The 461,373-nt window shown below is 52.0% G+C and carries 420 protein-coding genes, 5 tRNA genes, 3 pseudogenes and 1 riboswitch (1 of these 429 only partly in view); of the genes and pseudogenes, 184 read left to right on the top strand and 244 right to left on the bottom strand.

Annotation, left to right across the window (positions count from 1 at the left end):
• Positions 1–343 precede the first annotated feature (343 nt).
• Positions 344–2,125: a GspE/PulE family protein gene (locus tag QZJ86_RS06040; protein WP_301937290.1), complete on the top strand. Its 1,782-nt coding sequence runs from the start codon at positions 344–346 to the stop codon at positions 2,123–2,125.
• A 159-nt stretch (positions 2,126–2,284) separates the two neighbouring features.
• Here QZJ86_RS06040 and QZJ86_RS06035 read toward each other — a convergent pair whose 3' ends face one another.
• Positions 2,285–3,805 carry a type VI secretion system contractile sheath domain-containing protein gene (locus tag QZJ86_RS06035; RefSeq protein WP_301937288.1) on the bottom strand — a complete coding sequence of 507 codons (1,521 nt, stop codon included), beginning with the start codon at positions 3,803–3,805 and terminating at the stop codon, positions 2,285–2,287.
• A 551-nt stretch (positions 3,806–4,356) separates the two neighbouring features.
• Here QZJ86_RS06035 and QZJ86_RS06030 point away from each other — a divergent pair.
• The 3 genes and pseudogenes from QZJ86_RS06030 to QZJ86_RS06020 all read left to right on the top strand — a co-directional run.
• Positions 4,357–4,761 carry a YciI family protein gene (locus tag QZJ86_RS06030; protein ID WP_301937286.1) on the top strand — a complete coding sequence of 135 codons (405 nt, stop codon included), beginning with the start codon at positions 4,357–4,359 and terminating at the stop codon, positions 4,759–4,761.
• A 133-nt stretch (positions 4,762–4,894) separates the two neighbouring features.
• Complete coding sequence (locus tag QZJ86_RS06025) at positions 4,895–5,536, top strand: hypothetical protein (RefSeq protein ID WP_301937285.1); 642 nt, start codon at positions 4,895–4,897, stop codon at positions 5,534–5,536.
• A 30-nt stretch (positions 5,537–5,566) separates the two neighbouring features.
• A pseudogene (locus QZJ86_RS06020) lies at positions 5,567–5,806 on the top strand (transposase); the annotation flags it as partial.
• A gap of 109 nt (positions 5,807–5,915) precedes the next feature.
• Here the strand turns inward: QZJ86_RS06020 and QZJ86_RS06015 are convergent.
• The 7 genes from QZJ86_RS06015 to QZJ86_RS05985 all read right to left on the bottom strand — a co-directional run bounded on the left by QZJ86_RS06015 (position 5,916) and on the right by QZJ86_RS05985 (position 15,142).
• Entirely contained in the window at positions 5,916–6,821 is a 906-nt protein-coding gene (locus QZJ86_RS06015; RefSeq protein WP_301937284.1) for a diguanylate cyclase, read from the bottom strand.
• 15 nt (positions 6,822–6,836) lie between these two features.
• Entirely contained in the window at positions 6,837–10,001 is a 3,165-nt protein-coding gene (locus QZJ86_RS06010; RefSeq protein WP_301937282.1) for an EAL domain-containing protein, read from the bottom strand.
• Positions 9,998–10,288, bottom strand: coding sequence for a circadian clock KaiB family protein (locus QZJ86_RS06005; protein WP_301937280.1), 291 nt, complete (start codon positions 10,286–10,288; stop codon positions 9,998–10,000). Before QZJ86_RS06005 ends, QZJ86_RS06010 begins: the two co-directional genes overlap by 4 nt.
• Positions 10,285–12,027 carry a circadian clock protein KaiC gene (kaiC, locus tag QZJ86_RS06000; RefSeq protein ID WP_301937277.1) on the bottom strand — a complete coding sequence of 581 codons (1,743 nt, stop codon included), beginning with the start codon at positions 12,025–12,027 and terminating at the stop codon, positions 10,285–10,287. Before kaiC ends, QZJ86_RS06005 begins: the two co-directional genes overlap by 4 nt.
• A 420-nt stretch (positions 12,028–12,447) precedes the next feature.
• The gene (locus tag QZJ86_RS05995) at positions 12,448–12,861 is read right to left on the bottom strand and encodes a cytochrome C (protein WP_301937276.1); all 414 of its coding nucleotides are present in this window, start codon (positions 12,859–12,861) and stop codon (positions 12,448–12,450) included.
• A 20-nt stretch (positions 12,862–12,881) separates the two neighbouring features.
• Complete coding sequence (locus QZJ86_RS05990; RefSeq protein ID WP_301937274.1) at positions 12,882–13,958, bottom strand: metallophosphoesterase; 1,077 nt, start codon at positions 13,956–13,958, stop codon at positions 12,882–12,884.
• 11 nt (positions 13,959–13,969) lie between these two features.
• Complete coding sequence (locus tag QZJ86_RS05985; RefSeq protein ID WP_301937272.1) at positions 13,970–15,142, bottom strand: cytochrome-c peroxidase; 1,173 nt, start codon at positions 15,140–15,142, stop codon at positions 13,970–13,972.
• Positions 15,143–15,457: 315 nt separating this feature from the next.
• On the opposite strand from QZJ86_RS05985, the gene QZJ86_RS05980 reads away from it, so the two are divergent.
• The 9 genes from QZJ86_RS05980 to QZJ86_RS05940 all read left to right on the top strand — a co-directional run bounded on the left by QZJ86_RS05980 (position 15,458) and on the right by QZJ86_RS05940 (position 22,868).
• Positions 15,458–16,120, top strand: coding sequence for a DUF2076 domain-containing protein (locus QZJ86_RS05980; protein ID WP_301937270.1), 663 nt, complete (start codon positions 15,458–15,460; stop codon positions 16,118–16,120).
• A 414-nt stretch (positions 16,121–16,534) separates the two neighbouring features.
• Positions 16,535–16,816, top strand: a complete 282-nt coding sequence (locus QZJ86_RS05975; protein ID WP_301937268.1) for a hypothetical protein — start codon at positions 16,535–16,537, stop codon at positions 16,814–16,816.
• A 37-nt stretch (positions 16,817–16,853) separates the two neighbouring features.
• Entirely contained in the window at positions 16,854–17,045 is a 192-nt protein-coding gene (gene hemP / locus QZJ86_RS05970) for a hemin uptake protein HemP (RefSeq protein WP_301937267.1), read from the top strand.
• A 79-nt stretch (positions 17,046–17,124) separates the two neighbouring features.
• A complete protein-coding gene (locus QZJ86_RS05965) occupies positions 17,125–17,916 on the top strand; it encodes an energy transducer TonB (RefSeq protein ID WP_301937265.1) in 792 nt (263 codons plus the stop codon).
• 4 nt (positions 17,917–17,920) lie between these two features.
• Positions 17,921–18,682 (top strand): MotA/TolQ/ExbB proton channel family protein, encoded by a 762-nt coding sequence (locus QZJ86_RS05960; RefSeq protein ID WP_301937263.1) that lies wholly within the window; start codon positions 17,921–17,923, stop codon positions 18,680–18,682.
• The gene (locus QZJ86_RS05955; protein WP_301937261.1) at positions 18,682–19,104 is read left to right on the top strand and encodes an ExbD/TolR family protein; all 423 of its coding nucleotides are present in this window, start codon (positions 18,682–18,684) and stop codon (positions 19,102–19,104) included. Before QZJ86_RS05960 ends, QZJ86_RS05955 begins: the two co-directional genes overlap by 1 nt.
• Positions 19,105–19,175: 71 nt before the next feature.
• The gene (locus QZJ86_RS05950) at positions 19,176–21,368 is read left to right on the top strand and encodes a TonB-dependent receptor (protein WP_301937259.1); all 2,193 of its coding nucleotides are present in this window, start codon (positions 19,176–19,178) and stop codon (positions 21,366–21,368) included.
• A gap of 102 nt (positions 21,369–21,470) precedes the next feature.
• On the top strand, positions 21,471–22,181 hold the full coding sequence (locus QZJ86_RS05945; protein ID WP_301937257.1) for a PepSY-associated TM helix domain-containing protein: 711 nt from the start codon (positions 21,471–21,473) through the stop codon (positions 22,179–22,181).
• Between the two features lie 3 nt (positions 22,182–22,184).
• Positions 22,185–22,868 carry a Fe2+-dependent dioxygenase gene (locus QZJ86_RS05940; RefSeq protein ID WP_301937255.1) on the top strand — a complete coding sequence of 228 codons (684 nt, stop codon included), beginning with the start codon at positions 22,185–22,187 and terminating at the stop codon, positions 22,866–22,868.
• A gap of 52 nt (positions 22,869–22,920) precedes the next feature.
• On the opposite strand, the gene QZJ86_RS05935 is transcribed toward QZJ86_RS05940, so the two are convergent.
• The 6 genes from QZJ86_RS05935 to amrS all read right to left on the bottom strand — a co-directional run bounded on the left by QZJ86_RS05935 (position 22,921) and on the right by amrS (position 27,668).
• A complete protein-coding gene (locus tag QZJ86_RS05935; protein ID WP_301937253.1) occupies positions 22,921–23,865 on the bottom strand; it encodes a hypothetical protein in 945 nt (314 codons plus the stop codon).
• Positions 23,866–23,963: 98 nt separating this feature from the next.
• Positions 23,964–24,407, bottom strand: a complete 444-nt coding sequence (locus QZJ86_RS05930) for a roadblock/LC7 domain-containing protein (RefSeq protein WP_301937251.1) — start codon at positions 24,405–24,407, stop codon at positions 23,964–23,966.
• A gap of 23 nt (positions 24,408–24,430) precedes the next feature.
• On the bottom strand, positions 24,431–24,844 hold the full coding sequence (locus QZJ86_RS05925) for a roadblock/LC7 domain-containing protein (RefSeq protein ID WP_301937249.1): 414 nt from the start codon (positions 24,842–24,844) through the stop codon (positions 24,431–24,433).
• A gap of 32 nt (positions 24,845–24,876) precedes the next feature.
• Complete coding sequence (locus tag QZJ86_RS05920; RefSeq protein WP_301937248.1) at positions 24,877–25,425, bottom strand: V4R domain-containing protein; 549 nt, start codon at positions 25,423–25,425, stop codon at positions 24,877–24,879.
• Positions 25,426–25,447: 22 nt separating this feature from the next.
• A complete protein-coding gene (locus QZJ86_RS05915) occupies positions 25,448–26,314 on the bottom strand; it encodes an OmpA family protein (protein ID WP_301937246.1) in 867 nt (288 codons plus the stop codon).
• A 271-nt stretch (positions 26,315–26,585) separates the two neighbouring features.
• Positions 26,586–27,668, bottom strand: coding sequence for an AmmeMemoRadiSam system radical SAM enzyme (gene amrS / locus QZJ86_RS05910; protein WP_301937245.1), 1,083 nt, complete (start codon positions 27,666–27,668; stop codon positions 26,586–26,588).
• A gap of 153 nt (positions 27,669–27,821) precedes the next feature.
• Here amrS and amrB point away from each other — a divergent pair, with 153 nt between their 5' ends.
• From amrB to QZJ86_RS05860, 10 genes are all read left to right on the top strand, one after another.
• The gene (amrB, locus tag QZJ86_RS05905) at positions 27,822–28,601 is read left to right on the top strand and encodes an AmmeMemoRadiSam system protein B (RefSeq protein WP_301937243.1); all 780 of its coding nucleotides are present in this window, start codon (positions 27,822–27,824) and stop codon (positions 28,599–28,601) included.
• Positions 28,588–29,145 carry an AmmeMemoRadiSam system protein A gene (gene amrA, locus QZJ86_RS05900; RefSeq protein ID WP_301937241.1) on the top strand — a complete coding sequence of 186 codons (558 nt, stop codon included), beginning with the start codon at positions 28,588–28,590 and terminating at the stop codon, positions 29,143–29,145. Before amrB ends, amrA begins: the two co-directional genes overlap by 14 nt.
• A 204-nt stretch (positions 29,146–29,349) precedes the next feature.
• Positions 29,350–30,816 (top strand): glucose-6-phosphate dehydrogenase, encoded by a 1,467-nt coding sequence (gene zwf, locus QZJ86_RS05895; protein ID WP_301937239.1) that lies wholly within the window; start codon positions 29,350–29,352, stop codon positions 30,814–30,816.
• Positions 30,817–30,846: 30 nt separating this feature from the next.
• A complete protein-coding gene (gene pgl, locus QZJ86_RS05890; RefSeq protein ID WP_301937237.1) occupies positions 30,847–31,557 on the top strand; it encodes a 6-phosphogluconolactonase in 711 nt (236 codons plus the stop codon).
• 154 nt (positions 31,558–31,711) lie between these two features.
• Entirely contained in the window at positions 31,712–32,542 is an 831-nt protein-coding gene (locus tag QZJ86_RS05885) for a methyltransferase domain-containing protein (RefSeq protein ID WP_301937236.1), read from the top strand.
• Positions 32,543–32,639: 97 nt separating this feature from the next.
• A complete protein-coding gene (edd, locus tag QZJ86_RS05880; RefSeq protein WP_301937233.1) occupies positions 32,640–34,460 on the top strand; it encodes a phosphogluconate dehydratase in 1,821 nt (606 codons plus the stop codon).
• A 90-nt stretch (positions 34,461–34,550) separates the two neighbouring features.
• Entirely contained in the window at positions 34,551–35,996 is a 1,446-nt protein-coding gene (gene gnd / locus QZJ86_RS05875; protein WP_301937232.1) for a decarboxylating NADP(+)-dependent phosphogluconate dehydrogenase, read from the top strand.
• A gap of 73 nt (positions 35,997–36,069) precedes the next feature.
• On the top strand, positions 36,070–36,798 hold the full coding sequence (locus QZJ86_RS05870; RefSeq protein ID WP_301937230.1) for a phospholipase D family protein: 729 nt from the start codon (positions 36,070–36,072) through the stop codon (positions 36,796–36,798).
• Positions 36,799–36,858: 60 nt separating this feature from the next.
• The gene (locus QZJ86_RS05865; RefSeq protein ID WP_301937228.1) at positions 36,859–37,488 is read left to right on the top strand and encodes a bifunctional 4-hydroxy-2-oxoglutarate aldolase/2-dehydro-3-deoxy-phosphogluconate aldolase; all 630 of its coding nucleotides are present in this window, start codon (positions 36,859–36,861) and stop codon (positions 37,486–37,488) included.
• A gap of 130 nt (positions 37,489–37,618) precedes the next feature.
• A complete protein-coding gene (locus QZJ86_RS05860) occupies positions 37,619–38,176 on the top strand; it encodes a cytochrome b (RefSeq protein WP_301937227.1) in 558 nt (185 codons plus the stop codon).
• A 47-nt stretch (positions 38,177–38,223) separates the two neighbouring features.
• Here QZJ86_RS05860 and QZJ86_RS05855 read toward each other — a convergent pair whose 3' ends face one another.
• Genes QZJ86_RS05855 through QZJ86_RS05845 form a run of 3 tightly spaced genes read right to left on the bottom strand, consistent with a single transcriptional unit; the run spans position 38,224 to position 40,734 of the window.
• Positions 38,224–38,631: a Dabb family protein gene (locus QZJ86_RS05855; RefSeq protein ID WP_301937225.1), complete on the bottom strand. Its 408-nt coding sequence runs from the start codon at positions 38,629–38,631 to the stop codon at positions 38,224–38,226.
• Between the two features lie 51 nt (positions 38,632–38,682).
• Positions 38,683–39,696, bottom strand: a complete 1,014-nt coding sequence (locus QZJ86_RS05850; RefSeq protein ID WP_301937223.1) for a M48 family metallopeptidase — start codon at positions 39,694–39,696, stop codon at positions 38,683–38,685.
• Entirely contained in the window at positions 39,697–40,734 is a 1,038-nt protein-coding gene (locus QZJ86_RS05845; RefSeq protein WP_301937221.1) for a YjgN family protein, read from the bottom strand.
• Positions 40,735–40,948: 214 nt separating this feature from the next.
• Here QZJ86_RS05845 and QZJ86_RS05840 point away from each other — a divergent pair, with 214 nt between their 5' ends.
• Positions 40,949–42,529 (top strand): methyl-accepting chemotaxis protein, encoded by a 1,581-nt coding sequence (locus QZJ86_RS05840; protein ID WP_301937220.1) that lies wholly within the window; start codon positions 40,949–40,951, stop codon positions 42,527–42,529.
• A 6-nt stretch (positions 42,530–42,535) separates the two neighbouring features.
• On the opposite strand, the gene QZJ86_RS05835 is transcribed toward QZJ86_RS05840, so the two are convergent.
• Positions 42,536–43,102 (bottom strand): thioredoxin family protein, encoded by a 567-nt coding sequence (locus QZJ86_RS05835; RefSeq protein ID WP_301937218.1) that lies wholly within the window; start codon positions 43,100–43,102, stop codon positions 42,536–42,538.
• Positions 43,103–43,223: 121 nt separating this feature from the next.
• Here QZJ86_RS05835 and QZJ86_RS05830 point away from each other — a divergent pair, with 121 nt between their 5' ends.
• From QZJ86_RS05830 to rpe, 4 genes are all read left to right on the top strand, one after another.
• Positions 43,224–48,353, top strand: a complete 5,130-nt coding sequence (locus QZJ86_RS05830; RefSeq protein ID WP_301937217.1) for an ATP-binding sensor histidine kinase — start codon at positions 43,224–43,226, stop codon at positions 48,351–48,353.
• A 26-nt stretch (positions 48,354–48,379) separates the two neighbouring features.
• Positions 48,380–49,081, top strand: coding sequence for a response regulator (locus QZJ86_RS05825; RefSeq protein ID WP_301937215.1), 702 nt, complete (start codon positions 48,380–48,382; stop codon positions 49,079–49,081).
• A 20-nt stretch (positions 49,082–49,101) separates the two neighbouring features.
• The gene (locus tag QZJ86_RS05820) at positions 49,102–51,465 is read left to right on the top strand and encodes a sensor domain-containing protein (protein WP_301937213.1); all 2,364 of its coding nucleotides are present in this window, start codon (positions 49,102–49,104) and stop codon (positions 51,463–51,465) included.
• A 353-nt stretch (positions 51,466–51,818) separates the two neighbouring features.
• Entirely contained in the window at positions 51,819–52,490 is a 672-nt protein-coding gene (gene rpe / locus QZJ86_RS05815) for a ribulose-phosphate 3-epimerase (protein WP_301937211.1), read from the top strand.
• Between the two features lie 125 nt (positions 52,491–52,615).
• On the opposite strand, the gene QZJ86_RS05810 is transcribed toward rpe, so the two are convergent.
• A complete protein-coding gene (locus QZJ86_RS05810; protein WP_301937210.1) occupies positions 52,616–54,442 on the bottom strand; it encodes an autotransporter domain-containing protein in 1,827 nt (608 codons plus the stop codon).
• A gap of 265 nt (positions 54,443–54,707) precedes the next feature.
• On the opposite strand from QZJ86_RS05810, the gene QZJ86_RS05805 reads away from it, so the two are divergent.
• Positions 54,708–55,922: a glycosyltransferase gene (locus QZJ86_RS05805; RefSeq protein ID WP_301937209.1), complete on the top strand. Its 1,215-nt coding sequence runs from the start codon at positions 54,708–54,710 to the stop codon at positions 55,920–55,922.
• On the opposite strand, the gene QZJ86_RS05800 is transcribed toward QZJ86_RS05805, so the two are convergent.
• From QZJ86_RS05800 to QZJ86_RS05780, 5 genes are all read right to left on the bottom strand, one after another.
• The gene (locus tag QZJ86_RS05800; protein WP_301937208.1) at positions 55,901–56,665 is read right to left on the bottom strand and encodes an inositol monophosphatase family protein; all 765 of its coding nucleotides are present in this window, start codon (positions 56,663–56,665) and stop codon (positions 55,901–55,903) included. The genes QZJ86_RS05805 and QZJ86_RS05800 overlap by 22 nt on opposite strands.
• A gap of 86 nt (positions 56,666–56,751) precedes the next feature.
• A complete protein-coding gene (locus QZJ86_RS05795; protein WP_407081653.1) occupies positions 56,752–58,020 on the bottom strand; it encodes an ammonium transporter in 1,269 nt (422 codons plus the stop codon).
• Positions 58,021–58,192: 172 nt separating this feature from the next.
• Entirely contained in the window at positions 58,193–58,531 is a 339-nt protein-coding gene (locus tag QZJ86_RS05790) for a P-II family nitrogen regulator (RefSeq protein WP_301937205.1), read from the bottom strand.
• Between the two features lie 180 nt (positions 58,532–58,711).
• Positions 58,712–60,115: an ammonium transporter gene (locus QZJ86_RS05785; protein WP_301937203.1), complete on the bottom strand. Its 1,404-nt coding sequence runs from the start codon at positions 60,113–60,115 to the stop codon at positions 58,712–58,714.
• A 21-nt stretch (positions 60,116–60,136) separates the two neighbouring features.
• Positions 60,137–60,475 (bottom strand): P-II family nitrogen regulator, encoded by a 339-nt coding sequence (locus tag QZJ86_RS05780; protein ID WP_301937201.1) that lies wholly within the window; start codon positions 60,473–60,475, stop codon positions 60,137–60,139.
• Between the two features lie 395 nt (positions 60,476–60,870).
• Between QZJ86_RS05780 and QZJ86_RS05775 the strand changes: the two genes are divergently transcribed.
• The 15 genes from QZJ86_RS05775 (at position 60,871) to QZJ86_RS05705 (ending at position 75,159) form a co-directional block, all read left to right on the top strand.
• Positions 60,871–62,247 carry a porin gene (locus QZJ86_RS05775; protein ID WP_301937199.1) on the top strand — a complete coding sequence of 459 codons (1,377 nt, stop codon included), beginning with the start codon at positions 60,871–60,873 and terminating at the stop codon, positions 62,245–62,247.
• Between the two features lie 162 nt (positions 62,248–62,409).
• Positions 62,410–63,819, top strand: coding sequence for a glutamate--ammonia ligase (gene glnA, locus QZJ86_RS05770; protein ID WP_301937197.1), 1,410 nt, complete (start codon positions 62,410–62,412; stop codon positions 63,817–63,819).
• Positions 63,820–64,000: 181 nt separating this feature from the next.
• Positions 64,001–65,215: a tyrosine-type recombinase/integrase gene (locus QZJ86_RS05765; RefSeq protein WP_301937195.1), complete on the top strand. Its 1,215-nt coding sequence runs from the start codon at positions 64,001–64,003 to the stop codon at positions 65,213–65,215.
• Positions 65,216–65,553: 338 nt separating this feature from the next.
• Positions 65,554–65,778 (top strand): hypothetical protein, encoded by a 225-nt coding sequence (locus tag QZJ86_RS05760; RefSeq protein ID WP_301937193.1) that lies wholly within the window; start codon positions 65,554–65,556, stop codon positions 65,776–65,778.
• Between the two features lie 110 nt (positions 65,779–65,888).
• A complete protein-coding gene (locus tag QZJ86_RS05755; RefSeq protein WP_301937192.1) occupies positions 65,889–66,530 on the top strand; it encodes a hypothetical protein in 642 nt (213 codons plus the stop codon).
• Positions 66,531–66,627: 97 nt separating this feature from the next.
• Positions 66,628–66,912 carry a helix-turn-helix transcriptional regulator gene (locus QZJ86_RS05750; RefSeq protein WP_301937191.1) on the top strand — a complete coding sequence of 95 codons (285 nt, stop codon included), beginning with the start codon at positions 66,628–66,630 and terminating at the stop codon, positions 66,910–66,912.
• Positions 66,909–67,292, top strand: coding sequence for a hypothetical protein (locus tag QZJ86_RS05745; protein WP_301937190.1), 384 nt, complete (start codon positions 66,909–66,911; stop codon positions 67,290–67,292). Before QZJ86_RS05750 ends, QZJ86_RS05745 begins: the two co-directional genes overlap by 4 nt.
• Positions 67,289–67,948 (top strand): hypothetical protein, encoded by a 660-nt coding sequence (locus QZJ86_RS05740; RefSeq protein ID WP_301937188.1) that lies wholly within the window; start codon positions 67,289–67,291, stop codon positions 67,946–67,948. Before QZJ86_RS05745 ends, QZJ86_RS05740 begins: the two co-directional genes overlap by 4 nt.
• A gap of 148 nt (positions 67,949–68,096) precedes the next feature.
• The gene (locus QZJ86_RS05735) at positions 68,097–68,321 is read left to right on the top strand and encodes a hypothetical protein (RefSeq protein WP_301937186.1); all 225 of its coding nucleotides are present in this window, start codon (positions 68,097–68,099) and stop codon (positions 68,319–68,321) included.
• A gap of 147 nt (positions 68,322–68,468) precedes the next feature.
• Entirely contained in the window at positions 68,469–69,350 is an 882-nt protein-coding gene (locus tag QZJ86_RS05730; RefSeq protein ID WP_301937184.1) for a toprim domain-containing protein, read from the top strand.
• The gene (locus tag QZJ86_RS05725) at positions 69,347–70,753 is read left to right on the top strand and encodes a hypothetical protein (RefSeq protein ID WP_301937182.1); all 1,407 of its coding nucleotides are present in this window, start codon (positions 69,347–69,349) and stop codon (positions 70,751–70,753) included. Before QZJ86_RS05730 ends, QZJ86_RS05725 begins: the two co-directional genes overlap by 4 nt.
• Positions 70,754–71,624: 871 nt before the next feature.
• Complete coding sequence (locus tag QZJ86_RS05720; protein WP_301937181.1) at positions 71,625–71,843, top strand: hypothetical protein; 219 nt, start codon at positions 71,625–71,627, stop codon at positions 71,841–71,843.
• Positions 71,836–73,797, top strand: coding sequence for a ClpP-like prohead protease/major capsid protein fusion protein (locus tag QZJ86_RS05715; RefSeq protein ID WP_301937179.1), 1,962 nt, complete (start codon positions 71,836–71,838; stop codon positions 73,795–73,797). Before QZJ86_RS05720 ends, QZJ86_RS05715 begins: the two co-directional genes overlap by 8 nt.
• Before the next feature lie 581 nt (positions 73,798–74,378).
• Complete coding sequence (locus tag QZJ86_RS05710) at positions 74,379–74,579, top strand: hypothetical protein (protein WP_301937177.1); 201 nt, start codon at positions 74,379–74,381, stop codon at positions 74,577–74,579.
• Positions 74,580–74,721: 142 nt separating this feature from the next.
• Complete coding sequence (locus tag QZJ86_RS05705) at positions 74,722–75,159, top strand: hypothetical protein (RefSeq protein ID WP_301937176.1); 438 nt, start codon at positions 74,722–74,724, stop codon at positions 75,157–75,159.
• 109 nt (positions 75,160–75,268) lie between these two features.
• On the opposite strand, the gene QZJ86_RS05700 is transcribed toward QZJ86_RS05705, so the two are convergent.
• Positions 75,269–75,685: a BLUF domain-containing protein gene (locus QZJ86_RS05700; protein ID WP_301937175.1), complete on the bottom strand. Its 417-nt coding sequence runs from the start codon at positions 75,683–75,685 to the stop codon at positions 75,269–75,271.
• A gap of 230 nt (positions 75,686–75,915) precedes the next feature.
• Here QZJ86_RS05700 and QZJ86_RS05695 point away from each other — a divergent pair, with 230 nt between their 5' ends.
• A complete protein-coding gene (locus QZJ86_RS05695) occupies positions 75,916–76,692 on the top strand; it encodes an exodeoxyribonuclease III (RefSeq protein WP_301937172.1) in 777 nt (258 codons plus the stop codon).
• Positions 76,693–77,040: 348 nt separating this feature from the next.
• On the opposite strand, the gene QZJ86_RS05690 is transcribed toward QZJ86_RS05695, so the two are convergent.
• The 7 genes and pseudogenes from QZJ86_RS05690 to QZJ86_RS21575 all read right to left on the bottom strand — a co-directional run bounded on the left by QZJ86_RS05690 (position 77,041) and on the right by QZJ86_RS21575 (position 89,347).
• A complete protein-coding gene (locus tag QZJ86_RS05690; RefSeq protein ID WP_301937170.1) occupies positions 77,041–78,231 on the bottom strand; it encodes an HlyD family efflux transporter periplasmic adaptor subunit in 1,191 nt (396 codons plus the stop codon).
• Positions 78,228–80,384, bottom strand: coding sequence for a type I secretion system permease/ATPase (locus QZJ86_RS05685; protein ID WP_301937169.1), 2,157 nt, complete (start codon positions 80,382–80,384; stop codon positions 78,228–78,230). Before QZJ86_RS05685 ends, QZJ86_RS05690 begins: the two co-directional genes overlap by 4 nt.
• Positions 80,381–82,273, bottom strand: a complete 1,893-nt coding sequence (locus tag QZJ86_RS05680) for a TolC family protein (protein ID WP_301937168.1) — start codon at positions 82,271–82,273, stop codon at positions 80,381–80,383. The genes QZJ86_RS05685 and QZJ86_RS05680 overlap by 4 nt, the downstream gene beginning before the upstream one ends.
• A gap of 44 nt (positions 82,274–82,317) precedes the next feature.
• Positions 82,318–83,325, bottom strand: a complete 1,008-nt coding sequence (locus QZJ86_RS05675) for a peptidoglycan-binding domain-containing protein (RefSeq protein WP_301937166.1) — start codon at positions 83,323–83,325, stop codon at positions 82,318–82,320.
• Between the two features lie 399 nt (positions 83,326–83,724).
• A complete protein-coding gene (locus QZJ86_RS05670) occupies positions 83,725–88,785 on the bottom strand; it encodes an Ig-like domain-containing protein (protein ID WP_301937164.1) in 5,061 nt (1,686 codons plus the stop codon).
• Between the two features lie 30 nt (positions 88,786–88,815).
• Positions 88,816–89,079, bottom strand: a pseudogene (locus QZJ86_RS21580) (BapA prefix-like domain-containing protein); the annotation flags it as partial.
• Positions 89,080–89,212: 133 nt separating this feature from the next.
• Entirely contained in the window at positions 89,213–89,347 is a 135-nt protein-coding gene (locus tag QZJ86_RS21575; protein WP_407081640.1) for a hypothetical protein, read from the bottom strand.
• Positions 89,348–89,597: 250 nt separating this feature from the next.
• On the opposite strand from QZJ86_RS21575, the gene QZJ86_RS05660 reads away from it, so the two are divergent.
• The 6 genes from QZJ86_RS05660 to QZJ86_RS05635 all read left to right on the top strand — a co-directional run bounded on the left by QZJ86_RS05660 (position 89,598) and on the right by QZJ86_RS05635 (position 96,007).
• Positions 89,598–90,896, top strand: coding sequence for an ammonium transporter (locus tag QZJ86_RS05660; RefSeq protein ID WP_301937161.1), 1,299 nt, complete (start codon positions 89,598–89,600; stop codon positions 90,894–90,896).
• A 41-nt stretch (positions 90,897–90,937) separates the two neighbouring features.
• The gene (locus QZJ86_RS05655; RefSeq protein WP_301937160.1) at positions 90,938–91,297 is read left to right on the top strand and encodes a hypothetical protein; all 360 of its coding nucleotides are present in this window, start codon (positions 90,938–90,940) and stop codon (positions 91,295–91,297) included.
• A gap of 179 nt (positions 91,298–91,476) precedes the next feature.
• Positions 91,477–92,532 (top strand): nitrogen regulation protein NR(II), encoded by a 1,056-nt coding sequence (gene glnL, locus QZJ86_RS05650; RefSeq protein ID WP_301937159.1) that lies wholly within the window; start codon positions 91,477–91,479, stop codon positions 92,530–92,532.
• Positions 92,519–93,940 carry a nitrogen regulation protein NR(I) gene (gene ntrC / locus QZJ86_RS05645; protein ID WP_301937157.1) on the top strand — a complete coding sequence of 474 codons (1,422 nt, stop codon included), beginning with the start codon at positions 92,519–92,521 and terminating at the stop codon, positions 93,938–93,940. The genes glnL and ntrC overlap by 14 nt, the downstream gene beginning before the upstream one ends.
• A gap of 177 nt (positions 93,941–94,117) precedes the next feature.
• Positions 94,118–95,485, top strand: coding sequence for a P-loop NTPase family protein (locus QZJ86_RS05640; RefSeq protein WP_301937155.1), 1,368 nt, complete (start codon positions 94,118–94,120; stop codon positions 95,483–95,485).
• A 21-nt stretch (positions 95,486–95,506) separates the two neighbouring features.
• Positions 95,507–96,007 (top strand): hypothetical protein, encoded by a 501-nt coding sequence (locus QZJ86_RS05635; RefSeq protein ID WP_301937154.1) that lies wholly within the window; start codon positions 95,507–95,509, stop codon positions 96,005–96,007.
• On the opposite strand, the gene QZJ86_RS05630 is transcribed toward QZJ86_RS05635, so the two are convergent.
• Positions 95,993–96,823, bottom strand: a complete 831-nt coding sequence (locus QZJ86_RS05630; RefSeq protein ID WP_301937153.1) for a DUF2066 domain-containing protein — start codon at positions 96,821–96,823, stop codon at positions 95,993–95,995. The genes QZJ86_RS05635 and QZJ86_RS05630 overlap by 15 nt on opposite strands.
• An 81-nt stretch (positions 96,824–96,904) precedes the next feature.
• On the opposite strand from QZJ86_RS05630, the gene purM reads away from it, so the two are divergent.
• A complete protein-coding gene (gene purM, locus QZJ86_RS05625; RefSeq protein WP_301937152.1) occupies positions 96,905–97,948 on the top strand; it encodes a phosphoribosylformylglycinamidine cyclo-ligase in 1,044 nt (347 codons plus the stop codon).
• 193 nt (positions 97,949–98,141) lie between these two features.
• On the top strand, positions 98,142–98,483 hold the full coding sequence (locus QZJ86_RS05620) for a zinc ribbon domain-containing protein YjdM (RefSeq protein WP_301937150.1): 342 nt from the start codon (positions 98,142–98,144) through the stop codon (positions 98,481–98,483).
• Between the two features lie 1,011 nt (positions 98,484–99,494).
• On the opposite strand, the gene QZJ86_RS05615 is transcribed toward QZJ86_RS05620, so the two are convergent.
• The 16 genes from QZJ86_RS05615 to QZJ86_RS05540 all read right to left on the bottom strand — a co-directional run bounded on the left by QZJ86_RS05615 (position 99,495) and on the right by QZJ86_RS05540 (position 116,534).
• Positions 99,495–99,896, bottom strand: coding sequence for a DUF6228 family protein (locus tag QZJ86_RS05615; RefSeq protein WP_301937149.1), 402 nt, complete (start codon positions 99,894–99,896; stop codon positions 99,495–99,497).
• 92 nt (positions 99,897–99,988) lie between these two features.
• Positions 99,989–100,402, bottom strand: coding sequence for an SMI1/KNR4 family protein (locus QZJ86_RS05610; RefSeq protein ID WP_301937148.1), 414 nt, complete (start codon positions 100,400–100,402; stop codon positions 99,989–99,991).
• Positions 100,403–101,011: 609 nt separating this feature from the next.
• On the bottom strand, positions 101,012–101,470 hold the full coding sequence (locus tag QZJ86_RS05605; protein ID WP_301937147.1) for a DUF2846 domain-containing protein: 459 nt from the start codon (positions 101,468–101,470) through the stop codon (positions 101,012–101,014).
• 72 nt (positions 101,471–101,542) lie between these two features.
• Positions 101,543–103,306, bottom strand: coding sequence for an ABC transporter ATP-binding protein (locus tag QZJ86_RS05600; protein ID WP_301937144.1), 1,764 nt, complete (start codon positions 103,304–103,306; stop codon positions 101,543–101,545).
• Positions 103,303–104,484 (bottom strand): ABC transporter permease, encoded by a 1,182-nt coding sequence (locus tag QZJ86_RS05595; RefSeq protein ID WP_301937142.1) that lies wholly within the window; start codon positions 104,482–104,484, stop codon positions 103,303–103,305. The genes QZJ86_RS05600 and QZJ86_RS05595 overlap by 4 nt, the downstream gene beginning before the upstream one ends.
• Positions 104,477–105,553: an ABC transporter permease gene (locus tag QZJ86_RS05590; protein WP_301937141.1), complete on the bottom strand. Its 1,077-nt coding sequence runs from the start codon at positions 105,551–105,553 to the stop codon at positions 104,477–104,479. The genes QZJ86_RS05595 and QZJ86_RS05590 overlap by 8 nt, the downstream gene beginning before the upstream one ends.
• A gap of 15 nt (positions 105,554–105,568) precedes the next feature.
• Positions 105,569–107,422: a peptide-binding protein gene (locus tag QZJ86_RS05585; RefSeq protein WP_301937139.1), complete on the bottom strand. Its 1,854-nt coding sequence runs from the start codon at positions 107,420–107,422 to the stop codon at positions 105,569–105,571.
• Between the two features lie 383 nt (positions 107,423–107,805).
• Positions 107,806–109,674 carry a SurA N-terminal domain-containing protein gene (locus tag QZJ86_RS05580; protein ID WP_301937137.1) on the bottom strand — a complete coding sequence of 623 codons (1,869 nt, stop codon included), beginning with the start codon at positions 109,672–109,674 and terminating at the stop codon, positions 107,806–107,808.
• 98 nt (positions 109,675–109,772) lie between these two features.
• Positions 109,773–109,849: transfer RNA gene (locus QZJ86_RS05575), tRNA-Asp, on the bottom strand.
• A 6-nt stretch (positions 109,850–109,855) separates the two neighbouring features.
• Positions 109,856–109,931: transfer RNA gene (locus tag QZJ86_RS05570), tRNA-Val, on the bottom strand.
• A gap of 13 nt (positions 109,932–109,944) precedes the next feature.
• Positions 109,945–110,217 (bottom strand): HU family DNA-binding protein, encoded by a 273-nt coding sequence (locus QZJ86_RS05565; RefSeq protein ID WP_020482925.1) that lies wholly within the window; start codon positions 110,215–110,217, stop codon positions 109,945–109,947.
• 206 nt (positions 110,218–110,423) lie between these two features.
• Positions 110,424–112,841: an endopeptidase La gene (gene lon / locus QZJ86_RS05560; protein WP_301937132.1), complete on the bottom strand. Its 2,418-nt coding sequence runs from the start codon at positions 112,839–112,841 to the stop codon at positions 110,424–110,426.
• Positions 112,842–113,016: 175 nt separating this feature from the next.
• Positions 113,017–114,291 (bottom strand): ATP-dependent Clp protease ATP-binding subunit ClpX, encoded by a 1,275-nt coding sequence (clpX, locus tag QZJ86_RS05555; protein WP_301937130.1) that lies wholly within the window; start codon positions 114,289–114,291, stop codon positions 113,017–113,019.
• A gap of 103 nt (positions 114,292–114,394) precedes the next feature.
• On the bottom strand, positions 114,395–115,000 hold the full coding sequence (gene clpP / locus QZJ86_RS05550; protein WP_301938919.1) for an ATP-dependent Clp endopeptidase proteolytic subunit ClpP: 606 nt from the start codon (positions 114,998–115,000) through the stop codon (positions 114,395–114,397).
• 46 nt (positions 115,001–115,046) lie between these two features.
• On the bottom strand, positions 115,047–116,342 hold the full coding sequence (gene tig / locus QZJ86_RS05545; RefSeq protein ID WP_301937129.1) for a trigger factor: 1,296 nt from the start codon (positions 116,340–116,342) through the stop codon (positions 115,047–115,049).
• Between the two features lie 108 nt (positions 116,343–116,450).
• Positions 116,451–116,534, bottom strand: a tRNA-Leu gene (locus tag QZJ86_RS05540).
• A gap of 69 nt (positions 116,535–116,603) precedes the next feature.
• Here QZJ86_RS05540 and QZJ86_RS05535 point away from each other — a divergent pair.
• Positions 116,604–117,062: a DUF192 domain-containing protein gene (locus QZJ86_RS05535; protein WP_301937128.1), complete on the top strand. Its 459-nt coding sequence runs from the start codon at positions 116,604–116,606 to the stop codon at positions 117,060–117,062.
• 26 nt (positions 117,063–117,088) lie between these two features.
• On the opposite strand, the gene topA is transcribed toward QZJ86_RS05535, so the two are convergent.
• The 4 genes from topA to QZJ86_RS05515 form a co-directional block, all read right to left on the bottom strand.
• Positions 117,089–119,410, bottom strand: coding sequence for a type I DNA topoisomerase (gene topA, locus QZJ86_RS05530; RefSeq protein ID WP_301937126.1), 2,322 nt, complete (start codon positions 119,408–119,410; stop codon positions 117,089–117,091).
• Between the two features lie 16 nt (positions 119,411–119,426).
• Entirely contained in the window at positions 119,427–119,894 is a 468-nt protein-coding gene (locus tag QZJ86_RS05525) for a DUF494 family protein (RefSeq protein WP_301937124.1), read from the bottom strand.
• An 8-nt stretch (positions 119,895–119,902) separates the two neighbouring features.
• Positions 119,903–120,958, bottom strand: coding sequence for a DNA-processing protein DprA (dprA, locus tag QZJ86_RS05520; protein ID WP_301937123.1), 1,056 nt, complete (start codon positions 120,956–120,958; stop codon positions 119,903–119,905).
• A gap of 113 nt (positions 120,959–121,071) precedes the next feature.
• Positions 121,072–122,103 (bottom strand): LysM peptidoglycan-binding domain-containing protein, encoded by a 1,032-nt coding sequence (locus QZJ86_RS05515; protein ID WP_301937122.1) that lies wholly within the window; start codon positions 122,101–122,103, stop codon positions 121,072–121,074.
• Positions 122,104–122,417: 314 nt separating this feature from the next.
• On the opposite strand from QZJ86_RS05515, the gene def reads away from it, so the two are divergent.
• From def to rpsI, 8 genes are all read left to right on the top strand, one after another.
• Positions 122,418–122,924: a peptide deformylase gene (gene def / locus QZJ86_RS05510; RefSeq protein ID WP_301937121.1), complete on the top strand. Its 507-nt coding sequence runs from the start codon at positions 122,418–122,420 to the stop codon at positions 122,922–122,924.
• Between the two features lie 9 nt (positions 122,925–122,933).
• Positions 122,934–123,860: a methionyl-tRNA formyltransferase gene (gene fmt, locus QZJ86_RS05505; RefSeq protein WP_301937120.1), complete on the top strand. Its 927-nt coding sequence runs from the start codon at positions 122,934–122,936 to the stop codon at positions 123,858–123,860.
• The gene (gene rsmB / locus QZJ86_RS05500; RefSeq protein WP_301937118.1) at positions 123,857–125,152 is read left to right on the top strand and encodes a 16S rRNA (cytosine(967)-C(5))-methyltransferase RsmB; all 1,296 of its coding nucleotides are present in this window, start codon (positions 123,857–123,859) and stop codon (positions 125,150–125,152) included. Before fmt ends, rsmB begins: the two co-directional genes overlap by 4 nt.
• Positions 125,127–125,693: a DUF4390 domain-containing protein gene (locus QZJ86_RS05495; protein ID WP_301937116.1), complete on the top strand. Its 567-nt coding sequence runs from the start codon at positions 125,127–125,129 to the stop codon at positions 125,691–125,693. The genes rsmB and QZJ86_RS05495 overlap by 26 nt, the downstream gene beginning before the upstream one ends.
• Entirely contained in the window at positions 125,675–127,831 is a 2,157-nt protein-coding gene (locus tag QZJ86_RS05490; protein ID WP_301937114.1) for a sensor histidine kinase, read from the top strand. Before QZJ86_RS05495 ends, QZJ86_RS05490 begins: the two co-directional genes overlap by 19 nt.
• Entirely contained in the window at positions 127,828–129,189 is a 1,362-nt protein-coding gene (locus tag QZJ86_RS05485; protein WP_301937113.1) for a sigma-54-dependent transcriptional regulator, read from the top strand. Before QZJ86_RS05490 ends, QZJ86_RS05485 begins: the two co-directional genes overlap by 4 nt.
• A gap of 73 nt (positions 129,190–129,262) precedes the next feature.
• Positions 129,263–129,691 carry a 50S ribosomal protein L13 gene (gene rplM, locus QZJ86_RS05480; protein ID WP_026601904.1) on the top strand — a complete coding sequence of 143 codons (429 nt, stop codon included), beginning with the start codon at positions 129,263–129,265 and terminating at the stop codon, positions 129,689–129,691.
• A gap of 15 nt (positions 129,692–129,706) precedes the next feature.
• Positions 129,707–130,096, top strand: a complete 390-nt coding sequence (gene rpsI / locus QZJ86_RS05475) for a 30S ribosomal protein S9 (protein ID WP_301937110.1) — start codon at positions 129,707–129,709, stop codon at positions 130,094–130,096.
• Positions 130,097–130,162: 66 nt separating this feature from the next.
• On the opposite strand, the gene QZJ86_RS05470 is transcribed toward rpsI, so the two are convergent.
• Positions 130,163–130,678, bottom strand: coding sequence for a DUF2380 domain-containing protein (locus tag QZJ86_RS05470; protein WP_301937108.1), 516 nt, complete (start codon positions 130,676–130,678; stop codon positions 130,163–130,165).
• Entirely contained in the window at positions 130,675–131,130 is a 456-nt protein-coding gene (locus QZJ86_RS05465) for an SRPBCC family protein (RefSeq protein ID WP_301937106.1), read from the bottom strand. Before QZJ86_RS05465 ends, QZJ86_RS05470 begins: the two co-directional genes overlap by 4 nt.
• A gap of 195 nt (positions 131,131–131,325) precedes the next feature.
• Here QZJ86_RS05465 and QZJ86_RS05460 point away from each other — a divergent pair, with 195 nt between their 5' ends.
• Together QZJ86_RS05460 and QZJ86_RS05455 are read left to right on the top strand one after the other, a co-directional pair.
• Positions 131,326–132,684: a sensor histidine kinase gene (locus tag QZJ86_RS05460; RefSeq protein WP_301937104.1), complete on the top strand. Its 1,359-nt coding sequence runs from the start codon at positions 131,326–131,328 to the stop codon at positions 132,682–132,684.
• Complete coding sequence (locus QZJ86_RS05455) at positions 132,681–133,361, top strand: response regulator (protein ID WP_301937102.1); 681 nt, start codon at positions 132,681–132,683, stop codon at positions 133,359–133,361. Before QZJ86_RS05460 ends, QZJ86_RS05455 begins: the two co-directional genes overlap by 4 nt.
• Here QZJ86_RS05455 and QZJ86_RS05450 read toward each other — a convergent pair.
• Positions 133,358–134,251, bottom strand: coding sequence for a class I SAM-dependent methyltransferase (locus QZJ86_RS05450; protein WP_301937100.1), 894 nt, complete (start codon positions 134,249–134,251; stop codon positions 133,358–133,360). The genes QZJ86_RS05455 and QZJ86_RS05450 overlap by 4 nt on opposite strands.
• A gap of 106 nt (positions 134,252–134,357) precedes the next feature.
• On the opposite strand from QZJ86_RS05450, the gene QZJ86_RS05445 reads away from it, so the two are divergent.
• Positions 134,358–135,533: an integrase gene (locus QZJ86_RS05445; RefSeq protein WP_301937097.1), complete on the top strand. Its 1,176-nt coding sequence runs from the start codon at positions 134,358–134,360 to the stop codon at positions 135,531–135,533.
• A 198-nt stretch (positions 135,534–135,731) separates the two neighbouring features.
• On the opposite strand, the gene QZJ86_RS05440 is transcribed toward QZJ86_RS05445, so the two are convergent.
• From QZJ86_RS05440 to QZJ86_RS05425, 4 genes are all read right to left on the bottom strand, one after another.
• The gene (locus tag QZJ86_RS05440) at positions 135,732–136,148 is read right to left on the bottom strand and encodes a hypothetical protein (RefSeq protein WP_301937096.1); all 417 of its coding nucleotides are present in this window, start codon (positions 136,146–136,148) and stop codon (positions 135,732–135,734) included.
• A gap of 289 nt (positions 136,149–136,437) precedes the next feature.
• The gene (locus tag QZJ86_RS05435; protein WP_301937094.1) at positions 136,438–137,151 is read right to left on the bottom strand and encodes a 4'-phosphopantetheinyl transferase family protein; all 714 of its coding nucleotides are present in this window, start codon (positions 137,149–137,151) and stop codon (positions 136,438–136,440) included.
• Positions 137,148–137,357: a DUF3322 domain-containing protein gene (locus QZJ86_RS05430; protein WP_301937092.1), complete on the bottom strand. Its 210-nt coding sequence runs from the start codon at positions 137,355–137,357 to the stop codon at positions 137,148–137,150. The genes QZJ86_RS05435 and QZJ86_RS05430 overlap by 4 nt, the downstream gene beginning before the upstream one ends.
• Entirely contained in the window at positions 137,354–138,448 is a 1,095-nt protein-coding gene (locus QZJ86_RS05425) for a DUF4194 domain-containing protein (protein WP_301937090.1), read from the bottom strand. The genes QZJ86_RS05430 and QZJ86_RS05425 overlap by 4 nt, the downstream gene beginning before the upstream one ends.
• A 384-nt stretch (positions 138,449–138,832) precedes the next feature.
• Here QZJ86_RS05425 and QZJ86_RS05420 point away from each other — a divergent pair, with 384 nt between their 5' ends.
• The 9 genes from QZJ86_RS05420 (at position 138,833) to rimI (ending at position 147,970) form a co-directional block, all read left to right on the top strand.
• Positions 138,833–140,569, top strand: a complete 1,737-nt coding sequence (locus QZJ86_RS05420; RefSeq protein WP_301937089.1) for an acetolactate synthase 3 large subunit — start codon at positions 138,833–138,835, stop codon at positions 140,567–140,569.
• Positions 140,569–141,060: an acetolactate synthase small subunit gene (ilvN, locus tag QZJ86_RS05415; protein ID WP_301937087.1), complete on the top strand. Its 492-nt coding sequence runs from the start codon at positions 140,569–140,571 to the stop codon at positions 141,058–141,060. Before QZJ86_RS05420 ends, ilvN begins: the two co-directional genes overlap by 1 nt.
• Before the next feature lie 30 nt (positions 141,061–141,090).
• A complete protein-coding gene (gene ilvC / locus QZJ86_RS05410) occupies positions 141,091–142,107 on the top strand; it encodes a ketol-acid reductoisomerase (RefSeq protein ID WP_301937086.1) in 1,017 nt (338 codons plus the stop codon).
• Positions 142,108–142,175: 68 nt separating this feature from the next.
• A complete protein-coding gene (locus tag QZJ86_RS05405; protein ID WP_301937084.1) occupies positions 142,176–142,964 on the top strand; it encodes an outer membrane protein OmpK in 789 nt (262 codons plus the stop codon).
• 95 nt (positions 142,965–143,059) lie between these two features.
• Complete coding sequence (gene pssA, locus QZJ86_RS05400; protein ID WP_301937082.1) at positions 143,060–143,800, top strand: CDP-diacylglycerol--serine O-phosphatidyltransferase; 741 nt, start codon at positions 143,060–143,062, stop codon at positions 143,798–143,800.
• Positions 143,801–143,803: 3 nt separating this feature from the next.
• Positions 143,804–144,631: a CHAD domain-containing protein gene (locus tag QZJ86_RS05395; RefSeq protein WP_301937080.1), complete on the top strand. Its 828-nt coding sequence runs from the start codon at positions 143,804–143,806 to the stop codon at positions 144,629–144,631.
• 299 nt (positions 144,632–144,930) lie between these two features.
• Positions 144,931–146,475 carry a 2-isopropylmalate synthase gene (locus QZJ86_RS05390; RefSeq protein ID WP_301937079.1) on the top strand — a complete coding sequence of 515 codons (1,545 nt, stop codon included), beginning with the start codon at positions 144,931–144,933 and terminating at the stop codon, positions 146,473–146,475.
• 13 nt (positions 146,476–146,488) lie between these two features.
• A complete protein-coding gene (locus tag QZJ86_RS05385; RefSeq protein WP_301937077.1) occupies positions 146,489–147,406 on the top strand; it encodes a uracil-DNA glycosylase in 918 nt (305 codons plus the stop codon).
• 3 nt (positions 147,407–147,409) lie between these two features.
• Positions 147,410–147,970, top strand: coding sequence for a ribosomal protein S18-alanine N-acetyltransferase (rimI, locus tag QZJ86_RS05380; RefSeq protein WP_301937075.1), 561 nt, complete (start codon positions 147,410–147,412; stop codon positions 147,968–147,970).
• An 88-nt stretch (positions 147,971–148,058) separates the two neighbouring features.
• On the opposite strand, the gene QZJ86_RS05375 is transcribed toward rimI, so the two are convergent.
• Positions 148,059–148,727, bottom strand: coding sequence for a Bax inhibitor-1/YccA family protein (locus QZJ86_RS05375; protein ID WP_301937073.1), 669 nt, complete (start codon positions 148,725–148,727; stop codon positions 148,059–148,061).
• A gap of 126 nt (positions 148,728–148,853) precedes the next feature.
• On the opposite strand from QZJ86_RS05375, the gene QZJ86_RS05370 reads away from it, so the two are divergent.
• From QZJ86_RS05370 to QZJ86_RS05350, 5 genes are read left to right on the top strand one after another with little or no spacing between them, the layout of a single operon-like run.
• Positions 148,854–149,246, top strand: a complete 393-nt coding sequence (locus tag QZJ86_RS05370; RefSeq protein WP_301937071.1) for a group II truncated hemoglobin — start codon at positions 148,854–148,856, stop codon at positions 149,244–149,246.
• A gap of 2 nt (positions 149,247–149,248) precedes the next feature.
• Positions 149,249–151,150, top strand: coding sequence for a bifunctional diguanylate cyclase/phosphodiesterase (locus QZJ86_RS05365; protein WP_301937069.1), 1,902 nt, complete (start codon positions 149,249–149,251; stop codon positions 151,148–151,150).
• The gene (locus QZJ86_RS05360; RefSeq protein WP_301937068.1) at positions 151,137–151,808 is read left to right on the top strand and encodes a transglutaminase-like cysteine peptidase; all 672 of its coding nucleotides are present in this window, start codon (positions 151,137–151,139) and stop codon (positions 151,806–151,808) included. Before QZJ86_RS05365 ends, QZJ86_RS05360 begins: the two co-directional genes overlap by 14 nt.
• The gene (locus QZJ86_RS05355; protein WP_301937066.1) at positions 151,805–152,536 is read left to right on the top strand and encodes a M48 family metallopeptidase; all 732 of its coding nucleotides are present in this window, start codon (positions 151,805–151,807) and stop codon (positions 152,534–152,536) included. The genes QZJ86_RS05360 and QZJ86_RS05355 overlap by 4 nt, the downstream gene beginning before the upstream one ends.
• Positions 152,536–153,015, top strand: a complete 480-nt coding sequence (locus tag QZJ86_RS05350) for a protein disulfide oxidoreductase (RefSeq protein WP_301937065.1) — start codon at positions 152,536–152,538, stop codon at positions 153,013–153,015. Before QZJ86_RS05355 ends, QZJ86_RS05350 begins: the two co-directional genes overlap by 1 nt.
• Positions 153,016–153,051: 36 nt before the next feature.
• On the opposite strand, the gene QZJ86_RS05345 is transcribed toward QZJ86_RS05350, so the two are convergent.
• Both QZJ86_RS05345 and QZJ86_RS05340 read right to left on the bottom strand, forming a co-directional pair.
• Positions 153,052–153,450 (bottom strand): PilZ domain-containing protein, encoded by a 399-nt coding sequence (locus tag QZJ86_RS05345; RefSeq protein WP_301937063.1) that lies wholly within the window; start codon positions 153,448–153,450, stop codon positions 153,052–153,054.
• Positions 153,451–153,454: 4 nt separating this feature from the next.
• The gene (locus tag QZJ86_RS05340) at positions 153,455–154,099 is read right to left on the bottom strand and encodes an FHA domain-containing protein (protein WP_301937061.1); all 645 of its coding nucleotides are present in this window, start codon (positions 154,097–154,099) and stop codon (positions 153,455–153,457) included.
• 244 nt (positions 154,100–154,343) lie between these two features.
• Between QZJ86_RS05340 and pta the strand changes: the two genes are divergently transcribed.
• The 7 genes from pta (at position 154,344) to tgt (ending at position 163,416) form a co-directional block, all read left to right on the top strand.
• A complete protein-coding gene (gene pta, locus QZJ86_RS05335) occupies positions 154,344–156,473 on the top strand; it encodes a phosphate acetyltransferase (protein WP_301937060.1) in 2,130 nt (709 codons plus the stop codon).
• The gene (locus QZJ86_RS05330; RefSeq protein ID WP_301937058.1) at positions 156,470–156,997 is read left to right on the top strand and encodes a DUF2380 domain-containing protein; all 528 of its coding nucleotides are present in this window, start codon (positions 156,470–156,472) and stop codon (positions 156,995–156,997) included. The genes pta and QZJ86_RS05330 overlap by 4 nt, the downstream gene beginning before the upstream one ends.
• A gap of 22 nt (positions 156,998–157,019) precedes the next feature.
• Positions 157,020–158,228 carry an acetate/propionate family kinase gene (locus QZJ86_RS05325; RefSeq protein WP_301937056.1) on the top strand — a complete coding sequence of 403 codons (1,209 nt, stop codon included), beginning with the start codon at positions 157,020–157,022 and terminating at the stop codon, positions 158,226–158,228.
• A gap of 135 nt (positions 158,229–158,363) precedes the next feature.
• The gene (locus QZJ86_RS05320) at positions 158,364–160,394 is read left to right on the top strand and encodes a TonB-dependent receptor (RefSeq protein ID WP_301937055.1); all 2,031 of its coding nucleotides are present in this window, start codon (positions 158,364–158,366) and stop codon (positions 160,392–160,394) included.
• Between the two features lie 93 nt (positions 160,395–160,487).
• Positions 160,488–161,480, top strand: a complete 993-nt coding sequence (locus QZJ86_RS05315) for a CobW family GTP-binding protein (protein ID WP_301937054.1) — start codon at positions 160,488–160,490, stop codon at positions 161,478–161,480.
• A 191-nt stretch (positions 161,481–161,671) separates the two neighbouring features.
• A complete protein-coding gene (gene bfr / locus QZJ86_RS05310) occupies positions 161,672–162,139 on the top strand; it encodes a bacterioferritin (RefSeq protein ID WP_301937052.1) in 468 nt (155 codons plus the stop codon).
• Between the two features lie 167 nt (positions 162,140–162,306).
• On the top strand, positions 162,307–163,416 hold the full coding sequence (tgt, locus tag QZJ86_RS05305) for a tRNA guanosine(34) transglycosylase Tgt (protein WP_301937051.1): 1,110 nt from the start codon (positions 162,307–162,309) through the stop codon (positions 163,414–163,416).
• Between the two features lie 24 nt (positions 163,417–163,440).
• Here the strand turns inward: tgt and lpxB are convergent, their stop codons facing one another.
• The 5 genes from lpxB to QZJ86_RS05280 form a co-directional block, all read right to left on the bottom strand.
• Positions 163,441–164,592 (bottom strand): lipid-A-disaccharide synthase, encoded by a 1,152-nt coding sequence (gene lpxB / locus QZJ86_RS05300; RefSeq protein ID WP_301937049.1) that lies wholly within the window; start codon positions 164,590–164,592, stop codon positions 163,441–163,443.
• Positions 164,593–164,645: 53 nt separating this feature from the next.
• On the bottom strand, positions 164,646–165,743 hold the full coding sequence (locus QZJ86_RS05295) for a DegT/DnrJ/EryC1/StrS family aminotransferase (protein WP_301937047.1): 1,098 nt from the start codon (positions 165,741–165,743) through the stop codon (positions 164,646–164,648).
• Positions 165,744–165,752: 9 nt separating this feature from the next.
• Positions 165,753–166,691 (bottom strand): Gfo/Idh/MocA family protein, encoded by a 939-nt coding sequence (locus tag QZJ86_RS05290; protein ID WP_301937046.1) that lies wholly within the window; start codon positions 166,689–166,691, stop codon positions 165,753–165,755.
• Between the two features lie 283 nt (positions 166,692–166,974).
• Complete coding sequence (locus tag QZJ86_RS05285; protein WP_301937045.1) at positions 166,975–169,224, bottom strand: heavy metal translocating P-type ATPase; 2,250 nt, start codon at positions 169,222–169,224, stop codon at positions 166,975–166,977.
• Between the two features lie 64 nt (positions 169,225–169,288).
• Positions 169,289–169,498 (bottom strand): heavy-metal-associated domain-containing protein, encoded by a 210-nt coding sequence (locus QZJ86_RS05280; protein ID WP_301937044.1) that lies wholly within the window; start codon positions 169,496–169,498, stop codon positions 169,289–169,291.
• A 377-nt stretch (positions 169,499–169,875) separates the two neighbouring features.
• Between QZJ86_RS05280 and QZJ86_RS05275 the strand changes: the two genes are divergently transcribed.
• The 4 genes from QZJ86_RS05275 to QZJ86_RS05260 all read left to right on the top strand — a co-directional run bounded on the left by QZJ86_RS05275 (position 169,876) and on the right by QZJ86_RS05260 (position 172,294).
• Positions 169,876–170,313: a rhodanese-like domain-containing protein gene (locus tag QZJ86_RS05275; RefSeq protein WP_301937043.1), complete on the top strand. Its 438-nt coding sequence runs from the start codon at positions 169,876–169,878 to the stop codon at positions 170,311–170,313.
• Position 170,314: 1 nt separating this feature from the next.
• On the top strand, positions 170,315–170,938 hold the full coding sequence (gene hflD, locus QZJ86_RS05270; RefSeq protein ID WP_301937042.1) for a high frequency lysogenization protein HflD: 624 nt from the start codon (positions 170,315–170,317) through the stop codon (positions 170,936–170,938).
• Between the two features lie 9 nt (positions 170,939–170,947).
• On the top strand, positions 170,948–171,763 hold the full coding sequence (gene mutM, locus QZJ86_RS05265; protein ID WP_301937040.1) for a bifunctional DNA-formamidopyrimidine glycosylase/DNA-(apurinic or apyrimidinic site) lyase: 816 nt from the start codon (positions 170,948–170,950) through the stop codon (positions 171,761–171,763).
• A gap of 165 nt (positions 171,764–171,928) precedes the next feature.
• Positions 171,929–172,294 (top strand): DUF6164 family protein, encoded by a 366-nt coding sequence (locus QZJ86_RS05260; protein WP_301937039.1) that lies wholly within the window; start codon positions 171,929–171,931, stop codon positions 172,292–172,294.
• A 7-nt stretch (positions 172,295–172,301) separates the two neighbouring features.
• Here the strand turns inward: QZJ86_RS05260 and QZJ86_RS05255 are convergent, their stop codons facing one another.
• The 11 genes from QZJ86_RS05255 to QZJ86_RS05205 form a co-directional block, all read right to left on the bottom strand.
• Positions 172,302–172,538 (bottom strand): TIGR02647 family protein, encoded by a 237-nt coding sequence (locus tag QZJ86_RS05255; RefSeq protein WP_301937036.1) that lies wholly within the window; start codon positions 172,536–172,538, stop codon positions 172,302–172,304.
• Between the two features lie 24 nt (positions 172,539–172,562).
• Complete coding sequence (locus tag QZJ86_RS05250; protein WP_301937035.1) at positions 172,563–173,336, bottom strand: DUF3530 family protein; 774 nt, start codon at positions 173,334–173,336, stop codon at positions 172,563–172,565.
• Between the two features lie 8 nt (positions 173,337–173,344).
• Positions 173,345–174,424 (bottom strand): AI-2E family transporter, encoded by a 1,080-nt coding sequence (locus QZJ86_RS05245; RefSeq protein WP_301937033.1) that lies wholly within the window; start codon positions 174,422–174,424, stop codon positions 173,345–173,347.
• A 13-nt stretch (positions 174,425–174,437) separates the two neighbouring features.
• Complete coding sequence (locus QZJ86_RS05240; RefSeq protein WP_301937031.1) at positions 174,438–175,073, bottom strand: DedA family protein; 636 nt, start codon at positions 175,071–175,073, stop codon at positions 174,438–174,440.
• A gap of 61 nt (positions 175,074–175,134) precedes the next feature.
• Positions 175,135–175,464: a cold shock domain-containing protein gene (locus QZJ86_RS05235; protein ID WP_301937029.1), complete on the bottom strand. Its 330-nt coding sequence runs from the start codon at positions 175,462–175,464 to the stop codon at positions 175,135–175,137.
• Between the two features lie 451 nt (positions 175,465–175,915).
• On the bottom strand, positions 175,916–176,278 hold the full coding sequence (locus QZJ86_RS05230; RefSeq protein WP_301937027.1) for a hypothetical protein: 363 nt from the start codon (positions 176,276–176,278) through the stop codon (positions 175,916–175,918).
• Between the two features lie 105 nt (positions 176,279–176,383).
• A complete protein-coding gene (locus tag QZJ86_RS05225; RefSeq protein WP_301937026.1) occupies positions 176,384–176,791 on the bottom strand; it encodes a ketosteroid isomerase-related protein in 408 nt (135 codons plus the stop codon).
• Positions 176,792–176,855: 64 nt separating this feature from the next.
• Entirely contained in the window at positions 176,856–177,392 is a 537-nt protein-coding gene (gene cobO / locus QZJ86_RS05220; RefSeq protein WP_301937024.1) for a cob(I)yrinic acid a,c-diamide adenosyltransferase, read from the bottom strand.
• Positions 177,393–177,592: 200 nt separating this feature from the next.
• Complete coding sequence (locus tag QZJ86_RS05215; RefSeq protein WP_301937022.1) at positions 177,593–177,859, bottom strand: SemiSWEET transporter; 267 nt, start codon at positions 177,857–177,859, stop codon at positions 177,593–177,595.
• 5 nt (positions 177,860–177,864) lie between these two features.
• A complete protein-coding gene (locus QZJ86_RS05210) occupies positions 177,865–178,059 on the bottom strand; it encodes a hypothetical protein (RefSeq protein ID WP_301937021.1) in 195 nt (64 codons plus the stop codon).
• A gap of 5 nt (positions 178,060–178,064) precedes the next feature.
• Positions 178,065–180,371: a DNA translocase FtsK gene (locus tag QZJ86_RS05205; protein WP_301937019.1), complete on the bottom strand. Its 2,307-nt coding sequence runs from the start codon at positions 180,369–180,371 to the stop codon at positions 178,065–178,067.
• Positions 180,372–180,542: 171 nt separating this feature from the next.
• Between QZJ86_RS05205 and trxB the strand changes: the two genes are divergently transcribed.
• The 5 genes from trxB (at position 180,543) to QZJ86_RS05180 (ending at position 188,373) form a co-directional block, all read left to right on the top strand.
• Positions 180,543–181,499: a thioredoxin-disulfide reductase gene (gene trxB, locus QZJ86_RS05200; RefSeq protein WP_301937017.1), complete on the top strand. Its 957-nt coding sequence runs from the start codon at positions 180,543–180,545 to the stop codon at positions 181,497–181,499.
• Positions 181,500–181,879: 380 nt separating this feature from the next.
• Positions 181,880–184,069 (top strand): PhnD/SsuA/transferrin family substrate-binding protein, encoded by a 2,190-nt coding sequence (locus tag QZJ86_RS05195; protein ID WP_301937015.1) that lies wholly within the window; start codon positions 181,880–181,882, stop codon positions 184,067–184,069.
• 29 nt (positions 184,070–184,098) lie between these two features.
• Entirely contained in the window at positions 184,099–186,264 is a 2,166-nt protein-coding gene (locus QZJ86_RS05190; protein ID WP_301937014.1) for a CHASE domain-containing protein, read from the top strand.
• A complete protein-coding gene (locus tag QZJ86_RS05185; protein WP_301937012.1) occupies positions 186,254–186,709 on the top strand; it encodes a response regulator in 456 nt (151 codons plus the stop codon). The genes QZJ86_RS05190 and QZJ86_RS05185 overlap by 11 nt, the downstream gene beginning before the upstream one ends.
• Positions 186,706–188,373 (top strand): diguanylate cyclase, encoded by a 1,668-nt coding sequence (locus QZJ86_RS05180; RefSeq protein ID WP_301937010.1) that lies wholly within the window; start codon positions 186,706–186,708, stop codon positions 188,371–188,373. Before QZJ86_RS05185 ends, QZJ86_RS05180 begins: the two co-directional genes overlap by 4 nt.
• Positions 188,374–188,380: 7 nt before the next feature.
• Here the strand turns inward: QZJ86_RS05180 and QZJ86_RS05175 are convergent, their stop codons facing one another.
• Positions 188,381–188,794 carry an RNA recognition motif domain-containing protein gene (locus tag QZJ86_RS05175; RefSeq protein WP_301937008.1) on the bottom strand — a complete coding sequence of 138 codons (414 nt, stop codon included), beginning with the start codon at positions 188,792–188,794 and terminating at the stop codon, positions 188,381–188,383.
• 68 nt (positions 188,795–188,862) lie between these two features.
• Here QZJ86_RS05175 and QZJ86_RS05170 point away from each other — a divergent pair, with 68 nt between their 5' ends.
• The gene (locus QZJ86_RS05170) at positions 188,863–189,081 is read left to right on the top strand and encodes a hypothetical protein (RefSeq protein ID WP_301937007.1); all 219 of its coding nucleotides are present in this window, start codon (positions 188,863–188,865) and stop codon (positions 189,079–189,081) included.
• A gap of 163 nt (positions 189,082–189,244) precedes the next feature.
• A complete protein-coding gene (locus QZJ86_RS05165; protein WP_301937005.1) occupies positions 189,245–190,384 on the top strand; it encodes a DEAD/DEAH box helicase in 1,140 nt (379 codons plus the stop codon).
• A gap of 135 nt (positions 190,385–190,519) precedes the next feature.
• Here QZJ86_RS05165 and QZJ86_RS05160 read toward each other — a convergent pair whose 3' ends face one another.
• From QZJ86_RS05160 to QZJ86_RS05040, 25 genes are all read right to left on the bottom strand, one after another.
• Positions 190,520–191,434, bottom strand: coding sequence for a hypothetical protein (locus QZJ86_RS05160; RefSeq protein ID WP_301937003.1), 915 nt, complete (start codon positions 191,432–191,434; stop codon positions 190,520–190,522).
• 322 nt (positions 191,435–191,756) lie between these two features.
• Entirely contained in the window at positions 191,757–193,688 is a 1,932-nt protein-coding gene (locus QZJ86_RS05155; protein ID WP_301937002.1) for a hypothetical protein, read from the bottom strand.
• Positions 193,689–193,840: 152 nt separating this feature from the next.
• A complete protein-coding gene (locus tag QZJ86_RS05150; RefSeq protein WP_301937001.1) occupies positions 193,841–194,338 on the bottom strand; it encodes a pilin in 498 nt (165 codons plus the stop codon).
• 279 nt (positions 194,339–194,617) lie between these two features.
• The gene (locus QZJ86_RS05145; protein WP_301937000.1) at positions 194,618–196,402 is read right to left on the bottom strand and encodes an asparagine synthetase B family protein; all 1,785 of its coding nucleotides are present in this window, start codon (positions 196,400–196,402) and stop codon (positions 194,618–194,620) included.
• Between the two features lie 15 nt (positions 196,403–196,417).
• Positions 196,418–197,677: a phenylacetate--CoA ligase family protein gene (locus QZJ86_RS05140; protein ID WP_301936998.1), complete on the bottom strand. Its 1,260-nt coding sequence runs from the start codon at positions 197,675–197,677 to the stop codon at positions 196,418–196,420.
• Positions 197,678–197,766: 89 nt separating this feature from the next.
• A complete protein-coding gene (locus tag QZJ86_RS05135) occupies positions 197,767–198,969 on the bottom strand; it encodes a glycosyltransferase (RefSeq protein ID WP_301936997.1) in 1,203 nt (400 codons plus the stop codon).
• Positions 198,959–200,176 carry a TIGR04063 family PEP-CTERM/XrtA system glycosyltransferase gene (locus tag QZJ86_RS05130; RefSeq protein ID WP_301936995.1) on the bottom strand — a complete coding sequence of 406 codons (1,218 nt, stop codon included), beginning with the start codon at positions 200,174–200,176 and terminating at the stop codon, positions 198,959–198,961. Before QZJ86_RS05130 ends, QZJ86_RS05135 begins: the two co-directional genes overlap by 11 nt.
• Before the next feature lie 65 nt (positions 200,177–200,241).
• The gene (locus QZJ86_RS05125; protein WP_301936993.1) at positions 200,242–201,366 is read right to left on the bottom strand and encodes a nucleotidyltransferase domain-containing protein; all 1,125 of its coding nucleotides are present in this window, start codon (positions 201,364–201,366) and stop codon (positions 200,242–200,244) included.
• Positions 201,317–202,243 carry an HprK-related kinase A gene (locus QZJ86_RS05120; RefSeq protein ID WP_301936991.1) on the bottom strand — a complete coding sequence of 309 codons (927 nt, stop codon included), beginning with the start codon at positions 202,241–202,243 and terminating at the stop codon, positions 201,317–201,319. Before QZJ86_RS05120 ends, QZJ86_RS05125 begins: the two co-directional genes overlap by 50 nt.
• Positions 202,240–202,509, bottom strand: a complete 270-nt coding sequence (locus QZJ86_RS05115; RefSeq protein ID WP_301936989.1) for a hypothetical protein — start codon at positions 202,507–202,509, stop codon at positions 202,240–202,242. The genes QZJ86_RS05120 and QZJ86_RS05115 overlap by 4 nt, the downstream gene beginning before the upstream one ends.
• Before the next feature lie 2 nt (positions 202,510–202,511).
• A complete protein-coding gene (locus QZJ86_RS05110) occupies positions 202,512–203,153 on the bottom strand; it encodes a hypothetical protein (protein ID WP_301936988.1) in 642 nt (213 codons plus the stop codon).
• Between the two features lie 306 nt (positions 203,154–203,459).
• Positions 203,460–205,346, bottom strand: coding sequence for an XrtA/PEP-CTERM system amidotransferase (locus tag QZJ86_RS05105; protein WP_301936987.1), 1,887 nt, complete (start codon positions 205,344–205,346; stop codon positions 203,460–203,462).
• 20 nt (positions 205,347–205,366) lie between these two features.
• Positions 205,367–206,503, bottom strand: a complete 1,137-nt coding sequence (locus tag QZJ86_RS05100; RefSeq protein ID WP_301936985.1) for a TIGR03088 family PEP-CTERM/XrtA system glycosyltransferase — start codon at positions 206,501–206,503, stop codon at positions 205,367–205,369.
• Positions 206,503–207,708, bottom strand: a complete 1,206-nt coding sequence (locus QZJ86_RS05095; RefSeq protein ID WP_301936984.1) for a TIGR03087 family PEP-CTERM/XrtA system glycosyltransferase — start codon at positions 207,706–207,708, stop codon at positions 206,503–206,505. The genes QZJ86_RS05100 and QZJ86_RS05095 overlap by 1 nt, the downstream gene beginning before the upstream one ends.
• Complete coding sequence (locus tag QZJ86_RS05090) at positions 207,708–208,727, bottom strand: FemAB family XrtA/PEP-CTERM system-associated protein (RefSeq protein WP_301936982.1); 1,020 nt, start codon at positions 208,725–208,727, stop codon at positions 207,708–207,710. The genes QZJ86_RS05095 and QZJ86_RS05090 overlap by 1 nt, the downstream gene beginning before the upstream one ends.
• A 6-nt stretch (positions 208,728–208,733) precedes the next feature.
• Positions 208,734–209,597, bottom strand: a complete 864-nt coding sequence (locus QZJ86_RS05085) for an XrtA system polysaccharide deacetylase (RefSeq protein ID WP_301936981.1) — start codon at positions 209,595–209,597, stop codon at positions 208,734–208,736.
• Positions 209,598–209,605: 8 nt separating this feature from the next.
• A complete protein-coding gene (gene wecB, locus QZJ86_RS05080) occupies positions 209,606–210,733 on the bottom strand; it encodes a non-hydrolyzing UDP-N-acetylglucosamine 2-epimerase (protein ID WP_301936979.1) in 1,128 nt (375 codons plus the stop codon).
• 5 nt (positions 210,734–210,738) lie between these two features.
• Complete coding sequence (locus QZJ86_RS05075; RefSeq protein ID WP_301936977.1) at positions 210,739–211,770, bottom strand: XrtA/PEP-CTERM system-associated ATPase; 1,032 nt, start codon at positions 211,768–211,770, stop codon at positions 210,739–210,741.
• Between the two features lie 11 nt (positions 211,771–211,781).
• Entirely contained in the window at positions 211,782–213,434 is a 1,653-nt protein-coding gene (locus QZJ86_RS05070) for a TIGR03016 family PEP-CTERM system-associated outer membrane protein (protein ID WP_301936975.1), read from the bottom strand.
• Positions 213,412–214,305, bottom strand: a complete 894-nt coding sequence (locus QZJ86_RS05065) for an XrtA-associated tyrosine autokinase (RefSeq protein ID WP_301936974.1) — start codon at positions 214,303–214,305, stop codon at positions 213,412–213,414. Before QZJ86_RS05065 ends, QZJ86_RS05070 begins: the two co-directional genes overlap by 23 nt.
• Positions 214,306–214,329: 24 nt before the next feature.
• Complete coding sequence (locus QZJ86_RS05060) at positions 214,330–215,865, bottom strand: XrtA system polysaccharide chain length determinant (protein ID WP_301936973.1); 1,536 nt, start codon at positions 215,863–215,865, stop codon at positions 214,330–214,332.
• 81 nt (positions 215,866–215,946) lie between these two features.
• On the bottom strand, positions 215,947–216,612 hold the full coding sequence (locus tag QZJ86_RS05055; protein WP_301936971.1) for a polysaccharide biosynthesis/export family protein: 666 nt from the start codon (positions 216,610–216,612) through the stop codon (positions 215,947–215,949).
• Positions 216,613–216,643: 31 nt separating this feature from the next.
• Positions 216,644–219,061, bottom strand: a complete 2,418-nt coding sequence (locus QZJ86_RS05050) for a tetratricopeptide repeat protein (protein WP_301936970.1) — start codon at positions 219,059–219,061, stop codon at positions 216,644–216,646.
• Between the two features lie 84 nt (positions 219,062–219,145).
• The gene (locus QZJ86_RS05045; RefSeq protein ID WP_301936969.1) at positions 219,146–219,883 is read right to left on the bottom strand and encodes a PEP-CTERM/exosortase system-associated acyltransferase; all 738 of its coding nucleotides are present in this window, start codon (positions 219,881–219,883) and stop codon (positions 219,146–219,148) included.
• Positions 219,884–219,911: 28 nt separating this feature from the next.
• On the bottom strand, positions 219,912–220,385 hold the full coding sequence (locus QZJ86_RS05040; protein ID WP_301936967.1) for a Crp/Fnr family transcriptional regulator: 474 nt from the start codon (positions 220,383–220,385) through the stop codon (positions 219,912–219,914).
• A gap of 99 nt (positions 220,386–220,484) precedes the next feature.
• Here QZJ86_RS05040 and prsK point away from each other — a divergent pair, with 99 nt between their 5' ends.
• Both prsK and prsR read left to right on the top strand, forming a co-directional pair.
• Positions 220,485–222,554 carry an XrtA/PEP-CTERM system histidine kinase PrsK gene (gene prsK / locus QZJ86_RS05035; RefSeq protein ID WP_301936965.1) on the top strand — a complete coding sequence of 690 codons (2,070 nt, stop codon included), beginning with the start codon at positions 220,485–220,487 and terminating at the stop codon, positions 222,552–222,554.
• An 11-nt stretch (positions 222,555–222,565) separates the two neighbouring features.
• Positions 222,566–223,933 (top strand): PEP-CTERM-box response regulator transcription factor, encoded by a 1,368-nt coding sequence (gene prsR, locus QZJ86_RS05030; protein ID WP_301936963.1) that lies wholly within the window; start codon positions 222,566–222,568, stop codon positions 223,931–223,933.
• A 45-nt stretch (positions 223,934–223,978) separates the two neighbouring features.
• Here the strand turns inward: prsR and QZJ86_RS05025 are convergent, their stop codons facing one another.
• From QZJ86_RS05025 to QZJ86_RS05005, 5 genes are all read right to left on the bottom strand, one after another.
• Entirely contained in the window at positions 223,979–224,746 is a 768-nt protein-coding gene (locus QZJ86_RS05025) for a PEP-CTERM/exosortase system-associated acyltransferase (protein WP_301936961.1), read from the bottom strand.
• 167 nt (positions 224,747–224,913) lie between these two features.
• The gene (locus QZJ86_RS05020) at positions 224,914–228,222 is read right to left on the bottom strand and encodes a transglutaminase family protein (RefSeq protein WP_301936959.1); all 3,309 of its coding nucleotides are present in this window, start codon (positions 228,220–228,222) and stop codon (positions 224,914–224,916) included.
• Complete coding sequence (locus tag QZJ86_RS05015; RefSeq protein WP_301936958.1) at positions 228,219–229,472, bottom strand: hypothetical protein; 1,254 nt, start codon at positions 229,470–229,472, stop codon at positions 228,219–228,221. Before QZJ86_RS05015 ends, QZJ86_RS05020 begins: the two co-directional genes overlap by 4 nt.
• Positions 229,473–229,533: 61 nt before the next feature.
• Entirely contained in the window at positions 229,534–230,481 is a 948-nt protein-coding gene (locus tag QZJ86_RS05010) for an alpha-E domain-containing protein (protein WP_301936957.1), read from the bottom strand.
• Positions 230,475–231,908 (bottom strand): circularly permuted type 2 ATP-grasp protein, encoded by a 1,434-nt coding sequence (locus QZJ86_RS05005; protein ID WP_455429807.1) that lies wholly within the window; start codon positions 231,906–231,908, stop codon positions 230,475–230,477. The genes QZJ86_RS05010 and QZJ86_RS05005 overlap by 7 nt, the downstream gene beginning before the upstream one ends.
• Positions 231,909–232,124: 216 nt before the next feature.
• Between QZJ86_RS05005 and QZJ86_RS05000 the strand changes: the two genes are divergently transcribed.
• Positions 232,125–233,021: a carbohydrate kinase family protein gene (locus QZJ86_RS05000; RefSeq protein WP_301936954.1), complete on the top strand. Its 897-nt coding sequence runs from the start codon at positions 232,125–232,127 to the stop codon at positions 233,019–233,021.
• Positions 233,022–233,046: 25 nt separating this feature from the next.
• Here the strand turns inward: QZJ86_RS05000 and QZJ86_RS04995 are convergent, their stop codons facing one another.
• From QZJ86_RS04995 to QZJ86_RS04975, 5 genes are all read right to left on the bottom strand, one after another.
• Positions 233,047–233,781 (bottom strand): DUF5765 domain-containing protein, encoded by a 735-nt coding sequence (locus QZJ86_RS04995; protein ID WP_301936953.1) that lies wholly within the window; start codon positions 233,779–233,781, stop codon positions 233,047–233,049.
• Positions 233,782–233,986: 205 nt separating this feature from the next.
• The gene (locus tag QZJ86_RS04990; protein ID WP_301936952.1) at positions 233,987–235,147 is read right to left on the bottom strand and encodes an efflux RND transporter periplasmic adaptor subunit; all 1,161 of its coding nucleotides are present in this window, start codon (positions 235,145–235,147) and stop codon (positions 233,987–233,989) included.
• 6 nt (positions 235,148–235,153) lie between these two features.
• On the bottom strand, positions 235,154–236,593 hold the full coding sequence (locus tag QZJ86_RS04985) for an efflux transporter outer membrane subunit (protein ID WP_301936950.1): 1,440 nt from the start codon (positions 236,591–236,593) through the stop codon (positions 235,154–235,156).
• The gene (locus tag QZJ86_RS04980) at positions 236,593–238,173 is read right to left on the bottom strand and encodes a DHA2 family efflux MFS transporter permease subunit (protein WP_301936948.1); all 1,581 of its coding nucleotides are present in this window, start codon (positions 238,171–238,173) and stop codon (positions 236,593–236,595) included. The genes QZJ86_RS04985 and QZJ86_RS04980 overlap by 1 nt, the downstream gene beginning before the upstream one ends.
• A 24-nt stretch (positions 238,174–238,197) precedes the next feature.
• Positions 238,198–239,055, bottom strand: a complete 858-nt coding sequence (locus QZJ86_RS04975) for a hypothetical protein (protein WP_301936946.1) — start codon at positions 239,053–239,055, stop codon at positions 238,198–238,200.
• Positions 239,056–239,145: 90 nt separating this feature from the next.
• On the opposite strand from QZJ86_RS04975, the gene QZJ86_RS04970 reads away from it, so the two are divergent.
• Entirely contained in the window at positions 239,146–240,054 is a 909-nt protein-coding gene (locus tag QZJ86_RS04970) for a LysR family transcriptional regulator (RefSeq protein WP_301936945.1), read from the top strand.
• On the opposite strand, the gene QZJ86_RS04965 is transcribed toward QZJ86_RS04970, so the two are convergent.
• Together QZJ86_RS04965 and QZJ86_RS04960 are read right to left on the bottom strand one after the other, a co-directional pair.
• Positions 240,051–241,037, bottom strand: coding sequence for a 2Fe-2S iron-sulfur cluster-binding protein (locus QZJ86_RS04965; protein ID WP_301936943.1), 987 nt, complete (start codon positions 241,035–241,037; stop codon positions 240,051–240,053). The two genes, QZJ86_RS04970 and QZJ86_RS04965, sit on opposite strands and share 4 nt — an antisense overlap.
• 16 nt (positions 241,038–241,053) lie before the next feature.
• Positions 241,054–241,434 (bottom strand): group I truncated hemoglobin, encoded by a 381-nt coding sequence (locus QZJ86_RS04960; RefSeq protein WP_301936942.1) that lies wholly within the window; start codon positions 241,432–241,434, stop codon positions 241,054–241,056.
• A 197-nt stretch (positions 241,435–241,631) separates the two neighbouring features.
• Between QZJ86_RS04960 and QZJ86_RS04955 the strand changes: the two genes are divergently transcribed.
• The 14 genes from QZJ86_RS04955 (at position 241,632) to QZJ86_RS04890 (ending at position 254,779) form a co-directional block, all read left to right on the top strand.
• Positions 241,632–242,264: a helix-turn-helix transcriptional regulator gene (locus tag QZJ86_RS04955; protein ID WP_301936940.1), complete on the top strand. Its 633-nt coding sequence runs from the start codon at positions 241,632–241,634 to the stop codon at positions 242,262–242,264.
• A gap of 287 nt (positions 242,265–242,551) precedes the next feature.
• Entirely contained in the window at positions 242,552–243,715 is a 1,164-nt protein-coding gene (locus tag QZJ86_RS04950) for a D-alanyl-D-alanine carboxypeptidase family protein (protein ID WP_301936939.1), read from the top strand.
• Positions 243,712–244,551: a D-amino acid aminotransferase gene (locus QZJ86_RS04945; RefSeq protein ID WP_301936937.1), complete on the top strand. Its 840-nt coding sequence runs from the start codon at positions 243,712–243,714 to the stop codon at positions 244,549–244,551. The genes QZJ86_RS04950 and QZJ86_RS04945 overlap by 4 nt, the downstream gene beginning before the upstream one ends.
• A complete protein-coding gene (locus QZJ86_RS04940; protein WP_301936936.1) occupies positions 244,548–244,814 on the top strand; it encodes a YbeD family protein in 267 nt (88 codons plus the stop codon). The genes QZJ86_RS04945 and QZJ86_RS04940 overlap by 4 nt, the downstream gene beginning before the upstream one ends.
• 50 nt (positions 244,815–244,864) lie before the next feature.
• Positions 244,865–245,485 carry a lipoyl(octanoyl) transferase LipB gene (gene lipB, locus QZJ86_RS04935; protein WP_407081652.1) on the top strand — a complete coding sequence of 207 codons (621 nt, stop codon included), beginning with the start codon at positions 244,865–244,867 and terminating at the stop codon, positions 245,483–245,485.
• Complete coding sequence (gene lipA / locus QZJ86_RS04930; RefSeq protein WP_301936934.1) at positions 245,482–246,441, top strand: lipoyl synthase; 960 nt, start codon at positions 245,482–245,484, stop codon at positions 246,439–246,441. Before lipB ends, lipA begins: the two co-directional genes overlap by 4 nt.
• A gap of 326 nt (positions 246,442–246,767) precedes the next feature.
• The gene (locus QZJ86_RS04925) at positions 246,768–247,826 is read left to right on the top strand and encodes a response regulator (RefSeq protein ID WP_301936932.1); all 1,059 of its coding nucleotides are present in this window, start codon (positions 246,768–246,770) and stop codon (positions 247,824–247,826) included.
• A gap of 222 nt (positions 247,827–248,048) precedes the next feature.
• Entirely contained in the window at positions 248,049–249,374 is a 1,326-nt protein-coding gene (locus QZJ86_RS04920) for a serine hydrolase domain-containing protein (RefSeq protein WP_301936931.1), read from the top strand.
• 15 nt (positions 249,375–249,389) lie between these two features.
• The gene (locus QZJ86_RS04915; protein WP_301936929.1) at positions 249,390–250,223 is read left to right on the top strand and encodes a transporter substrate-binding domain-containing protein; all 834 of its coding nucleotides are present in this window, start codon (positions 249,390–249,392) and stop codon (positions 250,221–250,223) included.
• 15 nt (positions 250,224–250,238) lie between these two features.
• Positions 250,239–251,027 carry a substrate-binding periplasmic protein gene (locus QZJ86_RS04910; protein ID WP_301936927.1) on the top strand — a complete coding sequence of 263 codons (789 nt, stop codon included), beginning with the start codon at positions 250,239–250,241 and terminating at the stop codon, positions 251,025–251,027.
• Positions 251,028–251,033: 6 nt separating this feature from the next.
• Positions 251,034–253,346, top strand: coding sequence for an ATP-binding protein (locus tag QZJ86_RS04905; protein WP_301936926.1), 2,313 nt, complete (start codon positions 251,034–251,036; stop codon positions 253,344–253,346).
• 247 nt (positions 253,347–253,593) lie between these two features.
• The gene (locus QZJ86_RS04900) at positions 253,594–253,893 is read left to right on the top strand and encodes a PilZ domain-containing protein (protein WP_301936923.1); all 300 of its coding nucleotides are present in this window, start codon (positions 253,594–253,596) and stop codon (positions 253,891–253,893) included.
• A 35-nt stretch (positions 253,894–253,928) separates the two neighbouring features.
• The gene (locus tag QZJ86_RS04895) at positions 253,929–254,333 is read left to right on the top strand and encodes a 6-pyruvoyl trahydropterin synthase family protein (RefSeq protein ID WP_301936922.1); all 405 of its coding nucleotides are present in this window, start codon (positions 253,929–253,931) and stop codon (positions 254,331–254,333) included.
• Between the two features lie 2 nt (positions 254,334–254,335).
• Positions 254,336–254,779, top strand: a complete 444-nt coding sequence (locus QZJ86_RS04890) for a DUF1249 domain-containing protein (protein ID WP_301936920.1) — start codon at positions 254,336–254,338, stop codon at positions 254,777–254,779.
• On the opposite strand, the gene QZJ86_RS04885 is transcribed toward QZJ86_RS04890, so the two are convergent.
• Complete coding sequence (locus QZJ86_RS04885; RefSeq protein ID WP_301936918.1) at positions 254,767–257,205, bottom strand: ATP-dependent DNA helicase RecQ; 2,439 nt, start codon at positions 257,203–257,205, stop codon at positions 254,767–254,769. The two genes, QZJ86_RS04890 and QZJ86_RS04885, sit on opposite strands and share 13 nt — an antisense overlap.
• 207 nt (positions 257,206–257,412) lie before the next feature.
• Here QZJ86_RS04885 and gshA point away from each other — a divergent pair, with 207 nt between their 5' ends.
• From gshA to QZJ86_RS04860, 5 genes are all read left to right on the top strand, one after another.
• Positions 257,413–258,999 (top strand): glutamate--cysteine ligase, encoded by a 1,587-nt coding sequence (gene gshA / locus QZJ86_RS04880; protein WP_301936916.1) that lies wholly within the window; start codon positions 257,413–257,415, stop codon positions 258,997–258,999.
• Between the two features lie 4 nt (positions 259,000–259,003).
• Positions 259,004–259,729 carry a phosphoadenylyl-sulfate reductase gene (locus tag QZJ86_RS04875; protein ID WP_301936914.1) on the top strand — a complete coding sequence of 242 codons (726 nt, stop codon included), beginning with the start codon at positions 259,004–259,006 and terminating at the stop codon, positions 259,727–259,729.
• 34 nt (positions 259,730–259,763) lie between these two features.
• Positions 259,764–260,435, top strand: a complete 672-nt coding sequence (locus tag QZJ86_RS04870; RefSeq protein WP_301936913.1) for a hypothetical protein — start codon at positions 259,764–259,766, stop codon at positions 260,433–260,435.
• Between the two features lie 518 nt (positions 260,436–260,953).
• Entirely contained in the window at positions 260,954–261,583 is a 630-nt protein-coding gene (locus QZJ86_RS04865; protein WP_320415851.1) for a DUF4336 domain-containing protein, read from the top strand.
• Positions 261,584–261,712: 129 nt separating this feature from the next.
• Positions 261,713–262,369 carry a pyridoxamine 5'-phosphate oxidase family protein gene (locus QZJ86_RS04860; RefSeq protein WP_301936911.1) on the top strand — a complete coding sequence of 219 codons (657 nt, stop codon included), beginning with the start codon at positions 261,713–261,715 and terminating at the stop codon, positions 262,367–262,369.
• Positions 262,370–262,746: 377 nt separating this feature from the next.
• Here QZJ86_RS04860 and QZJ86_RS04855 read toward each other — a convergent pair whose 3' ends face one another.
• Positions 262,747–263,739 carry a DUF2971 domain-containing protein gene (locus QZJ86_RS04855; RefSeq protein WP_301936910.1) on the bottom strand — a complete coding sequence of 331 codons (993 nt, stop codon included), beginning with the start codon at positions 263,737–263,739 and terminating at the stop codon, positions 262,747–262,749.
• A 450-nt stretch (positions 263,740–264,189) separates the two neighbouring features.
• On the opposite strand from QZJ86_RS04855, the gene QZJ86_RS04850 reads away from it, so the two are divergent.
• Positions 264,190–264,672, top strand: a complete 483-nt coding sequence (locus QZJ86_RS04850) for a cytochrome P460 family protein (RefSeq protein ID WP_301936908.1) — start codon at positions 264,190–264,192, stop codon at positions 264,670–264,672.
• Between the two features lie 87 nt (positions 264,673–264,759).
• Here the strand turns inward: QZJ86_RS04850 and QZJ86_RS04845 are convergent, their stop codons facing one another.
• Complete coding sequence (locus QZJ86_RS04845) at positions 264,760–265,599, bottom strand: CvfB family protein (protein WP_301936906.1); 840 nt, start codon at positions 265,597–265,599, stop codon at positions 264,760–264,762.
• Between the two features lie 330 nt (positions 265,600–265,929).
• On the opposite strand from QZJ86_RS04845, the gene mtnA reads away from it, so the two are divergent.
• Both mtnA and cysZ read left to right on the top strand, forming a co-directional pair.
• Positions 265,930–266,967, top strand: coding sequence for an S-methyl-5-thioribose-1-phosphate isomerase (gene mtnA / locus QZJ86_RS04840; RefSeq protein ID WP_301936905.1), 1,038 nt, complete (start codon positions 265,930–265,932; stop codon positions 266,965–266,967).
• Positions 266,961–267,695 carry a sulfate transporter CysZ gene (cysZ, locus tag QZJ86_RS04835; RefSeq protein ID WP_301936903.1) on the top strand — a complete coding sequence of 245 codons (735 nt, stop codon included), beginning with the start codon at positions 266,961–266,963 and terminating at the stop codon, positions 267,693–267,695. Before mtnA ends, cysZ begins: the two co-directional genes overlap by 7 nt.
• 286 nt (positions 267,696–267,981) lie before the next feature.
• Here the strand turns inward: cysZ and QZJ86_RS04830 are convergent, their stop codons facing one another.
• Together QZJ86_RS04830 and QZJ86_RS04825 are read right to left on the bottom strand one after the other, a co-directional pair.
• Positions 267,982–269,079, bottom strand: coding sequence for a hypothetical protein (locus QZJ86_RS04830; protein ID WP_301936902.1), 1,098 nt, complete (start codon positions 269,077–269,079; stop codon positions 267,982–267,984).
• A 256-nt stretch (positions 269,080–269,335) separates the two neighbouring features.
• Entirely contained in the window at positions 269,336–271,702 is a 2,367-nt protein-coding gene (locus tag QZJ86_RS04825; RefSeq protein ID WP_301936900.1) for a TonB-dependent receptor plug domain-containing protein, read from the bottom strand.
• Positions 271,703–272,032: 330 nt separating this feature from the next.
• On the opposite strand from QZJ86_RS04825, the gene QZJ86_RS04820 reads away from it, so the two are divergent.
• Positions 272,033–272,239 (top strand): DUF1289 domain-containing protein, encoded by a 207-nt coding sequence (locus tag QZJ86_RS04820; RefSeq protein ID WP_301936899.1) that lies wholly within the window; start codon positions 272,033–272,035, stop codon positions 272,237–272,239.
• Between the two features lie 74 nt (positions 272,240–272,313).
• Here QZJ86_RS04820 and QZJ86_RS04815 read toward each other — a convergent pair whose 3' ends face one another.
• From QZJ86_RS04815 to nhaD, 3 genes are read right to left on the bottom strand one after another with little or no spacing between them, the layout of a single operon-like run.
• Positions 272,314–273,012: a response regulator gene (locus tag QZJ86_RS04815; protein WP_301936896.1), complete on the bottom strand. Its 699-nt coding sequence runs from the start codon at positions 273,010–273,012 to the stop codon at positions 272,314–272,316.
• Positions 273,012–274,550, bottom strand: a complete 1,539-nt coding sequence (locus tag QZJ86_RS04810; RefSeq protein WP_301936894.1) for a DUF4118 domain-containing protein — start codon at positions 274,548–274,550, stop codon at positions 273,012–273,014. The genes QZJ86_RS04815 and QZJ86_RS04810 overlap by 1 nt, the downstream gene beginning before the upstream one ends.
• Before the next feature lie 36 nt (positions 274,551–274,586).
• Positions 274,587–275,990, bottom strand: a complete 1,404-nt coding sequence (gene nhaD / locus QZJ86_RS04805; RefSeq protein WP_301938913.1) for a sodium:proton antiporter NhaD — start codon at positions 275,988–275,990, stop codon at positions 274,587–274,589.
• Positions 275,991–276,260: 270 nt separating this feature from the next.
• Here nhaD and QZJ86_RS04800 point away from each other — a divergent pair, with 270 nt between their 5' ends.
• The 3 genes and pseudogenes from QZJ86_RS04800 to QZJ86_RS21570 form a co-directional block, all read left to right on the top strand.
• Positions 276,261–277,682, top strand: coding sequence for an Nramp family divalent metal transporter (locus QZJ86_RS04800; protein WP_301936893.1), 1,422 nt, complete (start codon positions 276,261–276,263; stop codon positions 277,680–277,682).
• Between the two features lie 246 nt (positions 277,683–277,928).
• A complete protein-coding gene (locus QZJ86_RS04795; protein ID WP_301936891.1) occupies positions 277,929–278,201 on the top strand; it encodes a type II toxin-antitoxin system ParD family antitoxin in 273 nt (90 codons plus the stop codon).
• Between the two features lie 38 nt (positions 278,202–278,239).
• Positions 278,240–278,365, top strand: a pseudogene (locus QZJ86_RS21570) (type II toxin-antitoxin system RelE/ParE family toxin); the annotation flags it as partial.
• A 1,048-nt stretch (positions 278,366–279,413) separates the two neighbouring features.
• On the opposite strand, the gene QZJ86_RS04790 reads toward QZJ86_RS21570, so the two are convergent.
• The 5 genes from QZJ86_RS04790 to QZJ86_RS04770 form a co-directional block, all read right to left on the bottom strand.
• Positions 279,414–280,592 (bottom strand): PepSY-associated TM helix domain-containing protein, encoded by a 1,179-nt coding sequence (locus QZJ86_RS04790; RefSeq protein ID WP_301936890.1) that lies wholly within the window; start codon positions 280,590–280,592, stop codon positions 279,414–279,416.
• Positions 280,593–280,665: 73 nt separating this feature from the next.
• Positions 280,666–283,092: a TonB-dependent siderophore receptor gene (locus QZJ86_RS04785; RefSeq protein ID WP_301936889.1), complete on the bottom strand. Its 2,427-nt coding sequence runs from the start codon at positions 283,090–283,092 to the stop codon at positions 280,666–280,668.
• A gap of 144 nt (positions 283,093–283,236) precedes the next feature.
• On the bottom strand, positions 283,237–284,229 hold the full coding sequence (locus tag QZJ86_RS04780; protein WP_301936887.1) for a FecR family protein: 993 nt from the start codon (positions 284,227–284,229) through the stop codon (positions 283,237–283,239).
• Between the two features lie 71 nt (positions 284,230–284,300).
• Positions 284,301–284,813 (bottom strand): RNA polymerase sigma factor, encoded by a 513-nt coding sequence (locus tag QZJ86_RS04775; protein WP_301936884.1) that lies wholly within the window; start codon positions 284,811–284,813, stop codon positions 284,301–284,303.
• Positions 284,814–285,057: 244 nt separating this feature from the next.
• Complete coding sequence (locus QZJ86_RS04770; RefSeq protein WP_301936882.1) at positions 285,058–285,960, bottom strand: LysR substrate-binding domain-containing protein; 903 nt, start codon at positions 285,958–285,960, stop codon at positions 285,058–285,060.
• A gap of 341 nt (positions 285,961–286,301) precedes the next feature.
• Here QZJ86_RS04770 and QZJ86_RS04765 point away from each other — a divergent pair, with 341 nt between their 5' ends.
• Positions 286,302–287,189 carry a YuxH family protein gene (locus QZJ86_RS04765; protein WP_301936880.1) on the top strand — a complete coding sequence of 296 codons (888 nt, stop codon included), beginning with the start codon at positions 286,302–286,304 and terminating at the stop codon, positions 287,187–287,189.
• A 126-nt stretch (positions 287,190–287,315) separates the two neighbouring features.
• Here QZJ86_RS04765 and QZJ86_RS04760 read toward each other — a convergent pair whose 3' ends face one another.
• From QZJ86_RS04760 to cysK (QZJ86_RS04745), 4 genes are all read right to left on the bottom strand, one after another.
• The gene (locus QZJ86_RS04760) at positions 287,316–288,959 is read right to left on the bottom strand and encodes a family 2A encapsulin nanocompartment cargo protein cysteine desulfurase (protein WP_301936878.1); all 1,644 of its coding nucleotides are present in this window, start codon (positions 288,957–288,959) and stop codon (positions 287,316–287,318) included.
• On the bottom strand, positions 288,946–289,869 hold the full coding sequence (locus tag QZJ86_RS04755) for a family 2A encapsulin nanocompartment shell protein (RefSeq protein WP_301936877.1): 924 nt from the start codon (positions 289,867–289,869) through the stop codon (positions 288,946–288,948). The genes QZJ86_RS04760 and QZJ86_RS04755 overlap by 14 nt, the downstream gene beginning before the upstream one ends.
• Positions 289,870–289,976: 107 nt before the next feature.
• Complete coding sequence (gene epsC / locus QZJ86_RS04750) at positions 289,977–290,906, bottom strand: serine O-acetyltransferase EpsC (RefSeq protein ID WP_301936876.1); 930 nt, start codon at positions 290,904–290,906, stop codon at positions 289,977–289,979.
• Positions 290,903–291,880: a cysteine synthase A gene (gene cysK / locus QZJ86_RS04745; protein ID WP_301936875.1), complete on the bottom strand. Its 978-nt coding sequence runs from the start codon at positions 291,878–291,880 to the stop codon at positions 290,903–290,905. The genes epsC and cysK (QZJ86_RS04745) overlap by 4 nt, the downstream gene beginning before the upstream one ends.
• A 386-nt stretch (positions 291,881–292,266) precedes the next feature.
• Between cysK (QZJ86_RS04745) and QZJ86_RS04740 the strand changes: the two genes are divergently transcribed.
• Genes QZJ86_RS04740 through QZJ86_RS04730 form a run of 3 tightly spaced genes read left to right on the top strand, consistent with a single transcriptional unit; the run spans position 292,267 to position 294,440 of the window.
• Positions 292,267–293,562 carry an OmpP1/FadL family transporter gene (locus QZJ86_RS04740; protein WP_301936874.1) on the top strand — a complete coding sequence of 432 codons (1,296 nt, stop codon included), beginning with the start codon at positions 292,267–292,269 and terminating at the stop codon, positions 293,560–293,562.
• 31 nt (positions 293,563–293,593) lie between these two features.
• Positions 293,594–294,010 (top strand): YeeE/YedE family protein, encoded by a 417-nt coding sequence (locus QZJ86_RS04735; protein WP_301936871.1) that lies wholly within the window; start codon positions 293,594–293,596, stop codon positions 294,008–294,010.
• A gap of 13 nt (positions 294,011–294,023) precedes the next feature.
• Positions 294,024–294,440 carry a DUF6691 family protein gene (locus tag QZJ86_RS04730; protein ID WP_301936869.1) on the top strand — a complete coding sequence of 139 codons (417 nt, stop codon included), beginning with the start codon at positions 294,024–294,026 and terminating at the stop codon, positions 294,438–294,440.
• A gap of 480 nt (positions 294,441–294,920) precedes the next feature.
• On the opposite strand, the gene QZJ86_RS04725 is transcribed toward QZJ86_RS04730, so the two are convergent.
• Positions 294,921–295,082, bottom strand: a complete 162-nt coding sequence (locus QZJ86_RS04725) for a hypothetical protein (RefSeq protein WP_301936867.1) — start codon at positions 295,080–295,082, stop codon at positions 294,921–294,923.
• A gap of 285 nt (positions 295,083–295,367) precedes the next feature.
• Between QZJ86_RS04725 and QZJ86_RS04720 the strand changes: the two genes are divergently transcribed.
• The 9 genes from QZJ86_RS04720 (at position 295,368) to QZJ86_RS21565 (ending at position 300,182) form a co-directional block, all read left to right on the top strand.
• Positions 295,368–295,685, top strand: a complete 318-nt coding sequence (locus QZJ86_RS04720) for a hypothetical protein (protein WP_301936865.1) — start codon at positions 295,368–295,370, stop codon at positions 295,683–295,685.
• Positions 295,675–296,361 carry a hypothetical protein gene (locus tag QZJ86_RS04715; RefSeq protein ID WP_301936863.1) on the top strand — a complete coding sequence of 229 codons (687 nt, stop codon included), beginning with the start codon at positions 295,675–295,677 and terminating at the stop codon, positions 296,359–296,361. Before QZJ86_RS04720 ends, QZJ86_RS04715 begins: the two co-directional genes overlap by 11 nt.
• A gap of 180 nt (positions 296,362–296,541) precedes the next feature.
• Complete coding sequence (locus QZJ86_RS04710) at positions 296,542–296,949, top strand: hypothetical protein (RefSeq protein ID WP_301936861.1); 408 nt, start codon at positions 296,542–296,544, stop codon at positions 296,947–296,949.
• A 199-nt stretch (positions 296,950–297,148) separates the two neighbouring features.
• Positions 297,149–297,454 (top strand): hypothetical protein, encoded by a 306-nt coding sequence (locus QZJ86_RS04705; RefSeq protein ID WP_301936859.1) that lies wholly within the window; start codon positions 297,149–297,151, stop codon positions 297,452–297,454.
• A 39-nt stretch (positions 297,455–297,493) separates the two neighbouring features.
• A complete protein-coding gene (locus tag QZJ86_RS04700) occupies positions 297,494–298,363 on the top strand; it encodes a hypothetical protein (RefSeq protein ID WP_301936857.1) in 870 nt (289 codons plus the stop codon).
• A gap of 746 nt (positions 298,364–299,109) precedes the next feature.
• Positions 299,110–299,442 (top strand): hypothetical protein, encoded by a 333-nt coding sequence (locus tag QZJ86_RS04695; RefSeq protein ID WP_301936855.1) that lies wholly within the window; start codon positions 299,110–299,112, stop codon positions 299,440–299,442.
• Entirely contained in the window at positions 299,439–299,765 is a 327-nt protein-coding gene (locus QZJ86_RS04690; protein ID WP_301936853.1) for a hypothetical protein, read from the top strand. The genes QZJ86_RS04695 and QZJ86_RS04690 overlap by 4 nt, the downstream gene beginning before the upstream one ends.
• A 20-nt stretch (positions 299,766–299,785) precedes the next feature.
• A complete protein-coding gene (locus tag QZJ86_RS04685; protein WP_301936851.1) occupies positions 299,786–300,031 on the top strand; it encodes a hypothetical protein in 246 nt (81 codons plus the stop codon).
• The gene (locus QZJ86_RS21565; protein WP_407081651.1) at positions 300,012–300,182 is read left to right on the top strand and encodes a hypothetical protein; all 171 of its coding nucleotides are present in this window, start codon (positions 300,012–300,014) and stop codon (positions 300,180–300,182) included. The genes QZJ86_RS04685 and QZJ86_RS21565 overlap by 20 nt, the downstream gene beginning before the upstream one ends.
• Before the next feature lie 72 nt (positions 300,183–300,254).
• On the opposite strand, the gene QZJ86_RS04680 is transcribed toward QZJ86_RS21565, so the two are convergent.
• From QZJ86_RS04680 to QZJ86_RS04630, 11 genes are all read right to left on the bottom strand, one after another.
• The gene (locus tag QZJ86_RS04680) at positions 300,255–301,151 is read right to left on the bottom strand and encodes a LysR substrate-binding domain-containing protein (RefSeq protein ID WP_301936850.1); all 897 of its coding nucleotides are present in this window, start codon (positions 301,149–301,151) and stop codon (positions 300,255–300,257) included.
• Between the two features lie 107 nt (positions 301,152–301,258).
• Positions 301,259–302,302 carry a sulfate/molybdate ABC transporter ATP-binding protein gene (locus tag QZJ86_RS04675; RefSeq protein WP_301936848.1) on the bottom strand — a complete coding sequence of 348 codons (1,044 nt, stop codon included), beginning with the start codon at positions 302,300–302,302 and terminating at the stop codon, positions 301,259–301,261.
• A gap of 125 nt (positions 302,303–302,427) precedes the next feature.
• Entirely contained in the window at positions 302,428–303,291 is an 864-nt protein-coding gene (cysW, locus tag QZJ86_RS04670; RefSeq protein WP_301936846.1) for a sulfate ABC transporter permease subunit CysW, read from the bottom strand.
• An 8-nt stretch (positions 303,292–303,299) separates the two neighbouring features.
• Positions 303,300–304,127: a sulfate ABC transporter permease subunit CysT gene (gene cysT, locus QZJ86_RS04665; protein WP_301936844.1), complete on the bottom strand. Its 828-nt coding sequence runs from the start codon at positions 304,125–304,127 to the stop codon at positions 303,300–303,302.
• 227 nt (positions 304,128–304,354) lie between these two features.
• Positions 304,355–305,305, bottom strand: a complete 951-nt coding sequence (gene cysK / locus QZJ86_RS04660) for a cysteine synthase A (protein WP_301936841.1) — start codon at positions 305,303–305,305, stop codon at positions 304,355–304,357.
• A gap of 273 nt (positions 305,306–305,578) precedes the next feature.
• Positions 305,579–306,481 (bottom strand): EAL domain-containing protein, encoded by a 903-nt coding sequence (locus tag QZJ86_RS04655; protein WP_301936839.1) that lies wholly within the window; start codon positions 306,479–306,481, stop codon positions 305,579–305,581.
• Between the two features lie 30 nt (positions 306,482–306,511).
• Positions 306,512–307,510, bottom strand: a complete 999-nt coding sequence (locus QZJ86_RS04650) for a sulfate ABC transporter substrate-binding protein (RefSeq protein WP_301936837.1) — start codon at positions 307,508–307,510, stop codon at positions 306,512–306,514.
• A 147-nt stretch (positions 307,511–307,657) separates the two neighbouring features.
• On the bottom strand, positions 307,658–309,172 hold the full coding sequence (locus QZJ86_RS04645) for an OprO/OprP family phosphate-selective porin (protein ID WP_301936834.1): 1,515 nt from the start codon (positions 309,170–309,172) through the stop codon (positions 307,658–307,660).
• Between the two features lie 247 nt (positions 309,173–309,419).
• A complete protein-coding gene (locus tag QZJ86_RS04640; RefSeq protein ID WP_301936832.1) occupies positions 309,420–309,605 on the bottom strand; it encodes a YezD family protein in 186 nt (61 codons plus the stop codon).
• 367 nt (positions 309,606–309,972) lie between these two features.
• Complete coding sequence (locus tag QZJ86_RS04635) at positions 309,973–311,616, bottom strand: sulfotransferase (protein WP_301936830.1); 1,644 nt, start codon at positions 311,614–311,616, stop codon at positions 309,973–309,975.
• Positions 311,617–311,728: 112 nt separating this feature from the next.
• Complete coding sequence (locus tag QZJ86_RS04630; RefSeq protein ID WP_301936828.1) at positions 311,729–312,775, bottom strand: hypothetical protein; 1,047 nt, start codon at positions 312,773–312,775, stop codon at positions 311,729–311,731.
• A gap of 504 nt (positions 312,776–313,279) precedes the next feature.
• On the opposite strand from QZJ86_RS04630, the gene QZJ86_RS04625 reads away from it, so the two are divergent.
• The gene (locus QZJ86_RS04625; protein ID WP_301936826.1) at positions 313,280–316,501 is read left to right on the top strand and encodes an autotransporter domain-containing protein; all 3,222 of its coding nucleotides are present in this window, start codon (positions 313,280–313,282) and stop codon (positions 316,499–316,501) included.
• A 92-nt stretch (positions 316,502–316,593) separates the two neighbouring features.
• Here QZJ86_RS04625 and QZJ86_RS04620 read toward each other — a convergent pair whose 3' ends face one another.
• Positions 316,594–318,072, bottom strand: a complete 1,479-nt coding sequence (locus QZJ86_RS04620; RefSeq protein WP_301936823.1) for a hypothetical protein — start codon at positions 318,070–318,072, stop codon at positions 316,594–316,596.
• 292 nt (positions 318,073–318,364) lie between these two features.
• Here QZJ86_RS04620 and QZJ86_RS04615 point away from each other — a divergent pair, with 292 nt between their 5' ends.
• From QZJ86_RS04615 to QZJ86_RS04585, 7 genes are all read left to right on the top strand, one after another.
• Positions 318,365–320,017, top strand: coding sequence for a phospholipase D-like domain-containing protein (locus tag QZJ86_RS04615; protein WP_301936821.1), 1,653 nt, complete (start codon positions 318,365–318,367; stop codon positions 320,015–320,017).
• 319 nt (positions 320,018–320,336) lie between these two features.
• Positions 320,337–320,762 carry a Tse2 family ADP-ribosyltransferase toxin gene (locus QZJ86_RS04610; protein ID WP_301936819.1) on the top strand — a complete coding sequence of 142 codons (426 nt, stop codon included), beginning with the start codon at positions 320,337–320,339 and terminating at the stop codon, positions 320,760–320,762.
• Positions 320,763–320,960, top strand: coding sequence for a hypothetical protein (locus QZJ86_RS04605; protein WP_301936816.1), 198 nt, complete (start codon positions 320,763–320,765; stop codon positions 320,958–320,960).
• A 449-nt stretch (positions 320,961–321,409) separates the two neighbouring features.
• Positions 321,410–322,618 (top strand): efflux RND transporter periplasmic adaptor subunit, encoded by a 1,209-nt coding sequence (locus QZJ86_RS04600; protein ID WP_301936814.1) that lies wholly within the window; start codon positions 321,410–321,412, stop codon positions 322,616–322,618.
• Positions 322,615–324,552, top strand: coding sequence for a MacB family efflux pump subunit (locus QZJ86_RS04595; protein ID WP_301936811.1), 1,938 nt, complete (start codon positions 322,615–322,617; stop codon positions 324,550–324,552). Before QZJ86_RS04600 ends, QZJ86_RS04595 begins: the two co-directional genes overlap by 4 nt.
• 137 nt (positions 324,553–324,689) lie before the next feature.
• A complete protein-coding gene (locus tag QZJ86_RS04590; RefSeq protein WP_301936808.1) occupies positions 324,690–326,072 on the top strand; it encodes an efflux transporter outer membrane subunit in 1,383 nt (460 codons plus the stop codon).
• A 353-nt stretch (positions 326,073–326,425) separates the two neighbouring features.
• Positions 326,426–327,175, top strand: coding sequence for a class I SAM-dependent methyltransferase (locus QZJ86_RS04585; protein ID WP_301936806.1), 750 nt, complete (start codon positions 326,426–326,428; stop codon positions 327,173–327,175).
• A 374-nt stretch (positions 327,176–327,549) separates the two neighbouring features.
• On the opposite strand, the gene QZJ86_RS04580 is transcribed toward QZJ86_RS04585, so the two are convergent.
• From QZJ86_RS04580 to QZJ86_RS04575, 3 genes are all read right to left on the bottom strand, one after another.
• Entirely contained in the window at positions 327,550–328,080 is a 531-nt protein-coding gene (locus tag QZJ86_RS04580) for an REP-associated tyrosine transposase (RefSeq protein ID WP_301936805.1), read from the bottom strand.
• 130 nt (positions 328,081–328,210) lie between these two features.
• On the bottom strand, positions 328,211–328,393 hold the full coding sequence (locus QZJ86_RS21650; RefSeq protein ID WP_455429808.1) for a hypothetical protein: 183 nt from the start codon (positions 328,391–328,393) through the stop codon (positions 328,211–328,213).
• A 75-nt stretch (positions 328,394–328,468) separates the two neighbouring features.
• Entirely contained in the window at positions 328,469–328,957 is a 489-nt protein-coding gene (locus QZJ86_RS04575) for a TlpA family protein disulfide reductase (protein ID WP_301936803.1), read from the bottom strand.
• Positions 328,958–329,522: 565 nt separating this feature from the next.
• Here QZJ86_RS04575 and QZJ86_RS04570 point away from each other — a divergent pair.
• Complete coding sequence (locus QZJ86_RS04570) at positions 329,523–331,898, top strand: TonB-dependent receptor (protein ID WP_301936801.1); 2,376 nt, start codon at positions 329,523–329,525, stop codon at positions 331,896–331,898.
• 111 nt (positions 331,899–332,009) lie between these two features.
• Here the strand turns inward: QZJ86_RS04570 and QZJ86_RS04565 are convergent, their stop codons facing one another.
• From QZJ86_RS04565 to nifB, 7 genes are all read right to left on the bottom strand, one after another.
• A complete protein-coding gene (locus QZJ86_RS04565; protein WP_301936799.1) occupies positions 332,010–332,567 on the bottom strand; it encodes a nitrogen fixation protein NifQ in 558 nt (185 codons plus the stop codon).
• Positions 332,568–332,654: 87 nt separating this feature from the next.
• Positions 332,655–333,005: a 2Fe-2S iron-sulfur cluster-binding protein gene (locus QZJ86_RS04560; RefSeq protein ID WP_301936797.1), complete on the bottom strand. Its 351-nt coding sequence runs from the start codon at positions 333,003–333,005 to the stop codon at positions 332,655–332,657.
• 21 nt (positions 333,006–333,026) lie between these two features.
• Positions 333,027–333,314 (bottom strand): 2Fe-2S iron-sulfur cluster-binding protein, encoded by a 288-nt coding sequence (locus QZJ86_RS04555; RefSeq protein WP_301936795.1) that lies wholly within the window; start codon positions 333,312–333,314, stop codon positions 333,027–333,029.
• Between the two features lie 185 nt (positions 333,315–333,499).
• Entirely contained in the window at positions 333,500–334,777 is a 1,278-nt protein-coding gene (locus QZJ86_RS04550; RefSeq protein WP_301936793.1) for an FprA family A-type flavoprotein, read from the bottom strand.
• Positions 334,774–335,199 carry an ArsC/Spx/MgsR family protein gene (locus QZJ86_RS04545; protein WP_301936790.1) on the bottom strand — a complete coding sequence of 142 codons (426 nt, stop codon included), beginning with the start codon at positions 335,197–335,199 and terminating at the stop codon, positions 334,774–334,776. Before QZJ86_RS04545 ends, QZJ86_RS04550 begins: the two co-directional genes overlap by 4 nt.
• 5 nt (positions 335,200–335,204) lie before the next feature.
• Entirely contained in the window at positions 335,205–335,489 is a 285-nt protein-coding gene (locus tag QZJ86_RS04540; RefSeq protein ID WP_020484742.1) for a 4Fe-4S dicluster domain-containing protein, read from the bottom strand.
• 110 nt (positions 335,490–335,599) lie between these two features.
• On the bottom strand, positions 335,600–337,093 hold the full coding sequence (nifB, locus tag QZJ86_RS04535) for a nitrogenase cofactor biosynthesis protein NifB (protein WP_301936784.1): 1,494 nt from the start codon (positions 337,091–337,093) through the stop codon (positions 335,600–335,602).
• 514 nt (positions 337,094–337,607) lie between these two features.
• On the opposite strand from nifB, the gene QZJ86_RS04530 reads away from it, so the two are divergent.
• From QZJ86_RS04530 to QZJ86_RS04510, 5 genes are all read left to right on the top strand, one after another.
• The gene (locus QZJ86_RS04530; protein ID WP_301936782.1) at positions 337,608–339,656 is read left to right on the top strand and encodes a TonB-dependent receptor plug domain-containing protein; all 2,049 of its coding nucleotides are present in this window, start codon (positions 337,608–337,610) and stop codon (positions 339,654–339,656) included.
• 20 nt (positions 339,657–339,676) lie between these two features.
• Positions 339,677–340,765 (top strand): lipocalin family protein, encoded by a 1,089-nt coding sequence (locus tag QZJ86_RS04525; RefSeq protein ID WP_301936780.1) that lies wholly within the window; start codon positions 339,677–339,679, stop codon positions 340,763–340,765.
• A gap of 356 nt (positions 340,766–341,121) precedes the next feature.
• Positions 341,122–341,640 carry a YfiR family protein gene (locus QZJ86_RS04520; protein WP_301936778.1) on the top strand — a complete coding sequence of 173 codons (519 nt, stop codon included), beginning with the start codon at positions 341,122–341,124 and terminating at the stop codon, positions 341,638–341,640.
• A gap of 4 nt (positions 341,641–341,644) precedes the next feature.
• Positions 341,645–344,677, top strand: coding sequence for a response regulator (locus QZJ86_RS04515; protein WP_301936777.1), 3,033 nt, complete (start codon positions 341,645–341,647; stop codon positions 344,675–344,677).
• On the top strand, positions 344,674–345,585 hold the full coding sequence (locus QZJ86_RS04510; protein WP_301936775.1) for a diguanylate cyclase: 912 nt from the start codon (positions 344,674–344,676) through the stop codon (positions 345,583–345,585). Before QZJ86_RS04515 ends, QZJ86_RS04510 begins: the two co-directional genes overlap by 4 nt.
• Before the next feature lie 223 nt (positions 345,586–345,808).
• On the opposite strand, the gene QZJ86_RS04505 is transcribed toward QZJ86_RS04510, so the two are convergent.
• The 9 genes from QZJ86_RS04505 to rlmE form a co-directional block, all read right to left on the bottom strand.
• Entirely contained in the window at positions 345,809–346,270 is a 462-nt protein-coding gene (locus QZJ86_RS04505) for a DUF4124 domain-containing protein (protein WP_301936773.1), read from the bottom strand.
• 50 nt (positions 346,271–346,320) lie between these two features.
• Entirely contained in the window at positions 346,321–346,476 is a 156-nt protein-coding gene (locus QZJ86_RS04500) for an integrase arm-type DNA-binding domain-containing protein (RefSeq protein WP_301936772.1), read from the bottom strand.
• Between the two features lie 306 nt (positions 346,477–346,782).
• Positions 346,783–347,418 carry a tyrosine-type recombinase/integrase gene (locus tag QZJ86_RS04495; protein ID WP_301936771.1) on the bottom strand — a complete coding sequence of 212 codons (636 nt, stop codon included), beginning with the start codon at positions 347,416–347,418 and terminating at the stop codon, positions 346,783–346,785.
• A gap of 174 nt (positions 347,419–347,592) precedes the next feature.
• A tRNA-Leu gene (locus tag QZJ86_RS04490) sits at positions 347,593–347,677 on the bottom strand.
• A 16-nt stretch (positions 347,678–347,693) separates the two neighbouring features.
• Positions 347,694–348,098: a preprotein translocase subunit SecG gene (gene secG / locus QZJ86_RS04485; RefSeq protein ID WP_301936770.1), complete on the bottom strand. Its 405-nt coding sequence runs from the start codon at positions 348,096–348,098 to the stop codon at positions 347,694–347,696.
• Between the two features lie 21 nt (positions 348,099–348,119).
• Positions 348,120–348,866, bottom strand: a complete 747-nt coding sequence (tpiA, locus tag QZJ86_RS04480) for a triose-phosphate isomerase (protein ID WP_301936769.1) — start codon at positions 348,864–348,866, stop codon at positions 348,120–348,122.
• Positions 348,867–348,920: 54 nt separating this feature from the next.
• Positions 348,921–350,261: a phosphoglucosamine mutase gene (glmM, locus tag QZJ86_RS04475; protein WP_301936767.1), complete on the bottom strand. Its 1,341-nt coding sequence runs from the start codon at positions 350,259–350,261 to the stop codon at positions 348,921–348,923.
• Positions 350,262–350,331: 70 nt separating this feature from the next.
• Positions 350,332–352,248 (bottom strand): ATP-dependent zinc metalloprotease FtsH, encoded by a 1,917-nt coding sequence (gene ftsH / locus QZJ86_RS04470; RefSeq protein ID WP_301936765.1) that lies wholly within the window; start codon positions 352,246–352,248, stop codon positions 350,332–350,334.
• Between the two features lie 120 nt (positions 352,249–352,368).
• Positions 352,369–352,986: a 23S rRNA (uridine(2552)-2'-O)-methyltransferase RlmE gene (rlmE, locus tag QZJ86_RS04465; RefSeq protein WP_301936763.1), complete on the bottom strand. Its 618-nt coding sequence runs from the start codon at positions 352,984–352,986 to the stop codon at positions 352,369–352,371.
• A gap of 50 nt (positions 352,987–353,036) precedes the next feature.
• On the opposite strand from rlmE, the gene yhbY reads away from it, so the two are divergent.
• The gene (yhbY, locus tag QZJ86_RS04460) at positions 353,037–353,303 is read left to right on the top strand and encodes a ribosome assembly RNA-binding protein YhbY (protein WP_301936762.1); all 267 of its coding nucleotides are present in this window, start codon (positions 353,037–353,039) and stop codon (positions 353,301–353,303) included.
• Positions 353,304–353,344: 41 nt separating this feature from the next.
• Here the strand turns inward: yhbY and greA are convergent, their stop codons facing one another.
• The 4 genes from greA to QZJ86_RS04440 all read right to left on the bottom strand — a co-directional run bounded on the left by greA (position 353,345) and on the right by QZJ86_RS04440 (position 358,906).
• The gene (gene greA / locus QZJ86_RS04455) at positions 353,345–353,821 is read right to left on the bottom strand and encodes a transcription elongation factor GreA (RefSeq protein WP_301936760.1); all 477 of its coding nucleotides are present in this window, start codon (positions 353,819–353,821) and stop codon (positions 353,345–353,347) included.
• Positions 353,822–353,854: 33 nt separating this feature from the next.
• Positions 353,855–357,070 carry a carbamoyl-phosphate synthase large subunit gene (gene carB / locus QZJ86_RS04450; protein WP_301936758.1) on the bottom strand — a complete coding sequence of 1,072 codons (3,216 nt, stop codon included), beginning with the start codon at positions 357,068–357,070 and terminating at the stop codon, positions 353,855–353,857.
• A gap of 17 nt (positions 357,071–357,087) precedes the next feature.
• Positions 357,088–358,221 (bottom strand): glutamine-hydrolyzing carbamoyl-phosphate synthase small subunit, encoded by a 1,134-nt coding sequence (carA, locus tag QZJ86_RS04445; protein WP_301936756.1) that lies wholly within the window; start codon positions 358,219–358,221, stop codon positions 357,088–357,090.
• A 244-nt stretch (positions 358,222–358,465) separates the two neighbouring features.
• Positions 358,466–358,906 carry a Spy/CpxP family protein refolding chaperone gene (locus QZJ86_RS04440; RefSeq protein ID WP_301936754.1) on the bottom strand — a complete coding sequence of 147 codons (441 nt, stop codon included), beginning with the start codon at positions 358,904–358,906 and terminating at the stop codon, positions 358,466–358,468.
• Positions 358,907–359,086: 180 nt separating this feature from the next.
• On the opposite strand from QZJ86_RS04440, the gene QZJ86_RS04435 reads away from it, so the two are divergent.
• The 4 genes from QZJ86_RS04435 to QZJ86_RS04420 are packed head-to-tail and all read left to right on the top strand — an operon-like array spanning position 359,087 to position 362,176.
• Complete coding sequence (locus tag QZJ86_RS04435) at positions 359,087–359,770, top strand: response regulator transcription factor (RefSeq protein WP_301936752.1); 684 nt, start codon at positions 359,087–359,089, stop codon at positions 359,768–359,770.
• A gap of 1 nt (position 359,771) precedes the next feature.
• Positions 359,772–361,247, top strand: coding sequence for an ATP-binding protein (locus QZJ86_RS04430; RefSeq protein ID WP_301936750.1), 1,476 nt, complete (start codon positions 359,772–359,774; stop codon positions 361,245–361,247).
• A gap of 8 nt (positions 361,248–361,255) precedes the next feature.
• Entirely contained in the window at positions 361,256–361,642 is a 387-nt protein-coding gene (locus QZJ86_RS04425; RefSeq protein ID WP_301936748.1) for a hypothetical protein, read from the top strand.
• 15 nt (positions 361,643–361,657) lie between these two features.
• Positions 361,658–362,176 carry a hypothetical protein gene (locus QZJ86_RS04420; protein WP_301936746.1) on the top strand — a complete coding sequence of 173 codons (519 nt, stop codon included), beginning with the start codon at positions 361,658–361,660 and terminating at the stop codon, positions 362,174–362,176.
• Between the two features lie 86 nt (positions 362,177–362,262).
• On the opposite strand, the gene QZJ86_RS04415 is transcribed toward QZJ86_RS04420, so the two are convergent.
• From QZJ86_RS04415 to QZJ86_RS04405, 3 genes are all read right to left on the bottom strand, one after another.
• A complete protein-coding gene (locus QZJ86_RS04415; RefSeq protein WP_301936745.1) occupies positions 362,263–363,705 on the bottom strand; it encodes a hypothetical protein in 1,443 nt (480 codons plus the stop codon).
• The gene (locus tag QZJ86_RS04410) at positions 363,705–365,090 is read right to left on the bottom strand and encodes a bifunctional glycosyltransferase family 2/GtrA family protein (RefSeq protein ID WP_301936744.1); all 1,386 of its coding nucleotides are present in this window, start codon (positions 365,088–365,090) and stop codon (positions 363,705–363,707) included. Before QZJ86_RS04410 ends, QZJ86_RS04415 begins: the two co-directional genes overlap by 1 nt.
• A gap of 123 nt (positions 365,091–365,213) precedes the next feature.
• Positions 365,214–365,783: a c-type cytochrome gene (locus QZJ86_RS04405; protein ID WP_301936742.1), complete on the bottom strand. Its 570-nt coding sequence runs from the start codon at positions 365,781–365,783 to the stop codon at positions 365,214–365,216.
• A 130-nt stretch (positions 365,784–365,913) separates the two neighbouring features.
• Here QZJ86_RS04405 and QZJ86_RS04400 point away from each other — a divergent pair, with 130 nt between their 5' ends.
• Positions 365,914–367,575: a putative transporter gene (locus QZJ86_RS04400; protein ID WP_301936741.1), complete on the top strand. Its 1,662-nt coding sequence runs from the start codon at positions 365,914–365,916 to the stop codon at positions 367,573–367,575.
• Between the two features lie 81 nt (positions 367,576–367,656).
• Complete coding sequence (locus QZJ86_RS04395) at positions 367,657–368,280, top strand: alpha-ketoglutarate-dependent dioxygenase AlkB family protein (RefSeq protein ID WP_301936739.1); 624 nt, start codon at positions 367,657–367,659, stop codon at positions 368,278–368,280.
• Here QZJ86_RS04395 and QZJ86_RS04390 read toward each other — a convergent pair.
• From QZJ86_RS04390 to QZJ86_RS04380, 3 genes are all read right to left on the bottom strand, one after another.
• The gene (locus QZJ86_RS04390; protein WP_301936737.1) at positions 368,267–368,794 is read right to left on the bottom strand and encodes a hypothetical protein; all 528 of its coding nucleotides are present in this window, start codon (positions 368,792–368,794) and stop codon (positions 368,267–368,269) included. The two genes, QZJ86_RS04395 and QZJ86_RS04390, sit on opposite strands and share 14 nt — an antisense overlap.
• Before the next feature lie 97 nt (positions 368,795–368,891).
• Complete coding sequence (locus QZJ86_RS04385) at positions 368,892–369,287, bottom strand: hypothetical protein (RefSeq protein WP_301936735.1); 396 nt, start codon at positions 369,285–369,287, stop codon at positions 368,892–368,894.
• Between the two features lie 28 nt (positions 369,288–369,315).
• Entirely contained in the window at positions 369,316–369,774 is a 459-nt protein-coding gene (locus QZJ86_RS04380) for a DUF302 domain-containing protein (protein ID WP_301936733.1), read from the bottom strand.
• Between the two features lie 17 nt (positions 369,775–369,791).
• Here QZJ86_RS04380 and mobA point away from each other — a divergent pair, with 17 nt between their 5' ends.
• Together mobA and QZJ86_RS04370 are read left to right on the top strand one after the other, a co-directional pair.
• Positions 369,792–370,400 (top strand): molybdenum cofactor guanylyltransferase MobA, encoded by a 609-nt coding sequence (mobA, locus tag QZJ86_RS04375; protein WP_301936731.1) that lies wholly within the window; start codon positions 369,792–369,794, stop codon positions 370,398–370,400.
• Between the two features lie 108 nt (positions 370,401–370,508).
• Positions 370,509–371,447, top strand: coding sequence for a hypothetical protein (locus QZJ86_RS04370; RefSeq protein ID WP_301936729.1), 939 nt, complete (start codon positions 370,509–370,511; stop codon positions 371,445–371,447).
• A 105-nt stretch (positions 371,448–371,552) separates the two neighbouring features.
• Here the strand turns inward: QZJ86_RS04370 and QZJ86_RS04365 are convergent, their stop codons facing one another.
• The 3 genes from QZJ86_RS04365 to QZJ86_RS04355 are packed head-to-tail and all read right to left on the bottom strand — an operon-like array spanning position 371,553 to position 376,263.
• The gene (locus QZJ86_RS04365) at positions 371,553–371,939 is read right to left on the bottom strand and encodes an HD-GYP domain-containing protein (protein ID WP_301936727.1); all 387 of its coding nucleotides are present in this window, start codon (positions 371,937–371,939) and stop codon (positions 371,553–371,555) included.
• On the bottom strand, positions 371,906–372,559 hold the full coding sequence (locus QZJ86_RS04360) for a response regulator (RefSeq protein ID WP_301936725.1): 654 nt from the start codon (positions 372,557–372,559) through the stop codon (positions 371,906–371,908). The genes QZJ86_RS04365 and QZJ86_RS04360 overlap by 34 nt, the downstream gene beginning before the upstream one ends.
• Positions 372,560–372,561: 2 nt before the next feature.
• Positions 372,562–376,263 carry a response regulator gene (locus tag QZJ86_RS04355; RefSeq protein WP_301936723.1) on the bottom strand — a complete coding sequence of 1,234 codons (3,702 nt, stop codon included), beginning with the start codon at positions 376,261–376,263 and terminating at the stop codon, positions 372,562–372,564.
• A 564-nt stretch (positions 376,264–376,827) separates the two neighbouring features.
• Between QZJ86_RS04355 and QZJ86_RS04350 the strand changes: the two genes are divergently transcribed.
• Positions 376,828–377,391, top strand: coding sequence for a site-specific integrase (locus QZJ86_RS04350; protein ID WP_301936722.1), 564 nt, complete (start codon positions 376,828–376,830; stop codon positions 377,389–377,391).
• A gap of 301 nt (positions 377,392–377,692) precedes the next feature.
• Complete coding sequence (locus tag QZJ86_RS04345; protein WP_301936720.1) at positions 377,693–378,451, top strand: Lcl domain-containing protein; 759 nt, start codon at positions 377,693–377,695, stop codon at positions 378,449–378,451.
• Positions 378,452–379,055: 604 nt separating this feature from the next.
• Here QZJ86_RS04345 and QZJ86_RS04340 read toward each other — a convergent pair.
• From QZJ86_RS04340 to QZJ86_RS04320, 6 genes are all read right to left on the bottom strand, one after another.
• Positions 379,056–379,865, bottom strand: coding sequence for a hypothetical protein (locus tag QZJ86_RS04340; RefSeq protein ID WP_301936719.1), 810 nt, complete (start codon positions 379,863–379,865; stop codon positions 379,056–379,058).
• Positions 379,855–380,559 carry a Rha family transcriptional regulator gene (locus QZJ86_RS04335; protein ID WP_301936717.1) on the bottom strand — a complete coding sequence of 235 codons (705 nt, stop codon included), beginning with the start codon at positions 380,557–380,559 and terminating at the stop codon, positions 379,855–379,857. Before QZJ86_RS04335 ends, QZJ86_RS04340 begins: the two co-directional genes overlap by 11 nt.
• The gene (locus QZJ86_RS21560) at positions 380,556–380,768 is read right to left on the bottom strand and encodes a helix-turn-helix domain-containing protein (RefSeq protein WP_407081639.1); all 213 of its coding nucleotides are present in this window, start codon (positions 380,766–380,768) and stop codon (positions 380,556–380,558) included. The genes QZJ86_RS04335 and QZJ86_RS21560 overlap by 4 nt, the downstream gene beginning before the upstream one ends.
• A 501-nt stretch (positions 380,769–381,269) precedes the next feature.
• A complete protein-coding gene (locus QZJ86_RS04330; RefSeq protein WP_301936715.1) occupies positions 381,270–381,824 on the bottom strand; it encodes a hypothetical protein in 555 nt (184 codons plus the stop codon).
• 91 nt (positions 381,825–381,915) lie between these two features.
• Entirely contained in the window at positions 381,916–382,482 is a 567-nt protein-coding gene (locus QZJ86_RS04325) for a hypothetical protein (protein ID WP_301936713.1), read from the bottom strand.
• Entirely contained in the window at positions 382,479–382,769 is a 291-nt protein-coding gene (locus tag QZJ86_RS04320) for a hypothetical protein (protein ID WP_301936712.1), read from the bottom strand. Before QZJ86_RS04320 ends, QZJ86_RS04325 begins: the two co-directional genes overlap by 4 nt.
• 458 nt (positions 382,770–383,227) lie before the next feature.
• On the opposite strand from QZJ86_RS04320, the gene QZJ86_RS04315 reads away from it, so the two are divergent.
• Entirely contained in the window at positions 383,228–384,004 is a 777-nt protein-coding gene (locus QZJ86_RS04315) for a hypothetical protein (RefSeq protein WP_301936710.1), read from the top strand.
• A gap of 88 nt (positions 384,005–384,092) precedes the next feature.
• Here QZJ86_RS04315 and QZJ86_RS04310 read toward each other — a convergent pair whose 3' ends face one another.
• The gene (locus QZJ86_RS04310) at positions 384,093–385,124 is read right to left on the bottom strand and encodes an IS630 family transposase (protein ID WP_301670818.1); all 1,032 of its coding nucleotides are present in this window, start codon (positions 385,122–385,124) and stop codon (positions 384,093–384,095) included.
• Between the two features lie 152 nt (positions 385,125–385,276).
• On the opposite strand from QZJ86_RS04310, the gene QZJ86_RS21495 reads away from it, so the two are divergent.
• Positions 385,277–385,489 (top strand): DUF6794 domain-containing protein, encoded by a 213-nt coding sequence (locus QZJ86_RS21495; RefSeq protein WP_320415842.1) that lies wholly within the window; start codon positions 385,277–385,279, stop codon positions 385,487–385,489.
• A complete protein-coding gene (locus QZJ86_RS04305) occupies positions 385,479–386,000 on the top strand; it encodes a hypothetical protein (RefSeq protein WP_320415841.1) in 522 nt (173 codons plus the stop codon). Before QZJ86_RS21495 ends, QZJ86_RS04305 begins: the two co-directional genes overlap by 11 nt.
• Before the next feature lie 135 nt (positions 386,001–386,135).
• On the opposite strand, the gene QZJ86_RS04300 is transcribed toward QZJ86_RS04305, so the two are convergent.
• The 23 genes from QZJ86_RS04300 to QZJ86_RS04190 form a co-directional block, all read right to left on the bottom strand.
• Positions 386,136–386,777: a Rha family transcriptional regulator gene (locus QZJ86_RS04300; protein ID WP_301936706.1), complete on the bottom strand. Its 642-nt coding sequence runs from the start codon at positions 386,775–386,777 to the stop codon at positions 386,136–386,138.
• The gene (locus tag QZJ86_RS04295; RefSeq protein WP_301936704.1) at positions 386,774–387,031 is read right to left on the bottom strand and encodes a helix-turn-helix transcriptional regulator; all 258 of its coding nucleotides are present in this window, start codon (positions 387,029–387,031) and stop codon (positions 386,774–386,776) included. Before QZJ86_RS04295 ends, QZJ86_RS04300 begins: the two co-directional genes overlap by 4 nt.
• Positions 387,032–388,657: 1,626 nt before the next feature.
• Complete coding sequence (locus tag QZJ86_RS04290) at positions 388,658–389,593, bottom strand: defense against restriction DarA-related protein (protein ID WP_301936703.1); 936 nt, start codon at positions 389,591–389,593, stop codon at positions 388,658–388,660.
• Positions 389,577–389,894, bottom strand: coding sequence for a defense against restriction DarA-related protein (locus QZJ86_RS04285; protein WP_301936701.1), 318 nt, complete (start codon positions 389,892–389,894; stop codon positions 389,577–389,579). Before QZJ86_RS04285 ends, QZJ86_RS04290 begins: the two co-directional genes overlap by 17 nt.
• A gap of 91 nt (positions 389,895–389,985) precedes the next feature.
• The gene (locus QZJ86_RS04280; RefSeq protein WP_301936700.1) at positions 389,986–391,551 is read right to left on the bottom strand and encodes a hypothetical protein; all 1,566 of its coding nucleotides are present in this window, start codon (positions 391,549–391,551) and stop codon (positions 389,986–389,988) included.
• An 8-nt stretch (positions 391,552–391,559) separates the two neighbouring features.
• On the bottom strand, positions 391,560–392,084 hold the full coding sequence (locus QZJ86_RS04275) for a helix-turn-helix domain-containing protein (protein ID WP_301936697.1): 525 nt from the start codon (positions 392,082–392,084) through the stop codon (positions 391,560–391,562).
• A gap of 28 nt (positions 392,085–392,112) precedes the next feature.
• A complete protein-coding gene (locus QZJ86_RS04270) occupies positions 392,113–392,688 on the bottom strand; it encodes a helix-turn-helix domain-containing protein (protein ID WP_301936695.1) in 576 nt (191 codons plus the stop codon).
• Positions 392,689–392,830: 142 nt separating this feature from the next.
• Positions 392,831–393,274 (bottom strand): hypothetical protein, encoded by a 444-nt coding sequence (locus QZJ86_RS04265; protein ID WP_301936693.1) that lies wholly within the window; start codon positions 393,272–393,274, stop codon positions 392,831–392,833.
• A 72-nt stretch (positions 393,275–393,346) separates the two neighbouring features.
• On the bottom strand, positions 393,347–394,111 hold the full coding sequence (locus QZJ86_RS04260) for a hypothetical protein (RefSeq protein ID WP_301936692.1): 765 nt from the start codon (positions 394,109–394,111) through the stop codon (positions 393,347–393,349).
• A 20-nt stretch (positions 394,112–394,131) separates the two neighbouring features.
• A complete protein-coding gene (locus QZJ86_RS04255) occupies positions 394,132–394,863 on the bottom strand; it encodes a helix-turn-helix domain-containing protein (protein WP_301936691.1) in 732 nt (243 codons plus the stop codon).
• 56 nt (positions 394,864–394,919) lie between these two features.
• Positions 394,920–397,085 (bottom strand): hypothetical protein, encoded by a 2,166-nt coding sequence (locus tag QZJ86_RS04250; RefSeq protein WP_301936689.1) that lies wholly within the window; start codon positions 397,083–397,085, stop codon positions 394,920–394,922.
• A gap of 9 nt (positions 397,086–397,094) precedes the next feature.
• The gene (locus QZJ86_RS04245; RefSeq protein ID WP_301936687.1) at positions 397,095–397,616 is read right to left on the bottom strand and encodes a hypothetical protein; all 522 of its coding nucleotides are present in this window, start codon (positions 397,614–397,616) and stop codon (positions 397,095–397,097) included.
• Positions 397,617–397,641: 25 nt separating this feature from the next.
• The gene (locus QZJ86_RS04240; protein WP_301936685.1) at positions 397,642–398,154 is read right to left on the bottom strand and encodes a hypothetical protein; all 513 of its coding nucleotides are present in this window, start codon (positions 398,152–398,154) and stop codon (positions 397,642–397,644) included.
• Entirely contained in the window at positions 398,154–398,702 is a 549-nt protein-coding gene (locus tag QZJ86_RS04235) for a hypothetical protein (protein WP_301936683.1), read from the bottom strand. The genes QZJ86_RS04240 and QZJ86_RS04235 overlap by 1 nt, the downstream gene beginning before the upstream one ends.
• The gene (locus tag QZJ86_RS04230; RefSeq protein ID WP_301936681.1) at positions 398,699–399,232 is read right to left on the bottom strand and encodes a DnaB-like helicase C-terminal domain-containing protein; all 534 of its coding nucleotides are present in this window, start codon (positions 399,230–399,232) and stop codon (positions 398,699–398,701) included. The genes QZJ86_RS04235 and QZJ86_RS04230 overlap by 4 nt, the downstream gene beginning before the upstream one ends.
• 99 nt (positions 399,233–399,331) lie before the next feature.
• Entirely contained in the window at positions 399,332–399,505 is a 174-nt protein-coding gene (locus tag QZJ86_RS04225; protein ID WP_301936679.1) for a hypothetical protein, read from the bottom strand.
• A 198-nt stretch (positions 399,506–399,703) separates the two neighbouring features.
• A complete protein-coding gene (locus tag QZJ86_RS04220; RefSeq protein ID WP_301936676.1) occupies positions 399,704–399,955 on the bottom strand; it encodes a hypothetical protein in 252 nt (83 codons plus the stop codon).
• 117 nt (positions 399,956–400,072) lie between these two features.
• Positions 400,073–400,681 carry a hypothetical protein gene (locus QZJ86_RS04215; protein WP_301936675.1) on the bottom strand — a complete coding sequence of 203 codons (609 nt, stop codon included), beginning with the start codon at positions 400,679–400,681 and terminating at the stop codon, positions 400,073–400,075.
• A 109-nt stretch (positions 400,682–400,790) separates the two neighbouring features.
• Positions 400,791–401,087, bottom strand: a complete 297-nt coding sequence (locus QZJ86_RS04210) for a HigA family addiction module antitoxin (RefSeq protein WP_301936673.1) — start codon at positions 401,085–401,087, stop codon at positions 400,791–400,793.
• Positions 401,088–401,107: 20 nt separating this feature from the next.
• A complete protein-coding gene (locus QZJ86_RS04205) occupies positions 401,108–402,115 on the bottom strand; it encodes an STAS-like domain-containing protein (RefSeq protein WP_301936672.1) in 1,008 nt (335 codons plus the stop codon).
• Positions 402,116–402,253: 138 nt separating this feature from the next.
• Positions 402,254–403,039: a site-specific integrase gene (locus QZJ86_RS04200; RefSeq protein WP_301936670.1), complete on the bottom strand. Its 786-nt coding sequence runs from the start codon at positions 403,037–403,039 to the stop codon at positions 402,254–402,256.
• Positions 403,039–403,431: a hypothetical protein gene (locus QZJ86_RS04195; RefSeq protein ID WP_301936669.1), complete on the bottom strand. Its 393-nt coding sequence runs from the start codon at positions 403,429–403,431 to the stop codon at positions 403,039–403,041. Before QZJ86_RS04195 ends, QZJ86_RS04200 begins: the two co-directional genes overlap by 1 nt.
• A gap of 466 nt (positions 403,432–403,897) precedes the next feature.
• Positions 403,898–406,387: a lanthionine synthetase LanC family protein gene (locus QZJ86_RS04190; protein ID WP_301936667.1), complete on the bottom strand. Its 2,490-nt coding sequence runs from the start codon at positions 406,385–406,387 to the stop codon at positions 403,898–403,900.
• Positions 406,388–406,488: 101 nt separating this feature from the next.
• Between QZJ86_RS04190 and QZJ86_RS04185 the strand changes: the two genes are divergently transcribed.
• Positions 406,489–406,788 carry an NHLP leader peptide family RiPP precursor gene (locus tag QZJ86_RS04185; protein WP_301936665.1) on the top strand — a complete coding sequence of 100 codons (300 nt, stop codon included), beginning with the start codon at positions 406,489–406,491 and terminating at the stop codon, positions 406,786–406,788.
• Positions 406,789–407,029: 241 nt separating this feature from the next.
• On the opposite strand, the gene QZJ86_RS04180 is transcribed toward QZJ86_RS04185, so the two are convergent.
• From QZJ86_RS04180 to QZJ86_RS04160, 5 genes are all read right to left on the bottom strand, one after another.
• A complete protein-coding gene (locus QZJ86_RS04180) occupies positions 407,030–407,455 on the bottom strand; it encodes a hypothetical protein (protein WP_301936663.1) in 426 nt (141 codons plus the stop codon).
• Positions 407,456–407,800: 345 nt separating this feature from the next.
• On the bottom strand, positions 407,801–408,814 hold the full coding sequence (locus tag QZJ86_RS04175; RefSeq protein ID WP_301938911.1) for an SAVED domain-containing protein: 1,014 nt from the start codon (positions 408,812–408,814) through the stop codon (positions 407,801–407,803).
• 28 nt (positions 408,815–408,842) lie between these two features.
• Positions 408,843–409,163, bottom strand: a complete 321-nt coding sequence (locus QZJ86_RS04170; protein WP_301936662.1) for a nucleotidyltransferase family protein — start codon at positions 409,161–409,163, stop codon at positions 408,843–408,845.
• Between the two features lie 519 nt (positions 409,164–409,682).
• Positions 409,683–410,903, bottom strand: a complete 1,221-nt coding sequence (locus QZJ86_RS04165) for an AAA family ATPase (protein WP_301936661.1) — start codon at positions 410,901–410,903, stop codon at positions 409,683–409,685.
• 115 nt (positions 410,904–411,018) lie between these two features.
• Positions 411,019–411,735: a hypothetical protein gene (locus tag QZJ86_RS04160; RefSeq protein ID WP_301936660.1), complete on the bottom strand. Its 717-nt coding sequence runs from the start codon at positions 411,733–411,735 to the stop codon at positions 411,019–411,021.
• Positions 411,736–412,086: 351 nt separating this feature from the next.
• Between QZJ86_RS04160 and QZJ86_RS04155 the strand changes: the two genes are divergently transcribed.
• From QZJ86_RS04155 to QZJ86_RS04145, 3 genes are all read left to right on the top strand, one after another.
• Positions 412,087–413,184, top strand: coding sequence for a hypothetical protein (locus QZJ86_RS04155; RefSeq protein WP_301936659.1), 1,098 nt, complete (start codon positions 412,087–412,089; stop codon positions 413,182–413,184).
• Between the two features lie 225 nt (positions 413,185–413,409).
• A complete protein-coding gene (locus QZJ86_RS04150; RefSeq protein ID WP_301936657.1) occupies positions 413,410–414,249 on the top strand; it encodes a 3'-5' exonuclease in 840 nt (279 codons plus the stop codon).
• 85 nt (positions 414,250–414,334) lie between these two features.
• The gene (locus tag QZJ86_RS04145) at positions 414,335–414,763 is read left to right on the top strand and encodes a LexA family protein (RefSeq protein WP_301936655.1); all 429 of its coding nucleotides are present in this window, start codon (positions 414,335–414,337) and stop codon (positions 414,761–414,763) included.
• Here the strand turns inward: QZJ86_RS04145 and QZJ86_RS04140 are convergent.
• Complete coding sequence (locus tag QZJ86_RS04140) at positions 414,745–415,413, bottom strand: transposase (RefSeq protein ID WP_301938909.1); 669 nt, start codon at positions 415,411–415,413, stop codon at positions 414,745–414,747. The two genes, QZJ86_RS04145 and QZJ86_RS04140, sit on opposite strands and share 19 nt — an antisense overlap.
• Positions 415,414–415,631: 218 nt before the next feature.
• Between QZJ86_RS04140 and QZJ86_RS04135 the strand changes: the two genes are divergently transcribed.
• Both QZJ86_RS04135 and QZJ86_RS04130 read left to right on the top strand, forming a co-directional pair.
• Positions 415,632–416,750, top strand: coding sequence for a tyrosine-type recombinase/integrase (locus QZJ86_RS04135; protein ID WP_301936654.1), 1,119 nt, complete (start codon positions 415,632–415,634; stop codon positions 416,748–416,750).
• Positions 416,747–417,679, top strand: a complete 933-nt coding sequence (locus tag QZJ86_RS04130) for a tyrosine-type recombinase/integrase (RefSeq protein ID WP_301936653.1) — start codon at positions 416,747–416,749, stop codon at positions 417,677–417,679. The genes QZJ86_RS04135 and QZJ86_RS04130 overlap by 4 nt, the downstream gene beginning before the upstream one ends.
• Positions 417,680–417,826: 147 nt before the next feature.
• On the opposite strand, the gene QZJ86_RS04125 is transcribed toward QZJ86_RS04130, so the two are convergent.
• The 5 genes from QZJ86_RS04125 to QZJ86_RS04105 form a co-directional block, all read right to left on the bottom strand.
• A tRNA-Lys gene (locus QZJ86_RS04125) sits at positions 417,827–417,902 on the bottom strand.
• 68 nt (positions 417,903–417,970) lie between these two features.
• Positions 417,971–418,918 carry an IS1595 family transposase gene (locus QZJ86_RS04120; protein WP_301670534.1) on the bottom strand — a complete coding sequence of 316 codons (948 nt, stop codon included), beginning with the start codon at positions 418,916–418,918 and terminating at the stop codon, positions 417,971–417,973.
• Between the two features lie 135 nt (positions 418,919–419,053).
• Positions 419,054–419,602, bottom strand: coding sequence for a response regulator transcription factor (locus QZJ86_RS04115; protein ID WP_301936651.1), 549 nt, complete (start codon positions 419,600–419,602; stop codon positions 419,054–419,056).
• Positions 419,580–420,953, bottom strand: coding sequence for an ATP-binding protein (locus QZJ86_RS04110; RefSeq protein ID WP_301936650.1), 1,374 nt, complete (start codon positions 420,951–420,953; stop codon positions 419,580–419,582). The genes QZJ86_RS04115 and QZJ86_RS04110 overlap by 23 nt, the downstream gene beginning before the upstream one ends.
• Before the next feature lie 227 nt (positions 420,954–421,180).
• Positions 421,181–421,456 (bottom strand): hypothetical protein, encoded by a 276-nt coding sequence (locus QZJ86_RS04105; RefSeq protein ID WP_301936648.1) that lies wholly within the window; start codon positions 421,454–421,456, stop codon positions 421,181–421,183.
• 375 nt (positions 421,457–421,831) lie between these two features.
• Positions 421,832–421,915, top strand: a riboswitch (cyclic di-GMP riboswitch).
• A 98-nt stretch (positions 421,916–422,013) separates the two neighbouring features.
• Here QZJ86_RS04105 and QZJ86_RS04100 point away from each other — a divergent pair.
• Together QZJ86_RS04100 and QZJ86_RS04095 are read left to right on the top strand one after the other, a co-directional pair.
• Entirely contained in the window at positions 422,014–423,087 is a 1,074-nt protein-coding gene (locus tag QZJ86_RS04100) for a hypothetical protein (protein ID WP_301936646.1), read from the top strand.
• A gap of 104 nt (positions 423,088–423,191) precedes the next feature.
• On the top strand, positions 423,192–423,962 hold the full coding sequence (locus QZJ86_RS04095; protein WP_301936642.1) for a hypothetical protein: 771 nt from the start codon (positions 423,192–423,194) through the stop codon (positions 423,960–423,962).
• Between the two features lie 168 nt (positions 423,963–424,130).
• Here the strand turns inward: QZJ86_RS04095 and QZJ86_RS04090 are convergent, their stop codons facing one another.
• The 9 genes from QZJ86_RS04090 to QZJ86_RS04055 form a co-directional block, all read right to left on the bottom strand.
• Positions 424,131–425,783: a sulfotransferase gene (locus QZJ86_RS04090; RefSeq protein WP_301936640.1), complete on the bottom strand. Its 1,653-nt coding sequence runs from the start codon at positions 425,781–425,783 to the stop codon at positions 424,131–424,133.
• Between the two features lie 43 nt (positions 425,784–425,826).
• Positions 425,827–427,194, bottom strand: coding sequence for a DNA repair protein RadA (gene radA, locus QZJ86_RS04085; protein WP_301936638.1), 1,368 nt, complete (start codon positions 427,192–427,194; stop codon positions 425,827–425,829).
• Between the two features lie 282 nt (positions 427,195–427,476).
• Positions 427,477–427,746 (bottom strand): DUF2442 domain-containing protein, encoded by a 270-nt coding sequence (locus QZJ86_RS04080; protein ID WP_301936636.1) that lies wholly within the window; start codon positions 427,744–427,746, stop codon positions 427,477–427,479.
• Positions 427,706–427,879 carry a DUF4160 domain-containing protein gene (locus QZJ86_RS21555; RefSeq protein ID WP_407081650.1) on the bottom strand — a complete coding sequence of 58 codons (174 nt, stop codon included), beginning with the start codon at positions 427,877–427,879 and terminating at the stop codon, positions 427,706–427,708. Before QZJ86_RS21555 ends, QZJ86_RS04080 begins: the two co-directional genes overlap by 41 nt.
• Before the next feature lie 248 nt (positions 427,880–428,127).
• Positions 428,128–428,898 carry a RusA family crossover junction endodeoxyribonuclease gene (locus tag QZJ86_RS04075; RefSeq protein WP_301936634.1) on the bottom strand — a complete coding sequence of 257 codons (771 nt, stop codon included), beginning with the start codon at positions 428,896–428,898 and terminating at the stop codon, positions 428,128–428,130.
• Between the two features lie 207 nt (positions 428,899–429,105).
• The gene (locus QZJ86_RS04070) at positions 429,106–430,701 is read right to left on the bottom strand and encodes a phospholipase D-like domain-containing protein (RefSeq protein ID WP_301936632.1); all 1,596 of its coding nucleotides are present in this window, start codon (positions 430,699–430,701) and stop codon (positions 429,106–429,108) included.
• A gap of 61 nt (positions 430,702–430,762) precedes the next feature.
• On the bottom strand, positions 430,763–432,256 hold the full coding sequence (locus QZJ86_RS04065) for an endonuclease/exonuclease/phosphatase family protein (RefSeq protein WP_301936630.1): 1,494 nt from the start codon (positions 432,254–432,256) through the stop codon (positions 430,763–430,765).
• A 59-nt stretch (positions 432,257–432,315) separates the two neighbouring features.
• A complete protein-coding gene (locus QZJ86_RS04060) occupies positions 432,316–433,905 on the bottom strand; it encodes a glycoside hydrolase family 57 protein (RefSeq protein ID WP_301936628.1) in 1,590 nt (529 codons plus the stop codon).
• Positions 433,905–434,642 carry a DUF4912 domain-containing protein gene (locus QZJ86_RS04055; protein WP_301936627.1) on the bottom strand — a complete coding sequence of 246 codons (738 nt, stop codon included), beginning with the start codon at positions 434,640–434,642 and terminating at the stop codon, positions 433,905–433,907. Before QZJ86_RS04055 ends, QZJ86_RS04060 begins: the two co-directional genes overlap by 1 nt.
• 227 nt (positions 434,643–434,869) lie before the next feature.
• On the opposite strand from QZJ86_RS04055, the gene glgX reads away from it, so the two are divergent.
• On the top strand, positions 434,870–437,083 hold the full coding sequence (glgX, locus tag QZJ86_RS04050; protein WP_301936625.1) for a glycogen debranching protein GlgX: 2,214 nt from the start codon (positions 434,870–434,872) through the stop codon (positions 437,081–437,083).
• A 19-nt stretch (positions 437,084–437,102) separates the two neighbouring features.
• On the opposite strand, the gene QZJ86_RS04045 is transcribed toward glgX, so the two are convergent.
• The 3 genes from QZJ86_RS04045 to QZJ86_RS04035 are packed head-to-tail and all read right to left on the bottom strand — an operon-like array spanning position 437,103 to position 439,977.
• Complete coding sequence (locus QZJ86_RS04045; protein WP_301936624.1) at positions 437,103–437,573, bottom strand: hypothetical protein; 471 nt, start codon at positions 437,571–437,573, stop codon at positions 437,103–437,105.
• A gap of 2 nt (positions 437,574–437,575) precedes the next feature.
• Positions 437,576–438,211: a hypothetical protein gene (locus tag QZJ86_RS04040; protein ID WP_301936622.1), complete on the bottom strand. Its 636-nt coding sequence runs from the start codon at positions 438,209–438,211 to the stop codon at positions 437,576–437,578.
• The gene (locus QZJ86_RS04035) at positions 438,208–439,977 is read right to left on the bottom strand and encodes a vWA domain-containing protein (RefSeq protein WP_301936621.1); all 1,770 of its coding nucleotides are present in this window, start codon (positions 439,975–439,977) and stop codon (positions 438,208–438,210) included. The genes QZJ86_RS04040 and QZJ86_RS04035 overlap by 4 nt, the downstream gene beginning before the upstream one ends.
• Positions 439,978–440,113: 136 nt before the next feature.
• On the opposite strand from QZJ86_RS04035, the gene QZJ86_RS04030 reads away from it, so the two are divergent.
• Positions 440,114–441,286 (top strand): phosphoglycerate kinase, encoded by a 1,173-nt coding sequence (locus QZJ86_RS04030; RefSeq protein WP_301936620.1) that lies wholly within the window; start codon positions 440,114–440,116, stop codon positions 441,284–441,286.
• Between the two features lie 44 nt (positions 441,287–441,330).
• On the opposite strand, the gene QZJ86_RS04025 is transcribed toward QZJ86_RS04030, so the two are convergent.
• Positions 441,331–442,104: a hypothetical protein gene (locus tag QZJ86_RS04025; RefSeq protein WP_301936619.1), complete on the bottom strand. Its 774-nt coding sequence runs from the start codon at positions 442,102–442,104 to the stop codon at positions 441,331–441,333.
• A gap of 8 nt (positions 442,105–442,112) precedes the next feature.
• Entirely contained in the window at positions 442,113–442,994 is an 882-nt protein-coding gene (gene hslO, locus QZJ86_RS04020; RefSeq protein ID WP_301936618.1) for an Hsp33 family molecular chaperone HslO, read from the bottom strand.
• Between the two features lie 71 nt (positions 442,995–443,065).
• Here hslO and msrA point away from each other — a divergent pair, with 71 nt between their 5' ends.
• The 3 genes from msrA (at position 443,066) to QZJ86_RS04005 (ending at position 446,770) form a co-directional block, all read left to right on the top strand.
• The gene (msrA, locus tag QZJ86_RS04015; RefSeq protein ID WP_301936617.1) at positions 443,066–443,701 is read left to right on the top strand and encodes a peptide-methionine (S)-S-oxide reductase MsrA; all 636 of its coding nucleotides are present in this window, start codon (positions 443,066–443,068) and stop codon (positions 443,699–443,701) included.
• 256 nt (positions 443,702–443,957) lie between these two features.
• Positions 443,958–445,817, top strand: coding sequence for a methanol/ethanol family PQQ-dependent dehydrogenase (locus QZJ86_RS04010; RefSeq protein ID WP_301936616.1), 1,860 nt, complete (start codon positions 443,958–443,960; stop codon positions 445,815–445,817).
• Positions 445,818–445,909: 92 nt separating this feature from the next.
• Positions 445,910–446,770, top strand: coding sequence for a quinoprotein dehydrogenase-associated putative ABC transporter substrate-binding protein (locus QZJ86_RS04005; protein WP_301936615.1), 861 nt, complete (start codon positions 445,910–445,912; stop codon positions 446,768–446,770).
• A gap of 9 nt (positions 446,771–446,779) precedes the next feature.
• On the opposite strand, the gene malQ is transcribed toward QZJ86_RS04005, so the two are convergent.
• From malQ to glgC, 3 genes are read right to left on the bottom strand one after another with little or no spacing between them, the layout of a single operon-like run.
• Positions 446,780–448,252 carry a 4-alpha-glucanotransferase gene (malQ, locus tag QZJ86_RS04000; protein WP_301936614.1) on the bottom strand — a complete coding sequence of 491 codons (1,473 nt, stop codon included), beginning with the start codon at positions 448,250–448,252 and terminating at the stop codon, positions 446,780–446,782.
• Positions 448,253–448,267: 15 nt separating this feature from the next.
• A complete protein-coding gene (locus QZJ86_RS03995; protein ID WP_301936613.1) occupies positions 448,268–449,959 on the bottom strand; it encodes a glycoside hydrolase family 57 protein in 1,692 nt (563 codons plus the stop codon).
• Positions 449,949–451,229: a glucose-1-phosphate adenylyltransferase gene (glgC, locus tag QZJ86_RS03990; protein ID WP_301936612.1), complete on the bottom strand. Its 1,281-nt coding sequence runs from the start codon at positions 451,227–451,229 to the stop codon at positions 449,949–449,951. Before glgC ends, QZJ86_RS03995 begins: the two co-directional genes overlap by 11 nt.
• A gap of 217 nt (positions 451,230–451,446) precedes the next feature.
• On the opposite strand from glgC, the gene glgB reads away from it, so the two are divergent.
• The 3 genes from glgB to QZJ86_RS03975 are packed head-to-tail and all read left to right on the top strand — an operon-like array spanning position 451,447 to position 455,844.
• Positions 451,447–453,624: a 1,4-alpha-glucan branching protein GlgB gene (gene glgB, locus QZJ86_RS03985; RefSeq protein ID WP_301936611.1), complete on the top strand. Its 2,178-nt coding sequence runs from the start codon at positions 451,447–451,449 to the stop codon at positions 453,622–453,624.
• An 11-nt stretch (positions 453,625–453,635) separates the two neighbouring features.
• Positions 453,636–455,069: a glycogen synthase GlgA gene (glgA, locus tag QZJ86_RS03980; RefSeq protein WP_301936610.1), complete on the top strand. Its 1,434-nt coding sequence runs from the start codon at positions 453,636–453,638 to the stop codon at positions 455,067–455,069.
• The gene (locus QZJ86_RS03975) at positions 455,059–455,844 is read left to right on the top strand and encodes a type II and III secretion system protein (protein ID WP_301936609.1); all 786 of its coding nucleotides are present in this window, start codon (positions 455,059–455,061) and stop codon (positions 455,842–455,844) included. The genes glgA and QZJ86_RS03975 overlap by 11 nt, the downstream gene beginning before the upstream one ends.
• Positions 455,845–455,847: 3 nt before the next feature.
• Here QZJ86_RS03975 and QZJ86_RS03970 read toward each other — a convergent pair whose 3' ends face one another.
• From QZJ86_RS03970 to queC, 7 genes are all read right to left on the bottom strand, one after another.
• Positions 455,848–456,684: an HlyC/CorC family transporter gene (locus tag QZJ86_RS03970; protein ID WP_301936608.1), complete on the bottom strand. Its 837-nt coding sequence runs from the start codon at positions 456,682–456,684 to the stop codon at positions 455,848–455,850.
• Positions 456,681–457,148 carry an rRNA maturation RNase YbeY gene (gene ybeY / locus QZJ86_RS03965; protein WP_301936607.1) on the bottom strand — a complete coding sequence of 156 codons (468 nt, stop codon included), beginning with the start codon at positions 457,146–457,148 and terminating at the stop codon, positions 456,681–456,683. The genes QZJ86_RS03970 and ybeY overlap by 4 nt, the downstream gene beginning before the upstream one ends.
• Positions 457,149–457,151: 3 nt before the next feature.
• Complete coding sequence (locus QZJ86_RS03960; RefSeq protein WP_301936606.1) at positions 457,152–458,141, bottom strand: PhoH family protein; 990 nt, start codon at positions 458,139–458,141, stop codon at positions 457,152–457,154.
• Positions 458,141–459,496 (bottom strand): tRNA (N6-isopentenyl adenosine(37)-C2)-methylthiotransferase MiaB, encoded by a 1,356-nt coding sequence (gene miaB / locus QZJ86_RS03955; protein WP_301936605.1) that lies wholly within the window; start codon positions 459,494–459,496, stop codon positions 458,141–458,143. Before miaB ends, QZJ86_RS03960 begins: the two co-directional genes overlap by 1 nt.
• Positions 459,497–459,601: 105 nt before the next feature.
• On the bottom strand, positions 459,602–460,330 hold the full coding sequence (locus tag QZJ86_RS03950) for an oxygen-binding di-iron domain-containing protein (protein ID WP_301936604.1): 729 nt from the start codon (positions 460,328–460,330) through the stop codon (positions 459,602–459,604).
• Between the two features lie 36 nt (positions 460,331–460,366).
• The gene (locus QZJ86_RS03945) at positions 460,367–460,981 is read right to left on the bottom strand and encodes a chemotaxis protein (protein WP_301936603.1); all 615 of its coding nucleotides are present in this window, start codon (positions 460,979–460,981) and stop codon (positions 460,367–460,369) included.
• A 101-nt stretch (positions 460,982–461,082) separates the two neighbouring features.
• Positions 461,083–461,373, bottom strand: the final stretch of a protein-coding gene (queC, locus tag QZJ86_RS03940; RefSeq protein WP_301936600.1) for a 7-cyano-7-deazaguanine synthase QueC. It continues 420 nt past the right edge of the window; 291 of the gene's 711 nt are visible here — the last part of the coding sequence; the start codon falls outside the window, past its right edge — the gene reads right to left on this strand; the stop codon is at positions 461,083–461,085.

Genomic DNA, 461,373 nt, shown 5'->3' with positions numbered 1-461,373 from the left:
ATTAAGCGCTGTTGCGATAAATATCTTAACACCCGTCATATCGTGATTTTCGTGATGCCTGATGGTCTATTGTAGCAACATCGGCAACACTGAGGTGGCCAGCCTTGTTGGCATTTTTCGACTGTGCGCATGGCTTCGGCAATCGAACTCCCACTGATTTAATTTCTACAAAAACCGATTGGCCGACAGCAGATAATCCTCAAATCATTGTGTTCATTCCAGTCATCCATTTTTTAACAGGCATTTGCCAGTGACATCGCACAGCCAACCGGCCGGTTAATTCTCCACCGCGGCCCGGATATTTGGTTAGACTATCGCCATCCCACCACGCGAATCCAGACCCATGCGGGAAGAAACCAAATCCGAAGACCGAAAGCTCGACATTCAACAAGTGATCAAATGGTTGCGGGATGATGGCATGCTATCCGCCAAGGATGTCGAAAAATGCCGCCAATTCGCCGGCGCCAAGGTCAATTTACACAAGCACCCATTAAAAGTGTTGGCCGAATGCGAACTGGCCGACCAAACCCAGCTCGGCAAACTACTGACTCAGGAAGACCTGACCCAATGGCTGGCCAAGAAATTAGCCCTGCCCTATTACTATTTCGACCCGCTGAAAGTCGATGTCCCCACCGTCACCGCCTTGTTCAGCAAGGCTTACGCCGGCAATTACAACATCCTGCCGATCAAGATCAGCAACGACGAAATCGTCGTCGCCACAGCCGAACCATTCGTCCGCGTCTGGCAGCAGGATCTGGCCAAGATGCATCAAGGCAAAATCCGCTGCGTATTTGCCAATCCGGACGAGATCAAGCGTTATTTGGACGAGTTTTATAATTTTTCCAAATCGCTGAAAGGCGCACAGCAGCAAAACGACGGCCGGGCAGCCGAAGGCCAAAACTTCGAACAACTGGTGGAACTGAGCCAAATTCCAGACCTGGACGCCAACAATCAGCATGTGGTGAATCTGGTCAACTGGCTGTTGCAATACGCCTTCGATCAACGCGCCAGCGACATCCACATCGAGCCGCGCCGCCTGCAAGGCAATGTGCGGTTTCGGATAGACGGCATTCTGCATAATGTCTATCAACTGCCGATGCCGATCATGAATGCGGTGCTGAGCCGGACCAAAATACTCGGCCGGATGAATATCGCCGAAAAACGCCTGCCGCAGGACGGCCGGATCAAGACCCAAAATAGCAACGGCAAGGAAATCGAGTTGCGGCTATCGACGATGCCGACTGCGTTCGGCGAGAAACTGGTCATGCGGATTTTCGATCCGGAAGTCCTGTTGCGCGATTACGAGCAACTGGGCTTCAACAAGCAGGAGCTGAATATCTGGAACCGGATGACCAGCCAGGCCCACGGCATCATTCTGGTGACCGGCCCGACGGGTTCGGGCAAAACCACCACGCTCTACTCCACGTTAAAACGGCTGGCAACGCCGGAAATCAATCTGTGCACCGTCGAAGACCCGATCGAGCAAATCGAGCCGGCCTTTAATCAGATGCAGGTGCAAGCCAATATCGGCCTGGACTTTGCGAGCGGCATTCGCACCCTGTTGCGGCAAGACCCGGACATCATCATGGTCGGCGAAATTCGCGACCTGGAAACCGCGGAAATGGCGGTGCAAGCGTCGCTGACCGGGCATTTGGTCATTTCCACCTTGCACACCAACAGCGCCCCGGCGGCCGTCACCCGTTTACTCAATCTCGGTGTGCCCGGTTATCTGATCCAACAAACCGTGCTGGGCATCATGGCGCAACGCTTGATCCGGGTGTTGTGCCGACAATGCAAAGCGGCTGCCGCGGTGGACGAAGCCCAATGGCAGGCGCTAGTCGCGCCATTTAAAGTCGCCACACCCAAACAAATTTACAAAGCCGTCGGCTGCAAGGAATGCCGCAACACCGGCTTTGCCGGTCGGGTGGGCATCTATGAAATCTTCGAGAACAGTGCCTCGCTACAAAAACTGATCGTGGAAGGTTGCGACACCCTACTGTTGCAACGCCACGCCATCAAGGAAGGCATGCGCCCGTTGCGCTTGAGCGGCGCGGAGAAAGTCGCGGCGGGCATTACCACGATAGAAGAAGTGTTGCGCGTGGCTCCGGAACGGATCGAATTTTGAATCGGGACCAACCTGGCTCAAGTGCTTAGGACTAAGCGAGAGCATCAAATCCCCTGCCACGCGCAATCAGCCACCTGCAAGCTCCTCAACAAGGCATTCCAAGACTATCGCTTAAGAAGCGCCAGCATGCGGCATTGCCCGAACAGCTCGCATCAACCATTAAGACAAGCTTGAACCCGCCAGTACACGCACGCCCTGCCGCTGCCGAAAACAGATCAAGGGCACGATGCCTTGCGACAACAAAAAATTCGCCTGCTTTTCGTTTAATACGCTTTCCGTTGCCGGTTGGAGTATTTGCTCGTCGTCTCGCGGATAGGTAAAGGCCGGAATATCGTTAAAGAAGTAGGGATCAGCCACGTTTCCAACATTGGCCATTCTAATCAACGCCTGAGCGCAGAGAAATGCCGGATTCCCCCAAAGCAATTCATCCGGTTTTGGAATCAGCGAACATTCTTCAAATACAAACGCTTCGAGCGGGTCGCGTTTCGCACCATAAGGCAGGCGCAGTAAGTATCGCGGATAAGCCAGTATCAGGTTATCGGCAGCGGTTTCACGGCGATATTCTGCCCAATTTTGGATGGTTTCAGCATCGCCGGCCAGCAAGCCGGCGGTCAGCGCGTGCTCGACGCCACCCAGAAAATGACCGCCACATGTCTTGGCCAACTGGCTACAAAATATCAGCAAACTTTTATCGCCGGCACTATCGGTAAAACCATAGTCGCCGACCAACAAAACATCGGCTTGATCGTCGTTATCTTGAACATGGCTCAGCAACTTCCGTGCAAAGGCTTGGCTGCCGCTTTTCGACTCGGCGGATAATTCGGCTTGGCTGATGTCCACTAAAAAAATGTCGTGCCGGTCGGCGAATTCTTCATTGACCAACATCGCCGCGGCGCGCCAAAGCGCTTCCAATTTTTGAAAATCCGGCCGGTGCAGCACCTCCCGAACAAACTGACTCAACGTCGCGTCGATCAGATCGATCAAAGCCTGGTGTTGCGGCGCGGCATCCTTGGCCACATGCGGCGCCACCATCCGTTTCAACAAGCTATCGACCGAATCGTCGGCAGCGACCGGGCTTTCCGGCTTCTTGCCCAACAGCCGCTCCAGCATGTCTTCCTGGCTTTCCGTGGCTTCCGGCACTTGGACAGCCGCGTCGCCGGCGGGCATGACCGGAAAATAAGCTTGTATCCGCACCGCCGCGTGTTCGGCGGTATCGGGATTGCTCAACTCCCTTTTCAAGCTCCGCAAATCGGCCAATAGCTTGATTTTTCCCAGCCAGACGTCGGGATGAAAGTCGTCCAGCGCCGCGAATTGCAGCGTCGAACCCGGCGCTATTTCCAGCGTCGGCATGATCTGGGCCTGCACTTGTTCAAAATGATCGATGTCGATTTTACGGATTTTGCGCTGCTCCCAAGGCGTATCCGTGTGGCCGGAAAAATGTCCGAGCATGTAAACCCGGTAATGGCTGTCGCCATCCAGTCGTTTCGCGGCTTTTGGGGGGTTAAAACCCATCGTAAAATCAATTCTGCCTGGCATCAATACTCCTTGCGCGATCAGCGCTTTACCGTCAAACAGTAGCAGACCTAATCCTCTCCAACAAGCCAAGCTGTTGGCGGTCGAAATGGCTACGGCCAACTTCTGGTTTACGTCGGGACTGGCACGGCTGGACCGCTTAATCATTTACGCATATTGCCGCTATCAGCGCAGGCTAAATCGCTGCGTGTTGTGTTATCAACATCGGACTGATGACTGTATTCGGGAACCAGGCAAAAAACATATTCCATGCGCCCGTCGTAAGCCGGCCAAAAGCGCCAAACCACCCGAATTTGGCATATCAATGCCATTTTAGCGCGTGGGCGCATGCCGATTATGATGTCGCCAGCGGGATTTTCGGCGCCGACATGATTTAGCCAGACAATCGTCTCTAACGACCTGGGGCAATCGGCAAACGAAAAAAAGCCAAGCTCTAATGTTAGTACCGATTGGTATAATGAATTGCTGAACCAAGCTAAACATCGGCGATCAGCGGGCGATGCCACAAACCCAAAAATCCACAATAACAAGCATGGTTGTTTGCGTAATATTGATGTCGCATAGACGAGTTAACTTGCCATTACGGCAAAAATTATCCTACCATCAAATGGATTTGAGATATGTCGCAAGACTGGAACGGGCGTTATGGCCCATCTCGTTGCACGAAGCACGAACTCTTTAACTTGTAGATACCAACCATGAACGCAAAAACGTCACCATCGGAATACTTAGTCATTTCCCGAGGACAATGGGACAAGGACTTATCCAAACAGGACATACAGGACGCGATCGACCAGTTTTACGTCTGGCTCGACCAGCACGTTGCCGAGGGTACGATGAAAACCGGCCAACGGCTGGCGAATGAAGGCAGGACGGTTTCCAAGAATAACATCGTCACGGATGGCCCATTCAGCGAAACCAAAGAAGTGATCGGCGGCTACTGGTTCATCCTGGCCGATAGCCTCGACCAAGCCGCGCGGATCGCGGCGGAGAACCCTTGCCTCAACTGCGGTTTGTCTTATGAGATCAGGCCGATAGACCCGACCAAAGCCAGCGCCTTCAAAGTCATGACCGAAACCCCAAGCGAATCTAAAAACCTGTGATGCTGCTCGACATTGTTGAGAGCAGCGACGGGAAGTATCCCTTAACTAGCCTGCAGAAGATTATGCGAGAGTAACGCAGCATTTAAAACCACGCCGCGTTGCTTAAACTAGGTTTTATCTCGGTGCCAAGATAATGATCCAGTTACACCAGTTCGACAGAATCGACCATTTGATGATCGAAGTAGACGATCCTCAAGCCGTTTATCAAGATTTTTATAACACGTTTGCCTTACCCCAGGCCTGGCCTTTAATGACCGGTGACAGGTATACCAGCATAGGCATTAATTTCGGCAACGCTAACCTTGAGCTTATTGCATTCAAGGAGCGATTCGGCGTGAGAAATACCCAATACGCCGGACTTAGCGGCGTTTGCCTGACGTGTCTTGCCGACAGCGAAAATATCAAAGCCGATTTGCATAGTAAAAACCTGGCGCTGTTGGCCGGCGAAGACGCGCCGGGACATAAAACATTGATCATCGCCAACAAGGATGCGCCGACCATTTTTGTTTGCTACTACAAGTTCAATACGGAAGGATGGAAAACGCGTCTAGACGAAGAATTCAAAAAGGCCAAGGGTGGCAAGTTTAACGTGGCTCAAATAGCGGAGGTTTGTGTCAACAACCCGCTGCTGGCGCGTTGTGAGTTTAATTTCAGCCAAGCCGACTCGGTAAAATTACGATACACCCAATCGCCGGAAGTGCGGCTGAAATCAACCGATACCGGTTTGACAGGTCAATCGCTGGCGATAGGCGAAACATTATTTTCATTTTGCTAGCGCCGTAAAAAATAAGATCGCTGGCTTCGAAAATATGCGGTATCCAACGTGGCTGAATTCATCAAAGGCAAGAACGCGATTTCGATTGTGCGGACCGTCATGGCGAAGACAAAAAACTTCACCGGCGAAAACTTCTGGGCACGAGGCTTATTTGTATCAACAGCAGGTTTTGATGAAGGGATGGTTCGTCATTACATTCGTGAGCAAGAACACGAAGATGAGCGCGAACGGTTGATCGCCTTTAGGCGATTCCTGTATTCGCCCCTTTGAAGTGAAAACAATAATGCGCCCCGGCTTGCCGGGGGTGATAACTGACTAGCTTTGGCTCCGATCAGCCATCCATTTCCACAGTCGTTTTGAAATAAACGTTTTGCCGACCCTATGCCACGGGAGCCGCATTGACGGTGTCCCATATCCACGAACAGTTGCGCCCGGCGGTTTTGGCCGCATACAGCGCTTTATCGGCGCGGTGGATGGTCTCTTCAACGATAACATCCGGATCGAGCATGGCCAGCCCGAACGATACGGTGAGCGGAATTGGCTTGCTGCCGTGAAAAGCCAACGGGGTTTTGCCTAGTTCTTCGCGGATGCGCTCGATCATCGTGCGACCGGCCTGTAGATCGGTACTTGGCAACGAGATCAGGAATTCTTCGCCACCGTAGCGAAACACCTTGTCGTAGGGTCGCAGATGATCCATCAGATAGCCTACCGAAGCGGAAAGCACTTTGTCGCCAACGGCATGGCCACAACTGTCGTTGACAGCCTTGAAGTGATCCAGATCCATGATGGCGATGCAACAGTGTTGAACCTGGCGTTTGACCAGTTCGTGCAGCGCGCGTAGCGAGGTCAACATGCCAATGCGGTTTAAGGCACCGGTTAGCGGATCGTGGTTATATAGTGACTCCTCGATCTCGCGCTCCAGCGTCTGTATTTCCAGACGCAAGCGGTCGAGCGCGTTGGCGAAAGCATCATAGTCGTGCGGCGCGATCGCCGCTTTCGTCGACGCGGTCGCCAGCAATTGCGTGGCCAGCTGATGCATGTACTTGTGCTCGGCGCGTATCGCCAGAAAGGCCTGGTGCTCGCGGACTTCCGTTGGCACGTCGTTGTAGTACCACTGACCGAAGCGGCATCGGCGATGTGCATCCTTGGCCATGTCATGCTGGTCGTGCGGTTGCTGGCAGATGATGGTCCGAATCAGGTCGTTATGCCAACGCTCATGGTTATAAATGGCTTGATGCAATTGCTTCAGTACCGCTTGTAACTTTGCTTCATCCAGCTTGAACATGGTTATTCTCCAAAATTAACATTGCAGCAGCGGCGACAGAAATTTGCATTCAAAAATCTCGCTCGGCAACGGTTTACTGAATAAATAGCCCTGCATTTCGTCGCAACTCAGCTTCCGGAGTAGATTGGCCTGCTCTTCGGTTTCGACACCTTCCGCCACCACCTTGAGCTTCATTGAGTGCGCCAGATTGATAATGGTGGAGACCAGCGACAGTCCCTCGGTCGATTCGGTCATTTCGATCACGAACGAACGGTCGATTTTCAGGGTATCCACCGGCAATTTGGACAGGTAGCTGAGCGACGAAAAGCCGGTGCCGAAGTCGTCGATGGCGACGCTGATGCCCATGGCGCGTATGGTTTGCAGACTGGCGATACTGTATTTGACATCGGCCATGATCAGGCTTTCGGTGATCTCCAGTTCCAGGCCGGACGGGGCTTGTTCGTGAATATCGATGGCTTGCAAAATTTGGCGGCAGAAGCCGCGATCGCGCAGTTGCATTGGCGAGACGTTGACCGCGACGCGCACAGCGGCCAGACCCGAGGCGTGCCAGCGCAGATAGTCGTCGATGGCTTGATGGAGCGCCCAGCGGCCGACTTCGTTGATCAGTCCGGTTTCTTCCAGGATAGGGATAAACCTGGCCGGCGGCACCAGGCCGATGCGTGGATCGTTCCAGCGTATTAGCGCCTCGGCACTGGTAAGCTTGCCGCTGGCCAGATTCACCTTGGGTTGGTAATGCAGCACGAATTCTTCGTTGTCCAGCGCCTTACGCAGCTGATTTTCCAGCGACAGCTTATGGGCCATGGCCTCGGTCATTTTCTGCGTGTAAAACAAGTAGCGTTCGCCGCTGGTCTGGGCTTTTTTGAGCGCGGCCTCGGCGTTCCTGAGCAGGGTGTCCGCACTGGTGCCGTCATCCGGGAATAAGGTCACGCCAACCTTGATGGCAATCCGGAAACTGGCGTCATGCAGGTGGAACGGATGCTCCAGAAAGGTTGCCATGGTTTTCTCGATCAGCCGGACTACATCGACTTCCTGCGTGACTTTTGGCAACACCACCGCAAAGTGGTCCGCACCCATCCGCGCGATCAGGTTGGCCTCGCCAGCGTTTTGGGTCAGCCACTCCGCCACCTGCTTCAACAGCTCATCGCCACCCAGCTGGCCCAGACTGTCGTTGATGTTCTTGAAGCGCTCAAGATCGATCAGCAACACGGCCAGTTTGTGCTCGCCGCCGATCGCGCTACTCATGTACTGCGCCACCCGCTCCAGAAATAGCCTGCGGTTTGCCAGCCCTGTGAGTTCATCGTAGTAGGCCAGATAGTCCAGCCGTTCCTGCTTGGCGATGTGATCGATGGCGAAGGCGATATCGCCGGCCAGTTCCGTCAACAGCGTCATCTCTTCTTCACGGAAGAAGGCTATCTCGCTGGCGTAAAGTGCGAGTACGCCTCTCACTTCATCGGCAACCAGCAACGGCAGGATAGCCATCGAGTGGACGCCGAATTCGGCGTACTTCGCGCCCAACAGCACCCTGGCGTCGGTTTGCGAGTCGTTGGAGACGACGGTGGCCTTTTCGCGGATCGCCCGCATAACCATGCTGATTTTTACCTTTTCGCTCGATGACAAGATACCTTTGATGGCCGTCAGCAGCCCGCCGTCCACACCTGCCGAGGCAACCGGGATAGCCTGCTTCAGTTGCCTATCAATGATGATAATCATCGCCATCCGAAAGCCGCCGGCTTCTACGGCAATCCGGCAGGCCTCCTGGAACAGTTCGTTGCGGTCATGCACGCGCACAATCAGCATATTGATGTTGCTGAGCATGGCGTATACCCGGTTCAGATAAGCGATCCTGGCTTCGGCTGCCTTGCGCTCGGTAATGTCTTCGCCGATGCTGGCCGTGCCGATCACCTCGCCGGTTCCGGAGCGTAGCACCGAATTGTTCCAGCGAATCAGGCGACGCTGGCCGGCACGGGTCAGAATCTCGTTTTCGTGATGCCAGCTTTCCGGTAGGTTGGCGAGCAGACCCGAAAAAAAGGCACCTTTTAACTCGCCAAGCTCGGGCGGTATAAATATCTCGAACCAGTTTCGACCGAGCAGTTCGTCGCGATGCCAGCCGCTCAGGCGCAGCAGGTAGTCGTTGCAATAGGTGATACTGCCGTCTGGGGCTAGCATCATTGAAACCAGCTCTATATTTTCCAGCAAGTCTCTGAAGCGTCGCTCGCTTTCCCGCAAGTCTTGCGCGGCCTGCATGCGTCGGGTGATGTCTTTGGCCAGGCCAGCGATGCGAATTAACTTGCCAGCCTCGTCGCAGACCGGATAGCCTTTCAGTTCGATCCAGCGAATCGAGCCGTCTTGGCGCACGATTCGGAATTGAAAATCGGCATCGCCTGCCACCAGTGTTTTCCGATAACTCTCGTAAGTCGACGCCCGGTCATCCGGGTGAATCGCCTCTGTCCAGGATTCCGGATTTGCATACAGACTTTCGCAGCTGCGCCCCCAGATTTCTTCATAAGCCGGGCTAACGTACAGCATACGGCTGCCATCGGCATCCAGCAGGAAGAAGGCGTCGCGAATGTTTTCCGCCAGCTGGCGAAAGCGCAATTCGCTGGCGAGCAGACCTTCCTTGATCCGCTGTTGTGCCGTCACATCCATATGCATCACCACTGCACCCATGGGATGATCGTCGCCCATCGGTGCCACCGTCATCAGAAACCAGCGTTGTTCCGTGGGCGAATGACAAGGATATTCCATCGATAGCTGTTTTAAGCGGCCACTCAACACCGAGCGAATCGCATCGGCCGCCTGATGAGCCTCGGACGCACCTTCGTGCTGGGCACTGTCGCAAATGTGCAGATAATCGAGGCCGATGCCAAAGCCGATGTACGGGAAGGCATTTTCGCTGGCAAATTGTCGCCAGGCCTGGTTTACCGAGATGATAATGCCCTGGGTATTGAGCAGAGCGATATTCGCCGGCAGTGCATTGAGGATGGCGGCCTGCTTGGCGGCCTCGCTGAGTCGCAAGTGCTCCTGCGCGCTTTGTAACAAGAAGGTCCGGCCACTGCTGTCCGACACCGTATCCACTTCGCCTGCGGTCAGTTCCTCCAGACGTTGGCCGGTGCGGTGTAGCGATTCGATTAAGGCGATAATTTCTTCATTGGCGTCCTCCGCTGGAGGTCCGCTGTTCATGCGGCCGGGGTTTCCAGTCCCAACATCAGTAACAAGGGTTGTATCCGGTTAAGGCTACCGACCATTTTTTGGCTAGGGCTGGGAGTGAGCTTGATAAGGGTCGGTGTCATGAAAATACCATCCGCCAGTGCCCGTTTCGGCTCCAGATACACATCCACCACTTCGATCTGGTGCCGGTCTGGCAGGCGGGTCCGGCAAAGGCTGGTGAGGTTGGACAGTGCCTGCGCGGAGTTGAGCGCGTCGCCGGCGACATAGAGTCGGAAATTGAAGATAAGGGGTTGGCTCATTGCGGTTTCACTCCCGTTACGGTTTCGCCATCGGCGCCGCGCAATTCTTGCATCCGGGTGCGGCTTTGCGATAACTCACCCTCATGACTGAGGGTGGCGCGAACCAACAAGGCTTTTTCGGTCTGTTTTGCCACCAATTCGGCCTGTAGAGACTTCAAGCGCACCTCGAGATCGGCTTCCTCGGCATCCAGTTTGACGCGCTTCAGCTTGACGGCAGCGTCGTGGGCCTCGTGGGCAATGCGCTCGGCGCTTTCCTTTTCCCAACGCAAGGTTCCCATCAACACCTCGCCGCCAGCGGTGTAGGTGTCGGCCAGGGTCACTCCGGCATCGCTGAGAATCAGCTCGCGCACCTGGTTCGAATGCGCCATGCCGCGCGACTTGACGATGGACAAACCCCGGTTGCGTTCCCCGGCTTGCACCAGATAGTTAAGGTGAATCCAGGTGTCGACGATGGACGAGATCTGTAAAGGCGAACCCGCTTCCACCAAGCTGGACATCTCATCGAGCAATCGGGTGCAGACCAGCGTGGTGCCTTCGGCCTTTGACCAGTCGATCAGGCGTTCCGCTACGCTTTGCACGCTCAAGTCATTGCCGGATTTGGACCAGGTGGATACCGGATCGATGACCAGGCAAACCGCTTCATGTTCCTGCGCCAGGGTTTTTATGCGCACCAGATAGGTTTCGGCGCTGCCGGTGATGGCGCGGGCTGAGACCATCCGCAAACAGCCGTTTTTGACGTAATCATCCAAACGGATACCGACCGAGGCTAGATTGCGGATGACCTCGGTGCCATCCGAGTCGAAACTGACGAACAGCGTGCGCTCGCCGCGCCGGCAGGCTGCCTCGGCGAAGGTGCCGCTCAAGGTGGTTTTGGCTGTACCGGAGAAACCGGTAATCAACACGCTGGCACCCCGGTAGTAACCGCCGCCCAACATGGTATCGAGTCGTGTCACGCCGCTGGACACCCGTTCGTTGGTGACATTGGCATCCATCCTATCCAGGGTGCGGGCGACGGCCACCTCGAAACCTTTTTTGCCGATCAGGAACGGCGATTCGTTTTCATCGAAGCTGGAGCCGCGATATTTCTGCACCCGCAGACTACGTTGCGATATGCCCAACTCAACGTTATGATTTAGTATCACCGCGCAGTCCACCATGAACTGCATGAAGCCAAACGGCTGCTGGCTGATGCGACTGGTCTGATCGCCGTCAGCCTTTAAGGTAATAAGACCGGTCATTTCGTGCGCCAATAACCATTCATGTAACCGATAGATTTCCCGCCTGATGGCCGCCTGATCAGGTAGCAACACCAACAAAATATCCAGCGCATCGAATACGATGCGCCGCGCGCCCATTTCTCCGATCTGGACTTCCAATGCCGCCAACATGCCGCCCAGATCGAAATCGCCGGACTGGACCAAGTCTGGCGAAGGCTGGGCATCCATGAAAAACAGGCTTTTTTCCTGCAATTCATCCAGCTTCCAGCCGAAGCTTTCGGCATTGGCGACGATACGCTGAGAACTCTCCTCGAAAGCCACAAAGATGCCGGGTTCCTGGCAATCCTGTGCCCCATGCTCTAAAAATTGCAGTGCGAAGATCGTCTTGCCCGAGCCGGGTCCGCCGACCAGCAGCGTCGTGCGTCCATGCGGTAAGCCTCCGCCGGTTATGTCGTCGAAGCCGGAGATGCCGCTCGGCGCTTTGGCTTGCGGTTTCATGAGGGGTGGCGGTGTCGAATTCATGATTGTCCTCTAAGAAATGCCATTGATGCCGCTACTGCGATGGTGGCCCGTGGCGCATTCAATACCTTTCCGGCAATGTTATGCTCGGATTGTTACCGCCGTCAGACAGAGCTGGACGAAGTGTGGCGTCTTTCGAAATTTGCTGTGTAGATTGAACGAAAGGCTAGGATTTAGCTTCAAAATCAATCAAATGGAGGCGCTGATAGATTGTCGGCATGTTCCAAGATATCAGAATGAAGATAGCTTTCAGAAATGCACCAGCCTAGTACCGAAAGAAAGTGGACAGTATCGTATTGATTGGCGGGGAAGTATGTGCGCTAGACCACATTAAGGAGGCTAGTGTTTTGATTTGTCGGCGTGGTAGTTGGCTAGAGCCGAGACTGCGCCTCAGCTCCAGAACATTTGAAGCGGAACGCCGGATCAGTGCTTACCCGGCTCCAATTTCACCCCGCGCCGTTCGTAAGTGACATAGGCCTGAATCGCGACCATCTTCGGATCGTCGGCGGCCAATGGCTGACCTTCCAGCGGGTTGCGTAAACACCAGTTGATCATTTCCCACAATGGAATAACCTTTCCGATCTGTTTTTGGAACTTGGGGTAGGTCTCCGGATGGGTGTTGGCGGCGTTGGGGTGGCATTGGGCGCAAACGACGCCATTGCTGCCCAGCGTCGGGCTGGTCCATAATTCGCGGCCTTGTTTGACGCTATCCATGAATTGTTGTTGCCAACGCTCGGCATCGGCGGCGCTGAATTCGTCGGCTCGTGCCGTTGCCCATGCCAGCGAGCCTAAAACCGCCACCATCAGCATCGATTGAGTTAGCTTTTTATTTGTCATGTCATGCTCCTTAGCGCTGATTAATAATGGCTTTGCGGTGGGATGCGGCTGGATTCGGCCTGATAGGCGCGATCTTCCGGATGTTTGGCTTTCGGATTGAAAATCACCGAACGTTCGCTGTTGTTGTACAGCGTAAAATTCAGATCGACCCGGCCGCTGGCGACGTTAATGAACTGCCAGCCGGTGGCATCCCGTTCCTGAAACGGGTCGGCTCGGTTCATCGGCACCGTCAATTTGGGCAGATATTGTTCGGCTTGTGCGTAAGTCGACGGATACGGCCAAGGCCAGGCGGTGGCCATCACCGAGTTGAAGCTGATGTTGCCGATCTGGTTGTATTGAATCTGATGCACGTGGCCGTAGATCACCGAAACTTTGGCGAACGGTTTTAACAAAGCCTGAATCTGCTCGGCGTCCTCGGTCCAGAAATTCCAGCCCTTGTAAATTTTTTGCAGCGGCGAATGCGAGAACACCACGATGGGCGTGGTTTTGGCGACTTTATCCAGATCGGCCTTCAGCCATTTGCGCTGCTCGTCGCCGACCATGAACGGCGAGCCGTTGGGGTTATCCAGACCGGCCATTTCCGACATCCTTTGTTCGGCGGTGGGCCAGCGTTTGTAAGTCCAGTCGTCGTAAGTGCGGATGCTGTTCAACACAATGAAATGCACGCCTTTATGGTCGAAGCTGTGATATTGCGGGCCGAACAGTTTTTCCCAGTACGCGCCCAAATCCAGGTAGTAATCGTGCTCCCCCATCACGTAATGCACTTTATGGCTGAGCGCGGAGATGATTTCGGCGCCGTGGTCCAGTTCCGGCTTGCTGCCCAGCTGCGCCAAGTCGCCGCCGAACATCACAAAATCCGGTTTGGGCGTTAACAGATTGGCTTCGGCGACCGCCCGTTTCAAGCCTTGATCCCAGTTGCGCACGAACCGGGTGCCGCTGATGTGCTGGATATGCGCGTCGGAAATATAGGCAAAGGTAAAGTTTTCGGTGGTATCGGCAAAGGCCAGTTCCACCAGACTGATCGGCAAGGTAGTTCCCAGTGCCAATGCCCCGCTGGTTTTGATGAAGTTGCGCCGGCTGCTATTGATGATATTCATCACGTCTCTCCTTATTGAGCCGCCGCAGCGGTGGGTTGGGCGTATTGGGCGCTAGTCAAGGCTTGCATGAAGGCCACCAAGTCATCGATTTGCGCATCGGTCAGATTCAAGGGCCGGATGCCGCCGCTTAAAAAATCGTTGACCTTGGCGCCGGCCGGCGTCACGCCACCGTTGTTGTAATGCACAACCACCTCTTTCAAGGTTTTCAGACTGCCGTCGTGCATATACGGCGCGGTCAGCGCGATATTGCGCAAGGTCGGGGTCTTGAAGGCGCCGATATCGGCCACAGCATCACTGACCGCAAAGCGGCCCAACTCGGAAGACTTTTTATCGGTCAACACGATTTTATCGACATCGCCGCCCTTGCTTTTCGCATCGAGGAAGGCTTGCACCAAAGGCGTGATACCTTGTTGCACGGCATTGATACCGATGCCGATATTATGAAACTGACTGTCGGTGAACAGCGCCTGATTCTGTTCGATGATATGGCAAGACACGCAGCGGCCTTGTTCCAGAAACAGTTTGAAGCCGCGCCGTTGTTGTTCGTTCAGAGCGGTTTTGTCGCCCTTGAAGTAAAAGCGATCAAACGGCGAGTTGCCGGCCACCAGGGTACGTTCGAAACTGGCGATCGCCTTGGACACATGGTCCATCGTCACCTTCTGATCAGCCACGCCGAACACGTCCTTGAAGGCTTTTTGGTACTCCGCGTCGGCACGGACAATATCCAGTATCGGTTGATGATTGGCCAAACCGCCTTCCACCGGGTTGACGAACGGACCCTTGGATTGGGCTTCCAAGCTCGGCTCGCGGCCGTCCCAGAACTGGGATTTATAGAATGCCGCGTTGATTAGCGTTGGTGCGTTGCGGGTGCCGGTCAGGCTCTTGTTGCCGACCGAAACCGGCAGGTTATCGGTAAAACCTTTTTTGTTGTCGTGGCAGTTGGAACAACTGACAGTGCCGTCTATGGAAAAGCGTTTGTCGTGGAAGAGTTTGTCGCCGAGGGCGATTTTGGCGGGCGTTTGCGAGTTATCGGGAGGTATCGGCACCGGCGGTAAACCTAGCAAGTGGTTCGCGTCGACAATGCCACTCTGCGGCGGTGGATTTGCAGCCGGCGGTTGTTTAGTTTCGTCCGCCCGTAACGCAGCGGATAAACTCGCCAATAGGATCAGCCAAACATATTGCATAACCACCTCCTGAAATTAGGCTAGCTGCCGCGAATGCAACTATAACCGCAATTCGAATATTGGCATCTTGGGATACTCGATCCGCCGGATGGGATAAGCGCTGGCGCCGATTGTATGCCTACTGCGTAAGTCATTAAAGCAAAAAATAAAATTCCGCGGATTTCCGGTGGGTCTTGAGTGATGCGGGTAGTTTCGATGCCAAGTATTGAAATTTCCACCGATGGCCCAACTGTCAAGGAAACTTTAAATCCGATTCAAAGTCTTTGCCAACACCGGCCTCAGGCCGGATTACATTGTCACCGCAGGAGTTATTACATGAATTTACAGGAACGCAACCAGCTCAGCCAATTTCTCAATCAACTGAGCGAAGTGAAATTAAGCGCGAAAGATACTGAAGCCGAAACGCTGATCCAAGAGGCGGTCGCCAAGCAACCGGATGCCGCTTATCTGCTGGTGCAAAGGGCCTTATTGCAGGACCAGGCCTTGAACGCGGCCAAGGCGCAAATCAACGATTTGCAGAACCAGTTACAAAATGCCGCCGGCACACAACGCGGCGGATTCTTAGGTAGCGACCCTTGGGCGCAGCCGGCGGCGAATAACGGCGGCGTGCCCGGTGCCGGCAATTATCAAGTCCCGAGAGGCGCGCCGGCTCAACCACAGTCGGCCGGTTTTTTCGGCGGCAACGGCGGCGGTTCCAGCTTTTTGGGAAATATCGCTACCACCGCGGCGGGCGTAGTGGCCGGTTCGTTTTTATTCCAGGGCATTGAAAATCTGATGGGTCACCATGGCGGCTCCAGCGCCTGGGGACAATCGGCGTTGGGCGAGCATGCCGCCGCGCCCGAACAGACCGTGATCAACAACTACTATGGCGACGACGCCATCCAGCAAGCTAGCGACGAGCACAATCAAGGCGACTATTCGTTTAGCGACGCGGACTTTAGTTTGCCGGACGACAGCGACGAATCGGATTGGATTTGATCCGCTCTGAATTTTCTTCACAACCAGGGCAATCGCAACGGATTGCCCTCCCTCATATCCCGCTACCCCCGCTATTGATTACCGACTCTTCAAGTTAATTGTCCTTCCAAATCTGAAACACTAATTCGCTCGACCGCTTCGGAATCGAAGTCCAAATGCCGAACACCTCGATAAAGCTCACCAGCTAATTCAACCTTACTCACGCAAGATTCCCCATGTGAAACGCCACCCCCACTAAATTCACTTGCCTAAATATTATCCAGACCTGGAAATCTATTCTTGACTTAAAGATGATAATCATTATCATTTGTATCAGACAGTCATCTCTCGTGCTGTCTTTGCCGCACCTGCACAGCCTCCTAAGTTAAACAGTGTGCGGCAATTTATTACTAACCTTAACAATCCGAGGTCATCATGTTCGAAGACAACCCTATCAGCCTAGCGAACGGCCGCGATGTGGCGCAAATTCATGCCGCGACCTGCTTGTTAATGACCCAATTCATCAACGGCCATCACAACCCGAAATTGGCGCACCTGATCGTACAGCAATTAAGTCGTCTGCTCAGCCATCCGGAACTGGAACATAGCGCCTCGAGCCGCGACATGTACCTGCAACTGCTGGAACACTGGCAAACCGTGACCGGTCTATTATTGGAACGCAAAGACGCCCGCCAACAACCGGCCGCCACGCATTGACCGGATCCGGCATGACTTCGTCAACATTTTTAGTCTTATGAAAAATCCGTCAAATCCACCGATAGCTCGTGCGCCGACGGCCGGTACCTCGCCGGAATTGCCGCAAGGCCGACCGCGACTCAACAGCCAGTTGCTGTTCGGTGCGCAAAACGAAATCGTCATCGAACATCAAGGCGACGAATACCGCCTACGCATTACCAGTAACGGCAAATTAATTTTGACCAAATAAACCGCTAGACCCAGTAACAGCCAGCCAACCTCGCGGTAGCCAGCCAATCGTTTTTAGTTAAGATGATCGAGAGGCCCGTATGTTACCGACCGCCAGTTTTCGCCAGCTTACCTGCCTGGCCCCCATGCGCTTCGTATCCAGCGAAGGGCCTTATAAATCGATATCCACGATACAAAAAACCGAATATAACGAACGCGGCCTGGGATTTATCATCGCGCTTGGCCTGCATTTAGCCTGGTTCGGTCTAATGCCGAACAGCGAAAAGCAAGAGCCTGTCAGCCCTCCGCAAGCTATCATGGTGGAATGGATAGGCGAGGCCAAAACGCAGCAAGCACCGGCCAAGCCCCCCGTACAACCAGCCAAGCCGTTGCCGGAAAAAGCCGTCAGTAAACCCAAAACACCACCTAAACCAGCGAAGCAACCGAATTTGCTATCGTCCGCCAGCAACGCGCCAGCGGCCATTGCAGCACTGGACCCGACACCTGAACCACCGCGCTCCGAACCAACGCCCACCGCTGCGGCCGCTCCGTCGGCGCCAACGCCGGGCCCAAATTCCACAAACAACAGCGATGCCGCATCGGCGCCGATAACTTTGCCCAAGCTGAACGCCGATTATCTGAACAACCCGGCACCGGCCTACCCTAGCGCATCGCGGCACCTTGGCGAGCAAGGCAAGGTGTTGCTGCGGGTACTAGTCAACAGCGACGGCCAGGTCGAACAAGTCACGTTGCGTAAATCCAGCGGCTACGACCGCCTGGATCAAGCCGCCCAGGAAACCGTTCAAAAATGGCGTTTCGTCCCCGCTCGCCGCGGCGAACAGGTGGTTTCCGCCTGGGTCGTGGTTCCCGTTTCATTCTCTCTCGAAGGATAAAATCATGGCACTCAATCAAAGTCTCGACCATTTCCTGGCGCAAACCGACAGTGTCGGCGCCTTCCTGTTCAGCTTGCTGCTGATCATGTCGGTAGCTAGCTGGTATTTCATCGTCGTCAAGGCCTGGCACGGCATCCAGGTCCGTCGCCGCGCCGATCTGTTCCTACAGAAATTCTGGGCCAGCGATACGCTGGCCGAAGTAGCCGGCCACTTAGCCGATGGCACCCAGGCGGACCCGTTCTCGAACCTGACCCGCCACGCGCTGGCCGCCTCGCAACATCACGCCCGCCACGGCAATCATGGTCTGCAACAGGCGGGTTCGACCGCCGAGTTCCTGACCCGCTCGATGCGCCGGGTCATCGACGAAGAAACCGCGCAACTGGAATGGGGCCTGACCGCACTGGCCTCCATCGCCAGCACCGCGCCGTTCATCGGCTTGTTCGGCACCGTCTGGGGCGTCTATCATGCGCTGCTCAACATCGGCCAAGGCGGACTGGGCGGCCTCGATCAAATCGCCGGCCCGGTCGGCGAGGCGCTGATCATGACCGGCTTAGGCTTAGCGGTGGCGATTCCGGCGGTCCTGGCTTATAACGATTGTGTACGCAGTAACCGCCTGTTATTAGCCCGCTTGGACGGCTTTGCCCATGACCTGTTTGCTTTCCTGACCACCGGCGCCACCATCGCCAGCGATCCGTCCACCGTGCCGCAAACCAAGCTGGCCGCCTTCGCCGGCGCCGAACTGGCTTACGCAACAGGAGAACAATAATGGCATTCGGCGGCTTCGATCAAAACAAGAGCGGCGGCCATACCGTCGCCGAAATCAACATGGTCCCGTTAATCGATGTGATGCTGGTACTGCTGGTGGTCTTTATGATCACCGCGCCGCTGATGACGCATGCGGTGAAAATCGATCTGCCCAAGGCCAGCAGCGTGCCGCAACAACCCAGCGACGATCCGGTAGCGTTGTCAGTAAATGGCGAAGGCCAATTGTTCTGGAATCAGGAACCAATCAACCGCACCGTTTTGAATCAACGGCTGGCGGAAATCGCCCAGTCGCCGCAGCAACCGGAACTGCATATCCGCGCCGATCAGAACGTACCGTACCACTTTGTCGCCGAAACCCTGGCGGATGCGGCCAAAGCCGGGGTCAGCAAAATCGGTTTCGTTTCCGAACCGCAAAAACGTTAAACCACCCAGCCACCCAGCGATCCCCGCCAGGCAGCCAGCAACTTTAAAAAGCTAATTCCAAGGGGATTTCTATGTCGATTCACAATTCAACTCTTAAAAAGCCCGGTACCGCCAAATGGCGGCTGGGCGCATTATTGCCGTTGGGCGCAGCGTTAAGCGGAGTGGCGTTCGCCGCCGAGCCGCCTGTAGACGCTACGGTAGACGACGAACAAGAAGTGATTCTGAACGATGTCAAGGTTAAAGCCAATCGCGATAACACCACTCGATTCAAAGCCGACACCTCCAGCACCGGCAGCAAAACCGAAATGGCGCTTCGCGATATTCCGCAATCGGTCAGCGTGGTGAAAAAGGAATTGATCGAATCGCAAAATGCTTTCAATTTACGCGATGCCTTGAAAAACGTCAGCGGCCTGACCATTGCCGCCGGCGAAGGCGGCCGTACCGGCGACTCCATCACCTTACGCGGATTCGCCGCCAGCTCGGATCAATATCTGGACGGCGTCAAAGACAACGGCCAATACAACCGCGACACCTTCTTCATCGAAAGAGCCGAAGTCTTGAAAGGCGCCTCCTCGGTATTGTTCGGTCGCGGCGCCACCGGCGGCGTGATCAATCAGGTGGCGAAAAAACCGACCGGAAAAACCGGCGTTAACGGCAGCTTTACCTACGGTTTGTACGACTTCAAGCGCACCGCCATCGACGCGGAAACCGCCTATCAAGACCTGTCGGCTCGTTTAAATGTGATGTATCAGGATGCCGATTCGTTCCGCGATTACAACTATAGCAACCGCTGGGGCATCGCACCGTCGTTTGCGCTAAAGCTGACGCCGGATACCGATCTGACACTGAACTTGCTGCATCAACAGGAAGAAGGCGTATTCGACTACGGCGTACCGATGTTCAACGGCCGCCCCGCCGGCGTACCCATCAACACTTTTTACGGCTTTACCGACAACCGGATGATGGATACCGACGTCAACGTCGCCACTGTCGCGCTAACGCACCGCTTCAATTCCGATTTCTCGGTGAAAAACACCGTGCGTTACGGCGATTACGAGCGTAAGTATCTGACGCATTTATTTTCCGGCGCAGCAGCCCTGACCGGCGCCAATGCCGGCAGCATCGCCCGCAGCCAGGCCTTGCGTCTCAATACGCAGGAGAACATCTATAACCAGACGGATTTTGTTTACAAAAAGCCCTTGTTCGGCTTTAACAATACCTTGATGTTCGGTAGCGAATTCGGCTGGGAAGATTACGACTTCAAATCGAAAAACTCGACCGGCGTCGACCGCGTCTCCGTTTACAATCCGCTGCTCACCGCCAGCAGTAGAGGGGTGGCCTACGATTTCGGAGGTACCCTGGCCACCAATCGATTGACCCAAGCTCAATATTACGCCGGTTATGTGATGGACCAGATCGAGCTGACCCCGGAATGGAAGCTGCTAGGCGGCACGCGTTACAACGTCTTCGATGCGCAACAGTTCGACCGCCTAAGCAGCGCCGGCAATTTCAGCCGTAGCGACGCCCAATGGAGCCCACGTGGCGGCTTGGTTTATCAACCGACCAAATCGCAGTCCTATTACTTCAGTTACGGCAACTCGTTCAACCCATCGGCGGAAAGCCTCAGCCTGTCGGCAAACAACGCCAATCTGCCGCCGGAAACCAATAACAACTACGAGATCGGCGCTAAAATCGACTTCCTGAACGGCCGATTGTCGGCGACCGGCGCGTTGTTTAGACTGGAAAAAAACAATGCTCGTGTCACCGACCCGAACAACACCGCCTTACAGGTATTGGGCGGCGAACAGCGTACCGACGGTTTCGAATTGGGTCTAGCCGGCGAAGTGCTACCTGCCTGGGATGTCTCGCTGACCTATGCCTACCTGGATGGAAAAATCGTTAAATCCACCACCACCGCGACCGGCCAAATCAGCGGCTTACTAAAATCCCTGCAAGGCATGACCTCGGTCAACGTGCCCAAGCATAGCGGCGTGGCCTGGACCAGCTATCGCCTGACCGACAACTGGGAACTGGGCGGCGGCGTGTTCTACGCTACCGACCGCTACGCCGACAGCGTCAACGAAGCGGTGCTTCCGGGTTACGCACGGGTGGATGCGGTGTTGGCTTATCATCAAAAGCATTACGACGTGCAGCTGAACGTGTTCAACCTGGGCAATACTGTTTATTACGAATCCGGCCAACAAAACTCGGCCTTGCCGGGCGTGCCTTTGTCGGGACAGATGACGGTAAACTTTAAATATTGAGCCAAAATGCGATAGGCCATCGCTTATTGCCCTGGCCTACCGCATAAGATCCCGTGCAAGCCATGGGAGCCATACGCAAATCCATAATTTCACTAATCGATTATGAATACATCCACCGAGCCACTGATTACGCCAGCCAACCGCCCGCACAAAAAAACTAACGGTGGTTACCTATTTTTACCGAAAAGCCTGTCGCGCGGCGCCTTCCTGAAATGGCTACGCCGCACTCATGCCTGGTTCGGCTTGTGGGGCGCGGCCTTGGGTCTGTTGTTCGGCTTTACCGGCATTTTAATGAATCACCGCGACATCATGAAAATTCCGATTGGCCGGATGGAACAAAAGGAAATTCAGCTGGCACTGCCGGAGCCCCACCCCACGGACCCGAAAGCGATGGCGGCTTGGCTGGGCCAGTCCTTGAGCGTCGATACTTCCCACGCCAAAATCCGCAAGGAACCGGGCAAGACCGTGACCTGGAACAATCAAGCAGTTCAGCAACCGGCATCCTGGCAGATCAACGTCCGCAATCCGCAGAAGATGTTGTCCGCCGACTACTGGGAAGGCAACGCCTTCGTCACCGTCAAGCAAGGCGAAGCCAATCTGTTGAATACGCTAAACAATCTGCATAAAGGCACCGGCATGGGCGTGGGCTGGGTGTTGCTGGTGGACACTTTGGCCGGCGGCTTGCTGCTGTTGAGCTTGACTGGCACCTTGCTGTGGACCCGCTTGCATGGCAATCGTATTGCTGCTGCGGGTTTGGGCTTGGGTTCGATGAGCCTGACGGTGTTTTTTGCCCTGCAAGCCATCGCGAGTTAAGCCATGTTGATCGAAATCCCCGAAGTCCTCTCCCAATCGGAACTGCAACAAGTCCGCGATCTATTGGCCGACGCCCCTTGGGCGGACGGCCGTATCACCGCCGGCAGTCAGTCCGCCCAAGTGAAAAACAATTGGCAATTGCCGGAGCAAACCGAACAAAGCCACGCCGCCCGCGCCATCCTGCTGGAAGCCTTAAACCGCAATCCTCTGTTCCTGTCGGCGGCGCTGCCGAAAAAGATTTTCCCGCCTTTGTTCAATCGCTACGCAGGCGCACACAACACCTTCGGCAATCACATCGATAACGCCATCCGCCATTGCCAAATCAGCGGCCAACGGGTGCGCACCGACTTGTCGGCGACGATCTTTCTAGCCGACCCGGACAGTTATGAAGGCGGCGAACTGGTGATAGAAGATACTTACGGCGAACACGCGGTGAAATTGGCGGCCGGCGATATGGTGTTATATCCAGGCTCCAGTTTGCACCGGGTGGAACCGGTCACGCGCGGCGCACGGCTGGCCTCGTTTTTCTGGCTGGAAAGCATGGTGCGGGAAACCGAGCGCCGCCGCGTACTGTTTGATATGGATATGGCTATCCTGGAATTGCGTAACACCCAGGGCGACAGCGCCCCGACCGTCAACCTGACCGGCTGTTATCACAACCTGCTCCGGATGTGGGCGGATGTTTAATGGCGCCCAGAAGTCGGGCGGGCAGAAAAGCATTCCCCTCCCGGCTAAGCGCTTATTTGGTCTCGGCAAATAAGCCAAGGCACTTATCTCTGGCCAAACTCGGCGCATAGAGAAAAGTCTTATTGTCATCGCTTTCGGTTGCCGGGTTGAATTTAGCTTTTTCCATTTCCCAGCGTTTTTTAAAATAGTCGAGAAACAGATCGGACATATTCCAATGATCGGATTCGAACAACTCATGATTGCCTGATTTAAGCTCGGTTTCCCAATGCAAATAAGGCATTTTCGAGACCGGCTCGGTCAGATAAAAGCTGTTATAAACCTCCACCTTCCTGGATTCCTTCCGAATAATCGTAAACAGCGGCAGGCTGGGCAGACCGTCATAGACAAACACGCCCAAAGTGCCGGTGATGGTGTCGTCTATACGGCTAATGACATCTTCCAGCGATACTTTGAATAGTTTGGAATATTCATTAAATTCGTGCGGATTAAAACCGTTGGTTTCTTCGGCGCGCAATTCTCCGCTGCGACAATCGGCTTGCAAAATCAGTATTCTGAAATGCACGCCGGTTTTGATGGCATTTTCCAGTTCCCGCGATTTGTTTTTAAAACGGGGATCGAAAGTAATCAGCCAATAGACATAATCCCCCGGTTTTAGCCCGCGCATGATCTGGCTAAAATCGAACTCTTTATTGGTAATCCCCAAAAACCCGCGTTTAACGGAATTCAGCAAAATGCTGTCGACATACTGGCTCAGCGTCTCCCGCAAGCTGATGTCGGCTTCTTTGTGTTCCTCGGCCGCGATAAACCAATGATGAAAATAACCCACCGAAACGATAACGGATACAAACAGGCCAAATTCCGAAACGATTTTGAATATCCATTCGTATGCTTGATAGACCGGATTGTGGGCAAGCCCCTCAAAAAATTTATACAGCGTAAATCCGCCGAAAATCAGCACCAGTACTAACAGCCATTTGAGTTTTTTAGTCGTGGTCATGGCCCGTGCCTACTTTGGAAATTAAGCAAACCCGCCATCCCTGTGATCGTTGCTCCAGTAGCCGTTAACCATACCATGGCTGACTGATAAGCTGCCGATTACTTAACCTGACTCAACACAGATGCCAAATTGACGTCCTTGGGACTGGAAATGCAAAGGATGATCGGCCCGACGCTGAGCATCGCCAGCTTGTTGTCAGCGCCGACGATGACGATTTGTTCGATATCGCCCAAGCCTAAAGAAATCTTGCCCTGTTGCGCGGCGCGTATGGTTTCCTGAATAATCGCGCCGAACGCATCGATGTTCGGCGTGTCGGCCGACCTAGCGAGAATCAAGCCGTCGTGATAGGCTGCGCAAGCGCCTATCCCGTTGACTTTGACGACTTGATCGACCAGCTCTTGCACCGCGTCGATAAATTTCGCGCGCTTCAGCCGGGTCGCTTCGCTGACATTGACGATGTCGGCGCCGGGTTGCCGTTGCGCCGCCAGATATTCTTCGGCAAGCCTGTCCAGCTCGGCCAACTGCGATTCAAACCAATGCATATCGTGGCTCTAAGCGGGCGCTGTCAATTCGACAGATAGCTGGTGAACAATTTCTTCAACACCGGAATGGTTTCTTTCAATTCGAAACGTACCCGACCCAACAGCGCCTCGCGTTGGGTCACCAAGGCCAAGATAAAACCCGCTTCGATCGGCGTCGACAAAATATAACCTTCCGAATTTTCGCAAATTACCATATTGGTCGAATGATGACCGACATGCTGCGCCGCTTTGGCGGCCGCACCGAACACGACTTGCACGGAAGCGCCGATCGCATCGGTGTTGATTTCGAAATCGCGGTGAATATGGGTGACAAAACCGTCGCTGTCGACAATCGCGGCGGCAGATACCCCCTGGATGCTCATCAGATTGCGCAAGATAGAATCTATCTCGCTGTTTTGGGATTTGCGGGGATCGAGAAATTGGACATTACTGCTCATGCTGCACTCCTGAAATCGTTTTTATAATCTGCCTACAGTAAATCGACGCGAATTAAACAGGTTTTGTCGCCCAGCGCATTGCACTTGGTTTCGGTGGCCTTGACGTTACGATTGAAAAAAGTTCTGACGATGCCGCCCACCATGCCGGCCTCGAAATGGCAAATCGGCGCGGAGACGTGATGAATACCGGCGCAAGATACGCATTCGTCGACGCGCAGTTCCAGCACGCCGGCGTCCAGATCCACTTTGTCAGGCACCACCAAACCGATGCTGAGCTGCCGGCACAGCAGCTTGATCTTACCGACATAGGTTTCCAGATCTTTATCGATATTGGCCGCGGCAATCTGCCCCATCGCCAACCCCAGACTCTGACCGGAATGATAGACCAACGAAGGCGCGCCCTGCCCCAGAATATCCTCGACGTTGGAACCCAAGGCGACCATCCGCAAGGCTTGAAACAAGCGAATCGGGATCAACGGCCCTAGATCCCGGCGGTTTTCAATATCGAACTCGCCGGAAATAATGCCGTCGAGAATTTGCTGCTGAGCGATCTGATAGTCAGACTTGGTATTTTGTATCATGGCGAATCCTCTTGTTATTCGGTTAATGGTCCAGACAATACAGCTCGGCCCGGCGATTAAGCGCTTGTCCGGCCTTGGAATCGTTGGGCGAGGCCGGTTTACGCATGCCTTCCGAGGCGGTGACGATGCGCTCGGCGGCAATGCCATTGCCGACCAGCCATTTTTTCAAGGCGTTTGCCCGCGCGCGGCCTAATTGCACATTGCTGGCGTCAGGGCCCAGATTGCAGGTATGCCCGACCAGGCTAATCCGACCTTGACAGGCCTTGGCCGCGTTGATCAGTTCGGTGGATTCGGCCTGCGCCATAGGCGCCAATTTACTGGAATCGAATTTAAACCGCACGGTAAACAGTGCCTTGGCGAGCGCCGGTTCAGTCGCCGTATCCGGTGATTTTTTTACGCCGGCTGAGGTAGGTTCGGTCGGCAGTCCGGGAATCCCAGAGGACTCCGCCGGCCCCTGCTTGACTGAAGATGTCTGGCCTGCCACCGCTTCATTGGCGTGCAAATTGTCCGGGTTAGCGTTGGCAAGCTCTGTTCGGGGCGATTCCGCCGCGGCTTGATTGGCACCAACATCGCGGGCCGGCTCAGACTGCGCCAACACGGTGGATGGGCCAGTCCGCTGATCTAACGACGCCAGTGCGGGTGCGGTTGACTGGCCGCTCGCCGCGACCGGGGCATCCGAGGGGGGATTTTGCGTCAGAACCTTTAGCAAAACGCCGCCCGCCAGTAAGGCTCCCAAACCGGTCAGCAACCAGGCGACCTTGCCGCGCACCGATTTAGCTTGCGGTTTATCTGAATTGGCTTGCTGATTATCTGCTTTGGGTTGAGGTTTAATTGCAGTCTGAAGAATGCCATCCAAGCCATCGCGATCGAGAGATCGTGTTTTTTTCATACGCCTAACCTAAAGTTGAAAATATCTTTTTGGGTGTCTGTTAAATCCAAGCGGCTCAAAATGGATAATCTTGTCTGCCACTATTTCACGTTATGAAACAAGTTCAGGGCATTCTGGGCGCAATCGCGATGGGGCCGGGAGAACTTAAACAAACTCACCCTCAACGATTTGCGCCATCCGGATTCGGCACGCCCAGCATACTGAATTTTAGACTGGAAATAAAATTGATGTGAACTGGCACACAAAAAAACCAAAATCGTTTACGCGAACCTTAAAATCTCACGGCCTGCCGCTTTGCTCCCCAATCGCCGGGGCGCGGATTAAACGCGCCGGCGCATGGCGTACCGCAAAACCGGCAATGACCGGCCGAGTCCAGATTCCAATCCGACAACACATACCAATCCCGACCGATCAGCAATTCGCCGCAGTGATGGCAATAGGTACTTTCCGCCGCCTTGTCGTGGACATTGCCGACATACGCATAACGCACGCCATTCTTTAAGGCAATATCGCGCGCCATCAATAAAGTCGCTGTCGGTGTGTGCGGTTTATCGGTCATTTTCCAATCCGGATGAAATGCGGTGAAATGCATGGGGACATCCGGCCCCAGACGCTCCACCACCCATTGCGTCATCGCTTCCAGTTCGGCTTCGGAATCGTTCTCACCGGGTATCAGCAGCGTGGTTAATTCGAACCAGACCTGGGTTTCGTGTTTCAGATATTGCAAGGTTTCCAGCACCGGCTGTAAGTGGCCCCCGGTAATTTTGTGGTAAAAATCCTCGGTGAAGGCTTTTAAATCGACATTGGCAGCATCCATGTAGCGATAAAATTCGGCGCGCGGCTCGGCGCAGACATAACCGGCGGTGACCGCCACCGATTTCAAACCCAATTCCCGGCAGGCCTGCGCGGTGTCGATCGCGTATTCGTGAAATACCACCGGATCGTTATAGGTATAAGCGACGCCGCTGCAGCCATGTTCCAATGCTGCTTTGGCAATCGCATCCGGCGCGGCGCGGCTCATCAAAGTGTCCATTTCTCGGGATTTACTGATGTCCCAGTTTTGGCAGAATTTACAGGCCAGATTGCAGCCCGCGGTGCCGAACGAGAAAATCGGCGTGCCGGGCAAAAAATGATTCAAGGGCTTTTTTTCGATCGGATCGATGGCAAAACCGCTGGAACGACCATAACTGGTCATCACGATTTGCTGCTCCAGGTTTTGGCGGACGAAACACAATCCGCGCTGGCCTTCGTGCAATTTGCAAAAGCGTGGACACAGGTCGCATTGCACCTTGCCATCGTCTAACACATGCCAGTAACGGGTGGTCACGGTATCGGCGCTCAAAAATGTAGTCATGATGAAACTCCTTGAACCCTATGCAAAAAATCTGGTCGTGATGTGCAGCAGTTCACAGTAGAATAAACCCTAGGTAAGCGCGGGAATAGTTTTTTGTGTCCGCCGTTACCACCCCGGCATCTGATCGTATTACAACTCTAAAAGGATCAGCGCATGAACAGAAAACCCGCCGTCGCAGGACGGTTTTATCCTGCCCATCCCCAACAGCTGCATCAGCTTGTTGCCCAATATCTAAACGACGCAGCCCCGGACGGCAAAGTTCCCAAGGCCATGATCGTTCCGCACGCCGGTTATATTTATTCCGGTCCGGTAGCCGCCACGGCTTATGCCCGCTTAAAGCCGGCCGCCGCTACTATCCATCGCGTGGTATTGATCGGCCCCTCGCACCGCGTGGCCTTTCGCGGTCTGGCTGTCAGCCGAACCCACGCCTACAGCACCCCTCTCGGCGATGTCGAAGTAGACAGAGCCGCCATAGACGAGTTGCTGAAATTACCGTTTGTCGAATATATCGAGCAAGCTCACACCCTGGAACACAGCCTGGAGGTGCATCTGCCGTTTTTACAGGAAGTCTTGCAGCAATTCACGCTGGTGCCGATCGTGGCCGGCGACGCCAGTCCCGAGCAGGTTTGCCAGGTGCTGGACCTGCTGTGGGGCGGTGATGAAACCTTGCTGGTGATTAGTTCCGACCTCAGTCATTATCATGACTACGCCACCGCCAAACGTCTGGATCAGGCCACCAGCCATTTGATCGAGCAACTGCAATACGAGGAAATTTGCGGCGAAGCCGCTTGCGGCAAAGTGCCGGTCAACGGCTTATTGAAATTGTTGAGACAGAAAGGTCTATCGATTAAAACTATCGATCTGCGCAACTCCGGCGACACTGCCGGCGATAAACAACAAGTCGTGGGGTATGGCGCCTATGTCGTTGACTAAAGCACAGCAAAACCAATTACTGGCACTGGCCCGGCAGTCCATAGCCCACGGCCTGCAAACCGGCCGGCCGCTAGCCATCGATCTTGACGACTATCCGACCGAACTCTGCCAAGTTCGCGCGACCTTTGTCACGCTGGAACGCCGCGGCCAGTTGCGCGGCTGCATTGGCATGCTGGAAGCGCTGCGGCCGTTGGCGGAAGATGTGGCCGAAAATGCCTTTGCCGCTGCCTTTCGAGATCGGCGCTTTCCGCCCTTGGCCGCCGACGAACTCGCCGATCTTGATTTGCATATCTCGGTACTCAGCCCCACCGAAGCAATCGGCTTTACATCAGAAGCCGATCTAATCTCGCAACTGCGTCCAGGCATCGACGGCGTGATTCTGCAAGAAGGAGGCCGGCGCGGCACTTTCCTGCCCTCGGTGTGGGACGACTTGCCCGAACCTTCCGAATTCTTAAAACACCTTAAACAAAAAGCCGGTTTACCCCCTTCTTACTGGTCCGATACCCTCCAAGCCTATCGCTATACCACCGAAATGTTCGGCTGATTCAGAGCCGTTCCCAGCCTCGAAAACCCAAGCAATATCGGCCCTAGCGGCCTTTGATCTTGTTCGTAGCCGGCAACGAACATTATAATGGCGGCATTTTCGACTGATCCTGGCCTGGAATATTTCGCAACATGCGCTTTTTTCCATGTTCTGCAATCAACAGCCAAAGCCGATCAAACATCTTCTTCATTCCTGGTATCACTAATGAAAAACCACAATTACAAGCCCTGCGACCTGGTGATTTACGGCGCATTGGGCGATTTATCGAAACGAAAGTTGTTGATCTCGCTGTATCGACTGGAAAAGTCCAAATTACTGGAACCGGACACCCGCATCATCGGCGTCGACCGTCTGGAAGAAACCAGCGCCGGTTTTGTCGAAATTGCCCATAACAGCCTGAACTCGTTTTTAAATAAGCCTATCGACGACGAAATCTGGGGCCGCTTGTCCAAACGACTGTCGTATTTAAAAATAGACCTGACTCAACCGGAACAATACCTACAACTGCATGATGTGGTCGAACCCGAGAAACGGGTGATGGTCAACTATTTCGCGGTGGCGCCGTTCCTGTTCAAAGCCATCTGCCAAGGCCTGCAAAGCTGCGGCGTGCTGAACGCCGAATCGCGGATGGTGATGGAAAAACCCATCGGCCACGACTTAAAGTCTTCGAAAGAAATCAACGACGTGGTGGCCGACGTCTTCCACGAAGATCAGGTGTATCGGATCGATCATTACCTGGGCAAAGAGACGGTATTGAACCTGCTGGCCTTGCGTTTCGCCAACTCGATTTTCACCACCAACTGGAACCACAACACTATCGATCACATCCAGATCACGGTCGGCGAAGACATCGGTATCGAAGGCCGTTGGGATTATTTCGACAAGACTGGCCAGCTCCGCGACATGCTGCAAAACCATTTGCTGCAAATTCTGACGTTCGTGGCGATGGAACCGCCCGCCGACCTGGAAGCGGAAAGCATCCACATGGAAAAAATCAAGGTATTGAAAGCTTTACGGCCGATCACCGTGCGCAATGTCGAGGAAAAAACTGTGCGCGGCCAATACACGGCCGGTTTCATCAAAGGCGCGGCCGTCCCTGGCTATCTGGAAGAGGAAGGCGCCAACAAGGAAAGCACTACCGAAAGTTTCGTGGCGATTAGGGTGGACATCGACAACTGGCGTTGGGCGGGCGTACCGTTTTATATGCGCACCGGCAAACGCATGCCTAACAAGCGCACCGAGATCGTCGTCAACTTCAAGCAATTGCCGCATAACATCTTCAAGGACAGCTTCCGCGATTTGCCGGCCAACAAACTGGTGATCCATTTGCAACCCAATGAAGGCGTGGACGTGGTGATGCTGAACAAAGTGCCCGGCATAGACGGCAACATCAAATTGCAACAAACCAAGCTGGACTTGAGCTTTTCGGAAACCTTCAAGAAAAACAGTATCTTCGGCGGCTACGAAAAATTGATTCTGGAAGCCCTGCGCGGCAATCCGACCCTGTTTTTGAGCCGCGAGGAAATCGAACAGGCCTGGACTTGGGTCGACTCGATCCAAGACGCCTGGGCGCACAGCCACAGCGCTCCAAAATCTTACCCAGCCGGCAGCTGGGGGCCGATTGCCTCCGTGGCATTATTGGCTCGCGACGGCCGGGCCTGGGAAGAGTAATCATCTGTATCCATCACGAGAATAACGATCATGGTTAGAGAATTTTTTTTCGAACAACGCAGTCACCTGTTTACCGCACTGGTCGCCGAATGCCAGGATGTTTTGTCCGAAGCAGTCAGCAAACACGGCCAGGCCACGCTATTGGTGTCCGGCGGCACCACTCCCGCCCCGCTTTACGAAGCCTTGTCAAAATCCGATCTGAATTGGAAAAAAATCAAGGTAGCGTTAGTAGACGAACGCTGGGTGGACGATCAACACAGCGCCAGCAACGAAGCCTTAATTCGCCGCAGCCTGCTGATCAACAACGCCAAAAACGTTGAATTCACCGGCATGAAAACCCTGGCGGCTACTGCCGCGCAGGGCCAAGCCGAAACCGAAAGCCGTTACGCCAAACTGCTGCAGCCGTTTACGCTGAGCATCGTCGGCATGGGCAACGATGGCCATACCGCCTCGCTGTTTCCGCATGCCGAGGGTTTAGCCCAAGCGCTCAGCGAAGAAAATCAACAACTGACGGCGGCCATCAGCGCCGTGCAAAGCGAAGTGACCGGTCCCAACACCGAGCGACTGACCTTGACCCGCAACGGCCTGCTGAAATCGGAACGCATCATTATTCTGTTTACCGGCGAAGACAAATTGGCAGTATTCAGCCAGGCCCAGCAAGCAGGGCCTGTGGAAGACATGCCGATCCGCGCCTTGCTACAACAGGAACAAGTGCCGTTGGAGTTATATTGGGCGCCTTAGAGCAGTATCGGTAGCTTTGAAATACGTCTATCGACATAACATTATCGATTCATCAGGAGACGCTTTGTATACCGAAAATATTAAAAAAGATGTACTCCTGTTCGTAAAAGCAACGCTTTCGAACCAATTAGCCAGATTCTTGCCTGGCTTTTATGTGCGAATCACTGCGCAAACGGGTCGCGGTGAAGGCGAAGGCAACAGTGACGAGGTCGCCGACTATTTCTACCAATGTTGCCAGGATTATCGTGAACAACTTGGCCTGGACGAAGCGGGATTCAAGGCTTACCTGTCGGAGAAAACCGTTCTGGAATATGGTCCCGGCGATATTCTCGGCGTGGCGCTACTGTTCCATGCCTACGGCGCGAAAACCATACACTGTGTCGACCGTTTCCCGTTGAATAAGATCAGTGAAAAGAACATTCTGGTCTACCAAGCCTTGATCAATCGTCTTGCCGGCGATGAAAAGCAAAGAGCAATGAATGTTTTCAATGTCGCCGGCAGTCCTGAGAGCGGCTTTAACCGAAATGTGATTGAGTATTCGGTCACGAACAGCGGCTTATCGGGCAAAACGAACGCATACGATCTGATTATATCCAGAGCTGTCTTAGAACACGTCAACGACTTGGACGCGACCTTTTTGGATATTAAAAATGCTTTAAAACCCGGCGGAAAATCGATTCATAAAGTCGATTTAAAAAGCCACGGCCTGGACCGGTACCAGCCTTTCGATTTTCTGACCTGGTCGAACGCGAGCTACCGATTGATGTATTCTCACAAAGGTTTTCCCAATCGATGGCGAGTCAATAAATATGTACAAGCGGCCAACAATGCTCGCTTATCGATCACGCACCTGGCACCGAACGAAACACTGAGCCTCGAAAAAATCGACACCATCAAGCCTTATCTTGCCGAAGACTTTCGGGACGTTCCCAAAGAAGAACTCAGCTGGCTTAGTTTTTGGATGGTTTTGGAACATGCCGATTAACCGAATCGCCTCTATTCATACCCCATTTAACCTTTAGCCAAGCCCGCAAAGTCAGCCAAACATTTGCGAGTCATTAACCAAAGAATCAGGAACTATCATGCATCCGATATTAGAAAAAATCACCGCTGACGTGGTGGAACGCAGCCGCGAAAGCCGAGCAGCCTATCTGGCCCGCATCGACGCGGCGATCGCTCAAGGCCCGCAACGCGGCAAACTGCCTTGCGCCAATCTGGCCCACGGTTTTGCTGTGTGCTCCGCCGTCGAAAAAGACGAACTGTCCCATGGTCCCAAGGCCAATGTCGGCATTATTTCCGCTTACAACGACATGCTGTCCGCCCACGAGCCCTATAAGGATTATCCGGCCCTGATCAAACAAGCGGTCCGCGAAGCCGGCGGTGTTGCCCAGTTTGCCGGCGGTGTGCCGGCCATGTGCGACGGCGTGACCCAAGGCATGCCCGGTATGGAACTGTCATTATTCAGCCGCGATGTGATTGCGATGTCCACCGCAATTGGTTTAAGCCATAACATGTTCGACGCCGCGCTGTACCTGGGCGTCTGCGACAAAATCGTGCCTGGCCTGCTGATCGGCGCGCTAAGCTTCGGCCATCTGCCGGCGGTATTCGTGCCGGCCGGTCCGATGCCCAGCGGCATCTCCAACAAGGAAAAATCCCGCGCCCGGCAAAAATTCGCCGAAGGAAAGATCGGCGAAAAAGAGCTGCTGGAATCGGAATCCAAGTCCTATCACAGCCCCGGCACCTGCACTTTCTACGGCACCGCCAACAGTAACCAGATGATGGTGGAGATCATGGGCCTGCATTTGCCCGGCAGTTCCTTCGTCAATCCTTACACCCCGCTACGAGAGGAACTGACCAAGGCCGCCGCCAAACAGGTATTGAAATTCACCGCGATGGGCAACGACTTCCGGCCTATCGCCCACGTCGTCAACGAAAAAGCCATTATCAATGCGATTATCGGCTTGCTGGCCACCGGCGGTTCGACCAACCATACCATCCATTTGATCGCTATCGCCCGCGCCGCCGGCATCATCATTAATTGGGACGACTTCGATAAACTGTCGAAAATCATTCCGCTGCTGACCAAGATTTATCCAAACGGCCCGGCCGACGTCAATCAGTTCCATAACGCCGGCGGCATGGGCCTGTTGATCAAGGAACTGCTCGACCATGGCTTGCTGCACGGCGATATTCTGACGATAGGCGATCAACGCGGCATGGCGCAATACAGCCAGGTGCCGACGCTGGACAACGGCCAATTGCAATGGCAACCCGGCCCAAGCAGTTCGCTCGATCCGGAAGTGGTCGGCAGCGTGGCACAACCCTTCGCTACCGGCGGCGGTCTGCATGTGATGCACGGCAACCTGGGTCGCGGCGTCTCGAAAATATCCGCCGTCGCCGAAAAACACCAAGTCGTCACCGCGCCGGCCATGGTATTCGACGATCAATTGGACGTGGTCGCCGCCTTCAAACGTGGCGAGCTGGAAAAAGACGTGATCGTGGTATTGCGCTTCCAGGGGCCGAAAGCCAACGGCATGCCGGAATTGCATAAGCTGACCCCTGTCATGGGCGTATTACAAGACCGAGGCTTTCACGTGGCGCTGGTCACCGACGGCCGCATGTCCGGCGCCTCCGGCAAGGTACCCTCGGCGATCCATATGTGGCCGGAATGTATAGACGGCGGCCCGCTGGCCAAAGTCCGCGACGGCGACCTCATCGTGCTGAACACCCAAACCGGCGAAGTCAACGTGCAAGTCGACCAAGCCGAATTCGATGCCCGAGTACCGGCCGCCAACAGCGCCACTGGCCACCATTTCGGCATGGGCCGGGAACTGTTCGGCGCGATGCGCGCACAGGCCTCCACCGCGGAAACCGGCGCGACCAATTTGTTTTTCGTCGATTGATTTGACTGAAACTTAACGCGATTTAGCAATGCAGTCTAACGGCGGTATTGCTTAACATCCCAGTAACGACAACGTTTACAGAAGGCGAACATGAAAGCAAATATCGGTTTAATCGGTCTGGCGGTAATGGGGCAGAACCTGGTTCTGAATATGAACGACCACGGCTTCAAGGTGGCGGTTTACAACCGCACCACCAGCAAAGTCGACGAGTTCCTGGACGGCCCTGCGAAAAACACCAACGTGATCGGCAGCCATACACTGGAAGAACTGGTGAACAGTCTGGAATCGCCGCGCAAGGTGATGCTGATGGTCAAAGCCGGCACGGTGGTCGATCAATATATCGAAGACCTGTTGCCCTTGCTGTCGGCCGGCGACATCATCATCGACGGAGGCAACTCGCTGTTCACCGACACCAATCGCCGTACCCAGTATTTGCAAGAAAAAGGCCTGCTCTACGTCGGAGCCGGCGTTTCCGGCGGCGAAGAAGGCGCCAGAAACGGACCGTCGATCATGCCTGGCGGCAACAAAGCGGCATGGCCGGCCGTCAAACCGATTTTTCAGGCGATCAGCGCCCACGTCAATGACGATCCGTGCTGCGAGTGGGTTGGCGATAACGGCGCCGGCCACTACGTGAAGATGGTGCATAACGGCATCGAATATGGCGATATGCAGCTGATTTGCGAAGCTTATCAACTGCTCTCGGAAGGCCTGGGACTCAGCACCGACGAAATGCAGGCCATTTTTGCCGAGTGGAATCAAGGCGAATTAAGCTCATATCTGATCGAAATCACCGCCAACATCCTGGCTTACAAAGAAGACAACGGCCAGCCCTTGTTGAACAGCATTCTCGATACCGCCGGCCAAAAAGGCACCGGCAAATGGACCGGCATCAATGCGCTGGACTTAGGCATCCCGCTGACGCTGATCGGCGAATCGGTGTTTGCCCGTTGCCTATCGGCGCAAAAAGATGAGCGTGTCAGAGCAGCCAAAGCTTTACCTAAAACCAACACCAGTTTTAGCGGCGACAAAACAGCGATGATCGAGGCTATTCGTCAGGCCTTGTATGCCTCGAAAATCATTTCTTACGCGCAAGGTTTTCGCCTGATGCGCGAAGCGGCCAAGGAATACCATCTGGAGCTGAATTACGGCGACATCGCGTTGATGTGGCGCGGTGGCTGCATCATTCGTAGCCAATTCCTCAACGACATCAAACAGGCTTACGAGCAAAACCCCGACCTGGAAAATCTGCTGTTGGCTGACTTTTTTATTAACGCGATGAAGCAGGCCGAAGCAGGCTGGCGCCAAGCCGTAATCCTGGGCATCCAACTGGGTATTCCGACGCCGGCATTCTCATCGGCATTAGCCTATTTCGACGGCTATCGCACCGAAAGACTGCCCGCCAATTTGCTGCAGGCACAACGGGATTACTTCGGCGCGCACTCGTATGAGCGCACCGACCGGCCCAGAGGCGAGTTTTTCCATACCGACTGGACCGGCCACGGCGGCAAAACCGCATCGACGACCTATACGGTTTAGGGGCTAAACTGGGAACGGGCTTACTTCGTTTTCACGTAATCCGATTAGCTAATCAAACGAAAAGAAGAGTTCAATGGCAAAATTTTTAAACACGAGCGCTACAAATTACTTTCTCGAAGAACTAATCAAAGATGCCAAAGACCGATTAATTCTGATTAGCCCATTCCTTAAACTAAATGACAGGATGAAAGAGCTACTCGCTGATAAAAACCGTCTAAAAATCGATGTTCGAATTGTTTACGGAAAAAGCGAGTTACAACCAGAAGAAATCAATTGGCTCAAAGAACTAACTTATATTCGTACCAGTTTTTGCAAGAACTTACATGCCAAATGCTATCTGAATGAAGAGCTGTGCATCATCACTAGTCTTAATCTGTACGAATTTAGTCAAATCAACAATAACGAGATGGGTGTGCTGATACGCCGCTCGGATGATGCTGATTTGTATAAAGACGCCTATGAAGAAGCACAGCGCATCATCCGAATCAGCGAGGAAGTTCGAATTACGCTTGAGAGGATTGAAAACAAGGGTGATTCAAAACCAGATGCCAGCAAAGAGTCAGAATCTGGAACTAAAAATGAATCTGAGGATACAAGTGGAAAACTCACCACGTCTAAGCTGGCGCAAAAACTCAGCATTAAAACTAATGAGTTTATTGAAAAGTTAGTATCTGCCAGTTATCTTGAGCTTAAGGACGGAAAACACTACCTGACCGCTAAAGGTAAAGAAATTGGCGGCGAATTCCGAATGAGTCCAAAATTTGGCCCTTACTTTCTTTGGCCGGAAAACCTTAAACTTTAAATAGCCGAGTTCCCGTCACAGCCACGAATTACCAATAACTATAATAAACAGGAAAAGAAAATGTCAGTATCAATCAAAGAAGTCATGACCACCTCCCCCGTCATGCCGGTAATGGTCATCAACAACCTGGAACAAGCCGTGCCGCTGGCTCGCGCGCTGGTCGAGGGCGGTTTGAAAGTGCTGGAAATCACCCTGCGCACCCCGGTAGCGTTGGATGCGATCCGCCGCATCAAAGCCGAAGTACCTGGCGCAATCGTCGGCGCCGGTACCATTATCAACGTTAAGACCCTGCATGCCGCTATCGATGCCGGCGCCGAATTCATCGTCAGCCCCGGCGTCACCGACAACCTGCTGGAAGCAGCGCTGGAAACCAGCGTGCCGTTGCTACCCGGCGTGATTACGCCCAGCGAAGTAATGCGCCTGCTGGATAAAGGTATCACCGCGATGAAGTTCTTCCCGGCCGAAGCTGCCGGCGGCATCCCAATGCTGAAATCCATCGGCGGGCCGTTGCCACAAGTGACTTTTTGCCCGACCGGCGGCGTCAATCCAAAAAACGCCCCGGAATATCTGGCTTTGAGCAACGTCGCCTGCGTCGGCGGCTCGTGGATGGCGCCAGCCGATCTGGTCGATGCCGGTGATTGGGCTGAAATCACCCGCCGTGCGGCGGTAGCCGCTGCGTTAAAAAAATAGGCAACCGGGTCGGCCCCGTACTCGCTTAAAATATTGGACCATCCGGCCGCGCCTGACACGACAAGTTCGCCGAGCATAAAACGGCGACTTGCCTGCTTGGCAAACATTAAATATTAAGGAGTTTTCGACGATGCTGAAACGCTCAAGCGAACGCTATAGCACCATGACTATCGCCTTGCACTGGCTGATGTTTGTCTTACTGGCGGCCGTGTATGCCTGTATCGAGCTGAAAGGATTGTTTCCCAAAGGCAGCGATCCTCGCGAAGCCTTGAAGGCACTGCATTTTATGTTGGGCTTGACGGTGTTAGTGCTGGTTTTGCCGAGACTGGCGTTCCGTTTACTGGGGCCGACGCCAGCCATATCCCCGGAACCGCCCGCCTGGCAACAAACCTCCGCGCACGTGGCTCATCTGCTGCTTTATGTGCTGATGTTGTTTATGCCGTTGGCGGGTTGGTTGTTGTTAAGTGCGGCCGGCAAACCGATTCCGTTCTTTGGACTTCAGCTGCCGGCATTGATCGCGGAAAACAAAGACTTGGCCGAATGGCTCAAGGAAATCCACGAAACGGTCGGTGAAATCGGCTACTATCTGATCGGCTTACATGTGCTGGCGGCTTTGTATCATCATTATGTGCAGCGGGACAACACCTTAAGTCATATGCGGCCGGCGTCGAAACTAAACCGCGACTAACATCCAACCGGTGCTGAACCTCATGGCCCGGCACCGGTTCGCCATGCTCATTCGCTAAAATCGTAGACCTTGTATTTATCCACTAAAGGCCGCAATACCTGTTGCGCCACCCGCAAATACTCGGGATTTTTCAAAAAAGCCTCATACGCCTCCCGGTTTTCGTAAACGCTGGATACCGCCACGTCATAACTTTCATCCAGCGCGGCGTTGGCATGCCCACGCTGGATGGCGGCCGGGGTGCCGACATGGTACGCCAACACTCCCGGTAATTGGGCCAAGCGCTTGCTCTCTTCGATATATTGTTGCCGCAGTTTTTCGTCGCCAGCCTGTTTCAGCCAGACGACGACCAGATGGTGAATTTTGCGATCGTCGGATTCGGCTTGGGCGTCACTGGCATGACTGGTTCCGCCGACCGCCAGTAATATGACCAACGCCGCGGAATAAAGTCGTTTCATGATGGTTTGCTCCTGATGAACATTGAATAAAAATAATAACCGTGCGGCATTTTACATCCCGCGCAAGCGCTTGATCCTTTCCTCGGTATTGGGATGGCTGGATAAATAATCCAGCGTACTCGCCGTTTGTGCCGATTTTATAAGTTCATCCGGCCGATGTGCCGTTTCCAGTTTCTGCAACATGTCGGCTAGCCGGCTAACCGGCATGCCGTTGGCACGCAACAGCTCGGCAGCGAAGCTATCTGCTTGGCGTTCGAAATCGCGGGAATAACGGGTTTCCAGCAAGATGGTCGGCCCGGCGGCTAGCAGATTGCTGACATCGCCTATGTACCAAGTCATCGCCAAGCCCACTACGGAAGCCTGTAACATCTGCCGCAGGGCATGCTTTGCGGCGATATGTCCCATCTCGTGCGCCAGTACCGCGATGATTTCTTCGTCGTTATCCGCCAATTTCACCAAGTCGTCGAGCACGATCACGCTACCGCCCGGCAATGCGAAGGCATTGGCTCCCAATTCCGGGCTATCGCGAAATTCGATCCGCTCGGGTTTAGCAGCACCCGGCGGTAAAGATAAGTGTTGCAAGCGATCCCAAATCGCTTGCCGGCGCTCGGCCGGTAACGCGCTGGGCTTTAATAAGGTTTCGTCGAAACTGGCGAAAAACTGGTTATCCATCTGCGCCAGCAGATAAACCGGCACTCGGTCAGCCGCCACGCGCGCCGCATAAGGTAGACCGCATATATAAGCGCCGGCAACCAAGCCCAAGGTTATCAACAAAGCCGCCAGCGCGTACAGCCAGCTATTTTCCATGGTGGACACCGCGCTACCGGCGTCTCGCGGCAACATGTCCGCAAAGCCTTGCCTATCGGCCACTTCACATCGACCGCCATCGGCGAACAAGATCAAGCGCGGGGTATTGCCAAGCGGCGGTTGAATATTCAGTGTCGCCAAGGCATCGCGTCGGGCAATATCCTTGCCCTGCAACAACAGCTTATCGCCCTCCACGCAGAGGGTGACCGGATGCGGCCGAGCTTGCCGACCGTCGTAGTAAACCGCGGCGACCCGCATTTACAAGGCGATATCGAAATCGAACATGTCGGCCATTTCGTCGCCTGCCGCCGAGGCTTGGCTTTGCAGACCCGCGACGAACTCGTCGATGCTGCCGTTTGCCAGCAATTCGATATGTTGAATGCGATACCGCGCCAAACGAATGTCGGCAAACGGTTTATAAAGACCCAAGCTTAATACGATCAACAACACATTACCGAGCATGATGCCCACCATCTCCCGCCCTTTAACATACGAGGAAAAGCCATGCGCACCCAATGAGGTACTATTCCAAAGCAAGTTTTGCAATCGAGCGGCGACATAAGGATAAGCGATCAGGAACAGTGCTAGATAAGTGCCGACGGCGGCGATCAACAGACTCATGGCCCGCAACTGATCGGCTTCCACCGGAATCAACCCACTACTCCCTAATAAGACGGTGACAGCCATCAGGGCGACAAAGATCAATATGCCAAGCAACACGGTCATCAGGTAAATATTGTAATAAGCCCACACACCCGCCGAGAATTTGAAAAAAGCGCTGCCGTACGCACTGTTATCGCGAGTGTAACGGGCCATGCGTTGCTGGGCCAAGGGCACCAATAACCCCAATGTCAAAGCGGATAGCAAAGGCCACAACAGAAAATTGATGTACGCTTGACTGGAATGACCGTGAAAAGCGAAGCGTAAGCCGCGATAGCTGGTGTTATGCAATCTAAAACGCAGCGAGCGGACCAATAGCCAGGGCATCAACAGCATAATCAAGGCCAGAATCACGAACCCTGCCAGCGGATCGAATCGCCCAACCAGCGAATAAGCGGCAAACATCAAAAAAGCGATGATCCGCCCTTTCAGGATGGCTTTCGGCTCGCCGTGATAATCGAAACCAGCGCCAGCCAGGGTCGTATGCCGATAAAAATACTGGTTGCGGCGCACCTTGGCCCAAGCCGAATAAATGCCCAAGGTAACAATACTCAGGCAAACATTGACGATCCAGATTCGAAAATACTCGCCGCCGCTACCGCTGAATTGAAGCTGCCGACGCTGTTGCTCTACCATTTCTCTCTCCTTTTGTAGGTTTTATCCTGGCTAAGCATAGTGCATGACCAGTATCTAGCAAAAACATCAGTCGCTAACCAACAGGCAAGCGCGCCAAATCGGCTTTCGCAAACGTTCTAATTCCCCCTATACTTGCTAGGTTTATCTAATTGCGCCGCACCCGCACCAGCGGTGCGTTTGCTGAAAGCCTCATAGTCCACAACTTATAATAATCATGAGAAAAAATTTACCCGTTACCCAACGCGAAGTGAGTTTTAGCCTTAAAACGACGATCACCTCGGCAACCGATCCGTCCGGCCTGATCACTTACATCAATAACGATTTTTTAAAAGTCAGCGGTTTTGACCAGGCCGAATTATTGCATCAAAGCCACAACATCGTCCGCCATCCCGATATGCCTCAGGCCGCGTTCGCCGACTTATGGCAAACCATCAAAAGCGGCCGGCCCTGGATGGGCATCGTCAAGAACCGTTGCAAAAACGGCGACTATTACTGGGTGGATGCTTTCGTCACGCCGCGTTTCGATCAGGGCAAAATCATCGGCTACGAATCGGTGCGGGTAAAACCGGAGCCGGCCTGCGTCGAGCGCGCCACTCGGCTCTACCCTCAATTAAATGCCGGGAAAGACATCAATTCCTGGCTGGGTCGGCTTAGTTTGTCCAGCAAACTGATAGCCGGTTTTGCGATATTGCAAGTCATCGCCGCCGTCGTACTGGATCTGACCGGCAAAATCGATTTAGCGTCTTCGGCACCCATTTTCGGCGTTTCCATTCCCCTGGCTTATGCCTGGATATGGCTGATACTGCGGCCGCTGAGCCGTGCGGCAACGGAAGCCAGACAAGTGATCGAAAACCCGGCGATGCAGCAGGTGTATACCGGCGATGGCAGCGAAGTCGGCCAATTGTTATTGGCGGTTAAGCTGTTGAAAGCCAAATCCAGAACCATCATCCGCCGCCTGATCCAGGCCACCGAACCACTGGCCGGCAAAGCGGATGCCAGTCATAGGGCAGTCAGACATGTCAGTTCGGCGATGGAAAAACAATTGACTGAAATCGAACAGATCGCGTCCGCTATCCACCAGATGAGCGCCACGGTGAGCGAAGTGGCCAGAAGCGCCGCCAACGCTGCGGATGCCGCCAACAACGCCAACCAACAATCGCAAGATACCTTGTTGCGGGTCAACGACACGATACAGATGATCAACCGACTGGCGACGGCGGTCAATCAGGCCGAAACCGTGATTCAGGTGCTATCCGATCACAGCAAAAAGATAGGCGGCGTATTGGATGTGATTCAAGGCATCGCTGAACAAACCAATCTGTTGGCGCTCAACGCCGCGATCGAAGCGGCTCGCGCCGGCGAGCAAGGCCGCGGTTTCGCGGTGGTGGCAGATGAAGTCAGAACCCTGGCTGGCCGGACGCAGAAGTCCACCGAAGAAATCCATAAAATGATCGACGGCTTGCGCGCCGGCGTCAAAGATGCGGTTCAAGAGATGAGCAAGGTCAAGGAATTGGCGGCTGCCGGCGCCGAGCAAGGCAAAAACTCCACCGAACTAGTTCAACAGACTAGCCGTTCGGTCAACTTTATTAATGAAATGATCGTGCAGATCGCCAGCGCCGCCGAACAACAGCACGCAGTATCCGAGGAAATTGCCAAAACCGTTGTGGCGATCGGCACCCTGTCCCGAGAAACCACCGAACATGCCGCCGAAGCCAGCGCTGCCAGCGGCAGCGTTTCTGAATTAAGCAAAGAACTGGATTTAATGGTAGAACAATTCGACGACAATCAAGGTTAACAATCCCTATTCCGCACTCTTCCATTTGATATTACAGCCGATACTCGGCACTTGTGCCTCGGTTATCGGCTGCCCGGCCAGCAGATTATCCAAGGCATTACGTAAATCGGCGCCGGTCACCGGCAGGTCGTTTTTAGGCGTAGCGGCATCGAGCCGGCCCCGGTAGACGCAAGCCAGATCGGCATCGAACAAATAAATATCCGGCGTGCAAGCGGCCTGATAGGCTTTGGCGACCGTCTGGCTCTCATCGTACAAATACGCGGCAAACGGATTGCCCCATGCCGCCATCATTTGCTGCATCTTGTCCGGCGCGTCTTCGGGATAATTGACGATGTCGTTGGAACTGATCGCAATAGTCGAAATACCCAAGATCGCATATTGCTGGGCGATGGCGATTAGCTGTTGTTTGACATGCAATACATAAGGGCAGTGATTGCAGATAAACAAAACCAGTGTGCCCTGCTCGCCTCTTAAGTCCTGCAAACCGTAGTCCCGGCCGCTGACGGTATCCGGCAAACGAAAATCCGGGGCGGTACTACCTAAAGGCAGCATATTGGATGCGGTCGCGGCCATGGCAACTCCTTTGTTAATCGATGTAAAAGCCTGAATTATAAAACAGCCTTGCCTCTGGTTTTAGCCGAAGAATCACTTTACTATCCCCCACCCCCATGGGTTTTTCTAGCAGAGCCATAGCATGACCGACATAACAACCATCACCAAGCCGCTACAAAACGCCCCACAACTGGACAGCTATGTGCTGACCGAGAAACTTGGGGAAAGCCTGCAAGCCATCGTTTACAAGGGCTACCACAAGCATATCCCGGAATATCCCTTGGTCGTCAAATGTCTGAAATTGTTGTCCAGCTGGGACGAGCAATCGCGACATCTGCGGCAAAAAATCGAACGCCTGAAAGTACTGCACGATCCGCGGGCCTGTACGCCGTTAGCGCTGGAATCCAGCGACGGCGAGCAATTCATCGTGCAACCCTGGTTCAGCGGCCAACCGCTGAATAAATGGGTCGCCCAGCAGCAAGCCGTCAAACTCGGCGATTTTTTTACGCTGGCCTGTTCATTGGCCGATACCTTGCAATCGGTGCATGACGCCGGCATCACCCACGGCGGCATCAAACCGCATAATATCCTGGTGCAATCCGGCACGCTGAATCTGCGGCTGACCGATTTCATCACACCGCTGGACATCCGCGATGTCAGCCATTTCATCTACGATCCGGAATTTGTCCGCAACACGCTGGCCTACACTTCGCCGGAACAGACCGGACGCATCAACTACCGGGTCGATTTCTCCACCGATTTATATTCGCTGGGCATCGTGTTTTACGAATTGCTGAGCGGCAGCTTGCCGTTTTTTTCCTGCGACCCGCTGGAATTGATTCATTCGCATCTGGCCGAAGAAGCGGTCAAAGCCCATGAAATCAGCCCCGGCATTCCACGCACGCTCAGTGAAATCATCGCCAAATTAACGTTGAAACAGCCGGAAAAGCGCTATCAAAGCGCTTCCGGCTTACTGGCGGACCTGCTGCGCTGTCAGAAAGAATATGAAGCCAGCGGCATGGTGTCCGATTTTTTCATCGGCCAGCATGACCGTAGTCGCCGCGTGATCTTTATTTCCAAGATGGTCGGCCGCCAAGCCGAAAGCGCGTTGATTCGCCAAGAATACGATCAAGTAGCCACCGGCCAGTTTCGCTCGGTGTTTATTTCCGGACTGTCCGGCATCGGCAAAACCCGCTTGATTCAAGAATTGCAAAAACCGTTGGTCAAAAATCGTGGTTACTTTAGCTCAGGAAAGTTCGATCAATACCAAAAAAACATCCCCTACAGTTCACTGATTCAGGCGCTGCGCAACCTGATTCGGACCTTTCTGACCGAAAGCGATGACCAAGTACAACAGTGGCGCGGCAAAATCCTCGACACATTGGATCATACCGGTGGCGTGATTATCGATGTAGTACCGGAGCTGGAATTCATTATCGGGCCGCAGCCCGAACCCCCGCCTTTGCCGCCGGTAGAAGCCCGCAATCGTTTCAACAATTTGTTCGGCCGTTTTCTGGCCTGTCTGGCCAGCGAAAATAACCCCTTAGTGCTATTCATCGACGATTTACAATGGTGCGATACCGCCACCTTCGACTTTCTGCAAAATCTGTTCGCCAATCACCGCGAACACCCCTATCTGTTTTTCATGGGCGCCTATCGGCATAACGAAGTCGATACCGCCCACCCCTTAACCAAACTGATCCGTAGCGTGCAGGAAAACGCCGGCCCGCTGACCGAAATTCGCCTGGAACCGCTCAGCGATGCGGATTGCCATGAAATGGTGGCCTACATTTTGGATTCGCCACTGGCGTCCACCGCCAATCTGGCCGATTTTATCGCCCACCTGACCGAGGGCAACCCCTTGTTTGTCAGTGAAAGTCTGGCTTGGCTGTATAACGAAAACCTGCTCAGCACTAATGCCGAGCAGCACTGGGCTTGGGATATGAACCGGATTCGCGACACGCAAATGCCGGCCAGCGTCGTGGAGTTATTCAGTGCCAAAGTCCGTAAACTGCCGTTGAAAACCATACGCATCCTCGATCACTGCGCCTGCATGGGCAATCGCTTCACCGCCGAGGATGTGGCCTTGGTGCTGGATATGCGTATCGAGCAATTGTTCGAGGATTTAAAGCCGGTACTGAGCCTCGGACTACTGTTGGAAAATAAATCCGATCTGCAATTCGTCCACGACCGGGTGCAGGAAGCGGTATTGCAACAGGTGCAAACCAAAAACCGTCCCAATATCCATTGGCGGATCGGCAACCGTCTATTGGCCGACATGGCCGTCGGCACCAATCTGCAAAACCTGGACAATCTGTTCACCATCGCCGCTCATCTCAACCGCGGCTGTCCAGCGGACCTGGATCAGGAAACCGCGTATTGGCTGGTGGACATCAATTTCCAAGCCGGCAATAAGGCGCTGGATGCGCTGGCCGGCGATGCCGCCAACGAATTTTTTCTGAAAGCCCACGATTATCTGCCGGCCGATTGTTGGGAAAACGCCTATGCGCAGACCTTTAGAATTTATCAACGCCTGGCAAAAACCGACTTGATGTGCGGCCGTTACGAAAGCTCGGAAGCGCTGCTGAATCGTCTGATCGAACATGCCGTCAGCGATCTGGACAAAGCGGAAGCCTTGGCGGAACAAACCACCTCGTTATCGTCGTTCGGCAATTTCAACCAGGCCATCGCCACCGCCAATCGCGGCCTGGCCTATTTCAACAAATCCATCCCCGACGATCCGGCTTTGGCTCTAAAACGCATGGAAGGCTTAATGGCGCAAATCGCCGAACAAGGCGATGTCTGGCAAAAAATCCTGAATATGCCGTTTACCGATCAGCGACAAAGCAAAATCGAACTGGCGTTTTACAGCGAACTGATCCCGGACCTGTATATGTGTGGACTAGTGCCGCAGCTGTATCTGTCGGCGGCACAATCGACGCAGCATTGTCTGGCAGGCGGCATGGACGAATCGGTGATTTATTCGTTTTCGATCATGGGCCTTAACTTGGGCGAACAGGGACAATTCCAGCTGGCTTTTCGTTACCAGGATCTGGCACACGACTTGTGCGCGAAGTATCCCAACACCTTTGGCGCGACGCGCGGCATGAACGGCATTGTCTGGTGCAATATGCATTCGCGCAGCCACCCGGCCGACATCGTCGATTATGCACGCAAAGCCATTCAATCCGGCAAGAATTGCGGCGACTTATACAACGCCGGCTTGTCGTACGGGCCATTGATGTGGAACTTACAGGCCCAGGGTAAGAATTTGCGCTGGGTGGAAGAAGCCGCCGACGAGTGCTTGCAGTTTTCCCGTAAAAACCATCTGTCATTTTCGGTCGGCCTGGCCCAAGCGGTTTTAGCGGGCTGGGTGATACCCATGAAACCCGATTACCGCCCGGTCGACATGCAAACCACCTTGGAACAATGGCACGCCAATCATTATGTAGCGGCTTCCGGCAGCTATTTTGCCTTGCTGGGTTTTGCCCAGTATTATCTGGGTGACTACGGCGCCGCGGCACACTCGCTGCAAACGGTTGAGCAATATCTACACGGCCTGACCGATAACGTACTGAAACGGCTGTGGTATGTGTTTAGAATTTTGAACCGGCTACGCTTGCCGGAGCAACTGGATTGGCCGGAAATCGACCGCGAAATCGCACCGCTGCTCAGCCAACTGGAAATCTGGGCTGGGCTCGGACCACTATTAAAACCTTATTTGGCGTTTATCCACGCCGAAATTGCCCGTCGCCAAAAACAATACCGCGAAGCGCGCAATCTGTATCTGGACGCCATCGCCTTGGCCATAGCACAAAACTATGGACTGTTGACCGGACATTTATACGAATTGCTGGCCGATTTATTAAGTACTTACCAACTTGGCGACGCCGAGCTGTATTACGGCGAAGCCCGCCGCCATTACCGCTTGTGCCGGGCCGACGCTAAAAACAACCGGCTACAGGAACGCCATCAGTACGTCAACCCGGACACCGGCGCCAGAATCGTCAAATCCAAACCCGCGCTGCCTACCCTGCCCAGCCTGGACATCAATTATTTGATGAAATCGGCGCTGGCGCTGTCGGCGGAAATCGACCTAACCCAATTGATGCAGAAAATCATGGCGGTGGTGCTGGAAAGCTCGGCGGCCCAGCATGGCTATTTGCTGATCAAACAAGGCGACGAGTTATTCGTAGCCGCCGAACAACATGTCGGCAAAAAACGCACCATACACAAACACTATTACAGCTTGAACAAGGTTCGAGGCATTTGCCGAGCCATCGTCAATTATGTGCAACGCACCCACGAAAAAGTGGTGTTGCGCGATGCCTGTAGCGAAGGCGATTTTCAGAATGCGCCGGAGGTGTTGGCGCTGGGGCTGCGTTCGGTATTGTGTCTACCCGTCATCAAGCAGACCGAATTGATCGGTTTGCTCTATCTGGAAAACCGCCTGTCCGAGGGCGTGTTTACCCCGGAGAAAATCGGCATGACCGAATTATTGACCGGGCAAGCGGCGATTTCGCTGGAAAACGCCCGCTTGCTCGAACAAACCCGGCAAGCTTATAAACAATTGCAGGAAAATCAGGACCACATGCTGCAAATGGAAAAGCTGTCTGCACTCGGCACCCTGGTGGGAGGCGTGGCGCATGAAATCAACAATCCGCTGATGGGGGTGATGAATTTTGTCGAATTTGTCGCCGACCGCAGTGAAGATCCCAAATCCAAGCAGGTTCTTGCCCAGGCCCTGCAACAAATCCAGCGCATCAAAAACATTGTCTCCAATATGCTGGTGTTCATGCACAACAGAACCGCGCAAACCGGCAGTTGTTCGGTGGAGGAAGTGCTGGGGCAAACCCTACTGCTACTGGAAGGCGAATTGCACAAAGCCGCCATCGAAGTCCACGTCGACCTGCCGGCACAACTGCCGCCGATTGCCTGCCCTGCAGAAAGCTTGCAGCAGATTCTGGTCAACTTATTAATCAACGCCCGCGACGCGTTGCGCGGCCGTTCACAATCTTGCATAGAAATCAGCACCGATTCATCGGAAAAAATGTTAAGGTTGAGCATAAAAGACAACGGCCCAGGCATTGCCGACGACGTGCAAAGCCGGATGTTCGATCCTTTCTTTACTACCAAACCGCCCGGCCAGGGCACCGGTTTAGGCCTGTCGGTCACTCGTCGGCTGATTCAGGACGCCGGCGGCACCATCGCGATAGAAAGTAGCATTGGTCAGGGTTGTTGCATCCAGTTAAAATTCCCTCACAATTCATAGATTTTTACAGTACAGAGACTTAGGCGATGGTAAACAAAATTCTGGTCATTGATGACGACCCGGCGGTGCGTGGCGCATTCAAATTGATTCTGGAAGAAGAAGGCTATAGTGTCTCGGAAGCAGAAAATGGTCTGCAAGGCATTGCCATGGTGGAAGCCGAATGCCCTGATCTAATATTTCTGGATTTGCGCATGCCAGGCATCGACGGCGTGGAAACGCTACGCCGCCTGAAAGCGCTGGACAAGAATCTAAATGTCTATGTCGTCACCGCCTTCGCCGCCGAGTTTATGGATCAATTGAAGGCCGCGCATGAGGAAGGCTTGCAATTCGAGCTGGCCAGTAAACCGCTGTCTGCCTCGCAGATCAGAAACATCGCCCAGGTCGTGCATATCGCCAAAATTCATGAAGAACGCCGGGCCAATCACCATAAATTGGTGCTAACGCTTTATGTCGTGTCTCTGAATCCGGAGACGCGCCGGCTGGTCGAGCAAATCAGCGCGGTGCTGGCCGGTATTTACGAACCGGGCCACTGGGTATTCGACGTCGTCGAGGTATTGGGCATGCCGGAAAAGGCCCTGGAAAAGGAAATCTTCGCCACGCCGATGCTGGTGCGTGATTTGCCGGAACCGGTGTTGAAACTGCTTGGCGATCTATCGAGAATGTCGTCGGTGATGGCGGCCATCACCACACAAACCCAGGGTACAGGTGTGCAAACAGTGATCGTTTGAGGCTTGGTCTAATACCCCCGATGCCGCAAACACTCAAACAGCTTAATCTGGTCCTCGATACCATTACCGACGGCGTGATGGTAGTCGACCCGCAAGGCTTTGTGCTGTATGCCAATCAAGCGGCCGAACAGCTATTGGAACGCGGTTGCCTGATTGGGCAATCGCTGGCCATCCCCATACCCAACGATAAAATCCAGTTTCAGGACATCAATCTGATTCGCCCCAGCGGCATAGCCTGGGCGGAAATGCGCTCCGCGCCACTACAATGGGAAGGTGCGGCGGCGTATGTCATCGCGCTACGCGACATCACCGCCCGCAAACAGGCTGAAATGGCGCTACAGGAAAGCGAATTGCTGTTCCACACGCTCTCGAAGATAGCGCCAGTTGGCATTTTTCGCACCAACCAACTCGGCGAATGCGATTATGTCAACCACCGCTGGTGTGAAATCACCGGTTTGCCATTTAGCAAGGCGCATGGCAGCGGCTGGGAAAGCGGGCTGTTCGCTGAAGACCGGGATCGTGTGGTCGCCGAATGGACACGGAACCTAGCAACCTTGCAGCCTTTCAACATGCAATACCGCTTTCAGCATGCCGATGGCAGCCTGCGCTGGGTGGTCGGCCGGGCCGATCCCGAGCTGGACGATGCCGGCAACTTGTGCGGTTATGTCGGCACCATCACCGATATCTCCGATATCAAGGCTAACGAAGAGCGGCTAAGCCAGGCCGCGGCTGTATTTGAAAGCACCCGCGAAGGCGTGATGATTACCGACGCCGAGCGCCATATCCTGATGGTCAACAAGGCATTTACCGAGATCACCGGCTACGGCAATGACGAAGTGGTTGGCAAAAATCCCAGCATACTCAGCTCCGGCCGACACGCCCAGGCCTTTTATCGGGAAATGTGGGCAAGTATCGCTAGCACCGACCATTGGCAGGGGGAAATCTGGAACCGCCGTAAAAACGGGGAGCTCTATCCCGAATTGTTGAGCATCAGCACTATCAGGAACCTCGACGGCAACATTACCCACTACGTCGGCGTGTTTGCCGACATTACCAAGCTTAAAGCGTCGGAAAAAGAACTGGAATTTCTGGCACACCACGATCCGCTCACCAAGTTACCCAATCGGATGCTGTTTCTATCGCGTCTCCAACACAACATCGAAAAAGCCCGCCGCCAGGAGACCACGATGGCGGTATTGATGCTGGATCTGGATCGCTTCAAGGATGTCAACGACAGCTTCGGGCATCTGGCCGGCGACGATCTGTTGCAGATGGTCGCCGACCGGCTCAGCGCACGGCTGCGCAGCATAGACACCGTTTGCCGTCTGGGCGGGGATGAATTCGTGGTATTGCTGGAAGAAGTGCTGCATCCGGAAGCCGTAGCCCTCGTCGCCACTCAAATTATCAACACCTTAAGCCAAACCTGGCGGCTGGCCAGCGGCCACGAGGTGCGTATCGGCGTCAGCGTCGGCATTGCCCTGTTCCCCGATCATGGCACTTCGCCCGATGAGTTGATACAGCACGCCGATACTGCACTGTATCAAGCCAAAAACGAAGGCCGCAATCGTTTCAAATATTTTTCCGAGGATTTAACCCGTGCCGCACGCGAGCGTATCGACATTGAAATTCGCCTGCGCCAGGCAATAGAACGCGGCGAATTGCGCGTGTTTTTTCAACCGCAAATCCACATCGATAGCGGCGAAATCGTCGGCGCCGAAGCCTTGGTACGCTGGCAAACCGCCAGCGGCGAACTGATTCCGCCGCTCCGCTTCATTCCGATCGCCGAGGAAACCGGGCTGATTACCGCCATCGGCAACTGGGTATTAAGAGAGACCTGTCGCCAAGGCAAGCGCTGGCTGGAGGCGGGCTTAAAACCCTTGCGCCTGGCCGTCAACCTGTCTCCACAACAATTTTTGCATAGTGACATCAGCGATGTGGTCGCCAAAATCTTGCTGGAAACCGGCTTTCCGGCCGACTATTTGGAACTGGAATTGACCGAAAGCGCGTTAATGAAACGCGAAAAGGAAGCCATCGAAATCCTGCGTCAATTGCATACGCTAGGCGTTCATCTGGCCATAGACGACTTCGGCACCGGTTACTCTTCGCTGGCTTATCTAAAATTATTCCCGATGGATGTCTTAAAAATCGATAAAAGTTTCATTGAGGACATTCCGCTCAATAACGACGACATGGAAATCACCGCGACCATCATCGCGATGGCGAAAACCCTGCGGATGCGGGTCGTGGCCGAAGGCGTGGAAACCGCCGCGCAATTGGCGTTTCTGAAAAGCCGGCAATGTGATCTTTATCAGGGTTACTTGACCAGTACACCGTTACCGGTCGCCGTATTTGAAAAGTTTCTGAGCGATTACCGTCCGCACTAACGGCCCATTGCGCCTAAGACGCTGTTTAAAAAACGTCGCGAGCTTGTTCATGGCAAGGCGAAAAAACGCGACCCAAAGCGATGGATTCGCGTAGGGAGCGGCAAAGCCGACCCAAGGGCGAGCCCCACCAAGGATGGGGTGAGTAAAAACCGGAGTGTACATGGAGACCATGAGGATTTTCAGCGATTTTTCAACACAGTCATGAGCAAGCGCAGCAGTTTTTAAACAGCTTCTAAAACCTTCCCGACAATCGATAATAGACAAGCATCAAACCGGCTACCCATCCACGATTTAGCCAAACTCCGGAAAAAAGTTATAATGCGATTTTTCACCTCACCAACAGGAATAATAAAATGGCAGACAATTTGATTGCACCTTCCATACTCTCCGCAGACTTCGCGCGCTTGGGCGAAGAAGTCGACAATGTATTAAGCGCGGGCGCCGACATTGTGCATTTTGATGTGATGGACAACCATTTTGTGCCTAATCTGACCATCGGCCCGCTGGTGTGTGAAGCGCTGCGTAAACACGGCGTTACCGCCCCGATCGACGTGCATTTGATGGTCGCCCCGGTCGATCGCATTATCCCCGATTTCGCCAAAGCCGGCGCCAGCTACATCACCTTCCACCCGGAAGCATCGATGCACATCGACCGCACGTTGCAAATGATCAAGGATCTGGGCTGCAAAGCGGGTTTGACCTTCAACCCAGGCACCCCGCTGCATTATCTGGATCACGTAATGGACAAATTGGACATGATTCTGTTGATGTCGGTCAATCCAGGCTTCGGCGGTCAGTCCTTTATTCCGTCCGCTTTGGATAAACTGCGTCAGGTCAGAAAACGCATCGACGACAGCGGCTTCAACATCCGTCTGGAAATTGACGGTGGAGTGAACATCGGCAACATCCGCGATATCAAAGAAGCCGGCGCCGACACTTTTGTTGCAGGCTCGGCCATTTTCGGCAAACCCGACTATAAAGCGGTTATCGACGAAATGCGCGCGGAATTGGCTAAAGCCAAGTAATCTCATTTGTCCTCTTCTTCCCAGGGAAGAAGAGGACAAATAACAGTTCGAGCGCCCTTTCCCCAGCCTAAACCCAATCAGTAAATCAGTCGGTTAGCCCGGCAACACGGCTAGCGCATCCATCGTCAAAATGGAATCCGGGCACCTAACTCCACGGTGTGATCGGCAATATAAGCTTGCCCCAATCGGTATTCGTAACGCAGAAAACCCGCCCTCCCCTCCGGTAGAGTCAGCGCCAGGGAACTACCAATATTGAAATAATCCCGATCCGGAGTATCGGTTTTGACGCTAAATCTGCCGGTGCCGGCAGTAGCTTGGTTAAAACGCGCCTGTATGAAGCGGCCATCATCCATGTATTGGTGCACCCACTCAAAACGCACGCCGGGCGATAGTATCCCCCACGGCATGCTGATGGCTTTGCTGGCCTGACCACCGAGCGTCGATGTTGCCGAGTCGATAAACTGCTTATCAAACGACATGCCCAAGCCAGCGCCACCCGTTTCCTGGTAGCCATCCACTTCGGTTTTGCTATAGTCCAAGCGTATATAAGGGTTAATCACCAGGCTTTGTAGCGAAATATCCTTGCCAAACCCCAAGCTAATACCGTATTGATCGCCATTGACATTGCTTTTCGCTGCGTCGTCGAAACCACTGTATTGAATACGGCGGTTGATATCAAAGTTGTGTAGCGCGTAACTCATCACCCAGTCGACATAAAATTCCTGGGGCAGGAAATAACTGCCATACGAGGAAAATTCGAAGGCATCGGTCGCCATTTCACCGTTGCCGCGCGTGTAACGAGTATCCGTGGCGCCATAACCGAATGCGGCGCCCAGCACAAACGCATCGGTAAAACTGTAATCGACGCCAAAGGTGAACGCCTTCCTGTCGGTTTTAAAGCCGCGCTCGTTTAGGGTATTGTCTTTTTCGCCGACATTAAACTGGCCTTTCAGGAAAAATCCCAGCGGACTGTCACGGAACGGTGCCTCGGGATCGTCACCCGCCGCGCCGCCGCGCGCCGGCCCCAACGCCGTCATCAAAGCCTTGCCGACCGGTATCGATTCTCCATTAATATTGATTGTCGAATAACCCAGTAGCGAGGGGTTTTGATTCTGGCTATTACGCAAGTTTACGATACGACCGTGGATGATGGAAAATTGCCGGAAGGCAAAATCCACTGCCGCCGCACCTTGCGCCGCGACTTGATCGGGAATCACCGCATCGAGATCGGCATTACTGATTTCCTGGCAGCGCTGTTGCAACTCTCCGGTAGCCGTGTCGCAAGCGCTAAGCAATCCGTCGTAAATCGAGCGCTGATTCGGCGTGAAGTTGGGATCCAAACTAAGATTCGGTGTGGGATCGGGCGCTGGCGCTGGTGTGGGTGGAGGCGGTGTTGGCGGAGGAGGAGGTGGCGGCGGCGCGGTATCGTCATCAGCAATCGTGACGGTTGCCGGGCCACCTGCGGAAACCGAGCCAAAGCAGTCTTGACTAGTAATTGCAAGCGACAAGCTGATCGTTTCGCTTCCCTCCACCACGGTATCGTTGACAATACCGATACTTACATTGGCCGTATTACTGGTGTTGCTGATACTGAAACTGCCGCCGGAAATATTGAAGTCACTCCCGGACGTCGCGCTTCCGCCGCTAACGACCACGTTGCCGTCGACGAAACAGCCACCATAATCTCCTTGGGAAGCCAAATTAATGCCAACTTGAACCGAGCCATCTGCCTCATTGACACTGTAGGAGCCTGGACTGAAATCCAGTGTCCACGCCTGAGCTGCAAACGGTACCACCGCCAGCGCACTTGCCGCCGCCAATAAAATCCGCTTGGAGCTACAACATTTTGGTAACAGAAAATCGGGCAATCTGTCTTTCCTAGCCAGCGCCGGCGTTGTCACTTTCTCGAGGAATCCCGAAAATCTTATGTCATTGGCTAACGGTAATTTCATAGGAAATACTCTGGACTAAATACCGGAAAAAACAAAAATCAAATACTAAAACTCAATGGCTTAAGCATAGGATCTAATTTGTTAACTGCAAGCAATAATATCACTCCAACCTGAACTGTCTATAATGGCTTAATAATGACGAGTGCCTTAAAAACACTTGAAAATCAATTTTACAAGCAAGTGTTTCCGGCACCGATAAATAGCTTGAACCCGATAAAAAACTCGGCAAAAATTCAGAAACTTAATATTTCCATTTATTGGCCCGATGAGTAGAGTTGTTTATGTTTGGGAATTAGGCGGTGGATATGGTCATACCGCCGCTTTTCTTCCAGTAGCCCAGCAATTAAAACAGCACGGTCATGAAGTGATATTCGTGCTTAAAGATCTGCAATATGCCGACACCTTGCTGGGTAATGACGGCTTTTGCTATCTACAAGCGCCCATCCGCTGGCCAACATCCCAAACCCAGCCGCTGGCCATCAGTTATCCTGGCATCTTGCAGAACGCCGGTTTTGACGAGATTTCTGGGTTGTATACCAAAGTAAAAGCCTGGATAAACCTATTTCAGCATCTTGCCCCCGATTTGATCGTGCTCGATCATGCACCCGGCGCTATGTTGGCGACGCACCAACTCGATATTCCACGCACATTATTTGGAACCGGCTTCTTTTCGCCGCCCAAATTAAATCCGCTACCCGCCATGAGACCGTGGCAACCCGTTGCCGAAAAACAGTTAGTCGCTGTCGAAGCAAAAATCTTGGCGACCATTAATTCGGTACTTCATCGATTAGGCGCTCAGCCGCTCAAAACGGTGGCCGATTTATTCGACACCGAAGAGGACTTTCTCTGCACTTTTTCAGAACTTGATCACTACCAACAACGCGGCCAGGCAAAATATTGGGGACCGGCGATTTACCAAGCCAGTGGTATTGACCCCATCTGGCCTAGCGTCGGCACCCAAAAAATATTCGGCTATTTAAGACCGGAATACACCGGTCTGGAAGGGCTTTTGCAGCAACTTCGATCTTCTTCATGGTCAGTGCTGATGCACATCCCCGGTACGACACCGGCATTCATTGAAAAACACAGTAGCGCCAATTTGCATATCTCGGCGCAACCGTTAAACATCGCGGCCGCCAGCCGAGACTGCGATCTGGCGATTTCCTATGGAAGCCCCGCCACTATGGCGGCATTTTTATTATCCGGCAAACCTATCTTGGCATTGCCAATGCACTTGGAGCAACTCCTGGGAGCACGCAACGTCGCAGCATTGGGGGCCGGGATTTGCGTACCCATGGACAGCAAAAGACCCAATTACCGCGCACTACTCACCGACCTCCTCGCCAGCGGCAAATATGCCAACGCAGCCCGCAAATTTGCCGAAAAATATGCCGCCTTTTCCCCGGCACAACAAGCCGTAGCCATCAGTCAACGCTGCGAAGCGCTGATCAATCAGGCTCACATCAACGGCAAAATCTGATCCAGTATCTTACCGTTAGTAGCCAATATCTGTTTCGGAAACACCCCCGGATCGCCTTTAAAATTGGTGAGGATCCCCCCCGCTTCCTGGGCGATCAGCGCGCCGGCGGCGACATCGTATAAGTTCAGTTCCTGCTCCCAAAAGGCGTCAACCTGACCATCGGCCACCGTGCATAAATCCAATGCCGCCGAGCCCAACCGACGCTGGCCGGTGGTAGCCTGGGCGATACGGCCGAAGCGAGCCAGATTGTTGTCTTCCAGATACTGGCGCAAACAGGCAAAGCCGGTGGAAACCATACTACTGGCCAAACTGGTTTCGCCTGACACCCGGATCGGCTTACCATTTTTCCAAGCCCCTTTACCCTTTTCCGCGCAGTAATAATCGTCCAACGCCGGGCCGTAGACCACGCCCATCGTCAACTCGCCGTCGATTTCCAGCGCAACGCTGATGCCCCAGTAATACTGGCCTTTGGAAAAGGAATGGGTGCCGTCGATCGGATCGACGATCCAGCGCTTGGTTTGATTGGCGGTTTGGCCGCTTTCCTCGCCCCAGAAGCCATATTCCGGACAATGCTCGGTCAAAGCCTGTTTCAGATAATTTTCCACGGCGACATCGGCGTCGGTCACCAGATCGCGGGCGCTTTTTTTGTTGATTGACAGTTTATCGAGATCGTTGAAATAACTCATCGCGACGTCGCCGGCGGCGCGGACGATGGTTTCCAGTGCTTCAAGAGTGATAGGCATGACTTTCCCAGGTTTTAGTAAAGACGCGGGCGACTTAGTAAACCAAGTCGCCCGCCGATAGAAAAGCCTATTTTAACCGCTAAGCTTTACAGATTGTGATATCCGGTCTCTTCGTGCAAGGCAATGTCCAGACCTTCAACTTCTTCGTCTTCGCTGACGCGCAAGCCGATGACTTTGTCGATGGCTTTCAGCAACAGATAACTGAATAACGCGCTCCACAAAGCAGCCACCAGCACCGCCAACGCTTGCACGCCGACCTGATCGAGGATAGAAACGCCATTCAACCCCAGACCGCCGAAACTTTCCGCGGCAAACACCCCGGTCAAAATCGAACCGACGCAGCCGCCGACACCATGCACCGGAAACACATCCAAGGAATCGTCGATTTTTAAGCCGCGTTTGACATATTGGGTGGCATAAAAACAGACCACGCCAGCGACAACACCGATGACCAAGCCGCCGATTGGCCCGACAAACCCGGATGCGGGGGTGATGGTGCCGAGGCCTGCCACCATGCCAGTGACGATACCCAAGACACTGGGCTTACCGAACCGTTTCCATTCGATGCTCATCCAGGTCAAGGCACCCGCGGCGGCGGCAATATGGGTGACGGCTATCGCCATGCCGGCGCTGCCGTCGGCTTTCAATGCGCTGCCACCATTAAAACCGAACCAACCAAACCAAAGCATGCCGGCGCCGGTCACCACCATGGTCATATTGTGTGGCGTCATTGCTACGCTCGGAAAGCCTCTGCGATTGCCCAACACCAGCGCGGCGACCAAGGACGCGACGCCGGCATTGACATGGATCACAATCCCGCCGGCAAAATCCTTAGCACCTAGCGCGGCCAACCAACCATTGCCCCAAATCCAATGGCAAATCGGCATGTACACCACGATCAACCACAACGCGCTGAACCAAAGCATTGCCGAAAATTTCATCCGTTCGGCAAAGGCACCGACGATTAATGCCGGGGTAATGATCGCGAAAGTCATCTGGAACATGAAAAACACGATTTCAGGAATATCACCGCTCAGATTTTGGGTTCCCATTTCCGGCAGAAATATTTTGCTACCGCCGCCGAGCAGATTTTGCCAACTACCGCCGTCGGCAAACACGAAACTATAGACGCCGGCTAGCCACAATATCGATACCAGGCAGGTAATCGCGAAGCATTGCATTAATATCGACAGCACGTTTTTACTTCTAACTAGGCCGCCGTAAAACAGGGACAGGCCGGGGATGGTCATGAACAATACCAGTGCGGTGGAGGTTAAAACCCAAGCGGTATTGGCTTGATTAATGCCGTCGGCCAAAGCCGGTTCCGGCAATATCATACTGATTGCAAGCAGCATCAGCGTTCTTATAATGTTTGTCATTGTCTATCACAAAATTAGGGTATGTTGTTTATTACAAAGCCAGAAACAACAAAATCGCCCTGGTCTGCGAGTGGTTCGCAGACCAGGGCGATTTTAGATATGTTACTGCTTTTGTACTCTGTCCTTTTGCGAAGACTTGGGAGAAAACCTAAATAGCGTCTTCTCCGGTCTCGCCGGTTCTGATACGGACAATCTGTTCCAGATTGGTCACAAAAATTTTCCCATCGCCTATTTTGCCGGTATTGGCAGCCTTGACGATGGTTTCCACGGCCTGATCGACCACATGTTCGGCAACCGCGATTTCCAGTTTGACCTTGGGTAGAAAATCGACCACATATTCGGCGCCGCGATATAACTCGGTGTGGCCTTTTTGCCGACCGAATCCTTTCACCTCGGTTGCCGTAACACCAGCCACGCCGATCTCCGACAAGGCTTCCCTGACGTCGTCCAGCTTGAATGGTTTGATAATCGCTGTAATTAATTTCATGCTATCCCCAAATTCGAATGATTAAAGTACGGTTTCGTCACTGTTGCCGCCAATAGTAGATAATTCCGATAGAACCTACATTTACGCTGGCAAAAGCACCAAAGTAGCGCTTTATGATAGCAAAAACGGGCGACCATCGCCGATCGCCCGCTTTACCAATCTCAAGCCCAGTGACGCAGCCTATACGTGATAAGCCGTTTCGCCGTGTTCGGTGACATCCAACCCTTCGCGTTCGGTGGCCTCGCTGACACGTAAGCCCAGCGCCACATCGGCGATTTTGAAAGCCACGAAGGACACCACAGCGGACCAAATGATCGCGGTGCCGACGCCCCAGGCTTGACTGGTGACTTGGCTCAAGATGCTATAGTCCGGCAATACGGCATTCGTCACATAGTCCCATACACCGGTACCACCCAACGCCGGACTGGCCACCACGCCGGTTCCCAAGGCGCCGATGACGCCGCCAATACCATGAACGCCAAATGCATCCAGCGAGTCGTCATAGTTCAATGCGTGTTTCAGAAACGTTACCGCCCAGAAACAAAGCGCGCCGGCCACCAAACCCAATCCGATAGCCCCCATCGGACCAGCCCAGCCACAAGCCGGCGTAATGGCCACCAAGCCGGCCACCGCACCGGAGGTGCCGCCCAACATACTCGGTTTACCGCGCACCATCCACTCAGCGGCCATCCAGGCCAGCGTTGCCGCCGCTGCCGCCAACAAGGTGTTAACAAACACCAACGCAGCCAGACCGTTGGCTTCCAGGTTGGATCCGGCGTTAAAACCGAACCAGCCTATCCACAATAAAGATGCGCCTATCATGTTCATCGTCACGCTGTGCGGGGCGATGAATTCCTTGCCGTAACCAATACGTTTACCGATCATCAAGCAGCCGACCAAACCGGCGATACCGGCATTGATGTGCACCACGGTGCCGCCGGCAAAATCCAGCGCACCTTTTTGGAATAGAAAGCCTGCTGTCGCACCAGCCGTTTCAGCGGCTGCCGCATCGGTATACGCATCAGGACCGGCCCAATACCAGACCATATGCGCCATCGGCAAATAGCAGAAGCTGAACCAAATCACGGTGAACAACAGCACCGCAGAAAACTTAACCCGCTCGGCAAAAGCGCCGATGATCAATGCCGGGGTAATCGCCGAAAAGGTCAGCTGAAATGCGACATAGATGTATTCGGGCACGAAAACGCCCTTGCTGAAAGTCGCCGCCATCGAATCCGGGGTAATTCCTGCCAGGAAGGCCTTGCTGAAACCGCCAAAGAACGCATTGCCTTCGGTGAAAGCCACGCTGTATCCGTAAGTCGCCCATAAAATAGCGGTCAGCGAAAAAATAATGAAGACTTGCATCAGGACCGACAGCATATTTTTAGCGCGGACCATGCCGCCGTAGAACAGCGCCAATCCGGGGATGACCATCAACGCAACCAGCACCGTTGCCACGATCATCCATGCGGTATCGCCTTTATTGACGGTGGCTTGCACAGCTGGGGCTGCCACTTCTTCCGCAAACGCCATACCCGAAAGCCCAAATAGCGCGAACAGCGCCATGCCTGTTAAATATTTCATTGTTCGTTTCTCCATCTTGAGTTAAAGCGCTTCTTCGCCGGATTCGCCGGTTCTAATCCGTACTACCTGCTCCAAATCGGTCACAAAAATTTTGCCGTCGCCGATCTTGCCGGTATTGGCTACTTTCACAATCGCTTCCACAGCCTGCTCAAGCAAGCCGTCTGCGACCGCTACTTCAATTTTTGCCTTGGGCAAAAAATCCACCACATATTCCGCCCCCCGATACAGTTCCGTGTGGCCTTTCTGCCGACCGAACCCCTTTACTTCAGTCACCGTTACGCCAGATACACCGATATCCGACAACGCTTCACGCACGTCGTCTAGCTTAAACGGCTTAACCACCGCTGTTATCAGTTTCATAGTTCAACACCTCGTTGCTTGAGTTAATAAAATCCCGAAACAACAAAAGCATGATGCATGCCAGTATTTATTCCCATGATTTTCAAGGGATTATTAAACCTGCCAATGAAATCAACCTCATAATCGCACCCCCGTGGTGCGCTAGATAAAGCGACGCACCATTGCGACACACTCACCTTCCTTTAAGCTAAATCGATCTACCCAAGCTAATTTATACCGACCACTTTTGACTTCAAAAAACGCACCTTACCGGTGCAAAAATAGGAAATTGCACCAGATAGTTTCAATCACCTGGAAGCTATCCCCCTGTTACCTCCTTGATTTTTCGCAAAATAAAACTGGCCCGAAAAGTGCTAACTAAAAATTCAGTAGTAACCCACCAAGAGGAAAACATCATGAAAAAAGCCCTACATTCACGCAAGCATAGTGCTCGCACTTGCCTCGTAGGCTTAATGGCACTCTGTAGTACCGCAGCCAGCGCGGACAGCTGGACAGAAGCATCCGGCCTGCTGGGCGCTGCCGGCATCGATCCCAATGAATCCAAATTTATGAAGGATCACAATTTGAAAATTGGCGGCTGGCTGAACTCCAGCATAGGCGCCAATATGAATAGCAATAGCGACGGCTTCAACGGCCCGGTGACGTTCAACGATCGTACCGGCGAACTGCAAATGAACCAGTTGAATCTGTATTTGCAAAAAGCGATTAATGTTAGCGGCGACGCTTTCGACATCGGTGGCCGCGTCGACGTGATGTACGGTACCGATGCCGCTTTCACTCAAGCCTATGGCTCATTCGGCTTCGATCCAGGCACCCTAGCGGATAGTGACCGCGGCAACTGGGATTTGAATTTGAGCGGACACGGCGAACGTTTCTATGGCCTGGCACTTCCACAAGCCTACGCCGAATTCAATCTGCCGTTCGGTAATGGCATCGCGGTGAAAGCCGGTCACTTCTACACCCCTATCGGTTATGAAGTAGTGACCGCACCGGACAACTTCTTCATCACCAAACCGTACACCATGCAGTATGGCGAACCGTTCACCCATACCGGTATCCTGGCCACATACGCAGCCAACAGCAACTGGACAGTGATGGGCGGCGCGGTCACCGGCAGTAACTCCGGCGGCTGGGACGGCAACTGGGACAGAGACTTGGGCAATTGGGCATGGTTGGGTGGCGTCACCTGGACTAGCGACGACGCCGGCACATCATTGGCGGTCACATCCACCGCCGGCCATCGCTCCGAGAATAGTAACGACAGCTGGGCCATGTACAGCATCGTCGGCAAGCACAATTTCACCGACAAGTTGCACTACATCATTCAACATGATCACGGCTTTGCGGAAAACATTTGGACCGGAAACGCGTCCTTGGCTGGCCTCCCCAACGGCAGAGAAGATGCTGAATGGTACGGCATCAATCAATATTTGATTTACGATGTCAACGACAAAGTATCGGCCGGCCTGCGCGCGGAATGGTTCCGTGATCATAATGGCATTCGTGTTCTTGGCCCAGGCCGTTGTTATGCTGCGGCCGGCACCGTCGGTGATAATTTCGCTTGCGGCAGCAACTACGGCGCCAACTACGTACCTTTCCAGGAAGCAAGCGGTTATTACGCCGTCACTGCTGGCTTAAGCTACAAACCGGCAAAATGGTTGAATCTGCGTCCAAACCTACGTTACGACTTTACCGACAATGCTAAAGCATTCGACAACGGTACACGTCATAACCAATTCCTGGTTACCGCCGATGTGGTCATCACTTTCTAAATTGGCAACCGGATTTATTCATTAAAAATCAGTCTGCCTCCAACGTCCGATAAGGCCGTTGGAGGCTAGGTTTGTTATAGCTCTTTGCGGCGTTTGATGGTATTGTTACGGCCGTTTTAGCTTCTCAACCAAAACAACTATAACCTACGGAGACCCTCACAAATGTCTGTTGATCACGTCCTCAAATTAATCCAAGAAAACGACATCAAATTTGTCGATTTCCGCTTCTGCGACACGCGCGGTAAAGAGCAACACGTCACCTTTCCGGCTCACACCATCGACGAAGATACCTTTGAAGAAGGCAACATGTTCGACGGCTCTTCTATTGCCGGCTGGAAACACATCAACGAATCCGACATGATTTTGATGCCGGACCCAAGCACAGCGGTTATCGATCCATTCTTCGACGACAAAACGCTGATCTTGCGTTGCGACATCATCGAACCTAAAGACATGCAAGGTTATGTGCGCGATCCACGCTCTATCGCCAAACGCGCCGAAGCCTACATGCAATCTACCGGCATCGCTGACACCGCATTCTTCGGTCCTGAAAACGAATTTTTCATTTTCGACGACGTCCGCTGGAGCACCGGCATGGGCGGCTGCTCTTACAGCATTGATTCCGAGGAAGCAGGCTGGAACTCTGAAAAAGTTTACGAAAACGGCAACATCGGCCACCGTCCAGGCGTCAAAGGCGGTTATTTCCCCGTTCCGCCAGTCGACTCATTCCAGGACATGCGTTCTGCGATGTGTCTGGTTCTGGAAGAAATCGGCCAAACTGTCGAAGTTCATCACCATGAAGTTGCAACTGCCGGCCAGTGCGAAATCGGCGTTAAATTCAACACTCTGGTCAAAAAAGCCGACGAAGTCTTGGGCTTGAAATACGTGATTGCCAACATCGCTCACGCTTACGGCAAAACAGCAACCTTCATGCCGAAACCACTGGTTGGCGATAACGGCAGCGGTATGCACGTTCACCAATCTTTAGCTAAAGGCGGTGTTAACCTGTTTACCGGCAATCTGTACGGCGGCTTGTCCGAAACCGCACTGTACTACATCGGCGGCATCATCAAACACGCCAAAGCCCTGAACGCAATCACCAACGCGTCAACCAACAGCTACAAACGTCTGGTGCCTGGTTTTGAAGCGCCTGTGATGCTGGCTTACTCAGCACGCAACCGTTCTGCGTCCATCCGTATTCCTTACGTCAACAACCCTAAAGGTCGTCGTATCGAAGTACGCTTCCCGGACTCGACCGCTAATCCATATTTGGCGTTCTCTGCCATGTTGATGGCCGGTCTTGACGGCATCCAAAACAAAATCCATCCGGGCGACGCGATGGATAAAGACTTGTACGACTTGCCGCCAGAAGAAGAAAAAGCCATCCCGCAAGTGGCGTTCTCTCTGGATGAAGCTTTGGCCGCTCTGGATGCAGATCGTGAATTCCTGACTCGTGGTGGTGTATTCACCGACGACGTGATCGATGGGTACATCGCACTGAAACAAGAAGACGTGACTCGTCTACGTATGAGCACCCACCCTGTCGAGCTGGATATGTACTACAGCCTTTAGATTTTAAAGCTGTCTTAGACAGTCTCAAGCAAGCCCACAACCCCGCAAGCCACCTAGCTTCGCGGGGTTTTTTATGTCCAAACCAATCTCAAGCAATCTCACCCAAGCCCGCTATTTTTGCCCCCTATTTTGTCCCCTTTTTTTAAATTTCCAGTAGAATCTCAAAAAAAGGGGACATTTTATGAGCTTGACCGACACGCAAATCAAGAAATCCAAGGCTTTGGAGAAAGATTACCAGTTGGCTGACGGAGATGGGCTTTCGCTCGTAATTCGGAAAAAGGGTACAAAAACTTGGCGATACGAATTTCGGCTTAATGGCAAAAAAGAAAAGTATGGCTACGGCAACTATCTAGACATCAGCCTGGTCGATGCCCGAAAAATCCACGCTGTTGCCCGGCAGCTTGTCGCATTGAATCAACACCCTTCTACCCTGCTCGACGACCCGCAAGCCAAGAAAATGATTGTCGATGGCCATGGCGTCAAAACCCTGGAAGAACACGTCAAGGCCGCTCAAGAAAAAGCCGCCTTGCAAGCCCTGACGACCTTTGGCGAAGCTGCCGGCAGATATAAAACCGAATGGGTAGACTCTCACTGGAAAAACCCGGACAAAGGCTGGACGCCGGTTAAACGGCATTTACTACCAAAGCTAGCCGATAAGCCTCTGGCCGAGATCGATGTCGCCACGATCCGCGAATTGATTTATGACATCCGCGAGCATGTCGGACCACCGACCGCCCTATCTTGTCTGGCATGGGCTGAGCGCGTCTTTAGTTATGCCGTGGAGCACGACTTTTGCAAGCACAATCCCGCGGCGTTGGTAAAACCCGCCCGCGTCGGCAACCGCAACAAACGAACCCGATGGTTGACCACGCCGGAAATTAGGCGTTACCTGATCGGTTTATACCAAGCCAACTGCTATCGAGGTTACAAACTGGGCTTGCATCTGCTGTTGATGCTGGCATTAAGAAAGCAGGAGCTTACCGGCGCCGCCTGGAGTGAGATCGACTTCGAGAAAGGCGAAATGCTGATACCGGCAGGCCGGATGAAAACCAAAAAAGATCATCTGGTGATGCTGCCGCGCCAGGCTATCGAAATGCTTTGGGAGTTAAAGCGGCTATCTGGCGATAGTCGCTGGGTGATGCCGATGCCAACCAACCCAGCAAGGGCGATGCACAGCAATAACCTAAGCGGTGCGCACGCGGCGGCGCTGGCTGCGGGCGTCATCATCGACTACAACATCCACGATCACCGGCATACTGCATCAACCCACCTACGAGAACAAGGCCATTCGCCGGAAGTCGTGGAAACCGCGCTGAGTCATGCTATCCCCGGCATGGCTGGCACTTATTCCCATGCGCAGTACAAAACCCAACGCTTAGAAATGTTGCAATCGTGAGCCAATTTTCTCGACAGCGTGATGAATGAGCGCGTTGTGATCCAAGCCAATTTCGGCAAAGCGTTGTAAGCCGATTTGAAATCGTACCCTTCATATGATCCAAAGTACCGTGTCGCGTGTGAAAGCCTGGTTTTTAGCGTTGCCTCGTCGAAAGCAAGACGGCTTAAGCGCCACTATCATTCTGGCCGGGCTTTTTGTGCTGACCAGCCCGCCAATTGCGCCTTACTTTTGGTTGGTGTTCTGGGGCGCGAATATCCTGTTTTGGATAGGCATTGCGTTATATATTGTCGTCGGGCTCGTGTTAGCGGCTTTGACGACCAGACTATGAAGGTGACTCGATGAATGAAGAAAATAAACTCAAAGCGGGTGATTTTTGTGAAGGGGATTTAGGCGATGGCGGGATTTTGATCGACATCAATGAGCCATCATTGCCTGATGCTTTGCGAGCAATGGCGAACACCTACGAACCGCCGGCGCGATTCGTCGTCAAGCAAGGCGAAGGCGAATATGATTTGTTTTCCGAAGATGGCGAAGAGCTAGACTTGGTTTGGGATTGTTTTTGAAGGCTGTATAATTGACATCAACCGGATAGCCCGACGGGGCGACAAGCGGGATTCGTTACCCTATTTCCGGTTGACCCTTTCGTAATGATGGCACTGTAACGGGGTGCGTTTTGAAAATCGAACGACTTTATTTCACGGTCGATCAACTGGCCGAGCATTGGCGGCTTCCGATTGACGTCATCATGCAGCTTGGCTTGACCAATCAACTCAAATTCGTTGCCCAAGCCGATTGGGAATATCCAGGCCTCGAGGTCAACCAGCGCGGCGCCCATACACCGATTACCTTCGAAGACCTGGCAAACATCTATCATGCGACGGAACCGTTTTGTAAAACCGGGGTTTGCCAAACGTCGGAAGATGCCAGCCTGATCGGTGCCGATGTCACCATTACCTTCTATCCAGGAACCGATCGCCTGATTATCGATGCCACCGAAGTCGAACGCTTCGAGCGCGAAAATCCAGTGAAGCAATTCAATCAAAATACCTGTTCACTCAAATTGCCCATGCGCACTGATGATTGGTTTGAAGCCATCCGGGAAATGGTCAATGAATTTTATGCCGAGAATAGCCGTTTGCCGAATGAAACTCTAGCATGGGTGCGGCTGAATATATCGCCGCCACATGGTTACAACATTGAGGCAAGTACCGATAAAGGGGGAGAATCCTGCTTGACCATGCCTGGCGTTAAGACACTATCGAAATCGGGATTCAAAAAGCGATGGAAAGAGTACACCGCAGACAATAGCGGATAATAAGCCCGAATAAGGGAGATTTACGCCGAATATCAAAAGGGGTGAAAAATCGCGTTTATGGTTAAGCCATGTCAATCAATCCAAAGGAGATTCAGACATGGCAAGCCAAGCCGCTGCATTACCAACCCTCAACCCTCTGTACCGCCGTCCGATAGTCGAAAAGGTTTACGGCAAATCGAGAGGCACAATTTACCGGGAAATCGACGCCGGCCTGTTTGTAAGGCCTGTCGTCATCGGCCGGGACAAAAACGGCGACCCTTGTCAGGTTGCCTGGCCTGGCGATGAAGTCCAGGCGATCATCGACGCCCGGATTGCTGGCAAGACCGATGCCGAAATCAAAGCCTTGGTTGTGAAGCTGGAAGCTGCAAGGGGATCGAAATGAGTCGCCCGAACGATCCCAATACCAAACCTTCCCGTCTCAATCGTAAGCGGAAAAAACGCTGGAAAATTGCCGATTTGATAGAGATCGGCTTGACGGACTGCGCGCGGGTGGCTATGCTGATTATCGCTGGCAACAGTCAGCCCGGAACTCTCAACCCGGAAAGTAAAGGCGTCAAAGCGCCGATTCAAGGCGTTTTTTATTGCCCAAAGAAAATAGTCGCGCCCATGGTGCGTGCTTTTGTCATGGTGGCGTGCATAGGGCCGCTTTCGAGCGGGCCGGAGCCTTTACCCGGTGTTGAGAACCCGATGCACGTCGCCGCCCAAAGACTCTCAACCTTTGGCGGCGGTTTATTTATCCTCAGTAAAGGACAACCGCTATGAACACCCAAGCCACACCCGAAATCCGCCCAAAATCCAACACCCAAACACAGCCACAAAACCCCATCGAAGCGATCCGTCAAAAGTTCATGGCTATCGCCCGTAGCGCCGATATGGTGCTCCACGAAGGCGAACACGAACAACTGACCGGTTCCGCGTTGATCCACCTACAATGCGACGCCGAAGAGCTGGCCGCGTTTTGCCGGCAAATGCGCGATCAATTGTGCGGCCAATCGGTCCACGGGCAAAACGGTTACACCGAGACGCCGCGGAAGGTATCGCTCGACGAAGTGCTCGCGATACAAGCCATCGAGCGTGGCATTGTGCCGATGGCGTTGGAAGCCGACCTACTGATTCCCCGTATCGAACAAGGCGGCCACTCCGGTAAATTCCTTGCCGATGCCTTCATCAGTTCCTACCGCCCGCATCCATTCAATCATCCGTTGATGGAACTCACCCGGCTGGACGCCGAGGCCTTCCGCCTGTTCCATCAAATCCTGCATATCCGCCACGTACCTGGCTGGAGCGACTCGGCGCTGTACGAGATTGAAAAACGGGTTCGTAAGGCGATGAAGGAGGGCGAGAAGCAAAACCGGCGAGCTACCAGATCCGGAATTGCAAAGGCCAAGGCGGGTTTGGAAGTCAAAGGGGGTGAGTGATGACGAAATATTGTGTGCTTTACGTTCGAGACGGCAAAGAGCATCGGTCGGCCTGGTTTCTATCTCGGGCACGTTGCCAACGTGCCTTCGAGATTCTGACGATCAAGCACGGCTTTCAAGCTGTCATTTACATGGATTAGGAGGCTTCATGAGCATCGAAATCAAAGAATTGGATGACCTTATCGCCCAATGGGAAGCCTCGATATTGACCGGTATCGCTGAAACGATAAATAGCGCTAGCTACAACGAAGTAGATCGTGCGGTGGTCTGTGGTCTAGTGTCGGTATTGGGACTGTCGCTGATGGAGCACGTAATGGCCCATGCGGCGGCGAAAGAGGCCAATACGGCCAAGGCGGGTAACACATGCCATTAAGCCAATCTCCGTTCGGACGATTCACCGGGCAATAAAAAACCCCGAAACCTAATTTAAGCCGGAGTTTTCCGCAATCCGTTTGCCAAAGTGCAGGGCTATTTTAGCCCATGGTCAGGCGGATTGCATCCCGGCAAGGATGAAAAAATCATGTCATTTCAAACCATCGAAGACGCTTGCCTAAACGTCATTGCGCAGATGGAAGCGGTTAGCCTGACCGGGTTAACGTCTGCCGATTTGCTGGCCGATGGTCAGCTCCATCGGTTCCGGCCCGGCTGGGAACCCAAGCCCAGCAAAAAGCGCGCATGGTACGTGCTGTTTCAATTCCGCACCGATGCCGGCGCCGAGTTAATCAGCGGCTCGTTCGGCTGGTTCAAGGGGGCCGAGAGCTACGCCTATACCGTGGAATTGGGTCACGGTCATTCATTATTGCCCGCCGAAAAGCAACGTATCGAGCAATCACAAGCCGAAAGCCGGCGCACGGCTAGGTTGCTTAGGCAGGAGGAAGCCCAAGCGGCTGCCGATAAGGCGCTGTCCATTTGGAACGCTTGCGGCGTGAATGGGCATTCCGCTTATTTGCAGCGCAAAAAGATTGCCGGGCTGGGTTGCCGATATTCGCGCGGCTCGGTCGTGATTCCGGTCCGGTCGTTCGACGGCAAGCTTCACGGCCTGCAATTCATCGACGCCGAAGGCAATAAGCGGTTTTTGACCGGTACCGTGAAAAAAGGCCATTTTTGCCCGCTGGCGAGCGTTAACGATCCTGACGGCTATATGGGTATAACTGAGGGTTACGCCACCGGCTGTACGGCGCACATGGCAACAGGCTGGCCGGTTTTTGTGGCCTTCGATGCCGGCAATCTGGAGCACGTCGCCGAAGCCGTGCGGCTGCGCTATCCGCACTCCAAAATCGTTCTGTTTGCCGACGACGATTTCGACCATCCCGACAATCCGGGCCGCGTCAAGGCCGAAGCCGCTGCGCGTGCCGTGGGTGGCGTGGCGGTGCTGCCACCGCATCAAGGCGAGGTGGCGTGATGGGCATTGATTGGAATGATTTACACGCAGCTAATGGCCTGGAAGCCGCCAGGGTGGCTATCAATAGCCAGCTTGCCACTGCGAATGAACAACAAGCGTCTTTGCCGGCGGACGCCGACGACGATCTGTTAAACCCGCCGCCAGTGCTGGCTAAGGAAGGCTATCACGGGATTTTGGCGGATGTAGTGAAAACGGCCTGTAAGAGCAGCGAGGCGTCGCCCGTCGCCGTCGCGGCCAACTTCCTGGCCACCTTCAGCGCGATGGTGGGCCGGGTGGCCTTTCAGCACATTGGAGACGGTACTTGCCATGCAAGGCCGTTTTTTCTGTTGGTCGGTCGCACCGGTAAGGCTCGAAAAGGGACGGCTGAGTTTACCGTTAGGAAAATCTTCGATGCGGTCGAGCTGATAACCGTTGATGCCTATCCGAGCATGCAACGCCACGAAGGTGGCCTGAGTACCGGCGAGGGTATGGGTAAAGCGATCAGAGACAAGCTTGACGAGGACGACGACGAAGGCACCGATGATAAAAGGATGCTAATCGTAGAATCTGAATTTGCCGGGGCGATGTCTGCCGCCTCCAGAGAACGGAATACTCTAAGCGCAACTATTCGTACCTCGTGGGATGGCAAGCATATCTCGCCGCTTGTTAGTAATTCTAAGTGGTGCGCATCTAACCCGCATATCTGCATTACCGGACACATTACATCTCAAGAGTTGTTACATCGTTGGGATGACGTTGACGCTCAGAGTGGCTTCTTGAATCGATTTGTGATTCTGCATATTGTTCGTGCCAAGTTGGTTGCAATGCCTAAACCAACGCGCCAAGAGGAAATAGAGCGCCTGGCCGGTTTGGTGGCCGAGTCTGTCAGGTTTGCCATTGGCGAAGACTACACCGCCAACAACAGTAAAGAAATCCGGATGTCACACGATGCCATCACGCTATGGTGTAACGAGTATCCAGCGCTGACCGCTGAACAGTCTGGCATTGCCGGCGCTTTGTTGGTGCGAGTGGAAATCTATTGCCGGATGTTCGCCATGGTCTTTGCCTTGCTAGATCGTTCGGAGGTTATCGAGCCGCAACATATCCGCGCCGCGTTGGCCTGGATCAATTACTGGAAGGCGTCAGTGTCCTACATCTTCCAGACGTTGAGCGCCAAGGCCGAGGCCGAGCGGTTGGATGCCACCAGTAACGAGGTGTTGGAGTTCATCCGCGCGAATCCGCGTTGTTCGAAAACAGTCATTACCACCATGTTCAAGAACAGGTTCACAGGCCCGCAGATTACCGACGCGCTTAATCATCTGCTGAACGCTGCACCACCTTTGATCATTCAACGGCAATTGCCAAGGGCGGATGGTAAACCGGGTAAAGGGACAATCGTGTTTTGGGTTGATTGGAAAGGATAACGGGTGCATTGACTTTGCGGCATAGTTAATCCGTTAGTCTGACTTTAAAGAACTTAGAGAACTTAGGAACTTAGAGAGTTATCAAGGCCTACAGGCCAGAACTTAGCAGAAACTTAGGTAGAAACTTAGCTTTTTGATTTGAACAGCAAAAGCTAAGTTTCTGCTAAGTTCTGGGCTAAGTTCTGCTGTAAGTTATTGATTTTAGCCTAAGTTCCTAAGTTTCCTAAGTTCTGGACAATAAATATTTTTGAAATTTTGTTTATTGAGGTTTTTCGTGATCGTCAATGTGGGTTATCGGGTTTATGTGCGGGTCCTTCCCCAAGGGGATTCGGTACGGGTAATTCGGACCTCGGTTTCTTGTTAATGTCAGAGGGGTTGTAAGGGGGTTTAGTTGTGAGGGTAGATAAATGAGTATTGAAAATCAGAAAAGGCTGTTGACCTGTATTGAGGCGGGTCTCCCCATACCCGGCGATGTCGCCGCCTGGTATATGGCCGCCTGGCGCGAACACGTCGAAACGAATAAACCGCTGTGTCTCTGTCTAGGGTTGCGGGGTGCTGGCATTCGGCGTGCCAAAAATCGTGAATTGCTTAGGCACCGCGATGTTTTGCTTAAGTTCGCGGCCAGTAGTTGCACCCAGTACCCCGGTGAGTCGCTATGGAGCAAATGCGAGACGCTGGCCGACATGATAAGGCGTTGGCCGCGATCCAAAAGCGAGAATCCGCTTTTGCCGCACTTGTTCAACCTGCCGATTGAGCTTCCCCAGTCAGCTGTTGGCATTCATGATCGAATCAAACCTACTCGGCGACCCCCCCCACTATTCACCGAGTACGCGGGCCGGGGAAAATAGAAACCTGTTTCCCCGGAGGCCTTATGCACTCGCAAACACTCATCCTGAAAAACGCCCTCAGCTTTATCCAGAAGCGCGAGGGCTTACCCTACGACAGCGCATTGCTGAAAATCACCAAGATCATTGCCACCGGTGCGCACGGCGATAACCCCTTGTTCGGACACCTGGTCGCTTCCGGATTGCCGGCCGATCCGAGTCAGCTTCACCAATTGTTGGCCCCTGCGGTGGCTATCCATGGCTGATCTATACCTGTACGACGGCATAGGCCCTGGCAGTGCCAAAAACCTGATTGATGGCCTGAACAAGATCAAGGGCTCGGTAGTGTTACGCATCAATTCTGGTGGTGGATCGGTGTTTGAAGGCTTGGCAATTTACAACGCCATCCAACGCCGTGGCCAAGTCACCGTCAAGATAGATGGCTTGGCGGCGTCGATTGCCTCACTGATTGCCATGGCCGGCAACCGTACCGAGATGGCCGAAAACGCCCTGCTGATGATCCACAATCCATGGTCTGACACCTCAGGAGATAGCGCCGATTTACGCAAGCAGGCGGAACTGTTGGATAAGGCCAAAACATCAATGCTGAGCGCCTACGCAGGAAGAACCGGCAAGCCTGAAGCCGAAATCTCGCAAATCATGGATGCCGAAACCTGGTTTACCGCCGAAGAGGCCCTGCAACACAAACTCATCGATGCAATCTACCAACCGCTCAGTATGGCGGCTCAGTATGTTGGCATCGAACACTTCAACCTTCCCGATAGGATTAAAGCCATGACAACCGCTTCATCAAGCACCACCCAACCCGCAACCAACCATGCCGACGTACAAGCTCAATTGGCCGAACTGGCCACCATCAAAGCCGATCAGAAACGCCGCGATGACATATCAAACTATTTTGCATCCGTTAATAAATCCTTTCCTGGCGTTGCAACCGACGACCTGCTTAAAATCTGCCTTTCTAAGTCGACGATCAGCCTTGATGCGGCCAGAGAAATTTTCATGACTAGGTTGGGTACCGGACAAGAACCGATCATGCAAACTACGGTCAGGATCAATCCGCAAAGTGGTCAAGTGGAAGAGTATCATCCACGCGCCAGCTTTGGCCCGAATGCGCATCACGGCGAATTTATGGAAGCGGCCGTCGATGCCCTGATGCTGAAAAACAATATCCGCCCGGCGAAGCCGCATCCGGCGGCCCGTGATGTAATGGGTATGTCGTTGACCGATATGGCGCGAACCATGGTCGGCCAAGCCGGCGGCACGATTCGCCGGGGTTTGTTTGGTATCCGTCAGGAAACCAGCGGTGACGTGATTAAAGCAGCGCTGACCACCAGCGATTTTCCTCTGCTATTGGAAAACGTCGCGTCTAAATCGTTAATGCACGGCTACGATACCGAGCCGGCGTCACACCGCCTGTGGGTTAACCAAACCGACGTTCCCGACTTCAAAACCCAAAAACGCGTAGCGTTATCCGAAGCGCCAGACCTGGAATTGGTCAACGAGCGCGGCGAATATCGCCACGGTGCCATGCAAGAAAAAGGCGAAGGCTTTGCCTTGCAAACCTTCGGCAAAATCATCAGCCTGACACGGCAAATGATCATCAACGACGATTTAAACGCCTTTACCAAGATTCCCAACGCCCTGGGTAGATCGGCGTCACGACTCGAAGCCGATAAGGTATATGCCATCTTGACCGGAAACCCGACGATGGCCGATGCCAAAGCACTGTTCCACGCAGACCATCACAACTTGATGACGGCGGCAGCCTTGTCTATCACCTCGCTAGGTGCCGCACGGGCGGCCATGCGCAAGCAACAGGGTATGCAGGGTGCTATTTTGAATATCGTCCCAAGGTTTTTGATTGTGCCGGCGGCGCTGGAATCGGAAGCCGAGCAACTGGTATCCTCGTTAGTTGATCCGACAAAGCAGAATGCCACGCCGCAACACGCCTGGATTCGTGGCCTCGAAATCGTCGTCGATGCGCGTCTGGATGCCAGTAACGATAAGTCTTGGTATTTGGCTGCGGATTTCAATCAAGTGGACACAATCGAGGTTGCCTACCTACAAGGCCAACGCGGTGCCTTTATCGATCAGGAAGAGCATTTTGATTCAGACGCGCTTAAAATTAAATGCCGGCTCGACTTCCAGGCTGCGGCGATTGACTGGATAGGCTTGATTAAAAATCCGGGCGCTTAAAGAACTTGCATACACCGGCAGGTAAGGCTTATTCCTTGGCCGGAGGGCTTGCCGGTGTTAAATGTGGGTACGAGGGCCGCACGGCTGAGCGGCCCTCACTTTCAAAACCGGCTTCGGCCGGTTTTTTTGTGCTTTTTCGGAAAAGAAAAAATCAATGCCCCCTATTTTGTCCCCTATTTTATTTTGCAGGCGCTACAGGCATTGAAAACACTAGGCTTATGTACTACAGCCTTGCCCACTATATTTTCCCGAGTCACATCCTGGCTTTAAAAATGGCAAACAACTCATACTAACCGGCACGGATACCAAGCAGCAAAGGTAGCGGCACCGAATATCATAAAGCCAAGGCAAAGAGCATGCTCCCAAACCCCCAGATGATTTGGCTTTTCGGTTTTTATACAGACATTAGCTTTGGCGCATAAATCGGGCAGATCGAGCAGTGTATGAAGAAGCCAATTCTCAGCCGCCTTCGTGGGTCATCGGCTGGCTTTTTGTTTAAATTTATTTCACTTTAACAATATTATTCAAAGACTTGTTTTAAATTGCTTTATACGGCGCTTTTCGTAAAACGGCCCCAAAAAATGACAAAAGCACTATTGAGTTTTATTGGGAAGGTGGCAAACTCTCGCACGATGGAGCTTGAGGGAGGTTCTATGAAAATATTCGCAGTGTTGATATTAATCTGTCTTACATATGGTTTGGTGCGGTTTATGCGCGGACTAATCAAAGAGCTGGCGATGTTCGCCGTCGAAGCATGGCGTGATGTTGAAATTGGGCAATAGGCCGGTCTAGTTCGGACAACATCGAATCCATGAGTACGGCAACGCCTTAAATTGCCAGTAAACAATCAGCCGGGTAACACCGGCTTTTTGTTAACATGCCGAACCAGCTATCGACTCAATCAATAAATCTTGGAGTGTCACCATGCAGATAAAAACATTGTGCGTCGCAATAACAATCGCCACTTTTTCGCTTGCAAGCCCAGCAATTGCTAAAAATAGCAGCGAAAAAGGCCGTGGACATGAGAAAAGTGCAAGAGGGCAAAATAGCAACAGACAATCAGACCCCGACAGTTTGCGCGGCCAGGAACGCGCAGACGAGCGAGAAGAGCTACATGACCAACACGACAGCCACCAATACGGTAATCAATATGGAAACCAATATGGCGAGCAATATCGTAATCAACAACCGCGTTACCAACTGGAAAATCCTGTCGATTCCATGATCGATCGCGGATCAAACCAGCTCAGACAAGGAGCGCAGGAACTAAATCGACGCGCTATCGATGGCTTAAATAATAATCTCCCTATTCCACCGACACCACAACCCTATCCTGTCCCACAACAACCATACAGACGCTAAGCGGCAAAAGCATTCAAAACAGAAATTTGTCGGCTGATAGCCGGTGGAATATACCGAATATGACAAGCGTAGCCACGCCACAGCACTAACCAGAATACGGCTTAGCGGTTTAGACGTGTAGGAACTTCCGAAATACCTGGCCAACCATGTTTTCCATGTTCTGACAAAGCTCCTTGATGTCAGTGAGCGGGATGTGAAAGTCTTGATCGCTGATAGCGCTATCGACATTGCCGCTCATGCTAAACCCCATTACCCAAGTCGGCATCAGTCGATCCGGCGCAGGGGCATCCAGCAAGAGCCGCAAATCGGCGTGACGTGGGTCGAGTTGAATTTTGGCATATAAGTCGTGCACTTCTTTTTCGCCGCCCTCCAAAAGCTGTATGAACGCGCCGTTATGAAAAACCAGCAAGCCTGAAATTCTGAGTTTGTAATTTTGAAGTTGTGAGGTATTCAAGATATCCAACAGCACCTGTCTGGTGACCGGGACAGCTGGCCGACTTTGATAAATCAGTTGATGACAAGACATTTTCGTTTGAACATAAGACGACAGATGGGTAAGAATTATTCCGCATTGTAAACAGGGTATTGCCCCAGCGGCAAAAAATCGTCTGGCATCTAGACTATCAGCCAAACCATCCCAACCATGGAAAACCTGTCTGAAATACCCAGCACGCCGATATCCGACTTCAGGAGCGGCGCATCATCAGTTCATTCAACCGTAACCCTTTTATTGCTCACCAGCCCAAACCGACACTCATGCTTCGTATCATCTCCGCCAACCTCAACGGCATCCGCTCCGCATCCAGCAAAGGCTTTTACGAATGGCTGCAAACCCAGAACGCCGACTTCGTCTGCCTGCAAGAATTAAAAGCCCAAGCCGCCGACATGACACCGGGCATGCTGCAAGCCGCCGGCTTGTTCGGTTATTTTCATTATGCGGAAAAAAAAGGTTATAGCGGCGTCGGCATTTACAGTAAAAAACCCGCCGATGCGGTGCTCGAAGGCTTGGGCCATGCCGACGTCGATGCCGAAGGCCGTTACCTGGAAGTACAATTGGGCAATCTATCGGTGATCTCCCTGTATCTACCATCCGGTTCCAGCAGCGAGGAGCGGCAAAATGTCAAATACAGCGTGATGGATCGCTTCTATCCGCATTTGGCCGAGCTGAAAGCCAGCGGCCGCGAAGTGGTGATCTGTGGCGACTGGAATATCGCCCATCGGCAAGCCGACCTGAAAAACTGGCGCGGTAACCAGAGGAATTCCGGCTTTTTACCGGCGGAGCGAGCCTGGATGACCCAAGTGCTCGATGAACTGGGCTGGGTGGATGCCTATCGCCATTTGCATCCGGATACTACCGACGAATGCTACACCTGGTGGAGCAATCGTGGCCAAGCCTGGGCCAAGAATGTCGGTTGGCGCATCGATTATCAAATCGCCACGCCCGGCATCGCCGCCACGGCCATATCGACCAACATTTATAAAGAACAACGTTTCAGCGATCATGCGCCGCTGATCGTCGATTACGACTTTTAAAAGCCTTTATTGCGCCTCGAAACTCAACAAGCAGGAAAACAACACCAAATGCTGTCCGTCGATCAGGTCGGCCCCGCCGCTACGGTTTCTGAAAAAACCGCCTTGCTTGCCCGAGGATTCATCTACCGAGTATCGGCGTTCCTTTATTAAGCCACGTATTCTTGCCTGCCGTATTGATGCTTTTCGGGATTATTTTTAATGGCGCCGCAGCGGCCAAGTAATGACCGAAAGCTTGGCGCCATAAATCGTTTAGGCCAATTCGTCTCGAATGAGAGGCATGAACACCGCCAGACTTTTCAACGTAGCGTGCAGGTTTTCCGTTTACGATCGCCTACGTGGTGTGCCCCATCAGTATAATCTCGCCTTCAGCAATGGCCTGAGCAGATAGTTAAGCACGGTGCGTTTGCCGCTTTGAATATCCACTTCGGCGATCATACCCGGCTTGATGGGTAGAATCTCGTCACCCTTTTTCAGATAGCTGGTGCTGGTTCGAATCAATATCTTATAGAAGGATTCCTTGCCGCGTATGCTTTCCTCTTCGATGGTATCGGGGCTGATTTGCTCCAGAGTACCCGACAAATCACCATACACCGTGTAGTCATACGCGGTAATTTTGACTTGTGCCGGCATACCCGGCACCAGGAAGGCCACATCACGCGGCTTCACCTTGGCTTCGACCAATAGTTGTTCATCGATCGGCGTGACCTCCATGATCGGCTCGCCAGGCTGAATGACTCCCCCCCGAGTGGTAATCAGGATGTCGTTGACCCGGCCTTTGACCGGCGACAGCACTTGGGTACGGCTCAACTGATCTTTGCGCTGCAACAGGTTTTGTTCAAGCTCGCTGAATTCGGCCCTTTTACTGGCAAGTTCGGTATAAGTTTCTTGGAAATAGGCATTATTGACTTCCGATAACTTACCGCTGAGTGACGCAATTTCCTTACGCAAACGCAAGGCTTCCATTTCACTGGCGGCGCGGGAGGCTACCAGTGGTTCGATCACTTGTAATTGTTTACGCACCAAATCCAGTTCGGAATTCAGCGAATGGACGGCTTCATGATGCTTTGCGCGCCGTGCCTTGAATAAAGCTGTTTCGGTAGCGGCAAAATGGCTCTTGGCTGGCACGCTGTCAGGAAACGTGATCTTGTCCTTGTTCAGCGTCTCGGCTTCCAGTCGGGCAATAGCGGCCGTCAAGGCTTCCGCATGACTTTTGCTCTCCAGAAAGGCAGAATTGAAGCGAGTATTGTCCAGCTTGACGAGCAGTTGTCCCGTCTCTACCAGATCGCCTTCCTTCACCATCAATTGCTCGAGAATCCCACCCTCAAGGCTCTGTATCTTCTGGATGCGGCTGAAAGGTACAACCCGGCCATCGCCGCGCGTCACCTCATCGAGTTCAGCCCAATTCGCCCAACCGACAAAGCAGGCGATGCTTAGCAGACTGGTCCAGAGTAAGGGTTTCGCGACCGGGTGTTCCATTGCCAGTTGCGGGTCGCCAAGCGAACGCAACAGCGCGTATTCAGTGGGCTTGCCTGCATTCATAGGTTGCCCTCCGGAATTTTGACCTGATTGCCGTTGACGACATGGCTCAATGGGCCGTCCATGACGACACGCCCCTGACGAAGAACCACGGCACGCTCAGTCAGCGCCAATAAGGCCCGCTTATGGGTGGACAATATCAGCGTACGGCCCTTTAGCCAATGTTGCAGATACTCGACGACCCGCGCCTCATTTTCGTTATCAAACGCCGCCGTGGGTTCGTCCAGCAGGACGATGCGAGGATCCTGTAACAGCAGACGAGCAAGGGCTATGGCCTGCCGTTGTCCGCCGGATACACTGTTATTGCCTTCAAGCAGCATATCCAAACCCAAAGGATGAGCACGGACAAAAGCGCCCAAGCCAACGCCATCCAGGGCGGCAAACAGTTCGTCATCGTTCTGGCCGGCGTTGTCCGGAATCAGGTTATCCCTCAGTGTGCCGTAGAACAGCGCGGTATCCTGGGGTAGATAACCAATGGCCTGTCGCAAGTCAGCCGGATCGATCTGACCGATGCTAAGATCTTCGAGCAGGATGCGACCTTCGGAGGGAGTGATCAGTCCGGAAAGCAGGCGCAGTAAAGTGGATTTGCCGGCGCCATTGCCCCCCAGCAGCGCCACGTGTTTTCCCGGCTGGAATTCCAGCTTAGTGATGTTCAGGGCGGGCGGGCCGTCCGACTGATAATTCAAACGCACTTCTTCCAGGACATAATGCCCACGTAGTGTATGGCTGCGCGCAAAACGGCGGCCTTGGGGACGCTCGGTCGGCGCCGACATCAGCCCATCCAGGCCTTCCATGGCCACCTTGACATGTTGCCAACGGGCTAAAATTCCGGCGATCTGAGCGATAGGCGCAATCGTACGGGAAGCTAGAATCGAGCAGGCAAACAGTGCGCCGACGGTCATTTCACCGGCACTGATCTGATACACGCCAACGATGATCACGCCGACATAGCACAACTGTTGCGTCAAGGATGCCGCATAACCCAACAGGGCGGTGATGCTGCGCGCCGTGACTGCGGCGGCGGAAAGTTCGGCCGTCAGGTTTTCCCACTGCTGCAACAAGCGGCCCTCGGCCCGGCTGGACTTGATCGTTTCCAGATTCTCGATAGCCTCCAGCAGCACGCCGTTCTTGATGGCGCCTTCACGCAAGTGCTGACGGGACAAACGGGCTAGACTGCGCTGGGTCAGCAAGCCCGGCAATAACATCAGCCAGACCGCCGTAAAAGGCACCCAAACCACGGGCCCACCGATCAGGAAGATCACGCCCAAAAACAGCAGAACAAACGGAATGTCGCTGATGACCGATATGGTGGTCGAGGTCATAAACTCACGTACCGACTCGAATTCACGCACCTGGCTGCTGAAGGCTCCCATCGAGGCCGGTTTGGACTGCAAACGTATCTGCAAGACCTGTTCGAACAGACGAGAAGACAATAGCAGATCCAAACGCTTGCCAGTGACATCCAGCATATGGGCGCGTAAAGTCCGCAACACGAACTCCAACACAATAGCCACGGCTACGCCGCTGGCGAGTATCCACAGCGTGTCAAACGCCTCATTCGGCACTACCCGATCATAAACCTGCATACCAAATAAGGCCGAGGAAATCGCCAGCATATTGCTCATCAGCGCGGCGATGCCGACGACGATGTAATCGCGCCAACTGGCCCTGAGCGGGCCTTTTAGCCAATGCGCCGGCTCTTCGCGAGCAAAATCGCCCGCACGCTCATCGGGACGATAACGTGGCCGGGCGAACAACGCGGTACCACTGTACAGGCTGTCCAGTTCGGTCAGGCTCATGCTCTGCTGGCCGCCATCACTCTCAGGCTCCAGCAAAAGCGCTTGCTCTGCATGCCATTCGACCAGTAGCAGACTGCGGCCATCCTTTAACAGCAGCAATGCGGGCAGCAGTCGGGGACTGATATCCTTGAGTGGATATTCCACCACACGGGCCGTGATACCGGCCCGCCGTAAGGCGCGGGGAGCCAAGCTAAGCGGTAAGCGTCCATATTCCAAAGCCAGCCCCTCACCCAGTTCGGCGATGCTGGCCATATGGCCAAAGTGGCGGCAGAGCAAAATCAGTCCTTCGCGCAGCGGATCGCCTGCCAAGGGCCGTTGATGGCAATTCAGATTTTCGGGGTTAACAGTATCATTCATGGCGCGGCCGTTTCCGACAAGCGCCCTTCCAGCAGTGGCACCAGTTGCCCTAACTGGGCGGCGGCACGGTATTGCACTCGCTTGCGCTCGTATTGCAGATCGATTAATTGGCGCTCCGCTGCCAAGCGTTCCTGAAAAATGTTGAGCAGGTCGTTCATGGTACGCAGGCCGGCGACAAACTGCTCCCGATAGGCCGAGCTGACATCTCGGCTGTTTTTTATCTGCTCGTCAAGTGCCGGCTCGCGCCACTTCAAGGCAGACTCGCTCTCAATCAAAGAAAGCACCTTGCGGCGAATATCTCGCTGACTGGTACCCATATCCCATTTGGCGGCTTCGAGACGCTGGCGGGCAGCGTCGGTACGCTGGAAGTTGGATAAGCCCTGAAAAGGCTCCATGCGGACACGCAGACCAATTATTGCATCATCTGTCATCTGGCCACCGAGCGGGCGGCGCAACAGCGATCCCTCCAAATCCAACTGAGGAAGTAGCGCCGCATCGGCTTCATGCACCTTGGCTTCTTCTATCGCCGTTTTTTCAGTTGCCTGTCGATAAAGGGGTGAAGCCGTGATGGCTCTCTCCAGTTCATCCTTATCTGCCAGACGCCCTGAAAACACTTCAAGAGCCGGCTCCGCCAGCCCTTCTGCCGACTCTCCGATTAGTTCCTGATACTGCCGCACGGCGTTCTGCAAATTACCTTGTTCTATAGCGAGTTGCTCACGAGCCCGCGCTACTTCCAGCCCAACCCGGCCCAGCTCAGTACGATCCATATAGCCTGCTTCGCCACGTTGCCGGCTTAACTCGTTCAGCTCTTCCAAGCGTTCGACATGCCCACGCACCGCCGCAATTCGCTGTCGATACATCAACACGTCCAGGTAGATTTCGCTGATATCCAACGCCGCGTCCTCCCGCATGACTAACAATACTTCTGCCTGCTGACGCTGGTTTGCCGAAGCGCTATCGACCTGGCTTTCCACTCGTCCCCAGTCATACAGCATCTGCGTGGCGGTCAGATTGTAGTTGTAACCCAGATTACCATTTATGCTCTTTGTCGGTCCCGCCGACGCTTCCAAGGTGGGATAATAGCCGCCCTCGGCGATTGCCACCTCGGTTGTGAACTGCTCCACTTTGGCCATGGCCGATTTCACATCAGGGTGCCGCGCCAGACCGAGATTAACGGCCCGTAGCAAAGTCATGCTGTGCGAGGCAACGCCTCCCTCAGCAGACACGTCACGGCCGGGTGCCGATGTCACACCAATATCGATTACCTCCTGGGGCAGCGATGCGGTTCCCTGCCGATTCCCTTCACCACCTTCCTTTAGCAAAGGTTGGACACCGGCCTTGAGACGACCGGGCATGCTCTTGTTTGTGTTTGTCGACGTGGCTGTCGCAATAGTAGTGACAGCAGGAGGTACCTCTATTGGCGCTTGCCGAGGTAGGTAATCCCATTGAATGCTAGCATCGCTCAAATGTTGCCGCGTGTCCTCGGCGGGGTGTAACGTTACCGGCACTTCTCTATGGCTAGGACGACTCTGGGCTGCATTGTCTTCCGGGCTTGGATGCACAGCCTGTTGCGAACGCGCTGATTTAGCAGTACTAGTGGCTAACGAAACGACAGGCTGCTCGCCCACCTGAGCCGCCAAGGCCTTAATAAGCAGCGTGCGCGGCGAGGTTTCACCAGCAAGCTGTAGCTCTACCTCCGCGGTTCCCGGCCGGGTGGCTTTTATCGACAGCCGCTTGCCCTCAATACGCACTGTAGCAATATCATCTCCCACTACGCGCACAGATTCGATAGTCAATGGGAAAAACAGCGGCAACTCCCTGCCCGCTACTAAACTCAGCGAAGGCAGGGCCGCCGCGATAACCGCCGATACCGGCAGCAACGCGGCCACAGCGCATCCTAAGGCTGCAGATAGTGAATAACGGCGCTTTATCATCAACGACCGACAACACCCAAGTGCTCAAGGCTTTCATAGGTGATGGCGCCGACCGCCAGGCCATTATCGACCTGGTAGTCGCTGAGAGCGTCTAGGGTATATTTTCCCAACAACCCATCCACAGGGCCCGCCTGATAACCGTGCCGGTGCAACTGTTCCTGCAAGTTTGTGACTAGGATCGGTGTAATGTTGTCATTACACACAGATCTGCGCATCACCATCCGTGGTTCGCCGTCAAAGGTAGTGACTTGCATTGCCTGTGTCACTGCGGCGACCTCTGTCTGATAAGTTTGACTCGGAACAACGACCTCTTCTACAGGCACATTCATGACCTGCGGATCTAAGGTTACCTCCACCACACGCGCGGGCTGATCGATTACTTTGCGGACGACATAATTGTATTGGGCGGGTTCGATTTCTACCTGGGTGCTTTCGGGCTGAACCAACTCCTGAACCAGCACAACTTTCTGTTTCGCCGGCAATTCTCGAGCACAAAAAGCGATGGCGTTGGCATTTCGGGCGTAACGTGTGCCCGCCGCCCGGCAGCGTTCCATGACTGTCTTGGCCTCTTGAACGGTGATGTTTTTTTCACGCGCTTCATAGACTGCCGGCACTACCTTAAAACGGGTCACTTCGGGGCGCACCATGACATTCACCAGCTCATCCTTGTAGGTAGGCGGTTCTATGCGATAAGTGACAGTTCCTTCCCGAGTGATGACCTGCTTGAAACCCCTCCGGATTTCCGCAGGCGTCACGTGGATGGTAGTGTGGGAATCCTTAAGGGTGACCTCTACCGTTTGTTCAATGGGCCGCGGCTTGATCTGCCCGTATATCCAGCACTGGCCGGCGGCGATGGCGACATCGGTGCTTGGCTGAGAGCTTAGTGCGCCTGATTCGGCCTGTAACGGATTGAGATTACCCGCAGGTTCAGACGCTACTGCATGGTGATAATACAAGACGCTTGAAAAAAGCGCGCCGCCTAACACAACAAATTGTCGATAATGCACTACTTGGGAGCCTGTGTTGATTCGATAACAAAGGGCTGTCTCAAAATGACAGCTCGGGTCTAAATTATTTGGCAGCCTGCCAAACCGGAGCCAATACCGCTGGCAAACTTACTGATATATCTGCAAGGCATTATGGCTCAACCGACTATGCCTCTACAACACTGCCAATACCTGCCTCGACCATTAGTAGCAGCGCCAAGACGCTGCACCCGCTATTGCCGACCATACCAAGGCCGCTAGATTCAAGATCCAGATTGACACCAGCATCCAACAAACAAGGTAGCAACGGTAGGCGGTTGTCCGGTTCGCCATAGGCGGTGAGCATCATCGGCGTGACGAAACCGACGGCTGTACTAATCGGCCTGCTTTTTTAACGCACGATTTCCGTACCTGTCACGATCAAATGATCGTCACTGCTACATCTTCATCAACGAACAGTGTGTTGCTGCCAAAGTTGTAGACATCGAAAACAGTTCCATTAAGGCTCGCAGTAGTGCCCGTGGCTGTCGCGCCGATGGCATTCAAAGTGTCGTTACTTTCTCCGAAGACGTACAACTGGTTGTCCACGTCGGTCAAGCTCGTCACTGCAGCCGCGGTCAGCGTCAAGCTGTTGGCCGCATCATCATAAGCCATATCGATGCTTTCGATATTGCTGACGCCGTCGCTAACGCCATCCAGATTCAGGCTGATGCCGGCATCCAGAGTCAGGATATCGAAGCCATCGCCGCCGTCGATTGAAACAAAGCCCGTGCCGGAGGTCAAAATCGTATCATCGCCGGCACCGGCGTTGAAGGTGTCGCTACCGTTACCGTCGATCAGCAAATCATTGCCAGCGCCGCCATTGAGAACATCATCCCCGGCACCGCCGCGCAACAAGTCATTGCCGTCATTACCTGTCAGAGTATCGTTGCCGGCATGGCCATACAGACGCTCGTTTTCGGCGCCGCCGTCTAGGGTGTCATTGCCGGAGTTACCCTCGATAATATCGACACTGCCTGCCAGCGTATTGAGCGCATCGGCAGCCAGTAGATTGGCCAGTGAATCGCTAGCAGTCAGCCCTGCGCTGTCGGTAGCAGTAATAGTGGTAGCATCGAGCACGGCCAGGCGAACATCCGCGCCGAGCAAGCTGAACGCGTCATTAAAATGCACAGTGGCCAGCAGTTCATTAACCGCCAGATTATCAATATCTCCCCCGCCCAGTGCGCTAATGGTCAGCACCGAAGACGGCGCCACCAGACCTAGCAGACCGGGATCATTAACCACGTTGAACTCCAACCCTAACTCGGCCGCCAGTTGACTGGATGCAGTCAATTGCAAGGCCGCCAGATTGACGCTCAGCAATGGTTGATAGGCCACCACCGTGGAACGCAGATTACCATCCGCATCCGCCGCGGTCAGATCCTGTGTATCCAAATTAATCAGATCCAGCGCGCCCGCGCTGACGAGACCTAATAACGCCCCCGAATTGGTCTGCACCACAGGCGCCACGTTGCTGGAGGGCGTTGGAGGTGTGGCACCGGTGCTGTCAAAGCTGACCGAGGTGCCGGCGGTATCACCGTCGTTGTCGGTGATGACCGCGTTAACCGTGGTGGTGCCGGCCAACAGATCGGTGCTGACCGTGGCTTCGTCGACAATCAAATTGTCTCGATTTAACAAGTTAGCAATGACCTCCTGATCTGAACTAAAGCTGCCGACCAGGTCGACCCCGGTAAAGGTAATCTGCTGATCCACCGCACCAGCGGCATAACCACCTTGGAACTGGCCAGTGGTGCTGATAGACAGCACGGTATCGGCACCCACCACTTCAAAATGCAGGTAATTGGTCAGATTGCCCGGATTGTTGCCGATCCTGCCCTCGCCCTGCAGCAAACTGCCCAAGTCGATGATGTCTCCGCCGCTAACGAATGGCTGCGTGTTGAAATCTGCGATGGTGTCCGTTGCTGGCGTACCAGGCGAGCCTTCGTCCCCTTTTTCCCATAAGAACACATCATTGCCGCTGCCGCCGGTCAAGGCATCAGTAGCGGCACCGCCGATCAGGATGTCGTTGCCATCGCCGCCATTCAGGCTGTCGTTGCCGCCGCCGCCGCGCAGCAGGTCGTTGCCGTCACTGCCATTCAGGGTATCGCTGCCAGCGTAACCGTAGAGTCGATCATTCAGCCCTGGCCCACCGGTCAGCGTGTTGTCGCCGGCATCGCCTTCCTGAATCTCATCTGGAACGCTGCTTGGATCCAACAAACTCAAGCCAAGCAGATTAATCGAGGAATCTGTCGTCGTCACTGGTTGCGAGTCCGTTGCCGAAATCGACATCGTTGGCGTGACGCCGAGCGTTATGCCGGTCTGTTCAACATAAACAGTCGCCAAAAACTCATTCAGGCGGAGGTTATCAATGGCCCCACCATCAGTCGAAGTAATGGTCAAACGTGAAAAACTCTGCGTGAAAAGAATTGCACCACTGATATCGTCATTTGCTACTACATTAAGGCCAAACTCGGCCGCCATTTCTACAGACCAGGCCAGATTGTAAAAGCCGACGCCAAGGCTGATCAGGCTGGAGGCATTCACAACTACCTGCTTGATATCGTTATTGGCATCGGACGCCTTCAGTACCTGGTTGGCACCCAAGTCGATCAGTCCCAACGCATCTGCCTCGACAATGCCCAGTAAACCTCCTGTGTCGTTAACGCTCACCGCTGGCGCAACCGGAACCTCGGGAGCGATCAGCGGTATGCCGGTGGCGGTATAGCTATACGTGCCGGTCAACATGTCCACCACCAGGGTTTCGCCCTTCACGGTGTTGATTGTCAGTTCATCGGTAGCGGTATTGAAACTTTGGTTTGCCACCAGTTCTGAATCACCGCTTTCAATGATGCTGTCCGTGGCAACATCGTAACGGAAGGTGTTGCCATCGATGGTGATCTGCTGTACATGACCGCCGTCGGCGCCAAAACTGTCGATCAGCGAGCCGGTTTCAGTGGTCGGCGTCGCGGCGATGTCAAACAATGCTGCGTCCGCCGCCACCGGCATATCATCTTCTACATTAATCGTCAGTGTCGTGGCTGGACTGTTCACGTTTCCAGCCGCGTCTATAGCCGTCACGCCGAAGCCCAGTCCCAGGACGTCCTCTATCCCCTCGAGCGGGTGATCAAGCGCCGCCAAAAGTGTAAAGGTGTAGGCGCCCGCCGTAGTCAATGTCAGCGTGGCCACCTCGATAGCACCGGCACTACCGGTCAGGGTATAAGTGCCGCTCGCAAAGCCGCCGCTCCAGGTCACCGCAACGCCACCGGAAGTTACGCCGGCCGGACCGCTTACGGACACGGCTGCCACGTTGCTACCTGTGCCGTTGAATGTCATATTGCCTGAAACCGTTGCCAGATTGGTAGTATCTGTCGGTGTGCCCAAGGTATCCGGGTTGCCATTAGTCAACCCCTCTTCCGACACATTGGCCGCCAAGCTGAGAACTGTTGGCGCGGTGAGATCGACGGTCAGTTCGAACGCTAGGCTGGGGCTGGATTCATTGCCCGCCGCATCGGTGGCGGTCACGGTGAACGCATAAGTGGCGCCATCAAGCAGCGCGGTGCCGGGCGTGAAGTTCCAGTTGCCAGTACCATCGGCCGTCGTCGTGCCAATATTCACGCCATCCTGGAAGATAGTCACCGTACTGCCGGCCTCTGCGGTGCCATTGAGCCTCGGCAAGGTGTCATTGGTACTTGCCCCCGAAGCCAGAGTACCTTGCTGCGGATCAACGTCATCCGTGACACTGACAATCACGGGTTGGACGGGCGCTATCACGTCGACCAGCGAAGTATCCACGGTTTGGCTGCCTTGCGGACCGGTGTTGCCGGCCGCATCCGTGGCCGTAGCCGTAATGACTGTGCCATCAGCCAGATCGGGGACGGCGTCCACACTCCAGTTGCCGCTTATATCGGCTTGAACGGTGTAGTCGGCTGCGCCGTCTCCGTTGACGTCGATATTAACAGTGCTGCCCGCTTCGGCCGTTCCGGTCAGTATATTGCCATTCGTGGGGTCGATAACCGGCGCATTCGGCGGAGTCTTGTCCAGCACCGTAGTGTCGGTGACGTTGCCGCTGTTGCCAGCCGCATCCGTCACTATCATCGTCACGGTCAATGTACCATCACTCAGAACGGAAAGATCCTGGCCGCTTACGGTCACCACCCCCCCGACAACACTGATGTCGCTCGCATCGACGACGATGTCGGCCGTGCCTCCATCCGTGTCGCTGATGATTATGCTGGTCACCGTAGCGGCCGCTTCGATCGTGCCGCTAAGCGTGACATTACTGGCTTCTGCCGCATTTACCAGGTTGTCGTCAAAAACAATGCTGTTACTGCCGTCCCCCGTCGCCGGGGCGGTGGTGTCAATAGTCAGTGTAAAAGCTGCACTCGGGATGCTTACGTTATTGTCAGCATCGGTGGCGGTCACGGTGAACGCATAAGTGGCGCCATCAAGCAGCGCGGTGCCGGGCGTGAAGTTCCAGTTGCCAGTACCATCGGCCGTCGTCGTGCCAATATTCACGCCATCCTGGAAGATAGTCACCGTACTGCCGGCCTCTGCGGTGCCATTGAGCCTCGGCAAGGTGTCATTGGTACTTGCCCCCGAAGCCAGAGTACCTTGCTGCGGATCAACGTCATCCGTGACACTGACAATCACGGGTTGGACGGGCGCTATCACGTCGACCAGCGAAATATCCACGGTTTGGCTGCCTTGCGGACCGGTGTTGCCGGCCGCATCGGTGGTCGTAGCCGTAATGACTGTGCCATCAGCCAGATCGGGGACGGCGTCCACACTCCAGTTGCCGTTTACATCTGCTTGAACGGTGTAGTCGGCTGTGCCGTCTCCGTTGACGTCGATATTAACGGTGCTGCCCGCTTCGGCCGTTCCGGTCAGTATATTGCCATTCGTGGGGTCGATAACCGGCGCATTCGGCGGGGTGGTGTCGATGATGACAGTGTAAGGTGCGCTGGGTTCAGATATGTTGCCGGCCGGATCGGTGGCTGTCACGGTGAATTCGTGGTCGCCATCGGTGAGTGGCGTCGTTGGGGTGATGCTCCAATCGCCGTTGGGATCGACAATGGCGGTGCCAATTGGAGTTTCTCTGTCGTACAGCGTGATGATATCCCCCGGCGTGGCACCGCTGCCGCGCACAATGGGGGTTGCATCATCGGTAGTGCCGCCGTTAGCGACTGGTCCTATCAGGTTGCCTGCGTCGTCATCTACGCTGCCGATGGTCGGGGTATCCGGAGGCGTGGTGTCAGGTGCGGAAGACGAGGTTGTGTCGCGATCGTCGTCACCATCATCACCTCCCAAAGCAAGCCCAAGCCCTACCCCGCCACCTATAACCGCTAGTGCCGCCGCAGCCCATCCGTAGCCGCCAACCGCTGCTTCGCACGTCAGTGACTCAAATGGCGCCGGTTCCGCCTGCGGTAAATACTGGGCACGCACTGTCCCATCACTTTCGGCTGGCGAAAGATCTGCCAGTAAAAGACCGCAGTCATCGTCTTTTAGATAAAGCAGGCTGTCGCCATCAACATGATAAAAGTTAACAATGCGAAGCTTTTCTTCGCCCATAACAACAATTAGATCATTGCCTTCACGAAGATAAGAAATAATGTCAGTCGGGCGCAGATCAAGAAATACTCGACTCGGCTGTTCAAGCAGAACCGTTTCGCTAGTCTCGTGAAATACGCCAGCAGTTGAAGGTTCACCAAGATTAATAGTTTTAACTGCTACAGACATATCTGACCTTTTGTATACCAAAAAAACAAAACATAGAGTTCCCTTTTAATTGGATTCCATGCGGTTATTAAATTATAGGTCTACCACAAGCATCCCGCCTAATTCTTTCAAACATGCGGAATGAGGGGGAGATTTATATCCACCGAGCGAGCCATACTTCGACAGGTTTGTTCCGGTCGTAGCCTTTTTGTTCGGCACCATCGTTGCTCTTCACGCACTGCGCGTCAACGATGATGAAACGCACGATACGTTCCGCCATTGTTTGCACCAGTCTTGCCAACCTGATTTTTTAATGTCTGCTCCATAAAGTTAGCGCCGGTCTGGACAGACTCTTGCCAACAAAAACCGAACGTCAAACCGTCGATCGACTCGCCCCCTGTCATCAATATTCCTACAAACTAGAAACTCATTCAGCCTGATATGGCGAATCGACATGATTTGCCAATTGATACATTATGGTGCAATATTATGCAATACGCACAATTTTGGGTCGAAAATAATAATTATAAGGAAACCAAATGCCAAAATATTGCCCAAGCCGACAGTTATTAAGCATCGGCAGCCTCGTTAGCTTTCCCGTTTTAGCCAATGCCGATCAAATCAATGCCGCCGATACCGCCTGGATTCTGACTGCGTCCGGCCTGGTATTGTTTATGACGATACCGGGATTGGCGCTGTTTTATGGCGGCCTGGTCCGCACCAAAAATGTGCTTTCGATATTGATGCAATGTTTTACGATCACTTCATTGGTGTCGATTCTCTGGCTGCTCGGCGGTTACAGTCTGGCGCTCAGCGACGGAGGCCCCTGGCAGAGTCTGCTGGGCGGCTTTTCCAGTCTGTCCTTGGCGTCTTTGAATGCCGAAAGCGTCAAGGACAATCTGCCTGAAACGGTGTTTTGCATGTATCACCTGACCTTCGCGATTTTCGCACCGGCCTTGATCGTCGGCAGCGTCGCCGAGCGCATGAAGTTTTCCGCCCTGCTTTGGTTTGTCGCGTTGTGGGAATTATTGATCTACGTGCCGGTATGCCATTGGCTGTGGGGCGGCGGTTGGTTGTCGCAACTGGGCGCGATGGATTTTGCCGGCGGCATCGTCGTACACGTTTCCGGCGGCACAGCAGCGCTAGTCGGTGCGCTGATGGTCGGCAGCCGGCGCGGCTTTCCGCGTATCCCCATGCCCCCTCACAATTTAACCATGACCGCCACCGGCGCCGGCATCCTCTGGGTGGGCTGGCACGGCTTCAGCGCCGGCAGTGCGCTGATGGCTAACGGCGCCGCCGGTATAGCAATGCTGTCCACACACATGAGCGCGGCTGCCGGCTCGTTGGCTTGGATGACGATCGAATGGCTGCGCTTCGGTAAACCCAGCGGCCTGGGCGTGATTACCGGCATGGTGGCCGGTTTGGGCATGGTCGCGCCATCGGCCGGCTTCATTTCGCCTCTCGGCGGCTTATCGATCGGCGTAATCGCCGGCAGTCTATGTTTTTTTAGTGTGCACTGGTTCAAGCGCCGCTTTGCAATCGACGACACCCTGGACGTATTTGCGATTCACGGGGTTGGCGGCATCGCCGGTTCTTTATTGACCGCCGTCCTGGCCGCTCCAACCCTGGGCGGTATCGGTACGGTCGCCGATGGCGGGATTTCCGGTCAATTAACCGTGCAAACTCTGGCGGTATTTTCGGTTCTGGGCTGGAGCGGCGGTATTAGTTATCTGATTCTGAAACTGCTAGATACCACCCTGGGCCTACGTGTGACTAGTGGCGACGAAACCGAGGGCTTGGACATCGTCCTGCACAACGAGCAAGGCTATAACTTTTAAAGATTCGCTAGCAAATTCGAACCCATCAACGGTGACCTGATATGAAAACCCTTACCAAACACCATACCGCTAAATTAGCGTATCTATTTCTGGCCACGAGCTTGGGCCTTGGTATTTCGCAGAGCGCGTCGGCACTTGACTGTGATGCCGCGACCGCACAGGTCAAGACCATGATCTGCAGGGATAATATGACTATCGACCAGACCTTGGAGCGCTCCATCAAAAGCAATTCGCAACGCGATGTCGGCTGGCGCTCGTTTCAAGAAGAGGGTTATATCGATGTCGAACGCGCTATTTTGGTTAGCAAAGCCACCGAACTGCACTATCGTTGGCGGGTTCACAATGATGGCAGCATCCTGGCGGAAAGCGAGCGCGCGGAAAAGCTGTGCACGAACAATTGACGACCAACTTATCGGTCTTTCCTTTTAAACGCACTACTTTGGATCATTAACATAAGCTCACGCACTAAAATAGATCGACAGCCCCATTTTATATGAGCCCAATCGGGCTAACGCGTGAGTTTGAGCTTTGGCGTATATATTGCTTAAGCTAATTCGACCCTTAGGACATCATCTTTCCAGTGCACAAAAAGATACTCGACCACCTAAACGAAGCAATCCTCCTGTTCGACAGAGACTTGCGACTGACCTATATCAATCCCGCAGGCGAGATGCTGCTCGCCGACAGCGCCAAGCATTTGCTCGGCAATACGGCGCATAAATTATTCAAAACTGCGCACAACAGCCTGTTCAACGATTTGTTGCCGCGTTTGTATATGCACGAGCCGCTGGTCGATAGAGAATTAATCCTAGAACGGCTCAACCAGTCGATTACCGTCAATCTCAGCGCCACGCCATTGCTGGAAGATGGCCAGCTCAGCGAAATCCTGATTGAACTGCAACAGGTAGACCGACATCTGCGCATTACCAAGGAAGAACAGTTGCTGGCACAGCAAAATACCAGCCGCATGCTGGTGCGCGGCCTGGCGCATGAAATCAAAAATCCGCTGGGCGGCTTGCGCGGCGCGGCGCAGTTATTGGATCTGGAACTACAAGATCCGGAGCTGAAGGAATACACCCAAATCATCATCGCCGAATCCGACCGTTTACAGGATTTGATGGATAAGATGCTCGGCCCCAACAAACCAGCTCATAAAAGCCAATTAAACATTCACGAAGTACTGGAGCGGGTCAGGCATTTGGTCGCGGCGGAAACCAGCCATGGGGTGACGCTAAACACCAATTACGACCCCAGCATCCCGGAAATGTTTGCCGATAAAAACCAGCTGATTCAGGCCATCCTGAATATCGTCCGCAATGCAGTACAAGCCGTACAAAACCACGGTGTAATTACCATGAAGACGCGGGTGCAACGACATATGACCATTGGCCGCAAGCGCTACAAACTGACGGTCAAAATCGACATTATCGACAATGGTCCAGGCATCAAACCAGAACTGATGGGACAAATTTTTTATCCGATGATCACCGGCCGCGCCGAAGGCACCGGACTTGGCCTGTCTATTGCTCAATCCTTGATCAATCAGCATAACGGCTTGATCGAATGCGAGAGCGAGCCCGGCAACACCGTGTTTTCTATCTATTTACCTTTGGAGAAGTATCATGCAAATACCTGACAAGGTCTGGATAGTCGATGACGACAAATCCATCCGCTGGGTACTTGAAAAAGCCTTACAAAAAGCCGGCGTGAATACCCAAAGCTTTGCCAACGCCAGCGAATTACTGAAAGCGCTACCCGGCGGCTTGCCGGATGTACTGATTACCGATATTCGCATGCCCGGCATGGACGGCTTCGAACTATTGCGCAATATTCAAAATAGTTATCCGGATTTGCCGGTGATCGTAATGACCGCGCATTCCGACCTGGAAAGCGCCGTATCGGCCTTTCACGGCGGCGCCTTCGAATATCTGCCCAAACCCTTCGATGTCACCGAAGTCGTCGAGACCGTGCAACGCGCCTGCGCCCACAGCAAACAACGCCAAAGCGATACGGTTCAGGCACCGCCCACTATCGAAGAAACTCCGGAAATCATCGGCGAAGCGCCGGCCATGCAGGAAGTATTTCGGGCGATCGGCCGGCTGGCGCGTTCGCACATCACCGTGCTGATCAACGGCGAATCCGGCACCGGCAAGGAGCTGGTTGCCAAGGCGCTACACCGTCACAGTCCGCGCGCCGAACAACCGTTCATAGCCTTGAATATGGCGGCGATTCCCAAGGATTTGATGGAATCGGAATTGTTCGGCCATGAAAAAGGCGCGTTTACCGGTGCCCAAGCCCGCCGTATCGGTCGCTTCGAACAAGCTAATAACGGCACGCTGTTTCTGGACGAGATCGGCGACATGCCGGCCGAATTGCAAACCCGCTTGTTGCGGGTATTGGCCGACAACGAGTTTTATCCGGTCGGCGCCCATACCTCGGTGAAAGTCAATGTCCGCATCATCGCCGCCACCCATCAAGACCTGGAAGCGCTGGTAGCGCAAGGCCGGTTTCGCGAAGACTTGTTTCACCGCCTCAATGTGATTCGGATTCACATCCCGCCGCTGCGCGAACGCCGTCAGGATATAGGCCTTTTGATGCGGCATTATTTGTATCAAAGCGCCAAGGAACTGAATACTGAAATCAAAATCCTGAAACCGGAAACCGAAGCGTTTTTAAGCGGTTTGAAGTGGCCGGGCAATGTCCGGCAGCTGGAAAATATCTGCCGCTGGTTGACGGTGATGGCGTCCGGACGGGAAATTCATATCGAGGATTTGCCGCCTGAACTTAGCCACGGCAGCGCCGATAGTGCGTCCGGCGAAACCGGATCCGGCGATTGGGAAAGCCTGTTTAAAAGCTGGGTTAAACAACAATTATCGATAGGCAAAGTCGACATCGCCAAACATGCCATCCCTTCCGTGGAGACGCTACTGATCGAAGCGGCCTTGAATCATACCCACGGCAGAAAGCACGAAGCCGCGCTGTTATTGGGCTATGGCCGCAATACCCTGACCCGTAAAATCAAGGAACTGGATATTCGGGACTAAGCTTAACCGCCGTTGTCAGGCGCTCTCGATACGCCAAACAGCGGCCTTCCTCCGCATCCTCTCCAATCGATTTTGCCGATGATTCGTCGGCAGGATTTTTTATTCGTTTAAAAGCCATGGGTGTATACTCCCGCCCGTCTGATCACCCTAATAACAAGAAGCTAAGGTTTACATCTTATGGCGGATAAAACGGTAAGTAAGCATCTAACTAATCTTGAAAGACAATTTGCGGCAACGGACCCGGTCTTGCAAAAAGCCGCCAAGATCTTCCAGGACTTGGATGAAATCGAATTCGAACTGGGCTTGATCGACAACGACGAAACCACTGCCCGCAAAAACAGCTGGTGGCCGATCATCAGTACCTTGGGCGGCTACTCGCCGGCAAAATCGGACTTCATCACTCATTATCTGGGTACGCCGCTGCATACCGCGCGCCATAAGTTCACCGTCCTGCAATACACTCCGCAAACCAACACTGCCACGCTACCTGGCACCGCGCTGGACGCCGACCATCGTTTACCTTTTTATCAGATCGGCCGCGAGATTGATCTGGTCGCCGCCGGCGAAGGTAGCAAATTGAATAGCTACTTAGAGTTGGTCACAGCCAACAGCGGCAAACTGAAAAACAAGCTGATCATCGATACGCCGGTATTGAATCCGGCCGCCGAAAATCCGGTAAGCGGCCTGTTGCGCAAATACGTGATCGGCATCTCTGATCTGGTACTGGTATTTAACGACTTATTCGAAGCCGATGCCGATTTGATCAAAGACACCCTGAACAGCATCGTTGCGCATCAGGATTCCAATAAATTCATTTTCGTGATCGACCATTCCGAGATTAATCTGGATGCGTTAAAAAGCCAGGAAATCGCCGCGTCCTGGCAAAGACGCCTGGCCGAACTCGGCGTCCATACCGGCCAATTCATCGTGTTGTCGCAATCCGGCGATACCGCGCTATTCGACCAACGCTTCAATAACATCAATAATGATCGCTCTTACCGGATACTCGGCACACTCGAAAACAGCATCCGCGCGATCGACGATGTGATCATGCCGGAAGTGGAAGAGGCGTTAACCACTTGGAAGGATCGCTGCAATGCCTCAACGCTGATCGTGCTGAGCTTTATCGTGATGTTGATGCTGTTTGCCGAAATCGCGGTCGGCATCCTCGAACTGCTGATTGATCCATTTATCGGTCCCGCCATCCTGCTGGCGCTAATCGCTATCCTGACGCCGCTGCATCTGGTCGTCAGCCGCGTACATGCCAAATTCCTGATCAAGCATTTACACAAACGCCAAAAACAGTTGAACCTCACCGAGGATCTGGCCGGCCTGTTTGAAAAAAGCCTAAGCTTCTGGCGAATTTTAATGCCTATCACCGACCCGGTCGGTAAAAACAAGAAAACTCGCAAAAAACTGGCCACTCTAATCGAGCAAAGCAAAGATTTAGTGCAAGCCTTAAACGATCAGTTTAGCCATGGCCAAACACAGGAATATCGCAGTCAGTACGACGCCTATCCGTACAACGATCAAGAGGACAACTAACCACGATCTCAAGGTATTGCCATGGACATCATCAGACATTATTTCCCGCTATGCTGGCTCAATGTCTCGGTCTTGGACCTGCCCAGATCGACGCGATTCTTTAAACACAATGCGATTTTTTATTTCATCGCGGTGTTTTTTATCCAGTTCAACATGTCCGACGACATCGATTCGATTTTCGAGGTGTTGCTGGAAACCGGCTTGACGCTGGCGTTTATCGCCGTGGTTTTGTGGCTGAATCGAACCTCCCATGCCTATGTGCAAGTCGCCTCGGCCATCTTGTTTTGCGAGAACGTCGTGGCGATATTTCTGGTACCGATTGTGTTCTGGGTCACGGTGGCTGAGGATACTCTCAGCTACTCGACGCTAGCGCTGTTTCTGCTTTGGGACATGATCATCATTGCGCGGATATTCAAAGATGTATTGCGGATCAACACCCCGGCTAGTTTCGTGATTTCCTTAATTTATTTTCTGACCACCTATGGCGGAGCTTACAGCATTTATAGCCTAGTGGGCGGCTGACGGTTCCGGTTTAACGCCGTAATAATTGGATAACACATCGTAGGCGCCTTGTGCGCCGGCTATGACAGCCGCCTTCAAAGGCAAACAAGGGCTATTCCACTGCTTGATCTTGCCGTCAAAATAAAACGCCCATTCGCCCTGCCAGCAACCGGATTTGCTGACGATGCGACCGGCCATGATGGATGTGACTTCGTAGCGAGCAGACACTGCCAATAAGTTCCGCGAATCGGCGCCCAACACTTCGCTGACCGAAATTTTTTGCTGTTCTTCCAGATCCAGCATCGGAAAAATCATCGGCACTCCTTTCAGCTTCGAGGCAAAAGCCAAAGCGCTCTCCAACTCAGGCATGATGTCGGCATTGTAAAACCGCCGCCCTTCTTCATCGTCGACGACCAGCCAAACCAAGGTCTGCGGCCTGATCTCGCTCCAGATGCCCACCTGGCTTTTACGCATCACTTCCATCACCTGGTCTTCGTCGAATTGCACCCTGAGTAAGCGCGCCTCGGTGTCCGGCTGCTCGTCAGTGGAAATCAGCGAATATTGGGATTGTTTGACATAGTTCTGCGCGCTGGCTAAAGCCTGCTGCACCACCGGAATCCTGGATATGTCCTCTGACACCAGCACCCGGCTCAACACCGCGTACATGGCCTGTTTGATGGCTTGGGTTCTGTCTTCGGCCGATTGACTGTTGGCAATCAGCTCTATCTCGTACAAACCTTTTACTTCAACCGCGCTCGAAATCGGCGAATGGCATAGCAAGCCCAGCCATAACAGCTTTAAAAATCCCGATTTACCCTTCATAAAAACATCGATCACAAATCTACCCTGACAGTGCATTAATGGGAACTATAGTACAATATCGGTCGTTTCAACCTTAACTTTAACAAGAGGCTAACATTGAGCGAACAACAACAAGACCGCCTGAATTATAAGAGCGCGGGCGTCGATATTGAAGCCGGCAACGCTTTAGTCGAACGCATCAAACCCATCGCGGCCAAAACCCGTAATGCGGGCGTGATGGCCGGCCTAGGCGGCTTCGGTTCGCTGTTCGAATTACCGCTGGACCGCTATAAACAACCCGTCTTGGTCTCCGGCACCGACGGCGTCGGCACTAAATTAAAACTGGCGCTGGATTTAAACATCCACAACAGCGTCGGTATCGATCTGGTGGCGATGTGCGTTAACGACATCGTCGTGCAAGGCGCCGAGCCTTTGTTTTTCCTGGATTATTTTGCCACCGGCAAACTGGAAGTCGACACCGCCGCCAGCGTCATAGAAGGCATCGGCACAGGCTGCGAACAAGCCGGCGCGGCACTGGTCGGCGGCGAAACCGCCGAAATGCCCGGCATGTATGCGGACGGCGATTACGACTTGGCCGGCTTCTGCGTCGGTATCGTCGAAAAAGAACGCATCATCGACGGCAGCCTGGTGCAAGCCGGCGATAAATTAATCGCGCTCGCCTCGTCCGGCCCACACTCCAATGGCTACTCGTTGATACGCAAAATCGTCGCTCGCAGCGGCCTGGCCTGGAGCGACGCAGTCAATGGCAAACCGCTGGGCGAAACCCTGCTGACACCGACCCGCATCTACGTAAAACCCTTGCTGGAATTGCTGAAAACCGTGCCGGTGCACGCCATGGCCCACATTACCGGCGGCGGTATCACCGAAAACCTGCCGCGGGTTTTACCGGCTGGCCTGAACGCCAATATCGAGTTATCCGCCTGGCAATTACCGGAAATCTTCGTTTGGCTGCAACAACAAGGCAACGTCGAATTAGCCGACATGCTGGTGACCTTCAACTGTGGCATCGGCATGATCGTCTGCGTCGCGGCGCAAGACGAAGCCGCCACCCTGGAAATCCTGAAACAACAAAGCGAATCCGCGTTCAGCATCGGCGAAATCGTCGCTGGCGAAGACAAGCCTCGGGTCGTCTATTCCTGATTTCCTGTTACCCACCCTGTCCTCATCCGGACAGGGTATTAAACCCCAAAAAATCTAGCAACTGCGACGGGAGAGCTGCTTATTCAGCCCTCTAACTGCCAAGTTCGACTCGACAACACCACCTGAGCGCTGTTGCTAAATTTTTCATATTAACCCAGCTGTCTCACAGCTTATCAAGCAAACGGATATAACCATGAGCGATTTACCCAACTGCCCGAAATGTGGCTCGGAATATACTTATAACGACGGCAATATGAACATTTGTTCGGAATGTGCCCACGAATGGTCGCAAGACGCCAGCGCCGAAACCGGCGACGATGCCAAAGTCGTTAAAGACGCCCACGGTAACGTGCTGCAAGACGGCGACAGCATCACCGTGATTAAAGACCTGAAAGTGAAAGGCTCGTCGCTGGTCGTCAAAGTCGGCACACGCGTTAAAAACATTCGGTTGGTCGACGGCGATCATGACATCGACTGCAAAATCGACGGCATCGGCGCGATGAAGCTGAAATCGGAATTCGTGAAAAAAGCTTAAACCGCATCTGCCGCTGCACTCGACATTCCGGCGGACAAAAAAAAGCGCCCTGATTGAGTTTTATCAATTCGGGCGCCACGTCCACACATGAGAACAGATAGGAGTAACAACACAACTTGAATAAAGCAAGGTTGATGCCAATTGGCCGATGCCTTTAATTTCCTGAGTTTGTGTTGTTTATGGCTGATGATAGGCCGGAAAAATTGCACCAGATGCAACCGAATTTCGGCTGATTTGCACCAGGATGGTCCAGATCAACAGAGAATTTGAACAGCCTGCATGGCCGAAAAGGCGAAAACCGTGGCTGCTTGCGTCAGCGAACCGTATCGTTCTACAAAATTTGTCGACCGTTCTGGTTCAGAGCTCGGCGATTGCACAAAATTACTCCAACGTTCGAGCTCGCAGTGAGAATGTTCGAGTTATTTTGGAGAATGGCCGAGAAAAAAGCTTGGTCGTTCTGCCAATGAACTCCATCGTTCTACAAAATTTGTCGGCCGTTCTGGTTCAGAGCTCGGCGATTGCACAAAATTACTCCAACGCTCGAGCTCGCCGCGAGAATGCCCGAGTTATTTTGGAGAATGATCGAGAAAATAGCTCGGCGGTTGCGCCAGCGAATCTCCCCGTTTAACAAAATTTGTCCGACTTTTTTATTCGGAACCAGATCAATGCCGGAAACACTTACGCTTATTCCGTACTACCGAGCAATCGGGATGGTTTTATCCCCCTATGCCGCGACGAGCGCAGGATCAAAGCGGCATCCGGGTGGCCTGCTGACTCGCGCCATCCAGGCGCTCGCACTTCGTGCGCCTATGGCGTCCAAATCCGCTCCCGGCGGATTTGTCTTTGGATACTTTTTTTTGGCGGAGCAAAAGAAAGTATCTCGGCTGTCGGGCCGAGACCCGACATTAAAATAAGCCGTGGCAATTCTACGCGATGCGAACGATCACGCGACCGATGTGCTTCACTTTGTTCAGCACATCCTATGGGCCTAATCGTATCTACGCGGGCTCGTTAGCGGTTATTGAGCGGGAATACAACACTGACATTCTTATATATCTCCTCTAGCTGACCAGCTTCCAAACCAAGAATGGCATAAAGCCTAAAATCACCGGACTGACCAACCATTTCAATTTTCAAACTAATGTGGCCTAGTGATGTGCTTGTAGCCGAAAGACTAAGTTCACCGTCAAGCGCTGACCATACTTTCTCCCCTTTCCATCCTTTCCATGATTCAGCCATTTCTCGGAATAAGATGGTAGGTGGACCCGAAAAATATGTAGTTGACTGAACCTCTCCAACAAATGGCGCTCCAGTAAGCGATGCAACAAATTCGATTGCATCGCTTGTGCGCCTCGACAACCGAAAGCTGAGAGTCGTGGAATCGTCACATGACTTAATTGAAACTGTGTCCATGCTGACCCCCTAACGTAGAGCTAACCGGGCGCGGCCTGGAAAGCTGAAAAAACAAAACCGCATTTATAACCGCGCTACGGTTGAGTTCCATGTTAGCCCTCTTGGTCTGTACGGAACCCTATCCTTTGTATGAATTCCTCAATGCTGGACGATATGCGGCCGGCGCTGTCCAGCCCAGCTATGCAATCAACCATAACAATAGGCCACGGCTTGAAGTTGCTCATGTCGAAGGTGATAGATTCCAAGCCACCGTTGCTACCAAAGAAGAAAAGGTCTGGGTATTCTCTACGGTAGTTCTCATCTCGCCAGAGTTGGATAGCAAAGGCTATGTCAAATAACTGAAACCAGAGTGGTTCAAGGGATAGCTCGCCTTCACCGCCGTTTGAGTAGCGTAGAAGCTCTAGGTACTCAACGGGCGGATCGAACGGAAGGATGCTCTGGAGTTCGGCGATCTCCGGCGGAGACGCGCCGTCGACTCTTCGCCACTCACGATCAGGTTCGGACAACAGTTCGGCTACAGGACGCATGGAGATCTAACAAGTGATTAAAAAGTTTCTGTATATCATTCCAGCCCCCCTATACCACCAACCCAATCTCTACCGTGCGGTCGGGATGGGCTCCTTCCCCTATGCCACGCCGAGCACCGGAGCTTTTGAACGGATCAGCCCGTAGGGGCGATGCATGGATGCATCGCGTTGCCGAAGGGGCAGGAAGCCCCTTTCGGCAACCCCGTTCAAAAGCTTCGGCGCGCAGGGAATAAGCGGCATCCGGGTGGCCTGCTGACTCGCGCCATCCAGGCGCTCGCACTTCGTGCGCCTATGGCGTCCAAATCCGCTCCCGGCGGATTTGTCTTTGGATACTTTTTTTGGCGGAGCAAAAGAAAGTATCTCGGCTGTCGGGCCGAGACCCGACATTAAAATAGGTCACGGCAATTCAACACGATGCAAACGATCACGCGACCGATGCGCTTCACTTTGTTCAGCACATCCTACGGCCCTGTTGTCGGTCCGCGAACAGTCATTCAAAACCATTAGTCGCGTTAGCGACACAAGACACGAAAGCCTATTAACCCCGTGGGCACAAAAGCCGTGCCCACCCTACTCGGCTTTAAGGCCTTATTTGCTACAGACACCTTTTTTTGCCATTTCCAGTTCGGAAACATCCGCTTTCCCTTCTTTTTCGTCCACTTTCTCTAAACCGGCCCCTCCAACAAATACTCCAGGTTTCATGTATTGCTTAATAAAGTAGTTATTGCCACTTTCAGTATTAAGGAGTAAATCATTGGGCGAAAACTCAGACTCAGTTGAAATTTTATGTTCAGTATTTCCCTTTACTTCTTCATAAAAAAACATATTTGGAGCAGTTTCACCTAAACATTTTCCATCCACCCATATATCTTTTTTTAATGCAGTTCCTAGCCCAGATGACCTGTAGATATATAACCCTGCATTGCCATCAGAAGGTGGACTGAATAATTTGGCTTTTGCTGAAACTGCCTCAGATTCCATTGGCACAGAGGCGCATCCGGTAAACAAAGATGATGCTAATGCAACAATGATTAACTTTTTTAACACACCCTTCTCCATTTTTGAACGTTTATGCCTAACAAGTAATTAAAAAGTTTCTGCATATCATCCCAACAAGCCCTATACCACCAATCGCGGCACCGCCGATAACAACTTCTGAGTATACGGATGCTGCGGCGCCCCACAAACCTTCGCAGTTAAGCCTTCTTCTACAATCTTCCCCTTATACATCACCACCGTCCGATCACTGAGATACTCCACCACCCCAATATTATGCGTAATGAACAACAAGGTCAGATTCCGCCGACGGCGAATATCGAGCAGCAATTGCAGAATTTCCGCCTGCACCGACACGTCCAGCGCGCTGGTAATTTCATCGCAAACCACAAACTCCGGATTCAAGGCCAAAGCCCGCGCCAGACCGATGCGCTGGCGTTGGCCACCGGAAAATTCGTGCGGATAGCGCCAGAGCGATTCGCGGCTGAGTTGCATGTCTTCCAACAGTTGCCCAGCCAGTTCGATACGCTCTTCTTGATTGGCGCCGATACCGTGTACTTTCATCGGCTCGGTCAAAGTGGTTTCGACCAGTAAGCGCGGGTTAAGCGAGGACTGCGGGTCCTGAAAGGCAATCTGCATCTTGCGGCGTAGCGGCCGCAGTTCGCGGGCGGACAGACCGGTCAACTCCTGACCGTCGATACGGATGCTGCCGGCGGTTGGCGGCTCCAGTTGCAATACCGCCCGGCCCAAAGTGGTCTTGCCGCAGCCGGATTCGCCGACCAAAGCAACGATTTCACCGAGAGGAATATCCAGCGATACTTCATCCACGGCTTTGACGTAATCGACGGTTTGCCGGAACAAACCTTTTTTGATGGGGAACCAGACTTTCAAATCACGGATTTGCAGCAAGGGCTGCTCATCTGCATTTGGCAGCGCGCCGGGCGTATTGGCCATCAAAACATGCTGCTTGGATTGTCCCCGTAAACCGGCGCGAGTCAGCACCGACAGCAGTTTTTTATCGCTGTCACTCAGGCTTTCGTCATCGGCTGGGTCGGGATCTTCGGCGTGCGCAGGCTCGACAACCGGCTTGGCCAGGTTTTCCGGCACGGCGGCCAGCAATTGTTGGGTATAGTGATGTTGAGGATTACGCAGTACTGATTTGCACTCGCCAACTTCCACCAGCTTGCCTTGCTGCATCACCCCTACCCACTGCGCCATCTGCGCAACGACGCCGAAATCGTGGGTGATGAACAGCATGCTCATGCCGGTATCGTCCTGCAATTGGCGCATCAGGCGCAAAATTTCGGCTTGCACGGTCACATCCAGCGCGGTGGTCGGTTCGTCGGCGATCAGCAATTGCGGCTCGCAGGCCAGCGCCATCGCGATCATCACCCGTTGGCGTTGGCCGCCGGAGAGTTGGTGCGGGTAGTCGGCAAAACGGCTGGAAGCATTGGGGATCTGCACCTGTTCCAAAGCCTTGATGGTACGCTCGGTGGCTTCCGCGTCGTCCATATCTGGATGATGCAATTGCAGCGCTTCGGTGATCTGCTCGCCTATGCTCATCACCGGATTTAAGGAGGTCATCGGCTCCTGGAAAATCATCGCGATTTTCAAGCCGCGCACCGCGCGAATACCTGGATTGTCCAGCTTTAACAAATCCTGCCCGTTCAGCAAAATCTCGCCGCTGGGGTGCGAAGCCACACCGTCTGGCAATAAGCGGATTACGGACAAGGCGCTGACCGACTTGCCGCTACCGGACTCGCCGACCAGGCAAAAGGTTTCGCCCTTGGGGATGCTGAAACTGATGTCGTCCACCGCCCGCACTTCGCCGCCGCCGGACCTTAAATAGGTGCGCAGATTGCGCACTTCCAGCAAGGCTAGACTCATGATTTGACCCCGGCCTTATCCGACAAGCGCGGATCAATCGCGTCCCGAAACGCTTCGCCGATCAGGTTGTAGGCAAACACCGTCATGAATATCGAGCCGCCGGGGAATACCGCCATCCACCAGTTAAAGGTCGAGGATTTAACCGCTTGATCCAGCATCGCCCCCCAGGATGGCGCATCGACCACGCCCAGGCCCAGAAAGCTTAAAGTCGCTTCTGACAGAATCGCCCCGGCCACGCCAAAACTCACAGCCACCAATAAAGGCGCGACGCCATTGGACAGCATGTGGCGGAACAATATCGAGGTGAGCGGCAAGCCACTGGCGACAGCCGCCTGCACATAATCCTGATTGCGCAGTTTCAAAAACTCTTGGCGCACATAACGGGCGTACCCAGACCAACCGGTGACGCCGATGATTACCATCATCATGTACAAACTGCGGCCGAAGAAGGCGACGAAAGTCAGCAATAGAAACAGCGTCGGAATGTCTTCGAAAATCTCCACCAGCCGCATGCCCAGCATATCGACGATACCGGAGAAGTAACCCATCAAGCCGCCGACCACGATGCCGATAGCCAACGCGATGCCGGAGGCGATCAAACCGATGCTCAAGGAAATCCGGCAGGCATGAATCATCCGGCTTAACACGTCGGCGCCGTTTTCTTCGGTGCCCATCCAATGGGTATGGCCTTCGGTAGTAAACGGCGCTTCCAGGCCCTTGCTACCCAGATCCCGCAGATAATCGACGGGCGCATAGGGAATCGGCGGCATGATTTTCCAGTCCACTTGCGTGTAAGCGGTGCTGCGAAAATCGTCGTAGATTACCAGCACCGGCGGTTTGACGAAGCTATTGACTAGCACCGCTGCTAACGCACTGCCCAGTAAAAACAACAGAATCTGCTTGCCGCCGCCGACTTTTAACCGGTATACCGCCAACGCAATAAAAAAGCTGGTCAAGATCCAGGCGTCTTCCACGGATAGATATTCCAGCACCGGCGCGGAAATCACGCCATCCCTGCTCATCAGCAAAGGCATGGAATTGGCCAGAAACGGCGCGAAGACCGCGCAAAACACCAGCAACGCCACCCAGGCAAATCCGAATTTTACGCCGACGCCGGCCAGGGTTTTGCGCCAGATACGCGCAGAAAAAGATTCGCGGCTGATCACGGGCTTAGTCATAACTCACCCGCGGATCGGCCAGGGTGTAACAGAAATCGGCGATCAGATAGCCAATCAAGGTCAGAAAGCCGCTGATCCAGGTAATCGACAGCACCAACTCGCGGTCGCGACCTTTCACCGCCTCCACCGCCAACTGGCCCATACCGTTGATGCTGAATATATTTTCGACGATCAAGGAGCCGGCCAACAGACTGGGCAGCAAACCGGCAGAGACGGTTATCAAGGGCAATAAACTATTACGGAATACGTGCTTCCAGAGTACATCGTTTTCAGCCAGGCCTTTGGCGCGGGCGGTGCGGGCGTAATCGGCATGTAGATTTTCCAGAATAGAGGTACGCGTAAGTTTCGCTAAAGCGGCAAAGCCGCCGTAGGACAGGCAAATTACCGGTAAGATCAGATGCCAGATTCTATCCAGCAGGAACCCTCGCACAAAACCGCCTGCATCCCAATGCGGCAGGAACGGCATGTCTTGCGCTTCCCGGCTGCTAATCCCGGCGGTTGGAAACCATTGAAAATGCTGAATGTTAGCGAAAAAGCCCAACAGCAAAACCCCAGCCAGCATGGTCGGAATCGACCACAAAGCCAGCATCGATACCCCGGCACCGACGTCGAAAGCACTGCCGCGCTGGGTCGCGGCCTTCATGCCGACCATGATGGCGATAATGTAGGTAAACGGCAGCGTGACCAGATTCAGCAACAAAGTGATCGGGATGCGCTCGGCCAGTATGTCCGCCACCGGCCGACCGTATTGAAAGCTGGTGCCCAGATCCATGCCTTTGCTAAAGGAAAACTCGCCGCGCTGGCCTTGAGCGTCGGTGACGAAGCCTATCGGCGAGACATTATTCAGCCAGCGCAGATACTGGACCGGCGCGGGCTGATCCAGGCCATAGCGTTTGTTGTAATAATCCAGCAAGGCCTGCTTTTCTTGTGGCTTCATGTCCATGCCGCCAATCAGCGTCTGGGCACTGATGCCGCCCGGCGACATGGCCATCACGCTGAACACCAACACGGTAATCCCCAACAAGGTGGGGATCATCAGCAACTCGCGCCGCAGTAAATAGGTCAACATCGGCTAGTCCTTAGCTTATTGCGTATATTTTTGTTGGGCCAGCGGCACGTAGTTTTCCAGCGGCAAGGAGCCAAAGTTCAACCCCAGTTTGGTCATTTGCAGGTTGTGGATACGCTTGTCGACAAATAGCAGACTCTTACGCCGCATCAAAAAGGTATAGGGCTGGTCTTCGTAAAGAATGTGTTCAGCCTGCTGCCAAAGCGGCATACGCTTGGCTTCATCGACGCTGCGGCGGGCGTCGTCAATTAACTTATCCAGCGCCGGATTTTTGTAACTGACGTAGTTATCGCCTTTGCTGACGGCTTGCGAGCTATGGAATATTTGGTACAAATCGGTTTCGATGCCGCTGGTCCAACCCAGGGTAATCGCATCGAAATCTTTTTTATCCAGGTTTTCCAGCATCACCGGCCATTCCTGTGGAGTCGGTATCATCCTGACTCCGGCGCGCGCATATAAGTCTTTCAGCAACAGCACCATGCGTTTGGTGTCTTCGTTGGCTTGAAAATAAGTCAGTTTGAATTCGAAAGGCTGGCCGGCCTTGTCTTCCAACACGCCGTCCCCGTTCTTATCTTGGTAACCGGCTTCTTTCAGCAGCACTTTGGCTTTATCCAGATCGGCCTGATAAGGCTGTAAGGCGGTATCGTGCTGTTTGCTGGCTTTACTGAACGGGCTGACTGCCGGCTCGGCATAATCCAGGAACACATCCTTGATCACCCGACTGACATCGGTCAGATAGGTCATCGCCTGACGCACGCGTTTGTCGGCGAAACGGGTCGGTTTACCGCCACGCTCCTGGTTCCAGCCGATATAGCTATACCCCACCACCGGCGGCATGTATTCGAAGTTCTGGCTCTGGGCCTGGATTTGCGGATCTTTTTTAAGTTCTTGGTATTCCACCGGACGCGCCGAATAAGAGTCGATGTCACCATTGCGAAAGGTGGTTAAGCGGGCGCTATCGTTTTGGATGATCTTCCAGAGAATCCGATGATAGGACGGCTGCACGTCTCCCCAGTAACGTTCGTTACGTACCAGCTCTATATTGCCCTTGTCGGGCGTCCAGTTTTTCGGATCGTTTAATCGATAAGGACCGCTACCCAGCAACAAACCTTTGGATTCGTTGAATTTTTGCGGCTCCTTCAAATAGGGCTCGTAAAAATGCTTGGGCATGATGCCGATACCGCCTGCCAGCGACAGCGCCTCGAAATACGGCTCTTTGAAAGTAAACACCACTTCGTACTTGCCGTTGGCTTTGACGCTCTTGATTTTTTCCAAGTAGGCCCGTTCGCGCGGCGCCTGGATCGCATCGGTCATGATGAAATCGAAACTAAATACCACGTCGTCGGCTGTTAAAGGCTGGCCGTCGGAGAAACTGACATCCTCACGCATCCGGAAACTGATTACCAAACCGTCTTCACTGACCGTCCAATTTTTGGCGATCAAGCCTTCCCATTCCAAGGTATCCGGATTGCGGGTGATCAGACTTTCCAACACGTAGTTCTGCACACTGGAAGCGTAGGCATCGGCCGAAACCAGTGGCGTAATGGTTTTCAGATTGGTACCGAATGCGTCGACGCTCCAATCTCCCTGCGCATAATCCGGCAAACGGCTAGCCGCATCTGCGCGTTTAAATGCCTGAGCCACTTCGCCGCTGGCAGCAGAATTTGTCGACGTCTTTGCGGCAATCGCACCAGAAGCAATTGCCCCGCGCAATTCGCGCATGTCTTTGGCCTGCTCCGACAATGCGGCTTGCATCTCGCTCAATTTCAGCCATTGCCGGTCGATCTGATACATCGCTAACAAGATAAGGAGGATCGACAGGCTGAGTAGCGAATAGAGAATCCAATCTCGAGTGGTGGTTTGATTTTGCATTGATTAAGTCTGTCCAAATGTTTCAACGCCGGATGACGCGACTACTCCGATGAATTCGGCCTGCGCGCAGTTCCGATTGTTAGGTTTCTAAAGTCCGTGAACCTCGCTTACTTTACCCTTAGCTCGGCGATTTTTAAAGACCGGCATCGGGCTTTATCGTTACTCGTTTTGTGCCTGACCGTTAAGCCTTATCTCTGCGGCCCATTCCCAGAGTTTTTCCGAACCTGCCAACTTATAGATATGCTTGACCGCAAAATCAGCCAGGTCGCATACCTGAAAAATCGTGTAACGGTCAAAACCATTCCTATACAAAAGGTATGCGCCCAATAAAAAAGGGAGCTTAATGCTCCCTTTTCGGCGTCTGTGTGTCTACAGTTTGACGCTTATTGTTTTTGCGTATGTATGGCGATATCGGCCTTAGTTTGCAACGCATTCAATACTGCTTCAAGTTGGGCTTTGCCAAAGGCTGAAGCAATATTTTTAGCAATTACAGCCTGTTTGCTCTTGTCGCTATCAGACATCACACCTTCGTTAACCTTATTGATGCTCAACACCAATTTACCGCCACCCACTTCGTCGACTACCGCCACACTGGGCCGTCCAGCCTGAGGCTTAGCGATTTTGAAGATTTCCTGAGTAACCGCCGCCGGCAAATCGCTGGCGTTACGAGTCAGAGCAGTCACTTTTTTCACGGCCAGATGCTGAGCTTCGGCGACTTGAGCCAAGGTTTTACCGGCCGCCAACTCTTGTTTGATTTTATCGGCCGTCGCTATCGCCTGTTGTTTGGCCTTATCGCGTTGAATTGCGGCAATGACTTGAGCTTTCACGTCTTTCAGTTCTTTGCTGGCCGCCGGTTGATGCGACACCATCCGCAACACCACCAATTTTTCGTTGCCAATTTCAAGCGGCTCGCTGTTGCTGCCTTTCAATACGTCTTCTGAAAAAGCCGCCGCCCGAATTTTTTCTTCCGCGGCAATGCCGGCACCTTCCGCCTTGGTAAACTCAGGCGTCTTAATCGCCTCCATCCCCAACAACTTCCCGGCAGCAGCCAAACTATCGGGATTTTCGTAACTGACCGCCGCTAATTTCTCGGCCAAGGTATTGAAATTGGCTTCGGCTTGGGCTTTTTGGTAAGCCTTGGTCACTTCTGCTTTCACAGCTTCGTAGGGTTTGACATCACCGGGAATCAATTCGGTGACTTTGATCAAATGGTAACCGAAAGCAGACTTAACCGGCTCGGAGACCTCGCCCAGCTTCAGATTGCTGGCGGCATCTTCAAAGGCCTTTTCCATCACGCCAACGTTGAACAGCCCTAAATCGCCGCCATTTTTAGCGGTTAATTTATCGTCGGACACTTCCGCGGCCAAGGCGGCAAAATCCTTGGTTTTTAAGTCTTGTTTGGCTTTCAAGGCTTTTTGCAAAGCTTGGTCATCGGCGGACTTATCCTTGCTGAAAGCGAACAGAATGTGGCTGATTTTTCTGCGCTCCTTGGTCGTGAATTGCACTTTTTGCTCTTCGTAATACGCCTTCAACTGCTCTTCGCTGGCTTTTACTTCCGCCGCCAATTTGTCGAGAGATAACTCTACATATTCAATCGCCACCTTTTCTTCGGTCTGATAGGCGTCCTGATGCTGTTGATAGTAAGCGCTAATTTCCTCGTCGCCGGGCTGTTGGCTAACCGGCGTTAACGGCACCGCCACATATTCGACATCGCGAGTTTGATTCTGAATTTTGAAGAAACTATTGATTTCGCTCGGCGTAACGAAGCTGCTATCAACGACAGCGCGCTGGAATTGCTCCATCACCAGGGCTTTTTTAATGCGATTGACGAACTCTGCGGAAGACATGCCTTGCGAACCCAGCAAAGTCTGGTATTGAGTCTTATCGAATTTACCGTCTTTTTGAAAATATTCGAGTGTTTGGACGAATTCCCTAGCGGTATCGTCGCTTACCAACAGGTTTTGATCCTGAACATATTGCAGCAATACTTCATCGCGAACCAATTTTTCCAGCGCCTGTTTTTTTACGGTTTCTTCATCGAATTTCATACCCGCCAGATTCTGCGCATATTGCTGGTAGGCCTGATTGACATCGCGCTGATAAAAATCTTTATCGCCAACCGATACCACTGGCGCTTCTTTACCCCCGCCAAGATAGTTTTGGATGCCCCATAAACCGAAAAGCACACAAATCAATATCAGTATGATCGATGCAAATACGCCCTGCACCTTTTCTCTAATCTCTAAAAGCATAAACGCTGTCCTTAAACAGAATTAAACCCGATCACTTCAGGCCATAAAATTAACAGGCAAAAAAAAACCTCGAACCATACGGCCCGAGGTTTCTGTTTTGGCGGAGCGGACGGGGCTCGAACCCGCGACCCCCGGCGTGACAGGCCGGTATTCTAACCAACTGAACTACCGCTCCAAAGTCTGGTGGGTGCTGAGGGGTTCGAACCCCCGACCCTCGCCTTGTAAGGGCGATGCTCTCCCAGCTGAGCTAAGCACCCGACTAAAGAGCGGCTAGTTTACAGCATCTTTTAAAGATTTACCAGCTTTAAATGAAGGAATTTTTGCAGCCTTGATCGTAATCTCTTCGCCTGTTTGCGGATTACGGCCTTTGCGCTCTGCTCTTTCTTTAACATCGAAAGTGCCAAAACCGACTAAAGCGACGGAATCGCCTTGTTTCAAAGCATCTTCTACTGCTTTGATAAAACCATCTAAAGCGCGACCTGCATCGGCTTTGGTTAACTGAGACGCACTGGCGATTGCATCAATAAGTTCCGATTTATTCATTTATTTCCCCTTAGGATGTCGTTGTATTAATTATGCTCAGCAAACAAACGGTTAAATTTGCCCACCAACCGGTTTTCCACCAACCCGATTTACAGCCTCTCCTCTGCGAGAGGCCGACATTTATATCAACCGCCTACGAGCGATGTCAAGCGTTGACATCTGTGGAAGCCACGATTTTTATGGTTTCCACAGATTCAACCCTACACCTAGTGAGCGACAACGCCTTGCTGCTTTACCTCAACCTTAGTACCAGCAGCCTCACCAATTTCAGGCACCGCGACCGCCGTTATGGGCGTTGGCATATACTGTAAAGCCAGCTCCAACACTTCATCTATCCAGCGCACACATTTAATCGCCAAATTACGTTTGATATTCTCCGGTATCTCTGCCAGATCCTTTTCGTTTTCAGCGGGAATCACGACAGTAGTAATGCCGCCACGATGCGCGGCTAGCAGTTTTTCTTTCAAGCCACCGATCGGCAACACTTCGCCACGCAATGTAATTTCGCCGGTCATCGCCACATCCGCTCTAACCGGTATTTTGGTCAATGCCGAAATGATCGCTGTACACATGCCGATACCGGCGCTGGGCCCGTCTTTTGGCGTGGCACCTTCCGGCACGTGTATATGAATGTCGTTCTTCTGAAATACATCGCTATCGATACCCAAAATATTGGCTCGGCTTCTCACGACCGTCACGGCGGCCTCTATTGACTCCTTCATCACGTCGCCCAGCTTACCTGTGGCCAATTGCTTGCCCTTGCCCGGCATGACTGCCGTTTCGATCGTCAACAGTTCGCCACCGACTTCCGTCCAGGCCAAACCGGTCACTTGACCGATCTGATCGTTATCTTCCGCCATACCGTAGCTGAATCGTCTGACACCCAAATATTTATCCAGGTTTTTTTCAGTGACTGAAGTGCGAGCCTTTCTGGATTTCAGCAATAAATCTTTGACCACTTTGCGGCAAATTTTCGAGATCTCCCGCTCCAATCCCCGGACACCGGCTTCGCGTGTGTAATACCTGACAATATCTTTAACCGCCGCTTCGGAGATATGAATTTCCGACTCCGCCAGGCCGTTATTTTTTATCTGTTTGGGAATCAAAAACCGCATGGCGATATTGATTTTTTCGTCCTCGGTATAACCGGCCAGGCGGATAATTTCCATCCGGTCCATCAAGGCCGCCGGAATATTCATCGTGTTAGCGGTAGCAACGAACATTACATCGGACAAATCGAAATCCACTTCCAGATAGTGATCCGAAAAGGTGTGATTTTGCTCGGGATCAAGTACTTCCAATAACGCCGACGCTGGATCGCCGCGAAAATCCGCCGCCATCTTGTCGATTTCGTCCAACAAAAACATCGGATTGCGGGTTTTGATTTTCGACAAATTTTGCAAAATCTTGCCAGGCATCGAACCGATATAGGTGCGTCTATGCCCGCGTATTTCCGCTTCATCTCTAACCCCGCCTAACGCCATCCGCACATACTTGCGGTTGGTGGCCCGCGCAATCGACTGGCCAAGAGAGGTTTTACCAACGCCCGGAGGACCGACCAGACACAAAATGGGCCCTTTCAGCGCCTTCACACGCTGTTGCACGGCGAGATATTCCAGTATCCGCTCCTTGACCTTATCCAACCCGTAATGTTCGGCTTCCAATACCTCTTCGGCTACTTTCAAATCGTGGCGGACTTTGGTTTTCTTTTTCCAAGGCACATTGACCATCCAGTCAATGTAATTGCGCACCACGGTAGCTTCCGCTGACATCGGCGACATCATTTTCAGCTTATTCAGCTCGGCTGTCGCCTTGGTTTTCGCTTCGACGGACATGCCGGCCGCTGCAATTTTTCGTTCCAATTCTTCGATTTCATTGCTGGCTTCGTCCATTTCGCCCAGCTCTTTCTGAATGGCTTTCATTTGCTCGTTCAGATAATATTCGCGCTGATTTTTTTCCATTTGCTTCTTAACGCGACCGCGAATTTTCTTTTCCATCTCCAGAATATCGACTTCGCCCTCCATTAGCGTCATCAGATTTTCCAAACGCTTGGCGACATCGATCATTTCCAGCATAGACTGCTTTTCTTCAACCTTTAAGGCCATATGCGCCGCCATGGTATCGGCCAAACGACTAGGGTCGTCGATGCCCGCCAAGGAGTTCAACACTTCCGGGGGAATTTTATTATTCAATTTCACATATTGATCGAACGAATTAATCGCCGTGCGCTGCAAAACTTCCGCTTCTTGCTCGTTAATATTGAGTTCGTCGCTCAACTCAACCACGCTCGCCGCGCAATAGTTGTCCACTTCCCGATAGCGAATCACCGAACAACGCTGACTACCTTCAACCAAGACTTTCACGGTACCGTCCGGCAGTTTCAACAATTGCAAAATATTGGCCAGGGTACCGACCTTGTACAAATCATCGAATCCAGGCTCGTCGATGTCGGCCTGCTTTTGAGCGACCAACAGCACCTGCTTATCCTGCTTGATGGCAGCGTCGAGGGCATCGATTGACATCCCTCTACCAACAAACAATGGAATTACCATGTGCGGATATACCACCACATCCCGCAAAGGCAGGACTGGGATCAGTTCATCATTAGCATTTAAGTCGGTCATTTCATTTGCTCCCTTGAGCAGCTCAAAACAGTAGATGTCATCCTATATGAGGATGATCCCTTAGAAAACAAGTATCTTTAATTTCGAGCAAAAAAAAGGGGACTTTGACAACAAAGCCCCCTCCAAATTTGGTTATTGCGCTTAATCAGGCGCAATTGGTATTTAACGCAGATGCTTAAGCATCCGAAGCGACCAATTTCTGCTCGGTTTCATAGACCAAAATCGGCTCGGAGTTACCCAAAATGACGCTCTCGTCGATCACCACTTTCGATATTTTGTCGTTAGAAGGTAGTTCGTACATAGTATCCAACAACACATTCTCGACGATGGTACGCAATCCCCTAGCACCGGTCTTTCTTTCCATCGATTTACGAGCAATCGCCGACAAGGAATCATCCCTAAACTCCAATTCGGCGCCTTCCATCTCAAACAAATGTTTATATTGTTTGATCAAGGCATTTTTAGGCTGAGTGAGAATTTGGATCAGCGCAGCCTCATCCAACTCGTCCAGCGTTGCTATCACCGGTAGACGACCGACGAACTCGGGAATCAAACCATATTTGATCAAGTCCTCGGAACGGACATCAGCGAAAATCTCGCCGACGTTTCGTTTATCGTCTTTGGTTTTAACTTCGGCCGAGAATCCGATACCGCCTTTCTCGGTACGATGTTTAATAACCTTATCCAAACCGGCAAATGCACCGCCGACGATGAACAAGATATTCGCAGTATTAACCTGCAAAAAATCCTGTTGCGGGTGCTTGCGGCCACCTTGCGGAGGTACAGACGCAACAGTACCTTCGATCAGCTTCAGCAAAGCTTGCTGCACACCTTCGCCGGACACATCGCGAGTAATCGACGGATTGTCGGACTTACGAGAAATTTTATCGATTTCATCAATGTAGACGATACCGGTTTCCGCCTTTTCCACATCGTAATCGCATTTTTGCAATATTTTCAGAATGATGTTTTCAACGTCTTCACCGACATAGCCGGCCTCGGTCAGCGTCGTAGCATCAGCGATTGTGAACGGCACATCCAATAATCTGGCTAACGTTTCCGCCAGCAAGGTCTTTCCGGAGCCGGTGGGACCAATCAGCAAGATATTACTCTTAGCCAGCTCGACATCCGATTTCTTACTATTGCTGCGCAAACGTTTGTAATGGTTGTAAACCGCCACCGCTAGAATTTTTTTGGCATTTTCCTGGCCAATGACGTAGCCGTCCAGTTCTTGCTTGATTTCCTTCGGCTTAGGCAACGCTCCGCCGCCCACCGACATTTCGTCTTCCAGCAACTCATCCCTGATTATGTCATTGCATAGCTCTACACACTCATCGCAAACGTAAACAGATGGGCCTGCAATCAGCTTCCTGACTTCATTTTGACTCTTACCGCAAAAAGAACAGTAAAGAAGTTTTTCGTCGTCTTTACCTTTCTTGTCTCTACTCATAGACAGACTCCACCGTGATACATTGCCTCGTCATGGCGATGAAATATATCAAAAACTAACATTCAAATCACTCCGCACTCTCGACGAGGCAACGCGACACTTATCAAACAGTACGACTAGTCAATACTTTATCGATCAAACCGTAATCAACCGCTTGCTGAGAACTCAGAAAATTATCCCGGTCCGTATCCTGCTGGATTTTTTCCAGTGGCTGCCCGGTATGATGAGCCAGTATTTTATTCAACCGGTCACGGATAGCCAAAATTTCCCTGGCATGAATATCAAAATCCGATGCTTGGCCTTGAAAACCACCCAAAGGTTGATGAATCATCACCCTGGAGTGAGGCAAGCAATAGCGTTTACCATGTGCACCACCGGCCAACAACAGAGCCCCCATACTGGCGGCCTGACCGATACACATGGTGCTGACATCGGGTTTGATAAATTGCATGGTGTCATAAATCGACATCCCCGCTGTCACTGAGCCGCCGGGAGAATTGATATACAAATGAATATCTTTATCCGGATTTTCAGATTCCAGAAACAGCAATTGCGCTACCACCAGATTAGCCGAGTAATCTTCCACTTGACCAACTAAAAAAATTACCCGCTCTTTCAGCAAACGGGAATAAATATCGAACGATCTCTCCCCACGAGCTGTTTGTTCAACCACAATCGGCACTAAGCCACCCGCCGCATGCGGCGCCATCATTTCGCTCATCACATTTTGGTTAAACACGTTTAGCCCTCATTCGTTACTGTTTTTCCATCACTGCATCGAAACCAACTGTTACGTCGGTGATTTTAGCCTGACTGACAATCCATGCAACAGCCTGATCTTCTAAAACCATCTGCTGCACGTCATTGAGACGGGCCTTGTCGGCATAATACCAGTTCACAACGTCTTCGGGGCGTTCATAACTCTTCGCCATATCCTCGATCACCGCACGCACTTTATCGGCATCGACTTTAATCTCGTTTTTATGGATGATTTCGCCAAGAATCAAACCCAAGGCCACTCGGCGTTTTGCTTGATTTTCAAATACATCCCTCGGCAAGTTCAGGTCTTCCAGTTTCAAACGCATGTTTTTAGCGCGTTCGGCGTAAGGTTTCATCAAGGCTTGAATTTCTTGATCGATCAGCGCGTTCGGGATATTGATAACGATGTTTTCGTACAATGCATCCATCACCGCATTTTTCAACTTGTTTTTCAGGCCTTGCACCAACTCTCTTTCCATATTGGCGCGCACATCGGTGCGGAAACTGACTGCGTCGCCTTCTTCCACGCCGTAAGCCTTAATAAATTCTTCATCGACAACAGGCAAAGTTGGCTCTTCGACTTTAACTAATTCAATCTCGAACTCGGCAACTTTGCCGGCCAATTTTTCGCTGTTGTATTGATCCGGGAAAGTAATCGAAAAAGTTTTGCCCTCACCCGCAGCCAAGCCTTTCAATTCATCCTCGAAACCGGGAATCATCTGTTTGCCGCCGATTTCGACTTGATAATTTTCGACTTTACCGTCGGTAAAATTCTCGCCCTCGGACACGCCGGAGAAATTAATCGTCACCCGATCGCTTTCCTGAGAAGCCCGTTCCACGGTATTCCAGGTTTTCTTTTGCTGACGCAGCTTTTCGATCATATTGTCGACATCCGCCTCTTCAACTGTCGCGGAAGGACGCTCGACTTTCAGCTCGCTCACACCGTCCAGCGCGATCTCCGGATAGACTTCGAACTCGGCGATATATTCAAAACCTTCGGCTTTCTCGGTCGGATGAATATGCGGCTGACCGGCCGGGTTCAGATCTTGTTGTTGCAGTGCTTCGAAATAAGTCGATTGAATCAAATCGCCAGTCACTTCGTTTTTAACTCTATCGCCGTACAATTTCTTAACCATGCTCGCCGGCACTTTACCCGGACGAAAACCGTCGACCTTTACTTCGCGGGCAAGTTTTTTAAAGCGAGTTTCCATTTTTTCCTGAACCACGGCATCAGGAATACTAACAGTCATTTTTCGGCTCAATTCTGATGTCTTTTCGACAGAAACTTGCATTGCATTACCTCAAAAAATTAAAAATTCGGTTTTATATTTTGGGAGACCAGCCGGCGATGTTTAAATCTGGGGAACTTAAGGTCGTATCGTTACGGATAACGTGGGAAATGGTGCGAGCGGGGAGACTCGAACTCCCACGGGGTTACCACTGGAACCTAAATCCAGCGCGTCTACCAATTTCGCCACGCTCGCAAAATAAATGAACGCGGCATTATAATCAGCCGCCCCCTCAAAAACAACCTTATATTATCGGCATCCAGCGTGAACACTCGATTATCCCGTTTTGTGATTGGCTTGTTTTTACTAAGCGCATCGTCCTGCAATCAGGCAGCGGCGAGCCAATTTGACGACTTCAATCATAAAATCACTTTTGTAGATCAACAACGTACCGTCTACGTGGCTATCGCCGCCGATAACGACAGTCGAGAACGGGGCTTGATGTTTCGACGAGAACTGACCGAAGACCAGGGCATGTTGTTTGTCTATCCCGATCAATCCCGGCGCGGAGTCTGGATGAAAAACACCTTGCTGGCCCTGGATGTGTTGTTTTTATCCGGCGACGGCAAAATCGTGGCCATGTTGAAAGACTTGCAACCCTGCCGTCACGAACCGTGCAGAATTTACGACTCCAAAATCCCGGCTAGATACATGCTGGAATTATCCTCCGGCTTTATCGATAAGCACTTGCTGAAAGTCGGACAGCAAATTACGCTGCCTTAAGCAACCAAAACCGGTCGAACACGACACTATTGGGGGCCGTTGACATCGTCCGAATCGCCCTCGTAAGGCGTTGCGTATTTACAGTCCTTCTGCGGGCAGACTTTTTCGGTACCGCGGCGCTTGGTGGTTTTTAAGGTCAGAATCGGCCAGTTGCAGTCCGGGCAACTTTCCTTGATCGGCGCGTCCCACAAGGCGTAATCGCATTTCGGATATTCCGAACAGGAATAAAAAATCTTCCCGCTACGCGCCTTACGTTTCAGGATCGCGCCTTTTTTGCACTGTGGACACTCCACGCCGGTGTCGCTTGGCTTTTCCAAAGGCTCTATGTGCTTGCATTTCGGATAGGCACTACAACCGACAAACTTGCCATAGCGGCCAGTTTTAATCACTAGCGTCGATTCGCATTTCGGACACACCCGGCCTTCGACCACTTCCGGTTCGGCCGACGCCGCACCGGCATTGTCATCACCCAGATTACGCGTATAAGAACAGGTCGGATAATTGGTACAGCCGATAAAGCGGCCGTTACGCCCTAAACGGATTGACAGCGGACTGCCGCAGTCCGGGCATTTTTCGTCGATGCTCTCCTGCGTGACATCCTTGCGTTGCACGCTTTCTTCCTTCTCGTTGATCAATTGCGTGAACGGCCGCCAAAAGTCGTTCATCAACGGAATCCAATCCTTCTCGCCGCGCGACACCGCGTCGAGATCGTCTTCCAGATTCGCGGTAAAGCTATAGTCGACGTATTTAGTGAAATGTTCGGTCAAGAACTTGTTGACGATACGCCCCACATCGGTCGGGTAAAACCGCTTATTGTCGATCGTCACATATTCGCGATTTTGCAAGGTCGAGATGATCGTCGCGTAAGTGGACGGCCGGCCGATGCCATGCTCTTCCAACGCCTTAACCAAGCTCGCCTCGCTATAACGCGGCGGCGGTTCGGTAAAATGCTGGGTGGCGGCAATGTCGTTCAACACCACCGGGCGGCCTTCTTCCATCGGCGGCAACAGGCTATCCTGATCGTCGGCGGCTTCCTTGCTGTCATCCACGCCTTCCAGATAAACCTTCATGAAGCCGGGATTGGTCACCGTGGAACCGGTGGCGCGAAATACGTTTTTATCGCCACCGCAATTAAGATCGACCGCCACCTGATTCAAGGTGGCGTGGATCATCTGGCAAGCGACGGTACGCTTCCAGATCAAGTCGTAAAGCTTGAATTGCTCTGCGCTAAGCCTGTTTTTCACCTGCTCGGGCAAGCGCTGCACCGAAGTCGGCCGTATCGCCTCGTGGGCTTCCTGAGCGTTTTTAGATTTAGTCTTGAAACGGCGCGGCTCTTTAGGTACATCGTCAGCGCCATACTTCTCGGCGATCAGCGCCCGAATATCGGCCAGAGCCTCTTCGGCCAGATTCACCGAGTCGGTACGCATATACGAAATCAAACCGACGGTTTCGCCGCCCAGATCGATGCCTTCGTACAATTGCTGGGCGACCATCATCGTGCGCTTGGTGGTAAAACCCAGCTTGCGGGCCGCCTCCTGCTGCAAAGTCGAAGTGATGAACGGCGGCGCCGGATTTTTACTGCGTTGTTTTTTCTCCAGCTTGGCGACGATCAATTGTCCGTCGGCGGCGTCCAGCAAGCTTTGCTTGACCTGCGTCGCTTGCGCTTCGTCGGTAAAGCTGAATTGATTGAGTTTTTCGCCGTTAAAATGCGTCAATTTGGCCTTGAACGGCAGCCCTTGCGCGTTGGCTTCGGCGGTATGCGACCAATACTCACGGGTCTTGAACGCCTCGATTTCCATTTCGCGTTCGACGATCATCCGCAAGGCCGGACTTTGCACCCGGCCGGCCGACAAGCCGCGACGGATTTTTTTCCACAACAGCGGCGATAAATTAAAACCGACTAAATAATCGAGGGCTCGCCGCGCTTGTTGGGCATTGACCAGATTATTGGATAACTCGGTGGGATGGGCGATAGCCTCGGTGACGGCTTTTTTGGTGATTTCATGAAACACCACCCGCAATACTTCCTTGTCTTTTAACAGTTTTTTTTCCTTGAGATGCTCAAACACATGCCAGGAAATCGCCTCGCCTTCCCTATCAGGGTCAGTCGCTAGATACAGGGTATCGACGTTCTTGATGGCTTTGCCGATCTCTTGCAAATGGCGCTGATTGCGATCGATCACTTGGTACTTCATCGCAAAGCCGTTATCCGGATCGACAGCCCCTTCCTTCGGAATCAAATCGCGGACGTGGCCGTACGAGGCCAATACCTGGAAGTCCTTACCCAGATATTTCTCGATGGTTTTGCATTTGGCCGGTGACTCTACAATGACTAAACTTTTGCTCATGCTATCCGTATAAGACTCAGTGTAAAGAAGTCGGTATCAAATCGTAAACGATGTCTTCCATTCGGGAAAAGGCAGCGCTATCGCCAGGTTGACTCAATAACACCATCAATACAATCCATTTCAACTTATCCAGGGTAATATTTTCGTCTTTTAAAGCCATCGCGCGATCGATGGCGATCTCGCGATTGATCGGTGTCAGAATGCCGCTGTGCTCGAGATACATTAAGAAATTGCGACATTCCATATCGAATACGGCAATTTCCTGGCCGCTAAAAATGCGGAACGACGACGACACCGCCGGCGTGATGCTCTCAATTTCAGCTAAAGATTCCAGCCAGTCGAACGCTTTATTGACATCGGGCTGTTGAAACCCCGCATCCAGCAATTCGCTGGCAATCACGGATGTATCCGGATAGTTATCGCTGTCGCCATCCAGATAATTTTCAAACAGATAAATGAGCACATCGAATATGTCTTCTTTCATTAGAACCTTTATTTGATTCGAAGGTAGCCACCGCCGGCAAGTCCGGAAATGAAGCCCTGCAACTCCAGCACCAACAGCGTCGAGGAAACTTCTTCCGCCGACCAACCGCTTTCTCGCACCAAAGTATCAACCGTTGTGGGGCTGTACGGAATCAATTTCAATAGATTTTGTTGCTCCAGGTCAAGCGAAGTCTGCGCGATTTCCGACTCGGCTCGCATATACTGTTGATTATACTGACCTAATTCTTCAAAAATATCCTGCGCGGTTTCCACTAATTTAGCGCCTTGACGGATCAACGCGTTGCAACCGCGCGCCAAAGGATTGTGTATCGAGCCTGGAATGGCAAAAACCTCCCGATTCTGCTCCAAGGCCAAACGCGCAGTAATTAAAGATCCACTTTGCTGAGCCGCTTCGACCACCAACAAGCCGACGCACAAACCGCTGATGATTCGATTTCGCCTAGGAAAGTGATTGGCTTTGGCATTTGTGCCGGGCGGAAACTCGGAGACCAGCGCGCCATGCTCGACGATTTGCGTAGCAAGCTGCTTATGACAAGCCGGATACACCCGGTCCAAACCGGTGCCAGCCACTGCTATGGTATGGCCATTGACATTCAAAGCGCCTTGATGACTGGCGGCATCGATACCCAAAGCCAAACCGCTGGTGACGACAAAGCCCGCCTCGGCCAGGGCTTCGGCGAATTGGATCGCAGTGCTGACCCCCACCGGCGAGGGATTGCGGCTGCCGACCATCGCCAATTGCGGTTCGAGCAATAATTCAGGATTGCCTTTGATAAATAAGACAGGAGGAGGATTGTTGATTTCTCTTAGTTGGGCCGGATAATCGGCATCATCCAAGGTTAATGCATAGTTCCCGGCTTGCTCTAGCCAGCACAGATCGTCTTCGACCTTTTGCCAATCCGGCTTTTGCAAGGCTTCGATCAGCTTCTCGCTGAACCCCAATCCGCTTAGCGTCGAGCGCGATGCCGAAAATATCTGCTCGGGCTCAAGGTGCGCCAGCAAGCGCAGGATGGCTTGGCTGCCGACGCCGGGCATTCGCAGCATCGCCAGCCAATATTTGATCTGAGAATTACTAACTTTTTCCAAAGCTAGTTAATGAGCAGACCTGGCGAAACCAGACCCGCCAAGCTGCGAAACAACGCCCATATAACGCTGCATCAGGGCGTTTGTACCCTATCCAGTGTGTGAATAGCGCCTGTTGCCTGCATCACCAAGGCATAACTAACCCGTTCGAACGGCCGAAACACCATCAGCACGCCGGCCAGTTCGTCCGGCATTTTAACAGCAACTGCTTCCACCGACTGGTAACGATCGACCACCATATTCCCTCTTCTGTAGACATCCAGCGTATGCCCCACTTCCAAACCGTCGGCGGTACCTTTGTCTATCACCACCACATCGTGTTGACCGATCTGCGACACACCCCCCATCACCCGGATAATGCTGCCGATCACCTGATGTTCCGGCGGTCTCGGGAAATAATTCAACGCCAACTCGCCTTCGCCAGTCAGCATCAAACGGTCGCCGCGTTGAATTTCCAGATCGGATTTGTTGATGCGCAAGGTGGCCGGATCGCCCGGCTCCTGCAAGGTGGTATCGGCGATATATTGCGCTTCGTAACCCAAAACTTCCTTGGTCACCGGACTGATGTAGGGCTTGCCCTGCCGGTAAATGGTATATCCAAGGCCTTCCGGTTCTTCGATCGCCCGCACGTAAACGCCGTCACCGGCACCAGCGATCAAATGCTCGCCGACAAAACCGATCACATAAGGCGCGTGCGCCAATTCTTCCGCACTAACGACTTTTGGCGAATTCAAAAACTGCACGATCGCATCGCTAGGTATCACGCGAATCGCCTGGTCAATCGATGATTCCCGTACCCGTGGAATTAATTTTTCGTCGTTCCCATCCGGCGACAAACTCAGACGCGGCATACCGTTCACGTACGAAAAATATAAAGTGTCACCCGGGTAAATCCAATGTGGATCTTTAATCTGCGGATTGTTATGCCAGAGCTGCGGCCATTGCCAAGGATGCTGCAAAAATTTGCCGGAAATATCCCACAGGGTATCGCCTTTTACCACGGTATATCGTTCGGGGTGATTAGGATTGATTTGAAGCTCGTCAGCCCAAACCACAGCGGTAAAAAACAACGGAATCAATATTCCCAGTATCGCGCGAAAAAACATAATGTATCCTGCCAGAGGCTTTAAAACCGTTCAAAATCCGCCAGACGAATCGTTTAAATACCGTGTCGAAACACCAAAATTTTTTCTTCCCGTCCGGCCTAACTTGAAGCAATTGCATAAAAATTCAACAATCGATTTTGCCGCACAGTTTAGATGAATTCGAATAGAATGCCAGCCTCACCTGCTTTAGCCCAGCTCAATCGGGAAATACGACATCCTCTACTTTAACGATCGCCGTCATTTAGGCTTCACATTCAAACTGTAGTCGATTTCGGATAAAATCACGCCATTACAGTTAGCAAGTGGAGTAATGGGTGAGTATTCTTTCGATTCTGGAATTTCCCGATAAACGGCTGCGCACAGTCGCCGCCGAGGTGGGCGCAGTCGATGACGGCATTAGAACATTGGTCGACAACATGATCGAAACGATGTATGCCGCCAAAGGGGTGGGCTTGGCCGCTACCCAGGTCAACGTACACAAAAGGGTGATCGTAATGGATGTCAGCGAAAACAAGGACGACGCGATCTGCCTGATCAATCCACAAATCATCGAACGCGACGGCGTCGAAGAATCCGAGGAAGGCTGTTTGTCGGTACCCGGCTTTTTCGAAAAAGTCAGCCGCGCCGAGCATATCAAAATCAAAGCACTGAACCGCGACGGCGAAAGTTTCGAAATGGAAGCTCGCGACTTGCTGGCAGTCTGTATTCAGCATGAAATGGATCATCTGGAAGGCAAATTGTTTGTGGATTATTTGTCGGCCTTCAAACGCAACCGCATCAAAGCCAAATTGGAAAAAATCCACAAGGCGCAGGGCTTATAAGGATAAACCATGAACATCGTTTTCGCCGGCACGCCGGATTTTGCGGTCCCCACCTTGCAGGCCTTGATCGATTCGCCCCACCGAGTCAGTGCGGTCTACACTCAACCCGACCGCCCGGCCGGGCGCGGCCGCAAGCTAACCGCCAGCCCGGTCAAGGCACTAGCTTTGTCCGCTGGCATTCCGGTTTATCAGCCGGAAAACTTCAAAAATCCCGCAGCGCTTCAAGAGTTGGCGGCATTGGCACCCGACTTACTGGTCGTCGTCGCATACGGCTTGATCCTGCCGCAAGCGGTACTGGATATTCCAAAACAGGGCAGCATCAACGTCCACGGCTCGTTGCTGCCGCGCTGGCGCGGCGCGGCACCTATCCATCGAGCGGTGATGGCTGGCGACGCTAAAACCGGCATCACCATCATGAAAGTGGTCAAAAAACTCGATGCCGGCGACATGCTTTATAAAGTCGAATGCCCGATCAGCGCCGACGCCACCTCCAGCAGCTTGCACGATCAACTGGCGATCATGGGCGCGGAAGGCCTGGTTAAAGTGGTCGATCAAATCGGCCAAGGCACGCTCCAGGCTGAACCGCAAGACGAAGCGCTGGTCACTTATGCCCACAAATTGGAAAAACAGGAAGCCATATTGGACTGGCAGCAATCTGCAGCAGAATTGGATCGAAAAGTGCGCGGTCTGAACGCCTGGCCGGTGGCGCAAACCCTGTACAAGGGCGAAGTTCTGCGGGTCTGGCGTAGCGAGGTACTGGCCAAACCAGCCGATCTGCCGCCCGGCACTATCAACTGCAGCGAACAAACTCTGGACGCCGCGACCGGCGACGGCGTACTGCGACTGCTGGAAGTACAATTGCCCGGCGGCAAACGCATAGCCGGCAAGGACTTTCTGAACGCCCACCCCGCCGACCACGTCGTACTCGGTTTATGAATCTGCGCGGCTGCTCGGCACAGATTCTTTCCCACGTTCTAAGCGATGGCCAGTCGCTAACTGCCGCGCTGGAACACGGTCTTCCCAAACTCAAGGACAGCAAGGATAGAGCTTTCGTACAAGCCCTGTGTTACGGCGTGATCCGTCACTACTATGCGCTGGACTTTATACTCAGCCGCTTACTCAGCAAACCGCTGAAGCAGAAAGACGGCGACATCAAGGCATTATTGCTGGTCGGCCTGTACCAACTGCAACACATGCGCGTCAAATCGCATGCCGCGGTGTCGGAAACGGTCGCGGCCACCAGTCACAAGCCCTGGGCCAGATCGCTGGTCAACGCGATACTCAGGCAATATCTGCGTGAAGCCGAGATGCTGCAACTAGCCTGCGCCGAGAACAGTCAGGCCCGCCACAACCATCCTGACTGGATCACGGACTTACTTTGCCAAGATTGGCCGGAGCATTACGAAAAAATCCTGCACGCCAACGATCAGGCGCCGCCAATGGCGCTGCGCGTCAACCTGCGGCAAGGCAGCCGTAGCGCTTATCTCGACGAACTCACCGCCCAAGGCATAGCTGCGCAGCCGGTAGACTGTTGCGATACCGCGATACGCCTCGACCAAGCTCTGGCCGTCGAACAATTGCCAGGGTTTAGTGAGGGCCGGGTTTCCGTGCAGGACATCGCCGCGCAACTGGCAGCCGAATTGCTGGATGTTAAACCCGACCAACAGGTTTTGGACTTGTGCGCCGCACCGGGCGGCAAGACGGCGGCCATTTTGGAACGGCAACCCGCCCTGGCCGGACTACTGGCCGTCGATGTCGATCAGCAGCGTTTGCAACGCGTCACGGACAATTTAATACGCTTGAATTTACAAGCCGACACCTTGGCCGCCGACGCCTCTCAATCGGAAACCTGGGCGAACGGCCGACAATTCGACCGAATTTTGCTGGACGCGCCCTGCTCCGGTTTTGGCGTGATCCGCCGCCATCCCGACATCAAACTGCTACGTCGAGCCGAGGATATTGCCGCCTTGCAAACGCTGCAAGCGCGGATTCTGGACAGCGCTTGGTCCTTGCTGTCGCCAGGCGGCATCTTGCTGTACGCCACCTGCTCGGTATTGAAACAGGAAAACGAAGCGCAAATTGCCGCATTTCTAGCTCGTCACAGCGATGCCGGCGAACTATCTATCGACGCGCACTGGGGCATGCCGCGCCCGCACGGCCGGCAAATCGTCACCGGCGACCGGCAAATGGACGGCTTTTATTATGCCAAGCTCTATAAAGCTGCTTAGGCGCGGCCTGTTGATGCTCTGCCTACCACTCTGCCCCGCCATCGGCCAGGCCGGCGACTACGCCGCCAGGATCGAATACGCCGACCTGGCGTATATAGACAACGGCTATACCGTGGAAGCTCATATCGATTACCGGCTCAGCCCGATGGCCAAGGAAGCGCTACACAAAGGCGTGCCCTTGGCCTGGAATGTATCGCTCGAACTGCGCCAGCCCGGCTGGCTTTGGGATAGCGTGATTTACCAGCGCAAACTCGCTTACAGTCTGCAATTCCACGCCCTGCTGAATCAATACGCGGTGCAAACGCCGTCCGCCCATAGCGAAATGTTTTTGACCCTGAGCGCGGCTTTGAATTTCATGGCCTCGGTGCACGACAGCTCGCCTATTCCGGCCGACTTATTGCAGCCCGGTAAGCCGTACCTATTGGCCGTACAGACTCAATTCAACCGCGAATTCTTGCCGATTCCATTGCGTCCGCTCGCTTATCTCGATCATCGCTGGTTTCTCTCTAGCACTTGGCAGACATGGCCTATTCAAAAATAAAATTACCGGCCAGCGCCTCTATCCTCATTCTGTTCGGCTTCGTCTTGCTGTCGCTGCAATTAATGAGCAGCGCCACCCAGGAATCCTCGGAACTCGGCGAAATGTATTCCTGGCTGCTGGTGATCAACACGCTGGGGTCGGTGATCTTGCTCGGCCTGGTAGTGGTAAACGCCTACTCGCTGATTCGGGAACTGAAAAAAAAAGAAGCCGGTTCGAAGCTGACCACGCGGATGGTTTCGCTGTTCGTGCTGCTGTCCCTGGCGCCGGCGGCCATCGTGTTTTATTTTTCCGTACAATTTCTGCATCAAGGCATCGACAGCTGGTTTAACGTCGAAATCGACCGGGCCATGGACGACGCGCTGGAACTGAGCCAATCTTCGTTGGCCCAGCGGATGAATTGGCACATCAAGCAAACCAAGCAAATGGCCGACCAATTGCGAGACAAATCGGAAACGCTGATCGCACTGGAAATAGGCAGCCTGTGGAACGAGTCCGGGGCGATGGAAATTGCGGTATTTTCCAATCAAGGCCGGATTTTAGCCTCCAGCAGCGTCAATCCCAGCGATATTTTGCCGCATCTGCCGGACGAACAAATCTGGCTGCAGCTGCGGCAAAACAAGCAATATTTCGCCTTCGACCCCGGCGACAACGATGAAATGCTGGTGCGCATCATCGTCGCCATCGAAGCCGACCAGAGCCGGTTCTTGCAGGTGCTCTACCCGATTCCGGTGCGAGTCACCGATTTAGCCGACTCGATCGAATTTGCCTTCATCCGTTATCAGGAAATGAATTTCCTGCGCGATTCACTGAAAACCAGCTTCTCGTTGATCTTGCTGCTGGTATTGCTGCTCAGCCTGCTGGCGGCGATCTGGGTAGCCTTCATCAGCATCCGCAATATCGTCGCACCGGTGAAGGAATTGGTAAAAGGTACCCAGGCAGTCGCTGAAGGCGATTACCAACAACAACTGCCGGTAATGAGTCAGGACGACCTGGGCTTTTTGGTGGAATCGTTTAACCAGATGACCCGCCGCATCGCCCGCTCCCGCGACGAAACCCGCGCCGCCGGTCTGGAAGTGGAAAACCAACGCGCTTATCTGGAAACCATCCTCGCTAACCTGACCGCCGGGGTAATCAGCTTCGACGCCGCTTATTACATCCGCACCGCCAATCAGGCCGCTTACCGAATTTTGCATATCCCGGTCAGCCATTTCGTCGGCGAGACCTTGCCGACGTTGGCGACCACACACACAGAATTGGCCGACGTGTTAACCGCCATCCAGAGCCTGCTGGAAAAAGCCGACGACATCTGGGAGCAGCGCATCGTCTTTCTCGGCCCCAACGGCCGCCAAGAATTGCTGTGCCGGGGCACCCCGCTATTCTCGCAGCACGGCGCCCGCACCGGCGCGATTGTGGTATTCGACGACGTCACCGACTTAATCCAGGCCCAAAAAAATGCGGCCTGGGGCGAAGTGGCGCGGCGGCTGGCGCACGAAATCAAAAACCCGCTGACGCCGATCCAGCTCTCCGCCGAGCGTTTGCAACACAAGCTGTCCAAGGAATTGCAAGACGGTTCCGCCGAATTTTTGCAACGCGGCACCCGCACCATCGTCCAGCAAGTAGAAGCGATGAAGCGGATGGTGGACGATTTTTCCGAGTACGCCCGCCCCTCCAAGAAGCAAGTGGAAAAACTCAATCTGGTCGATTTGATTCAGGAAATCATGGCTCTGTATATGCCGTCAGGCATAGCCTTCAACACCGCCTTCGCCAGCGACAGAGTCATCGTCGAAGCCGATCCGGTCAGCATCCGTCAGGTATTGCACAATTTAATCAAGAATGCTCAGGAAGCCACCTCTGCGCAGTGTCGCATCCTGATAAAAACCGCCAAGGTTAGCCGCAACAACACCGATTATGTCGAATTGGGCATCTACGATAACGGTAGCGGCCTCAACGCAGAGCAGATCGAAACTATTTTCGACCCCTATGTGACCAGCAAGGCCAAGGGTACCGGCCTGGGTTTGGCGATCGTCAAAAAAATCGTCGAAGAACATGGCGGGGTGATTTGGGTCGATACATCTTATAATGACGGCGCGGGTTTTTTACTCCAGCTACCAGTTTTTGAATTTGGGAACAATAAATGAATACACAAGCACCGTACATATTGGTAGTCGATGACGAGCAGGATATTCGTCAATTGGTGTCGGAAATTCTCGAGGATGAAGGTTATGACGTCGCGATGGCGGAAAACGCCACCGAGGCCAGAAAACTCAAAAACCAACGCGCGCCCAATTTGATCCTGCTCGACATCTGGATGCCGGATAGCGACGGTATCACCTTGCTAAGGGAATGGGTCGGTGAAGACGATGCACTGTGTCCGGTGATCATGATGTCCGGACATGCCTCGGTGGAATCGGCGGTGGAAGCCACCCGTTTGGGGGCCTACGACTTTTTGGAAAAGCCGCTATCGCTGGCCAAATTGCTGCTGATCGTCGAGCGCGCCTTGGAGACCAGCTCGCTGCAACGCGAAAACGCCGGCTTGAAGCAACAGCTGATGATAGGCGTGGAACCGGTCGGCAAAAGTGCGGCAGTCGAGCGTACCAAGGACAAATTGAAACGCCTAGCGCAGCATGACGCCCGAGTGTTGTTCGTCGGCGAAGCCGGGGTCGGCAAGGAAATGTACGCCCGCTATTTGCATAATAACAGTTCGCGGCGCGACGGCTCTTTCGTCGATGTTTCGGTGGGCAGTATTTCACCGGAAAACTCGGCGGTGGAATTTTTCGGCCGCGAGGACAATGGCCGGGTTTATCGCGGCCTGCTGGAACAAGCCCATCGCGGCACGCTATTCCTGGGTGAAATCGGCGGCATGGACCCTGAAACCCAAACCCGCTTGCTCAGCGCGCTGGAATCCAGTTCGTTTTTGCGGGTCGGCGGTAGCCAGGCGGTGCGCGTCGATGTGCGCGTAGTGGCTTCCACCCGCATGTCCCTGGAAGAAGAAGTCAACAACGGTCGTTTCCGCCAGGATCTTTATTATTTACTGAACGTGGTGACGCTGGAAATTCCGCCGCTGCGTGAACACAGCGAAGACGTGCCCAGTTTGCTGAATTTTTACGTCGATCATTTCGTCACCCAAGAAAAACTGCCGTTCCGACGTTTCTCGATGGCCGCGCAAAATTATTTGCGTAATTACAGCTGGCCGGGTAATGTGCGCGAGTTGCGTAATCTGGTGCAGCGTCTGATGATATTGGGTGCCGGCGACGACATCGAGCTGGACGAAGTAAAAACCGCGCTGGGCTCGATCGCCGAACAACCCAAACTGGGCCTGAATGTGCCGGAGTTTTTTAATTTGCCGTTGAAAGAAGCCCGCGATCATTTCGAAAAATCCTACCTGGAATATCATTTCGAAAAAACCGGCGGCAGCGTCGCTAAACTGGCCTCGGCTATCGGCATGGAACGTACGCATTTGTACCGAAAATTGCATTCCCTGAAAATTAAGCTTTAATTGGACTTGAAGTTACCAGCCCTATTAAGTACAATTCACGGTTTTTATAGCCTCAACAGACTAAAAAGCAAAGATGAAAACATTTAGTGCAAAGCCCGCAGAAGTTAAGCGCGATTGGTACGTGATTGATGCAGAAGGAAAGACATTAGGTCGCCTTGCTACTGAAATTGCACGACGTCTTCGCGGAAAACACAAACCCGAATTCACACCACACGTTGACACCGGCGATTACATCATTGTGATCAACGCCGAGAAAATTGGCGTAACCGGCAACAAAGAAAAAGACAAAATGTACTATCACCATACTGGCTATGTTGGTAACATGAAGTCCGCTTCTTTGGGCAAGTTAAGACAAACTTTCCCGGACAGAATCATCACCACCGCCGTACAAGGCATGCTTCCCAAAAATCCATTGGGTCGCGCCATGTTCAAAAAATTGAAAGTTTACGCAGGTTCTGAGCATAATCATCAATCTCAGCAACCTAAAGTTTTAGAATTCTAAGCAGGTAGATAGTTTATGGCAGCTCAATACTACGGAACAGGTCGTCGCAAAAGCGCAATCGCTCGCGTCTACGCCACCATCGGTTCAGGAAAATTCACCATCAACAAACTCCCTGTTGAACAATATTTTGGCCGCAAAACCGACGAAATGATTGCCAGACAGCCTCTGGAATTATTAGGCAAAACCGGCGATTTCGACGTCAACATCATCGTCACCGGCGGCGGCCCTTCAGGCCAAGCTGGCGCGATCCGTCACGGTCTGACCCGCGCACTGATGGTATTCGACGAAACCTTAAGACCATCACTGAGAAAAGCCGGTTATGTCACCCGCGACGCTCGTGAAGTCGAACGTAAAAAAATCGGTTTGCACGGCGCCAGAAAACGTCCTCAATACTCAAAACGTTAAGCGTTTCTTATTGGGAACAGCAGAAAGCCGCTATCAAGCGGCTTTTTTTGTGCCTGCCTATCTTCGCTAAGAGCCGTTATACCCGGCAAGCGTCGCTTCTATTTTTTCAGCCAGCGCCTCGATACCGTGCTGAGTGACTTTTGAATGATTGCCTTTTAACTCGATGTCGTAACGGGCAACCGAAACTTGTTTTTTCACATCGATCAAATACACCCACAGATACGAAAACAAAAAACTGGGCTTGCTATGCTGGCTGACGATGATCCAGTCGACGCCCTGCCGCTGCCCTAATTGCGCCGCCAGATCGTGGAATCGAAACAGATAGCCGAAACTGGCGTTGGCTGCCTTCTGGCTATCGGCATCGATAGCCGCAATTTGATAATCGCCTGCCCTACTTAAGGCTTCGCTCAATAGAGGCGCCATTGTCGCTGTACGCTGCCGTTCCGCTGGCGTATTGGGTAAGGACGTAATGTCGTTGAGCTCGAAATCCAACACAGCTATGCGCGGCGGCGAGGCGCTAGCCTCCACACTGAATAAGATACCGGCAGCCCACAACCATCCGGCCGATTTAACGCTATTCATACCACCCCCTCAGCCGAAATCGTTTCCTCAGACGCCTGTAACTCCTGCTCCAAACCAACTATACCGCCCGCCAGCGCCTGCCGTATAAAAACAAGCAATTCGTCGCGCTGCGCCTCTGCCACGTCGATCTCCACCGCCCAGGAGATTTCGCTGCCACCATCAGAAGCTTCGTTGACTGTCACCGTACCCAAATAATGGCTGGCCGGAAACGGCGATTCGATACGGTTGTACTGAAAACATCTGCGCTGATGATCGATTAGCTCGATCCGGTCTTTTATTTCCCCTCCCGCCGCCAACGTTAAAATCCGCATCGCACCGACGCCGCTGCCAATCACCCGACAAGCGGCAATCACCGGAAACCACCGATCTAGACCGCCGATACCGGCTATCGCAGTCCACACCCGCTTAGCTGGGACCTGCATGGTTTTACTGACATTCACTGACTCGATCATTTCTCAATCTCCTGCTTAATTAATTTCGGAGACCTTAGCCTAGACTTTCAAACGTCGCTGGTAAGCCGATATTTGCCCGGCAAACACGGGCAATTTGCCCGCATTTAGCCGGCAGCCTATGCAGCGCATCCGCGACTACCTACAATGCGGCTGATACTGGAACAGTCAGTTTCCCAGCATCCGAACAGGCGGATCATGAATCTAAAATTGCACTTGTTATCTCGGATTACCGCAGTCGCCTTGATTTGCCTGTTGGCGACGATTGCCTATGTATTGCATTTCAGCGGCCAACAGTCGGCAACGCTGGCTCAGAACACGCTAATGTCGCTAGCCAAGCAATTGGAGTTTCAATTATTAAGCATCGGCGCCGGCGACAGGCCGACCAAGCCGTTTCCGGACTTTGACTTATGGAAACAGACCGGTAGCGAACCCGGAATTTGCGTTCGCTACCAGTCAATCGACGGCAATACGACGCGCAGCCTATGCAAAGGCATCGACTTGCCCAGCCACCAGTGGCCCAGAGCCTTTGAAATGCTGTACCGGCAACTTTTCAAACCGGATTTCAGCAAGGAACGCCAGGTCGTTTACAACCACCAAGTTTATGGCGTACTGACCGTATCGGTTAGCACGGAAATGGCGATGGCCCGCGCCTGGGAAAATGTCCGGCATTTATTCGGACTATCGCTAATCACCGTCACATCGGTATGCCTATTGGTGTATCTAACCGTCAGCCGTTCCCTCCGTCCGGCCCAAGCCATCGTCGCCGGACTGAAGCGGCTGAGCCTCGGCGAATTGAGCTACCGCCTGCCGGATTTCGAGTTAATCGAATGGCGGCAAACCGCAGAGGCCATCAATCGGCTCGCAAACAATCAGCAACAGCTATTGGACGAACGCCAAAAACTGGCAGTGATGTTGATGAATTTACAGGAAGAGGAACGCCGCCATCTGGCGCGAGAGCTGCATGACGAGCTCGGCCAATGCCTGACCGCAATCCGCGCCGTCGCCGCATCGGTCACCCAGACCGCCGAGCGGCAATGCCCGCAGCTGATACCGGAAGCCGAGCAAATTGGCCGATTTACCCAGGTTATGCAAAATAGCGTACGGGACTTATTGACCCAACTGCGCCCCGCAGAATTGGACGAGCTAGGCCTGGAGGCCAGCCTGCGTAGCCTGGTGGCGCGCTGGAACCAGCTTGATCATGGCATAACCCGTTATAGTTTGAAAATCGCCGGCGACAGCATGCCATTACCCGAAGCCACGGCTATCAGCCTATTCCGCATCGCCCAAGAAGCGATCAGCAATATCGCCAAGCATGCTTCGGCCAATCGAGCCGATCTATCCCTGACCATCGACACCGACAATATCTTGATGACGATAGAAGATGACGGCGTCGCGAACAGCCTGAATTTTGCCAATAGATCCGGCATCGGTTTGCTGGGCATGCGCGAACGCGTACTGGCCTTAAATGGCCAATTCTCGTTGCAGATAGCCGAGCCGCACGGCTTGATCATCCAGATTCGCTTACCCTTACTTTCGCCGCAAGCAAGCCGATGAACAGCCAAACCAAGATCACTGTATTACTGGTAGACGATCACGCGATTGTCCGGGAAGGATACCGCTCGTTAATCAGCAAGCAAGCAGACTTGCAAGTGATAGCCGAAGCCGCGAACGGCACCGACGCCTATCGCTTATACAAAGAGTGCCAACCGGATGTAGTGATCACCGATTTGACCATGCCGGGCTTAAGCGGCTTGGAAGTGATCAGCCGCATCAAGCACCGCGACGCAAACGCCAAAATACTGGTGTTCAGCATGCACCAAAACCCCAGTTTTGCGTTGCAAACTTGCCGCGCCGGGGCCTTGGGCTACGTTACCAAAAGCAGCGCGCCGGACGTATTGCTCTATGCCATTCGCGAAGTCTACGCCGGCCGGCATATCCTCAGCACCGACATCGCTCAAGCCCTGGCGCTGGAAAAACTCTGCGGCGAAGCCATCGCCCTGGATAGCTTGACCGCTCGAGAATTCGAAATTCTGCGCCTGCTGGTCGAAGCCAAATCGCCGGACGATATCGCAAAAATACTCAACATTAGCCCGAAGACGGTCGGCAACTGCCATTACCTGATTAAGCGAAAATTGAGCGTTAGCAGCGATATCGAGTTGACGCGGCTGGCGATCAAGTTGAACGTGATAAGTCTTTTGGAACTGGGAACACCTGTTGAAACCAATATTTAACGCGTAACGTCTGCCAAGGCTACGGGTTTACGAAAGCGCAATGTCATCCGATCGCTTTCGCCAATGGCTGCGTATTTATCTCTATCCTTGTCTCCCAGACTCATGGTTGGTGGCAGGCTCCATACGCCGGCCTCGTGGTCCTTGGTATCAGCCGGATTGGCATTGATCTCGCTGGACGCCTCTAGCACAAAACCCGCGGCGTTTGCCCAGGCCACCACTTGATTCTGGCCGACATAACCCGAGCCATCGTCTCCCCCGACGTCGCCTTTTGCCCGATGCTCGACTAGCCCCAGGATGCCGCCGGGCTTAAGGACGTCGAAAAAGCCCTGAAACATGGCCTCGACGCTACCCAAGCCGCGCCAGTTGTGGACATTACGAAAGCTCAGTACCACGTCGACCGATCCGGGCTTACCCAATACAGGCTTGCTCTGATCGAATCGACGAATTTCCGGGTCGCTATAAACTTTCGGCTCGGTCGCAAATTTTCTCATTAAGGTGTCAATCTGTTTCGCGTAATAGCGCTTCTCGCCGTCGCTGGTAGCGCTCTCCGGCTCCATCACAGCAGCGACGTAATGCCCTTTTTCACGTAACAAAGGCGCCAGAATCTCGGCATACCAGCCGCCGCCCGGCGTAATTTCAATGACGGTCTGATTGGGATTGACGCCAAAGAATGCCAAAGTCTGCGCCGGATGCCGCCAGACATCGCGAGCCACATTGGCCGGTTCCCGCCAGCCGCCGGCGAGCACGGCATCCAGCGCCAGCGGCGCCGGATCGGTATTCGCCATGGCAACTGATGCGCCATGCTTGGCGCTGGTAGTAGACTCGTCCCCCGACGGCGAACAAGCCGAGAGTGCGGCAAGCATCGCCAAGACTAGACTAGCTCGAATCATGAACACCTCGCTACGAATTGCCTCAAATTAAAAGTAACCCAAGGGGTCAATAAAAACAGGTCGTTGCCTCACATTGTGTGTAACCGAAATAAAACGGGTTACCACCATGGGAAAACACGAACGACGAGCCTATTTACAAGCGATCCAAAAGCGCTATCGACAAAGCGATAGGGCCACGAAACAAACGATCCTGAACGAGTTTTGCGAAGTCTGCGGCTACGCCCGCAAGTACGCCATTCGTTTGCTGAATCGAAAAGCCAAGCCCGCCGCTTCTCCAACCAAACGCCCCGGGCCCAAGCGAAAATATCAAGCCGAGGTGTTGCTGGAGCCGCTGAAACGCATCTGGTTCGCCAGCGATCAACTGTGCGGCAAACGACTAAAGGCGGCGATACCGATCTGGCTGCCTCACTACGAAGATCAATACGGCCCCTTGGCGGATGGCGTGCGCGCCGACTTGCTCAAAGTGTCGGCGGCCACCCTGGATCGCCTGCTCAAACCCCTGCGCGTCCAGCATCCAAAGGGGTTGTCCGGCACCAAACCCGGCTCGCTGCTGAAAACCCAAATTCCCATCCGCACCCATCATTGGGACGAAACCCAGCCCGGCTTCGTCGAAGCTGATACCGTGGCTCACTGTGGCAATTCGCTGGCCGGCGATTTCGTCTGGAGTCTGACGATGACGGATATCGTCACCGGCTGGACCGAATGCCGGGCCACTTGGAACAAGGGCTCGCAAGGCGTCCTGGAACAGATTCAGGCCATCGAGAACCTGTTGCCGTTCCCTTTGAAAGGCTTCGATTGTGATAACGGCTCGGAATTTCTCAACCAGCATTTACTGCGCTATTTCACCGATCATCCGCAACAGCCCGCCTTTACCCGCTCCAGGCCCTACAAGAAAAACGACAATGCCCACGTCGAACAGAAAAACTGGACCCACGCCAGGCAATTATTCGGCTACGACCGGCTGGATAACGCCGTGCTGGTGCCGTTGATGAATGAGGTCTACAGCACGCTTTGGTGCCCGTTGCAGAATCACTTCTGTCCCAGTCTGAAACTCCAGAAAAAACACCGAGACGGCGCCAAGATCGTTAAAAAATACCACGTGCCGCAAACGCCTTACCAAAGGGTTCTCGATCATACTGATATTCCTGAATCCACCAAACAGGCTCTCAGAGAGTACCATACCAAGCTCAATCCATTTGCTCTCAAGGCCGCCATTGAGCAACAATTGAAACTCATCTTTTCACAAGTCCAGGTTACCTCTAATGTGAGGCAACGACTTTGACCCTTCGGTTACCTTTTTCTATGAGGCAATACGCGCTAAAATGAATGGGATGCAGCCTGTTTTATTTTTATTTAACCAAGGCCAAAACTTGCCGCATCTTCCCGCAACAAATCTTGGCAATCAAGCTTATCCCGAAACGAAAAAAAGCCGCTTATCGCGGCTTTTTTAGTGCAATCCCCCACTTAGCAAGTCCTACCATCAATTAATGGCATATTGCTCCCGTGCCGCCAACGATTCCACCAGCGCCAAATGGCCCGCCGCATCGAACAATATTCGCTGTTCGATGAAAAACTCGGCGGCGGCATCGATGGCGTCCAGGATAACCGCTAAGACGAAGCGTTCGGCGTGGGTCGATGCCACCATTTTTTCCGGTATGGCCGATTCTATTTTCAGGATCTGAGAAGACTGGTCGAACGAGTGCAGACGCAAACCTTCGAAATCGGCCTTTTCCTGCCGACTGGGCAATAAGAAAACCAGATCCAATATCGGCGCCCGCTTTTGTAAGGCATGGTCGCGCAATCTCGCCAAATCAATGGCCGTTTTAACGATGGCTTTGCCGATTGCACTCTCATCTAGCGCGCGATCAGGCATCATGGATGCAATGTGTATGCTCATATCAACCTCTTTTTAAGAAACCCGTTTTCAACTACACAGCAAAACCTATTCCAACATATTGTGTCGTCGGTAAATAGGCAAAGCCGTGGCGGCAACCATCGCTTTAGGGCTGAAAGCCAGGAATTGATAACAATTGACGAGTGGAATTGAATTTTCGAAACGCCAGAACCTTAATCCGGGCGCAAGATGATTGTTACAAAGCCAACAAAACCGGCAAATTCAATAGCGATATAAGCGATCACGGACAAAACCGGCGACACAGAAATTTGCAAATCCGATCCGACTATAACTAGCGCTGAAATCCGTCTAAATCCCTGCCAAGCATTAAGTGCCGCAAATCGTATCGAGCATCCGGCGTCACCAAGGCCGCGCTAAAGCCGGCATCGACCTCCAGCTCATGCACTCTCCACGCGGCGGCCGGGCCGTATTCGGCGGGAATGGCAAGCAAGCGGCCGTCGCGAACCCACTCGAATTCGCAACGTTCGACCCCCACCGCAATTCCCCGGCCGACGGCTTTGACGAACGCCTCTTTTTTGGTCCACAAACGATAAAAAACCAATAACTGTTCATCCTCCGCCAACTGCCGCCATCCCCGGTATTCCCGTTCTGAAAAGCAGCGCTCGGCCAGACTATCCAGATTGCGATGCGGTTTGACGGTCTCTATATCGACGCCGATGTCGGCTATGTCGGCTATGTCGGCTATAGCGATTATTAGCGCGTCAGCCGTGTGCGAAACGTTGAAATGCAAGGCGTCGCCAGCCAAAGCAGGCTTACCGTAATCGCCCGTTACGAATCTTAAACCGGCCGGATCGGCGGCTAGATAACCGGCCAGAGTTTGCCTGAGCATGCCGCGCGCGGCGATATATCGATCACGCAGATGCGGGAACTTGAACGATTGCGCCTTGGACCTTTCGTCTTCCGATAACAGCAAGTCCAAGCGCCCAAGCGTTTCGGCCGGTAAATTGAGCCTGCCTTGCCAGACATCGACAAAATGCGCGTTCATCGCTCCGCCTCGCGGCAAGCCGCAGCCGTTTTAGCAGTCTCCAGCATCGCAGCCAGCAATTGGTTGCGGCCCAGCTGGTGGTGATTGATGTCGCGCCATGCGATTTGAAAAATGCGGCTGTCGGTACTTTGCCGGTTTTCCGCCCAACTGCGGGCAGCGGCAAAGTCGGCGGATAATTGCGGGGTGCAGGGTTGTATCAAGGTCATGCGCAGCGGAAACAGGCCGGAAAAGGTTCGAGGATATGAATCTTCTGCAACGACGTGACGATCAGCAATTGCAGATTCAACTGGGCAAACAGCCGCAAACCGCACTGAGCCGATGCGTCGGAGCCACGGCCGAAGGACTCGTCGATCACCACGAAGCGGAACAAACGCGAATGCACCGCGCCCCATTCCAGTCCAAATTGATAAGCCAAGCTAGCCGCCAGCATAGTGTAAGCCAGTGCCTCCTTTTGACCGCCGGATTTGCCACCGGAATCCGAATAATGCTCGTGTTCGTTGTCGTCCTCGGAACCGGTCAGCGCTCCCTCGGCGCAGGCCCGCAGCTCGGACTGAAAATCGCGCACGTCGGGTCGGCGTCGGGCACCAGTTGCGACTGGAAGTTGGCGACCTCGCCCAGCTCTCTCCCTGGAGGTGGTATCGCGCAAATCAAAATGGGCGGATAAGCGCAGCGCATCCACCTGTCGAAGTTTAAATTTGGCGGATGCGCTGCGCTTATCCACGCTACCGCCATGCCGGAGCGAGGCCCTCAAAATCGAACAAAGCATTCGTTGCCCCCCCACACCACCGGCCAGTTGCGTTTGATATTCCGCCAGCCGGGCATCGAATTCGGACAGCCATTGCGCATCGACGAAATCCTTCAGAATTCGCCGCACCTCAAAGGTCGCCGCTTGACCCGGCACTGTCTTCAGCCCGCGCAGAAATCCCAGTTCGACCACTCTGTTGATACGGGTTTCGATTTGATCGATCAGCCGCACCTCGTTGCTGTTCTGCGGTAAAAACACCCGGATCAGCTTGACAATGTCCTCGCGACTCAGCACCAGTCGGCGCAATTTCGGCGCGACATCCTCGTCATCTTCCGCCGCCTGCCGCGAGCGCAAAAACGCATAGCCCTCGGCCTCGTCCAGCATCAACTCCAAGCCCAATACCGCGACATAATCGCGCAAGCGCGCCTGCACTTTAAGAAGCGCATTCCACGGCCCGACATCGCCTTCCTGGTAGATCACGCCTTTCAGCAATGGGATTACGACTGTCGACAAGTCGTATTGGGGTGCGGCTTCGAGCTCGGTGTCTGTCATCGCGTTTGGAATAGCTTGGGTAAAGGCAGGCATTTTACGGGGAAGAGGCGGAGAAATCGAACTGCCCGTTTCAGGCAGGAAGTCGGATCAACTACGAGAAGAGCTTCACTAACTGCTGACCGCTCGAGAACCTATAAACCATTGTCGCAGGGTAAACTGCTTATGAAAAGACAGACCGGACTAACGTTCGACGGACTAACGTTCGACGGACTACCGAATCGGTCAAATTTCGGGCAACGAGATCGATAAGAGACGAATCGACGCTCAAAACCCAAGCAAAATCCTTGGTTTTCCTTGACGAACACGTCCAAAGACAGTAGCTTATCCAACCTTTTTTGTTAAATTAGTATTTCCCGACTTGATTAGTTTTTTGAGGATGTAAAATTGGAACTCAGTGGCGGACATATCCTTGTCCAATGTCTTAAAGATGAAGGTGTCGAATTTGTATTTGGCTATCCGGGTGGCTCTGTCTTGCACATCTACGATGCCATTTTCCATCAAGACGACGTAAAACACATCCTGGTGAGGCACGAGCAAGCGGCGGCCCATGCGGCGGACGCTTACGCACGCGCTACCGGCAAACCCGGCGTGGTGCTGGTCACCTCCGGCCCCGGCGCCACCAACGCCGTCACCGGCATTGCCACCGCGTACATGGATTCCATTCCGATGGTGATCATCTCGGGACAAGTGCCTTCGCCGGTGATCGGCAGCGACGCCTTCCAGGAAGTCGATACGGTCGGCATCACCCGCCCCTGCGTGAAACACAACTTCTTGGTCAAAGACGTCAACGATCTCGCCGAGACCATGAAAAAGGCTTTTTACGTGGCAACCACCGGCCGGCCCGGCCCGGTGCTGGTCGACGTGCCCAAGGACATTACCGACCCTAACATCAAGGTGCCGTATAAGTACCCGAAAAAAGTCGTGATGCGCTCTTACAATCCGGTCGTCACCGGCCATAAGGGCCAGATCAAGCGTGCGGTAGAGATGCTGCTGAACGCGCAACGGCCAATGATTTATTCGGGCGGCGGCGTGATTTTAGGCGAGGGCCACCGGGAATTGACCGAACTAACCCAGATGTTGGGCTATCCGATCACCAACACGCTGATGGGCTTGGGCGGCTATCCGGCCACCGACAAACAATTCGTCGGCATGTTGGGTATGCACGGTACTTACGAAGCCAATATGGCGATGCACGAGAGCGACGTGATCCTAGCGGTCGGTGCCCGTTTCGACGACCGTGTCACCGGCAAGCTGACCGAGTTCTGCCCTTACGCGAAAATCATCCATATCGATGTCGACCCAGCTTCGATCTCCAAAACCGTTAAGGTCGACGTACCCATTGTCGGCGAAGTCAAACCGGTCTTGGAACAAATGATCGAGCTGGTCAAGGAAAGCAAAATCAAGCCATCGAAATCGGCGCTGGAATCCTGGTGGCAGCTGATTCAAAGCTGGCGCGATGTTAAGTGCCTGGAATACGATCGAGAAAGCCGGATCATCAAGCCGCAGTATGTCGTTGAGCAACTCTACGAAGTCACCCGCGGCGATGCTTACGTGACCTCCGACGTCGGTCAGCACCAAATGTACGCGGCGCAGTATTATCATTTCGACAAACCAAGGCGCTGGATCAACTCCGGCGGCCTGGGTACGATGGGCTTCGGCCTGCCGGCGGCGATCGGCGTGAAGCTGGCGTTTCCGGACGCCGACGTCGCCTGTATCACCGGCGAAGCCAGTATCCAGATGTGTATTCAGGAGTTGTCCACTGCGTTGCAATACAAAACGCCGGTGAAAATCGTCAACCTGAACAACCGCTACATGGGCATGGTCCGGCAGTGGCAGGAGTTTTCCTACCAAAGCCGTTATTCGCATTCTTATATGGACACCATTCCGGATTTCGTGAAACTGGCGGAAGCTTACGGCCATGTCGGCATGCGTATCGAAAAACCGGAGGAAGTACGCGATGCGTTGAAACAGGCTTTCGCAATGAAGGACAGAACCGTATTCCTGGACTTCATCACCGACCGTACTGAAAACGTTTACCCCATGATTGAAGCAGGCAAAGGCCATCACGACATGAAACTGAGAGTCGCGCCCGGCACACCGGTAGACAGGGAGTTGTCATAATGAGACATATCATTTCTATTTTGATCGAAAACGAAGCCGGTGCGCTGTCGCGCGTCGCGGGCCTGTTCTCCGCGCGCGGTTATAATATCGAGTCGCTGACCGTGGCCCCGACCGAAGACCCCAGCCTGTCGCGGATGACTCTGGTCACCAGCGGCAGCGATGAAATCATCGAGCAGATCACCAAACAGTTGAACAAACTGATCGACGTGGTCAAATTGATCGATCTGGCGGAATCGGCGCATATCGAGCGCGAGCTGATGCTGGTCAAGATTAAAACCAGCCACGACACCCGCGAGGAAGTCAAACGCATGGTCGATATTTTCCGCGGCAAGATTATTGACGTGACGCCCAACAGCTACGTGGTGGAAATGACCGGCCAATCCAACAAACTGGACGCCTTCATCCACGGCTTCGAGGAAGGCAGCATCATCGAAGTGGCGCGCTCCGGGCCGACCGGCATCTCGCGCGGCGAAAAAGGCTTACACCTATAACTTTTAATTTACCCAGCAACGAGAAAACCTATGCAAGTTTATTACGATAAAGACGCCGACCTTTCTGTCATCAGAAGCAAAAAAGTAGCCATCATCGGTTACGGTTCGCAAGGTCACGCTCACGCCAACAACCTGAAAGCTTCCGGCGTTGATGTGGTGGTGGGTTTGCGCGCCAGTTCAGCGTCCGTCGCCAAAGCCCAAGCCAGCGGCTTGACCGTAAAAGACGTACCGGAAGCCATCGCCGGCGCCGACGTGGTGATGATTCTGACCCCGGACGAATTCCAATCCAAACTGTACAAAGAAGAAATCGAACCGAACATCAAGCAAGGCGCGGCGCTGGCGTTCGCTCACGGCTTCGCGATTCTGTACAACCAAGTCGTGCCGCGCGCCGACCTGGACGTGATCATGATCGCGCCGAAAGCCCCCGGTCACACCGTGCGTTCCGAGTTTGTCAAAGGCGGCGGCATTCCCGATTTGATCGCGATTCATCAAGACGCTTCCGGCATGGCCAAAGCCATCTGCTTGTCTTATGCTTCCGCGATCGGTGGCGGCCGTTCCGGCATCATCGAAACCACCTTCCGCGACGAAACCGAAACCGATTTGTTCGGCGAGCAAGCGGTATTGTGCGGCGGCGCGGTGGAACTGGTTAAAGCCGGTTTCGAAACCCTGACCGAAGCGGGCTACCCACCTGAAATGGCCTATTTCGAGTGCCTGCACGAACTGAAACTGATCGTGGATTTGATGTACGAAGGCGGCATCGCCAACATGAACTACTCGATCTCCAACAACGCGGAATATGGCGAATACGTCACCGGCCCGCGCGTGATCAACGAAGAAAGCCGCTGGGCGATGAAACAAGCGTTGGAAGACATTCAACAAGGCAAATACGCCAAGCAATTCATTCTGGAAGGCCAAACCGGCTACCCTGAAATGACTGCCAGACGCCGCCTGAATGCCGAACATCCGATCGAAGTCGTTGGCGCCAAGCTGCGGGCGATGATGCCTTGGATCAAGGCCAACCAAATCGTCGATAAAAGCAAAAACTAATTTTGTCGACTAGGATTAAAGCCCATCTTGACGATGGGCTTTTTTTTGCCCGCAGGAAATTGCCTAGAATGCCAGATTCGCCCCGCTCGACTCAACTGAACGCCACCCTAATGGCTGCTGCCTTAGTGCTGCCCGCTAGCCCTTACGCCGCCGATTTTATGCAATGGAGCAACAGCGAAATCCAATATCTGCACGGCGCCAATTATAACGAACCCTTCAATCCCCAGGATGTCAGCCAGTCGATCATTACCATCACCCATGCGCACGGCTGGGCTTACGGACGGAATTTTTTCTTCATGGACACGCTGTTCAGCGAAGCCGGCCAGCCCTCGCAAATCAATCTGTACGGCGAAGCTTACAGCACCTTCAGCGTAGGCAAAATACTCGAGCGCGATTTGTCGTTCGGCATACTTAAGGATTTTGGAGTCACTGGCGGTGTTAATTTGGGTGAAAACATGGACAACCGGCAAAGCGGCTTCCGAGCCTGGCTGTATGGGGTGACCGTCGACCTGGATTTGCCTGGGTTCGATTATTTCAACATCGATTTCCTGCGCCAGCGCGTCACCGAAACCGCCGACATCGGCACCTCCTGGCAAATCACCCCGGTTTGGAAATTGCCATTTCAGATTGCCGGCACGAAATGGTCGCTCGAGGGTTTTGCCGATTTCATCGGCAGTAACCACACCGCCGCCCGCCAGGCCTTGGCGCAACCTCAGTTACGGCTCGATATCGGCGATTTCTGGGGCAACGGCAATCACCTGTATCTGGGCATCGAATACCAATACTGGCACAACAAATACGGCATCAAAGGCCTGCACGACAACGCGCCGCAAGCCTTGCTGCTCTGGAAATTCTGACGCCGAATGCCGCAAAAATGCTGAACATTTAGTTAAGCGGCTGTCATATTCAGCATGTACAATGCCGCCAACTTTTCAACCTTTGTAGACACATTATGATCAAGAAGCAACCGCTTACGCGTCATCGTGGCATTTACTTACTGCCCAATCTGTTCACCACCGGCGCCATGTTTGCAGGATTTTACGCGATCACCTCGGCGATTAACGGTCGGTTCGAAACGGCGGCGATTTCGATGTTCATCGCGATGGTACTGGACGGCCTGGACGGCCGCGTGGCCCGGCTCACCAATACTCAAAGCGAATTCGGCGTGCAATACGACAGCTTGTCAGACATGGTGTCGTTCGGCGTGGCGCCGGCGGTGGTGATGTATCTGTGGACATTATCCAGCATGGGCCAAGCCGGTTTGTTCGCGGCTTTCGTGCACATGGCTGGCGGCGCGTTGCGCCTGGCGCGCTTCAACACCCAAGTAGAAGTCGCCGATAAGCGTTATTTTCAAGGCTTGCCCAGCCCGGCTGCGGCGGCGATTCCGGCCGGCGGCCTTTGGTTCTGCATCGAGAACGGCTACGACGTGGAAAACATCAAATATCTGGTACTGGTCACCACCATCTGCACCGGCCTGCTGATGGTCAGCAATTTCCGATATTCCAGCTTTAAGGAAATCGATTTTAAAAACAAAGTGCCGTTCATCGTCACCATCATCGCGATGCTGGTGATCAGCTTCATCCTGGCCCAGCCGCAACGCATGTTGTTCCTGCTATCGGTCGGCTACGCTCTGTCCGGTCCGATCGTGACGCTGGTTTTGCGCAAACGTAAGCTGCAAAGCCGAAAAAATTAAAGTATGGCCAAACATGGCGGCAAATTACTGATCGACGCGCTGGACAAACTTTGGCGCAAATACCGTAAACGCCTGAAAGCCTGCCGCCAAACTGCCAACGAAGATAACGTCCACGAATTACGCGTCAGCACCCGGCGTTTGCTGGCGCTGATCGAATTGCTGCAAGCCTTGCAGCCGCAACCCGCATTGCGCCGCATCCGCAAAACCCTGAAAAACCAGCTCGACGGTTTCGATGAGCTACGCGATACTCAGGTGATGCTGTTCGAGATTGCTAAAACGATGCCAGCATTACCCGAGCTCGAACCCTTTCTAGCCCATTTGCATCGGCGCGAACAGCAATTATTGGCGGAAAGCCAGTCGCTGGTCGCCGGCCTCTATCAACCGAAGCTACGCCGAAAAATCGTGAAAATCGGCAATCGGTTTAAAGCACGGACTGCCGATACCGATCTGCACGCCGCCTTGCTCGCGGCTATCGATAAGGTCTATGCCGACACGATAAACCGTTACCAGGTGATCGATCCTCGCGATCTGGCCAGTATCCATCACCTGCGCATCGCCGTTAAAAAATTGCGCTATTTACTGATTTCGGTGCAAGCGATCATTACCGATCTGCCGGAAGACCATTCCAAACACTTGCAACGCTATTTGACTCGGATGGGCGATATTCAAAACGCCACGGTGTTATTGCAAACGCTGGAGATATTTTTTTTAGCCGCTGTACCGCCAGCCATCAAGGAATATTACCAAAAGCAGCTGCAAGCACTGATCGACGAGTTCATGCTGCATCGCGAGGAGATTTTCGGATTTTGGCGGGAGAGCGATTCGGTCTAAATTGCCGACGTTTAACGCTGCCGCCAGGCGGATCGTTTCCTAGCAAGCGCTCTACCAGCACGTAAAACTACCGGAGGCTTGAGCCATGGCCGGCAATGCAGTATAGTTCCCGACCATGAACAATCAGACTATCATCTTTTCTCCAGTTGTAGCCTCCGTGCCGGCCCCCGGCAGATTGTCGTTCGCCCTACCTCTAAGACTGCTGCCCTGAGGGGCGCACTCTATCCTTATCTAATACCATACAACCCTTTTCTGTTTTCTCGGCCGAAAGCGCCGAACGTTTCATGAACGGAGTTCTCATGAAAGACAAATTGATTATATTTGATACCACTTTGCGCGATGGCGAGCAAAGTCCCGGTGCGTCGATGACGCGCGACGAAAAAGTCCGGATTGCCAGGGCGCTGGAACGCATGAAGGTCGACGTGATCGAGGCCGGCTTCCCGGCCGCCAGCCAAGGCGACTTCGAAGCGGTACAAGCGGTGGCCGACGCGGTGAAAGACAGCACCGTATGCGGCTTGGCAAGAGCCTTGGATAAAGACATCGACCGGGCCGGCGAAGCCTTGAAAGGCGCGAAAAGCTCACGCATTCACACTTTCATCGCCACCTCGCCGATTCATATGCAAATGAAGCTGAATATGCAACCGGAGCAGGTCATCGAGTACGCGGTACGGGCGGTGAAGCGCGCCCGCCAATACACCGACAACGTGGAATTCTCGCCGGAAGATGCCGGCCGCTCGGAAGAAGATTTCTTGTGCCGGATCCTGGAAGCGGTGATCGATGCCGGGGCGACGACCCTGAACATTCCCGACACCGTCGGTTACAGCATGCCGCAGCAGTTTGGCGCCACCATCGCCAATTTGATTCAGCGCATTCCCAATTCCGACAAGGCGATCTTTTCAGTACATTGTCACAACGATTTGGGTTTGGCGGTCGCCAATTCCTTGTCGGCGGTGATGAACGGCGCCCGTCAGGTGGAATGCACCATCAACGGCTTGGGCGAACGCGCCGGCAATGCGTCCTTGGAAGAAGTGGTGATGGCGGTACGCACTCGCCAGGATTTCTTCCCATGCGTGACCGGCCTGGATACTCGCGAGATCGTCACTTGCTCCAAGCTGGTATCGTCCATCACCGGCTTTCCGGTGCAGCCCAACAAGGCCATCGTCGGCGCCAATGCCTTTGCGCACGAATCAGGCATCCATCAGGACGGCGTACTGAAAAACCGCGAGACTTACGAAATCATGCGCGCCGAGGACGTGGGCTGGACCACCAACCGGATGGTATTGGGCAAACATTCCGGCCGTAACGCCTTCAAGACCCGCATGGCGGAACTGGGCGTGGACTTTGCCGGCGAAGCCGATTTAAACGACGCGTTTTTTCGTTTCAAACAGTTGGCCGATAAAAAGCACGATATTTTCGACGAAGACTTGCAGGCCTTGATTTCCGAGCAGGGTTTCGAAGCGGAAGACGAGCACATCAAATTAGTAGCCTTGAAAGTCTGCTCGGAAACCGGCGAAATCCCCAATGCCACCGTCACTATCCGCGTCGACGGCAAGGAAATGACCGGCAGCGCGCAGGGCGGCGGCGCGGTAGATGCCAGTTTGATGGCGATAGAAAGCCTGGTGAAAACCGGGGCGACCTTGGCGCTGTATTCGGTGAACAACATCACCACCGGCACCGACGCCCAAGGCGAAGTGACGGTCAGACTGGAAAACGCCGGCCGTATCGTCAACGGTTCCGGCGCCGACACCGACATCGTCATTGCTTCGGCCAAGGCTTACATCAATGCTGTCAACAAACTGCAAATACCCGACCAACGCCAGCATCCGCAAAAAGGCGATGTCTGATTCTTGAGCGGCGATGGATAAGGCAACCCGCTTACAGTATTTGGAGGCGATGGGCATAGCGGTCTGGGTTTCCAGACATCCGCCCATCACCGTTCAAACGCCGCAAGTGACTGACGCTGGCGAATTTAAAAATATAGGCTGGGCTGACGACTGCAGGGATGCAGGAGGTATACCCTCAAGGGCACAAGGGGTAATGCCGGGACGACAAATTGCTCCTGCATTTGCTGAATACGGTACGTCCTGTACCTCAGCAATTGCCGAACAAAGTGAAGCCCATCGATCAAATCGATCCCATCATGACGAAGCCTCGGAAACCGATGAACGTCGGGCTTCGTGTCCCGAAGCCCAAGCTACGCATGCTTCCCACGCCAACGAACAAACCTGGAAAGACCTGCAACACCAAGTTTCTCTATGCCGCGCGTGCTCGCTGTGCGAAACCCGCACCCAAACCGTATTCGGTGTCGGCAATAAACAAGCGACCTGGATGCTGATCGGCGAAGCGCCCGGCCAAAACGAAGACTTGCAGGGCGAACCCTTCGTCGGCAAGGCAGGGCAATTGCTGACCGAAATGCTGCGGGCGATAGGTTTGAAACGCGAGGAAGTCTACATCGCCAATATGCTGAAATGCCGGCCGCCGAACAACCGCGATCCGGAAAGCGAAGAAGTCGCCGCGTGCAACCGCTTTCTGCAACGACAAATCGAATTGCTACAGCCGAAAATTATTTTGGCGGTGGGCCGCATTGCCGCGCAAAACTTGCTCAAAACCCAGCAACCTCTGGCAAAATTACGCGGCGTCCGCCACCAACTAGACGGCATACCGTTAATTGTCATTCACCACCCGGCTTACCTATTACGCTCGTTGCTAGAAAAGGCCAAGGCCTGGAGCGACTTGCAGTTTGCATTGTCGGTCTATAAAAACCTAGAAAAATAAACCATGTGGAAATTGTTACGCAAACTGAAAGATGCCGTGATTTACGACGCGGACCGTGAGTTTTACGCCAAGATATTCCCCGATTCGGTAGACAGCAAGGATCTACTGCGGGTGCGCAAAATGGACCACGCCGATTTGGCTAGCGTCCTGGAAATCGAAACCCTGAACTACGAATTTCCCTGGTCGGAAGGCATCTTTAAAGACTGCTTCCGCACCATGACCTATACCAACTGGGTCTGCGAGGCGCCGGACGACACCATTGTCGGCTACTGCATCATCTCGGTGGCGGCCGGCGAAGCGCATATCATGAACATCAGCGTCAACCCCCGCTTTCAGCGCCAAGGCGCCGGACGAAAAATGCTGGAACACCTGATTGAATACGCCCGCCCCCGCGCCGAAAAAATCTTTTTGGAGGTTCGTCCCAGCAATCCTGGTGCTATCGATCTGTACAGCAAGACCGGCTTCCGAGAGATAGGTATACGCAAAAACTACTATCCCGCCAAGAACGGCAAGGAAGACGCGATTATGTTCGAGCTGGATTTGGTACCGATGCTAAAGTCCTAGCCCTGCCCCGATTTCAAACCATAAAAAAGCCCGGTTAAACCGGGCTTTTGTTAGTGCTGGCCGGCGAAGGAATCGCCCCGATCAAGCATTAATCGTCGCCGCCGAATACGCCCAATAATTGCAGCAGGCTGGTGAACAGATTGTAGATCGAAACATACAGCGACACCGTCGCCAGGATGTAGTTGGTTTCGCCGCCATGGATGATTTCGCTGGTTTGGAACAAAATCATAGCGGACATCAGCAATACAAACATCGCGGAAACCGCCAGCGACAATGCCGGCACCGAGAACAACAACGCCGCCAAGCCGGCAAAGAACGCCACCAACACGCCAATCATCAGGAAGCCGGCCATGAAGCTAAAATCCTTGCGGGTCGTCAGTGCGTAGCCGGACAAACCCAGAAAGATCACACCGGTGCCGCCCAGTGCAGTCAGGATCAACTCATGCCCATTGCTGAAAGCATTGATATACATATTCAAGATAGGTCCAAGGGTCATGCCCATGAAACCGGTCAACGCAAATACAAACACCAAGCCCAGTGCGCTATGACTGAAACGCGTGGTTAAAAACAACAAGCCGAAATAACCAACCATGGTCACGATCAAGCCCGGATGCGGTAAATTCAAGGTCATCGCCACGGCCGCCATCGCCGCGCTGAACAGCAATGTCATCGATAACAATAAATAGGTATTCTTTAAAACCTTATTGGTCGCCAGTATGCCGGCTTCCGAACGAGCGGTTGCAGTATTTAAACGCATGATTAGATATCCTCATCTAGTTACAAGTATGGCTGTGACCGCGCAATGGCGCGGGAGTTTCCCGACATTGTCGGCACCGTCTGCTAGTATACCTAAAGAAATTGCACACAAGAGGTTAAATAGGTAATGAGCAGTACGCCTTACGAGTTGATCGGCGGTGAAGCGGCTATTCGCAGCTTGGTCGACCGATTCTATTTTTATATGGATATTTTGCCGGAAGCGCAAGGCATCCGTGCGATGCACGCCCCCAGCCTGGCATCCGCCAAGGACAAACTATTCAAGTTCCTCTCGGGCTGGCTGGGTGGTCCCAATCTGTTTATCGAGGAATTCGGCCATCCGATGCTGCGCGCCCGGCATTTTCCGTTTGCGATCGGCGCCTCGGAGCGTGACCAATGGATGCGGTGCATGAATAAAGCGCTGGACGAGGTCGAGATGGACCCGCGTCTGCGCGAAAACATCCGCACCGCCTTGCAACATCTCGCCACCCACATGATCAATCAAGAAACCGCCGGAAATTAGTCATGTCCTTATCCAAACAATTGCTAATCCTGATTTCTGCGCTGTTTTTGATGATATTCAGCGTCAATTTTGCATTGAGCGTCAGCAATATCAAAGGCTATCTGGAAGGCGAATCGAAAAACCATGCCCAGGACACCGCCACCTCGTTAGGCTTATCGCTCAGCCCTTATATGACCGACACCAGCGATCCCTTGATCAAGACCATGATGAGCGCGATTTTCGACATGGGTTATTACCAGGAGATCCGGCTGGTGGATACCGAGAACCAGGAACTGGTGGCCTTGAAAAGCGACAGGCGGGTGGAAGGCGTACCGGACTGGTTTATCAAACTGCTACCAATGACATCGGCCATCGCGGAAAGCGAAATCAGCTCCGGCTGGAGCATGAGTGGGCTCATCTATGTGACCGTCAACCCTGGTTATGCCTATCTGAAATTGTATGAACAAGCCAAAGCCGGATTTTATTATTCCTTGGCGGCTTTTTTGGCTTCTATCGCGCTACTCGCCCTGCTGTTGCGCGTCACGCTGGCCTCGTTAAGCAAAATCGATCTATTAGCACAGCACATCAGCGAAGGCCGCTACGAAAGCATTGAGGATCTGCCCTGGACCCGCGAAGTGCGCAACGTCGCGGCATCGATGAACACTATGTCGCAGAAAATCAAAACCACGATAGCCTCGCTGCACGGCAAGCTGGACGTGATGGGCGCCAGCCTGTTGCGCGACGACCTGACCGGACTCTATAAAAAATCGGTATTCGAAACCGACTTGAAACATATTGTCATGGAAGACTGCGAAGCTTTCATTGTACTGATCAAAATCGACAGCCTGGTCGATCTGGTCAAAGAGCGCGACAGCGATGCCATCGATCAGTTTTTGCAAGCGTTCGCCGCCATCCTGGAAAAAACCGCCGCCCTCGCCAGCGGAAAATCCGGTAAAGCCTACCGATTTTATGGCGCCGAATTCGCGCTGCTGTTGAAAATAGGCGACCAGGAGCGGCTTGAAGGACTGATCAAGATGCTCAGCACCGAATTCGCCGAACTGGGCGAACGCTACCAAAAATCCGATTTGGCTCACATTGGCGTGCAGCCCTTCAATCCAGTGATGAGCACGGAAAGCCTGCTCGAAGCAGCCCACGAAGCCTACGAACAGTCGTTGCTGATTGGCGCCAATAGCTATTTTATTCGCACCGGCGACAACTTTGCCCGAGACATTGCCACCTGGAAGGAACTGGTATTCGATTGCGTCGACCATGGCGAATATTCGGTTTGGTATATCGACCAGATCGCTGCCTTTATCGGTGGCGACCTGTTAATGGAAGAAGCGTTTATTCAAGTCCATGACAAACAAGGTAGCATGGTCGCCATCGGCCCGTTTATCTCGATAGCCGAAAAATTCGCCAAAATTGTCGATCTCGATAAAGGCGTGATCCGCACTGCGCTGGATCACATTCAGCGTAACCACATCGAACATGCCATTGCCGTGAATGTCTCGGCCAGTACTATCAAAAATAGCGATTTCCGGATCTGGCTGGAAAAACTGATCAAACAAAATCCTGCGGCCAAACAGCTAGTGTTTGGCTTATCGGCCTACGCGGTCATCAAGGACATTGATGCCTATCAGACCTTTATCGAGACCGTGCATCAATGGGGTGCGCGCGTGATGATAAAACGCTTTGAAACCCAATCGATGTCTGCGGATCTGGTCAAAAAGTTGAAACCGGATTTTATCCGGTTGGCGCGCGACATCGGCAACGGTATCGACAGTTCCGCGCAAAAACATGCTTTCGTGCAAACCATACAAGAAATCTCCACCTTGCTGGATATAGCGATTCTGGCCGAAAACGTAAAATCCGATAGGGATTATCAAGCCTTAAAGACGATAGGAATCGTCGGTGCCAGCCGTTAACAGTCGAACTTTAAACGCCGCGAAAATTATTGCCGCCGCTGTTAGCCTGAGTTGTAGTATGGTGCTGGCGGCGGGCTTATTCGTCGACCAAGCCTTGCTGGATAAAGTAGAGCAAAAATACGGGATCGCCGCCAAGCAACGCTTCGTCGAATGGCAAAGCCTGATCGACAATGGCAAAAGCTGGTCCGATCCAGAGAAGCTAGAGCGGGTTAACGATTTCTTCAACCGCAATATCGACTTTATCGACGACATCATCCTGTGGCAAAAAACCGATTACTGGGCCGCGCCGACCGAACTCCTGGCCCGAGGCGGCGGCGATTGCGAGGATTATTCGATCGCCAAATATTTCTCGCTGGTGGAAATGGGCGTTGATGAGAACAAATTGCGGATCACTTACGTCAAGGCGCTGGAACTCAACCAAGCGCATATGGTATTGACTTATTTCGAATCGACGCGCTCAGTGCCCTTGGTGCTGGATAATCTAAAACCCGCCATTTTGCCGGCAACGGAGCGCCCAGACTTGCAGCCAGTCTACAGTTTCAACGGTACCGGATTATGGCTAGCCAAAAGCAAAGGTTCCGGGCAACATATTGGCGGCTCGGACCGTTTGAGCATGTGGTCCGAACTTAAATTAAGAATGCTGGAATCGCCTTTTTGAATACGCAAACCTCTCCCTTGCTTTATAGCCTGCGCCGCAGCAGCCGCGCCAAAAACACCCGTATCGTCGTCACCGTAGATAAAATCGAAGTGGTGGCGCCGCTCAAAGTGTCCGAACACCGAATTCAAGCTTTCGTGCAAACCCAACAGGACTGGATCAAGGCCGCGCTGAAACGGATGGCGGATAAGGTTCAGGCCACGCCGCGTCTGGCCCCAAGCGAATACATCAATGGCGCCCGCATTCCCTATCTCGGTCGACAATTACCGTTGCAAATTAACGTTAGCAAAACCAAAACCGTGCGCATCGAATTACAAGACGGTGCGCTATTTTGCGTAAGACTGCCAGCCGACATTGCCGAGGAACAAAGTTCCGTGCTGATCCAAGCGGCCTTGATACGCTGGATGAAAGCCCAAGCCAAACATCACGCCCAACAATTGATTGACCGGCATGCGCCGCGTTTTGCGTTGTTTCCACGGAGCATCAGAATCAAGACTCAAAAAAGTCGCTGGGGCAGTTGCGGTCCAAACAACGACATCAATCTGAATTGGCTGCTGATGTTGGCGCCACCGACGATGCTGGAATATGTGGTAATCCACGAGCTTTGCCACATCAAACACAAAAACCATTCCCAAGCGTTCTGGCAACTGGTCGCCGAGCATCTGCCAGACTACCGCCAGAGCCGGTTGTGGCTGAAACAGCACGGCGCCAGCCTGATGCAAGGCTTGTAATGCTAAAAAAACTGGCTTTTTATATTTTTGCAGCGCTATTTATCTTCGCCGGCCAATTTCTGGTGAATCAGGATTTAGTCAATGGTACGCCACCGGCCATAGTCCAAACCACGCTAGCCAACGAAAACGCGATGCAACGCATAAGCAAAGGACCGGCAGTGTTATATTTTTGGGCGGAATGGTGCGGCATATGCCGGAGCATGCAAGGCACGGTCAGCGAAGTGTTACGCGACTATCCTGGCGTGACGGTCGCGGTGCGATCCGGTGACGACGCCAAACTGGAGAGTTATCTGCGCGACAAGCAATTACAGTGGCCGGTAATCAACGACCAGGACGGTAGCATTGGTCAACGTTACGGCATCAAAGGCGTACCGGCGCTATTTTTCATCAACGCCGCCGGCGATATCGTCTTTACGACGGTAGGTTTTACCTCGGAATGGGGGCTGCGCGCACGTTTGTGGCTGGCTGGTTTAGTATGAGATCGTCGGAAGACTGAACTAATATTTAGCGGTGAATTATGCTTGAGAAGACCCGGAGTGCTCGGCCAAATCACCCAAAGCCGCCAACTCCCGTTCCAATAACTCGCTGTCACCGAGATTTAATTCCACTAAACGCCGCAATCGGGAAATACTGTCGATATCGATATGTTCGCATCTAAATCCCACCCGATTACCGTCGACGTGGGTAGCGACCACTGCCATGCTGATGCTAATTTCGTCGGATAAATCGAATTTTAGAATGTACGAATCGTCCGGCAATCGCGAATCGGCGAGCGCAACCTCCAACAAACAACCTTGCAAGGACAGATCGATTATTTTGCAGGCATAGCTTTGACCAGAACCGGTCAATAAGGCATCGGCATGATAAAAAATTCGGTGGAAGCGCCGTTTGTCTTCGCCTTTCTCAAATGCCATCCACTTAATCCAGGAAAAACTGCATCTCGGTGCTATCGACGACGATCACATCGTTATTTTGCAGTTGTACGGTTCGGTCGCCCAAGGGCTGTCTATTGACTATCAGGCCATCGTGCCCTTGCAATGCCGACAAGAAATAACCGTCCTTCCGGCGCGCAATCACGATCACCCCCGCACCCTCATGTCCCAAACGAGTCATGGCTTTCTTCAAGCGCAGGATACGACCGATATGCACGCCGTTTAGCACTTGCAAATTAGCGTCCGGCGTCTTGTTGGCGTCATCCAGCTTCTCGTTGAGCGCGCGAACATCAGGATCAGTGAAATCGGCTGGCGAGACCTCGAAGATTTTTTCCGAGAATTCATCGGTAGTGTTGTACACGATGTAGTGTTTACCGATATTGATGACATCGTTGTTTTTCAGATTCCATTCCTTGGTAGTGTGATCGTTGATCAGCAGCGGAAATTTTTCATTCATCTGCTTGATCACGGAAGTGCCGTCCTTGATCACCACCACGGCATGCGCCGGGGCAACTGCAAGACTGTCAACCACCAGGTCACTAGTCTCATCGCGGCCAATATGCACTACGCCGGAATCAAAAATACCTGAATGGATTGCTTTGTCTTTAAAATAAACGGTAAATTTCGCCATCGCTGTTGTTTCAAGTAATCCCTGCGTCCAGATAGTAGTATAGCCCGTATAACCAAGCTTGCAGAGTAATCAATTATTTTTTTCGGTGTTACCCTACTCTCTACATCGACAAATCCGGCAGCGACTTACGATTTCGCGATGAGAACCGACAATCAGGTTTTTCCTCTCTGTAAACGCGCAACTAATAGTGATGTAACACGCTCCTAGACTAGACTTTACCCATCAACTTATCAAGTCATCGATCATGAATCTATCTCCGCCGAATACCCAGAGCGAACCGTTGATTGCCCAGGATATCTATATTGCTGGTGTCGATGAAGGCAATGGTAAATCCTTGATCATGCTGGCGATGATAGAAATGCTGTCCGGTTATGCCGACAAGATCGGCTTTTTCCGGCCGATCATTCAAGGCAGTCCCGACAAAGACGACCTGATTCAATTCATCAGCCAACGCTACCAACTGGCGATGCCCCTCGACGCCCTGTATGGCTGCACTAGCGACGAGGCCCGTCAACTACTGGCCACCGAACAGTATGACGAACTACTAAAAACCATCCTCGCCAAATACCGAACCTTAAAGAGCCAATGTGATCACGTGCTATGCGTCGGCAGCGACTACCGGCACGGCAATGCCATTTTCGAATTCGATTTCAACGCCGATGTCGCCAACAACCTAGGTTGTTTGATGATGCCGGTGATGCAAGGCGAAAACCGCAGCAACGAACAAATTCTAAACGGCTTGGCCAGCCTGAAACACGAACTGCACGAGCACGACTGCGAACTGCTCGCCACCGTCATCATCGGCGTCGCACCCAACCAAATCGATAGCGTGCGCCACAGCTTGGACCATTCCGGCACGTTTCCAGTCTACGTGGTCCCAGCCGAATCGTCGCTGAATAAACCCACCGTCGGCAATATCGCCAACGCTATCGGCGCCAAAGTTTTTTCCGGCGAGAGCGCCGCGATGAGCCGCGATGTTTATCACTATAAGGTCGCGGCCATGTTGGTGCCGGACTTCCTGGATTACGTAGAAACCGGCGACCTGATCATCACACCGGGCGACCGATCCGACATCATCATGGCCAGCCTGATGGCCTACAACTCCGCCAACTATCCGCAAATTGCCGGCCTGCTGTTGACCGGCCATCAGCAACCGGCGCCGCAAGTACAAAAACTGATAGACGGTTTGGGTGATACGCCGTTCGCGGTACTCGGTGTCGAATCGGATACCTTCACCACGGCGTTACGGGTCAGCCAGGTGGTTGCCCGCCTGCACGCTCAAGACGACCGTAAGGTTGCCGCCGCGCTAGGCTTGATAGAGAACAATATCAATATGGTGGAACTGCGCCTGCGACTGTGCAGCAAGGTTTCCCATAAAACCACGCCGCTGATGTTCGAGTACGATCTGCTGCAACGCGCCAAAGCCAAGAAACAACATATCGTCTTGCCGGAAGGCAACGAGGAACGCATCCTGCGCGCGGCGGAAATTTTGCTGCTGCGCGACGTCGTCAAACTGACCCTGTTGGGCAACGAAGCCGAAATACGCCAAAAAATTCAGGCCATGGCCTTGAAGCTGGATAATGTCAACATCATCGACCCGATCAGTTCAGAGCTGCGCCCGCTGTTCGCGGAAACCTACTACCAGGCCCGCAAACACAAATGCATTCTCTACGACACCGCCTTCGATTTGATGGCCGATCCCGCCTATTTCGGCACCTTAATGATCCATCTCGGTTACGCCGACGGCATGGTATCGGGCGCCGTGCATTCCACTCAACATACCATCCGGCCGGCTTTCGAAATCATCAAAACCAAACCCGGCGCCTCGATTGTTTCCAGCGTATTTTTCATGTGCCTGGAAGATCGGGTGCTGGTTTACGGCGACTGCGCGGTCATCCCCAATCCCAACGCCCAGCAATTGGCCGACATCGCCATTAACGCTGCGGAAACCGCGCGCATGTTCAATATTCCGCCACGCGTCGCCATGTTGTCCTATTCCACTGGCGAATCCGGCAAGGGCGAGGCGGTGGATAAAGTCCGGGAAGCCGTCAAAATCGCTAAAGCACTACGTCCGGATCTGATTCTGGAAGGGCCAATGCAATACGATGCTGCCGTGGATGCCAGCGTTGCCAAGACCAAAATGCCCGACAGCCAAGTGGCCGGCCAAGCCACGGTGTTCATTTTTCCGGACCTCAATACCGGCAACAACACCTACAAAGCCGTGCAACGCTCGTCCGGCGCCATCGCGGTCGGGCCGATTCTGCAAGGCCTCAACAAACCGGTCAACGATTTAAGCCGCGGCTGCACCGTCACCGACATCGTCAGCACCGTGGTGATCACCGCTATTCAAGCTCAAGAATCCGCTAAAACATGATAACCAAACCCCGGATACTCTATTTAATGCTGAGTTTGCTCAGCTTTGGCGGCGTGGCACAAACCCGCATCGCGGTCTTGGATTTTGAATTAAAAGACCTGACGCTCGCGCCGGGTGTCCCAGAGGAATTGATGCGCACCGCGTCGATCAAACCCTTATTGGAAAAAGAATTAAAATCCGCCGGCTATACGATCGTCGAGGTTGCTAGTCAAACGCAACAAGCCGCCAATAGCGGCGTCGGCTATTTATTCGATCATGCCGATGCCGCCGCTCAGTTGGGCAAGCAAGTCGATGCCGATTACGTACTGGTCGGCCGCTTGCATAAACCCAGCTTTCTGTTTGCCTATCTGATGGGCCATCTGGTCAGGGTCGCCGACGCTAAACTGATAGGCGACTATATTTCCGAATCCAAAGGCCCCAACGCTAAATTAACTATCAAAGCCGTGGAAAGTCTGGCCGGCAAAATAGACCACGATCTGGATCGGCGCTACAGCCCTCCGCCGCCGTCGAAACTTGCGCCCTAACCGCCCCCTATCGAGAGAACGCATGAAAATTCTGGTGCTCAACGCCGGCAGCTCTTCGGTTAAATACCGCTTGTTCGATATGTCCGACCGCGCGGTATTGGTTGCCGGTCTCATCGAACGTATCGGCGAAGAATCGCCCCACCATCATTACCGGCTAGGCCGTGCCGACCCCATCGATGTCAAAATCGCCGGCCATAATCACCAACAAGCCTTGCAGGCGCTGTTCGAGACCTTGTCGGCTTGCGCGATGCTGAACGACCCGTCCGAATTGGCTTGTATCGGTCATCGGGTGGTGCATGGCGGCGAATATTTTCGCGAACCGGCCTTGATCGATGCACAGGTTATCCAGCATATTACCGAGGTGATTCCACTAGCGCCGCTGCATAACCCGGCTCATCTGTTGGGTATCCAGGAAGCGATCCGGCAAATGGAAAATATTCCGCAAGTGGCGGTATTCGATACCGCGTTTCATCAAACCTTACCGGATTATGCCTATCGCTATCCTCTGCCCGCCCATCTATATACCGAACATGGGGTAAGACGTTACGGCTTCCACGGCACCTCGCACCGTTATGTCGCCGAGCAAGCCGCGCAATGTCTCGGCAAACCCTTGTCGGAAACCAATCTGATCACGCTGCATCTGGGCAATGGCGCCAGTGTCGCGGCCATCAAAAACGGCGAGAGTATCGATACTTCGATGGGTATGACACCCTTGGAAGGCCTGATGATGGGTAGCCGCTGCGGCGACATCGACCCGGCGATTCATTTTTATCTAAGCCGCGCGCTGAATCTGTCCAACGAGGCCATCGAAGCCTTGTTGAATAAAGATAGCGGTTGCAAAGGCATTTGCGGCGAGAACGATATGCGCACCATTCACCGCATGGCTGAGGCCGGCGACGATCATGCTCGGCTGGCATTGGCGATGTATGCGTATCGGATCAAGAAATATATCGGCGCGTATTTTGCGGTGCTGGGCCGCGTCGATGCACTGGTATTCACCGGCGGCATCGGCGAAAACGATGCCTGGCTACGCCAGCAATGCTGCGCCGACATGGCACTCTTCGGCATAGCCATCGACGAGCAGAAAAACTTAAATCCCACCCACCCCTGCGGTAATATCGGTAGAGACGACTCCCGGTTAGCGATCCTGGTCATCGCTACCGACGAGGAACTGGAAATAGCCATACAGGCCATGGAATGTCTGAGAAACCGGAATCACAGCAGCCGCTGAACAAAACACCACTCTACATAAATCGTGATGAGTCGATGCCGCATTTTGCGGCAGTAAAAGAGGATGCGACAATATTGCATTCGCAATTGTTATAATATAACATCTGAAAATATCGACTCAGCCCTTTCGAAATAGATGAAAAAAACCACTGCACTGCTTTTAATGCTGCCGTCCCCGATTCTTCTCGCCGAAGAACCGCCTATTCAGGCCCTTGAAGAAATCATCGTCACCGCGCCATTGCAAGATAGAAAATCGGATAGCCCGGTGCCCGTGACGGTGTTGAGCGACGATGAGCTGCGCATGAAAACCGGCCACAGCATCGGCGACACCTTGAAAAACGAACTAGGCATCAGCAGCCAATCCTTCGGACCCGGCGTCGGTACCCCGGTGATCCGCGGCCAGGCCGGCCCCAGGGTCCGCGTGCTAAGCAACGGCATCGGCGGCAATGATGTCTCGGCGATCAGTCCCGACCACGCCACCAGCGTCGAACCGTTGCTCGCCGAGCGCATCGAAGTGTTGCGTGGCCCGGCCACACTGCTCTACGGCAGCGGCGCGATGGGCGGCGTGGTCAATGTCATCGACAACCGTATCCCCGGCCGCCAGTTCGACAAGCTGGTAGGCGCCGCGCTCGAACAACGCTTCGATTCCAGCTCCGACGAAACCAGCACCACGATGAAAGTCGAGGGCGGCCAGGGCAATATTGCATATCACCTGGACGGCTTCTACCGGCATCGCAACAACTTGGACATTGGCGGCAGCGGCATAGACACCGCCAAGGTAGCCATCACCGACCCGAGCTTGGAAATCGTCGACAACCCAAAAGGCTATCTGAACAACACCGGCGCCGAAGCCATCAGCGGTTCGGCCGGCCTGTCCTGGATCGGCGCACCCGGTTTTGCCGGCGTATCAATCAATAATCTGAACAACAATTACGCCATCGCGCCGGATGGCACCGGCGACGAAACCGTGCGCGTCGCCATGCGCCAAAACAAATACGATTTTAAAAGCGAGTTGAACAACCCGTTTAAATTTGCCAAAAGCCTGCGGACCAGGCTCGGTTACACCGATTATGAACATACCGAAATCGCCAACGGCGAACCCGGCGCCTTTTACACCAACAAATCCTACGAAGGCCGTATCGAGCTGGCGCATCAAGACATCGGTCCGCTGCGCGGCGTGGTGGGATTTCAAGCCCAGAACAGCGACTTCAATGCCACCGAGAAACTCAGCGGCGACAGCATCGTGCCGCGTTCGGACATCAGCAGCTACGGCGTTTTCGCCGTCGAATCCTTCGATGTCGGTGCGGTGACTTATCAACTGGGCACCCGTGTCGAGCAAACCGATATTCGCCCGAACGGTTTCGCCAATCTCAGTTATACCCCAGTCAGCGCCTCCGCCTCCGCCGTGTGGAAACTGGATAATCGCAATAGTCTGAATCTAGCGGTCACCCGTTCGTCGCGGGCACCGCAGGTTCAAGAACTACTCTCCGACGGTTACCACGACGCCACCCGTAGCTACGATAAAGGCGATCTCGGTTTAAAAGAAGAAACCTCTTACAACCTGGACTTAGGCTACCGTTTAAAAACCGACTGGTTGCGCGCGGAATTCGACTTATTCCATAACTGGGCCAGCGATTATATCTTCCAACAACGCAACGGCGAATTCGTCGACCAAGACGGCAATCCTTGCGTGGCTGACTGCGTGCCGCTAGTCACCAGCGGCCAAGGCGACGCTATTTTCAAAGGCTATGAAGCCAAGCTGATCGTACCGATGATGGAAAATGATGAAGGCTTGCTAGACTTGACTTTATTCAGCGATTACACCCGCGGCGAGTTCGTCACCGGCAGCGACGTACCGCGCATGCCGCCGCTGCGTTACGGCCTGCAACTGGATTACGCCAAAGATAAATTATCGACCTATCTTCGCTTCACCCGCGCCGAATCGCAGCCGCATGCCGGCGATTTCGAATCATCCACCGCCGGCTATTTCTTGCTCAATGTCGGCGCTAACTATCAAATCAAGGCCTATAAAGACGCCAAGCTGATGCTCTTCGCCAAAGGCAACAATTTGCTGGATCAAAACATCCGCAACTCAACATCGTACTTGCGAAATTTTGCGCCGGAAGCCGGACGCGGCGCGGAACTGGGGTTTAGGATTGCGTATTGATGCTTTAATAATTCGCATCGCTAACGCGATACTGGTTTTAATGCCCGGCACAATCTGATCATACCAAGCCATAGCAAATGCTATGCTCAGTCCATGCCCAAACCCACGACTCCCAATAAAATCCCAGTCATCGTCCTCACTGGCTTCCTCGGCAGCGGCAAAACCACTTTATTAAACCAACTGCTCGCCGACAAGCCCAAAACTGCCGTCGTCATCAACGAATTCGGCAGCACTCCTATCGACCAGGATTTACTGCAACAAACCGGCATGCCATTGACAACGCTGGCCGGCGGTTGTCTGTGTTGTCAAATCAAAGGCACGCTGGCACCGACTTTAAAAAATCTGTGGATGGCCTGGAACCAGGCCAAAGACAAACCATTCGAACGAATGATCATCGAGGCCAGCGGCGTCGCCAGCCCCGAACCGATTCTGGACACGCTGCTGCGTGAGCGTTGGTTGGCCGGCCGTTATCGTTTGCAAAGCGTGATCACCACACTTGCAATACCCTCGGCCATCGAACAGCTGGATAATTTCGCGGAAGCCCGCGCTCAGGTCGCTTGGGCGGATGCCCTGCTGCTGACTCATGCCGATCTGGCCGATGCTGAACAGCAAGCTGCGCTGGATGAATACTTGCGGCTCATCGCGCCAGCCACGCCAAGACAACTGGCCATGCCGGGCGCCTATCGCGCGGACACTTTGCTCGCACAAGCCAGCCCGTTTACGCGTCGACTGCCCAACGCTAACCCTCTCCCGGCGCATGGTTTCCAAAGCCTCTCGTTACATTTGCAGCAAGCGCTGCCTTGGCCGCAACTGCAAGCGATCCTGCAGGATCTGTTGGCGCGCCATCCGACCGACTTGCTGCGCATCAAAGGCGTGGTCTATCTGTCGAAACAGACCGAACCGGTAGTCATACAAGCCGCCGCCAATCGGCTCTACCCTGCTACCGCGTTGCCGTCCCGCCCCGCCGACGACAGGCGCGGCAGGCTGGTGTTCATCGCCAATGGCGACATCGAAAGACTGGCCGAGGAAATAAGGCAAGCCTTCGGTGCCAGCATCGCGAGTAATGCCATCAAATTGCATGATTAGCCTGACCGTAAAGTCCCGGCGCCGCGCTTGCCGGTGTACCGTGTCACCCTGCGACCGGACCATAGTTATTTAGGAGCCCAGAAACCAGCGGCCTTCGATACCGAACAAACTCCGCCAAAACCCAGTAAACGTATGGGTTTTGTATTACCATAGCTCACGGCGAATTTATAAACTCAGGTGGGAGGCGGAATATGCAAGGCGACAAACAAGTCATAACGCATTTAAACGAATTACTGGCCGGTGAGCTAACGGCTATCGACCAATATTTCATCCATTCCCGGATGTATGAGAACTGGGGCTTGAGCAAATTATACGAGCGTATCGGTCACGAAATGCAGGATGAAACCAACCATGCCGATGCGTTGATCAAACGGATTTTATTTCTGGAAGGCACACCGGATTTATCCAAACGCGAGCCGCTGGCCGTGGGGGCCACGGTGCCGGAAATGCTGAAAAACGATTTAGCGGTCGAATACAAGGTGGTTGCCGATTTGCGCAAAGTGATTGTCTATTGCGAAAGCGTCCGCGATTTCCAAACCAGGGAAATACTGGAAGTGATGCTGGACGACACCGAGGAAGATCACGCCCACTGGCTGGAAAAACAATTGGGCCTGATTAACCTAATCGGCTTGGAAAATTATCTGCAATCGCAAATCTAGGGGCTAGAACCCGCCGCCTATCGATTCGACCTATTTCAGTAAATCCATATAGTGAATGAAATGTGGTCGATAATGCGCTATTTCTGCCATCTTAAGCTATAACTCCACTGGCTTGCGAATCGAAAAGGCCGGATAATTCCGGCCTTTTTTACGCTTGCTGGATTTCCATGGAATTCAAACTCAAAACCACCGACAAACACGCCCGGCGCGGCCAACTGACTTTTGCGCGCGGCGTGGTGGAAACGCCCATCTTCATGCCGGTCGGCACCTATGGCGCGGTCAAATCGCTGACACCGGAAGACTTGCACCAACTGGGCGCGCAAATCATCCTCGGCAATACCTTTCATCTAATGCTGCGGCCCGGCATGGAGGTGATGAAAGCGCACGGCGATCTGCACGATTTCATGCGCTGGCAAAAACCGATATTGACCGACTCAGGCGGCTTTCAGGTATTCAGCTTGGGCGCGTTGCGAAAAATCAGCGAACAAGGGGTGACGTTTAAATCGCCGGTCAACGGCAGCAAGATTTTCATGGGTCCGGAAGAATCGATGCAGGTACAGCGCGATTTAGGCTCGGACATCGTGATGATCTTCGACGAATGCACGCCCTACCCGGCGACTTATCAACAAGCCGCCGACTCCATGCGTCTGTCGCTACGCTGGGCGCAACGCAGCATGGCCGCGCATGCCGATAATCCGGCCGCGCTGTTCGGCATCGTCCAAGGCGGCATGTATCCGCAATTGCGAGACGAATCGATTGCCGGCCTGACCGCCATCGGTTTCGACGGTTACGCGATCGGCGGTCTGTCGGTCGGCGAGCCCAAGCATGAAATGCTGGCGACACTGGATGCGATTCACCACAAAATGCCGGTGGATAAACCGCGTTACCTGATGGGGGTCGGCACCCCGGAAGACTTGGTGGAAGGCGTGCGGCGCGGCATCGATATGTTCGATTGCGTGATGCCGACCCGTAACGCCCGCAACGGCCATTTATTTACCCGTCATGGCGTGATTAAAATCAGAAACAACCAATATCAGCTCGACACCCGCCCGTTAGACGAGGATTGCAGCTGTTACACCTGCCGCAATTATTCCCGGTCTTATTTAAAGCATCTGGACAAATGCAAGGAAATGCTGGGTTCCAGGCTGAATACCATCCACAATCTGCATTATTACCTGGAGCTGATGCAAGGGTTGCGCGACGCGATAGAGTCGCATACCTTGGACGAATTCGTCGCGGCGTTTTACGAACAGCGCGGCATTTACGCACCGGCTTAAACCATCTTCGTCGCGGGCGACGCCTTATCGCCCGCGCAGCATCTCCAATGCCAGTTCCGCCATGTTCGCCGAGCCGCCGCCGTTACCGAGCTGGCGTTTGACTGTCCCCAGTTGTTCGAGACAGTTTTGCCGATAGTCCGCATCGGACAACAAACGAGTCACTTCCTCCGCCAGATTATCGGCGGTCAGTTGTTCCTGGATCAGTTCCCTGACGATGGCTTTGCCGGCGATGATATTGGGCAAACCGATGAACGGTATCTTCACCAGCCGCTTGCCCAACCAATAACTGAACGCGGCCAGCCGGTAAACGATCACCATCGGCACCCCCAGCAACGCGATTTCCAGCGAAGCGGTGCCGGAGGTGGTCATCACCGCGTCGCAGCATTGAATCGCATCGTAAGGTTGGTTCTTGACCAGCTTGATTTTGACGGCTGCCCGTTGCAGATGTTCCGCCAGCTCGGCGTCGCCGACCGAATCGGCCTGCGGCAATATGAATTGTAATTCGGGCCTGCGTTCGGCCAGCTTAACGGCGGCGTCCAGCATCACCGGCAACATGCGTTTGATTTCGTTAGCCCGGCTGCCGGGCAAAATGCCGACCACCGGCCGCGCCGGATCCAAGTCAAACAACTCGAAATCTTCTGCCTTAGTGCGTTGTGGATGAACTTTATCGACGGAAGGATGGCCGACGTAGCGCACCGGCACCTTTTCGGCTTCGTAATATTGAGTCTCGAACGGAAATATCACTGCCATCATATCGATGGCCTTGCCGTACGTCACCACCCTGCCCGGCCGCCAGGCCCAGACTTGCGGGCTGACGTAAAACAATACCTTCACGCCTTGGCTTTTAGCGAAACGCGCCAGTTTTAGGTTGAATTCCTTGTAATCGACGCAAACCAGCAAATCCGGCTTTTCGGTGACGACGATTAGTTTCATCAAATGTAGTGCCCGGCGGATTTCGCCGTAATGCTTGAGGATTTCCACCAGACCGATTACGCCGATGCCGGCCGAATCGTAACGCACGTCGATACCGGCCTGACGCATTTTGGCGCCGCCCATGCCGATGCCGCGAACCGTCGGGCAGCGCTGTTTCAGTTCCAGAAACATATTGGCGGCGTGTTGCTCGCCGGAGGATTCGCCGGCACTGAACAGCACCGTGTAGGCTGGTTGATTGGTCATTTGAGAGTTACTGGTGGGCTGCGCTTTGCTTAGCCCACCCTAGATTTTTTGGTTTACGCTTGGAAAACGTTGCGAATCACGCCGACAATTTGCTTAACAGTATCGTCGCTCAGATTCGAACAGATCGGCAGCGAAAAACAACGCGCAGCTACCGATTCGGTAGCCGGCAAGGACAGGCCGGCACATTCGGCCTTAAACACGTTTTGTTGATGCAGCGGTACCGGGTAGTACACCGCGCAAGCGATTTGCTGGTCTTGCAGGGCTTTCATCACCTCGTCGCGGCGGTCGGACAATAAGGTGTACTGATGATAGACATGCTCGCCGACACCGTCTTCGTAAGGCGTCGTCAGCGGCAAGTCCGCCATTAGGTCGGAATATAAATGTGCGGCGTGACGACGGGCAGAATTGTATTGATCGATGCGCTTGAGCTTGGCGCGCAACACCACGGCCTGCAATTCGTCCAGCCGGCTGTTGTAGCCCACCACATCGTGGTAATAACGCACGTCCGAGCCGTGATTGCGATACTGTTTGATCTTGGCGGCGGTCTCGTCGGAATCGGTGGTTACCAAACCACCGTCGCCGAAGCAGCCCAGGTTTTTGCTGGGAAAAAAACTGAAGCCGGCGGCGTTGCCAAAACTGCCGGTTTGCTTGTTGTACACAGTCGCACCAAATGATTGCGCGCAGTCTTCGATCAATTTCAAACCGTGTTTTTCGCAAATGGCCTTGATCGCCGGCAAATCGGCGGGCTGGCCGAACAAATGCACCGGCATCACCGCTTTGGTCTTGGCGGTAATGGCTTTTTCGATGTTTTCCGGCGTGATATTGAAGGTGTTCGGATCGATGTCGACAAACACCGGCGTGGCGCCGACATATTTGATCGCTTCGGCGGTGGCGATGAAGGTGAACGCGCTGGTTATAACCTCGTCACCGGCGCCAATGCCCTCGGCCAACAGCGCCAGATGCAGCGCATCGGTACCCGAGGCGCAGCCGATGGCATGCTTGACCCCCAAATAGTCGGCAGCTTCTTTTTCGAAGGCCTGTACGTTCGGCCCCAGGATGAAGGCGCAATTGTTGAGGGTTTCGGAAAAACCGCTGACGATTTCATCTTGAATTTCCGCATATTGCGCTTGCAGATTGACCATGGGGATCATAGCGGGGCCCTATCGTTGGTGTAAAAAGTGAGTAATTTCTATCGCGGTAGCCAGAGCCTTGCGGCCGGCTTCGCCGGGAACCAGCGGATTTTCGCCTGTCTTGATGCAATTGACAAAATGTTTGATCTCATCGAGTAAGGCATCGCCGCTTTCGAATACCGATTCCTCGGTGACAATTTCCGGAATGCCGGGGAACATTTCCTTCTCGCCGGTCTTGTGCTTGATCAGCACCCGATTTTGAAAATCGACGGAAATATAGGAACAGGGCCGGAACATCCGCATCTTGCGTTCCATCTTCATACTGATCCGGCTGGCGGTGACATTGGCGACGCAGCCGTTTTTAAAGGTGATGCGGGCATTGGCGATATCGGTACCCTGAGTCAATACCGCGGTGCCGCTGGCGTCGATTTTTTCGATTTCGGAATCGACCAGAGCCAGGATGATGTCGATGTCATGAATCATCAAATCCAGCACCACGCTGACATCGTTGGCGCGCGGATTGAACGGCGACAAGCGGTGCGACTCGATGAACAAGGGTTTGTCTTCCAGTTTCTCCAGCCCGCGCACCGCCGGATTGAAGCGTTCCAGATGACCGACCTGCAAAATCACGTTCTTTTCCTTGGCAATCGCGATCAGATCGTCCGCTTCCTCGACGGTGACGGTAATCGGCTTTTCCACCAATACATGGGTGCCGGCATTTAAAAAATCCTTGGACACCTTGTGGTGATAAATCGTCGGCACCACGATACTGACCGCATCGACCTGGCCCAGCAGAGATTGGTAATCGGTCAAGGCCTGAGTGCCATGTTTTTCGGCGACTTGTAGGGCGGCCTCGGCATTGATGTCGACCACAGCCACCAGTTCACAGTCTTTTAACGACGCATATTTTTCCGCATGAAATTTCCCCAAATATCCGGCGCCGATGACGGCACATTTCAGTTTACTCATAAACGACCTAACGTTGATTCGCGGTTCCCGGCACTCAACAGCATTGTACCGGGCATAAAAACTGCTCATTGTAACATTAGATTCATGGTTGAATAAGCTGCGCCCCCATTCGAATGCAGATCAATAGCGAACCAGTCGGTTGGTGGGTAGACGATTGAATACCGGAAGATCGTAAAAAATCATTTCCGCCGCTGGCCGTTGGCGCGGGCGGCGGCCACACTCAACGCTTCAGCGTTGATAGGTCGACACTGAAATACTGTCGATACGATTCAGGCAGGCTCGCCTATTCCGTGTCGAGTTTTATCCAACGCAGACGGTTGGCATTGCTGACCACCGTTACCGAAGACATCGCCATCGCCGCGCCGGCTATCATCGGATTCAACAATATCCCGAATAGAGGGTACAGCAGGCCGGCCGCCACCGGAATGCCGACGGTGTTGTAGAAAAACGCACCCAACAGATTTTGCTTAATATTGCTGATCGTCAATTTCGACAGCGCCATCGCTTCCGGCACTTTCATCAAAGAACCTTGCAGCAACACGATATCGGCGCTTTCAATCGCCACGTCGGTACCGGTGCCGATCGCAAAACCGACATCGGCTTGCGCCAGGGCCGGCGCATCGTTAATGCCGTCGCCGACCATGCCGACCACTTCGCCCTGTTGTTGCAGGGCCTTGACCACGGCGGCTTTGTCTTGCGGCAACACTTGCGCGCGCACTTCTTCGATACCGGCTTGCCCGGCTATCGCCCGCGCGGTGATGTCGTTGTCGCCGGTCACCATCAGCACCCGGATGCCGCGCTGGCGCAGTTGGCGTACCGCCAAGGCCGAGTCGGGCTTGATCGGATCGGCGACCGAGACGATACCGACCACCTGGTTTTCGATCGCCAAAAACATCGGTGTTTGGCCTTTCGCCGATAATTCGGCCATTTTGTCGCGATGACCACTATCGTCGATACCGTGTTCCGCCAGCAATGCGGCGTTACCGAACAAGCATTGCCGATCGGCGATGCGGCCAACGATACCGTGACCAGCCACCGCCTGAAATTTTCTAACCTTGTCCAGCGTCAACTGTTTCTGCCCGGCGGCGGCCAGGATCGCGGCCGCAAGCGGATGCTCGGAACCGGATTCCAGACTGGCGGCATACTGCAACACGCGATCCACATCGTCATCGCCAAATGCGATCACCTCCGCCAGACTGGGCTTACCGGCCGTCACGGTGCCGGTCTTATCCAGAATCAGACAAGTCAGCTTACCGGCGCTCTGCAAGGCTTCGCCCTTGCGTATCAATATCCCCATTTGTGCAGCGCGGCCGACCGCAACCATCACCGAAATCGGCGTCGCCAACCCCAACGCGCACGGGCAGGCAATCACCAGCACCGTCATCGAGGTCACGAAGGCGTAACCAAAAGCGGGATCGGGGCCGAAAATCCACCAAACCAAAAATGTCAATATCGAAATACCAACGACCGTCGGCACAAATACCGCGGAAATCTTGTCGGCCAAGCGGGCGATGGCCGGCTTGCTGTTCTGGGCTTGCCGCACGCTTTGAATGATCTGCGCCAAGGCGGTATCGCGGCCGATACGGGTCGCGCTGAATAGAAAACTGCCTTGTTGGTTGATCGTGCCGGCGGCAACACTGGCGCCCGCCGCTTTTTCCACCGGCATGGCTTCGCCGGTCAGCATCGATTCGTCGACATTGGAATGGCCTTCCAACACCAAACCGTCGACGGGAATTTTTTCGCCGGGCCTGACCCGCAGAGTTTCGCTGAGACCGACTTGTTCGATGGGAATATCGATTTCCTGGCCGTCGCGCACGACTCTAGCGGTACGCGGTTGCAAACCGATCAACGCGCGGATCGCCGCTGAAGTTTTGCCGCGCGCCCTGGTTTCCAGCGCGCCACCCAGATTAATAAAGGCCAAAATCACCGCCGAGGCTTCAAAGTAAGCATGCGCGGACAGCGGCGGCAGTTGGCTGGAATAATCGATGACGATGCAGGAATAGAACCAGGCCGAGCCGGTACCCAACGCTATCAGGGTGTCCATATTGGCCTGTTTTAGGAGCAGCAATTTCAGCGCGCTGTGGAAAAAGTGCCCGCCGGAATAATACAGCACCGCCAAGGTCAACAAGGCCACATCAGACCAAAACGCGGTACCGGCGGAACTGCCTATCGCCGGAAACCAATCCAGATGAGCACCCAGCATCAAAGGCAAGCCAAGGCCGCCGGCTACCGCCGCTTTACGGATCAAGTCCCGGTAACGTTCTTCCTCTTGTTTTTCCTCTTCGCTCGGGTCTTCCAACCCCTCCATGACGGCACCATCATAACCGGCCTGCTTTAACGCCTGCTTCATGGCCTGATGGTCGGGATTGCCAGTCACCGTTGCGGAATGATCCGCGAAGTTGACCGCGACCGACGCGACGCCCGGCACCGCCTGCAAAGCCACTTCCACCGCACTGACGCAACCGGCGCAGCGCATGCCGAGTATGGAAAGGCGAATTTCCGGAGACTGACTGGTAACTTGTTCTGCATTCATCGTTGAATTTCCGAGCGCTGATGCCGATCTTCGGCCGGACTCGGCCAGCCGAAACAGGCGGAGATTATTCGACGCTAAAACCGGCGTCGGTGATCACGTCTTCGATTTCGTCGAGATCGGTTTGGGCAGGGTCGAATTCGACATCGACCCGCTTATCCTGATGGGAAGCCTTCACCGCCACCACGCCGGCAATCGCCGATACCTTGCCGACGATAGTATTTTCGCAACCGCCGCATTTCATGCCGTTGACAGTTAAAGATGCTGATTCAGACATATTGATCTCCTTATGATTCAAATTAAGACTGGCCGGCCGTCATCTCGACTTAAACTCTTTGTACATGGTATAAGGCGCGACCAATTCGCATGATAGTGCAATGATCGGGAGCCCGTAAATAAATGACAGATTTTCTGATGGGCGGACAGCAAATCTTGGACCGCTATCTGGATACATTGCCCTATTGAATTATCGCGGCAACGCCGGGGAAGCGTTACAATTCCACATCGCCTATGAGCGCTGGTAGCCTGGTCTGACGACCTTTCGCGGCATGGCCTCCCGAACGTAGCGCCAATATCCATCCGGAAAGGATAGACTGGTGAGCCACCCGGATATACCCTTTTCTGGCTGCTTAACATTTACCCGACACATCCCTTATGAAATTTAGACTGACTTTATTCTGGCTAGCTTGCCTATTTGCCGCCCCACTGTACGCAACGGAACTTGGCCGAGTAACGGCCGAACAGTTGTTAAGCATGCAGCAAAACGGCAATGCTTTAGTCATCGACATCCGCACCGAGCCGGAGTGGCAGTCGACCGGCGTAATTCCCGACAGCCAAAAGCTGCAATCCTTTGATAGCAACGGCCGCTTCGACCAGGAAAAATGGGTGACCGACCTGGAAAAGCTGAAATCTTCACCGGACCAAGCGGTGATCTTGGTGTGCCGTTCCGGCAACCGCAGCACCAAGATAGGCCAAATCCTGACCGAGCAACTGGGCATGAAAAACGTCTATCATTTATCCAATGGCATCCAATCGTGGATCAAAGAAGGCCATCCGGTTAAAACCGATTGCTTGACCACCGCCTGTAAATAACATGTCTTTAAACACACTCAGCAACCAAACCATCGCCTTGGCCGGCATCGCCCAAGCCTGCTCGCTGGTCCATCAACTGGCCACTACCGGCAATTGTCAGACCTCCGCGCTGGAAGCCAGCATCGCCAGCCTGCTAAAAATCGATTCCGATAGCGTTATCGATATCTACGGCGGCTTAAGCGGCATAGAGCACGGCCTGCAACAGCTTGACACGCAATTGGGCAGCCGCGTACTGGCCAGTCACGAGCAAGCCCGTTACGCGGCGCAGCTGGTCTATCTGCAAAAACAGCTGGTCTCGAAAGCGGATATGCAAAAGACTATCCAAATCGGCATGACCAGAGCCCAGTCCCAAGCCGAACATTTCGGCGTGCTGCATGAGAATGTGCTAGCCAATCTTGCAGACGTTTACCACAGCACCATCAGCACCTTGCAACCGCGCATCATGGTGCAAGGCGACCAGCAATACCTCGGTAATCAGGGCACCGTCAATAAAATTCGCGCCTTGTTGTTGGCGGGCATTCGCGCGGCTTTGTTATGGCGACAATGTGGCGGCAGCCGTTGGAAGCTATTGTTCGCACGTCAAAAAATCCGCGCCGAAGCCAAGTTTTTACTGACCCAAGTCTAATACCGCCCCATGCCGGAATTACCCGAGGTTGAAACCAGCCGGCGCGGCATCACGCCACATATTGAGGGCAAAATCTTCAAGACCGTGATCGTGCGCCAGGCCCGCTTGCGCTGGCCAGTGCCCGAGTCGCTGGCGCTGGATTTGCCCGGCCTACGCCTGGACAGCATCGAAAGGCGCGGCAAATATCTGCTGCTTGCCACCGCCAAAGGCACCCTCATCCTGCATTTGGGCATGTCCGGCAATTTACGAATCACCGCGCCAGAGCAAGCGGCCGGCAAACACGATCATATCGACTTCGTCTTTGCCGACGACACGGTCTTGCGATTGAACGATCAGCGTAAGTTCGGCGCAGTGTTATGGTGCGATACCGATGTCAAAGCCCATCCCTTGCTGGTGAACCTGGGTCCGGAACCGCTATCGGCGGAATTCGATGCCAACTACTTATGCCAGCGTGCCGCCGGCCGCGCCGTGCCGATCAAATCCCTGATTATGGACAGCCATATCGTAGTCGGCGTGGGTAATATTTACGCTAGCGAAGCCTTATTTTTAGCGAGCGTACAGCCGACCCGGCCTGCCGGCCAGCTAGACGCGGAAGAATGCCGACAGTTGGTAGAAGCCATCAAAACCGTGCTGCAACAAGCCATAGAACAAGGCGGCACCACCTTGCGCGACTTTACCAACGCGGACGGTAAACCAGGCTATTTCAAACAATCGCTGCGGGTTTACGGCCGAGGCGGCCAGCCCTGTCTGAGCTGCGCGGAACCGATCCAGCATCTCAAGATAGGTCAACGCGCCAGCTATTATTGCGGTAACTGCCAGCGCTAAACAATTTACTTAGCGTTGCCAATCGAACACTGCAGTCAGCAGATTGCCGCGGCCTTGATAGACCACACGGGTGCAACCAGGATTACCTGGACGCCACCGATTGAATAAAATTCCGACAACGGCGCTTGCTTTATAATTGCTATTTCCAATAGAACTTTAACCGCCATGGCTATATTATTTTTTTCATTACGCGGCGTACCCGCCGACGAAGCCGACGATGTCCGTCAATTATTGGCCAACCATGATATTGATTTCTATGAAACTTCCGCCGGCAACTGGGGCATTTCCATGCCAGCCATTTGGCTATACCAACCCGCAGACTTAGAGAAAGCGCAAGGCTTATTTGATGAATATCAGCTACAACGCGCGGCCAACCAGCGCGCGCTGTATCTGCAATTAAAAGCCCACGGCCAAACGGCCGGCTTTTTGCGCCATAACCTAAACAAACCCGGACGATTTTTCGGCTACAGCCTGATTATCTGTCTAATCGTCTACGTTTCGCTAAAATGGCTATTTGAATTGGGGCTTTAGCGCCTGGTTAATTGGACGTTAATATGGTCAACATCTTTTGCGCATGTTCGGCTACTTCTATACCCAAATCAGTCAGATAGCCGCCGTCGTGCTGGGTGATCAAACCCTTGTCGAACAGGCGCTGGGCCGCGTTGATCAAATGGGGGTCGGCATTACCGTGCACCTTGACACCTTCTTGCGCAGATTCAAGATTAAATAAGGATAAAAATTTAATTTCCGCGACTAATTCGTCGGTTAAAAGCATGTGTCACACCTTTTGTAAAAATGATTAATCTTCGCTGACCGTCGCGGTCAGCCAACTGTATACGCGCTTTACCAGCAACTCGTAATCTTGTTGATAGCCATGATCCTCGCCATCCATTCTTATCTGCCGATAGACCGGATTGTCCTTGCCGGCCATGCGCCGCTGCCGGGCACTATCGATTACCGCCGGTAAATCGAACTCGGCATACACATCCAAAAAAGGCATTTGCACTTTTTTAATCAAATCGAGACTTTGCGCCTGGCTGGCCGTGGTTTGCGGCACCGGCAAACTAATCGACACCAGCGCCATCACATCGTTGGGTTTTTCGCTAAGCCGATAAGCCGCCATCAAGGCGCCCATACCGTAGCCGACAATCGAGATATGCTTCGCGCCGTTTTTCAGCAGATAATCGACCGCCGCATCGATACGCTCGCGGGCTTCATCGAACAGCGGATAATAATCGTCCCGGTTCGCGCCGCTTTCCCTGATCGGCATCTGCAAAGCCAAACTGGCCCAATTGTGTAGCGGCAACGTCGTTCTCAAGCGATGTATCAAGGGTTTGGCATCGGGATGCTCGCCCATATCGTGCAGTATGATCACCACATTACTGTTATCGGTCTTTTCCGTTTCGGTGTATAGCCCCAAAAACGTCTGACCTGCCGCCTGCAACCAGAGCGCCTGCCCCATCGTCAGCTGTTGCTGTATCTCCACCGCGTAATTCTGTTCACGGCCATTATCGCTGGCATAGCCAACGGAAACCGCTCCCAGCAATACCGCCAGTACCACAGCCCTACGCATCGCCAGCTCTAGCCGTTACTATAAAAGCCGCTAAAGGTATAGCGCTCATGCACATGACGCAGCAGCACCATGATGACCGAGGCCACCGGCAACGCCAGTAATACGCCTAAAAATCCGAACAAGCGGCCGCCGGCCAATACCGCAAACATCACCGCCACCGGGTGTAATCCGATCTTGTTGCCCACCAACCAGGGTGTCAGCACCATGCCTTCTATACTCTGTCCAACCGCAAACACGATCAATACCGGTAGCAAATGCACCGCATCCTGAAATTGCAGCAGGGCCGACATGCTGGCAAAAATAACCCCAGTAATGACGCCCATATATGGCACGAAACTGACCAAGCCGGCCATCATGCCGATCACCAAAGCCAGCTCCAGATCGACCATCCACAAGCCGACGCTATAAATCACACCCTGCGCTAACATCACGTAAAACTGGCCGCGCATGAACGCACCCAAGACATCGTCGGCCTCGCCCGCCAACTTGGCGACGGTGCCGGCAAAGCGACGCGGAAACAGATCGTGAATTTGCGCCATCAATTTGTCCCAATCGCGCAGCAAATAAAAGGTGATCACCGGGATCAGCACCAGATTCATCGCCCAACCGATAATCACCGCGCCGGAATGCGAGACCGATGCAATCAGGTTTTCGGCAGCACCGCCACCGTCTTGCCAATGGCCTTTGATCAAGTTAATCAACTGCTCTTCGCGCAAAGGCCGAATACTGCGCCCCAAATATTTTTGCAGAACCGGAATCACCGATTTGTTAATCCAGTTCAAATAAGACGGCAGTTTGTCGATGAACTCGCCGATCTGATATTCCAGTGCCGGAATAATCACGATCAGCAACGCGGCAATCGAGAAAATAATGCCGGAAAACACCACCATCACCGCCAGCGTCCGGTTCAGACGCCAACCGCGAAATTGCACGGTTTCCAGCCTATCCACCACAGGATCGCCAAGATACGCAAGAATCGCCGCGAAGGCAAAAGGCATCAGCACCGGCGCCAATAGATAAATCACGCAACCGAAGGCAACGACAAAGGCCAACACAAACCATTTTTGCGAATCGTTCATCTCTACCATTTTGGCGTCCTCTCTATGGCTGCGCTTGCTTACGGGCTTTCAAAACTTCCAGGATGATCGGCAGGATGGAAATCGCCACGATGCCTAAAATCACTAACTCAAAGTTTTGCTTGACCACCGGGATATTGCCGAAGAAATAACCGGCGAACACACAGATCAACACCCAGGCGACGCCGCCGACGATGTTATACAAAATGAAATAACTATAAGGCATCCGGCCTATACCGGCCACGAACGGTGCAAAGGTGCGCACGATCGGCACGAAGCGCGCCAGCACGATGGTTTTGCCGCCGTAAGTATCGTAAAACGCTTGAGCGCGATCGAGATGTTCACGATTAACCCAGCTCAGCGTATATGCGCGCTGGCCAATGCTACGGCCTATCCAATAGTTGACGGTATCGCCCAATATCGCCGCGAAAGCCAGCACGCCGAGCAATATCGGCAGATTGAACGCGTCCATCGCCAGAAAAGCGCCGGCGGCAAACAATAAAGAATCGCCCGGCAGAAACGGCATCACCACGAAGCCGGTCTCGATAAAAATGACCATAAACAAAATCGCGTAAGTCAGCGTACCGTACTCGCTGATGATATTGGCCAAATGTTTATCGATATGCAGCAGGATGTCGATCAGATAGTGCAGCCAGTCCATGTTTTACTCTTTACGTTAAATAAATACGGTCAATATAGCCGCCGCCGATGACAGCTTGACGCTAGATTATCGAAAAATAAGCAGCTACCGCCGCGCTGATCAATCCCAGCAACACCGCCAGCAACCACAGCCAGATTTTGGCCGGTTTACCGGTTTTTTCTTGATAGGCAACGCCCTCTATTCGGGTATTGACAGCTTTCAACTTGCCGCCGGTATCACGGGCAATTTCATAAAACATCACGTCGCCGCGCACCGGTCGCCGCGCCATGCCTGTCAGCGAGGAGATATGCACAAAAATATCCTTATCGCCATTGTCGGGCTGGATAAAACCGAAGCCTCTGTCGTCTTTCCAGGTTTTTAAAACACCTCTTTGGATGGTGGTATCCGCCATCTTTTCACCTCTTATTATTCTTGACCGTTATTGGTCTGAAACGCCTGACGCACGCAAATAGGCCCTTGATCAAACCCCCATTCCCCACCGGTTCGCCAGCCAATAAATGTTGCAGAATGATGCTGTCGAATTTGACGCTGTCCAGCGCATAATACCAGACCCCATCCGGCTGCACGCAAAGCAAGGGGCCGGATCTTCGCCGGCACAGGCGCAGCGCGAACCGGTGCACACCAATACATATAGCGTTGGGGTCCTGCATGCTCAGCATTAAGAGGGGTGTCAGGCGCGAAATCTGTTGCGGTAGGATAGCCATGCCTCGACGATAGCGAGGCATGGCGTCCATGTTCAGAAAACAGACTAACAAAATCGGCTAGCGGCATAAGCGCCTTATAACCAATTTCGTTAAAGACAAGACGACGTTTCCACTGCCCAGCAAAAACGCCGTTTTCAACTAGATTTTCTTATCAATCAAAACTTTGTCGTCGATCACCAGCTTGGAGACACCGCCCAGCGACAAATGCAGTGTGCAAGACGCGGTTTTGAAATTGGAATCCTTTTCGCCTATCCATTCCATCGTCACATAAGTGGCTTTATCGGTATCGGTCTTGGAAGGGAAATACACCTGGGTACCGGTTTTATTTTCGATCAATTTCGGGCATTTTTGGTTGGCCATTTCCTGCATGGCTACCAAGGTACGGATTTGGGCTGCAGCCTCTTTTTCCTCGTTGCTCTGATCCTTGCTCACACCAACCAATATAAAACCGGCTACAAACACCCCCACGACAGCGATCATCAATTTCTGTGTTTCACCCATTGTTGCTCTCCTCTGTTTTGTAGTTATTTTTTCGGCGAATCCGAAGTGTCACGCTTCGGATTCTATGCGAAATGACCGGTATCGGCAATGAGCCAGGCAAATGCCTTATTGCGGATCGACTTGAGCGATCCAATCGCCCAGATTGTAGTAATTGGTGATGCGCGCCACTTTGCCGTCGCGAATGTCGAAAAACGCACCGGCAGGCAGGCGATAAGTCTGGCCATTGGCTTCCGGCAAGCCTTCGTCAGTGTTCAGGTATTCTCCCAACACCACAAACTCAGCGGCGCCACGGGTACCATCTTCGTTGGCCATGATCACCATATCCACCAATTGTTCTTTGTAGTGATGATTCATTTTTTTCATGAACTCGGCAAATGCCGCCTTACCTTGCTCGCGGCCACCCTGATTGATGTCATGCACTACATCGTCAGTCAACAGACTCAGGAAGGTATCCATATCACCGTTGTTGAATGCTTGGTAGTATTGCTCGATAAGTTTTTTTGCCTGTTGCATAGTAACCTTGTTGCCTAGGAATAAAAAGGCGGCAATTTTGCCAGAAGCCCGGTTTTTTTTCAGCTTAAAATTCAACACCCTGCTCGGCCTTGATGCCTGCAGCATAAGCATGTTTGATTTTAACCATCTCGGTGACGGTATCGGCGGCTTCGATGACTTCCGGCGCCGCATTGCGGCCGGTCAACACCAGATGCAGCCAGGTCGGTTTGTCGTTTTTGATGAAATCGGCGATTTCCTGACCGCTGATCCAACCATAGCCGCAGCAATAATTGATTTCGTCCAGTATTACCAGATCGAATGCTTCCGAAAGTATTTTTTGTTTGCTGAACTCCCAAATTTCCCGACTGGTTTTAATATCCTGTTCCGGATTCTTGGTATCCCAGGTAAAACCGTCACCCAAGGCATGCCATTCGATTTCCTCGAAACGCGTTGCGGCCCGTTGCTCGCCGGTTTGCCACTGACCTTTGATGAACTGGATCACACACACTTTCATGCCCCAGCCGGCGGCACGAAACACCATGCCAAAGGCACTGGAGGATTTGCCCTTGCCTTCGCCAGTGTGCACTAGCACCACACCTTGTCTTCTGTCTCTACTTTTCATTGCCTATTATTCCTGGCGACCCGTCCGCGACTATGTAATGGGGCTATTGTAACAATTAAGCACTGATAGGAACTTTAACGCCTAAAAAGTAGCGCCTAACTGGTGGGATGGCGGGAAATAATGTGATGCTTGATCGCCCCAAACACTCCTCCAAACTTGGAACTAATATGCCAGGAGGTATTATTGGGATTGATGCAATGTTACTTACGTAACAAGTTCATCACTTTAACGGTCAGAATGGATGCCGCCAGCAAGAATGTCACCGCATTGGCCGCGACGATAGCGACATTCGCTAGATAAATGCCATAGATCAACCAAAACAACACACCCATGGTAAACATGCTGTACATACCCAGCGACAAGGAACTGGTGTCACGGGTTTTAACGGTCATAATCGCTTGCGGCAGAAACGAAGCAGTAGTTAAGGTTGCCGCCAGGTAACCGATTAAATCGGGAATCAAATTCATCGAGATCAAACTTTTAAATGCTGCCAGCCGAAATAAGCCATGGCAATCAACAGTAATTGTACAAATGCCAGCAACCAGAAATAGCCGACGAACATCATGATTTTAACCGGCTTTTCGACAGGTTTATTAAAGCTCAGCCACCAACCGCCTAAGCCTGAAATAGCCGCGACAAGCAGCAAACCGATGACAGCGATACTCATCGCAATCAGCGCGGCGGCGGGGCTAGCACCTCGCGAGAACCGTTGGTTTCCGGCATGCTGACCACACCGGCGTTTTCCATGTCCTCGATAATGCGCGCCGCACGGTTATAACCGATTTTAAAGCGGCGTTGCACGCTGGAAATAGAGGCTTTGCGCGACTCGGTCACGAAAGCCACCGCTTCGTCGTACAGCGCGTCGGACTCGCTGTCTTCGCTATCCAAACCGGCAACTTCGCCACTGTCGGTGCGTTCCTGAGTGATTTCGTCCAAATAATTGGTCGGACCGGTTTTTTTCAAGAACTCAACCACCCGATGCACTTCGTGATCGTCTACAAATGCACCATGCGCGCGTAGCGGAATACTGGTGCCGGACGGCAGGAACAACATATCGCCGTTACCCAGCAAGGCTTCGGCACCGCCTTGGTCGATAATGGTCCGGGAATCGATCCGCGACGATACCTGGAAGGAAATTCGGGTCGGCACGTTGGCCTTGATCAATCCGGTCAACACGTCCACGGAAGGCCGTTGGGTCGCCAGTACCAAATGAATGCCGGCCGCGCGGGCTTTTTGCGCCAAACGGGCGATCAGTTCTTCGACTTTCTTACCGACCACCATCATCATATCGGCCAACTCGTCGATGACGATGACAATGCTGGGCAAGGTATCCAGCAGCGGATAATCGTCCAGGGCCACCGGCGTTTCCGGCCGGAATAAAGGATCGCGGATCGGCTGACCGGCCACTTCGGCTTCCTTGACCGCATGGTTATAACCGGCCAGGTTGCGCACTCCGACTTTGGACATCAATTTATAGCGGCGCTCCATTTCCGCCACCGCCCAACGCAAGGCGTTTTGTGCGTCTTTCATATCGGTGACGACCGGCGTCAGCAAATGCGGAATGCCTTCGTACACCGACAATTCCAGCATTTTCGGGTCGATCATGATCATCCGCACGTCTTCCGGCTTGGATTTGTACAGCAAGCTCAGAATCATCGTGTTAATCGCCACCGACTTACCGGAACCGGTAGTACCGGCCACCAGCGCATGCGGCATTTTGCCCAGATCGGCCACCACCGGCGTACCGGAAATATCCTTGCCCATCGCGATGCTGAGTTTGGATTTGGCGCGTTCGAATTCGTCCGACACCAACAAATCGCGTAGCGAAACCATTTCCCGTTCCTGGTTAGGAATCTCCAGACCAATCACCGATTTGCCTTCGATAATTTCGACGATCCGCACACTGGTCACCGACAAGCCGCGCGCCAAATCTTTTGCCAAGCTGCTGATCCGGCTGACTTTTACGCCGGCCGCCAAACGCAATTCGAAACGGGTAATCACCGGCCCCGGCAAAACCGCTTCCACTTCGGCGGCGATACCGTAATCCTGCAATACCTCCTCTACCTGGCGGGAAATCTCTTCCAGCTCGGTTTTGGAATAGCGCTTGACCTTGATATCGCGCTTATCCAGTAAAGACAAAGGCGGCAAGGCATTTAAATAAGCGCTGGCGTCCAGGTCATCCAAGGGTTTGCTGTCTTTTCTGCGCAAGGGTCTCACCACTGCGGAAGCCGAAGGCTGAGCGGTTTCCAACACTTGAATCTGCGGCTTTTTAACCCGGTCTTCGGTTTTCGCTTCGGGTTGATTGCGCGTTTTTTTGGCTTCTTTAGCCGATTCAGGACGTGATGATTTTTCCGCGCGGTAGCGCTCTGGCGCTGCAACCGCTTGCCGGCCCACGACCGAACAAGCCGTCATCGCGCATTTACCGATCAAGGTCATCACCATCAGCCAGGATAAACCGGTGAATAAGGTGACGCCGGTCATAAAAATCGCCAGCAACAGCAAGGTGGAGCCGGAGTTGCCTAACAGATGCACCAAGGCGTCGCCGATTTCCCGGCCCAGAATACCGCCCGGACTCTCCGGCAAATCCATTTTGGTGCGCAGAAAATGCAGATGCATGAACAAAATCGCCGAGCCGGAAATCATCGTCGAGACGAAACCAAGCGAACGAGTCGCCACCAACCACTGGCTGCCCTGCTGCTGATTCGAACCTTGGTAAAGCATGTAGCCATACCAAAAAATCATGATCGGGATCAGATAAGCCATCAAACCCAGGAAGCTCAGCACGAAATCCGCCAGCCAGGCACCGAACAAACCGCAGGCATTGCTGATGGATTGATAGGATGTGCTGTGACTCCAGCCCGGATCATTGGAATTAAATGTGACTAAGGCAATTAAAAAAAACAGCGCACAACTCGAAAGTCCGAGTAATGCGATTTCGCGATAGCCTCGCGCGGCTCTCTCTTCCACAACAGCAACCATAGTTGTCGGCTCACAATAAAAGCGTCACAAAACATGATTATAGATGATGTAAATCGATTTAACATTAGCTTTACCGGCCACGCCTTTAAAAACCTGTTGGTAAATCGGTTTTATCCAGGGGGGATTGCCCTTATAATTTTGCCACCCTAACCCGCATGGAGACTCTGAAAAATGGCTGCCGCAAAACATTGCAAACTCTTAATTCTAGGTTCCGGCCCGGCCGGTTACACCGCAGCCGTTTACGCCGCGCGCGCCAACCTGAATCCGGTGATGATCACCGGCATGCAGCAAGGCGGACAATTGACCACCACCACCGAGGTGGACAACTGGCCCGGCGACGTCGAAGGCCTGCAAGGCCCTGACTTGATGGAACGTATGCGCCTACATGCCGAACGCTTCAATACCGAAATCATTTTCGACCATATTCATACCGCCGATCTGTCCAAAAAGCCGTTCACGTTGACCGGCGATGCCGGTGTCTATACCTGCGACGCGTTGATCGTCGCCACCGGCGCTTCGGCTAAATATCTGGGCCTGCCGTCAGAGGAATCCTTCAAAGGTAGAGGCGTTTCCGCCTGCGCCACTTGCGACGGTTTCTTCTACCGCAACAAACCGGTCGCGGTGATCGGCGGCGGCAATACTGCTGTGGAAGAAGCGCTGTATTTGTCCAACATCGCCTCCGAGGTGATTGTGGTGCATAGACGCGATAAATTCCGCTCCGAGAAAATCTTGTCGGATAAATTGATCGAAAAATCCAAATCCGGCAATGTGCGTATCGAGTGGAACCATCAACTGGACGAAGTATTAGGCGACGAAATGGGCGTGACCGGCCTGCGCATCAAAAACAGCCAGGACGGCTCGACCAAAGACTTGGATGTGCATGGCGTATTCATCGCCATCGGCCACACACCGAATACCGATATTTTCGAAGGCCAATTGAAAATGGAACATGGTTACATCGTCGTCAACAGCGGCATCCACGGCAATGCCACCGCCACCAGCGTCACCGGTGTATTTGCTGCCGGCGACGTGATGGACTCGCATTACAAACAAGCCATCACCTCGGCGGGTGCCGGCTGCATGGCCGCTTTGGATGCGGAAAAATATCTGGACGAATTGTTTGGTTAAAATTTTGTCTCGCGGGTTATGGCCACCTTTCGCCGTAACCCGTCACTCATTCAATCTCTAAGAAGCTGTTTAAAAACGTCGCGAGCTTGTTCATGACCAGTTGAAAAAACGCGACCCGAAGCGATGGATTCGCGTAGGGAACGGTACATCTGGCCCGTAGGGCGAGTCCCAGGGACGGGACAAGTCAAAACCGGAGCGTACCTGGAGTACATGAGGATTTTGAGCGATTTTTCAACACAGTGATGGACAAGCGTAGCAGTTTTTAAACAGCTTCTAACCCCGATTCTTGCAATACGCCCCCTCCCGACCTGCGCATTAACCCGCCAGAAAGGCGGACCTCCCTAATCGCAACCCCGACCAAGTATTCGCAGCATACGATCATGCTAAATTTAATCATACATCTGCCCGGCAAATTTGCGCTTATCGGCTGCTTGCTATTGGCGCATTTGCCGGCATTGGCCGACAGTTCGCCGGTGCGAATTGGGATATTGGCCTATCGCCCCAAACCACAAACCCTGGCACAGTGGCAACCGCTGGCCGAGGTATTGCATCAAGCCATCCCTGAGCGGAATTTTAGCGTTGAGGCCTTGAGTTATGCCGAACTAGAAGCCGGCGTGGCCGATCAAAAATTGGATTTTGTGCTGACCAACCCCGGTCATTACGTACAAATTAGCTATCGATACGGTTTATCGGCGCCGTTGGCCACCTTGGTTAACCGCGAAAACGGCCGGTCGCAAGCGGTGTTCGGCGGCGTGATATTTTGTCTGGCCGCGCGCAACGATCTGGACACACTAAGCAATATAAAAGGCAAAACCGTCGCGATTACCGGCCGAGAATCCCTGGGCGGTTACAAGATGCAAGCCTACGAACTCGCCCAAGCAGGAATCGACCTCAACGAGGACGCCAAGCTGATAGAGACCGGCATGCCGCACGACTTCGTGGTGGAAGCGGTATTGTCCGGACGAGCCGATATCGGCCTGGTACGCACTGGCGTATTGGAGAGCTTGGCAAGCACCGGTAAGCTTGATCTAAAACGCATCAAAATTCTCAACGATCAAAAATCGCCGTCTTTTCAGTTTTTATCCACTCGCCAGTATCCGGAGTGGTCTTTTGTGGCGATGCCGGCAATTGATCGCGAATTGGCAAAACGGGTGGCCGGCACTTTGTTATTGATGGAAGCAGATCGCATACCCGGTATCGAAGGCTTCACGATCCCGGTCGATTACCATCCGGTGGAATATTTGCTGCAAAGCTTGCGGGCCAAACCCTTCGACACCACGCCGCAGTTCACTCTACACGACATCTGGCAACGCTATTCCATACCGATATTGACACTCGGCTTCAGCGTTTTTTTAATTTTGCTGCTGAGTTTGCGTCTGTTAGCCCTGAATCGTTATCTGGCCGCCAAGCGGCGGAAAATGCGCGAACAAAATATTCGCTTGCAAGACAGCGAATACCGCTGGAAATTCGCGCTGGAAGGGGCCGACGAAGGGGTATGGGATTGGGACATTGTCAGTGGCGAAGTGTTCTTCTCGCCGCGCTGGAAATCGATGATAGGCTACCAAGCCGACGAGTTTGAGAATACTTTCGACGCCTGGCGGGACAGTCTGCATCCGGACGACAGAGAACGAGTGCTGACCAAACTCAACGATTACTTAGCCGGCCGGAATCCCCTGTACTGGGTGGAGTTTCGCATGCGCTGTAAAGACGGCGGTTATAAATGGATCCTGGCCAAAGGCATGGTAGTCGCCAAAACGCCGACCGGTAAACCGCAACGCATGCTGGGTACCCATGTCGATATCAGCGAACATAAACAAATCCAAGAAGACTTGCAGCAAAGCCATGACGCGCTGTTACGCTCCAACATCGATCTGGAACAATTCGCCTACAGCGTTTCCCACGACATGCGCCAGCCGCTGCGCATGGTAGCCGGACATTTACAGTTTCTAGCCCGTAGTCTGCAAGATTCGCTCGACGACGACCAAACGCAAAATTTGACCTATGCACTGGAAGGCGCCAAGCGCATGGATGCGATGATTATCTCCTTGCTGGAGTATTCGCGGGTGGGGCGCAAGACCCAACAAAAAGACTGGATCGCCAGCAGCGAATGCCGCGATGAAGCGTTAAAGTTCATCCAGCCCTTGGCGGCGCAATACCAAGCGTATATCGATTGCCGTGGCGAATGGCCGATGCTGTGCGCCAGCCGCGACGAATTGAGCCGCTTGCTGCAAAATCTATTGGTCAACGCACTCCACTATCACCAAGCCGGCCAAGCACCGCAAATTGAAGTACTCTCCCAAATCGACGACGATTTATGGCGACTCAGCGTCCGCGACAACGGCATCGGCATCGATCCAAAACAGTTCGACCGGCTCTTCCAGTTTTTCAGCCGTTTGCAAGCGCGTAACCGTTTCGAAGGCACCGGCATGGGCTTGGCGCTGTGCCGGCGAATCGTCGAACATCACGGCGGCAAAATTTGGGTTGACTCAGCTGGCGAAGGCCAGGGTTCATGCTTTACCTTTGAAATACCGCTGGTTCAACCGCCCGCAACCGACCCCTCATCGACATGAACACCATGGATAAAAGCTCGGTAGTTAGCATGCTTCCTTCGCATCCGTCCACGCTTAAGAAGCGCCGTCGATACGGTCATTGGCTGACAGCCACGGTATTGGCTATCACCTTGCTGACCAGCTATCTGGTCTGGCTGGCCTCCGAACACAGCCTTGAACACGAGCGCCAAATTTACTTCGATTTTCGGGTACGGCAGTTACTGCAAAACATCGAGCAACGCCTGCAGGCTTGCGAACAAATGTTATACGGCGCGCGCGGTTTGTTCGCTGCTTCGCAGACCGTCGATCGCGACGAATATCGGCAATATATCTCGTCGCTCAACCTCGACCAACGTTATCCGGGCATCCAGGGCGTGGGATTTTCCTTGTTGATTCCTAAAGCCGAAAAAGACCGCCATGTCGCAGACATGCGCCATCAAGGCTTCGCTGATTACGAGATTCATCCGGCCGGCGAGCGGGATATCTACACCTCGATTATTTTTTTGGAACCTTTTAGCGGTCGTAATCTGCGCACCTTCAGTTACGATATGTTCTCCGAGCCCATCCGCAATCAGGCCATGAGCTTTGCCCGCGACCACAACCGCGTCAGCATTTCAGCCAAGGTCACGTTGTTGCAGGAAACCGAACGGGATTTGCAAGCCGGCTTCTTGATGTATCTGCCGGTCTATAAAAATAAGCAGCCGCATGAAACGCTCGACGAGCGCCGCGCCCATTTGCTGGGCTGGGTGTACGCGCCGTTCCGCACCCAGGATTTGATGACTGGCATCGGCGGCGAGCGCGAAAACGATTTACGGCTTGAGATTTTCGACGGCGAGCAAATCGGCGAAGAAAACCGCACATACGGCTCGGCGCCGATTCAAGACGCACGGCAGGTACTGACTTCGCGCCAGCAAATCGTTATCGCTTCTCATCCCTGGACGGTTTTAATTCATGCCGAACCGGATTTTCAAGCGCGGGTAGCGAGTGATAAACCTTTGATCATCGCCGGCAGCGGCATCAGCCTCAGTCTGTTGTTGAGTCTGCTCACCTGGCAATTGGTAAACGGCCGCAGCCGCGCGCTGACTTTGGCCGAAACGATGACCACGGAATTGCGCGAAAGCGAAAATCGTTTCCGCGCCCTGGCTGATTCGGCGCCGGTGCTGATTTGGCTAGCCGGCCCGGATAAACTCTGCTACTGGTTCAACAAAGTCTGGCTGGATTTCGCCGGTCGCAGCATCGAACAGGAAATAGGTAATGGTTGGGCGGAAGGCGTCCATCCGGACGATTTTGATTTTTGTCTGCGCCATTACATCGAGCATTTCGATCAGCGCCGCCCATTTAGCATGGAATATCGCCTTAAACGTCACGATGGCGAATACCGCTGGTTACTCGACAATGGCATACCTCGCTACGCGGACAACGGCGAATTCGTCGGCTACATCGGCTCCTGCATCGATATTACCGAACACAAGCAAGTCCGAATCGCGCTGGAAAACAGCAACGCCGACCTTAGCCGTTTCGCAGAAATTTCCGCCCATCATTTAATGGAACCAACCAGGCGCTTTACCAGTTTTACCCAACGTCTACGGCGTTCGCTGAGCCAATATCCGGACGCATTGAATGACGATAACATCAACACCAGCCTGCAATTCCTGGAAAAAGACGCACTGCACTTGCATGGCCTGGTCCGCGACATTCAACTTTACATCACAGCCAATCAAGCCCGCGATAGTGTTGGTCTGGCAGACGCTAAAACGGCAGTGGAAGCAGCCGTGCGAAAACTTGCCGATAAAATCGCTGACGCCAGCGCGATCATCGACATTACCGAACTGCCCAGGGCCTATATCGACCCTCCCCGTTTAGTGGAACTATTTAGTCTATTAGTGGAAAATGCGCTGCTGCACGGCCGACCCAACAACCCCGAGGTACCGCTACGCATTGAGATCAGCGGCGTTTCCGACCAGTCGGTAAGTCGTTATTATGTCCGCGATAATGGTACAGGCATTGATCCGGAATATCGGCAACGCGTGTTCGAAATATTCGAGCGCTTGAGTTATCACAACGGCAAAGCCGGCACCGGTATCGGTTTGTCGATTGCGCGGCGTATCCTTGCCAGTTGCCAAGGCAAAATTTGGATCGAAAATGCAGCCCAGGGCGGCACTATCGCAGTGTTCGAACTACCCAATATCGAGAGTAAACACCATCATGAAGAATAATCTCCAGCCGCTGTTCGATGTGCTGCTGGTCGAAGACGAACCCGCCGATGCCCATCTGATCAAAATGAGCTTCAAGGAAAATCAAGTGCCCTGCAAGCTGCATCATGTCTACGACGGTATCGAGGCTATGGCATTTTTACAGCGGCAAGGCGATGTCTATGCCGATGCACCCCGCCCGGATTTGATTTTGCTGGATCTGAATATGCCGCGCATGAACGGCCGCGAGTTTCTGGCAAAAATCAAAACCGAGTCGACGCTAACCAATATTCCGGTCATCGTGCTCACCACTTCCGATATCGAACGCGACGTGGCCTCGACCTATAGCCTGGGCGCCAACAGTTACATTACCAAGCCGATGGACGTTGAACAGTTCATCGAGGTGGTTCGGCAAATCGAAGGCTATTGGTTCAATGTGGTGCGCTTGCCCGCCAAGGTCGAAAAATGAACTTTGCAACAAGTTGCCGCGTATTGCTGATCGAAGACGAACCCAGCGATGCTAGTCTGGTTCGTCAATATCTAAAAGCCTCGCGGCATTTCCAGTTTGAGTTGATCTGGACGGAAAGTCTGGCCGACGGCATTCTCGCCTTTTCCCAGCAAAACATCGATGTCGTATTGCTAGATTTAAGCCTGCCGGATTCGCAAGGACTGGACACCGTCCTGCATATTCGCAAAGCCGCCTGTACGCTGCCCATTATCGTGTTAACCGGCCACGACGATACCGAATTTGCATTGCAGGCGCTGGATTGCGGCGCCCAGGATTATCTGGTGAAATCGGACATCGATACCGCCGGCCTGGTTCGAGCGATCCGCTATGCGATGAGCCGGGCCAGCCTGGAAAGACGGCTTTATGAATCCGAACAGAGGATGAGCCTGGCCTTGCAAGGCGCCGAACTGGGCTTGTGGGACTGGCATATTCCCAGCGGCAAAATGATTTCCAACGGACTCTGGGCAAAGATGCTGGGTTACGCGCCAGACGAGATCGATACCCATATCGACAGTTGGGCCGTGCTGGTGCATCCCGACGACTGGCCGACGATACAGGCCGCGCAGGAGCCGCATCTACGCGGCGAAACCGAGTTTTATTCGGCGGATTATCGTCTAAAGCATAAACTGGGACACTGGATTTGGATACACAGCGCCGGCCGAGTACTGGAACGAGATAGCCACGGACAAGCGATACGCGCGGTCGGCATTCATCAAAACATTAGCCAGCGCAAAGCCTCGGAATTGCGCGACCATTTATTGGTTTCCGCACTGGAAACGGTTGAGCATGGCGTGGTGATTACCGACATCGATGCCCACATCGAATGGGTCAATCAAGCATTCGAAACCTTAACCGGTTTTAACCGAAACGAAGTGATCGGCTTGCGGCCCAACGAGTTGGTCAAATCCGGCGAGCAAAATCCAAACTTTTATCAGGAATTATGGGCAACCATCCTCGCCGGCACGACCTGGCGCGGCGAAATTGTCAATCGCCGTAAAAATGGCGAACTGTATATCGAAGAACTGGTGATCACGCCGGTCAAGGATCAGCAGGGTTGCATTCGCCATTTCGTCGGGGTTAAACAGGATATCAGCGAACGCAAGCAGATACAGACTGAACTCTGGGAACTGGCCACCACCGATGGCTTAACCGGCTTTTTGAATCGCCGCCATTTCATGACCCGTCTGGAAGACGAATTCGCCCGAATACAGCGCAATAGCCAGTACCGGGTAGCGATATTGATGCTGGATCTGGATCATTTCAAACAAGTTAACGACAATCACGGCCATCAAGCCGGCGACGCCGTACTACAGCAATTTGCCGATATTATTCGCGAAGAATTACGCAAGATCGATGTGGTGGGCCGGCTGGGCGGCGAAGAGTTTGCGATTTTTCTGCCGGATGCCGATACCGAATCGGCGCAAGTGTTTGCGGAACGCTTGCGCCAAAAATTGGCCGATACACCGCTGACTATCAATGAACAGACGATCGGCACTACCGTCAGCATCGGCATTGCGTTAATGGATGCCGACAGTATCACGGCTGACAGCGTGTTGATCCAGGCCGATCAGGCCCTATATGCGGCCAAGGAAAGCGGCCGAGACCGGGTGCGAATATGGTCTTGATAGGCGTTCAAGCGTCCTGAACATAAAACTGGTTGGAAAAATCTATGTAGATGTCCACGCTATCGCCTCGTCGGCGATCCCGTACGCGTTTATCGATGATTTCTTGCGACACGGCAAGGCCATCATGCCGGCGATCATTCTCGGCCTCCCTATCTTTGTAGCGTCTGACCAAAACCTCGCGGTTGTCGAACAGCAAACCGTTCAGATTCTTGATCGCCCGAATGCCCGCCTCATCGGAATCAACCTGTACCAGACCATGATGCTCCAACTGATTGGTACGCTTATCGCGGATCACCATTACCTCGGCCTTCAATACACGCCCGGCGCCACCGTTTAAGTCCTCGCCAAGCGCCAGCGCAACATAATCACGCAATTCATTTGGACGGGTAGTGGCAGGGATATTTCTTAAAAAAAGGATCATGGGAATTAGGCGAATGATATGGGCTTACTATTTTAAATAAACGGACATGTTAACTTTAGATATAAGCAATGGGAACTTTTAAAAGTGCGCCATTCCCACGGATGCGGGAGCGAGGTGATTTTGAATATTCAGAGTACCGCCAGTCCGCTAAAATCTTATCGTTTGCCAACTGTCCGGACAAGGGAACCATCAGCAAAAACCAGACTGACCGCTATTCGGCCAATATCTACCCGATCTGCAAACCCATGAAAATTAATTCTGTATCAGCACGGCAAACACTTGCTTAATCCTCGAGATCTTTTCTTTTCCTCAGGGCATAGCGAATTACCATGATAGACTACTCATCCGGGATTCATAGTTGCTACGCAATCCCTGATCTTCCGGATGAAAGTCGAGATCGCACTGTCGATCCGTCCTCTGCTCCAGCATTTTTCCCCATCGAGACACTTAATGCCATTTTCCAATCTCGGTTTATCCGAGGCTTTATTAAAAGCAATCGCCGATTCCGGCTACACCACACCCACTCCGATTCAAGCTAAAGCCATACCCGCCGTTTTAACCGGACGCGATTTACTGGCCGCCGCCCAAACCGGCACCGGCAAAACCGCTGGCTTTACCTTGCCGATTTTGCAGCGCTTGGCGCAAACCGACTATGGCCGCAATCGCCCGGTACGCGCATTGATTTTAACCCCGACCCGCGAACTGGCCGCCCAAGTCAGCGAATCCGTACTGAAATACGGCGCACATCAACAGCCGCGTTTAAAATCGGAAGTGGTCTTCGGCGGGGTGAAAATCAATCCGCAGATGATGCGTTTACGTGGCGGCGTCGATATTTTAACGGCCACACCCGGCCGACTATTGGACTTGGTCAGTCAAAATGCCGTCAAGCTGGATAAAGTTGAAATGTTGGTGCTGGACGAAGCCGATCGCATGCTGGATATGGGTTTCATCAAAGATATCCGTAGAATTCTGGCCTTATTGCCTAAAAAACGCCAAAACCTGCTGTTTTCGGCGACATTTTCCGCCGACATCCGCAAACTGACCAGTGACCTGCTGGTAAATCCGGTCAAAATAGAAGTCGCCGTCGAAAACGCCACTGCCGACACGATAGACCAGCTCGTGTATACAGTAAATAAAACCGCCAAAACAGCTTTGTTGACCCATCTGGTTAAAACCAAAAACTGGCAACAAGTGCTGGTGTTTACCAGCACCAAACATGGCGCCAACAAGCTCACCGAAAAACTCAACGTCGCCGACATCAAAGCGGCCGCCATTCACGGCAATAAAAGTCAAGGAGCCAGAACCAGTGCCTTGGCCGGCTTTAAAGCGGGTGACATTCGGGTGTTGGTAGCCACCGATGTGGCAGCACGCGGGATCGATATCGCTCAGTTGCCACATGTGGTTAATTTTGAGCTGCCGCGCTCTTCAGCCGATTATGTGCACAGAATTGGCAGAACCGGGCGCGCGGGGCAAAATGGCCAAGCGATTTCTTTGGTATCCCAGGACGAATATCAAGCCTTGAGGCTGGTTGAAAAACTGATAGGGGCGCAAATACCTCGTGAGCAGATAGCAGGCTTTAGCTCCCTATAGAACGTCCAGTCCCAGCTGGCGCTTAAAAAACAGCGTTACGCGGGACTAAGCGGGACTAAGCGACGCACCCGACATTCTCAACAGAAGTCGTGCTGCGTCGCTAAACCGTTATTGATCTGAAAAACAGCATCATCGTCAGCGGATATAAGCAATTTTCAACACGATGTTTCGAGTGTTGTCGGCCCAGATAAGCTCATGAATATCAAACTCATTGGCACATTGCCTATCCTCGTCAGCTAATTTAATACCCAGCTTGTTGAGCTTGAAATGGGCTGTATCGATACGCAACAGCTTGGCGGGAATTGCCAGATAATCATTCAAGGTACTCAAATAAACTTCCGGGTTAGCCAGGCTTTTAAGCCGCGACTCGTAGGCATGATCCCCAACATTGCAAGCTTGAGCGGCAATACACGATGCCATTTCCTGCTTAATCAGCGCCACAATACGATCAAACAAATATTTTTTCAGCGCCATGTTCAGCTCCGCGTGACTGGCACAAGGCGTGTGCAGTTTGTGTGAAGAAAAATTGACCGATTGTTGCGATACATCGCGCACCAACATCTCACCCAGCATACCAATGCCCAGTATAGATTTTTCGGTTTTGCAGGCTGTCAGCAGTGCGTAGACGACCGGCATTTGACACTGACTGTGAACGCGAAAATAGGCGTCCGTATCGGCATTGGTTTTAAATAGTCTATCGATGTCGGCCGCGTTGACGAACAGCGCGTTGACTAACGGGTTCGATCTAAAAGCATCGTGATTAAGGTCAACCGGCTCAGGAATCTGGTCGGCGACCGAGAGTATATGGCGATACAGCGCACAAACATGATCCCGTAGCTTTTCGACGTAATCGTCCGCGGCTCGCATCTTACTGTTTGCCGCATCGACGAAATTTTCGATGACCCGCTTGTCATCAGCCGTTAACAACGCCTCGTCTTCAGCGCGACCATGATGACCCAGACTGCTCACCAGAATTTGCAGATGATGTAACTGATCGTCGAAAAACGATCTTAAATTCTTAGCACCCTCTGATCTTCTATTGTCGTTCATGGCCTATCTTGACGGTTTATCGCCAGACACTCAAATATTATGCTTTTACAAAGGCCGGCATTTCGTTTAGCGGGATATAAAAAACGCAGATACAGATAAATTATCCAAGGTTTTTAAGTATTTAACCCAAGCAAAAAAAATCCGGCTCGAGGCCGGATTTGAGGGAGGAAGTTATTGCACTGAACATCTCTGCAATAGACACATATTATCAGGGTATTCTTATATTAGAAATGCGACATATTGTCGCGCGACCTATTGCCGTCAATATATCCATTCCCGGCAAAATAGTTTCTCAACGGCTTTGCTTATCTGGCAGGTTGTTTCAGCCTTTTCTTTTGATAACCATAACGTCTCTGAGCTTCTTAAACTCCTTCGCATCGAAGCCCGTGGCGACGCCTCGCGATTCGGCCTGTCTAATGACTTGCTCAGCCTTGTCAAACTCATCAAGGGTGATAAATAAATAGGCTTTTTCGGCGTAAAAATACATTCTGTCCGGCGATAATTCGAGGGCTTTATCGAGGGCCGCAAACGCCTGATCAGTTTGCCCTTGATTGAAATAAACCTTAGCCTTAATAAGATACATCACCGGTTTATCAAAATTCTGCTGCATCAAAGTAGCGTCGATCCATTCCAGCACATTGGCAGCTATTGTTTTGCATTCGTAATCACCATTGATTAAACAGGTCGCCGCCGTGCGAATCGAATCCATGGTGCGCAATGGATGGGATTTATCGGAAGCCCGCCGCACGATCTCCCGATGCACCAGGTTTTTTAAGGTTTGCATATATTGACCATCCAGAACCAATGGATCGTCATATCGACTGGGCAGAGCGATGTCTTTCTTGTCTTGGGAAGCATCATGAAAATATATCAATCGGTTCAGTTCATTGAACATTTCGATCAACGTCGATACTTCAAAGGTATTAAGCTGCGAGGCAATCAAATAATGCTGATAAGTTTCCGCATTAGGTCCTTGCTTCAACTCAAGACTATTGGCATAGGCGCTATTAGCGCGCACCGACGTAGGATGATTACGGACTTCAAAATAGCTAAAGCTATCCAGATTCGACCAGATCGCGGCTCTGGTATGAGTAGCCAAGCCCAGACTGATAACAATGCAAACGTATAACGTGTTAAGCAAACTGTTACTAATTCGCGTGGCAAGCGACTCATACAACAATACCACCACGAGTATCACGACACCTATATTCGGCAAATAATTACGATGTTCGTAGATTAGTTCCAATGGAAAAATACTGGATTCCATGCTCTGGCCGACAAAAAACCACAGAATCGCAAAATTCAAAAACGGCGTTTTTTTGCGCCAGGTATTGATGATCGCCACAGCGATCAAAGCAAATACGCCTGCTATCGATAATAAGGTACTAATTGGCTGGAGCAGCCCCTTACTCAAAGTGAAGTCGTCATGCGCCAGACTGAGCTGGGTGTTGTCTGGATACAGCAACAAACCCAGGTAATAAAACAATACCCGAGCTTCGGTCATCAACCGTTCCGCCAAGGTAAAATCGCGGGTGAGATAACCTCCCAGCACATATTCGGGATGCCCTAGCAAGAAACCCACACCTAGCAGCACCGGAACCGCCACCGTCACTGCGTAATAGGCATAAACTCTATTGCGAACTGCTCCCTGCGAAATAGTAGGCAGCAAGGTGATCTCGCAGACAAAAATCAACAAGGGCAGCAGCAAGGCATTTTCCTTGGTCAACGCCCCCAAAGCCGTCCCCAACAGACAACCAGCAACCATCAATGCAATACCACCAAGTTTATTGCATTGCAGCCTGCCCTTCAAAAACATTAAAAACCCGCCCAACATAAACAAGCAGGACATGCTGCTCATTCTCTGAACCACATACAATACTGAGGTTAGTTGTAAAGGGTGCAATGCCCAAATCAATGCGGAGACGAAAGCTAATTGTTGCGCGGGATAACGTGGAGTAGCGACAGCGAATAGCAAACGGCTCAAGAAGAAAACCAGAAAGCTATTAATAATGTGGATGCCGATATTGGTCAGCTTGAATGCGGTCGGGTTGAAATGCTGATCAGCAAAATAATAGTTTAGCGCGAAGCTCAGGCTGGCTAGTGGACGTTTGAGTGGACCGCTAGTATTACCGCTCCAGGCGGAAGCTAATTCATGGAAATTGAGATGTTCAAGCAGAACACCATTGTTATCGATAATATTGGGATAATCATCCGCCACAAACGGACCGTGACGACCCGGCAAATATATGATCAATATCAAAACTGCAAGCAATAACAATTTCAGACAGTTCGAGTGACGTAAAAGCTTGAATAGTGGGTTAAACCAAGTCATCATTTTCGATTACTAAATTACCATCAAAACAAAAGGGGCCCGAAGGCCCCTTTAACTACTGGTTAAAACAAATATTATGATTTTGGTCTATATTTTTGATCCATTGTACCCCCTGTTGTACCGGTTGGAACTGTCCATTGCATTCCTGCCCCTTCTGTGCATCGACCAGAATAAATCACAGTTCTCCCAGCTGGCACAGGCCCACCAAGCGTTCTATAGGTGATAGTGATTGTCGCGGTAGGATTGGTAGCAAAAGATGCAGCGGTCACCCCAACTGAAGCGACATATTTACCTGTAATGGCTGTGCTGGTACTAAGGCCAAAAGATGCATTTGTCTGAGCACCCGCTGCCGTTCCCGTAGCTCCCATACCCAAAGTACCATCACTACATGCAACACCGCCCGCAGTTATGGCTGGCGACGCTAAACTTGGACCTTCGGACACTTTGGATTTAATAGTATAATCTTGGTAAGCCGGAATCGCGATGGCTGCCAAGATACCGATGATCGCGACCACGATCATCAATTCGATCAAGGTAAAACCTTGTTGTAGTTTTTGCATTTGCTTGTTCATAACTGCCTTCCTTTATGATTGATGGGTTGAAAACTCCCCAAGTTATGATCAATTAACATGCCAACTTTTCGTTAGCCGCTAATCTACCTCAAAACCAGCCCATCTCCTCAGGTAACTCAAGGTTTTTGTCGAGACACACTCCTATCTGAACCTAGAAAACCAGACAAACCACCCCATTCAAACCCAAAGCACAACGCCATTTTTGCCAAAAACTGACGTTTTTTGTCACCTAGAGGAACGTTTCGCGCGCCCTCCCGCAAATCATCAATACAAAAATCTCTACAAACCTTTTCCGACAAACCATAACTCCAGCATCATCAATATCCAGATTAACTCACCGTAATAGGCGGCATGAATGGTTTGATGCATATGGATGGCGTGGTCCAAGAACTCCGGCTTAAAGAAACCACGTTTTTTTAAGCCCTGAATGGCACCATAAGCCAGCTCCTTCAAGGGCTGATGATCCCTTAGCCAAACCCCGAAAGGCAATCCAAACCCGTGCTTAGGTTTGTTGATAATCCGTTCCGGCAGAAAATCCGCCATGGCTTGTTTGTAAAACCAACGCAGTTTTTGGCCGCGCAATTTGTCATGAGAAGGAATCCGGCAGGATAAATCGATCATTCGCCTATCCAGCAAAGGGTAACAGACCTCGACACCGGCCATTTCGCACATCCTGTTAACTTTAACCAAATCGTTATCGTGCAGCGTACTTTTCCAATCCATATACAGCATACGATTCAAGGTACTGACATTTTCAGGCCGATGATAAGTGTCTCGGAGCTGTTGTAACGGCACGCCCGTGTCGATTTGCGCTAAAAAGTCAGCCTGAAAAATATCGGCGGCGGCATGCCGGTGCAAAAAATTGTAATCCTGTAAGCGATCGGGCATAGCCGCATTAGCTTGTTCTATATAGCGCTTGGCCTTAAACGGTAACTTTTGTTTGGCAAGTGCATTCGGCAAGCTATTTAACACTGCTTCGAGCCCGGCACTGACAAAACTCGGCAAACGGTGGTAATTATCGAACAGCATCTGTTTGGCATAGCGCTCGTTGCCGGCAAAGATTTCGTCGCCACCATCGCCGGCCAACAAGCGGTTAACACCGTGCTCCTTGGCTAATTTGGCGCAATAGTAAGCGGCCAAAGCCGAAGAGTTACCGAACGGTTCGTCATAATAAGCTGCAATAGCCGGCACTGCATTGACGGTATCTTCAGGCGTCACGTAATACTCATGCTGGCGCGTTTTAAAATGCTGTACTGCCAGATTGGCATATTCGATTTCGTCGTAACCCTCTACCTTAAATCCCATCGAAAAAGTTTTCGCTTTCCCTGGAAATACCTTTGCCAGCGCCCCGGCAACACTAGAGCTATCCAGACCGCCACTGAGAAACGCACCGGTGTATTCTTCGGTATCGACCATGCCTCTGACTGCATCGATCAATGCCTGCTGCAACTCCTGCCCCGCTTGCCGCAAATCGCAAGTTTGCTCGGTAAACTCCGGCAACCAGTAACGCTTGATGCTTAGCTGCCCGTTCTGATAAATCAAGCATTGGCCACCTTCCAGCTTTTTGACTTGCTGATAGATAGTGCCTGGGCTAGGACAGTGACTGAGATAGATGTAATCGAAGATAGCTTGCGGGCGAATGGCATTACTGACTTGCGGATGCCTCACCACAAAATCGGCACTGGAGCCAAAGACTACACCGTCCTCGATTTCCGCATAATAGATGTGGCTAAGACCAATAGGGTCGGTTGCTAACACCAGTCTTTGTCGCTCGAAATCGATGAGCACTAAAGCATCCGCCTCGGGCAAACCAATTAAAAAATCCGCGCCCTGATTTAAATAAGCATCCAGTAAATGCTGCTGGCGATCCGGTCGCGAACCGGATTGGGGCGTTAACAGCACTGCCCCTGCGCTCTGCCGAACATCGCTTGAAGCGCTTGCCAATGCATACCACTGCCCTTGCAGATAATTCGGCGCAAAATCTGTCGCCACCATCCGCTCCAGCACCCGGCTAGCGCCTTCATTTTGGAGATCGCCTCCTATCCATCCTACAAATTTCGTCATCGTTGTTATTTTTGATTAGGGCTTGACGTGACTGATCACATACCGGAATTTGCCTGAACGCTCCTTGGGAATGTAATCGGTATATTCAATATTGACGGCAACCGCTTGACCTAAACGCTTTTTAAATTCACCGACGATCTTTTGTTCGAAAGCGGCTTGATATGCGGCTGTTTTAACGATTTGTACCGTGGTTTTATCCAAACTGTCCTGGGTGATTTTGAATGCGTCAACGCCTTCCAAATCGCGCAACACGTAAATCAGCGCCAGGCCATGCAATACCGTACCGTCCTGAGCCACCACAAAGTCCGTGGTGCGGCCCTGGATGTCCTCCAGCACCGGCAAGCCACGGCCACAGCTACAGGTTTTATCGGACAAAATACCCATATCGCCAGTACGGTAACGGATAAACGGAAAATCGCGGGTCGCCAAATGCGTTACCACGATCTCTCCAAGCTCTCCATTAGGCAAAGGCTGGCCTTTTTTATCGACAATCTCGACGATAATATCTTCGGCGGTGATATGCATACTGCCTTGCGGGCATTGGTGAGCTATAAAACCGGCATCGCGACCGCCATAGCCATTGGCAACCGGGCAAGCGAATACACTTTCTATCTTGGCCCGCTGATGATCGTATAGCCGTTCCGAAGTCACGAAAGCGACCTTGATCCCGAGATTATTTAAGGCGACGCCCCGCTTCTCGGCATGACTGGCGATATGCGCCAATGCGGACGGATAACCGAATAGCATCTTCGGACGAATTTCTTGAATTTGCCGGATAAAACCATCCAGTTTTTCCGACGACATTTCGAAGGCCGGAATCAGATGCGTACGGAGTAATTTATCGCGCAACAAGCGAATTTTATCTTGAGCACCCAATTCAATAGGCGAGCCCCAAATCACGGCTTCCGGATCGCCGATATCGACGCCCCACCAGCGGGTTGCCCGCCATTTTGCCGCCACATCGTGGCTGACCCTTCGATTACCGATGTAAAAAATCAGCGGTTCACCACTGGAGCCGCCAGTATTGAAACGCGCTAAACCTTGGGCATCGTCGGCTTTCATCTCGGCGAGATGTTGTCTGATTTCTGGCTTACTCAACAAAGGCAAAGCGGCTAATGTTTGCAAGCTATCGATGCTGGCCGGATCAAAACTCAGGTTGGTAAACAATTGCCGATAGTACGGCACATGCGTTTGAACATCGATCAAGAAAGCCCGCAGATTTTGCAATTGCAATTGCCTGATTTCCTCGGGCTTGAGCCATTGGCTACGTTCCATGCCGCGCCTAACCTCGACAGAAGTATGCTTTTTTAACGCCTCGTGAAGCGGAAAAATCACCGTTGAACAAAAAGACGTATAAAAGCTCATCACTCCACCAGTTTCTTGAATTCAGCCAACAAAATATCCACCCGCTTATCCCAAGCGTTATCAGCCGCATAATTAATTATAGCCTGCCGATCCCACTGTCGTTGCAAGGCATTATCAAGCGCTAGCAATAAGGCATCCGCATTCCCAAACGGCACGATACTGCCCAGCGTTTCATCAGCAACCACCTCGCGATTGCCGCCGACGTCGGTGCTAATCACCGGCAAGCCGCAAGCCATGGCCTCCAGAAACACGTTGGCCCAACCTTCGTTGGCAGTGGCCAAAACAAATAGATCGGCGGCCGATAATGGGCCATGCAATTGCTCGGCGGGCAGCGCCCCTAGAAAGCGGACATGTTGACCGAGATTAAGCGTTTCAACTTGTTGCTCCAAGCGACTGCGAATATTGCCTTCCGGGCTGGCGCCGCCGACGATCAAGTATAGCAATCGTGGATATTTTTCGATTAATGCCGGCAGAATTTCGATCACCCGATGGAAACCTTTTCTATCGACCAATCCGCCGACCGAAATCAATACCTGAGCATCTTCGGGAATTTGCCAATGTTGCCGGGCCAACCTCTTATCGACAGGAAAAAATTTTGCGGTATCGATGCCGTTACCCACCACCCGGATTTTTTCGGCATCGGCACCCAAATTAACCACATGTCGCTTTAAGGAATCCGATACCGAAAATACTCGGGCGGCATTATTTAGTGCTTTCAATAATCGTTGCCGACGACTGGGAGTTTTAGACAATGGCACTTCTGTACCACGCAACGTGATGGTTACCGGCACCTTAAACCATCTGCCGAGTAAGGTGGCCGCATAGCCATCCGGATAAGCGAAGTGGGCATCAATCAAATTAAACGCAAAGCGCTTTTTTAATCGATAGCAAATCGCCAAGCTACCTAGCGCCATAAAAAAACCGTCCCAAGACCGCCCCATCCCAGGTATTGATAAAAAGCGCGGAAAATACACAGAGATACCGTCTTGATCTTCGTATTTATCCGGTTGCGGCCGATAATCAGGTTTAAACCATTGAATCAGGCCTTGCAATGGAAACCAGGGAACCGGCGAAATGACCACCAAAGGGCAATGACGAGCCACTTTGGACATACGCTCGCGAATAAAAACGCCAGCGTTAGGCCTGACCCGACTGGGATACAAAGAACTGAAAACAATCAGTCTTGGCGAGTTATCTGCCATCTTTACCCGCCATTACCCTGCCGTAAACAGCTTGATAATGACTAACGCTTCGCCGCCAATTGCGCTCTTCTTCGACATAGCGCCTACCGGCTTGCCGAACTTGCTCCCATTGATCTTGCTGATTGAGCGCCGCCAACACCGCTTGCGCCAACGCTGTTTTATCTCCGGCTTTGAACAGATAGCCGGTTTCCCGGTTGCGAATCAATTCGTGATGTCCGCCGACATCCGACGCCACCAACAATCGGCCTTGGGCCATCGCTTCCAGCGGCTTCAAAGGGGTCACCAAATCGGTTAAGCGCATCGCCAAGCGCGGATAAACAAAAATATCGACTAGATTGTAATAGCGCTGCACTTGATCGTGAGCGACGCGTCCGGGAAGAATGACCCAATCCTGCAAGCCCAACTCCTCAATTTTCTGCACGATTTGCTGCTGTTGCGGCCCGCCGCCCACTAACAACAATCGCACATCAGGTTGCTGTTCGATAATCGCCGGCAAAGCATCCAACAGCAGCAGCAAGCCTTCATAAGCATAAAAAGACCCGATAAAGCCGAGTACAATTTTGCCGCTCAAACCCAATTCGGCCTGCAAATCGGGCTCGGCGGCTTCGCCATAGGTAAACTTATCGATATCGACGGCGTTGGGAATCACGGTAATTTTTTCTGCGGCGACTCCGCGCCCGATAATATCTCGGCGTAAACCTTCGCAAATAGTCGTGACAGCGTCGGCATGCTTAAACACGTGTGTTTCCAAAGCCTTGGTCAATCGGTAACGCAAACTGCCTTCTTGAGTGGTACCGTGATCGACGGCCGCATCCTCCCAAAATGCCCGGCATTCGTAAACCAACGGCAACCCATATTTTTTGGCCATTTTTAATGCCGCAAACCCATTCAATGCCGGCGAATGGGCGTGCAAAATATCCGGCTTGATCTGCGGAATGATTTCATCCATTCGTTCCGCCAAAGACTGCACGATGGCCCACTGATTTAAAACAGGTAATTTTGCCGCCAAACCTTGCGGGATGACGGATCGATAAAAGGTTAGCCCATCTATGGTTTCGATGGGCGCTTCCGCGACTTGATGTTTAGCCGATGTGACGTGAAACGTCTCCCAACCCAGTTTGCGTTGTTGTTCAAGAATGGCGCGGGTACGGAAAGTGTATCCGCTGTGCAAAGGAATGGAGTGATCCAATATGTGTAATATCTTCATGTCGAAACAAGTTCAGTCTATTTTCGATCCTGGTAGTTTGCCGTTCTCGACCGAACTATCACAGATTAATGTTGTTCTTTACCAAACAGCCGTATCCAAGCCTTTCTCGATAAATGTGGAATAAGCAAGTGTAACGGCATTCTTAGATAATGCGAGCGCATATACAACATCCAACGCGCAACAGCAGTCCATTGATCGTCGCAACTAGGATGATCCGGCATCAGTGCCCTTAAAAACAATGCATCCATCAAAATCATATTCCCGGTAATATCGCCAGCCTTTTCCAGCTTCCGCAGTGCGTTGCTCAATCCTTGGACATTGAGAATTAGTTGAAGATAGCGCAAAGCATAATAAACTGGCTTTTGTAATCCTAGCTGCCAAGCCCTATCAACCAACAATAATCGAGTATCGTCATCAAGCACAATCACCAATCTTTCCAAATCGACTAGATCACGCAGCCCGTGCTCAAACTCCCCGTCATAAAATAAATGGGTCGCACTGTGAATGATTCTATCCAGCGGTGATAGCACTTTGAAACCGCTATCATCCCCCACCAACTCTACCGCAGATTCCAGCAACATCCCTGGATCAGGGCAGGCAAATGCAGTTCTAGGCAGAATATTATGGTGTAAATCGATGACGCTGCCACGCTTTACATGCCTTAGCGGCGGAATTTCGTGCATCCATTGTCTGTAGTATTTTTGATCATACGTGTTGGATTCCTCGCTAAGCCAGCCATTTAGCATCAACTGCTTCTCAAATACCGGGATAGCATCTAAAGGCACCATCAAATCGATATCAGAAAATAATCGCCCTTTATAGGGGGGTAATTGCGCGGCAGCATAAGCCGCCCCTTTTAACAACACGGGAGAGCCCGCAAGACCGACTAAAGCTTTCTTTAAGCGATTAATTTCCCAGAGAAAATCTCGGTACTGTTTATCAGCTTTAACTTTTGCCGACTCCAGATGCCTCATGACTCCTACGGGTAATTGACCGAGCAAATTTTCCTGCTCGGCACGATAGTAAAGCGTCCCTATTAACTTGGCTCGCGCCGCCTGACGAACAAGTAAATCCCACTGCCGGGCATTAAGCGTTGCCAACGATTGCTCAGCCCTTAAAATCTGCACCAATAAGGGCTGGCTAGAATTCATTCGGTCTTGCCAATTTGTTAAAAACTGTAATTGCTTCATCCAACTGACTGTAGCAAAAATCATAGCATTGGGCGTTTTCAACAACTTGTTTCAATATGCCGAAACTGACACTGCCAAGATGGCTAAAATTGAATGCGTTATCGGCGATAGCCATAAAAGACTGGCCTTTAGCCTTTGGAATTATCTGAGTTGCGGCATTTTCTTGGTATTTTGGAAATACGATCCAAGCAACCGGGCATTCAACTGCTTGCATTTGAATGCTACTTTCCGGCGGCTTCAGATGCGAGACACTCCCCTTCAAGGTGTCGGAAGACACCAAACCCATAATCGCGTCAGGATAACGATCCCTAATAACCTGGATAGATTGGTTTTTTAAGCCGATCGGCCTAGGAATGGGCACAGCGTTTGCGCTCTGCAAATTGATCAAGGTTAATTCGTCCGACAGCAAGCGCCAACCTTCCAGAACCAGGGAAGCGCAAAGCGTGCTCTTTCCAGAACCCGGAGGTGCGGGCAAAACGACAGCAAAGCCATTTTTTTCAATTACCGCCGCATGAATAATAAGATAGGTGTTAATTTGCGTGGAAACGCACCAATTCATGCCCCATTCGAGCATGGCGGTTGCGTGGTGGACTGGAAACGGATTGAAAATAATCTGATCATCCAGAAAAAACTGGGCCTGTCTATGCCACAGCTTTCTGAATAAATTAGGCGGCCTTACTGCAATGTGAAAATCAAAAAATGCGGTATCCGATTCATCAATCGAACATGCCAGTCCTGAATAAAGTCTGGCAAGATTCTGAACGACGGAGGGTATCTTGGTGTGAACTAAAAATCTGATCGGCCCGGAACTTATCACCAGACCAGAATCGGCCAAATGCTTGGCGAAATCGTCCCCGCAATGGTTGGCAGCTATCACTGTAATTCTGTGGCAATTAAATCTTTTTCAATCAGGCTTTCCAATAGGGACATCACAAATGCTTCAACCTGCAGACTGTCTTCAAAACAATTTTTAGTCAGTTCGATCAGGTCGTTGTCGCTGAATCGATGATTTGCCAAACAAAAAGCCAATATATCCTTTGCCACATCGCTGAATAAATAAGTATCTCCCGATTGACGATGACTCAAAACAACCCCGTCATCCCAAACCGCAGAGTCTATGGGAACAGCCCAACTAAAATTCACAACTAGGGTGTACAGCTACTATAAAAATTTTGATACTCGGTGAGGCTCGCAGCAGGTGCGCTACCACCAATACCCGGCAGAAAATAACTGGGAAATGGTTCCAGGCGGTTATTCATCAGCGAAGCGATCCAATATGCCACCACCGAATTAGAGTTATTTAACGCAGTGTATAAAGTCAAGGTACTGTTATTTGAAAGATCTTGGCTCCACGGGCAGGCAGTCTTGGCTAAAATAATCCATCCAGCACTTTCAGCGTTCGTTACCTCATCCAAGTCTTTCTGTCCAGGCCAGAGTGGAGGGCTATCAATTGAGTCATAATCATCATTGCTAGTTCTATACGTAACCTTCCGATACGGAAATGTAGTAGTACTTGGAGTCGGCCATGTCCCAAGAGCAAACCATTGATTGGGTTTCAACCACTTAGCATTTGCCTGAGAAGTTACATGCGAAGCAGCCGCCCAAGCCGAAGCAAAACCTGACTGAGTACATTGATCTGTCGCCCATGCCGACCGGTTGGCTAGCGTCAATACTGCTGGCACCACAGCGGAACTCAATTTTGCAAACGAACGTCTTGAATGATCTACTACTCGCTTGCCATCACTGCTTTCATCAGTCTGAATCATATCTTTGTCTTTGACAGTCATAACACGACACCCCAAAAGTTTGAATTAACTCACACTCTAGCAAAACTTTTTGTCACAGTCTATTGCACCCTTGTTCAATATTGTGATTTAAAAAATTCTTGCATCTCAAATGGTGGAAATTTGTTGGCCTAAACTTTCAACTAGCACAAACTCTGCGCCGAACACCATACCAATAACCACCATTAACCCTAGGCAGCCGAACTTGCTGTAAAAATATAGCCTGGCATTTGGTGATAATTAAGCATCGACATATCAACCAAAATCGCTACAAACTGTCTTAACGCAAATCCCTTTTAGCTTCTTATCCTAGAGCCCATTACGCAAAAACGCTTCAAACATCAGTAGCGACCAAATCGCCGCACTGTAATCGCGCAGCCCGGACTGGTGTTGGCTGACCAGATGATGCAAATAAGCCTCATCGAACCAACCGGTACTTCGCAGGGTTTCGCCTAGCAAGGCCTGCTGTACGCGCTGCTTTAACGGCCCTCTAAACCAGCTGCTCAATGGCACTGCAAATCCCATTTTGGGCCGGTAAAGAATATCATTGGGCAAATAAGGTTCCAACGCTTTCTTAAAGAGATATTTACCTTCCCGGCCATGTAGTTTCAAATCGGGCGGCAAGGTTGCCATCCATTCCACTAGCTTGTGATCCAGCAGCGGCACCCGCACTTCCAAGGCATGCGCCATGCTAGCCCGGTCGACTTTAGTCAGAATGTCGCCAGCCAGATAAGTTTTCAAATCCAGGTATTGCACCATCGATAAGGGATGATCCGGCGCTTGCCGGCTATAGCGGCGGAATACCTCGATAGCCTGATACCCCTGCAACTCGCTTTTCAAGCTATCGCTAAATAATTGGCTGCGCATACCGTTGGAGAGTACTGATACGCTGTGAAAATAACCGGCCATCGAATCTCGACCAATGGATTCCAAGGTAGTTTTAGCCCGCAATACCTTTGGCGCCCAATCCAGCTTGGGATAAACCCGGCCTAAAGTCGAGAACAAAGGCACACGCAGGGCATCGGGCAGCAATGCTCTCATTCGCTCTTCATATGTATGCCAGCGATAACGCCGATAGCCGGCCAGATTTTCGTCGCCACCATCGCCGGACAACACCACCGTCACCTGCTTCTTGGCCAATTCGCAAACCCGATATGTCGGCAGTGCCGAACTATCGGCGTAAGGCTCGTCGTACAAACCGGACAGCTGATCGATCAGACTAAAGTCGTCGGGATCGACTTGCTCGACACGGTGCGCGGTGTGGTAACGCTCGGCCACTTGAGCAGCGAATTGCGCTTCGTTAAATTTCGGGTCGCCGAACGAAATCGAGCAAGTATTGACCGGATCTTTGGATAATCCAGCCATCAATGCCACTACGCCGCTGGAATCGACGCCGCCGGAAAGGAAGGCTCCCAGGGGTACGTCGGCCACCATTCGAATTTTAACAGCCTCGCGTAAGCGCTCGATCAACTCTTCGCCTGCTTCGGCGGCCCCACCCACCGAAGTGGTCTGGAACTTAACATCCCAATATTGTTTTGGGCGATAAGCATTCTGCCCGCGCTTGATCGTCAGACAATATCCCGGTTCCAGCTTGTACACACCACGGTAAATAGTCTTGGGATCGGGAATATAACCAAAGCCGAAATAGTCTTCGATTGCGGTAGCATCAACCTCTTTAGGCAACAGCGGATGTTGTTTCAAGGCTTTCAGTTCGGAACCGAAAATGAATTGACCATTGCTTAACTCGGCGTAAAACAGCGGCTTCACGCCCAAGCGATCGCGGGCTAAAAATAAAGTCTGACTGGACCTGTCCCAAATCGCAAACGCAAACATGCCGCGCAGACGCTCGACGCAAGACTCGCCCCAAACCTGCCAGGCATACAGAATCACTTCGGTATCGCAATGAGTCCTGAAGCTATATCCCAATGCTTCCAATTCTTCGCGCAATTCCGGAAAGTTATAGACCTCGCCGTTATAAGTCAGTACCACATTACCGTCTTGACTATGCATCGGTTGCTGGCCGCTCGACAAATCGATAATGGACAACCGGCGATGACCAAAGCCCAAACCGGGTTCAGTATGCATGCCGCCTTCATCGGGTCCGCGATGAAATTGGGATTCGTTCATCCGCGACAACAAATTTCGGTCTATTTCACTAGCACCTGTAATATCGAAAATACCGACTATGCCGCACATATGAGTTCTCTCTGAATCCTTTACTGCTTGTCATAAACTTGCCGATAGCGATTCACCATGCTATCGATTGAAAATTCCGCCTGAATCCGTCGAAGTGAAGCCTCGCCTAATTGCCGCCGTTTTTGGTTATCCGCCACCAAATCTTGCATCGCCAACGACAAACCCTCGATATCTTCCTTTTCTACCAGACAACCTGTCTGACCGTCCAGCACCAACTCGGGGTTGCCGCCGACGCGGGTAGCAATGACCGGCAAACCGCTCGCCATCGCTTCCAATATAGTATTGGAAATGCCTTCCGCCTTGGAGGGCAACACAAAAATATCTAAACTGCGTAGAATTTCCGGAATATCGTTACGCTCGCCTGGCAACCAGGCTTTATCGGCCAGTTTAGCCGCATTCAGCAATTCAATCGCTTCAGCACGCAATGGTCCGTCGCCGATCAAAAACAAACGAGTAATCCGCGCAAATTCCAGTGACTTTTCGCAGGCATCGATAAACGCCCTTACCAGTGTCAGCTGATCTTTAACGCCGTGCATGCGCCCGACGCTGCCTATTACCAGCTTTTGATCCAAATCCAGCAAGCAGGCTTCCGGTACCAGCCTATTTCCCAGCCGAGGATAAAAGATTTTGGTGTCGACACCGTTACAAATCCGGGTGATTTTTTTGGCGGGAATACCAACGCGCGTCAGCAAATAATCTTGCAAATGCTGCGACAGCGGAATGAAGCGGTGAATGATTAAACCTAAAATTCGCCGCAGCCATTGATATTTGACATTACTACCGTCAGGATCGAAGACATCCCAGCCATGCTCGCCATGTATTCTGTAGGGAACACCGGCAAGTAACGCACAAAGCTGATACTCGATCGCGGCCAGATTGCGGGTATGAACAATCGCCGGCCGCCATTGTTTCAGCAGACGATACACTTTATAAAAAGAAGCCCAATCTTGTCCGGGGCGTTTATGTAATTGATGGACAATCACATCTTGTCGGGTGATACGTTGACTGAAGTCTGTGCTTTCAGTCAAACAGATAATGGCGTGTCTATAGCTGCCTTCCGGCAGATTGTTGATGATATTGACCAGACCGTTCTCCAAGCCACCGATGCCTAGTCGATAAATGATATGAACAATCAACGGCGGCAAGGGCTTGGACATTATGCGGTCTCACCAGCCAATAAACGGCATAAATGCTGGCCGTTTTGTTCCCAGCTGAAACCATTTTTCACATAGCTGCGATTAACAACTGCCGATTCGCCCGACCGCTCCAGACACCGCAAAACACAGTCGGCAAATTCTTCCGCTACGTCGGCTATCATCACCTGCAAATCCACACCGCCCGGTATACCGTCCATCGCCGCCGAGGTAACGACTATTGGCTTAGCCATCGCCATCGCTTCCAGCACTTTGTTTTGAATACCTCTGGCAATCCGTAACGGCGCAACAACCACATCAGCGTGAGCCACATAGGGCCTGACATCCTCAACCCGACCGGTAACGATCACAGCGGGATCGTTTTCCGCCAGTTGCAATACTTCCCTGGCAGGTTTAGAGCCGACTATGTAAAAACGCACCTCCGGCCGACGGCTGTTAATACTAGGCAATACCTGCTCGGCAAACCACTTGACCGCATCGACATTGGCCCAGTAATCCATCGCGCCGGTGAATACAACAGATTTTTGTTCATTGGCAAATGGGATCGCATACGGCAAGTCGGGATCGAACCTATCGGTATCGACACCGTTGTTTACGAAGCCGATCTTGCCGGCGGACTCCGGCGCCAAGGTTTTGAACAAGCCAGCTTCTTGTTCGGATACGAATATTGTCGCATCGGCCAGCGCAGCGATACGACGCTCATAGGCCAGCAGTTTTTCCGCTTCGCGTCGGTAAATCCAACTCGCGGGCCAATTCTTACTCTGCGCGTATTGCCGCCATTTATCGGAATCGACATCGACAAAATCGGCCATCCAATGCAAATTGGTATATTTCTCAACGTATTGCGCCATCGGCGATGAAAAAATCATCACCCGTTCGATACCCTGTTCGCTGATAGTCTTGTCTACCCATTCCCGCAACTCTCGGTTACGGTAATACGGCAAACTCAAGGCTTCTCTACTCAGCAAACCTGTCAGACTCCTAATTTTGCCGAGTTTAGGATTTAAATCGATACAGCAAGTATCCTTGCAAAACGTTTTTAAGGCATCGACATGTTCCCAGTCATCCGGATCGTCGATAAAGGTACCGAGGAATATCTGGTATTCCGCCGCTAAAGCCTGCAAAAAGTGAAATGAACGAATCTTGTCACCCTTGTTAGGCGGATAGGGAATACGATGAACTAAATACAGTAATTTAGGCTTGGCCATCAGCCCAAATCCTTGGCAAGCCAAGGGCCAACCAACTGGCTAATTGGTAAAGGCAAACGTTTCCAGGCGGCAATAAATAAGCGGTATTTCGGGTTAAGCGGATTGATTTCCGGTATTTGTTTGGCCTTGACCAGATCGACTTCGTAATAGAGCGGCTCAGGCTCGAAACCCCAGTGTTTTTTAAAACGATACGAACCGGTGCCGACTTTGCTGCGGCCGTAATCAAAAACCCGGCAACCCTTTTCAACCGCGCGTCGCATTACTTCCCAGTACATAAAATCGTTGCCTTTCAAGTCTCGGGCCGCGTCGGTGCCGCCGCCGTAATAAGGCAAAACCTCACCCTTGAAATAAAAACTCATCACGCTAGCCACTAATTGGCCTTCGTGTTCTATTGTCAGCACTTCGCAACTCTCGCCGAATACATCCTGCAAAAGTTGAAAATACTTTTTCGGAAATACCGGGGTTCCCAGGTTTCTGACGCTTTCGGAATAAGCGCGATACAAACGCTCGACATTGTCGTCTATAACGCTGGTCAAACCAGCTTTGATGCCAGCCCGAACCATCGCGCGCTGCTTGCGCGGAATGGCATTCAGGTTTTTTTCGACATCCGGATCGAGTTCTTTTCTGAACGTTACATAGAGTTCTTTGTGCGGCCAATCCGGATGACGCTGTTGCTGATTCCTCATCTCCAGACTATCCACACCCAATTCCCTGGCCAATTGTTGCGCTTTACCCTGTAAAGCCGCAAAGGCTTCATCATTACTGGCAATAATGCCGCCATAAACGCAAAACGCGTTTGACACTAAAGAATTACCGAATAGTAAGCTGTTGACATGGGTCAACGGCAAAACACCGGTAATTTCACCATCTTGTTCGGTGTAGTAATAATAAGTGTCGTGTCCGAATGCCTGCATGATTACCTGCTGCCAAGCGGATAAATGAAAAAAGCTGCCATCGGCCGCAGCCATGACATAGTAATCCCAACGCTCGGCTTGGGCAGGCTCAAGTAATTTGATCATGACTAACTATGATGATTTGTCTGTTTGCTTGGTTAGAAACACATTCTGCATGGTATCCCAAGCAAAATCGGCAAGTAAGTTGTTAAGGCGATTTTGCATTCGGCCCAGATTCAGATAATGTCTGAACCGGGTTTTAAACGACAAATTGTGCTGTCGAGGCTGTTCGGGATCGATTTCCCAGGGGTGAAAATAAAAAATGCCGGATTGTTTTTCGTGATTGTTGATATAACGGTAAGCCCATTTCGAGACTTGATATGGATACAATCGAAAAAAGCCGCCGCCGCCGCATGGCAAATTGCGATCAAGTATTTTCAAAGTAGTAATCGGTATTTCCAACAAATTCGGCGCATTGTCAGGCCTGAACGCAAAGCGCGGAGCACCTGGCATACCGTATAAGTCATGCTTGACCGGGTAAATACTGGAACTGTATTGAAAGCCTTCGTCTTCCAGCACTTCCAATGCCCAGAGATTTTTGGCGCCAATCGAATAACTGGCGGCCCGATAACCCACCACAGACCGACCGCCAATATCTTCGAGAATTTGCCGGCTAATTCTGAGATCTTGTCGGAACTGCTCGAGCGTTTGTTCGGTGACACGAGTATGTTGATAACCGTGGGAAGCCAGCTCGTGACCATCGCTGACTATCCTTTTCACTAATTGTGGATAACGCTCGGCCACCCAGCCCAAAGTAAAAAAAGTCGCTTTTACCTGATGCTGATCGAACAAATCCAAAATTCTATGGGTGTTTTGTTCGACTCTATGCGGCAGACTATCCCATTGATTGCGAGCTATATGCGACTCGAACGCCGAGACTTGAAAATAGTCCTCGACATCGACAGTCATGGCATTGATTGGTGATTGCAGATTCATACCGATACTCAACCCGCCAACTGATAACGCCGTACAATTTCATCGACGATGCGATCCGCCGCCTTACCATCCCAATATTCAGGAATCCGGCCGCTCTTACCACCGGTATGCAAAATATCATCAACGCATTGCATGATTTTGACGGGATCGGTGCCGACAATAGTATTAGTGCCTTCCGTAATCGTGATAGGCCTTTCGGTATTTTCACGCAACGTCACGCACGGTATGCCCAATGCGGTCGTTTCTTCCTGCAATCCGCCGGAATCGGTCAACACCAAACGCGCCGATTGCATCAAACCCAACATTTCCAGATAGCCTACTGGTGGCAGCATGATGACTTTTTGTTCAGGCAAAGCCGCTAATAAACCCGCTTCGGCAATTTTCTGCTGGGTACGGGGATGAACCGGAAATATCACCGGTAGCTTTTCGCTGATGTCACCGACAACCCGAACCAAACGCGCTAATGTTTCAGGATCGTCGACATTAGAAGGCCTGTGCAAAGTCAGCAAGGCATAGGTTTTTTCCGAAACCGTCTGTTTAGCACCGTATCGTTGCAAAGTCTCCGACAAGGAAGAGGCCTGTTGGCAATTCGCCAGCAGCGTGTCGATCATCACATTGCCGGTGAAGCATATGCGCCGCTCGGCAATCCCTTCTTTCAGTAAATTATCCGCAGCCGCGCGTTCGGTGGTGAATAACAGATCGGAAAGCTGATCAGTCAAAATCCGGTTGATTTCTTCCGGCATTTCCCGGTCGTAACTTCGCAATCCTGCTTCTACATGAATCAGAGGGATATTTTTTTTGACCGCAACCAGACCGCAAGCGATAGTCGAGTTAACATCACCAACCACCAATACCGCGAATGGCTTCACCTCATCCAAAACCGGCTCAAAACGTAACATGATATTGGCAGTTTGCACCGCATGACTGCCAGAACCGACCCCCAAATCCTTATTCGGTTCAGGAATACCAAGCTGCTGGAAAAACGTATCTTTCATGGCTTGGTCGTAATGCTGTCCGGTGTGCACCAGATAAGGGATGACTAAATGATTAACGGCTTGCAATTGCCGGATAATCGGCGCCATTTTCATAAAATTCGGCCGCGCGCCTACCACACATACCAGAACCTTGGGTGTCATTTTTATTAATCCAGATGAGATGTATCGCTGTAAACGGTATCCATGTCCAACTGCAGCAAAATGGCTTTCCTGAGTAAAGCCTTCTCCTTGTTAACACTATTTCGCAAGTTGGTGACCGTATCTTCTAGCCGGGATATTCGGTGTTCTAAAGTATCGGCGTCGCCAACACTATAACGATGCGAGGATAATACCGAACCGTCAGTGCCTTCGTCTCCCGACTCCAATAACATTTCTTCTTTGACTTCAACGATCACCTTCGTGACAGCTTGTTCGTCCAATAGCGTTAATTCTTCCAGATAACCAAACAATAACAGCCTGTCACATAAGGAATTAATCCGCCTGGGAATACCACCGCTAAATTCGTGAATAGCTTCAAAAACACGATGCGTAAACTCTGGCGTTCCTCGCCAACCCGCCGTTTGCAAACGAAACAGGATGTATTCTTTGGTTTCTTCCAAATCGAGCGGATCGAGTTGAAAGGTTGAAACTATCCTTTGCTTAAGCTGCTCCATATCCGCAGCATAAATTGTCCGCTTTAACTCGGTTTGTCCGACTAAAAACACCTGAAAAACCGGATTACCATTGACATCCAGGTTGGTGAGCATGCGCAATTCTTCCAACGATTGCTTAGGCAGATTCTGCGCTTCATCAACAATCAATAACAATCGCCGCCCTTCTCTGGCTTTTTCAACGATAAATTTTTCAAAACCCGATAGCAAACTGGCTTTATCGCTAAGCGAATATGTAAAGCCAAAAGTCGACGCTGCCATTCGCAAGGTATCTTCTGGCCCAACTTGAGAGGTCATCATGACACCGATCAACAGCTTGTCTTTGTTCAAATTCTTGATCAAACTCTTGACCAGCATAGTTTTGCCAGTACCCGGCGAGCCGATGACCAACACAAAGCCTTCGCCTTGCGTCAAACCGTAATGCATATAAGCCAGTGCACGCTTATGTACCGAACTCTGGAAAAAAAAATCGGGGTCCGCGCTAAGCTGAAATGGTTTCTGAGTGAGATTATAGAAGCCGTCGTACATTTAGTATGTTATTAGAATTGCACGTTAAAGTTAGCCGTCGCCCGGTTTTCAATATATCCCCCAAACTGTGAGGATTCGGACATTTGGTTGATGTGTCGAAATTCAAGCCTGGTATTCATCAACAAAGGTCGACCAAGATTGATAGGGACTGCCCGGCTTACACCCAAGGCAACATCATATCTAGTATTGCTGGAGATACTTCCTTCTGTATGCTGCCACGACGGTTGTAAGTAAAAATTTAGCCTCGGCGCATATTGCCATTGCCAGCCACCTGAAATCCCATACGACATGTCCTCCCCGGCACGCAACTCATAAGTTCGACGTTCGTTAAAAACTGCAGCATTATAATTACTCTTACCAGTTTGATAGCTGAAAGACAAATTACCGCGTTTCCTAATAATTACGTCATTGACCAAGTCAAAAGGATTCTGAATGAGTTGAGAGAAATTTGGCCCCCTAATCAGATTACCCGAGGGGTCCAGGGCGAAAATTCTCTGTGAGATGAGATCTTGCTGTGATACTTGAACCAAGTTACCGCTAGCGTCCCTTTGGAAAAAACCTTGCTCCATCAGCAGCTGCTGAGTAGTAGTCGTCTCTTGAGAATAATTAAACCCAATGACAGCTTGTTTGACACGATAATTGAAATTAGCATCCCACGAATCGCCAGTATTGAGACCAACATCTTTATTGCGGTAAGTAATAGTCGACGTTAAATTACTAGACGGGTTGAACTGCATGGTGACATGTTTATTATTCCCGTAGCCTGCTTCCAGCGAATACCAACGACTGGGACTCCATCTAGCTCCAAAAGTATAAAAGAAGCCATTATTTATACTATTATTTAACGTCTGATAATCATTATTTTCAAAGCCAGCTTGACCAAATACACTAAACTTTTGATTAAAGAAATAGCGAGCATCGCCTTGGTATTGCTCGAAGCGCACATCCTGACCAGCGACTCTGCTTTGCTCTTGTGAGGAATAATTTAAGCCCCAACTTACCCTATTAAAAGCAGAACCGCTAGATAAGCGCGCTTGTCTGGTAAATGTATCCGAATCAGTTACAAAATTAGAGATCAATGGCGAAATAGTCGTTGCATTTGAATTATCGAATGAAGACCGGTTATAACCGACCTTAAACAGGCCATTGGCATATCGTCCAAAATGCGGCGTCCAATACGGCGAAATACTGAAAGTTTTATTTTCAACTCGCCCCCCATTCCCAGAAATATTGTCGGTAGTAATAAACGAATTACTGACATTCTGCTGACTTATTGAGCTACTGGTTTCTAAAAACAATGTGTTTCGAACAGCCTGATACAAAGAGCTCATATTAAGCTGATGATTTATATCAAGATCATCTCTACCGCCTGCGTTGTAAAGACTTTGCAAACGATAGCTTAAGTTAAACGTACTCCAAGGCGAGACACCATAAAGGGATAAGCCAGGGCTAATTTCGCTGACAAAGCCACTTTGCTTATTATTTTCCGATAAGTTCAAATTATCAGAAAAAATTTCACTTGCAGAGATGCTTGGCGTTAAGCGCCAGTCAAACCCCCAAGCAACATCCGAATGAAAAAAAAACCCGGCACTACCTATAAAAAAAACTGCTTTTAGTCTCCTGTTGAGGAGCAAATAACAATCACAAATGTCCATATTTTCCATAACCGTAATTATGACCGTATATATCTATCTCTTTTCGAGTTTTATTTAATAGAGTCATAACCACATCACAGTTACTCAATTTTGCAACCGATTCATTAACAACGCTTTGTGGAGTAACCTCCGCTGCAATTACCAATACAACTTGCCCGACTAACTCAGCCAATATTTGCGCTTGTGTTGCCACTAACAGTGGGGGGGAATCAAAAATCACAATACGGTCTTTATATCGGCGACTCACTTCCTCTGCAAACAAATACATCCGTTGACTTGATAGCAACTCAGTAGAATATTTATGTCTTTTTCCAGCAGTTATAATACTCAAATTAGGTAAATCGGTTTTTAACAAAATATCAGAAAAATTAACCTTATCATCCTCCAAATATTCTATTAACCCAAGCGGACTTTCTACTCCTAACTGCTTTGATATGCTGGGCTTCTCAACATCAGCGTCTATCAATAAGACACTTTTGTCTCTTTCATTGGCAATACTTAACGCCAAATTAATTGAGACAAAAGTCTTCCCTTCGCCTGGCAAACTGCTACAAATTAAAATGAGATTAGAGCGATTAATCCCATTATTTTCGGCCCCCTGTATATTATTTACGAGCGGCCTTTTGATAACTCTAAACTCTTCCGCCAATTGAGACTTCGCATTATTATTATTTATAAATCCGCTTTCTGCTAAATTACGCCAATCTATAACAACCTGTCGCTCCGATGAAGAGCCTACAGAGGTATCGCTCAGCTTATTTACCCCAACGTCACCCACTCCAACCGCACTTTTCAAGTTAGCGGAAGAGTTTTCGTGATTATCCTGGATAACCAACCCCTTGCTTCCGGCCTTTTTGAGCGCGTTTTCTATAATGCTCATATTTATACCTGTTTAAATCCAGCTCTATTTGAGTATCTCAAATACCATAACACCAATATAACTACTCATCAGAACCAGAAAAGTCCACACAAGCAACCAGTCAATATTATTAATCTGATTTATACCTTGAGACGTAAGAGAAACACTACCCAAGGAAGGAAGCCCTGTCACTAACCTTACTTGCCTAGCAGACATAAATACAGGTCGTATAAAATAAACCAAAAAAGCCACACCTAAACCGGCTAAAACGCTCGCCAACAAAGCCAATGAATAAAATAGTTTTCTATTCGGAAAACTCGGCTTATCGGGTTTACTGGGCGGATCTGCAACTTTAAACTTAAGCCTAGACGTCTGATCGTCCACCCGCTCGGTGATGTGCGCTTGCTCACGCCTATCTAATAACTCTGCATATTTGCCACTGATCGTTTCATAATCCCTATTCAAATTTTTCATCTCTGTTTCGATAGTCAACCTTTCGTTCAAGCCCTCTTCAAGCTTGCTTATCCTGTTACGAATTGACTCAACCAGAGTCTGGCTAGATGCAACTTCAGCCTGAGCGTTATCAAATCCCATTTTTAACGCCTGTACATACGGATTAGTCATTTTTTCCGCACCAATAGTGGTTTCCGACTCATCCTTTGCTTCAGCCTTGTCGCTTTTAGCTAGATCCTCTTGTTTTTTTAGCGTATCAATCAGTTTATCTATTTCAATAATTTCCGGATGACGTTCAGTATATTTAAGTAAAAGTTCGGTACGTTTATCTTTTAACGATTCTATCCTGGCATTGTCAGTCGACAAATTCTGTGTCGATACAGTTATCCCCCAATCTTCATCCGATTCCTGAATTTCAGAGACTTGCTCAGCTAATACATCCCGCCTCGAAATGGCTTGCTGAAGAGCCGTATTGGCATCTTGATATTGTTCTTTCATTTGCTGTAGACTTTGGAATTGATCAGATCCATTTAGCAAATCCATATTTGTTCTTTTAAATTCTTCTTTTGCTTTTTCAGCATCTTGCAATCTTATTTCGTAATCACGTATTTGCTGCTCAATAAATCGCTGCGCATCGCTGGCATCCGCTAATGCCTTTCCTTCGGCTTGTTCGGAAAAAACAGTTAGGACAGCCTGCACTACGCTTTTAGCAGTCTCAGGATCTTGAGAGGTAAATGCAATATCGAATATATCACCTCGCCCTCCGGCAATCGTAATATCTCTCTTCAAATTTTCGATTAATTCCGTTTTGGCAACCGCGCCTTCTTGCGACCGACTTAGCAGTGATAATTCGACAATTTTTTCCAAGTTAGGTCGAGTAAACATCAGTTGCTGAATAATTCTAATCAGCGCCGATACGTCTGGTTCGACAACCATACCTCTCATTAAAGGCCTGATGACCGTAGCTGAATCTATATGAACTTTTGCTCTTGACTCGAACTTATCAGGCATCAAAAAAATATAAGACCACGCCCCCACACAAACAACTAAGGCGAAAACAATCGCTAGGCGCTTATATTTTAGAGTTCCTTTTACGTAAAAATAAACTTCGGAAAGATCTTGCTGCATATTAACAGACCATCGGTTCTATTCTAAATTTGGCAAAAATGCCGCTCAACACATAACCCACATAATAATTTCTGTAAATCTCTAGAAATAAGCATCAGGGATAATCAAAATATCGCCGGGCATCATTAAAACGTTCGCGGATAAATCGACATTGTCAATTAAATCATCGATCCTGACACCAAACGACTTCAGGTCACCACTAACATTCCGGATAACACTAGCTCTGTTGCCATCAGCATACTGATTTAGACCAATCTTTATAATGACATCGAGAAGAGTCATCCCTCTCTCGTAGGGAATTGACTGGCCCTGATAACGTCCAACGCCGCCACCGCCACCGCCACCGCCACCGCCAGCCGAACCCCCACTACTACCGCCACCAATTCTGCCGATAACCTTAATTTGCTGAGTGCTAACTCCCTTAAAGCCACCAACCATAACAACTACTTGAGGACTTTTGACATAGGTTGCTAAGACCTTTTCAATATCACGAGCCAATTCAAAAGGTGTCTTGCCACTTGCTAACAATTCTTCCACCAGAGGTACTGTTATCTTGCCATCAGGCCTGACAGTGGCAGAAGTGGATAATTCTGGATTTCCCCATACAAATATATTTACACTATCCCCCGGGCCTATTTGATAAGTGTAATCTGAAGCTTGCTGCACGTCCTCCAACAAAGGTTGTGAACAGCCAAACAATCCTAACAAACCTATAATTAACATCCATCGACAAAATAATCTATTCATTATTAATATAATCATATTATATAAAATCCACTCATTTATTTGCAGAATGATCTATTTCTTGTAGCTTTTTCTTTGCATCATCTTTACCGGAAAAATCCCGCTTCTGCTTTTCTGACAAAGCAATAGCCTGTTTCAACTCTGATATTGCTGTTGCCTTATTACCGCTATTGTAATGAGCAATACCTAAATGATATCTAAACTCTGGCAACTTAGGCTCCTTAAGAACTAAAGACTCTAGCAATTTTAGCCCCTCAGGAGCGTTACCTGCTTTAACCAAACCCCAAGCATAGGTATCTTGAAAATAAGCATTCTCTGAGTCTTTAAACTTCTCCACCAACTGCAACCCTTTATTGATATCTTCAGCATTATTAGAATCTATCAATAAAGAGGCTAAATTATTATTAGCCAAATTGTTATCAGGAGACTTGGCAAGTAAATTTTCATAGAGTTTTCTAGCACTGTCCTTGTCATTAATTTTCTCATATAAACCAGCTAAAGCCATCAATATTTGCGGATCATCCTGATTGACTTTCAACCCTTCCAAATAGACGTTTTTCGCTGCCAACATATTATTGTTTACGATAGCTTCAATCCTAGCCAAAGCAAGATACGCTGCAACTGATTTTGGCAAACGCTTAATATGATCAGTCAATATTTTTTTTGCTTTACCATAATCTTTATCAGCCAAATAAAGATCCGTCAAAACTCCAACGATAGATAAATCATCGGGATGCTTATTATGATGAGCCTCTAGATATACAACCGCTTTATTACGCCCTCCAAGCGCCTCATAACTCCTCGCTAAATTAATCATCGAATTTAAATGCCCAGGAAAATCCTGAAGCACTTTGTCGTACAAAGCAATGGCTTCCACATATTTTTTCTTGCCTTGAAAAACATTAGCCTGCAAATATAAAGGTACAGCTTTGTCTTTTGAAAATAACGCTACACGCTGCACAACATTTTGGGCATCGTCCCATTTTTTCTCTAGAATATCTAACTCGGCCTTATTGATAAGAAATAAAGTTTGATTCGGCTTTACCGCCAGTGCCTTTTCCAAATATTGTCGTGCAGTTTCTCTTTGACCGGCTTGCAAATAACTGCCGTAAACCTGAATGAAAGCGCCCATATTGGCAGGGTTTGCTTCCAATGCTTGTTTAAAGTTCTTATCGGCCAATTTACGATCTTTCTTTACCAGATACGCCTGCCCAAGTAACGAATAAACATCGTCTGCACTCTTCTTGCTCCAAATAAGCTTATTAAGTAACTCAATTGCCTCATCTGTTTTATTTTGCACTAATAGCAAGCGCGCTTTAAGCAGATTTGCCTGAATGAACTCAGAGTTTGCACCAAGAATACTTCCTAACGCACTCTCGACCGTATCGTATTGTTTGTTAGCTAATGCCATCTCCGCAAGTATAGTTTGCGCCGCTAAGCCGGTATCGCTATTTTTTTCTAATTCGACAACCTGCTGTAAACCTTTTTTTGCCACTTCCGGATACGCAGAGGCCACCATCCATTTTGACAATTCCAACAATAAATTGGCTTGTTTTTGATAGTGACCAAGCATGCTCTCATATTCGCTAATTACACGATCTTTAGCCTTAGCGTTTAAAAACTCAAGCAATACAATTAAAGACTCAACATTATCCTTTTCTTTATCGACTCTTTCTCGCAATAAAGCCTCTGCCAAATCCAGCTTATTAGTCATAGAATAAATCGAAGCCAAACTCAACTTAAAATTACTATTATCCGGATATAGCTCTATAAGTTCTTTGTAGCCCTCTACCACGCTGTCAATGTTGTTTTGTGCCGCATTTATCCTAATTTTAAACAACCGAGCCGGCAAATTCTTATTATCTTTTTCTATAATTTTTTCCACTAAAGCTAATGCCTTGGATTTATCGTCCCTCTCATAATATATCGCCGCACTTATTGCTAACGCATCAATATTATCCGGATTGACCTTTAAAACCCCATTAACTATTTCGTCCGCCTGATCTTTCTTTGCTTGTCTAATATACACAGACGCTTTAAGCAGCTGCGCATCCACGCTGCTCGAATCAGCCTTCAAGACAGCTTCGGCCTGATCTAAGGCTTTTTCAAAATCACCAAAAAGAATATCTATTTTCCCCAGCTTTATTCTAGCATCTATTAAATTCGGCTCCAGCTCTAAGGCCCTAATTAAATTTTGTCGCATCGACTTAATATTATTAGCCTTCTCATCTAATAAAGCCATGTAGTAATAAGTCTCACCACGCTTATCATCATCCTGATTGGACGACTTTAATTCAAGAAAAGCTCTATCAAACTCGCCTTTTTCAAACAACTCCTTACCTTTCTGAAAATGATCCAGAGCCGCGTCTTCAGGAGAATTACAACCTATTAATAACACCACACCACACGCAATGCTTGCTATTTTATTTCGATTTGTCTTAGTCTGCCGCATTAACACTCATCACACTCCAAAAACATATTTATTTAGCACTTAAAAGCCACAAAAACTAAAAACACATACCAATTAGAAGTTAAACTATTTAACAATGCTTTCTTTAATCCACTGGTATAACTCACGCAAATCAGGATGCATACTATCTAAAACTGCTTGCGTGGTAATAAAATAGGGTGCTCGTATTCCATGATAATCAATATCTTTACCGACTCGCTGAAAATCGATCCCCGATCTATGCATCATTCTCGGCAGAAAAGGCTCCATCATCGCAAACACATTGGTACGGCTATCTAATTCGGTCAGCACTGTCGCCGCAAAAAAACAGGCAACAGCAATCGACGAAAAAGTCCTTTGCTCCTGGGGCGAGAATTGTAAGCCATTAATTTCACCAAAGCGTGTCAAAGTCTCGCCAGTTCGTCGGCGAAATGCACCGTCAACCGCCAATCGAGATATTTCGCATACGGAGCTCCTCTCAAGCATCAAATTGTCTATTAATTGCTGATCAAGACTCTCTCTACAATATTTTTCCAAAGGTAATGGCTTTTTTTCCCTGACACCAATGGCCGGCACCAACCTTACACAGCCGGCCGGCATCCCCGTTTGACGATGTGTTATCAAACAATGCCGTGAGTATTCATCGTAATCATCAATCTCACGCTGATCAGAAAAATGCTCGACGGACTCATATTTGAACTCCTCACAATAAACCCGATATCTGATCTGAAAGACCTGTTCCTTTTGAGCAGCACTCTCGGCAATATCCACCTTAAAATAGTGACTGAAACTTTCCGTCAACGATGGCTTATGCACAGCATCCATTGTTTTTCTCTCTCAAAGACATGTTTATCTATAAGTACTTGTCGATATCATGAGCCTTAATCCCCCACGCCAACAAATGTTCGATACGATCGTTTGCGAGCCCTAGCCGGTTCGACATAGCTTGAAACAGCGCCTTCAAAAAAAGATATCCCTGCACGGGATGATCATCCAAATAGACACTTAGCATATCGCTGCGAACTTCCAGCAAACAAACATCAGTCAACGAAACAACCGAGGCAGTTCTTTCCTTCGCCTCATATAAGCAGACGTCCCCAAAAATAGCACCCGCCTCCAAATCGCACAAGCCCGGGCTTATACGGCGATGACCATCCAACTCTGCCCCTCCTAACACTCTAACCACTCCCTCTTCAAGGAAAAACAAAGTCTTCCCTTCATCACCTTTTTGCACAATCGTCTCACCCGCACTCACTCGATATCGTTTCCAACTGACACCTTCGGTGAACGGTGTATTAGCTAACAAATCACTAAATAGATGTTTCATGTCCGCCCAAATTTACAAAATAAAGCAGTCGGCCTACCGTGTTTATGGTCGTTATAATATGAAGCAACCTTATTAACTCCGTAAACAAATCAATACAACATGGAAAGCTACATATATTTCAGCTACTTAAGTGCCACTGTTGCTTATAGCCTTTTATTGTTATTTGCTTGTATTAAGAAAAACCGTCACTTCCCATTCATCGTAGCAGTTTTTTGCTCACTGATATGGTCAGCAAGCGTGATAATCGCAACGAAAAACAGCCATTTTTTCTTTGCCGACACTCTCACGTACGAGACCATCCGCAATGCTGCATGGTTTTTTCAAGTCAGCGCGCTACTATCCAAACAACGACATAACAACTACAAGCAGATATTTAAATCCAAAATCAGCGTTATCGCCATTCTATTTATAGCCTCGGTACTTATTATAGAAACTTTTCCAAACTCTCTAGCTTTGATTAGAGACACACTGGACGTTGACCCACGCTTTGCTTCTCACGTCATATTTGCGGTTTTCGGGCTTATTTTAGTTGAACAACTCTATCGCAGCACCCCTTTGAAGCAACGCTGGAACCTAAAGTTCCTTTGCATAAGCCTTGGCACCCTATTTGCTGTAGATTTACTGGTTTATAGTAAATCGCTACTATTTAATACATTAGATTTCGCTCTATGGCAGTCACGCGGCGTAATCAACGCACTGATGACCCCGTTTCTAGCAATTACATCAAGCCGCTTGAAGCTTAACAGCGACAATGCAGAACTGACAACACCCCGCAAAACTATTTTTTATACAACCATTTTGTTTGGCTGCGGCATCTACTTAATTCTGATGTCTTTCGCCGGTTTTTATATCAAAAATGCAAATGCTGAATGGGGCGAAGCCGCTCAGACACTATTTATTTTCCTCGCCATTCTCCTGCTTATTACCCCTTTCACTTCCGGCAAAATCAGAGCATTAATCAAGGTCTACTTCAGCAAACATTTTTTCCACTACAGTTACGATTATCGCGAAGAGTGGCTAAAAATCAGCAAAGCCCTTGCTAAACTTGAATCCTTGGAGGAATTAAAGGGATTCATAATCACCACGTTAACCGAACTTGTCGAAAGTGCAGGCGGAGGTTTATGGTTAAAAAATGATCAAGGTCATTTTTTTTTAGCCGCCGAGCAAAATCTGAAACTAACGCCTCAAGAAATCGAGTACTTGCGCAACATAGACGAACTACCTCTCTATCTAGCGAACAAGCAATGGGTAATCGATTTTTTTGAACTTGCTCATGCCCCCGAAGTTTACGACGACATAGATTTGTCTCCCTGGTGCTATGAAGATAGTCAGGTTTGGCTAATTGTACCCCTATTTCACCTGAATCGACTCGAAGCTTTCGTCGTGCTCACCCAAGCTAGAGTCCCCAGAAAACTTGATTGGGAAGATCACGACCTATTAAAAACAGTCGGCATGCAACTTGCCAACGCACTTGCGCTCAACAAAGCCAGTGAAGAGCTTGCCAACAATCGCCAATTTGAAACCTACCATCGCCTATCGGCCTATCTGGTGCACGATTTGAAAAACCTGGTTGCCCAAATTTCGTTGATTGTTAGAAATGCCGAAAAACATAAGCATAATCCCGATTTCTTCGACGATACCATCGACACGCTCAATAACGTCGTCAAAAAAATGCACCACATCGTCGACCAATTAAAACAGGGCGAAACTAACGCCAGAGCCACCACTTTCGTCAACCTAGTGGAGTTGGTTAGCGATATTGCCCAACAACATATTGGCACGCCAGCCATACAATTAACCATCGATATTGATGACTGCGTGATTACAGCGGACAAAATCAAGCTCAGCAATATTCTGACAAATTTACTGCAAAACGCCCAAGATGCCACAACCGGTAAAGAGGGTTGGGTTAAGCTTGAATTAACAAAAAACCATGACTATGCTGTGATCAAAATCATCGATAACGGCACCGGCATGGATCAACAATTTATCGCCGAACGCTTATTCAAGCCATTTGACACCACAAAAGGCAATGCCGGCATGGGCATTGGCGCTTATGAAGCTCGGGACTATATTCTCAAGCAAGCCGGCCATATTCGTGTCGACAGCCAAACAGGCCAAGGCACAACCTTCATGATTCAGTTACCATTAGCAAACAAGCTTCTATAAGTTAGGGCAAAATGACCAATTCTAAATTACTGTTGATCGTTGAAGACGATCCTGGTTTACAAAAGCAACTCAAGTGGAGCTTCGAAAAATACGAGGTTGTTATCGCCAACAATAGAAGCGAAGCAATAGCCGCTATTCGACGCCATACCCCCAGCGTAGTGACACTGGATCTTGGCCTCCCGCCAGATCCTACCAATGCCAGCGAAGGCTTGGCCGCACTGAAGGAAATTCTCGCGCTGGCCCCATCCACCAAGATCATCGTGGTGACTGGCAATGACGACCGCGCCAATGCCATTCATGCCGTTGCTTTGGGTGCATACGACTTTTACCAAAAGCCTGTCGACCCCGACGTACTGGGTTTGATCATCGAAAGAGCGTTCCAGCTCGACGCGTTAGAACGCGACTACCACACCTTACAACAGCAAAAACCCTTGACCGGCATTATTGCCACCAGCCCGCAAATGCAGGCAGTCATGCGCATGGTCGAAAAAATTGCCCCTACTCAAGCCACTGTGTTGCTGATCGGCGAAAGCGGAACCGGCAAAGAGCTATTGGCAAAAGCCTTACACCGCTTAAGCTCGCGGGCGAATCAGCCTTTTGTTGCCGTCAATTGCGCAGCCATCCCGGAAACGTTGTTGGAAAGTGAATTATTCGGTTACGAAAAAGGCGCTTTTACCGGTGCGGTCGCCCAAACCAAAGGTAAAATCGAATATGCTCAAGGCGGCACCTTCTTTCTTGATGAGATCGGCGATCTACCTTTCGCGCTGCAAGCCAAACTTCTCCGCTTCATTCAGGAACGAGTCATCGAACGTCTGGGAGGCCGAAAGGAAATTCCAGTCGATGTCCGTATCATTTGTGCGACACACCGCCATCTTCCGGACCTTATCAAACAAGGCAATTTCCGAGGCGATTTGTATTACCGGCTCAGCGAAATCGTGGTAGACATCCCGCCTTTACGTGAACGCGAAGGCGACATCATCACGATAGCCAACGTATTGCTGCAACGCTACTGCCGGGAAAACCACAGCAAGGAAAAACATTTTTCCCACGACGCCGCTCACGCCATGGAAGCCTATAGTTGGCCGGGAAACATCCGTGAGATGGAGAACAAAATTAAACGCGCGGTGATCTTGTCCGACAGCAATTTCGTTACCTCCGAAGAATTAGAGATCCAAACCGACCACGATAATTCTATGCCGCTCAATCTAAAAGCGGTACGGGAAGCCGCCGAGACCATTGCGATCAAACGCGCATTGGTCTATGCGGATAACAATATATCCGAAGCGGCCAAATTATTGGGAGTTACTCGACCGACTTTGTATGGCTTATTTGAGAAATATGGATTGCAAGCCATGATCCGTCACCATATAGAGGACTGAGGATGGCCGCGGACCGGACCAACACTCCTCTTGTGGCTTGTCAAATCACATCCTTGACACAAATGAAATAACACCAATCTGTCTTAGTTGACGCGACCCGAATCTGGCCGGAAGCGCGTCCATCAACTCGGAGTACAAGCGGTAATCGTTTCTATAATCCTGCTGCCATAATGGATTTTCCAGAATCCGGCTAACATTCAATCGATAGGGAGTCCGCTGCCCGCGATGATTGCAGGGATGGCCTATTTGCCGCATCTCGAACCCCTCCTTGTTGACAAAATAAGCCAACGCGGGCGTCACCAAAATATACCAATGCGCAATATTATTTTGCGCCGAATAGACTACCGCAGCCCGGTAAAGCCCCCACATAATACTGCGATTCAAATTTCGATGATCATGAAGAAAACTGACATTGCGATTTCCCTCGTCAACGCCATAAGCCCTTGGCTTATATCGCCTAGCTTCTTTGAGAACACACAACCTGGAAATTTCGATGGCATGCTTATAGCTAGTACGAGATGGCTTTTCGTGCAAATTACATCTTTCCTGGAAAGGAAAGCCGTAATCTTTATGCCGAACCAATCTTAACGCACCCAGCCACTGCCCCGTGAATTTATGACGCACCAAAAAATGAACGGCGTCGTTGTCCCATTCATCGGTCTCCTGCCTATCCGGAAACCGTTCCTTGTCCTCAAAGCCCATTTCATCGCAATAAACTTGGTATCTGAGCCTATAGTGGATTTCTTTGCTTTCAGGCGTATCGGCTAGAAAAACCTCAAAACAACTGTCAAACGAAAGTTTCTGTCGAATCAAGAGGCACCTTTTTTATAAAAATATCCCTCGCAAGTTCAAATAGCTAACGCTACTTCATCCCGCACCTTGATAACGATGGTATAACAAATCGATTAATTTTCAAGCTATTTTGTAAAAAAATTCGACACTCGATCATCCCTTATTTTTTGACTTTCCGCATCGAATCATCATGCATTCCAGCGCAAATCCAGCGTAAACGGATAGTCTTTATTCAGTTGCTCAGACGGCAATTCCAACAGGGTCTCGGTCGGCGTGTGGCCGTGTTGCCAAAAGCGGCTGACTCGCCGGCCTTCGGCTTCATAAGCATTGACCGGTAAGGTATCGTAATTACGCCCCCCCGGATGACTGACGTGATAAATGCAACCGCCAATAGCACGGCCATTCCAGGTATCCACCAGATCAAACACCAGCGGCGCCTGCACACCGATAGTGGGGTGTAACGCCGACGGTGGATTCCAAGCCCGGTAACGAATCCCAGCGACCATTTCCCCTTGCTTGCCAGTGGCATGTAACGGCACTCGACGACCATTACACGTCAGCGCGTAGCGTTCGCCCATCGCGCCGTTAAGTGTGACCTGCAAACGCTCCACCGATGAGTCAACATAGCGGGCAGTACCGCCGCTGGTAATTTCCTCGCCCAGCACATGCCAAGGTTCGATAGCCTGATACAAATCCAGCTGCAAATCGTCGACCCGCAAGCTACCTATCCTCGGAAACCGAAACTCCAAAAACGGCGCAATCCACTCCGCCTTGAACTCGTAACCGGCATTTTGCAAATCTCGAGCGACATCGTAAATATCGCTGGCGACAAAATACGGCAACATGAAGCGGTCGTGCAATTGCGTACCCCAACGCACTAAAGGCTTTTTATAAGGTTCACGCCAAAACCAGGCCACCAAGGTCCGCAATAGCAACATTTGCATCAGGCTCATCCGCGCATGCGGCGGCATTTCGAAAGCGCGCAATTCCAAAAGCCCCAGCCGTCCGGCATCGGCGCCCGGCGCGTAGAGTTTGTCGATGCAAAATTCGCTACGGTGAGTATTGCCGGTCATGTCCACCAACAAATTGCGCAACAATCTATCCACCAGCCACGGCGCGGTGACCTCGCCATCCGGCATTTGTTGAAAAGCGATTTCCAGTTCATACAGACTGTCATTACGCGCCTCGTCGACTCTGGGTGCCTGGCTGGTCGGGCCGATAAACAAGCCGGAAAACAAATAGGATAAGGCCGGATGATGCTGCCAATAGGTGACCAGGCTACGCAGTAAATCCGGGCGCCGCAGAATTGGACTGTCCGCCGGGGTGATACCGCCCAATGTGACATGGTTGCCGCCTCCTGTACCGGTATGGCGACCGTCCAACATGAATTTCTCGGTACCGAGCCGAGTCAACCGCGCCAATTCGTAAAGTGTGGTCGTGTTATGCACCAGTTCTTGCCAACTGGCCGCCGGGTGAATATTCACCTCGATCACCCCCGGATCGGGCGTAACCGGCAAACGAGTCAGCCGCAAGTCGTGCGGCGGTTGATAACCCTCGATCACCACCGGCATCTTCAAAGCCGCCGCAGTCGCCTCCACCGAGGCGATGATGTCGAGATAATGCTCCAGCTCATTGGTCGGCGGCACGAACACATATAAACGACCGTCGCGGGTTTGCACCGATAACGCGGTGTGCGGCGTCCATTCCGGATCGTGCGGCGTATCGTCGTCGGCCGCCTCCATCTCGGTAGGATGAGACTCCTGCTTGGCCGTCTGGCTGTAACGGCGGCTGACCTCTGAATCGATATCGCCCAAAGGCTCCACTGCCTCGTAAAGACTACGCTCATGGGCGTGATCGCGATTTTCGAACGGCACCCACGGTAGGCTATTCAACGGTAAGCGTAGACCCATCGCCGAATCGCCGGGCACCAGGAACATTTCGCCACGGCGAAATTCCCAAGCGCTGCTGCTCCAGGAGCCAAGCTGATAACTCCAATGCAAGGGCAGCACATAACCGACCGGCGCGCCCAGATCGGCACTCAGCAGCTTGGCCAAGCGTTGCCTTTCCAAATCGTCCTTCAAATCAGCTTGCAAGGGGTCGAGATTATTGGGCACCAGACCTTCCTGCAATAAGTAGTACAAGGGGTCTTCGTAGCCGGGGCGAATATAACCGCCCTTCAAGCCCAATCGTTTGGCCAGATCGCGGATAAAGGCTTCCGCCTGTTCGCCGCTAAAACCATAATCGCGATTCTCGTCCGCCAGCAAGGCCGGATTTTTCCAGATCGGTTTAGCGTCCTTGCGCCAGAAACACGCCAGTTGCCAGCGCGGCAAGGGCTCGCCCGGATACCATTTACCCTGACCGAAATACAACAAGCCGCCGGGCGCGAAACTATCGCGCAGCCGCCTGACCAACTTGCCGGCCAGCTTGCGTTTTTCCTCGCCATCGGCCGCCGTATTCCATTCCGGCGCGTCCATGTTATCGATAGAGACAAACGTCGGCTCGCCCCCCATCGTCAAGCGCACATCGCCTGCTTCCAGCTCGGCATCGACTTTTTCGCCCAGCCGTTCTATCTCGGCCCACTGCCTATCGGAATAAGGTTTGGTGACGCGCGGGTCTTCGTGGATACGGCTGACGCGGTTGGAAAAGTCGAAAGTCGTCTCGGCCTTGCCGATAAATCCGCCGCTAACCGGCGCCGCACTGACATAATCGGCCGTGCAGGCTAACGGTATATGCCCTTCGCCGGCGAATAATCCCGAGGTTGGATCGAGACCGACCCAACCGGCGCCCGGAATATACACTTCGGCCCAGGCATGCAGGTCGGTGAAATCGTGATCGGTGCCGGAAGGACCGTCCAACGATTTGACGTCCGCCACCAACTGCACCAGATAGCCCGAAACAAAGCGCGCAGCCAAGCCCATCTGCCGCAACACCTGCACCAATAACCAACCGGAATCGCGGCAAGAGCCTAGTTTCTTTTCCAGGGTTTCCTCGCAGGTCTGCACGCCGGCTTCCATCCGAATCGCGTAATTAACCGCCTGATTTACGGCCTGATTGATACCGACCAGAAAATCGACGATGCCTTGCTTATCGTGCTTCAAGCCAACCAAAAAGGTTTGCAGCAACGGCCCCTGCTCGCGAATTTCCAGGTACGGTGCCAGTTCCTTGGCCAGTTGTTCCGGATAAGCAAACGGATAGTGCTCGGCATACTCTTCCAGAAAAAAATCGAAAGGATTGATCACCGTCATTTCCGCGATCAGATCCACTTCGATCGAAAACTCGGTGGTTTTTTCCGGAAACACCAGGCGCGCCAGATAATTACCGAACGGATCTTGCTGCCAATTGATGAAATGCTTTTCCGGTTTGATCGTCAAGGAATAGGCGCTAACCGGCGTGCGCGAGTGCGCGGCCGGCCGCAGCCGCAGCACATGCGGCCCTAGCTGAACCGGATGATCGTAGTGATAGCTGGTTTTATGATTGATCGCGACCCGGATACTCATGCCGCCACCGGGTTAGCTGCTTCGCTTTCCGCTTGCAACAACCGCAGGCTTTCCTCGACACCCGCGGCATGCGTCAATTCGGCGACATTTTGCTTGGTAAAAAAGCCGTCGAAATCACCGAAACGCTGCACATATTCGACGATCAACGAGGAATGCTCAGAGGCGCTGGAAAAAATCTGCTTCAACCCCTCCTCTCTCGAACCGATCACATCCAGCAGAAAATCCTTGCCTCTGGCCCGGATAGCCTGCACCACATAATCAATATTGGCCTGGCCGTTGATCTCGCCGTCGGCCACTTCCAAGGCTAGATGGTGCAAGCGCGGTCCATAATTGCGCACAAAACTTTCGGTCGGCGACGGCAAACCCACCAGATGATTGACGAAATAAGGCTGATTGGCGGCAGTAAACACTTTGGCCGGACTGATCCGCTCCTCGTGGTAATGGATGCTTTTGGTCACATTAGTAGACGAATTTTGACTGGCAATATCATAAGAACCCCAGTAGTAATAACTGGACAGCGTTAAATATTCCAATATCGCCATTTCTCGGTTCTGACTATAAACCCGAGTGGCCAGATGATCGATGGGCTTGATTAACTTATCCAAACCCAATTGTTCCTGAATCTCCTTAGCCTGCAGATAAGCGCGATTGACGTCGTCGAAAATCACACTGTTACCCAACGCGTAGACCCGCATGTCTTCGATCGGCCGCTCCCAGTAAGCGACGACGTTGTGGGTATACGGCGAGGGCTTGACCATCGCCAGATTGCCCGGCAATTCCAACTTGCGGATCTGATCCTGATTGAAGAAACGGATTTCCCTGGCCTTTTGTTGCTCAACCACTGCCTGCAGATTGCTGACTCGAAAAATTTCACCCATGTAACGCGAGTTGGGTTTATGAGCGCCGATCGGAAATCCCTCGTTTAGGGTGCGAAAAATGTCGCTCCGACTAGGATCGCGCACTTCCCGCACCAACAGATCGGGCGATTCCATATCGATCCGCAGCACATGAGTCCAGTGGCTTTCCGACTCCAGCGTCACTAAATAGTGATAAGGCGTCATTAAGGCCAGTTCGCTGATATACGCTGTCGAACAACCCGGCTCTACCGTGAGCATCAACGCGTCGATTTCACGGATCATTTCGGTCAAACCGGTACGATCACGATTTTCCAACAAACTGACCAAAAACTCGTCGAACCAGGCCGAGTTGGCCTTATCGCCCTGCTTGGGGTGGATCAGTGAATTTATCATCCATTTACCTCTGGCACTTTAACTGAGCAAATTTATCCGGCAACAACGATACCTAAGCCTGCTAATCGTTAGGCCCGTTAAGAAAGGCCCGCTTAATTTCGTTACCAAGCGCGTTGTTACGCAGAATGAAATCCTGCAAGAACTGATGTAGGCCACCGCTGAAGATGTCGGCCATCCGCCCATAATGCAAGTGGGCATGATTTTCGCCGGCCAAGCGCAGACATTCCTTGCCGCGTTGCCGGCACAGGCATTCCAGAATCGGCGCCAATTCGTCGTAACAGGCGTGCAGCGAACGCGGCATGTCGTCGCGCAACACTAGCAATTCGGCCACTTTCCAGGGTTCGATGGTATCGCGAAATACTTTTTGATAAGCCTCGAACGCCGATACCGAGCGCAACAGCGAGCTCCATTCGTAGTAGTCGACCTGGCCGTCGCTGCTCTCCACCGACGGTAGCAGCAATTGATATTTGGCGTCCAACAGCCGGGCCGTGTTGTCGGCCCGTTCCACAAAGCTGCCCAAGCGCACGAACTTGTAACTGTCGTCGCGCAACATGGTGCCGAAGGTGACACCGCGAAACAGATGCGAACGCGACTTCACCCAGTCGCAAAATTCGCTAATGTCGGCCTCGTTCAAGCCCAAACGAATCCGCTGCCTAAGCTCCAGCCACAAGGCGTTGACGGTCTCCCACATTTCCGAGGACATCGCCACCCTGACCGCACGCGCATTCTCGCGCGCCGCCCCCAGCGCGCTGACGATGCTGGATGGGTTACGCTCATCCAAGGCCATAAATTGAATGACATTGGCAGCGGTATAGCCGGAGTAATTCTGCTCGAAAGCCTCGACATCGTCGGCGATTTGTACCGGCGGCTTCCAACGTGCGGCTTCGTCGTAAGCGCTATTGGCGACCAGGGACATTCGATAAGTCACATCCAACACCCGCGCCATATTTTCGGCGCGCTCGATATAACGTGCCATCCAGTAAAGATGGTCGGCGGTGCGGCTCAGCATGGTTTGTCTCCGTTCAAAACCCAAGTATCCTTAGTCCCGCCGCCCTGCGATGAGTTGACCACCAGCGAGCCCTCGCGCATCGCTACCCTACACAAGCCGCCGGGCACCAAGGTCACGGTTTTGCCGGACAACACGAACGGACGCAGATCGACATGGCGCGGCGCCACACCTTGTTCCACCAAGGTCGGACAGGTCGACAAGGCCAAAGTCGGCTGGGCAATGTAATTGTCCGGTTCGGCCAGAATCCGAGCCCGAAAATCCTCGATCTGCCGTTTGGATGCAGTCGGACCCACCAACATGCCATAACCGCCTGAGCCTTGTACTTCCTTGACCACCAACTCGTCCAGATGCGCCAGCACATAGCTCAAGTCATCAGGGTTTTCCAGCTTATAGGTCGGCACGTTGGACAGGATCGGCTCTTCGCCCAGATAAAAACGCACCATGTCGGGCACGTAGGTGTAAGTGGATTTGTCGTCCGCTACCCCAGTGCCGATCGCATTTGCCAATGTGACGCCACCGTTGCGATACACCGATACCAAACCTGGCACACCTAACATCGAATCCTCTAGGAACGCCAGCGGATCGAGAAAATCGTCGTCGATGCGCCGATAAATCACGTCGATGCGTTTCGGCCCTTCGGTGGTACGCATGAACACCGCATTGTCCTTACAGAATAAATCCTGGCCTTCCACCAGTTCGATACCCATCTGCTGCGCCAGAAAGGCGTGTTCGAAATAAGCGCTGTTATAAGCGCCGGGCGTCAGCAACGCCACGGTCGGATCATAAACGCCCGGTTGCGCAACCGCGCGCAAATTGTTCAGCAGCACCTGCGGATAATGCTCGACCGGCGCCACCGCGTAACGGCGAAACAGTTCCGGGAACAAGCGCATCATCATCTTGCGGTCTTCCAGCATGTAGGAAACCCCGGAAGGCGTGCGCAAATTATCTTCCAGCACGTAAAACTCGTTCTCGGCGGTGCGTACAATGTCGATGCCGGCAATATGCGCATAAATGCCGCCCGGTACGTCCACGCCCTGCATTTCCGGCCGATACATCTCGTTATCCAGGATGCTGGCAGGCACTATGCCGGCCTTGATAATTTCCTGATCGTGGTACAGATCGTTCAAAAACGCATTCAGCGCCGTGACACGCTGAATCACTCCGGCCGACAATTGCCGCCATTCGGTGGCGGCCAGGATGCGCGGCACCACGTCGAACGGGATCAAGCGCTCGGCGCCAGCTTCATCACCGTAGACGTTGAAGGTAATCCCCACCCGCCGGAACAACATTTCCGCCTCACGGGATTTTTGCATCAACTGGGCATGGTCGATCCCGTTCAACCATTCCTCGAACGGTTGATACAAGCGCCGTACGCTACCAGTGGGGGTACGCATTTCATCGAAAAAAGTATTTGTATTCATGAGCATCCTTTAGCAAACCACATGCCAAACTTATTAATCCCTATTTATCAAAATGTTAAATCATCATTTGCTTAAGACCATCCCAAACAGCACCATTATGGTGCAAGCCAGGTCTATCAGCGCCCATAAAACGCACGCAGCCGCACCATTGCGCATTGTGATTTCCACGCGCTTTGATTATTGTTGCCGACCTAAATCAGCAACCGCGACGAGGCCAGGCTTATGCAGACTGCTTTTTTGACGATATTCGGCGAGGTTTTATTCGATAACTTCCCAGACGGCAGCCGGATATTGGGCGGCGCACCGTTTAATGTCGCCTGGCATCTGCAGGCATTTGGCCAACAACCTTTGTTTATCAGTCGCATAGGCGAAGACGAGGCCGGCCGGGAAATTCTCGCGGCCATGCAAAACCAGGGCATGACGCGGGCGGGCCTGCAAATTGATGCCGCTCACCCAACCGGTAGCGTGGCGATCAGCATAACAGATGGTCAGCCCAGCTATCGGATTCTCGAGCATCAGGCTTACGACTACATCGATAGCAAAGCACCAGGCGACATGCCCCGGAAAGGCTTGCTTTATCACGGCAGCCTGGCTTTACGAAACCACGTTTCCAGGCAAGCCCTGGAAGACTTGAAACACACCTGGCGCGGACTGGTGTTTCTGGACGTTAATCTGCGCGCGCCTTGGTGGCAAGCCGACGATGTCTGGCAATGGATCAGCGCAGCCGACTGGCTAAAACTCAATGACGAAGAATTGCAAATACTGTTGCCCAGCGAGCAGAGCATGCGCGATAAGATGCTGTTTTTACAGCAGCGTTATCGATTGCAAGGATTGCTGGTGACTTGCGGCAGCCAAGGCGCGCTGGCGCTTACTGCCGACGGCGAGTTCGCCAGTATTGCCCCTGCCGGCGATATTGAAGTGGTTGATACGGTCGGCGCCGGCGACGCCTTTGCCACGGTAATGTTGCTGGGTATCGCCGAGCACTGGCCGCTGAGCTTGACGCTACAACGCGCCCAAGATTTCGCGTCGGCGCTGGTCGGGCAACGCGGCGCTACCGTGGCCGACCCGATGTTTTATCGAAAATTTGTTGATGCCTGGCAAGGAAAGCGGGCTGACTAGAGAGAGTCCGGTCAGCCCCGCTCGCTCAAGGCTGCTGCCTGACCGGCACGCTGTCCGTCCAATCGCCGGATTGAGAAGAGAAAAACTTTTTAAATTGCGGCATAAAGCTAGCGGTGATCGGAATCGAATAAAAACAATACATCGCCGCCGCCTCGCCGGTACTGACCCCAAACAGCCATTGCGGCATGAACAAAGTCATCATCGCCATGAAAAAATGGTAGGAGGCAATGCGCCAATTGTTCTTCCAAACAAAACCGCTCAAGGCCAACGCAAATAACGAGCCGTGGGTGACGAAGGTACCAAAGGCGCTGGAGATCGCGTAGCCGACGTGATAGATGCCCATGTACAAACAAGACATCATCTGGCCGATGAAATTAGGCTTTAAGCCGAACAATTGCCATTCGTTGGGTAAAAAAGTGCAGATTAGGAACAGACTGCTCAGGGTCACGCCGACGATAGTGGCTTTTTTCAAGGCTTGCGAATCGGAGGAATAAGTCGCCAAGGCCGGCATGATCGCAAAAGCCTGCAAACTAATATGATAAGTGGACAATTCGCTCAACAATAGATTGGTGCCATAGCCGCATTGATCGACCACCGGGTAAGCAAAATATTGGATAAATTCCATCAATGAAAAATGAAAGATGGCATAGGCGCGAGCTGCTTTGACCCAGAAGGCCTCGTCCTTATCCAGAAAAGTCACGCTAGAGGCAATCAGGCCCGCAACACCCAATCCCAACGACATATTGGCACTAAAACACATGGTTAATCCGTAATCTGGTTCTATGAATCGACGAACGCCCGCGTGCGGCCGTCGGTTTATGCTTTATGGTCTCGGTCATTTTTTACCGGAAAGCAAAGATACACGGACCCGCGTTTAATTGCAGCTTTTTTGTGGTAATTCACGGTTTAGCGGTAAGCGTGGCACAGAGATTACCATGCCGAATCAGGCCAAATCGCTCAAGGGTTTAATGCGGGCGATTCGCTAACAAGATCTGCCGTATCAGCTGTTCCGCACCCTCCAGTTCCCTGTCGTAAACATCGGTGCGATACGCCGCGCTGCTCAACGTCACCGAAGACCTCAACATCGAGCCATCCGTTTGACGGGTTTCGATGCGGGTTAGCGTGGACAGTCCCGGTTGCAGAGGGTTTTCCTTGAGTTCCTTTGCATCCAGCGCGATGCGTACCTGCATGCGTTCGGCAATATGAATGAAATTGCCGGTGGCATTGTCGGTCGGCAACAAGGCAAACGTGCTGCCGGTACCAGGATTGATACCTTGCACCCGACCATGATAGAGCCGGTCTGCGCCGTAAGCATCGACCCTAATCTCCGCGGCCTGGCCAGGCTGCACCTCGGCAATCTGGGTTTCCAGCACATTGGCTTCTATCCAGACATCATCCAGCGGCACGATAGCCAGCAGCGGTACGCCGGCCTTCAGATTATCGCCGATTTGCACTTTCCGCTTGGCCACGCAACCCGATACCGGCGCGACGACGTTGCGACGCTGATAATCGAGATAAGCCTGACGCAAGCGGCTCTTGGCTTTTTCGACGGCCGGGTGATCATCGATGCCGGAATCCAGCAATTGCGCCTCGACACCGGTTTGTTCGGCGCGAATTTCCCGAATCGAGGCGTCCAGCTCGCGGACTTTATCTTGGGCGTTTTGTAGTTGCTGCTCGGAAACCGCGCCATCCCTGGCCGCTGCGTTGAAGCGGGCCAAATCGTGATTAACCTGATCTATCAACACTTGCTTGACCAACACCCGCTGCTTCAAGGTCTCGGATTTTGCTTGCAGCGTGGCGATATTGCGTACCGCTTCCGCCAGTTCGGCTTGAGTCTGTTGTAAGGCGATACCGGCATGAGTACCATCCAGCCGCACCAACACCTGGCCTTTTTCCACGCACAGGGTGTTTTCGGCCATCACTTCGACCACAGTTCCCTCGGTCTGCGTTTTCAACGTAATCAAATGCCCCGTCACAAACGCGTCGTCGGTGGTGACCCAATCGCGATGCACAATCCACCAATAAGCCAGATACGCCAAACCAGCCAGCAGCAAAGCCAGTGTGACGCCTTGCAAACGGCGCCGGCGTTGTCGAAGTATTTCCCTGGGGCGAATCTTTTTTTGCATAGTAGGTTAATTGGCAGATTTAGCGTCGCTGTAGCCGCCGCCCAGCGCCTTGATGATATTGACCTGGGCATTGCGCCACTCGCCTTGCAGGGCAGCCAGACGAAATCGTTGTTGGTAAACCTCCAGCCTAGCCAGACTTGGCGCGGAACGGTCGTGCAAGCCGTGGCGATTCAAACTGTCAGCCAGCCTTTCGGCCGCCACTGCGTCTGCCAGACTTTGCCGCTGCTCCGCCAGGCGCGCATCGAGCTCGCGCCAGCGGCTCAGCGCGTCGGCGACTTCCTGCACGGCATGCACCAGGCTGCGGTTGTAACGCTCCACGGCCGCATCGTATGCAGACTGCTGATAATTCAAATTGGCGCGCAAGCGGCCGCCTTCGAATATCGGAAACTCGATGGACGGGCCGACCGCATAAGCCAGACTGGAACCCTGTAACAACACATCGCTCAAGCTGACGCTATGCAAACCGGTGAATGCCACCAGATTGACATCCGGGTAGAAAGCGGTCTCGGCAACCTTGATTTCCTCGGCCGCCGCCTCGGCATGCAGACGCGCTGCACTGATATCGGGACGATGCGCCAACAAATGTAATGGCAAATCGGCCGGCAGCGTCGGCGGCTCGGAAAACTGGTGCTGTTCGACCGCTATTCCTGCTCCCCAATCGGCGCCCTTCCCAGCCAACGCCGCCAGCAGGTTTTTCCGCAATTCCACACCGGCCCGCGCCGATGCTAAAGCCTGCCGCGCTGTGCTAAGCGCCATCTGCGCCTGCAATATCGGCGCGTCGGTCGCCAAACCGGTTGCAAACCGAGTTTGCTCGAATTTCAACAAGGCTTCGCGTTCGGCGACGATATGCTGGGCAAGGTTTTGTTTTTCTGCTGCGGCCAGCAAATCGAAATAGCTATTAGCCACGGCGGTCGCCAACAATAAGCGGGTATCGGCCAGCTCCGCCGCCACCGCCAACGAACGGCCAACCGCACCTTGCAGCGCCGCTTCATCGCGCCCCCAAAAATCCAGGTGGTAACGCAGAATCAACGGATTGATCAGCATCTGTCGAAAGTTCTGCCCGGCCAGCTTGGCCTGAACGCTATTGGCGGAAAAGCGCTGCGCGCTGAAACTGACGTTGGCGTCAACGGTCGGATACAGTTCGGCCGCCTGGGCATCGACCATAAACTGCGATTGTCGTAATCTGGCTGCCGCGGCCTTGAAATCCGGGTTGTCGGCCAACGCAGTGGCTATCAAACGATTCAATTCCAAGCTTTCGAAGCGGGTCCACCAAGTCGGTGTCGGCCAGGTATCACTGGTACCGAGCGCACGCCGAGCGGCGTTGACGGTATTGGTCGCCGCCGGCATCGCCAGCATCGTCGCCCGCCGACTTTCCTCGCCAAACCAGGCGCAACCAGGCGTAAGACACGGAACGAATGCTAACAAAACCCAGCGCAACAGACGCATCAGGCCTCCTCCGCAAGCAATTCCTGGGTCTCGCGGCGCAATTCCCGCTCGGCATTGACCTTAACCGGCGTTCGAGTCGGATGCGCAAACCAGACCAACGCAGCCATGCCCACAAACACGCAACCGGCCATCCAGAACGCATCGTTAATACCGTGAATAACCGCATCGCGTCCTGCCAGCTTGGTGAATTTGGCAAAAGCCGCCGGTTCGGCAAATTCCATCGTCAGTAAGGCATTCAGAACAGAGTCGTCGATTAGCTCAAATGCGCCATGGTTTTCGGCAAAATGCGTCAGATGCAAAGGCGCCCGCCGGTACAACACAATGCCTTGCACGGCGATGCCGATCGCACCGGCGGCTATGCGCATCAGATTGGCTAGCTCCAGCGCCCGCCATTGCCGCTCGGCCGGCAGGCCGTACAGCAGCAAAGCGGTCATGGGTACGAAAAAGCTACCTAGGCAGGCGCCTTCCAACAATTTCGGCCAGAACAATTGCGCAAACGCGTCCGGATCGTCGAAGCGGCTCAACCAGAAATAGGTTGCGGCAAACCCCAGCAAATTGGCGCTAGCCAATAGCCGGGCATCGCAATGCTTGACGATCTCGTGGAACACGCTGGCCATCGGCTTGGCGAAGATTGCCATCGGTAGAAACACCAGCCCCGCCTCCCACGACGAATACCCCAAAGCCAATTGCAACTGCACAATCAATAAGGACAGCAAGCCCTGGAAAAACAGAAACCCCAGGAACAGGATCAGCACGCCTATCGTAAAATTACGGTGTGCAAACAGACGAATGTCCAGAAATGGCCGGCGCACATTCAATTCCCAAACCAGCCAGTAAATCAGCGTGACACCGATAAATGCCATCAGACCACGGATGTATGCCGAATCAGCCCAATCCCAATCGTTGCCCTGATTCAACAATGTTTGTAACCCGAATAGGGTCATCACCAGCAAGGTAAAACCGACGCCATCAAAGCGCTGCCAAATTCGCTGGTAGCAGCGCCGGCAAAGCATCGCGCCAATGATGCCGGCTATCGCCAATGCCAACGGAATATTGAGCCAGAACAGCCAGCGCCAACCCAGGTTGTCGGCTATCCAGCCGCCCAGGGGCGGGCCGAACGTGAACGGCGTCAAAGTAAATATGCTCCAGACACCAATGCCGAGCGATTTGCGTTTATCGGGATATTCCTTAAGCAGCAAGGCTTGGCCCAGCGGCAAGGTCAAGCCGCCGGCGAATCCCAGCAGGATGCGGCCGGCCAGATACGCATAAAAAGATGTGCAATACGCACAGATAAACGCAGCCAGCGCGAACCCCAGAAAGGCCACGACGAAGGGCCGATATTCGCCATACCTGCGCGCCAACCAGCCGCCCACCGGAAAGGCCAACGCCAGGGCTATCATGTAATCGGTCTGGGTCCAGGTGGCGAAACTGGGCGGAACCCCCAAGCCGCCGGCAACCCGCGGCAGCATCGCGATATAGGCGCCGGCGTTGAAAATCACCAGCGCGTGCCCCAGCCCCAGACAAAGATTGAACAGCGTAAAACGCCAGCCGCGCAGGCGTTTTTGATAGACGACGCTCATACGTTTATTGGCCAAATCATCGCACTAAGTCTCGTCGGCTTGAGACGGTATGCGCAAACCGATATCGCCCAAACTTTGCCTCAACAGCGGCACCGCCATATCGGCGATCAATTGTTTAAATGTTTCTCCGCCATGATCCAGGGAGGCGAGCGCTTCATCATCGGCCTTGAAACTTTCCGAAAGGGTACGGGCTATGACGCGGCGCGAGACAGGATCGATTAGCTTGATCATTAGCTGCAATGAGGTTTGCCCTTCGAAGATCCGATACCGACCGATACCAACCTCTATCACGGCATCGTAGTGGCCCGTCGCCGCGTAATCGACTGGCGTAGTGTTCTGACCATACCAGGCTTGAATCGCCTGATGCCAATGTTGCAGACTGGCGTCACCCGCCGTAAGCAAGCGATACTCGTCACGGCTCAATTCACCTTTGCGGTTTTCCGCCGACAGTAAACTATGCAGCTTCTGGGCGGCAGCCCTGGCTGGTGTCCAAAGCCACTCGGTTTTCGCAGCCCCGCCTGCGGCCGTTGGCGAGACGTTGGTGATGGCATCCGCATCCGCCGCTTCGCTGCCGCTAACCATCCCCGCAATGACGATGCCGCCATCGGTTCGATACAGTTGTGTGGGCAGTGCAAAACCCAAGGCCATGTTTTGGAAATGTCGGTAAGCCGGATCGCGCCGCTCGATCAAATCAGGTATCACTTCCAACGGCGGCGCCTCTACCGGCACAATCAACAAGCTGTGCAGCTGGTCGATTTGTGACGCGGCAGGCTTAATACTCGGCGCCGCACAGGCCGCCAACAGCCACGGCAAAGCCAGCCCCAGCAGGACTGGTTTGTGGTCGCCAAATAGCTTGGTAAACGAATATCTTGAAGTTTTCATGACTCCCCCGGATCAACAAATGCCATCGAATCGATACATTACTAAGTCAGCACTATAAAAACCAAGTTGATATAAGACAAACGATATTTATTGGACTTTAATATCGACAAATGCAATATTAAAACCATGGACATCGATCAAATCAGAACTTTTTTAAGCGTCGCCGCCAACGGTAGCTTTCTGGAAGCCGCCAACCGACTGTATGTCACGCAATCGACGGTGAGCACTCGTATCCAACGCCTGGAAACCTATTTAGGCGTGCCGCTGTTCGTCCGCAACCGCTCGGGTGCGTCACTGACTTTGCCTGGCCGGCGTTTTTTGCGTCACGCCAAATCCTTATTGTTAACGCTGGAACAGGCCCGTCACGACATAGGCCTGCCCAGCCGGTTTCGGGCCAGCATCAGCATCGGGGCGCGAATTGCCTTGTGCGAAACCTTGTTGCCGGAATGGATAGGCGCAATACGCCAAGCAGTGCCGGATATTTCCATCCGCAGCGATATAGGCTTTGAAGAGGACTTGATGCGCAGCCTGATCGAGGGCGCGCTGGATATAGGCTTGATGTATACGCCGCAGCACAGCCCCGGCTTGCAAGTCGAACATTTATTCGATGAAACGCTGTTGCTGCTGACCAGTGATCCTAGCCAACCCTGGCCCAACGACGATTACATCTACGTCGATTGGGCACCGGGCTTTTACGCCCAACATAGCAATAGCTACCCTAACCTGGAACGGCCGGCGCAAGTAGTCAATATCGGCTGGATGGCCGTGCAGTTGATTCTGGCCCAAGGCCGCGGCTCCAGCTTTCTACCGGTGCGCCTGGTAGAGCCTTTGCTGAAAGCCGGAAAGCTATTTCCGGTACCTGACAGCCCACAATTCAAATTGCCGGCCTACATGGTATCGCCACGCGATAACGATTCCCCGATTTTGCAGCAGGTGCTGGATCATATCAGGGCATTAGCGGCTCAAGAACAGCAAAAGGTCTACTCGCTATCGGTTTAATCCAGTGTCGCCGACGCCACATGAAACGCATCGGCATGGATGTCCTGCAAGCCGGCGCCATGCAAAAAAGCTTGGCGCTTGGTTTGATGAACCATGTCCGGATGGCCGCATAAATACAACCGCCAGCCTTTTAGGCTGGGTAAGGTTGTCATCGCCACGTCGTTGGCTCGCCCCCTAGCCACGCCCTCCGGCGCGTCGCCGCGCGACACGCAGGCCGTATAGTGAAAATTAGCGTATTGGCGAGCGAGTTCTTGCATTTCCTCTATCCAATACAAACCATACATATCCCGACTGCCATGGAACAAATGAATATCGCCGCGGTGACCGTGATGCAGTGCTTCGCTGACGATCCCTGCCAACGGCGCCAAGCCGCTACCGGTGCCGATCAGCAGCATATTGCTGTCTTTGTTGGTGGGCAGGTAATAACACAACCCCTGCGGGTCCGAGACAGCAATGTTGTCGCCGATATTCAGTTCCTGATGCGCCCACTCGCTGAAGCGACCACCAGCCAAACGGCGAATGTGGAAGCTCAATTTATTGGCATGCAAACGGTTGTTGGCTATCGAATAACTCCTGGTCAAGCCATCCGCCCGTTTCAGATTGACAAATTGGCCGGCGTAATAATCCAGAGCATCCTTACACTGCAAAGTAAGTTGCAGCGTTTCCGCATTCAACAAACTTTTCTCAATCACCGTCGCCTCGGTAAAAAATTCGGCGGGCGGACTAATGCTGATCGCCATATCCTGCTGCGGATAACACAGACAGGCCAGGAAATGGTTCTGATGGCGCAATACTTCTTTTAAACCGTCTTGCGCCGCCAGCGGCGGCGGGCCCTGCAAGCTGCGCACCATACAGCTTTGACAGGCGCCCTGCCGACAGCCGTAGGGGATGTCGATGTTTTCGCGCAGACAGGCTTCCAGCACGGTTTCGCCAGACTCGCAAATAATTTCGCGGTCGTTCACGCTGAGTTTATGCAAGCTCATCCCCCTACTCCATCGCCTAGCGGTCCAACACGTCGTTACGCGTGCTTTCGGCGATGGCCGCGACTTGATTGATCAACTCCTGCGGCACATTCAGTTCTTGTAAGGTGGAGGCCAGATTTTCTACCACTGCGTCAAAGTGCGAATCGTCCAAACCCAGTTTTTTTACCAAATGCGCATGGGCTTGACGCATATCGGCGCCGGAGTAGTTATTGGGACCGCCAAAAGCCATCGTTAAAAAGGATTTTTGTTTGGCTGCCTGTTTGTCCATATCGGTATTATCGAAAAAGCGATTGATGCGGTGATCGTTCAAGACTTTTCGATAAAAGATATCGACGGCGGCGTTGACGGCTGCCTCGCCGCCCAGTTGTTCGTAAAGTGTCGCTGTGGTTTCGCTCATGATGGTCTGCCTTTCTTTGCAAATTAGAAGATGCGGCTGTTCAAAGCCGAACACAGAGTACGCGAAAAAAAACACTTTTGCAATATTTTTATTATAAAAGTTATTTATATGTTAAAAATCAGCTTGTCTCCACTTTGCCGGACATCCGATCCGGCGTAGAATGCGACATCATTCAATTTCGACCGCCAGACACTCACATGGCCCAACACAGCGGCTCACGCCAGGAACAAATCTTAAAATTACTGCTGTCCCGCGCAGCCGGCATGAGTATCGACGAACTCGCCACCGAACTGGATATTTCCAGAAATGCGGTGAAGCAGCATTTGGTGGGCTTGGAAAAAGACCAACTGGTGCGGGAAGCGGCACTGAACAGTACCGGCGGCCGACCCTCGCGCAATTACACGTTGACCGAACAAGGCCGCAATCGCCTGCCAAAGCAATACCCCTGGTTCTGCAATTTATTGCTGAGCGAACTGAAAACCGAGCTGGGCGAGACGGCATTGCGGCAAATGCTGTGGCGGATGGGCGTCAGTCTTGCGCGGTCGCTGGCCCCGCAATTCAGCGGCAAAGACCCGGCGCAAAAGCAAAGCGCATTGCTGGAATTGATGCAATCCTTGGGTTACCACGCGGAAATGGAAGCCGATCAAGCCCAGCCGACCATCAAAGCCGTTAACTGCGTCTATCACGATCTGGCACAACAACATCCGGAATTATGCGAATTCGACCGCGCGCTGATTGCCACCTTGCTGGATAAGCCCATCGAGCAAACCGCGTGCATGGCGCTGCAGGATTGCGCCTGCAAATTCAAAATCTGCAACAGCGGCACTTGAGCCAACTTTCTAACTATTCCAAACAGTTGCGACCATCGGCGGCTTTTGACTTGAGCCGCCTAGCGTAATACGAGGGTTTTTCTAAGCGGCGGCTCTCAGAAGCTGTTTAAAAACTGCTGCGCTTGTCCCTGACTGTGTTGAAAAATCGCTCAAAATCCTCATGTACGCCATGTACACTCCGGGTTTTCGCGTTTTTTCGCCTTGCCATGAACAAGCTCGCGACGTTTTTAAACAGCTTCTCAGTGATACAATAGCCGCTTCCAGAACGACTTTTGAATATCGCCACCATGAGCCAACCTTTCCGCACGACATTCAGCCTGCTCAGTGGGCTACTGTTATTGTTCACGACTGCCTCGCTGCAAGCCGCCAGCCCGATTTTCACGCCTGCCGCCCCCAGCGTCGCGGCCTCCAGTTATTTCCTGCTGGACTTCGACAGCGGCCGGGTATTGGCCGAAAAAGAGCCGGACAAACGGGTCGCCCCGGCCAGTTTGACCAAGATCATGACCGCCTACGTCGTCTTCCGTGAATTGAAATCCGGCCATTTGACGCTAGACGAAAAAGTCACCATCAGTCAAAACGCCTGGGAAACCGGCGGCTCGAAAATGTTCGTCGAAGTGAACAAACAAGTGGCGGTCGAAGACTTGCTGCAAGGCATGGTGATTCAATCCGGCAATGACGCCAGCGTGGCCTTGGCCGAACACGTGGCCGGTAGCGAGCAAACCTTCGCGACGATGATGAACGAACAGGCCGGCCGCCTGGGCATGACCAACAGCAACTTCGAAAATGCCACCGGCTTGCCCAGTCCCAATCACTACAGCTCAGCTCACGATCTGGCCATCTTGGCGCAGGCGGTGATTAGAGAGTTTCCGGAATACTATCGCTGGGATTCGCAAAAAGAATTTACTTACAACGGCATCACCCAGCAGAACCGTAACCTGCTGCTGTGGCGCGACCCCTCGGTCGACGGCCTGAAAACCGGTTTTACCGATGACGCCGGTTACTGCATGGTGGCTTCGGCCAAGCGCGAAGACATGCGTTTGATTTCGGTGGTGATGGGCACCGCCAGCGCCAATGCCCGCTCCAACGAGAGCCAGTCGCTGTTGAATTACGGCTTCCGCTTTTTCGAAACCCATCGTCTTTACGAAGGCAACAAGGCCTTGAGCGAAGCCCGAGTCAGAAAAGGCGTGGTCTCTAAAGTGGCGGTCGGTTTACCGGAAGACCTTTATGTCACCGCCCCACGCAAACATTTTAGCGAGTTAAAAGCCGAAACCCAGATCGACAAAGGCGTATTCGCACCGCTGAACAAAGGCGACACGGTCGGCAACCTGAATATCTCGCTGGCCGGCGAATCCATCCTGACTAAACCGCTGGTGGCGCTGGATACGGTAGCCGAGGGCGGCATTTTCCGGCGGCTGTACGATGCGGCCATCGGTTTATTGGAGAAAGAATGACCGAACAAGTTTATTTAAACGGCGAATACCTGCCGCTGGCCGATGCTAAAGTGTCGGTGCTGGATCGCGGCTTTTTGTTCGGCGACGGCGTTTACGAAGTGATTCCGGCCTATAACGGCCGCTTGTTTCGCTTGGATGAGCATATCGCCCGCTTGAATAACAGCCTGGCCGGTATCCGCCTGCCGATGCCGCAAAGCGTCGCGGACTGGGAAGCGATTTTCCAGCCTTTGCTGGAAGGCGATAAAGACCAATACATTTACCTGCAAATCACCCGCGGCTATGCGCCCAAACGCGATCACGGCTTTCCCGAGCAGGTGGTGCCGACCGTGTTTGCCATGTGTTCGGAAATCAAGCCGTTCGCCGGCCGCTTCAACGGCATCAAAGCCGTGACGCTGGACGATACTCGCTGGCAACTCTGCAACATCAAAGCCATCACCTTACTGGCGAACATCCTGCTTAGACAGGAAGCGCTGGATCAAGGCGCCGCCGAAGCAATTCTGGTCAAGAACGGTTATGTCAGCGAAGGCGCGGCCAGCAACCTGTTCGTGGTGATCGAGGGCGAGTTGATCACGCCGCCGAAAAACAACGAAATCCTGCCCGGCATCACCCGCGACGTGATTCTGGAACTGGCCGAAGCGAACGGCATCCCTTATAAAGAAGACATCATCGCACTGGAAGCATTACAGACCGCCAGCGAAGTCTGGGTCGCCAGTTCCACCCGCGAAATTTTGCCGGTGGTCGAGCTTGACGGCACCCCGGTCGGCGACGGTAAGCCAGGACCGGTCTGGCAACGCATGGACGCCTTGTTACAAGCTTACAAAAAGTCCTTGTCATGAGCGAAACTGAATCCTTACTCGAATTTCCCTGCCAATTCCCCATCAAGGCGATGGGTAAAAGCCGCGACGATTTCGACGCGATTGTGGTCGAAATCATCCGCCGCCACGTCGCCGACATCCGCGAAGGCGCGGTAACCACCAAGCCCAGCAAAGCCGGCAATTACCTGTCGGTGACCGTTGTCATCGAAGCTCACAGCCGCGAGCAACTGGACGCGATTTATATGGGCTTGACCGCCTGCCCCGACGTACTGATGGCACTTTAGGGATCGCCGTGTCGGCAACCGCCTCCCGAGTTGCGCTACCAGCGGTATCCTTGCCGCCTAATCAAGCGACCGTATTGCGCGATTTGGGCCTGCGGGATTATCGGGACGTTTGGCGGGAAATGCAGCATTTCACCGCCGAACGCAATAGCGATACCGCCGATGAAATCTGGATCGTCGAGCATCCGCCGGTCTATACCTTGGGCCTGAACGGCAAGCGCGAACATCTGCTCAAGCCGACCGCCATTCCGCTAGTGGAATCCGATCGCGGCGGCCAGCTGACCTATCACGGCCCCGGCCAACTGGTGGTTTACCTGCTGGCTGATTTGCGCCGGCTGGGCAAAGGCCCCAGGCAAATGGTCACCATGTTGGAAAACGCGGTGATAGACAGCTTACGGCAATACGGCATCGCCTCTCAGGCTCAAGCCAAGGCGCCCGGGGTCTATGTCGATCATCGAAAAATCGCCTCATTGGGTCTGCGCATTAAAAACGGTTGCTGTTACCATGGCCTCAGCATCAACAACGATATGGATTTAGCGCCGTTTCAGGACATCAACCCCTGCGGCTATCCCGGTTTGCAAGTGACCCAACTGGCGGACTTGGGGGTTAAGATACTCACTCGGGAACTGGCGGTGCCGGTTATCCACCAATTGCTCAAGGCCATAGAATCATGACACTCAACGCTCCTTCCCGCTCCACGCCAGACACCCACCAGCGCAACGCCGACAAGCTATCGCGAATTCCGGTCAAGGTGGAAAAACCCGAGCAGGTCTTGCGCAAACCAGACTGGATTCGCATCAAGCTACCGGCCGGCGACCAAGTCAACCGCATCAAGCAATCGTTGCGCGAGAACCGCTTGCACACGGTTTGTGAAGAAGCCGCCTGCCCCAACCTGGGCGAATGTTTCAGTCATGGCACCGCCACCTTCATGATCATGGGTGATTTATGCACCCGCCGCTGCCCGTTCTGCGATGTGGCCCACGGCAAGCCGCAGCCTTTGGATGTCGAAGAACCCAGCAATCTGGCCAGCACCATCGCGAGCATGGGCCTGAAATACGTGGTGATCACTTCGGTGAACCGCGACGATTTGCGCGACGGCGGCGCCGGCCATTTCGCAGCCTGCATCGCCGCAGTCCGCGCTCAATCGCCCGTCACTACTATCGAAGTGTTGGTACCGGATTTTCGCGGCCGGATGGAGACAGCCTTGGACATCCTTGAGCGCCAACCTTGCGACGTGTTCAATCACAATCTGGAAACCGTGCCGCGCCTGTATCTGCAAGCCCGACCCGGCGCCGACTACCACATCTCATTGCAATTGCTGCAAGCGCATAAACAGCGCCTGCCGCAGGTGCCGACCAAATCCGGATTGATGCTGGGCATAGGCGAAACCGAAGCCGAAGTGATTCAGGTGATGCGAGACTTACTGGCCCACAGCGTCAGCATGCTGACGCTGGGCCAGTATCTGCAACCCAGCAAGGAGCATCTGGCGGTGCAGGAATACATCCACCCCGACCAATTTCAGCGTTATGCGGAAATCGCCCGCGAACTGGGTTTTCAACAGGTGGCCAGCGCGCCGCTGGTGCGCTCGTCCTACCATGCCGATCTGCAGGCAGCGGCGATTGTCAAATAGCCTTGCCTATCCTTGAGCCGCGTCAAAATGCCAAACTCGAGCAGCGAGCTATACTGATTTGCGGATTGCCTGAAAACCCGCCAAGCCCCAAAACAGCAATGCCATGCAATATGCTGTGGATGCTTCGCCATCCTGCCGAAAACCAAATCGGGCGTCAGCAAAATGGCTTTTGATGGGCAAAAAATGGCAAAATTCACGGTATTCGACAAAGTTTTGAGACCTGAATTGCGTTAATCCACATTAGCCAAACGGCTTACACAACAGGACGCTTGGCAAATGTATATCATTGAAAATAATAATATTTCAACCCAAGTCATTGATTGAATATGGATGCAAAAAACGTCGATATCCTGATCGTTGATGATACGCCGGCCAACTTGCAGTTGCTGGCCAGCATCCTCAAAGAGGAAGGTTACAAGGTTCGCCCTGCCCCCAATGGCAAGATGGCGCTTGAAGCCATTGCCAAACGAGCACCCAATCTGATTCTGCTGGACATCAAAATGCCGGAGATGGATGGCTATGAAGTCTGCAAGATACTGAAAAGCAACCCCTCCACCCAACATATCCCGGTGCTGTTCATCAGCGCGCTGACCGACGTCAACGATAAACTCAAAGCTTTCGACGTCGGCGGCCTGGATTACATCAGCAAGCCGTTTCAGTTTGAAGAGGTCAAGGCCCGGGTTTCCACCCATCTGCAATTGAAAGCGTTGCAGAACCAGATGGAACAAGAAATCGAGGAAGGCATCCACAGGATTCACTCGCTGCATGAAGAAATCATAGACACCCAACGGGAACTGATACTGACGCTGGGGGAAATTTGCGAGACCCGCTCGCATGAAACCGGTCTGCACGTCAAACGGGTCGCCGACTATTCGCATTTACTGGCGCAACTATCCGGTTACCCGGAAGCCGAGTTGATCAAACAGGCCTCGCCGATGCACGACATCGGCAAAGTGGCGATACCGGACATGATCCTGAATAAACCCGGCCCGTTGACCGCCGAGGAATGGGACGTGATGAAAACCCATGCTCATCTGGGCTATCAAATGCTTTCGGTTTCGCACAGACCGCTATTAAAAATGGCGGCGATTATCGCCCATCAACATCACGAGAAATGGGACGGCAGCGGTTACCCACAAGGCCTGAAAGGCGAACAGATCCACATCGCCGGCCGCATCGCCGGCTTCGCCGATGTACTGGACGCCTTGGGACACAAGCGCTGCTACAAACCGGCCTGGGAATTGGATAGGATCCTGGAATTGTTTAAAAACGAACGTGGCAAACATTTCGACCCAGCATTAATCGATCTATTTTTCCAGAATCTGGATCAATTTTTGGAAAAAATACAGTATTACCGACAGATTGAACAAGATGCCGTTAAATAACGCCGCCCGTTCATTGAGGCCGAAGTAAAAATTCTATCCGAAGCGATGAATTCACGTAGGGAACGGCAAAGCCGAATTCTCTCGGCCAATCAAGGCACCCGGTGTAGATAAGGATTTTGAGCAGTTTTCGATCCAACACCTGCGTTTTTAAACCGCGAGCAAGACCGAAGCCTCAGATGGCTAGCCAAGCCGTCACCGAAAACCCTCTATCAAGGAGCAACCATGAACCAACGATTTTGGCTGTTTTTAATGCTGTTTCTGGCGCAAAACCTAGCGCTGGGCAAGGAACCCTCAACAACCGTCAAACCGGAATCGGTAGGCCTGTCCAGCCAGCGTCTGCAAAACATCGACCGTTTGATCGACCAACACGTCCAGGAAAAGAAAATCGCCGGCGCGGTCGTGCTGGTGGCGCGTAAAGGCAAGATTGCTTACTTCCGCGAAGCCGGCCTGGCCGACACCGACAAACCGATGCAAAAAGACACGATTTTCCGGGTGGTATCGATGACCAAGCCGCTGACCAGCGTCGCGATCATGTTGCTGTACGAGGAAGGCAAGCTGCTGCTGTCCGATCCGGTATCGAAATACATCCCCGAATTCAAGGATCCCAAAGTTCTGGAACTGCTGCCGCCGGGTTCGGCTAGCGAATACAAACTGGTGCCGGCCAAACGCGAGATCACCGTCCGCGACCTGCTCAGCCACACTTCCGGCCTGCTGTATATGTTCCCCAATAATTACTATCACGAACGCGAACGCCAGCTAGTGGTCGATTTTTATAAGGAGGCCGGCATCAACGACGGCTTCTGCCGCCCCAACGAAACCATAGGCGACATGGTCAAGCGTCTGGCCCGACTGCCGCTGTACAAGCACCCCGGCGAAGTCTGGGATTACAGCCTGGCCAGCGATGTGTTGGGCTATCTGGTCGAAGTGGTCTCTAAGATGCCGTTCGATCAGTTCATGCAAAAAAGGATTTTCGACCCATTGAAAATGCGCGACAGCCATTTCTATGTTCCCCAAGAAAAACTAGGGCGCGTAGCGGCGGTGTGGAAAAGCGACTGGCAAGGTTCTCTGACTAAAGTCACCGAGCCGATGATAGACGGCGATCTGGCTTTGTGCCCATCCGATGCCTATGCCTTGTCCGGCAAATATCTAACCGGCGGCGGCAATGTGTTATCCACGGCCTATGACTATTACCGTTTCGCGCAGATGCTTTTGAACAAAGGCGAACTGGACGGCGTGCGTCTGCTCAGCCGCAAGACCGTCGAATTGATGACCGCCACCAACCACATTGGCGATTTAGACGCAACCTTCCTGCACGATCACGGTTGGAAATTCGGTTTGGGCTTTGCCATCCAGCAAGACCGCGCCCATGATGTCGATGCCGGCGATCCCGGCGTTTTCGAATGGGCCGGGATTTATTCCACCCGTTTCAGCGTCGACCCCAAGGAAGACAAAATTACCATTTTCATGTCGCAGACCTCGCCGTTTAACCTGCATTTTGGTTTATGGGACAAATTGCTGGTACTGTCCGGTTCGGCGATTAGCGATTAAACAGGGGGCGTCACGATGAACACTAACCAACTATTCAAACGACTGACCGTCATGCTGCTGGTCATCGCTATTTATCCCGTCACGGCTTTAGCCACCGGGCCGCGCATCAAGCAGGATTTATTTACGCCGAACACCAACGCGATCTATGCGCTGGACCTACCGCCTTTCATTACCACCGAACTGACGGGCGGCGGCGCGGCCATCGAACTCGTCAATACTGTCTTGCAAGCGCAAAAAATCAACGCAACGATCAATACCCTACCCTTGGTGCGGATGCTGAAATATTATGTCCTCCAGGAAAAGGCACTGGCGCTGATCGGCAGCCATATTGGTTTTAGCGCCGACGAGCAAAAAAACCTGATCTTCGTCCCGCTGTTGCGCTTGAAACAACATTACTACGTTTACCAGCCCAAGCATCCCGACGGCCTGCCTTGGAAAGGCGACTTGAAGACATTGGCGAATCTAACCTACGGCGCCGATCCGGAAGAAAATATCGGCACCTATCAAAAAGCCGGACTTAAAGTAGAAACCGGTAAACTGCTGAGCTTATTGGAAAAGCTGAAATCCGGGCAGCTCGATTTGCTTGCCAATTCGGCTCTGGCGGTCGACTGGTTTCTGGACAGAAATTTCGCCGCCGATAAGGCCAAATTCAGCAAGTTGGAGCCCGCCGCCGGCGAAGAAACCCTGTTCATGGTTTTCAACAAGAATCATCCGGAAGGCGCGGCGTTGGCGAAACAATTCCAGGACGGTCTGACCGCCATCATCGCCAATGGTCAGTATAAAGCCTTGCTGGAGAAACAGTTTGGCGGCGGCGAGGCCGTCAATCGTCATATTCTACCGCTGCAATAATTAGCCACCCGACGCATGCTATACCTGCACAGCTTGTTGCTATTGCTTTCGGCATGGACCGCCTGGGCCGGCGACGAAGTGGTGCTGGAAGCCAACGAAAGCCCGCCCTATTGGTCCAGAACCCTGCCCGGCGGCGGCTTGGGCAGCGAACTGGTGCAGGCGATCTCCGATGCCGCCGGCCTACAAACCCGAATCGAATTTGTACCGCTGTCGCGCATGATAGAAGACCGGGATAACAATGATCTAGGCAATCCAGAATTCTACATGGCGCAACAGGAATTTGCCGCCATCATCCCGATCGCGGTATCGGAAGTCTCGCTGTTTTATTATCGCCCCCATTATCAACAGCCACCGCAAATCACCAGTTTTAACGATCTAAAGCAATACAAAATCGGCGTATTGAAAGGCACGCTGATCGATCGGCGCGCGTTCGAACAGATGGGCCTGCATTTTGAATCCAGCTATGCCCAGGCATCGCTGTTTAAAAAACTCAAGCTGGGCCGGGTCGATCTGGTGTTTGAAATCGACTTGGTCGGCCAGCAAATGCTGGCCGAATTATTTCCAACGCTGAAGACTGACTTCTTCAGACAACCCTTGCCCAATAGTATTTCTCCTATCGCGATCATGGTGGACGCCGACTATCCACACGCCGGCGAAATAGCCAAACAGTATCGAAACGGCCTGGCGGCGATCATTGCCGATGGCCGCTATCAGAAAATCGTCGAGAAATACTATCCCGACGGCCAGCTGCCTGCCAGCTGGTTTGAAAACTTGCAACGCTTTCAGCGGCTTTATACTTTTTAATCGACCATGAAACTAGGCTTAAAAAGCATCAAAACCCGCATCACCCTATCGCTGTTGATCATTGTCATGATCGGACTGGCACCCTACGAGGTGTTGAATTATCTACAAATCGAGAAGCGTCTGCATCGCGAACTGGACAGCCAAGCCGATAGAAAAATACTGCGCCTGAAAGAAAGCCTGGTGATTCCACTCTGGGAAATGGACGAGGGATGGATAGGCAAGATGGTCGACATCGAGATGATGGACGACAATGCCTATGCAATTCAAGTCAGCGGTAGCGAGCAATTATTCGTGTCCAGAATCCGCGATGAGCACTGGCAGTTGAAACAAGGCGACAACCAAGCTCTCAGCGGAGACCTCGTTGTGCGCCAGCAAGACATCTTTCACGATGACACGCCGATCGGCCAGGCTCGTATCTATCTCAGCAAACACAGTCTGTACCAGCAATTACAAAACGAAGCATTAGCCGCAGCGCTGAGAACCTTGACGCTAATATTTTTAATCGTGCTGTTTCTGGGAGCGGCTTTAAATCATCTGGTCATTAAACCCTTATTCCGGATTCTGCGGGTCGTCAATACCATCGCCGGCGGGCAATACGATGTCGCGTTTACCGATAATCGCCGGGACGAACTGGGAATGCTGGCCGCGGGGATTATCCAGATGACCGACAACCTGCGCTTGCGCAGAAAAGAACGCGATCTGGCCACCGCGGAACTGCAGCAGGCCAACCAGCGCCTGGAATGGGAATTAGTCGAACGCACCAAGGCCGAAATGGCGCTGAAGAATTTGAACGAAACCCTGGAGCAACGCATAGCAGAACGGACCACGGACTTGCAAGTAAGCAATCAACACCTGCAAGAAATGGGCGCCGTGCTGGAAAAATCCAAAAACGACGCCGAAGCCGCCAATCGGGCAAAGAGTATTTTCCTGGCCAATATGAGCCACGAATTGCGTACGCCTATGAATGCGGTACTGGGCTTTTCCAGGCTGATGCAAAACGATAAAGACCTGACCGCCGCTCAGCTTGAAAACCTCGACATCATCAATCGCAGCGGCAATCATTTGCTGGACTTGATCAATCAAGTGCTGGATATGGCTAAAATCGAGTCGGGGCGGATGGAGATCGAAAACGTGCCGTTTGATCTAGGCGCTGTGATTCGCGACATCATCGACATGATGCACGAGCGCGCCGAGTCGAAGGGCTTAAGCTTAAATATCGACCAATGTTCATCGTTTCCACGCTTTGTCTGCGCGGATGCTGGCAAGCTGCGCCACATTCTGATCAACTTGTTGGGCAACGCCATCAAATACACCGAAAAAGGTGAAGTGGTGTTGCGCTTGACGACACAATCCGGCTCTCGCGCCGATCCATTGGTGCTCATTTGCGAAATCGAGGATACCGGGCTAGGCATCGCCGCCGAGGATTTGTCACGAATCTTTGAAGCATTTGTCCAGGTCGGCTCGCAGGCGAATCAGCATGGCACCGGCTTGGGACTGATCATTACCAAGCAATATACGGAATTAATGGGCGGTTCGATCACGGTGAAAAGCCAATTGGGCAAAGGCTCCCTGTTTCGGGTCTCCATTCCGGTGGGGCATGTCGAAGCCTCGGCTGTTGAAACCTTTACTCAATCGATCAGCAGTAACGTGATTGGTTTGGAACCGGGCCAGCCCGAGTATCGGGTGCTCATTGTCGAAGACCAGGCCGAAAGCCGGCTGTTACTGAAAAAAGTGCTGGAATCGGTCGGATTTATAGTCAATGAAGCCTGCAACGGCCAGGATGGCGTGGAAGCCTTTAAGCGCTGGCACCCCGATTTTGTCTGGATGGACAGGCGCATGCCGATCATGGATGGCATCGAAGCCACCAAAGCCATTCTGGCCTTGCCGGAAGGGAAAAACGCCAAGATCGCCGCGGTCACGGCATCGGTGTTTTTAGAGGAGAGGCAAGCGTTATTCGCTGCCGGCGTCTGCGCGATTATCAACAAACCGTATCGTAATGAAGAGGTGTTTGACTGTATGGCCAAACACCTCGGCGCGCGTTATCGCTATGAAGACAACAATGGTAATCATCAAGTCGCCGGAGACATATCGGATCAAGATAGACTGCTGAAAAAACTGAACAAACTGCCGAACGAGCTTCTAAAGGCTATACAAAGTGCCGCGGTGGAGCTGGATGTCGAACAATGCTTGGCAGCCATTCAAAAGATCGAGCCCCTGGATGCGACATTGTCAAAACTGCTACAGGCGTTAGTGAATCAGTTTGACTTTGAGAGCTTGTTGAAACTGCTGAACGACAGCCTAAAACCCCAGTCCGAATAGCGCGAGCAATGCGTCATACCCGTTGCCATGTTCAGGGCGATGCCATCAACGGCGATCAAGCGGATTATTCGACGGGCAAACGACCGCCAGTCGTTTCGACTCCGCTAGCTTTACAGGCAGTCGATGACGAATCGGTTTAAATTTCTGAGAAGAACCACCGCTATTTCCCAACCAAGCCTACAGTTTTTTATAGTAAACTCATTGGCATTGTTTTTACCCAACCACTCCTTTAATACGGGGGAACCGAATGCTGAATCATGATGAAAAACGCGATTACATCCGCATGGACGTGGACTGTGATATTACCTACAAACCGGCAGGTTCCAGTGAAATCAAGACCGGCAAATGCTCCACCTTGAGCGGCGCCGGCGTATCGTTTTTCGCCGATCGTTCCTTCGATATCGGTCTGGCCATGGAAATCAGCATCCTGCCCAAAAACCCCATCACGCCGCCCATGACGGCCTTTATCGAAGTGGTGCGTAGCGTCAAGCAAGCCGACGGCAGCTACGAGATTGCCGCATCGATCAAAAGCATCAAGGGCAATTGAAGCCCAAAACCCATAAAACAGGGATGTAGCGCACCATGTATATCATTACCAAAGAAGTCTATTTCTGTTACGGCCACCGTTTGATGAACCATCCCGGCAAGTGCCGCAATCTGCATGGTCACAGCGTCAAGGCCAGCATTTCCATCAAACAAGCCGCACTCAACGAGCAAGGCATGGTCTGCGATTTTGCCGACGTGAAAACCTGCGTAGACAGCTTCATCGACAAGGTGCTGGACCATAATTTTTTGCTGCACAAGGACGATCCCATCATTCCGGCCTTGATAGCCAACAACGAGCAGCATCTGGCGATAGACGAGCATCCGACCGCCGAAGTACTGAGCAAGATGATCTACCAGCACGTCAAACAGCAAGGCTTTAATGTCGATCAAGTGGTGCTGTGGGAAACCTCCAGCGCTAACGCTTGCTACCGGGAAGATTAACCATGAGCCTGGTTCACCCGATCAATACCGCCTTATGTCTGGAGAAAATCTGCGAGTCCAACTACCAGAAATTGTTTCGGCTGATTCCCAATCTGCGCGGCTTCGAGACAACCGCGATCGGCCGCACCCGCAACAAGCCAGCGCTGTATCTGGAGGTGCTGGAGCGCAATCCATACACACTCACCATCGAACTTAGCCACTGCTTCAACCAGACATTAAGCGAGCTGATGGTGCCTGCCGTCAGAATTCGGATTTATCTGGACGCACAATTGGCGGAAGCGATCCGCGACCACGACCGGCCGGCGGTGGATAAGGTCTATCAGAATCCCGGCAGCCTGTTGGAAATCCGCAATTACAAATGGCGGCTGAATTATTTTCTACAAAAATGGCTGGACCATTGTCTGAAGACCGATTATTGCTTCAGCGCCGAATATCAGCCCAGTTGACGCTGTAACGCCGCCCTGACACAACGCAATATTCCATAACCGTACGCACCGCCCAACTGCTCGTAGGCTGGCTTTAAGGCGTTGCGTTGCTCCTCCGGCAAGGCCAACAGCACCGACTCGATTTCATTGACTTCCGCCGGCGACAGGCTCAATACATCACCCAGCGCCACCAATCCCAACTCCAAACCCTTGGCCATGTGATTGTAAATGGTATCGTCGCTCAAACTGCGCTGACGAGCCACTTGCTCGACGCTATAGCCCAAGCGGAATAAATCCAGACTTTCGCTCACGGTATCGGTTGCCGCCGCCGGCGCTTCGTCGTCAAACTCGGCTAGCACCGCTAAAAACTCGTCACCATACAATTCCAGTTTACGCTGGCCGATACCGGAAAGCATACCCAGTTGCTGATGATTACGTGGCCGAGCATCGACCATCGCCATCAAGGTGGCATCGTGAAAAATCACATACGGCGGCACATCCTGCTCGTCGGCCAATTCCTTGCGTTTGGCGCGCAGCGCATTCCATAGCGCACTGTCCGCCGCCCCGCCTGGCTGGCGCTTTTCGGCTTTCTCGCGCCGCGTCTTGGCGATTTGCACATCCTTGCGCAACATCAGGGTTTGTTCGCCGCGTAATACCGGCCGGCAGGCGTCGGTCAACTTCAAGCTGCCGTGACCTTCGAAGTCGATCTCGACCAACGATTTGGCGACCAATTGCCGAAACACCGAGCGCCATTGTTTCTCGTCCAGCGCCTTGCCGATGCCGAAGGTCGATTGTTTGTCGTGGCCGAACTGTTTGATGCGCTCATCGCTCTTGCCCAACAATACATCGATCAGATAGGTCACGCCGAAACGTTGACCGGTGCGATAGATGCAGGACAAGGCCTGCTGCGCGGCGACGCTACCGTCCCAGGTTTCCACCGGTTCCAGGCAGGTATCGCAATTGCCGCAGCCCTGTTCCAGCACATCGGTCGCTCCCGGCGTCCTGCCTCTCGCGACACTCGTACTTCCCTGTACGTCGGTCGATCCCGGCGTCCTGCCTCTCGCGACACTCGTACTTCCCTGTACGTCGGTCAATCCCTGCGTCCTGCCTTCCGCGACACTCGTACTTCCCTGTACGTCGGTCGATCCTGGCGTCCTGCCTCTCGCGACACTCGTACTTCCCTGTACGTCGGTCGATCCCGGCATCCTGCCTTCCGCGACACTCGTACTTCCCTGTACGTCGGTCGCTCCCGGCATCCTGCCTTCCGCGACACTCGTACTTCCCTGTACGTCGCCGAAGTAAGCCAGCAAGGCGTGACGCCGGCAACTGACCATTTCGCATAAAGCCAACATCGCATCTAATTTATGCAACTCAACCCGTTTGTGCGCCTCGTCGGCATTCGACGCGCTGAGCATTTGCCGCAAGGTCAACACATCCTGCAAGCCGTAAGCCATCCAGGCGTTGGCCGGCAGACCGTCCCTCCCGGCCCGGCCGGTTTCCTGATAATAGGCTTCGATGCTTTTCGGGAGATCCAGATGAGCAACGAAGCGTACGTTGGGTTTGTCTATGCCCATGCCAAAAGCAATGGTGGCGACGATGATCAAACCGTCTTCCATTAAAAACTGATGCTGATTTTGCTGACGTTGCCGATGATCCATGCCGGCGTGATAGGGCAGCGCTTTTAGGCCTTTTTGATTCAGCCACTCCGCAGTCTCTTCGACCTTTTTGCGTGACAGGCAATACACAATACCGGTATCGCCGGAATGTTCGTTACGAATAAAAGCAAGCAGCTGCTGACGAGCATTGTCTTTTTGGATAATCCGATAGCGGATATTGGGTCGGTCAAAGCTGCTGACGAATACCTGGGCCTGTTCCAGCGCCAAACGCGTGATAATCTCCTGACGGGTGCGTTCGTCGGCGGTGGCGGTCAGCGCGATACGCGGCACCATCGGAAATTGCTGATGCAAGACCGACAACAACAAGTAATCGGCCCTAAAATCGTGGCCCCATTGCGACACGCAATGCGCCTCGTCGATGGCGAACAAGGCAATCTTGCAGCGGGCGAATAAAGCCTGGGTTCTGGCGTTGGAGAGCCGTTCCGGCGCGATGTACAGCAAATCCAGCTGGCCGTTCTGCAACTGCTGCTCGATGTCGCGAACTTGATCCAGCGCCAAGGTGGAATTTAAAAAGGCCGCCTTGACGCCCAGTTGATGCAAAGCGCTAACCTGATCCTGCATCAAGGCGATCAGCGGCGAGATCACGATGCCAACCCCCTCCATTACCAAGGCCGGAATCTGGTAACACAAGGACTTGCCGCCACCGGTCGGCATCAACACCAATACGTCTTGGCCGCCGATCAATTGCTCGATGATCTGTTGCTGCTGGCCGCGAAAACTGTCGTAGCCAAAGACGCTACGCAAGGTTTGCAGAGCTGGGGAATGGGTCATATTTGGGATAAACAATAAACAACTGAGAGCGGAATGAGCTTTTGCGGCCTGGCTATTAAATCATAGTTTGCATACGTATAATCCAAATGACGGGGATTTGATAAATCTACGCTCAGCCTACGCGGAAGCCGATTTCAATAAATTAAACACCAGCCTTTATAATACGAGGATTACTCAAGACGCCAAAGGCGCGCATACTTTCATAGAATGAATATTACCAATTACCCTTTACCCGACCGTCTCAAATACCTGATCGATCACGATCAACAATATTTACTGAAACAAGGCTTGAAAGGCATCGAAAAAGAAAGCCTGCGCATCACCGAACACGGCGGTATCTCGCAAACGCCTCATCCGCAAGCACTGGGTTCGGCATTGACGCATCCTTACATCACCACCGACTATTCGGAAGCATTGCTGGAGTTCATCACGCCGCCGTTCGCCGACATCAAGCAAACCCTGCACTACATGCATCAGCTCCACCAGTTCGTCTACCCGCATCTGGGCGAGGAAATGCTGTTGGCGACCAGCATGCCTTGCGGCATCGACGGCGATCTGAGCATTCCGATCGCCGAGTACGGCAGCTCCAACATCGGCAAAATGAAACACGTTTACCGCAAGGGCCTGTGGCACCGCTACGGCCGCACCATGCAAGCCATCGCCGGCATCCATTTCAACTATTCGGTGCCGGAATCGCTATGGCCGGCCCTCTACAACTATGACGGCGGCGACGCCACGCTGGAAGAATTTATTTCCAGCGCGTATTTCGGTCTGATCCGCAACTTCCACCGCCAGGGTTGGCTGATTTTGTATTTGTTCGGCGCCTCGCCGGCCATCTGCAAAACCTTCTTCAAAAGCCGGCCGCAATTGATGGAGCAGTTCAAGGAATTCGACGAACATACCGTGTTCCACCCTTACGCCACCTCGCTTCGGATGAGCGACATCGGTTACAAGAGCAAAAACCAGGCCGGCCTGAAGATCGATTACAACTCGCTGGATGGCTACGTCGATAGTCTGGGCGCGGCGATCAGTACACCGTATCCGGAATACGAAAAAATCGGCGTCAAGGTCAACGGCGACTATCAGCAGCTCAACAGCAACATTCTGCAGATCGAAAACGAGTTCTACAGCACCATGCGCCCCAAGCAAATCGCCAAATCCGGCGAGAAACCGACGCTGGCGCTGAAACGCCGCGGCGTGCTGTATGTGGAAATGCGCTCGTTGGACCTGAATCTGCTCAATCCGATCGGCATCGACGAAAGCACCGCCCGCTTCGTCGAGGCGTTTTTATTGTATTGCCTGCTGCACGACAGCCCGCCGCAAGGCAGCCAAGAATTTCAGGTCAACAACAGTAACCAATTGCTGGTAGCCAACCAAGGCCGCCGCCCCGGCTTGGAACTGAATCGCCACGGCGAAGCGATCACCTTGCACGACTGGGCGCACGACATTCTGTACGCGATGCAACCAATTTGCGCGGTGCTGGATAGGGGCAGCCTGGACCGTCCTTATCAACTGGCCTTGCAGCAACAATTGGCGGTGGTCGATAACCCGGCACTGACGCCGTCCGCGCGCATCCTGGCCTGCATGCGCGAGAACGGCCAGGAATTCGGCTGTTTCGCCAGCAACACCTCGGCGCTGCACAAACATTATTTCAATGCCGAACCGCTGGACGAACAAACCCAGAAACAGTTCGAAGACATGGCGGCCGCGTCATTAAAAAAACAAACCGACATCGAAGCCAACGACAGCTTGGATTTCGACGAATTTTTATCCCGTTATTTCGCCCAGAGTTAAGCCGATGACCGCATTCGATCTTTCCGCCGCCCAAACCGAACTGCAAGGCAAAAACCCGCGCACGATCTTAAAAACCGCGCTGGCTAACTTCGACAACATCGCCATTTCCTTCAGCGGCGCCGAAGACGTCGTGCTAATCGACATGGCCTTGCAAATCAGAAAAGACATCCAGGTGTTCTCGCTGGATACCGGCCGCCTGCATCCGGAGACTTACCGTTTCATCGAACAAGTGCGCAAACATTACGGCATTGCTATCGATATTTTGAGCCCTAACCGCGAACAGCTGGATGCGTTTGTCAAAGAGAAAGGCTTGTTCAGTTTTTACGAAGACGGCCATCAACAATGCTGCGGCATCCGCAAAGTCGAACCGTTGAAACGCAAACTGGCGACACTAGACGCCTGGATCACTGGTCAACGCAAGGACCAAAGCCTGGATACGCGCGGCGACATCCCGGAAGTACAACTGGATGCAGGCTTCTCCGGCCCCGGCAAACAACTGATCAAATTCAACCCGCTGCTGAACTGGTCGTCCGCGCAGGTTTGGGACTACATCGAAGCCTATCAGGTGCCGTTTAACGAACTACATAAACACGGCTACATCAGCATCGGCTGTGAACCTTGCACCCGGCCGGTGCTGCCCAATCAACATGAGCGGGCCGGACGCTGGTGGTGGGAGGACGCGGCGAAGAAGGAATGTGGGTTACATGGGGGGAATGTAAAAGATAGATAATGTGTATCTTTTTGAGGGGAAAATAACTAAATTTATGGACAAGTCTTTAGATATAACAAATAAAATTACTTCTTTTAATGGTCTCCTTCAAGAAGACAAAAACCATCGCTACCTTTCATGGGAGCATTGCTACAGTTACTTTAAGGAAGATCAGATTGATGTTGATAAGGCATGTCTTCACATGGCTTTTTATCTAGCAAGCTGGGGAATGTATAGAGGTTCAAGCTTCTTATTATGGAAAGATTATCTTGTTCACAAAGAAGTCGTAGAACATTTAATAAAGAAAAAGTATCTGCAAAACATAGATTTCATGAATATCAAAGATGAAACCATTCATGAAATTGTCCACCTTTGCTTTTGGATAAGAAATTGGTACACAGCCAACGCCGGCAAGATTAATGGGACAGATAGAACAGTTAATGTTTCGGATACGCTGGTGACAAAAATTGTTCTCGGCGCTTTAGGCTGCATTCCTGCCTATGATAGGTATTTTATTGTTGGTCTTGGCGCGCATAACATTAATCCTCACAAACCATCGTTCACCGGGATTAAGAAGCTAGTTTCATTTTACGTAGAAAATGAAACTGAATTCGGAGCCTTGTCTTCTAAAATTAATACGACCAGCAAGATTAGTTATCCACCAATGAAGCTAATAGACATGTATTTTTGGCAAATTGGTTTTGATAAAGACCAAGAACGATCTTGACCTTACCTTTAGTTTCGTAGGGTGGGCATGGTTTTTGTGCCCACGCAGAAATTTGGGATTTGTGTCGCTCTCGCGACCAGTGTTTTCATGTCGGTTCTCGGACCGACAACCGAGATACTTTTCTTTGCTTGTCCAAAGAAAAGTATCCAAAAGAAAAGACACCCGGATGCCGCTTCTTCCCTGCGTTCATCGCTTTCGCCGGGGGTTGCCGAAAGGGGCTTCCTGCCCCTTCGGCAACGCGACTCATCCATGAATCGCCCCTTTGGGCTGAACCCGCCGAAAGCTCCGGTACTCGGCGCGGCATACGGGATCAACCCCCGTCATAGCAGCTCGCAGGGTAAGCACGGTTTTTGTGCCCACACGGACTAACAGACAGAGTCTACTCTTCTTGTCCATTCAAGGCTTTGACACCATACTTTTCCTCTTTTAGCATGTCCGGCTTTAGCTAGTCATCCTCGCCCCATGTCTCTAAAAACTCTCGTTCTCGGCCAAATCTGGTATACACAACAAGCCATTAAATTCGGGCCGTTAAATCTAAGCACCAGAGCCACTTTCGTCCAACTGCGGGAGGCTCGATCTGGGTGCATTCGCCGATCGAACCGTCATCCCAGCTGGTGACTGAAATCGCCGAATTCGGCCCGGTGCGTTATTTGGTTGCTCCGAATAAGAGCCATCATCTGTTTTTTGCGCCGTTCATCGAGGCGTTCCCAAATGCCCAAGGCTATATCGCGCCTGGCTTAGCCGATAAGCGCCCTGACTTATGCACTTACCCGGAGTTGTCGCCATTGGAAAAGCCAGCATGGACGACCGAGTTAACCCCTATATTTGTGCAAGGCCTACCCATCATAAACGAGACGGTTTGGTTTCACAGCGCAAGCGGTACGCTGATTCTTACCGATTTTCTGTTTTGCTTCGTCACTGAACACACCGGATTGGCGCGCATGGTGGCGAGACTGCTCGGCGTCTACGATCAACTCGCGATGTCGCGAACCATGAAACTGCTGATTAAAGATAAAACCGCTTTGGCGCGCACGGTGGACGCGCTACTGGCGTTGGATGTTGAGCGGATTGCGCTAGCTCACGACCAAATCATCGAGCACGACGCTAAACACAAACTAAGCGCGGCATTCAACTGGCTGAAAAAATAAGGAGTTTTTTATCGTTCTCACGCTCCGCGTGGGAAAGCCCCTGACGCTCTGCGTCATCCAACCGTAAAACCATCCTCATCACCATTCCTGTTAGAATCGCCGCGTCCCCCTACCACGGAGTATCCACTCATGAGCGACCTTTACAGCCCGCAGCACCGCCAATTGCAAGAACAACATGACACCGTCAACTTAGCGGACCGACTAGAACAAATCATCGTCGCACAACAGATCGGTGAGCAGCATCAGCCGTTTATCGAGAGCCGAGATTTTTTCTTTCTGACCACAATCGACCAGCGCGGCTATCCCACTTGTTCTTATAAGGGCGGCAATCCCGGCTTGGTGAGAGTGGTTAATCCGCAGGAATTGGCATTCCCGAGTTACGACGGCAATGGCATGTTTTTGTCGATGGGCAATATCAACGGCAATCCTAAAATCGGCATGTTGTTTATCGACTTCGAAACACCTCATCGTATCCGTGTGCATGGCGATGCCCGTATTCAAACCGACGATCCGCTGCTGACGGAATATCCTGGCGCCGAACTGATCGTACGAGTGGCAATCAGCGAGATATTCATCAACTGCCCACGTTACATCCATCGCATGAGTCGCTTGGCAAGTTCCAAATACGTACCGCAGGCGTATAAGGAAACACCGGCGCCGCAATGGAAACGCATCGATGCCGTACAGGATGTGTTACCCAGTTGCGATCGGCAGCTTGCCGAGCAGCTGGGCGGTGTCATCACCCCGGAAGAATATGGGGCAATGGTGATTAAAGGCGACGCTTGATTTTCGTCGCATTCCCCACTGAACAGGCTACATCTGCGTTAATAGTTAAAAGCTGGTCCATGCCGGAGACGACATCAGCTATTAACGCAAACATCGCCAAGATTTAGCCGCTACGCCGAACCGGCCATCACTTGAATCAACCCAGCTGCCTATCCGACAAAAAACAGCCACCCGTTCTGATACGTCGTCGGCCAACGATTCCGGTCGTAAAACCGCCACCAATTCCGATATGATTGTGACCGTAGAGAATCATGGCTTTTGGAAGTGACGAATTGACGCAATCGCCCCTTAAGCAGCTAATGAATTATTTAACGAATTTTTTAAAGCGGACAAAGGGCGATCTGTTTAGAAACCCACTAGTGACTTAGCAACTAATTTCATCTGCCCAAGAATGGAATATCTGAAACACTGACTGTTGCTTCAATCTCCAACTTCTCAAGCATCATTTGCACGGACTTTTGCCGCTTCCGCTTATCAGGATGTGGGCCAACAAGAACATGTTTGATAGGCAGTTTTCGATCAGATTTAGGAATTCCATCAAACAGAGAAATGTAGGGAACAAGAACCCCTGCACTTGGACGGAACAACACCGCTTTATTTGATGGAAATACATCAAGTTTCCCCGCCGCTTCGATCATATTTTTTGGGAACTGGACAGCCACTATTCTTACTTCGCGCTCCTCTTTAAATCCTTGATGCTTGTGTCGAATCGCCAGCATGATGGTTGGCTGAGCCAATTCAGCTGCCTTTTTTTCACAATACCCGTCAACTACCATTTCAGAGACAATCTCTTTAACTTTTTGCTCCCATTCAATCGTTTCTAGATGTCTGCTCGTATCATTTTCCCAATCGTTGTGATGGTAGTCGACGTCACTGAAGTTCAAGAATGGATATGTATAATACTCCTGTTCCTTTTCCAGAAGATTGCTCAGGCCTTTGGTATCAAAAATAATGGCATATCCACCATCATATCCATACCCTCGCCATTGGCTTAGAAGTCCGTCTTCTAAATCTGCATCTTGGGTCGAGTAACAAAAAGAGGTTACGTATACATTTAATTTCAAGGTTACATTTGTCATTGAATCGTGTAACGCTTTCGATAAATTCTTTCTAATATTGTCAGCCCCACCAGCAGTCTTGAACTCTTCTTGATAGCGTGGCAAATGGGCGATTTTGCTAATTCCTTTGTCTATCCCTTTGTCAAGAAGGCAAGGCAATTTACGATCAAAAAAGCCTCGAAGCTCTTCATCATCGTTTAGATAGCGAAAATCTGTTGCCCAAAGTTGTTGGCTTTTAAGAATACCATCTAGCCCTGCGGCTGTCGTGTAGTGCCACAGTATTGGATACGTATCAACAATGGTATCTGGCATCAGAGTCTCTTGTCATATGTGAATTTCATAGTTTTTCAGGCAAGAACCATAGTATATTCGGATCGGCATGATTCAAAGATCTGCTTTTATCTATGCCGGATCAATAAATGAGCTCAATCATATGACTGGTTTTGGCCAATCCAAAACGTTCAAAAACTGGCAGGGCTCATATCTGAATCGATGACCTGGTTTGAATCGGAATGGGTGGTGGATTTCATCGGAACACGTACCCTGCCTCTCCTACCGTTGCGACCCTATCAACTCTAAGCTATTACCTTTAATAGCTATTTTATGACTGCAACAAGACTCAAACCCTATCGGCCGTCATCATGCGTCAAACTAATAGCGCATCAATATTAGTTTGACAAAGCCAGCAAATCCGCATAAAAAGGCCATGTAATTTCGATTCGAAATTATTTACGCCTTTTTACCTATCTGGGAGATACGATCATGAAAAAAAGCATGTCCACACTGTTTGCCGGCTTGTTGTGCACGTTTTCCGTTACCGCATTGGCCGCCGAGCAAAGTGTGCCGTTTCCGGAGGGCTATCGGAACTGGCTGCACGCCAAAAGCATGTTGATCCAACCTGGCCACGCGCTGGAAAACCCGTTTCAAGGCTTGCACCATGTCTACGCCAATAAACAAGCCGAAGCCGGTTTGAAAACAGGTAAATACGCAGACGGTTCGGTATTGGTATTCGATTTATTGCAATATCAGGAAAAGGATAAAACCATCCAGGAAGGCGAGCGTAAACTGGTGGGCGTGATGCTGAAAGACGCAAAAAAATTCGCGGCTACCGGCGGCTGGGGGTTTGAAGGTTTTGCCGGCAACAGCAAAACCGAGCGGCTGGTGAAAGACGGCGGCACCTCATGTTTTGCCTGCCATGCGTCCGAACAGAAAACCGATTATGTGTATTCGCAGCACCGGCCTTAGGCAATACATTTTTAGCGGGCGGTAGTAGAGACGCAAGACTTGTTTGTGCCCTGTGGGTATGCGTCTCTACGCCGGCAAAAATTCGAGTTATGCCTGATCGACCAAGCGGATACCCGCTTCCTCAATCACGATCCGCCGCTGCTTATATAGACCACCAATTGCCTGCTTGAAGACTTTCTTGCTGACGCCGAAGGTATCGTAAATAATCTCCGGCGCACTTTTATCGGTCAAGGCCACATAACCGCCGCGCTTTGCGAGGATCGCCAGAATTTTCTCGGAGGTGGCATCGACTTTCTGGCCGTATTTTTCCTGGCTCAAAACCAGATCCAATTTTTGATCCGGACGGACTTTCTTGATGTAGCCGGTCAACTTCTGGCCTCTCTGCAAAGGCTGGAAAGTCTCGCTTTTATACAGCACGCCCCAGTACTGATTATCGACCACGGCTTTAAAACCCAGATCGGTTTCGTCGGCGATGATCAGTTCCACCGCTTGTCCGTCTTTATAATAAAACGCCTGATCCTGGATAAAATCGTCGAGCACCATCGAGGCGGCGATACGATTGTTTTCGTCCAGAAATAGCCGCACCAGATAAAAACGGCCTTCCACCATCTTGGTTTTCTGTTCGCTAAACGGCACCAGCAAATCCTTGGGCAAGCCCCAATCCATGAATGCGCCGGCATGGCTCAAGGACACTACTTTCAAAAAAGCCACTTCGTCGACCTGAGCCTTGGGAACTTGTGTGGTCGCTATGGTTTGGTTCTTGCCGTCAATGTAAACAAATACTCGCAAGTTATCGCCGACTTGGCAACTGGCGGGCGGCTCCTTGTCAGCCAGCGCAATATCGCCCAGTGCGCCACCGTCCAGATAAACCTCGGTATCGCGCTTTTTGTTAATGGTAAGGGAATTGAATTTGCCGATTTCGATCATGGGTGGGTCCGGGTCAGTGTGGGCAGCGTCATTCCGCCGAATGCAACGATTCGGTAAGATGAGAAGAGGCCTAATCGACTTGCTTGCAGCATTCTAAAAAAGCGCCACAAAATGCAGTCAGTCTTAAAGGGCTGGCATTATACAATCCGAAGCACCAGGCCGCCGCTTGCAATCACTGTTTTCCTCGGTCTGCGCGTTTTTCGACGGAACACGCCGAACCGGCTTAAAATATAGCCATGGCGGCTAATTGTTTAGGCATCCACGGATTTAAGTAAATGCCGCCGGCACATCGATTCAGTAACCCCGACCACTTCTCAAATTCAATTAATCATGACCACCGTTTCAAAATTATCCGTACAAGCCTTGCAATGGACCGGGCACAGCCTGAAGGTGTTGGACCAACGCTTGTTGCCGGAAACCATCGCTTACGACGAATACAGCGACGCCGCCGGCGTCACCGAAGCCATCGCCTCGATGCGGGTACGCGGCGCACCGGCGATAGGCATTGCCGCGGCATACGGCGTAGTGCTATCGGCGATACAACATTATCCGAACGGCGATTGGCAAAACGCCGTAGCACAAGACATTCAACAGTTAGCCGCCTCCCGACCGACCGCGGTAAACTTGTTCTGGGCGCTGGACAAGATGCGTAGTCTTTTAGCACAAAATCCGGCGGAACCCATCGTGGCACTGAGCCAATTGGCCGAGCAAATTCACGCCGAGGACATTGCCGCCAATCACGCGATGGGCGAGCGCGGCGCGGATGTGATCGGCGACGCCAAAGCGGTATTGACGCACTGCAACGCCGGCGCGCTTGCCACCGGTGGTTACGGCACCGCGCTGGGCGTGATCCGCAGCTTGCATAAGCGCGGCCAATTGCACAATGTTTACGCCGACGAAACCCGGCCCTGGCTGCAGGGTGCGCGCTTGACGGTCTGGGAACTGGCGCAAGACGGCATCCCGGCCACGCTGATCGCCGACTCAGCGGCGGCCTGGCTGATGAAATCAGGCAAGATCGACTGGATCATCGTCGGCGCCGACCGTATCGCCGCCAACGGCGACGTCGCCAACAAGATCGGTACTTATTCGCTGGCGGTGTTGGCGAAACAGCATGACGTGAAAGTCATGGTCGCCGCGCCCTCCTCCACTTTCGATTTCAGTCTGGAGAACGGCGACAACATCGAAATCGAACAACGCAATCCCAAAGAGTTACTGGCGGATTGTTACTTAAACGAAGGCTCGCTGGTGAACGCCTGGAACCCGGTATTCGACGTCACCCCAGCCGCCTTGATTAGCGCCATCGTCACCGAACGCGGCGTGGTTATCGATCCCGGTCTGCACGGGGTAAGGAGCTTGGCACCATGTTAAATATCACGCGCGGCAATAACCCTTTATTTGCGCTGGGCTGTTTGTGGCAGGGCGTCAAAATGCTCACACATCCCGAGTTGCGCAAATACCTGTTGATTCCCTTGTTTATCAATATGGTGTTGTATACCGGCGCGTTCGTGCTGGGCTACCATTCGGTATCGGCCTTGATTCATTCCTTCATTCCGGACTGGCTGTCCTGGTTGAACTGGATTTTATGGCCACTGTTTTTTATCAGCTTTTTGGTGATCGGCTTCTTTACCTTTACGCTGTTCGCCAATCTGATCGCCGCGCCGTATTACAGCCAGTTAGCCGCCAAGACCCTGCAACTGATCAGCGGCGGCAGCGTTGTCAAAGCCGATCTGCCCTGGGACAAGGTATTTTTCGGCGAACTGCGGCGAGTAGGCTACCTGTTGCTTCGAGTGCTACCCTTACTGTTGCTGTTTTTGATACCGGTGATCAATCTGATCGCGCCTTTACTGTGGGCCGCATTTGCCGCCTGGGGCATCGCGATGGAATTCCTGGCTTATCCGCTGGAGGAACGCGGCCTACCGTTTCCCGAGCAGAAACAATTTATGCAGCAAACCCGTTGGGGAGTGATGAGTTTCGGCGGCCTGACCGGCCTGGGCTTGACCCTGCCTATCGTCAATCTGCTGATGGGCCAGGCGGCGGTGATCGGCGCGACGATTTATGTGTATCGCCTGTCTGAAACAGGCTCTAACAACCAATGAAATAAACCGTGTTAAAACCGCATGGATGTTGTGGTCTGCAATCGTCTGCCATGGAACCCAGAAAACAAATGTTTCCCGGACTGCTTATTCTTTGAAGTAGGTGTCAACTGCGGCTTGACCGACAAAAACCGAACCAAATAGGCTATACGGTTTGCTTAAGCCTCAATGCCAAACTTCAAGCTGGAGCTGCCATCGTCCATTCGGGCGGATGAAAAGTCCTCTGCTAAAGCTGCCGGTGACCTACAAAATGAAAAACGGCCGCTTTTGACTACAGAGCAGTATAGCCTCAGTTACCCCATCCGCCAGGACAACTCGCCTTGACTGCCGCGTATTCGCGATCGGAATCTAACAACGCATCTTGCCTGATGCGCTCATCAACCCATTTGCTTCGCAATTTTTGGGCTAGACCATCCAGTTTCTGTACAACCTGATCATGCCCCTCGCTCTGGGAAGAAACGTGTATTGGGGCAAAGGCGGTGGGAATGCCGAAACTCTGTGCTGAGACCGAGAATTCTCTGGCGAAGCTGTTTAACAAGCTTTTGTAGAGCGTAACGTGTTTCTCCTCGTGCTTTGCCACGGCCTTGAACTCGCAGTTGGTGTCCGGGTAAGTTACTCCGGGAAGGCCCACGGTAATCGGGTCAAAGGCAAGGTTGACACTTTCAACCCAATAGCAATAGCCATCCCCGTTCTTTGCACGGATACTCTTGTCGTTTATGGTCCGTTTAGAGTCAAAATCGTGGTGCGTGTAACCATATCGATTGGGATTGGCGGCACCTTCACGGCGAATACCGTCCAAGGTGAGAAACGGCATGCGCGTAACGTCCCACTTATTGATGCCAGGAGTAATGCTGACATCAAGCAATTTGTCCTGTGTGGTTTGAGGATCGCAGGCTTGTGCTAGTTTGTAAAAAATACCGGGCCCGCCGGCCGGCGCGCTCCTGACTGGGTTGCTGTTTAACGGCAAAGAAACTTTTTGGGTGAATGCCTCCTGCTTTTGGAACATCGTCTGTTTGCTTAATCCGGGGCACTTAATTACGCACGATGCATTGACGCCAGCAGAGGCTATTTGCAACTCACGGGCGATGGGCGTTTCGATTCCGACAATGCTGATGGGATTGGTATAGCTACAGTCAATTGTGCACCCGGCTTCGCCGTGCATGGTGGTCGGGAGAGTGCCACTGCCTTGCAGTTTACCCGTGCTGTCATCCCGAGTCATCGGAATGCTGACTTTGCCCTTCCAAGTGGTCTTCCCCGGCCCCATCTGAACTGGGGTCTCATCCCACCACATTTCCAGGTCGCCAACGGAACTACCTGCCACTGCCATCAGACTTTGGGACAGAAACAGCGCGAGAAGCCCGACAAACTTACCGGAATGTGAACGCATCGATACCTCCATAAATCCCGCAAACAAGCGAGGAAACCATGGGAGAATTATGCCACAGTGCTGCGAGAGCTGGCCCCGAAAAAGTGAACAGCCGGTTAAGTGAAAAACCCTGCTATTTTGAACGCCGAGGGTGTAAGAATTTTTGTGTAAACGGCCATTAGGCAAGAAACTGTCATTCCCTAAAGGAAAAAATGACCGCATCAAAAACCAAAACCCCGGCCTACGCCGGGGTTGTTTTATATCAGCTACTCTCGACTCAGTATTTGATGGTGACACCGACAAAGGCCGAGCGGCCCATGCCGGGCACGTTGTTACCCCAGGCGGGCGTAAATGCTGAATTGGTAGGACTCATCCCCCAGCCGCCGCCCAGATAGGCGCCGGCCAGCGGATGGTAATACTGTTTATCCAGTACGTTATCCAGTCCGACATCCAGCCGTACCGGGCCCCAGTCATAGCCAGTTCTGGCGTTCAGCAGCATGTAGGAAGGCGTCGTCGTTTCGTTCCTGATCGCTTGCACATGGTCTTTACCATCGACAAATTGCATTTCGATCGTGCTTTGCCAGCCGTGCAAGCGATGATCCAGACTTAACTTCATATTAAACGGCATCATATGATACAGATTGCCGCCATCCATGCGTTCGCCGCGCACATAGCTCATCACGGCGCGAGCACCGAATTCGCCGAGTGCTTGATCCTTGTAAAGCTGAGAGCGGCCAGAAACATCCACGCCCCACAACCTGGCGTCGTGGTTGGCGAATTGCAGCAAATAGAAGCCGGTGGGTTGAGCGGCTTGCGTCGCATAACAGCCCGAAGCCGTCGGACAACGATCGGCGTCGATGAAGTTGTTCACATAGGTAAAGTAAGGCGTCGCACTGACTTCCCAAAGATTATTCTTGGGTTCGTGGAATGCCGCGGTAAAGCTGACGGTATTGGCGGTTTCCTCGGTCAAGTCCATATTGCCGACATAACCATTGCCGTCGCCGAACCAGCCTATCATCGCCATATCCATGCCGCGTTGCCCCCAGGTATAGCGCTCATAAAGGTTAGGGGCACGGTTTTTCCGGGCAAAGCCTAATTCGTACTGGCTCATGTCATTCGGCGTGTATTGCAGCAAAGCAGTCACGTCGAACATGTCGTTATTTCGTTCGTGATCGCGGGCATTAAAAGCATTCGCCAAACCTTGAGGAGACAAGGCCGTAATGGGCTGAGGCATGCCCATCATATTCAGGTTATTTGGATTGTATGCCTGCACACTGCCCGTATCGGAATTGACGTGGTCGTAGCGCAAACCCAACAAGCTGCGCCATTGCGGCGACCAATTGGCTTCCCACTCGGCGAATGTGCCCACTCTATCGCGTGTACCGTTGTGGATGTTGTAATAGGCTTCCGGCGCCATCATGAAATACATCATGCTGTCCATCATGCTCAGACCGGACATAGGCACTGTGGTATTGGTATGCACGGGCGGCCAAAAATCATTCAGCCGTTGGCTGTGAAATTCGTTACCGAATCGCACGGTATCACGCTCATTGAACGGAATTTCGGCCTGGATCTTATAACCCAAGTTTCTGCCGCGGGTTTCCATCGGCATGAACCGATTAACGACAGTAGGCGGGAGCGGATTGCCATTCTGCCTGTCATCGGCCATATTCATACTATGCTCGGTGCTTTCGAAATAGAATTTGCTCTCCAGCGAACCCCAATCGAACGTACCCTTGTGCATGATGTTGCCGAAGATGCTGTCGTTGTTGGTCAAATCCATCCGCTGATTCGGGAAACCCTGGAAAGGGATATGCTGCTGACCACCGCGGATCACCACCAAATGCTTATCGGATTTAAACGACAAGGCTGCCGAGTGGTTTTGGTTTTCGTAAGCCGTAGATTTGACGATCTGGCCGTTGCCGTCGTTGTAATTCATGCTCTCGGTGTGCGAGCCGGTGTAGTCCAGCCGCACGTTTTGCGTCGCCACGCCGGCGGCGATGCTGCCGCCAAACGCATCGCCGTTGCTGCGGTAAAACGAGGACACGCTGCCGTCCAGCAAAATATCCTTGCCCGGCTCGGCAAATACCGGCTCAGGGGTTTGCACCGAGATCGTGCCACCGATGCTGTCGCCGCCCAGACGCACGGGTGTCACCCCAGTCAGAATCGTGATCTTGCCGATATTGCTGCGATCAATATACGACAGTGGCGGGTTCATGTGATTGGCGCAAGCCGAGGTCAGCGTCATCCCGTTGATATCGATCTTGACACGGTCGTCGTTCAAGCCATGAATCACCGGTAAACTGGACACACCACCCGCGCCGTACAGACTGACGCCCGGCGTATCTTCAAGCAATTTGGCGGTATCGCTGAGTGCGGCGCGTTTGCTGGTGAGGATGTCCGCTTCCATTTCCGAAGCACTCAGGGCTTTGACACTGGGAAACTTGTCGGTGACGATCACTTGTTCCAGCACAACCTCTTTTTCTTTCGCTTGATCCTGAGTGTTCTCGGCCGCTACCACCGAAGCCGCCAGACATAACGGTAACATACCGATCATTCGGGCATAGGGTACCTGCGCACCGACAGCATGGGCGATCGGCTTTTGAGTAAAACAAGGAGGAGTGTGGAAAGGAATATTCTTCATTTTTTGCCTTTTTTAAGTCGTAAAACAGCACCGGAAAAAAATCCAGCGGACTTAATCTTTTGCAAAAAACAAGCCAAATTATAAGGTTTTGAAATATTAGCGAATTATAAATTTGTCACAAACAAATTAACTAAACTGCGTTATTTAACTTATTTACATTGTGTGAAATCGCTTACTTACCTACCTTCGCGACTGATCATGCCCGGCGTTGCGAGTCAGTGTTGTACCAATAGAAAACCTAGCCAGACAACGTTGGAATCTTTGCCGAACATCGCTGCCTCGACATACAATAGTTCGAATTCGTCCCCCTCACCTTTTGAGAAAAACCCTATGAAATATCATCCCTGTATCGACCAATGCACCACGGAAGGCACCCACTGCGAAGGCTGCGGCAGATCGCACCAGGAAATCGCCGACACCAAAAAATTGGTTAAAGCGGTGGTCGAGTTTATCCAGCAACAGGATTACGAAAACCCGGAAGAGTTTGTCGACCGCATCGGTAAAAGCATCCTGAAAAAGCTGCAAAAACCTGCCTAAGCGTCCGGCGATGACCGGCAGCGCTCAGTGGGCCGGCGCCCCTTACCGCGCGAGCCGATAAGCAAATTAAAGAATCAATCCGCATCCGCCGCCAAGCGATAACCGACGCCTACTTCGGTCAAAAGATAACGCGGTCGGGCCGGATTGACTTCCAGCTTGTGGCGAAGCTGGCCCATGTAAATCCGTAGATAATGCTGGTCGTTAACGTGTTCGGCACCCCAGACTTCCGCCAGCAATTGCCGATGCGTAACCACCAAGCCGGCATGGCGGATCAAAATGCTCAATAGCCGGTATTCGATCGGCGTAATCCGTACTTCGTTTTCGGCGATAAACACTTTTCGGCGGGCCAGATCCACTCGCAATTGCCCAGTCTCGAAACTTTCGTAACTGCCGATACCGCGAGTTACCCGACGCAACAAGGCTTGCAGGCGGGCATGCAGTTCGCCGCTGCCGAACGGTTTGGTCAGATAATCATCGGCGCCTGCATCCAGCGCCATGATCTTGTTTTGTTCCTGGCTGCGCGCCGACAACACCAACACCGGCAGATCGGACAACTGCCGCAAACGCCGAGTCACCGAGATGCCGTCCATATCCGGCAAACCCAAATCCAAAATCACGCAGTCCGGCTTGTCGCTTTTCACCAACGCCAGTCCGGTCTTGCCGCTGTCGGCTTCGATGATGCGCCAGCCCCGATTACTCAGGCTGCTTTTCAGAAAACGCCGGGTTTGCGGATCGTCTTCGATCAGCAAGATTAAAGGTTGGGCTTGATTCATCAGACAGGTATCCCGGCCTCGTTCCAGTTTAGCGGCGGCGGTTCGTGCAAGGGTAAGTCGATGAAAAATGCCGCACCCTTACCGGCGATATTGACCGCGTTTATCGTACCGCCGTGCGCCTCGACAATCGCTCGGCACAACGCCAAGCCCAGCCCTACCCCGTTTTGTTGGGTTTCTGCGGTGGCGCGATAGAATTTCTCGAATATTTTTTCTTCCATGCCGGCAGGAATACCGGGGCCATAGTCGGAAACCGCCAAACGCAAACCGTGCTCCGCCTTCTCGGCACCAATGTCGATCGGACTACCTGACGGAGTGTATTTGATGGCATTTTCGATCAGATTGACCAAGACCTGTTCCAGTAACACTGCGTCGATCCAGACCAGGGGCAGGCTACCCGGCAACTGGGTGCGCACCGGCCGATCCTGCAAATATTTGTTCAATCGGGTCAAGGCGCTGCCGACAATCTCCTCGAGCGCATTCCACTCCCGATGCAGCACGATCTCGCCGCTGCTCAGCCGGGCCATGTCCAAAATTTTGCTGGTCAATTCAGCCATACGTTGGGCTTCGTCGACGACAGCTTTATAAAACTCCTGCTTTTCATCGGCGGAAAAATCCTTGGCGCTATCGATCAATGCATTGGCGGCCCCGATAATACGGGTCAATGGCGTGCGCAAATCGTGGGAAATCGCGCTCAACAAGGCATTGCGCAAGGCCTCGGCCTCGGCTTGCAGAATGGCATCCCTAGCCTGCCCAGCCAAATTCAAACGCTCCAACGTCTGGGCAATCAAATTACGGAAGGTATCGAATAATGCGCTTAACTCCGGATCGACCAAGTTCGCTTCCGGCTCCGAACGGATCGCCAAAACCCCCAGCAGAGCCTGCGATCCTTGTAATGGGTAATAAATCAGATTCCGCTCTTGCAATATCGTCCGCAGTTGAAACGCCTGCCGGGCTGCCATCAAATCGACGCCTGGCAAAGAACAAGGCAGCGGTTCGGCGCTGGGTAAACTCAGAGCGTCATGATCATCGGCAAACAACAACACCGCTGGCGTATGAAACTCTTCGTAAATATGCCTCACCGCAGTCATCGCCAGCGTTTGATTGTTCTGGGCATCCGATAAGGCGCGACTGAAACGATACAAGGCTTCGGCACGATTTTCGCGCTGCCGGGCAATCTCGGCTTGCCAGCGAGCCTTGTCCAGTAGGTTACTGGTGAGATTGGCGACAATGATCATCACCGCCAAGCCGACCATATTTTGCAGGTCGGAAATCGCAAACGAAAAAATCGGCGGGGCAAAATAATAAGCAAATACCGGCGAACTCAGCAGCGAAGCGGTAATCGACGCCCCCCGGCCATAGCGGCTAGCCACCAGAAACACGCCCAGTAGAAACGTCATCAGAATACTGGCCGGCCCCAATACGTGCCGTAATGGCCAATCTATAGCGGTGCAAAGAAACGGTGCGGCCACGCCCCAGGCATAGCCATGCCAGCGCTCCGCTTTCGCTATTGGCAATATTTGCTTAGTCTGACTGTGCAAACCGACTCTCCCTCAGCGTTCCCCCAGACTAGCTTCTCAAAAAGAATTGGCATTGACCAGAAAATGCACGCCGATACTGGCAAAGTAACCCAGCAAAATCACCGGACACCACTTCATATGACTGCTGAAAGTGTATTGTCCCTTCGCTTGACCCAATAAACCTATGCCGGGCGCGGAACCGATCGCCAACAAGCTACCGCCGACACCCAAGGTCAAGGTCAGCAATAGCCATTGGCCTTGCGGAATATCCGGATGCATGGTCAACACTGCAAACATCAACGTACCGTTATCGACAAAGGCCGACGACAAACCAATCAGCACATTGGCCAGCGATGGACTCAACTGCCCATACAAAACTTGAGAAATGGCATCCAGATAACCGATATAACCCAAGCCGCCGATGCCCATCATCGCCCCGTAAAAAAACAGCAAGGTATCCCATTCCAGACGGCCGACCTTATCGAATATATCGAAACGACTGGCGTTGACAGCCGTAGCATTCAAATCGCCGCCGCCAAAAAATAAGGAATAATCCGATTGCTGCTGGGTATCCGGCTTATCGGTTTTATGCAGGAAGAAATAAAAAAATTGCAGTAGCGATAAGCCGGCCATCATGCCAGCCGCAGCCGGTAAATGCAGCATCATGTCGAAGCTGACCGCCAAACCGATAGTAAGCCCGAACAGAAAAATAATACGCTTGGCGCCACGTGGCAAATCGACTAAATCGGCTTCAATATCCGGCTTATCCTTGGGTAATGCCAAATGCATCGCCAATGCCGGAATCAGAAAATTCACCAGACATGGTAGGAACAGTTTGAAAAACTGGGTAAAACCCAACATGCCGTGTTGCCAAACAAACAGCGTCGAAATGCCGCCTAGCGGACTAAACGTGCCCCCGGCATTGGTGGCAATCACGATATTGAGGCAAGCCAAAGACACGAAGCGCGGACTGTTTTTACCCACAGCTACCGCCACCGCGCCCATCAATAACCCAGCGGTCAAGCCATTGACAACACAAGATATAAAAAAGACCAGTAAGCCGGTAATCCAGAATAATTGCCGATAACTCAGATGTTTACTGACCAGCCAAACTTTTAAGGCATCGAAGATGCACATGTCTTCCATCGCATTTAAGTAGGTCATCGATACCATGATGAACAGCAAGAGTTCGATATAAGTCTGCAAATTGCTCTTGAAGGCGGTTACCGCCTGTAAGTCGTTGCCTTGTTCTTGATAAACCAACACGATGACAAACCAGATCAAGGCTGCGGCCAGCAGCATCGGTTTTGATTTGCGCAGTTCGGTCACTTCTTCGAACATCGCCGCGACATAGGCCGCCACCATCACCGTCAGCGAAAAATATCCGGCCCAATGATGCGTTAAATCCAACGGTTGCGCGTCGGCCGACACCGTTTCGGCATATCCCCATTCGGGCAACATTAAAGCCACCAATCCCAGCAGCCGAAAAATACCTTGCACAATGCCCTCCTTCGATTATTTGCTATTAAATCGATCCAGCCAGCGGCTGAATGTATACCGCCGGGAATCTTAATTAACGAGGCATAAAAAAAGCGTAAAGAACGAAAGTTACCCAGCGTCTAAATTGCCTACATCTCCCTGACGAACATCCCAAACCGATATGGAATTTGCCAAAACCGAGCAAATTTGCGCAAATGGCAGCTTTTCTATTGCGGCTTTCGTTTTAACACCATGAACAACACCGACTTGCACTCCCTCCCGCGTCACAGCGTCCCTGCTTTCCCCGGCTGGTGGGCCGCGCTTGGGCCTGGCGTGGTATGGATGGCGCTGGCGCAAGGCAGCGGCGAGCTGATCTGGTGGCCGTACATGATCGCCAAATACGGCCTGACTTTTTTATGGCTGCTGGTACCGGCCTGTTTGCTGCAATATCCGTTGAACCTGGAAATCGGCCGCTACACGCTGCTGACCGGCGAGAGCATCTTCCACGGTTTTATTCGTTTGCATCGCGGCTTTGGGATCTTTTTGTGGCTGTTGATGACGGTGTCGTTTTTGTGGTTCGGCGCTTTTGCCTCGGCCGGCGGCACCGCGATGGCGGAACTGACGCATTGGCCGGCGGGCTGGACGCAGCGCGGGCAAAGCCTGTTTTGGGGCTATGCCTCGATTGCGGTGTTTGTCACGGCGATCCTGGCCAGCGGCGTGGTTTACACGCTGATAGAACGCTTCATGAAGCTGGTGGCGGTCGTGACCGTGGTCGGTTTGTTGTCGGCCTGCCTGCAAAGCGACGTACTCAAGGCCCTGCCGGCATTTAGCCTGGGCCTGCTCGGCCCGGTCGGCGAGATGCCGCGCCCCTGGGACAGCGGCGATGCCAGCAAGTTATTGACCGCGATCACTTTCGCCGGTCTGGGCGGCTTCTGGATTTTGTTTTATTCCTACTGGCTACGCGACAAGGGCGCGGGGATGGCCGGCCTGGTCGGCCGCATTACTGGCTTGGGCGGTTCCGAAGAAGCGGTGCTCAGCGACGGTTTTCTACCGCAAGACGAAGCTGAAAGCGCGAAAAACTGGTCAACTTGGCGGCGATTTTTGAGCATCGACATTATGGTCGGTATCGTCGGCAATCTGTTCACCACCTTGATGACCTGCTTGCTGGCTTATGCTTTGCTGTTTCCCAAAGGCTTGCTGCCGCAGGAGTACGAACTGGCCGTGGTGCAAAGCCAGTTCTTCGCGGTGAGTTGGGGTGAGATAGGCCGCTTATTGTTTCTAGTCGTCGCCGCAGCCTTCCTGACCGACACCTGGCTGGCCACCGCCGACGCGGTGAGCCGAATTCAGACCGACATTGTAATGACCTTGTTTCCGAAAAGTCGCCGCCTGCCCGCCCGGCGCTGGTATTACATTTTCCTGGGCTTACTGACCGTCATCACCTCGCTGACCATGCAACTCGACGCCCCCGGCCCGCTGATTCTGACCAGCGCCATCATCGGCTTCGGCGGCACCATAATGTTTCCGGTAGCGTTGTATTTGATCAACCACAAAATGCTGCCGCCGCATCTGCCGGCGTGGGCTAGGCCTAAAGGCAAGCCCTGGCTATTGGGTTTGAGTTTTGTGGTGTATTTGCTGTTGGCTGTGTTGTATGTAAAAGCCAGTCTTAAACTTTGATGGCAATTCGGTTAGGGTCTAACATCCGTAGCAGAGTAAATTCGTAAGAAGCCCAAAGGGAATTTGCTAAAACGCGATCTATTAAGGGCTTGGACTATTCGCACCATCCAAACTTGCGAGGAATCAGCGTATGGATCTAGCCAACAGAGCGTAGGTTGCCGACCGGAACCCAAAATCGGAAGGTGCTCAAGAATGATTTGCGGATAGTGTGAAACATTACTACCAACATCCCTAGAGGTAATAAACATGACCAACCTCGAAAAAACATCTATCGCTCTAACACCCGAAATGGCTGCTATTGTGCGGCAATGTGTTGAAAGTGGTGCATACGCCAGTTCCAGCGAACTCATCCGTGAAGCATTGCGTGACTGGAAAACTAATCGGTCATTGCAGCAAAGTGAACTTCAAGTTCTGAAAAGTCTTTGGCAGGCAGGTATTGATAGTGGCTCTGGAAAATTTACCGATATGGATGCCATTAAAATGGAAGCCAGAAAACGCCTTGCATCATCCACTGAATAGTTCGGCAAACTATCCATGGGTAGCGTACGGCTCAATCCGAAGAGGATTTAATTGAAATATGGCTCTACATTGCCCAAGACAATTCCCCTGCGGCTGATAGAGTATTGGATGACATGGAACATCGTTTCATCATGCTGGCGGACAATCCGCAGATGGGTCGCTAACGCCCGGATATTGCACCAGAGCTACGGTATTTTATATCGGGCAAATACCTTATCCTTCACAGAACCCTAACCGATGGCGTGCAGATAGTTCGCGTCATTCATGGCGCAAGGGATTTACCCAACGTGATCTACTCGCCGATGCACATTGGTATTCCGCTTCGGCTTTTAGCCTTACCCGCAAGGCATTTAGACTTGCGCACAAAGTTTTTCGCTATCCTCGCCAGGCTTTAAGGCTCGCGAGTGAACCTGCATAGCCTTGCGAATTAAGCTCAAAGCCTCGCGCGCAAGGCAATTAAGCTTGCGCACGCGGTGTTTTGCTATCCTCGCCTGGCTTTTAGGCTTGGGACCGAGCCACCATAGCCTTGCGAATCAAACTAAAAACCTTACAGGCAAGGCGTTTTGGTTTACGCTCAAGCCAACGAAGCTTTCGCGAACCGCAAAACACCATTCACGCCAGGCTACAAGGCTTGAAGCCCAGGTCTCCCAGCGAAAATCAGGCCCGACACAGCCTAACCGTCCCGAAATTGGACGCCATGGATTGCTATCAACAGGGTTGGGGTCGGGTGCATGGACAGACATTTGCTCCTGCAATATCTGCATTCCTCATATCCCCGTGAGTCATGCAGCAGGTAGGGCAATGCCGGGAACGCTTGCCGATACGATAGGAACCCCGACACGACAGCTATAAAACCACCAGCACACCATCGGCAACGCAACAAAAAAGTCATTGGTCATTTGAATGCCATCAATGTTGGGGTTCGTGCCTCACCCCAACCTACGCAAGCCCAACTTACCGTGTTTAGTAAACTGCTCGACATGCAAAATGCGTAATCAGAATTCCATGGCTTGGTTTCCGGACTTTCGTCTCTTTCCCGGCTTTTCCGCACAGCTTCCGCCAACAGCGTAGGTTGGGGTGACGACAGGAACCCCAACACGACAACCATAAAACTACCAGCACTTCATTGGCAACGACACAATAAAGTCATTGATCACTTGAAGGCCATCAATGTTGGGGTTCGTGCCTCACCCCAACCTACGCAAACCCAACTTACCGAGTTCCCTCCAAGCGCTTGACGCGGCGTTTCTGCAGCCAACGTATTACACCAGTGACATACAGCGACAAGGGCACCAAGCCCATTATTAGAATGATTACCTGTCCGGTTAAGCCGAATGCCTCACCGGTATGTAAAGGGTAAAGCCATTCGACAAACGCATCTCCGGCGCTGCGGTTTGTTCCATCCTGAGCATGCAGAATTTTGCCATTATATTGATCGATCCAAAGGCGTCGAAACGAATGCTTTTGATTGGGTTCGTCAAATTCTCGCTTACTTACCAGATACACACCTTGCTTATCTTGCGGAAAATCAATTCGCCGATATTCCCCATCAGGGTAACGCATGTCGGTGACCTCTAAAACTCGAGAAAAACTGATTGGTACTTGATTATGCTCTGGCAAAACACTCTGAATGTTGGGCCACGCCGGAGAAACCGGGGAAAATACACTTATCAAGCCGCGACCGTATTCCGGAAAAATTAAATACACACCCGATAAAATCAAAAAAAGAAGAACAATTACGCTATAAAAACCAAAAGTCTTATGCAAATCGAAAGTTAATCGTTCAACGCTCGCGTTTTTCTTGATTGTCAGTGCGTTTTTAAGTTTACCGGGGGTGGGCCACCACAAAATTAAGCCTGTCAAAACAGAAAACAATAGACCCAAGCCTATAAAACCCACGATATTCATCCCTGCTTTCGCCAGACCCAATGAATAATGCAAGCGCAAAATAAAATCCTTAAACGGATCACGCCATATCCGTTCAAAATCGATTAGTAGACGCTGCCCAGTTACTTCTGCCGTATAGGGATTGATAAAAATTTGATGCCTTTCCAGATAGCTTGCATTGGGTGATGGCTGTTCAAACCACAGTGCAAACGCAAGTCCGTCGCGTCGCGGGAAATCAAGGCTTATCGCTTTGCCAACGCTCGGCAAGGTACCAATACCCGATGCGACAATCTTATCGATTGGCTGGTAACTTTCTCGCCCGGTTTCAATGGAAACGGTCATAAGTTTAGAATTGAGCCACTCGTCTAATGGAAGTTCAAATGCTAACAAACTTCCAGTTAAGCCAATAATTACAAAGATCGCCCCCGCAACTAGGCCAAGATACAAATGTAGTTTTAGCCAGAGTTTACGGCGATTTTTGCGTGTCAGTTCCATTTCAGCCATTTAACTAAATTCACAGATTAAGCCTGAAAATTTCCCTTCTATTTAAGGCATGATTGTATTGGCAATTGGTTGGTTAAAACTCTACTCGAACCGATCCCATAAAAGTTCGGGGTGTTCCGATGGTGATAAAATTTGCGCTGTTAGTACCTGCGTAATAGTTTTTATCCAGCAAATTATCAATATTGAATTGCGTGGTTACTTTTGTTGCCCCCACTTTCATTTGGTAACTTGCCATTAGATTTGCTGTCACAAAGCCAGGCAACTGATAAGTATTTTCAGCGTCCCCCTCTTTTTGGCCTTGTGCGAGTGCCCCAGCTCCAATTTTAAGTCCGCGTAACACGCTTTCTTGAAATTCGTAAGTACTCCAAAAGCTTCCGGAATGTGTTGGAGCTAAAAACAGTCGATTTCCTTGATTTCCTAAGCTTCCGTCATAACCTACATCTTTGGTGACTTTTGCAAATGGCGTATAAGCGTAGGTTGCGATAACGTTCCAACCTGGCACGATTTGGCCAGTGGCATCAAATTCAATACCCTTACTTTTTGCTTCGCCAATTGCACGACCATTTCCATTAGGGTCATTTGGAATTGCAGTCCAGAGATTTTGCTTAGTTAATTCAAAATAAGATAATGTTGTTGTAAGTTTTCCATCCCAAAATTCGGTTTTAAAACCTGTTTCCCATTGTTGAGCTGATTCCGGCGGCAAAGTTGTCCCATCCGTATTGAATAAACTGTTGGTTCCACCAAAATTTTCGGTATAGCTTCCGTAGAGTGATAGCCATTTTGCCGGCTGCCATAACAAGCCACCACGCGGACTAATATGGTCAACGGATTCCGTGACCTTGCCCAAAAGGTTATTTATACCTTCGACGTTGTCATAACGAAATCCTCCTAACGCATGAAAATGGTATGGAAGTTCCATTTGATCTTGAAAATACATTCCGTGCCAGGATTGTGAGAAATTGCTTCCGTCCCTTGGCGATAATATTGGTTGAGCTGTTAGATAAACCGGATTGTAAATATTAAACGCGGGGGCTGTTCCACCGAATTTGTCCGTCACTTGATCGTCAATAGTAAAATAATCGTAGCCAAACAACAGCTTATGCTTAATAAGGCCGGTTTCAATATTCCCTAACAAATTAAGCGATGTAAAGTAACGTTGTGACTGTGCTCTACCGTTGTTGTATCGCCGAGTTATTGAACCATCGACCTCTGCGGCACCAAAGTTTAATGTCTTACTTTCTTTATCCATAAACTCAGAGGAAAATTTATGGCTAAGTTTCCAATTATCATTAAACTCATGAGACCAATTCACGCCAGCCAACACTCTGTCGCCGGCGTTTTTGTTGTTTAATGGCTCATGTAAGGCTCGATCTATCGGTATAGGTGCCGGACGATTACCCATCGGAGCAACACCTGGGTCTGGCTTATCGTTGAAGTGTTGATATTCGACTTCAAAGGTTGCTTGGGTTCTCGGGCTAATATTCCACTTGAGAACCGGGGCGACAAAAACCCGTTCCCCTTCGATAAAATCTCGGAAAGAGCCAGCGTTTTCATAGGACATGTTAAGTCTATAAAGGAGCGTATCATCCTTAGTAATTGGTGCTGTCGCATCTAACGTAGTCCGATAAAAATCATAAGACCCAAATTGCTGCTGGAGAGCATAGTAAGGGGTTGCCAACGGTTGTTTCGTAACTAGATTGACAATCCCGCCAGGTTCGGCCCGCCCAAACAAAATAGACCCTGGCCCCTTCAGCACCTCTATACGTTCAAGATTGGTAGTATCGCGCTTAGTAGCTGCGCTTCCGCCGATAATGCTCGGAATCAACACACCGTCGCGATAGGTAATGTTGTTTTGAAATCCGCGAATTTGGTATCCATCTATCGAGCCTTGACCAATTGCGCCCTGAGACACCCCGCTAACGTTTTGCACCGCTTTGTCGATACGTGTCACTTGTTGGTCTTGCAATACTTGCTTGGTCACTACCTGCACCGAGAACGGCGTTTCCATAATCGGTGTATCAGTCTTGGTGCCGGTAGTGGCGTTGGGCAAACGGTAATCCGAGTTATACGGATCCGTTGAATCATAAACCGCCTTGCCGACCACCTGTACCGCCGGCATGGTCTGCGGCCCAAGATTGTTGTGCAGTTCCGCCGCCCGCGGCTGCAAGGTGATGGCCCCTTCGCCGGTCGTCACGGCTTGTAACGGCGCATCGCCCAATAAGATTTTGATCGCTTCGCCGGCGGTGTAATCGCCTTGCAAACCGTGACTTCGCAGATTATCGGCAATGTCGGTGCCGTACATCAGCTGTTGCTGGCTTTGCCTGCCGAACATCAACAGCGCCTGATTCAGCGACTGGGCAGGGATGTCGAAATGTTGTTTGCCATTGACGGCTTCGCCGTGGGCGGTTTGAGTAATCATCGCCGCCAGCAATGCGGCTTTGGCGATATGGCGCCGGCCCTTGCCGGCTGAGAAAGGTTTGCAATACTTTGCGTTGGACATGGATTCTCCTGGTTTCGATCTGATTACACGGCAGCATTTGGGCTGGTGTTAGTTAAGACGGAAACTTATTAAAAACCCACATCAAGCTAGTAATCGAATTTCCCCATCCCCAGAAATCGGCAATGCAAAATCGAAATGGCGGCGTTAACGCAACACCACCAAATAGGGCGTGATGCTGACAGTCTGCAACTCCGGCACGGCGGCTTTGAGGCTGGCGATGGCTTGATCCAGCGCATCCAAACGAAACAGGCCGCTGATCCGCTTGTCGGCCAGCGCCTTATTCAGCAACACTACTCGTCCGGGCCGGTATTGATTGATTTGGGCGACGGCTTCATGCAGCGGCAAGCCGTCGAATTGCAGGTAACCGTCGCGCCAGAGTGCCATGCTTTCCGGCCGGTTTACGCTTTGCAGAGCGATACTGTCGGAGCCGATAGCCACAGATTGTCCGGCAGTCAGGCGTTCACGGTGTTGGCGCTGTGCATCCTGAATTTCGACGATGCCTTCGACCAGTTCGACCCGAGCTTGCCCGGACTGAAGCCGCACATCGAAAGCGGTGCCAATCGCCCGGACTTCGCTACCGTCCGCGCTCACCACGAAAGGCCGTTGCGGATTTTTAGCCACTTCGAAAAACGCTTCGCCCGCCAACAATTCCACCCGACGCACACTATCATCGAAGTGGATCCTCAGTGCGGTCGAAGTGTTAAGGATAACCCGCGAGCCGTCGGCTAATGTCACGCTACGCTGCTCGCCCTTGCCGGTCAGATAGTCGGCTCGCCATACCTGCGGCGGACACAATACCGCCAAAGTCACCGCCAACACGGCGCTACAGGCGACCGCCAACGGCAAAAAACGACGCCGATAACGCGGCTTTGCTACAGCGTGGGATTGCGAATTGCGGTAGCGCTCCTGCAATAGCGGCTCAGCGCCGGGTATGGTTCTGCCGCGCAAACGCTCCAAGCCTTGCCATAGCGCTTGCGCCTTTTGCCAAGCTTCGTCGTGGGCCGGATCGGCCGCGCGCCAAGCCAATAATCGCTGTTGCTCCGCCATGGAAAAATCGCCGGAATGCATTTTGCTCAACCAGCCACAGGCTTGTTCCAGCAAACGCTCGGCATCGTCTGGCGTCGGTTCGATGGGCATGGCTAAATCCTGATTGAGAAACGAAAGGGATATATCATAGACGAGGCCCGCAGCCTAAACCACATACGGCGCTAGGCTTGGTTCAGAGTCTTGGCGCAATGCAACAAGGCCCGTTTGATGTTTTCTTCCACGGTACGGGTGGAGACATTCAGCGTTTCGGCGATTTCCCGTTGTTTCAAGCCTTCGAAACGATTCAGATAAAAGATACGCTGACACAACGGCGACAAGGCCGCCAAGCTGTCGATCAGCCTATCCAACTCTTGCTCGCCCAAAGCCACGGTTTCCGCACAACGCTGGTCTTCCGCTTCCAGCGGCGCGTCGTCTATCCATTCGACGGTCGTGGTTTCTCGCCGGGTTTGACGACGATAATGATCGAGCAGCAGATTCAGCGCGGTGCGGAACAAATAGGCCTTGAGGTTGCCGACACTGCCAAGATCGCCGGACCGGCACAGGCGCAGAAAAGCTTCCTGACATATATCCGCCGCCGTTTCCCGGCAGCGCAGCCGCGAAAACAACACGGCTTCCAGCTCGCCGCGACAGTCGAGGTATAACTCTTGTAGTGATTGGTGGGCTTGAAATGACATAGCGTGCTGGTTTGATGGTTTCCATATCGACGTGTCGACCGGACACCTACCAGCAAAATTAGAGCCGCAACCGGAAATGTTCGTTTAATCAACAGGCTGAGAAATTAGCAAAGATACCCACCAACCTGAATTTATTAATCTGTGTTAAATAGCACAGCAAAACCGGGCTATGTCACCCCATTCATTCACCAAGCGACGTTTGCGTGCCTCGTGACCGCCGAGGCACTAATCGGCCCGCTCCATACTATACGGACTTTTTCCGGGCAGCTTCCGCTAGCAATTCGTCGATGAAATAGCGGCAATAATTCGGCACATACAATTGCTTCAGATAAGCGATTTTGGTGGTGGAACTGGGGATCAAACCGGCCAGATCCCTGGCCACCAAATCGCTATCCTTGTTGGATTCGTAAGAGGTGCCGGCGATAATCCCCACGCCCATGCCCAAGCGCACATAGGTTTTGATCACATCGGAGTCAGCTGCCGCCAGCGTAATATCCAACGGCAAATGAGCATTATGAAACGCTTTTTCTATCGTGGTGCGACCGGTAAATCCGGGTGTGTACGTCAAGATAGGCTGGGCCGACAAGCGTTGCAAGGTGATTTCGCCCTCGGCCAGCGGGTGCCCCGCGGGAACTATGGCGATGTGATGCCATTGATAGCAGGGCTTAACGACCAGCGTATCGTCTTCATCGAGCTTTTCGGTGCAGATGGCGATGTCAGCCTGATGGCGATGCAGCAGATTGATCAGATTATCCGGCGACGATTGCACCATATAGATTTTGATACCGGGATATTTCTGCCGAAACTTGGCTATTGGCCCCGGCAACAGATATTTGGCTTGGGTGTGCGTAGTGGCGATATGCAAAGTGCCGTTGCTGTTATCCAGAAAATCGTCGGCGATCAACTGTATATTTTTTTTGGCCTGATTGATCAGATCGACCTCTTCCATGATCTTCTCGCCGAGCGGCGTCAAACCGATTAACTTCTTGCCTTGCCGCACGAACAACGGCGATCCCAATTCCGCTTCGAACAGCTGTAATTGCCGGCTCACCGCCGATTGCACCACATGCATTTTCTCCGCGGCCTTGCTCAGATTGAAGTCGGTTTCCTGCAAAGTGCGCAGCAATTCCAGCTGGTTAAGATTCATGGTGTTGTTCCTGAAAAAGGGCAATCCGCAGAAAGATTTCAATATCCTATCCGCACTGTCATTCAATGCCGCAATCGAAATCTATTCTTTCGATATAAAAATCACATTATATCGTTTTATTTTGGCGATTTATGTCTCTAATATGACAATTCGATTGGAGACTCGTCAGTGTTTTAGCGATGGGCAAACCTCCTCCTAGCGACAGGGACGTTTTGATGGCGGGGTCGACCCCGCCTTTTTTCGGCGCAACCACGCCCGCTGTAATGACCCATCTTCACTTCAAGGCTAGCCAAAAGCTGTCTCCCCTTCACTAGCAAACGTTTTTTACAGGAGTTAAACCGATGCCTTTGCAGCAATTAGTAGAATACTTCAACGATAGACTAGAGCAAGAGCACAACAGCGGTTTCAGGCCTTTTATTTTGCGCGACGGCGGCGTACACGCGCTGTTTGGACCGATCTGCATCGGCAGTACCCTGAAACCGATCCGCGAAACCCTACGCAGCGCACACCTGGTCGGCCACGCCGCACATCTCAGCGTGGCGCCCCATACTGCACAACCCCTACAAAATCAGGAACTGGAAAATCTATTGGCTTTGCCGCCCGAGCAAAATACTCAGCCAGAATCGATTATTAATTTCGATCGCTTATCGCGAGCCGTGCATATGCTTAATTATTTGCCGCAAGCTCATCTGGATGAGGTGTTATTTCTGGAAGTCGATCCGCGCCACATTCTCGGGGTCAAGGAAGATCATGGCGCCTATTTTGAAGAGGTCATCGTCAAATGCGGTCTGCAAACCCGCAATGTAGCGATTACCATGACCGTTAACAGAATTTACGCCCGCTATTACCAGACCTTATTGAAAGGCTTGCAAAACTATCAACGCCGTGGCTACCGGCTGGCATTGAAGTTTGACTATCACACATTGGAAAAGCCGGCTATCGAATTGATTGCCAGAGCCGCGCCGGATTTTGTCGGACTGTCGACCCAACATCTGGAGCGGATTCGCGACAACAAACTGCCGGAAAAATTGCAGCAGTTGAACAGCCTAGTCGATTCGGTTGCCGGCCGTAGCATCATGCTTGACATCGAGGATAGACGAAGCGCCGCGTTAGCCAGACAAACCGGCTTCGACCTGGTAGAAGGGGCATATTTCGAACAGCCATTGTTGGCAGCAGCCGACCACACCCAAAATACCCGGCCAAGTCGAGAGGCCCACTACCGACATTAATGCACCGACACAGAGGACGGAACGATTACAAAGCAGGTAGCAAAAAACCGTTGCTAAAGAAGTCCTAAGAAGAAATCTCAGCGCTCTTCCCGAAAACTCGGAAAGAGCGCCTACTTCATTTAAGCGCTAAAAACTACGTTTGCTGCACTGCAAGCGTTTCAATACAGCCGCCACCCGGTCGATTTCCTCGTAGGTGTTGTAAAACGCCAGCGACGGCCGCACCGTGGCCTCCAGTCCGAAACGGCGCAGGATAGGCTGAGCGCAATGATGGCCGGAACGTACCGCGATACCAGCCTGATTTAAAGCCGTACCAACATCTTGGGTACTATGCCCGGCCAATACGAAAGACAGCACGCTGGTCTTGTCCGGCGCAGTGCCGATCAAGCGCACGCCGGGAATGGCTCTCAACACGTGCATGCCGTACTCCAGCAGTTCGTGCTCGTAACGGGCGACGTTTTCGATACCCAGTTTGCTCAGATATTCCAAAGCCGCCCCCAAACCCACCGCATCGGCAATATTGCCGGTACCGGCTTCGAACCTGGCCGGCGCCGGTTGGTAACTGGTTTTCTCGAAAGTCACGTCCTCGATCATATTACCGCCACCCTGCCAGGGTTGGGTCGCTTCCAACACATCGGCCTTGCCGTACAGCACACCGATACCGGTAGGGCCGAAGATTTTGTGACCCGAAAACGCCAGCCAGTCGCAATCCAAGGCCTGCACATCGACCCGCAAATGCGACACCGATTGGGCGCCGTCCAGCAATACCTTGGCACCGGCCCGGTGCGCCAGTTCGATCATTTCCTGCGCCGGCGTCACGGTACCCAGCGCATTGGAAACCTGGGTAAACGACACCAGCTTGGTGCGGCTGTTCAACAGTTTTTGATACTCGGCCAGAATCACCTGCCCGTTATCGTCGACCGGGATTACCCGTAGCAGCGCACCGGTTTCGGCGCAAAGCTGTTGCCAAGGCACGATGTTGGCGTGATGCTCCAGCCAGCTGACGATAATTTCGTCGCCTTCGCCTATGTTTTGTTTGCCCCAGCTTTTTGCCACCAGATTGATCGCTTCGGTGGCGCCACGTACAAACACCACTTCGCTGGACGACGAGGCATTGATGAAACGGGCGACGATGTCGCGGGCGCCTTCGTAAGCGTCGGTAGCCCGCGCCGCCAATTCATGCGCGGCTCTATGGATATTGGAGTTTTCGTGTTGGTAAAACTCGGAAATCCGGTCGATCACTACCTGCGGTTTCTGGGTGGTGGCAGCGTTATCCAGCCAGGCCAACGGATAGCCGTTGACGCGTTCCTGTAGAATTGGGAAATCCCGGCGCACGGCATGCACATCAAACGGCGGATGCGCGGCAACCAGCCCTGGTAACTGAGCCTCCTTAGCCAATGCCGACACTTCGTTCAAAAAATAAAACGACGAACCGCCCGTCGTGGATGGTTGTTTGCCACCCAGCGGTGATGCCAGCGATTTTTGCAAATCGCTGGCGCCTGGCAAGCCGACACTACGTTGCACCAAGGCTGAAATCGACGTATCGTCGATGCCGGGCCGCGAATTAAAGCCAGCCGGTACCGTGTGAATAGGCACGGATGTCGCCGCCGAAACCGGCACCGTATCAATCGCCTCGCCGCCATTCGGCACTTCCCGAAAAAACTGATTCGCCAGGCGGGTCAGCTCGGCGGCATCCGGCAAGTCGGCCGGCACACCGCCGCCGCTCAGCGCCTGTTGCGCCAATCCGGACAAATCGGCGTTATTGGTAGTCATAGTAGTTGCCTATTTCGACGTTCTCCAATACGCCGATGGCGTCCTCGGTCAACACCGCCAGCGAGCAATACAGCGATACCAGATAGGAGGCGATGGCTTTATGGTTGATGCCCATGAAACGCACCGACAAGCCCATGCTCAACTCGTCGGTCAAGTTTGGTTGATACAAACCGACCACGCCTTGACGGCTTTCGCCGGTGCGCAGCAGCAGGATATTGGTTTTGCCATTGACGATTTTCAGTTTGTCGGTCGGAATCAAAGGCAAGCCGCGCCAGGTCAAAAACTGCGAACCGAACAGCGAAATGGTGGGCGGAGGCGTACCGCGGCGAGTCGCTTCGCGGCCGAAGGCGGCGATGGCACGCGGATGCGCCAGGAAGAAGCCCGGCTCTTTCCAAACGCGGGCGATCAGTTCGTCCAGATCGTCCGGAGTCGGCGAACCTTTGCGGGTTTGCACTTTTTGCGCTGGCGCGACATTGTTCAACAAACCGTATTCGGCGTTGTTAATCAACTCGCTTTCTTGGCGTTCTTTCACGGTTTCGATGGTCAGACGCAACTGCTCGTGGATTTGGTTGTAGGGACTGCTGTACAAGTCGGCCACGCGGGTGTGAACGTCCAACACGGTGTTGACCGCGTTCAAACGGTATTCGCGGCCCCATTCCTCGTAATCGACGAAGGTTTGCGGCAGTACTTTTTCGTCCAGGCTGGAGCAATCGACGGTGATGCTGGTTTCGCTTTTAACTTTGTTGACCCGATAAATACCCGCTTCGACCGGCACCCATTGCAACAGGTGCACCAGCCAGCGCGGGGTGATGGTGCCCATCATGGGCACGGTTTTGGTGGCGTTCGATAAGGTACGTGCGGCGACGTCGCCTAACGCGGTATGGGCTTGGTGAATGTCGGTTTCGGTCATGGTGATCTTCCTTTATTAAGTGGATGGTGTTTTTAATCGCGACTCTATCGCGACGCATTGCTTTAAATCGGTTCACAAAAACGTCTGTATTTTTCGTTTTCTGTCTGCTAAATCCCTCCTCCGCCAGCGAAGACCTCGGTGCGATTTTGGCCCTGGCTGACCAAGCTGTCGGGCGGGACGTTATGGGTCAGCCAGACATTGCCGCCTATCGTCGAGCCGTGTCCGATAGTGATCCGGCCTAAAATCGTGGCGCCGGCGTAAATCACCACGTCGTCCTCGACGATGGGATGCCGCTCGTTGCCTTTGACCAGCATGCCGTTGTCGTCCTTGGCAAAACGCTTGGCGCCCAGCGTCACCGCTTGATACAGTCTGACGCGGCGGCCGATCACCGCCGTTTCGCCGATCACCACGCCGGTGCCGTGATCGATAAAAAAGCTGTCGCCGATTTGCGCGCCGGGGTGGATGTCGATGCCGGTAGCCGAATGGGCGACCTCGCTGATGACCCGCGCCACCAAGGGCACGCCCAGCGAGTACAGTACATGCGCCAAACGATAATGGATCACAGCGGTTATTCCCGGATAACACACCAAGACTTCATCGGAACTTCTGGCCGCCGGATCGCCTTCGTAAGCGGCCTGAATATCGCTGTCGATCAAGGCTCTAACCGCGGGCAGCCGCGCGGCGAATTGCCGGACAATCTCGGTGGCCCGGCCATCGCTATCGACCGTTAAATCTTGCTGCTCGGCGATGAATTGCAGCTCCAAACGTATCTGTCTATGCAGCTCGCGCAACACGCTATCCAAGGTGTGGCCGACGAAATAATCGATGCCTTCGTCGGTCAGATCGGGCTGCCCCAAGCGGTTGGGAAACAGCACCGCGCCGATGTTATCGACAATATGGCTTAACACCTTACGCGATGGCAGCTTGGGCGGATGCTCGCGGCGATGCCGGTTTTCCAGGGATTGCAGACGCAGTTCGCGCAATTGCGCGACCAGTTCGTCCACCCCCCAACGATGGCCGTTTTCTACCGAACTCATGCCGGCAAACCCTGGGCATCGAACAAACCTTCGAACAGCGCCGAGCTGAGATAACGCTCGCCGGAATCCGGCAATATCACCACGATGGTCTTGCCGACATTTTCCGGCCGCTTGGCGACCCGCACCGCCACGGCCACGGCCGCTCCGCAGGAAATACCCGCCAAAATGCCTTCCTCGCGCGCCAGCCGGCGAGCGTAATCGATGGCTTCGTCGTTGCCGACCAGCTCGATTTGATCGACCAGGGACAAATCCAGCACATCCGGCACAAAGCCCGCGCCTATGCCTTGAATCTTGTGCGGCGCCGGTTGCAATTCCGCGCCGGCCCGAAATTGGCTCAAAATCGGGCTGGCTTCCGGCTCGACCGCGATCGAAACGATGGGTTTGCCCTGCTTTAACTTGATGTATCTCGATATCCCGGTAATGGTGCCGCCGGTGCCGACGCCGGACACCAGGATGTCGATGGCGCCGTCGCTATCGGCCCAGATTTCCGGACCGGTGGTCAGCTCGTGAATCGCCGGGTTGGCCGGATTTTTGAACTGTTGCAGCAATACATAGCGATCCGGCTCGGCCGCGGCGATTTCCTCGGCTTTGGCGATAGCGCCTTTCATGCCTTTGGCCCCCTCGGTCAGTACTAGCTTGGCGCCGTATGCCACCAATAATTTGCGGCGCTCCACACTCATCGTTTCGGGCATGGTCAAGGTCAGCGGAATGCCGCGCGCCGCCGCGACAAAAGCCAGCGCAATGCCGGTATTGCCGCTGGTCGGCTCTATCAGTTCCTTGCCTTCGATGAGCAAGCCCTTGCTCTGGGCGTCGTTGATCATCGCCGCGCCGATTCGGCATTTCACCGAATACGCCGGATTGCGGCCTTCGATCTTGGCCAAGATAGTCGCCTGCGCCCCTTCGGTAATGCGGTTGAGTCGTACCAAAGGCGTGTTGCCGATGGACTGTGAATTATCGGGATACCAATGTGCCATGTCCGTTGTGCTCCGTGTGTTGGTTTTGTTTAGGCCAAAAAAAAGCCAGTGGCCCTTACGGGCGCACTGGCTTCCGGTTGTCCGGTCAGCTTGATGCTTTACGTTAAAGTACTTTGCCGCGCCGGGTTCTGTCAAGAACCCCGCTGTTGGCTTATGCCATTATCAGATTGGCTAATCGAAAAACATCGTTTCCTAAAACTCCTACACATTTGCTAGCGTTTTCAGGCGTTATATTCGGCGATTTATCGAGCGCTTGTCAAGCGTACGAAATCGGCGGTTTTAGGCCGCTTATGCCAATATTCGATGCTCATTTCGAATAATGTCGTTTTCTAATATACCCACCCCTCGCTACCATTCCTCGTATCTTTCACCACATGGAATGGACTATGTCTTATCGAAATAAACCGTTTTTGTTAAGCGGCGCATTCGCAATCATCTCGCTCACCCCCTCCCTGGCTAGCGCTACCAACGGTTATTTCGCGCACGGATACGGCGCCCGTAGCAAGGCCATGGCCGGCGCCAGCACGGCGTTTTCGCAAGATGCGATCGCCGCCGCGGTCAATCCGGCCGGCCTGGCTTACGTCGGCAACCGGCTGGATATCGAAGCCGAATTATTCGCGCCTTTTCGCGAATATCGGGTCAGCGGCACCCCCGCGTTCTCCCAACAGTCCTTCGACCTCGGCCCAGGCACACAGGAAAGCGAAAGCAATTTCTTCCCGATTGGCACGCTAGGCTGGAGTCATAAACTGGACGACCAGCAAACCATCGGCCTGACGCTGTATGGCAACGGCGGCATGAACACCGATTGGCGACAAGTCAATAACGCCTCGCCTTATTGCGGCGGGCAGCCCGGTGTGTTCTGCGCCGGCCGAGCCGGCATCGATATGGCCCAGGCTTTTCTGGTCGGCACCTATGCTCGCTCTTTCGATCATGGCCGTTATTCCGTGGGGATTTCGCCGATTTTTGCCGCTCAGACCTTTAAAGCACGAGGCATCGGATCGTTTGCGCCCTTTTCCAGCGACCCTAATCACCTTTCCGATAAAGGCCGCGATTACTCGTTCGGCGCCGGCTTTAGAATCGGCGGTCAGGCGGAATTGATACCCGGCTTGCGCTTGGGCGCGTCTTACAAAAGCCGGATTTATATGTCCGACTTTGAACGTTACGCCGGCTTGTTCGCACAGCAAGGCGGCTTCGATATTCCCGACAGCTTCAACGTCGGCCTATCCTGGGATGTCAACCGCGAGATCACCACCAACTTCGATATCGAGCATATCCGTTACAGCGAGATCAAATCGGTCGGCAACACCCTGCAACCGCTGACGCCTGGCAGCCTGGGCAACGGCTTGGGGCCGGGCTTTGGCTGGAACGACATGACCATCTACAAATTCGGCGGGCAATGGAAACAAAACGATCAATGGACCTGGCGCGGTGGGTTTAGCTACGGCCAACAGCCGATCGAAGGTTCGGAAGTGTTATTCAACATATTGGCGCCGGGCGTGCAGGAATGGCATCTGACCGGCGGCTTTAGTCACGCGTTGAGCAAACAAGACGACTTGAGCTTTGCCTTTATGTATTCGCCGCAAAAAACCATTACCGGCGCTAACCCGTTGAGTCCCGGTCAATCCATCGATCTGTCGATGACGCAATTTTCATTGCAATTCGCTTGGTCGCGGCGTTTCTGATTCAATACCCGCTTTTTGGCAAGACGAAAGTATGAATGCTTTGACGATATTATCCGCGTTGGCGGGCGGTGCGCTGATCGGGCTATCCGCAGCCTTATTGCTGTTTACCCATAAACATACCGCCGGCATCTCCGGCATTGCCGCCGGGCTGTTACCACCCTGGCAATCGGGCAGCAGATGGCGCGGCTGGTTTCTGGCCGGCCTGTTGGCCAGCGCGCCGCTGTATCGCCTGAGCGGCACCGACATCGCGCTGGAGCTGGATGCTTCGCCCATTTGGCTGGCGCTTGCCGGCCTGCTGGTCGGCTACGGCACCCGGCTCGGCGGCGGCTGCACCAGCGGCCACGGCGTCTGCGGCATCGCCCGGCTGTCCTTGCGCTCAATCGTCGCGACGCTGACTTTCATGCTCACCGGCGGTCTGACGGTGTTTGTGGTCCGCCATCTGCTTTGAACCGGGAAACGAAATGAAAAACACCGTCTATTTATTTGCTTACGGCCTGCTGTTCGGCATTGGCTTGATCGTCGCCGGCATGACCAATCCGGCCAAGGTGCTGGCTTTCCTGGACGTAGCCGGGAACTGGGACCCTAGCCTGGCCCTGGTGATGGCCAGCGCCTTGCTGACACTGGGCGGCGCCCGCTATTGGATGCATCGCAATAACGATGCGGCGGACCGGGAACAGGAAACCTCGGCTACTGCGCCGTCTGGAGTCGATGCGCGCTTAATAGCCGGCGCAGCGATATTCGGCATCGGTTGGGGCTTGTCCGGCTTTTGTCCCGGCCCGGCACTGGTGGGTTTGACAGCGGGCGTACTCGGCAACTACGCGTTTGTCGCAGCGATGTTTGCCGGCTTTTGGCTATTTAAATGGACCAATCGGCACTGAGCAGAGTCAGAGTTACCACGGCGGCGGCCGGCTGTTGTTAGCCCATGCATTAAATATGACTGTAATGGGAAAACTAAAAAGTTTGGTTATTTGCAAGATGAGGTTGGAAGAAGCCCGATAGGCCTTATACTTGAGCCTAACCCAATGGCTAGCATTCAACTCTCGGATAACTCCTGGTTTGGTTGGAACATGATCGTCTTGTTTCGACCCCTAGCGATCTGTCGAGCTTCTCCAAACCGGCCAGTCAGCCAAATGCAGATTCTGCGACTGGAGGACTATAAAGCAGCCACTGGCAACCTCACCAATCGGCCAAAACCGGCCGTTTAGGATGCTGGCGAAATTTTCGACCCCTAAGTTCAGCGAATGGCAGCTTTTCGGCAAGCAACCTTTCGTCCTCTTTGGCTCGACCCGGCCAATTTTTGCCCTTCACGACCGTCCGTTTCATGGAGAAATGTTGATTGGATTTGACTAAAAAAGACCTCAGTTCTGCTTAATTCGGTCAATTGCTTCTAACAATGCCATGCGTACAAATTCTGATTCAGTCAGATTCAGGTAGCGTGCCTTGGCAAAAATACTGTGGGCTTGGGTTGGCGAAAAGCGAAAGGTTTTTGTAGTGCGCAAATGCTTGCATGGTTTTTTCATAAAAATACTCCTGTGTTGTATTACACGAGTATTTATCTCTGTGCTGCAATCCTGTCGTGAAAAAACAACCGCTGCAAATGTCGTTTAAAACGACAACTGCGCTAGCGAGTTTTGGTGCTCAAATAGCTTCATAGTGAAGTGTAAAATTCCAGCTCGCTACAAGCGTCTTCGCTTCCGTTTAGCCAAACTGTAAGACAAAATTTGAGCTAGTCTTGCTGTAGATCGCTCAGTTTGATTCAATGGTCAAGATTACATCATTAGGCATATACAAAAGTTTCCCAGAGCATGAAAAAAAACTCCACCATAGTGCTAATTTTCGCTGCCATTATTGCAGGTGCTATTTACACGCAAATTACCATATATGTCATTCCACCCATTGGTGCACTGCCCGAAGGCCAAACAGTAATTATCACCCGGTTAAATAAAACAGAGTTCGTTGATAGTCCAGATGGAATGTGTGAAAGAATCCAAGGTGGGGTCAGTTTGCTGTGCCGTGGAATGGTTATGGGTGCAGTAATCGATAAATCATCGATACTGTTGAGGCTTCCTTATAGCTCATGGCTATACAGCATATCGACAGGCGGTAAAGTCTATGAGCGTTAATAATACCAAGAGAAATAATATTAGAATTCACGCATTTCTAGCTCTATGTGGCTTCTTAGTGTCAGCCTGCTCTCAAAAATCTGAGCTCGATGAAGCAAATAAAAAAATAGCGGAACTTCAATCACAACTTGAGTTAGAAAAAGCCAAAAACAGCGCTAGTTCCAGTAAGGCACAGCCAACCGTTGAGTTAAAACCAATTACTACGACTGAAACAGACATCAAACCAACAATTGGTAATCAATGGATATATTCACAAGATAAGGATAAGATGAGTGGAGGTACGACATATCGTGCTCACACCCTAAGCACTAACACTGTGGAGTTCAACTTTCCTTATTCTGGAGAACAACACGCCGCCCTCAGTCTGAGAGATAGTCCTCGCCATGGAAAGGACGTTATGTTTAGGATTGAAAAAGGACAAATTCTTTGCCATTCCTACGAGGAATGCTCTGTGCTTGTGAGATTCGACGAGGACAAGCCATCTAGCTATTCAGCTGTAGGTCCCGCCGATAACAGCACGGAAGTCATATTTATCCAAAACTATAGCCGATTTGTCCAGAACATGACCAAATCAAAAACAGTGCGTATTTCCACAAACATTTATCAACAAGGAGCGCCAATTTTTGAATTTGACGTTAGCGGTTTTGATCATAAAAAATTCAAATCCAGCAAGTAGCTCTATAGAAACCCTTTGAGTATAACTAATAAACAGTCTGATTTGGTCTTATCTTAACGGGTGGCTAAACTTTATGACGAATTTATTGGTTAGTTTGCGTTGCAATGGGATTGGTTCGTAACCGGAATCTGCTAGATTCCACCGAAATGCATACATAAAGATAATCCGGCGAGGTAGCTTTTGAATATCAGCAATTTAATGTTAGTGTTGACCCTTTTCTTACTGACAGGATGCGGATCAATCATCACTGTCCCAATCGATCCGAATCCAATATCAACCGATAAATCCACTCTGATTATTTATCATGAACAAGGATTTACTGATGAATTCCCCGTTTTTCTTGATAAGAAGCCTCTGGGGCACGTTACTTCGGAAACTCCTTTAAAGGTTGAAGTTGAACCGGGTTCGCATGAAATCTACACTCAGGTCCCTATGAATGTGATTGATGAAATTAATAATTTTGTGGCAGAAAATGGAAAAACCCATTTTTTTAAAATAAGGCTTGAGTTAGGTATGTGGGTTAGCAATATCTGGACAGAGCTATCTCCAGAGATAACCTCCTATCAAGTTAGAAGTCATAAGCAATGAGCTTTTAGCGTGCAGTGACTAAGATGCTGTGTGCTTTGAGCCCTACTGCGGGAACGCTGACGCGTTAAATGTCGTTTAAAACGACAAACGCTCTGGCTGGTTCTGGTTTTGGCGCTCGTATAGTCCTGATTCGACCCGAAGCTGCCGCGCCAGCGATATTTCAAATTGTTAAAATTTCCCTATATAAGTGGAGATATAAGTGATAAAAATATTAATATCAGCATTAATAGCTTTAGGTGTTTGGCATAATCCAGTTAACGCTGATATTCAATATGAGTGTGGTGAAGTAGCTGTAGTCACTACTCAGGCTATTCGGCTTAAAAATAATGGATATAATCAAGATCAGGCATTAACTGTGATAATAGAAGATGCAGCTGAGCCAGAAAAAGCTAAAGCAATTGTCAATAAAACTTTCTCAGCAAACACCAATTCATATAAGAATAAGAGTTTTGATGATATATACAAAATTAGCTATAAACTCTGCTTGGCTGGTATAGGACCATAACCTTTAATGTCTAAAACAAAGATTTAGGTATTAATTAAAATGAATGACAATACAAACGACAAACGCAACCCTTATATAAACTCAGATGATCAACGTGAGCTACGTAAATCAATAATTGCATTTATTGATGTCCTTGGATTTAAAGAACTTGTTCGAAAGGCAAAAAATGAAGACAAATCGCAAGAAGCACTTTTAAATTTCCATCAAGCATTATCTTCTTGGCATAAGCGCGAAGAAGAATATTACAAAACGACATTTAAAATGCCTTTTATTGGGGGCAAAAACGACAAATATAAAATTCGTATTTTTACAGACTGCATTCTGATCGGTTGTCCAATTAGCAAGAGTGGGGGAAACTACAATTTTATAGAAGGATGTGATGAATTCTTCGACATGTTGTCAACAATTTATCTACTTCAAGTGGAAATGGTAAATCAAGGTTATTTTGTTCGAGGTGCTATTGTGGTTGACGAACTCTATATGGATGAAGTGATTATTTATGGAAATGGGGCCATAGAAGCTTACGAAGCAGAAGTAAATCAGGCCAAATATCCGCGCATTATTCTGACAAAATCAGCATCATCTGTTCTCGCAGAAATCAGCAAAGGCTTTGAAGATCAGCAGCGTGAAAATTATATCAATAAATTCTTTTTCAAGGACAGTGATGGGCAGATTTTTCTCAGTTATCTTGAATCCATTAAGATTGGCGATCATGATTTTCAATTTGTAGGTGACCTGACAAAACACAAGAAGATAATTGAATTGAAACTATCCGAATATCAAAACAATCCACATTGTTTAGAAAAATATTTATGGGTAGCTAATTACCATAATAATTTCTGTAACCAACCTCCCTACTACAATGATTACAGAATCGATTTAACTCCATATCATATGCGTCCAATATAAAACATCAAAAACTGGTCTTCATCAAGCGACAGCTTCACAACTTAAAACTGCCGCTCATGACAAAAGTTATAAGCAACTTCAGCGTCGCAAACTGGCCGATTGGTTGAGGTCGCCAATGACGGCTTTGTAGATCTCTAGTTCGCAGAATCTGGATTTGGCTGAATGGCGGGTTTGGAGAAGCGCGACAGGCCGGTTTGGGTCGCCTGGCGACCGTCAGCTGTTCAGATTCATCGCCCGAAAGCCGTCATTGAATTCCGATACCCGAAAGCGGTCGTTCGTCACTGATTCCTAACGACCCTTTTTGGTCGGTCGCGTTTCTCCAAACCGGCCATTCAGCCAGATCCAGATTTTGAAAACTGAAGTTTACAAAGCGGCCATTGGTAACCTCACCGACCGGCCAATAGCAAGCACAGAGCATGTTTTGATCAATGACAGCAAACTGGCCCATTGTTGCCAAAAACAGAAATTAACTCATAAATGCAGCTGCATTTTCACTTCTTTAGTTGTTCAACTGGCCACCGTTTAGGTGTAGATCATCGTCGTTTTCTAATCGCCGTATCGAGCAATTCCTGAATGGTGCAAAAACGACGTTGGCCTGTAAAATGCGGCTGGCAAAACTGTGGCGAAACGTAATAAAAAAATTCTTGAAGTTCACAAACTTATGGTTGCCACCCAGATTTCGTATTAGATATACTGCTGACAACTTGTTTGGTCGCTTACAAGATTCCGGGCGTTATCTCCTGCTAATGTACAAAACTGAAGACGGAAAAGAAACCGTACGCCCAGCCGATTTCAACATTCAGTTCGACAAAAGCCTCGGTGAATACGTTGTTTACCCCGATATCACAAAGGGTCTATCCTTTTCAAATTCTATTCAGCGACTGAAAGACATACCCATCAAAGGAAAAGTGTGGCTACTCCCCCGAGATACGCAGTTACCTGAAGACCTTGTGGTGAATTACAACACCATCGATCACCCATTGATCAATGTGAGCAAGAAAATGACTGTTGCGACGCTCATATCAAAACTCAAGGAACTTGAAAAAATGATGACGAATACTGGAGTAACCATACGATGAGTAAAATTGTTCCCTTCCCGTCAATTCTCAAACTCCAACTGAAAAAGATCGCCGAAGAGCGTGGATATCCAGTTGTTTCTGCAGTCGTTGAGAGAGGCGAGGCCGAGGAGTTGGTGCTGAATTCGGAAGATGAAGCGCAGGCGTTGGTCAATGTAGCCAGAATAGAGATGCTGGACGCCTCCTTAAAGTACCCGTTCTGGAATGACGACCTACCAAACTACGATCCTAAGCACGAAGATGCCTTTCAAGACATTCAAATGGGTATCTTTGAAAAAACAGTGATGTACTTGAGCCAAGAATTTAAGATTGTCTCTACTGTGTAGCCTTCTCAGATATGTCTGCTATGAAACATAGTCATTCTCCCGATGACAAGGATATAAGGCGAACAGACCTATCTATTGCCGAAAGAAAACGCCATCAACACGACTATCTTCCAGGGCAAGCAGATGGTTTCCTTGGCTTATGGCTAAAACCAAATGCGTCCTTTATCGTTCTGAAATGGGCAAGTCGTTTGATAAAAGGGGCGGGGACCATGCCAGAAATCAGCACTGAAGCATTAATTATTTGCCATTCAAGTTGTTGCTGCTGAAATTCGCGCTCTTCAAGAGGCCATACAGAATGGCGAAGCCGAGCCAGAGGAATACGCACTACTGGAGGAACGGCAAAGAGCCGCTGAAAATCTCAAAGCAGCTTACGACAAATTGGCGGTTAATGTGCTTAATCTTCCGCGCTATGAGTAACTAACATCGGGGTAATTGCCGCCGCATCAATGGCCATTTGATGCAACCACGTGGGATGGAACAATGGCTCGCTTATTTGTTTTGCCCCGACCTAGCCAACAGCTCGTTAATAAAATATTGCAGATAAGTCGGTAAATACAGTTGCTTCAAATAGGCGATCTTGGTCACCGAACGCGGGATCAAATGCGACAAATCCAGCGCCACCAAATCCTCGTCGTCGCTGCTTTCATAGGATGTGCCGGCTATAATGCCCACGCCCAAACCCAGTCTGACATAGGTTTTGATCACGTCGGAGTCGGCGGCGGACAAGGTAATATCCAGCTCCTTGCCGACGTTTTTAAAAGCCTTTTCGATATTGGAACGCCCGGTAAAACCCTGCGAATAAGTCAAAATCGGAAACGACGCCAGACGGCCCAGCGTAATGTCGCCTTGCGCCAGCGGATGATGGCGCGGCACCACGGCGATATGCTGCCAATCGTAGCAAGGCATGACCACCAGCTTGTCGTCCTCGTCTAGCCGTTCGGTGCAGATGGCGATATCGGCCTTATGATGATGCAGTTGCTCGATCAGTTCGTCCGGCGAGGACTGCACCATATAAATGGTAATACCAGGATATTTCTCCCGGAATTTTTGTATCGGCACCGGCAATAAGTATTTAGCCTGGGTATGGGTGGTGGCGATATGCAAGGTGCCGTTGCGGTTGTCGCGAAAGTCGTCGGCGATAGATTGGATATTCTTTTTAGCCTGATTGATCCTATCCACCTGCTCCATCACTCGCTCGCCCAGCGGTGTTAAACCCAACAATTTTTTGCCGTGGCGTTCGTACAACGGCGAACCCAGCTCCTCTTCCAGCAACTGCAACTGGCGGCTGGCGGCGGACTGCACCACGTGCATTTTCTCGGCTGCCTTGGATTGGTTGAAATTGGTTTCTTGCAGGGCTCGCAATAATTCAAGCTGATTAAGATTCATACCGGCCTTTTACCGTGGGGTGATTTGAGCAATCGGCAGCACAAGCGAACCATTTTTGCGTCCGTGCCGCGCTACGCTGCCAATAGCACTAGCTTTCGCTCCTGGTTTCAATTGAACCAATGCGCCTGCTTGATATGCACAGCAACCCGGTCGCCCTTATGCAAACCCAGCTGCTTGAAGCGTTCGTTGGGCATTTCCGCGAACAGCGTAGCGCCCGAGCCATTGTGCTGGGGATTGAACAACTCGACCCGTATCGTCGCGCCCAAATGCTGCCAGTCCTTCAAAGTGACCGGCGAACCGGAGGCCTCCTCGGCCTTGACGATGTCGATATGATGCGGACGAACATGGGCGAAGATGCCTTGCGGTTTTTCGGCCAGGATGCCGGCGCGCTGCAACCAGCTGCTCTCGGTTTCCGACAGATCGAAGACATTGGTCTGACCGATGAATTTGGAGACAAACGCATTGGCCGGATGATCGTAAATATCCGCCGGCGCACCTTGTTGCTCGATTCGGCCCTGGTTTAACACCACCACCTGACTGGCCACTTCCATCGCTTCTTCCTGATCGTGGGTAACGAAAATACTGGTGACATGCAATTCCTGATGCAGATTGCGCAGCCATTGTCGTAAATCCTTGCGAACGCTGGCATCCAATGCGCCGAACGGTTCGTCCAGCAACAATACGCTCGGCTCCACCGCTAACGCTCTAGCCAAAGCAATCCGCTGCCGCTGTCCACCGGACAATTGATCCGGAAAACGATCCGCCAACCAATCCAACTGCACCAATTCCAGTAAAGCGTGAACTTTTTTGCCGATAATCCCTTCGGCAGGACGTTCCTTGCGCGGCTTGACCCGCAGACCGAAGGCGATGTTATCGAACACCGTCATGTGCCGGAACAAGGCGTAATGCTGAAATACGAAGCCGATGCCGCGCCGACTGACATGCTGCTCGGTCTTGTCTTCGCCGCTGAGCAGCACCCTGCCGAAATCCGGGGTTTCCAGACCGGCGATGATGCGCAACAGCGTGGTCTTCCCGCAGCCGGACGGCCCCAGCAAGGCCACCAATTCGCCTTCCGGAATTTCCAGACTGACGTCGTGCAGCGCGGCAAATTTGCCAAAGTTTTTGCTGATGTTGGTTAACAGAATGCTCATATTGGTCTCTCGTAATGCATGTTATTCGGTTTACGCGGCAACAGGATTTCCCTCTTTTGAAAAAGAGGGGCCGGGGGAGATTTTTCAAACAAATCTCCCTCCTTTTAAACGGGGGCAATAAATCCCTAAGTCCTAGCCTGCTTCCATTCCAAAAAGCTTTTCAAAACCAGCGTGACGATCGCCAGGCCGGCCAGAATCGAGGCGCTGGCAAACGCGCCGATCACGTCGTAATCGTTGTAACTGACTTCCACATGCAAGGGCAGCGTGTTGGTCACGCCACGGATATGGCCGGATACCACCGATACCGCGCCAAATTCGCCCATCGCTCTGGCGTTGCACAGCAACACACCGTACAGCAAAGCCCATTTGATGTTCGGTAAGGTCACCAGAAAAAAGGTCTTCCAGCCGCTGGCACCCAGCGACAAGGCAGCCTCCTCTTCCTCGCTGCCCATTTCCTGCATCAACGGAATCAACTCCCGCGCCACAAACGGAAAAGTAATAAATATCGTCGCCAGCACGATGCCCGGCACCGCGAAAATCACCTTGATCTGATGCGCGGAAAACCATTCGCCGAACCAGCCTTGGGCACCAAACAGCAACACGAAAATCAGGCCGGAGATGACCGGCGACACCGAAAACGGCAGGTCGATCAAGGTCGTCAGCAGGCTTTTACCCCAAAATTCGAAGCGGGTAATCGCCCAGGCCGCCGCTACGCCGAACACGGTATTCAATGGCACGGTAATCAGTGCCACCAACAGAGTCAGATTCATCGCGGCGATCGCATCCGGCTGCGCTAGCGCCTGCCAATAAGCCAGCCACCCCTTGGAAAAAGCTTGAAACAACACCAGCGCCAGCGGCAAGCACAGAAACAGCACGATGAAGCCCACCGCTACGCCAACCAGCCCCCAGCGCACCCAAAAAGGGTCGTGTAGCGCTTTGTAGTTAGCTTGGCCTGTCGCGTCGCCGATCACATGAACGTTGGCGTGCATAATTTCTCCTAAACTTGTCCCGAGCGGCGCCGCGCCCAGAGTTGCAATAAGTTAACGATCAACAACATCAAAAAAGACACCAGCAGCATGGTCAAGGCAATGGCGGTCGCGCCGGCATACTGGTACTGTTCCAGCTTGGTGATGATCAGCAGCGGCACGATTTCCGACACATAAGGCAGATTACCGGCGATAAAAATCACCGAACCGTACTCGCCGACGCCTCGGGCAAAGGCCAGCGAAACCCCGGTCAGCAAGGCCGGAAAAATATTGGGAAAGATCACCTGGGTAAACACTTGCAAGCGCGAGGCCCCGAGGCTGGAAGCCGCTTCTTCCATGGTGGTGTCGAACTCCTGCAACACCGGTTCGACGGTGCGCACCACAAACGGGATGCCGATGAAAATCAAGGCCATCACAATACCCAGCGGGGTATAGGCCACATGAACATCAAACGTCTCGATCAACCATTTACCGAGCATGCCGCTAGGTTGAAAGATAGTCGCCAATACCACGCCAGCCACCGCCGTGGGTAAGGCGAACGGCAGATCGATCAAGGCATCCAGAAAACGTTTACCGGGAAACGGATAACGCACCAAAACCCAGGCAATCACGAAGCCGAACACGCCAGCCACCACGGCTGCAACCAACGAGGTGCCGAAACTGACCCGAAACGATGCCAACACCCGTTTGTGGGTGATGATCTCCAGATACTCATGCCAGCCCAGCTCCAGACTCTTGAAAACCAGCGTACTCAGCGGAATCAGCACCACCAGACCCAGATAAATCAAGGTGTATGCCAGCGCCGGTCGAAATCCCGGCATGATGTTGCTTTGTGTCATTTAGTGTCTCTACGCAGATACGGTTTAGGGCGTTATATCTGGAAGAGATAGTAAAGAATGCTGGATAGCATGTGAAATGATATAAATTGAAATTTATATCTTTAATTAAGATATTAGGCGAGTCAAAAATCCCTATTGGCGAAATCGCCGATAAACCAGCAAAAAACAATATCCCTATCAAGACGTGGAAATAGGCGACGAGAGCTCGAAACAGCCACTTTTTTTAACTAAACAGCAAACAACGCCGAACTCAAATAGCGTTCGCCGGAATCGGCCAGTACCGTGACGATGGTCTTGCCGGCATGTTCCGAGCGCTTGGCCAGACGCACCGCCGCCGCGACGGCCGCTCCACTGGAGATGCCGGCCAAAATGCCCTCTTCCTTGGCTAGACGCCGGGCATAATCGATCGCTTCATCATCTTCCACTGGTTCGATCAGATCGATTATCGATAAATCCAGATTCCCAGGCACAAAGCCGGCACCTATGCCTTGAATCCGATGTGGGGCCGCCTGCAAGGGCAGACCGGCGCGGGTCTGACTCAAGACCGGACTGCCGGCCGGTTCGACAGCGACGCTGATAATCGGCTTGCCGCTCTGGCTTTTCAGGTAGCGCGAGACGCCGGTAATGGTGCCGCCGGTGCCGACGCCGGCCACGAAGATATCGACATCGCCGCCGCTATCCCGCCAGATTTCCGGGCCGGTGGTCTGTTCATGTATTGCCGGATTGGCAGGATTTTTAAATTGCTCCAGCAGCAGATAATGCTCCGGATCGGCCGCGGCGATGGCTTCGGCTTTTTCCACCGCCGCCCGCATGCCCAATGCACCATCGGTCAGCAGCAATTTGGCGCCATAGGCTTGCAACAAAGTACGACGCTCTTGACTCATATTATCCGGCATCGTCAACGTGATCGGTAAGCCACGCGCGGCGGCCACTGCAGCTAAGGCGATGCCGGAATTGCCGCTGGTGGCCTCCAGCAAGGTCTTGCCCGATGTCAACAAACCCTGGCGTTCGGCGGCCCAGACCATCGCCGCGCCAACCCGGCATTTCACCGAATAGGATGGATTACGCCCCTCGATTTTGACCAACAAAGTCGCATCCAACCCCCGGCTGATATGGTTGAGTCGCACCAAGGGCGTACGGCCTATCGACTCGGAATTATCCTGGTACCAGGATGGCATGCAGCTCTCCTATTCAATGCGGGGCATGGGCCTTAATCGGCCAATATGACATATGGCGCGCGCCACATCATTCGTTACGGCCAATACTGCGGCAATTTGGAATGGTTGGATAGAACTAATTTAGTCCACTCATCGGCATCCCATCAAAAAAACCCGCCTGATCGGCGGGGCTAGCAGGATTGCCATAGGAGAGAACATCACTTGGATTCAATAGGATCGGGACGAATTTATTCGCCCCGACACGCGACCAAGTCGCGGTTTGTTTAAAAAAGCTTACATGCCGTGCTGGGCCGCGACACTGAAACTACCGAAATGATGCGGCGCGCCGGGCATCAGCGGGTTATCCGGATGCAATTGTCTGGGCTTGTTCCAGTGTCCGGCCGGTGCCGGCCGGCCCAGAAAATAGCCTTGCAGCAATTTGCCGCCGGCATCCAGCGCAATATCCAGCTGCATTTCGTTTTCGATGCCTTCGATGACCGCTTGCGCACCCAAGGCATGGATGATTTCGATCAGTTTCGGCAACACCCGGCGGATCTTGGCATCGGTTTGCGCCTGCTGGATGATGCTGAGATCCAGTTTGACGAAGCTAGGCGACAAGCGCCATAACCTATCCAGATTGGAATGGCGGCTACCGAAATTATCGATCGCCACCTGAAAGCCGCGTTCACGATAATTTTCCACCGCTTCAATCAGCTGTTGATCGGCTTCGACGGCGTTTTCCATGATCTCCAACACCACCTGTGTAGTCGGCACCGAATGCAAGTGCAGAATGTGTTCGAACACCTTGCCATGCGTGTTGACACTGACCAGCAACTTGGGGTGCACGTTTAAAAACAGCAAGCCCTTGTCCACTGGCAGATTCAGATAGTTGAGCATGTGCAAGGTTCTGGCAACCCGATCCAGTTTGACCAGTTTGCCCTGATTATCCGCCCAGCTAAAGGCGAAATCCGGCGTCACCGCTTCCAGGCCAGTCGAAGTACGCAGCAAAGCTTCGTAACCCAACAGCCCTTCCGAGGTAGCAGTATCGAAAATCGGCTGAAACTCGCTACGCAACCTCAGACCGATAAACCGGCTCAGCACTTCCTGTTGCTCGAGTTCCAGTTTGAACTCGTCCAGATCCAGATACAAAGCCCTTTCCAGATCGTCCCGAATCAATTCGATCGTGTCTTCCACCATTGCTACATCCTCCTCTATCGGACTTGCCTGTTAACGTCCGTAAATCTTGTCAAACACACCGTCATCGGCGAAGTGCTTGGCTTGCACCGCAGGCCAGCCACCTAAATCGGCGATGTTAACCAACTCCAGCGCCGGGAATTGTTTGGAGTACTTGGCCGCCACCTCTTTATCGGAAGGACGGTAATAATTTTTGGCGATAATTTCCTGGCCTTCCTTGCCGTACAGATATTTCAGATACTCGGTGGCCACTTCGGTGGTGCCGTGTTTACGCGCCACGTCTTCCACGACGGTAACAGGTGGTTCCGCCAGGATACTGAACGACGGTGTGACCACTTCAAACTTGTCCGCGCCGAACTCTTTTAACACCAGATAAGCTTCGTTTTCCCAGGTGATCAACACATCGCCGATTTCCCGCTCGGCAAATGTCGTGGTTGAACCACGAGCGCCGGTGTCCAGCACTGACGCATTTTTGAACAGTTTGCTGACAAATTCTTTAGCCGCCTCTTCGCTATTGCCGTTATGTTTCAAGGCATATGCCCAAGCCGCCATATAGTTCCAACGCGCGCCGCCGGAGGTTTTCGGATTTGGAGTCACCACGCTGATGCCGGATTTGATTAAATCGTTCCAATCCTTGATTTTTTGTGGATTGCCTTTACGCACCACGAACACGATGGTTGAGGTATAAGGCGAACTGTTGTTAGGCAGCTGGCTTTGCCATTTTTCCGGGATCAGGTTGCGTCTGCTGAGCTGATCGATATCTGCGGAAATCGCCAGAGTCACCACATCGGCCTCCAGACCATCCAGCACCGCCCGCGCCTGTTTGCCACCGCCGCCGTGCGACTGGTTGACGGTGACGTTATCGCCGTTTTTACCCTTCCAGTACTTGGCAAAAGCTTGGTTGTACTCTTTATAAAATTCGCGGGTCGGATCGTAGGACACATTAAGCAGAGTAACATCCGCCGCCTGCACCTTGCCCACTGCCGCTACCAACAATACGGCAGCCACTACGCTTGCTAACTTGTTCTTCATAAATATCTCTCTGTAAGCTAAATTTATATCGTTCGAAAATTAGGTTGTCATGCCCGCATCCATGCGGCTACCCAGCCAACGCCGAAACCAAGCGCCGCCATCCCTGGCGAACCGGATACCGGCTTCCCAGCCGGAATGACTAACTCGTTAAAATGCCAGCTGGAAACGAGTGGCAAACACATTTTCCGACGGCCTGTTGGCAACAAGCGCCGCAGTACCCGCACCGCCATCGAAATAGGTTTGCTCGTAATCGGCCATGATCCGGGCATTCTGGTTGATGAACCAATTCACACCCACTGCCCAGGCGGTGGCGTTTCTTGCCGATCTTGACGGATCCAGATAGAGGAAAGCCTTGTCATCGACATGAAACTCGCTGAATCGACCAGCCACCTGGAACGCGCCCCAACTACCCGCTAACGGATCGAATGGTCGCATCGGTTTGACGCTCTGGAAGGTATTGTCCTCGCCGGTCAATACGTAGGAGAGCTGCACCTGCCAAGCGGTATTGTTGATCTGATTACGAACCGGAGCGCCCGCCGAATTCACGACTTCCTGTGCCGACAAGGCATATTCGCCCATCACGCCAAACGGCCCGGCATACCAATAAGCTTGCGGATATATGCGGTAATGCGCGCCGTCAGCAATGAGCGCTGTCTGAGCAGCGTTTCTTAAACTGCCATAATTCAGGAAAGTCGTGCGGCCGATCGGAGTCCCTTGGTTTTTAAGCGCTTGCCGCTGAGGCCGTTCCCAGCTTCCAGCCAGACCGAGACCCAGGCCCTCCAGCCAGCTATTACCGCCATGCTGGAACGGATGTACCCACAACCGGCCGGCAAATTCCTTCGGATCATCCGTATCGGGCGAGTTTTTATCCGGACTACCGTCATCGCCGGAACCGTTGAACACACCCAACTGGTAGCTAATAAAGTTTCTAAAATCCACCGGGCCGGCGTAATCGGCTTTATAGCCCGGTTTGGCGAACGAACCGTGCAGCATCACGCCGACATCGCGGTTGCTGGCCAGATAAGTTGGAAACGCCCGCTCTAGGAACATACCATCAGCGTCGCCTTGCAAACGCTCTAAACTGATAGGCGTTTTCTGTTTACCGACGCTCAAGCTGGCATACGGCAAATAGGCGTAATCCACGTAAGCGTCTGGCAGGATATTATTTGCCGCAAAATCCGGCATGATTTTGAAATACAGCTTGTCCCAAAACTTGCCTTCCAGCCAGATCCGGGCCTGCTTCAATTCAAATTTATCGGTGGTTGGTGTCGATCCACCGGTAAAGAATCGTGCATCGGTCTGTACCGCGCCGCGTATCCTCACCTGATGTTTGTTATCCGGCGAAGAAATCCTGAATCCATCCGAAGCGGCTTCCACTTTAGGCGTTCTGCTGGCGGCGGCAGTGGCGACTTCCTTATCTACCTCAAGTTTGCGTTCCAGCGTATTGATCTTGCGGTTCAGTTTTTCCACCTCGGCGCTAGGCTGTGCGGTGGTTGTCGCTTGCTCGGCAACGGAAGCGGCTTTCTCGAATTTTTCCAGACGGCTTTCTAGTTCGCGAATGCGTTGTTCTAATGCGTCAGTACTTGCGGCATGCGCGGCCGGTACGCCGAGCAGTGCCAAATTAATCGCGCTTATTAGGGTTTTGCGTCGATAATTTTTCATCTCTTTTCCTGTTAGCAAACACTTCCGGCGATCCGGTCAGTTTGTCGTTGTCGTTTTTTTATGCAAAATCTCCGGTGATCCGGTTGAATTGACTGGGTAATGCCGTTGATCAATCTTCGAAAAAGCCCTCGCACCCATTTGGTTGGCGGCAGGGTTTGAATTACGCCCTTGTGGGCTCCGAATGATTCGACGATCTATGATTTTTAGTCGAATCGAACCCTTGAGCGATTTCCCGCATTGATTGGCTTTAAGCCGCCGATTTAGATTCGGTAATCCGAAACCGCTCGCGCTTATCGATCTGCACGATCCGACCGTCGTGAATCACAACCTCGACCGATCCGAAACGGATGTCTTTCAAGATGGTCGCAATTTGCAGGGCAATTTCCTTGTTATCGCCCTGTTTTAAAGAATGATTGCTGAGCTCAATCGCCATATAGCCTCCTAGAGTATGGTGGGTTACCTTGGGTTGATGATGCGCTGTCACAAGTTGTAGCTGGTGACCGTTAGACACATGATAAGGAAGCCGAAAAACGATTGAAAACGATATAAATAGAAATGAAAATCTAATAATAAGATATACGAGGCGCCAGAGTTGTTGCCAGAGCAGCACTATTGCCTTGTTTACAGACATGAAAAAACCAATCCGGAAGCTATACGGTCCGCATGGTTTTAGTTTGAATAAATCGCCGTCCCCGCCAAAAGCGGGAATCAAAGACCGCGCAATGAACCCTGCACGTTAACTTTTCCAGGTTTCAGCTTTTGCGGGAAAGATAATCTCGATGAGTAAGTGCTTTGCGGAACTATCGATAACCGAAGGCTTCGATATAGGGCGCCAGCAGGGGCATGATGGGCTCAAACTGTTCGGTATAAGCCGACCAACGCGCCACTGCCGAACCGTATAAAGGTTGCGATACCGCCGCAAAACTGGGGGTCGCGACATAGCGTCCAGCGACCCGTTCATGGTAACGGCTCACGTCCGGATGCCAGGCCACGCCCAACAGCGCAAACACCCGGCGAAAACTGGTTTCAAAATCGCTCACCACGTCCTCGTAGCGCAATTCCAGATACTCGGGTGCAATTCGCTGGCGCAGGCTCAGCCATAAATCCATCACCGCCGCGTATTGCCTGGCGATGCCTGACCAAGACAACAAATTGACCGTGGCCGGCGCGGCGGTAAACGCCTGCATCGCACAACTCAGACAAACATCGCGAGGATCGCGCAAGGCGAACAGAATTTTGGCTTCCGGGAACAGACAACTGATCAGGCCGGTTTCAATGCTGTTCAATGCCACTTTATTCACAAAGCGCTTTTTCAAAGCCACCGGGGTAAATTCTTCGCTGACACGTTGCCAGTAGAAACGTCGCAAGCGGCGAACTTGATCGATATTCAGGCGGCGCAAAGCCTCGGGCGGATTGTTGGTAACACCGGTCATCGCCGCCAACTCGGCAAGCGTTTCCTCGATCAACCGATTTTCGTCCGACGTCAACACCTCCGGGTGCATTGCCAGCACCTGTTCGGTCAAGGTGGTGCCTGAGCGTAGAAAGCCGATTAAAAACACGGGCGCCGGCCAATCGTCGGCAAAATCGGCTACCGACCAGCGCCTGAGCAATGCGTCGTCGTAACCCTGTTTAAATAAAGCAATGTTATTAAAAATGTACTCGGCATCGACACGGCTCAGTTCCGGTAAGGAGCGATGCAGATCGCCGGCCTTGCTCAACATCGCAAAGGCATCGGCGTAGCGTTGTTGTTTATCGTATACCTTGGCTAATTCCAAACAGGCCCTCGCCAGCTGTTTAGGATCGCGCTCCTGCGCAATCACTTGCTCCAAGCGTCGCTGAGCCTTTTCGAATTGTTTTTTATCCAATTCCAACAAGGCCATCAAAATCTGGCAACCGGCATCTTCCGGTGCCAAGCGCAACACCTTGGTCATCGCCGCAATCGCCTGATCGGTGTGATTCAGCCGATGCAGGCACGCCGCAACGCCATAGTGCGCCACTGGATTATCGGGCATCCGTTTGACTGCAGCCCTGGCCAATTGCAAAGCCCAATCCAACTCGCCCCACATTTGCAGCTGCTCGGCCAGTTCCAATAGCAAGCAGGCTTCGATTTTCTCCGGATGACGCAACATCTGCTTGGCGGCTTTCGCCAGATATTGACTGCCCTCGGCGCGCCGATGCCGCCGGCACAAGCCTTGGCCAACTCCCGCCAAGGCTTCAATATTGTTAGGTTTGATCGCCAGCACTTCGCGATAGCATTGCTCGGCGACGGCGAAATTGCCTTGTTGGTAAGCATGGTTGCGAGCACGATCCAGCAATACTTGATAATCGATAGCTCCGGCCTGAACGGGCCGGCCGGCTGTTTCGCAGCAATGCTTGTATTTTTTGCCGCTATTGCAAGGACAAGGATCGTTACGTCCGGATTTTTGGTAATTTATGTTGCTCATTGCCGTCGATATGGCTACATCAAAATGATTGAGCAGCCTACAAATCCAGCCTTGCGGCACAGATTGAAAGGCGAAGTGGACACTTCGCCCCGCTATTCAAATTAACTTGAAATTAAACGGCAAGTGCCGGTTTGCGACGGCCAAAACCGATCATCCCAGCCATTGCACTCGCAAATAGCCATACCGCGCCAGGGACGGGCACCGCAGTAACCGTCAATTCGTGCCAACCGGTACCGTAAGCTTTAGACACGGTGGTCGCGCCAGTTGCCAGCGTGGTGACCGTTTTGGTTTGATAGGGGCCGCAATCGACTAAATCCACACAACTGCCGCCGATAGCGATCAGGTAACTGCCCGCGCCCAGATTGACGGTTAAATCGGTATAGAGAAAGCCGTCCGCATTAGTTCCGGCAGAAGAACCCGACGAACCGGAGCCGACTAAATCGCCGTTACCGTTGCGCCAACCACTGAAACCGGAGTTGGAATAACCAACAAAACCATTGACGCCGCCAGTCGCGAGAAATGTGGCGTTATTGGTACCGTTAGGCGCCGCCACCTGGTTAAACCCCATGGTGTTGTTGTTGCCGCCTGTGGTGTATCCATAGGCGAGCGGGCTTTGCACGGTAATTGGATTGTTGCTTGAGGTCGCGCCGGTAAAGGCACTCCCGGCCAATGACCAGACGCTGAAAGCAGGATGAATGGTTTTATCCTGCACCATGGCAGAATAAGTCGTTGTAGAGGTTGCATTCGATGAGTCGGCCAACCCGGCTACATTACGAAAACCAATGATTTCCGATTTAATCCGGTAGCTACCAGTATCGGTGATATTGACTTGCACCCAATTGGCATTGTGCATCCAACCCAGGTCGATCGCCATATCGGCCCAGGACTTAACGGTGGTGGCATTATGATAAACACCGGCCTGACTAGCGCCCGCAGTCAAAATAGTGCCTGTCGCAATCGCCCGACCGGCACTGTCAAAGCCACCGCCATTGTCTAGCGCGGTACCAATGGCATTGGTGCCGGCGCCGTTGGTAATCGTTTGCGCTGAGTTAAACGTTTGCGTGGCGTTGGTCACGCTAATCGCACTTGCATGCGATGCCGTCAAGGCCAACGCAGTACCGGTCAAAATTTGCGCAACCGCTTTTTTAACATGTTTCATGTATAGATTTCCTTGTAAACAATTTGCGGAAAAGCAATTGCTGAGCTCGTCATCCCCCCCGCTCGGAGCCCGATACTCGAGACTAATTGCCTTCTAAATGGCGCCCCCTTCGCAACTTAAGCTTCGGCATGATCGCCATCGGGAACCGATTCCCTCTCCAGGAACCATTATCAGTAATGCAAAATACGGGCCACAATAAAATTCGCTTAAAAGACAGTGTGCTACACGAGAACTAATTCGCAAAATACCCTATAATTTATGTGATATAGCTCGCAATATAGGTGATTTGCCGTATGATGGCACTTTGGCAACCAGGAGAACCGTTTCGATCTTTTTGCAAGACCGAGCCGATTTCCATCCCGATTGCATATTCGCCGGCAAGCAGTTACCAAAAGAATAGGTTCGGGCGTGCCGCCATCCCATCCGATAAATGCCGAACGAAATACGCCAGTTTGGTAATTAGTGTAAAACCTGACCCGCCACTGCAATCGGAGGTACCGAGCCATGAGCCTGAAATTATCATTCCGCCAGGTCGATAACTTGATGGCCGGCGCCGGCCTGATACTTGCAGCAACGGTAACCCCCTCGTCCGCAGAGCTGTCGTATCAAATAACCGACCTTTCGCCGCTATCTGGAAATCCGTCCGCTCACGCCCAATCCATCAACGATAGCGGACAGATTGTCGGATTTTCCGATACGTTCGAACCGCCGGCCAGCGCCGCCTCCAATAACACGAAAAATACCCGTAACGCTGTGATCTGGACTTGGCATTCGGGCAGTTCAACGGCATCGCCTCTCGATCTCGGTACGATTGCCCTGGGCGCCGACCATCCCAACTTCAACTCGACGTCCGTCATCAAAATCAATAATCAGGGACAAGTATTAGGTAATGCCATCGACCTCACGACGAATCAACTTCACGCGGTCTTATGGAGAGAAGGCACGTTTGCCAGGAATTCTCTTACTGTATTTGGCAATGACCAAACCAATGGCGCCGGCATTGTCAATATCGGTCAAGTGGTGGGAACTAATCTAACGACCAATCAAGCCTTTATCTGGCGGCAAGATCCCGTTAGCGGGCAGCAGACGGTATCCTACCTCGCGGGTAGCGGGAGCGGCGGCGTAGCCATCAACAACGCAAACCAGGTATTGTTGACGGTTGGTCAAGACGTTTACTTGCTGCCTAATACGAATCCTATCCCCGCATTATCGGGCACATGGCCGACCGCCCTGAACGACCGCGGCCAAGTGGTCTTTATCAACGATGGCGATGCCTTCGTCAGATTGCCCGATGGCAGCTTGGTCAGTTTAGCGGGCGGCGAAGCCTATGCCCTGAACAACGACGGTCAAGTGGTCGGACAGCGGAACGAAGGCAATACCGCGATCGTCTGGTACCCGACGGCCAATGGCGGCTGGAGCCAGGCATTCGATCTGAACGACCTTGCGGTATTCTCGTCCTCGCCGTTCAATCTCAATCAAGCGTTTGGCATCAATAACTTGGGCCAAATCGTCGGCGAAGCCTCCATTGATGGCAACATCCATGGTTTTTTAGCCACCCCAACCGGTACCTTAAGCTGGGATCCTACGACTAGTTCCCGCGACTGGGACAGCGCAGCCAACTGGGATTCCGGGTTTGGTTTTACGCCAAACGCATTGTTTCCGACGGTTATTCGGCCCAATGCCAATGCGATAACCGTGGATGGCCCGGCCTTGGATGCCACCGTTAATAATCTAGTCCTGGGCGGCGGCAGCGGGGCCGCAACGCTCAATCTGCATACCGGGAGTTTGACGGCTGTTAACCAGCTGACCGTACATAACAACGCAACACTCAACTTTTCCGCGGTGCGTCTGGCTGCCAATTCCATTCTTAACCAGGGCACGGTCAATATTAGCGGCGCCGGGACACGCACCATCGCTGGCGCGGTGACAAACGAAGGCATTTTTAAGGTGACGGACACCTCGGTTCAATATACGGGCGCTTTCGCTAACAATGGCGCGTATATCAGCGATCCGTCTACGAACCAGTTCAACAACCTCAGTGTCGGCTCTACGGGTTATCTAGTCGGCGGAACCGGAGACCAGTTCATCGTCGCCGGAGATTTCAATAATGCCAGCAATGAAAATATGCTGTGGAACACCGCAAATGCCGACTTAATTTTTAGCGGTCTAACCGGCACCCACCATACCATGGGGCTTGCTAGTGCGGATCAAGGCATTACCGCTACCGTTCCAGCCAATAATTTCGCCTGGGGTTCCATGACGCTTAACAGCGGCAATTTCCTCAAACTGGTCGATGGCAATACCCCCCCTGGCGCCGCCCTTTACGCCGGCCGGATTATTCTGGCGGACGGCCTCGGTCAGCTGAGCAATATCAACAGCGATTACAACGTCTACTTCGACCCGACATTAGCGGGCAACCAATACTTGCTGGGTAGCATCAGACGCTTTGGAACGGGCGGCGGACAGTTACTGCCTTGGAGTCTGGTGCCTTTTGGCAGCGAAGTGACCGGCGATACGGCTTTAACGCCGAATCAACAAAATTTCGGGGCGGCTTTGGCCGAAGCCTGCACCGCCCCCACCGGCATCCTGGCGACTCGCTGCCTGCAACTCCAGGGACTGAGCCCCGCCCAGCAAAGGCTGGCGGTGGCTTCGTTAACGCCCGATCAAGTTCCCGGACAAATGGCCGGCCCGATCAAATTCAGCGCAACCCGAATGGATTCTGTCTTCTCAAGACTGGCCAATTTGCGTCATGGCAGCGGGAGTGCGCCCTTATCGATTAATTTCAATGGATTGCAGATGTCCGCCGACCAGTTGGCGCGCGCGTTCGGCGTTAACGGGATCGGCGGCGCGGCCGGCGACGACAACGAACTGTTCCGGGATAACCCGCTAGGTTTTTTCGTACAGACCCGCTTCAACTTCGGCGATCAGCGCACTAGCAGTTGGGATCGCGGTTTCAACTCCCAAGCCTATACTGCCACCGTCGGTGCCGATTATCGCGTCAACGATCGCTTGGTGACCGGTTTGGCGTTCAATTACGCCGGCTCGTCGGCGCAATACGACGAATCCGCCGGTCATATGGACAGCGATACTTATATGGGGGCGTTTTATGGCAGCTATTTTTTGCCCGAGGATTTCTATGTGGATTGGATGGCCAATTATGGCAGCAACGAATATTCGTTTAATCGCCAGTACGGTTATGCCGGATTCAATGGTCAATCCGACGCCAAGCCCAGCGGCCATCAATATAGCGTCGCGCTGAGTAGCGGCAAGGATTTAAGTTGGCAGGGATGGACGATCGGTCCTTATCTACGCTTGGAATATCTTGGCATGCATATCGGCGAGTATCGGGAACAGGGCGGAAACGGCTTCGACGTGACGACCGGCGCGCAGACCAATCATTCCTTCATCGGCAACCTGGGCGCCCAAATCAGTTACGCCATCAGTACATCGTGGGGCGTCGTCACGCCCGCGCTACGAGCCGAATGGGAACACCAATATCTGAACGACAATCGCGCCATTGCCATGCGTTTATCTCAAGCCGCGCCCGGTCTAGGCAATTTCGCGGTCCAGACCGGCAACCCCGATCGCGATTACCTCAACCTGGGAGGTTCCGTGAGCGCGGTCCTAGCCAACGGCGGGAACGGATTCATACGTTACGAAACCCGCATCGGGCAATCCTATATATCCGATCATATCGTGGAGGTTGGAATACGCATGTCGTTCTGAATAGTCCCAAACCAAGCGCCTGGCGGAGAAGAAATCCGCGAATCGACACCTACCCCTACCAGCCGGATATCGGGCAAAAGCGGGGATATTTTTCAGGCTTTACGGCGGCTTAGCCAACCCAGACTACCGATGGCGCCGACGAACAAATAAAACGCACTGGGCAGCGGCACCGGCGCGGTTTGCAGAGGTTTCATATGCCACGCCAAAGCGTAATCCCAAGCAAAAGGATTCGCTTCGCCGGACTTCACCGACAATTGGTAGTGATGACCCATCGCCAAATTCACCCAAAGGTTTTCGCTGTTATCGACCTTGCTCGCCGAGAAGGCCGTACTGGTTTGGGCGGTGGTATCGAACAATTCCAGATCCAGGTCATGCAAGCTAGTCACTAAACTGCTGTCGTTCGACACACCAAGATTCCACACCAAGGACGCCGTCAAATTCAAGTCTGCCAACGCGGTGATTTTATAGGTGGCCGTAATGTTACTGTCCAGACCGCCGAACGCCCCATCGTAATCGAATCCGGCCGCGGTTATATCGCCGGCACCGCTGTCGTCTTCCAGGCTATCTTGCTCGCCGGCGGCGATGATCTGATAACTCTGCAAGATATTCAATTGACCGGCGCCGAAACGGTCGTCCAGCCCGTTGACGGTTTGATGGCTACCCGCACGGTAATCAGCGATATTGGCAGTGGTGGAAGTATTGTCGGTGATCCGGTCCGCCCCGGCCATCAATGCCGCCTTGACAGTCTCGGCGCGTTCGCCGTTATACACTGTTCCAACGCCGTCAATGTTAATCGAACCATTCGAAACAGCCAAGGCGGCCTTATGCCCGGTCTCGACCAACAGCGCGGCCGCCGCGGCGACTATCGGCGTCGCCGCACTGGTGGTGGTCTGCGGCGCGACCAAATCCGGACGCGTCCGTCCCGCGGCATAAACCGCGTCTACCGCATCCGAACCGCGATCCTGCAAGCCGTCGGTGCGTCCGACCGCAATTACATTGTAAGCGCTGCCCATTAATGGCGCGTTGCTAACGTTATTGTTCATACCGACCACTTGAATAAACTCGTTATGCTGAACTTGCCTATCGACCAAGCGCAGGACAAGACCGGCTGCGTCCGCAGGTTCACCGCCTGCAATCCAGCTATGATTGGCAATTCGGCTGGCATTGACAGGCGGCAAGGCCACTTGAGTTTTAGAAGGGACCAGACTCTGTAACCACTCATTGGCGTCATAGCTGGCAATGCGCTTGATGCCAGGCGCGATACCCTCGTTACCGTAAAAACGCCAACCGACACTGGTGGCATGTGACGATACCAAAGCACTGGGCGTACCGGGAAAATAAAAAGTCTTACCGCTAAATTGCGTGTCGGCAATATTCGGCGCATAAACAGTTGGTTTGTCTATCGCAGCCAGCGAAGCCTCGGCTTGAACGACATTCACGCCATCCCCGGTCGGCGTATTTGCCCCCAATAGCGTTTGCAGCGCCGCATAGCCAATATCGTTTTTGTAGTCCGCAACCGCGCCGGGCGCCCAATGCAAGGCCATCAAGCAAAGCCAATATTGTTTATGCATGTTGATCGTCCTCTTGTGAATTGATTCGTCAATGGCCGGCGCCAGCCTGGTTTACTGTTGGCTAGAGCCTGGCCCTGGCCAGCTTTATCTAACGTCCCAATACTGGCGATTACGCAAATATAGCTGGAAAATCGACTCTGTGCCGGTTGTTGGAAAATCGGGCAACAAGACAAGAACAGCCAGCCGGCGGCGCTCCCGATGCAGAAGTCGGCAAGATAAAAACAAACACTTTGTTTGTGCGGACAACCGTAACATAATCCGCTCATCAATCTCTCCGACCCAGGAGGCGGCCATGCGCAGCGCTATCGAAACCAGCCCTAACGGTTTGCAAGTCAGAGCCATCGCCGGCACTTACGTGGTACTGCTGGCGTTTACCTGCCCCAAAGCGTATTGCACGGGTTTACTCGGCTTCGGCATCCGCCGCAAGGACCACGAAAATGGCGAAGTGGTCTGGCTGCGCGGTTTAAAGCGCTTCGAACTGCCGGGAATGGACGATGGCGATAGCGTCAGCACTCGGCATCATCCTATCCAGAAATTCCATTGGGGCGATTACACCACTAAACCTGGCCGCCGCTACACCTACAGCATTCATGCATTGACTGGCCAGCCAGGATCGCTACAGGTTTTCGAGGCCGTCGATGTACCAATAATCTGCGAACAACCCAATTCGGTCGGCAATAAGGGCCACGCCGTGCATTTCAATCGTAGCGCGGCGGCCAGCCAGGCTTTCGCCAGACGCTTTCCACATTTGCCGGCCGGCGAGATCACGGATGCCAACGCTCGGCGCTGGCTATCGCGCGGCCTGGAAGAATCGCTGATCGCCTTTATCGACGCGGCCAAAGCCAAGCAAGGTTTGCATTTATTTCTCTACGAGTTCGAAAAAGACAGCTTTTTCGAGGCGCTGAAGCGCGCCAAATTGCGCAAGGTCAAACTGGAGATCATTTACGACGGCTTGTTGGATGGCAAGGGCGACGGCCCGTCACTCGACGCTGCGCCGCAGATCAAAAAATACGGTTTAAAAAGCGTCTGCAAGGCCCGCACCGGCGCCGGGTTGAATATCTCCCATAATAAATTCATGGTGCTTAGCAACGCTCAGCGCAAACCGGTTTCGGTCTGGACCGGCTCCACCAATTTCACCGATAGCGCGATATACGGCCAATCCAACGTCGGCCACGCCATTATTCATGCCGGTTTGGCCCAGCAGTATTTCGACTGGCATCAAACCATCTGGAAAACCCCGAATCTGTCCGGGGCCGATTCGCGCAAAGTTGCGATGAGTTTAACGCAACCGCCGGCAACGACGACGGCCGGTACTCAGTTAGTGCTAAGCCCGCGCAAAACCACCGAAATGGTCAGCGAGTGCGCCGAATGGGTGTCCGCCAGCAAACGCCTGATCTGTTTTACCGCACCGTTCGCGATGCACGACGAATTGGAAGCCGCGCTGGTCGGCGCGCCGGCGCATGTGCTGGGATTACTGAATACCAATGGCGTAGTCGGCAAGGCCTTGCACGACGCAGCCAACACCCAACTGGCGGCCAGCGCCGCCATCGACGACCAATCGATTCTGGAAGCCTGGCAGGGCCGCTTACTGGCGGAATCCAAGCACCATTCCGGCGTGCATGTGCACACCAAGATTCTGCTGGTCGATCCGCTCTCGGAAAATCCGTTGGTCGTCACCGGTTCGGCCAACTTCAGTACCAATTCATCCAGATTCAACGACGAAAACCAATTATTCATCGTCGGCGATACCGCCGTCGCCGATGTCTATCTCGGCGAATTCGTGCGTTTGTTCGATCATTATTATTTTCGCGACCATCTCAGCTGGCTGGCCAAACAGAAAAAGATCGATCCCAAGGCTGGATTTCTGGACTCTACCGACCAATGGGCCTTGCGCTTTTTCGACGGCGGCGAACGCCAGGCAGCGCGGCTGGCATTTTTTGGTTGAGCTTGGACTATTCGTAGCGTACCAATTGCTTAGAAGAGTTGGTCTCAGTTCGGCCAATTCCTGCCACAGAAAGCGCATTGATCAATGACTGCAGACCGGCTCATTGCCACCAAGCAGAGAATGTGGCTAAAAAAGTCAGCGGGCTTTTCGATTCTTTAATCGTCCGGTTCGGTATAGCCTCGGTGCAGTTTGGTTGATATACGGAAGTGAAAATCCCTGGTAGTAGTTCATAAATTTATTGATGCCACACAGGTTTCGTGGTAGATATACGGTTAACAGCTATTAACTCGTTAGCCTGCAACGGAATTTGGAGAGACGTATGCCGGATAGCAAATATCTTGTGCGCATCGAAGCAGCGATGAAAATCGACATTGACCTTTATCGCGGAGGCAACTCGACATCACCGCGTCTTGATCACGTCCGCGACAAAGATGTAGTGAAGTACAAGGATGAGTCAACTGGCCTCACAAAAGTCAAAGGCATGTCTGGAGGAATTTCAACTTTCACAGCGCCCAAGCCTGAGACTAATTGGTGGTGGATTAAAGCTGGAACGACTGTTCCTGCTAAATTGGTCATTACTCGTGATATAACAGATCCACAAACCGGGATAACCCACTATACAATTCGTCCAGAATCAGACATGTTTATGACAGAATTTGTAGAACAACTTAAATTATTTTTGAATGTCGAAAAGCTTTCTATAGAGCGAGCCATTGAGCTTGGCGGCCGCTGGGAGAAGAGATAAATGAACACGTTGGAATGGACTGAAATCAACTGCTTAATTGAGGCGCTTGAGTTGCTGGTTGCCAAACACAACAACATTTTGGCAGACGCTTCCATTGATGAAGACACTCGTTCAGATCATTCTAATGATCTGGCATATGCCGAGATTATTCTGCACAAGTATGAACAAGTGCGAGATCAACTTGCAGCATCAAATTAAAGTTAATACGAATCCCAGGCTAACAAATACATCGAGTCCGACATCCTACCTTCCGCTGCGCTCCAGGGTAAGACGCCTAATCTGGACGTCAAATGGCAGCTCATTGAATCCCAGCCGACATTGATTGTGAAGCTTTGAAGGTCAACTGCGGCAATCAGACCTACCGTTAAATCAAAATCGATTTTTACTTTTTATGTCGTTCCTGATACAGCCGGGCCCATCCAAAAAATAAACAACCGATCTTTACCAAGCTTTACCTTTCTGAAGTGTTTATCGGCTTGCCAAGTAAAATGGCAGATAATACACTGCAAGCTAGTTCCAAAGGCCGCTAAGCCATCGTGTTTCACCAGACTGAGCGGCATCGTCCCCATATACCGCTGTCGAAGCCATCGCCACTACTGCTGGTCGGGAAAATATCCGTAACCCTAAAGTAGACATTGATTATTGCCATGCCGCAATCTCCCGATTCATCGTCCAACCGCCGGCGTCTGCGCTGGCTCATGCTGTGTTTGCTAGTCATCGCTGTCGCCCTCGGCGGCTGGTATTTTGCCAAGCAGCCGCAACGTACCGATCAAGGCAAAGCCGATAATGTCGAGGTGAGTCTCGGCGATCTGGAAGAAAACGTCACCGCTCAAGGCAAATTGGAGCCGAAGGAATATGTCGATGTCGGCGCGCAGGTCACCGGCCAGTTGCAAAAGATTTACGTCAAGATCGGCGACAACGTCGAGGCCGGCCAATTGCTGGCGCAGATCGACCCGCGCATTTATGCGGCCAGGGTGGCCGCAGACGAAGCCAATATCAAGAACTTGCAGGCGCAATTGACCGGCCAACAAGCGCAGGTCGTGTTTGCTCAGCAACAATACGACCGCAACCGCGAGTTGTTGCAAAGCAAGGGGATCAGCGTCCAGGACTTTCAGAACACCGAATTCACCTTGAAAAACGCCAAGGCCACCGCCGAATCGCTGCAAGCGCAGATCGAGCAAGTGCAATCGACTTTAAACGGCGACAAAACCAATCTGGGCTTCACCAAAATCTTCGCCTCGATGGACGGCACCATGGTCGATCAGAAAGCCCGCGAAGGCCAGACGCTGAACGCCAACCAAACCACCCCGACCATCCTGCAACTGGCCAAACTGGATACGATGACGGTGCGCGCCCAAGTCGCCGAGGCTGACGTGATGCGGCTACGTTCCGATATGCCGGTCTATTTCACCACGCTGGGTTCCGGCGATCGCCGCTGGCAAGGCAGCGTCCGGCAGATTTTGCCAACGCCGGAAGTGATCAACAACGTGGTGCTTTACAACGTATTGGTCGATGTCGATAACCGCGACCGGCAACTGATGACCGGCATGAGCACGCAAATGTTTTTCGTGTTGGGCAAGGCCGAACAAGTGCCGTTGATTCCGGTCAGCGCGCTGGGCCAGCGCCAGCGCAAGGAAGATCGAGGCGAAGGCCATGCTTATCAGGTCAAAGTTCTTACCGAACAAGGCGTACAGGATAAAACCGTGCAGATCGGCCTGCGAACCCGGCGTTTTGCGCAAGTGCTGGAAGGTCTGGCGGTCGGCGACCGGCTGCAAGTCAACTCAGGCAAGGACGACAAGACTAAGAACCGCAGAAACAATCAGGGCTATCCCGGCGCCGGAGTGCCGAGACTATGAGTGCCCAGCCCCTGCTGGAACTTAACAATATTCAGCGCTTTTACCCCAACGGCGACACCATCGTCCGCGCGTTGGATGACGTATCGCTGAGCATCTGGCCCGGCGAATTCGTCGCGATCATTGGTCAGTCCGGTTCCGGCAAATCGACGCTGATGAATCTGATCGGCTGTCTGGATAAAGCCGATGTCGGCAGCTACCGGGTGCTGGGCCAGGACGTCGCGGATTTGGACCCCGATCAACTGGCGGCGCTGCGCCGGGAAAGTTTTGGCTTCGTATTCCAGCGCTACAACCTGCTGAATAATGCCAGCGCCGCCGAAAACATCGAAATTCCGGCATTATATGCTGGTTTGGCTAAAGCCGAACGCCATCAACGCGCTTTGCAGTTACTCGCCAAACTGGGCTTGGCCGACCGCAGCGAACATAAACCGATGCAGCTATCCGGCGGCCAACAGCAACGGGTCGCGATCGCCCGCGCCTTGATGAACGATCCGCCGGTGATCCTGGCCGACGAACCCACCGGCGCGCTCGACAGCCAAAGTGGTAGCGAAGTGATGGCCTTGTTGAAAGCCTTGCATCAGGAAGGCCGCACCATTTTGCTGATCACCCACGATGAAAAAGTCGCGGCGCATGCTCAACGCATCGTCCATATCACCGACGGCAAAATCGCCAGCGACGGCGCGGCCAATCGCAACGGCCGAGTACTGGCGCCGCCGCCACATCGCGGCATCGGTGCGGCCGGCTTGCTGGCCGAATTGGGCGAAGCCGCCAAGACCGCGCTGCGCTCGCTCCGCGCCAACTTGTTCCGCACCGCGTTGACTTTGCTGGGCATCGTGATCGGCGTCGCCGCCGTGGTCACCATGTTGGCGGTTGGCCAGGGCAGCCAGGAAAAAGTGCTGGAGCAAATGCGGGCGATGGGCACCAACATCCTCTCCATCCGCCCAGGCGTTCCAGGTTTTCGCGGTGGCGGCGACGTCGCCACGCTAACGCTGGCCGATGCCGACGCCGTCGCCGAACTGGACAATGTCGAATCGGCCTCACCGGAACGCAATAGCCGTTTGACGGTGCGTTATGGCTCGGTCGACTACTCGACCAGCGTGCAAGGCGTGGCCGCCAGCATGCCGCAGGTACGCGACTGGCCGGTCGGCAGCGGCGACTTCTTCGACGAGCGCGACCAGCGCCGCTACGCGCCGGTAATGGTTCTGGGAGAAACCGTGCGCAAATTATTGTTCGTGGAAGGTGAAGACCCTATCGGCCGATACGTGATGATAGGCAATATCCCCTTCGAAGTGATCGGCGTCATGGCCGCCAAGGGTGCCGACGCCCAGGGCAGCGACCGCGACGACGCGGTGTTTGTGCCGATCAGCACCGGCCTGATCCGCCTGTTTGGCCAGAAATACCTGGGCGGCATCACGATCAAGGTCAAGGATGTCGGCAAAATCGACGCCACCCAGCAAGCCATTACCGACCTACTGATTTCACGCCATCAGAGCGAGGATTTTCGGATTCGCAACATGGCCTCCATCATCGAATCGGCCACCGAAACCCAAAACACCTTTACCTTGATGCTGGGCATCGTCGCGGCGATTTCCTTGCTGGTTGGCGGTATCGGCGTGATGAATATCATGCTGGTCAGCGTCACCGAGCGCACCCGAGAGATCGGTATCCGTATCGCCACCGGCGCCCGCCGCCGCGACATTTTGCTGCAATTCAATACCGAAGCGGCGGTGGTCTGTACCTTGGGTGGTTTGATGGGGGTACTACTAGGCTTCGCGGTCGGCTATGTCCTGAAATATTTTGAGATGGCGGTACTATTTTCGCCGCTGCCGGCGATATTAGCTTTTTCCTGCGCCTTCGGCACCGGCTTGCTGTTCGGCTATTTGCCGGCCCGCAAGGCGGCGCATCTGGACCCGGTCGTGGCCTTGGCGGCGGAATGAATATGGTCATTCGCGTCAAACCAAGTGCCGTTCGCCTTTATGCCCCGTTGGGAACTAAGCCTGTCGAAGGGCAAACCAACTGGGGCTTCAACGGCCTTAGCCCTGACGAAATATCAAGGACTTTTAGGGGCTGGTTAATGCCTTTCCGATTTCTATATGTTGGTATCTTGCTGTTGACGAGTGGCTGCAATTTACTGACGGAGTACCAGCGGCCGACGGTGGAAACCCCGGCGCAATGGCATGAGCCAGCGCAATCCGGCTCAACCACGGTCGATCCGCAATGGTGGCAAGCCTTTTCCAGCAGCCAACTCAACCGCTTGATGAGCGAGGCTTTGGCCTACAACAACGATCTGGCTGCCGCCAGGCAACGTGTCGAGCAGGCCCGCGCCCAAGCCAAGATCGCCGGCGCCGGACTGTGGCCGGCCGCCTCGTTGAGCGGCGATTTTACCGATAGCAGAAACAATAAAACCGACAGTCAACAAACCAGCGGTCAGATCGACATCGGCTACGAAGTGGATTTATGGGGCGCCAATCGCGCCAGACGCGATGCCGGCACCGCTCTGATGTTAAGTCAAATCTTCGCCCGCGACGCCTTGCAACTGGTGGTGATGGCAGATGTCGGCCAGGCTTATTTCAATCTTCTAGCCATTCAAGAACGCCGGCAAATCGCCAGCGACTTTCTGGACACGGTTAACGCGATTCTGACTATCATCGAAGCCCGGCAACAGGCCGGCGCGGCCTATGTGCTGGAAGTGGCGCAGCAGCGCACCGCACAAGCCAATGCCCGCGCCAGCCTGGATTTATTGATGCAACAACAGACTTTGGCGGAAAACAGCCTGACGATTTTACTGGGCCATCCGCCGCAAACGGTGCCACTGGAAGCTGCCCGCTTCGCCGATCTGGTCGTGCCCGGCATCGCCGCCGAGCAGCCGGCCACGCTGTTGCAACGCCGGCCGGACATTGGCCAGTTGGAAATGCAGCTGATCGCCGCCAACGCCGACATCGCCGTGGCCCGCGCCGCGTTTTATCCCAAACTACAGCTTAGTCTGGGCAGCATACTGGCCAACCCGCAACCGGCCGGCGTCGCGGCGACGCTGGCGGCCGGCCTGACCCAACCCTTGTTCCAAGGCGGGCGTTTGGAAGGCGCATTGAGTAATGCGCTGGCTGCGAACGCAGAATTGGCGGAAACCTATCGGAAAACCGTGCTGACGGCGTTTAAGGAAGTCGAAGACGCCGCCGCCATTTACAACAACTCCAGCCGCCGGCTGAAAGCGCTGCAGACCGCCGCCGAACAAGCCCGGCTGGCTTATAACATCTCCCAGGAACGCTATCGGCTGGGCGCCATCGACTATCAGGCTTTGTTGAACACGCAGACCAGCTATCTCAGCACCGAGAACAGCCGGGTGCAGGCCCGCTTGGATGTACTGGTCGCTCAGGTACAGTTGTATAAAGCCTTGGGGGGCGGTTGGTCGTTGAGTGAGCAGAATACCGATTTGTCGGACTTGGCGCCGGGGCCGTAGCCAAATTAGAATGCGGCGCAATGCCCGTTGGTTATTGCGCCCTACACGGGCTTCCACGATTAAACTGATGGCTTACAATGTCCCGGCAGCTTCAGACCTTCTCATTATTGAAATCGCATGTGCCGGTAGGCTACCATCGTAGGAACGATAGGTTTTCTAGCTGAGTACACATACCAGTTGAAAACAGCTGTTTAAACGACTTCATGTCGCATAAAATCCTTGCAGTCCTCAAATTTATTATTGCAACTCAGGTTTCGCGGTAGATATACTGTTAACAGCTTAATAACTTGTTATGCTACAAACACAGGAGAAAAATGATTATGAAGTCGCCAACGGAAACCGCGAGACAATTCGTGAAAATAACAAAAAATTTCTGCCAGTCAGTTTCACTGTCCATTCCAAAGAAAGTTCAGTGCAACATTTGCGGATGGGAAGGGCGTCACTTTTTGAGTGATTCGTGGCATAACCATACAAATTGTCCGAAATGTCGTTCTGGAATAAGGCAACGATTATTCATTATAGCTCTTCAAAATATTGAGGAACTGTCCTTTGGCAAAATAATTACTGACAGAAAACTCTTACACTTTGCTCCAGAAGAGATCATCACTTCAGTTATTCGAGAAAAATCTGCACAATATGTTACAGCAGATTATTTCCGACAAGATTGCGACCTCAAGGTGGATATGTCATATATGCCCCAAATAGAAAATGAACAATTCTATACCGTAATCGCTTTCGATGTCCTTGAACATGTGCCTGACTATCAAAAGGCACTTGAAGAAGTGCATAGGGTTTTGTGTTCAAAAGGCATTGCAATCTTTACTGTGCCACAAAAAGACAATCTTGAAAAAACATATGAGGATTCGTCCATAGTTTCATTAGAAGACAGGACAAAGCATTTTGGGCAATGCGATCATCTTAGGATATTTGGGGATGATTTTTCACGAATTGTTGAAAGCAAGGGTTTTTCTGTTACTGCTGTAAACGAATCCGATTTCTCAGAAGACATAGTAAACAAACATGTTTTGTTTCCGCCAACTCTTTCAAGGCATCCCTTGGCTACAAATTATCGAAAGGTTTTCTTTTGCCGAAAAACTTCATAAATCAACAGCATAACAAAGCGTTGCACCGCACATCGGGTCAGAGGAGGCCGAAGCCTCCGTCTCAAGGCCGTAAGGCGCAATAACCAACGGGCATTGCGCCGAATTTTTAAACTACTCGAATTCATATAAACCTCCGTCAGCTCCAGCCCAATTTAATGGATAGACACCACGCTCTACCCACCGAGGAAAGGTTGAACGCGATAAGGTGCGCTAAATCCTAGCGAAAATAGGATACTGCCATCGGGCGCATCGACCGCGATCGTTGCGCCTCGCATGGCTCGGCACAACCTATTTTGGACTACCTTTATTGTGTTTTCAATGCGATAGCGTGCGCTAAATAGGATGTGCCGACGTGAGGAGGCGCATCTGTCGAGTTACTCGATACCTTTAATATCCGGCTCTTCGCTCTCCCCCCAATTTTCTTCATAAACACCCTGTTTCACAAAACGGTGAAAACTTGAATACGGCCAATCGATTGCGCTTTTGACATGGCCGTGCTTTACCGGATTCCAATGAATATAATCGACATGGCGATTGTAATCGTCTTGGTCTTCGATCAAATGTGCCCACAATCGCCGCTGCCAAATACCTCGTTCGTGGCGTTTTTGGCGGCTTTTTGAAATTCTTTCTCCATGGTCAATTGACCTGGAAAACCGTCCTTTCAACATATTCCATCTGACAGAAAAATCACCGTCATCGGGCGGTAATGTCCAAATACAATGTAAGTGTTCAGGCAATATGACAATGGCATCAATTTGGAAAGGTCTGCGTTGTTTTACATATCGAAAAGCATTTCGCAATACATCGATCTTATCAATCAACAAATAGTTGTTTTTCCGCTCCGCAAGATTGACGGTGAAAAACCACATGGCGTTGGGTATGTAAAATCGACGGTATTCTGTCATGGTGTAATGTTGACTCGATCGATGCGCCTCCTGCCGTCGGCACATCCTATAGGTTGGCCCATAGAATCCGAAAACACCCGACAATAGCCCATATTAAGGATTGTACCCAGGTTGCTTGGCCATCAACCGCTCAACACCTGTCGCCAGACCGCATGTTCCTGAATGATTGCCAACGCAGTTTGCAGCAAGCTGGCGCCCGGCTCGGTGCGATGCCGGATGGATGCGGCAGCGGGATGACTCGGTATCGTGGCCGTGAAAACTCAAGCGATGCAGGCCACCGATGACGTCGCTGACGTTTATCGACCGGCAGCATTTGCGGTATCGCCAGTTTGCCGACCAGGATGATCAACTTTGGCTGTAACATCGATTGTCGGCGCACTGAATTTGCTTACATCCTCATCTTGCTAAATTGCGCTTCGAATTCTTCCAATGACATCGCCCCGCTCTTGCCCTCGCGTTGATGCGTCGCGTCGAAGAAATAAGTCCTGGGCAATTCGCCGTACCAAGCCGGATCGATTTCGTAACGCAGTTTTTCCGGGTTATCCGAGACAAACGCCCAATTTTCCAAGCCGCTCAGTTTATGACTATCGATGATGCGCTGAATCTCCGGCAACGCTTCCGCGTCGTCGGTCGCCAGCATCACGATTTTCAACGCCGGGCGTTTCTCGTGAATCTTGTTCAGGATTTCCATGTCTTTCAAGCAAGACGGGCAATCCACCGACCAAACCGCCAACATCAACGGTTGATTGGCGTTTGCCGCCAAAATCTGTTGATAGCTGCCAGGCTTGAACGGCTTGATCGCCGTCTGATCCGCCATAACCCCTTGGTTGCCGGCCAACATTAACGCCAAGGCCGCCAGCGTGTTTTTGATGTTCATAGATACCCTTTGTTCAAATTGATTATTGACCGGCCGATTCCCGGCAACGCTGTCCAACGTGCAGATTAACGCCGGCCGCAACCAGATTCAAGCCATCACAAAAATGCCAGCAAGCCCTGTACCTTTCGCGCTAAGCGGTCGTAAACGCATAAGTTATTTAACACAGTTTTATTATTGACAAACTGCCGCCGGCGCCGCTGAGGAATCGACCATGGGTTTACTTCGGTCAAAGCCTTCTTTTCGGCATAAAACCCGCAATAGAATTTAAATTTATGAATTTTCTGACTTTATAGCGCGTTCTCTTCCAGATAAAAGCCAATCCGCACCCCTCATCGCCACCAAATAAGCTGGCCATATCGCATAAATAGCAACAAAAATAAGTCAAATAACATAGTTAAATAGTTAAAACAAAAGCCTCACCGATATTTTCAACATAAATTCAATGTGTTGCGATTTTGGCGCCGATCTTGCGGGACTATCGGGATGCCTCTTGACGGCTAAAGTCTTCGTCAAACTCAGCCTATCGGCTGACGGCATTTTTTATGGTCTTATTGAGATGTCTTATATGCGTACAACAACAAAAATTAGCCCCGCACTATTGATGCTGCCCGGCATGATGGCCATGCCGCTGGTTCTCCAAGCCGCCGATAAGCAGGAAATCTCGACATTATCCGATGTCATCGTCAGCGAGGAATCGGAAGACGGCCGACCGGAAACCCCTTCCAAAACCGATTTTTCTACGCCGAAAACCAAGGTTACCAAGAAAGCGATTGAGAAAACTAACGCGGTAACGACGGTTGACTCCGTCAAATATGAATCAGGGGTGTTTGCCCGGCAGCGTTATATCGGCGACCAGAACGCGCCTATCGGTATGCGCGGCTCCAATCCCTATCAAGGCGGTCGGGTGATGGCTTTCATGGACGGCATGCCGATTTGGAATCCGTTGCAAATCAGCTTTAACGGTTCGCCGCGCTGGGGCCTGATCGGTCCGGGCGAAATCAAATCCGTGGATATATTATCCGGACCATTTTCCGCCGAATACAGCGGCAATGCGATGGGCGGCGTGATCAACTACAACACATTGATGCCGCAAAAACGCGAGATATACACCGAAGCGACCTATTTCGTGCAACCTTACGAATTCGAAGGCACAAAAGCCAATTTGCAAGGTTTTAAGACCTTCGGCTCTTACGGCGATAAGTTCGGCGATTTCAGCACCTATTTCTCGTACAACCATATCGAGAACGAAGGACAACCGATGACGCCGCAGCATGGTGTCGACAATCCCGCCGCCGCGACAGGAGCAAGATTAGCCAACGCGACGACGGGCGCCAATCTCGAGAGAAATCCACGGACCGGCGCATTGCGCTATAACTATGGCGACGATGGCATTCAACATTCGACCGATAATCTGTATAAATGGAAAGCCAACTATGCGATTACGCCAGAACTGGATACGATGTTTACAGCTGCCTACCAGGAATTCGAAAGAACCAATGTCGGCCAATCGTTTATTACGGACGTCAATGGCAACACCATATATCCATCGCAGTATGCGCGCTATAGCGTGAATGGACGAGTTCTCACTAACAACCCGACCACCTTAGGCGCAAGCACTCAAAAGCGCGAAACATTAACGTTAGGTTGGGGATTGAAGGGGCGCATCATTGGAAATTGGTTTAACAATACCAATATTAGCCTTTTCGATATTCTTAAAGACCAAACGATAAGCTCAAACTATCACCCTAACGACCCTAACCGGGTGACTACCGGACGGGATAGTTCTTTTGACGATTCCGGTTGGTTCAGTCTGTCTACAAAATTCAATAACGACGAGTTTTTAGGCCGTAAAGACCTGTCTTTTTCTACCGGTTACGAATTTCAGCATTCGAGAATTTTATTAACGCAATACAATTTAAGCAATTACGCAACCAATACTAAAATTTCCGGTAATCCGATCAGCAGCCAAAGCGGCGGCACAACCGATACCCACGCACTGTTTGGACAACTCAGTTGGCGCTTCATGCAAGATTGGGATGCCACGATCGGCACACGCCTCGAGCGCTGGAATACTTATGACGGCATTTATTTAACATCAACAGCCCCAACAGGAAGTGGATTAACCAATGCCCAAGCAATGGCGGGCGCATTGAATCCAACAGACAGACAAGTGTCGAGATGGTCGCCTAAATTCTCGCTGGGTTATGAGCCGGGCCGCTGGAAATTTCGTTATTCCGTCGGCAAAGCCTATAAATTTCCGCTGCCTGAAGAATTATTTGGCAACTCGAGCGGCGTCAGCGGCAACGTCTCTTTTGCGGACGCCACATTGAAACCCGAGGATGGCACTCATCACAACTTGCTGGCCGAGTATGACTTTAATAACGGCTATATTCGCTTGAACCTTTTCCACGAAAATGTCCGTAACGCGATTTATAACCAATCGATATATCTGCCGGGTAGTTCGGTGTTAAGCACCTTGGTTTCATCGATAGGCGAAGTAGAAACCGACGGTCTGGATTTTACTGTCAATCATGATCGGGTGTTTGGGTCCAATTTCGACGTAAAACTCAATACCACCATCCTCAATGCCGAAATCATCGAGAACGAGCGCAACCCTGCCTATGTGGGCAAGCAATTTCCTTTGATGCCGAACTATAGAGCCAATTTGCTGACCACTTACCACTATGGCAATGATTGGGATTTTTCAGTCGGCACCCGTTATTCGGGCAGACAGTTTTCGCAACTGGATAATTCGGATTTGCAATTGCCGTATTACAGCGCGTTTAGCGAATCGGTCTATGTCGACTTGAAAGCCACCTACCGCTTCAACAAGGCAGGTCATGTATCGGCCGGTATCGACAATATCAACGACTACCAAGCGTTTTACAATCACCCATTACCGCAGCGCACCTTCTTCGCGCAAGTGGGATATAAGTTTTAAACATTTGGCTTTCACTGTAAAAACCGGCTCCATTGAGCCGGTTTTCTGAATTAATTCGTGGATGGCGATAAACGCCGCGCCAGGCGCTGACTCTATAGATCGCAAATCCGCTCAATCCTCCGGCCCGAAACACTGCTGATAGTCTTTACAAACTTCGCAGGACGGTGCCCGGCAAACGTATAAACCTTCCGCTTCGCAAAGCTGTTTATACAGAAACTTCTTCCATTTCATATCCTTGCTGTTGCGATTCACCAGTTCGGGGAAATTATGCGCCAACAGCGCCGACAGGTCGCTACGCGACCACAAGCCCAAATCCTGCCACAAGTGATCGTTGCCCAGGCAAGCCGAGACGATCATCGCGATCAGCCATTCGGTTTCGACTCCGGACTGCGATGCGAATTGCACCAGCAGGATTTCCAGATCCTGTTTTTCCAACATCCGGCTGTAATCCAGACTGCTGCCTGAATACGCCTGCTCGGCCAAGGGGTAACCGGGGAAATAATGGTCGAGAAGTTGTTGAAACTGCTCAGAACTCAAACCCAAACTGTCGGGGAGTACCCCATCGCCGACCGACCAGCTGGCGATGATTTGCGCCAGCCAGACGCGATTGGGCGACTGGCCGGCGCAGGCCATCAGATCTTGATAAATGTGCTGCCGCGACTTCTTCATAACCGTTGGCTCTGTCCGATTTGTCGGTTGTATGGCAAGTATGCAGTTCATTATCGGTCCTCCGGCCTTTTTTAACGACGACGCGGGTTAATATTCGACCCGAATATCTTCATCCCTGACGATCATCTGACACGCCAAGCGCCACTCGGGCGGCAAATCGTCGACGATCATTTGCTCCAACTGTTCGGTCGTCACTTTCCCGATCTGTTTCAGCAGGGATTTTTCCTTCTCGGTCATCGTGCCACCCATACGCTCCATTTTTTTATCGATGCTGGTGACCCGGACCGCGCAAGTGCCGCACTCGCCGTCTTCGCATTCGAAATTGATGGGAATTTTATTTTCCAGCGCCAACTTCAAAATCGTTTGAGTATGGCTGCCGGCTACGGCGTAAACGGTTTTATCCCGATATTCGGGACTGGTAAATGTGATTAATGCCATCTGTTCCTCCTTTTGCGTGGATTAAACGGGTTTAAGGGAAATTTCCCCGCCCAATACTTGCGCTTGGCACGCCAGACGGTTGTGTTTGCCGGCCATGTTTTCCCGCAAAATTTTGTCTTCCAATACCGACGGCTCGGTCAGATTGTTCCAACCGGAGGTCACCTTCATGATGCAGGTGCCGCAGTCGCCTTCCCGGCAACCGTAGGTAATACCCGATCCCACTTTTTCGGAAACCTCGATCACTCGGGTGCCGGCCGGGACGGTAACAGTCACATTAATATCTTCAAATGTAATGGTCGATTTGGCCATTGTAAAAACTCCATAAGGTTTGAAATGTCATCTCGGCAGCCTCTAATCTGAGGACTCCCGGTTTGGAATCTCATCGATTCCCGATTTTCATCGACCTTGCGGCCGATGAATTCCCCGATACGTCCTTGGATCGGTTTGGCCCGCGCACAACATTGCGGGCTCAATAGCGAGCGTCTGTTATCGCCTTACAGATCCGCAAAATTAATGACTTTCGACTCTCTGATCCCGGTCAACTCCTGAGCCAGTTCCAGGCCGAAGGCCTTGCATTCCAAAATCTCGTCGTCGGTCGGAATCAGCTTGACCCTGAGGCCCGGTATCGGCACCCGCAACTTCAGGCCGCGCAAGCGGTCTTCGACCAAGCGCACGCCTTCTCCGGTCCAACCGTAAGAACCGAATACGCCGCCCAGTTTATTTTTCAGATTGACCACGGTCAGCGAGGACAACAAATCCCAGATCGGCTTGACCGCATCGCCGTTAATAGTCGGCGTGCCCAACACCAAGCCTTCGGCTTCCTCGATCAGATCGACGAATGGCGAGACCTCGCCGCCTTCCAGGTCGTACAAGGACACGCGTACGTCCTCGACTTGCATCGCGCCCTGATAAATCGCTTCGGCCATGCGCCGGGTGTTGCCGTAGGAGCTGATATAAAAAATTAAAAGGGTTTTCTGGTTGGGCTTGAGTTCGTTGTGCAAGGCCGGCGTAGACAACTGCCGGTAGCGCTGGATGTAATGCTGCGGATGGTCGCGCAGAATCGGGCCGTGAGTGGGTGCGATCAATTTCAGCGGCAACGGCTCGATCAACTCCAAGGCGTGTACCACGTATTCCTTGAACGGCCGCATGATATGAGCGTAGTAGTATTCGAAGGAAAACCGAAAGTCGCCGACCTTGTCGTTGTACAAGCGCTTATCGCAAAAATGGCAACCAAATACATCACCGGAGAACAACATGGCCTCTTCCGGCGCATAGGTACATTGCGTGTCCGGCCAGTGCAGATACGGGGTGTGCAAAAACTCCAGGCTGCGGTCGCCCAGCGATACCTTGTCGCCGGTCACGACTGGCGTAAAACTCAATTCATCCTGTTTCAGCAGGCCTTTCAACATGGATTGAGCTTTTTGGGAAATGAACAACTGCGCTTGCGGCGCCCGTTTCATCAGTTCCGGCAAGGCACCGGTGTGATCGGGCTCCAAATGATTGAGGACGATGACTTTGATTTCCGAATAATCGGCGACGCTTTCCAGCCGGGCAAAAAAGTCGTTGGCAAAGCCTTCCTTGACAGTGTCGATCACCGCTACGCCTTCGCTGCCGCGAATCACATAAGCGTTGTAGCTGGTGCCGTTGGCGGTTTTCAGGATGATGTCGAAAGTGCGTAGATTCGGATCGAACGCGCCGACCCAATACACTCGCTCCGAGAGCGCTATCGCCAGCGGTACGCCGTCGTCGCTCTCCAACTTTAGGCTGTTCATGGCTTGCAAGCCTCGGCATGCGACTGTCTGGGGCAGCTTTCCAGATCCTTACCGGTCGGCGGTGATTTCAAGCCTAGCCAGGCATCGACCTCCGCTTCGTCGAAGCCGCTGACGCGCCGATTGTCGGCTTCCATCAAAGGCCGGCGAATCAATAAGGGCTGGGCCACCATTAACTCGATAGCCTGTTGTTCGTCCAATGCATCGGGATCGATCAAGCCCTGCTTGACGGCCGGTGCGCTGCGGTTAAACCAATCCGACACCGGTTTATCGCCGAAAAACGAGCGCAGTTTGGCAGGGTCGTTAGCCCAAGGATGCTGCAACAGATCGTAAATCACCAGCAAATGCCCAGCGGCACTCAACAGCTGCTTTTGCCGGGTATTGTTCAAACACCCCGGCTTTTCGTAAAAATGGACGGTGGCCATGGCCGTCAATGGGCTTGCAGTTCCGCCATCGCTTCTGCCATTTTTTCCGGCGGAATACCGGTCAATGAGCCGGGCGGATTGATCGGCACACCCAAGGCATCGAGGATCGCTCCTTCGATCGGGCAGATGCTGGCGCATTGGGTATCTTTATAATCGCCTTCGCATTCGGTGCATTTTTTCGGGTTGATCCTGAAATGCCCGGCTTTTTCGGACATATAGATAGCCTTGCTGGGGCACAATGGCTCGCAGGCATAACAGTTGACGCAGGATTCGATAATTTGTAAGGCCATGACGTTACCTCTTGGATTGGGTGATTAGACGTGTGGCCGGGTTAGGACTAGCCGTCACCCGACTCGGAATACGTGCGGTCGGGTTAGCGATGCCAACCCGACCTACCTATTTACGCCGTCGCGCGTTCCTCGGTTTTAACCTCATCCAACTTACCGGCAGCGGCCATTTCCTTATAAACCGCCATCACCGCTTCTTCGATAGGCTCCATCGCGTGCTCGCCGTTAGGCACGATGCCGGCTTTTTCCAGCATATCCCATGGCTCGTAACCGATTTTGGAACACAACACCGCTTCGCAGCCGGCCAAAGAGCGGATGGTTTGTTGCAACACGCTCTCGCCTTCGCCGCAGGTATCGTCGCCGCCGCAATACAAATCGGTCTTGCGATGGCTCATGAAACGCACGCCGTCCGGCGATGCTTCGTAGATCAGGAATTCCTTCGCATGCCCGAAGTGCATATTGATCACGCCTTGACCGCTGGTCGCGATCGCCATCAGCACCGGCCGGGTGTTCAGTTTTTCTTCCTGAGCATGTTTGGCTTCGGATTCGGCCTTGGCGGCGCGCTTGCTATGCATTTCCTCGGTGATTGCTTCATGGATGACCTTGCGTTTTTCCATTGCCGATTGGTAATCGATTTCCATCGCCTCGATTTTGTCCATCGTAAACTCGTCGCCGCGGTCTTCGCCCAACAAGCCAACCGCGTCGGCACGGCATTGACGGCAATGGCGCATCATGTTCATGTCGCCGGAGCAAGCGTCTTGCAGATCCATCAATTCGTCCTGAGTCGGGCCGCGTTGGCCCATTACACCGTAGAAGGTGCCGTGTTCGGCTTCGGCGATCAAAGGCATCACGTTGTGCAGGAAGGCGCCCTTGGCTTTGACGATTTTGCTGACTTCAGCCAAGTGTTTGTCGTTGACGCCGGGGATCATCACCGAGTTGACCTTGACCAAAATCCCTCTGGCGGTCAGCATTTCCAGGCCTTTTTGCTGCTGCTCGATCAAAATTTTCGCGCCTTTCACGCCTTTGATGCGTTTGTTTTCCCAGAAAATCCACGGATAAATTTGCGCACCGACTTCCGGATCCACGCAGTTAATGGTGATGGTGACGTGGTCGATATTGTGTTTGGCCAATTCCTCGACCGACTCCGGCAAGGCCAGACCATTGGTGGAGACGCACAGTTTGATGTCCGGCGCTTCCGCACTCAGGCGACGGAAGGTTTCGAACGTGCGCTCCGGATTGGCCAGCGGGTCGCCGGGGCCGGCGATACCCAGCACAGTCATTTGCGGGATATTGGCCGCCACCGCCATGGTTTTCTTAACAGCTTGATCCGGCGTCAACAGCTCGGACACCACGCCCGGACGCGACTCGTTGGAGCAATCGTATTTGCGGTTGCAGTAATGGCATTGAATATTACAGGCTGGCGCGACCGCGACATGCATCCGCGCGAAGTAATGGTGGGCGTCTTCGGAGTAGCACGGATGGTTCTCCACCTTGGCGCGAATCTCGTCGGACAGATGGCCCAGCTGATCATCGCTGGTACCGCAAGAATGAGAGGAGCAGCCGCCTGCGCTTGCTGCTGGAGTTTCGTTTAATACTGGCAGTTCCATATTCTTCACCTCACTTGATTGGTTATACAGTGAGAAAGCACAGGCCATGCCAGTTATTAAATTAATTTAAATAACTGATATTTAAATGTTTTTTTATCATAAGCCGCTGAATTGTCGCAAATAACACAGATTTATGTTTGTAACGGCACAACAGCCGGGACGCGTTTGTAAGAATTCGCCCACTGCGATGGCGCTATTTCGTGGCGCATTCGGCTAACCCTATATTTTATAGGTCTTTAAGCGCCGCCAGTATCCTACAAATCTATAGGCCAGCTATAGAATGTTCTCAAGATTCGTGCCGGCGCAGTTCGGATGCTGCTCCAGCATTTTTTTACCCGGCGAATTGTGATAACCCTCTAAAAACCCAAACAATTTTGGACTGTTTGCCGGCACCTAACACCTTATTTTGGTTTAGGGACTATCTTGTAAACGGTCTTTCGAGAGAATATCGTCCGTTTTATATTCGACTATGCTTAATCCGCTGAAAAATAATAAGTAACAAATGAAATCAACGATGCAACGAAATTGCCGGTTTCAATGGCATGTAACAAACTCTCTAGGCTTCTTGCTGTTCGGAATCGCGCTCGGCACCGGCTTGCAGGGCAAGGCCGCCGCCGAAGAGGTTGCGCCGGATATCGAAAGCTTATCGATCAACGAACTGATGCAGATGGAAGTCTCTTCCGCATCCCGAAAATCGCAAACCCTGTCCGATACCGCCGCAGCGGCGTTCGTGATCAGCCAGGACGACATTCGCCGTTCCGGCGCAACCAGCATCCCCGATGCCTTGCGCATGGCGCCGGGTATCGACGTGGCGCAAATCAACGCCAGCTCCTGGGCCATCACCGCCCGCGGCTTCAACGGCAAGTACGCCAATAAATTACTGGTGTTGATGGACGGGCGCACGATTTATACGCCCTTGTTTTCCGGCGTGTTCTGGAATTTGCAGGACACCCTGATGGAAGACATCGAGCGTATCGAGGTGATCCGCGGCCCCGGCGCCGTGATGTGGGGCGCCAACGCCGTCAACGGCGTCATCAATATCATCACCAGGAAGGCCAAAGACACCGAAGGCAATCTGTTCGTCGCCGGCGGCGGCAATCAAGAACAAGGGTTCGCCGGTTACCGTCACGGTGGCCAAATCGGTAACGACGGCAGTTACCGTATCTACGCAAAGACTTTCGAACACGAGGCCTTTGTCGGTTCATCGGGGCAACGGCTGCATGACGACTGGCGCTCGGTGCAGGCCGGATTTCGCATCGACGACAGAATTTCCAGCGATCACCGCTTCACGGTGCAGGGCGACGTCTACCGAAAAACTGTCGGCAACACAACCGGCCCCGTAACGACTGCGCCGCCATTCAATAGTATATCCAACGTCGACAATCACGCCGATGGTGCCAACCTCCTGGCACGCTGGGAGGGCGCTTTCAGCGATGGTTCGGAATTTAAGCTGCAAAGCTATTATGACCGGGTCAGCTTCAGCGCGCCGGCGTTATCGGACGACCAGGACATGCTGGACATCGACTTTCAGCATCGCCTACATCCCAGTCCCAGCCACGACCTGATGTGGGGCGTCAATTACCGATTCATCCACAGTTCCGCCACCAGCACCTCCGCGATTGCCTATAGCCCCAACAGCCTGGGTTATCACAATGGCAGCGTCTTCGTGCAGGACGATATCACACTGATAGACAACACTTTACGGTTGACGCTGGGTACCAAACTCGAGGAAAGCCATTTCGGCAATACTCAAGTTCAGCCCAATGCTCGGTTACTATGGACGCCTAGCGAGCAACATTCGGTCTGGGCATCGGTTTCCAGGGCCGCACGCACCCCGTCGCGCGGCGAGGCGCAATCCAATATTGCCCTCGGCGTGACTCCGACGGGTATTCCGCTTCCCCCTTTTGATCAGGCTCAGGTCAGGGCATTTCCCAATCCCAACCTCAAAGCAGAAAAGGTCTTCGCCGCGGAAATCGGCTACCGCGCCCAGTGGACCAGCCAGTTCTCGACCGATATTACTGCGTTCAGCAATCACTATACCGATCTGATCATGTTTCGCCAGGGTACACCGACTTTTGATGGCGTGACACTCACCCAACCCATGCTCTGGTTCAACAACACCCACGAAGTCACTACTCGCGGTATAGAACTATCCGCCGACTGGCAAGTTTTGGATTGGATGCGGTTTACCGGCAACTACAGCCACATTAAAATCGAACAACCCTACGATTCCGCCAATTCAGACACCGCCGGCCTCAGCCCGCGCCATCACGGCTCATTGCGTTGGCAGATGGACCTCAACGAGCAGACCAAGCTGGACCTTACCCTGCGACATGTAGACCGGCTCCGAGCAGTCGACCAGTCAGTTCCGGCTTACACCACCTTCGACGCCCGGCTTGCTTACCAACCCTATTCCGGCATTGAGTTATCTGTCGTCGCCCAAAACCTGTTCTCGCCGCAACATTTGGAATATCGAGAAGTTGCGTGGATGTCACTGTACGACCTTACCGCGGAAGTCCCCCGCTCGATTTACGGCAAGATCGACTGGCGTTTTGATTTTTGAACCCTTTGAGAGTAACGACGATGAGTAAGCTTTGGAAAAAACTACCCTGGATATTGGCCGGGATTTTGATGGTCATCAGCTTGTTGGCGCCGCCATTTCTGCCCTGGGCGTTACTGATCGCGGTGGTGGTTTATTATCAGTTCATGCCCCGGCGCGGCTTGATCGGGCCTATCACCCTACCGGCCCATGACGCATTTTTACCGTCCCAAGAAGTGCAATGGTGGTATTGGACCGGGCACTTGCAAAGCGAAGACGGCCGCCGCTTTGGCTTTGAAGTGGTGTTTTTCGCGTTCGATAGCTTCCTGTTCATGCGCGATCAACTGGCGCAAGCCGCTGTGACCGATGTCGACGCCCAACGCTTTTCGTTCGATGAGTACGTCGAATTCAAGCTGCCCAATCGCGACAAAAACGGTTTCAACCTGAAATCCGGCTACGGGGACAAAATCACCGCCCTAGGCGGCGACGGCCACGACCGCTTGCATGCCCAGGTCGGCGACTACACCTTGGACATCGAGCTACAAGCCACCAAACCAGTCTCCTTACATTACGGCGGCGACCCTCACCCTTATCGTTTCGGCGGTTTTACCTATTACTACTCGCGCCCCAAAATGGAAACCAGCGGCACGCTGACCATCAACGGCGAAACCTTACGCGTTAGCGGCACTAGCTGGTTCGACCGCCAATACGGCGAACTGTTTCAGGCCATTACCCAAGGCTGGCAATGGTTTGCCATCGAACTGGACGACAACCGCCAGCTGATGCTGTTCGATTTTAAAGGCAGCGACTCCTCGGTGGAAAAATCGGGTTCACTCACCGATGCCGCCGGCGTTACCATCCAATTGAACGCCCAAGATTTTCAGGTGACCGTGCTGGAGGAATGGACCAGCCCGCATACCGGCTGCACCTACCCATCGGGCTGGGAAGTCGAAGTGCGCGGCGAAAAATTCACGGTACAACCGCTGGTGAAAGATCAGGAATTGCACGCCAAAGATGTCGTCTGGGTCGGTCCAGTCTATTGGGAAGGCGCATGCAGCGTCCAAGGTTCGGTGGCTGGCAAGGCTTACGTGGAACTCAACGGCTATTGCCCCTGCCCCAGGATCAACCTCTAAGGACAGGCAGAACGACTCGGTTCATCCCGATTTCATCGAACCTTGACTTTAATACAAACGTTGACAGAGAAAATAAGCTATTCAAATTTCCTGTCTGGTCCCGCATACTTCGACAATTTTCGGCCCAAACCGCTGATTGTCGAACATTCAGTTTTCAGCTCGCGAGCGATTACTCATCGGCCAAGTATCTTACCCGACACATGATGCATCACCGAAAGCGCCAAGGACACCCAACCGAGCAGGTAGACATACGCCTGCCTGCGTGGTTGCGCGCACTTTATGCACACGGCGGCGCCTACCTGCGGAAACTAATCACTTCGTGCGCAACCCCGCCTTGCCGGCCGGCTAGTCTTATCTTGTCGGGCCTGGCACTGTTGTTGTTAGGCCCTTGGCAAACGCTGGCAGCGGATGGGCTGTCGGAAGGCCAGATCAAAGCCGCCTATCTCTACAATTTCGCCAAATTCGTGGAATGGCCGGCCGAGGCACTGCCGGCCAATGCCAATATCGTACTGTGCGTGATCGGTAACAACGTGCTGGACGGCGCATTGCAGGCGCTGGACGGCCGCAAGGCCGGTGAGCGCGAATTACGGGTCGAGCAACGCAATTACACGGATACTAATCTGGCGGCCTGCCACTTATTGTTCATCGGCAACTCCGAGCAGCAACGCTTCGTGGTGACCCTCAAGGCCTTGCGCGATGCGCCGGTGTTAACGCTGTCGGATATCGGCGATTTTGCCGAGAAAGGCGGCGGCATCGCCCTGCTGTTTCGCGACAACAACGTCGTATTCGAGGTCAATTTGGAATCGACTCGTAACGCAAGACTGCATTTGCCCGGCCAACTACTGAACATCGCAACCTATGTTTACGGGAGATAGTTTGATGCGCGTTTTACCTGACTTCTCCGAATGGTCGTTACGCCGAAAGCTGGTGTCCATCATCATGTTGAGTTGCGCGGTCTGTCTATTCGTCAGCCTTTCGGTGATGCTGGCCAGTTCGGCTTTCGGCCGCTACCGGGAAGCGTTGCATGAATTGTCCAGCCTGGCAGACGTATTGGCACAAAACGGTCAGGCCGCATTGGTTTTTTCCGACCAATCCGAAGCCAGGCGGTTATTGGAATCGTTGAAAGAACATCCGGAAATTGCTTCCGCCTGGATGGTTTCCGCCGACGGCGCCACGCTATCGAATTGGAACCGTAGCATGGCTGCCAGCGTCCCACCCGCCGATTACCGGTTACCATACCGCCAATTACGCACCGATTTTTGGAGCCGGCGCGCCGAACTATTCACACCGGTCATCAAAAATACCGAGCTGGTCGGTTATGTTTTATTGCAAGCCGATTTCACCGCGCAATGGAACGATCATTTGGTCGACCTGGGCAAGGGCCTAGGCGCCGCCGGGGTAGCGCTGGTTTTAGTTTATCTGCTAGTCATCCGCTTGCAGCGCATCATTTCCCGGCCGATAGAGGAATTGGCTAAAGCCTCCCGAATCATCGCCCACGATAAAAATTACAGCCTGCGGGTGGTGCCACACGGCTCTGACGAGATCGGCGACCTGGTACAGGCCTTTAATGCCATGCTGAGCGAGATTCAATTGCGCGACGTCACGCTGACGGGCCATCGAGACCGGCTGGAAGCAGAGGTAGCGCAGCGCACCGTTGAATTATTGCAGGCTAAGGAGGAGGCTGAAGCAGCCTCCCGAGCCAAAGGCATGTTCCTCGCCAATATGAGCCATGAAATCCGCACGCCGATGAACGCGATCATCGGTTTATCCGATCTGGCGCTGAACAACGATCCTTCCCCCAAACTGCGCGATTATCTGCAAAAAATTCACACCTCATCGCTAGCATTATTGGCGATTACCAACGATATTCTCGATTACTCCAAAGTCGAATCCGGGCGCATGGAATTGATGGCGGAACGATTTAGCCTTGAGGAAGTACTGGAAAATGTCCTGAACCTATTCATCGTCAGAGCCGAAGAAAAAGGCTTGGAGCTTGTACTGGAACTCGACCCAACCGCGCCGCCGTATTTGATCGGCGATGCGTTACGCTTAGGACAGGTGCTGAATAACCTGGTCGGCAATGCCGTCAAATTTACCGAGGCTGGCGAAATTCATATCAAAGTGTCGCAACTCAGCAACACGCGCGACTACTCGACGCTGAAATTTTCGGTGCGCGATACGGGTATTGGTATGACCACGGAGCAGGTTACCCATTTGTTTCAAGCCTTTACTCAGGCCGACGGTTCCATTACCCGCCGTTTTGGCGGCACCGGCCTCGGCCTGACCATCAGCAAGCGACTGGTGGCAATGATGGGCGGCGAATTGATCGTGCAAAGCCAGGTCCACGAAGGCAGCGTATTTGGATTCACCCTACGCCTGCCTTTTCCAGTGGAACAAAAAGCCAATCAAATGCCCAGTCATCTGCAAAGCATGCGAGTGCTGATCGTCGACGACCTGGATATTTCCAGGCAAATACTGCGAGACATTTTGCTGGCTTGGGGTTTTCAGGTGGTGGAAGCGGCGAGCGGGGAAGACGCGCTAGCCTGTCTAAGAACCGCCAACGATGCCAACCTGGATTTCGAATTAGTGTTGCTCGACTGGAAAATGCCGGGCTTGGACGGCGTGCAGGTCACGCGCGCGATCAGGGAGATGGTACTCGGCGAGGAAATTCGCCATGCGCCGGTGGTGATCATGGTCACCGCCTTTAGTCGCGAAAAACTATTGCGCGCCGCCGGCGACGCTATGCCGGACGAGGTTTTGATCAAACCGGTGATGCCTTCGACGCTGATGGATGCATTAACGCGTTTGCAGGGTGGCAAGATTGACCAAACCGATGACTCGCGCCCCCAACTCGCGGCAATGGCGGCGCCGATACGCGGCGCACATATCCTGCTGGTAGAAGACAACGAGGTCAACCAGATCGTAGCCCGCGAATATCTGGAAAGTGCCGGCCTGTTTGTCACGGTGGCCAATAACGGTCGGGAAGGCGTGGAAGCGGTGCGGACGGCCAGTTTCGACGCGGTGCTGATGGATTTGCAAATGCCGGAGATGAGCGGCCTCGAAGCCTCCCGGCTGATTCGGCAGGATACTCGATTTGCCGATTTGCCGATCATCGCGATGACGGCGGCGGTACAGGAGCGGGAGCGCAATGATTGCTATGCAGCCGGTATGGACGAGCATGTCGGCAAACCCGTGTTGCCGCAAACCTTGCTGAGCGCACTGGTCCGCTGCATCAAGCCAATGACTCAATCGGCGCCGGCGGCGGCCATTGGAACACCCACCGAAAGCGCGGTGACCGGTTTGCCTTACCTGCTACCCGGTTTCGATATGGATTACATCCGGATCATAATGGGTACGAACGGCGAAAAACTGCATCATTTACTCGACCGTTTCCACGAGAAATTCGCCAGTTCGGCGGACGACTGGCACCATCTCCTGTGTAACGGAAAAACCGACCTGGCCATGGAGCGTCTACACAATCTCAAGGGGGCGGCCGGCGCAATCGGTGCTGTGGAGTTAAATCAGACTACCGCCCGTTTGGAAGAGCGACTGAACAACGGCGCACCAATCGACGATGATATAACCGCTTTCGAACACAGCCTCGCCTCGACGCTGCAAACTATCGCCAACTTCACGGCTTCGGTTACCGCTACGGAAAGTGGCGGCGAGGATTCCGACTGGCTCACAGCCACCGCGCTGACCGCGAAACTACGGTTACTGCTAAACGGCAGCGACTTCGTGCCTCACGAGCTAATGGCATTATTGAAAAATGCCTTGCCTGGCCACGATACCCAGAGACTTCTACTACAAATAGAAAAGCAGGTCGGCAATATCGATTATAGCCAGGCGCTGGAAACACTCGCCGAGCTGGAATCTCTCATAACGCCGCATTTAGCGAGAGAATCGCGATGACTATCGAAATTTCCAAACCGTTGATCTTGATTGTCGACGATACCCCCACCAACATCCAGGTATTGGCGGAGAATTTGATTTACGATTATCGAGTCAAAGTGGCGGTCAGCGGCGAGACCGCGTTGGAGACGATTGCCCTGCAGGGCGCGCCTGATGTGATCCTGCTGGATGTGACGATGCCGGACATGGACGGCTACGAGGTTTGCCGTCGCCTGAAAGAGGATCCGCAAACCAGCACTATTCCGGTGATTTTCGTCTCGGCATTGAATGGAGGCGAAGACGAAGAGCGCGGTCTTAATCTCGGCGCACTGGATTACATCACCAAACCATTCTACCTACCGGTCGTAAAGGCCAGGATACGCAATCACATTCGTTTGAAGCAGATGACCGATATGCTGGAAGCGATGGCCTGGATAGACGGCCTGACCGGCGTTCCCAACCGGCGGCGTTTCGATCAAGCCCTGGAAAGCGAATGGAAACGCGCGCGACGCAATCATTTGCCGCTAGCAATGATTCTAGTGGATGTCGATTACTTCAAAGCTTATAACGATTGTCACGGCCATGGCGCCGGCGACATTTGCCTGAAACAGGTTGCCACGCTGCTGGCCGCCATGGTGAGCCGGTCCGGCGACTTGGTGGCCCGTTACGGCGGCGAGGAATTCGTGATGCTGATGCCGGAAACCGACGCCGAAGGTGCCCGGCGTATCGCCGAACAGTTATGCCTAAACATCGAGTCCCAACAAATTCCTCATGCCGGCTCCGAAGTTTCATGCCAGGTCACGATCAGCGCCGGTTATGCGGCGGCGATTCCGGAAGCGGAACAAGCTTCATCGGCGTTGCTGGATGAGGCCGATCGTATGTTATATCTGGCGAAAAATGCCGGCCGCAATTGCGCTCGCGGCCAGTAGAATTATGCGATGGCAGTATCTTTGGATACACATGGCTTAAGTATTTCCAAACAGCTTCTTGGGTAGACGCCGGTAACAGCATTTGCCTATTGGATTATTGTACTGCTTTTTTGAATAGTATCATTCCAGTCCTGGACTTGAGGTTGATCCAGGAATTAACGCGGCCCTCCCTGCAGACAAAAGGCAATCCGCTATCGTTACCGGAAAATAGGATAAAACTGGCCTATTGCCGCTGTTCCCTGGCCATGCGCTCGTAATCGTCCGCGAGATTGTTGCGCCAGGCTTGCCCATAAGACCCACCAGTAATATTGCCGCGCAAGGCATCATGTCTCAGTTCCTCAGCACGTTTCTGGAACTGGTCCGCATAGTTTCGCCTTATTTGCTGACGCATTTCAGCGCGGTTTTGAGCGGCGATCATCCGCAGCTGCGCGCGCGCCGCAATTTCGTTACGCATGTCGATTTCGTTGGCCATGTCGTGCAGTTCGGCCCGGTTTTGCCTAGTTTGTTGTGCATCGATTTGGCGCTGGAAAGCGGCACTGGACGAAGACTTTTGAATGTCCACCGCCTGGCCCTTGGCACACGGCGACTGCTGGTAGACGGTTTTACCATCGATGTCGCATTTATAGACGCCGGCACTCGCAATGGCCGGAATAGTGAGCATGATAATCAGCAGTGGTTTCAGCATATTACCTCCTGATTGACGGTTGCTGGCATTTTAGCAGGCAAACACAAACGCTAGAAAAACCTTTGATAATGGTAGACGAAGCGCCATAACTTACCGCCAGTTGCTCCCACGAAAAGAAACAGGCCGCCGCCGTCGTTGATCGAGTAATCCTTGTCTTTTGGCTTGGCTGCCCTGTAAACCGTGTCTTTATTGAGATTAACCGCCATTTTGTTACCTCGATTGTTACCTTTTTCGGAGCATTATAGGAATGGACACACTAAAGGACACAATTTCGATTGCATGGCCCTGCATTTCGCCGCACTTCTCTGCACAATAAAAAACCCGCTAAGCCAGATAACTTGCGGGTTTTTGCACTTCTTTGCACTTCCGTGCATCTTCAAATGGTACGACGGGCGGAACCGAATTAAATTCAAGCCATTGTTTATTAAACGATTTTTTACATTTATTTCAAAAATGACACACTCGATGACACAAATACTAATATTGCCAGGTATCGTCGCAATAAGATAAAGCTATATCTGTTTAGCGACGGGTTGCGCCGGATCATATTCGGTGTAGTTGTGCACGATGGCGTAGGCAAATATTGAGCTGATTTCGGCATGTAGGCGGTGAGCGGTTTCAAGCTTGTTTATCTGGATCAGCGGTTTTAGTGTCGCCAGTACGTCCGATGATTTGATTTCTTTGATTGGCTTGTCGCCAAGAACCGGAAACGCTAGGCGCTCAATACGGCTGGTTTTCTTGGTGTGGGTGGTTTGGCTGGTTAGGTGGGCGATAGAGTCAAGCCATTTATGAGTGACATCGGCAAAACTGTCTAGTATCGGCAAACCACCTTTAACCCGCTCTTGATTCTGCTTTCCAAGCTGTTTGGCCTTCTTGATTTCGTCTCTGATAACTGAGGGATCAATACGGCTGGCTATTTGAGCGCGGGCTTCTTCAGATTTGCGCCTGGCGGCTTCCAGCGCTGTGTCTGGATAAATTCCCAGTGAAAGCCTTTTCCGCTTGCCTTCAAAGGTAAAGATGAAATGCCAAAGCTTTGTGCCGTTGGATTTGACTAAGAGATACAGACCTCCACCGTCATTGATGAAGTAGTCTTTATCTTTATGTTTGGCAGACCTGTAAACCACGTCTTTATTGAGTTTCTCAGCCATAGTGTGTCATCGAGTGTGTCATTCAAACTGTTTTTTTTCAGAATGATACACTCGATGACACACTTTTGCTTGCATGCCCCTGCATTTCATTGCACTTATCTGCACAATAAAAAACCCGCTAAGCCAGAGAACTTGCGGGTTTTGCACTTCTTTGCACTTCCGTGCATCTTCAAATGGTACCGACGGGCGGACTTGAACCGCCACGACTTGCGTCACCACCCCCTCAAGATGGCGTGTCTACCAATTTCACCACGTCGGCTTTATTTGTTGCTTGCTTATTTCGCAGCAGCTGGTTTTTCAACTTCTTTTATAACCGGCGCTTCGGGTAACTTAGCGTCCAGAACAGGCACACTGCCGTCACTAGGTCCGCCTTGAGACAGCGGCACATCGGATTTAACTGCTTCCGCGGCAGGCACTGCATCCAGTATGACGTCTGTTTTTTTACCTTGATAACCGCTTAATACGGCCAAACCTAAACTGGTCGTAAAAAACAGGGTGGCAAAAATAGCCGTGGTTCTGGACAAAAACGAGGCTGAGCCTTGGGCACCAAAGACTGAACCGGAGGCACCGCCACCGAAAGTCGCGCCTGCGTCAGCACCCTTGCCTTGCTGCATCAGGACCAAGCCTACGATGCCTATACCCAGGAAGATGTGAATAATTATTATAATTTGGTACAACATAAAGACCTTAATCGGATGAAACTAAACCGAGTGGCAAATTTGCAGGAAGCCTTTCGCATCCAGGGATGCGCCGCCCACCAAACCACCATCAATGTCGGGCATCGCAAACAAGCCTTTTGCGTTATCTGGCTTGACGCTTCCGCCGTATAAAATTTGTACTTTTTCCGCAATGACCGGATTTCTATCGGCAATCCGTTGACGGATGTACTTGTGCACTTCCTGCGCTTGTTCATCGGTTGCCACTTTGCCGGTGCCGATAGCCCACACCGGTTCATACGCGATAACGGCAGATTCAAACGCTTCAATACCCGCCGCAGCAATTACAGCATCAAGCTGTTCATCGACCACTTGGAACGTTCTGTCTTGTTCGCGCTCGTCCAGGGTTTCACCGACACATAACACCGGAATCACATTTAGCTTTTGAGCCTGAACAAACCGCTTGGCAACGGATTCATTGGTATCGCCATAATAACTACGACGCTCGGAGTGACCAACCAGCGCGTACTTGCAACCGCAATCGCTCAGCATTGCCGCCGAAACTTCGCCTGTGTATGCACCAGATGCTTGATCGGCGACATTTTGCGCGCCCAATGCAATAGGCGAATTAGCCAGTACATTGCGAATATCTGATAAATAGACGAATGGAACACAGACCGCCACTTCCTGCTGAACGCTGCCAAGACCTTCAGCCAAAGCTTGAGCAAGTTTTTGCCCATCTTCCCGAGAGCCGTTCATTTTCCAATTACCCATAATCAAAGACTGACGCATTACACCCTCCGAGCTAAATAAGACCGCATATCATATCGACTTAGGTCTTTTAGTTCAAGCCGGAATCGCTTTCCTGACATCGGCGGCCAGTTGATTGGCAAATCGAGTCACATCATCATCGTCAACGCCTTCCACCATCACTCTGATCAGCGGTTCGGTGCCGGAGGATCTCAACAACACCCGCCCCTTATCGCCCAATTTTTTCTCGACGGCTTCAACGGCTTTTTTGATGCTATCGATCTCTTCGATTTTGACTTTTTTATCGGTTTTAACGTTGACCAGCACTTGTGGATATTTGCTCATGCCCGATTTAAGTTCGTTCAGACTTTTGCCGGTGCGCTGCATTTCCGCGAGCACTTGCAAGGCGGAAACGATACCGTCGCCGGTAGTGGTTTTATCCAAACAGATAATATGGCCGGAACCTTCTCCGCCTAGCATGCCTTTGTGTTCTGTCAGCATTTCCATCACATAGCGGTCACCGACTTTAGCGCGCAACAATTCCACACCGACCGCTTTCAACGCATGTTCCATGCCTAGATTCGACATCAAAGTGCCTACCACGGGACCGAATAGCTTGCCCTCGTCCAGGCGAGACTTGGCGATGATGTAAATCAACTCGTCGCCATCGACGATCTCGCCCTTATGATCAACCATAATAATTCTGTCGCCGTCGCCATCCAGCGCAATCCCCAGATCGGCACGAAACTCCAGCACCTTGGCCGCCAGATTTTCCGGCTTGGTAGCACCGCATTCGTCGTTGATATTCAAACCGTCCGGATCGGCGCCAATGGTGACTACTTCGGCACCAACCTCGCTGAACACATGCGGAGCAATGTGGTAGGTCGCACCGTTAGCGCAATCGATGACAATCCGCATGCCTTTAAAGTCTAGTTGCGGCGGCACGGTCGCCTTGCAAAACTCAATATATCGACCAGCCGCATCGCTAACGCGTTTTGCTTTACCCAATTTCGCCGACTCGACGGTCGTCATTGGCGCATCCAGATACTGTTCGATCTGATGCTCGACTTCGTCGGGCAATTTGGCACCATCCACCGAAAAAAACTTGATGCCGTTATCGTAGTACGGGTTATGCGACGCACTGATCACGATGCCAGCCCTGGCCCTTAAGGTTCTAGTCAAATACGCAATACCCGGCGTAGGCATGGGACCCAACAACCGGGTATCGACGCCCGCCGCCGATAAACCAGCCTCCAATGCAGATTCGAACATATAGCCCGAGATACGGGTATCCTTGCCCACTAACACAAATCCGCTACCTTCTTTCGCAAATACCCTGCCAGTCGCCCAGCCCAGCTTCAGCATAAAGTCGGCAGTGATCGGATATTCCCCGACTTTGCCGCGAATGCCGTCGGTGCCAAAATATTTTTTTGCCATTCTCAATTTCCCTTAAGTCAAACCAAAAAAAAGAGAGGCCGCAGCCTCTCTCGATTTTGCCGTCACGGCATCAGCCTTGCTCGGCCGCGCCTCCGATTGACGGATCTGTGTTCTTTTGATCCCAATGATCGTGCTTAATGCCGTCGCTGGAAGATGGCGTGTCGTCCCAGCCTTTTGGCTCTCTAACCGGCTTCCTATCCATCAAATCATCGATCTGATATTTGTCGATGGTTTCAAACTTCATTAAAGCACCAGCCATCGCATGCAGAATATCTTCATTTTCCTTGAGAATTTTTTCCGCTCTTTCGTAATTTCTATCGATAATCGAACGAATTTCTTCATCGATAGTATGCGAAGTTTCTTCCGCCACCGATTTATGCTGAGTAACCGAACGACCCAAGAAAATCTCGCCTTCTTCTTCGCTGTATGCTAATGGTCCAAGACGCTGAGACAAGCCCCATTTGGTGACCATGTTTCTGGCCAATTCAGTTGCGCGTTCGATGTCGTTAGAAGCACCGGTGGAAACCTGTTCCCAGCCGAATATCAATTCTTCGGCAATCCGGCCGCCATAAAGACTGGAAATCATGCTATCCAATTTACATTTGCTGGCGCTGTATTGATCGCGTTCCGGCAAGAACATCGTCACACCCAAGGCGCGTCCGCGCGGCATGATGCTGACTTTATAAACCGGATCGTGCTCGGGCACCAAACGGCCCACAATCGCATGACCGGCTTCGTGATAGGCGGTCATTTTCTTTTCTTTTTCGTCCATCACCATGGAGCGTCTTTCCGCGCCCATGATCAGTTTGTCCTTGGCTTTTTCCAAATCGACCATGCTGACCAAACGCTTGTTGAAACGCGCAGCAAACAGGGCTGCTTCATTGACCAGATTGGCTAAATCGGCCCCTGAAAATCCTGGGGTACCTTGAGCGATGTATTTGATTTTGACATCGTCTGCTGCCGGCACTTTTTTCAAATGCACATTGAGGATCTGCTCTCGACCTCTGACATCAGGCAGACCAACCACCACTTGCCTGTCGAAACGTCCCGGACGTAGCAAAGCTTTATCCAGCACGTCGGAACGGTTGGTTGCAGCGATGACGATGATGCCTTCGTGCCCCTCAAAACCGTCCATTTCCACCAACAATTGGTTTAAAGTCTGTTCGCGCTCATCGTTACCACCGCCCAAGCCGGCACCCCGCGAACGGCCCACGGCATCGATCTCGTCGATGAAGATGATGCAGGGGGCATGTTTTTTAGCTTGTTCGAACATGTCTCGCACCCTGGAGGCACCGACACCGACGAACATTTCCACAAAATCCGAACCGGAAATCGTAAAGAACGGCACTTTTGCTTCGCCGGCGATCGCTCTAGCCAACAAGGTTTTACCGGTACCCGGAGGACCGACCATCAATGCGCCGCGCGGCACTTTGCCGCCCAACTTTTGATATTTAGCCGGATCTTTCAGGAAATCGACCATTTCCTCGACTTCTTCCTTGGCTTCATCACAACCGGCGACATCGGCAAAAGTAACCTTGTTTTGATCCTGATCCAACATCCGAGCCTTGCTTTTGCCGAAGCCCATCGCACCACCACGACCGCCGACACCGCCGCCTTGCATTTGCCGCATGAAGAATACCCAAACGGCGATCAGCAATAAAATCGGCCCGAAGGACACGAATATTTGCATCAGCATCGACGGTTCTTCGGGAGGCTGAACCGAGATTTCAACGCCGTTGGCCAACAAATCGTCGATTAGATGCGGATCGTTAGGCATATAAGTCTTAAACTTATCGCCAGACACCATTTTGCCTTTGACAGTATTATCGGAGATCGCCACCTGCTGAACTTGCCCAGCCTTGACGGCATCGATCAATTGCGAATACGACAAAGTAGCGTCACTGCGAATGGCCCGCGACCCAAAACTGTTGAACACCGCCATCAAGACTACGGCGATGACCACCCACAAAACTAAATTTTTAATCATATCGCTCAAGTTACGCGCTCCGGCCTGGAATGGCCCCAATATTTAAAAACCGAGTAATTGTATCAGGACTACTCGCATCCCACCGCCCATCATGCCTCATGGACGGTGACTTTCGCACATTTATTTAAAGCCTTTTGCCAAAATATAAACTTCGTTACTTCTGGACCGGGAAGCCTTAGGTTTTCTGATCACGACACTACTAAACTGCTGACGCACTTGATTATAGTACTCATCGAAACCGGCGCCCTGGAACATTTTTATTAAAAAAGTCCCACCCTTCACCAAAATTTGCTGCGCAGCATCCAAAGCCAACTCGCCAAGATATATCGCCCGCGGCTGATCGACTTCCCGGCTACCACTCATATTGGGGGCCATGTCCGACAATAACAAGTGCACCGGCTCGCCATCAAGCACTTTATACAATTGTTCCAGTACTTCGTCTTCCCTGAAATCGCCTTGGATGAAATCCACGCCATCAATCGGATCGATCGCCAACAAATCCAGCGCAATCACCTTGCTTTTTTTCCCGACGATTTTGCTGACATACTCTGACCAGCCCCCCGGCGCCGCACCTAGATCGACTATATTAATACCAGGTTTAATGATTTTGTCTTTTTCTTGAATTTCTATCAGTTTAAACACCGCGCGCGAGCGATAGCCCAAGGCCTGTGCTTTCTTGACATACTCGTCCTGAAAATGTTCCTGCATCCACTGTTGGCTACTTTTGCTGCGTGCCATATTGCCTATTCGTGTAAAATTGCTGGGTTTTTAAAGTTTAAGGAAACAGAGTGAATCCTATTGAAAAGAAAAAGCTGAAAGCCCAAGCCCACCCGCTAAATCCGGTGGTGATTATCGGCCAAGCAGGCTTAACCGAAGCGGTTATGAAGGAAATTAATCTGGCGCTGGACGCCCACGAACTGATCAAAGTCAAAATCCGCGCCGAAAGAGACGAGCGCGCCGCTATTAGAGAACAAATCTGCGCGGAAACCAAGGCCGAATTAGTTCAGTCCATCGGCCAAGTCGCGGTAATCTATCGACTGAATCCTAAAAAATAGACTGCTTTGGGAGGTGGCTCCACCTCCCGATAAACGACAGACTAGATGTACTGAACCGAGATTATCTCGTACTCAATATTTCCGCCAGGCGCTTTTACCGTCACCACATCTTCAACTTCCTTGCCGATCAACGCCCTGGCAATCGGCGATCCGACCGAAATACGGCCTTCCTTGATATTAGCTTCATCCTCGCCGACGATCTGGTAGGTCACTACCTTTCCCGATTCGATATCTTCGATTTCTACCGTCGCACCGAACACCACTTTGCCGTTGGCTTCGGTCTTAGTCACGTCGATGATATTGGCATTGGACAGCTTACCTTCGATCTCGGCAATACGGCCCTCGGCAAAACTTTGCTGTTCGCGCGCAGCATGATACTCGGCATTTTCCTTCAAGTCGCCATGTGCCCGCGCTTCTGCAATGGCTTGAATAATGCGCGGACGTACCACCGTTTTCAGCTCTTCCAGTTCGGCGCGCAATTTATTGGCACCTACCACTGTCAGTGGAAATTTCTGCATTTACTGCTCCCCTTTTGAATTCAAGTTCATCCGTTAAAATGTTTTATGTAAATCCTGCAAGCAATTGACATCGCCCGCGTCCAGTTCGCCCAAGGCATAACACGCCGCACGCGCACCCGCCATCGTCGTGTAATAGGTTACTTTGCGCTGCAAGGCTTCCCGACGCATGGTAAACGAATCGGCCACCGCTTTAACACCTTCGGTGGTATTGACGATCAATTGCACCTCGCCGTTTTTAATCATATCCACCGTATTCGGCCTGCCTTCGTTGACTTTGAAGATTTCCTGACAAGGAATGCCGGCTTCTTTCAAGACCCTGGCCGTACCGCGCGTCGCGACGATTTCATAATTCTTGGCTATCAGCATTTTCGCCAAATCCGGTAACTTAGGCTTGTCCGCATCGCGAATACTGATCAACACCTTACCGCTATGGCTCAAGTCCACACCGGACGCACGTTGCGACTTGGCGAACGCCTCGCCGAAAGTCTTACCAACCCCCATTACCTCGCCGGTGGATTTCATTTCCGGTCCCAACAAGGGATCGACGCCGGGGAATTTGATGAACGGAAATACCGCTTCCTTGACCGAGAAATATTCGGGGATGCGCTCTTCGGTAATGCCCTGCTCTTTCAAGGATTTGCCGACCATCACTCGCGCGGCGATTTTAGCCAGAGGATACCCGGTCGCCTTGGACACGAACGGCGCGGTCCGCGAAGCGCGCGGATTGACTTCCAACACGTAAATGGTCTCGCCCTGAATCGCAAACTGGGTATTCATCAAACCGCACACACCCAAGGCTTCGGCCATTTTAGCAACTTGCTGGCGTAACTGATCCTGAAGCGCTATCGGCAAATCATAAGGCGGCAGCGAACACGCCGAGTCGCCGGAATGCACGCCGGCCTGCTCGATATGCTCCATCAAGCCGCCGATCAGCACGGTTTCGCCGTCGTAAATCGCGTCAACATCCATTTCCACCGCATCGTCCAGGAACCTATCCAGCAACACCGGCGAATCGTTGGAAACGCTGACAGCCTCCTTCATGTAGCGGCGCAGGCCTTCCTCGTTGAAAACGATTTCCATCGCCCGACCGCCCAACACATAGGACGGACGCACCACCAGAGGATAACCGATTTCCTTAGCCGAGCTGACGGCCTGCTCAACCGAACGCGCAGTAGCATTGGGCGGCTGCAGCAGATTCAGGCGTTCCAACAATTTTTGGAAGCGTTCGCGGTCTTCGGCCAAATCAATCGAATCCGGCGAGGTACCGATAATCGGCGCACCGGCGGCTTCCAAAGCGCGTGCCAGTTTCAGCGGCGTTTGGCCACCGTACTGCACGATCACGCCCTTGGGTTTTTCCAGCTCGATGATTTCCAACACGTCTTCCAGCGTCAGCGGCTCGAAATACAAACGATCCGAGGTATCAAAGTCGGTCGATACGGTCTCCGGGTTACAGTTGACCATGATGGTTTCGTAACCGTCTTCGCGCAAGGCCAGCGCGGCATGTACGCAGCAATAGTCAAACTCGATGCCTTGGCCGATCCGATTCGGACCGCCGCCGAGAATGATGATTTTTTCTTTATCGCTGGGCTTAGCCTCACATTCCTGTTCGTAAGTCGAATACAGGTAAGCGGTATCGGAGGCAAACTCGGCCGCGCAAGAATCGATGCGTTTATAAACCGGCCGTAGGCCTTTTTTATGCCGCACATTACGCACTTCCGATTCCTTAGTTTCCAGCAACTTCGCCAAGCGCCGGTCGGAAAAACCCTTACGCTTCAGACGCAACAACTCGCCTGGCTCCAATGTCGCCAGAGTTTTGGTGGCTAAAGTTTTTTCGGTGACGATCAAATCCTCGACCTGCGCCAAGAACCAGGGATCGATTTTCGACGCCTGATGAATTTCTTCAAAACTCAAGCCGCTACGGAATGCATCAGCCAGATACCATAACCGTTCAGGACCGGGATAACGCAGTTCCCTGAGAATAATGTCCTCGCTGTTGGCATCGCTCAAATCGGCGATTTCATCGAGACCATCGACGCCTACCTCAAGCCCCCGTAAAGCTTTTTGCAAGGATTCCTGGAAGGTGCGGCCGATTGCCATTACCTCGCCAACCGATTTCATCTGCGTGGTCAGCCGGTCGTTGGCTTGCGGGAATTTTTCGAAAGCAAAACGCGGCACCTTGGTGACCACGTAATCGATGGTCGGCTCGAACGAAGCCGGTGTGGTGCCGCCGGTGATCTCATTGCGCAATTCGTCCAGCGTAAAACCCACCGCCAGCTTGGCGGCAACTTTGGCGATCGGGAAACCGGTGGCTTTAGAAGCCAGCGCCGACGAACGTGACACCCTGGGATTCATTTCGATGACGATCAGGCGGCCGTCGTCCGGATTGATCGCAAACTGTACGTTGGAGCCGCCAGTATCGACGCCGATTTCCCGCAATACTGCCAGTGAAGCGTTACGCAGGATTTGGTATTCCTTATCGGTCAGAGTTTGCGCCGGCGCGACGGTAATCGAGTCTCCGGTATGTACGCCCATCGGATCGAAGTTTTCGATCGAACAGATGATGATGCAGTTGTCTTTCGAATCGCGCACCACTTCCATCTCGAACTCTTTCCAGCCCAGTACCGATTCTTCGATCAGCAACTCGTTGGTCGGCGACAGATACAGGCCGCGCTCGCAGATCTCGATGAACTCTTCGCGGTTATAAGCGATGCCGCCGCCGCTGCCGCCCATCGTGAAGGAAGGCCGGATGATGGTCGGATAGCCGACTTGTTCCTGCGCGGCAAAGGCTTCTTCCATACTGTGCGCGACTTGCGAGCGCGCCACGTCCAGGCCAATCTTTCGCATCGCCTGGTTGAACAGGTCGCGATCTTCGGCTTTGTTGATGGCGTCTTTGCTGGCGCCTATCATTTCGACGCCGTATTTCTCAAGTACGCCGTGCTTGTCCAGCGCCAGAGCGCAGTTCAGCGCGGTCTGGCCGCCCATGGTCGGCAGGATCGCGTCGGGGCGTTCTTTTTCGATGATTTTTTCGACGGTTTGCCAGTCGATAGGCTCGATGTAAATCGCATCGGCCATATCCGGGTCGGTCATGATGGTAGCCGGATTGGAGTTGACCAGAATCACCCGGTAACCCTCTTCGCGTAAGGCTTTGCAAGCCTGGGTGCCGGAATAGTCAAATTCGCAGGCCTGACCGATCACGATCGGTCCGGCACCCAGTAATAAAATCGATTTTATGTCGGTTCTTTTTGGCATATCACTCTATATAAAACTTAAGCGGAACGAGGCTGATTCATCAAAACGATGAAATCGTCGAACAAGGACTCGACATCGTGCGGACCGGGACTGGCTTCCGGATGCCCCTGAAAACTGAAAGCGGGGCAATCCGTGCGTTCCAGGCCCTGCAAGCTGCCGTCGAACAGCGAAACATAGGTCGGCTTTAAGTTGGCCGGCAGAAAATCGGCACTGGCGGCAAAACCGTGATTCTGGCTACTGATCATCACCCGACCGGTGGCCAGTTCTTGCACCGGATGGTTGGCGCCATGATGGCCGAACTTCATTTTTTCGGTCTTCGCGCCGCTGGCCAAAGCCAGCAATTGGTGCCCCAAACAGATACCGAACACCGGAATTTTTCGTTCCAAAATGGTTTTGATCGCCTCGATCGCATAGGTGCAAGGCTCCGGGTCGCCAGGACCGTTGGATAGAAACACGCCATCGGGATTCATCGCCAACACCTGTTCGGCCGGCGTGGTGGCAGGCACCACGGTGACTCGGCAGCCGCGATTAGCCAGTAAGCGCAGAATATTGCGTTTGATACCAAAATCGTAAGCCACCACATGTTTATTCAGATTCGGCGCTTCGCTACGCCCCTCACCCAATTGCCAGACATTTTCGGTCCAGACATAGGATTGCGCGGTGGTCACTTCCTTGGCCAGGTCCATACCTTGCAAACCGGGGAAGCCTTCGATGGCTTGTCTGGCGGCATCGACATCGACCGTCTCGCCGGCCATGATACAACCGCGCTGCGCACCTTTATCCCGCAACAAGCGGGTCAATTGCCGGGTGTCAATGTTGGCGATCGCAACTACTTTATGCTCGCGCAGATATTCCGGCAGGGTCTTTTCGATGCGCCAGCTACTGGCTAGTAAAGGCAGGTCGCGGATCACTAGTCCGCTGGCAAATACTCGCTCGGACTCATCGTCCTCACCATTGGTGCCGACATTGCCGATGTGCGGATAAGTCAACGTGACAATTTGTCTTGCGTATGAGGGATCACTGAGAATTTCCTGATAGCCGGTCAGTGCCGTGTTAAAAACCACTTCCCCCACAGAACAGCCGTCGGCACCGATCGATATGCCGTGAAACACCGTCCCGTCTTCTAGTACCAGTAATGCAGGTTTATTCAAGATTGGCCACCTTAGATGTAGAAAACGGGATAAGTCTTGCGACTCATCCCGTTCCTGATAGATAAAAACTTGGGTGATTTTACGAAATTATGGCTGTTTGGTCATTAACAATTTTCTAACATGCTGTATCGCGGAGACTCTGCCCAATCACAAACGCACTGTATTTATTGCTAATTTCGCTTTAGCCGGGCTGCCTGGAGGCCAACAGCCACTGCACCGGACTATGCAAAGCCAACAGATTCATTCAATGTTCAAACTTTGCGATTTCGGCTTTCAGTTTTTCTTGTTGCGGCGCTGTCAGCAACAGAAAAACCGCATTATCGAGTTTGGATTTTTCCAACGCCAACTGCTGATGAATCGCTGTCGACTTCTCAAGCAGCGCTTTGGCTTTTTCTTCATTGTAGTCGGCGGAAAAACTCAAGGCGTGCAATTCGGCTCTCACCGCATGATCCTCCTCAAAACGAGATCGACTGTCACCGAACTTGGTTTTCAAAAGACTCTTGATATCGGCTTCCTGCTTCTCGCTGAGATCCAGTTTTTTTAAATACCGCGGCAAATGCTGTCCGCTGTGGTCTTCTTCAAACCTATGCATGGGCGGCTTTCCTCCGTCGTGATGCTCGCCGTGCGGTGGCTTGGCCATTACAGCCAAGGGTAACAAACCGAGTATTAACACTAATTTCTTCATCACTCACTCCTAAATAATTGACAATTTAGCTAACGACAAAATCTGCTGAATTTCGCCGTAGTTAGTATTTCAAAACAGAGGTTAAGTGCTGTTACGACTGTGTAAATTCAGGTAAATCCGACTGGTGACCGTGCTGCGCCGCGACTATGATGACTATCGAGCGAACAACGAGCGACGAGCATGAATAAAGTTTTAATTATCGACGACGACGAAGAACTGGCAGGACTATTCCAAGAGTATCTGCAACAGGAAGGTTTTACAGTCGACTTGGCCCACACCGGCGCGGCAGGCTTGCAGTCTGCCCTGTCCGGCGATTGTCAGCTGGTGATTCTGGACATCATGCTGCCCGACATCAAAGGCACCGAAATCTTGGCGCGTATCCGTCAGGAAAGCCGGATTCCCGTACTGATGTTTACCGCCAAGGGCGACGATGTGGACCGGATTATCGGTTTGGAATCGGGCGCCGACGATTACGTCCCCAAACCTTGTACTCCCAGAGAGTTGGCCGCGAGAATCCGCGCCATTTTGCGACGGACCCAAGCCAAGCCAGCAAATCCGCAAGGCCCGATCGTGGCCGGCCCTTTGAAAATATGGCCGGAAAGGCGTAAGGCCTCCTGGTTTGAGCAAGACCTGGATCTGACCAGCACCGAATTCAATCTATTGGAAACCCTGGCCAGCCGAGTCGGCCATATCGTCAGCAAACACGAGCTATCCGAAAAAGGCCTGGGCCGGCCACTGGCGCGTTTCGATAGAAGCATAGACGTGCATATGAGCAGCATCCGCCAGAAACTAGGCAACCAAGCGGACGGCCGTTCCTACATCCAAACCGTGCGCGGCCAAGGTTACCAGTTGATCAAGGAATAAGATGGGCCGCCTGTTCTGGAAGTTTTTCTTTGCATTTTGGCTGGCGCTGTTAACGGCAGGTATCGGCGTCGGCACCACCGTCTGGTTGCGCCATGCCGCGCGCGAAAATCAAATCGTCGATCAAGCCGACACCATCGATGTCAGGCGCGCCTCTTTAGTCACTCTAGCCGCAAGCGTACTGCCGCATGGCGGGATCGACAGCTTGCGAGACTTCATCCAAACCCTGCAAAACACCCGCTTCCCATCCATTTATGCGGTGGACGATATGAACCGGGAGCTACTGGACCGACCGCTGGCACCGGAAGTTTTGCAACAGGCCAGAGCGCTATTTTTACAAGGCCGGTACCCCGACGCCATCAAGATGGTATCGGCCGACGACGGCCATCGCTATTTGCTATTCGTGCCCTTGCCCGAGCACGGTTTTGCCGACGCGCTCAAATCGCCGTTACCGGCAATCGCCCCGCCGCCATTCGGTTTCGACAGACCGCCACCGGAAGGCGGAAATCAAGAATCACCTCCTCTGCCGAGAGGCGAAAATCGCAATCCGCCATCACGCCGCGAGCCGCCGTCGCCGATTTTGCCGATCGTGGTCGGCGGGTTGGCCAGTCTGTTGTTCAGCGCCTTATTGGCTTGGTATTTCGCTAAACCTATCCGTAGCCTACGCGACGCCTTCGCCGCGCTGGCTCGAGGCCACCTGGAGACCCGCATCGGCCATACGATCGGCAGACGCCGCGACGAACTGGCCGATCTCGGCCGCGATTTCGATCACATGGCCCAGCAAATCGGTTCGCTGGTCAATGCCCAGCAACACCTGCTGCACGACGTTTCTCACGAACTACGTTCGCCGCTGGCCCGCATCCAGGCTGCCATCGGCCTGGCTCAGCAGCAACCTGACAAGCTGCCGGCCACGCTGGAACGCATCGAGCGCGAATCGCAACGCATCAGCGACTTGGTCGGCGAATTATTGATGCTGTCGAAACTGGAAGCGGGCGTTTCCATCGAAAAAGCCGGCCTGCTCAATTTTGGCGATCTGCTGGCCGACATCGTCGAAGACGTCCGCTTCGAAGCGGCACAAAACCGTGTCGACCTAAATTACCAGGGCATGGGCGATGCGCTGGTCGAATGCCAAAGCGAACTACTACACCGCGCCATTGAAAACGTATTGCGCAACGCCGTGCAACATTGCAAACCAGGCGGCAGCGTCACGGTGGACGCCGATTTCGATAACGATAATCGCCGCTTAAGAATAGGCGTGGATGATGAAGGTCCGGGCGTTCCCGACAGCGATTTGACCGCCATTTTTCAACCGTTTTTCCGCAGCGGCAATCACCAAAAACCGCATAGTACCGGACTGGGACTGACCATCGCGCATCGCGCCGTCGAAGCGCACGGCGGCAGTATCAAAGCCAGCAACCGGCAAGCAGGCGGTCTGCACGTCGAGATCGACATCCCATTTTCAAATCGGCAAACAACATAGAGGTGCTTATGTTCAAACTCAAACACTGGATTTTGCTCCTGTCGGTGGCCTTGCTGTCGGTATGGGCGTTTACCGCGAACGCGAGGCCGCATCACCACGGCGGCCATTTCGGCGGTCATTTTCATCCTGGCTTTGGTTTTTATCTGGGCGCACCCTTGTTGTTTCCGCGCCCTTATTATCCGACCTACCCTTATTACTATCCGTATTACCCACGCGAAATCATCACAGTGCCGGCCGAACCGCCGGTTTATATCGAACGCGAGCGCAGCCAACCGCAAGGCGGCCCACTACCGGAGGGCTACTGGTACTATTGCAGCAACCCGGCCGGCTACTATCCGTACGTGAACCAATGTCCGGGCGGATGGCAGCAGGTTGACCCTACGCCGAGGAATTAACAGGAGGATGTGGTAATGAAGAAGACAACTCAATTTGCAGGCTTATGCGCTACGCTGGCATTGACCGGCTGCGCCCATATGCCGTCCGGCCCTAGCGTGATGGCGCTGCCGGGTACCGGCCTGTCGTTCGAACAATTCCGGCAGGACGATTATCTTTGTCAGCAATACGCGACCGGCCAAGTAGGCGCGACGCCGAATCAGGCCAGTGCCGACAGCCAGCTCGGCAGCGCAGTAGTCGGTTCGGCGGTCGGCGCGGCAGCGGGTGCCGCATTGGGCGGTGGCGGCGGGGCGGCGATCGGCGCCGGGACCGGCTTAGTAGCTGGCACCATCGTCGGTAGCGGCGAATCCCGACGCGCCGGACAAGCCACCCAACAAGGTTACGATAATGCTTATGTGCAATGCATGTACGGCAAGGGCCATCGGGTACCGGTGTCTGGACAATTTTCCTATCAATCTCCGCCATCCAGCACGCCACCGACGCGCATTCCACCGCCACCGCCCGGCTCCCCACCACCACCCCCGCCGTATCAGTAATCACTAGTCAGCTCCAAGCGGTTTCCAAGCCGCTTGGAGCCCGCTATCAGGAATATGGTAAGCGCCGTTAAAAAGCAGCGAAATGACTAGCGGCTTTCTGTTTCGGACAAAAAATCGCGATGTTTCAGCCAAGGCCGCACCAACAGCAACAAGCTGAGTAAGGTAGTAAAAATCATATAGTGCGAGTAACGAAAATCGGGCGACGGCGCCGCCAGCATCAAGCCGAATTCATGCAGGATGCCGCTTGCAGTCAGGCAAATGACTTCGATATTTGCCGTTGGGGAGCGAAAGGCAGCCGCCAAAAAAACGCAGATTGCCGCGATAAAGTACGGCCAGGGCTGAAAATACCAGTCGTTGGTCAGCTTAAACATCGCCTCCTCGATTTGTTCTTGCAGCTTGCTTGGAACGGGATGCGCGCCGTAAGCCTGTTCCAAATCGGTCGGAAATTCCTTGCCCATCATCACCGGGCTCCAGCTGGCTTCCGGCACCCAACCCAATACGTATTTCGATACCGCCAGACGGTGACGTAGCCATAAAACGGGTTCCGCCAGGATGGTTTGTGTCCAAAGCGTGCGGAGCGCTTGGCGTTGCTGATCGGATAAGCTCTCAAAACCATGTATTTGCGATTCCATCGAATGGGTCGGGAGCTGCAAGGTTGGCGGCTGAGTTCTGAAAATTTCCCGCCAATACATCGGCGTGTAGGCATTCAGCAATGGCTCAACGGAACCGGTCGAGTTCAGCGCACTAGCCAGTCGGTCGAATAAGGCCTGTTGCCGATCCCTATCTTCAAGCCGTTTGATGACACCGGCAATGTCAAACGCGGCATTGGCCACCCAGGGATGAGTATGCCGATCGGCGAGGCGGGTATTAATCGCGCCAGTGGCGACAAACAAGGCAAGGGCCATTATCGCACCGGGAACTGCGGCTCTTATCAATCCTAAAAAACCGGCTTTTGGATATAAACGGAAGATGGCAAAGCTCAATATCGGCATCGTCGCGAAAAAGGCGTTATGCCGCAACAGGATGGCTAGCCATAACAACAACACGGTTATTGCGAACAACAGCGAAGTAAGCCCTGAGTGCTGGTTATTATTGCATTTGATATGTCCCGCCACACCGAAAGCAATCAGCAAGGCGCCCCACATCAGCACATCTTTCAGGATGGCGCCGCTGATGCAAAACACCGGCGGCAAAAATAGTAAAACGCAAAGCAAGGGTGCGGCGGCTTTGGCGCCGCAAGGTTTGAAAAAGGCACCAAAAACCAGATAGACGCCGAACCATACCAATACGAGTTGTAGAAACAACATGCCCGCCGGTCCAGGCAAGATGCTATCAGTCAAGCGCCAGACGATAGCCATCAAAGGCGGATGCCAATCGGAATACACGCCTTCGCGAGCTTCGAGAATTTGGTTGACGGCGTCATAACACAGAAAGCCCGGATACATGATGCCGATATGAATCAGGAATCCGGCTATAAAAACCGATTCGACGGGCAGCGTTCCCGCGCTGATCTTTCGAACGAATGTCATCAGATTTGGCGAACTTTTTTAAACACGATCAATCGCGAAGCCGAAAAATTTAGCACCATGCCGGCCAGGGAACCGACAGCCACCGCCAAGGCCGGATGTCGGTAAGCCAGCGGGATGCTGAAAATCATCCATAGGTAAGCGCCGTTATTGGCAGCCCAACCCAACATATTAGCCAACACGTAACGTAGCCATTCGTAGTGAATACTGTGCTGGCTTGCGCCAAAGGTATAGCTCCGGTTCAGCCACCAGGTGACGCTGACCGCCGCCGGAAATGCCAGCATTTGCGCCCGGATCGGCCCCATACTCAACACTAATGACTCCACCAAACCGGCATTGACGATATAACCGACAATCCCCACCAAGCCAAAACGCCAGATCTGCCCAAGCAGATCATCGTTTTTCGAATTAAGATGGTCACCGTAGGGCGGCACGGGTGACTCGTCGCCGTTGCTTGGCGCATAGGCCGGTGGTGGAAATTGCAAATAAGTCAGCATGCGCAATTCCTTGCGGCCACGTGTCACGGTATCCAGTATGGTGCCGGTAAACACGCTCAATGACGCCAATAGCATGATGCCCATCGCCAGGAAGGCGGTCGGGAATCTGGGCACCAAGCCGGTATCCAGATAAGTCTCGATCACCGGCCAAATCAGCAACAAGGCCGCCAAGGCTAGCGCCATGGCCAAGGTTCCGAAAAACACCATGGGCCGCTCGTGCCTGACCAGCCTGATAATCAGCCTCAGAATCCGCCAACCGTCGCGGTATGTGCGTAATTTACTTTCCGAACCTTCGGCGCGCCCCCGGTAAACGCCCTCGATGTGCGCGGCCGGCATCGACAACTCCAGGGTATGCACGGTCAACTCGGTTTCGATGTCAAACCCCGTAGACAAGGCCGGAAAGGATTTCACGAATCGCCTCGAAAACACCTTATAACCGGACAGCATATCCAGTATCCGATTGCCGAAAATTCGCCTGACCACGCCGGTCAACAACCGGTTTCCGAAGCGATGTCCGCCCCGGTAAGCCTCATCGCCAGTTTCGCGGCGGATGCAATTCACCAGATCGTAAGGCCCGCTCATCGCCAGCTTGATCATATCCGGCGCCAAACTGGCGTCGTAAGTATCGTCCCCGTCCACCATCAGGTAAAAATCGGCGTCGATATCGCGAAACATGCGACGGACGACATGGCCCTTCCCCTGCTGAGTTTCGCTGCGGACCGTCGCACCCGCCGCTAGCGCTTCCCTGACGGTGTTATCGCTGGAATTGTTGTCGAATACGTATACGTCGGCATCCGGCAACGCGACTTTAAAATCGGCCACCACCTTCGCAATAGAAACTTCTTCGTTATGACAGGGAATCAGGACAGCAATTTTGATGTGTTTAAACATGCTTTGGATTAATAAATATCCGAGAAAATAAAGAAATTATAAATGAAGGCGCCATTGGCACAGAAACTGGAAACAAGCCTCATCGCCGCAGAATTCGGAGCGATGAGACTCAAGCGAACACGCTTACAATGACCCCAAATAAGCCGCCAATGCCTTGATATCCTCTTCACTGAGCGATTGCGCCATCGCGTTCATCTGCGGCGCCTTGCGGGCGCCTTTCTTGAAATCGGTCAGTTGTTTTGCCAAATACGGCGCTTGCTGTCCCGCCAGTTTCGGCACCATGCCCATGCCTTGGGCATTATTGCCGTGACAACCCAGGCACATGCCGGCCTTGTCCTTGCCTTGTTTGATCAGGTTGGCATCGCCGCCACCCGCCGCCGACTTACCATGCAAACTGGCATAGTAAGCGGCCACATTTTGAATATCGTTCTCGGATAAACCGGCAGCGATCGGTTTCATCACATCGTTATCGCGCTGCCCGGTACGGAATTTGTTCAATTGGCTTTCTATATAAATAGCGCTCTGCCCCGCCAGACTGGGCCATAACGGACTGCTGCTGATGCCGGCGGCACCGTGACAGCCCTGACAAGCGGCGGCGCTGGTTTTGCCTGCGTTGATATCGGCGGCATTGGCGCTGGCGGCAAACAGCCCCAGCATGACGATGTACTTGATCTTATGGTATTTATTATTCATCGCGATCACCCTTGGTTGGCTTGTTGTACAATCCTGACAACTGAATGCGCTATCAGGCATTTCCATCATAGTCAGGCGACATTGACTAAGCAAACCTAAAATCACCTCAACCAAACCGAAGGAATAGGCCATGTCCTGGTTGCTCGCCCTTTTTAATCAAGATTCCGTACCGCACACCCTATTAATCATCAGCTTGGTCGTCGCCAGCGGCCTGGTTTTAGGCAGATTATCGCTGGCCGGCATCCAGCTCGGTATCGCCGGCGTGCTGTTTTCAGGACTGCTGTTCGGGCATTTTCAGCTCAGTATCAATCCGGAAGTAATGCATTTTTTACGCGAATTCGGCTTGGTGCTGTTCGTTTACGCGATCGGCTTGCAAGTAGGCCCCAGCTTCGTCAGCTCGTTTTTCCGTTATGGCCTGCGCCTGAACGGCATGGCCGCCGCGATCGTGTTGTTGGGCGCCGTGATCACGGTCATTATCAGCATCGTCGGCGGCATTCCGATGCCGGTTGCGGTCGGTCTATTCTCCGGCGCCACCACCAACACCCCTTCGTTGGCTGCCGCCCAACAAGTGCTGGGCAGCCTGCCCGATATCAGCAGCGAAACGCTGAAAATGCCAGGCTTGGGTTATGCGGTGGCTTATCCGTTCGGCATCGCCGGCATCATTTTGGCGATGTTGCTCAACAAACGTTTGTTTAAGGTGGACATCGCCGACGAAGCCAAACACTTTGCCGACAAACAACAGCAAGACGCCCATGTGCCGATCTGGAAAGACTTGCGGGTGGAAAACCCTAACCTGAACGGCCTGACGCTGCGGCAAATTCCGTTCTTCGAAGGCATGAACGTGGTGATGACCCGCATCCTGCACAACGGCGAAGTCGATGTCGCCGGCCAGGACAGCCGGTTGGCGATCGGCGATACCATTAGACTGGTCGGCGAGCGCGAACCACTGGAACAGTTGAAAATCCTGATCGGCCCGGAATCGGATGTCGATCTGAAACAAATCGCTACCAAATTGCAAAGCAGGCGGCTATTGGTCACCAACAAAACCGCGATCAATCAAACCGTCGGCAATCTATGCATGCTGTACGGCGTCACCATTTCCCGAATCCATAGACCCGATGTCGAGTTCTCGCCCACCAGTAACGTGCATGTTCATTTCGGCGACGAACTGAATGTAGTCGGCAGCCAGGAAGCACTGAACAGCATCGAAAAAGCACTGGGCAACTCCCTGGAGGAAATCAACCATCCGCAGATCATGCCGATCTTCATCGGCATCTCGCTGGGCGTATTGCTGGGCAGCTTACCCATGTATTTGCCCGGCATTCCGTCAGCGGTGAAACTCGGCATGGCCGGCGGCCCGCTGCTGGTAGCGATCATTCTCAGCCGGGTTGGCAACTGGGGCACGATGACCTGGCATCTGCCGAAAAGCTCCAACATCATTTTAAAAGACATCGGCATCGTGCTGTTCCTGGCCTGCGTCGGCTTGCACTCCGGCGACCAATTCGTCGAAACCTTGGTAAAAGGCGACGGCTTTTACTGGATGGCTTGCGCGGCATTGATCACCCTGCTGCCTTTGCTGATCATCGCCGCGGTAGCCCGAGTGGTCTACAAGCTCAACTTCCTCAGCCTTTGCGGTATGCTGGCCGGCAGCATGACCGATCCGCCGGCTTTGGCGTTTGCCAACAATCTCAGCCCATCGGCGGCGGTGTCGATGGCTTATGCCACCGTTTATCCGCTGGTCATGATCCTGCGCATCATTGCCGCGCAGCTGATTATTTTGTTGGTGAATTAAAACAGTTGAGGCGAATTCGTTCGCCTGACGGGCTTGCCGCCGGGCGACTAAACTCGCCCGACTTGCCCAAACTCCCCCGCTATGCCATTCTCGAACGCCTTATTCGCCAAACACCCCAACCTGGCGCCGCACGACGGCGAGTTATATCTACTGTCAGGCTTTTACCCGGCGGCCATTGCCGATAACTACCTGCAAATTCTGCTGCAAACCCTGGCTTGGCAAACCGAGCGAATATACATTTACGGGCGCTGGCTACCGGTACCTCGGTTGATGGCCTGGTATGGCGATCCGGGCGCCGATTACCGCTATTCCGGCATCGATCACCAGCCTTTGCCTTGGACTAAGGAATTGCTGACGCTAAGGTCGGACGTCGAAGGCATTTGCAGGCAGCCGTTCAACAGCGTTTTGGCCAATCTATACCGCGACGGCCGCGACTCGATGGGTTGCCATGCCGACAATGAAAAGGAATTGGGACCGAACCCGCTTATCGCCTCGCTGAGTTTCGGCGAAACGCGTTTGCTGCGTTTCCGTGATAACCGCAGCCGCATGACACTGGATATTGCGCTAAGCCACGGCGATTTGCTGATCATGGCCGGCGAGTTGCAACATCATTGGCGCCACGAATTGCCGAAAACCCGCCAAGCCAAGCAGCCCCGTATCAATTTGACGTTTCGGCGGATTGTGTCGACGCCTAATCCCGCTTGAGTTGCAGGAAGCGGAAAATATCGACTTCAATCACCCCGAACGCCGCTATCCACAGCAACGCGTCATATGCATCCAGCCAAGCCGACTGCATCAGCCAGGCTACTACCAGGCCAATCAAGCCGGAGAAGACGGCAATAGTCATCAACCAAAACCCGGTGTGGTGCCGCGCCACCATGGACGGCCAACGGACTTCCAGCTCCAGCAGTGCGATCAACACAAACCATAACGCGGAATTGATGACATCCAGCCATTCGCTATCGCGAATATAACTGCCAAACACCAACAAGATCACCACAATCAATACATTCCGCATCGCGTGCAGCGAACTATCGGCAAACGGTGCGGCCTTGACGGTTTCCAGTTCGAACATCACCAATAATATCACCCAGGCCAAGGCATCGACCGCAGTGGTCATGGTATCGAAGGCGGCGTAAATGCCGATATTCAGCGTCAATAAAGCCAGAATCGCCAGTTTGAACTTGGGATATGAGAGAAAGAATTCTGCGTTGGGCATGGCGGTGAGAAAATATTGGTTATTTGCTGCTACTTTTCAAAACGCTACTTGACTTGGTCACGAGTCCGGACCTCGCGAATATCCGCATACGGCTGTGCTATTTTACGAAGCACGCTTTTTCCGCCTCGGCATCGGCGTCTTTCAAACGGGTGCGTAAATCCTTGGACTGCTTAGGATCGCGAAACGCCGCGCCGGCTTCGCCAGGGGTTTTTTGCATCTGCGTAAAAGTTCTGGCCGATTCGTATTCTTCAAAGCTGAGTTTTTCGGCGATTTTGTCGATTTTGCAGCCGCAAGCGTATTGATTGATATAAGTCAGGCCGCCGTGCTTGGCGACACATTCCAGCACATAATCAACACGATCGCGGGTCGGATAATCGTTGACCAAGGCTGCCGGCTCGCTCTCCGCCGTTTCGGGTTTAGCATTTTCCTGAGTGGTTGCGCAACCGCTGAGCAGCGCCAAAACAGCAAGAGTCGGGAATAGTGATTTTTTCATGGTGCTCGTTTTTATCGTTGTGAAAATATTATTGTTCGGCGGCAAAATCGACAATCTGCCGCAGTTGCGGGTTCATTTCCTTGGCAAATTTATTCAACGCGGGATTATCGGTATCTTCCGGCAACAAATGGGTTCTGACGATGGTTTTGCCTTCGAATTGATAGGTCACGACATTGCAAGGCATGTAGCCGATCGCGTGCGGGGTAATATCCAAAACCGTCTTCGCCAGCGTCAGATTGCAAAATTGCACGGTATCGTATTCCGGAAAATTCTCGGCGCCTCGTTCGCGGATGACCTTGCCTACCCGGCTATGGCCGGTGATGCGGAAATTGTGTTCGGCGATCGCGATTTCCAGTTCCGCCAACACTTCATCGTAAGGTTTTGCGGTTTCGACTTGATAATAGGTCACCCATTCGCTGTGCAAAGGCTGCGCGGCGCAACTTGCAATCGACAGCAGGCTTGCGAAAATGGCGGCTCTCTTCAACATAGGCAAAGCTTATCATCATGAGCGGGCAAAACAAAGTAAGCGGCGTGGTACTGGCGGGCGGCATGGCTCGACGCATGCGGCAACAAGACAAGGGCTTGCTACCGTTCAAAAACCGGCCGCTGATCAGTTACCCGCTGGCGGCCATGGCCCCCTTGGTCGACGAACTGCTGATTAGCGCCAATCGCAACCTGGACCGTTACCGGCAGTTTGCATATCCGTTGATCAGCGATGCCAATCAAAACTTCGACGGCCCGCTGGCCGGCATTTTGGCGGCAATGCAGACCGCACACAATCCGCTGTTGCTGATCGCTCCCTGCGACTCGCCGCTGATCGAAACCGCACATTTGCAACGCCTGCTATCGGCGCTACTCACTAGCTGCGCCGACATTGCCGTGGCTTTCGACGGCGAGCGCTTGCATCCGGTATTCGCAGCCTTGAAAACCGATCTACGACTTGATTTGCACGCTTACCTGCAAAGCGGCGAACGCAAACTGCAAAACTGGTTTTACCGGCATACATTGGTAAAAGTTGATTTTAGCGATGCGCCGCAAATATTCGCCAATATCAATACGCCGACGGAATTGGCGGAACTGGAGAACGCCCCGGCACTCCAAGCGGGAGACTAATTTACCAATAGCAATATTCATCGGCGGTCACCAAGGCAACCTATCCCCTTACCCAATGATTATGCTAACGTGGTGTTTTTGCCGTCCGGAATAGCAATGAAGCCAATAATGACTCCCGCCTCACTCGCCTTCGCGTTACTCTCAATCGGCAGCTTATGCCCGCCGGCCTATGCGGTCACCACGCCGGCAGATCAGGATAAATTGCGGATTCATACCAGCATGCCCAGAAGAACCAGTGACTCGCTGTTTTCGTACACCGCCGAATGGCGCATCGACGATGGCGAGTTGTACCGTTCGACCGGTTTGAGCTTTTTGAATGCCAATAAGTACGACGCGGACACCCCGCCCGCCGCGATCGCCAAAAAACTGCTGATCGCGATGAAGGATGGCATGATTCAGCTGGACCCCAATTGGCGCGGCATTACCGTCACGCAACCACAGGATCAGGCGGAGCTGGTGATTAGCAATAAGGCCGGATATTCCTTAACCACGGTCACGGTCAGAGACTATAGTAATCAAGCCTTGCGTTTCGACTTGGCCGATAAAAGTTTCAATGCCGACGGTGTGGAAGTCGCCCTGGACTTGGTATTTAGCGCCGACGTTGAATATTTGGACGGCTTTAGTTCTAAAAAAGCCCTAACTGCCTCGCAAGGCGAAATCCAGATCGCGATAGACGATCAAAAACCCATCCGGATCAAAACCGACGGCAAAACCACTCGCGAACTTGAACAAGAAATTGCCAAAGAATTAAGTGCCTCACACCTTAGCGAAACCCCTTTGTACGCGGGTATGGTCACCAAGGACACCCGCAACAACAAACCTTTCGACGGTAGCGAAGTACAGCTGTTAAATCTGTCCGCCAAATCGATTGCCATCGACATCACCGATCCGGCCCTGGGCGTGCTGGCTAAATTCAAATATAAGGACGAAAACCACTCGGTCAAGGTCGTTGAGCCGCGTTTCATGCTGGGTGTGCTAGCGGTAGTCAGCGCTGGCGCAATCGGCTATTTTTGGCGTAGAAGCAAAAACGCGAAAAAACAGGCATAAGCAGGTATTTTCCGGGTGGGCGCGCTCCGCTCGCGTCCACCCACCCAAACGTTTCAGCGCGATAAACCCATCAAGTTTCCTCCGCGCCTATCGGACTGCTACCTTTTAAAGATTTCCTGCCAATGCCAGCTCGCGCGTATCCCAATCGGTTTTTATATCCAGAATGGTAGGCAGGATATCCATGAAGGCGTCCACCAATCGGGACTCCAGATGGCTTCCGGCGTTTTCTTTAAGGAACTCCAGCGTCTTGTCCAGAGGCCAGGCATCCTTATAAGGACGTTTCATGGAAAGGGCATCGAATACATCAGCAACCGCCACGATACGCGCCGACTCCGGGATATCCTCCGCCGACAGGCCATTGGGATAACCGCTGCCATCCCATTTTTCATGGTGATTTAGCGCGATCTCCCCGGCCAGCTGAAACATGGGGGCATTGCTTTGCTTGAGAATACCGTGACCTATATGCTGGTATGAGTCTTCATGATCGTCCATTCTTCCGCATCCAGTTTGCCCGGTTTTTTCAAAACCGCGTCGGGGATGCCGATTTTGCCGGTATCGTGCATCGGCGCGGCCAATTCCAACAAACTACAACGCTCCCTGCCCCAACCTATCGCCTCGGCCAGGGAGCGGCTATATGCCGCCATTCGCCAGATGTGGGCGCCGGTATCGGTATCGTTATAATGCCCGGCCTTGCCCAGCATATGTACCGCATCATGATAACTTTTTTCGAGCTTATCGACTCGCACCAGCGACAAGTGGGTGCGTACTCTGGCCTGTACGATGGGGACTGAAACCGGTTTGGCGATGTAATCCACCGCACCGACGTCGAATCCGGCTCTTTCATCGACTTCCTGGGTCATGCCGGTGACAAAGATGACCGGAATATCTTGTGTGCGGTTATTACTCTTCAGGCGGCGGCAAACTTCATAACCATCCATGTCCGGCATCTGCACATCAAGCAGAATCAAGGCAGGATTATGTTTGTCCACGGCTTGCAGGGTTTCCTGGCCGCTACGGGCAAATACCAGCGAGTGCTCTTCTTTAAGCGCCATGCGCAGGATACCCAAATTATAGGGTTCATCATCGGCGCATAGAATCGGACCGTTTACCATGATTAAACTTCCTCCAGGCTGATGTTTAATTGTTTTATGAGGGCTTTGGTTTGCTGCTCGGCGGCACGGAAATCAAAGTTATCCAACAGCTCGCGAATAGGCTCCAGCATTTGCGATGGCAAGGCTTTCTCTAGCGCGATTAATGAGGGCTCCGCGTCATCTGGGTTATCCAGGTCCAGCGCCAGCAGCAAATCACGCAACAATTGCAACAGGACCTTGCTATTGGTTGCACAGGAAATGACATCGTCATGTGGATGCGGCTTGGTAAGACGCGCAATCTCGTTTAACGCATCGTCCAATGCCATTTGTAGTATTGGCAACTCGCCTGCTTCACTACCTTCAGTCAGCTTTCGTTCGATCTTTTCGGCCAACTTCCATACTGCCATCAATGCCATAGTGCCGGCAGCGCCTTTTAATTTGTGCGCCAAGATACGGGCGTTTTCCGGCGATCCCTGCGCGATGAACTTAGCCATTTCATCGCCATCGTGACCATGGGCATCCGCAAACTTGCGCAGATAATTGTGGTAAACCCCAATATCTCCCCAACTGCGCAAGCCTCGCTCCAGATCGATAATTGGGGTTACGCTGGTTTGAATGGTGGGAACAGCCTCTGCCGCCATCGGCACGGCGTTGTTCTCGTGTCGATGGATGACGTATTGTTGAAGTTGCCTGATCAAATCGTCGACATCGAAGGGTTTGGCGATGAACCCATTCATGCCAGCCGCCAATGCCGCTGCCTGCTGATTCTTGAATGCGCCCGCGGTCAGCGCGATGATGGGCAAAGAAGTTAGACCCAGATCTTCGCGAATCTGCCGGGTCGCTTCGTAGCCGTCCATCACCGGCATCTGGATGTCCATTAAAACCACATCGATCCGACCAGCATTGGCGCGCAGCCATTCGACAGCAGCTTGGCCGTCATCGGACAGATGCACGACGGCAGCTTCCGATTCCAGAATGTGGCCCGCCATATCACGATTGATTTCGCTATCATCCACCACCAATACCCGCAGTTGGCGAAGACGCCCGTCGTTTGCTACCGTCTCGGGCTTATCGCAAGCGCTTTCTCCCTGATGCCGGCGCTTGGCTTCAGATACCGCGTTATACAGCGCGGAGGCCGTGATTGGCTTATTCAGAACGGCATCGGCCACTTCCGCGCCGGGCTCGTGCACCAAAATTTCGCGATCATGAGCAGTGGCCATCACGATCAATGGCCCGTCAGGCAAATCGCCAAGGATTTTCTTAATGCGTTGCCCCGCCTCCAGGCCATCCATCCCCGGCATGTGCCAGTCCAGCAGCAAGATATCCGGCAGCTTGTTATTCTCCGCACGGGCAACGACCCGCTGTACCGCCTCCTCGCCCGAGGCTACCACTTCCGGATTCCAACCCAGGCTGCGCACGGTGGCGGCCAGCATTTCCCGGGCGACGGGATGATCGTCCGCAATCAGCACACTCTGGAAAGCCATGGCGGGCTGCACATAATCCTGAGGCTCGAGCATTTCCACCGGCAGCACAAACCAGAATTCGCTGCCCTTACCCTGTTCGCTGACCACACCGATTTCACCACCCATCATTTTCACCAAACAACGACAAATCGACAAACCTAGGCCGGTACCGCCGAAGCAGCGTGTCGTGGAGGTATCCTCCTGGGTAAAGGCGTTAAAGATTTCCGCTTGCTTGTCGACGGCTATACCCTTGCCGGTGTCCACCACACTGAAGCGCAGATAATCGCGTCCGTCTTTTTCGAGCTCCCGCGTGACAGTCAGCGTCACGCTACCTTGCTCGGTGAATTTGAGCGCATTACTGGTTAGATTGACCAGTATCTGCTCTAAGCGCAGTGTATCGCCACGCAGGAATTCAACGCCGTCCGGCGCAGGCCCCATGATCAACTCGACGCTATGTTTGTATTCGACGGCCGACATCAAGGTAGCGACATTATCCAGCACATCGCTGAGCCGGAACGGTGCATGCTCGATTTCCAGACGACCCGATTCGATCTTGGAGAAATCCAGAATATCGTTGATGATGCCCAGCAGCGAGCGTCCGGCAATACGAATTTTCTTCACCAGCGAGAGCTCTTCCGGAGCGAGTTTGGCTTTTTCCAACAAATAAGCCAGCCCCAGGATGGCGTTCATCGGTGTGCGTATTTCATGGCTCATGTTAGCCAAGAAATTGCCTTTAACGCTGGACAGGCGTTCCGCCTCCTGTCGCGCCGCTTGCAGTTCCGTTGTGCGTTCGTCCACGCGCCGTTCCAGCGCTTCGTTCATCCGCAAGATTTCGTCCTGCGCACGTTTGCGCTCGGATATATTCACGATGGTGGCCAGCACAAAAGCTTGGTTATTGTCCCGATACGGGCTGAGCCCGATTTCGATCGGAAATACGCTGCCGTCCTTGCGGGTACCCTGTAAATCTCTACCGGCGCCCATGACTCGGCTGGTGGGATCGCGTTGATAGCGCGAGCGCTGTTGCGCATGCTGACGACGATCCTGTTGGGGCAGCAGTGTTTCGAGAGTTTGGTTGAGCAGTTCGGAAAGTCGGTAGCCGAACATACTCTCGAAGGCCGGATTAGCCATGACGATGCGGCCTTCCGCATCCACCACCAACAAACCACTGGTATTGGCCTCGAACAACATCCGAAAAGAAGCCTGAGCTTCCTGCAATCTATGCGCCGCCGCCGCTTCGCTACGCGCCAGGGCCGCATCCTTCTCGGCCCGAGAGCGCGCCGTTTTGGCTTGCACCAAGCGGCTGATGCCGAATCCGAACAGCCCGAGTATCAGCAACGCACCGCCGATCTTGGCCGGCCAAACCTCGGCCTCCAACGCGGACAGTTCGGTTGCCGGCACGTGGGTAATCGCTTTCCAATGGATGTTATGCACCAGGCGCACATCTCGTTCCGGCGCCGGCGAAACCGAACTCCAGGTCCACAGGCCGTCCGCCAAGCGAATTTGGCCCTGATCCGATTTTGCAATAGCGGCCCACACCTCCGGGTAGCGGGCGACCATGGTCACTTCCCGCTGGAACATGAAACCCCACTCATCAGCCTCGTCGGGGCTTTTCAGCCAGTAACCGTCTGCATTGACCAACATCATGCGGTCGACGGCCGGGCCAGCGCTGCTAACGAAAGCATTCAACATGACACGGGCGGCCACATTGATAATCAGGATGCCGCTACGATTGCCGGCCGCGTTGAAGACAGGTGTGGCAACCCGTAAAGTGGGTTTATAAGGCCTCTCGATTTGATCGTTGTCCACGTTCAAATCCAGCGGTGAAATATAAATCTCGCCGGCATTTAGCCGCATGGCATTGTTAAAGAAATAGCGATGTTGCTTGCCCTGCAATTCATGCTGGGGAACTAATACCGGCCGTCCGCCGATATTGTTGAGCCGAACGCGTTCCCTGCCTTGTTCGTCGATCCAGCGCACTTTATCGTAACTTGGATTGCGCGACATCAACGAGATAAAGGCTTCTTCCATTTGTTTGAGATCAGTGCCTTCCGTCGCTTCGTAGACTTGACGCACAGGCTTTTCACTAACCAGACTGGCCAGATGCCGTATGGGTACGGCTAATTCCTGATCCAGACGCCCTTGGCTAAGATCGACATAGGTTTTTTCGTCAGCCATCAGCATGGACAGTTCGGCATTGATGCGCGATTCGCCTAGCGCCCATGTGCCGACGACGACCAATAGCGCGATTGGCAGGAACAGCATCAAAAAGTCCCTTAAACCGCTCCCTGGCCTTAAAGCACCGAAATCGGAGGATGGCTTTTTTGCGTCAATTGAAGATATGTCCATAACCGACAGTTAACCTGAAAATATCGAGAATATATTTCAGCAACATCAGCATTCGGCTTGGCGGGCTTGCCTATCTGTTCATCGTTTGCCAGTAGAAGCAAAAGATCGACCTGCGCACCAAACCTATTTTGATATGGCTGTGAATTTCGGATGCTCAGCTTGCTCCTCCTTGGCGGACTGAAAACCTAACAATATGATAAACGGGCAATGTCTGCATACTTTATACACTAGATAACGACGCCGTGAAAACAACAAAAATTAAAGTCGACGTTGGCCTGTAAAAGATGACTGGCGAAGCTGTGGCGAAACGTATGCGCCGACGAGCGTTTGGTGAGGCGGCGAGGGGACGCCATTACTCAAGCTCGTTTGTCCGATGGCGTGGAAAACAGCACCGTTAATCGGATGCTTGCAGTTATCCGGGCGATACTGAGGAGGTCTGCGTTAGAGTGGGGTTGGCTCGATCAAGTGCCCAAGGTGCGCATGCTGCCCGTTCCTAAGCGACGTATTCGTTTCTTGACGCAAGACCAAGCCCGGCAATTGTTGACTGAGTTGCCGCCACACTTGGCGGACATGCCGCGGTTTAGCCTGGAAACGGGCTTACGACAAGCCAACGTTATTGACCTGCAATGGTCTCAAGTCGATCTGGCTAGGCGTTGCGCCTGGATTCATCCAGACCAAGCCAAAGCGAGGCGGGCTATCGCGGTCCCATTGTCGCCCGCAGCAGTTGACGTTGTTCAGGCTCAGTTAGGCAAGCATCAAGCCCAAGTATTCAGTTACAAGGGAAAACCGGTTACGGTGGTAAACACCAAAGCTTGGCGCGCCGCGTTAAAGCGGGCGGGTATTGAAGATTTCCGTTGGCATGATCTGCGCCATACGTGGGCTAGTTGGCATGCACAAGCAGGAACACCGTTAAATGTGCTGCAAGAACTGGGCGCGTGGGAATCTGTGGAAATGGTCAGGCGTTACGCGCATCTAAGCGGCGAACACTTGGCGGAATATGCGAGAAGTATGATCGATTTATCTGGTGCCGTGGCTACGAATTAGCTACGGTTTGATAATCCCGGCTTGGTTGTTCAAAGCTAAGTGCTTGAATTCATGGTGGGTCGTGTGCGATTCGAACGCACGACCATCGCATTAAAAGTGCATCACCAACGAATTGAAACAACGTGAAACTGTAGTTTATTCCTTATATGTACACAGTTTCAAGTTGTTTCGATCTGAGTCGATTTAGGCTCAGGTTGTTTTACCAGTGCGCCTAAATTTACGCCTCGCATTTTGAAAACAAAACACTTCAACTAACGTGGATAAAAGGCATTTTTGATACCTTAGATCCAAGATGAGCATAATGACTAACGTCAAAAAAGTAATTTTCACTACCATTTTTGCAATTGGCATCGGATCGGCAAAACTTTCTCAAGCGGCTCTTTATGATCGTGGTGGTGGTTTGATCTACGACGATACTCAGGATATAACTTGGTTACAAGACGCCAACTATGCAAAAACCACGGGTTTAAACATTTACGGTGAATTGAATTGGTATGCTGCTCAAAATTGGGTTTCCAACCTTGTTTACCATGACAACGTTCGTAATGTTATCTACAGCGACTGGCGCTTACCAACAGCTTATGCAAATGTAGATATAACTCGTTACAGTCAATCAGGAAGTGAATTAAGCACCCTGTTTTATATGCTTGGCGGTGAGGCGGGTAAGCCGATTGCAACAAACCACAATTACAATTTCAATTTATTCGGCAATATTCAGCAAGTATATTGGCTGGGTACCGAGTTTACCCGTATACCGGGTTTCGCTTGGTATTTCGATGAAAGTGTTGGTTATCATGAACTCAATTCTGAGAGCTACGTATCCTTTGCCTGGGCAGTCCGGGACGGCGACGTAGCTGCTGTTAACGTCCCCGAGCCGAGCATTATTTGGCTATTTCTAACTGGCTTTGGCTTGCTGGCGTTTAATCGAGGCTCGAAGGGCAAGTCTGTAACTAGCTTTCCGACCGTTCCTATTTCCGCCTCCGGCGAGAACCCTAATCGTCCACCAACTGCCAATACTCCTCTTCCGCAGACACCAGAACAATCCCCGCCATTGCCGTAAATCCCACCTTCCGCCATTGGCGGATGTTTTAATCAAGAAAACTCACCACGATCCAGCCAAGCCGAGCCGATATACTGGCCTTGCGTTAGGTTGGCGAGCTTAGCGCACAGCCGGCCCGTTCTCCCAAATGATCAGGCCGGCATCTTGTCAGCTCATGAAAATTGCAAGGACGCATAAACCGGCAAGCCCTATACGGTGGGCTTTGCCGGTTTTTTTATGACTGATGAATTTTTGATGGTACAATTTTTTCAAGTTGGCAACTGGCTAAACCGGAAGGATCAGTTCCCCGGTCGTTGGAAGTAGTTGCAAGAAAAGGCTGCGATTCGTCGTGGTCTTTTCTTTTTTATGGCCGAGTGTATCGCTCAAGTTTTGGATTACAATCAAGCTGTCGGCAACCCCAGCTTTGGCTGCTGGGATCGATGTCGGCGCAAGCAAAGGGCAGTACCGGGGTTAATTCGTCTGCGGCTCTTGACCGCAGCAGCGGATTAACCCCTTTTCTTTTCTGCTTCATCAAATGCAATTGAAATCCCTTTATTATCAATATCATCCAGATGTGGATCATCTCTTAATCCTGGGACAATCTTCCCTGGTTGCCTCCTAAATGTTATTTGACGACCGCAAGCTTTGGCGGAACTCGCTTAGCCACTGTCTCGCCGTTCGGTCCCGCTTCCAGGTAGTACTTCGTCAATGGTCGCCCCGTCGCCTCGATACAAATGTCGTCCAGTATTTTGTCAGCCGATTCCCGCAGCGCTTTGTTGCTCATCATTTCCCGAATTATGACCGCAGTCGAGCACTCGTGAAGGATGCACCCGTCACTTATAGAATCACCAACATTGGCGCCATCTTCAACATGATGCACAACCAAGTGAATAAGGCCTTCTATACCATCCTCAGCTAAGGCTTTCTCTACGTGGACATGGCTTGTTGACAGGATCGCCGCGTACTCATGCGCCGTTGCGGTTCCATATCGGTCAAACAGCTCCATTAAGCCAAAAATAGCATCCTGAATGCCTTTTGCTGGGTATTCGGCCAGTAGTTCTTTACGGCACCCAATCCGCTCCGTAAGAACACCTCTCATGTGCTCGAAAAACCGATTACCCTCGTTAATCCTAATCTCACGCGAAAATCGATTAATGTCATGATGTATCGCGGCCTTGGCTTTGCTTATTCTTCGGTAAACACGCTTGAATTTGAATAGCTCGTTTGCCAATCGTCTTTGTTCTAGCCTGGCTAAATCAGGCGTGTACTTGGCAAAATCTTCCGGATCCCAACCAGCAAGCCTAAGCGTTTCAATTGAGCACCAATCGCACGTTAACGGGCAGTCGTTGCCGTAATCAGAAATGTATTGTGCATGCTCAGTTTCCGACATAACTGTTGTTGGCTTGCCGCACTCGCAGATAGATTTATGCGTCACTGCACACCTCCAGAGCCTCAGTTTCACCAAGACCGATAGCATAGGCTTCGCGCCAAACATCGATATGGTAGGCTTTCACCGTCCCATAGTTCGCGTCAAACACGTCGATAGGCTCGATACCCATTTCGATACCCGTTGATTTGAGCAGTCGCCAATTGAACTGTTGGCCGTGGTGGATCATCTGCATGCGCTTGACTGTGCAATACTCTTTTGACCGATCCAATTCGACTGATAGCTTGTTGGCAAGCTTAACGGCCTGACTTGCGGTATTCATGGCGGTTGCTTCGCGCCGGCTGCCAATTTCGGCTTTGGTTGCGATAGCGTAGTTACGTTCTTGTTCAAGGCGCTCGATGTTCTCCAAAAGAGCGACTTGCTCACGCGCTAGCTCAAGCCGTGTTTTTGGTTGGCTTTGCATGGCTTCGAGTTCGTGCCAGCGGTCAATGATTGCCAGCCGGTACTTCACGGAGTAACCTGAAACAACAAGATCACACTCTCGACGCGGAAGATTAAAGCATGGTTTATCGCGATTCATGCTGTCTTTGTAGATGCCGTTAAATTTTACGGCATCTATTTCAGCTTCATCAAGCACCTTGCGAACATCCTTTAGAACATTGTCGTGCTCCTTGCCGGTTAACTTCGCGATTTCCAAAGAAGACATAGTTACCTGTCCATCGATAAGTGATAACGCGGTCATTGCACACCCCTGTCGACCGCCGCATTACCGGAAACAGCCGCTTTAAGATCGTCAATGCGCCACGCCCACCGCCCACCAACCTTGACAGGCTTTACCGGCCCCTTGCCAGACCAAGCCCATGTGTGAAGGGTTTGCACCTTTCTGTTTAGGAAAGCCGCCGCCTCTTTGGTGGTGACCGTTTCCCTATCTAACGTGATTTTCGTTGTCATTGTCTTTACTCGAATTTAAAAACAATGATTTTGTTTTAGAATTTTTGGCCTATTTGCGCCGTTTTCCGAATTTGAACGGACCTTGATCAGGCTTGTTTAATCAAGGGTCAGCTTTGTGCGCAACCCCTTGGAGTCGGCAATACCGACGTCATCCGTCCAATTTGGATGAATTCAATTGTTTCAATGACTTGTATCGCTTGCGACATCACTTTCGAAGCAGAAATAGGAGAGGGAGAATTTCCCTTCACCTATCAAGGCCTAATTTGAATTGAGACCTACAGACCTGGGAGGATTCCCCCGCCTTGTAGATGCCGTTAAATTTTACGGAACCTATCAAGCCCTTATTTGAAATCAGGGCAATAACCGGTATTCCGGTATTGGCCTTGTAACTGTATCAATGCGGGATGATACAGAACCGCTCAAGGCTAGTAAATTAGCGGAACGAGCGGCATTCCTGGATTTCCAGGAACGGTCAATTCGGTTCCGTGAATTCCCGGAGTATTAGCCCTGCAACTGTTTGGCTGGAGCTGCCGTCAAGTCGATATTGCTGCGAACGTAAGCCAGCGCCTCCTGAAGCTGCTTGAATTGATCAGTAAAGCCTTCCACCTTGTCCGGGTGCGTTCGTTGCATCATGGCCTTTAGATTTTTGATAACCTGCTCCTTTTGGCCTTCACTCACTGGCTGTTCAATCAGTCCGCCGAAGAACATCACACCGTGAACCCTGCCGGCCAGTCGGCAAGCCGAATTAACTTCATTGATCAGCTTGTTCCGCCCTACCTCGCCGGCAAGCTGCCAGTATTTGACTCGTTGCGGCAACTTATTCTGTGTGGTGTCAGTTATCTTGAGTTCGAACACAATCAAGCCAGCGGCATAAAGATCGCGCAGTGTTCGATTTATCTGGCTAATGCTCACCGGCTTTTTATCTACACCGTGCCAATCATAACCATGTTCAAGCATGTAATGTAGGTCCGAAGCGGTGTACGGTGGAGCCCCGCAATCGGCGTTCGGCTCGGACAGATATTTCAAAATGACTTGACGATTTACGGTATTTTTCATGGTTCTAATTGTATCAATGCGTAACAGTACAATAACAAAGGGTAGGCACAAAAAAAGCCGGGGGTTTCCCGGCTCTGTGCTTTGGCGTGGGTTAGTGCGTGGCCCACGTCCAGCGCATGAAAATGTAAAAAGCAGTCACCACCTCGAACGCTGCCAAGCTTAGTCGCCTGATGATTTTAGGTTGTGTATGGCTATATCGCCTCATGATGGCCGCGCGAACCCGAAACACCGCCATGCAAAGCTTGAAACGGATATACCAGTTCATTGCACACCCCCCTTTTTTGATGGTGTCGCTAAGGAATGTGGCGGCTTTGGCCTTGGCGTCTGCCAGCGATTCAGCCTCGAATTCGACAAGCATTGCCTTGGTGGCATTGTCGAACAGCCGGTACAGGTTGCCGGCGGCTTGCAGGTGGTTGTCTGCCCAGCGCTCAACCTCGGTGAACTCTTGCGGCTTATCGGTGGCGCTGTCGTCTTTGCCCCATATCGAGCCCGCAAGAATGCGCTCAGCGCTATCAATCTCGCCTTGAACGCTGAATAATGCGTTTATGACGTTTTGATCCTCAATAAGGCATGCGCAGTTATCCAGAATAATCGTCAAGACCGCATTCGCGCGTTGAACGGCGTTGAATGCGTCATGGTTATTGAAAAGCTCGGTCATTTCACACCCCCTTCGCTGTTGGCGGTGCAGTAACTCTCCATAACCTCTTGAATATCACGGATTTCATTGATTGCCGATTCCAGAGCGTACAAGTTTATTTCGCTGCTCCACTTGGAGGCACTTTCTCCCTCAAATTGACCGGACAAAACCAGCAAGACCGATTCCGCGCGCTTGCACATCATGGCAATGCAATCGAATAAATTCGATTGTGTGGCTTCGTTTCCAAGTGCTGGTAGGCGATGTTTGCTAGTAAGGCTGAGAGTGCCTTTCTCAATATTTGTTGCCATAGCGGTAACTCCATATCGTGATGAATAACCGCCGCAATGCTTTCCACAGCATGGGCGACGGGATTGAGTGGGGTGGAAATACCGCGATATGGTAAGCGGCCAGCCTTTCGACTGCCCAAACAATCCCGCCATAAAATAGACACGGCGTAGCCATGCAAAAATGACGGGCATAAAAAAGCCACTGGCAAAAGTGGCGATTTTTTCGCCATATCAAAACGGGTTTCCACGCCCGGCGCCGAATGTGTCGGCACGGTTAAAGCTTAGGCTGGGTGCTGGGATGTTGTCAATGTTTTTTTTAAATTACTCATATGATGACGATGTTAACTAGATTTATATAGAGGGAATGATTTGGAGGACCGTATAATCAAACAATTACGGGATTCATTAAAGCTTTGTTTTGTCCCTCATGTCGCCGTAACATTCCGATCAATGATTTCCAGCAAGGATTGAGGTCAAAAATGGGGTTCTTAAAATTGGTTGGCGGCTTTCAAGCGTCAGTTCAAAGTGCGATGTTTGATATTTCCAATGAACATAGGTCATACCTGTCTTCCGGTGGAAAGTGCCCCAATTGCCAATATCAGCTTACAACTTTAGCCGGGGGAATGAGTAAATATATCGCTATGTTTTCCGCTGATGGTAAGCCAATTCCTGTCTGGATGATTTGGAAACAAAATATTTTTTCTATTTCCTCCTTTAAATGTCTTAAATGTGGTTTTGAGTGGAAGCAGCGAACGACAAGCCCTTCTGTGGCCGCTATTTCAAATTTCAGAGTTGTCAGATTCAACGAAACTGACAGGTCGCAAGAAAGCCTTGGAGATGAAAGTCGAGTAATTGACAATTCTCGTAGTCCAGCCGCCATGACTCGTAAATTCATTATAAGTAGGGAATGGAGCAAAAATTATATAATTGAATACGAAAAAGCGGATTCTAAGAAACGCGAATTATCCCTGGGTATTAGTGAAGTAGTTAGTGTCAAGGCGATTACGGAAGAGGCATTACGTGAGCAATATTCCGTTTCGGAAGGTACAAAAGAAACGGCTACCGAAGAAGTAGAAATTACAGTACCAGCACATACCAAGCTAGGAATTATTTTTCAGTGGAAGAAAATTTGGCAAAATGGATTAATAACTCTTGTCAGTGAAAACTCTCAAGAGCTTACTGTTCCATACAGAATAGCAGTGAGTATTACATTCGATCAGCTTCAATATGATGCCAATAATGAACACACTAATTAATCAGCAAAACTAGTACTTTAGGTACCAGCAAAAAGAAACCCTGTGACAAAGCCGTGACAACATACTGCTCTTAAAGAAAGTATTGTCACTAACCTGCATATTGACATTCTGGGTGTCTGAAAAAAGATTTCACGACATGTGGGAGTTTCTGTAAGTGATGCATGGCAGATTGAACGAGTTTCTTTAATTCGATTTTATTTTCCGGCATCTGCTTGGCCACGCGTGGTTTGATATAACCCCACACTTGTTCGTCCGGATTCAGTTGTGGCGCATATGGCGGCAGAAAGGCCAACTGCAACCGGCCTTGCTGTTGCTCCACAAACGTTTTAACGATCTTAGCCTTGTGAATCGGATGGCCATCGACGACCAGTATGATCGGCTGTTCAGCGCCACGCAGCAGGCGTTTCAAGAATTCGACAAACACGTCGGCGGTGACGTTGCCTTCCTGGACCATGAAGCGAAAATCGCCCCGCGCACTGACCGCAGAGATCAGATTCAAACCATATCGTCGCCCGGTTGTCTTCACGGTCGGCGTCCGACCGACTGGCGCCCAGGTGGTGCCAGCATGAAAGTCGGAGCGCACGCCGGCTTCGTCGGCAAAATAAATCACTGCACCCGTGCGTTTGGCTTCGGCTTTCAAGGCAGGAAACTCCTCCGACTGCCATTTTTCCACCAAGACCGGGTCCTGCTGCCAAGCCCGATACAAGGGCTTTTGCGGCGTAAAACCCAGCAACCGCATGATCCGTCCCACACTCGGCGCGGTCAGGCGTTTGCCAAACTGGCGATAGATGACTTCCCCGATGAGCGACAAGGTCCACAAGCCAAACTCCAATTTCATTTGCCAGGGTGTTTTGTCCCGCACGGTCTCGGCGATCCAGCGCATTTCGTCGGGCGTCACCAGCGGTGGGCGGCCCGTAATCTTCTTGGCCAGCAGGGCATTTTGACCGCCGGTTGCAAAGTCGGACAACCACCGAAACACCGTGCGAATGTTGACGCCCATCGCTGCCGCCACACTGGCCGCCGTCTGCCCATTTTTCACCGCTTTGACCGCCTGCTGTCGCATCACTTGCAGAGTATGGTGATCAATTTCCCGGCCGTCTGAATCTCGTTTACATTTCATGGAAATATTATCTCATGAATATGGCTTAACTTATTTTAAGAGCAGTAACCTAAGTAGCCGCCAGGCAAACTGAAATTTTGTCAGCACTCAGTAGCGAGATATTGCGAACGCCGCGTACGGTTGACGAGGTCGTTGACCGGCTTTTGCTCATCATGAACGATACCGAGTGCCGGGCAGTTACCAGCGCGGAGGAGGACGAACTGGTCGAGTTCCACTTTTGCCTTGGCGTAGCTATCCGAAATGCGTTTTGGCTGCACAACCCCGGCAGTGAATTGGCGGCAGCTTGCGGCACAGGCATTCATCCGGATGATGCAAGTGGCGTTATTATCCGGGCGCTTTGGGAACGGCTGCAGGATGATGCATAGCGATAGCCAGCCAGGGTCTAAATATTCGGTGGAAACCGCAAGCGGGCCTATTGGTCAGCGGGTTGCGACACTCCAGCGCGAGGCAGGCAAATACAAAGGCGCCAAATTGCCAGAGGCCGTTACCTGCCTACAAGAGGCTGCTAAGTTGATGCGGCAACATCCCAGTAATTATCCATTGGACCGGTGGCTTCGCTTACCGGTGGTTCTTCAAAAAGCAGGGCTATTTGACGAAGCAATCGAGGAATTTCACCGGCTGTTGGATGAAGTTGAAGAGCGCGTCAAGAATGAGGCTCCCCGCCAGAGACCAGCTATCAGGCAAAAGTTCGCGCACCTCAACTATTTCCAGATTTACGAAAAAATGAGCTTGGTTTGTAAAAGGAAAAAGCTGCTTGAGCCAGCAGCGCGCTACATCTTGCTGGCCGATCAACATTATCAAGCATTTTTGGGCATGACGGTGGAGTCTTACTATCACAGGTCGACGCGCGAACGCCATGCTACCTCGGATATTTAGCTTTCAGCGTTTAGTGACGCAAAACAGAGGTAAAGCCCGTAGCCCGCCGAGTTCCTGAATATCCCCCAGAGGGGGAAATTCCAACCGCTACCAAGCCGGCTCAGGTTTACCACATGACAGCCCCAATTTATTGAATCAAGCGACCAGTGCAAGCCTTGGGTGGTTGGCCCGGTACTGACAAACGAAATCATCCATCAGCTTCTTCCGGTCAGCCTGCTTTGGATGCCGCGTCATTAACAGCATGTTGCGCTTCCGGATCGCCGCCAGTAGCCGCGTGTCGTAAACATCCAGATCAGCTTCACTGATTGCCGCCCACTTGCCGGTCAAGGCCCTGTTACAGAACATGTGCTCTCCGATGCAATGCCCTTTGGTGGTTTCCTTACCGGCCGATTCCCGAACGAATTGCAGCATGTCGGTCATTTCTGATCCGGTATTGCGTTTTGCAGTCAGTTCAGACTTTCGGCCTGGTTCGTTAATGATGGTCTTCAGGCGGATGAATTCATCGACAAGGGCAACTTGGCCATCTACTGATTTCTTGCCGCCGATAAATGGCATCGCAATCAAAAATGAGCGCTCGTCGAGCTGATACATTTTTTGCTCACGACCATAAGCGTCGTTATAAGAGATTGGCACAAATTTGAGCCGATCTTTCAACTTGTCCAAGCTTCTCAGAACGCTTTTATGCGGTCGTCCAAACAGTTCCGCTATCACCAAACTGGTGGTGGTCAGTTTCTGCCCGTGAACTTCGACCAGCTTCAATTTTGCATTGGTGCTCATGCTGCCTCCACCTCGACAGCTAAGTCGAAGCTTTCAAGCAGAGCCAGAATGTCAGATTTTCGCCAGGCGGTTGTCCGCTTACCAAGCTTGACCGGCTGTGGGTATTCGCCCGAGGCTACGCGGGCCAGGAACGTTGATCGACCAATCGGCAGCAAGGGATCAATGCCGCGCTTTTCGTCTCCTGTGATATGCCAGACGCGCAAATAGCCTTGTGCTTTTGCCTCCAGCCTGTGTTGACTTGGTTTGCTTGCCATCGTGACCTCCTAAATAGGTCTAGTGAATGATGGCAATATGTTGGTGGATGATTTAGGGCCGAATTGCCGCGTTTTCCGAATTTGAATTCGACAAAATAAATAGTTGGGCACTATCCATAGCGAGGCTAAGCAGCCTTTGGCCGAAAATGTTTTATAGCTTGTCAGTGCAAGCAACAGACGTTCATTAGATAAACAGAAACCGTATGTTAGCCTATACTGGAAGTTATGCAGAAACCACACAGTTGCTTGTTAGGATTGAGGCTTCTTGTATAGTGCTTTTGACCAGCCGCGCTGAACTAGGCAACTCCCAACCGGCATGAGGAATGTTCCTGAGTCGTGTATCTTTCAGGAGGGTGACAATGAGATTTGAAATTGACGTATTCGCTTGGATCCCGATGCCCGAAGTACCAAATCCGATTTTCCTCCTGCCGGGTGGGGCTAGTCGATGGGGCCCCGGTGCGTGCGGACCTCACTTCGGTGGCGACAATTTTGTAATGCCACCGCCTACTGCCGCTGCATTCATCGGCACGGCCGCATATACCTTTCGCGCCAGGCAAAACGTAACATTTGACGCCAGCCCTTGGGGGACCGTCTCAGGCTTGCGTACAACAGGCGTAATCCCTGGCACTACTACAGTGCTAACAGCTGCGCGGGCAGCTGGGGGTCGTGTTTGCCATACCATGACGGCAACGGTGCTTGGATCGGCCGCGACTGCATTGTTTGATGCTAGTTCCGGATGGTATGAAGTCACAATGCAAGGCAAAGCTCAGGACCCAATTCCCGCAGCCGTTGGACGGCACGTCGCGGGGGCAGCCGTTGGGACTGCGGGTTCAATCTTGACGCCGGCATTGGCATGGGATTTAACTCTGCGACTTTCCACAGGATCGAGTCTTGGCTTTTGGACGACGCAAACTTACAAGGTTGATGCCCCGCTTGGTTTCGATGACTCAGCATCGTGCTCGGGAGTGTCGGCCACATTGGGCGGAGGAACGACACATCTGCTGCATGGCCTAATCACCGTTCGCCGTTTTCCCAGTTATGTTGTCTATGTTACTTTGACGTCCGCGACAGGAACGAAATCTACCGAGATCGTATTCTTCGCTAACGCAGCCAGTCGTGGTCTGGCGGAAATAGCTATACCTTGGGACAGTCAGCTTCGTCGGGTCACATTCTGAGTAATGCGGCTGGACACCGTCGTGGGCTCAGACTTAACTTCGGGCTGTAGCGTAGCCGGCAAGCGGCGCGTCGCTTGCCAATCAACACCGTTGAACCCTGACGTTGAACGGCTACTATGAAACTAAAAAATCTTTATGGTTGGCTTTTGGCCGGTAGCCAGAAACCCGGCTGTAACGATTCAGAATCTTTGCAAGCGACGGGAAGAGCAGACAGCAAAAAGCCGCGACGGTGCGCGGCCTTCAAAATGTCACCAGCAAGGACTCAAAGCCACTCGCCCGTTACAGGGTCTTGGATGAATAAATTGAGGACAAATGGCTCGTCTCGCTCAAAGCGACCGGATTCAACGTAGTCGAAGGCCATATCAACGGAATAGTCACCCTCCCAGCTTTCAATCCAGTGACATTCCTTGTGGGCTGAGCCTTCGGGGGATTGCGGATTTCAGCTTTACGTTTATTGGCCATACGCTTTACCTTTCTCAGCCGCCGCCAACAACCTAGTCAACACATCTGCGGTAGCATTCAACTCAGGGTCAAGCGCCGCCATCAATCCGGCCTGTTCAATTCTGCCGACGATTTCATCAAGCCGGCGGTCGAATGCCCATATGTCGGTTTCTGACTTCAGCGCTTCAAGTTCGGCGATAAACGCGGTTTTTATTGGATCTTGCCTTTTTGGCTTGACGACCTTGATTTGAGGGCTGATTTTACTGGCCGCTACATCGATCAGCTTGGCGACTTCGCTGGCCGGCTTTAGGGTTTTGGCTGAACCGTCCGCTATTTGATCGACCTTCTTCCAGGTGGCGCCTGATTTTTGGTAGACGGCCCAATCCCGCGCAATGTTGGCGTAGTGATTGCTGCCCACTAACTCCTGTTTAACGGCCACAGCGCCTGATCTATCGATAAGGGTCATACCATCGTGGGCGACGGCCCAACCCAGCCGGATAAGCTCGTTTTTCACTGCCACGTAACGTTTTGCCGGGTTTGCGATGTCTGGGATGTTTTCCATGGCCTCGCGGCGCTGGGCACGCTGTTCTTCCTCGACTTTTGCGACTTCCAACTCATTTTGTGCGCGCTTAAGTTCTTTTTCGAGCACCGGGATTTCGGCTTTCAAAGCTTCGATAGCAGCCAGATTCTCGGCCCGTTTGGTATTGGCCCGCCCGAAGGCCGCGCTGTTTGTCGCCGCCAATTTCATCACACGGGTAGCAACCTCCTTGATATTCAGGTCCATGCCATTTTCGGGCGCCACCAGGATAGTCAGGTCTTTTTTGTTCAACAGCCACTTCCAACTGATCATTTCGTCGGTCGGTGCAATCTTGCCGGGGGTGACATCGGGATTGTGGAAAAATATCGATACGGTTTGACCGTCTGACAGCTCAAAAACCGCCGCCACTTGCGCCACGCCGTTTTTTTTGAAGGGGTCGCAATTGCATGGCTATCGGTTTTACCTCGCCACCAGCGCGATTCATGACCGCCTGCAACATGTCCATTTTGCGTTGCAACTTGGCGTAGGTTGATACTAGGGCATCGGTCAGCATGATTTCATCGGCTTCGGCCAAAATGTCGGCCATGGTCACTGAATCCAGCACCAGTCTATCGGCGGCGTCGGCGTGTTGTATTTTGTACAAACATTGTGCGATGGTCATGCCGACCGGTGTATGGGTGGTAGCGTTCCAGGTAATTGCTTTGGTCATTGGTAAAGTCCTGAATTGTCAGATTGTTGGGTGGCTATCGCTTATGCAAAAATGCCGGGTTTGTTCTGTCTTTTTTGAAAAGAGCGTTTGATCAATCAACGTCCGCAAACATATCCTCAGCCTCGGCTATCGCCTTAGCCACCGCTGAATTAACACCACTGCCGGCGTTATCCGACACCATGTAAACCGCATCCTCCAGCCACGCGAACGACTTAGCATCGAATATGTCGGGCGATTTGATGCCGTTCTTACGCATGACTTCTTTCTTTTCCATCACATACCGCAGACCACCAGCCTCGGCGAAGTGGTAAGGCAACCTAGCACCCTGCAGCAGTATTTTTTCTTTCATCTTGCGGTCGATGTTCATCCGGAACGATACCCGGCCCGACTTTATTCCGTCACGCATCCGCACCATGGCGCATGCCCGCTGGTTGTAGAATCGGTCTTGGTATTCTTTCTTGAAGCAAGGCTTACCCCAGTTCACCTTGACGACCGGCACACCCATGCCCTCGATCAACTTATTCACCGTCGCGCCCACGCCGCCGTTGTCGACCATCAGCGTGGCGTTTGACAGCTTGCCGACCAGATTAGCCAGATCCCCGGCGAAAATGATTTCGTTTTTGCTGTTGGTGCAATACGGGATTTCAATGTATTCGACGCGGCGGGCATCCGGCCCGAAGTCGCCGTAGCCAATCACCTTGGCAATAATGGCGACCGATTCGTCGCGGTACTCGCCTAAGCCAACGTCGGACAGCACCAGCAAGCCGTAAGGCTCATCGTCGCGGATAATCTGCCCACGCTCGAACGCTCTTTCCAGTTCGACCCGGGTAAGCAGGTTGCTGCCGGAATCCTCGGCGAACAGACCGAGAACCCTGATTCGGTACTCAATCGATTCGCGCCCGCCCGTTTCGTCGTCACGATCCTTGAGCCACTGCATGGTGACAAACGGGGATCGCTCGGAGCTGAAGCGTAACGATGTCCACGATCCGCCATTGACGCGGGATAGGTTGTGGTGAGACTCGTAAAACCTGCCGGCGTTGCGCACCCCTTGGGATGCCATCAAGGTACGGTTGCCGCCCTGGGTTTGGGTCCCCTCGATAACGTCGAAGTGGTCATCCGATACGCCAGCCGCCTCGTCGATGATGATCAGCTGCCAGTACCGGTGCTTGCCGGCCACGCCAATGGCTTGACCTTGCTGCATGGCGACTTGGGTGATAAACCACTGGTCTTCAAAGCCCTTGACCGCAACTCTGGTTTTGGTAATCTCGTAGTAGTCGTTTATCCAGCCATACGGCCCGTTGGCGATGGCGAGATAAACGTCGTTCATCTCTTTCCAAACACCGTCGGCAACCTGATTGATTCTTGGCGCACCGATATAGGTGTTCGAGCCGATTTCGACCTTTCCCTCATACACCGCGACCGGGTGGCACAGTAGATGCCATAAGGCTATCCGTCCAAATGCCGCCGTCTTGCCGGTTGACGTGCCGGACACCACCGACACCTTGGCGTTGGGCGGCGAAATAGCGTAAAGCAGATCTTCCTGGTCGAAGGATGGCGACATCCCGCAGACGCTGACCGCAAAACGTAGCGGGTCGGCGTGGAAGCGTTCAACGAATTCGAGGTACCTGGGATCTTGGAAGATGGAAGCCTTCGCCATAAGCCTGATTACTCTGCTTCGGGCCTTGCCTCACGTTCAGCCAACACCGCTTTTTGGCGTTCATGTGCGGCTGCCATTTTGGTGACGAACTGGGTTTCGATCATATCCAGTGTTTCTTTGTCCAGTTTCAACGATCCATTGACCTCGACTTTATCGCGCCATTTATCGGGCTGACGGTTTTTCAGCCAGAATATCGCCGCTGTTGTATCTGGCGGGTGATGCTTCGTTATATCGGTCAAAATGACCTGACCATCTGCAATGTTTACTTTGGTTTCAGGGCAGCTGTAACCGGTCGCGCGCTGGAACAATGAATTGGCAACCTGAGCGTCGGCAAGCATTTTGCCGCGCTTGAGGGAATCGGCAAACTCCGGGGCCTGCTTTTTCCATGTGTTGATCGTCTTCTCGCTCACACCGAAAAATCCGGCCAGCTGCGCATCGGTGGCGCCAAGCAGGCAATAGTTGTAAGCCTGGTCAATGAACTCCGGTTTTAACGCGGTGGGCCGACCACCGGCGTGTTTTTTGGTATTTGGCATGGGGGTTACCCTTTAGGGACTGAAGAAACTACGTTTTGTATTGGGTTGATGAATGATACCCCGCCAATTTTCGCCCAATTGCCGCGACTTCCGAACTCGCTTCATCGACCACTCTGAGCAATTTGGCACCCAGTTTCAGCTCATCGAATTCCGGATTTAGCTCTCTGAACCGGTTGACGATCTTCTTGATTTCCCCGAATCGGTTGAAGGCGACCTCTGCCGCCTGTTCGACCACCGACAGTTGATCAAACAGATTCCGAATAGCGTTGTTCTCTTCGGCAGTGACCTCTTCAAGCGCCCGTTTAATCTGCTGCTCTTGGGCGGTGACCGGATTTCGGTCCCAAAAGTCCGACAGACCGAAAAGGTAATCCATCGAGACCTGATACACGATCGACGCTTTGTACGGCAGGAACGGCGGGATAGTCTCGCCATCGCTGGCATGCTCGATCTTACTTAGCTTGGATGAGTTCATGTAACCGAGTAGCTCGGCCGCCTGTAATCCGGACAACCCGCACATTTCGCGGGCCATGGTCATGCGCTGACCAAAGGTTTTAACGATGTCTGCTTTTTCTTGGAATTGGAATCGGTCGTTCGCCGGCTGCATGGTTTCCCCACATTTTTTAGGATGATGGGAAATTGAAACACGCGTGAAAATCGATTTTGATGGAGGTTTCCGGGTATGAAAAAGCCGGGAATTGCCCGGCTGAATTTTGATTAGTTAATTTGCCGGTGGGTAAAACTAAACTCTAGCCACAGGCCAGTTTTCCCAAGTCATTGATGGCGAAAGCCAACAGAATAACTGTCCATGCAATGCTCAATATTATGGGTATGCCTTGACTGTAAAAGGAACCGAATGCGTGTAAACGCGGCTTACCATAAGGTGGAGGATAGTTAGGAAATTTTGCCTGGTCCCATATATCCTTGAGTTCGGATAAGGCGATCAGGGCAGCCCTTACCCCGAGGATACCTAATACACCAATTGAAATGCCTATAACTGGAAGTGTGTATTTTAAGGCCCAATATATTGCGACGTCTTTAGACCCGGCGTTATTTGCAACAATAGCCAAGGCAGCAAATAAAAACCCTTGGAAGGTAAGCAGCCAAGTAATTCTGGTATTTATAAGCCCGTCCTCCCTTTCAATTTGATGCGCTAAACAGTCGTATTGGTTTTTCAACTCGTTGTCCGTCATGTTTTCAGCCTCCAAATGACCTGGCTGATTTGTAACATACGCCGATTGTCGCTTCAACCTTCAAACCGTGATTTATCGCCTGCGGTTTGAATTTACCCCGACATCGTTGGATAGGTACCGACTCCAGTCGGATCGATCAATCGCGGTCAGGGTTGATAGCTGCACGGGTACCGATAACTCCACGAATTTACCGTTTTTATCAACCGGAGCGTTGGTGTCTTTGCTGATGGCTTCAATGACCAGCGGCCAATATGTTGCGTCTTTGTATTTGATAGCCAACAGAACCGGCGCTTGCGAAGGAAATGCCGTTTTATAGGCAAATCCATCCTCAAGTAGTCGCACGGCCAATGATCCTTCTTCGGATAGTTCGACGGGAAGCGCCCATTTCATCAGCTGATTGAACGGCTCGTGAACCTCTTTAACGGGATCGCGCCACGCCCTGAAAAGCGCAGTAATGTTGAACTTGGCCGCTTGTCCACCGACATAAACTTGAGTGGAATTCAATTTGGTTATTCCGGTTCTACCTTCAAGACCATGCGCCAATCGCTGCAAATCACTTCCGAAGATACTACCGGCTTTACTTGATACACCCTCGATAGCGCCGGATTGCACCATCATTTGCAGCGTGGGCATGAAATTTGAAGAACTCTGATTCTCGAATGGGCTTGACCAGGTTAATGACATTTCCAAGTTGGATTCGGTTAACGCCGCCTTGACGGTAATATCGTCAATCCGCTTTCCTTTGCGGTCGATGGCATAAAATTCTGCGATAAGGTGCGGTGATAGCCCGCCCCAGTCGGAAGTTAAAACAACGGGTTTATCTGGTGCTGTTGCCATTTGTATTCCTGTTTTTGGGGCTATGATGCGAGTGCAGCCGGGGTTAATGTGGTGTGTTTGCGTTGGCGGGCGGCGCGCGGATTACTTTCGGCTATTGGTACGACTGGTTGCGGCAATTGCGCGGTTGCCGGATTTGTCCAAACCCTGATCACTGGCTTTGGCTGTGGCAACGCGGCTAAGGCGTCAATCGGCAGGGCTTTGGCGCGAACAAGACTCAAAGTTGCACATCGCGATGCGGCAATAGCTTGGTCGATACGGTTTAATATCTGTGCGCCACCGGCCATATTTTCGAACGATTGATTAAGCCGCCAATACTGCATGACAGCGTCATCAATGCCCTGGAGAGTCTGCGAAAGCAAGGCGACGGCATCCGATAGGGCATTGAGCTTATTGTCCTGCTCCAACTGTTTTACGATCACCTTGGCATGATTCTCTAGGTGCAGCCGTTCCAAGCCAACCAGGAAGTCCCGCTCTCGCCTGGTTTCGACAGCTTGTTCCCAATCGTCCTTAACCAAACCCAAAATCCAGTCTGCAGACACATCGAGAGCTTCAGAGGCTCGCTTGATTAAGATTGGCGGTACCACTCCAAACCGGGCATCCTCAATCAACTTCAAGTTTTCCGGTATAATTCCCAACAACTCAGCCGCTTTGGTCTGACTGAGATTGCATAACTTACGGGCCTCACATAGCTTGGCGCCGATTGCTGCGGCAAGAGCAATTTCATCCTTATCGGTTTCCGGTGTGTTAATCATTTTTGGCCTTTAGGTGGTTGAGAATTTTTACCGTTCACCCTGAGGGTGAGCCCGCTTTAGCGAATGAACGGGAAGTAACCGCCAGTCGTTATGTGGGCAATCCCTCGGTCTGAGAGGTCCCGTCCAACGTCGCCGCCATCTTCAATGCGAACGACTTGCACCTTGTCATCCCGCGAATTTAGCGGCTCTAACACCGTTGGAGACTCTGATATTTTCGGCGTGGTTGGCATAGCCGGTATTTTGAACGACGGCGCGTTTACCGAAGCTGCCCGGACAGCCGCCGCACCCTGTTTGGCGTAAGTGGACATCAAGGTATTGCCGTCCGATTTGTCTACGCCCCTGAGAAAGTAATCGCTGGCACCGCTGGCTCCGCCGAGGTGGGCGGCTTTCAAGTAGGCTGCGACTTGATCGGGGCTTGCGGCCATACTGATTGCGCCAGATTTCACGCCCTGAGTAAAATTACGGGCTTGCATGTCGGTGAAAGCTTTGTCCTGCAACGCCGAATCACTGAGATAGGCCTCTTTGCCGCCGGGGATATTCCAGTTCGCGGTATCGGCAAGGAATGCTTTTTGATCGTATCGACCGGATTTCTGGGCGGCTTTAAGTTTGCCGAGATTGACCAAACCAGTATCGGCAAGCGTTTCCGCGCCCATCTGGTATTTGCCAATGAACCCTTTCGGATTTTCGGCGCGCGGATCTCCGCCGGCGGATTCTGTGCGCATGACCTCGGCGGCGTAGGCAGCAGCTTGAGCATCTGTCATGCCGGGAATGCTGCCACCGAATGCGCCGAAAGCTTTTTGGCCTGCTTTGCCAAACGTTGTGTTATTGAGAAGCCAAGACGGTGTGCCCTTAATGGTGTCCCAAGCGCCTGATAGATTGTCTTTGGTACGATCAAGCCACAGACCGCCCATTTCTTTCAGGTTAATGCCGGTGTTCTTGTCAACGTAGGTGTTCAGGTCGTTTAATTGCTCACCAACAACATTGCCGGCTTGGGCGAAGTTGCCTTTAGTACGCTCAAGCCACAGCTCGAAGCCTTTTTGGAAGTCGAAGCCGCCGGTCCAACTTTCAAACGCGCTTACGAGTTTGCCCGGTACATCGGCTTGTCTGAGTTCGGTTACCCAGGTTCCGAATTTTTCACCAATTATTTGCCCAGCCTGATCACCAAGGAATCCACCGACTACCCCGCCTACGATTGTGCCGACCGGACCAAACGCCGAACCAGCTAGCGCGCCAGCACCGATACCTGCCAAACTGCCAGTCCAACCACCGATAGACTTCCCCGCCGCCGCGTCTTTCTGCGCTCTGGACAAATTCGGATCTGACTCACTGCCAAACACATCAACAGCAGCGCCACCTGCGGCAAACAATGTCCCCAGAATAGGGATGCGCCTTAGGAGACCTTTAGCACCTCTGCCAGCCTTAGAAAGCAGTCCGCCGAGCATTCCGCCGCCCAACATCCCTCGCAATAAACCACCAATACCACCGCCACCGGCGTTGATCGTGGTATTGCTACCGCCATTCGTGCCGTTTGGCTTTTCCTCAATAGCCTTGAGACTTTTCTTTGCGGCCTTGTTGTAGACGCTTTCTTCGCGGTGGAAAACATCAAGTTTCCTGAAAATCTTGCGAAGCAACCCTTCCTGCTTGCTGTCAGCGCGATTGAACAGGCTTAGCCCCAGCCGCATGGGCTCAGCCACTTCCTGAAACGCCTTGACCGTTGGGTCTACATCCTCAATCCCGGTACCCACGCCAGATAAAGCCGACAACCTGTTGGCTAGAGCAGCTATCGCGCCGTTGGATGATTTGCCGCGACCATCACTTCCACCGCCTTCGCCATTACTGGTAAACCGGCCTGAGCTATCCCGACCTGTGGTTGTTGATGCTTTCTTCGCCGCCGAGCGCATGGTATCGGCTATGCGTTTCTGAGCGCCCTGGCTTGCCCCGAGTGATTCGGCCAACGCCTGTATAGCTACCTCGCCTTTTCTTGCACCTGTTGGCGTAGCTACGTTAGCTTTCGGTACAAATTTCCCGCGACTGTCGCGGCTAGGTAGATTGGCTGGGGCAGATGACGCGGCCCGCTGCCGGGTGCTGTTTGGACCTCCGCCGATAGTTGCCTTTCTGATCGCGGCCACATCGCTTTTGATGTCGCGCAAATATCCCGGCATGCGGCCAAGGTCAATGGGGTCGCCAACGAGGAAACCTTGCGAGTCTGATTGTAGTGCCATGATTGCCGTCTACGGGTAACTTACAGCGGTTGTCGACAGAAAATCGACATCGAAAGGAGCGGGGTATTGATTTGCTGGTCCGGACCTAAGGAAGGCGGCGAGTTTGTCACACTCAACCTGCGCCGCAGCAATGGCAGCATTTTCGGCGGTGAAAGTAGGCGCCGGATACAACTGCAAGAACTCCGACTCGGTCAGCGACCGGCTCGGTTTTGCCCGCTCGGCGTAGTGTTGGTCGAGTTTTAGGAAATCTTCGGCAACCAAAGGATCGTCAATAGCCGGTGAAAGCGTGTCAGTACCATTTTTGACGGCGGTGTAGGCTGTCAGATTAGCCCCGCTCACGGGCGGATTGGGAAATAATGCCAAAAACTCAGCCGGCGACATTCGGTTTTTCATTGCCGAATTAAGCCTATCAGCGTGTGCAGCCTGTTCGCAGCTTATTTTGTGCTGGGTATCTCTGACAATTACCTGTAGAGCTTTCAAGCGATTTTTTACCTCAATCAGCTTGTTTCCATCGACCGTTTTTATGTTCATTGGTGCGTGTTCCTGTAAAATTTGGTTAGTGGGAAACTGGCTCTGGTTGATGGCACCGAGTGCCAGCCAAAAGCCGAACATCGCCCGATTGATCTTGGATGAAAGCGATTAAGCTGTTTCGCTCGGTCATCATCGACTCAGCCCGTGTGTAAAGTTCATCAACCACGGAATCTAAGATTTCAACTGAGCAATGTTCTAACGCTTGATCTTCGGTCATCCCAAGCTCTATACATTCTTTGACTTGGCGAGCGTGTTCGGCGGTGGCTTCGTCAGCTTGGGAAAAAGTTCCATCGATTTCGCTCTCAAGGCGAGCGATTGCTGCGGCGACTTGTATCCGCAAATCCGTATCAATCAGCGGGCTGTTCGGCTCGGTGGAGGTCCCTTCAAACTCAGCCTTGAAGGCTTGCAGCAGGAGCATTCCCTTAAAAAAGTGCTCATACATCTCGGAATCGAACTGCAAAGACGCGGGGCTAAGCCGCTTAAGGCCAGAAATCGCATCATCAAGCCGCGACACTAGTTGTTCTGAGGTTTCTTTCATTACGCAGCCTCCATTTGCAAGCAGGCCTCAAAAGAGGTACCTGAAAGGTAGGTCAGCTCGTGGGCCGGTGCGCTTTCAAGGAATTGATTTAGTTTGCTCTGCTCGATTTCCAGTGCTTCGATGGCTTCTGCATGGCCGGCCAATTCTTCTGCTGGAAAGGGCTCGATAGTTGCTATCTGTTTCTCGCTAAAGCCGGAATTTTTCAACTCCTTAAGGCGGTAATCATGTGCTTGGCGCAAAAGCTCAGCGGTGCGCTCGTGCAGGGTGATTTCCCCCGGAATTGCCAACGTGCGACCGGCCACTCGTTTAAGCAGTTCATTTCCCCCGGCCGCCTCAAAATCATCAGCAGCTTTTTTAAAAACTCGGTCAGCATCTTTGATGTGGGCCTCTAAACAACTAACGGCTCTACCAATTACCTTGGCGGTGTAGCTGTTGTTGGAGATCTCACGGTTTCCTATTCTCTTTAGCTCGCGTATGGCCGGCAGAATGGTTTGCTTGGCGTGAGCCGCCTCCAAGAAATCAGTTTTCGTGATGGTTTTGGTTTTCATGAAATTTTTCCTGTTTTGATGCAATGGCGATTTGGTGTAATAAGAGTAACGCCGCCCAGACAGGCGGAGCGGCGAACTTTCCGAATCCGGATTGCCACCTCCCCATGGCGGTTCTTGTCGACGATCACTTCCGCCGGTGCGTTGTCGTCTTCGTCGTCACGGTGTAAGAGCAGGATTTGATCGGCCTCTTGCTCAATAACGCCTGAATCCCGCAAATCGGCCATGTTAGGCCGCTTGTCGGTGCGCTTGGTGCTTGCCCGATTGAGCTGAGCCAGGGCCATGACGGGTATGTTGATTTGACGGGCGATGTTTTTCAGGCCAGTGGCAACCTCGCCAACGTCGAGCGTTTGGTTGCCGCTGCTTTTGACCGGCTTTACGCGGGTCAAATAGTCCACGACGATAAAATCCAAGCCGCCATCAATGGCCCACGCCTTGGCCTGTAACGCCACGTCGGCTATCGTGACGGCGGGCTTGTCGAATATGCGGAAATTGAGGTGCGCTACTCGGTTAACCCACAAAGCAAAACCCACTATCGTTCGCATGATCGCAAAGCACGATAAGAACGAGTTTCTCCATTGCATCGAGTGGCATGTGATAAGCCATATTAATGTGCTTGTTACTCACCTTACTTATTCCTTATTCCAGTCCAATATTCCTACCCGGTTACCGTGTTTGTCCTTAACCACCGCAATCCGTTTCTCTTCATCTGGAATTATTCGGCCTATAATTGACACCGAGATAAACTGACCATCACGCATTTCTAACAGACCGTTCTTGCGTAAAAATGATCTAATGTTTTTCATGTCTGTCACAATATATCCCCAATCTTTCCACCATAAAGGTGGATAAATATTTATCGCATGTTGGGTGCAGTTCCGGGTATGTCTTCCGATTTGCCGTCGAGTTGAAGTCTTTAAATACCTGGAAATTGCGCCTAGTTGTGCGCCTATTTATTTGCAAGCCTTAAAACACAAGGCATTGCAACGCATTTAATATGCGGTTCAGGTATCAGATTGAGAATCGATGCATTCGGCCAGCACTTTGGTATTTACAAAAAGCTGTTTTCCGATCTTGCGAAATGCTTTGGCTAATCCATTATGCTTGCGCTGAACAACGGCCCACTTCCAGGATTTTTCGCTATAAAGGTGCGGGTATTTTTTGGGGACATCGCCCGAGGGGATAATATCGTCGAGCGTTATAGTGATTTGCGCCGCCGATATATGGTCTGACGTTTTATTTGCTGCGATTGCCATTTCTTCATTCTCCGTTGAGCTGGTTTGGATGTGTGAAGCTATGGTATTGATTGAAATGGATTAATTCATCTAACAAATTGCAATTTTACCGGTAAAAATGCAATTTTACCGTATTGATTATTTATCTTTAAGATTATCTCGTAGAGTTTTGTCTGTTGGAATCTTTTTAAATCCGGCTCTTTTTGCAGCTATACGGCGCGCCTCTTCAATAGGCGCTCCTGGATTTTCTTGCAGATAATTTTGCAATTCTTCTTTGACGGCGACGTATTTTTGTTTGGTGTTTAAGGACTTTACTTCTGGTCCTTTTTTGTAAGGTTTAAGTTTTTCTTGTGCTAGTTTAATTATTTCATCCCTTTTGCGTAGACCACCAGCATCAATTTCGTCCTTTAATTTATTAACCTCATAAAACTCTTCACTTTTTGTTAGTTGAATTAAACTATAAATAACTTCCGGAGCTATGTAAAAAGTATCCAATACCTCAATCATCACATAATCTGAATATTTTTTGTGATTGGTTATATTTATATTACTGTAATATAATGCTAACGCTATTAAATCGGTTTTGTATCTATTTACAATGCAATTTGGCTCAAAGCTCATATCGAATCTGTCAACAAAATCACTTCTAGTTTCCGCTGTTAACTCCAGATCATTTAAAATACTTTGTGGAGCACACAATAGTAGCAATTCTGCAATATCTTCGCCTTTGGGTATTCGTATACTCATAACTATTCCACTCCATTCAAGTGCAAATCATTAAAATTGGATAACCAGCCAGGCGGTTAATGACTCCGCCTGTCCCCCGTCGGGTAAGGCTGGCTAATTCGGATATTCGTTATGCCGCGTGCGGCCGTTCAATCGGCGAGACGTTGGGCTTGGGCTTTTGTCTCGCCTGCCATAAATCGTATTCGGCTTGCATACGCCCCCAGGTTTCGGCGGTCGGGCCGTTCAGCCAGGCTTCGAGGCGAATTGCCATATCGGCGCTGACCGCCGCTCGACCGTTGACGACGCGCGATAATGCGACGCGGGAAACGCCAAGCTGTGCGGCGGCTTCAGTGACGCCGATACCCAGATCGGGTAACACGTCCTCTTTCAAAATGCTGCCGGGGTGTAGGGGATTGAACGTTGTCATATTCGTGTTCTGTGAAATGCTCATTTGGCCGACAATGCCCGCTTGACCATGTTTTCGACGGCAGGGGTTAAGTTGATCGGCAGTAACTGGGTATTGGGGTGGGCGTTGCTAAACACGCGAAACACCTCGTCGGCAAACGCCTGGCCGATTTCCTCGACGCCGGCAAAATCCAATACTACGACCTGGAATCGCTCAAAGCGCATGGTCAAGCGCTTGGCTTGCGAACGGGAAACCAGTTTTTCGCCTTCATGCTGTGCCAGTCGCACCGGGACAATGGTCTTGGCAAAGGTATATTCCTCCGGCGCGGCAAACTGATCGAACACGTCTTGCAAAATGCGTGGACTATCGTTGGCCAGGCGCATCAAAACCAGGGTGCCCGGCGCATTGGCGGGACGCTCAAGCAGAATGTCCGCGCCCCATTCGTCGTGCATGAAGTGCAATAGACCGGATCGGATGTCGAAGGCGTCCATCACCTTGGACGAAAAGAAAATGCCTTCGCCGGTATGGTTGGCGGGATCGGTGGTCAGCTTGCCCTTGGCCAATTCCAGGATCGCTTCGCGGGGATCATACAAATTCATCGCTCGCTGAATTTTCAGAAAAATACCTTCACCTTCGTCGGCGATGTAAACGGTGGTATTGAGTGCATCGCGCACCAACTCCACGACAACATTTTCGGAACCGGAATGGTCGATGGCATTGTTTATCATCTCGGTGACGGCGTAATGCCATATGTCACGGACATTGCCAGGCAAGTCGCTAAGCAATGGTGATATGGATTCGGACCAGACGAGATCCTCACGCAATCCCGCTCGGGGATAAACCCGTTGTACCTGTGCCATTGTTGCCAATTGATAACGCACACCCCGGCCTATACCGGATGATGTAATGGCACCTTCTTTTTTCAGTTTGGTCAACCAAGCGCTGGTGGCCTGTCGGGAAACGCCATGTTGATTCGCTAGGCGGGCGGCTACATTGCTGCCGTCTTCGGCGATGGCGACTAGGATGGAATGACGTAGATCGATACTCATAGTGAATAAACGTAAAGTGATTTTAAAATAATTGTAAAGTCAAAATATGCTAAACGTAAAGTACCTATTTACTCGGCTATTCGATTCATGAACAGAAAAGCCAGCCAACCCAACCAAGGATTGGCCGGCGAATAGCTGCTACAGCTTAAAGGCCTGAGCCAGTTCGTTGACGATCTGCCGCTTTTGGTCGCGTCCCTGATGGATATAGCGCATGGTGGTTTGAATACTCTTGTGGCCGGCCAGTTTGGCGATTTGATTGATCTCCTTGCCGGAGTCGGACAACGCCGAGCAGAAGCCATGCCGTAGGCAATGGAAGGTAAATTTCTCCAGTTTGATACTGCCGTCCGGGTTCAGAATGTCCCGGTCAGCGATATTGGCGGCTTTCAATACGTTTCGCCACGCCTTGCGAAAATCCATCGGTTGCTCGGGAAGTTCAACCGATGGGAAGATCAAACCGGTGCCGACTTCCTGATGGCGTTTCAGCTCGGTCATGACGACAGGCGCTAAATACAGATCCCGACTGGTGCCGTTTTTGGTGTCGCCCAGATAGGCGCTGCTGCGTTTGCCGGCCTTGATGAATAGCTCAGCGCCGCCCATGCGCTCGATTTCTTGCACGGAAAGCTGTAACAACTCCTTTTTGGAAAGCGCGTTGATAGCTTCCAGCTTAGCCTGATGCCGGATTGCAAACAGATCGATACCCAACTGCTTGAAAAGATCATCGCCGCCCAAGGCGCAAATTTCATCCTCTGAAAGGGCCATTAATTGCGCCTGATCCAGGTTCAAAATAGTCTTGATGCCGTTCTCGATGTTATCGGCCCAGGCTTGTGCGAGGCTTTCCGTTGGGAAGGTTTTGTTTTTGACTATGCCTTTCAGGCGGACATCGGCGCGAAAATTGCCGTTGGCTAAAGGTCGGATGTAGGCCATTACACGCCCTCGCCGATTTGATTGAGTTGGATGGGGACATCAGGCGCAAACCGTTGCCTTAGCAGTTCAAGCAGCTGGTCATATTCCGGGCCGGCACCCATGATTTCAGACAATAGTTCTTGTCGGCCAGCATCTTGTTCAGATCGGAAATAGGATTTTCGGCACTCGCCGTGGGCTTTAGGGAAGGCTTGGAGGATATGCAGTAAGACAGCATCGTTTTGCACCTTGGTGGCAAATAACGGGCTGTGATACGTACTCTCGGTATCGAACACGCAAAAATATTCGACGTGATAATTTGTGAGCGTTTCTTGCGAGTTTTGAGATTCTTGAAAAGGTTGCTCGGACAAAACATCGTTTTGTGAGCTTTGAAGGGATAGATTTTGCTGGTTCATTACGCCACCTCATTGGAGCAAATAATGCAGAGTGCGCCTAAATTTGCGCCTTACTGCGGTTATGTTGCTTCAACTCGACGGCAATCCAGTTGATAAGCTATTGATTAGCTTAAAACATTCTATGGTGGGTCGTGTGCGATTCGAACGCACGACCATCGCATTAAAAGTGCTAGAAGAAAAGCTTAACCTATTGTTTTTATTTAACTAATTTATTCGTGATCTTGCTGTTGCTACCCGTATTGATCCGCATTGTTCCGTATGGAGTCACCCAAAAGTTACCACAAGAGTCTTCATCGTAATAAAAACATAGGAAAGCATGTCTGACAATAATTGTCTGATATGCGATTATTGGATATTTAGAACAAGGGTTGCGAAGGGCTTTATTTGAACAAATCAAAAGCAGGTTGATCCTTGCCGATATTGGAATGGTCACGGTAGTTGAGTTATTCAGGAATTTGCCTTCCATCTACATAAACCCCCGATAGGTATCTGACGATAGAACACGACAAAGAACGTAACCAATACCAGATGGGCCCTTAAATAGGCCAACGTTATTACTTGCCCCCCCCCTGAATGTATTACCCATTGATAAAAGCTGATCGGCCATAGCAATTGCTCGGAGAGCGGCGGTTTTCTTAACTACTGTGCCCGTATGATATGGGGCGATATTTATTAGGAAATCAATTTTTCCTGCTTCGCCACAACAAAGATCAAATGGCGCAGCAACAGCCGAATTCATTACCAGTTTTACAGCTAAATGCACTGTTCGCTCGATTAACTCATTCGACTCATTAAGCAATGCAGCTCCCATATACCGCAAAAGTAAAACTCTTGCCCATGCGATCCCGGTAACCCCACTACACCAGTTTGTTAAATAATCACTACAACCGAGACTGGTACCATGCCGAAGATCAGGCCATCCACGAGAGGGGTCAAAGAATTCATCTTGTCGTTTTAATGTCATATTAATCGCATTTACAATAGCTGTTTTCTGGGCAGAACTTTGTGTCAACCGATAAACTGCAGCAAGTCCCACTAGTAATCCCGAAGAGCCATGTGCAACGCCGATGGGCATATGAGGAGAAGAGGCGAGTTTTTCTAGCGTTGAATCTATAAAAAACTGTTGAAAGTCGAGAACACCTTTCGCATGATCAAAATTATTATCCATGCTCTGGTATGCCGCGAAATAAGCTCCACTAGTACCATTGATGAAGTCGTGTCCACAATTCATTTGCAAATCACTTAGTGCCTGATAATCAATGTGCCGCCATAATGGGTTGCATATATCTTTCTTAAGATGGTATGTATTTGGGTATTCTTGAGCAATTACTATTCCACTAATTCCCATAGCGAGGTCTATAAAGTTAGTTTGAACAGCGGTTTTCGCGCACATCGATACTATTTTGTCGGCCAAGTCAATAGAGTGAGGTTTGTCGAATACATGGCCATATAGTCTTGAAAATAATGCAAATCCACTCCATCCATTATACAGACCAATATTATGCCGTAGTAAACGGAATCTTGATTTTTCAATGGGAAAATCTGCATATAACTCATCAGATTCAATTGACAAGTATGCAAATTTTTCTATTGTTTTATAAATGGAGTGAACTAAGTTTTTTGCTTGTAAATATGAACGAGCGGGCTTCCGTGATAAATTGCCTGAGCATTGCTTATCCAGCGGGATTGATTTAACAGATTTCAAAATTAAATTCGAAATATATGTACAGCGTCCTGGGCTTAATTCTTTGATATGATCTATCCAATCATCTATTGGGGACGGGCTGTTAGACACTAGTATTCCACGGTAATAAACTGCACCATATTTTACGCTTACTCGAAAAGCAGGAATTTCGTAATCAGCAAGAGATTTGCATTCTTCTTTAAAAACTTCAGGCAATATTGAGCTCTTATTAACTAGCATCTGACTAGCGATATTGCATCTATATTTTTTTGATATTTTTAATAGCAGAGGGAGTTTTTTTATGATATAAAAATATCCAAAAGACGGACGTAATATCGTTCTAATTAAGATATCATTACAATTTATCCTGAACTTGACAGCGTCTATAATATGGTGTTTTACACTAGATATTTCATGCAAAGTTTTGCTGAAAAACTTTATCGCTGTCGATAAAAATAATTCAGTTGGCTGGCTTCGTAGTCCGGCAGTAATTATTTCTATTATGGAAAAATCGAAAACTTCACCTTCTTTTACTGCTGTTGGTGAAGGAAAAATACCAACATCAAATGGAGAATAATAATCAAGGTAATTTCCTTTTTGTGAAAAAATTGTTTCAGTATCTAAAATATATGTTTTTCCTTGTGAAATTATTATATTTTTAGAGTGAATATCGGTTGCTCGAAGTACATATAAAATGGCGACTGCAGCGCCAATGCTTTTCGCATCAACCGCACTAGTATTCAAGGGGTCTTGGGTGATGAATTGTTGCAGACAACCGTGATTAAGGCGAATAGTTAATGGAATATATAATGGAGTATGAATCTGATGTTTTCTAAGTTCAGAACAAAACCATTCAATAAACTCATCTGTATCGGCTGACTTTGGTTTATAAATTAACTTCATTCCATTTTCTACAGCAAAAATTATCACTGCGGCACCACCATCGTGTGTTTCCTCGGAATGAGTAAATATTTCTGTGATACGACCAAATTTATACTGTAGAATTTTAGAATCATGTGCCTGACACCAGTCTTCCAACATAAGTTTATAGCGGTGCTTCCATTTTCGAAAAATATTGATCATTCGATGGTTTATCGCTGCGTCCGCCATGTTGGACGGATGGACGGATCGTTGCGCTCCTTGCACTAGGGCGGCATCAAATCCAAACCCACGCCAACGCAACTCCCTTATTTCCTCATGGGCTATACGTTTTAGATCAGTAAGCATTTCGTCGAGTTGTTGCAAGGCGCTGGTTTTCGCCTGTGTAGTCAAGGTATCTCCCCCAACTCTGTCAAGCCAAAGTTGAGCCTTGACAAGTAGTAAATCGTAGCAGATCATAAATAACATTTTAACTGAGTTGATTAGGAGACAAAATGTCGCAAGAAATGAACTATTCTGCAATAGTCGCAAGAGCGTGGAGCGACCCGAACTTTCGTGAGAGTTTGATTCGAGATGGACAAACTACACTAAAACAACTTGGCATATCTTTGGGTGAGGGGGTGATTGTAAAGGTAGTCGAAGATACCGAATCAATAGTTCACTTAGTTATTCCTCGCAGACCCATCGATATTTCAGATGATGATATTCGGGCCATTATAAATGGCAACCCAGAAATCATGAAAATTACTCCTAACCAAGTCTGCACAGGACCACTGTCAGACAAAATCTGTTAATAAAATTGAACTTGCTTCCACTTTCGGATATTTTTCTGAGTTTAAAAGCCTTAGAGGTTATATGACGACCTAATTTGCGATGAAGACATTTTCAATTTTTATAGTCGAAGACAAGTTCTATTGAATAGATTTTCATTCTGCTTGTCCACTAATCTATACTATCTTAACTAAGTGTTTGCGAATGTCGAACAAATACCCCTTGAAAAATTAGTAAACTAGCCGAACTTATTTGGCTGTTTGGCTAGTTTATGCATAAAAAATTATTTTGATTTTTCGAATATTTTTGAAATTGGCGTGACATTACATTATAAGTTTTCTCTTTTTTGTCGCTCAGATAGCGAGTAATACAGTCTTCTATTTCATCCAATTTTTCTCGGACATTTACTCTAACTTGTTCTTCTACAGCACATAAAAGCTGTGTGCGATATATTAATTGCGTTATATCCTTTTTGAAGCCATCTCTAATTTCATCAATCTTAGTTGATAGCTTGCCAGTATTGTGATCACATTTTTCAAGAGTGTTAATATCATCAATCCAGCTTGTAATGCTAGAAACGAATTTATCAATAAATAGAGGAAGTATCACAGACTGATGCCAATATTTGTCGCTAATTGATGTCAAATATTCAGACTCTTTATCTGCCTTATCAAGATCATATTTATTCATCTGCCATCTATAAGACCGATAAGAGATGAAAAATGCAAGTGACGCCACAAAAAAATGATAGCACCTGACATCAATGAACGGTAAACGGGATGTTGTGCCCAGAGATAATGCACCAATGGCCAGCTTTGTTCTGATTGACGACTTTCCTAAATCGCAGCTTCGATAGCCGATTTTTCGGCAGATACCCAAAAGTTACCACAGAATATTCCATCAAAATCCAAATGTTAAATAGGGCTTACCGACAAGCTGGTTTTCAATTGTCGCAACATCACTAAGAAATTCTGTACATGAGCCCTTGAATTAAATGATGATTGCTTCGACATCATTTATCTGATCCGAGCAAAATTATTCCCCTACAATTATCGCCGGGATAAATTTTTTTGATTTATTGTTCTGATCGTAAATTATCCACGGCATATCTGCTTTTGGCATTCGTGCTCGCCCCATTTCAATTGAGTAAGACACTGATATTGCGGGAAAAATAGAAAGTGGGGTTGTTTCTCCATGTGCTTCTTTAATTTGAATCATTAACTTTCGCACAATTGCTCGCATCATCGAAAGTTGAGCTTTTGAACGTATGTTGTCATTGCCAATGTGTTCTCTTGGAACAGTCAGCTCCCATATCGAAACATTGTCACCTACAACACTTTTAATTCGTTCATGACTGATAAAGTCGCTTAGCGAAATAACAAGAGCAGGAGTACCGTTTATTTCTTTCGGCTTATTAATTAAAAATTCAAAACCTTCTGGAAACTCTTGCCAGTGCCATCCTTTTGGCTCTCTGATTGGTTGGTACGTATCAACGGCTATTTTGTCCGTAAATAGCGAGCCCATTTGAATAAGAAGTGGAATGGGTGCCAAACAAAACAGGGAGAAATGCTTTGTAGCATCACTTTCTATTAAGGGCATTACTTTTTGTTCAAATACCCGTTTCAAATGCGCTGATTCTGTTCCCCAGAAAGCCGCACTCTTATCTTCATGAGAACATGACATGGAAAGGCATACGGGATTTTCAGATACAGGGTATCGTTCTGGAAACATGGCCGCCATGGCATCTTCCTGCTGTAAGGGTGATCGTTGTTCTCCAATGTTACTTCCATAAAAGACCACATGAGACTTCATGTTGGCAGCAATACCAGTTACTGTAACAATACGATGCTCATGTTCCTTTTTCCATTTCTGAAGCAACGAAGCGGAATACTTAAGTCCTTCTTGATCCTGATCGATTGTTTTATGGCAGTCGTGGCACATCAACGTCAGATTTTCGACATTATTGAGGTCTTGCGTATTCTTTTTGAATGGCCCCCAACCACGCGGTCCATTTTCAGAAAACGAATATATATGCGCTTTCTCCGAAATATTAACCCGCTCTTGAGTTACCGGAGACTTATAAAGAATAATTCTCGAAAAGAGCCTGCTTTTGAGTCGGTTTTACACGATCAAAGACAGTTTTGTTTTTGCTGTAAAACCATTTTGCGAAGTCTTTGGGATTGCTTGGCAACCAATCGTAGATTCCGGTGTGGCAACATTTGTTTGTCACAGCAATTGCATTAGAAAAGTTGTAATACTCTTTGAAAGTTTTCCAGCTCTCCTGAACCGAGGGAAGAATATCCATGTGAAAGCCAACGCCATCCTCTTCGGCGTAATTCAGAGTCCAACATCGCCTACCTTCAACATCTAGCATTTTTTTGTAAGTGCCATGAGCCATCAGATGCCCCCCCACCTGATGCTTCACAATCTGGGCCGCAATGTTGTCCTTTTTGTGTTCAAGGCGGCAGACGATATCAATGTCATAGTCGGCATCTTTACAGTCTTTGTACGGGCGAATTTCGGTTCCTACCCGAAGCCGTTTGTAAGGAAGTCCGTCGTCGTAGCCGCCGTCATGAGATTTTGCTGGATGATGTTTCGGATGATGAAAACATTACCCCGGCTGCATTAATCGAATCACCGCTCTATCGTGAAGGTTTGTCGTTACAACCCTGGCAGCAGGGCTTTGTCACGGAATGCTTAAAGCATTATCGCGATTATGGTTATGTGCGCTTGTTATTAGCGGATGAAGTGGGTTTAGGGAAAACCTTGTCCATGGCAACTGCAGCCTTGGCGTTGTGTTTATTGATAGAAAAAGAAAAGCGCCGCCGTAAACCTATTATCATTTTTGCACCGGCACAGTCCGATGAACTTGCCTCGACATGTGTATTGATAGAATCATGTCGATTTTTGTCCGCATTCACCATACAAATCCCACCTTACGCTGCTGCGATATTTCTTGCGGCAGACAATCAGATAAGTCTTGTAATTGAATTTCGTATTGGCCGCCAGGGACGGGCTTTCGACCAGAGGCTGCTGCAATGGCTCGCGACAATATCAGTCCGACTTCACGCGGAGTTTTGTGTACTAAAAAATCAATCACTCTTTCAGCTAACTGAATTGCGAATACGCCTTCGACCCCTTCTTCATGTAACTTGCTCGAATACATATTTGCCACGATTCGCCGCATTTGCGAGGGTGATGGCGTTGAAATTTCCAGAATACGGAAGCGAGACTGAATCGGCCTTGGAATGGCTGATATATCATTTGCTGTGGCCAAAAACATGACATGTGACGCATTAACTGGCAAATTTTGTGCGTAGGCATCTTGGTACCCAATCATCTGCGGTCGCTCAAGCAGGGTATGTAGCGCTAAGTAAGGGTCCAAATTATGGTTTACCATGCCTTTATCCAGCTCGTCTAAGTGCACAATCGGATTTGCACAAGCCCCATAAAGTAACTTCTTTAGCACAATCCCAATATGGCTGCCATTCCAGCCGCTGTCCTGACCGCATAGACCCCAGCTGCTGCTAGCGGAACTAAAATCATAAAAGCCATAGTCTACGCCAAGCGCTTTACAGATAGCTCTGATCACTGCTGTTTTACCGATACCCGGATCGCCAGCAATCAGGATCGGACTCATGTAGATCGCTTTATTTCTTGAAATGTTACGTAAGCATAAAAAATCGTGAACGTATTTCAATAAATCAATCGCATTAGGGTAATCAAAAAAGAGTTGCTGAATGCGTTCAAATACCGCGTCGCTCGGCTCAATAATGGGTTTTTGCGAATGTTCAGGTCGAAGAGAGCTGTAAAACTTTTTTTCTTCCCGCCCAATTGAAATCCGCTCAGATAGCTCTTTGGCTAGATCGTGATCGAAAAGAGTAATGGTTTTAACTGTGGGTTCTGGCGAATCTTCAGTGTCGAGGTAGGCGTGGCTATCCGTTGCCATTGACTCGGCAGGTGTTGGGCCGAAAAGTTTGGTGTAAATTTCGCGATAATCAGCCGATGAAGGATCAACTTCGGCTTTAATGAGTTTTGATTGATTAGAATCAGTTTGGCTAGTATCACTAAGAATGCGGCTAGTAGACTTTGTGGTCGTATGTTTATTTGGATCATTGCTGATTTTTTTTAAAGTCATAGGTTCCGGTTGTTGATGGAACCTAGACGTTAAGTCAAACTAACATTTTTGTCAATCACTTCAGACACCTTCTACATGTCTGGAGTTTATGATACTCACAATTGGCACAATGAGATCAGTAATTCGATGGCTCTTCATGATATCGATATTGATGTTCAAGTGGTAATGCAGATACAACATCTCGCAAAGTTTCAAAGTAGTATATTTTCTCGTTACCGTGCTCAGTTTCCTCAAGAAGAACCCACGATTTTTCAAACTTAATTCCCGTTAAATTCGGCGAAACTCTTAACCCGGTGTATTCATCACAAATTTTCTGGACCGACGCCATAGAATATACTTCCAATACAGAGGCATCTGACTCGTATTCTAGGAACTGCTGCTTTGCAAATTCAACGGTGTTAGCTCGTATGTGCCTCTCTACACCATTGCGAAAGCCTCGGAAATTAAATCCGATTTTATTTTCATCTACAAAACCATTTTTGTACGCCAATCCCATAAGTTCATTGTAGTTTGGAAATTGGGCTTGAACTTGCGGTGTAGTAATATGATTATTTAATTCCGGTATAATTGAAAAATAAATTTGTATTGCTGTCGATATATCGACATAAAATGCTTTCTGGATTTCATTGAAAAGTTGCTTTTTTTGATCGCCTTGCCTAGTATGCGTTTTTCTCACAAAAACATCCGAAATCCTATTTGTAAAAGGATTTATATAATCAATATATGTAAAAGAAATGGTATTTGCGCAAAATGAAATTTCTGCCAAAGGCATAAAATAATCATCTTCTTTGTTGCTTCTTTTAATAACAATTTTCCTTATGCAGATTCCCATAAACACTTCCTTGTTGATAATCACAAAACCTATATAAAAGCATAGCATTAAATTTGTAAAACAAGATGCTTGATAAACAGTTTCGCACTAAAATTAACAAATTAATATCAGGCAGATATTAAGCATTTGCTTGATGTTGTTTTATATTATTCTGCTGCTTTACAGAGCGGAATAATATGCGGAATGGGTGGTTAAGCGTTAGCGTCCCATTCCAGTTTGATGGTGAATGAAATGAACCCATAAATTTGCGAATAAAATGAGCGCAAAACGAATGCGTAGCAGAGTGATTGATAAATTAATGAGATACATATAAAATAAATATAGGAATTTTATATTTATAGGAAATTATTTATGCAAATGGATTGCAAAGAAAATCAAATGATCGATCTAAACACATGCTATGCCATCATTGCAAAAGCGCGTGATTATCATATTTATAACCAACAAAGGGATATCATTGACAAAACACGACAAACATATAATAAAACTGCTGAACGCCTAATATTTAAAGATAAATGTTTGCCAATTGATTGCGCAAAATCAAAAAGCAGTTATTACGTCTATAAAGCAGCTGTATCTTCATATGTCTTGGACAAAATTAGTGATGCACTATTTGGGATGGATGCTTTAAAAAAGGAATCCATCACAGATTGGAAAATGGAAGTTGACAAGTTAAAACAATATCTAGACTTTTTAGAAGTGGTAGGTGTTGATCAAAAAAAATCAAAATTAGCTGATGCAATCAATGGCACGTATCAATCGGCATGGAATTCAAAAGCAAAGAAAACCCCGAAAAGAGTTAAAAAATCAAAATCTAAGCGTCTGAAATCATTGCCGAAAAATTGGACATCCAAAATTTTCGAAGTCGCTATTAAAAGCAAGACAATCCACTTGGATGCGATATCTGTTCTTTCAATTTCTGGATGCAGGCCCCAAGAACTGTCGTTCGGGGTTCTTTTAGGATTGAACCATGATGGCTCTATCAACATATTGATAAAGGGGGCAAAAACTCATCAAGGGCGACAGTACGGCCAAAAATGGCGTAGCTTTTCTATCAAGAACGATTCGGCTGAGTTTGAACATCTTGTTCACCGTTTAGAAGACAATAAAGGTGAATTATATGTTCATGCTGAAGCAGGCGCTGTCTGTGACAAAATATCGTACTTAAGTCGCAAAGCGATGCCACAACTTAAAGAGGCGGCAACAGCTTATTGCTATCGGCATCGCTTCTCAGGTTCTTTACATAAAGCCAATCTTGATTCAGAGTCAATTTCTAAGGCCCTTGGACATTCCAGTGATCAGTCTAAACAGCACTATTCGTCGTCTTACAGATCGAGTTCAAGTGGCTTTTTCATTAGTAACATTCTTTCGGCAAGTCCGGTTAAAATGAAAAACTCAATTCGGTCTTTATCAAAAAAATCTACTTATGAACCCCCATTAAAGTTTTAATAAAAATACTCCCATTCGAAGACAGATAAACTGGATAATAAAGTTTATTCTTGTTTATCAGCTTTATGATCAGCTAGTGGTGGTAAGTGGAAAGCATTTTTTAGTTTAAGACAGCCTAGTATTTCGGTATTAAATAAATACTTATTATTAACATTAACAGGTTGATTGGCTATAATTTAATTATACACATAAAAACTTTAATGCTTTCTATTTTTAGAACATATAATGAATCAAGATAACCCATTACTAAGTGTTAATAGGCTAAAAATTGAACTAGGGATGCAGCCTCGTCCTGATGCTAAACCGGTGGAGTGGTGGCGTAACAGTCAAAGCCGTGTTGAATATCCAGTATATCGACTTAGCGATTGCGAACCCATCATAAAAAAATCTCTCACTGATAATCAAATAAAAGCACTCAAAAAATTACATAAAACTAATCTGTTAAAACGCTTTGAAAATGAACATCGAAAAGCACTTGAGGCATCTAAATCAATCCAAGATTTGTTTAGCCAAAAATTCATTATCTTAGATACAGAAACAACAGGGCTTGGCCATCATGATCAGATAATTGAATGTGCCATTATTACTGACCAAGGAGAAATACTCCATAACGCACGTTATAGACCAAGCGTTACAGTTTCAAATGGTGCCTATCAAGTCCATGGAATCAGTAACCACGATTTACAGAACGCGCCCACATTTGATCGAGACGCTGAAAAAATCAGAGATATTCTGCTCAGCAAAACTGTGGCCATTTTCAATGCTGGCTTTGATATTAAATTACTCGCTAACACCCTTACTGCCTTTAATCTTGATACCTCATTTTTGAATCATGTTGCTACTTATTGTGCCATGCTAACGGCAGCGAAAGCATACGGCGCAACCAATCAATACGGTACGATATCGCTTTACAATGCTTTTTTAAGTGCAGGTGGAAACACCAATATGATGCACGCCCATACAGCACTAGGTGATTGCTTTTCGACTTTGCATGTTTTACGTGACATAGCTGGGCTTCAAGCCAAAATTGACTGTCAAAGATCAATGCTGGATCAAAACGAGTAGATCAGGATCGCCAACAGAAAGAACAAATATAGAACAAATGAATTATTGATGGTAGCCTATCGCCCCGCTCAAACAGGAGTCGATTATGGCCTTTATTTATACATTCAATTCATTTCGCTCGGTTAAAGTACCGATAACAACATTAACCAACTGCTCACGCGTTTGGCAGCCTAAAGATCACGGCCACGCACTATCACTGCCCTTGTTTGCCAGCAAAGTTGCAGCAGGTTTCCCATCGCCAGCTGATGATTATGTTGAAAAATCCTTAGACCTGAATGACCTTTTAGTCCCAAAACCAGCAGCGACTTTTTTTGTGCGAGCAAAGGGGGATTCTATGTTGGGGGCCGGTATCCATCCAAACGATATCTTAGTTGTTGACCGATCAATAGAACCTATTCATGGCAAAGTGGTGATTTGTGCGATAAATGGAGAACTCACCGTTAAGCGGTTAGTTAAAGATCAGAAAAGCTGGGTTTTGCATGCAGAAAATACCGATTACCCCGACATTATCTGATTAGTAATCTTAAGCCTGGTACTAACTTTATTTTTCTCAGTTACTAAAGTATTTTCCTTTATAGCAAGAAAATATAGAAGCTGACTTTCACTGGCTTTATTTATAAATTCTATATTACTACACAAGCGCGGTTCATTGCAGATAATATAGTCGGTATCTTCTATTCCTTTTAACCATTCAATTTGATTGAATACATTTTCGATCTCATTAATAAAAGGGTTTCCATCATAGGATAACTTTTCTATCGTATCTGCTGGATTATTTGAAGGAGAAGGCACATACAATTGATATGCAACAGGAACTGTGATTTTCGTTGTGCTCATTGATAGGGTAATTGCCAATTGGCAATCGATGTACTTCGATAAATCATTGCTGTAGCAGTGCACGACACCTAGTGAATTATTTCTATATCTTGGAATCTGTACGGTCTTAATAACCCAGTATTTTCTATATCCCCTCGTCATGGGGATCAAGAATCTTAACAAGGCTTGCATCAATGTTCGGTCAGACCAGGGCGCATTCAGCAGTGATTCAAGAATTGTCCTATATGGTTGTTCTGGCTTAGCAGCTAACAAGCGCGAGACACTCTTTCTCCCCTTGAGATCATTAGTAGAGTTGTACAACGCACGGCAATAGGTTTTTGCATACAGCCTAGATTTATTCGTTATCGAGACGCGCCTGCTTACTGTGCGATGGACAAGTCGCTATTTGACAGCTGCGTCAGGCCGCTCATCGAGACTGAAATCCAATATGGCCAAAAATTTGTCGCGTATGACAAGCCTGATCTGGATGATGCTCTCGATAAGTTCAAGAGCCTATATGGAAAATCTAGAGTTGAAAATTTAAATCATTCCAAGGAAAAAACACTATGTCAATCGAATCATCATCAAATAAGGGAAACAACACCATGCCAACCAAGCCAGCCGGTCTCCAGTACAATAAAAAAACAGGTCAATGGGCCATCGACAAACGCATCAAAGGTTACGGAAGGGTCCGTGAGCGTCTTCAGGCAAGCACTCAAGAAGAAGCGGAAATGATGTTCACGCAGGTTATTGAACAACATATGAATACGATTAAAGAAAGTCAGGCCACTACGCTTACCTTCAAAGAAGCAGGTATTCGCTATGTTAAGAATTTTCAAGATGAGAAAGATAGCATTGAGCGTGATATCACAACTTTGGAGAAGCTTGATCCTTTTATTGGCAATCTGACGTTGAACCATGTCCATGATCTTACATTAAAGCCATTTATTGATCACGAGCAAGCCAGAGGAATCAAAAGTGGCACTGTAAAGCGCGATCTAGCTGTAGTAAGACGCATTTTAAATTTGGCGTGTCAATCTTGGAGAAATGAAGCTGGGCAACCTTATCTTTTAGCACCACCATTACTGAGCGTGCCAAATTGGAAGGATAAGAGCAAGCCATACCCCCTAGAATGGGATGATCAGCGAAAATTATTGCTTCAATTACCCTGGCATCTTAGGTTAATGACACTTTTTGCGGTTAATACAGGGCTGCGAGATCAAAGCGTTTGTAAACTACGTTGGGAATGGGAAAGGAAAGTCCAAAACCTAAAAACCAGCGTATTCCAAATTCCCGTTGAGTCTGTAGATGAAGAGCGCGGAATTCAAACTAGTGAGAAAAATGATCTGGATCAATTGGTGGTATTAAATCGTGTAGCCCAAAAGGTCATTGAAATTCAGCGAGCCCGTCGTAAACCGGGGTGTCCTTGGGTTTTTCCAGTGGATGGTAAGCCGATATCTAAAATGGGGGGGTACGACTGGCAAAAAGCCTGGAAAAATGCAGGGTTGCCTGTTAAAAATGGTCTATCACGTGGACCGCATAACTTGAAGCATACTTTGGGTAGGCGGTTAATCTCAGAAGATGTGCCAAAAGAGTTTCGCCGTGAACTTTTGCACCATAAATCTGAAGATGTGACCGATGTCTATTCCGAGGCAGCCATAATCGCCGAGACGAAGGCATTATGACATTCCGAGAGGCTACTGATCGGTACCTCGAGGAAACGCAGAAGCGTAGCCTGGATCGTGACCGTGATTCGTTGCGATTTGTCGCCCCGTATATCGGCGATTTACCCTTAGCCAATGTCCACATGGGCACCCTGCAAGGGTTCATCAATGAACGACGGAAAGCGGGGATATCCAGCAGCACTGTCAAGCGTGATTTATCCATCATTCGGCGAGTGTTGACGTTGGCAGCTCGCTCTTGGCGAAACGAAAACGGCCAACCGTATTTAAGTTGTCCGCCGTTATTCGAGATGCCCGATTGGGAAGATGCTGCAAATCCCTATCCTCTTGACTTTGAGGAATTGGAGCGTTTGCTGAAGGCATTGCCGGGGCATTTGCGTACCATGTCCATATTTGCGGCTAACACTGGCCTGCGTGAGCAAGGTGTGTGTTGGCTACGGTGGGACTGGGAAGTGGTTGTGCCGGAACTCGGTACGAGTATCTTTATCACTCCGTGGCGAAAAAAGGTATATGGGGACGGCGAGTGGCCAGGGGAAAAAAACAAAGAAGACCAACTGGTAGTTTTAAACTCGACGGCGAAAGCCATTATCGAAGCACAACGGCAAAACCGTCAGGCGAATAACCCCTATGTTTTCCCATACCGTGGTAAACGCATTACCCGCCTGCATAACTCAGCATGGAAGAAAGCTTGGCGAAAAGCAGGGCTGCCGGTTTGTGACGAGTACACTCGCGGGCCGCATAACTTGAAGCATACGTTTGGCCACCGATTGAGAGTTGCAGGAGTTCCTTTGGAAACGCGAAAAAAGTTGCTGCATCACAGCAATGGCGACATAACGACACATTATTCGCCTGCGGGAGTGGCAGAGTTGTTGGAAGCGGTTGAAAAGATCGTCAACCTTAAGCCGGTGTCGATCTTGAGAAGGGTGATTTAAAGTGGCGCTTGAAAAAGTTACCACACTGGCTTTAACGGGCAGACGTGGCGCTGAAAAAAGTTACCACAAAATTTACCCAGAAACCTTCGGGCATAAAAAAACCACTTACCCAGCTAGAGTCAAGTGGTTGTTTTTATTATCGATTGATGGTGGGTCGTGTGCGATTCGAACGCACGACCATCGCATTAAAAGTGCGGTGCTCTACCGGCTGAGCTAACGACCCCCTGAATGAATTGCCCATTATACTCAGATTTTTTTCTTTTGCAAGAGCCCTTGTAAAAAATTACCTGATTACCCATAAGCCTCAGCTAATTTGAGCAAACGGCCCGGCATGGGTGGAGAATTAGCCGCAGCGATGAGAAACCGCGGCATTATGGTTTGCAGATCGAATCTGCGATTAAAACGATAACAAAACTCGGCCAGATAGCGGGGTAAATGTTTGGACTGAATGGCATGGTAAGTGCCATTGATGGCGCGCTTCACGTTACCGATCATGGTATTGACCCAGGCGAATTCTTCTTTCGTCACGCTGTCAGGACCACCGCCGGTGACAATGGAGTAATGGTGACAACCGTGATCGAGCACGGCGGAAAAGCAAGCTAAGCCGTCCGAGTACACCAGACTACCCGGCTGAAGATGATGGCCGGCCCAGCGCTTGATTTCGCTGTTGCGGAAGCCTTTGACGACATTCAAGTTCATCGCGATAGGATGGTGTTCCTTGTTCAGCGCCACCGCCGCGACAAAAGGCGTCTTGTTTTCCGAACCTCGCCCGCGTTTGCCACCCCGATGCTCGCCGCCCCAGTAAACGTCATCGAGTTGAATAATGCCGGTCAGCGGTTTGCGATCATCGCGCTCTTTCATTGCCTGCATGATCTTGTGCTTGAGGCTCCAGGCGGTGTTGTAGGAAACGCCGATTTGCCGCTTCAAGGCTAAAGCCGACAAACTGGTTTTGGCTTGAGTCAGCAGATGAATCGCCAGAAACCACACGGTGAGCGGCAACTTGGTTTGTTCGAACAGCGTACCGCTGATCAACGAGGTTTGGTGATGGCACGTCGTGCACTGATACAAATTGCGAGTCTTGATCACGCTATAGCGGCGGCGACCGCAGCCTGGGCATTGAAACCCGGATGGCCATCGCGCCTGAAATAGCCCTGCGGCACACTGGCTTTCAGTACCGTAGCGATTCATGAAATCCGTCAGGCTAAAGCCTTTTTGAAATTGGATCGGATTCTTTTTCATGCCACGATCTCCTGTCAGTTCATAGCTTTCATTGGACTAGCAGGATGCTCGTAAGTTGCTGAGGGTCGTGGGTAATCAGGAAAAATTAACTCTAAATAAGGGGATTAAATAAAAATGTCATATAAGTCTGGCATGTCATTCCTTAACCGGCCGCTTTTCTAGCTTTCTTTGTAGAGTCCTTCTATGCATATTCAGCGCCCTGGCAGCGGCGGAGATATTACCGTCGTGCTGCATCAATACTTTTTGCAAATGCTCCCATTCCAGGCGCTTGACCGATAGCGGGCTATCGCTGATGGCTACCGAGGCATCACCTTCGTTTTTGTACAGCGCGCTGACGATTTCATCGGCGTTAGCCGGCTTGGTCAGATAATGAATCGCCCCCAGTTTAATGGCTTCCACCGCCGTTGCGATACTGGCAAAACCGGTGAGCATGACGATTTGGGTATTATCATCCAACGAAATCAATTTCTTGACCATTTCGAGGCCGGAATCGAATCCAATCCGCAGATCGATCACGGCATATTCGGGTTCGGTCTGTTCCGCCAACTGCATCGCGGTGTTGACATCGTTAGCCACCGTTACTTGGAAATTACGCTTCTCCAGCGCAGGCTTCAACACCGAACAAAAAGTCACATCGTCGTCGACTAGCAGTAAATTGGGTTTATCCATAGGTAATTCCGTCATTCGTACTCTCCTTAGCTAATAATGGCAAACTGATCTCAACGCAAGCTCCGCCAGACTCGAGATTGTCGAATAATATTGTACCGCCCAAGCGTTTGATGGTGGTATAGGTCAAAAACAAACCCACCCCCATGCCCTGCTTATTGCTTTTGACGGGCTGATGACCTGCAAACTCGATAAATTCCGCAGGCAAACCTGGCCCAAAATCCCTAATTTTCAACAGCAAGGTCTCTTCATCCCACGCGGCATGAAACTCGATCCCTTTGTCGACAGGCGATGCTTCAGCGGCGTTATTCAGAATATTGATGATCGAATGCGTGACCGTGCGTTCGGCAATGATGCGCGCGCTCATGTCTACATGCGGCGAAATAAACAGCTTTATCCGGGTGGCGGCTTTATGAGTGCGCCATTGACCGAGCATTTCGTCGATATATTCCCCAACCAGCATCACTTTGCCGGACTCGGCTCTCATTTCGCCTGCGGAGGCAGACATTACCGATAAAGCTTGCTTGCAACGGTCGATTTGCTGCTGAACGATCCCCAATTTTTGATGCAATTCGGGATAACGGTGTTCTGGTAAATCCTCGACCATCTCATGAATCAAGATCGCGATAGTACCTAGCGGCGTACCCATATCGTGCGCGGCACTGGCCGCCAAAGTCCCCAAGGAAACCACCCGCTCGTCGCGCAAAGCGCTTTCCCGCGCGTCGGCAAGATTGCGCTCCCGCTCTTTCAAGGTTTTGGACAACTCAACCACGAAAAACGCCACCAAGCCAGCACTGAACACAAAGCCAAACCACATGCCAAATACATGCAGATTGAAATAACGCCTGTCGTTCATCAAATGCATTTGCAACCTCATTTCCGGCGTCATCTCGGTCATCGCCGGGTGCGCCAAATGCGGTTCGACGGCCGGCAACGGCACGTTATAAGCAATCAACACGGTATACACGCATGAGGTGATGATCACCATATTCCAAGCATAAGCTTGCGGCAGCATGATCGCGGTAACGATCAAGGGTAACAGAAACACCCAAATGATGGGATTTGACGCCCCGCCGGTCAGATATAGCAAATACGCCAACGCCAGCACGTCCATGCAGATTTGCGAAAAAATCTCGTGCTCGGTGACTTCTTCCGGGGTTCCCAGGCGCAACCAGGTGTAAAGATTGAGTATCGAAATCGCAAAAATCGCCAGCCACAACTGGTTTTGCGGTAAATTGATGCCCAAACCATTGACGGCAATAAACACTGCCACCGTCACGGCGAACAGCATTAGATTTCTAAGGATATAAAGCCATCTCAGATTTTCCCTAATCGAGATTTCGGCTTTGGGGAGTATATGTGAAAGCATGGACATGGCAGTAATGTTTAAAGAATAGAAAGTAGCGACTATGTTATCGCCCTTCCCGAAAGCTGCCGGCATTTACCAAAATAGTTAGACTCCCTTCCGCTATTTTTATGTCGGTAAACAAGCACGGTTATTCAGGCTAAAAACCAGAGCCCCATAATTAATTGGCTAGTTAACCAAAATAACATCCGGCTCGAATGATGTCTGGCGCCTCCAGACTATGCGGCGTATCACGCATTCGCTAAGCGCCAGCTGCCGTTTTTATCCACCCATCTCATGCTGAGCCAATACCAAAGAGTCATCGGCACCATCATCGCAAACCACTCCCAGTCATCGATCAAGAATAATCTGGCGATCCAGCCATTACCGTCAAAATAAAGCCCCCAAGGCACGCAATAAAAGGTAAAGACGAGGCTACTCCAGATCAACAGCAACGCCCCCTTACGGGTTTCGATACTGGACAGCGCCAGGAATACCCACAGCGGGGTTTTATCGGTTCTCTGCATAAATCACTCCGTTAAAATTTAAAGTCAGCCAAGCCTTGCGGCGCAACAAACTAACAATAAATTGCGATAAAAGAAAGCAATTCTTCATCGAATCAGCAAGCACTAAATGCTAGGCCGGACCGAACCAATCCGGCAGTAATTAATCTATGTTATATAAAAAAGCTCGCAAGGTTATTTCCCTCAATTCAGGCATTTGCCCACATCAGGCATTTCACTGAAAATCCACCACATTAATTTGAAATCATTAAAACTTTTCCGAATTGGCTCATTACTGGCTTAAGACTTGGAACTTACTTCGCGCGTTGCTTATCGGCAACAGTTAATTGACCATTTTTCCTGGCATGTCTAACGTCCGCTAATCAGTCCATCGCGCGAAGCACGAGTGGCCACACCCGTCGTGAGGCGGGGCCGGAAAATCACGGTTCTTAAAAACGATTTAAAGAAGGCCGGATTGCCCCACGGTAGCTCGTGGGTAAGGGCAAAGTTTGGCTCAATGCTGTTGGTCAAGTTTTGTCAGTTTCGCTGTTACCTTTAATTCTAATAAAAAGAGGATGATCATGATCTTTCGTAAAACGGCTATAGCAGCTCTCTTGACAACTGGACTAGCTGGCATCTCCGGCCAAGCATTCGCTCATCAAACCTATAACCTGACCGGTGCTGGTATCACTATCGGCGATAGCGTCAATAACACCGATGGCGTCTCCAATACTGGCGGCTACGGGCCTGTCGGTATTGGCGGACGGGTCGCTGGCGACGCCAATGCTAACATTCCAGGCACCGGCGGCTTGCCAACCGACTACACAGGAACCCTCCCTTACAATTTTTATTTCGGCCATCACGACTCAACTGCAACAGGCCAAACCAATCGCAACTATAAAACCGGAACCTCTGCTACCGAAACTAACAGCTTATGGAGAGCTTATGCCGTTCAAAACGCTTCAACCACTTGGGGCCCCCTCCTCCCCGACGGCGGCGCAAATGACCATCCCTACGTCGCTGTGGGCGGTGATTCATGGCAGACAGGCAGCACCACAGGCGGTCTCGATTACGCACTGATTCACGCTAGTGCCGGCTCCAACGACAATGCGCAAAATGTAACTACCGCGACAGGCGTGTGGGGCGGCACGTACAACATAGACATCACGGTCAAAAGAGACGCTAACTACGATTCTTTGAACGATGCCAATGCATTATTGGATGTCGCGCTATACCGCGGATCGGATACGTCCATCTTTTCTAACCGCACAGCGGCTTTCGATCCGAACGCGGCGGGCGTACAAGGTTCCAGTTTAGGAACAGGCGGCGTTGACGGCTCTGCTTTGTTATGGAGCGCTTCGCAAGTTTCAGTTGGCGATATTCTGACCTACACACTTTCAATGGACTTTGCCGAGTGGCAAAAAACCGACGCAGTTGCTGGCAGCCTAAACGATGGTGACGCAGGTTTCTACACCCTAGTCGTCGGCGCGCACGGCGGAGCAAGCAATTCGGCTCTGGCATATACGGTAGATACTCATTCTTACAGCACCATAACAGCCGCCCCTGTCCCTGTTCCAGGTGCAGTCTGGTTGTTTGGCAGTGCGATTGCCGGTTTGATCGGTTTCGGTCGTCGCAAACCGCAACTAGCCGCTTAATCGACGAAACGGGATTACCGCCAGTTTTGCCGGTAATCCCGTTACAACTCGCGGCTCAGCCGCAAACTTACGTTTGAATTTATTTATTCGATCGAGAGGCCAAAATGATTGAACCCGCACCGTATAAAAAATTGGCGCTGGCTGGCGCCGTCGCCGCAATGCTGCTAGTCACTGATGTAGCAAATGCGCACGTTACCTATAACACCTCTGGCGCACCTGCGGATGGCTCGCAAACCGGCCCATGGTCAGTTGACGATCCAGGCTACACCGGCAACCTGCCTGCGACCTGGGTAGCGATGATCCATAACGACGGCGGAGTGGCCAACTCGCAAACCGCCAACAGTGAAGGCGCCGGCTTTACGATAGGCATGGGCGCCAAAGCTTACAAAGACGGCGCGACCAACTGGGGCCATACCGCCGATTATGGTTTATTCGAGCTGCACCATGACGCTACTGTCACCATCACTGTATCCTCGGACAACTCCAATTTGCGCCCTGCCTTCGGTTTATGGGATGGCTGGGATACCAACGACGGCAGTAGCCGCCACGATTCATATTTAAATAATGGTGCGCTCAATCCGATGGGCTCGGTGCTGGGTTCGTCGTTGATACCGCATGATCCGACTGCTTGGGCCGTCGCCGCCGTTCAAGGCACCACTGCCACCGCGACGCTGACCCGTTTCCTGACCGCCGGCAATTACACGCTAATCCTGGGCGGTTACGACGGCACGGTAGGCGGCGCCAATCTGGCTTACACCGCCACGATCTCGGCCGCCGCGTCGCCGGTACCGGTGCCCGGCGCAGTTTGGCTATTCGGCAGCGCAATGGCGGGCTTGATCGGTTTCGGACGACGAAAGCCGGCTGTTGGCACTTAAAGCCAATTTGATTCAACCGACAGCCGCTTTCATTCGTAAAGTCAGGTCGGTTTTCGGTCAAGGATGGCCGGGAGCATGGAAGCTCCATTCTAATTGATCACCGATCGGCGGGCTTCGAGTCGATTTGACCAACAGCAGTCCTCTCCCAGCCTTTGGCGCAGCCTTTATTTAGCGGTAGCCAAACGCCTCGATATACGGTGCCAACATCGGCAAAATAGGCTCGTAAAACTTTTCATAATGTCGCCAACGCGCCACCGACCGCGAATAAAGCGGCTGCGCAACTGCGGCAAAGCTCGGCGTGGCGATGTAACGGCCCTTGGCTTTCTCGTGAAAAGCACTCACTTCGGCCACCCACTCCAAATCCAGCAGAGCAAAAACCCGGCGCAAACTGTTTTCGAAATCGTTGACAGTATCCTCGTAGCGCAATTCCAAATAGCGCGGTTGTATCGATGGCTTGATATGCAACCACCAATCCATCACCGCCGCGTATTGCTTAGCCACGCCTTCCCAACTGATTAAATTGATCGTCACATTCGACGGTTTGAATGCCTGCTGGAAACAACTCAAACAAACGTCGCGCGGGTCGCGCAACGCGAAGATAATCCTGGCCTCGGGAAATACGCAGCTGATCAGGCCTATATCGATGCTGTTAAGCGCCACTTTGTCGATGAAGCGTTTTTTCAACGCTGCCTCGCCGTATTCTTCGCCAACCCGCCGCCAATAGTAAGCGCGCAACTTCCGGACATCATCCAAACCAAGCCCACGCAATGCGGCGGGAATATCGTCTACACAACCGCTAAGCCGTTGCAGCTCTTGAATCAAACCGTGAATCAGATCGTTTTCATCGGAGGTGAACACCGCCGGATGCGCCGCCAGCACTTGCTCGGTCAGCGTGGTGCCGGAACGCAGAAACCCCAACAAAAAAGTAGGCGCCGGCAAGCTGTCGGCGAAGTCACTCGCCGTCCAGCGCTGCAGCAAAGCCGGGTCAAAACCCTGCTTATTACGCTTGATCGTGCGAAAAATATGGTCGGCATCGAGCGCGCGCAATTCCGGCAATTGCCGATATAAGGCCTTTGCTTGTTGGCAAGCATCGAACGATGCCTGGTATTCTTCCAGCTTATCCAGCACTCCGACCAGCTCCTGCCAGGCGCGAGCGGTCTGCTGATTATTCCGATTGGCGGCTATCACTTTACGAAAGCGCTGCTCGGCTTCCGGCAAGCGATTTAATTGTGCTTCCAGCACCGCCAGCATGTTATTGCAAGCCGGATCGTCGGGACGTAGTTCGCAGACCTTGCTGGCAAAAGGCAAGGCGTCTTCGAATCGATTGACTCGCGTCAGATAAAGCGCCCGGTTATTCAACGCCGCAGGATCACTGGGTTCCAATGTGACCGCCAGCTCGGTCAGTTTCAGCGCGGTATCCAAATCGCCCCAATAATGCAACTGCTCGGCTAGCTCCAAAATAAAACGAATATTGCGGCTTTGCTGGGCGTCGATTTCCAGTTGGCGCGCGGCCTGTTGCAGATAAGCCAGCCCTTCGCGGCGCTGTTGATGCCAGCACAGCGCTTGCCCCAAACCGGCCAGCGCTTCCGCGTGGTTTGGCTGGATAGCCAAGACCTGCCGAAACCCGTGCAGCGTGCCGGCCATATCGCGCCGCGTCACCGCCTGCCAGGCTTGTTTTAACGCATCGTCCACGCTTGGTTGACCCGGTCTGGTGGTCGCTTCGGCTTGTTTAAGGCAACAAGCTTTATACTTTTTGCCGCTGCCGCATGGACACGGATCGTTTCGGCCAGGCTTGCTGTTGGCGGCGACTGCATTTTTCATATCGTTCCCTGACGAAGTTTATCGCCTAAATGGTTAGCGACAGTTATAAATCCGCCAGCACCGCCAGCGCTTCTTGAATATTGCTGACCGCGTGGATCTGTAAATTCTTTACAGCGTCCTTGGGCTTGTTGCTTTTCGGGATGACCGCGCGCTTGAAACCGTGCTTGGCCGCTTCGTTAAGGCGGGCATGGCCGTTGGCGACCGGGCGAATCTCGCCGTTCAAGCCTACTTCGCCAAAAAACACCGTGTCGTAAGGAATGATGCGGTCGCGCAAGCTGGACACCACGCCGATCATGATCGCCAGGTCGCTGCTGGTTTCGCTGACCTTGATGCCACCGACCACGTTGGCGTAGATTTCGTCGTTACCGGTAAAAATGCCGCCGTGGCGCGACAACACCGCCAACAGCATCGCCAGCCGATTTTGATCCAGACCCACCGCCAGCCTGCGTGGATTGCCGTACTGGCTTTCGGTCACCAAGGCTTGAATCTCCACCAGCAAAGGCCGGGTGCCTTCCCACAACACCGTCACCACGCTGCCCGGCGACGGCTTTTCGGCGCGTGATAAAAACATTGCCGAGGGATTTTTCACTTCCTTCAAACCGCTACTTTCCATCGCAAAAAAACCCAGTTCGCCGACGCTGCCGAAGCGGTTTTTGTCGGCGCGCAGCACTCTGAAACGCGAATCGTCGGTCGATGACAACACTACCTGGGCATCGACGATATGACTTAAGGTCATCGGCCCGGCCAGCGATTGGTCTTTGGTGACATGGCCGACCATGAAAATCGACACACCGCTACGCTTGGCGTATTGGGTCAAATAACTGGCGGTTTCCCGCACCTGCGACACCGAGCCCGGCGCCGAGTCGGAATCGGCGGTATACATCACCTGGATCGAATCGATGATCACCACCTTGGGCTGTTCTTCGTCCAGTACCTGACAAATTTGTTGCACCGAGGTCTCGGCCAACATCTTGATGCCGGCGGTTTTCAGCCCCAGCCGATGAGCGCGTTCGGCGATTTGTTGTAGCGATTCCTCGCCGGACACATACAACACCGGCAGCTGCTGAGCAATGTGGGCGATGGCTTGTAGCAGAATGGTGCTCTTGCCGGCTCCCGGCGCGCCGCCGATCAACACCACGCTGCCGGTAACGATGCCGCCGCCCAACACCCGGTCGAATTCGGCCAGGCCGGTGGAAATCCGCTCGGCTTGGGCCAGATTCACTTCCGACAACAAATGCACTTCGCTGCGGCTGCCGGCATAACCGGAGTTGTCGCGCGCCGCCTTGCCGCTGCCTAGTTTGACTTCCTTGATAGTATTCCAGGCACCGCATTGATTACATTGCCCGGACCAACCTGGATAGTCCGCGCCGCACTCGGTGCAGACGTAGGCGGATTTAGGTTTTTTAGCCATCTAAATTTTTATCCCTACGTCTAAACGCATCAAATTGAGGTAATTGCTCGATGATACTTGATCGAAAGCCAAAACACCGCATCTGCCGGAGGATATAGAGTCAAGCCGACTTTCGGGATAGTTATGCAGCGCGCTGCTTGCGGGGCGAACGCAGGAGCGCTGGTTGGGCATCTGCTAAACCGAGACCTTGCCCCGAACCGCCCACGCCCGCGCAGTCAATGTGATCGCGCCGTCTGCCGAGGTTGGCAGGATCAAACCATTACAGTGCTCTGGAGCGTTGGGTTAGGCATTGGCTTTGCTCACCAGCGGAAATTTCTCAGGATGACGTATAGATTCAACAGCCAAGTCCACATCTAACTCGGGCCAATATAAATGGTTTGATGAAGGAAGCTCGACATTAAGAATCCTCCCGACTGCGGCATTTTGAAACCAAGGAAAGTCGGAGAACGGAAGAAACAGCTCTTCGTCCTCTAGCAAAAGCCAGAAACCATGTTTAGAGATATTGGTTACTTCAACTAGGGAAGTGTTTAAGCCACGCGTTGCGGATTTCATTTTCGTGCTCCTGAACTAAGCGAATTGCTTGGTTGATTTCGTGCTGGGAAAGCCCAATGTGTTGTGCAAGTTCGATTTTGGGTTCAAGCCAAAATTTTGCTTCTCCATTTTGGCTTTGAACATGGACATGCATTCTGGATTCCTCACGCGAGAAGAAATAAAACCGGAAGCCACTTTCGCGAAAAACAGTTGGACTCATTTTCTAAATAATATCCTTGATGCGCGCTGATCGGATTGCAGCCTTCACGATTATCTCCGGTTTTTCCTGCATAGAGATTTATACCATCATTTCCTCCAGTAATGACGAATACGCACCATAAAAGCGCTTCAACGCTTCTGATTCAATTGCAAATTGGTATGCCATTCCGCCTAACGTGGAGGTCAGGGACGCTGCGCGGCTTTATCGCGCAGCGTCCCCTGGACCGCAGGGTTATGCCCCAGAGAGTTTTCCCATGTGGCACGACTTACAAGTTCGTAGCCTGAACCAACGACACGGCTCCGATGGAAACCCATAAGAACCGGCGAGACGTATTTCCCAAACTGGAAGGCACGAAATTGCGGCGCTCCATCTTGACGGAGCTTATGACGCAAAGCCTTCTTTGCCTTCGTCATCGCAGCCAAGGCTTCTGCCATGACGTGGACTGAATCATCTTGGACCTCAATCAAACCGCTTTGCGTCCAAACCTGTGCCGAAATTGGGTAGTAGAGCCCATCTGGCATTTCATAGAGCTTTAGCGGCTCGGGCAGAAAATCATCGGGACCAGATCTGATCTCAATCTCGAAGTGAGCACCATACGGAACATCCACCCACGAAATGTCGAGGCGTTGCACTTGGCAGTCATCAATGAACAAGCCGCCATGCCCCTTTATCGAGTCAAGGAGTTGTTTCGCGTAGTTATCGAGGTCTCCATAAGCCGGCGTTTCGAGCATCTTCTGTTCGTCGAGGTAGAGCGTAACCGTCAGCCTTACCTCGCCAACGAACACAAACTTGTTTTTCAGTTGATCACGAATTGCTTGCCTGAACTCGGCACGAGCCGGGCCTGGATTCGAATATGAAACCGGCTCCAGATCGAACTTTTGGCTCCACTCACCGAACATCGGATTGATTCCCTCCGCAGCGCCGCGTGCTTCTATCTCGAACGGTTCATCCATTGGCAGCCTCTGAGGCATAACAAGTTATTAAGCCGTTAACCATATAACTACCACGAAATTTGGGTACCAACAATAAACTTGCGAATTACAAGAATTTTTCGCTTCTGCATATCATCCAACCTGCCCGAAAATCGCTTCTGGCGCGTTCCCGGTCCGGTGTCTTCGTAAAGCGTCGTCCAGCGTGCAATTTAGCTTCGCGTACTCCGATCAGTAAAACACCCTGAACAACCTTTGAATCTGCCCAAACTCGTATAGATAGGGCTGGGCCACGTCGCGGTTGGCGGCGACGACGATCAAGTCGTGGGAAAACACCGAGGTGTTGTACCAGTTGAAACTGCCGTCGATGACGATGTAGTCGTCGATGATGCAATATTTGCTGTGTATCGGCGAATAGGGCACCGGCAAATCGTCCTGGCCGTAAACCAAGCCGACGCGAATACCGGCGTCGCGCAAGCGCTGAACGGCCGGCAGCAATGGCCGGGCCAGTTCGTCTGCCATGCTGCGTTCGACGCCGATCTTGCCTTGCCGGGCCAGATGGCCGTTGAACAGCAACTGCACGTCCACGCCGCGGTCGCGGGCCTGAATCAAGGCATTGACCACGCTGTCGTGATAGTCGCCCAGCAAATCGCCGATCAAAAACAGACAAAGCTTCAACGAACGGCGGGCGCGGTGGATTTCGGCCAGTATCGCATGATGCGGCCGGTAGACCTTGCCGTTGGCCATGGTCTGCCTGCCGAAGGTATACAGCAGATTGAACGGGCTGAGCGGATCGACGCCGTATTTTTGGATCACCCCGCCGCGCTGGCTCTGGAAAATATTATCCAGTAAGCGGCAAACCCCTTTGGAATGGAAACTCATCCCCGATTCCCAATTCGCCCACCAACGGTCGAAGGTGATGTTGAACGAGCCGATGATGCAATCATCATCATTGAATATCACGAATTTGGTGTGCATGTCCGGTTCCACTTCGATCAAGTGGTGTTTTGGCGTGCAGAATACCCCGATCAACTCGATGCCGGACCGTTTCAGCCGAGCATAATGTTGGCTGTTGGTCAGCGTCATCTTCCGCCAGTCGACGACGCATTGCACCCAAACGCCTTGCTGACTGGCGTGGATCAGATGATTGATGAAATCGCCGTCGTCGATGCAATCGACGCTGACCTTGATGGTGGACAAGCGCTCGGGATGGTCGCGCTTGCTGGCGATCACCTTGTCGATATGATCGTGGATAAAGCGTTTGGGATGATAAGGATGATGTTGCTGGCCCTTGGTGAACTTGGGCGTCAGTTGCAAAGACTCGAAATGCTGGTTGTACCAATCGACATCGCCTTGCAGTTGACCTGCATCCAACTCGTAAGCGCGGAAGTGATTGGGCGTGGCCCAGTGCTCAGTAATCCGGCGCTGCTGCTGTGGATGGTTATCCTGCAACTGATCGCCATCCATGAAAATATAATCGTGGCGCGAGGCGATCGAATGTTCGCCGAGATGGACGATAAAGGAAAATTTGATGCAATTGATCCTGCCGAATTGTCCGGAATACGGCAGCACATAAAAATCGCGGGTCGAGCGTTTGTGCCTGTCCCATTCCACGTCGTAAGCATCGGTATCGACGATATAGGTCTCGCAAATCGACTCCCGGTACACTTTCAGCACCACTTTCAAATTAGCGTTGATGCCGTGCCACATGTCGAAGTCGATCTTGCCCCAGCGGATATCGAAGCTTTCTCTAAAGTCGTTACCGCGCTGGAAATATCCGCCCAATTTGCCAAATACCGGTTTGGCGTAGTGTTCTGCTACTTGCATATCGTGTTGCCTAGTCTAACCAGCTTAAAATCAATCGTAAAAATCGCCGAAACGATTCGCTCTATTGCGGCTCAAATGTCATCAAATAACCGCAATGATCGGATACTTGCCCGTAATCCTGCTCGGTAAATACGGTTCGGGCCGAGCAAACCCGCAAGGCGCTGCCTTTGTTCATAAAAATGTAATCGATTCGGTAATCGTCCGCCAGATAATCCCGCCAATGCGGGTCATTGACCCGAAAAATTTGCTGGAACAAGGCCGGCGCATTGGCGGCCAGATATTGGTCTTCGTACTGCAGACCTTTCACCACCAGTTGATAACCGGTCGAACCGGCGGCGATATTAAAGTCGCCGCACAGCAAGGTGGCATCGCTATCCGGACCGCGCTTGCTGTCGGCCCAAGTCGCCAGCTGTTGAAATTGCTGCTCAAAACCATCTTCCCACCAGCTCAAATGCGCGGAGAACACATTGATGCTGCCGATATACGGCACCGTAATTCGCGCCGACACCACTTTTCGGGAATGGATGCTATATGCGTCCCAGCTTTCGGAGACATACCGAGCCTCTTGCTCGGCCAAGGGATAACGGCTAAGAATGGCCACCCCTTCACGGTACTTGTCAAAGCCCAGATGCGACCAATCGCTGTAAAGATGAAACGGTTTAGGCAAGCGCTTGTTGATGATATTCGCGGAATTCGACGACCAGTCGCCGTGACCGTTATTCCAATATTCGGCCACTTCCTGCAAGCACACCACATCGACATCCAATTCATTGATGGCTCTGGCGATTTGCCAGAATTTCCTATCCTGTTCGTCTTCCTGGTAACAATGCAGATTCAGGATCAACAGTTTTAATGGCGCCCGGCTCAGAACATAATTTTGACCGGCGTTGTTGTCCCACAGCGTGCGGTCCTTGCTTTCGCAGCAAATGCTGTATTGCACGCGAAACGCCTCGCCCACCCGGATTCGACCCGTCCAAAGCTGAGCGGCATGCAGACCGGCATAGCCAGCTTTGCTGGCCGATTTTTTCAGAGCCTGACGCCGGCAGACTGTTTTATGAGTATGTCGCCAATCGTCGGTGGTCCAATGGATGATGACCTTTTCGACGGCCAGCGCCGCATCCACCGCCAATTTAATCGGCAACGACTGCTGGCGGTCGTTGAGACGCTCGCCCGGATATAATTGCAATAAAGGTATGCCGACGGCCAAGCGACTGCCGCTGCCGGCACCGATGAAATAGTCGCCGCCCTCATTGTTGTCCCAGAACTCGCCGCCCTCGCCTTGCGCATGCAATGAGAAACGGATATCGCCCGGTAATGTGGCATGTGCCTGCGGCGGAAAAGAAATCTCCGCCAACCAATATTCCCAGCCATCCGCCGTGCAGCAATAGACCGCCGGCAGATGTTGCCATGCCCCATCCTCGCCGGACCAAACCACCTCGACCTGTTTGTGATAACCCAGATTCGCCACCCGCATCAGAAACAGCAAGGATTGCTGTCTAGCAGCAGCTTTGCCGGTGATGTTATTGGCTACATACAACAGCTGAATGTTATCCATAGCTCCCTCCGAAGAGTTGTTTAAGCGTCATCCCGTCCACCACCACAAGCGGCGGTAGTCTAGGCGGCGTAGTCGCGAAAGTCGATGTCTGGAAAAATATCGTCCATGATCTCCAGCGCCGTCAAATAGCGTTCATCGATCCGGTTCTTGCGTATCGCGTCGTGCAGATAATTGAAGCGGGCCAGATGATCGGTGATGCGCTTGCGGGCATAATCGATGGTGGTGCCGGCCTTCATGATAAACGGCCAATCCGAGGCCTGCGCCAACAACAATGATCTGGCGGCCTGATTCAGGGCCCGCTGTTGCAAAGCGTTGACGCTGAAGCCGCGTACATCGCCGGCCAGTTTTTCCATTTCGGCCGCAGCCTTGTGCAGCAGGGGATAGATCCAGTCGTTGCTGTCGTTCAGCCAGTAACTGGAATAGCCGTGCTCCCCCCAGCTGGACGCCGCCGGCTGGGCCTTGACATGCGTCAGGGGCAGTTGCAAATAATCGCCGCAACTAACGGTCTGGATACCGCTATCGTTTCGAGCCGCCAATCTCAGCACCTGCTCCAGCCACAACGGCCCCTCGAACCACCAGTGGCCGAACAGTTCGGCATCGTAGGGCGCGACTATCATCGGCGCTTGTTGCATCTCCTCGGCCAAGCGGGCGATCTGCTGTTGGCGGCAGCGGATAAAATCCTCAGCGTGTTGGCGCACCTTGAGCTTGGCCAGTTCCGGCTGGTATAGCTGTTTGGGCTGCTTGTCGCCGGTAATCCGATAATATTTGATGCCGGTATTGATGCGAGTTTCCCGGTCCAGGATATAAGGCGCGATGTAATCCAAGGGCAGATCGAAGCCGATGTCACGGTAATACTCGCGATAATCACCGTCGCCCGGATATCCTTCCTCAGCGCTCCACACCTGCCGCGATGACGCAGGGTCGCGGCCAAACGCCGCCACAGCGTTGCCGCAATCCAACGGCGCATACACGCCGTGACGCGGCGCTTGGCTGGCGTCCAGTATGGCGTGGCTGTCCACAAAGAAATAATGGATGCCTTCAGCCTTCAGTATTTGCTCCACCCCCGGATAATAACCGCACTCCGGCAACCAAAACCCGCTCGGCGCAAAGCCGAATTGCGCTTTGAAACTATCGACACCGATACCAATTTGATTCCGCACCGAGACCGGGCTGACATTCAACAGTGGTAAAAAACCGTGCGTGGCGGCCGTGGTGATCAATTCCAGGCAACCGGCGCTTTGATGGCGTTGAAACGCCGCCAGCAAATCGCATTGATAGCGCTGCAGGTAACGATACAAGGCATCCTGAAACAACTGCTGGTACATCTGAGCCAAGGGCGCAAACTGCGGCAGGCGGCGGGTGCGCTCCACTTCGCGCTCTGCCAACTCCAGGCGATTCTGCAGATAGTGCAAATAGCGGTTCTGCAACAAGGGGTCGCGCAACATCGTCATCAAGGTCGGCGACAAGGACAGCGTTAGCCGGTAAGCCACTTGATCGTAATGCAGACGCTCCAGCATCGCCAACAACGGCAGATAACACTCGGTAATGGCTTCGAACAACCAGTTTTCCTCGAAAAAACTGTCGTGTTCGGGATGATGCACATAGGGCAGATGGGCATGCAGGACGATGCTGAGGTAGCCTTTGTTCATCAGGTCGAATGGTTTTGTTGGCGGCAAGCGTTGGCGGCAAGCGTGGAAGACGCTTGGGATGGCAATATTATAAACTGCGCCATGGCCGGCGACAGCCTTTCGCTGACGGCAATGGGCTGCGGCGCGGTGACAGCCGTATTCGAATAAGCGAGCGCGGTGAATTGCTGCCGCTCATCCAGCCGACCAATTGCTACCTGATAACCGCCGGCGGTGCCCTCATGACTAGCCGGCAACACTATTTGCTGTTGACTGCTCTCGCCGTCGACCGGCACATCGAACCAAGTTGGAGCGAAGTTTCGGGTATCCGCCGCCACCGGCTCCGCTTGACAAAAAACTCTCAAGGTTAACGGCGAGGCATAATCGACAGAATCCGCCGGTATGGAGGGCGTGGATGCTTGCTCATCAAGTTGCCAATATACATGTAAATGCAGCGGATCGACCGGCAAAGCCACTATCAAACCGGTCCCAAGCCTCACGGGCTCAGCGTTCGGGCTGAGTTTATCGGCGCCCGACAATGCAAGCCCCTCGACAGACTCTGGGCGAACAGTATTTAAAGGCTTGGCTAATAGACTGCCCGGCCGAACGGCATCGGCGCGCGGCGCAAATTCCCGGCTGATTTGTTGACTGATGCCAAGCAGTTCTTGCGGGGAAAATACCGGCGTGGCGATTCGGCCAACGCCTGCTCTAAACCTGCGCGGCGCGAAATCGCGGCTAATCTCCAGGCTAATATCCCGCATTTCGTCTGCCGAGAGCTGCATACGGGCTTGAGACTGTGACTGCGAAGGGGCCATTAGCTATGTTAAAGAGTCGGGGTCTGAGTTTTATCCTGGCGCCAACGGGGCGCGCCGTCTCGGCGGTCAGGCTTCGTAGACTCTACCCGTTGTCGATTATTTACGCAAGACATAGGCCTGTGGCCCTTGTTTGCAGTAAAATCAGGGCCATTCAGAGTTTTCCGGTCACGGGCATGCACAAACAATTCGGTTTAAAGTCAGGGAGTCCCTATCCGCACGGGGCTAAGGTCAGCGAGGGCGGCGTCAATTTTTCCATTTCCAGCCGGCATGCCACTCATGTAGAACTACTCTTATTCTCCAGCGCCGATAGCGAAAAACCGCTACAAGTCATCCCGTTAAAAAAAGATAAAAATCACACGTTTTTCTCTTGGCATGTGTTCGTTGAGGAACTGCCGGCCGGCACTTGGTATGCTTGGCGCATAGACGGCCCCTCCGGACAAACCAAGGAGTCCGGCCTGCGTTTCGACAGCGAAAAGCTGCTGTTAGATCCTTGGGCACGCGCCGTCAGCGATGCCCTCTGGGATCGCGTCGCCGCCTGCAAACCCGGCGACAACAGCCAGCATGCCATGCGCGCGGTGGTGGTCGATGACCGTTACGACTGGGAAAGCGACACGCCGCTGGCCATCAGAAGCGAAAAAGCCATCATTTACGAATTGCACGTCGGTGGTTTTACCCGCCATCCTTCGGCTAAGGTCAAACACCCCGGCACGTTTATCGGTCTGATCGAAAAAATACCTTACCTAAAAAAACTCGGTATCACGCACGTGGAGCTATTGCCGGTGATGGCCTTCGACGCGCAAGATGTGCCGCCACATACTGCCGACTTGGGCTTGAGCAACTATTGGGGCTACAGCACCCACAGCTTCTTCAGCCCGCATCCCGGCTATTGCGTGACACCCGAGCAAGGCACCCATATCCGCGAATTCCGCGACTTGGTCAAAGCCATGCACAAGGCAGGTATCGGCGTGATCATGGATGTCGTGTTCAATCACACCTCGGAAGCCGGCTCCGACGGCCCGGTGATTAACTTCAAGGGCATTACCGGCAATAGTTTTTATTTGACCGACAAACAGGACAAACGGATATTTCACGACTATACCGGTTGCGGCAATACCGTCAACGCCAACCACCCGCTGGTGACCAATTTCATCATCAGTTGCCTGGAATACTGGGTACGGGAAATGCACGTCGACGGTTTCCGCTTCGACCTGGCCAGCGCGCTGGCGCGTGGCGAAGATGGCAGCGTGTTGCAGGACCCGCCTCTGGTATGGGGCATAGAATTGTCCGAGCAGTTGGCCAGAACCAAGCTAATCGCCGAAGCCTGGGACGCCTCCGGCTTATATCAGGTCGGTAACTTTCCGGGCTACCGCTGGGGCGAATGGAACGGCCGCTACCGTGACGTGATTCGCCGTTTCGTGCGTGGCGACACCGGTATTATCAGCGAAGTGGCCACCCGCATCTGCGGCAGCAGCGATTTATACCAACACCAGCATCGGCTGCCGATCAGCGGCATTAATTTCGTCACCTGCCACGACGGTTTCACCCTGAACGATTTATTCAGCTACAGCGAAAAACACAACGCCGCCAATGGCGAAAGCAATCGCGACGGCTGTAGCAACAATCTCAGCAGCAATTGTGGCGTGGAGGGCCCAAGCCGTAACCCGGCCATCCAGGCCTTGCGCCACAAACAGGTCAAAAACGCCTTCGCCATCCTGTTGCTCAGTCACGGCGTACCGATGCTGCTGGCCGGCGACGAATTTCTGCACACGCAGCAAGGCAATAACAACTGTTACTGCCAAGACAACGAATTAAGCTGGTTAAATTGGGATAAAGCCAAGGAAAATGCCGACATGCTGCATTTTGTGCAGCATATGATCCGCTTGCGCAAACGCCATCCGGCCTTGATGCGCCGCAACTTTTTGACCGGCCGGCAAATGGAAGGCAAGGACATGGCGGATATTACCTGGCATGGTCTGGAGGTCGATCAACCGCCGCACTGGGACGACTCGACTAACCGCGTCTTGGCCTTCACCTTGGCGGCCCTGGCAAAAGACGAAGCGGACCTGCATGTCATACTGAACATGTCCGATACCCGGCACAACATGCATTTGCCGTACATCGACGGCAAAATCTGGTGTCTGGCGGTGGATACTGCGCAGGAATCGCCGCACGACATTGTGGATCCGGCCGAACAAAAACCGCTGGGTAAATACCGTTATCTGGTGGAATCGCACTCGGTGGTGGTTTTCGAGAACATCAGCCAAGATAAAATCGATAGCGGCGACAGCGTATCCAAAAGATCGGCGCACTTTTTCAGCAAGTTGACCGGCATCAAGTTGCTCGATCAGCCGGCTTTAGACAACCAGGGGATTTCGCAACACCCCTAGTTCGGCTACCGTAGCAGGATTAGTCAAATACATCGCCCCAATCCGGCGGCACATTCTCAGCGTCCTTTCCGGCGGGTGGCGACGTGTCTGCATCCGCTTCAAGCGCCCACGTTTCGACGGCTTTGGCCTCGAAACGCGGCATGCTATCGAGATAACTATCCAACAAGCCGCACAGATTTTCGTATAAACCACTGACCGCCTGCCGCATTTGCTGTTGGACGAACGAATATAAAAACTGCTTTTCGGCAAGAATCAGGCTTTCCGCCAACGCCTGCGCCGCCGGGCCGTCAAGCCGGTATTTATCGCCCAGCAACAAGGCCAAGCGGTCGCTACGCAGCGCTTGCCTGCCGATGATGTCGTCGAGCAATTGCTCCAGCTCGGCTTGCCGGCGGCGTTTATCACGCCAGCGGAAACCCAGCAACACCAGCAATATTATCAACAAGGCTGCCAGCGCTTCGCTCAGGATCAGGATTAACAACGGCTGACTCATGGTTATTGCTCGGCTTGCGAAACACTCTCGCGAACACCACGCTCCGCGTCGTGGAAAATCTGCAACATTTTTTTACTGCTATTTTCCAGCTCCAACGCCGTTTGATTGCCGCTGAACACCCGCGTGTATTCCGCCGACATTTCATCGATGGTTTTCATGGCCGTATCCAGTTGTCGCACCAATTGCTGGTTGATCCGCTCCAATCCGGCCTGTTTATTAGGCGGCTGCGCACCGTCGGCCGTAGCGGCGGGAGAACCGCCGCCATGATTGGCCAACAAATTCTGATAAGGCTCGGTCAGCTCGCCGATACGCTGCCCGATCTCATTCAACAAGGCCAATTCCCGCTTTAAAAACAACCGAATCACGTCTTGAAACAAAGCCCGCTCCGAGGCGTTGACGTCCTGCAACAAGGACTCAATATCGGCGGGCGACATGCTGCAATTCTCGCCCAGGAATTGTTCCAGCCAGCGATTTTTGACGAACGTTTGCTCCTCCAGCTCGCTGATGAAACGATCGATTTCGGCTATTTCCCTACCGCGCCTGTTTCTGGCGATGAAAAACAACACAACGCCGAGCAACGTGAAAACCGCCAGGGCCTCCATCGCCAATATCACCACCACGGGATCAAACGGTGTCATGACAATCTCTCCAGTAATTGCTGATGTTGTTGGTTTTGGTTTTGCTTGACTAAACGATGGATAAAAAATCCGCCGACGGCTAACACCAAGTTAATCGCCAACAAAATAGCGCCGACCAATAGCCAATTAATTTCATGCACGGCCGGCGACTGCTCGTGTCCCGGTCCGGCAGCTCCGGTTGACTCAGCCGGCGAATCGGTTTCGGATTTTGGCGTATGCTCTGGTTCAGCAGCATGGGTCTGGAACCAACTGTCATCGATCGTCAAGGGCTGAATGGCCGGCTCCAGCGGCTTGCCATTACGGTCTTTGGCCATCACGTTAAAATTGACCTGAGTGGTGGCCGCTGGCGGCAAGCCCGCCAAATCCAAAGTCCAGACGCCGTCTTTTTCGGTTGCGGCCAGCATCCTAGGCTCCTGCCCGGCCTGATTGATCACCGCGTTCACCACCATACCGGCCGGGTCGAGCAGCGCTAAATCCGGTATCAACTTGAAACTCACTTGCCGCTGCGCCGTATCGACCTGTTTTTCGACCACGATAGGCGTGGCGACCACTTGGATTTCAGCGACGATTTCCCGCTTGAAAGTCTTGCCGTCGGCGACGATTCTGAGCAGGTGTTTACCCAAACTCAAATGGCCGACGCTAAGCCCGTAAAAACCCGGCTCCGCGGACAAGCCCGGCATTTTGACCGGCGCTAGCTGATCTTGGCTGAGCTGCAAGTCCAACATACTTAGAAAATCGGCGCGGCTGATCAGTTTATCCTGATCGGTAAAATGCGCCTTGATCTCGACAGACTCGCCCTCGCCGACAAAATTGGGAATTTCACTGAGTTGCAGCTTCAGATCGGTGACGATCATCACCTGATTGTCGGGATCGGCTTCCGCGATCAAACGCCATTCGCCGATCAAGGGCTGTTTGACGGTAATCAGATCGTAAGCCTGGCTTTCCAGCCAGGAGACATTGGCACCCAGGCTTTGTTTACTGAGCTTTTTACCGTCCGGCGCCAACAATTGCGTCGGCGCGGCGTGCGGTTTTTTGAACACCAATACCGAAAACTCATGAATTCCGCTGTCGACGCTGAATTGATTGTCGGTTAACGGCAGCGTGTCTTTCGGCGCGGCTTTTTGGGCCATCTTCAAAAACAGCCGTTGCAACTGCTCGGCGGACCGTGCGGTTTCCGCCCAACCGCCGGTCTCGAACGCCAATTTTTCCAACAATTCCTTATCGGCCTGATCGGATAAGGCCACGGTTTGCACCTGGATATTTTGTTGGCGAAGCTTCGAAATCAGTTCGCTGAGAATGCGTTCCCTGGAATCGGCGCTTTCCATGATGTCCTTGGAAATATCCACAAAGCCGTCGGTCAATAAAATCAGATGCTTATTGCCGTTGCCGGTAAAACCCTGGCTCAACACGGTCTGTAGCGCATCTTCGATATGGGTATACAATCCGCGGGAGTGAATATTGGCGGTGGCTTTGACGGCCCGCTGCTTCCAGGCCTGATCGACAGCGTCGCTGGCGGTCAATACGGCGGTTTTTTCGGCAAACAGCCAAATCGCCGCCCTGGCATGGTCCGGCAACAAATCGATCAGCAAACGGCTGGCCTCGATACGCAGATTATCCGGATCGTTCTGTTTCATGCTGCCAGAGACATCGATCAACACCTGGATCTCGTCGGCATTTGCGGCAGCGGGCGGCGCGGACTGACACCACGCCATGTCGGCGAACAGCGTCAGCGCGCAGAAAACCGTAAAAATAAACGACTTGAACATAAGTCCGCCGGCGAGAGTTTAAGCAATGGATAGCAAATATAGCCCAAGCGCCTGACTAATTTACTATTTTTTAATTCGGGTTGCGGCAGCGGTTACACTTTATAATATTTTCACTATTTCAACCAAAGGAGAACTTATGTCTATCAAACGAATGGTCGATCTGGATTTAGCCGGCAAGCGCGTGCTGATTCGCCAGGATTTGAACGTGCCGGTCAAGGACGGTAAAGTCACCAGCGATTTACGCATCCAAGCCAGCGTCCCGACCGTGGAAGCGGCTCTGGCCGGCGGCGCAGCGGTGATTCTGATGTCCCATTTGGGCCGCCCCACCGAAGGCGAATACGACGAAGCCTCCAGCCTGAAACCAGTCGCCGAGCGCTTCTCGCAACTGCTGGGTCAACCTGTACGTTTGGTTAAAGACTGGCTGGACGGCGTGGAAGTGAAACGCGGCGAAGTCGTGTTGTGCGAAAACGTCCGTTTCAATAAAGGCGAGAAGAAAAACAGCGCAGAGCTGGGCCAAAAAATGGCCGCGCTGTGCGACATTTTCGTCATGGACGCGTTCGGTACCGCGCACCGCGCCGAAGCTTCGACGCATGCGGTTGCCGAGCACGCCGAGGTGGCTTGCGCCGGCCCACTGCTGGCAGCCGAACTGGATGCGCTGGGCAAAGCGCTGGAAACCCCTGCCCGCCCCTTGGTCGCGATTGTCGGTGGCTCCAAAGTGTCTACCAAATTGACTGTGCTGGAATCCTTGTCCACTAAAGTGGATCAATTGATCGTCGGCGGCGGGATTGCCAACACGTTCATCGCCGCAGCGGGTTACCCGGTCGGCAAATCCTTGTACGAAGCCGATCTGCTCGACGAAGCCAAACGGCTGATGGCCTCCGCCAAGGAACGCGGCGCGGACATTCCGGTGCCAGTCGATGTAGTTTGCGCGAAAGAATTCTCCGAAACCGCCGCGGCCACCGTGAAAAACGTCGCCGATGTGGAAGCGGACGATCTGATCCTGGACATTGGACCTGAAACCGCCAAGCAATACGCGGAGATCCTGAAAACCGCCGGCACCATCGTCTGGAACGGTCCGGTCGGCGTATTTGAAATCGACCAATTCGGCGAAGGCACCAAAGCCATGTCGATGGCGATTGCCGAAAGCCCGGCCTTCTCGATCGCGGGCGGCGGCGACACATTGGCGGCGATCGACAAATACGGCATCGCCGATAAAGTCTCTTACACCTCAACCGGCGGCGGCGCTTTCCTGGAATTCCTGGAAGGTAAGGAATTGCCGGCAGTAGCGATTCTGCAAACACGGGCTTAAGCCCATGCCAAGGCGGCTCGTTCGAGCCGCCTACTCCGTCTGGCTTACAAGCCCGCTACTTTTTTTTGTTCTTCGTCCTGATAATCGCGGTAATTGATCGAGATTTTCAGGCCGGCGAAGCGTCCGGACATTTTCACCATTTCCGTGGTTTCTTTGTCGAACATCAGCCTGACTTCACTCAAGGCTCTGTCTTCGTAACCTTCCTCGATCTCCTTGGCATCGAGTCGGAAATGGTACAGATAAACTTCCTGTTTCTCTTCTTGCGTGATTTCCAAAGGCTCGCCCAGCTGTTTAATCACCGTGGCTTTTTTCGGCAATATCGCGGCGATCTTTTCCAATTGGTCGGCCTTGGCTCTCAGCTGTTTCTTTTCTTCGTTGATTTCCGCACCACCCAAGGAACGGAATGAGGCTTCCAAAAACTCCGGCGGCGCGATTTGCAAAAACAGATTGGAAAAAGTCCAGTCGGTGATTTTGTCTTCCTTATTAAACGCCAACTGCAGATAAAAACTGATTTCCGGCTCGACTCGCTTGCTGTCCTTATCGATCTTGCGAAACCAATAACGCCATTTTTTGCCGTCGCCGGTGTTTTCCTCGCTGCTGGCATGCAGCTTGGCCAAGGCGACAAAATCTTCGCTGAACAGCTTGGGCTGCTTGAAATGCACGGTGAAATCGTCCTTGGAAGTGACTGCAAAATAGTGGTCGAATTCGTCCATCTGCAAATAGGTCTGGTAGGCATGCAACCAATGCAAACAGCCGGTTTGACTAAGGAGTAAAGCAAACGCCAAAAACAGGCGAAAAAAGCGGTTCAGATTATTCATGGCACTCCTCAATGTCGGGTTGGCGAGCCGTTGTTGTTTTCGGCGGCCGGATTGGTCAGCAGGTTCTCCACGTCGATCTTGTCGAAATGGTATTGGGCGCCGCAAAATTGGCAATCAACCTCGATATCGTCGCGCTCCCGCAAAACGGCCTCTAATTCCGACCGTCCTAAAGCCACTAAAGTGCCGCCGATTTTTTGCCGCGAGCAATTGCATTTAAATTCCACCGCTTCCGGTTCGTAAATCCTGACCTTCTCTTGATGGAACAAGCGATGCAGCAAGTCTTCGCAATCCAGACTCAGCAGCTCTTCGCGAGTCACGGTATTCGCCAGTATTTCCAGACGCTCCCAGTCGGCTTTATCTTTGTTACCGCTAGGCAATTCCTGGATGAACAATCCGGCCGCATGGGTCTTATTGGCAAACAACCACAAGCGGGTGTCGAGTTGTTCGGATTGACTGAAATAGGTTTTTAGCACATCGGCTAGTGTCTCGGCCTCTACGCCGACGATGCCTTGATAAGGGTCGGCATTATCGGACTCCACCGTCAAAACCAATCGGCCGCCCTCGCCTATCATTTCTTGCAAATTGCTGCCGGCAACACTGGCTTCGCTACGCACCAAGCCTCTGATCTTACGTTCGTTGCTGGCTTGCGCCACCAATGCTTTCAAATCGCCGCCGCCTTGAATCTGCATGATCATCGCCCCCTTGAATTTGATAGTGGCGGATAACAGCACCACGGCAGCCAAAGCCTGCCCCAATTGTGCATCGACGGCATCGTTGACCAAATGCTGATGCTGCTTGGCTTGTTGCCAGCTATCTTGCAATCGTACCCATTCGCCGCGCACTCCGTGCTCTTCGAAAATAAAGCGGCGTAAACAATCTTGTTGTTTCATGATTTTTGTTGGTTCCTCTAAACAGAGCGGCGATTATAATCCGCACTAACTAATCAATGGGATGTTTGCTTATGTCTTTTCTATCCAAAAAAACCGCAATGCCCAGCGCCGAACAGGCCCTGCCCGGCCGCCAACAGGCGATAGACAGCGGCCGCATCCATGCGGTCAACGGCCACCCTATTCATCCGCCATTTCCCGCACATCTGCAGCAAGCGGTGTTCGGCATGGGTTGCTTTTGGGGCGCCGAGCGCAAATTCTGGCAGCTAAACGGTGTATTCAGCACGGCCGTCGGTTATGCCGGCGGCTATACGCCCAACCCCACTTATCAGGAAATCTGCACGGGGCTGACTGGTCATGCGGAGGTGGTGCTGGTGGTGTTCGATCCTGCCATCGTTTCCTATCAGGACTTGTTGGCGGTATTTTGGGAATCGCACAATCCCACCCAAGGCATGCGCCAAGGCAACGACATCGGCACTCAATACCGCTCGGTGCTCTACTGCTACGACGACGACCAATTCCGCGCCGCCGTCAACAGCCGGCAACACTATCAATCCCAACTTAGCGCCGCCGGCTTGGCCGAGATCACCACCCAAATCAACCTCGCGCCGATTTTTTACTATGCCGAGGAAGATCATCAACAATATCTGGCGAAAAACCCATCGGGTTATTGCGGCTTGGGCGGCTTGGGGATTTGTTTTTCCAAGTAAGCAAACCGGTCGGGAATGCTAAGGCATTATAAGACTTGAGATTATTGCTCCGCAGCCATTCGGCCAGAGTTTTTCCGGTTGACTTTTGGGAAAAAATCCTTCAATTTACGCGTCTGGTGTGGCTTTCCATCCGTGCTTGGTCGTTGCCGAGCAGCCCCAACAGGTCAGTCATCCAAACAGAGCTTTAAAACTAATATTAGTCTTAACAACACAAAATCGTACTCTGTCTCATCAACAGATTACCAGGAGGAAACATATGAAGAAGCCTGTAAAAAACTGGCTGCTTGCTTCGACTGTAGCGACTTTACTTGCTGCACCAACTGTCTCTACCGCTAACGACGACTTAGAAAAATTAACCCAAAACCCTGCTAACTGGGCATCTTGGGGCGGCGACTACGCCGGCACTCGTTATAGCAAACTGTCGCAAATCAACGCTCAAAACGTTAAAAACCTGCAACCTGCCTGGTCTTTCTCTACCGGCGTTCTGCGTGGTCACGAGGGTGGTCCTTTAGTTGTTAACGGCGTTCTGTACATCCACACTCCGTTCCCTAACACTGTTTACGCGATCGACCAAAAAACCAAAGCGGTCATCTGGGAATTCACCCCAACCATGGACGCTGACGTAACCATCCCTGTGATGTGCTGCGATACCGTTAACCGCGGTTTGGCTTATGGCGACGGTAAAATCTTCCTGCAACAATCCGATACCGTTCTGACCGCTTTGGATGCCAAAACCGGTAAACGCGTATGGAGCGTGCAAAACGGCGACCCGAAATTGGGTATGACCAACACCAACGCCCCTATCGTTGTTAAAGACAAAGTCATCACCGGTATTTCCGGCGGCGAATTCGGTGTTCGCGGCTTCTTGGCTGCTTACAACATCCGCACCGGCCAACTGGATTGGAAAGGCTACAGCATGGGTCCTGATAAAGACACTCTGTTGAAACCAGGTAAATCCACTACATGGCAAGACGGCAAAGTCACTCCTGTTGGCGCCGACTCAGGCACCAGCACCTGGAAAGGTGACCAATGGAAAATCGGCGGCGGCACCACCTGGGGCTGGTATTCTTACGATCCTAAACTGAATCTGGTTTACTACGGTTCAGGCAACCCTTCTACTTGGAACCCAGTACAACGTCCAGGCGACAACAAATGGTCCATGTCTTTGTGGGCTCGTGACGCCGACACCGGTGAAGTTAAATGGGTTTACCAAATGACTCCACATGACGAATGGGACTATGACGGTATCAACGAAACCGTTCTGGTTGACCAAGAAGTCAAAGGCAAAATGCACAAAACCATCGTACATTTCGACCGTAACGGCTTTGGTTACACCCTGGACCGTGAAACCGGCGAACTGTTGGTTGCCGAGAAATTCGACAAATCAGTTAACTGGGCTACCCATGTCGACCTGAAATCAGGCCGTCCGGAAGTGGTACCTGAGTTCTCTACCGAACACCACGGCGAAGACGTCAACACTGTCGGTACTTGCCCTGCGGCGTTGGGTTCAAAAAACCAACAACCAGTTTCTTACTCTCCACAAACCGGCCTGTTCTACATCTCAGGCAACCACTTGTGCATGGAGTACGAACCATTTGAAGTATCTTACACAGCCGGCCAACCTTATGTAGGTGCTACGCTGTCTATGATGCCAGCTGGCGCTGACGTGCTGACCGGTAAAAAAGACGGCACCACCAACCTGGGTCAGTTCACTGCTTATGACGCTAAAACCGGCAAAATCGCTTGGTCCAACAAAGAACAATTCTCTGTTTGGTCAGGTTCGGTTGCTACCGCTGGCGGCGTCGTATTCTACGGCACTCTGGAAGGCTACCTGAAAGCAGTCGATGCTAAAACCGGTAAAGAATTGTACAAATTCAAAACCCCATCAGGCATCATCGGTAACGTCAATACCTGGGAATTCGAAGGCAAACAATACGTTGGCGTTCTGTCAGGTATCGGTGGCTGGGCAGGTATCGGCATCGCGGCCGGTCTGGACGACGGCTCTTCATCAACCAACTCGGAAGGTCTGGGTGCGGTTGGTGCATACAGAAGCCTGAGCTCTTACACCAAATTGGGTGGTACACTGACCGTGTTCGCTCTGCCTAGCAGCAACTAAGATCTAAACCCTTAGATCACGCTAGCGCAAGCCTTGGCCGAGCAATCGGCCAAGGCTTTTTTATGTATAGACCAAAGCTAAAGGAAACTGCGATGAAATCGATCTCGACCGCCTCGAAACTATTGATTATGGTGACACTGACTGCACCAAGCCTTTCCGCCAACGCCCAAGAAAAATTCAGGGTGTGCGCCGATCCGCTCCATCCCCCCTATTCGACCAAGGAACAAACCGGCTACGAAAACAAAATCGCCGCGCTGTTTGCCGGGCAATTAGGACAGGAACTGGAATACACCTGGCTTCCCGAGCGCATCGGTTTTATCCGCAATACCCTGAAAGCCGAAAATGACAATGGCGAAGGTTTTAAATGCGACGTGGTGATGGGCGTGCCGGCCGGTTACGATCTGACCGATACTAGCAAACCTTATTTTCATTCGACCTACGTAATGTTGATTGCCAAGGGCCGAGGCTGGGATGACATCAAAGACACCGGCCAATTGATCAATCTACCCTTGGATAAACAGGAAAAACTGAAAATCGCGATGTTCGATCGCGGCCCAGGTACTACCTGGCTACAGAAAAACGGCTTACTGGAATACGGCGTACCGTATCAAAGCATGACCGGCGATAACGAACACAATATCGCCATGCAAATCGAGCAAGACCTACGAGCCGGCAAGATCGATATGGTGATCTTATGGGGGCCGATGGCGGGTTACGTTCAGTCAAAAAGCCCGGCAAACAGCTATATCGCGATCCCCATGCAATCCTCGCCGGGCATGCAATTCGACTTCTCGATTGCAATGGGCATTCGCCAAGGCGACAACAAACGCAAACAACAATTGAATGAATTGATCGATAAAAACCTGGACAAGATCCACGCCATTATCGCTAGTTATCACATCCCACTGCTGCCGATCCCAGCGGAAACCGGCAAAAAGGATGACGACGATTGAGTGTTAAGTCTAGCGGCCGAACAACCTAACCAGATGGGCAAAATGCCCGACTTTATCCCCGCTTAGCTGCGACCAATCGAACCGCCAGCGCCAGTTACCCACGGTAGTGCCTGGCGTGTTCATTCGGTCCGGCGAACCCAGCTTGAGAATATCCTGCATCGGGATCACCGCCAAATTGGCGACCGATCCCAATGCCGCATGGATCAACGCACTGGGCATGGGCAAACTGGACCAGCCCAGATAATCGTAAATGCGTTGCTTTTCGCCGTCGTTCAATCCCTCGAACCAACCCAGCGTGGTATCGTTATCGTGTGTACCGGTATAAACCACACTGTTTTTCTGATAGTTACACGGTAGATAAGGATTGCGGCTATCGTCGCCGAAAGCAAACTGCAAAATCTTCATGCCCGGCAAATTGAAATCGTCCCGCAGCGCTTCGACTTCATGGGTGATGATACCCAAGTCTTCCGCCACCAAGGATAAGGAAGCAAATTGCCGCTGAATAGCGGCCAATAACTCTGCGCCAGGTGCTTTAACCCATTGGCCGTTGATCGCGGTATCCTCGTCGGCCGGAATTTCCCACGCCGCCTCCAGCCCGCGAAAATGATCGATTCTGAGGATGTCGAACATTTCGTACTGTGATTTGATTCGATCCAACCACCATTTAAAGCCGGTTTTCTGCAAATAATCCCAATCGTAATGCGGATTGCCCCAGCGCTGACCGTTCTCGGAGAAATAATCGGGCGGCACACCGGCCACCGTATCCATTTCGCCCAACTTATTGAGTTTGAACACATCCCGATTAGCCCAAACGTCGGCGCTATCGTAAGACACGAAAATCGGAATATCGCCGAACACCAGCACGCCCTTCTGGGCGGCATAATCTTTTAATTCATGCCATTGCCGGAAGAATACATACTGCTCGAATTTGATGGTATCGATCACCGCCTTAAGCAACTGCCTGGATTCGTTCAATGCCTTTGGCTCTCGCTGCCTTAAGGCTTCCGGCCATTGATTCCAGCTTTTTTGTCCGAACACATTGCGCAAGGCAATAAACAATGCAAAATCTTCCAGCCAATCGGCCTTATCGATACAAAACTGTTGAAAATCCTGCTTCTGATCGGCGTCGGCCAAGGTCTGAAAACCATAAAAAGCCTTGGTGATCATGCAGCTTTTACTGTATTCGGCGTTCCTGCGGCAATCGTCACAGCGATCGGCCGCTTGCAGCCAGTTCTTCTCGGCCAGCCATTCGATATTGATCAAAGACGAATTACCGGCGTGGGCCGATAAACATTGGTAAGGCGAGCCATCGCCATGCGGCATACCCAGCGGTAAGGTTTGCCAAACCGTGGCGCCGACATCGTGGAGAAAATTTACAAAATTAAATGCCTCTCTGCCTAAATCGCCGCACTCTCCGCGGCCGGGCAACGATGTTATATGCAGCAAAACACCTGCGCGGCGTTTATCCAAGAGAGCACCCATGTTTGTTCCAATAAATTAAATTTGATTACCGCGCCGCATTGCACCACCCATCGCCGGACTTCCGCTACCTTGCGTGAAGGAGAGCGCCAAATACGGCGGAGGCTCTTCGCCCAACAATCGATAGAGATTGCTTAAATTGAGCCGGTACTGCTTTTCAAAATCACTGACCGCTTCGCCGGGATTGTAATCGCCAAACCACCAAAACCAATCCGAACCTTCACAAACACCCAACTGTGTCTGGGCGGCCGCCAATTGTTGTTCGGTTAGTCTACCGTTAATCAACGCCCGGTCAAATGCGGTTTTGACATCGCCCAGCATATCCCAACCGCAATTTTTGTCGGCATCGCCAATCCAAGTCGAGAAAGTCCCGTAAACCCAACTGCCCGCCACTAATTTGGGCAGCAACATCACTTGCGCGGCGGCACTGTCCAGATATTCTGAAAAAGTCGTCAATTCGATATGCGGATGCTCACTAAGCCGCTTATACAAGGCGCTAAGAAAATGATACCCGTTATCCGGAAAATATTCCCAGGCATTTTCGCCATCCATAATGATGGAAACCAACGGCGTTTGTGAGTCGTAATGGGCGATATTCTCCAGATGCTGAATCAGATCGGCGACCGCATCGTCGGCATGCCATTTCGAATACTCAAAACCAATCAAATCCGATAAGCCATCGTCACGAAAGAAACAGGCAATATCGGTGGCCTCCATCTTAAACGGCCGATGTACGCTGGCCATCTCGCCTATCCCGGAGGCATGCATGCTGTTATGCAATACATTACCGCCGCTCGCCGCCCAGCGAAAGCCAAAATCCGACAAAATTTCTAAGGTCCGAGTGCTGACACTGCCTTCCGACGGCCAACAACCTTGCGGCTCGAAGCCGAAAAAATGCCTAAACGTGGCGACACCTTTCCGCAAATGCCAGTACACCCGCTCTTCGCCGCCGGGGTACTGGTCGAGAGCCGGCAAAGCCGCTCCCGGCATTGCTTCCAGAGCGCTGTCGATATCGAGCATCAGCGGCATGATCGGGTGCGCATACGGCGTAACGGACAGTTCGATACGACCCTTGCGCGCCAAGGCCTTGTACCGGTATATGACTTTAGACAGTAAATCGCCAATGATTTCGACGATCTCTATCCTGTCGTGCAAACTGAAACCACTGCCTTTTTCGATTAAACGTATGACCCTGTTATCGCTGAGCTTGACGGTCTCGCCCATCCAGGCCAAGTGATACCAAACCAAAATATCGGTGACAAACTGGGCATTGACGTAATTAATCCCATCTTGATGGCCTTGGAGCCAATCGGCCATGTCTATCAGTTTGCGAAAGGCCGGATAACGCTCGATTTGCCGTTCGCGATTGGCTTTTTTGCAATCGCGTAACAGTTTCAAGCGTCTTTCCGGGTCGGCGGACAAAGAAGGCTCGACCAGCGCCGCCAATAAGGGATCCTTGATCGTAATCCTATCGTGTAAATACGCACTGACTTGATTGGAATAATCCTCGATCTGTTCCAGCAAAATCGGTGCAAAATTGACGACGGCCTTGGCGGCGGGCACCGCCTCCAAATGCGCCACCATATCCACGTAATCCTTGATGACATGTAGATAGGTCCACGGCAATTTGAATTCGCCGCTGTGCATGTCGCGATACTCAGGCTGGTGCATGTGCCAACACAGCACCAGCTTCAGTTTTTTATCTGACATAATTCCGGCGTTGTCCCAGCATATCGGACGTGACTAACACCACCCCGCCTTCGCTGACATGAAAGCGTTTTTCATCGTCCGCGCGATCTTCGCCGATCACAGTGCCTTCCGGAATCTGACAGCCTTTTTCGATGATTGCTTTGGTAATCCGGCAATGCCGGCCGATATTGACTTCGGGCAAGACCACCGAATCTTCCACCGTGCTATAGGAGTTGACCCGCACCTGCGAAAACAGCAGCGAATGCCGCACTACCGCACCCGAAATCACGCAGCCGCCCGATACCATCGAATCGATAGCCATACCGCGGCGGTCGTCGTCGTCGAACACGAACTTAGCCGGCGGCGTCTGCGCCTGGTAGGTCCAGATCGGCCAGGTATTGTCGTACAAATTCAGGTCAGGTTTGACGCCGACCAGCTCCATGTTGGCCGTCCAATAAGCGTCTATCGTCCCCACATCGCGCCAATAGCTTTGTTGACCACTTTGTAAGTCCAGAAACGGATAGGCGTTAACCCGGTACTTTTCGATCACCGAAGGAATGATGTCCTTACCGAAATCTCGGCTGGAGCCTTTAGTGTCCGCATCCTTGATCAATTGCTCGAATAAAAAGCGGGCATTGAAAATATAAATCCCCATCGAGGCCAACGCGGTATTCTCCCTGCCCGGCATCACCGGCGGATTCTCGGGCTTTTCCACAAACGCCTTGACTCTGCGGTTATCGTCGACGTGCATCACGCCGAAGGCCTTGGCATCTTCCAGCGACACCTCGATGCAGCCTATCGTCAAGTCGGCGTTATTGGCCACGTGATCGGCCAACATCACCGAATAGTCCATTTTGTAGATATGATCGCCGGCTAATACCAGTACGAACTCGGGATTGCGGGCACGGAGAATGTCGATGTTCTGGTAGATGGCGTCAGCCGTGCCTTGGTACCAGGAATCTTCGTCATGCCGCTGTTGGGCCGGCATCAAATCGACATACTCGCCAAATTCGCCGCGCAAAAAACCCCAGCCTTGCTGGATATGTCGAATCAGCGAATCCGCCTTGTATTGAGTCAGTACGCCGATCTTGCGGATGTCGGAATTAATGCAATTCGATAACGGGAAATCGATAATACGGAACTTGCCGCCGAAAGGCACCGCCGGCTTGGCGCGCCAGTCAGTCATATTCTTGAGTCTCGATCCGCGTCCGCCAGCCAGGATCAAGGCGATGGTATTGCGGGTTAAGTCATTAACCCATCTTTGCTTATGTTGTGTATCGACGACTGACATGTGTATCCTCTATTTCAAATAAATAAGCTGTACCGCCAAAATCCGAATGAACCGGCAATTAGTAGATTTGTTGACCTGCCACTTGCCGCGTCGGGCCATTATCGTTACTCTTCACGCAAAAGTAAAAAGCCAAGCGATTTGATGCTGAAAAGTCGGTCATTACCAAAATTGCTGTTCCTGCCATCCAATAACCTAACTATAACTGAGGCATTGCAAAATGAACAAGCCAAGCAAAACCAACCCGCTTGATTCAGAACTTATCAAACTCATTGAAGCGAAGCATCATGATCCATTTGCCATTCTGGGCCGCCATGGCCAGGGGAGCAAAGCAGTCATCAGAGTATATTTGCCATACGCCGAAACTGTCGGGCTGACCCCAAAGGGCGCCGAGTTCCAGCGCATTACCGGCACCGATTTTTTTGAATACCATCCCGATAAAGAACTGGTTTCCGGGCATTACCAGCTATTTTGGACCGACAAGGACGGCCACGACCATCAGCACTACGATCCTTACAGCTTCGGCCCGGTATTGCCCGAGTTCGACCAGCACCTGTTCGCGGAAGGCCGGCATTGGCACATTTATCAAAAGCTCGGCTCGCATCTACACAGCATTGCCGACATTCCGGGCGTGCATTTTGCCGTGTGGGCGCCCAATGCCCAACGAGTCAGCGTCATCGGCGACTTCAATCGTTGGGATGGTCGTTGTCACCCGATGCGCAGCCTGGGCAGCAGCGGCATCTGGGAAATTTTCATCCCTGGCGTGGACGTCGGCTGTCTGTACAAGTTCGAAATTTTGAATCGCCACACAGGTCAGTTACTGGTAAAAACCGATCCTTATGGCCAACAATTCGAATTCCGCCCGCAAACCGCCGCCATTGTCATCGACGAAGACAACTACACCTGGCAAGACGCCAACTGGATGGAGCAACGCCCGCAACACGACTGGCTACATGAACCGATGTCGATTTACGAGGTGCACCTGGGTTCCTGGCGGCGCGATCAGCGCGGCAACTTTTTAAATTACCGGGAGTTAGCAGAGCAACTGGTCGATTATGTCAAAAGCATGGGCTTTACCCATATCGAATTGCTACCGGTAACCGAACATCCTCTGGACATCTCTTGGGGTTACCAAACCACCGGTTATTTTGCCCCCACCAGCCGCCACGGTACGCCAGACGATTTCCGTTATTTCATCGATCATTGTCACCAGAACGGCATCGGCGTGATTCTGGACTGGGTGCCCGCCCACTTTCCCAAGGATAGCTTCGCGCTGGGCCGCTTCGATGGCACACCGCTGTACGAGCACGAAGATCCGCGCAAGGGCGAACACCGCGACTGGGGTACATTGATTTACAACTACAGCCGCAACGAAGTCAAAAACTTCCTGCTATCCAGCGCCTTCTTCTGGCTGGAGGAATTTCACCTGGACGGCCTGCGCGTCGATGCGGTGGCGTCGATGCTGTATTTGGATTACTCGCGCGATGCCAACGACTGGATTCCTAATATGTATGGCGGCAACGAAAATCTGGAAGCGATAGACTTCCTGCGCCACATGAATACCGTCACCCATGAACAGCATCCCGGCACGGTCATCATGGCCGAGGAATCGACTTCCTGGCCGCAAGTCACCCGCCCCACCTGGACCGGCGGCTTGGGCTTCTCGATGAAATGGAACATGGGTTGGATGCACGACATTCTGCACTATATGCAGGAACAGCCGATCCATCGCTCCTATCATCATGATGAACTGACCTTTGGTTTGCTGTACGCCTTTACCGAAAACTTTGTGCTGCCGTTTTCGCACGACGAGGTTGTGCACGGCAAAGGCTCCATGCTGAATAAAATGCCCGGTGACGAATGGCAGCGTTTCGCCAATTTGCGTTTGCTGTACACCATGATGTTTACCTACCCCGGTAAAAAGCTATTGTTCATGGGCTGCGAATTCGGACAAGGCACCGAGTGGAGTTGTAACCGCACGCTGGATTGGTATGTATTGGACTATGCGCATCACAAAGGCCTACAAACCCTGGTCAAGGACCTGAACAAACTCTACGCCGACCATCCGGCATTACACCGCTACGATTTCGAGCACCAGGGCTTTGAATGGATCGATTGCCACGATTATCAGCAATCCATCATTAGCTATCGACGCAAATCCGCGCATGAAGACTTGATCGTCATTCTGAACTTCACGCCGGTACCGCGCGAGCAATACCGAATTGGCGTGCCCAATCCGGGCATCTACCACGAAATCTTCAACTCCGATTCCCAATATTACGACGGCAGCAATGCCGGCAACGGCGCCGTGCATTCCGAACCGCAACCGTGGATGAATCAGGACCACTCCATTTCCGTTACCTTGCCGCCCTTGGCCGGCATTATTCTGAGAATGTAGTTTTAACCGTTATGAAAAAAATTCTGTTCGCGAGCAGCGAAACCCACCCTTTAATCAAGACCGGCGGTTTAGCCGATGTCGCCGGCAGCCTGCCACCAGCCCTTGCTGAACTAGGCCAGGACGTGCGCATCATCATGCCCAATTACCAGGCCATCAAAAATTGCGAGCCCGGCCGCTACCTCTGTACGGTTCGGGTCAACAATTGCGATGTCAACCTGCTGGAAACCCGCTTGCCCGGCAACAATGTCATTGTCTGGCTGGTCGATTATCCGCCATTCTTCAATTTTCCCGGCAACCCCTATCTCGATGAAGCCGGCCGGCCCTGGGCGAATATCGGCGAACGCTTCGCGCTGTTCTGCCGGATCATCGTGGAAGTGGCGATGAATCGCGCCTATCTGGATTGGCATGCCGACATCGTGCACTGCAACGACTGGCAAACCGGCTTGGTACCGGCCTTGCTGTCCCTGGAATCACATCCGCCGGCAACCATTTTTACGATTCATAACATGGCCTATCAAGGCCTATTCCCCGGCAATACCTATTCACAACTGAACTTGCCCGGACAATTGCTGCATCCGGACGGTCTGGAATTCCACGGCATGCTGTCTTTCATCAAAGGCGGCCTGAGTTACGCCGACCGGATCACCACCGTGAGCCCCACCTATGCCCAGGAAATCCAGACACCGGAATTCGGTTATGGTTTGGAAGGGCTGTTGGCGCATAAGCAAGAACATCTGCGAGGCATCATCAACGGCATAGACACATCTGTGTGGGATCCGACTAGCGACGCGTATATCACCCATACTTACAGCGTCAAAACCTTGAAAGACAAGAAAGTCAACAAAGCTGCATTGCAACAGCAATTGGGCTTGCCGGTAGATTCGGAATTACCATTGTTCGGCCTGATAGGCCGACTGGTCGAACAAAAAGGCATCGACTTGGTACTGAGTTGTCTGCAAGAAATGACCACGCTGCCATTACAATTCGCGCTGTTAGGCAGCGGCGACAAGAGCATCGAATACCGGCTGCAAGAATTTGCCCGCCTGTATCCTGAAAAAATGGCTATCACCATCGGTTACGACGAGCGTTTAGCGCATCAGATCGAAGCCGGCGCCGATATATTTCTGATGCCATCGCGCTTCGAACCCTGCGGTTTGAACCAGATGTACAGCCAACGCTACGGCACGCTGCCCATCGTCAGAAAAACCGGCGGTTTGGCGGACACGGTCGTCGATGCCTTGCCGGAAAGCATCGCCAACGGCACCGCCAGCGGCATCGCCTTCAACGACACCTCGGCAGCGGCGCTAATTGAAGCCATCAAACGCAGCTTGGTGCTGTTCCACAACCAACCCGTCTGGCGGCAGATTCAACGTAATGCAATGGTCAAGGATTTTTCCTGGCAAAACAGCGCCAATCAGTATCTGGCGCTTTACAATGAAATTTAAAGCCTGGCTAGCCGGTCTGATGGTTTGGCACGGCATTGCGGTTGCCGACGAGGCGGTGATGGAAGTCATCCCCCTCGCCAACCGCCCGGCCACGGAATTACAGGCTTTGCTGGCACCTTTGCTGGATGCCGAAGACCGGGTAATCGACAACGGCTCCAGCCTAATCATCAAGACCAGTCCTGCCAAACTCGGCGAGATTCGGGCGCTAATCCAAAAGCTCGATACCCGACTCAGCAATTTATTGATCAGCGTACTGCAAACCAGCAGCAAAACCGCCGCCGAGTTGAATGCGGAAGCGGCGCTTGCCGCCTCTCGCCATGCCATCAACATGCGCGGCATGGTCGGCAGTACCGAGGATTTGCAAAACCGGCAACAGCATCAGCAGTTGCGGACATTGGAAGGTCAACCGGCCCACATTCAAACCGGCGAGGTACGGCCTATACAGAATTACAGTGTCTACGGTTCCGGCTATGGCAACGCGGTGATCAGCAACACCCAGATGATAGAAGCGAGCACGGGCTTTGCCGTCACGCCCCGCTTAACCGGTCAACAAGTCACTATCGATATCGAACCTTGGTCGGATCGCTTCCAGCAAAACGGTCGGATCGAAACCCAGTCCGCGCACACGTCTTTGCGAGCCAATCTGGGTGAGTGGGTGGAAATTGCCGGCAATGCCGACAACGAGCGTTCCGATAGCCAGGGATTCGGCGGTATCAATCACAGTACCCGCCAAAACGATTTGCGGATTTTGATCAAGGTCGATCTGGCTGATTGAGCCTTATCTGATTTTCAACTTCAACAGATGCACCCGCCGATTATCGGCGCGCAAAACCTCGAAACAAAAATCGTCCAGCTCGACTTTTTCGCCTTTCTTCGGAAAATGTTCCAAACGCTGCACGATCAGTCCGCCCAGGGTATCGTACTCGTCGTCTTCCAGATCGGCGGAAAAATAGTCGTTGAACTCTTCGATGGGCGTCAACGCACTGACAATAAATTCTTTTTCGCCACGTTGCGAAATAAACTCCTGTACTTCGTCGTCGTCATGCTCGTCTTCGATCTTACCGACGATTTGCTCCAGCACGTCTTCGATGGTGACCAATCCCGCGGCATTGCCATATTCGTCGACGACGATGGCCATGTGATTACGTTCGGTGCGGAACTCTTTTAGCAACACGTTTAAACGCTTGCTTTCCGGTACCACGTTGACCGGCCGCATCACATCTTCCACTTTCAGGGTTTTATCGCGCAACGCGTGGGCCAGTAAGTCTTTGGCGAGTAACACGCCGACGACTTTACTGCGATCTTCTTCGATGACAGGAAAACGGGAATGGGCAAATTCGACGACCAGCGGGAAGATGGTTTCCAGCTCCGCGTCTCTAGGCACCACCACCATTTGCGAACGCGGAATCATGATGTCGCGAACCCGCATTTCCGCCACATGCATCACGCCCTCCATCATGGACAGCGCATCGGAATCCAGCAGATGTTTTTCTTGCGACTCTCTCAATATCTCCAGCAAGTCTTCCTGATCTTGCGGTTCCCCACTCAGAAAATGACCGATGCGTTCGATCAAACTCTTATGGGGCTGACTACTCGGGGGGTTACCATCGCTCATTGCTTATTATCCTCCATATAAGGGTTGGCTATGTCTAATCTACTTAAAACTTCTATCTCTAGCGCTTCCATTTCTTCGGCATCCTGTTCCTCGACATGGTCATACCCTAACAAATGCAGTACGCCGTGTACAGTGATATGCGCCCAGTGATGCTCGGCTAATTTATTTTGTTGCTCGGCTTCCAGGGCGATCAGCGGCGCGCAAATCACCAGATCCCCCAGCAAATCCATTTCCATGCCGTCCGGTACTTCAAACGGAAAACTCAAAATATTGGTGGGACCGTTCTTATGGCGATATTGCTGATTCAGCTCGGCGCTTTCCGCAGCGTCGACCAAACGAATCACGATCTCGCTATCCTCGTCATTATTCTCGAAAGACTCCAAAGCCGCATTCACCCAGCGTTGAAACTGCTCGGGCTCGGGATGCACCGCCGAAGTGGCGATTTGTAAATCGATATAATTCATGACTTAGGAGGCGGGGCTTTGCTCTTGCTCGTACTGCTCGTAAGCCGCGACTATCCGCTGCACCAGGGGGTGTCTAACCACATCGCGTACGCCGAAAAATGTGAAGCTGATACCTTCGACATCCTTCAACACTTTCAAAACATGTTTTAGGCCAGACATTTTTTCGTTGGGCAAATCGATTTGGGTGACGTCACCGGTAATCACCGCCGTCGAACCGAAACCGACCCGTGTCAAAAACATCTTGATCTGCTCGGTAGTGGTGTTTTGCGCTTCGTCGAGAATAATGAAAGAGTCGTTCAAGGTCCGACCACGCATGAACGCTAACGGAGCCACTTCGATGACGTTCTTTTCCAGTAGCTTTTCCACCCGCTCGAAACCGAGCATGTCATACAAGGCGTCGTACAACGGCCGCAGATAAGGATCGACTTTCTGCGCCATGTCGCCCGGCAAAAATCCCAGCTTCTCGCCGGCTTCCACCGCCGGCCGCACCAGCACAATCCGCCGCACCGTTTCGTTTTGCAGCGCCTCGACCGCGCAGGCCACCGCCAGATAAGTCTTGCCGGTGCCAGCCGGACCGACGCCGAAATTGATGTCGTGCGACAGGATTTTGCGCAGATAATCCTGTTGATTATGGCCGCGGCCCTTGATTACGCCGCGCTTGGTTTTTATCGCCACTTGTTCAACCCTGACCGGCGGCGTTTCCTGCATCAATTGGTCGATGCTGGCATCCTGCAAACTCAGATGCACTTGCTCCGGGGTAATTTCCTCGCGCTCGGTCAGCTCGAATAGCTTCTGGATCACCGCACACGCCGCCTTGACCGCGCCGTCGACGCCGGTGACTTTGAAATGATTGCTGCGATTGGCGATCTCGACATGCAAGCGTTGTTCGATCTGACGGATATGCGCATCCAATTGTCCGCAAAAGTTGGACAAGCGTTGCGCATCGGCAGGTAACAAGGTGATTTCTTGAGAAAAATGGCTGGCAGTTAACACTAGGCGGTCTGGGTAATTTTTTCGATGGACGATTCTACAAGGCGACCCCGTAGCGAGTTAGGCAAGGCTTCCATGATCAGCACATCGACGAATTGCCCGATCAAACGCGGGTGCGCGGCGAAATTAACCACTCGGTTATTCTCGGTACGCCCGGTCAGATGCAACGGATTTTTCTTGGAAATACCTTCCACCAAGACGCTTTGCACGCTGCCGATCATGGACTCGGAAATGGCCATGAACATCTCGTTCAAACGTCCTTTTAGCCGCTGCAAACGCTGTTCCTTGATTGCCATACTGACATCGTCGGCAAAGTTAGCCGCGGGCGTACCCGGTCTGGCGCTAAAGATAAAGCTATAGGAAAAGTCGTAACCGACTTCCTCGATCAGCGCCATGGTATCTTCGAAATCCTGCTCGGTTTCGCCGGGGAAACCGACGATGAAATCCGACGACAAGCTAATGCCAGGCCGCACGGCTTTGATTTTGCGCATGATCTCCAGATAATCCTCGCGGACGTGGCCGCGTTTCATCTCGGCCAAAATCCGATTACTGCCGCTTTGCACCGGCAAATGCAGATGATTGACCAACTGCGGAATCTCGGCAAAGGCTTCAATGATGTCGTCGCTAAATTCCAATGGATGCGAGGTGGTGAAGCGAATCCGGTCGATACCATCGACAGCGGCGACAAAATGCAGCAATAGCGCGAAACTGGCGCTGTCGCCGTCTTCCATCGCCCCGCGATAAGCGTTGACGTTCTGGCCTAACAGGTTGATCTCGCGCACGCCCTGTTTGGCCAAGGTTTCGATCTCGGCGATGACGTCGTTCAGCGGCCGACTGACTTCTTCGCCGCGGGTGTAGGGCACCACGCAGTAAGTACAGTATTTGCTGCAGCCTTCCATCACCGATACATAGGCCTTCGGACCTTCGGCACGCGGTTCGGGCAAGTTGTCGAATTTTTCGATTTCCGGAAAGGAAATATCCACCACATGCTTACTGCCGCTGCGCGCCTGGTTCAACAGTTCCGGCAAGCGATGCAGGGTTTGCGGACCGAAGACGATGTCGACATACGGCGCGCGCTTTTGTAGCGCCGCGCCTTCCTGACTGGCTACGCAGCCGCCGACACCGATGATCACTTCGGGGCGTTTGTCCTTGATTTTTTTCCAGCGCCCGACCGCGGAAAACACTTTTTCCTGGGCTTTTTCACGAATCGAACAAGTGTTCAGCAATAACACATCGGCGTGTTCCGGAATGTCCGTCAACTCCATGCCGTGCGATGCCATCAGTACGTCCCGCATCTTGTCGGAATCGTACTCGTTCATTTGACAACCGTTAGTCTGTATATAAAGTTTTTGCGCCATGCTTGATGAGATACCCCAACTACTCTCACTAACAAAAAACCCCCATCTCACGACGGGGGCTCCTAATGGCCGGATTATAAACCCAATTTTTGGCAAATGCTTGTTTTATACGGCAATCCCTACTTGCAAAGCCTCGAACCAATCCAGAAAACGCTTGACGTCGTCGCCCTTGAACATCCGGCCGTGTTGCGGCGCCAGAATCTGAATATCCAGTTTTCTGACCCGGTCTATCCAAGCTCGTTTGGCTTGATTGGAGGGCATCCAGCGTTGGTGAAAAAATCTCATTTTCTCGATATGGGTGTCAAAATTATCGACAAAAACCGGCCCGCCGGGCGCTTCCAAGGCGGCGCCGACATCGCCGGACATCAGAATTTTGGCCTGCGGGTCGTAAAGATGAAAGTTGGCGGACGAATGCAGATAATGCGCCGGCACGATTTGTAGTTCGGTAGCACCAAGATTGATGACGCCGCCATGATCGGGTATCGCGACGTATTCGATGGATTCGCAGCCGAAATGCCTTAAAAAACCTTCCCACAAAGCGGCGGCATGCAACTTGGCGTGCGGCAGCGCCTGATCCCACAAACCCAAGGACGAAATAATGTCAGGGTCCTGATGCGAAGCGAACAAATCGGTGATCTCCTCGACCGGCGCATGGTGCAACACCGCCGCCAGCATCGGCGCAAACAGTTCTATGCCGCCCGGATCGATCAACAAACAGCGATTGGCGGTTCTGACCATATACTGGTTGGTATCGATAATTTTCTCGGGCTTATGCGGATCGCGACCCAACATAATCCATTGGTACGCTCCCTCGTAAATTTTGGTCATTCTCATGCTAACGGTACCTCTAGGCAATGGGGGGTGACAGGGCTACTCGGCGATATTGATAACCGTCAACGCGCTCCGGCATTTGTGCACCTTATCGTTGATAATCTGCGCAGCATGATCGACGCTTTCGGCCACTGCTTGCAGACTTTGCAGGTATTCGCCAGCTTGCGAGGCTTCGATCCGGGAATTGGCGGCAATCACCCGCGCGGCTCTGGCCGGATGCATCACCTCGGCTAATTTGATCAGCAACTCGGAAACATGGGCGATAAATTCCCGATGACAAGTTTGAGCTTTTTGCCTGGCGTCTTGCAACGGTATCGCCAAGGAATCAGCATATCGCGCACCAACGGCCAATTGCTCGACGCGCTCGAAACGGCGACAGGCCTCGGTCATACGTTGTTCATTGACCGTCAACCGATAAAGCAGAAAGGCAAATTCGTTAATGCTATTGACCAATTCGATCGTGTCCTTGGCCAACTCGTTGATAAAATCGGTGATCGGCTGAAAACCCTTGGCCTTTTCGCCGGCACGAAAAGCGATAGCCTTGGCATTGGCCGCCGCCAAGGAAATTTCCTTGGCTACTTCCATCACCGCGCTCAGCTCGGCGGCAATGGATGCCACAGCGACAAACTGGGATTTGGCTTGATTGATATGCATATTCGCGAACCCTCGGATCGACGGTAAATTCGTTTAAAACTACCGAATAGCTTAGCCGACAAATAATGGCTCGTGCCATTAGTGTTTTTTATAAATGCGCGTCAAGCCGGGTTATTGCGCCGATAACGGGTCGGATCGGCCACGCCCAGATTTTGAAAACCGGCGGCCCGCAAGCGACAAGCATCGCAAACGCCGCAGGCCCGGCCGTCGACATCTGCCGAATAGCAAGAAACGGTATCGGCGTAATCGACGCCTAGCGCCATACCTTGCCCGATGATTTCGGCCTTACTCAGTGCTATCAACGGCGTGTGAATCTGAATTTTATGACCTTCGACGCCAGCCTTGGTACCCAGATTGGCCATATCCTGGAAGGCTTTGATGAACTCCGGCCG

The sequence above is a fragment of the Methylomonas montana genome, from assembly GCF_030490285.1.
Lineage (GTDB): Bacteria > Pseudomonadota > Gammaproteobacteria > Methylococcales > Methylomonadaceae > Methylomonas > Methylomonas montana.
The sequence above is the reverse complement of the archived record's forward strand: the minus strand, read 5'-3'. Positions and strand labels throughout refer to the sequence as shown.

Excerpts from the sequence above, each read along its gene's own strand:
- QZJ86_RS06040 (WP_301937290.1), top strand. The coding sequence starts at position 344 with ATGCGGGAAGAAACCAAATCCGAAGACCGAAAGCTCGACATTCAACAA.
- QZJ86_RS06035 (WP_301937288.1), bottom strand. The coding sequence starts at position 3,805 with ATGATTAAGCGGTCCAGCCGTGCCAGTCCCGACGTAAACCAGAAGTTG.
- QZJ86_RS06030 (WP_301937286.1), top strand. The coding sequence starts at position 4,357 with ATGAACGCAAAAACGTCACCATCGGAATACTTAGTCATTTCCCGAGGA.
- QZJ86_RS06025 (WP_301937285.1), top strand. The coding sequence starts at position 4,895 with ATGATCCAGTTACACCAGTTCGACAGAATCGACCATTTGATGATCGAA.
- QZJ86_RS06015 (WP_301937284.1), bottom strand. The coding sequence starts at position 6,821 with ATGTTCAAGCTGGATGAAGCAAAGTTACAAGCGGTACTGAAGCAATTG.
- QZJ86_RS06010 (WP_301937282.1), bottom strand. The coding sequence starts at position 10,001 with ATGAACAGCGGACCTCCAGCGGAGGACGCCAATGAAGAAATTATCGCC.
- QZJ86_RS06005 (WP_301937280.1), bottom strand. The coding sequence starts at position 10,288 with ATGAGCCAACCCCTTATCTTCAATTTCCGACTCTATGTCGCCGGCGAC.
- kaiC (WP_301937277.1), bottom strand. The coding sequence starts at position 12,027 with ATGAATTCGACACCGCCACCCCTCATGAAACCGCAAGCCAAAGCGCCG.
- QZJ86_RS05995 (WP_301937276.1), bottom strand. The coding sequence starts at position 12,861 with ATGACAAATAAAAAGCTAACTCAATCGATGCTGATGGTGGCGGTTTTA.
- QZJ86_RS05990 (WP_301937274.1), bottom strand. The coding sequence starts at position 13,958 with ATGAATATCATCAATAGCAGCCGGCGCAACTTCATCAAAACCAGCGGG.
- QZJ86_RS05985 (WP_301937272.1), bottom strand. The coding sequence starts at position 15,142 with ATGCAATATGTTTGGCTGATCCTATTGGCGAGTTTATCCGCTGCGTTA.
- QZJ86_RS05980 (WP_301937270.1), top strand. The coding sequence starts at position 15,458 with ATGAATTTACAGGAACGCAACCAGCTCAGCCAATTTCTCAATCAACTG.
- QZJ86_RS05975 (WP_301937268.1), top strand. The coding sequence starts at position 16,535 with ATGTTCGAAGACAACCCTATCAGCCTAGCGAACGGCCGCGATGTGGCG.
- hemP (WP_301937267.1), top strand. The coding sequence starts at position 16,854 with ATGAAAAATCCGTCAAATCCACCGATAGCTCGTGCGCCGACGGCCGGT.
- QZJ86_RS05965 (WP_301937265.1), top strand. The coding sequence starts at position 17,125 with ATGTTACCGACCGCCAGTTTTCGCCAGCTTACCTGCCTGGCCCCCATG.
- QZJ86_RS05960 (WP_301937263.1), top strand. The coding sequence starts at position 17,921 with ATGGCACTCAATCAAAGTCTCGACCATTTCCTGGCGCAAACCGACAGT.
- QZJ86_RS05955 (WP_301937261.1), top strand. The coding sequence starts at position 18,682 with ATGGCATTCGGCGGCTTCGATCAAAACAAGAGCGGCGGCCATACCGTC.
- QZJ86_RS05950 (WP_301937259.1), top strand. The coding sequence starts at position 19,176 with ATGTCGATTCACAATTCAACTCTTAAAAAGCCCGGTACCGCCAAATGG.
- QZJ86_RS05945 (WP_301937257.1), top strand. The coding sequence starts at position 21,471 with ATGAATACATCCACCGAGCCACTGATTACGCCAGCCAACCGCCCGCAC.
- QZJ86_RS05940 (WP_301937255.1), top strand. The coding sequence starts at position 22,185 with ATGTTGATCGAAATCCCCGAAGTCCTCTCCCAATCGGAACTGCAACAA.
- QZJ86_RS05935 (WP_301937253.1), bottom strand. The coding sequence starts at position 23,865 with ATGACCACGACTAAAAAACTCAAATGGCTGTTAGTACTGGTGCTGATT.
- QZJ86_RS05930 (WP_301937251.1), bottom strand. The coding sequence starts at position 24,407 with ATGCATTGGTTTGAATCGCAGTTGGCCGAGCTGGACAGGCTTGCCGAA.
- QZJ86_RS05925 (WP_301937249.1), bottom strand. The coding sequence starts at position 24,844 with ATGAGCAGTAATGTCCAATTTCTCGATCCCCGCAAATCCCAAAACAGC.
- QZJ86_RS05920 (WP_301937248.1), bottom strand. The coding sequence starts at position 25,425 with ATGATACAAAATACCAAGTCTGACTATCAGATCGCTCAGCAGCAAATT.
- QZJ86_RS05915 (WP_301937246.1), bottom strand. The coding sequence starts at position 26,314 with ATGAAAAAAACACGATCTCTCGATCGCGATGGCTTGGATGGCATTCTT.
- amrS (WP_301937245.1), bottom strand. The coding sequence starts at position 27,668 with ATGACTACATTTTTGAGCGCCGATACCGTGACCACCCGTTACTGGCAT.
- amrB (WP_301937243.1), top strand. The coding sequence starts at position 27,822 with ATGAACAGAAAACCCGCCGTCGCAGGACGGTTTTATCCTGCCCATCCC.
- amrA (WP_301937241.1), top strand. The coding sequence starts at position 28,588 with ATGTCGTTGACTAAAGCACAGCAAAACCAATTACTGGCACTGGCCCGG.
- zwf (WP_301937239.1), top strand. The coding sequence starts at position 29,350 with ATGAAAAACCACAATTACAAGCCCTGCGACCTGGTGATTTACGGCGCA.
- pgl (WP_301937237.1), top strand. The coding sequence starts at position 30,847 with ATGGTTAGAGAATTTTTTTTCGAACAACGCAGTCACCTGTTTACCGCA.
- edd (WP_301937233.1), top strand. The coding sequence starts at position 32,640 with ATGCATCCGATATTAGAAAAAATCACCGCTGACGTGGTGGAACGCAGC.
- gnd (WP_301937232.1), top strand. The coding sequence starts at position 34,551 with ATGAAAGCAAATATCGGTTTAATCGGTCTGGCGGTAATGGGGCAGAAC.
- QZJ86_RS05870 (WP_301937230.1), top strand. The coding sequence starts at position 36,070 with ATGGCAAAATTTTTAAACACGAGCGCTACAAATTACTTTCTCGAAGAA.
- QZJ86_RS05865 (WP_301937228.1), top strand. The coding sequence starts at position 36,859 with ATGTCAGTATCAATCAAAGAAGTCATGACCACCTCCCCCGTCATGCCG.
- QZJ86_RS05860 (WP_301937227.1), top strand. The coding sequence starts at position 37,619 with ATGCTGAAACGCTCAAGCGAACGCTATAGCACCATGACTATCGCCTTG.
- QZJ86_RS05855 (WP_301937225.1), bottom strand. The coding sequence starts at position 38,631 with ATGAAACGACTTTATTCCGCGGCGTTGGTCATATTACTGGCGGTCGGC.
- QZJ86_RS05850 (WP_301937223.1), bottom strand. The coding sequence starts at position 39,696 with ATGCGGGTCGCCGCGGTTTACTACGACGGTCGGCAAGCTCGGCCGCAT.
- QZJ86_RS05845 (WP_301937221.1), bottom strand. The coding sequence starts at position 40,734 with ATGGTAGAGCAACAGCGTCGGCAGCTTCAATTCAGCGGTAGCGGCGGC.
- QZJ86_RS05840 (WP_301937220.1), top strand. The coding sequence starts at position 40,949 with ATGAGAAAAAATTTACCCGTTACCCAACGCGAAGTGAGTTTTAGCCTT.
- QZJ86_RS05835 (WP_301937218.1), bottom strand. The coding sequence starts at position 43,102 with ATGGCCGCGACCGCATCCAATATGCTGCCTTTAGGTAGTACCGCCCCG.
- QZJ86_RS05830 (WP_301937217.1), top strand. The coding sequence starts at position 43,224 with ATGACCGACATAACAACCATCACCAAGCCGCTACAAAACGCCCCACAA.
- QZJ86_RS05825 (WP_301937215.1), top strand. The coding sequence starts at position 48,380 with ATGGTAAACAAAATTCTGGTCATTGATGACGACCCGGCGGTGCGTGGC.
- QZJ86_RS05820 (WP_301937213.1), top strand. The coding sequence starts at position 49,102 with ATGCCGCAAACACTCAAACAGCTTAATCTGGTCCTCGATACCATTACC.
- rpe (WP_301937211.1), top strand. The coding sequence starts at position 51,819 with ATGGCAGACAATTTGATTGCACCTTCCATACTCTCCGCAGACTTCGCG.
- QZJ86_RS05810 (WP_301937210.1), bottom strand. The coding sequence starts at position 54,442 with ATGAAATTACCGTTAGCCAATGACATAAGATTTTCGGGATTCCTCGAG.
- QZJ86_RS05805 (WP_301937209.1), top strand. The coding sequence starts at position 54,708 with ATGAGTAGAGTTGTTTATGTTTGGGAATTAGGCGGTGGATATGGTCAT.
- QZJ86_RS05800 (WP_301937208.1), bottom strand. The coding sequence starts at position 56,665 with ATGCCTATCACTCTTGAAGCACTGGAAACCATCGTCCGCGCCGCCGGC.
- QZJ86_RS05795 (WP_407081653.1), bottom strand. The coding sequence starts at position 58,020 with ATGCTGCTTGCAATCAGTATGATATTGCCGGAACCGGCTTTGGCCGAC.
- QZJ86_RS05790 (WP_301937205.1), bottom strand. The coding sequence starts at position 58,531 with ATGAAATTAATTACAGCGATTATCAAACCATTCAAGCTGGACGACGTC.
- QZJ86_RS05785 (WP_301937203.1), bottom strand. The coding sequence starts at position 60,115 with ATGAAATATTTAACAGGCATGGCGCTGTTCGCGCTATTTGGGCTTTCG.
- QZJ86_RS05780 (WP_301937201.1), bottom strand. The coding sequence starts at position 60,475 with ATGAAACTGATAACAGCGGTGGTTAAGCCGTTTAAGCTAGACGACGTG.
- QZJ86_RS05775 (WP_301937199.1), top strand. The coding sequence starts at position 60,871 with ATGAAAAAAGCCCTACATTCACGCAAGCATAGTGCTCGCACTTGCCTC.
- glnA (WP_301937197.1), top strand. The coding sequence starts at position 62,410 with ATGTCTGTTGATCACGTCCTCAAATTAATCCAAGAAAACGACATCAAA.
- QZJ86_RS05765 (WP_301937195.1), top strand. The coding sequence starts at position 64,001 with ATGAGCTTGACCGACACGCAAATCAAGAAATCCAAGGCTTTGGAGAAA.
- QZJ86_RS05760 (WP_301937193.1), top strand. The coding sequence starts at position 65,554 with ATGAATGAAGAAAATAAACTCAAAGCGGGTGATTTTTGTGAAGGGGAT.
- QZJ86_RS05750 (WP_301937191.1), top strand. The coding sequence starts at position 66,628 with ATGGCAAGCCAAGCCGCTGCATTACCAACCCTCAACCCTCTGTACCGC.
- QZJ86_RS05745 (WP_301937190.1), top strand. The coding sequence starts at position 66,909 with ATGAGTCGCCCGAACGATCCCAATACCAAACCTTCCCGTCTCAATCGT.
- QZJ86_RS05740 (WP_301937188.1), top strand. The coding sequence starts at position 67,289 with ATGAACACCCAAGCCACACCCGAAATCCGCCCAAAATCCAACACCCAA.
- QZJ86_RS05735 (WP_301937186.1), top strand. The coding sequence starts at position 68,097 with ATGAGCATCGAAATCAAAGAATTGGATGACCTTATCGCCCAATGGGAA.
- QZJ86_RS05730 (WP_301937184.1), top strand. The coding sequence starts at position 68,469 with ATGTCATTTCAAACCATCGAAGACGCTTGCCTAAACGTCATTGCGCAG.
- QZJ86_RS05720 (WP_301937181.1), top strand. The coding sequence starts at position 71,625 with ATGCACTCGCAAACACTCATCCTGAAAAACGCCCTCAGCTTTATCCAG.
- QZJ86_RS05715 (WP_301937179.1), top strand. The coding sequence starts at position 71,836 with ATGGCTGATCTATACCTGTACGACGGCATAGGCCCTGGCAGTGCCAAA.
- QZJ86_RS05710 (WP_301937177.1), top strand. The coding sequence starts at position 74,379 with ATGACAAAAGCACTATTGAGTTTTATTGGGAAGGTGGCAAACTCTCGC.
- QZJ86_RS05705 (WP_301937176.1), top strand. The coding sequence starts at position 74,722 with ATGCAGATAAAAACATTGTGCGTCGCAATAACAATCGCCACTTTTTCG.
- QZJ86_RS05700 (WP_301937175.1), bottom strand. The coding sequence starts at position 75,685 with ATGTCTTGTCATCAACTGATTTATCAAAGTCGGCCAGCTGTCCCGGTC.
- QZJ86_RS05695 (WP_301937172.1), top strand. The coding sequence starts at position 75,916 with ATGCTTCGTATCATCTCCGCCAACCTCAACGGCATCCGCTCCGCATCC.
- QZJ86_RS05690 (WP_301937170.1), bottom strand. The coding sequence starts at position 78,231 with ATGAATGCAGGCAAGCCCACTGAATACGCGCTGTTGCGTTCGCTTGGC.
- QZJ86_RS05685 (WP_301937169.1), bottom strand. The coding sequence starts at position 80,384 with ATGAATGATACTGTTAACCCCGAAAATCTGAATTGCCATCAACGGCCC.
- QZJ86_RS05660 (WP_301937161.1), top strand. The coding sequence starts at position 89,598 with ATGCCAAAATATTGCCCAAGCCGACAGTTATTAAGCATCGGCAGCCTC.
- QZJ86_RS05655 (WP_301937160.1), top strand. The coding sequence starts at position 90,938 with ATGAAAACCCTTACCAAACACCATACCGCTAAATTAGCGTATCTATTT.
- ntrC (WP_301937157.1), top strand. The coding sequence starts at position 92,519 with ATGCAAATACCTGACAAGGTCTGGATAGTCGATGACGACAAATCCATC.
- QZJ86_RS05640 (WP_301937155.1), top strand. The coding sequence starts at position 94,118 with ATGGCGGATAAAACGGTAAGTAAGCATCTAACTAATCTTGAAAGACAA.
- QZJ86_RS05635 (WP_301937154.1), top strand. The coding sequence starts at position 95,507 with ATGGACATCATCAGACATTATTTCCCGCTATGCTGGCTCAATGTCTCG.
- QZJ86_RS05620 (WP_301937150.1), top strand. The coding sequence starts at position 98,142 with ATGAGCGATTTACCCAACTGCCCGAAATGTGGCTCGGAATATACTTAT.
- QZJ86_RS05615 (WP_301937149.1), bottom strand. The coding sequence starts at position 99,896 with ATGGACACAGTTTCAATTAAGTCATGTGACGATTCCACGACTCTCAGC.
- QZJ86_RS05600 (WP_301937144.1), bottom strand. The coding sequence starts at position 103,306 with ATGAGTCTAGCCTTGCTGGAAGTGCGCAATCTGCGCACCTATTTAAGG.
- QZJ86_RS05595 (WP_301937142.1), bottom strand. The coding sequence starts at position 104,484 with ATGACTAAGCCCGTGATCAGCCGCGAATCTTTTTCTGCGCGTATCTGG.
- QZJ86_RS05590 (WP_301937141.1), bottom strand. The coding sequence starts at position 105,553 with ATGTTGACCTATTTACTGCGGCGCGAGTTGCTGATGATCCCCACCTTG.
- QZJ86_RS05585 (WP_301937139.1), bottom strand. The coding sequence starts at position 107,422 with ATGCAAAATCAAACCACCACTCGAGATTGGATTCTCTATTCGCTACTC.
- QZJ86_RS05580 (WP_301937137.1), bottom strand. The coding sequence starts at position 109,674 with ATGCTTTTAGAGATTAGAGAAAAGGTGCAGGGCGTATTTGCATCGATC.
- QZJ86_RS05565 (WP_020482925.1), bottom strand. The coding sequence starts at position 110,217 with ATGAATAAATCGGAACTTATTGATGCAATCGCCAGTGCGTCTCAGTTA.
- lon (WP_301937132.1), bottom strand. The coding sequence starts at position 112,841 with ATGACCGACTTAAATGCTAATGATGAACTGATCCCAGTCCTGCCTTTG.
- clpX (WP_301937130.1), bottom strand. The coding sequence starts at position 114,291 with ATGAGTAGAGACAAGAAAGGTAAAGACGACGAAAAACTTCTTTACTGT.
- clpP (WP_301938919.1), bottom strand. The coding sequence starts at position 115,000 with ATGGCGCCGCATGCGGCGGGTGGCTTAGTGCCGATTGTGGTTGAACAA.
- tig (WP_301937129.1), bottom strand. The coding sequence starts at position 116,342 with ATGCAAGTTTCTGTCGAAAAGACATCAGAATTGAGCCGAAAAATGACT.
- topA (WP_301937126.1), bottom strand. The coding sequence starts at position 119,410 with ATGAGCAAAAGTTTAGTCATTGTAGAGTCACCGGCCAAATGCAAAACC.
- QZJ86_RS05525 (WP_301937124.1), bottom strand. The coding sequence starts at position 119,894 with ATGAAAGAAGACATATTCGATGTGCTCATTTATCTGTTTGAAAATTAT.
- dprA (WP_301937123.1), bottom strand. The coding sequence starts at position 120,958 with ATGCTGCGAATGCCCGGCGTCGGCAGCCAAGCCATCCTGCGCTTGCTG.
- QZJ86_RS05515 (WP_301937122.1), bottom strand. The coding sequence starts at position 122,103 with ATGTTTTTTCGCGCGATACTGGGAATATTGATTCCGTTGTTTTTTACC.
- fmt (WP_301937120.1), top strand. The coding sequence starts at position 122,934 with ATGAACATCGTTTTCGCCGGCACGCCGGATTTTGCGGTCCCCACCTTG.
- rsmB (WP_301937118.1), top strand. The coding sequence starts at position 123,857 with ATGAATCTGCGCGGCTGCTCGGCACAGATTCTTTCCCACGTTCTAAGC.
- QZJ86_RS05495 (WP_301937116.1), top strand. The coding sequence starts at position 125,127 with ATGCCAAGCTCTATAAAGCTGCTTAGGCGCGGCCTGTTGATGCTCTGC.
- QZJ86_RS05490 (WP_301937114.1), top strand. The coding sequence starts at position 125,675 with ATGGCCTATTCAAAAATAAAATTACCGGCCAGCGCCTCTATCCTCATT.
- QZJ86_RS05485 (WP_301937113.1), top strand. The coding sequence starts at position 127,828 with ATGAATACACAAGCACCGTACATATTGGTAGTCGATGACGAGCAGGAT.
- rplM (WP_026601904.1), top strand. The coding sequence starts at position 129,263 with ATGAAAACATTTAGTGCAAAGCCCGCAGAAGTTAAGCGCGATTGGTAC.
- rpsI (WP_301937110.1), top strand. The coding sequence starts at position 129,707 with ATGGCAGCTCAATACTACGGAACAGGTCGTCGCAAAAGCGCAATCGCT.
- QZJ86_RS05470 (WP_301937108.1), bottom strand. The coding sequence starts at position 130,678 with ATGAATAGCGTTAAATCGGCCGGATGGTTGTGGGCTGCCGGTATCTTA.
- QZJ86_RS05465 (WP_301937106.1), bottom strand. The coding sequence starts at position 131,130 with ATGATCGAGTCAGTGAATGTCAGTAAAACCATGCAGGTCCCAGCTAAG.
- QZJ86_RS05460 (WP_301937104.1), top strand. The coding sequence starts at position 131,326 with ATGAATCTAAAATTGCACTTGTTATCTCGGATTACCGCAGTCGCCTTG.
- QZJ86_RS05455 (WP_301937102.1), top strand. The coding sequence starts at position 132,681 with ATGAACAGCCAAACCAAGATCACTGTATTACTGGTAGACGATCACGCG.
- QZJ86_RS05450 (WP_301937100.1), bottom strand. The coding sequence starts at position 134,251 with ATGATTCGAGCTAGTCTAGTCTTGGCGATGCTTGCCGCACTCTCGGCT.
- QZJ86_RS05445 (WP_301937097.1), top strand. The coding sequence starts at position 134,358 with ATGGGAAAACACGAACGACGAGCCTATTTACAAGCGATCCAAAAGCGC.
- QZJ86_RS05440 (WP_301937096.1), bottom strand. The coding sequence starts at position 136,148 with ATGAGCATACACATTGCATCCATGATGCCTGATCGCGCGCTAGATGAG.
- QZJ86_RS05435 (WP_301937094.1), bottom strand. The coding sequence starts at position 137,151 with ATGAACGCGCATTTTGTCGATGTCTGGCAAGGCAGGCTCAATTTACCG.
- QZJ86_RS05430 (WP_301937092.1), bottom strand. The coding sequence starts at position 137,357 with ATGACCTTGATACAACCCTGCACCCCGCAATTATCCGCCGACTTTGCC.
- QZJ86_RS05425 (WP_301937090.1), bottom strand. The coding sequence starts at position 138,448 with ATGACAGACACCGAGCTCGAAGCCGCACCCCAATACGACTTGTCGACA.
- ilvN (WP_301937087.1), top strand. The coding sequence starts at position 140,569 with ATGAGACATATCATTTCTATTTTGATCGAAAACGAAGCCGGTGCGCTG.
- ilvC (WP_301937086.1), top strand. The coding sequence starts at position 141,091 with ATGCAAGTTTATTACGATAAAGACGCCGACCTTTCTGTCATCAGAAGC.
- QZJ86_RS05405 (WP_301937084.1), top strand. The coding sequence starts at position 142,176 with ATGCCAGATTCGCCCCGCTCGACTCAACTGAACGCCACCCTAATGGCT.
- pssA (WP_301937082.1), top strand. The coding sequence starts at position 143,060 with ATGATCAAGAAGCAACCGCTTACGCGTCATCGTGGCATTTACTTACTG.
- QZJ86_RS05395 (WP_301937080.1), top strand. The coding sequence starts at position 143,804 with ATGGCCAAACATGGCGGCAAATTACTGATCGACGCGCTGGACAAACTT.
- QZJ86_RS05390 (WP_301937079.1), top strand. The coding sequence starts at position 144,931 with ATGAAAGACAAATTGATTATATTTGATACCACTTTGCGCGATGGCGAG.
- QZJ86_RS05385 (WP_301937077.1), top strand. The coding sequence starts at position 146,489 with ATGGATAAGGCAACCCGCTTACAGTATTTGGAGGCGATGGGCATAGCG.
- rimI (WP_301937075.1), top strand. The coding sequence starts at position 147,410 with ATGTGGAAATTGTTACGCAAACTGAAAGATGCCGTGATTTACGACGCG.
- QZJ86_RS05375 (WP_301937073.1), bottom strand. The coding sequence starts at position 148,727 with ATGCGTTTAAATACTGCAACCGCTCGTTCGGAAGCCGGCATACTGGCG.
- QZJ86_RS05370 (WP_301937071.1), top strand. The coding sequence starts at position 148,854 with ATGAGCAGTACGCCTTACGAGTTGATCGGCGGTGAAGCGGCTATTCGC.
- QZJ86_RS05365 (WP_301937069.1), top strand. The coding sequence starts at position 149,249 with ATGTCCTTATCCAAACAATTGCTAATCCTGATTTCTGCGCTGTTTTTG.
- QZJ86_RS05350 (WP_301937065.1), top strand. The coding sequence starts at position 152,536 with ATGCTAAAAAAACTGGCTTTTTATATTTTTGCAGCGCTATTTATCTTC.
- QZJ86_RS05345 (WP_301937063.1), bottom strand. The coding sequence starts at position 153,450 with ATGGCATTTGAGAAAGGCGAAGACAAACGGCGCTTCCACCGAATTTTT.
- QZJ86_RS05340 (WP_301937061.1), bottom strand. The coding sequence starts at position 154,099 with ATGGCGAAATTTACCGTTTATTTTAAAGACAAAGCAATCCATTCAGGT.
- pta (WP_301937060.1), top strand. The coding sequence starts at position 154,344 with ATGAATCTATCTCCGCCGAATACCCAGAGCGAACCGTTGATTGCCCAG.
- QZJ86_RS05330 (WP_301937058.1), top strand. The coding sequence starts at position 156,470 with ATGATAACCAAACCCCGGATACTCTATTTAATGCTGAGTTTGCTCAGC.
- QZJ86_RS05325 (WP_301937056.1), top strand. The coding sequence starts at position 157,020 with ATGAAAATTCTGGTGCTCAACGCCGGCAGCTCTTCGGTTAAATACCGC.
- QZJ86_RS05320 (WP_301937055.1), top strand. The coding sequence starts at position 158,364 with ATGAAAAAAACCACTGCACTGCTTTTAATGCTGCCGTCCCCGATTCTT.
- QZJ86_RS05315 (WP_301937054.1), top strand. The coding sequence starts at position 160,488 with ATGCCCAAACCCACGACTCCCAATAAAATCCCAGTCATCGTCCTCACT.
- bfr (WP_301937052.1), top strand. The coding sequence starts at position 161,672 with ATGCAAGGCGACAAACAAGTCATAACGCATTTAAACGAATTACTGGCC.
- tgt (WP_301937051.1), top strand. The coding sequence starts at position 162,307 with ATGGAATTCAAACTCAAAACCACCGACAAACACGCCCGGCGCGGCCAA.
- lpxB (WP_301937049.1), bottom strand. The coding sequence starts at position 164,592 with ATGACCAATCAACCAGCCTACACGGTGCTGTTCAGTGCCGGCGAATCC.
- QZJ86_RS05295 (WP_301937047.1), bottom strand. The coding sequence starts at position 165,743 with ATGATCCCCATGGTCAATCTGCAAGCGCAATATGCGGAAATTCAAGAT.
- QZJ86_RS05290 (WP_301937046.1), bottom strand. The coding sequence starts at position 166,691 with ATGAGTAAACTGAAATGTGCCGTCATCGGCGCCGGATATTTGGGGAAA.
- QZJ86_RS05285 (WP_301937045.1), bottom strand. The coding sequence starts at position 169,224 with ATGAATGCAGAACAAGTTACCAGTCAGTCTCCGGAAATTCGCCTTTCC.
- QZJ86_RS05280 (WP_301937044.1), bottom strand. The coding sequence starts at position 169,498 with ATGTCTGAATCAGCATCTTTAACTGTCAACGGCATGAAATGCGGCGGT.
- QZJ86_RS05275 (WP_301937043.1), top strand. The coding sequence starts at position 169,876 with ATGAAATTTAGACTGACTTTATTCTGGCTAGCTTGCCTATTTGCCGCC.
- hflD (WP_301937042.1), top strand. The coding sequence starts at position 170,315 with ATGTCTTTAAACACACTCAGCAACCAAACCATCGCCTTGGCCGGCATC.
- mutM (WP_301937040.1), top strand. The coding sequence starts at position 170,948 with ATGCCGGAATTACCCGAGGTTGAAACCAGCCGGCGCGGCATCACGCCA.
- QZJ86_RS05260 (WP_301937039.1), top strand. The coding sequence starts at position 171,929 with ATGGCTATATTATTTTTTTCATTACGCGGCGTACCCGCCGACGAAGCC.
- QZJ86_RS05255 (WP_301937036.1), bottom strand. The coding sequence starts at position 172,538 with ATGCTTTTAACCGACGAATTAGTCGCGGAAATTAAATTTTTATCCTTA.
- QZJ86_RS05250 (WP_301937035.1), bottom strand. The coding sequence starts at position 173,336 with ATGCGTAGGGCTGTGGTACTGGCGGTATTGCTGGGAGCGGTTTCCGTT.
- QZJ86_RS05245 (WP_301937033.1), bottom strand. The coding sequence starts at position 174,424 with ATGGTAGAGATGAACGATTCGCAAAAATGGTTTGTGTTGGCCTTTGTC.
- QZJ86_RS05240 (WP_301937031.1), bottom strand. The coding sequence starts at position 175,073 with ATGGACTGGCTGCACTATCTGATCGACATCCTGCTGCATATCGATAAA.
- QZJ86_RS05235 (WP_301937029.1), bottom strand. The coding sequence starts at position 175,464 with ATGGCGGATACCACCATCCAAAGAGGTGTTTTAAAAACCTGGAAAGAC.
- QZJ86_RS05230 (WP_301937027.1), bottom strand. The coding sequence starts at position 176,278 with ATGGGTGAAACACAGAAATTGATGATCGCTGTCGTGGGGGTGTTTGTA.
- QZJ86_RS05225 (WP_301937026.1), bottom strand. The coding sequence starts at position 176,791 with ATGCAACAGGCAAAAAAACTTATCGAGCAATACTACCAAGCATTCAAC.
- cobO (WP_301937024.1), bottom strand. The coding sequence starts at position 177,392 with ATGAAAAGTAGAGACAGAAGACAAGGTGTGGTGCTAGTGCACACTGGC.
- QZJ86_RS05215 (WP_301937022.1), bottom strand. The coding sequence starts at position 177,859 with ATGAATTTGATTCCCGATTTAATCGGTTACCTGGCGGCAACCTTAACT.
- QZJ86_RS05210 (WP_301937021.1), bottom strand. The coding sequence starts at position 178,059 with ATGAGTATCGCTGTCATCGGTTTGCTGCTTGTCGCGGCTATTTCAGGC.
- QZJ86_RS05205 (WP_301937019.1), bottom strand. The coding sequence starts at position 180,371 with ATGGTTGCTGTTGTGGAAGAGAGAGCCGCGCGAGGCTATCGCGAAATC.
- trxB (WP_301937017.1), top strand. The coding sequence starts at position 180,543 with ATGGCTGCCGCAAAACATTGCAAACTCTTAATTCTAGGTTCCGGCCCG.
- QZJ86_RS05195 (WP_301937015.1), top strand. The coding sequence starts at position 181,880 with ATGCTAAATTTAATCATACATCTGCCCGGCAAATTTGCGCTTATCGGC.
- QZJ86_RS05190 (WP_301937014.1), top strand. The coding sequence starts at position 184,099 with ATGCTTCCTTCGCATCCGTCCACGCTTAAGAAGCGCCGTCGATACGGT.
- QZJ86_RS05185 (WP_301937012.1), top strand. The coding sequence starts at position 186,254 with ATGAAGAATAATCTCCAGCCGCTGTTCGATGTGCTGCTGGTCGAAGAC.
- QZJ86_RS05180 (WP_301937010.1), top strand. The coding sequence starts at position 186,706 with ATGAACTTTGCAACAAGTTGCCGCGTATTGCTGATCGAAGACGAACCC.
- QZJ86_RS05175 (WP_301937008.1), bottom strand. The coding sequence starts at position 188,794 with ATGATCCTTTTTTTAAGAAATATCCCTGCCACTACCCGTCCAAATGAA.
- QZJ86_RS05170 (WP_301937007.1), top strand. The coding sequence starts at position 188,863 with ATGGGAACTTTTAAAAGTGCGCCATTCCCACGGATGCGGGAGCGAGGT.
- QZJ86_RS05165 (WP_301937005.1), top strand. The coding sequence starts at position 189,245 with ATGCCATTTTCCAATCTCGGTTTATCCGAGGCTTTATTAAAAGCAATC.
- QZJ86_RS05160 (WP_301937003.1), bottom strand. The coding sequence starts at position 191,434 with ATGAACGACAATAGAAGATCAGAGGGTGCTAAGAATTTAAGATCGTTT.
- QZJ86_RS05150 (WP_301937001.1), bottom strand. The coding sequence starts at position 194,338 with ATGAACAAGCAAATGCAAAAACTACAACAAGGTTTTACCTTGATCGAA.
- QZJ86_RS05145 (WP_301937000.1), bottom strand. The coding sequence starts at position 196,402 with ATGACGAAATTTGTAGGATGGATAGGAGGCGATCTCCAAAATGAAGGC.
- QZJ86_RS05140 (WP_301936998.1), bottom strand. The coding sequence starts at position 197,677 with ATGGAACGTAGCCAATGGCTCAAGCCCGAGGAAATCAGGCAATTGCAA.
- QZJ86_RS05135 (WP_301936997.1), bottom strand. The coding sequence starts at position 198,969 with ATGGCAGATAACTCGCCAAGACTGATTGTTTTCAGTTCTTTGTATCCC.
- QZJ86_RS05130 (WP_301936995.1), bottom strand. The coding sequence starts at position 200,176 with ATGAAGATATTACACATATTGGATCACTCCATTCCTTTGCACAGCGGA.
- QZJ86_RS05125 (WP_301936993.1), bottom strand. The coding sequence starts at position 201,366 with ATGAAGCAATTACAGTTTTTAACAAATTGGCAAGACCGAATGAATTCT.
- QZJ86_RS05110 (WP_301936988.1), bottom strand. The coding sequence starts at position 203,153 with ATGACTGTCAAAGACAAAGATATGATTCAGACTGATGAAAGCAGTGAT.
- QZJ86_RS05105 (WP_301936987.1), bottom strand. The coding sequence starts at position 205,346 with ATGTGCGGCATAGTCGGTATTTTCGATATTACAGGTGCTAGTGAAATA.
- QZJ86_RS05100 (WP_301936985.1), bottom strand. The coding sequence starts at position 206,503 with ATGTCCAAGCCCTTGCCGCCGTTGATTGTTCATATCATTTATCGACTA.
- QZJ86_RS05095 (WP_301936984.1), bottom strand. The coding sequence starts at position 207,708 with ATGGCCAAGCCTAAATTACTGTATTTAGTTCATCGTATTCCCTATCCG.
- QZJ86_RS05090 (WP_301936982.1), bottom strand. The coding sequence starts at position 208,727 with ATGATCAAATTACTTGAGCCTGCCCAAGCCGAGCGTTGGGATTACTAT.
- QZJ86_RS05085 (WP_301936981.1), bottom strand. The coding sequence starts at position 209,597 with ATGAATCTGCAATCACCAATCAATGCCATGACTGTCGATGTCGAGGAC.
- wecB (WP_301936979.1), bottom strand. The coding sequence starts at position 210,733 with ATGACACCCAAGGTTCTGGTATGTGTGGTAGGCGCGCGGCCGAATTTT.
- QZJ86_RS05075 (WP_301936977.1), bottom strand. The coding sequence starts at position 211,770 with ATGTACGACGGCTTCTATAATCTCACTCAGAAACCATTTCAGCTTAGC.
- QZJ86_RS05070 (WP_301936975.1), bottom strand. The coding sequence starts at position 213,434 with ATGGAAAATATGGACATTTGTGATTGTTATTTGCTCCTCAACAGGAGA.
- QZJ86_RS05065 (WP_301936974.1), bottom strand. The coding sequence starts at position 214,305 with ATGAGCATTATAGAAAACGCGCTCAAAAAGGCCGGAAGCAAGGGGTTG.
- QZJ86_RS05060 (WP_301936973.1), bottom strand. The coding sequence starts at position 215,865 with ATGCAGCAAGATCTTTCCGAAGTTTATTTTTACGTAAAAGGAACTCTA.
- QZJ86_RS05055 (WP_301936971.1), bottom strand. The coding sequence starts at position 216,612 with ATGAATAGATTATTTTGTCGATGGATGTTAATTATAGGTTTGTTAGGA.
- QZJ86_RS05050 (WP_301936970.1), bottom strand. The coding sequence starts at position 219,061 with ATGCGGCAGACTAAGACAAATCGAAATAAAATAGCAAGCATTGCGTGT.
- QZJ86_RS05045 (WP_301936969.1), bottom strand. The coding sequence starts at position 219,883 with ATGGATGCTGTGCATAAGCCATCGTTGACGGAAAGTTTCAGTCACTAT.
- QZJ86_RS05040 (WP_301936967.1), bottom strand. The coding sequence starts at position 220,385 with ATGAAACATCTATTTAGTGATTTGTTAGCTAATACACCGTTCACCGAA.
- prsK (WP_301936965.1), top strand. The coding sequence starts at position 220,485 with ATGGAAAGCTACATATATTTCAGCTACTTAAGTGCCACTGTTGCTTAT.
- prsR (WP_301936963.1), top strand. The coding sequence starts at position 222,566 with ATGACCAATTCTAAATTACTGTTGATCGTTGAAGACGATCCTGGTTTA.
- QZJ86_RS05020 (WP_301936959.1), bottom strand. The coding sequence starts at position 228,222 with ATGAGTATCCGGGTCGCGATCAATCATAAAACCAGCTATCACTACGAT.
- QZJ86_RS05015 (WP_301936958.1), bottom strand. The coding sequence starts at position 229,472 with ATGATAAATTCACTGATCCACCCCAAGCAGGGCGATAAGGCCAACTCG.
- QZJ86_RS05010 (WP_301936957.1), bottom strand. The coding sequence starts at position 230,481 with ATGCTGAGCCGCACCGCCGACCATCTTTACTGGATGGCACGTTATATC.
- QZJ86_RS05005 (WP_455429807.1), bottom strand. The coding sequence starts at position 231,908 with ATGCTCATGAATACAAATACTTTTTTCGATGAAATGCGTACCCCCACT.
- QZJ86_RS05000 (WP_301936954.1), top strand. The coding sequence starts at position 232,125 with ATGCAGACTGCTTTTTTGACGATATTCGGCGAGGTTTTATTCGATAAC.
- QZJ86_RS04995 (WP_301936953.1), bottom strand. The coding sequence starts at position 233,781 with ATGTGTTTTAGTGCCAATATGTCGTTGGGATTGGGTGTTGCGGGCCTG.
- QZJ86_RS04990 (WP_301936952.1), bottom strand. The coding sequence starts at position 235,147 with ATGCAAAAAAAGATTCGCCCCAGGGAAATACTTCGACAACGCCGGCGC.
- QZJ86_RS04985 (WP_301936950.1), bottom strand. The coding sequence starts at position 236,593 with ATGCGTCTGTTGCGCTGGGTTTTGTTAGCATTCGTTCCGTGTCTTACG.
- QZJ86_RS04980 (WP_301936948.1), bottom strand. The coding sequence starts at position 238,173 with ATGAGCGTCGTCTATCAAAAACGCCTGCGCGGCTGGCGTTTTACGCTG.
- QZJ86_RS04975 (WP_301936946.1), bottom strand. The coding sequence starts at position 239,055 with ATGAAAACTTCAAGATATTCGTTTACCAAGCTATTTGGCGACCACAAA.
- QZJ86_RS04965 (WP_301936943.1), bottom strand. The coding sequence starts at position 241,037 with ATGAGCTTGCATAAACTCAGCGTGAACGACCGCGAAATTATTTGCGAG.
- QZJ86_RS04960 (WP_301936942.1), bottom strand. The coding sequence starts at position 241,434 with ATGAGCGAAACCACAGCGACACTTTACGAACAACTGGGCGGCGAGGCA.
- QZJ86_RS04955 (WP_301936940.1), top strand. The coding sequence starts at position 241,632 with ATGGCCCAACACAGCGGCTCACGCCAGGAACAAATCTTAAAATTACTG.
- QZJ86_RS04950 (WP_301936939.1), top strand. The coding sequence starts at position 242,552 with ATGAGCCAACCTTTCCGCACGACATTCAGCCTGCTCAGTGGGCTACTG.
- QZJ86_RS04945 (WP_301936937.1), top strand. The coding sequence starts at position 243,712 with ATGACCGAACAAGTTTATTTAAACGGCGAATACCTGCCGCTGGCCGAT.
- QZJ86_RS04940 (WP_301936936.1), top strand. The coding sequence starts at position 244,548 with ATGAGCGAAACTGAATCCTTACTCGAATTTCCCTGCCAATTCCCCATC.
- lipA (WP_301936934.1), top strand. The coding sequence starts at position 245,482 with ATGACACTCAACGCTCCTTCCCGCTCCACGCCAGACACCCACCAGCGC.
- QZJ86_RS04925 (WP_301936932.1), top strand. The coding sequence starts at position 246,768 with ATGGATGCAAAAAACGTCGATATCCTGATCGTTGATGATACGCCGGCC.
- QZJ86_RS04920 (WP_301936931.1), top strand. The coding sequence starts at position 248,049 with ATGAACCAACGATTTTGGCTGTTTTTAATGCTGTTTCTGGCGCAAAAC.
- QZJ86_RS04915 (WP_301936929.1), top strand. The coding sequence starts at position 249,390 with ATGAACACTAACCAACTATTCAAACGACTGACCGTCATGCTGCTGGTC.
- QZJ86_RS04910 (WP_301936927.1), top strand. The coding sequence starts at position 250,239 with ATGCTATACCTGCACAGCTTGTTGCTATTGCTTTCGGCATGGACCGCC.
- QZJ86_RS04905 (WP_301936926.1), top strand. The coding sequence starts at position 251,034 with ATGAAACTAGGCTTAAAAAGCATCAAAACCCGCATCACCCTATCGCTG.
- QZJ86_RS04900 (WP_301936923.1), top strand. The coding sequence starts at position 253,594 with ATGCTGAATCATGATGAAAAACGCGATTACATCCGCATGGACGTGGAC.
- QZJ86_RS04895 (WP_301936922.1), top strand. The coding sequence starts at position 253,929 with ATGTATATCATTACCAAAGAAGTCTATTTCTGTTACGGCCACCGTTTG.
- QZJ86_RS04890 (WP_301936920.1), top strand. The coding sequence starts at position 254,336 with ATGAGCCTGGTTCACCCGATCAATACCGCCTTATGTCTGGAGAAAATC.
- QZJ86_RS04885 (WP_301936918.1), bottom strand. The coding sequence starts at position 257,205 with ATGACCCATTCCCCAGCTCTGCAAACCTTGCGTAGCGTCTTTGGCTAC.
- gshA (WP_301936916.1), top strand. The coding sequence starts at position 257,413 with ATGAATATTACCAATTACCCTTTACCCGACCGTCTCAAATACCTGATC.
- QZJ86_RS04875 (WP_301936914.1), top strand. The coding sequence starts at position 259,004 with ATGACCGCATTCGATCTTTCCGCCGCCCAAACCGAACTGCAAGGCAAA.
- QZJ86_RS04870 (WP_301936913.1), top strand. The coding sequence starts at position 259,764 with ATGGACAAGTCTTTAGATATAACAAATAAAATTACTTCTTTTAATGGT.
- QZJ86_RS04860 (WP_301936911.1), top strand. The coding sequence starts at position 261,713 with ATGAGCGACCTTTACAGCCCGCAGCACCGCCAATTGCAAGAACAACAT.
- QZJ86_RS04855 (WP_301936910.1), bottom strand. The coding sequence starts at position 263,739 with ATGCCAGATACCATTGTTGATACGTATCCAATACTGTGGCACTACACG.
- QZJ86_RS04850 (WP_301936908.1), top strand. The coding sequence starts at position 264,190 with ATGAAAAAAAGCATGTCCACACTGTTTGCCGGCTTGTTGTGCACGTTT.
- QZJ86_RS04845 (WP_301936906.1), bottom strand. The coding sequence starts at position 265,599 with ATGATCGAAATCGGCAAATTCAATTCCCTTACCATTAACAAAAAGCGC.
- mtnA (WP_301936905.1), top strand. The coding sequence starts at position 265,930 with ATGACCACCGTTTCAAAATTATCCGTACAAGCCTTGCAATGGACCGGG.
- cysZ (WP_301936903.1), top strand. The coding sequence starts at position 266,961 with ATGTTAAATATCACGCGCGGCAATAACCCTTTATTTGCGCTGGGCTGT.
- QZJ86_RS04830 (WP_301936902.1), bottom strand. The coding sequence starts at position 269,079 with ATGCGTTCACATTCCGGTAAGTTTGTCGGGCTTCTCGCGCTGTTTCTG.
- QZJ86_RS04825 (WP_301936900.1), bottom strand. The coding sequence starts at position 271,702 with ATGAAGAATATTCCTTTCCACACTCCTCCTTGTTTTACTCAAAAGCCG.
- QZJ86_RS04820 (WP_301936899.1), top strand. The coding sequence starts at position 272,033 with ATGAAATATCATCCCTGTATCGACCAATGCACCACGGAAGGCACCCAC.
- QZJ86_RS04815 (WP_301936896.1), bottom strand. The coding sequence starts at position 273,012 with ATGAATCAAGCCCAACCTTTAATCTTGCTGATCGAAGACGATCCGCAA.
- nhaD (WP_301938913.1), bottom strand. The coding sequence starts at position 275,990 with ATGTTGCCCGAATGGGGATATGCCGAAACGGTGTCGGCCGACGCGCAA.
- QZJ86_RS04800 (WP_301936893.1), top strand. The coding sequence starts at position 276,261 with ATGAACAACACCGACTTGCACTCCCTCCCGCGTCACAGCGTCCCTGCT.
- QZJ86_RS04795 (WP_301936891.1), top strand. The coding sequence starts at position 277,929 with ATGACCAACCTCGAAAAAACATCTATCGCTCTAACACCCGAAATGGCT.
- QZJ86_RS04790 (WP_301936890.1), bottom strand. The coding sequence starts at position 280,592 with ATGGCTGAAATGGAACTGACACGCAAAAATCGCCGTAAACTCTGGCTA.
- QZJ86_RS04785 (WP_301936889.1), bottom strand. The coding sequence starts at position 283,092 with ATGTCCAACGCAAAGTATTGCAAACCTTTCTCAGCCGGCAAGGGCCGG.
- QZJ86_RS04780 (WP_301936887.1), bottom strand. The coding sequence starts at position 284,229 with ATGCCCATCGAACCGACGCCAGACGATGCCGAGCGTTTGCTGGAACAA.
- QZJ86_RS04775 (WP_301936884.1), bottom strand. The coding sequence starts at position 284,813 with ATGTCATTTCAAGCCCACCAATCACTACAAGAGTTATACCTCGACTGT.
- QZJ86_RS04770 (WP_301936882.1), bottom strand. The coding sequence starts at position 285,960 with ATGAATCTTAACCAGCTGGAATTGCTGCGCACTTTGCAGGAAACCGAC.
- QZJ86_RS04765 (WP_301936880.1), top strand. The coding sequence starts at position 286,302 with ATGCCTTTGCAGCAATTAGTAGAATACTTCAACGATAGACTAGAGCAA.
- QZJ86_RS04760 (WP_301936878.1), bottom strand. The coding sequence starts at position 288,959 with ATGACTACCAATAACGCCGATTTGTCCGGATTGGCGCAACAGGCGCTG.
- QZJ86_RS04755 (WP_301936877.1), bottom strand. The coding sequence starts at position 289,869 with ATGACCGAAACCGACATTCACCAAGCCCATACCGCGTTAGGCGACGTC.
- epsC (WP_301936876.1), bottom strand. The coding sequence starts at position 290,906 with ATGAGTTCGGTAGAAAACGGCCATCGTTGGGGGGTGGACGAACTGGTC.
- cysK (WP_301936875.1), bottom strand. The coding sequence starts at position 291,880 with ATGGCACATTGGTATCCCGATAATTCACAGTCCATCGGCAACACGCCT.
- QZJ86_RS04740 (WP_301936874.1), top strand. The coding sequence starts at position 292,267 with ATGTCTTATCGAAATAAACCGTTTTTGTTAAGCGGCGCATTCGCAATC.
- QZJ86_RS04735 (WP_301936871.1), top strand. The coding sequence starts at position 293,594 with ATGAATGCTTTGACGATATTATCCGCGTTGGCGGGCGGTGCGCTGATC.
- QZJ86_RS04730 (WP_301936869.1), top strand. The coding sequence starts at position 294,024 with ATGAAAAACACCGTCTATTTATTTGCTTACGGCCTGCTGTTCGGCATT.
- QZJ86_RS04725 (WP_301936867.1), bottom strand. The coding sequence starts at position 295,082 with ATGAAAAAACCATGCAAGCATTTGCGCACTACAAAAACCTTTCGCTTT.
- QZJ86_RS04720 (WP_301936865.1), top strand. The coding sequence starts at position 295,368 with ATGAAAAAAAACTCCACCATAGTGCTAATTTTCGCTGCCATTATTGCA.
- QZJ86_RS04715 (WP_301936863.1), top strand. The coding sequence starts at position 295,675 with ATGAGCGTTAATAATACCAAGAGAAATAATATTAGAATTCACGCATTT.
- QZJ86_RS04700 (WP_301936857.1), top strand. The coding sequence starts at position 297,494 with ATGAATGACAATACAAACGACAAACGCAACCCTTATATAAACTCAGAT.
- QZJ86_RS04695 (WP_301936855.1), top strand. The coding sequence starts at position 299,110 with ATGTACAAAACTGAAGACGGAAAAGAAACCGTACGCCCAGCCGATTTC.
- QZJ86_RS04690 (WP_301936853.1), top strand. The coding sequence starts at position 299,439 with ATGAGTAAAATTGTTCCCTTCCCGTCAATTCTCAAACTCCAACTGAAA.
- QZJ86_RS04685 (WP_301936851.1), top strand. The coding sequence starts at position 299,786 with ATGAAACATAGTCATTCTCCCGATGACAAGGATATAAGGCGAACAGAC.
- QZJ86_RS04680 (WP_301936850.1), bottom strand. The coding sequence starts at position 301,151 with ATGAATCTTAATCAGCTTGAATTATTGCGAGCCCTGCAAGAAACCAAT.
- QZJ86_RS04675 (WP_301936848.1), bottom strand. The coding sequence starts at position 302,302 with ATGAGCATTCTGTTAACCAACATCAGCAAAAACTTTGGCAAATTTGCC.
- cysW (WP_301936846.1), bottom strand. The coding sequence starts at position 303,291 with ATGCACGCCAACGTTCATGTGATCGGCGACGCGACAGGCCAAGCTAAC.
- cysT (WP_301936844.1), bottom strand. The coding sequence starts at position 304,127 with ATGACACAAAGCAACATCATGCCGGGATTTCGACCGGCGCTGGCATAC.
- cysK (WP_301936841.1), bottom strand. The coding sequence starts at position 305,305 with ATGCCATCCTGGTACCAGGATAATTCCGAGTCGATAGGCCGTACGCCC.
- QZJ86_RS04655 (WP_301936839.1), bottom strand. The coding sequence starts at position 306,481 with ATGGTGGAAGACACGATCGAATTGATTCGGGACGATCTGGAAAGGGCT.
- QZJ86_RS04650 (WP_301936837.1), bottom strand. The coding sequence starts at position 307,510 with ATGAAGAACAAGTTAGCAAGCGTAGTGGCTGCCGTATTGTTGGTAGCG.
- QZJ86_RS04645 (WP_301936834.1), bottom strand. The coding sequence starts at position 309,172 with ATGAAAAATTATCGACGCAAAACCCTAATAAGCGCGATTAATTTGGCA.
- QZJ86_RS04640 (WP_301936832.1), bottom strand. The coding sequence starts at position 309,605 with ATGGCGATTGAGCTCAGCAATCATTCTTTAAAACAGGGCGATAACAAG.
- QZJ86_RS04635 (WP_301936830.1), bottom strand. The coding sequence starts at position 311,616 with ATGAGCAACATAAATTACCAAAAATCCGGACGTAACGATCCTTGTCCT.
- QZJ86_RS04630 (WP_301936828.1), bottom strand. The coding sequence starts at position 312,775 with ATGAAACATGTTAAAAAAGCGGTTGCGCAAATTTTGACCGGTACTGCG.
- QZJ86_RS04625 (WP_301936826.1), top strand. The coding sequence starts at position 313,280 with ATGAGCCTGAAATTATCATTCCGCCAGGTCGATAACTTGATGGCCGGC.
- QZJ86_RS04620 (WP_301936823.1), bottom strand. The coding sequence starts at position 318,072 with ATGCATAAACAATATTGGCTTTGCTTGATGGCCTTGCATTGGGCGCCC.
- QZJ86_RS04615 (WP_301936821.1), top strand. The coding sequence starts at position 318,365 with ATGCGCAGCGCTATCGAAACCAGCCCTAACGGTTTGCAAGTCAGAGCC.
- QZJ86_RS04610 (WP_301936819.1), top strand. The coding sequence starts at position 320,337 with ATGCCGGATAGCAAATATCTTGTGCGCATCGAAGCAGCGATGAAAATC.
- QZJ86_RS04605 (WP_301936816.1), top strand. The coding sequence starts at position 320,763 with ATGAACACGTTGGAATGGACTGAAATCAACTGCTTAATTGAGGCGCTT.
- QZJ86_RS04600 (WP_301936814.1), top strand. The coding sequence starts at position 321,410 with ATGCCGCAATCTCCCGATTCATCGTCCAACCGCCGGCGTCTGCGCTGG.
- QZJ86_RS04595 (WP_301936811.1), top strand. The coding sequence starts at position 322,615 with ATGAGTGCCCAGCCCCTGCTGGAACTTAACAATATTCAGCGCTTTTAC.
- QZJ86_RS04590 (WP_301936808.1), top strand. The coding sequence starts at position 324,690 with ATGCCTTTCCGATTTCTATATGTTGGTATCTTGCTGTTGACGAGTGGC.
- QZJ86_RS04580 (WP_301936805.1), bottom strand. The coding sequence starts at position 328,080 with ATGACAGAATACCGTCGATTTTACATACCCAACGCCATGTGGTTTTTC.
- QZJ86_RS21650 (WP_455429808.1), bottom strand. The coding sequence starts at position 328,393 with ATGCTGCCGGTCGATAAACGTCAGCGACGTCATCGGTGGCCTGCATCG.
- QZJ86_RS04575 (WP_301936803.1), bottom strand. The coding sequence starts at position 328,957 with ATGAACATCAAAAACACGCTGGCGGCCTTGGCGTTAATGTTGGCCGGC.
- QZJ86_RS04570 (WP_301936801.1), top strand. The coding sequence starts at position 329,523 with ATGCGTACAACAACAAAAATTAGCCCCGCACTATTGATGCTGCCCGGC.
- QZJ86_RS04565 (WP_301936799.1), bottom strand. The coding sequence starts at position 332,567 with ATGAAGAAGTCGCGGCAGCACATTTATCAAGATCTGATGGCCTGCGCC.
- QZJ86_RS04560 (WP_301936797.1), bottom strand. The coding sequence starts at position 333,005 with ATGGCATTAATCACATTTACCAGTCCCGAATATCGGGATAAAACCGTT.
- QZJ86_RS04555 (WP_301936795.1), bottom strand. The coding sequence starts at position 333,314 with ATGGCCAAATCGACCATTACATTTGAAGATATTAATGTGACTGTTACC.
- QZJ86_RS04550 (WP_301936793.1), bottom strand. The coding sequence starts at position 334,777 with ATGAACAGCCTAAAGTTGGAGAGCGACGACGGCGTACCGCTGGCGATA.
- QZJ86_RS04545 (WP_301936790.1), bottom strand. The coding sequence starts at position 335,199 with ATGGCCACCGTCCATTTTTACGAAAAGCCGGGGTGTTTGAACAATACC.
- QZJ86_RS04540 (WP_020484742.1), bottom strand. The coding sequence starts at position 335,489 with ATGGCCTTACAAATTATCGAATCCTGCGTCAACTGTTATGCCTGCGAG.
- nifB (WP_301936784.1), bottom strand. The coding sequence starts at position 337,093 with ATGGAACTGCCAGTATTAAACGAAACTCCAGCAGCAAGCGCAGGCGGC.
- QZJ86_RS04530 (WP_301936782.1), top strand. The coding sequence starts at position 337,608 with ATGCAACGAAATTGCCGGTTTCAATGGCATGTAACAAACTCTCTAGGC.
- QZJ86_RS04525 (WP_301936780.1), top strand. The coding sequence starts at position 339,677 with ATGAGTAAGCTTTGGAAAAAACTACCCTGGATATTGGCCGGGATTTTG.
- QZJ86_RS04515 (WP_301936777.1), top strand. The coding sequence starts at position 341,645 with ATGCGCGTTTTACCTGACTTCTCCGAATGGTCGTTACGCCGAAAGCTG.
- QZJ86_RS04510 (WP_301936775.1), top strand. The coding sequence starts at position 344,674 with ATGACTATCGAAATTTCCAAACCGTTGATCTTGATTGTCGACGATACC.
- QZJ86_RS04505 (WP_301936773.1), bottom strand. The coding sequence starts at position 346,270 with ATGCTGAAACCACTGCTGATTATCATGCTCACTATTCCGGCCATTGCG.
- QZJ86_RS04500 (WP_301936772.1), bottom strand. The coding sequence starts at position 346,476 with ATGGCGGTTAATCTCAATAAAGACACGGTTTACAGGGCAGCCAAGCCA.
- QZJ86_RS04495 (WP_301936771.1), bottom strand. The coding sequence starts at position 347,418 with ATGGCTGAGAAACTCAATAAAGACGTGGTTTACAGGTCTGCCAAACAT.
- secG (WP_301936770.1), bottom strand. The coding sequence starts at position 348,098 with ATGTTGTACCAAATTATAATAATTATTCACATCTTCCTGGGTATAGGC.
- tpiA (WP_301936769.1), bottom strand. The coding sequence starts at position 348,866 with ATGCGTCAGTCTTTGATTATGGGTAATTGGAAAATGAACGGCTCTCGG.
- glmM (WP_301936767.1), bottom strand. The coding sequence starts at position 350,261 with ATGGCAAAAAAATATTTTGGCACCGACGGCATTCGCGGCAAAGTCGGG.
- ftsH (WP_301936765.1), bottom strand. The coding sequence starts at position 352,248 with ATGATTAAAAATTTAGTTTTGTGGGTGGTCATCGCCGTAGTCTTGATG.
- rlmE (WP_301936763.1), bottom strand. The coding sequence starts at position 352,986 with ATGGCACGCAGCAAAAGTAGCCAACAGTGGATGCAGGAACATTTTCAG.
- greA (WP_301936760.1), bottom strand. The coding sequence starts at position 353,821 with ATGCAGAAATTTCCACTGACAGTGGTAGGTGCCAATAAATTGCGCGCC.
- carB (WP_301936758.1), bottom strand. The coding sequence starts at position 357,070 with ATGCCAAAAAGAACCGACATAAAATCGATTTTATTACTGGGTGCCGGA.
- QZJ86_RS04440 (WP_301936754.1), bottom strand. The coding sequence starts at position 358,906 with ATGAAGAAATTAGTGTTAATACTCGGTTTGTTACCCTTGGCTGTAATG.
- QZJ86_RS04435 (WP_301936752.1), top strand. The coding sequence starts at position 359,087 with ATGAATAAAGTTTTAATTATCGACGACGACGAAGAACTGGCAGGACTA.
- QZJ86_RS04430 (WP_301936750.1), top strand. The coding sequence starts at position 359,772 with ATGGGCCGCCTGTTCTGGAAGTTTTTCTTTGCATTTTGGCTGGCGCTG.
- QZJ86_RS04425 (WP_301936748.1), top strand. The coding sequence starts at position 361,256 with ATGTTCAAACTCAAACACTGGATTTTGCTCCTGTCGGTGGCCTTGCTG.
- QZJ86_RS04420 (WP_301936746.1), top strand. The coding sequence starts at position 361,658 with ATGAAGAAGACAACTCAATTTGCAGGCTTATGCGCTACGCTGGCATTG.
- QZJ86_RS04415 (WP_301936745.1), bottom strand. The coding sequence starts at position 363,705 with ATGACATTCGTTCGAAAGATCAGCGCGGGAACGCTGCCCGTCGAATCG.
- QZJ86_RS04410 (WP_301936744.1), bottom strand. The coding sequence starts at position 365,090 with ATGTTTAAACACATCAAAATTGCTGTCCTGATTCCCTGTCATAACGAA.
- QZJ86_RS04405 (WP_301936742.1), bottom strand. The coding sequence starts at position 365,783 with ATGAATAATAAATACCATAAGATCAAGTACATCGTCATGCTGGGGCTG.
- QZJ86_RS04400 (WP_301936741.1), top strand. The coding sequence starts at position 365,914 with ATGTCCTGGTTGCTCGCCCTTTTTAATCAAGATTCCGTACCGCACACC.
- QZJ86_RS04395 (WP_301936739.1), top strand. The coding sequence starts at position 367,657 with ATGCCATTCTCGAACGCCTTATTCGCCAAACACCCCAACCTGGCGCCG.
- QZJ86_RS04390 (WP_301936737.1), bottom strand. The coding sequence starts at position 368,794 with ATGCCCAACGCAGAATTCTTTCTCTCATATCCCAAGTTCAAACTGGCG.
- QZJ86_RS04385 (WP_301936735.1), bottom strand. The coding sequence starts at position 369,287 with ATGAAAAAATCACTATTCCCGACTCTTGCTGTTTTGGCGCTGCTCAGC.
- QZJ86_RS04380 (WP_301936733.1), bottom strand. The coding sequence starts at position 369,774 with ATGTTGAAGAGAGCCGCCATTTTCGCAAGCCTGCTGTCGATTGCAAGT.
- mobA (WP_301936731.1), top strand. The coding sequence starts at position 369,792 with ATGAGCGGGCAAAACAAAGTAAGCGGCGTGGTACTGGCGGGCGGCATG.
- QZJ86_RS04370 (WP_301936729.1), top strand. The coding sequence starts at position 370,509 with ATGACTCCCGCCTCACTCGCCTTCGCGTTACTCTCAATCGGCAGCTTA.
- QZJ86_RS04365 (WP_301936727.1), bottom strand. The coding sequence starts at position 371,939 with ATGGACGATCATGAAGACTCATACCAGCATATAGGTCACGGTATTCTC.
- QZJ86_RS04360 (WP_301936725.1), bottom strand. The coding sequence starts at position 372,559 with ATGGTAAACGGTCCGATTCTATGCGCCGATGATGAACCCTATAATTTG.
- QZJ86_RS04355 (WP_301936723.1), bottom strand. The coding sequence starts at position 376,263 with ATGCTGTTCCTGCCAATCGCGCTATTGGTCGTCGTCGGCACATGGGCG.
- QZJ86_RS04350 (WP_301936722.1), top strand. The coding sequence starts at position 376,828 with ATGCTGCCCGTTCCTAAGCGACGTATTCGTTTCTTGACGCAAGACCAA.
- QZJ86_RS04345 (WP_301936720.1), top strand. The coding sequence starts at position 377,693 with ATGACTAACGTCAAAAAAGTAATTTTCACTACCATTTTTGCAATTGGC.
- QZJ86_RS04335 (WP_301936717.1), bottom strand. The coding sequence starts at position 380,559 with ATGACCGCGTTATCACTTATCGATGGACAGGTAACTATGTCTTCTTTG.
- QZJ86_RS21560 (WP_407081639.1), bottom strand. The coding sequence starts at position 380,768 with ATGACAACGAAAATCACGTTAGATAGGGAAACGGTCACCACCAAAGAG.
- QZJ86_RS04330 (WP_301936715.1), bottom strand. The coding sequence starts at position 381,824 with ATGAAAAATACCGTAAATCGTCAAGTCATTTTGAAATATCTGTCCGAG.
- QZJ86_RS04325 (WP_301936713.1), bottom strand. The coding sequence starts at position 382,482 with ATGACCGAGCTTTTCAATAACCATGACGCATTCAACGCCGTTCAACGC.
- QZJ86_RS04320 (WP_301936712.1), bottom strand. The coding sequence starts at position 382,769 with ATGGCAACAAATATTGAGAAAGGCACTCTCAGCCTTACTAGCAAACAT.
- QZJ86_RS04315 (WP_301936710.1), top strand. The coding sequence starts at position 383,228 with ATGGGGTTCTTAAAATTGGTTGGCGGCTTTCAAGCGTCAGTTCAAAGT.
- QZJ86_RS04310 (WP_301670818.1), bottom strand. The coding sequence starts at position 385,124 with ATGAAATGTAAACGAGATTCAGACGGCCGGGAAATTGATCACCATACT.
- QZJ86_RS21495 (WP_320415842.1), top strand. The coding sequence starts at position 385,277 with ATGAACGATACCGAGTGCCGGGCAGTTACCAGCGCGGAGGAGGACGAA.
- QZJ86_RS04305 (WP_320415841.1), top strand. The coding sequence starts at position 385,479 with ATGATGCATAGCGATAGCCAGCCAGGGTCTAAATATTCGGTGGAAACC.
- QZJ86_RS04300 (WP_301936706.1), bottom strand. The coding sequence starts at position 386,777 with ATGAGCACCAATGCAAAATTGAAGCTGGTCGAAGTTCACGGGCAGAAA.
- QZJ86_RS04295 (WP_301936704.1), bottom strand. The coding sequence starts at position 387,031 with ATGGCAAGCAAACCAAGTCAACACAGGCTGGAGGCAAAAGCACAAGGC.
- QZJ86_RS04285 (WP_301936701.1), bottom strand. The coding sequence starts at position 389,894 with ATGACCAAAGCAATTACCTGGAACGCTACCACCCATACACCGGTCGGC.
- QZJ86_RS04280 (WP_301936700.1), bottom strand. The coding sequence starts at position 391,551 with ATGGCGAAGGCTTCCATCTTCCAAGATCCCAGGTACCTCGAATTCGTT.
- QZJ86_RS04275 (WP_301936697.1), bottom strand. The coding sequence starts at position 392,084 with ATGCCAAATACCAAAAAACACGCCGGTGGTCGGCCCACCGCGTTAAAA.
- QZJ86_RS04270 (WP_301936695.1), bottom strand. The coding sequence starts at position 392,688 with ATGCAGCCGGCGAACGACCGATTCCAATTCCAAGAAAAAGCAGACATC.
- QZJ86_RS04265 (WP_301936693.1), bottom strand. The coding sequence starts at position 393,274 with ATGACGGACAACGAGTTGAAAAACCAATACGACTGTTTAGCGCATCAA.
- QZJ86_RS04260 (WP_301936692.1), bottom strand. The coding sequence starts at position 394,111 with ATGGCAACAGCACCAGATAAACCCGTTGTTTTAACTTCCGACTGGGGC.
- QZJ86_RS04255 (WP_301936691.1), bottom strand. The coding sequence starts at position 394,863 with ATGATTAACACACCGGAAACCGATAAGGATGAAATTGCTCTTGCCGCA.
- QZJ86_RS04250 (WP_301936689.1), bottom strand. The coding sequence starts at position 397,085 with ATGGCACTACAATCAGACTCGCAAGGTTTCCTCGTTGGCGACCCCATT.
- QZJ86_RS04245 (WP_301936687.1), bottom strand. The coding sequence starts at position 397,616 with ATGAACATAAAAACGGTCGATGGAAACAAGCTGATTGAGGTAAAAAAT.
- QZJ86_RS04240 (WP_301936685.1), bottom strand. The coding sequence starts at position 398,154 with ATGAAAGAAACCTCAGAACAACTAGTGTCGCGGCTTGATGATGCGATT.
- QZJ86_RS04235 (WP_301936683.1), bottom strand. The coding sequence starts at position 398,702 with ATGAAAACCAAAACCATCACGAAAACTGATTTCTTGGAGGCGGCTCAC.
- QZJ86_RS04225 (WP_301936679.1), bottom strand. The coding sequence starts at position 399,505 with ATGAAAAACATTAGATCATTTTTACGCAAGAACGGTCTGTTAGAAATG.
- QZJ86_RS04220 (WP_301936676.1), bottom strand. The coding sequence starts at position 399,955 with ATGGCAATCGCAGCAAATAAAACGTCAGACCATATATCGGCGGCGCAA.
- QZJ86_RS04215 (WP_301936675.1), bottom strand. The coding sequence starts at position 400,681 with ATGAGTATACGAATACCCAAAGGCGAAGATATTGCAGAATTGCTACTA.
- QZJ86_RS04210 (WP_301936673.1), bottom strand. The coding sequence starts at position 401,087 with ATGACAACGTTCAATCCCCTACACCCCGGCAGCATTTTGAAAGAGGAC.
- QZJ86_RS04205 (WP_301936672.1), bottom strand. The coding sequence starts at position 402,115 with ATGAGTATCGATCTACGTCATTCCATCCTAGTCGCCATCGCCGAAGAC.
- QZJ86_RS04200 (WP_301936670.1), bottom strand. The coding sequence starts at position 403,039 with ATGGCCTACATCCGACCTTTAGCCAACGGCAATTTTCGCGCCGATGTC.
- QZJ86_RS04195 (WP_301936669.1), bottom strand. The coding sequence starts at position 403,431 with ATGAACCAGCAAAATCTATCCCTTCAAAGCTCACAAAACGATGTTTTG.
- QZJ86_RS04185 (WP_301936665.1), top strand. The coding sequence starts at position 406,489 with ATGTCGCAAGAAATGAACTATTCTGCAATAGTCGCAAGAGCGTGGAGC.
- QZJ86_RS04180 (WP_301936663.1), bottom strand. The coding sequence starts at position 407,455 with ATGAATAAATATGATCTTGATAAGGCAGATAAAGAGTCTGAATATTTG.
- QZJ86_RS04170 (WP_301936662.1), bottom strand. The coding sequence starts at position 409,163 with ATGGCTCATGGCACTTACAAAAAAATGCTAGATGTTGAAGGTAGGCGA.
- QZJ86_RS04165 (WP_301936661.1), bottom strand. The coding sequence starts at position 410,903 with ATGACTTTAAAAAAAATCAGCAATGATCCAAATAAACATACGACCACA.
- QZJ86_RS04160 (WP_301936660.1), bottom strand. The coding sequence starts at position 411,735 with ATGGGAATCTGCATAAGGAAAATTGTTATTAAAAGAAGCAACAAAGAA.
- QZJ86_RS04155 (WP_301936659.1), top strand. The coding sequence starts at position 412,087 with ATGCAAATGGATTGCAAAGAAAATCAAATGATCGATCTAAACACATGC.
- QZJ86_RS04150 (WP_301936657.1), top strand. The coding sequence starts at position 413,410 with ATGAATCAAGATAACCCATTACTAAGTGTTAATAGGCTAAAAATTGAA.
- QZJ86_RS04145 (WP_301936655.1), top strand. The coding sequence starts at position 414,335 with ATGGCCTTTATTTATACATTCAATTCATTTCGCTCGGTTAAAGTACCG.
- QZJ86_RS04135 (WP_301936654.1), top strand. The coding sequence starts at position 415,632 with ATGTCAATCGAATCATCATCAAATAAGGGAAACAACACCATGCCAACC.
- QZJ86_RS04130 (WP_301936653.1), top strand. The coding sequence starts at position 416,747 with ATGACATTCCGAGAGGCTACTGATCGGTACCTCGAGGAAACGCAGAAG.
- QZJ86_RS04120 (WP_301670534.1), bottom strand. The coding sequence starts at position 418,918 with ATGAAAAAGAATCCGATCCAATTTCAAAAAGGCTTTAGCCTGACGGAT.
- QZJ86_RS04115 (WP_301936651.1), bottom strand. The coding sequence starts at position 419,602 with ATGACGGAATTACCTATGGATAAACCCAATTTACTGCTAGTCGACGAC.
- QZJ86_RS04110 (WP_301936650.1), bottom strand. The coding sequence starts at position 420,953 with ATGCTTTCACATATACTCCCCAAAGCCGAAATCTCGATTAGGGAAAAT.
- QZJ86_RS04105 (WP_301936648.1), bottom strand. The coding sequence starts at position 421,456 with ATGCAGAGAACCGATAAAACCCCGCTGTGGGTATTCCTGGCGCTGTCC.
- QZJ86_RS04100 (WP_301936646.1), top strand. The coding sequence starts at position 422,014 with ATGATCTTTCGTAAAACGGCTATAGCAGCTCTCTTGACAACTGGACTA.
- QZJ86_RS04095 (WP_301936642.1), top strand. The coding sequence starts at position 423,192 with ATGATTGAACCCGCACCGTATAAAAAATTGGCGCTGGCTGGCGCCGTC.
- QZJ86_RS04090 (WP_301936640.1), bottom strand. The coding sequence starts at position 425,783 with ATGAAAAATGCAGTCGCCGCCAACAGCAAGCCTGGCCGAAACGATCCG.
- radA (WP_301936638.1), bottom strand. The coding sequence starts at position 427,194 with ATGGCTAAAAAACCTAAATCCGCCTACGTCTGCACCGAGTGCGGCGCG.
- QZJ86_RS04080 (WP_301936636.1), bottom strand. The coding sequence starts at position 427,746 with ATGAAATCCGCAACGCGTGGCTTAAACACTTCCCTAGTTGAAGTAACC.
- QZJ86_RS21555 (WP_407081650.1), bottom strand. The coding sequence starts at position 427,879 with ATGCATGTCCATGTTCAAAGCCAAAATGGAGAAGCAAAATTTTGGCTT.
- QZJ86_RS04075 (WP_301936634.1), bottom strand. The coding sequence starts at position 428,898 with ATGGATGAACCGTTCGAGATAGAAGCACGCGGCGCTGCGGAGGGAATC.
- QZJ86_RS04070 (WP_301936632.1), bottom strand. The coding sequence starts at position 430,701 with ATGCAAGTAGCAGAACACTACGCCAAACCGGTATTTGGCAAATTGGGC.
- QZJ86_RS04065 (WP_301936630.1), bottom strand. The coding sequence starts at position 432,256 with ATGGATAACATTCAGCTGTTGTATGTAGCCAATAACATCACCGGCAAA.
- QZJ86_RS04060 (WP_301936628.1), bottom strand. The coding sequence starts at position 433,905 with ATGAACAAAGGCTACCTCAGCATCGTCCTGCATGCCCATCTGCCCTAT.
- QZJ86_RS04055 (WP_301936627.1), bottom strand. The coding sequence starts at position 434,642 with ATGCGGGATATTAGCCTGGAGATTAGCCGCGATTTCGCGCCGCGCAGG.
- glgX (WP_301936625.1), top strand. The coding sequence starts at position 434,870 with ATGCACAAACAATTCGGTTTAAAGTCAGGGAGTCCCTATCCGCACGGG.
- QZJ86_RS04045 (WP_301936624.1), bottom strand. The coding sequence starts at position 437,573 with ATGAGTCAGCCGTTGTTAATCCTGATCCTGAGCGAAGCGCTGGCAGCC.
- QZJ86_RS04040 (WP_301936622.1), bottom strand. The coding sequence starts at position 438,211 with ATGACACCGTTTGATCCCGTGGTGGTGATATTGGCGATGGAGGCCCTG.
- QZJ86_RS04035 (WP_301936621.1), bottom strand. The coding sequence starts at position 439,977 with ATGTTCAAGTCGTTTATTTTTACGGTTTTCTGCGCGCTGACGCTGTTC.
- QZJ86_RS04030 (WP_301936620.1), top strand. The coding sequence starts at position 440,114 with ATGTCTATCAAACGAATGGTCGATCTGGATTTAGCCGGCAAGCGCGTG.
- QZJ86_RS04025 (WP_301936619.1), bottom strand. The coding sequence starts at position 442,104 with ATGAATAATCTGAACCGCTTTTTTCGCCTGTTTTTGGCGTTTGCTTTA.
- hslO (WP_301936618.1), bottom strand. The coding sequence starts at position 442,994 with ATGAAACAACAAGATTGTTTACGCCGCTTTATTTTCGAAGAGCACGGA.
- msrA (WP_301936617.1), top strand. The coding sequence starts at position 443,066 with ATGTCTTTTCTATCCAAAAAAACCGCAATGCCCAGCGCCGAACAGGCC.
- QZJ86_RS04010 (WP_301936616.1), top strand. The coding sequence starts at position 443,958 with ATGAAGAAGCCTGTAAAAAACTGGCTGCTTGCTTCGACTGTAGCGACT.
- QZJ86_RS04005 (WP_301936615.1), top strand. The coding sequence starts at position 445,910 with ATGAAATCGATCTCGACCGCCTCGAAACTATTGATTATGGTGACACTG.
- malQ (WP_301936614.1), bottom strand. The coding sequence starts at position 448,252 with ATGGGTGCTCTCTTGGATAAACGCCGCGCAGGTGTTTTGCTGCATATA.
- QZJ86_RS03995 (WP_301936613.1), bottom strand. The coding sequence starts at position 449,959 with ATGTCAGATAAAAAACTGAAGCTGGTGCTGTGTTGGCACATGCACCAG.
- glgC (WP_301936612.1), bottom strand. The coding sequence starts at position 451,229 with ATGTCAGTCGTCGATACACAACATAAGCAAAGATGGGTTAATGACTTA.
- glgB (WP_301936611.1), top strand. The coding sequence starts at position 451,447 with ATGAACAAGCCAAGCAAAACCAACCCGCTTGATTCAGAACTTATCAAA.
- glgA (WP_301936610.1), top strand. The coding sequence starts at position 453,636 with ATGAAAAAAATTCTGTTCGCGAGCAGCGAAACCCACCCTTTAATCAAG.
- QZJ86_RS03975 (WP_301936609.1), top strand. The coding sequence starts at position 455,059 with ATGAAATTTAAAGCCTGGCTAGCCGGTCTGATGGTTTGGCACGGCATT.
- QZJ86_RS03970 (WP_301936608.1), bottom strand. The coding sequence starts at position 456,684 with ATGAGCGATGGTAACCCCCCGAGTAGTCAGCCCCATAAGAGTTTGATC.
- ybeY (WP_301936607.1), bottom strand. The coding sequence starts at position 457,148 with ATGAATTATATCGATTTACAAATCGCCACTTCGGCGGTGCATCCCGAG.
- miaB (WP_301936605.1), bottom strand. The coding sequence starts at position 459,496 with ATGGCGCAAAAACTTTATATACAGACTAACGGTTGTCAAATGAACGAG.
- QZJ86_RS03950 (WP_301936604.1), bottom strand. The coding sequence starts at position 460,330 with ATGAGAATGACCAAAATTTACGAGGGAGCGTACCAATGGATTATGTTG.
- QZJ86_RS03945 (WP_301936603.1), bottom strand. The coding sequence starts at position 460,981 with ATGCATATCAATCAAGCCAAATCCCAGTTTGTCGCTGTGGCATCCATT.